This is a genomic window from Novosphingobium terrae (assembly GCF_017163935.1).
Classification (GTDB): Bacteria; Pseudomonadota; Alphaproteobacteria; order Sphingomonadales; family Sphingomonadaceae; genus Novosphingobium; species Novosphingobium terrae.
Window position 1 is genome coordinate 1,614,183 of record NZ_JABVZR010000002.1, and the last position, 461,373, is coordinate 2,075,555.

Below are 461,373 nucleotides of genomic sequence, written 5' to 3' on the forward strand. Positions count from 1 at the left end.
GGAATATTCTGCATCGCTGGATCACATCGATAGTTGGGACAAGTCCAATGCCGCCAACCAGAAGGATTGGATGGAAAGGAAAAGCCTCCTCTCTTCGCTGAAGGTTGGAGTCGATCAGGTTGTGGCGATGGGTATCGCCGATCCTGGCTGTATCGGCATCACGGGCCTGAGCGATGGTGCCACGACCGTGCGCTTTGCTCTGATCAACCTACCGGGCTTTGCGGCGGCCTCGCTCAGCTCATGCTGCGTCGAACCGCGCACCTCCATGACCAGCGGCGGGATCGCCTGGGCGGATTGGCAGCACAATGTTCTGGGTTATCCCAGAGCCACGGAGGAGCGACCCGATTTCTGGCGACCGGTGTCGCTGGCGCTCAACGCGGCGCATATCGACACGCCCTTGCTGATGCAGCTTTCCGACAAGGAGTTTCAGCTTTCGCTTGAGGCTTTTACGGCGCTGCGCGAGCACGGGAAACCGGTGGAGATGTATGTGTTCCCGCATGAGTATCACGAGAAGGTGGGGCCAACCCACCGCCTCAATGCCTACATTCGCAACATCGACTGGTTCAACTTCTGGTTGAAGGGTGTGGAAGATCCCACCCCAGCGAAGGCAGATCAGTACCGCCGGTGGGAAAAGATGCGGTCAGGTCTGCCAAGGCTCCCCAAATGGGGCGAGATCATTCCCACGAGCGAGCCCACGCCTCTGCGTCCACCAGCTCCATGATCCGGGCGAATTGAAGGTCACGGGCAGGCATTGGATCGTCCAGTGCCGCGCGAACAGAATCGGCATCCAGAACGCCCATTGCTGTAAGTAGACCATCGAGCAGCATCGCCCTGATAGCGGGGCGGTGCTGCTCGAACAGGTCATTGACGTAGGAGTTGGGCGTTCCTTTCGTACGCCGCTGGATCAGGGCGGGCGGCAGGTCGCCTTTGAACCCGAGCCGCGCGGCAGCGCGGTTGAGCCCCGGAGCGAACCAGGCCCAGATCGGAATTGTAAGGACCGCCTCTACCGCCGGCTGGCACATGAAAGGGGAAAACCAAGGCGCGTCGCCGCATGCTCGGGTGGCCTGTTCCGCTGTCGCCTGTACCGGGACGAGCAGGGCGACATGGGCGGCCTTTCCAGCCCCTATGTGCTTTGGCGGCTCCCGCCAGGGATGCGGAGCGGCGTCTTTCAATGCAGATCGGCTGCGGGCAGAAAGAAATTGGTCGCGCTGATCAAACCGCAAGCGATTGTCGCGTGTCACGGCGCGATGAATGGTCTGCATGACCACGCTGCCAAGGCCCGTATCGGCCTGTTCCGCCAGTGCTGCGCTGGTTTGCCAGAAGCGGAACCCGGGGCCGCGCCGCTTCAGGATTTCGACCAATGCGGCAAGGGTTGGGTATCCGAAAAAGAGATTGTCTCCACCGCCACCATCCAGAACGACCCCCGCGTCGTGGTCGATGGCACAACGTGCCGCATGGTCTCGAGTGGATTGGGTGAAGGCCCTTGTGTGGGGCCGTGCGCATCGCGCTGCGCGTGAGGCGAGCAGATCGACCTCACCGGCATTGCGCAGAGCTTCGGTCAGCTTGGCGCCCGTTGCCTGCGCCGCGATGCGCGCATAGTCACGCTCGTCTCCCGTTGCTGCCTTCGTCACGAGATTAAGCGCGTGGAATGGGTGACCGGCGATGTGGAGGCAGGCCGCAAGGATTGAGGAGTCGAGGCCGCCGGAGAGCAGCAGGAGGGCTTTGGGAAGAGCGTCCATCTGAGCACCGATGCATTGGGTAAAGACCCGGCGCAGGCGAGCCCCCGCGATCTCGTGGTTTCTGATTGTGCTGTCGTCCCTGCAAAAATTCCAGGGAGACCATAAGAGGTCGATTTCGGGGCGATCGCTACCCGAAGAGATGCGTGAGCCGCCGGTGAGGGAGCGGACATCAGCAAGGCAGGTCTGCTCCAGAGCTATTTCTGGTGCCGCAATATGCCGGGTGAGGGCTGCTGGGGCGATGTGCAGCCGCATGAGCCCCGTCTGGACGATCAACTCGGGCTCAGAAGCCAAGATGAGCTTCTGCTTGGCTACGCACCAGTAGCATCCAAGCTGGCCCAACGGAGCGCGAACAACATCGATCGTTGCTTTCCCATCGAGCACCGGCCTGCGTAAAAACGCCACATAGTTGCCCCAGAACTTCTCTGTCAGAGCCCGGCCGCCGGTGGCGACGATCGCTTCCCATTCGTGGCTCGCAATCTCGTTTGCGGCAACCTTCTCGTCCCTTCTGAAGAGTTCGCCGAGAATGACACCGTACTGGCTGATCTGAATGGGGGTGCCGCGTTTGACGAGCAGACGGAACCACGCCTCATCGATGATACAGTCGAACTCCGGCGGTCGGGTGACCACCTGAAACGGCATGATCGCTGAGAGCGCGATCTGCGCAAGGAATGCGCCCGCCATCAGACGGCCAGTATCGGTGTGAAGGTGCGAACCATATCCAGGTCATCCCCGATGAGTTGGTTACCGTGCTGAACCCAGCAATGAGCCTGAAATGGCCCGAGCTGGACGCCCAGGATCAGTTTGCAATCGACGCCGCGGTTCTGGAGGTAGCGCGCGAGACCCAGCGAAATGGGTAGGCACTGATCATGACGGGTCATGTAGCGGCTGATTGTGCGAAGCAGCTCGGTCGCTTCACCGAGAACCGCCAGGGACGGTGAGGTGTGCTGCGTGCGACTCACACGTCCTATCCGAAAACTCTCCAGGCTCTTGTAGAGGCCATGGCGCCTGAGCTGGCGGCGGGCTTGCATGACCCGCAAGGCAAATTGCAGCTGCGCCCAGCCTGATGGTCCTTTCCGACCGGCTGAGTGGGCGGCCGTTACAGGTGGTGCCGCGCTACACGGTTGCGGAAGCCGCCCGGGCTTCGCAGGTTGAAGGAAGCCTTGACCGACCAGAGCCGTGATCTGCTCGAGGTCGCTCTGGTCCAGACCGGCTCCCTCAAGCAGCCGGCTGAATGCGAGATCCTCCGTGTTGCCCAGGGTCAGATAGCGATCAGCGATCTGATCCAGGAAAATGGCCCGACTACCGGTGAAGCAAAACGTGACTCCTGGATTGAGTGCGTAACCTTGCATGGGAAGTGCCTTCGGATCGGATGAGAGGTGGTGTGCGTCCCGGAAGACCGCGCCCGGCACAGCCGAGCGCGATCCGTGGTTCAATCCCGAACCATTCCCGCGGGGAACATGCCGTCCTGGTCGTCGATGACCTTCCCGCTGACGCCCTTGGTGGCTTCGCTGGCCACGGCCAGTTCGATCACTGCATTGCGGTTCATAACCTTTACTCCTTTAGCCGCTGGATTGCGGCGGGGTGATTTTATGAAGGAGCAGCCCCTATCCCAAACATATACGACTCATATTTCGCACTTATATGAGATCTGATGTGGCCAAATTCGATAGAGAGATCTATCGCGGCGCAAGTGTATAATTTGATTTATGAAATCATGATGGATGAGTATGGAATAGATTGATGGACAATCGTGAATTTATCAGTATTCCATCTCATTTGTTTCGGGTTGGCAATGGATTAGAGCGAACACTGGCGGTTTAGGATCACCACATTGCTCTGTTTGGCTCCGCATAAGCGGGAAGGAGCCGCCGGTCCAAATAGGGGATGGAATGTGCCGCCAGGACTAGTGTCGGCGACATGCGAAAGGTCGCACCCGGCCAAGCCGGGTGCGACCTCCAGGTCAGTCTTGGGCGAGGCCCAGGGGGATGTTGCCATCCTGGTCGTCGGTGTTCGAACCGCTCACTCCCTTGGTGGCTTCGCTGGCAACGGCCAGTTCGATGACTGCATTGCGTTCCATGACATTTACTCCTTCCTGTCGCGGAATTGCGACAGAGTGATGGTATGAAGGAGCAGCCCGTATCCCAAACATATACGACTCATATTTCAGACTTATATCGCGTCGCTTCGGTAGAGATTGTGAATGATGTTTCCAGCATCGCTCTGTCGCCGCTTTGTATAGCGGGTCACCCATTTTTTTATATTGGTGACGTCACCTGCATGAAGGTGAGCCCTGATTTCAAGAATTTCGTCTTCAGTATTTGAAATGATTTGAGATTCAATCTGTCTCACCGCGTAAAGGCGTTCGTTGATACGCCCCAGCGCCCTTGGGTGCTCGATATTGACCGAGCGATGAGCAATGTGGAGGAACAGCTGCGATATCCGCTCCGCAATTGGAGTTTCGCCTGTAGCTGATGGCGCGAGAGTGCGCTCCGGTTGATGAGAAGGACGCCAGTTGCGCAGAGCTGCCCCCAATATGTCAGCGTTCCAGCCATAGAGATCAATGAGCGAAGGCTGGTCGATCATGGGAATCGTGAACCCGCCTGTCGCGCCGGCGATGACAATATCCTCTCCTGCCAGGATATGCATCGCGTCGCGGATGGGCGTAGGGCTCGAGCCAAGCTCATCAGCCAGCACCGCCGGGTCGAGCCTCCAGCCCGGGGGATGACCCCGCTGTCGAAGGCAAATCCGGAGTGCATCGTACATGCGCGTCGAGATCGGCCCCGCGTTCACGGCTGAGCCTTTGCGAAATCGGAGACCGCCGCTGTCTGGTCGGGCCGCAGTGCGTCCATCGCCCCCAGCGGAAGCAACGGTCGGTCCCGCAACAGTTGCGAAGGGCACCTGCCTTCGACGTTGCCCAGGTTGGGGCGATGTTGCTGATAGCCGACCAATGCGGCCAGATCAGGAGAAAAGGTTCGAGCTATTTCAGGGGGATAGATCAGCCACTGGTTTTCATAGGGTTTGAGCCAACCCAGGCAGTAACTGATGATCATGCCTCGCCGGACATCCTGCGAGCGGTTCGCTCCCGCACCATGTAAGGTAGACCCCAGAAAGACCAGCGCCGCGCCAGGCTTCATTTCGGCAACGATAGGCTCTTCGTCGGGCGTCTGATCGAGGCCGAAGGGAGCGTGGCTCTCGGGCCAGATCAGTGTCGCGCCATTCTCAGACGTATAATCGGTAAATGGCCACATGACGTTGATGAGATATTCCATCTGTCCCGCAGCGCCTCGCCACATATCCTGATCGCGGTGCGGGAATTGCTGCGGTGCGCCCGGATAAATCGCGAGACCCTGTGTCAGGTTCAACTGGAGCGTGTCGCAGAAGGGCCCAAGGATGCTCGCGCAGAGCTGGAGGATTGTAGGATGCATTACGAAATCCGCGGTGTGAGACGATCGTGCGAGCAAGCCCCCGTAACGCTGGGTCAGCGGACCATAGAAATCGCCCTGGCATAGCGGTGTGTCGGCGAAGGCCGTCGCCAGATCGCTGATCAGGCCGTCTACTTTCTCTTGTGGCATCAGGTCGGGCAGGATGAGGAAGCCGTTTTCCCGTAGATCCTGAACCAGAGGGCTATGAGGCGGTTGTGCGGGGAGAGCATCATGCTGCATGGCGCACCCCCTCACTCCGGTCATGGCGCTGGTAAATTCCGGTCACTTTCAGCAATGACGGCGTCTCTTCTGTGATGTCGATCCGTAAGCCGGTCAGGGTCTGGTCCTGTTTCAATGCCAGACCTTCCAGGGCGCGACAGTTCCAGCCAAAAGCCTCGATCTGCCTGAACCATCCTATTTCCGCCACGCCGGTGTAGGTTCTGATACCGAAGGCAAGAGCATAGTCGGCCATCGCGCTGACGAGCTCGTTGCGAGCAGTGAGCCGATCCGAAGCCCTCAGGTTCCGATCGAGGCAAAAGCGTGTGATCTCCCACGTGTCAGGCCCCTTGGGCGGTCGCGCCCCGCAAAGGTCGGGAAAGAGAGTATCGAGGAGGTGTGGCCGTCCAGTTGGTAGCAGTCTCGTGGAGGCCCGGTGGTTCCCGTCGGCGTCGCTCAGGACCAGATAGATAGCGCCGGGTTCATCGAAGCGATCGACTTCATAGGAATCCTCGAGGACCGGCAAATCCCATTTGAGGAGGTCGATAAACACGCGCTTTCGGGCCTCAAACATCGATCGTAGAATGGGATCTGACCGCCAGTTCGAGGTATAGTGAAGGACATGAAACATGGCTTGCTCTCCTTTGTCTGAGGAGAGCAAGCGTCCATTCCCGCAGAAAAATCGTCTATTCCCCTAAAAGGGAATGTCAGCCGGCGGCCAAATCCCCCAGACTGAGCGTCCCATCGAGCAATGTCCGGGTGATCAGCAATGTTCGCTTATGCACACCATATCGCGCCAGGGCGTCTTTGGCATGCTTTTTGACAGTGACCTCCTGGCATTTTTCGATCTGGCTGATTTCCCAGTCGGATTTGCCCAGCATGGACCATGTAAGACAGCGGATCTGTGCGGCAGTCAGGATGGGCATTGCCAGAGGGGCCGGGCGCATCTTCCAGAGCCGTCGTGCGGCGTCGAAGGCGTGCAGGGCGATCTGAGGGGCGATCGCAAGCATTTCGTATGGGATCGGCCGCCCGACCGCCATAGCGAAGGAAACAGAGCCATTGGATTCACCGGGGACGTGCACTGGTACGGTATAACCATCACCGATGCCACAATCCTCGGCATTGGCGAACACTGCCCAATCCTCGCGGCGCATCTGGATCATATTGGAGATCTCGGTCCACAGGAACGGTTGAGCCTGCGTATGGCTTGCCCGATGGACCGGGTCGGTTCTTCCCATTCGCCGGCCGTCGAACTGCAGCGCCCACAGCGCGGGGTAATCATGCACACGAATAACGGTGCCGACACCCTCGAAAATGTCGGCGTGCTGGGTCAGGGCCACGTAATCGAAACCCATGACCGTCTTGACCTCGATAAGAGCGCGTCGAAAGGCTGCAACGGAATCGACCACGGCCATCTCCGCTTTGAAATCTTCCAGAATCTTGAATCGGATCATTTTGTTTTCGATCGACATGCAGCGAGCGCCTCAGGCCGCTTGAGCCGAGCGATCGTCCTTCCCCTTGAGCTGGGGCCAAGCCAGGGTCTCACTCCGACAGTGGCCAAGTGGTACAGGTAGGTCCACCCATTTCAAGAGGATGGACGGAATTTTATATTTCGAAATTATGACATCAGCAAGCTATTATGACCAAGTCACTTTCCGGAGCAAGTTAGCCAGCCTCTTGCCAAAGGAGGCGGGTTGGAGACAATAGGATCATGCGAACCGATCTTGATCATCTACCCGCCCGGCAGCAGGACGAACTGGCCTATGTTACGGATCTGCTCCTGACCGGCTTCGCCAAGGCAACAACATCAAAGACACAAGCATGGTGCCGCAATGGCAAAGTTCAGAAGATCGTCCTCTTTGGAAGCTACGCGCGAAGCGACTGGGTGGATGAACCTCAGAATGGCTATCAATCGGATTTCGACCTGCTGGTGATCGTTAGTCACCCGGCGCTCACAGATCCGGCGGGCTACTGGTATGATGCCGAGGAGGAGATCCTGCGCGACCCCCGTGTCGGCCGGCTGGTCAACATCATCGTCCACACGCTGGCCGAGGTGAACCAGAGCATCGAAAAGGGCGAGTATTTCTGGACGGACATCGCGCGCGACGGGATTCTGCTGCATGATCGGCCTGGCCATCCCTTGGCCGTGCCCAGACCGCGGACCGCCAAGGACGCATTCTCGATGGCGAGCGGCTATTTTACGAACTGGCTCGGCATGGTCGATAATGCGATGTGGTTAGCAAAAACCTCGGCCGCCCGAGGAGACATTTCGGCTCGCAGGGACGCAGCCTTTTTGCTCCATCAGGCGACTGAACGAGCCTATTCCTGCTATCTGCTGGTGACAGCTTTCTACGTGCCAAGATCGCACAACATCAAATTCCTCCGATCATTGGCAGAGGGGCGTGAGCCACGCTTGATCGATGTATGGCCGCGAGTTCAGCGGGCTGATCGTCGCCTCTTCGAACTGCTCAAGCGCGCATATGTCGAAGCGCGCTATTCCGATGAATATCAGATCGATCTCTCCGAGCTTGCGGTTCTGGAGAATTGGGTACGAAATTTGAGAGACCGGGTCGAAGCGCTGTGCCTCGAGCAGATCGATCGCCTTGCAATCAATGCCGGCAGTGCGGATGCTGGCCAATAACGGGACTGTCTTCAGGACTCTCCAGGCGATGAGGTAAGGCCGGGACAGGCGTTCTCCAACAAATGGGGGCTCCATGCGGTTGCACCGATTGGTCGAGACGTTCGATGAGAGTGTGCGCCGCTGCCATACGCTCGGCGACATTGCCCATCTGCTGGAGACGGCCGGTTGCGAGATGGGCTTTGAGCGATTTGCCATGGCGCATGGGCTCTGGTTTCAGCGTCCTGAGGCGCGGCTGATCCGGATCGATAATTATGGCGACTACGGCGAGCAGTTCATTTCGCGAAAAGATTACCTTCACGATCCTGTGATGAATGCAGGGCAGAGGGCAAGCAAGCCCTTCGGCTGGTCCCAGCTGGGAGGACTCACCCGACTTGGTCGGCGCCAGATGAGTATCTTGATAGAAGCGGAGCGGCACGGCATTCGTAGCGGACTAACCCTGCCTGTCGGCGTCCCTGGTGAGCCGTGGGGTAGTTGTTCCTTTGCGACCAGCAAACAAGAACTTCCCTCCCGTTGGCATTGCCGCGCAGCGATGGCTATTGCCGCCAGCGCCTTCCATGAGGCGAGGAGGCTCTGCGGCTATCCGGCAAGGGCGCAGGAACTGCCCGTGATTAGCCGACGCAAAATCGAGATATTGCAGCGGGCGGCGCTGGGGGAAACAGATCCGGAAATCGCGATGATCCTGGGGCTCAGCCGCAGCACGATCGAAACTTACATGACCCAACTCAGGCAGGCCTTCAACGTGGGGACGCGCACCCAACTGTGTGTCTATGCCCTGCGAGCGGGTTTGATCGGGTTCGAGGATATTTTATCAGGATTCTAGGGATGCCGCGAGCATGCGGTTTCTGCTCCCATCGGACCTGTCCAATGTGGGAGACAGGCAATGGCGAACAACCGACCTTTCCTCAACACGAGGCAAGCCAGCTTTTACCTGGGTATTTCGATAACGACGCTGCAGCGTCTGCGCCGGTGCGGGCAGGGGCCAATCTTTCGGCAGCATTCCAGATTCATTCTTTACCACGTCGATGATCTCAACACATGGTCGCTGGCCAACAGCAGTGCGCCAAGTCCTGTTGGGGAGATTGGCAATGGTTAGTCGATTTCTGCAGGTAACGTCGCATTGGTCGCACGTAGCGCCGCCACGCCGGGTAGCTTGGCTGTTCGTTATTGGCGGCATTGGTCTCGGCGCCTTGGCAACCAGCGGATTTCATCCGCGCCCATTGGTTATATGGAACGCCTCGGGAAGCATGCCGTTGGGTCTGTACATCATCTCAACACCAGTTGCTGTCAGGACTGGGGACGTCGTTGTTGCACGGTTGCCAGCGGGCTGGCGCAAATTTGCCAGCCAACGGCGCTACATTCCATCAACCGTCCCGATCCTAAAGCGTGTGGCCGCAATGACCGGCGACGCGGTTTGTGCCCAAGGGGCAATAGTGACCATCAATGGCCGTGAGGTTGCCCGACGCAGGCTTGAAGACGGTCAGGGGCGGTCGCTCCCGTGGTGGAGAGGATGCATGGTCATCCCAAAAGGAGGCCTTTTCCTGCTCGCTCAAAACGCAGGATCTTTTGACGGCCGATATCTAGGTCCAAGCCGACAGCAGGACTTGATTGGGAAGGCGAGGCCGATATGGACATTTTGAAATGTGCGACCGCAGCGGCGACAATCTTAATGCTCCCGGTCGTGGCGCAGGCCCAAAGCGTTGGAGCCTGGACTCCATTGATTTCGGAAGCATCAAAACGGTTCAACCTGCCTGCGGAGTGGATCGAACGGGTGATGGCCCTTGAAAGCAGGGGGCAAACGCTTTGGCATGGCAAGCCGATTACGAGCTCGGCAGGTGCAATGGGGCTTATGCAACTGATGCCGCATACGTGGGCCTCGATCAGGCAGACCCTCAATCTTGGTCCAAACCCCTACGATCCCCACGATAACATCGTTGCTGGCGCCTATTACCTCAGGCGTATGTATGATCGCTTCGGTTATCCGGGGTTGTTCGGCGCCTACAACGCGGGGCCAGGGCGATACGCCGAACATCTTTCGGGCAGGCGCCTGCCGGAGGAAACCCAGGAATATCTGGCGATGGCTACCATGGGCGACCGGGGCGCACGGCTGAGCACGTTTCGTGCACCAGAGCCAAGCAATGCCATATTCTTTCTTAAATCGGGCCAGGCTGCGCAGATCGTCGCTGCATCTGTAGAGGCTACGGGAGGAATGTGATGGAAAATCGGGAAGTGCTCAGCGGGACATTCAACGGCTTGAGCAGGCTTGAGATGTGTGTCCTGAATGTTCTCGCAGGGGCTACAGAGGGCGCGCTGTTTGGGGTGTTCGACGACTACCGAACGTATTTGCGAAAGCTTCGGTCGATGCGGCCTCCGCTTGCTGAACGTTCATGGAGCCTTCTGCCATGGAATGCGGTTTGGAGGATTACCGCCGAAGGTCGGAAGAGCCTGAGGGAGTTTGGTCACAATCCCCATTTCGAATGGGAGCACGTGCCTGGAGTGGTCGATATCGATCCACGGGAGATAGGTTCTTAACCATAGATGACAGTGCCATCACGGCTCGCGAAGTCAGCGGCGCCGGGTCCGTGATTCAACAATGCGGTAGTTCGTGCGCTGGACAATTCCTAACTATCAGTCCGAGCCCAAAGCCCTGTTAAGCTAGCGTATCTCGAATTATTTACCACACTCCACTTTTCGCGACGGTCCATTCGAATACGGCTTGCGCGAATAAAAAATTTATAGGATTTAAATGCCAACTAGGGCACTTGGTGTTCGATTCGGCGCCGCTTCTCCCGACTAGAGCAGTCGGACGGGAGAGGATTGGCTGAGGCATGGCGTGCGGAATAGGTTCGAACGCCAAGGAAAGCACAAGTCCGAGACTAAGGTGTGGGGCGAGAAACCTGCGGTGGGAGCTATATGACACTTTGGCGCCGACTTCACGCAAGCACTTCCTGTCAACTATTTGAAAAGCTCACTGCTGATCAAATAGCAGGATTGATTGTCTTGGTAAGCATCTTGGGAGAATTAATCCCAAAGGGAGCTTATGCAACGGCGCGAATTCCAACACAGCAGAGTGCCAAGAATTTGTCACAAGGTGATCAAAAGCATAATATAAGAAAATTCGTAGAGAATATTGACAGACTCAGTATTGAAAAATGGAATTTTTATCCAGTAAATGAGCGATCAAGGACTCAGGCATTGGATTTGGCGACGAAGCTTGCGGGTGAGGGGATGAAATTACATCCTACAGACCAACCATTCCAACAAGCGAACATATTTGATTTTATCAAGGTCGATGAACCGATCGCGACGATGTGCAAAGAGGTGCACTTCGATATGGTGGCTACCCAAATTTCGATGAAGTGCAAAAATCCAGATGAGGCAGTCATTGACGCACTTCCAAAGATTCTAGGGAAGCCGATTACATCAACCGAAGGGCCTGTTGCCGATCCCCACGGCACAAAAATCCCTAAGGTGGATCAGATAATATTCTACACAACGACCTATCGTCGAAAAGGCGGGTATTATATTTTTTCGGGTCAAAAGCGCGGTAGCTTTGATGAATTGAGGGTAACTGTGATTTCTAAATAGAACCACCCAAAAAATAGGAAATTGGAGACCGGTTTGGCCGTTCAAGGCCTCACCAGTTGATGAGCAATGCAGTGGCTGCTGGTGCTCTCACCCAGCTTCAGGTCAACGTTATCGTGGTAGCGGCAGGCCAATCCGAATTAGATAAGGGTTTTCTGGTCGTTCGGCCTGACTTGAACCCAAAAGGCTTTCTATGCGTCGATAAAATCTTCCGAGTATTCGGAGGAACCTCATTGTATAAAGTCGCCAACTTGGATTTAAATTTCTCAGGTGACTATATATTTTTTATATGGCATGGTGCAACTCCCATAAAGTCTGCGAGAATTCCCCATGAAAAAAGCAGGTACTATTGGAATATTCGGAGTCGCATCGGCGCTGATGATTCCTTTAATCGGAGCGACGATGGGGGCGCAAAACGCGAGTCAAGACTCGATATTTGTCAAATCCGAGAATTTCGGAGATTTGGAAGTAATCTCCAAAATCAAAAATCGGTATGGAAAAAATTTTGATTTTCTCGATTGGAGGGGCTCGGGCGGGAGGCTCGTTGCGCTCAGCTCTAACGGAGAAAGGGTCGATATTTTCCAGAATGAGAAATTGAGCACTTATAGCGGATTCGAGATTTCTCAGTTCAGTGTTCTGCAGAATTCGGCTTATCTAGCAGAGGGCGGGGAAATTGTCGCTTTGACGAGCGAGGCGAATTCAGACCGCTCCGCGGTGATAAATCGCATCGCGATGTTTGAAGTGCGGGAACCGCACAAAAAGCGATTTGTAGCTAGCCACGCTTTGGTTGAGGACCCAAGAATCTCTGTCTATCATTTCGCGATATCAACGGGCTTGCAGCGTCTTGCTCTCTTGGAACGTCATGCGCTGACGAAAGACGAGATCACAAATCGCAAGAAACTCTGGTCTATAAGAGTGATATCTCCGACAGACGGTTCCAAGATTTCAGACATAGATCTCGATGAACTCAAATCGTATGGCTATCCTCAGTCACTAGATATCAGCCCGGACGGAAGAAATCTCGTAGTAGGAACTGATAAGGGGTGGATAACGATTTACGATGCGACGACCGGTCGGGCGCAGAAGAGAGCGCGGGCTTATCCGCAAGGTGGTAAGGCATGCGCGCAAGTAAAATTTAGCCCTGATGGAAAATTTGTTGCAGTCTCCCCGGCAGTTAATGCGATTGCTCCGAGAGAAGCGGCTGGACAATCAAATGGTGATGAGGATTCTCTTGTTGACATCTGGCGCACCGGCGATCTTGGCCACGTGAATTCGTTGTATGGTCGTCAACGGAATGGATCATCAACTCAGTCCTTGTCGTTAGCATGGGATGGATCTGGCAGTAAGATTGCAATGTCCAGTACTACATCCGTCTCTGCCTGGCAGGCTGTGACGCGACGTCCAGAGCTCATTCTCACCCGTACAGTCCCGATTTCAGCGTCGGGCATGGCGAAGTATGCGGTGTCTTCCGTTTCCTTTTCCCCGAAAGGGCATCTGGCGATAGCAGTAGGTGATGAAATTATTGTATATCAGTGAGGTGAGACCATGGCTAATCCTTCGACAACCGACTATTTGACGTTGGCAAATCAGGTTTATAGCAACAATACCGTAGGCCAACCGACATTAGCGCCTGCAGGGTATACTGTGGTGGCGAGCGGCCAAGTTGACACCTCCACTGGTTTTCAAGCAACAGCTTATGCACCGTTAGATAACCCGAATCAGATTATTATTGCATTTGCGGGTACCAGAAACGTTGGGGGAGTTGAAACCGATATTTCCCTTTCGCAAGGCGGGAATCTGCAAGCTAATAATCAAGCACTTTCCTTTGTTAACAGCATTATGGCTGCTAATTCTGACAATCCTAATGCGCAATATTACCTTGTTGGTCATTCTCTCGGCGGTGAAGAGGCTCAGTATGTGAAAGAGCAGCTTGGAGACTCGATAGCCGGAGGCATGACATTTGGCGCGCCAGGGGTTTCGGACTCTCCGGGAAATTTAGGGCTTAACGACGCTAATTGGACCAATTATGCTATTAGCAGTGACGTTATTGCTAATTTTACTCCAGCAAGTGGAGATCATTATGGTAATGTCGTGACGCTAGATGCGCCATTTGTCGCAGCTGGTCTATCGTCAGCTCAGGCGGCGGCGTCTGTCGCTCAGGACGGCAACGTCTCGTCGATCTATTCCACGCTTACTTCGGACGGAACCGGAAAGGGCATAACTGCGGCTCTCGAAAGTCATGTTCTCGATTCTTATCAACAGGCTCTCGGTGCAAACGTCTTTCCTACGGATTACAGCGCAATCCCTGCTATGGTTGATCTATCCGTTTTCGCGGGTGCAAACAATTCGGCTCCCTCTGATAATGGTAGTGAAATCACAGTTGATGGAAATGCCGTGGCGAACGCTGTGTATGGCGGTCAGCTAAATCTTGGTGGCGGACTCACAGTTTCTGTCGTTAATCAGAGCGGCCTGAATCTTCAAAATTCCGACGTCGGTTCGAATATTATCGATGAGGGGTTGAACAACACTTTCTCCACAAATGATGCTACTTTGCAGATGATGTCTAATTTGAATATTTCGATAAATGGAACCAATAACTATATCAATGTGACTCTCGGTGATAACTTGTCGTTCGCAGCAAATGTTTCCAACACAATTGGTGGTTCCGGGACGCCCAGCGATGGAAGCGGCACAGTTATAAATGCATCAAGCGGGGATCAGATTGCGGTCGCAAACCATGGCGATACGGCATACGGGTCTGATGCCACCTTCCTGGTCGCTGCAGGCGAAGGTGAGTTGACCATCAATGGCAACAATGACGCACTTGGCGACGCGCCAGGCGTTTCTATGGCCAACGGTACTTTTGCGTTCAACGGCTCCGGCGAGCTTATTGAGGATGGTGGAAATCGCGTCAGCTTCGGAGATGGCAGCAGTGGCAGTGTCAGCGGCCAGAGCAACGATTTTACGCTCGGCAGCGGTGTCAACCTCTCGGTAGATAGCAATCTCTCCGAGGACGTGAACGGCTCGAACGACGCGATCAATCTTGGAAGCGGAACGACGTTGATTGGCTTGGGGGACAACAATTCGATCAGCCTCTCGGGCGATGCGTCGAGCTCCTCCGGTATCTACCTGGAGTTCCAAGGCTACAACAATTCCGCCAGTCTGAGCGATGGTTTTGTCAACTTCACGCAAGGAAGCGGCAACGACACAGTTTATGGATCCGGGGACACCGTTCTGAATGGAACCGGCGTTAACCTCACTGTCGATGGCAGCAACAACCAGATAGGCTTCAATGGCGATCCTTCGGGTGGCGGTGGCGCGACAATCGGAATCAACGGCGGTGGCGAGAGCATCAATGCGTCATTCGGCGAGACCTTCGACTTTGGGCAAAATAGCTCCGCGACCATTAGTGGTGCCGGTTCCCCCTCCGATGGCAGCGGGGATGTCATCAACGCCTCTGCTGGAGACCAGATTGCAGTTGCCAATCATGGCGACACAGCCTTTGCATCCGATGACACGTTCCTGATTGCCGCCGGTGAAGGAGAATTGACGATCAACGGGAGTGATGTCGTCGTGGGCGACGCTCCTGGTATCGGAAATGGGACGCTCACGCTGAACGGCAGTAACTTTGATCTCGAAGATGGAAACGACACATTCACTCTGGACGGCGACACAAATGTTAACGTCGATGGCGCAGGGGATGTGCTGTATTCCGACAACAATTCCATCGTCGGCAACAGCGGCACCAATTTCAGCCTCTATGGCAACGGTGATACCGTCATTCTCTACGAAAACAGCACGATGCGCCTTGGCGATGATCAGACTGTCTATGTAGAAGGGAGCGGGATCACGATCGATGGCGGGAGTGGTGATACAATTATCGTTGATGGCAGCGATGATTATGTGTCGGCAAGCTATAGCGACATTCAATACAATGGTGATGATGACGCGGCCAGCGGCTCAGGTGACGATGTCAGCGGCGATGGATCGGGCGACACCTATGATGGTTACGGGGACGGCGGGTCGTCGGGGTACGGCTATGGCGGTTCGACAGAAAGCGGAAGTGGTTATTGGGGCTTCTCGTCCAATGGGCTGGGCGATGGAAAGTTCGTCAGTCAACTCGACCTGAATCAGGGGCGAGCTGCGGCGACCGCCAAAGCAGAGGCCTCCTGGACACAGGCTGGAAAGGCAATCTCGGTTGCCACTCAGGGTTCTGGTATCGCTCCATCACTTCTCGAGGCAGGACATTGGACGACTTCGACGGTCACCTGGAGTTTCGGCTCGACGGGAGCATCGGGGACAGGCCAGTTTAGCGGGGCGATACAGTCCATCTATCAAACGGCAATCGAGGAAGCATTCCAGGTATGGGCAGGGGCGACCGGCCTTACGCTTCAGCAGGTGAGCGATCCCAGTACTGCCGATATCCAGATTGGGTGGAATACCTTCGATACCGCTGAGTCGGGGGCACTGGGCTACACGAGCTTCAAAGCGCAGTCGGGCGCCTTGCTTGCTGGCGTAAGTATCAGCCTGGAAGATCCGTTGCAGCAGAGTCTGGTCGCCGCGGAAGATGGATCCTTTACCTACGCACAGACATCGACGACGCTCGAGCAGCTCGCTTTGCATGAAATCGGCCATGCGCTGGGTTTCGCCATAAGTTCGGATCCAACCTCCATTATGTACCCGATACTGGGTTCCCAGAATCTAACGCTCAATGCGCAAGATCAGGCCATGGCGAGCGCACTTTATGGCGGTAGTACGAGCGCGCTTCAGTCTGCCGCTTCGGCGTTGGCTCAAGCGATTGCTTCGTTCACCGCGACCGACACCGCACTGCCCAATATGCTGAGCGTTGCGACAACGAACCAGCCTGCAGTGCAGCTCGTCGGGGCCCATTGAGCTTGAGTTTTTCGGCGGTTCAGTAGCTCTCAGATAGCAAGGAGCCATTTGCTGGGGCATCGCCGGCAGATGGCCCTTGTTACTTGAGGGCCTAGCGGGTCTCGTTATGGCTGGTAACATTTACGCATCCGGTATCGAGGATGCCATTGCAGGGCGCATGGACTCGGCAGAGGAGTTTCTATCTCGATCGGTAATTGGTGCTCCGATGTTCGCCGACAGCCACAACAATCTCGGTGTCGTCCTTCAATCGAGTGGAAAGCACGAAGCGGCTCTTGCCGCTTTCCGCAAAGCGCTCACGATTAAACCGGAATATGCTCTCGCGCTGAGCAATATGGGGGCATCCCTTGCGGCACTTGAGCGGCTTGGAGAGGCTGAGCAGGCTTACCGTCATGCTCTGGCGCTTGATCCGGTGAATGCCATCGCTTTAGGCAACTTCGGTGCGATCCTTATGCGCTGCGGAAAGGCGGTAGAGGCGGAAGGCGCGCTGACGCAAGCTTTGGTTCTTCAACCTGACTTCATCCTGGCAAAGGTCTGCCTGGGTGAGATTTTGCTCTCGGGCGGGCGCGAAGCGCCGGCTCTTCCTCTATGGGCCGAGCTTGTTGAAGCTCAGCCTGATGTTCCTGCCCACAGAATGGCTTTTGCCGCCGCTCTGCGTGCGTGTGAGCGTCCGCAAGAGGCAAAGGCACAGTTGGAGATTGCCCATTCGCTCGACCCGGCCTTGCCTGACGCGATTTTCAGGCTTGGCCGGATGGAGGAAGAACTGGGGGATCTAGATCGCGCCCGGGAACTATTCAGGCGAGCGATCGAGATACGACCGGCTCATTTCGTGTATCACGCCAGCCTCGTCAATGTGGCAAAGCTATCGCAAAATGACCCTGTCTTCCAGGAAATGGAAAAAGCATGCTCTTCCGATGACCCGCTCGAGCTGCAGGAAAAAATCAATCTTTTCTTTGCATTTGGCAAAGCGCTGGACGTTGTGAAGCGTCATGAGGAGAGCTTCGACGTCATTTGCCGTGCCAACGCCCTGCGCAGATCTGCCACCATCTATGATGAGCGAAGGGCTTTGGAGGGCCTCCGTGCCATCCGTCGCGCCTATAGCGCTCCGGTTGCGCGGGGAACGGGTGTATACACTGTTCCAGGCGATCCCATTTTCATCGTTGGAATGCCACGCTCCGGCTCCACGCTCGTGGACCAGATGCTGACGAGCCATTCCGAGGTCGCAAGTGTAGGCGAGAGCAGAGCTTTACCCGAGGCAATCAGGGAATTTCGGAATGACAATCCGGATTGGCAGTTTCCCCGCAACGCGTTGGAAATGACTGAGGCTCAGTGTGGTGCAATCCACCACAATTATACCAGAATCACAGGCAAGATTGCGGTGCAACTGACCGGGAAGACATCGCCTCGAGCGATTTGTGACAAGCTTCTTTCAAATTTCCGATACCTTGGCCTGATCCTGAACGTCTTTCCAAATGCCAAGATCATCCATACCTGTCGAAATCCGATCGACTCCTGCCTTTCCACATTTGGCATCAATTTTGCTGATCAGGCTTTCACTTATGATCTTGGCGAAATCGGGAGATATTATCGCGAATATGCTCTGATGATGCAACATTGGCACAAAGTGCTGCCAGTCGATGCCATTTTAGACGTCCGTTACGAGGATGTGGTTGCAGACACGGAAGGGAGCGCCCGAAGGATACTGGACTTCTGCGGCCTGGAGTGGGACGATGCTTGCCTGCGCTTCCACGAAACAGACCGTCCTGTTCGCACAGCAAGTGTGGCACAGGTGAGGCAACCCATCTATCAGAGCTCGGCCAGGAAATGGCAACCGTCGAAAGAAAAGTTGGAACCGCTGTTGAAGGGATTGGGGCTGCAGAGCGCCAGTCCTTAAGGCCGGATGGCTTGCAGTATGACGGTGGTATGGTGTTCCGGATACACCGCTGGTTGCGGTTTGAACAACATGACAAAGGAAATTTCTGAAAGTCAGGCTTGAGCCGATATGTTGGCGAAGTAGGCTGCTGCATTCTTTTTGAGGCGAACCATCACCACCTTGGGATGATCGCCAACGCGCGCAACTTCGGCGATATCGGAAGCCTCGACCAAGTCGGAAAGGCGCACGAAACCATAGTTGCGAGCGTCAAAGTCCGCCGACTGCTTGGCCAGATGCGCGCCCACGCGAGCCAGATTGGCCCAACCATCCTCGTCGGCTGACGCCGTGATCGCCTTGGCGAGCATGAAGAGGGCTGGATGAGCGAGCGGAGCCTCCTGCTGGCTATGGCGTGTCGCCGTAGTTCTGGGTGGGACACCCTGCTCGGCCTCGGCTTGCCCATTGGAACCGCCCAGCACGTCAAAATAGACGAACTTGTCGCAAGCCGTGATGAATGGCCGCGGGGTCTTGCGCTCCCCGAACCCATAGACCGTCACGCCCTGTTCGCGGATCCGCGCTGCGAGCCGCGCAAAATCGCTGTCGCTTGAAACAATGCAGAAGCTGGCAAAGCGGCCCGTGTAGAGCAGATCCATGGCATCGATGATCATGGCCCCATCGGTCGCGTTCTTGCCGGAGGTGTAGGCGAACTGCTGGATGGGCTGGATGGAGTGCTCAAGCAGACACTGCTTCCAGCCTCCCAGGTTGGGCTTGGTCCAGTCGCCGTAGATCCGCTTGACGCTGGCGGTGCCGTAATTGGCAATCTCGGCCAGCAGCCCTTCGATGATCCTGGGGGACGCATTGTCCCCGTCAATCAGGAGCGCCAGTGGCTGGCTGCTGTCCGTACCCATTCCTGAGGCGCTCCGCTTGCTATCCGATCAGACCTTACTTCTCTCTGGCAGCTTGTTCGACGGTTGTCATGATCGGTGAGATCAACCAGGAGATGATCCTGCGCGATCCGGTGCGGATATCGGCGGTGACACCCATGCCCGAGGACAAAGGCACGGCCTTGCCGTCAGCGATGATGTCGGAACGTGCCAGACGAATTCTCGCGACATAGGTCGGCCCCAGCTTCTGGTCGGGTACGGCATCGCGGCTCAGCGAGAGAACCGTTCCCTTCACGGAACCGTAGCGGGTGAAAGGGAAGGCCTCGATCTTGACCGCAGCCTGCTGGCCCTCATGGACAAAGCCCACATCCTTGTTGAGCACATGGGCCTCAACCTCGATATCGTCATGGGCCGGGACAATGACCATCAGCGTCTTGGCCGGCTCGACCACGCCGCCGATGGTATGGATCTGAAGCTGCTGCACAGTACCGTCTGCCGGCGCCGTCAGCCTGACAAGCCCGGCACGGCGTGTCGCCTTGACCACATCCTCGCGTTTGACGATGGCATCGGTGGCGGCTTTGGTGAGGTCTGCCATGGCCTGGCGACGCGCTGCATCGCGGGTCTGAGCCATTTGCTCGGCATATTTGTGGGCCTCGGAGACCCCGCGTGCTTCCTGAGCCGCGGCTACGTCACGGTCGCCCTGATCGGAACGACGCTGACGCTGCAGTTCGAGCAGACGCATGCCCGGCGCATAGCCCTTGGCATCCAGCCTGTTCATCGCCTCGACCTCATGATCGAGGATCGGCAGCGTGGCGTCCAGCTTCGCCTTGGTGGCAGCCGCCGCTTGAGCATCTGCCATCGAGGAGGAACGGGCTGCACCATAGCCGGTGACGGTCGAGTTCACTTCGGCAAGCTGAGCAGTGATCAGCTGACGCTGCGCCGCCGCCACCGGTTCGGGCGTCCCTTGCGGGGCGACGAAATTGACGCCTTTGCCGTCGAGCGCATCGACATAGGCCCGATTGCGCGCGACCTCGAGTTCGTCGGCGAGCAAGGCCTTCGTGGCCTGGTCAAGCTCGGCGGTCGCCAGGGTCGTGTCGAGTTCGACCAGCACCTGCCCCTTGGTCACGTGATCACCATCACGCACGTGGATGGCGTTGATCACTCCGGAACCGGCCGATTGGACGATCTTGGTTGCCCCCGAGGGGAGGATCTTGCCGCTGGCCGAAGCCACAACATCGACCCGTCCCAGCACGAGCCAGGCGACGGTGATCAGGAGGAAGATCGCCAGCGCCCAGGCGGTGTAGCGCCCGGTGGGCGACACCGGGCGCTCGATGACTTCGAGCGCGGCCGGCAGGAAGGTCGCCTCATGCGAGCCCAGATGGTTGCGGCGACGTTCCTTGTCGGCCTTCAGGGCCTCGCGAATGACGCGCCAGTGGTGAGCCAGAGACATCAGAGGGCCTCCTGCATGGCGTTGAGGCCAGTCTGGCGGCGATGGAGGTCGGCATAGCGGCCTCCGGCGCGCAGCAGCTCCTCATGCGAGCCGTGCTCGACAATGCGCCCTTTCTCAAGCGCGATAATGTGGTCGCATTGCCGGACAGCTGAGAGGCGATGAGCAATGATAACCACGGTGCGTCCCTGAGTGATGGCTTTGAGGTTGTTCTGGATGATCTCCTCGCTCTCGGCATCGAGCGCACTGGTCGCCTCATCGAGAATGAGGATGCGCGGGCCGGTTACCAGAGCGCGGGCAATGGCGAGACGCTGGCGCTGACCGCCGGAGAGATTGGTGCCGCGTTCCTCGACCGGCGTGTCATACCCCGCCGGGAGGCGGACAATGAAATCGTGAGCCCCTGCAAGCTTGGCGGCATGCATCACGGCATCAAGCGGGAGGGCCGGATTGGCCAGAGCAATGTTCTCGCGGATCGATCGATTAAAAAGCAGGTTCTCCTGCAGCACCACGCCAATCTGGCGGCGCAGCCAGGCAGGATCGATCTGGGCGATATCGGTGCCATCGATGGTGACCCGGCCGCCATGCGGCACATAGAGGCGTTGCAGTAGCTTTGTCAGGGTCGATTTGCCTGAACCCGACGAGCCGACGATGCCGAGTGACGTGCCGGCCTGGATCGTCAGGTTGATGCCATCCAGGGTCCAGGGGCCATCGAGGCCGTAACGGAAGCGGACGTCTTCAAAGCCGACCGTGCCGCGGATGGCGGGGAGGGCCGTGCGGCTGCCTGCGCCGGGCTCGGTGGGCTGGTTGAGCACGTCACCCAGGCGGGCGATGGCGATGCGGACCTGCTGGAAATCCTGCCAGAGCTGAGCCATGCGGATCACCGGTCCCGAGACGCGCTGGGCAAACATGTTGAAGGCGACCAGTCCGCCGACAGTCAGCTTGTGCTCGATCACCGCCTGAGCCCCGAAATAGAGGATGGCGGCAAGGTTGAGCTTGGAGATCAGCTGGATGAGCTGGCTTCCGGTGTTGCCCAGATTGATGACCTGCTGGCTGGCCTGGGAATAGCCGGCCAACTGCCGCTCCCAGCGCTCCTGCCATTGCGGCTCGACAGCGCTGGCCTTGACGGTGTTGATCCCCGAGATGCTCTCGACCAGCAGGGCGTTGTTGGCTGCGCCGCGCTCGAATTTCTCCTCAATGCGCGCCTGCAGGGGCTTGGTCACGAAGACGGCGACGGCGATATAGGCCGGGATCGTCAGCACCGAGATGATGAAGAGCTTGACGGAGTAAATCCACATCACGGCAAGGAAAACCACGGTGAAGACCGGATCGACCAGCACGGTCAGCGAGGCATTGGTGAGGAACTCGCGGATGGTTTCAAGCTGTCGCACCCGCATGGCGATATCGCCGACGCGGCGGTTCTCGAAATAGCCAATGGGCAGGCCCATCAGATGGCGGAACAGTTTGGCGCCCAGCTCTACGTCGATCTTCTGGCTGGTTTCGGAATAGAGACGCGTGCGCAGCCATCCGAAAATCGTCTCCCAGATAGAGACAGCGACAAAGCCGATCCCCAGCACGGTCAGCGTGTCGAGCGTCTCATGCACCAGCACCTTATCGACCACATTCTGGAAGAACAGGGGAGAGGCCAGGCCAAGGAGGTTGATGGCCAGGGTGATGAGCAGCACCTCGCCGATCAGCTTGCGGTACTTGACCACCTGCGGAATGAACCAGGTGAAATCGAACTTGCCCGCTTGGCCCAGCATGCTCTCGCGCGTGGTGATGAGGACAAGTTCGCCATCCCAGATGGCCTCAAGCTCGCTCCGGCTGACCTTGCGGACCGGAAGGCCCTGCGTCCCTTCCTCGGGTGTGGTGAGCTGGATCAGCGCTTCATCGTCCTGAACGCGACCGATCAGGAACCAGCCTTGAGGCCCGTTGGCGAGTGCTGGAAGCGGTGTCCGTGCCAGCTTCTCATAGGTGCTGCGCAAGGCCTTGGCCTTCACATCCTTCTGGCCCTTGGCAAGGCGCAGCAGGTCCTGGCTGGTGACGGCGAGATGATGGCCGAGCCCATGGCGCAACTGGCTTGGATCGACAGGCATGCGGTGCATGGCAAGAAGCGCGGCAAAGGCGATCAGCCCGCTCTCATCGCTGGCATGCCCGATCGTCTGTTCAGGCGCCTCGGTGGTCTGGGTGTCGCTCATGGATGCTTCAGGCTCCGATCAGGAAGCGGGCTGCCGGTGGTGCCTGGCAAGGGAATGGCGGGTGGCGTCGTGGCCCATGGCGCCGGGTTGTCCGGGCTCGAAGCCGTGGTTCCGGTCTTGCCGGGGGCAATAGCGGGCGTACCCGCGCCAAGTGGGGGCTGAACCAGACCGGGTTGCGTCGCGTGGGCGCGGTCGATCGTGTCGACGCCGCGCACCAATTCATCCCAGGGCAGGGCCGCCCGGCGCTGGGCGTGACGGAAGTTGGAGTCCGGATTGTAAAGACCGCTTCCCGTCAAAAGGGTACGAGCTTCAAGCAGGCCGATCCGGCGCAGCAGGGTCGCTTCGGCGACATAGAGGTCGTGCTGGGCGGTGACGAGGCCGATCTCGGCATCGCGCAGCGTGCCGTGGGCGTAGAGCACGTCGAAGGTCGAGCGCAGCCCGGCGCGATACTCCTCGAAGGTGCCCTCATCATAGATCTTGGCGGCATCGACCTCCTTGCTGCCCACAGCGATGTTGCGCTGAGCAGTGGCAAGGCCATTCCAAGCGTTGAGGATCGTGCCGACCATCTGGCGGCGTGCCGTCTCAATGCCTATGCGATCTGCGGCATTGCGATCCTCTGCCTGAGCTACAAGGGAGCCGACCCGTCCGCCGTTGGTCAGAGGAATGTTCAGCACCAGACGGCCCTCATAGCTCTGGTCCTGATTGTGAAGGTAATAGGGGATAGCCTGCCCGGTCAGCGTGGCATTGCCTGTCAGGGTAACCGTGGGATGACCTTCGGCGCGTGCCGCGGCGATCTTGGCGCGGGATTCCTTCTCCGTGGAAATGGCCTGAGCCAGATCAGGGCTCAGATCCTGCGCTGTATCGAGCGCTGCATCCACGTTCTCAGGAACATGGGGGAGCGCCGGGGATGGGGCGAGGTTACCTGGATCATGGCCCACCAGCATGGCATAGGTGGCGCGATCCTGCTGCCATTGTTGAACCGTCGAGTTGTATTGGGTGACGGCGAGCTGAAGCTGGGTCTCTGCAAGGCCGATATCGGTGCGGGTGAGTTCGCCGGCCTCGCGGCGGGCCTTCACCTCATCAAGTGTGCCCTGGAGCTGTTTGAGATTGGCGGCGCGCAAGCGCAGTGACTGGGCGTCGCGCCGGATATCGGCATAGGAGGTGATGACCTGCAACAGGAGGTCGCCCTCAGCTCCACGCAGTTGCTGGCGTCCAGCACTGACCTCGGCCAAGGCCGCCTCACGGTCGGCGGTTGCCTTGCCGCCGGTGTACAGCGGCTGATTGGCCGTTCCCGTGACGGTCATCGTCTTGTTGACCACCAGCGGATCATTGGAGAAGCGCTGAGCCAGTGTCAGGCGCCCGTCGATGGTTCGGGTGTAGTCGCCTGAAACTTGAAGGCTGGAGGTAGGGCGGAGCTCGGAGAGAGCCTGGGCGTAGTCCTCATCGCTGGCCCTCAGAGCGTAACGCTGGGCCTGCAGGCTGGGTGCCGTGTGATAGGCCGCATCGAGCGCCTCAGCGAGGGTTTCATCGGCTTCAGGTTCAGGTTCGACGTCGAAGCCGGGCAGGGGAAGGTTCTCCACGGCGCGGCTTGCTGCCCGGCAGCCTTGAGAAACGTGACCGGCACATTTCGTTACGACCGGATTTTGGCGTTCTCCGGGAGCAGCAGCTGATGGATGCGAGGCTGGCGCCCCGGCATCGGCAGCGGTGACGCTGCCAGCAAGTGCCGGGCAGGCCAGGGCAACCGCAAGCGCTGCGGTGAGGGGAGCGTAGCGCAAGGAGATCACTCGACGAAGCTGTGTTCTGGGGTGCAGCCATGCTCCAGGGCAAGGTCATGCAGCTTTGCCAACCCGTCCAATCGGCGCGTGCGCGGGGCCTTGTCCGGGCGGGGCTGGATGGTAACGACCTTGGCCGTCTCCAGGGCTTCGTAAGGAATCCAGACGATACCCATGGCGGCATGGTCCACCGGTCCTCGGTCAACGGAGGTGCTGTGAGCGATCAGCTCGGGCAGATCATCCCGGCTTCTACGCGGAGATGCGCCATCAACCCGATAGGCAGCGTTAGAGACGTTCCAGCCCTTGGGGAAACGAAAGCCAATCGCTCCCATCTGATAAAAAGCATTGCCACCTTTCTCGACTAGGCGACAGGCAATGCCACCGGAAAACTCATTAGCTGAGGTTTCCAGACGCCACCGATCTTGTCGGATTTTCTGATGGGAGACCAGGTGGTGGCGGGAATGAAGCAGGCTAGCCTCGGCAGGCATAACGCCTAGCACGAAACTCGATGCCCCTGTGGTTGCGAAGAGCCCAACATACAACAGGCTGTGTGGAATTCCACGAAGAGCAATCATGATCTTATTTCAGACCTCAAAAAATGGCCGGCCGAAAGAGTGATATTTCCCCTGACCACAAATGGCAGGATTGATGCCGACCTCAGAGTTCGGGAAAGCGTGTTTCGAAATCGCAGGGTGACATGCCGAAATCTTATCAGGGCGTGCATGGCATCGCGGTTGACGCTTCAACCGCCAGCATAACTGCCGAATACCAAGAGCCATCCACCGTTTGAAAACTCTCATAAGCAGCGGCCTGCTACGACCCGGCCAAAGTAGCCCTAGCCGTGACCCTATGGAAAAGCCCCAAGATCGCATGGAAAAGCGAGATTGCTCTGTACGCCACGATTGCCCCCTTTATCGCGCTCCCGCAGCGCTAAGTCGATGCTGACCTTATCTAATTGTAAAAACCCGACAGGCGAAAGGAATATATTTTTCAGAGGGCTATTGTGGGTATATATGACTTCTTTATGTTGCCCTTAGGCATTGGGGGGCAGTGATGTCGAAGGCGCATAGGTTTGTCTGGCGAGGGAGGATTTTTCCATCCGCGCTCGACATTCTTTTGTCGGACGCCGCACAGGTCACGTCGCCAAAAACCTTGCTCATCGGCTGGGAGCTTGGCGGAGGGAACGGGCACATCGAGCGGATGATTCCGGTGGTATCGGCGTACCTCGAGCTAGGATGGCGCGTTGTTATTGCGTCGCGAGATGTGGAGCGTTGCAACCACCGGTTTGCCCATTTGCGAGCTTGCTATCGCGTAGACCGCCTTGCCATAATTGCATGTCCCAGTTTTCGGAAGAAGCCATTCCCGAGTGCGCCGCTTGTTTCATTGGCACAAATCTTTTCATATATGGGCTACTCGGATCGAAACATGGTCGAGCCCCTCGTGAGGCAATGGGAAAAAATTCTAAGACAGATCCGGCCGGATCGAGTTCTGTCAGACTATGCTCCCGCGCTTAACTTGGCTGCGAGAGGACGACTTCCTCTCCTGGTCATCGGTAACGGATGGACCTTGCCGCCAAGCCGCGACGTCGTGCCTGCTATAAATCCGCTCCATTCCATCGCCGAATTTCGGTATCATGAAGAGCAGATCGTGGATGCATGCGTGGGGGCAGTCGGAAGCGGGAGAGCTCCGAGAAGATTCTGCGACCTGCTGAGAGGCGACATCAACGCTATCTGCGTTATCCCCGAACTCGATCCCTATAGGAAGGATCGAGAGGAGCCCTATGTTTGGTCACCCGAAATGCCGACGCCTGCGCCACGCCCGATTACGGAAAGAGATCGTGGTATAGTCTACTTGCCGCCTAATCATCCTCATCGGGATGCAGTAGTTCGGGCTTGCTCCCAGAGTAATCTTCCATTCCGCGGATACTTTGGTGGATTGGGGGCTGGGCAGCATGGGAACCTGAAGATTGAATCATCTATGTTAAATTTCGTCGAAGAAATTCCGAAGTGCAAAGTAGTGATTCATCACGGAGGGCTGAGCACAGCCATGTGGTCAATGGTCAATGCGATTAATCAATGGATAATTCCAGCTGATTTGGAAAAAAAGATCACGAAACTTCTGGTCGATCAAGACATCAAAAATTCCGGGGCCCAAGTCAGCGGAAAATCTGAAAAGAACGAGTGCTGTGAAAATGTTGTATAAAATCATTCGTGGCAAGGTGGCGGAATTATCAATAAATAAAGAAGCATGGGGAAAAATGCTGTATGTCGTCGCCCGATTTCAAATCGGGGGAGTGGAATGTCAGTATATATATCTTCCGGAAGCGGCACTGAAAGACGGGAAACCATTCATTGAGAATGGTGATGTAGTTTCCGTTTGTATGCGACCGGCATTGATCAACTCAAGCCTTGTCTATTATGGTTTCAATGAAACGAAAAGCGTAAAACTCGATAATGATTGGTTGTCGCGATCGATATTGGCCATAGTTTCGGTCACCATGCTTGCTCCGATGATATTCTTCTATCTCCATCAAGCGGGGCTGACCGGAAATTATAACAACCCAATACTGAAAATCTTAATATTTGCGGTTGGGGCATTATCGACTGTCTCCGTCGCTACATTGTTTGATCGCTTAATCGCAATGTATCTCATCTTGAAAAACCGAACCTAACCATTCCAGCCAAAATAGGGTGAAGTCATGCCGGGTTTGAACATTAATATCTCTGGGGCACTGACCGACTTTGCGGGCTTGTTGACAACCATGCGGGATGCAGGCGTCGAATACGCTGAAACGGGTGCTCTTTCTTACTACACCGAAGTGGCATTGAGCACTGCAATAGGTGCGGCTGTAGCGGATTTCCTGCCTATCGCCAAAGATATCAATGCCGAGTTCCCTGGCCTAGGACTGCTTGGTGCAACCGCCTCACTTCAGAGCGACATGAATGCTTATTCCTCATCTACTGGTGGTAATAGTACAGAAAACCTCGGTCATCTTCTTCAGATTGTGGGAGATTGGGTTCAATTAATCGGTAACGTTCTTAGCATTGTAGCTCAGCCAGAATTTGGGGTCCCAACTGCACTTGGTGGCTCAATCATGCATGAGATCGGCACAATCCTGTTGAACTCGCAAAAGAAACCGCAGGCACCTACAAAACCGACACAAAGCGATCCTCTGGTTCTTGACCTTATTGGAGCCGGGATAAAGCTGACAGATCTATCTGGTTCCCCTGCCTATTTTGATTACACCGGAACTGGCGTCCGGACCGAGACTGGCTGGGTTGCGCCCGGAGAGGGGCTGCTCGTGATGAATCCCGTCGACGGGCAGACTGTAACCTCACAAAGCTTACTTGGCGCGCTTTCGGGCAATGGCTTCTCTGACCTTGCCGCTCTTGATTCTAATAGCGATGGGTTTATCAACTCGGATGATACTTCATATTCCCAGCTGAGAGTTTGGGTTAATACCTCCGGAACCGGACAATCGTCGGCCGGGGAACTATTTACTTTAGCTCAGTTGGGTATAACATCAATCGGCGTGAACTCATTTACATCAGGGCAGTTGGTGGATGGAAATACCGTCGTGGCAACTGCTACTTTCACACGAGAATTGAATGGAATTTCCTCAACCAATACAATTGCTGAGGTGAATTTTCAAACTACTACTCAGATACCGTCTGGCGCCGGTGCGGGCGTCACGGTAAGCGAAGATGCGCAAAAGCTGCCAGATCTGGTTGGTTTTGGGTTTATGCCGGATCTGCGAAACGCAATGTCGGAAGACGCGACATTGGAGCAGATGGTTTACAATCTGGTGATGAACTCGGCAAATGTGACGAGTTCGCAATTCAGTGCGGCGTTCCAGGATATTTTGTACGAATGGGCAGGCGCAGAGAGCGTAAGCTCCACCGCTTACGGGTCTTTCATCGATGGTCAGCATATGGCTGTCATATATGCATATTTCGGAATCGACCCGAATACAGATCCCCAGTATATGGGTTGGGAACCGAACTGGCATAATGGGCCGTCTGTTTGGGAACCCACGTATCAAAAAATTCTGCAATTTTACGAGTTGGCATTTACCACGCAGATTTATCAATCTTTAGTCGATAACGGTGTCGATGCATCTACGGCAATTAGCAACCCATATGCACTGTTTTCCCTCGTTGGTTATGATTCTAACTCGAATGAATTGACCAGCTCGACTGACGCTCTGGCTTCAACTATTGCGGGGATGATTGCCAACATCGGTCTGGATTCAATTGCTTCTACAGCAACGTGGCAACAGATCCTTACAATAGTGAATGCACCATTTATCTGGGGATCGGGCACGGCTCCCGACGGATACCAGAAAGATGGCAGTGGCAAATCGGTGGTCCAGACGATTATTGGGGATCTATTGACGCAAAATGCGTTCAATCTTACCCAACTGCAGACCGTAGCCAGCCTATTTTCTGAATCAAGCGGTTTTATCGTCAATGGCGAAAGTGCTGGAGCCTTGGCTGTTCAGGAAACCTATGACAGTATCATTTCTCTGGCCGCGGGCGACAATATAGTCGCAGAGAACGGCGGAAATATTTTGATTGCTGGCGCAAATGTCGCATCGGTGAACTTTGTACAACCGGCTTCCTATTTTTACGGAATGCTCGACGCTCCTGTTGGTGCTACCGCAGGGTATGATGGTGTCGTCATTGAGAGGGACAGTTCTGTCTCGATCCAAGGATATTCTCACTTAAACAGTAGTGTCGACAGCGATGGAGTTGCGCCATTCACTGATACTTTGGTTATCAATTTCAGTGATGGAACTTCCCTCGCCTTACAAAGCTTTTTTGACCCGACAGACGGGACAACAGCGGGGTATCTTGTTTTTAATGGAAACGAAATTAATATCCTTGATATTGATGACAGTCTGTTCGCGTCCGAGATGGGAACCCTCGGCTTTACGCAACCATGGGGCGGGCGTGTAACTGCTAATAGCGAAAACCAAGTTTTGTACGGGTCCGAGACTCAGACGCTTGCGGGCAAGGAGTGGCTCGCATCGGGGCTTCCCAGTTGGTATACTGAAGGATACGGCTCGGGTGCGACCTTTGTTGCAGGTCCAGACGATGTAACAATGGTCGCGGGTGCCGGAAGCAATACTTATGACGTCAATTTGGGAGACGGAAATGTTAACGTAATCGGCGAAAGTTACGAGTCGTCTTCCGGGGTCCTGGTTCTTGGCAATGGTATCGATTCATCGATGCTCTCCATCACCCGGGTGGCGTCGCTTGGTGGAACTTTCAACGGTATGGCACATACCGGTGGTAACTCCGCACTTCCGTTCGGTTCAGTGGCAGACGAGGCCAACGATAAGCTGTCCTTTAACCTTCCCGATCTACTCATTTCTATTGCAGGGACTGACCAAACAATTCGGCTGAGCAACGAAGACCAAAGCCTATATGCGTTAACCGCATCAAATGGGGTAGGTGTGGGCCAGATTCGGTTTTCCGATGGTACCGTCTGGAGTCTTGACGATATACTCTCACGGGTTGATACATCAGTGGTTTCGGCGGCAGCGACGTCTCTGTACCCAAATGTGCTCCTATCTCAAGGATCATACGGTGATGATGTGCTGCAGGCTAGGCCGGGTTCTGTCGTATTGGCAGGTGGTTACGGCAACGATACCTATGTGGTCAGTTCTGGTGATAATTCGGTTATCGTGAACGACAGCCTCGGGGGTCTCTCCGGGGGCGGCAGCGATGTTAACTTACTTGAATTCGGCGCCGGTGTTTCCAAGGGCGATATAGTTGTCAGTCAAGCGGAAAATGGTGAAGACATTGTACTCACCGATTTGGTTGATGGTTTGACCGTCACACTTGCTCATCAGTTAGATGGGCAGGCTGGCTCGATTATTTCCGAAGTTCGTTTCGCTGATGGCACCAGTTGGTCAAATGCTGACATGTATGCTGCTTCAGTGAATACAGCGGTAGCCGAGTCCCAGAAGGCTATATTTGGTTCAACGACACTTACTGATACTTATGGGTTCGTGGATCTGCCGGGGGTGTACAATGATCTGCCCTGGAATCTCTGGCCTACGCAATTCGTCTGGCTTTCTCCATTTCAGTTCTCGACGGCTGCAATTTATCAATTCGGGGCAGATGACTCTCGCGTTGATGCTCAAGTCGATGAGGCATATTACATTTACGACGGAAATTCGAACTACACTATTGATTTCACCAATAGTACGTCTGATTCGGCAAGTGTGTTCATTGGATCATATTCACGAAACCCCAATTTCGATTTTTGGGGATTTGCGGATATGAAATCATCCTATAGTGCGGATGGTAATAGCATCGTTTTGACGGCGTCCGGGTACGGTGGTTCAATTACCCTCGAGAACATCGTGCCTTTGGGTGGTATTCAGTCAGTGTTCAACGTCTATGTATTGGACCGCACCGGTAGTTGGGGATGGGATGATTTCCTTACACCTCAATATCAAACTGCCGAGAGTGGCGACACTACGATCACGGTGACACATAACTATCTCACTGTGGATACTAATGGCTTTGCTGACAGAGTGAACAGCAGCGGCGATGGTGAAACCTTCATCTACGGACGAGGATATGGCGCCGTTACCATCGACGAAGAAGATACCGCGAGTTCACCGAACAATACGCTAAAACTGGAATACCTCAGTATTTCGGACGAGGCTGGATTTCAGAATTATACAATCGATGAAGATGGTGATCTATCTATCGATTTTGGGTCTGGTGATGTGTTAACTATTCTACATGAATATAATGCTGATGGCACAGTGTCGGCGGACGGAATCCAATTGGGAGGAAATTTGGGGGCGCTTGCACTGGAGCAGCGGGAATTCAACGCGGTTTCTGGACAGTCTGGACTTGTCGGTGATGGTTTGGGTGGCGTATTTGACCCGAAGGGCTATGCAAACTCGGTCAGCGATAGCGGAAGTAATGTTGACACGATCCTTTACAATCGCGGTTATGGGACTCTGACGATCGGTGAGCTTTCCAATAACGGGAACAACACGCTTGAGTTCGGAGCAGGAATTTCGTTCCAAGACCTCAGCTTTTCTCTGGACGGGAGCGGTGGGATCATCATTTCGCTCGGTTCTGGCGACCAGGTTGACATTGTTAATGCTGTTGGGCTCGTCCAGCCGCTTAATGGCGGCTATGGTGTCGCCAATCTGCTTTTCGCTGACGGAAGCACTGCTTGGTTCAACAAATCTTGGAACTGGTCTGACAATGCTTGGTCGCTCGGAGTGACCGCACAGTCTGATGATGGCTCGTCGATAAGTTTAGATACGTCGAGCCTGCTGCAATCGACGTTGACGAGCCCTGCTGGCCCCGCAACATTTACAGCAGAGGGAGCTGTGCAGAATATTGTCGGAACCGGTGGTGCTGACCAGATCAATTATGAAAAGGGCGATGGAGCTCTCACTGTCAGTGAACTGAGCACGAATGGTCCCGCGACAAGCGTTCTCAACGTCAACGCGTATGGTCTGATTTTCAGCGACGATATCTGGGCGCAGGGGAGCGGCCCCGCGTTAGCCTTTGCCATGGATGATACCACGAGCGGAGGCGGCGACGACGCGTATGGTGGCGGTGATGATTCTTATGGTGGAGGGGATGATTCATACGGCAGTTCCAGTTCGGTGCCTGAGCTTGGGGGCATGATTGGCGTGACTGCCAATGACGCAGGCGATGTCACTCTTTATTTTGGTGATGGGGACCGTGTGACCTTGCTTGGGCAACTTTCTGATAGCAGTGGAGCGTCAGGTGTCTCCCAGATTGTTGCAACCGATGCGTGGGGCTGGATCGATACCTGGACCAACGCTGACCTACAGAATGCCTTGGCCTATGAGGCTGAGACCGGAGTGGTTCCCGACGGTCTAAGTGCTGATGGTGGGGGATCCGCGCCGATTTCGAATGTCGTGATGATGGCAGCGGCCGTTCCCACTTCATCGGCGGCGGGGACGGCAGTATCTGGCAGCGCGAGTACTCTGAGCGGGGGCGATACTTCGTCCACGCTGGATGGGAGTGCGGGGAATATGACGATTGCTGCTGGCTCTGCAGGAGATACCCTCGTAGGTGGGAATGGGGACACACTCATTGGGGGCTCAGGCTCTGATACGTTTGTGTTCCATGCTGGCTTTGGACAAGAGACCGTAACTGGTTTCATGCCTTCTGGACCCACTGCAGACGTCTTACAGTTTGACACGAATGTGTTTTCGGACTGGGCCCATTTGTTGGGAGCAACGGTGCAACAAGGGAGCGACCTACTTATTACCCTTGATGCCAGTGATTCTATTTTGGTTAAAAATATGGCGATAAGCAGCTTTTCTTCTGCAAATGCCCATTTTGTGTGATTGTTAAATAAAGGTCATTATTTTACGATCTGATTTTGGATAGTTTGTGACCCCGCTGCATTAAAATGCGGCGGGGTTTTGCGGCTTGATGTGTATGTTAGAACCGCTTGTGCGTGGGGTGTGACTCTCCTGCCGCTTGGTCCGATCTTAGTTTATTTGGTTAGCACGTTTGAGATTTGTGAATTTTTCCGAGATTGCGGTACTCCTAAACGCGTGTCGGAAAAATGGGCCCGCGCACCGTCATGACCGAGGCGTTGTATGGGCGTTGAAGTGCTGTCACGTCGTCATAGCTTCCTTGTAACCATAGATCATGATCCTCCGGGCGTACAATCGTGATCATGGCTTTGGAGTGGATGGGCTTCACCAGCTCGTTGGCATCACAGGTGACCATGGCGAAACTGTTGCCTTCCTCGGTTGCCTGCCAGAACCCGGCAACGGCGAAAACCGGTTGATCCGTCACCGAGAACCACATCTCGCCCTTGAGCGGCGGTTTGCCGTCGCCCAGATCGTGCTTGTCGGGTGTGAACTCGCAGAACTCGGTGAGGGGGATCAGGCAGCGGTTTTCCGGCTTTTCGGCCAGCTTGCGCCACTGGGGGAGACCCAGGTTACGGACATTAGTCATCGGATAGGGGGCATTTCCGCCCAGCACATCCCAACTCATGATGTCCCAGGCCCGCTCACCCTCCGCGCGTTCACGGATGACATAGGCACGGCCCTTGGGGCGCAGTTCCTGAGGGTGAAAACGGTTGTCGCGGGGCTGTTCGCAGAACAGCTTGCTCGCTGCTCCGAAAATCGCCTCGGGCTCACCCTTGAATCGAGCACGGTTGCACATGAAGCCATCCTATCAGCATCACACGGGAGGGCAAACCAGCCCCTAGTGAAAATCCCGGGTTCGCACCTTGATCGATTCGGTCGGCTGTTCTGGGATGATGCCAGATCCAAGCCGGAGGTCAGGGTCGATCAGGCAGCGCCCTCGGCCCAGAGTCTTGTCGGATCCGTCGCGCTGATCAGGCGCGCCACCATGCTTGACCGCATCGGCGCGCGCCACGAGGTAGAGCCCATCGTCATCCCTCCCGCCGACCGTGGCAAGCAAACTGGAAAGATCATCGAGCCGCTGCGCCACCACATGGATGACATCGCCCTCGCGCTGAACCTGGCCACGTACACCCATCATCCGGGCGTTCAGCACCACCTGCCGGTGCTGCTCAAAGAGACTGGGCCAAACCACGAGATTGGCCACGCCTGTCTCATCCTCCAGCGTGATGAACATAACCCCCTTGGCCGAGCCGGGCTTCTGTCGGATCAGCACGATCCCGGCCAGATTGATCCAGCGCCCGTCCATGAGGTTCATCAGATCGCCGCATGTGACCATCTTGCGCTCGGCCAGATCGGCGCGGAGGAAGGAGACGGGATGGGCGCGCAGTGAGAGGCTGGTGGTCCGGTAATCCTCCACCACCTCCTCGCCCTCGCGCATGACGACCAACTCGACCTCCGGCTCGATCGCCTCCTCGCGCAGCTTGCCCGCGCGCTCGTCGGTGGCCGCGAAAAGGGGGAGGGGGGCATCGCCCAGCCCCTTGACCGACCATAGACCCTTTCTGCGGGAAAGATCGAGCGAGCCAAACCCGCCCGCGTGACCGATCCGCTCCAGCGCGCGCCCGCTGACCAACGCCCGGCGCTGGATTTCCTCGACCGAGCTGTAGGGCTGATCGCCGCGCGCCAGCACGATGGCTGCGCCATCGGCATTCTTCAGCGTGTTGACCATGCAGAAGCCGAGACGGACCGCCAGATTGCGCCCGCCCGTCGGTTCAAGCGTGCAATCCCAGCGGCTGTAATTGACGTCGACGGGTCGGACCTCGACTCCATGCTCGCGCGCATCGCGCACGATCTGCGCGGGCTGATAAAAGCCCATGGGCTGGGCGTTAAGCAGCGAGGCGCAAAACACATCGGGGTGATGGCATTTCATCCAGGCGCTGGCGTAGGCAATGAGGGCGAAGGAGGCCGCATGGCTCTCGGGGAAGCCGTAGCTCCCGAAGCCCTCGATCTGCTTGAAGGTCTGCTCGGCAAATTCGGCACTGTAGCCGCGGGCGACCATGCCATTGATCAGCTTGTCCTGAAAATGCGAGACGCCGCCGGTCATCTTGAAGGTGGCCATGGCCCGGCGCAGCAGATCGGCCTCGCTGGGGGTGAAGCCCGCGCATTCGATGGCGACACGCATCGCCTGCTCCTGAAAAAGCGGCACGCCCAGCGTCTTTTCCAGCACGCGCTGGAGTTCCGGCTTGGGATAGGTGATGACCTCCTTGCCCTCGCGGCGCCGAAGATAGGGATGGACCATGTCGCCTTGAATGGGGCCGGGACGGACGATCGCCACCTGAACCACCAGATCGTAGAAGGTGGTGGGCTTGATGCGCGGCAGCATGGCCATCTGCGCGCGGCTCTCGATCTGGAAGGTGCCCAGCGTATCGGCCTTGCGGATCATGGCATAGGTCCGGGGGTCTTCAGCCGGGATGGTCGCGAGATCCAGCGCAATGCCCTTGCTGTCTTCCAGTAGCACGAAGGCGCGCCGCATGCAGCCCAGCATGCCAAGGCCGAGCACATCGACCTTCATCAGGCCGAGGGCATCAATGTCGTCCTTGTCCCATTCAATGACTTGGCGGTCGTCCATGGCGGCGGGCTCGATGGGCACCAGCTCGTCGAGCCGATCATGGCACAGGACAAAGCCACCGGGATGCTGCGAGGTATGGCGCGGCGTATTGATGAGATCTCTGGCGAGATCGAGGGTGAGCTGCAAGCGCCGGTCGGTGAGATCGAGGTTCAGCGCCTGCGCGTGCTTCTCCTCGACGCCATCCCGGCTCCAGCCCCAGACCTGGCCGGACAGGGCAGAGCAGATGTCCTCGGTGAGCCCCAGCGCCTTCCCGACCTCGCGCACGGCGCCCCGGGCACGGAAGCGGGTGATGACCGCCGTGAGCGCGGCATGGTCGCGCCCATAGTGCTCGAACACCCACTGGATCACCTCTTCGCGGCGCTCATGCTCGAAATCGACGTCGATATCGGGCGGCTCCCGGCGCTCGGCGCTCACGAAGCGCTCGAAGAGCAGCTCGGATTTGACCGGATCAATCGAGGTGATGCCCAGCACGAAGCACACCGCTGAATTGGCCGCGCTGCCGCGCCCCTGGCACAGGATGCCCCGGCTGCGCGCGAAGCGCACGATCGAATGCACGGTTAGGAAATAGGAGGCATAGTTGAGTTCGCGGATGAGGCGCAGCTCATGCTCCAGCTGGCTCCGCACCTTGTCGGGCGTCCCATTGGGATAGCGCTCGGGAGCCTTCTCCCAGGTGAGGCGCTCCAGCTCCTGCTGCGGTGTTAGACCGCTCTCGCCCACCTCGTCGGGATAGGTGTAGGTCAGCTCACCCAGATCGAAGCCGCAGCGCCGGGCGATCTCGACGCTGCGGTGGACCGGGGCAATGTCGCCGAGATAGCGGCGGAACAGCCGCTCCATTTCCTCGGCGGGTTTGAAGTCGCGATCGGCAAAGCGCTCCCGGCGCTTGCCCAGCGTGTCGATGGTGCAGCCTTCGCGGATGCAGGTCACCACATCCTGCAGCATGCGCCGCTCGGGACTGTGATACAGCACATCGCCGGTGGCCACGGTTGGCACGCGGGCGGCGGCGGCCTGGGCGACCAGATCGCGCAGGCGGATGGCGTCCTTGGGGCGCCGCCGCAGCGTCAGCGCCATATAGGCCCGGCTCGCGAAAAGGCGCCGCAGGCGCTGCAGGGCCTGCTCATTGGCGGCGTCCGCCCGATCGGGGAGAAGGATGGCGATCAGACCCTCATGCCAGTCTTCCAGATCCGACCAGTGCAGCTCGCAGGCGCCTTTGCCCGCCCGGCGTTTGCCGATGGTGAGCAACCGGGAGAGGCGGGCGTAAGCAGCCTTGTAGGTCGGATAGACCAGCAGCGATGTGCCGCAAACCAGATCGAGCCGGGCACCTGGTATGGTGCGGATGCCGGTCACCTTCTGCGCGTCCCAGGCGCGGACCAACCCGCCAAAGCTGTTGCGGTCGGTGATGCCGATGGCGGGCAGGCCGAGCATTGTTGCGGCCGCCGCCAGCTCCTCGGGTGACGAGGCCCCGCGCAAGAAGCTGAAATGCGTCGTGACTTGCAGCTCGACATAGCGCGCGTCGGCGAGTGGATCTTTGGCCGGCGGATCGTCGGCGCCGCTCATGCGAAGGCGCCATGGATGAACCAGCTCATCGGGCCCGTCGCGCGCTGTGTGCCGTCGCCCAGGCGGTAGATCCAGTAGCGTCCGCCGTCAGCCGTCTCGACCTGGAAATAGTCTCGCACCGACAGTGGGGTTTCGACCTCTAGACCCTCCGACTGCCACCACTCGCCATGCAGGCGCTCGGGGCCATCGGCGCGCGCCACGCGGTAGCGCTTGCCGCGCCAGACGAACATGGCGGGCGGATGGTCGGGCAGCATGGCGGTGACCTCTACCTTTTCGGGCGGAACGATCATGCGTGAGGGGCGGGGCAGGGCAGCGTCCCAGCCTTCAGGCGCGGCGCGACCGAGCGGCGGCACCAGATCGATCTCACGCTCGGGCATGCTGCTCGACCGGGCGGTGGCCTGATAGAGGTGGCGGGCGCCGAAGCGATTGGCCAGCGCATCGATGAGGGCGGGGAGGTCAGGACCGCGCCGCGCGGCGAGGGCATCGGCCTGGGCTCCGGCAAGCGGTTCGGTGAGCGGTGACACCAGCGTCATGGCTTCGACGCCCATGCCCGGTTCGATGGTGTCGATCTTCTGGCCGAGCAGCTTGGCGAGATGGGCCGGATCGCGCGACGGCTTGGCCGTGCCGACCCGGATCGCCTGCCAATGCCCGTCGACCCGCTCGACATAGAGATCGAGGTGGCGCGCGCCGAGCCCTGCGCGCAGCAGCAGGGCGGCGAGATCCGTCGTCAGATCGCCGATCACATGGGCGAAGGCCTCGGCGGTGCCGATCGGTTCAAGGAGCGAGCGCCGCGTGCGCGGCACGTCAGCCGCGAAGATCGGCTCGATCGGTTCGGGCAGATGGCCCAGCGCCTGGTCAAGCCGCTTGTGGAGCTGCAGGCCGAAGCGTTTGGCCAACGGCGCGCGGGCGGCGGCCATAAGCTGCTCGACCCGTTCGAAGCCCATGCGGCGCAGCTCGTCGGCTACGCCCGGCCCGAGGCGCAGGGCATGGACGGGGAGAATGGCGAGTGCGCTGCGCGCCTTGCCCGGTTCGATGATGGTCGGGCGACCGGAGGGCACCTGCCGCGCCACGGCGTGCGCGCAGCCTGCGGTGTCGGCGACAGCGATCTGCGCGGTGAAGCCCGAGGCCAGGACGCGGCGGTAGAGGTGCTTGATCAGCGGCGCTTCACCTCCGAAGCGCTCGGCGCAGCCGGTGATGTCGATCCAGATGCCGTCGGGCGGATCGGGCGCGGCGACGGGCGAATAGTGGCGCGTTGCCCAAAGCGCGAGCCGCTTCAGCCCTTCGAAATCCTCTTCGGGATCGCCGTCGATCACCAGAAGGTCGGGCGCGAAGCCCCGCGCTTGCGTGAGCGTCATGCCGGGGCGGATGCCCAATGCCCGCGCCGCCCTATCGACCGAGGCCACCACGCGGCGGCCATGATCGGGCAGCGCGGTGACAAGCGGGGCAGGGGCGGAGGCAGGAGCCAGCGATGCCGCGCTGTGAGCAGAGCGGTCAGGCTGCTGCCTGAGCTTCCTGACGATCCGGTCGGTCGACCAGTTCGGCAGGAAGAGCGATACGACCCGTCGCATCACAGCCCTCCACGATCCAGAGTTGCGGTTCATCACCGCGCACGCGCTCCAGCGCCAGCGCCCAGCGCGGGCGGGCAAGGCTCGGAATGCCCAGCGCTTCACTGGGATGGGCGCGCAGGCGCCAGCGCGTGACAGCGGCTGTGCCCGAGGCCGGAGCATCGAGCGGCAGAGCGCGGCGGAAGACGAAGGCGGGCACGCCGGATTTCTCGGCGGCAAGCTGCAAGCGCTTGGAGGCGGTGGTTGAGAGAGCTTTGACCTCGCCCACCACGCCGCCCAGGCCCGAATGGCGCAGGCACTCCTCCATGGCGGTGAGCACATTCACATCGCTGCCCGCTTCCACATAGATTACCCGGTCCGGAGAGAGGCCGGCAAGATCGAGGGCGGGGGCAAAGAGGTCGCGCCAGCGCAGGCACCAGAACACCGGGCCCTCGGTGCGCGCCAGAATGCCGGCCAGGAAAACGGTGGCGGCGGCATCATCGGCTAGAGCATTGCTACCCGCCAGCTCATGCAGCGCAGCGCAGGACAGCCCGCCGCCCGGCAGGCGCGCGTCGATGCTTTCCAGCCCGAAGGGCAGCACGGCCTTGGGCGCAGCGCTGCCTTCGATTGTGGCGATCTGCTCGCGCAATTGTTCAAGGACGGCGGACTGGCGCATGGGAAGATGGAGACTCAGGAAGGGGACTTTCGTTCCTTTTATGTTCCATCCATGGAGGGGGCAGAGTCAAGGGATGATGCTCGCGCATTACCCAAAGCGGGGCAGAAGGGCTAAATCCAAACGATATAACGCTTATAGCCAGAGATCCAATTGCACAGCTTTTCCACCGCCTTGTCCCATTCTTGCCCACAGCCTGGCACAGATTGGGCGGCTTTCAGACCATGCTGCTCCCCAGCGGATAACGTAGAGGGTGGCGGGGGGCGGAGAAGGTCGAAAAGCGAGGCAGCAGGCCAAGCATCTCCCATGGAATATGTAGCGTAGAGGTCTGAAGGTGCTGGATCCATTAGGTGGAAGCACGTGTTTGAGGTTATTAATGGTGCGTTAATTTTCTTGGTCCGCGAAAAAATTGTAGATTTACGACGGGCACTCAAAGTTTATGTGATTTTTATATATTTTCGTTCAGAAAAACTCCCGCTATCAAGCCCTTATCTGGCATCGGGAGCGATTTTTCAGCTGCATGAACAGGGACGCAAGGGACGGTGTGGCGCGCTTTTGCGCGCTTTTTCTCTGTTCGCTAATGAGCTGAATATCTTTTCGGCGTGAGGGGCAAGATATGAGCCGTGGCTGGCGCCTAGTAGCGTCTCCGCGAAACGGACTGCCGCCGCTCTAGCGGCGCGGGATCTTTTTGTTTGCCTTGCTCCGCAACGATGCCACGAGCTTATGGAACGTGGCTTGAGGTGGCGGAGATTGAGTGTGGCGCAGGATGATCAAGTAATCGAAGTACCTACTGTGGCAGCTTCCGCCAGCAGCGAGGAGTCTTCCGGATCAGTTGGAGCCTCATCTATCAACCCTTTGCAGCCAGAGATGCTCGCAAAGATCGAAGCTATGCGCTCAAAAATTCAATTAAGCATGGGACAGGTCGTTCTCGCGATCATGGATCTACCCAGGTATCGCCATCAGTCTCTTAATGACCTTAAGCACATCGTCGTCCAGCCGCTTTTGCAAGATCGTCTGGCAATCGCTCATAGCAGTGTTGTAATGCCAGATGGATCGACGGCGTTGGAGAAGGACCACATCGTTGGCATTGCCATTTGGGCGAGCGCCTCAGATCAAGTAGATGCAAAAATCTCCGAGCAAATAAAATCGAACGCTTTCCCGATTAGGTTGGGCCCAGACGATTGGGTAAGCGGCGAAAATATCTGGCTGCTTGATGTAATTGCGAGCGACAGCAAGGCCGCAACTTCTGTATTGTTGAATTTTCGTAAGTTGGTCGGCGAAAAGACCATAAAAATCCACCCAATGATTTCAGGCCTAATCGATCAGGACGTTCTTGTGCGTCTGCGCGAAAGCTCCGGCGCTGGCCGCCGGAAAAATCAAACGATAACTCCGAATGAAGGGAAGTGAATATGTCAAACGAAATTTGGCTCAGCAGCTTCCGCAGAAATTCGGAAATCGGCTTTAAGCAAGGGATTAGGTGGAGATACTCTGAAGGTGAATGGACTAAGGCGCGCCATGAGATCGAATTATCCGATCTAAAATTTCGTGACGAAGTGAAACGAAATGCGTCGGCATACAGCGTGCCAGACGAATGCTTCCCGAAGGAAGTCGCGGTGTGGGACGAAGAAGCGTTTTCCGAAGTCGGAGATGTATTCTATGTTGCGGGATTTTTAGCAGCAAGAGGTGCTTTCGCCAAGGTGCTCGCAGAGTGTGATCTGGGTGATACAAAGCTTTTGCCATTCGCTTTAAAAAAAGCCGATTTAATAACGCCCGCTGAAAGTGGGTGCTATTTCGTTAATTTAGGGAGTCGTAAATCCACCTTCGTTCCGGAAAAGAGCGCTCTTCGGAAGAATAAGTACGCAGACCGGTTTTTGGGTGAGCCTATTTGGGAGCTCGGCTTCGGCGCGTCGGATGGCGACATAACTTTGAAGGCTGATGCGCTTCAGGGTCCTGATATTTGGGTCGAAGAAAAGGTTTCTGGCGCTGTATTCTTCAGCGGAGAAATTGTTTCGAAGTTATCATCACTTGATGTGTATGCCGATCTCATGCTCTCAAAATGCACTGTCGAGGGAGAACGGTAATGGCAGCTTCCTCAGACAATATTCTTGTTTATCAGGTTCAGCACAAAATCCCTCTTGAAATTCAGAAAATGGCAACGCCTGACGCTGTCGAGGCGATGGAGTTTTTGGCGTCTGTAAATTTTAATTATGAGGCGGTATGAACCGCGCCGGGTTTGCCGGAGGCTGTTTGGTTTAAGTTAGGCAGCCATGGAGACGTCGTCCAGCATGGCGTAATAGAGTTCTTCGGCCTCGGCAGGTGGTATGTTGCCGATCGGTTCAAGCAGTCTTCGGTGGTTGAACCAGTCCACCCATTCGAGCGTGGCATATTCGACGGCTTCGAAGGACCGCCATGGCCCGCGCCGGTGGATTACCTCAGCCTTGTAGAGGCCGTTGATGGTCTCGGCCAAAGCATTGTCATAGCTATCCCCCACGCTGCCGACAGAGGGCTCGATGCCCGCCTCCGCCAAGCGCTCGGAATAGCGAATAGACACATATTGCGATCCGCGGTCGCTGTGGTGAATGAGGCCGCCACGATGCACCGGGCGGCGCTCATGGATGGCCTGTTCCAGCGCATCCAGCACGAAGCCGGCATGAGCGGTGCGACTGACCCGCCATCCCACAATATAACGAGCATAGACGTCGATCACGAAGGCCACGTAGACAAACCCCGCCCATGTCGCGACATATGTGAAGTCAGACACCCAGAGCATGTTGGGCGCCGGGGCATGGAACTGTCGGTTGACGTGATCGAGCGGGCATGGCGCGGCCTTGTTGCTGACCGTCGTGCGCACGGGCTTGCCCCGGATGACCCCTTGCAGGCCCAGGTCTCGCATCAGACGCGCGATGGTACAGCGGGCGACAGCAAAACCCTCGCGGTTCATCTGCCGCCAGACCTTTCGCACGCCATAAACCCCAAAGTTCTCAGCGAAGACGCGCATCACCTCAGGCTTCAGGCGCTGATCCTCCCGAGCGCGGTCCGACAGCAACTCTGGATTGCTTCGCTGTGCCACGCGGGCCCGATAGGAGGATGGGGCAATCGGCAGAACCCTGCAGATCGGCTCGACCCCATACTCATCTCGATGCGCATCGATAAAAGCGGTCATCGTTTGAACGGGCGGTCGAGCTCCGCCTGGGCAAAATACGCCGACGCCTTGCGCAGGATCTCGTTGGCCTGGCGCAATTCACGGTTCTCGCGCTCCAGCGCCTTCAGGCGATCTGCCATCTCGGTTGGCACACCGGCCCGCTTGCCGCTGTCGATCTCGGCCTTCTTGACCCATTCGAACAGGGTCTGGGGAACGCAGCCTATCTTCTCCGCGATCGACACGATGGCTGCCCAGCGAGAAGGATGGTCACTTTCGTGATCCAGCACCATGCGCACCGCACGGGCGCGGACCTCAGGCGCAAACTTGTTCGTCGTTTTGCTCATATCGGCTCCACTTTCTCAGAAGTTGGAGCCTCCGGCAAACCCGGCGCGGTTCACTACGCCGCATCGCCTTGCTCTACGCCATCGAGGGCGAGGTGCGCGGCGCGCCCGCAGAGCAGCGGCAAGCCATCCGCAGGGAGCGATCCCGCGCCATCGTGGAGGATTTGCGCCAGTATCTTGAAGCCCGCAACCGGCAAGTCAGCCCCAAGGCCAAGCTCGGCGAGGCAATCCGCTACGCACTCACGCGGTGGGATGGCCTCATCCGTTTCCTGGACGACGGCCGTATTGACCTGGACAGCAACACCGTCGAGCGCGGCATCAGGCCGCTGGCCCTCAATCGAAAGAATGCCCTGTTCGCAGGCTCTGACGAGGGTGGTGACAACTGGGCGGTGATCGCAACGCTGATCGAGAACTGCAAACTCAGCGGGATCGATCCGCATCGCTGGCTGGCTGAAACCCTGACCAAACTGGCCAACGGACATCGGGCAAATCGGGTCGATCAACTCATGCCATGGAGCACTGTGGGTAACCCTGATGCGAAAGCCGCCTAGGAGAGATCGACAGAATATGCAGGAGCCTCTATAAAGAGCTATGAGCAAAATAACTCAGCAAGCCGCTCTGTGCTACCCTACTGGGCATTCCGATGGGATAGTTACAGCAAAATTATTCAACTGGACGGGCCGCGTGCTCATGGCTCCGCGAACCCACCTTGCTGAAGCCCTCGCACGCCACGAGGCAAGCAATTCTGGTCTGTATTTGCTTTTGGGTGAAATCGAAGGAGAACACCACGCATATATTGGACAAGGCGAAGACATCGGAACCACTATAAAGTCCCATGATATGGACAATGATTGGTGGGATCGTGTTGTTTTCATTACAGAAAATTCAAACAACCTTAGTAGGTCAGAGATTAGCTATTTGACCTCTCGAATGATGGAGCAGGCAAGAGAAAATGCCCGGATACACTTGAGTAGTGGCATGATTTCATCGCCATTTTCGATTGGCGAGTCCGGAAAAGCCAATATGGAGGTTTTCCTCGAAAACCTCATTATGGTTCTACCTTCTGTTCAGGTAGACATATTTATTGAGAAAGATCTCACCTCCGTGTCATCTTCGCTTTAAGCGAGGGTGAAGATCTATGTGGGCGTTGTTCAACTCTATTTGGGGAACCAATTTCAAGACATAAGTTCGTCCCAGCGCGATGCGAGACAATCAGCTGCGATCTTCTCGTTGGCATCTGCAATGTAGGCTTGAAGCTCAACTCCATTGAGCTTGCAGGTTTCGATGACGGAATAGGTGACTACGGCGCGCTCGCCTCCGACCTTTGATCCGACGAACAGCCAGCTCCTACGGTTATGCGTAGATTTCCATAAGCGAAAGAATGCTCTGTTCGCTGGCTCCGACGGCGGCGGCGACAACTTGGCGGTGATTGCAACGCTTATCGAGAACCGCAAACTCAGTAGCATCGATCCGCATAGGACACCCTGGCAAAACTAGCTAACGGCCATCACGCAAATCGGGTCCATGAACCATGCCATGGACGTCTATGGGTTGAAAACACCGCTTACGGTGCAGCAGGATGCCCTATCAGTTAGGTCTGACCCGCTTCTGGTTGAGTACAGTTGCAAGGTCTTCAGTTTTCACCCATTCGCCAGTTTTGGCTGGCATCTCCAGATCGGTTTGATCGAGCACCTTGCTTTGCGTCTCACCGTCGACTTGCAAGAGTGTCACTGCTTTGACTGCGATCTGCGTGCCGGCCACTTTCTTTCGGAACAATCAGGCACCCTAACTCCCGGCTAGTCTGACATCCTGTTTTGGTCAGGTGAGCGGCGGCCTCGCCAGCGCTCGCAGTGGCTCGATCCTCAATAATAATCACGGTTTGCAGAATATAAAATATACCTAAAAATGGTGATCGTGTGATGTTCTTATCGTTGCAAGTCAATGGCCAGAAAGCTACCTGAACGCAACGGTTGGGCACCCAGGGGGTTTTCTTGAGGAACATGTTCTATTGGCTCGCGGCTATCGCGGGTCTTTGCGGTTGTGTGTCCGCGCCAGCTATGGCGCAGGATCGTTCGGCGACCAAGCAGGGCTTCGAGCTGCCTGCGCACAGTAACAAGCGGATTCTTGTTTTCCGCCCCGCCATTAGTGTTGGCGGGCAGTCAATGGCAGGCATGTTCGAGCCCAATGCCGATTGGACCGAAAAGGCCAAGGTGAACATCCAGCGCGCTTTGGAAATGCGGCAGGCTGAACTTGGCAACACCGTCATCGCGGCGCCGGAAGCTTATGGTGACCAAGCGCGCGACCTGCAAGAGCATATGGCCCTGTTCGCCGCCGTTTCACAAGCCGTGATCGAATATCAGTTCTTCACCGGCAATCGCCTACCCACGAAAAAGCACGACAATAAGGCTGCGGTTTTCGACTGGTCGTTGGGTCAGGGTGTCGCCAAATTGCCTGGAGCGCAGGACGCCGATTATGGCCTCTTCATCTACGACAAGGACGCCTATGGCTCGACCGGTCGCAAGGTGTTGCAAGTTTTTGCTGCGATGGGCGGTGTTTCCGTCGTCTCCGGCGAGCACAAGGGATACGCCGGACTGGTCGATCTGCATACCGGGGATCTCCTTTGGCTCAATGCCGACGTTGAAATGGGCGGAGACGTGAGGGATGCTGAAGGCGCGAAGAAGCGCGTCGGACAGTTGCTCAAGAAATTTCCGGGCAGCCAGATTGCCGATGAGCCGAAGCAGTGAGGCGGGCATGCTTTTCCGCGATGGCAGGGCTCGCAGGGATGGCAGCGCCAGTCGTCTTTGCGGCTAGCGCACCGCTGCCCCCGCCTTATGCTGGAATATATCAGCCCCAAGGCGTCGATGAAGCTGGCTGGTGGCGTGAGGATGATGAAAGCGAACGTTCTCTTGCTGCATCCCCTTTGGTCATTCGCGACGAAAAGCTGACCGCCTACGTCAAAAAGGTGCTCTGCAAGACTGTCGGGAACGACCGTTGCAACAGCGTCCGCGTCTACATCATCCGCGAGCCAACCTTCAACGCATCAATGTCGCCGAATGGCACCTTGCGGGTGTTCAGTGGCCTTTTATTGCGGGTGCGCAGCGAGGCCGAACTTGGCGGTGTCCTGGGCCACGAATTCGGGCATTTCGAGCGAAGGCACACATTGCAGCATTTCCGGTCGGCAAGATCCGGTACGGACATGCTTGCGTGGGCGACCGTGTTGGCCAGCATTGCCGTGGCAGCTAGCCCGCACAGTGCCTACGCGATCCGCGATAACTACCACGACCTCCAATTGTCTGTTTACGGCAACATCTACCGCCATGGTCGCGACCAGGAGCGCGAGGCCGACCATCTGGGCATTTCCTACCTGAACAACAGCTCGCTTCGCCCCCAGGCATTTTCCGTGGTTTGGCAGAACTTTATGGCCGAGACGGAAGCATCCGCACGTGTCCGGGGGCTTCAAAAGCCCAACTTCAAGGCCATTGCATTTACCGCATCGCATCCCCCTGATGCAGAGAGAGCAGGCTATTTGGCCGAGTTGGCCGCACCGGAAGGAGCCGGGCGGGATGAAGGGGCGGACCGTTACCGCGAGGCGCTTGCCACGTGGCTCCCCGTCTTTCTGGACGATCAGATCAAGCTCAACGATTTCGGGGGAAGCGAATTTATCATCGAATCGCTTGCGCAGAACGGCTGGACTGCCGGTCTGTGGTTCGCGCGAGGCGAACTGTATCGCACGCGAGGCAACCAGCGCGATCTGGTCAATGCCGCTGATTTCTACAGTCGGGCGACAGCGCTGGATGGAAGCATGGCCGATGCTTTTCGCGGACTTGGCCTATCGCTGATGAAGATTGGCCAGCGCACAGAAGGGCAGGCCGCCTTGAAGACCTACCTGAAACTGAAGCCGGACGCTGGCGACGCCAAGCTCATCGGCATGATGGTTCCGAAAGAGGAAGTCGTAAAGTGACTCGCAAAATCTCCAACTTCGTGGTGGGCGCCTTCGCTGTTGCATTGGCGCTTGCCAGCTCATCTGCCCATGCACACAAGCTCCGCAAGCAGGGCGAGCGGGTTGCCGTCGCCAAGGAGGCATTTTTCGTCACGCCTACGAGAGACTGGAACGAGCTTTCTATAAGTGCCGGAAAGAATGACGAGAACTGGTCTCTCGACGGGCGCCAGCTTAACGACGTGACGTTCTTCGGGGGCATACCGGCAGGAAGTCCCCTGGTCCGCGAGACCAGCAGCAAGAACGATCCTTTGCCCAAATTTGGCGCAAATACGCTGATCGTGGAGGTGCCCGAACTCCTTGAAGGCACCTATCGCACTGCGAAGAAATCGGGGTCCTTCCAGGTGCTCTCCACAGAGCCGGGCACCTTCCTCGGGCACGATGGCGTGATCTTCACCTACCAATTTTCCGACGAGGACAGCCTCACCCGTAAGGGAGAGGCGCGGGCGGCCATCATCAGCGGCAAGCTCTATATGATGACCTTCGATGCCCCCCGGTTGAACTATTTCGACAAATTGGTGGGTGAATTCCGTGCCTTGGCGGATTCTGCAGGATTGAAGTGATGGGGGGCAACTCTCTCGGGCGGTTCACCGTGGACGCCCCAATGATGTGCCTTAACAATCGAAAAATCAGGAGAGATCCATGAGAAATCTGCTAGCGGCTATCGGCTTGGTTGCTGTTGCCCTGACCACATCAACTGCTGACGCCCGCACGTCCCATCGCTATGTTCGGCATGCAACATACCATAGCTTCGGGCCGTCGACCGGGCGCCATTACCGCAATGCGGATGGCAATTCGGTGCATAGTCCTATGCAGGCTGGAAGTCGGCCCGCTGGTGCATCCGCGCATTGCCGCGATGGATCGTGGAGTTTCAGCCAGCATCATCGCGGCACCTGCTCGCACCATGGCGGGGTGGAGAGCTGGTGAAGGATCGGGGCGGCCAGGAGCGGCGCGACAGGCTGATTTGGCTTGAAGCCGTCGTTCTTGGCGCGCTCTTGTTGCTTGGCCTGGTCTCGAAGGTGCTTGGGTATTTTTCGCTGGGGTGAAGTCTCTGTGGGGCGAAGGTTCACGCCCTCTCGCACCGGGTTTGGGTGAGTGCCTTTCGCAAAAGAGATGAATGGCAGGCTGCTATCGAGGAAGTGGCGCGGAGGCGCGGAATGGCTGGTTTGTCAGCGAGAGCGCTGGGAAATAGCCTGGCGGGCAACTATGTCGCGCGACCGTGCGCCGTGGTCTCCAGAACGTCCGCTAGCGTTGAGAAAGCACACGTAGCTCACCTTCATTTATATCGACGCGGCGGCAGGCCAGACAGTTCCAATTTTCTCATTAGATCAATGGTGTTCGATAAACCCGGTTTCGGGTGATCGGGGCCCAGCCAAATTGCTAGCCCAGGATCGTTTTAGAGTGCATCGGAACGTGAATGGAGCCGCCGCTGAAGGGAGGAAACTGCTTGCGATCTGCCTTCATGCGTTCGCGCGTCGGCGATGTCAGCGCGGTTTCAAGAGCGGCTGCACTGTCGAACACGATCTTGTTTCGCTGGAAATATTCGACGCGGCGCGATGGTAAGGTATCGATCCAATCGACCTTGGTGTAGATTTCGATGTCGCGAATTTGCGGAAATGTGGCCATGATCGCCGGATGATGCTGCAGGTAAAACCGATGCCATGCATGCGCATCATCGGGTTCGCCGTGGTAATGCACCATGAAGGCACAACTAGGGCCGGCAGCTTCAGGGGGCGATGCCTCAACGGGAAACGGTCGTGTCCACATCACCTGGTGGCTAGCCTCAGCAGCCGTGAGACTGGGAAAATCTGGTCCGAACAGCCCCTGCAAAGTGCCTTCCGAAGCGATTGCGGCCTCAGCCTGCTCCAACCGCGTGAAGTAGAGTTGCAGCGCGAGCATGGGGGGCGGGCCATCGTCGTAATAGCGATCCTTGGCAACCGCGGGCGTCAGCACGTGCGCCCGCGCCACCAGCGGCACGCTCCGGATCAGGCGTTCCAGCGCGGCATGCTCGACATCACTCAGCTGGACCGCGAGATCGGTGTGGGTGAAGGTAAGAAACAGGCAGAACATTGAATAGGCCTCCCGTTGGCTCAAAGACCTTTGCCGGTGCCGGCCAGGTAACCGCCGATGTCGTCAAAAGTCGCTTCGCTCAAAGACGCATGCTGCGTCACCACGAGCGAATCCCGAACGATCTGCTGCATGCGGTGCGACTTCTGGATCGCAGACATACCGGCAATGCGATAGGCCGACTGGATGATGTCTGCGCAGCCATGAGCCGCATGCGATGCGCTCAAGCGCAAAAGGTTGCTCAGATGGTCGGGCAGCGGGTCGCCCGCTTCAAGAATGTCCCAGGCCTGCTCGATCGTCTCGTAAAAGAAGGAGCGAATGCTGCGCCACTGGGCTTCGCCCTTGGCCAACGTAAGGCGGAAATAGCCGCGATCGCCGAGGCGGGGAGCACCGGGCATAATCTTGGCCTCCTTTGACATCGTCATCACCAGATCCAGCGCGGCGCGAGCAAGGCCGATGTTCACCACGGCATGCACCTGCGCCTGATAGGCGAGCGGGGGATAACGGAACAGAGTTTCGTCGATCAAGCTCTCGGAACCGCGCAGGAACGTCCATTCCTCAGCATAGAACTTGTTCTCGACGCGGATGTCGTGGCTCCCCGTGCCCTGCATGCCGAAAACCTCCCAGTTGTCGACAATCTCAACCTCATGGGCGGGCGCGACCGCCATGCGAGGGAGCGAGGGCTTGTCAGAATCGCCAGCAGCCGAGGGCGTCGCGATGCCCGCGCCGATCCAGTCGGCCCCTTTGCAACCGCTGGCAAAACGCCAACGGCCTGTGGCAATCCACCCTCCCGGCGCCGGCTTTGCAGGCTGCACGGGATAGAGCGCTCCAGCAAAGACCTGATCGGGGCCGGTTTCATAGATCTTGCGCTGGGTCTCGATCGGCAACGCCGCAAGATAGGTGTTTGCCGAACCAAAGGCTGCGACCCAGGCCGCCGAGCCGTCGGCCGTAGCAATCGCCTCGACCATGGGCAGGAAGTCTGCAGGAGACGATGCGTCACCCCCGAAGCATTTCGGCGTGCCCGCACGGAAAATGCCGACCTCCTTCATCTGTGCGACGAGGTCACGGGGGACATGGGACAGGCGGTCGATCTCCTCGCGGCGCGCAGCGATGGTTTCGACCAGCGCGGCAAGTTTGTCGGCGCGGCGGGGCGGGTGGATGACCTGTTGGCTGTTCACGGGCTAGATCCTGTTCATATGAGGCGAGGGCGGCATTCGCCGCGTTCCGTCGCCGGAAAAGGGAAAGCGGTCAGGCCGCCGGTTGGGGTTGGTTGGTCATTGTGGCCCTCGATCCAAGGATGAGGACTGCAACTGCAGCGATCAGGGGGACTGGTGCCAGGGACAGGAAGACGTCATTGGCCGGAAGGCCGCCGGCGCGCAGTTGCCCCGCAATCAGCGGGCCAACAATCGACCCCACCCGGCCCACGCCAACCGCTGCGCTGGTTCCCAGCACGCGAGCATGGACGGGATAGATGCGAGGGATGAGCGCATAGATCGCGCATTGCGGTCCAACAATCAGCAGGCCTGCCAGCGCCGAAAACAGCAGCACCGCATCGGGCGTATGGCTGAACGCCAGGAGCACAATCGTGAGGGAAAAGAGCGTGTAGGCGGCAACCAGCGGCCAGCGGAAACCAAGGCGATCCACCACCAGAGACAGCAGGATCGCACCCAAGATGCTGGCGAGGTTAAAGGCGAAGGCAGCTGACGAACCGACCTGGGCCGACAGGCCCATGGCCACGACCAGCGAAGGCAGCCAGTTGAGCATCAGATAGGTTGCAAGCAGCGTCGTCGCAAAGATCAGCCAGACCAGAAGAGTGCTGAGCAGACGGTTGTCGCCGAACAGATCCGAGGTGGCACTTGCCGTCGCCGCGCGCTGCGGCGGGGCGCTGTGGGGGATGCAAAGGAAGACCAGTGGAGCAAGCAGGGAGGGCACAATGCCGCCGCTGATAAACAGCATGTGCCAGTCCACGACACCGCCCATGGCGCGTGCATAGAGAGCCACGACAGCCGCACCGGCCGGCAGTCCGCAGAATGCGATCGTCACGATAAGCGAGCGGTGACGGTGTGAACCGGCAGCTGAAGCGATTGAGAGCACGATGGGCAGGGCGCTGCCAAATCCAACACCGGCAAGGCAGCGGACCGCCACGAGGCCGCCTACGCCGGGAACGAACGCGGTTCCGATTGAGCAAAGGCCGAAGAGCAGGGTGGCGCCTGCCAGCATTGTCCTGAGGCCGAAGTGCCTTGAAAGGCTACCGCTCAGGAATGCTCCGATGATGAGGCCGACCATCGCGGCGCTGGCAATGGCGCCCTGCGCGCTGGCGCCAATGCCGAGCTGTGCCATCATGCGCGGTGCGGCTACCCCGAATGCCTGGATATCGTAGCCCTCCAACCCGATGATCGAGAAACAGAGCATCAAGGTCGCGAAAGCGGATGGGGAGCGAGAGGCTGTCATCGAACGGGCGTTCCGATAAGTCTAAGGCTGATGGGGTGGCGAAACAGGCGGTTGGCGAGCCCCGGACTGCGATAGGCAGCATGTGTGCCGGGGCCTCGCGGAAGCCGCCTCATTTTGTATACAGTGCACTATCGTGAGATTTTGAGACCTCGTCAAGGGCGATGAAAGGTCAGTTTGACGTATTTTTTGCCCAGAAAATGTGGAGATCGCCACTTCCCATCTGAACGGCCCCGATCTAAATTGTACTCCAGATACAAGATGAATCACGTTCCGCGCGAAAGAAAGGGATGTCATGCGACCCGCCATCAGGAGAAGTGCGACACTGCGAGAGCAGGTTGTCGAGGCGGTCATGTCGGAATTGCGCCAGGGAACCTACAAGCCGGGGACGCGGATCACCGAACAAAGCCTGGCCGAAATGCTTCAGGTTTCCCGCACACCGATCCGCGAGGCGCTAAATCAATTGCTTGAGCAGGGCATTTTGCATGGGCGTCCGCGCGGCGGCTACGTCGTGCCGTCGCCTTCGGCCGAGCAAATCCGGCACATCATCGCGGTGCGCATGCTTCTTGAGCCGGCCGCGGTCGGAATGGCCGCCAAAGAGTATGGCGCCGAACAAATCGCACGCATGGATGATGCCATCGAGATGGAAGCGGCGGCGACGGACAGCCCGAACCCTGCCGAGTTTGCGGCGGGAAATGAGCAATTCCGGCGGGCTGTCTTCGACGGGATCGCCAATCAGGCACTGTGGGGGATCATTGCGCAATTCTCGAGCCATCTCGATTTGATCCGTTCGACGACGCTGAAAGATATCGCGCTTCGTCAGGAGATTATCGGTCGTCAGAAGGCTGTTCGTGATGCGATTCACGCGCGAGAAGGTGATCTGGCCGAGGCCCTCTGGCGTTCCTATTTGAGGAGGAGCGAAGAGACGCTGGTCCAGGCACTCGAGGAAATCGCGGAATCGCTGACGTCGGATCAAGACGCTTGAACTGACGGGAATGCGGCGGGGCAAGAACGGCTTCTTGCCCCGCTCGGGACTCACTGTTGATCGCCGCCCTTCTGTGCCAACCATTGATCGACGGGCACGCGGTTGAGTTCGAAACGGTCGCGGGTTGTCGAGTACCAGCTTGCGCCGTGCAGGCGTGCCACCAGATCCATTGCGTCAGCATCGATATGCATATGCTCGTCGATGACTCCATCGGCGAAGTGCATGTGAAGGATCTCGCCAGTTACGATAATCCGGTTGTAGGGCAGATACTGAATGTTGAAGGTACGACATTCCATGCTTGCCGGTGCTTCGGCGATGCCGGGTGTGGCAATCTGCTTGGAGGCGCGCGGGGTGAAACCGGCTTGTTCAAACTCGCTGACGCCCGTGTCGAAGTCGAGCGAACTCACCAGCATTTTCTCAGCGATCGAACGGCTGACCATGTTGACGACGAATTCGCCGCGATCCTGGATGTTGCGGGCAGTGTCCTTGAAGGGGTGGACATCGTCGCGGCTGTTGCCCTCGATGCCGATCACCAGCAGCGGCGGCGCATTGCTGAAGGCATTGAAAAAGCTGAAGGGAGCAGCATTGAGTGTCCCATCGGGGCCCATCGTCGAAACAAGGGCGATAGGGCGCGGTATGATGGTGTTGACCAGCAGTTTGTAGACGCGGTCAGGTGTCAAATCGGAAGTGGCGATGTCCATGGCATGTGCCCCTCCGCCAGGTAGCGGAGGGTATCTCCTTTGTTGGGTGTTTAAGATCAGGCTTCGCGCAGCATTGCGCGCGGCGCGGCGTCGAGCAGGCGGATGGCGCGGGCCATCGTGAGGACCTGCTCATGATAGAGTGCGGGGCACAGCTTACTAATATGCCCATCCGGCGCTTCGGCCAGAAAATAGGAGGGTGTGGAAATGTAGCCGATGCTGGGCACCTTGGCTAAAGTCCAGGGATGAAGGCCCGGGCAGAAGGAGAAGGGGCTGTTGCTGGTCACAACGGTGCGCGCCAAGGTGGATTCGCCCAGCGCCTGCTCCATGATCTTGGCCAGATAATTCGGCTTGTCTTCAGGCGCAAAGGTGAAGGCCCAGCTCACATCGGGTTTGTCGGTGGGCGTGAAGGTGTTGGCCTCCGGATGGCCCAGCCATTCGCGGCAGCCCATATGCTCCATCGAGATCGAGGCAACGGCCTTGGCCATGATGTCCGGGCGCTGCGTTGCCCACCAGATATCCGGTGTGTGGTTGAGCGCCAGATGGCCTTCACTCAGAACGCAGGTGATGGTGCGCTTGCGCTGCTCTTTTGGGATTCCGGCGAAATATTTCATCAGGTTAACGACCGCGATCGAGCCGTTTTCCTGAATAGCGTTCATCCCATCGGTGTGGGTCCAGACCAGAATGGTCTCATCGCTCATGCCTGGAAGCGTGGCCACGGTGGTGGCCGTGTGGACGGCAGGCGTCACATGAGCCTCAATGGTCAAGGTGACCGGCTCACCGCTTGCTTCGAGAGCCCGCAGTGCGCGGGCTCCCGACATGGCGACCCACAAGGAGGGTAGCGCTGCTGTGCCATTGCGGCGGATCTGGCCCTGGCCGTCATCATCGACGATGTTCGCCCAAGCGTAGATGACACCCTCTGCGCCAGCCTTGCGCAGATCCTCCTCTAACGTGGCCGGCAGGCGGCTTTCAGTGTTGTTCCAGGCGGTTGCCATCGGCTGAACTGCGGGCATTCCACCAGCATGAGAACGGTCAACCACGGCTGCAACTTGGCCTTCGAACATGCGGCCGAAGGGGAGGGGCTCGATCTCAACCTCGATAAGGGCGATTTTGCCTTTGACATCGGCGGGGATGTCGATGTGGGGAAAGCTTGAGGGATCAAGCGCAGCCCCGAAAACTGTGCCTTTGGCGGTTCCGCAATATTTGAGGGGGGCTGTCACGCCGTCAGGGCCCGTTGATGACGATTCCCGGTTGGTGGCGGCGACCCTGATGGCCTTGCCCGACGCGCTGACGATGCTCCACTTGCGAGGTTCCCAAACGTCCAGACTATGGCGTTCGAGCTGCTCCACGATCAGGCCGGCATCGCGCAGGCGCTGGTTGATAAAGGCGCAGTAACGCAAGTGATTGGCTGTGCCGGGGTAGCGCAGGCCGTAGCTCACCATGGTTTTCACATCAGACCACAGGCGTTCTTGCGAAGCAAACCTGCTCTGGTCGATGATGGGCGATGCGGCCTGCGCGGAGGGGATGCCTTGACTGGCTGCGATAGCCCCAACACCGGCCATGAAGTTACGGCGGCTCGTATTTAGCGCGGTCAATTCCTTCATGTTCATGGGCTTACCTTTTGTTTCCTGGCTGTGGCCCTGCCTGTCGCGCCTGGCTTTTCAGGTGGTGAAACGTTCTTCTGGACACTTTGGAAGCTCATGCTTCCGCGCATAATGTGTACTGTATCCATGATAAGATCGTTGTCCAGTGGGAAAAACTTCAGGTCTTGAGCCGCAGCAATTCGACACAAATTGCTGCGGTCCGGCGGGTTTTTTTGCGTGTCGAAGCAGCGGGCGCTTGGCGGACCGCTGGCTAACTCGGTCGAAGCCAGCGCCAAGGAGTTATGGTATCCGGAATTCATAAAAATAACTATAAAGCATATACATAGATCTATTACCAGGTTCTCTCTGTCCGTGGCGATATGTGGTCAGTCGGGCCAGAATGGCGGGTATGAGCGATGCGATTCCAAGCTTCGACCTGCCCTGCGGGGCTGCTGGATGGGGCAAAAGACGTAGGCCGGCATCAATTGGGTTTGACATAACGGATCGATTCGGGAATTAATGTATACAGGATACATAATGGCGGATCGCCAAGCGAGGATGGTTCAGGTCAGAGCGTCTTGTAGCAAGGGTGCGAATGTGGACTCCGTGGCGGGTTCCTTCTTCGGGACGACAGATGCAATGCTGATGAATTCTTGCCAGGCTCAGGAGCCCGTGAATGCGCGGCTTCTACGGAGCGTGGAGGCAGGGCACCGGCGGACAGGGGAGTGCGATAAGTCGGTACTTCTGTCGTACTGCTTTTCGATCCCGCCTTCGACCATTGCGCTTGGGACATATCGCTCGGCTTAACGGGCGTGGTGCACCGGCGCTTCATAGATAACGCAGGTAGGACGGGCTGGCAGAGCCGCAATGGCCGCCAGCCATCGGGTTTTAAAACAAGCAAGGTACGGGGAAAATTCATGAAGACGAACGTGTTACTGTTCTGCAATACGATTCTCTGGTCCGCGGGCCTGCTTGTCACACCCGCCCTCGCGCAAGGTACGGATCAGGCCGCGCCGGTTTCGGCGGCGCCGGGCGAAATTGTCGTGACAGCGCAGAAGCGGCCAGAGCTTCTGTCTAAAGCGCCACTGTCGATCTCGGCTGCGACGGGCGGCGAATTGCGCTCCGCAGGCGTGACCGATCCGACCTCCATTGCTCGCCTGATGCCGACCATCAAGATCGACCAGGCGGCGGGTCTTCAGATCACCATTCGCGGTGTGTCGAGCGCTGACGGCTCGGAGAAGGGCGACCCATCGGCGGCCTTCATGCTCAATGGCGTTTATCTGGCACGCCAGCAGTCGCTCTCGGGCGCCTTCTTCGATATCGACCGTATCGAGGTGCTGCGCGGTCCTCAGGGCACACTGTATGGCCGCAATGCGACGGCTGGCGTGGTCAATGTGCTGACCAAACAGCCGACCGAAAAGTTCGAGGGTTCGCTCAACGCTGAGGCTGGTAATTACGGCACCTATCGTGTCGATGGCATGATCAATATGCCCGTCAGCGACCGTCTTTCAGTGCGTGCCGCAGCCGCCTACAACAAGCATGACAGCTATCTGCTGCATGGCAACACCACCAACCAGCCGCTGGGCCAGGACGAGGACGAATATGCCGCCCGACTGAGTGCCAAGCTGAAGCTGGGCGCCAATGATCAGGGTCATCTGCTGCTGGTCGGTGAATATTCGCATCAGGGCGGTGTGGGGCCACAGGCGGTCACCATGGGCAATTTCTTTGCCAATGCCACCTCCACCACCCCGCTGTACATGAGCAATGCTTCCTCGGACAGTCAGCGCACGGTGAACTATCCGATCACCAGCAAGCCCTATCAGGACAACAAGATCTACGGCATCACGGGTGAAGCGGCCTGGGATTTCGGTCCGGTCAACTTGACCTATCTGGGCTCGTTCCGCGGGTTCGACCGCAATGCGCTGAACACTTATGTCAACTACAACTCGGCGCGCTATGCCGACCAGATCACCACCGGCATCACCTATTCCAATTCGCAGGAAGTACGCCTGGCAACGTCCGGAACCGGGCCGCTAACGGCTGTTGTTGGCCTCTATTACTTCCGCGAGAAGTCGGACAACGTCAACACGGTCCTGCATAATTATGCTGGCTTCCCGCTTTATGCTTTCCTGCAAAAGGACGTGGTGGGCGAATCCAAGGCCGCCTTTGGTCAGGCCACCTATGCCATCACTGACAGCTTCAAGCTGACCGCTGGCATTCGCTATTCGCGCGACGACAAGTCGCGCCTCGGGGCCACGGTCTACAGCACGACCTCCCAGGCGCTCGATCCGTCAAGCTACACGGTTTCGGCGATCAACAATGCCTCGCGCGTCGACTCCAAGGTCACCTGGAAGGCCGGCGCCGAGTATGACTTTAGCCATAATGTCCTGGCCTATGCCAATGTCGCTACCGGCTACAAGGCAGGCGGCTTCAACGATGGTTGCGGAGCGGGTTCGCCGGGTTGCACCTCGCCGGTCACCGACCTGTATTACCGGCCCGAGCAGCTGACCGCCTATGAGACGGGCGTGAAGGGCAAATTCCTGCACAACACTATCTCGGCCAGCATTGCCGGCTTCTATTATGACTACAAGGACATGCAGCTCAGCTCGCCCGGCACGCTGGGGCTGACCACGCTCAACGCGGGCAAGGCGCATATCAAGGGCATCGAGAGTCAGGCGGCAATCACACCCACACGCAACGACCGTGTCGATCTTTCGATCAACTACCTCGACGCGCGCTATGTCACCTACAGCCCGACCGCCACGATCAATTTTGCGGGCAAGCAACTGGACAACTCGCCGTCCTGGACCGCGATGATGGGTTATACCCACACCTTCCCGCTGGCCAATGGTGGTGCCATCGAGGCACATGGCGACTCCACGCTGAGCGATTCCTATGAAACCACCAACTTCAGCAACGGTGTGCAGTATCGCTATCCCAGCTATACCAAGAGCAACGCCAGCCTGACCTATCGCACGTCACGCGGCTGGACGTTGACCGGTTTTGTCAAGAATCTGGAAAACACCATCACCATCTCAGGCTATGGCAATGGCCGTATCTATGCGTCCGAACCGCGCACCTATGGCGTGCGGGCCGGCATCAAGTTTTGACGTTGGCGGTTTCGGCTGCCGGCTCTCGCGCTGGCCGCTGAAACCGGGATGTTCGCCTGCCAGATTGGTTGGCCGGCCGTGAACAATCCTAGGAGTGGCAACGCCGCGCATGAGAGAGCATTGTGACATGAACGGTGACATGATGGCAGGCACGATCCTGATCGCCCGCGATGCCGTGGGTGACGGCCCGGTAACGGTCGCCGTCAAGGACTGCATCGACATTCTGGGCCAGCCTACGCGCGGGGGCAGCGGCTGCCTTGATGATGCCGCGCCCGCCCCTGCCCATGCCGATGTCGTGGCCAACATGCTGGCGCGGGGCGCCACCATCGTTGGCAAGGCGAACATGCATGAGCTGGCCTACGGCATCACCGGGGTCAATGGCCGCTATGGCACCCCTGCCAACGCCCGCTTTCCTGGGCGCATACCTGGCGGGTCATCGAGTGGGTCTGCAGCAGCTGTCGCAGCTGGCTTCGCAGCCATCGCGATCGGCAGTGACACAGGCGGTTCGATCCGCGTGCCAGCCACCTGCTGCGGCGTCTTCGGCTTCAAACCGACCTTTGGTCGGGTCAGCCGCGCAGGCTGTCTGCCCGCGTCGTCTTCGCTCGATTGCGTGGGGCCGTTTGCGGACAACCTCGCGGACATCGAGCTTGCGATGACGATGATCGATCCGGGTTTCGTCCCGGCTGCTGATCGTGAAAACGCCCGGCTTGGCCTGGTTGCCGCCGAGGCTGCCGAGCCAATCGCCCAAGCTGTTTTTTCCACCCTGACCGCCAGCCCAGCCACCATGATACCGATCGTACTCCCTGGCTTTCTCGCAGCTTTCAAGGCTGGCATGGAGATTATGGCGGCAGAGTGTTCAGCCGCTTTTGGCGGTATGGTGGATGACGAACGCATGGGGACAGACGTTCGTGCTCGCCTGCGTGCTGCTGCAGTGATCGATGATCGGCAAGTGCTGATGGCGGAACAAGTTCGTGATGCCTTCACGGCCGCAGTGGATGCGGCGCTCGAGCAGGTCGATGCCCTTGCATTGCCAACACTTCCGGCCATTCCACCCATGCTGGAAGAGATCGATGCAGATCCGGCGGTGGTGCTCTCGCTTACCAATCTGGTACGCCCATTCAATCTTTCGGGCCACCCCGCACTGTCGATCCCCCTAAAGACGCGCGACGGAGCACCTGCCGGGTTGCAGCTTGTTGGACGTAAGGGCAGGGATGCCGAACTCTGTGCGATCGCGCGCTTTGTGCTGGGGCAGAAGGCGGTATGAGCGTGGCCGAGACTATGGACGCTCGCCTGGCCAGATTGGAGATGGTCGAGGCTGCTCGGCGCGTCACGATGCGGTATTTCCAGCTATGCGATACGCTGGGTCCAGAGACGCCGTTCGACGAATTGGCTGGGCTCTTTGCCCGCGACGCGATCTGGGAAGGGCGCGGGCGTTATCGCGAAGCCTTCGGTCGCCATGAAGGACGCAAGGCCATTGCTGGGATGCTGGCCAGCTATGCGCAGCCGCCCCATTTCCGTCTCAACGCTCATTATCTCTCCTCCGAAGATTTCGATGTTGGAGACGGTGGGGTCACTGGCCGCTGGATGATGCTTCAGGTGTCGACCTATCGCGACGGTCGATCAGATCTTCGCAGCGCTGCGCTGACCCTTGAATTCGTTCAGGAGGATGGAGCGCTGCGCATCCTTCGCTTTATTACGCAAAACATCTTTTCCCGCGATGTGGGGCCTTGGAACGATGAGGCTCCCATTTCGGTCCCTCAGCCCACCAAAGAGGAAAGCGCATGAGCACCACGGATTTCGGCGCGCTGGTGAAGGACGATCGCGTTCACACCGCGCTCTATAAGGATGGCGCCATTTTCGACGAGGAAATGGAGCGCATCTTCAAGAACACCTGGGTCTGGGTGGGGCATGAGAGCGAAGTGCCCTCGGCCAACACCTTCAAGAAAAGCTTCGTGGGCAATCAGCCGGTGATCGTCACGCGTGACAAGGCCGGGGTGATCCGCACGCTGCTCAACCGCTGCCGCCACCGTGCGGCCTCGGTCTGCGAGAAGAAGAAGGGCAAGCAGTCGGTCTTTGTCTGCCCCTACCACGGCTGGAGCTATGACATCGACGGCGGCCTGCGCAAGGTGCCTTATGCCGATGGCTATCCCGAAGGCCTCGACCGCGAGGAATTCGGCCTGATCCGCCTGCGCACCGAGACCTATCAGGGCATGATCTTCGCCACCTTCAAGCAGGACATCGAGCCACTCGTCGAGTTCCTTGGCCCGGCGCGCAAATGGATGGACCTGTTCATGAAGCAGGGCGCGGGCTTTGGCGTGAAGGTGCTGGGCGAACACCGCTTCCGCTTCCCCGGCAACTGGAAGATCCAGCTGGAGAACACGACAGACGCCTATCACTTCCCCATCGTCCACAAGACCTTCCTCGACAGTCTGGATGCCGAGACCGAGAACATCTTCGACGTTATCGGCTCGGGCGGCTGGGTGGAAGATCTGGGCCATGGCCACAGCGTGATGGTGATGATCCCCGATCTCATCGATCTCGACGACAATCTCGACGCCCCGATCCCCGACCGCTTCGCCGAGCTGGCCGAGGAACTGCGCGAGGAAGGCCATGACGAAGCCGCCGTGCGCAGGATCGTGCGCGCGGTGGGCGGCACGGGGTTCAACCTCAACCTGTTCCCCAATGTCGCCTGCTCGATGGCCTTCTTCCGCGTGCTGCGCCCGGTCGGCGTCGCCGAGACCGAGATCCAGCATGTCGCCATCGGCATGGGCGATGCGAAGGAAACTCCGTCGCCAGCGGGCAACCGCGCACGTCTGCGCCTGCATGAGCATTTCCAGGGCCCGATGGGCTTCGGCACGCCTGACGATGCCGAAGGCTGGGAGCGTGTGCAGCGCGGCGCCCGTGCGGGCGACGATCTGTGGATCATGCTCAACCGTGGCAGCGCGGCGCCCGAGGGCCGTCCGCAGCCAGGGCATAACGCTGGCGACGCTTCCTCCGAAGTGGGGATGCGCGCGGCCTATCAGCAGTGGAAAAGGATGATGACGGCATGAGCACCGCAACTCTGACACGGCACGCGATCTCGCTTGATGACGCCACGCGCTTTATCTGGGCCGAAGCCGACATTCTTGATCGTCTGGATTATCGCGCCTGGCTGCCCCTGTGGACCAAGGACGGCCGCTACACCATTCCGATCGAGCATGATGCCGTTGACTACGACAATCAGCTCAACGTCGCCCATGACGATGAAGAGATGCGCCAGGCCCGTGTGAAGCGCTTGCTCTCGGGTTTCTCGATGAGCGCAGCACCGCCCGCGCGGACCGTGCGCACAATTTCGCGCTTTGTGGTAACCGCTGCTGCCGACGATCTGATCGAACTTCGGTCGGCTATGGTGCTGGTGGAATACAAGTACGAGCGCACGCGTGTGCTGGCCGGTGACGTCGAATTCCGTCTCAAGCGCGACGAAGGGGTGATCAAGCTGGATCGCAAGGTCGTTCGCCTGGCCAATTGCGACGACTATCTCCACGGCATTGGTTACCTGCTGTGAGCGATATCGGGGAGGGGGAAGCCACGGTGGTATCTCAACAGGATTTCCGGCGTGCCATGGCGGCGCTGCCGGCGGCGGTGAATGTCATCACCACGGATGGTGGCGCGGGGCGCCACGGGATGACGGCCACAGCGGTCTGCTCGGTCACCGATGAGCCCGCCTCGCTGCTGGTCTGCATCAACAAGAATGCGCGGATGCATGATCTGCTGCGCGACAATGGCCGCTTCTGCGTCAATGTGCTTGCGGCGGGGCAGGATGGCGTGTCGGGCGCCTTCTCGACCCGAGATCTCTCCATCGATGAGCGTCTGGCGCAGGCCGGGGCGGTGATCGCGCTGGACGATGGCCAACCCGCTCTGGCCGGGGCGCAGGTGGCGCTGGGCTGCCGTATCGCTCAGGTGATAGCGGTGGGCACGCATTCGATCTTTATTGGTGAGGTGGAGCAGGTGCTGATCGGACAGGGCGTGGGGGCGCTGGCCTATTACGAGCGGGCCTATCACCATCTGGGTGGCGCCGCGCCGCTGAGCGGGGCACGGGCATGAGTGAGGCAGCACGCGCCTTCGTGGCGGCACGTCGGGCAGCGCAGGGGCTTGAGCGCTGGCCGGGCGATCTGCCGCAGGAACTGGATGACGCCTACGCGCTTCAGTCTGAAGTGCAGGCCGCATGGGGCAAGCCGACAGGAGGCGTGAAGGTGGGACGTGTGCTGGGCGCATGGGCCGAGCGCTTCGGTGTCGACCGTTTCGCCGGGCCCATCTGCGCTGCAACCATCCGGCAGGCGGTCGCCGGCGAGGTGGCGCCTTTCCCGGTGATCGCGGGCGGCACGGCGCTACTGGAATGCGAGGTGATCGCCATGCTGGGTCGCGATGCTCCCGATGACACTGGCATCTCGTCGGAGGCTGCGCGCGGTCTGGTTGCGAGCCTGCATATCGGCATCGAGATCGCTGGCAGCCCGATGGCGGACATCAATGCGCTGGGGCCGCTGGCCTCGGTGGCCTGCTTCGGCAACAACAATGGCGTCATCATCGGACCGCCCATCGCCTATTGGCAGATGCTCGATCTTGCCTCGCTGCATTGCGTGGCGCGGATCGATGGCGAAGAGGCCGGGCGGGGCGACACCGCGCGCCTGCCCGGCGGCATCTGGACCGCACTGACCTTTGCCTGCGCGCAGCAGGCGCGGCTCGGCAGGCCTTTGAAAGCAGGCGACATCGTCTGCACCGGCGCGCTGACGGGCATGCATCCCCTTGCCGTGGGCCAGCGCGCCCAGGCCGATTTCGGGCCGCTGGGGCAGGTGGACTGCCTCGCCGTGGCGCAGGATTAAGGACAGGATATGGTGAGTGTGACGATCATCGACCGCGCCGGTCGGGAAGAGACCGTGGAGGCGGCCCCCGGGCTTTCGGTGATGGAGACCATCCGCCAGGCCGGTTTCGACGAACTGGAAGCCATGTGCGGGGGCAGTTGCTCCTGCGCCACCTGCCATGTCTATGCGCAGGGCGAGGGGCTGGTGCCATTGAGCGCCGATGAGGACGACCTGCTCGACAGCAGTGACCACCGTCGTGCCGACAGCCGCCTCTCCTGCCAGATCAGGTTGAGCGCGGCGCTCGAGGGCTTGCGTGTCACCATCGCGCCGGAGGATTGAGCATGGTCGCCGGAGGGGGGGATCCCGTCGATGTGCTGATCGTGGGTGGCGGCCATGCCGGGGCGCAATGCGCCATTGCCTTGCGGCAGAACGGTTACGCCGGATCGGTGGCGATCGTCGGGCGCGAGCATGAGCCGCCCTATGAGCGCCCGCCGCTCTCCAAAGAGTATTTCGCGCGCGAGAAGAGTTTCGAGCGCCTGTATATCCGCCCGCCCCAGTTCTGGGAGGAGAAGGACATCGCCCTGTTGCTGGGCTGCGAAGTGGTGAAGGTCGACCCCGCCGCGAAACAGGTGGTGTTGTCGGATGGCACGATGATGACCTATGGCACGCTGGTCTGGGCCGCTGGTGGCGATCCGCGCCGCCTGCCCTGCGCGGGGAGCGATCTGGCGGGCGTGCATGCGGTGCGCACCCGCGCCGATTGCGATCAGTTGATGGGCGAGACCGATGGCGGGGTGAAGCGCGTCACCGTGATCGGTGGCGGCTATATCGGGCTTGAGGCCGCCGCCGTGCTGACCAAGATGGGCGTTGCGGTGACGCTGCTGGAGGCCGCGTCGCGCGTGCTGGCACGGGTGGCGGGGCCGGACCTCTCGGCCTTTTACGAGGCCGAGCATCGGGCCCATGGTGTCGATCTGCGCACGGGGGTGGCGGTTGAGCGGCTGATCGGCATCCCCGGCGGGCGCGTCACCGGCGTGGCGCTGCAGGATGGCACGGTGGTCGCAGCCGATGCGGTGATCGTGGGCATTGGCATCGTGCCGGCCGTGGCGCCCTTGATTGCGGCGGGGGCCGCCGGGGCCAATGGGATCGATGTGGATGCCTTCTGTCGCACCTCGTTGCCCGATGTCTACGCCGTCGGCGATTGCGCCAGCTTCGCCTGCGACTTTGCCGATGGCGCCGTGATGCGCGTGGAATCGGTGCAGAACGCCAACGATCAGGCCACCTGCGTCGCCAAGGCGCTCTGCGGTGAGGCGCGGCCCTATCGCGCCCTTCCGTGGTTCTGGTCGAACCAGTATGATTTGAAGCTGCAGACTGCAGGGATTTCGGTCGGTTACGATCAAACCGTCTTGCGTGGCGATCCGGCGGCACGTTCCTTCTCCGTGATCTACCTGAAAACAGGCCGGGTCATCGCGCTCGACTGCGTCAACGCCGTGAAGGACTATGTGCAGGGTCGCAAGCTGGTAGAGGCGCAGGCCTGTCCTGATCCTGGGTGTCTGGCCAATGACCGTTTGCCACTTAAGGGATTAGCCTGATCGCGGGCTAAACAAGCCTTTAACCGGTGCCCGCCGACTACCCGATGACCGCCAACCGCATCGGCGCGGATCTGAGCGACTTCATCACCCGGAATATTCGGGGGCCGGTGTTCATCTCGGGCAATTCCTCGGGCGGTTTGCTGGCGGTCTGGCTGGCGGCCAACCGGCCTGCGCTGATCCGCGCCGCGCTGTTCGAAGACCCGCCGCTGTTTGCCTCCGAATATCCGCGGATCCGCCAGACCATCGCCAACCGGGCGTTCAAGACCAGCGACACCGCCGCCACGCGCGATCACCCGCAGGACTTCCTGCTCTATTGGGTGCATGAGAATGCACAGTTCTTCCGCAATCGCGCGGGGCCTGTCGCGCCCTTCCTGCTGACGCAAGCGATAAAAGCAGCACGCCGCCGCAACCCAGGCCAGCAGCTTCAGCATTTTTGCCCTAAAAGCTGTCTGACCGCCCTCGATAACAAATCTGCCAAAGATTGCCGTTTGCGACGGCCCTGCAAGCGGCCGTTCGCGATGGACCAAAGCCCGATGAACCGACGATGACTTTTTACGGGGCCAATCGGACTCGCAAACGGCGGCTCTTGGCGGATATGGATCGCCCGGCCGAAGATTGTAACTCGGCCGACCGGGCGATAGTCACACCCTGGATGGAACAATCCTCATGACAGTGATGGCGAGCGTGTTTAGAGGAACAACCGCGCCTTGAACATCGCCGAACGCGGTTCGCCAATCACGATGGCGGGCTGGGTGGTGCCGCTGTTGGAGACGTAATAGGTCTCGTCGAAGATGTTCTTCACATTGACCTGGAACTCCACGGCCTTGCCGCCAAGGCGAGTGGAATAGGCCATGAAGCCGTCGAAAACCTGCGAGGCGGGCAGCCAGTATTCCTTGCCCGTGCCATCGCCCGCGCCCCACTTGCTGGCGATGCGCGCGCCGCCGCCGATGCGCAGCTTGCCGCGCCCGACCTGACCGAAATCGCGCGTCACGAACAGCGAGCCCTGATGCTTGGACACGCCGTCGAGGGGATTGCCTTGCAGCAGCGGGTCTTCCAGCACCTTGGTGTCGGTCAGCGCATAGCTGGCCGTGACGTTCCAGCTGCGCCCGATGCGGCCCGAAACGTCGAGCTCGACCCCGCGTGAACGCACCTTGCCCGCCGCGCGGGTGGTGGTGGTGCCATCGGCGGCGGTGTCGCTCACCTGCACATTGCGCTTGATGATGTTGTAGAGCGCCGCCGTGGCGGTCACCCGCCCGGTGACATATTTCGCGCCGCCCTCCCAGGATTTGCCTTCTTCAGGCGGCAAGGTGCCGATTGGCGTGGCGATCGAGGTGTTGGGGCGGAAGCTCTGCGTGTAGCTGCCATAGACCGAGAACTGCGGCGTGAAGAGATGCACCAGCCCTACGCGCGGCACCGCCTTGCCGGTGTTGACCTTGGTGCCGACCACAAAGGGGCGGCCCTTGCCGGTCAGCTCGTCGACATGGTCGTAACGCACGCCGGCCAACAGGATCCAGCTGTCGGTCAGATGGATGCTGTCCTGAAGGAACAGGCCCCATTCATGCAGCTTGTCGGTCTGGTCGCTGTCCTTGGCGCTGACGGTCGAGGGCAGCTTCATCACCCCATAGACCGGGCTGTAGAGGTTGAAATTGGTGTTGGTGGCATCGCGCATCAGATCGCCCAGCACGCGCTCATTGTGCATGTAATCGGCGCCGACCAAAATTTCGTGCTTCATGCCCAGCAGCTCTGCGTGGCCCACGGCATTGGCCTGCACCACATGGGCGGTCTGGCGGGCGTTGCGCGTGGCGTCGCCCCGGCGCGTGACCACGCCGGTGGTGGGGGCGACCGAGATGGTCCGCGCCTGGAAGTCGTTGTAATAATTATGGCTGAAGCCATAATTGAGCGCCAGCTTCCAGTCCGGGCTGATCCGGTGCTCGACACGCAGCCCAACATTGTCCGAGGTGCCGGCCGTGATGTTGTAGGGTTCGTCCAGACGGCGTTCGCGCGGGATGGCATAGACCTTGCCAGTGGCGGTGTTGAGCTGCGTGCCCCGATCGAAGGGGCTGGAATAGGTCATATGCTCATAGCTGGCGACGACGCTGGTTTTATCGCCATACCAGGCCAGCGAGGGGGCAATGGTCCATTGCTTGTTGACGCCGAAATTGCGCCAGTAATCATACTGCTGCCAGTCGCCGATCAGGCGGTATGCCAGGCCCTTGTGACCGATCGCGCCCGAGACGTCGCCCTGCACGCCGCCGCCGCCGAAAGTGGTGCCCCAGGCCGAAAAGGCGCGCAGCGGATCGAGCGTGGGCTTCTTGGTGACGATGTTGACGATCCCGCCCGGATCCTGAACGCCATAGAGCATCGAGGAGGGGCCCTTGAGCACCTCGACCCGCTCGGCGGTGGGGGTGAAATTATGCGCGCGCACCGATTGCACGCCATCGCGCAGGATCGAATTGTCGCGGTTGGTGCCGAAGCCGCGCTTCATGATGGCATCCTGCGTGCCGCCCAGCGTGTTGCCCTGCTTGACGCCGCTGACGGTGGCCAGCGCCTCGTCGAGACTGAGCGGCTGGCGATCCTGAAGCAGCGCCTGGGTGACGACCGAAACGGCCTGCGGCACTTCGACCAGTGGGGCTTCAGTGCGCGTTCCAGCGGAGGCCTGCGCGGCCTGATAACCGTCAATGCGGTTGCTGGCCGTGACGATGATATCGGGGCGCTCGACGGTGCTTTCGCTTTGCGGATCGCTTTCAGCGGCGGGGGCGGGGGCCGTGTCCAGAGTATTGGAATGCGCCAATCCCGACTGCGCGAGGCTGCAGGAGGCGAGGGCGCAGGCGACCGCCCAGCGCGAGGCGCGCTGATGGATGAAAATCATGGTAATCCCCTAGATGTCTGAGAACCGCGCATTAGAGATATTGAGAATGAGTTGCAGCATTAAAAAGGCATAAAAATTGCATTTAATGCTAGACGTTCGCATTATCATTTATAGGAGGGCGGCAAGAGGCGTGCTCCTCCGGGCCTGCCCTTTCCTCGCAGGAGATCTCATGAAGTCAAAATCTTACGTCTTACGACGCGATTCCGCATGGCGGGGGCTTCTCCTCGCGCTGATGCTCGCCCCCGCCGTCGCCATGGCTGACGCGCCGACCGACGCATTGCCGTCCTACAAGCCCAAGCAAGTGACCGTCGCGCCTGATGCCACCTATCGTCTGCCCGATGGCTCGGTGGCGGAAGGAGGCGCCGAGCATGTGCATTACATCCTCGAGAGGCTCAACGCCCGCTTCACCGCGACCCATCCCGCCGTCCGGTTCACAGACCTCTCGAAGGGCACCACCAGCGCTCTGCCGCTGCTCACCCACGGTCGCATCCTGTTCGGTTCGATGGGGCGGGGCATCGCGCCACTGGAGGTGAAATCCTACGCCAAGATCGTCGGCGCGCCGCCGCTCGAAATCCGCATCGCCCACACCAGCGACGACACATCGCAGCATCTGGCCACCTCGCTGGCGGTCTATGTCAACCGCGCCAACCCGCTCACCACCATCACGCGCGAGCAGCTTTCGCGCATCATGACGGTCGGCAATGCGCAGGGCGACCTGTCCACCTGGGGACAGCTGGGCCTACCCAAGGCCTGGGCCGCCCGGGCCATCCATCCCTATGGTACACCCGAGTTCACGGGATTCGGCACCTACATGCAGCGGGAGCAGCTGGGTGGCCGCCCGCTCGCCGCGACCTATGAGCAATACGGCGACACCGACGACATCCTCGAGCGCCTCGCCGCCGATCCGGCGGGCATCGCCGTTGCCGCGCTGGGGCGCGAGACGCCCGAGCTGCGCCAGCTGGCCATCGCCGACACACCGGGCGGTCCGGCCAGCCTGGGGAGCCGGGAGGACGTGCGGGCGGGCCGCTACCCGCTCGGACGCTATCTTCTGCTCTATGTGCGCAGGGTGCCGGGCAAGCCGGTCGATCCACTGGTGAAGGAGTATCTGCGGCTGGTGCTGTCAGCCGAAGGGCAGGCCGTGATCGCCGGACAGGAGAAGGGGTACATCCCGCTCACCCCCGCCGAGGCGCGCGCCGAACTGGCCAAGCTCGACTGAAACGCCCGCGCCACTGCTACTCCCGAAAGGATTTTCCATGCGACTTCGATCCGCCAAGGCCGCTTGCCTGCTCATGGCGCTGGCTCCTCTGTCCGGCACCGCCTATGCCGCCCCCCAACCCGCCGCCCCGGCCCACGCGGTCCGAACTGCCGGGGACCGTCCGGCCTATCTCCAGCCCGATGGCACCATCGCCATCATCGGCAACGACGGGATGGACGCGTTGATGGCGGGTCTGGGCAAATTGGTGGCCCGCAACCAGCCCACGACGCGCTTCACCTATGTGCTCAAGGGATCGTCGACCGGCCTGCCTGCGCTGGCAGCCGATGCCACGCTGCTCGCCCCGCTGGCGCGGGAGGCCTGGCGCGGCGAGCTGGCCGGTTTCCGCCAAACCCATGGCTATGAGGCGCTGCCCATCCGCATCGGCTATTCGGGCTGGGGGCCGCGTACCGAAGGCAAGACTCCGGCGGCGGTCTATGTGGCGCGGAGCAACGCGCTGCCTGCCATCACGTTGACCGATCTGGCGCGGGTCTTTTCGGCGGGCAGTCCGCAGGGGGATATCAACACGTGGTCGCAACTGGGCGTGAAGGGCGAGGCCGGGGCACGGCGCATCCATCTCTATGGTTTGCGCGACGATGGTGGCTTTGCCACGGCCTTCCGCGACCGCCATTTCGGCAAGCGTCCCTATGCCGTTCGTTACGAGCCGCTCGCCAGTTACGAAGCGGTGCTCCATGCCGTGGCCAGCGACCCCTATGGCATAGGGATCGTCGGATGGACCACCGAAGAGAAGGCGGAGGGCGCACGCATCGTCCCAGTGAAAGGCAAGGGCGAGCCTGCGCTTCCCGATCGGCAGACAGTCAGCAATGGGGCCTATCCGCTGACCTCGGGCGTCTATCTCTATGTCGATCGCGCGCCGGACCGGAAATTGGCACCCACCGTGCGGGCATGGTTGGAGGCGGCGCTCTCCGACGAGGGGCAGGCCCTGATTGCCGCGCAGTCGAGCGGACCGGAGGGATACCTGCCGCTCTCCCCCGCCGATCTCGCTGCGGAGCGCGCGAAATTGGCTGCACTCTAAGCTGGGCCTGGAAGGCCTGTCTTCCCCGCGGACGCCGCGCCGGGGGGAAGGCCACCTCATCAGCGCCTTCCTCGCCATGATAACCTTGCGATACCCACCGTTGCTGACGTCAGAGATAGCCGGTCAAGCCAGGCGGCAAGCCCGAGAAAGTCGAAGGGCTTGACCAGATAGAGGTCGGCCCGGACCTGAAGCTCCACGACGCGAGCCTCGATACCAGCCACCGCCGTCAGCAACATGACTAGCCTCTGGCATCCCTCTCTCCTTTGCGCGCGCCTCACCACGGAGGGCCGGTCGAGGCCGGGCACCATGCGGTCGAGCAGGACGATATCGAGCCTTGTGCTGACCAGTCGTGCGTGCGCTTCCTGCCCCTCGATGAGCCGCAGGGGCTCGCGAGCGCCTTCGAGACGACGTTCATTCACTCGCGATGGTCCAATATTCCTGAATATTCGGGGAATGGACACATTCGTGACTTTAGGACTGATCCCCCCTGCTTGGAGTGCCCATGATCATCGGTCATTGCTGGCAATGGCAATTCTAGATGGCCAACAACGGATCCCATTGGCCTCTCACGCCCCCAAATGGACCATGGAGGCCGCACAGTCCGTCAGTTTCCAGCCTTCGCCACGTGAGACGTTGAATTTATAGCTGCTTCGCTAGCGGCCTCAGTCATAGGCCGGCTGGCAAAACCAATCGAGCGCGAAGGCCCGACATCGCTGGTGAGACATGCAGCGTGAGTTCGCCTCCGTTCAATTCAGCCAGTTCCTGGGTGATGGGAAGGCCGAATCCATGTCCGTCGCCACGCTCGTCAAGTCTACGGCCTGGCACGAAAGCCTCCCGCATCGCCTCTTCGGACAGTCCCGATCCGTCGTCGTCGATCAGCAGCACAACGGTGGCATCGTGCCTGACTGCGGTGATCGCGACGGCTGACGAGGCATGGCGCCACGCGTTGTCGAGCAGATTTCCCGCCATCTCGTCGAAGTCCTGGGCATCCACGGCCACGGCCAGGTTGACCGCGATCTCCACCGTGACGCCGATCGCGCGCTCTGCATGGATGCGCTTCAGGGCCGAGACGAGATCGGCTATGGCCGGTGCAATCGCGGTGCGGGTGCGCTGAGCGCCGCCCGGCGCCGCTGCGCGCGCCCTGCCCAGATGGTGTCGGATGCGCCGGTCAACCTGCGACAGCATCTCTCCCAGGCTGCCGTCCCGATCATATCCGCTGTCCGCCAGTCTGACACTCAAGGCGGCCAAAGGTGTTTTCAGGCCATGGGCCAGATTGGAGACGTGGCGGCGCGCATGCTCGAGCCCCGCCTCATTCTGATCGATCAGGGCATTGAGTTCGATGGCGAGCGGGACCAGTTCGTCCGGCTGGTCGAGAGGGACATGCCGGGCGCGCCCCGTCCTGACGTCTGCCAGGGCGCGGCGCAAGGAACGCAATGGCTGCAACCCGAACCGGAGTTGCATGAAGGTGGCGAAGGCCAGCCCTCCCGCCAACAGGGCCAGCGATCCCATCAATGGAACGACGGCCTGATGCAAGAGCGCCATGGCCTCATGCCGTGGCCCGCTCGCGGTCACCGTGACGAGGCCCTGCGCGACAGCGAACGACATCTGCCGCACTTGCGTGTCCTTGTCCAAGACCGTGCGTGCATCGCCCCGGACATCTTCCGCCGCATCTTCGCCATAGGGCATGTGCCTATGGTGGTCGCGGTGTGCCTGACGCTTCTCCAGCCTCACCAGGTCAATCGCGGCACCGTGACTCCAGCTATCGCCCCCCGAGCCGTCCACCCGCCAGCCCCAACCGGAACCCGCGTTGTCGAACAGCGGGAGATTGACCACCCGCGCGGTGTCGAGCGTGCCATCGGGCCGTACAGCCCTGACCAGCACGCTGATCTGGGTATCGAGCTGTGTATCAAGATTGTGGACCACGAACCGTTCGAGGACATGCCCGATCGTGAAAGCGGCGAATGCCAGAGCCGCCAATGTTGTCAGCATAGCAATGCTGAGCAGACGCCCGAACAAGGATCGGGGTAGAAGCCTCATGTCGTGCCGTCAGTGAGCCGATAGCCGCGCCCGCGCATCGTTTCGATCAGTTCCACCCCGATCTTGCGGCGCAGGCGGCCGATGATGACCTCGATCGAATTGGAGTCGGGGTCCGCGTCGCCTTCGTAAACCCGCTCGATCAGTTCGCTCCGCTCAATCACGACCTCCTTGCGCAGCATCAGCACCGAGAGCACGCGCCATTCCAGCGCCGTCAGCTTGAGCGGCAGGCCATCCAGTTCGAACACGCCGATCTGCGCGTCATACGTCAGCGGCCCGCAGATGATCCTGGTGCCCGCATGGCCGCTCCCACGCCGAATGAGCGCGCGCAGCCGCATGACGACTTCTTCGACGCGGAACGGCTTGGTCAGATAATCATCGGCCCCGGCCTTGAAACCCGCGACTTTTTCTGACCAGGCGTCACGCGCGGTCAGGATCAGGACCGGCAGGGCGCGCCCCTCCGTGCGCCAGTCACGCAACACCGACACGCCGTCACGGATGGGCAAGCCAAGGTCGAGGACGGCCGCATCGTAGCATTCGGTGGTGCCCAGATGGCCGCCGTCCTCCCCATTGTCGGCGATGTCGACAACGAAATTCTCGGCACGCAGCGCGCGCGCGATGCTTTGCGCCAGAGTGGCATCGTCCTCGACCAGTAATATGCGCAAGCCCGTTTCCTTTCCGCGCAAACCTAGCTGCCAAGTTTAAACCATAACTGAACGGGCCCGTTCAGGGGCGCGAGGGCCTCCCCTGTTAGACAAGCTTATCACTCAAGAGGAGCCGTCCATGACTGACCACGATATTCCCGAGAACACAACCCACCCCGCAGCAGGCCGCCGATTGGGGCGAGGCTCCATGCTGGCGCTGGCGAGTGCCGGCTTGCTGGCACTGGGCGGCGGGGTTGGGGCCGCTATCATGGCACATAGCCGACCCGCGGTGACAATGGCGCCCGCGACGCCCGTTGCCATCAGCTCACTGGCAAATGGGGTATCCGACGGGATCGTCACGATCCGCGGCAAGATCGCCGAAGTCTATGGGGACAAGTTCATCGTGGCCGATGCATCGGGCCATACGCTGGTCGATGTGGGGCGCAAGGGCGCCGCCAGCCGGCTGGTGGCGCTGGGGCAACCCATCACCGTGCAGGGGCGTTTCAGCCATGGTTTTCTTCAGGCCGCTTTCCTGGTGGGGGCTGATAACAAGGTGGAGGCGGTGGAGCCCTGGCACGGCCACGGGCGTGGCCACCATCACGGTCGATATGAAGATGATGGCCCAAATGATCATGAAGACAAAGGTCTGGAAAGAGGCGATAATGGTGTGGGTGATGGCTCGCCGAAAATCGGGGCCAGCGATGTGCCTGTCAGTAAGGCACAGACCGACAAGTGAGCGTAGTCCATTTTAGCCGGAGGCTTCTGCTCAGAGCAGGGTTGGCAAGGGCATCGGTTGGGGAGCACTGCATATGAAGCGCAAGCACATGCCGGTCATCGACTGGCGATACTGGGGTGGCATCACCCTTGTCAGCATATTCGGCACCAATATGGGCGACCTTTACGCACACACGCTCCATCTGGGGGTCTATCTTGGCGTTGCCATTCTGACGGTGCTTGCATCGATCGTCTTCTGGCAGGAGCGGAAAAGCGATCGAAGCACTGAGCTGTTCTACTGGCTGGTGATCATCATCGTACGCACCGGCGCCACCAATATCGCGGATTACCTCGCCTTTCGAGTGCACATCCCGCAACTCTTGCTGTCCTGCGGCCTTGCCTTGCTCATCGCCCTGGCCGCTGTCATCTCGGCCCGGCGCGGCGCCAGACACGCCATCGGCCTGCCTCGCGGCACACTGCCGCCGACCGATGCTGCCTATTGGGTCGCGATGCTGGGAGCGGGCGTGTTTGGCACGGTTGTCGGTGACGTCGCGTCGCATTTTCTGGGTGAGGGCTATGCTTCGCTCGCCTTGGGAGCACTGCTTGCGCTCGCACTGGCAGCGGGACGTGGCACCGCGTCGCGATGGTTTGTAGCGTATTGGGCCATGGTGATGATCGCGCGCACGACCGGCACGGCGATGGGGGACTGGCTGGCGGAGAACAAAGTGGTGGACATTGGCCTGCCCGTGTCGACGCTGATGACGGGAACGGCCTTCGTGGCGATGCTCATGCTATGGCGCGGCACGAAGCCACAGCATGATCCGGCAAGGGGATGATGCTGCAGAGGTTTGCCGTCTTCTCAGCTAACGTGCCGCGATGGGATTGAATGCATTCCAGCAGATATCCCAGCGTTCCGGAGGAGCTTGTGGCGAGACGATCCGCCTCGCCACAAGTCGGCGCCTCAATCCTTAACCTTCAGCGTCACCGCGATCTTTCTTTGATGACGCTCGATCGCGATCAGCAGAAAGAAAAACATCAGAACGAGGAAGCCGCCGATAATCTGGATTGCCAGAATGACGTTGGCATGCCCTGCGATATTGCCGGCGAGAATCTTTTCCCGCTCGGTCTTCGCATTGGTTGCGCTCTCGTCGCGACGTTCGTTGAGGGTCTGGATGTAGTTCTTCTGATATTGCCCGAACAGAGCTGCAGGGTCCAGCACGCCTTTGGGCAGCTCCATTATAACCTGCGTTTCGGTGTAAGGCACGGTGCGCGTTCCATAGGAAATGCATTCGTTGATGAATGACCCCCAATAGGAGCAATACCTTTCCTCGCGCGTCTTGTTGACCTGTGTCTCGACCCGCTTGCGCTGGGCGGACTTATAGGTTTTGAGGCGCTCCTGGGTAAGGGGAAGTTTGGCCGCTTCATCCATTGCATCGTACAGTGCTTCCAGTTGAGACTTGATCGTCGCGAAGTCCGGTGTGCTGACGGCATCATCGGTAGGTGTCTTATGATCCACCAACGCCGTGAGCCCTTCGCTCAGAAAGCGAGAGTCAAAATCCTGCTCGGTCAGCGGAGTGTCGCCCGCCTGACGATAGGTCTCGAAATTCTTGCGGTAGAGGGCAAAATAGCGTTGCGCAAAGGATTTTACATACGCCTTCTCGGCGTTTTGCGGGTCGGCATCGGATTTGACCTCTGAGCGCGCTGCCTCGGGTGCTGCATCGATCTTCGTGACGTCATCGGACGAGACTTTCGCCTCCGCTTCCTTCACGGCTCCGGCATCACGCGATATTTTATAGGCGCCCGACAAGCCAAGCCACACTGCGCCAACCAACAAGATCGTGGCAATGACCAGGGTGACGGCTCGCAGCATCACCAGATATATTCTTTCCACCTTGTTCAAAAACAAGCTGAAGCGACCGCCGTCCTGGCGATCTTCGTTCTCAATCATGGATTACCCCCTGCCAATAAGTAATCCATATTGAAGCGATTAGGAAGGCGTTTCAAGCCATTATGAAAATGGATTCTGCAGATGCGGCGATGATCCGCAATGGCGATCGCCACAGGCAGCCTGTCCTACTTCCGTATGGCACTTGGCCCATAGATCTGCGCCGGGGTCTTGCGGCCACCATTGTTCCGATAAGCGGCATAGGTCGAAGCCATCCTGTGCTCGCACAGAACGACCCTCTCGGCGTAATCATGCATTTTACCGGCATCGACGTAGCCCGAGATTCGGCCCGCGGCACGTTCATCGGACATGAGCTGCTGAAACCTCCGCATCTCGACGTAATCGGCCGAGATCTCGCTTTCATACTGCGCCAATGCCGCCACCCTGGCTGCAGCCGCGTCATGGCTCTCGACAACACGACGGTGTGCCTCAGCTTCAGCAACCGCACATGGATGCACCGAAATGTCGTTCTGGATGCGCACTTCATCCGCGCATGCCTTCGACAGGAACGTCGGCGATCCTTCCTCGGTCAGTGTGTAATGGAACCACGGCAGGGGTGGGCTATCCATCAGCGGGGGATCTTCCGCCGGCTGTGCCATTGCAAGCGCCGGCGCCATCAATGCCGCGATCGCAACGCTTGAACCCCACTTCATACCGTTCCCCTTCGCGGCGATCATGTGTCAGATTTACGGAGAAAGTCCACAGAACTTCCCCCCTTCGCATCGAACCGCACCACATTTGCCGGAAGGGGTCAGTTTTGACGTGCTGGAGGAATGGAGGGCGGCTTGCGGCGAACTTGTCCGGGGCTTCGTGCGGCAGCTGCGTTAGCGCTACGGTTGATTTGCGGTGCTGCAATCAGGCTGCCTGGAAAAGATACCTGAAATTCAGACGGCGCACATGCATGTCAGGCCTGACTCGCATTGCAGGCAGCAGTGGTTGCAAGGGCTTTGCGTCGTGTGGGCCGCCCATCGGTCCGGGCTCTTCCGGCTTGTGCCCCACCTGCGTTGCCGGCTGCTCCAGATCTGTTGGCGGCGTCAGTCGATATGGGTGTTGAGATAGATGATATCAAACTGCCATTGGTCCTGTGCGGGATGGTCCATGACATGGGTAGCCTTGGAGCGCACGGCTCATGGACGAAAGGCAGCAAAGCGCCATGTCGGCGTTCACGGCAAGCTTGCTTGCCCGACGGCAAGGCCCCTATCGGTTCCTCGTCGGAAAGACCGGCCCCCGCATCGACATGACAGCGGCATCATATGGCTGCTGAAGCGCCGTCACGTCGTCATAGCCTCCTCGCAACCACAGATCATGATGCTCGAGGCGCAGGATCGTGATCATTGCTTTGCCATGGACGGGTTGGACAAGCTCGTTGGGATCGCAGGTGACTATGGCAAAACTGTTGCCCTCCTCCGTCGCCTGCCAGAACCCTGTCACGGCAAAGATGGGATGATCGATCACCGAAAACCACATCTCCCCCTTGAGCGGCTGCTTGCCGTCGGCAAGGTCACCCGTGATCACGTCCAGACCTCGACCACGAACGACATGGGGTGGCAACTGCAGCTCCGGGCCGAATATGGCGAGATCGCTGGCTGACGGTTCGGCGGCCCTGCCTGTCTGAGCATTTCCGCAAAGGAACTTCTAACGGTACGGCCTGAGTGGGACAGATCCTGCCGCCCTTCCCAAGTGGCAGCTTTCCCTAAACTGATCGCGGGAGATGGCCAAACGGGACCTCCAATCACCCCCTCAACAGCTGCCTTACATTCATCTCTTCCAAAGTGCCCTCCGGCAAATCCTGTGCGGTTCAATCGCCGAAAGACTCACGGAAGACTGAACCTCGCCCCCTGTAGACGGCAGGTGAAAATGGCCCCGCCAGCCTTCTAATTTCTCGCCTATTCTGAGCAATGAGGCTACAACGCGTCTCCACCATCAGGACACCCCATGACGAAGCTCAGCCTCCAGGCCAAACAGGATTTCCTTGAGAAGGAGGCAAGCACACGGGACCCTATCAAAGGGATCGCGGAATTTGTCTGGAATGCTCTCGATGCTGATGCGACACAGGTCAGTGTCGTCCTGGAGACCAATGGCCTGGGCGGAACTGTTGCGATCCGGATTTCGGATAATGGTCATGGTATCAGCGAGGAACGCGCCGTCCATGATTTCCAGCATCTGGGAGACTCGCATAAACGGCGGGCCGTGCGCACCCGCACCCACGAGCGCGCCGTCCATGGTAAAGAAGGGCGTGGTCGCCTTAAATTCTACTCGATCGCCCGCCGCGCACAATGGAGGACCGTGGCCGAAGCCAATGGGCAGCGACAGGCGCTGACCCTGACGATTCAGGCCAACGACCTGGAAAATGCCGACCTCTCCGAGATTGTGGAAACCGATGTCCCAACCGGCACCACGGTCGATCTGTCCCCGCTCAAGGAGACGTTCGACAAGTTGTCGAGTCAGGATTCATTTCGCCAGTTCAGCACGATTTTTGCGCCCTATATCCTGCAATATCCGGACGTCGAGATTTCCTACAACGGCTTCACGGTCGACCCGCGCATCACAATCAACAAGATGCACGACATCCCGCAAGGGAAGATCGTATGCCCCGGCCGCACCATTGAGGATCTTCGCCTGAAGGTGATTGAATGGAGCACACCGACGGATAGCCGGCAGATCTTTTTCGGAGGGGACAACGGCATCGTTCTGGGCTCACAGGCTGCCTATGTACAGGCGCCCAGTTTCGTGTTTTCTGCTTATGCCTATAGCGCCTATTTTCGCGAACTGGCTGACGCCAATCTGCTTGATCTTGAAGGTATCAACGACCCGGACTTTCTCTACGTCCTTGAGCATATTCGCGGCAATCTGAAGGATTACTTCCGCGAACGTCAGGCCGATATGGCAAAAGGCCTGATCCAGGAACTGAAGGAACAAGGCGCTTACCCTTACGAAGGCGAGCCGGACAATGAGGTGGAAAAGCGAGAAAGGCAGGTCTTCGATCTGGCGACCCATGCGGTATCATCCTATTCGCGCGAGTTCTCCAGGGCAGACAGCAGCGTCAAGCGGATGACGCTTGCCTTCCTCAAGGAGGCAGTCAAACATAACCCAGACGCGCTCTCGACGATTCTGCGCGCTGTTGTAAATCTCCCCAAGAGCCAGCAAAACGATTTCTCCGAGCTCTTGCAGCGTACGGAACTGGGCAACATCATCTCGTCCTCCAGCCTCGTCGCCGATCGCGTCATGACCCTCCAGACCCTGAACTCGATGGTCTTCGAGCCCAAGTACCGCCAGTCCGCGAAGGAGCGTGGGCAGCTCGACGCGCTGGTGCGCGACAACACCTGGCTTTTTGGAGAACAGTTCCATTTCACCTTGCCCGAGGCTGGCCTCAGCCGGGTGATGGAACGGGTTGCCGAGGAGCGGACCGGCAAGAAGGGCCCTAAAAAGGACATCAGGAAACCGGACGGGAAAAGGGGGCGCGTCGACCAATTCCTTGGACGTGTCGTGCCCGGACCGGATCAGACCCGGCGGGAATACCTGCTTGTGGAACTAAAGCGCCCGTCCCTCAAGATCGGGCGCAAGGAACTCGACCAGGTCGAGGATTATATGAACTCACTGCGCAAGCTGCCCGACTTCTCCCATACCAACACGACCTGGCATTTCTACCTCGTCACCAGCGAATATGACGACAGTGTCGATGCACGGATCAATCAGTCAGGTCGTGCCCGCGGCATCGCCCAGACGGGAGAGAACTATACGCTCTGGGTCAAGACATGGGCGGAAATCCTTCGTGAGAGTGAGGCACGCCACCAATCCATTCAGGACAAGCTCAAGGTCGAGGTGTCTGACATCGACATCGAGAAGCGTATCAGCGCGCTTGCCCAGACCGTCATGAAATCCTGATTGTCGACAGGCTCATCACGAAATTTCCCATACCATGCCCAGTAGTGATTGGAGCTAACTCGTTGGCTCGGTGCTGTGTGCCGGCCCCCTGAACGAAAGGCGTCTACACTGCCCATCGGCGCGACAGGGGTCATGCCAGTCACCACAACCGTCCGGTCATCCAACGACAGTCCGCGCAGATATTATCCCCTGACCCGACGTCAAAAGCAGTTGGTTCTGGGTGGAAATGAATTCGAAAAGGCGTTGCCGGTCGTAGATCTGACCCGTTAATCTTCAGCTTGGCAAGCAACGGTATTGAGGTGCAATTATTCCATGCACCGCAGTGTGCTGGTTTGTTTGTGAATCTGTTATGCTCTCTTATATGTTCCATCAAAGCGAACGTTGTTTCCATAAACGCCAAAGTGGAAGTTTTGATTCACCGAGATATGTCCCGGTTCCAGAAAACGGATTGTTGTGATGCGAGTTTCGTCGTCGCGGGCATTTCCATGACGAAGTTCGAGAACGCCCGGGTCATGCATAACCGCCAGTTCTCCGACGATGCCCAAATTGGGACCTTGGGGTCGCTCTGCTCCCCAAAGAGCAGTTCCGCTTACATAATAGAGGGCTAAACCTTCGTAGGTGTCGGGCAGCGGTGTGAGCAGAAGTTCGGCGCTGTCCGGACTGGACCCCAAACGGACATACTTTCCAGCATAAGGGTCGACTGAAGGGGTCGTCAGTTCGCCAAAGTGAACGGGTTGTGAGAACGCAGACCCTAGCGAAGTCACCAGCTCCTCCTTGAAAGCCTTCACCTCGGTAATGGTCATCCCCTTTTTCTGGGATGGCCGGCTGTCATATTCATCATGATGGTTCAGACACAAAAATGCGAGATTGGTTTCGGCATTGTTCGAGTTGTCATGGTCGAGGTGAGCGATCTGGCCGCTCTTCAGACCCGTGTCACGATTAAGGCCGAAGCAAATACAGCAACGTCGCCTAGAGCTGAGAAGAATGCTTGTCTCGACTTGCTTTGAGATGGGCTTGCGGGTCATGGCCGCTTCATATCCGTCCTGAGACATCAGGGCAATTGCTATGGGGGCACACCTGCAGACCGCTGCTAACTGAATTTGAATGTGTCCACGCCGCCTAGCTGCCAAGTGCCTGATCCAGGATCACGCAGGCATGGCGAAGATCCATGATCGCGGCATCGTAGATGCTGTCGAGCGTGGTGCCCCATCCCGACTTTGTCGCCTTTGGATCGAGGTTCAGGCGTTCGAGAGTGTCGGGGATCGTGTTGGGCGTCTTGCGATGGGTTGCCACCTGAGGAAGGTCGGAGAGCGCGAAAAGCCATCTGACTGGTTGGTTGGACCGGGCGCCGTCTTCGTTGAAGCGGTCGAGGATGTCGGTGCGCGCCCCGGCCAGGTGCTGGCCGGTGATGTTGGCGAGGTCCGCGAGGCACAGCAGCCGATCGAGCAGCTTCAGGCGTCTGAATTTGTTCGTGTCGCTCTGCTTGCCGATGGCGTTGACCAGCCGCCGCAGGGCTCTTTCCCCGAGCGCCTCGATGGCGACCTTGTCGAGTTCGAGGCAGCGCTGCAGTAAGTCCGCCTGCGTCATGTCGGTCGGGATATGGCGGGTGATGGCCTCCACGAAGGGGGCGTTCCACCAGCCGCTCCACTGTCGCTGGGCCGGGTCCATCCCGATGAAATCCACGGCCTCAAGATCATCGATGTCCAGCGCCCGTGCAAGGCGGACGAGCTGCTGGCCAAGGGCCGTCAGCGCGTCGGTCAGATCCTTCGCCCGTGTCGCGACATTGGGCTGGGCGCGCATCGTGGCCAGATCCTGGGGAGCGGGCGGTTCGACCGCGAAGCTGTGCCAGTGTCTGATGGTGCGCTCAGGCGCGCCCTCATAGAGCTTACGCGCTTCGAGCTGAAGCAGATCGCGCCCGATCCGTGTGACATAGTCGACGCTCCTTTGCGCACCGCAGGCGACGCCGGCTCGCTCGGGGCTGATCTCGAAATCGGGCCTCCCCTCATAGGCCGCCAGCACCGCGTCGCGGACATAGACCATGTCGTCGCCGACGCTCAGCTGCCTTGCGTGCTGGTTCGTGAGGGGGAGCGGCAGGCCGGGCCATGCGAGGCCGTCGGTGTTGAGCGTATCGCCGGTGATGGGCAGGGGGCCGGGGCGGGCAAGGATGTGGGCGCCGCGCACTTCGACGTCATAGCCATCTCGCCGCCCCCGGCGCAGGCTCATGCTCCTGTCCTTGAACACAAGGTCGAGATGGGTCTCGTCGCCCAGTGCGGCCTCGATTACATGATCGACGGGGCCGGAGTGCAGTTCCATATAGACCTGCACCATGCCGCGCAGCGTCAGGTAATCCTGCAGGTGGTCGCGCGAGACCTGCACCCGTGCGGGCGTGAGATGCGGCGTTTTGTAGAGGGGGGGCGCTGGTCTCGACATCGTCGCCCAATGTATGGAGCTTGCCGTCGAGCCGCTGCAGGTCGGCCGGTGAGACAAGAGCCGTCCAGGAACAGCGCAGGCCGTCATAGGGCGCCTCGAAACTGTGCATCTCGGCAACCGTGACCATGGGCTGGCTCCAGGGATCTTCCTCCGCGATATGCTTCAGGAGGTCGGGCCACCATGTGTCATCCATCAGGGATACCTCGCATAAAGGTCTGAAGTTGCCTGCCGACGTGTGCCGCGCGAAGGCGGGACAAGTCAATCTGCAAGCTGTGCAGCGTTTGAGGGTGTACTGGCAGCCGTTACCTTCCGCACAGGTCGTTCAAGCAGCAGCAGGCAAAGGGCAGACTTAATTTAGGCCTCGAACCTCTCAGCTCCTTATCCCGCGCTCGCGACACCATTCATGTCTTTCGGCATAGTCGATCCACTCAACATGTCTGAGCCAAAAATCGAGGCCAAGATCACTGGGGCAATCGCATTCGTAACGGACGGCATGATACCCATCGATCTCGCGGTCGGGCGACATTCCCAAGATGAGATAGCGTGCTGCACGCATGACCCAGTCTTCTTGCGGTCCCGACCTGATACGCCAGAATGCGGGTTCGGCCCGCAGCAAGCCTTCGTCGTCTATGATCGCCCGGCAATCATAGCGCAATGCCGTTCCGCCACGATGATAGGGCTGATCGCCGGCAACCAGACGGTACCATACATCCCATGTGCGGTTGGCCGCTTCCGGATCGACAGGCCCGCCAATCCTGGTTTTGGCATAGTCCGGAACGACGACATTGTGAATCTGCCTGGTGAAGGGATCCACCAGAACGCCCTGGATCAGGAGGTCCTGGTCCGGGCCACCTTGCGGCGGTTTGCCATGTTCCTGGTTACGGCGCTTGGAAAACAGGGATGTCAGGGAGAGTCTCATGACATGAGAATTGTCAACATCGTCAGGCATGTCAACATATGGCGGTATTTTATTGGGTCTGGCTTCAATGTTGATATGAATAAGAGGGCTTGTTATTCGTAGTCGGTATAAGCATCGGTTGGTTGGCTGCGCATGAGATATAGCTTGGGTATGCTCTTTTGAGATAGATGCGGATCCATGGATGCTATGCTGTCCGCTGTTTGAAGGATAAATCCACTTATCGGCGTGCGTAGGATAGATCGCGGTGAGGGGCGCTGTCGCATTGCAAATCAACCACCCTGCGTCTTATGCAGCATCTGCGTGCTGCGTTGCCCCTCCTTTCTTGGCATGCATTGCGAAGAGGGTGTCCGGACAATGGATCGCTCCGTGGTCCGGTCATCTTTCCATTGCGATCCGCGGGATGATGCCTGGAAGATCTGGCATCCGGCTTCTTATCAGGTCGGGCCGAGCCATCACGGTTCGCACGACCTGTGCCTGAGACCTTCATCTTCACACCGGACATGTTGGAGCCCTCGCGGCAAAGCCGCGATCGCGCTCTGGGGCGCCGCGAAGAACGGCGCCCCCGGGCCACGCGAAAGCGTGTCCCGGCCCTGCGGGTGGCGATCGCTGGGCCGAAGGGGGTGAAGGGTGATGTGGGCGCCGCGCCCTGCGGGCACGGCGGCGTCTTTGAAGGGGCGCCCCCGGAACGGGGGTGGGCGGCGCGCCCTTTTAGGCGGGCCCAGCCAGGCCGCAAGCCGGCCGCAAGCGACCGGCTCCTCCACTGACGTTCCGGCCCAGGGGTGCGGCCCGGCTTGATGGGCCCGCCTGAGGGCGCTTGTGCCGCCCACCCCCGCTCCGGGGGAGCCCATGGGGGTTTTGGGTGGCGTTTGGAGCATAGCCATGGTTGCACATCGCCAATCTCGCGCATGTGGCAAGGGCAGGGTGTCTGCCGAGAGGTCTGCGCATCATTCACAGGCCGGGGCGTGTCGTGAGGCTTCGGGGGAGCAGTCTTCCCGCGCCAATCTCTATGACGAAGTGACGGGCCGCATCATCGCGCAGCTTGAGGCCGGGTGCTTTCCTTGGGTTCAACCTTGGGGCAAGCCCGATGCTTCGGGCGCGGTGGTGGCCCCCGGCATGCCGCGCAATGCGGTGACCGGGCGGGGCTATTCGGGCGTGAATGTCCTGATCCTGTGGGGCGCGGTCATCGAGTATGGCTATCCCTCACAAAGCTGGCTCACCTTTCGGCAGGCACAGGAAGCGGGCGGCACCGTCAAGAAGGGCGAGCATGGCGTGACCGTGGTCTATGCCGACCGCTTCACCCCGGAAGCCGAGCGCGAAAGGGCGCAGGCCAGCGGCGAGGACGCCAAAACCATTCCCTTCTTGAAGCGTTTCACCGTCTTCAATGTCTCGCAATGTGAGGGTCTGCGCGAGGGGCTGGCCAGCGATCCGGCCCCCTTGCCGATGGCCCGCATCGCGCCTGTGGGCGATGAGGTTATCGCCGCATCGGGGGTGGAATTCCACATTGGCGGCCCAAAAGCGTTCTATGCGCCCGGTGCCGATTATGTGCAGGTGCCCCCGCCGCTTGCCTTCTTCGAGCCCATCAATTGGTATCGCACCGCGCTGCATGAACTGACCCATGCGACGGGCCACACGTCCCGGTTGGGTCGCAACATCCGGAACGCCTTCGGCAGCAAGGACTATGCCCGTGAGGAACTGGTGGTGCGCCGTGTCGGCGCGAATAAAGGAGTGAAGACATGTCTTCTGGATAGCTGGGAAAATCCATGCGTCCCCGACTTACCGGTGCCGGTGATGAGCCGGCTGAAATCCCGAAAGGGAAACGGGACCATAGCATGTCGGGAAAAGGCCCAAACTGCCGAAACCATCGTAGGTCGGGCGGGTCATCGCAAGGTGCGTACGGCGAAAGCTACACTGCCTGAACTCCAGTCCTCAGGGTTTTATCCTCGACGGCGGCGTAGCGATGGTTGCAACGCCGCACCGTGCAGAAACCGGTTTGCGCATGAGAACCGGTCAATGAAGGGAGTGTGGCAACCAAGCGCTCCCGGCCCAGTCGGCACGGCCTGCCCGCCATCGGTGGGATCAAAGGGACGAACGGAGCGCCTAACCGCATCGCATCTCCTTGTTCGCGTAAACACGGGATCGCCTAAATGGGAGCGTCAGCGACCCACATGGCGACAGAGCCGCCATAGTAGCCAAATGCCGGGGGTAATGCCCCGGACAGCCATCCTCGGATGGACGACAACGGATGAAAGTTGCCGGGCAACCGGTGCGGGACTCCTCACTGGTCGGGTGAAGGGCGGCAGTGCTTGCGAGACTGGTCAGCCAACAGGGTGGGCGTGCTGATGCTACCCGATACCTTGCAACGGCGACTGGAATCGATCCCAACCCTGTCGAGACAGGGCAAGCGGATCAATGGCTTGTCGCGTATGATGGCAGACCCGCTCCTGTGGGAGCAGGCCTATGCCGAGATCGCCTCCAACCGAGGCGCGCTCACGCCCGGCGTCACCGGCGAAACGCTCGACGGGTTCTCCCTAGAGCGGGTCGAACGGATCATCGGGCAAATCACAAACGGCAGCTACCGCTTCGCCCCCGTGCGTAGGGTCTTAATCCCCAAGGCCAATGGGAAAACACGCCCACTGGGCATCCCAACGGCTAGCGACAAGCTGGTTCAGGCGGCGGTGAAGCTGCTGCTGGAACGCATATACGAGCCGGTGTTCTCACCGCACTCGCATGGCTTCCGGCGAGGCCGATCCTGCCACACCGCCCTTGAGCATATCAAGGACACCTGGACTGGCGTGAAATGGCTGGTGGACGTCGATGTCGTCGGTTTCTTCGACAATATCGACCACAGCATCCTGATCGACCTGCTTAACAGGAAGATCGACGACAAGCGGTTCATCAGCCTGATCGAAGGGATGCTCAAGGCCGGTTACATGGAGGACTGGTCCTTCAACGCCACTTACAGCGGCACGCCGCAAGGTGGCGTCGTCTCTCCGATCCTCGCCAACATCTATCTGCACGAACTGGATCAGTTCCTGGCAGGGATGAAAGCGCGGTTCGACCGGGGCAAACGAAGGGCCGATAATCCGCGATACCGTAACCTTACCATCGGCATGTACAAACGTCGCCTCCGGGTCGAGAAGCTGCTGAGCGAAGGCCGTGAGGCCGAGGCGCAGGCGGTCCTTGCCAAGATCCGGGAGATGGAGACGGAACGCTCCACCATGCCGTCGAAGAACGGGCTCGACCCGAACTTCAAACGGCTGTTGTTCTGCCGTTATGCCGATGACTTCATCATTGGTGTGATCGGCTCGAAGGCGGATGCCCGAGATGTGATGGCGCAGGTGACGGATTATCTCCGTCATTGCCTTCACCTCGAAGCGTCGCCGGAAAAGAGCAGGTTGAGCAAAGCGTCGAAGGGGACCACGTTCCTCGGCTACACGGTTATCACCGTGACCGGGAGCAGGGTTCGGCGGACGAAGCTAGGAAGGCGGGTCGTGCGTTCGCGCGATCCGGCTGATCGCATTCACCTCCGCGTTCCGCACGACCGGCTCGTGCGGTTCAATCAACGCAAGGGCTATGGTGACCTCGGGCGTCTGAAAGCGATGCACCGCCGGTATCTGGTCGACAGCTCGATGCTGGAGATCGTGCTGGCATACAACGCCGAGATGCGCGGGCTCGCCAACTATTACCGGTTGGCCTACGTTGCGAAGTTCAGCCTTCGCAAGCTGTGGTTCCTCTGGGAAACCAGCCTGCTGAAAACGCTGGCGTTCAAGCTGCGGCTATCGGTCAATCAGGTCGCCCACCGTCTCAAGACACGGGATGGACTCGCCGTCCGCTTCAAAGTGGACGGGAAGGAACGGTCGGTTGCTGTCTTCAATCTAAAGCATATCGACCGGCTGCCGAACCTCGGGCCGAAAGTTGATCGCTGGGCAACCCCTCACTTCACGAAGGGGCGCTCGGACGTGATGGATCGGCTTCGGGCAAAGCAGTGTGAATATTGTGGCTCGACCGAACATCCGTGTGAGGTTCACCATGCCCACCGCTTGGCGGACATGAAGAATACCCCGCTTTGGAAACAGGTCGCGGCGGCACGGCGGCGCAAACGCATCGTCCTCTGCCTGCCTTGCCACAAGGCGCTCCACGCCGGGCAACTCAAGCCGCTCGACAGCGGCGACATGCAAGCACGGAGAGCCGGATGATGGGAAACTATCACGTCCGGTTCGGTGGGCGGGAGAGGCGTGTCCTCATCGAGGCACGACCCTCCCGACCCAATGCCGAGATGGGGTCTGCCTTCCTGTGCGCAGCGCTGGGCATCGAGCCGACCGTGCGCCATGCCGATTATCTCGGCTCATGGCTTGAGGTGCTGCGCGAGGACAACCGCGCGATCTTCCGCGCGGCCAGCGCGGCGAGCAAAGCCGCCGACTGGCTGCTCACCCGCCATGAAGAGGCCAAGGCCGATGGGCTGGCGAAAGCCGGTGGCCATCTGGCGCGCGAGGAAAGGAGGGCTGCGGCATGATCCTCCTTCCTGAAAGCATCCGCGTGGCCCTGCTCGTCAACCACGCCCGCCACATAGCCGCCCAGCGTGTCGATTTACCGAACCCTGATCTCGCGCCGGTCCTCAAACTCTTCAACCCCTGCGGCAGCGCGACATGGATCGCCACTGAGCTGGACGAGGATGGAGACACACTTTTCGGCATGGCCGACCTTGGGTTCGGCTGCCCCGAGCTGGGCTTTTTCAGCCTGTGGGAAATCGGGCGGGTGCGCCTGCCATTTGGCCTCACCATCGAGCGGGACGAGCATTTCCTGACCCGGCATCCGCTCTCGGTCTGGGCGCAGAAGGCGCGCGAACTCGGCTCGATTTCCCAAGCGGAAATGGCGCTGCTCACCATCGATCCCGAACCCTTGCCGCGTCTCCACTGACGCGGCGATCCCCTCTTTTCGCGGACTGCCGGTGGCATCCGCGAGAGGCGCGGGCGGCGCTTCCCGCTCAAACTGAAAACCGGCCCGCCGTTCCTGGAGGGTCATGCGGGCCGGTACTCGCTTGGAGTAAGTACCATGAAACTCGACTTTATCGATCTTGGCAAGCTCTCCGTCAGCAAGGCCAACATGCGCTATTCGAAGAAAGCGCCCGATGTCACCGATATCCTGCCGACCGTGCGCCAGCGCGGGGTGATCGTCCCCATTCTGGTGCGCCTCAACGGGACACCCGACACCTTCGAGATCATCGCCGGGGCGCGGCGCTTTCATGCCGCCACGCTGGTCGCGGCAGAACGCGGCGAGGTCGGGCAGGAGGTGGAACCCATGCCCTGCGCCATCCTTGAAGCGGGCGACGATGCCGACGCCATCGAGGCCTCGCTGATCGAGAACAGCGCGCGACTCGATCCCGACGAGGTGACCCGCTGGGAATGCTTCACCCGGCTGGTCAAGGAAGGGCGCAGTCCCGAACAGATCGGCCTGACCTTCGGCCTGCCCGATCTGGGCGTGAGGCGCATTCTTGCGCTGGGCAATCTGATGCCACGCATCCGCGACCTCTACCGCAAGGGCGAAATCAACGTTTCCACCGTGCGCCATCTCACCATGGCCAGCAAGAGCCAGCAGCGCGCATGGCTGGCGCTGCTCGATGATGACAGCGCCTATGTGCCCACCGGCCATCAGCTGAAGGGATGGCTGTTTGGCGGGGCATCGATCCCTGTCAAACATGCCCTCTTCGATACCGAGGGCATGACGAAAATCGTGACCGACCTGTTCGAGCAGGAGTCCTTTTTCTCGGACAGCGAGGCCTTCTGGGCCTTGCAGACCAAGGCCGTCGAGGAGCGCCGCGCCGCTTATCTCGACGAGGGCTGGAGCGATGTGGTTAGTCTGTCGCGCGGCGAGCAATTCTGCGATTGGGAGTTCGTGAAAGCCCCCAAGCGCAAGGGCGGGCGTGTCTATATCGAGATGCGACACAGCGGCGAGACGACCTTCCATGAAGGCTATGTCACCGCCAAGGAGGGGCGTCGCCTCGCCAAGGGCGAAGCCGCCGAGCCTGCGCAAAAGGCGGTGCGTCCCGAGATCACCGGCATGATGCAGACCTATATCGACCTGCATCGCCATGCCGCGCTGCGCGCCGCGCTGCTCGGTCATCCGGGGCTCAGCCTGCGGCTGATGGTCGCCCATGCCATCGCCGGTTCGCCGCTCTGGACCGTCAGGGTCGAACCGCAGACTACGCGCAATCACGCCATTCGCGGCAGTGTCGAATGCAGTTGGGGCGAGATCAAGTTCGACACGGTGCGGCGCGATGTGTTGGCGCTGATGGGGCTGAACGGCGAAGCGGCCACGCTTGCCGGAATTGGCTATGGCAGCGAAAGCCGCCTTGCGGCCGCTTTCTCGCGGCTGCTCGAACTCGATGATGCGCAGGTGATGCAGGTGCTCACCGTGGTCATGGGGGAAACGCTGGCCTCGGGTACAGGCATGGTCGAGCTGCTTGGCCAGCATATCGCGCTTGATATGGCGGTGGATTGGGAAGCCGACGACGCCTTCTTCGAGTTGCTGCGCGACCGCGAGGCGCTGCTCGCCATGGTCGAGGAGGTGGCCGGTCCGACCATCGCCAAGGCCAATGCGGACGAAAAGACCAAGGTGCTCAAGACCATCATCCGCGATCATCTCGCCGGGGCCGATGGCCGCGAGAAGCGCGAGGGCTGGGTGCCGCGCTGGATGAACTTCCCGCCTGCTGCCTATACCGAAAGGGGCGGGGTCGGCACCGTCGAGCGGGCCAGGCAGGCGGCGCAGGCGCTCGCGGGGGGCGATGATGACCCCGAAACCGAGGAAGAGGACGCTGGCACTGTGAACCCGTTGCCCAACGGACAGTCCGAGGCCGGGCAGCATGACGAGGATGGCGAAGAGGACACGCCGCTCGCTGCCTGACCGGGTCGGGGATGGCGCCGCACGGCCCATCCCCACCCTGCTTTCGCGCATTTTGAACGATCCGGGCCGCGCGCCACCAATGGTCCCGCGCGGCTCCTTCCCCCAGTCTTGAGGAGAACGATCATGGTTGAGCGTGTTTCAGCCTTCATCACCATCGGCGGCAGGCTGTCGCCAGACCACCTTCCCGAATTTCTCGACCTTATCGCGCAGGAAGACCTCTCGCTCGAATGGGATGGCGAGCCTTTCGAAATCTCGCAGCTTGTTGCAGGCAAGTCCCTCTGTCTCATGAATCATGAAGTCGCACTGGGCCAATTTTCCCGGCTTGAGGATTTCTGCTTCGCGCGGGGGCTGCCGTTTCGGCGCTGGTGCGACGGCTCTCGCAGCTGGATGCCGCAACGCGCGCTTTTCAATGGCGAGGGCGATATCTCCTACATCGCCACCGATGGCGCGGACCGCGTCCTGTTGGACCGGGAAACAATGAACAGCCTCGGCAGCTTCGATGGCATCGTGGTATGGTATGACGCAGCCGACTTCGTGATCCCGGCGTTTGAAATCATCGAATTGATTGGCGCAGACAAATCAATCCCCGGTCCGGAGAGGGAATTGCCTGCCATGTCTGTCGCCTGCTGTCTGGTCAAAGTTAGAGCATCAGTTGCCGATGACGCCCTTGAAATCGAGGATCGTTCGGTGCCGGGGCTTTATGCCATCGCTCTGGATCAGGCGGATATTGACCGCCGAGCAGACGATGACGAACCGATTATCGAAGCGGCGAAGGACATTTTTCACGATTGCATCGCCATCGGCAACCTCGACGATTTCGAGATCGACGTGGAGGTGGTGTCTTGTCTGGCATCAGTGCCGGAAGGCGCCCAGTGGCTGGCGAGGGATATGTCTCTGATGCGCGGCATAAGCCAATGATCCGGCCTGTCTTGCCTTTATGAAGGTCATGATTGAGCCTTTGAACACAGTCGCGCCGCCACTTCCCGAACGGAACTGGCGGCGCTTCTTCTTGGACATTATTTGACGGAACGGATCGGAAGGTCTAGGTATCGTTTCCCTCAGTAGATGAGGGAAGATTGATGGCTGATACTAATAACGATGACGTCGCAGGCCTGATCGAACTGGCCGGTGACATCACCATCGCCTGGCTCCAGAATCCCAATGTCAAACCCGAGGCGCAGGACGTGCATGCTTTCCTCAAGGACATGCATGCCGCCGTGACGGCCTTGAGCAACGGTCCAGAGCCGGAACCCGAAGCCGTCACCTATCAACCCAAGGTGCCTGCGCGTGGTTCGGTCAAACCCGATCACATCGTCAGCCTGATCGACGGCAAAAAATACAAGACGCTGAAGCGCCATCTGTCGCTGCATGGCCTGACGCCCGATCAATACCGCGAGCGTTATGGTCTCAAGCACGATTATCCCATGGTGTCTGCGGACTACGCTACACAGCGTCGCGAGATTGCGCAGAAGCTGGGTCTTGGCCGCAAATCCCCTGCCAAGACCGACGCCGTCCCGGCAACCGAAGTTTCGTCCAAGCCGAAGCGCGCTGCCGCCAAGTCAAAGGTCGAGGTGCCGGGTGCATCGGTCGCGGTGCCCGCTCCCGGGAAGAAAGTGGCTGCGCCTGCCAAGGCCAAGGCGCCTGCTGTCAAGGTCAAGACCGCCACTGCCCCCAAGGCTGATGCCGCTGCGGTGACGGAGGCTGCCGCTGCGCCTGCAAAGGGCAAGGCTGCTGCCAAGACCGTTTCCAAGCCGAAGGCAACCACTGCCAAAAAGGCTGAGGGCAAGGTTGCCAAAGCGCCGACCAGTAAGCCCGGCAAGGCCACCACGGTCAAAGCACCCGCGCCGGAAGCTGCGCCCGAGGCGACCGTCGAGAGCTGAGAAGCGTCTCCGCCCATAATCTGAAAAATCGGCGCCGCCCGGCCCCCCTGGGGACCGGGCGGCGTTTTTATGCCGCGTGCCTTCTGTCCTGTCGCACGATCACGCGTCCATGCTCTTCGCACAGACTGCATGATCCGCTTTCACGGTCGAAACCCCGCTCCACCGCCAGTTCGCCCAGCGCAGCATGCAGCGCGTCATCAATGGGAAGGTCCAGACGGCGGCCGATGCATGGTTCACAAATCGGGGCAGGGGACAGCCGTTCGACCAGCCGCCGGATCGACTCCAACATCACCTTCATCCCTTCTTCTCCTTCCTCAAATCAGGCCTCTCCCGTCTGGCAAAGATTCATGGAAACGGCGTGCTTTGCCAAGTGTGAGCCCCAGCGATCTCCACGGCTTTATAAGGCAGGCCATCGCCATCCGCGTGGGGGCAAAAGTGGTATGAGCATGTCAGCGCTTGAGCGAGGGGCGTGACACGCCACTCGCGGTTGGCCGCTTTCCTGTTGATAGCGATCTTGATCCACCCCGGTTCCTCTGACTAGGCAATCTCATGGGTAGCGATGGTCGGGAGCAATGGTTGAAGGGTTGGGGCACGGCCATCGACCGGCATGCGCAGGCGGTCGGCCTCGATGGGCTGATCCCGAGCGAGCGGCTGATCCATGCACTCTGGCTGATGTCCTGCAGCATGCGCTCAACCGGCGATCTGGTCGCGGCGCGCGAACGCGATCCCCGCTTCCTTGCCGATGGTCTGGCGGCGGCGCGCGCCCTTGACCTGCCCGAGGCTGTGGCGGCCTTTTCGCAGAGCGCGGGTTGGTTCGAGGCTCATTTCTTCGAAATATTCGCTGCTCTGTGCCACGAGTTGCGCAGCCTCTGACGCGCCGTTTCACGCGCGACCTGCCGGGTGGAAGCCGGCTGAACCGATCCTCCATGTTGGAACCGGCGTGCCGCTGTGAACACCGGGTCTGCCTGTTCATCTCCCATCCGCCATCGGGTTCGGTGCAACCTGCGCGGCGCGGTCGTCACCACGGCCTTGCTCTCACCGGCCATCGGGCAGGGCTCCGGCATGGGACGGCCACGGTCACGCGAAACCATCGCCGAAGACTTATTTCCCCGCCCTTTCAGGGCTCCTCGCGCGGCAAATAAGCCCCCGGCTCCGGTCCTCCGCTGCGCTGCGGCCTGACGGTTCGCGCGTCCGTTGCAGCCGTCCCCTTGCTCGCCCATCGCCCGGAAGCGGTTCGGGCGAACAAGCCAAGGAGAAGACCAATGCCCGCAATCGGTTATGTGCAGCGCCTCAAGGATGGCAGCTTCAAGGGAAGCATCCGTACCCTGTCGGTCAGCGCCGATATCACCATCGTCCCCAATCGTCGGAAGACCGGGGACCAGCCCGATTACCTCGTGCAGGCCGGGGGTGTCGAACTGGGCGCCGGTTGGATACGCACTGGCGAAGTGTCCGAGCGCGAATATGTCCGGCTCTCGATGTCTGCCCCGGAACTGGGACGCCGGACGCTCTATGCGAACCTCGGCAAAGCCGCCGGTCAGGAGGATGACGACGTCTTCGCCATCATCTGGAATCCCGGCGAATAAACCGGACGCCCCCCACGCGGCAGAAGCGCACGGGGGGCGCATCACTCGGTCAATCAGCCGTTGAGCTTGTCCTTCACCGCCTTGGCAGGGGTGAAGGCAAGCTTCTTGGCTGCGGCGATCTGGATCGTCGCGCCGGTGCTGGGATTGCGACCCTCACGCGCGGCGCTTTCCTTCACCTTGAACTTGCCGAAGCCGTTGAGCGAGATTTCCTCGCCCTTTGCTGCGGCCTCGGTGATCGCGGCAAAGACCGCATCGACCAGCTCACGGGCGGCGGTCTTGGTCAGGCCATGCGAGGCGGCAAGGCCCTCGGCCAGGTCGCTGTTGTTCATGTCTCAAACTCTCCATTAGGCTAGAAAAGCCCGCTATTCCTAGCTCTGGCGGTGTGCGGCGTCCATGCGGGCACACCCGTGGCGTGCCTCCTGTCGCCGGTTTTTCCACCACGAATGCTGGCGATGGCGGGGTGGTGAGAGGCTGTCTGCCCGGATCTTGCGATGATCCGGCGGCGCGGGGTCTGTGTCAAGACCGACGGGGCCCCACCCTTTTTCGGGGGCGGTCAGGCGTTATTTTCCTGCCCATACGACAGTGGCGCCCCCAAAAAACCGTGACCCCCATCGCCGCTGGCGCGGCCGCTTCGCGGGTCTTGACACAGACCCCGCGCCGCCGGGCCCGCCTCCCATCGTGCAACGAGCAGGAGACACACCATGGCTATTGAGCAGCACATCGAGGAACTGCGCGCGGAGCTTTCGGCATGCGGATCGCGCGTTGAACGCAGGAAAATCGAGCGCGAGTTGAAGGATGCAACCGCTCGGCTTGCGGTCCAGCTCAGGCCGGATTGAGCGCGAATTCAGCGCGAGAAAGCGGCCGTCGGGATCGTCCCGGAGGCCTTTTTTCATGGCAGCGACGGGGGCGCTGGGGAGGGCGGTCAGGGGCAGGGTGGAGGGCGAGGGGGCTTGAGGGGAGGGGGCCGGGGAAGGCAAGATAGAGGCAAGATCTCGTCGATCTTGCTATGGTGCTGTCTGCACATCCTTTTTTGAGGAAAAATCGCGAGATAGGCGCCTTCGCCGCGAGACAGGTAGCGGAAAAAGCCCAGAAGACAGGAGGTTTTGGCGCGATTGCGCGAGACCCCTTGAGGCTTTCGCGCCCTGTGGCATGCTTGGGGCCATGAGCGTCATTCCAGGTCCGGAAGGATAGCTCGTGGACGACGATTTCAAACCGCATCTCAGCCCGCCGCGCAGTCGGCCAGCCCCCAAACGATATCTCAGCCAGATCATCAAAGCGGCGCAGCGTTCAGCGCGCAAGCTCGGGCCACGCAGCCGTCGCTTCGACGGGAGCCGGATCGGGCGCGGCGCAGCGCGTGCCCGCGTGCTGGCTTCGGGGGACCGTCATGCCGCCTTCCGGTCGCGCCGCGTGATCGTCAAGACAAGGCTGACCCTGCTGGGCAACAAGGGGCTCGCCGCCGCGCGGGCGCATCTGCGTTACATCGAGCGCGATGGCGTCTCCCGTAGCGGCGAGCCCGGGCAGCTCTATGGCGCCGAGGTCGATCAGGCAGATCGCGACGCCTTCCTCGATCGCTGCGACGAGGACCGTCACCAGTTCCGCTTCATCGTCTCCCCGGAGGACGGCGACCAGTACGACGATCTCAAGTCCTTCACCCGCCGCCTCATGACACGAATGGAAGAGGATCTGGACACGAAGCTCGATTGGGTGGCGGTGGATCACTACAACACCGGCCATCCCCACACCCATATCGTGCTGCGCGGCAAGGATGATATGGGGCAGAATCTGGTGATTGCCCGCGAGTATATCTCGCATGGTTTGCGCGAACATGCGATGCGCATCGCGACCCTCGATCTCGGGCCGCGGACCGACCTCGAAATCGAGCAGCGTCTCATGCGCGATATGGAGGCTGAACGGCTGACAGCCATCGATCGCCAGTTGCTGCGCGACATGGATGGGGAAAGGACAGTCTCCTCCCATGCCGGGCGCGCGATGGACCAGACCTTGCGGACCGGACGGTTGCGCAAGCTGGAGAGCATGGGGCTGGCCGAGCCGGTGACTGGGGATCGCTGGCGCGTTGTTGACGATCTCGAGGGCACGCTTCGCCGAATGGGGGAACGCGGGGATATCATCCGCACGATGCAGCGCGATCTGGCGACGCGGAAGCTGGCGCGCTCTCCTGCCGATCAGGCCATCTACGATCCGGGAGCCGCCAATGCCCGACCCATCGTCGGGCGGGTCGTGATGCGGGGCCTCGCCGATGAGCTTGAGGATCGCCATTACCTCATCGTTGATGCGATCGATGGGCGCACCCATTATGCGCCGATCGGGCGAGGAGAGGCGACCGGTCCGTTGCCCACCGGCGCGATCGTGCGCATCGCTCCGCGCTCGGCAGGCATGCGGGACGTCGACCGCACCATCATGGATGTCGCGGCAGCCCATGGTGGGCGCTACAGCCTCGATATCCACCTGCGGCACGACCCGCAGGTCAGCGAGGCTTTCGCGCAGACTCATGTCCGGCGGCTGGAAGCCATGCGTCGCATAACACGCGGCATCGACCGCGAGGATGATGGGAGCTGGGTGATCGCGCCCGATCATCTCGACAAGGTTACGGCGTTCGAAGCCCGGCAACAGCGCGACCGGCCTGTCGATGTCGAGACCCTGTCCCCCCTGCCATTGGGCAAGTTGGCCGATCTGGATGCAGCGACGGTGCTGGATCGGGAACTGACCGCGTCTGCACCCATGCCTCTGCGCGATGCCGGATTTGGCAAGGACCTGCGCACGGCGCTCATCGCGCGGCGGCAATGGCTCATCGAGCAGGATCTGGCGCGAGAACATGCAGGGCAGACCACCTACCGGCAGGATATGCTGGAGGTCTTACGGCGCCGCGAATTGCTGCGTGTGGCGAGCGGTCTGTCCAAGGTTCTGGAGCGTCCCTTTGTCGAGATGAAGCCGGGCGAACGGATCGAAGGGCGATTGCTGCGCAGCATCGAACTGGCGAGCGGCAAGCACGCCCTCGTCGAGCGGTCGCGTGATTTCACGCTGGTGCCTTGGCGCGAGGTTCTTGAACGCCGTATCGGCCAGACGGTGTCCGGCATCATGCGGGAGGGGCCCATAAGCTGGAATTTTGGTCCTGAACGAGGCGGTCCAAATATCTCATGACAAGACGTGGCCGATCGCAACAAAGCCTGGCGAATCGGGACTTCGTGGCGAACGCTCGAAGGCGATCGTGTGTGGCATATTCCGGCATCGGGTCGTGAGAGACAGCAAAAAGTAGGTTCGGGACCACGAAGAGACCCTAACGCTCATCCGGCGGGTCATGCGACTCTTGGGAGGCAGGAAATAAGCCTCCCTCTCGGAGACCTCCCATGACCCCGACAAAGCTGTTGCTCGGCCAGATTCTGGTCGTGTTTTCGATCGTGCTCGCCGGTATCTGGTTCGCCACACAGTGGGCGGCCTGGCATCTGGCCTATCAGCCGGAACTGGGCAGCCCCTGGTTCAGCATCGGCGCGATCCACCTCTATCGGCCATGGGCGATCTTCGTCTGGTGGTATCACTTCGACGCCTACGCCCCCCACATCTTCACCCAGTCCGGGGTGATCGCGGGGGCCAGCGGCTTCATGGGCTGCGGCGCGGCGATCTTCGGATCGCTGTGGCGGGCGCGGCAGTCGAAGAACGTCACCACCTACGGTTCGGCGCGCTGGGCAGAGCCGTGTGAGGTCGAGCGGGCAGGGCTCCACAGGGACGCAGGCATCTTCCTTGGCGCGCTGGGCGGCCGCTATCTGCGTCACGACGGGCCCGAGCATATCATGGCCTTTGCGCCAACCCGTTCGGGCAAGGGCGTCGGCCTCGTGGTGCCGACCCTGCTTTCCTGGACTGGCTCTACGGTCATTCACGACATCAAGGGCGAGAACTGGGAGCTCACCGCCGGTTGGCGCGCGCTCTTCAGCCACACGCTGCTTTTCAACCCGACCGATGTCCGCTCCGCCCATTACAATCCCCTGCTGGAGGTCCGCCGCGGCGAGAATGAGGTTCGCGATGTCCAGAACATCGCCGACATCCTCGTCGATCCCGAGGGCGCGCTCGAACGCCGTAGCCATTGGGAAAAGACCAGCCACTCCCTGCTGGTGGGCGCGATCCTCCATGTGCTCTATGCCGAAGAGGACAAGACGCTGGCGCGCGTCGCGACCTTCCTGTCCGACCCGCAGCGCCCCTTCACCGCCACGCTCAAGGCGATGATGAGCACCAATCACCTCGGCACGCCCAGGAAGCCAAGGGTTCATCCGGTTGTGGCCTCCGCTGCGCGTGAAGTCCTCAACAAGAGCGAGAACGAGCGGTCGGGCGTGCTCTCCACCGCCATGTCCTTCCTCGGGCTTTACCGCGACCCCACCGTGGCCGAGGTCACCTCGCGCTGCGACTGGCGCATCGCGGATCTGGTCGAAGCTGAGCGCCCCTGCTCGCTCTACCTCGTCATCCCGCCTTCGGACATCAGCCGCACCAAGCCGCTGGTGCGCCTCATCCTCAACCAGATCGGTCGGCGCCTCACCGAAAAGCTCGAAGGGCAGGGGAGCAAGTCGGGTCGGCACCAGCTGCTTATGATGCTCGACGAGTTTCCCGCGCTCGGTCGCCTGGATTTCTTCGAGACCAGTCTCGCCTTCATGGCCGGCTACGGCGTGCGTGCGGTGTTGATCGCCCAGAGCCTCAACCAGATCGACAAGGCTTACGGCGAATTCAATTCGATCCTCGACAACTGCCATGTCCGCGTCGCCTTCGCCACCAATGACGAGCGCACCGCCCGGCGCATCTCCGACGCGCTGGGGCAGGCCACCGAGCAGCGCGCGATGCGCAACTATGCCGGGCACCGCCTCGCCCCCTGGCTGGCCCATGTCATGGTCAGCCGTCAGGAGACAGCCCGGCCGCTGCTGACCCAGGGCGAGGTGATGCAGCTGCCCGCCACCGATGAGCTGGTCATGATCGCCGGGCTTGAACCGATCCGCGCCAAGAAGCTGCGCTATTACGCCGATCAGAACTTCCTGACCCGGCTGCTGCCGGTGCCCGATCTCAGTGTGAAGGCCAAGGGGCTTCGCCGCTATCCCGACGCGCCGCCCGCCCGCACCAATCCGTGGGGATCCATCGCCCGCCGTCCCGATGCCCGGCTGGCCGCGAGCCTCGCGGCAACGAAGGAAGAGCGCGACGGCGGTCTTGAGCAGCAGCGCCACCCGGCGATCGAAGAGCCCGAGCGCAAGCCCGAGCCGCCCCGCCAGCTCGATCTGCTCGGTCTCGATCGCGACGACGCCGATCCGGTTAGCGACAAGCGCGCCATGGATCAGGCCGGCCAGCAGACCGCCGTCACCCGCGCCCGGGCGATGAACGAGGGCGAAGGCCACACCCCTGGCGCGGGCCGTGATGCCCTGCCCAGCTTCTGACGGAGACCCGGCGATGACCACCCAGAGCAAATCCAGGCCTGTGCGCTACCAGCTGTTCCTTCCCCAGGATTTGAGCCAGCGTCTTGAGACGCTGGCCGCCCGGCCGGGCGCCTCGAAATCCGGCATTCTCACCGATGCACTCACCGCCTGGCTCAACCGGCAAGGTGCCAGCGATCTGGAACAGCGCTTCGCCCACCGGCTCGACCGCATGTCCCTGGCGCTGGGGAGGGTTGAACGCGACGGCCATGTGCTTCTTGAAAGCCTTGCTCTTTTCATCCGCTACGAGCTGATGGTGCAGGCCCCGCTGGCCGATACCGACGACGCGGCGCGTGCTGTCGGTCGCGATCGCTTCAATGCCTTTGTCGCCCGTGTTGGCGAAGCCATGGCGGCAGGGCAGCGCAGCTTTCCCGTGCCCCAGGCGCTGGAGCGCCGGTCGTGAGTGCTGCGCCCCTGGCTCTGTCGGCCGAGCGCAGCCGATCCATGCTGCGCACCGCGATGGGCCCCGTCATCGGCGCGGCTCTGGCCGATCCTGCGGTTGTCGAGATCATGGTCAATCCCGATGGCCGCCTGTGGGTCGATCGGCTGGGTGAGGGACGCAGCGACACCGGTTCGCTTTACGAGCCTGCCCAGATCGAGCGGATCATCCGGCTGGTTGCCAGCCACGCCCGCGCGGAAACCCATGCCGGCGCGCCGATCATTTCGGCCGAGCTGCCGCCGCATGGCGAGGGGGCAGGCGAACGCTTCGAGGGCGTGCTACCGCCCGTCAGTCTCGCGCCCTGCTTCTCGATCCGCAAGCCTGCCGCCCGGATCTACCTCCTCCACGACTATGTGCGCGACGGGCTGATGGGAGCCGAAATCGCGCTCCACCTGGCGAAGGCGGTGGCCGAGCGCCGCAACATCCTGATCGTTGGCGGCACCAGCTCGGGCAAGACGACGCTGGCCAATGCGCTGCTCGCCGAGATGGCGCATCTGGGCGACCGGGTGATCCTGATCGAGGACACCCGTGAGCTGCAATGCGCCGCGCCCGATGTCGTCGCGCTGCGCACCCGCCCCGCGCTCGCCGTCGGCACGAGCGGCGTCACCATGGCCGATCTGCTGCGCTCCACCCTGCGCCTGCGGCCTGACCGCATCGTTGTGGGCGAGGTGCGCGGCGCCGAAGCGCTCGACATGCTCAAGGCCTGGAACACCGGCCATCCCGGCGGGATCGCCACGGTCCACGCCAACAACGCGATCGCCGGCCTCTACCGGCTCGAAAGCCTGGTGCAGGAGAGCGTGATCACTGTGCCCCGGCGCCTGATCGCCGAGGCCATCGATCTGATCGTCTTTATCGCCGGGCGCGGTCGCGCGCGCCGCGTGGAGGCGATCGCCGAAGTCCGGGGGCTCGATCCCCAGGGCAACTACGAGGTCGCGGACCTCACCCCAGCATCCCCCACACCATCTTCAGGAGACTTGTGATGACGATCCCTTCGCATGCCCCGCGTATCTCTGCGCAGCGTCAGATCCTGCTGCCCGGCATGGCTCTGGCCCTGTCGTTGGCCTTTGCCGCCAATGCCTTCGCCTCCGGCACCGGCATGCCGTGGGAAACGCCGCTCAACAACATTCTGGAGTCAGTCCAGGGCCCGGTCGCCAAGATCATCGCGGTGATCATCATCATCACCACCGGCCTGACCCTGGCCTTCGGTGAAACCTCGGGCGGCTTCCGGCGGCTGATCCAGATCGTCTTCGGGCTCTCGATCGCCTTTGCCGCCTCCAGCTTCTTCCTCACCTTCTTCAGCTTCGGTGGTGGAGCCCTGGTCGCATGAGCGGGCTCGGCAGCCCGGCGCAGGGCTCCATCGAGGGCTTCGAGGTGCCGCTGCACCGGTCGCTGACCGAGCCGATCCTGCTGGGCGGCGCGCCGCGCGCGATTGCCATCGTCAATGGCACGCTGGCCGCCGCCCTCGGTCTTGGCCTCCAGCAATGGATCGCCGGCCTCGCGGCCTGGGCGCTGGGCCACACGCTGGCCGTCTTCGCAGCCCGCCGTGACCCCGATTTCGCGACGGTGCTGGTGCGGCACCTGCGCCAGAAAGGATATCTGACATGCTGAACCTGCGGGAATATCGCAACCGGGCCGACCGGCTTGCCGATCATCTGCCATGGGCCGCTCTGGTGGCGCCGGGCGTCGTGCTCAACAAGGATGGCAGCTTCCTGCGGGTGCTGCGCTTTCGCGGACCGGATCTCGACTCCGCCACGCAGGCCGAGCTGGTCGCGGTCTGCGCCCGGGCCAACAACGTCCTGCGGCGTTTCGGGTCGGGCTGGGCGCTTCATATCGAGGCGCAGCGCCGGGAAGCGGCGGCATACCCCGCGAGCAGTTTTCCCGATCCGGCCAGCTGGCTGGTCGATCAGGAGCGGCGGGCCGATTTCGAGGCGGCGGGCACGCACTTCGAGAGCCTGTATTTCCTGAGCCTCACGTTCCTGCCGCCGCCCGATCAGGCCGATGCCGCCGGGCGCGCGCTGGTCGAGCGCAGCAAGGATGTGACGGGGCGCGACTGGCGGCAGGCGCTCGATCGCTTCATTGGGGAGACGGATCGGGCGCTGGATCTGTTCGCAGGCTTCATGCCCGAGATTGCCCCGCTCGACGACGGCGAGACGCTGACCTTCCTGCATGCTGCCATCTCGGCGCGCCCGCATGAGGTCGCCGTGCCCGAGACGCCCATGTATCTCGACGGACTGCTGGCCGACACGCCGCTCACCGGCGGGCTCGAACCGCGCCTGGGCGACCTGCATCTGCGCACGCTCTCCATCCTGGGCTTTCCGGGACTGTCCCGGCCCGGCTTCCTTGATGCTCTCAACCGTCAGGACTTCGCCTATCGCTGGGTGACCCGCTTTATCTCGCTCGACAAGACCGATGCCACCCGCGAACTGACCCGGCTGCGGCGGCAGTGGTTCAACAAGCGCAAGTCGATCACCGCTCTGCTGCGCGAGGTGATGTACAATCAGCCCGTCCAGCTCATGGACAGCGATGCCGACAACAAGATGGTCGACGCCGATCTGGCGCTGCAGGCGCTGGGCGGGGATCACGTCGCCTTCGGCTACCTCACCACCACCATCACGGTGGCGGATGCGGACAAGACCCGCGTCGAGGACAAGCTGCGCGCCGTCGAGCGGATCGTCAACGGTCTGGGCTTCACCGCGATCCGCGAAGGCATCAATGCCGTGGAGGCCTGGCTTTCCAGCCTGCCGGGACAGGTCTACGCCAATGTGCGTCAGCCGCTGGTCCATACACTCAACCTGGCCCATTTGATGCCGTTGTCCTCGGTCTGGGCCGGTCCGGCGCGCAACACCCATCTGCATGGACCTCCGCTGCTCCACGCCCGCACCAGCGGATCGACGCCCTTCCGCCTTTCGACGCATGTCGGCGATGTCGGCCACATGATGATCGCCGGGCCGACCGGGGCAGGGAAGTCAGTGCTGCTGGCGATGCTGGTGCTCCAGTTCCGTCGCTACATAGGCAGCCAGATCTACATCTTCGACAAAGGCCTGTCGGCGCGGGCGGCCGTGCTGGCGATGGGCGGCATCCACCACGCCCTCGGTCTGGGCGGAGCCGGCGAGGGGGCAAGCATCGCCTTCCAGCCGCTGCGCCATATCGACCGGCTCGACGAACGGGCCTGGGCCGGCGAGTGGATCGGTGCCCTGATGGCGCAGGAAACCATCCAGCTCACCCCTGACGTCAAGGACATGATCTGGTCGGCGCTGACGAGTCTGGCCAGCGCGCCGGAGGCCGAGCGCACGCTCACCGGTCTGTCGCTGCTGCTGCAATCCTCCAGGCTCCGCTCAGCCCTGGCGCCCTACACGCTGGAGGGGCCCTTCGGGGCAATGCTCGATGCCGCAAGCGATGACTTTCATGCGGCAGATGTCCAGTGCTTCGAGACCGAGGCGCTGATGGGGCAGGCCGGGGCGGTCGCCCCGGTGCTAACCTATCTCTTCCATCGCCTCGGCGAACGCTTCAACGGACGGCCCACGCTGCTGGTGCTCGACGAGGCATGGGTCTTTCTCGATCATCCGCTCTTTGCCGCCCGCATCCGCGAATGGCTCAAGGTGCTGCGCAAGAAGAATGTCTCGGTGGTCTTTGCCACCCAGAGTCTGGCCGACATCGCCGACAGCGCCATTGCCCCCGCCATCATTGAAAGCTGCCCCCAGCGCATTCTGCTGCCCAATGATCGCGCTGTCGAACCGCAGAGCCGCGGCAGCTACGAAAGCTTTGGCCTCAGCGATCGACAGATCGAAGTGATCGCGCGGGCTACCCCCAAGCGGCACTATTATCTCCAATCCTCGCGCGGCAACCGCCTTTTCGAGCTGGGGCTGGGGCCGATCGCGCTGGCGCTGGCCGCAGCATCTGACCCCGACAGCCAGCGGTTGATCGATGAGCTGCTGGCGCAGGGGGCGGCATCATCCTTCCTCGCCCGCTTCCTTGTCGAGCGCGACCTCAACTGGGCCGTGCCGCTCATCGCCGAGTTTTCCGACCTTCCCACGCCTTGAACCCGCCACCTGTCAGGAGAAAAAGCCATGTCACGTCGATGGAAATCCATGCTCGCCGCGATGATCCCGCTGGCGCTGACCGCCACCCTCCCGGCCACGCCCGCACAGGCGCAGTTCGCGGGAACGGTCTTCGACCCGAGCAACTACAGCCAGAACATTCTGACTGCCGCGCGCACCCTCACGCAGATCAACAACCAGATCACCATGCTGCAAAATCAGGCGCAGGGGCTCATCAACCAGGCGAAAAACCTCGCCACCATCAATTTCCCCGAACTCACCGCGATCAGCCAGACGATCAATCAGGTGAACCAGCTGATGAGCCAGGCTCAGGCGATCCAGTTCAAGGTCGCCAACATCGACAGCCAGTTCAAATCTATGTTTCCCACGAGTTTCAATCAGGCGCTGACCGCCAACCAGCATGTCGCCGATGCGCGCTCCCGCCTGTCTGCCTCAATGACCGCCTTCCAGCACACGATGACGGTGCAGGCGCAGGTTGCCGAGAACATTGCGACCGACACCGCGACCCTTTCGACGCTGAGTGATCGCAGCCAGAGCGCGCAGGGTGCCCTTCAGGCCCAGCAGGCGACGAACCAGCTGCTCGCCCTTGTCGCCAAGCAGCAGATGCAACTCCAGACCATGATGGCGGCGCAATACCGCGCCGATGCCATCGACCGTGCCAACCGCACCCAGTCGCAGTCCGACGCGCAGGGCGCGGTCACCCAGTTTCTCGGCTCCGGCAGCGCCTACACACCCTGAGTAGCGGCTGCCTGAGGGCGGCGCCTCCCGGACGCAGGATGCCGGTTGAAGAGGTCGCCACCACTGTCGCGGGGCCTGCTGCCCGACGCTCGAGGCGGGCCCCGCGACCCTTTTGCCTGAACGCTACCTACGGCCCTGCAAGGACAAGCTCCCATGGCAGATCTTAATATCATCGATCAGTTCATGAGCGATTTCACCCGCTACATCGACAGCGGCTTTGGCCTGCTAGGCGGCGATGTTCATTTTCTGACTGTCACCTTGATCGCCATCGACATTACGCTGGCCGGGCTGTTCTGGGCGATGGGCGGCGAGGACAATGTCATCGGCAAGCTGATCCGCAAGGTGCTGTACGTCGGCACCTTCGCCTTCATCATCAACAGCTATTCCAGCCTGTCCGACATCATCTTCCGCTCTTTCGAGCAGGCCGGACTGACGGCGGGCGGCTCGACGATGAGCGCTGCCGATCTTCTCAAGCCGGGTAAGCTGGCGGGCACGGGCTTCTCTGCTGCCTGGCCGCTCCTGCAGCAGGTCAGCAAGCTCATGGGCTTCACCAGCTTCTTCGACAATTACCTCACCATCGCGGTGCTGGTGATCGCCTGGGTGATCGTCATCCTCGCCTTCTTTATCCTGGCGGTGCAGCTCTTCGTCACGATCCTCGAATTCAAGCTGACCAGCCTCGCCGGCTTCATCCTCGTCCCCTTCGCGCTCTGGAACCGCACCAATTTCCTGGCCGAACGCGTGCTGGGCAATGTGGTGACCTCTGGCATCAAGGTGATGGTGCTGGCGATCATCGTGGGCATCGGCTCCACCTATTTCAGCCAGTTCACCTCCAGCCTGCAGGGGCAGGACCCCGATATCGGTCAGGCGATGAGCCTGGTGCTCGCCAGCCTCGCGCTCTTGGGCCTTGGCATCTTTGGCTCTGGCATCGCGACGGGCCTGGTTGCCGGTGCTCCCCAGCTGGGCGCTGGATCGGTGATGGCCATCGGCATGCTGGTCGGCGGCGGCATGGCCGCCGGTGGCGCTGGCGCCCTGGGCGCGGCGCGTGCCGTCGGCGGCGCCGGGCTCAATGCCGTGCGTGCCGGAGCCTCCATGGGCAAGGCGGCTGCCGGGGCGTATCGCACCGGCCAGCAAGACGCCGGAGCCTCAACCGTCAGTGCCGGTTTGGCCGGTGTCTACAATGCCGCCCGTGCTGCCGCCGGCACGGCCACGAAGCAGGCCGCCGGTGAGGAAAAGCCTGCTGACTCTGAAGCCCCTGCGGGCGGTGCCCCGGGCGGTGGTCCGTCGGCTCCTGCGGGTAAGGGGCCCGAAACTCAGCAAGATCAGGCCTCGGATGAGGCCGCTCCGCCCTGGGCCAAGGCGCTGGAGTCTGCCCAGGCCGCACGCAATCGCCGCCAGAACGCGATCCATGCCCTGCAATCGGGGGATCACGGTGGTTCCGGCGCCAACCCCGACATCGAAGAGAAGGAGTGATCTCATGGTCTTCAAGCGCCCTGTTCAACGATACGGCCAGATGCCGGTGGCCGAAACGCCATGGCAACGCGCCGGACAGCTCTGGGATGAAAGGATCGGCTCTGCACGCGTCCAGGCCCATAACTGGCGGCGCATGGCCTTTGGCATGCTGGCCCTTTCGTGCGGCCTCTCCTGCGGGCTGGTCTGGCAGTCGCTTCAGAGCCGTGTGGTCCCCTATGTGGTCGCCGTCGATCATCTGGGCGAAGCCCGCGCCGTGACGCCCGCCGACCGGGCATATCAGCCGACCGATAGTCAGGTGGCGTGGTTCCTCGGCCATTTCATCACGGCGGTGCGGGCAAGGACGCTCGACCCGGTGCTGATGCGCGAGAGCTGGCTGCAGGCCTATGATTTCGTGTCGCCGCGCGGCGCGATCTTCCTGGGCGATTATGCGCGCAGTGCCGATCCTTTCGCCAATGTCGGTGAAAAGACCGTCTCGGTTACGGTGACCAGCGTGGTGCGCGCCAGCGCCAGTTCGTTCCAGGTCAAGTGGATCGAGAATGCCTATGATCGCGGCGCGCCTGCGGGCTTTTCCCATTGGACCGCGATGTTGACGGTCACGATGAAGGCCCCGGCCAGCGCCGAGATCCTCCGGCGCAATCCGCTCGGGCTCTACATCGACGCGATCGACTGGAGCCGCGAACTGGAGGTCCCCGGCGAGAAGCAGCCGGCCGACGCCACTGCGGCGCGAGCAAGCCAGCCCGGCTCCGAAACGAACATCCCCGCCTTCACGCAGCCTCAGATGGAGAACCACTCATGAAGTCCTGTCTTATCATTGCACTGGCCCTTCTGGCGGGCATCCCGCTCGCCCAGGCCGATACGCCCCCACCACCTCCTGCGCCAGGCACGTCCGCGCCAACGCCTGCCGCGAGCAATCCCAAAATTGTGGCGCAGCCCGTCGTGCAGCCAGTGCCCCAGAAGGCCAAGGCGGTCGCCCGCACGTCGTGGGCGAAGCGCAAGCGCCAGATCTGGCCGCCGGAGGCCAATGTGAAAGCTGCAAATCGCAGCGCGATGCGCGAACCCCAGCCATTCGGCTTCATCAATGCGGTTCAGGTCTACCCCTGGGCCGAGGGCGCTCTCTATCGGCTGATGGCGGCCCCTGGCGCTGTGACCGATGTCACACTGCAGGCCGGAGAGACGATCGTTTCGGTGGCGGCGGGCGATACGGTGCGCTGGACGGTCGGCGACACCAGCAGCGGGGCGGGGGATGCGAAGCGAGCTCACATCCTTATCAAGCCATTTGCCGCCGGATTGTCGACCAACCTGATCATCGCGACCGATCGTCGTACCTATCACCTCGAAATGCTGAGCACGCAGGGCACCGCCATGGCGGCGATCTCCTGGCTCTATCCGCAAGGTGAGCTGATCGCGATTGCCCGCAAGGTGCCGGAAGGGCAGGGCGCGCCTACGGACCGCGCGGGAGAGGGGCATGCCAGACCCGAGGCTGCAGCACTCGGACTCCCGGTCGAACGCCTGAACTTTGCCTATGCGATCGAGGGGGACGCACCATCCTGGCGCCCGCTGCGTGCCTTTGATGACGGGCGGCAGACCTACATTGAATTTCCGGCGAGTATCGCCGTGGGGGAGGCGCCGCCGCTCTTCGTGATTGGAAGCGCTGGTGAAGCCCAACTCGTCAACTATCGGATGTCGGGCCACTTCTATGTCGTCGATCGCCTGTTCGAGGCCGGAGAGCTCAGGCTTGGCGGCAAAAAGCAGGTGATCGTGAGGATCAGCCGAAAAGGCGGCGTCGCTGCCTCGGGCGCGGAAAGGAAGGCGTCATGAGCGAGGCAAAAAGCGCCTCCCCGGCTCCCGCTGACAAGATCGACCCGGAAACGCTGGTCCTGCGGGCCCAACCGCACAGGGTGGTCCGCTTCAAGAAGCAGGCGATCATTGCGCTGGCCTGCGTTGGCACGATTGGCATCGGCGCCATTGGCTATCAGGCGCTGAAATCGCCTGCCAGCCAACTGGCCGGAAAGGATGACGGGCAAGTTCAGGCAACCAAGGCACCCGCCGACGCTCTGTCCGGCGCGCCCAAGACCTACGGTGACGTGCCCCAATTGGGACCGCCATTGCCCGGTGATCTGGGCAAGCCCATTCTTGATCACCAGCAGGGTCTGGGCGGCACGCCCGCTTTTGCCTCCCCGACATCCGCCGATCAGGCAGCCCTTACCGCCCGCCAGAACCTTGAAGCCCAGCGCAAGTCAGCGCGCGAATCCGGCGTGATGGTGCAGATTGCCGGTGTTCAGCGGTCATCTGTGCCCGCGCAGCCGGCAGCCACCGATATGGGAGCGTCACTTCAAGAGGTTGCCGCAGCTCCTGTTGGACCTGCCAAGATGGCGCTGGATCCGGATCACGACCCGGGCGGCCAGCAACGCAAGGCTGACTTCGTCGCAAGCAAGGATACGTCCGGCGACATCAATCCTCATATGCTCTCGCCGCCAGTGTCCCCCTATACGCTGAGCGCGGGGACGGTGCTGGCTGCCAGCCTGATCACGGGCCTCAACTCCGATCTGCCGGGCCTCGTGACCGCCCAGATTACCGAGAATGCCTATGACAGTGCCTCCGGGCACTATCTCCTCATTCCTCAGGGATCGCGGCTCATCGGCAGTTATGACAGCGTGGTGGCTTACGGGCAGAAGCGGGCGCTGGTGATCTGGCAGCGGATCATCTTGCCAGACGGATCGTCGGTTCGCATCGACAATGTGCCGGCCAGCGATACAGCGGGTTATGCGGGGTTGGCTGACAAGGTCGACGTGCATACTTGGCAATTGCTCAAGGGTGTTGCCCTGTCGACCATGCTGGGCGTCAGCGCGCAGCTCAGCTTCGGCAGCAATGAAAGCGACCTGCTGCGCGCGCTGCGCGAGTCCACGCAGCAAAGTGTGTCACGGGCTGGAGACCAGATCGTCAGCCACGCCCTCAATGTACAACCGACGATCACCGTACGGCCCGGATGGCCTTTGCGGGTGGTCGTTCACAAGGACATCGTCCTGCCCCAGCCCTGGGGTTCTGGAAGGAGGCCATGATGGCAGAGCTCAAGCTGGGCAAACTGCCCGAGCGGGTCCCGGTCAAATTGACGATCAGCGTTACGCCTGATCTGCACCGCGTGCTAACCGATTACGCAGCAATTTACAATCAGTCCTACGGTCGGGAAGAACCGCTCGTCGAATTGGTGCCACATATGCTGGCTGTCTTTCTGGCAAGTGATCGAGCTTTTGCCAAAGCCCGAGGGACGCTGGGGAAGGAGGGCAGTGATGGCGCCGGAACCAACTGACTCGCGCCCTGGTATAGGTGGGAGCAACCGCGAACCACCCGACCGATTTCTGAAAATCGCGGAGGTTTGCCAGCGTGCCGGCCTCGGTCGGACAATGATCTACGGGTTGATCAAGACGTACCGTTTCCCCGCGCCTTACAAGATCGGCCCCAAGATAGCCCGGTGGAGCGAAAAGGAGCTGCTCGCATGGATCACAGATGTAAAGGATGGAAAGCTTGCGGCTCAGGAAGGGGCATTTGAGTAAACATTCATATGTAACACCTGTGGTGCCTCAGTTGCTAACCGCGATCCGCCGCGGAAGCGTTCCATCCACCATCCAGCGCCAAAAAATTCAGATTTGGCGCTGGATGATTCGCTCTCGCGATGCAGTAAGTTTGTTCTCTGCAGCCGCCTGCGCCGCGATCACATCCATGAAGCTGGTGCGGCCAAACCGGAACAGGCGGCCGGCCTGTCGGCTCGCCTGTTCGGCTTCATTGCGGGCATGGACCAGGCTGCGTTCCTCGCTCATCTCGTGCGAGTAGGTCGAAAGGGCAGTTTCGGTTTGCTTGAGCGCCTCGACCACGGTTCCGTCGAACTGCGCCAGAGCCATGTCCGCAACTGCTCAACTCTCACTTGGAAGCGTAGCCATCACGGCTTTCCGTGACCAGCACACGCCTCCGGCAACTTGTTGCGTGGAACTGGCGATGCGGGAGGATGAGAGGGCACAGTGCTATCGAGAGGCCCGTCACGTGGATAGTTGGTGCTTGTCTTGCAGTTGCCCACTAAGCGGCACCAGCGGCACCACGGCTTTCGCGGCCAGATCATCGAGGCCATCAGCGATCCATCGGCTGTACGTACGTTCGATCATGGCCACGCTGGTATCGTGCAGCGCCGCGACCAACCGAATAGGCAGACCATTGCGGATGCCGCGCACAATGCTCGAGTGCCGTAGCGAGTATGCTGCGACAGACGCGTCTAAGCCAGCCTCTTTGCGGATTGCAGCCCAGAATGTCGTCAAGTCGTGAGCTAAGCCCCAGCATCCCCTGCGCACCACAGTCCAGCGCACGGCGCCCTTGGCCTGCTTGTAATGAGGCCTTTCTAATAATGGAGCGTCGTTCGGACGGCCTGAGATGACGGGCAGCACTGCGTCCAGCACATCCTGACCAATCGGAACAGGGGTGAAGGCGTTCTTGCTCCCTGCCCCCTTCCTACTGGTGGGAACCATGATCCGCCTGCGGTCGATCTGGACGTCCCGCACACGAATACGCGCCACCTGCGAGAATCGCGCTCCGGTTGCTGCCAGCACGATAATCATCCGAACGAGGTCGCCGTCCCAACCTTTTTCAGCATCAGCTTTCTGTGCCGCCGCGATGACACTACCGATAGTGGTATCCGACAGGATTTGGTTCTCGCGTGCTGTCTCCTCGGCTTCGGCATGATCGCCGATCGCACATGGCAGTTCGAGTCCATGCCTGATGACAATCGGCAGGTTCTCAGGAAGCTTGCATCGGTGCGTTTTTGCGGCGGTGTTCAGAGCTGCGCGCAGATCATTGACTAATCGCCGACGGGATGATGCAGCCATGTCACCCGGCAGACCGCTGACCCAACCTTTAAGTTTTGGTTCGTCCAGATCGTGCAGGGCCACGTCCGCCAGCGGCGCAGCCGCGATTGCTTTGCGCTTCCGTTTGGCCTCAGTTCCGAGCAGGAACACTCCAAGGCGGTAGCTCGCAGACGATCGCACAGAGCGGCCGGCCCGGGCACTGTAGCGAGCGTCGATCGCGGCAAGATAGTCAACGACTGCGGTTCGCACGGTCTGCGCCGGGCCGTCAGCAGTGGCTTTCGCGTCTCGCCGACGCTGGACCACCTTTTCCCGTGCAGCACGAACCGCGGCAGCGAAATCTAGGGTTCCTTCCGCGATATGATCATCGGCAGTGCCCAGAGCTTCTTGGCAATAGCCAGCGCCATTCCGCCAGCGTACCAGCCATCCACCGCCGCGCTTGCCCTTTCGATAGCCAAGATGAACTTCCGGGTCTATGCCACGCCAATGAACACCGGCCTCCAATTTAGCGCGGGCATTCCGGGTCGTGATCGGCGCCTCGCTTAGGGTCTTTGCCATGGTGGCTCCAAACTTGTCGAATAACCGTCAAATATAAGGTAACGTATCCCAGTGAACCAAGCTGAACGCAACACCTTTAAAATCACGATTTTTCGCGAACTTTCATGAACGTCGGCGAACGAGGGAAGATCCTGGTCGATGCCGATGCCTGCCCGGTGAAGGAAGAAATCTACAAGGTCGCGCTGCGGCACGCCATCGCGGTGACCATCGTCAGCAACCAGCGCCTGCGGGTGCCGGAGCATCCGCTGATCCGGCGAGAGGTTGTCAGCGATGGCTTCGACGCGGCGGATGACTGGATTGCACAGGCCTGCACGCCCGGCAGCGTGGTCATTACAGCCGATATTCTGCTGGCGGATCGTTGCCTCAAGGCGGTCGCTTGCGTGCTGGCCCCCAATGGCAAGCCCTTCACGCAAAGCTCGATCGGCGCTGCGGTCGCGACCCGCGCAATCATGGCTGATCTGCGCGCGGGGGCCCTGGGCGATCCGATCGGCGGCCCGGCTCCCTTCGCGAAAGCGGATCGCTCGCGCTTTCTCTCCGCCCTCGATGAGGTGCTGGTCCGGCTCGGGAGGACGATCGGCCGCGCCTGACCTGCCCTCGCCGGGCGAGCCCCCTCCGGGGTTTCCAAATATCAATGCCGGTTGTCCCGGCAAACTGAAAGTCAAAGATGATGAGTGGGCATGTTTTGGTGGACAGGGCCCGCGTGCCTGATGGCGTGGAGCTGCAATTGCTGCGCAGCGGGGACGATTTCATCATCGCCATTGGCGACAATGAGCTGATGAGCACGGATATTTACGCCTCGGAACAGTCGCTGGCGCATTTGACCTGCCAACGGCTGGGCGCGCGCGCGGCGCCGCAACTCCTCATCGGCGGCTATGGCATGGGCTATACGCTGCGCGCCGCGCTGGATTCGCTTGGCGCGGATGCGCAGGTGATCGTGGCGGAAATCATGCCTGAAATCATTGCATGGGCGCGCGGGCCGATGCGGCAGATCACCGGCGACTGCCTGGATGACCCCCGGGTTCATCTGGTGGTCGATGATGTGGCGATGCTGATCCATGCTGCTGTCGATGCCTATGACGCCATTTTGCTGGACGTCGACAACGGGCCGGAAGGGCTGACGCGCCGCTGGAATGACGGGCTTTATTCCATGCAGGGCCTGCATGCGGCGCGAAAGGCGCTCAGGCCGGGGGGCATTCTGGCCATCTGGTCAGCCGATGCCGATGAGGCTTTCACCCGCCAATTGTGCGCTGCCGGTTTTCAGGTGAGCGAAGAAGAGGTGGATGCCTTGCGTCAGGCGGACGGCACCTGTCACCATATCTGGTTCGCAACCAATCCATGACAGGTCGGTCTCCGGCCTCGAAATGAATTGACAGAGGCCGCTGCCATGCCTCCGATGCAGGCGGGAACAGGCAGGAGGGTGCTTATGGATTACAGGCTGGAGCAGGATGATCTTGGCACCCATATCCACTGGGCTCTGAATGGTGTCACGGCGCGCATGATCGACTGGTTCTGGTCGAATATGGAAAAGGGCTTCATCCTCTGGCACCCCGAACAGCATGAGCCGATGAGCTGGCCGATCCCGCCGCGCCATGGCAATCTTCTGGGCGCTGTCCACAATGCCCCCCAGACCTGGGACGATGGCCGGCGTCAGGACCTGTTCATTCGGTTTGAGCCCTTGCGTGATGTGCCGGACGCCATTCGGGATGTCATCGATCACACCCATGTCATCGTGGTTGCGGGCCTTGGTCTGGATGAGGCCTCTCTCCACACGCAGGACCCCATGGGCTATCGCGTTCACCAATGGCAGCCATCGGATCGCGGGGTGGTCGGCAAGTCGACCGCGGTGGGGCGCCGCAAAGCGGAAACCCATGAGGACGGCAAGATCTGGGCCGCGCATGCCGCCACGGAAATCGGCAATTGGGCGCATTTCCTGCCGGACATCCACCGTCTGTATGAGGTGGTGACGGACACGCGCCGCAACCCCTTTACCGATCTGACCGTGGAGGGCACAGGACGCGCGGCACGCTATCGCCATATGCCCGGATAATGGTTACGTGGCCCGCCCGGGCCGGGGGCAGGGATCGCGGCGCTTGTCGGCGGACAATAATCGATGGCGAAGTGCGGCGTAGCACTTTACGCTCCGCCGTATGACCGAAAGCCTGGCCGCCCCCGCTGTTCCTGCAGACCGTTCGCCGCTGATCGCGAGCATCTCCTGTTTCACCTTTTGGGGGTTGCTGCCGATCCTCTTCATCTGGGCAGACCGGCTGGGGGCCGGCGCGATGGAGATCGTGGCCTGGCGGATCATCTGGGCGCTGCCCTGGGCCATCGCGCTTGTGCTTGTGGCGGGTCAGGGCGGGCATCTGCGCCGCTTGCCGCGGCATACGCTGGCGGCGCTGCTGCTGTCGGCCGCGCTGATCGCGGTCAATTGGTCGATCTATGTCTGGGCTGTCTGCTCGGGCCACACGATTTCGGCCAGCCTTGGCTATTACCTCAATCCCTTGCTCAACATGGCGGCGGGGGCGGTGCTGTTCAAGGAACGGATCGACCGCCCGGGGCGCATCGCCATCGCGCTGGCTGCCGTGGGCGTGGCCTTGCAGGGATGGGCGCTTGGCGAATTCCCATGGGTGTCGCTGGGCTTGGCCTTCACCTTTTGCGGCTATGGCATCGTGCGCAAATCCGCCGTGGTGGAGGCGCAGACGGGCCTGCTGGTCGAATGCATGATCCTGGTGATCCCGGCTGCCATCTATGCCTTCCTGCTGCATCGCGCCGGGCATGGCGTGTTCGGAACGACGCCGATGGTCTCGCTGGTGCTGGCTCTGGGCGGGCCGTCCACGGTGATCCCGCTGGCCCTGTTTGCCTTCGCCGCGCGGCGCATGCCCCTGACCGCCATCGGCTTCCTGCAGTTCATCGCGCCCACACTGCAATTTATGGTCGGGGTCGAGACCGGCGAGACGATGTCGCCGCTGCGCGCCTTTTCCTTCCTCTTCATCTGGGCGGGGGTGCTGGTGTTCGTTGTCGGGGCCTGGCAAAAATTCCGGGTCCAGCGGCGGGCGTGATGACACCGCGCTGACGTGGGCACTTTTCGCATGCCCGGCCCGATCTGATGTGTTCCGGGCAGGGCATGCGAGCGCCTTGAGCAGGCTCTAGAATTTGACGGAAAATCTGGCGCCATAGGTTCTGGGCGGGGTGGTGCCCACGACCGTCGTGGAGAGCAGAGGCGCGGGCGACATGAACACCGGAATCCGGTTGTTTTCCATGTTGCGCATATAGATGGCGAAGGTCCACCGGCTGTTGGCGGGGCCGAATGCGATCTGGGCGTTGCTTTGCCACGCGCCGCCCACCAGACCGCCGCCCTGCGAGATGTAGTAGAAGTTGATGTAATGGCTGCTCTTGTATTGGGTGTCGACGCCCAGCACCAGATTGTAGTCGCCCAGCGGGATCGTCTGCTGCGCGGCCAGATTGACTGTCCAGCGCGGCGCATTGTTGGCCGGATAGTTCGAGCAGTTGATCACATAGACCGCGCCTGACAGCGTGTAGGGGCAGCCCACAAGCGGCGGCGAGGAGGCGCCCGTGGTGTAGACGAAGGAGCGGTTCTGCGCGTGCAGATATTGCACATCCGCGCTCAGCAGCGTGTGGGGGGCCACCAGAGCCTTGATGTCGCCTTCCACGCCATAGATCCGCGAGGCGCCGATGTTATCGGTGAAGTTCGAGGTGCGCCCCGTTGAATCAAGCCCGACATGGTTGACCTGCTGGTTGACGTAATCCCACCAGAACCCTTCGAGATTGAGCTGCAGCCGGTTGTCCAGCAGCCGGTTCTTCACGCCGATGGTGTAGGCTGTGATGTATTCCGGCTGATAGGTTTCATGCCCCACCGAGGCCGAGAAACCGCCCGAGCGATAGCCCGTCTCCACGCTGGCATAGGCCAGAGAACGCGGCGCGAGGTCATATTCCACCGCCGCGCGCCAGGTGACGCGCTGGTTGGTCAGCTGGCTGTTGAAGGTGGCATCGCTGCGTGAGACGATGGCACCCGTGCCGGCAATGGGCAGCACGCCCGCCGCCGGAAAGGGGAAGGGCAGCTGCGCCGGGCTGTCGAGCACCGGCAGCAAGGGCGCATTGGGGCAGGTCGGCACGCCGCCCACCGTCGCCGCGCAGACGATCGTGCCGGAAATGCTGGTGCTGTTAAAACTCTTCTGGTCATGCGTGTAGCGCAGGCCGCCCACCAGCCGCAGCCGATCCGAGACATGGGCCGTCAGCCGCGCGAAAGGCGCCCAGCTTTGGGTGGTGATGCCCTGATCCGCCCAGGATTCCTGCGCCATGATGTCGATCACCTGATGGTAGTTTTCGCGCTCGTGATAGTAATAGGCGCCCAGAACATAATCGAACATGCCAAGGCGGTTGCCATTCAGGCGCAGCTCGCCGCTGTATTGTTCATCCGTCTCGCGCTGTTTGGCGAAGAATGCGGCGGCGTCCGACAGATAATCCAGATGGGAATAACGCCAGGCCGGGATGAAGGTGACCGTTCCGATGCCGGTGGTCCATGTGATCTCGGCATTGGTGCCGTAGAAATCATTGTTCTGGTAGGGCATCGGGGTCAGGGCATTCAACAGCCGCCCCGACACGCCCACATAGACCCCCTGACGAAACGCCTGAGAGGCCGGGGAATAGAGCCCTTCGCTCAGCGGAATGTTCGCTGGGGCAAAGGCATAGGCGCCCGTCGCGGGGTTCAGCGTGAACTTGCCCGTGTAGGAGACGCTGTAGCCATAGCCGCCATTATGCGCGTAATCGGCCCCGATCCGCACGGTGAGAGCATCGGTCAACCGGCCCATCATCTGAAAGCGCAGGCCCTCGGTGCGGTCGTCGCTGGTGCCATCGCTCAGATAGCCGTCGCGCCGTGTCAGCGTGCCTGACAGGCGCGCCGCGCCATGCTCACCCATGGCCAGATTGACGGCGCCTTCAATGTTGAGCGCATTGTAATTGCCGTAGCTGATCGTGCCATAGCCTGAATTCTCTCCCGGCCTGGGGCGTTCCGGGATGACATTGAGCGCGCCGCCCGTCGCATTGCGGCCATAGAGCGTGCCCTGCGGCCCTTTCAGCACCTCGACCCGCGCCAGATCGAAAAAGGACCCCGTGGTCGAGGTCGGGCGGCCGACATACACGCCGTCATAGTTGAAGGCGATCGCCGGATCGCTGGTGGGCACCACGGTGAAATTGCCCACGCCGCGCATGAAGATCAGATTGCCCGTGCTGCTGGGCTCCACCGTCAGGGCGGGCACCTGCGCATTGAGCAAGGTGGCGTTGCTCGCCCCGGCGGCCACCAGATCCGCGCCCGAAATCACGTTCACCGGAACCGCCGCGCGCTGCAGGCTTTCCTCGCGACGCTGGGCCGTCACGATGATGTCCTTCAGCCCGACCCCTGCGACGGCATCCTGATCCGCGGCATGGGACACGCCCGGCAGCACGCATGACAGTCCCACTGTGCACAACAACAGCTTACGCATCCCCGCCTCCATTTTATATCTGATTGCGGGGGAGGGTAAGTCAGAAGGGTGATAGGCGAGCGATGAATCTTTACCCCTTTGATACCCGCAACGGTTCGTTGGCCGGTGTTCAGCCCTCCGCCACATCCTGGTTGAAGGCATAATTGGCGCCGACCCTGCGCAACAGATCGCACAGATATTCGGCAATGGGGGTCAGCGGCATGTCGCGGCGGGTGACGATGCACATCGGCGGCGCCTTGAGCGGTTCGATCAGGTCCATCGTCTGGATCTCGCGTGAGAGGCCCGGCACGTCGAGCCACTGGCGCGGCAGCACGGTCAGCAGATCGGATTTGGCCAGAGCGATCAGCGCCACCAGCGCCGATCGCGCATGCAGCACGATCTTGGGTTCGGGCAGGCCCATCTCCTCGAAGGCATTGTCGAAATCGCCCTCGGTGCTGCGGGTGGAGAGCGTGGGGCGTATCCATTCCGCCCCGGTCAGATCGGCGAGGCTCTTCGCGCCTGACAGGGGATGGCCGCGCCGCGCCACCACCAGACGGCGGTTGTCGAACAGGGGCTCTACCATCAGCGAGGGGGCGATCCCGCCCATATTCACCGGCCCGACATAGATATCGACCCGCCCCTCGACGATCTGCTTCTCGATCGGGGGGAACAGGCTTTCCGACACTTTGAGCACCACATCGGGAAAGCGTTTGTAGAAGCGCTGGACGATGGCGGGCATGAACACCATCACCGATGCGGTGGAGAGGCCCAGCGTCACCTCGCCGGTGGCATTGCCTTTCAGCGTGCTCATCTCTTCCTGCAAACGGCGCAATTCGGCCTGCACCATCTTGGCGCGGCGGATGAAGGCCTCGCCGCCCTCGGTCAGGCGGATGCCCTTGACGTGCCGCTCGAAAAAGACAACCTCCAGCTCCTTCTCAAGATCGCGGATCGAGCGGGTGATCACCGGCTGGGCAATGCCCAGATGCCGCCCTGCCGCGCGCAGGCTGCCCATTTCCGCAACCGCCAGCACGTCGCGAATTTGCGTGAGCTTCATTCAGGGTTCTCCCGATCCTCTTTATTATACCGGCGATTATATCCCCGTGTGCGGCGCGCGCAATGATCCTGTCAGAGTATCAATGATCAGCATTTGCTGCCTCAACAGGGCGGCGGCGGCGACCTAGTCATGGCTGCAGGGCGTCCATGCAAGAACGCGCCAACCGCGAAACGGACAGAACGATGGCACAGCAATCATCCCCCACTCTGGCAGATGTTCACACCCCGCCGCTGCACAATCACTGGTATGTGGCCGGCTATGCCGATGAGTTCGACGAAGGCCTGCATGAGCGCATGTTTCTCGATCGCTCGATCGTCATCTACCGCAAGCAGGATGGCGATCTGGTGGGCTTGCAGAACCGCTGCGCTCATCGCTCCTTCCCGCTGGCGCATGGCTGGCGCGAGGGCGACACGCTTCGCTGCCGCTATCACGGCGCCCGCTATGATGCGGAGGGCCGGCTGGTCGAGATTCCCAGCATGGCCGCCTGCCCGCGCGTCTCCGTGCGGCGCTATCCCATGCGGATTGCGGGGCCTCTGGCGTGGATCTGGATGGGCCCGCCCGATGCGCCCGGGCCGCTGCCCGAAACGCCCTGGCTGGGCGAGGGATGGACCTATGCCACGGGGCAGTATCCGCTGCAGGGCAACTGGCTGCTGATGGCCGAAAACCTGATGGATCTGACGCATATCCCCTTTCTGCATGCCAGCACCTTCGCCTTTCCCAAAGGGTTTGCGCAGGCGCCCATCAAGCTGGAGGTGGCCGGTGAAAGGCTGAGCTTTTACCGTGACAATCCGCCTGCCTATCACCGCTCCGGCATGATGCGCCCGGCCCTGTCCGATGCGCTGGAGGCGGCGGGCTTCACTGCGCGCAGCACGGTCGAATTCGTCTCGCCCGCGCTGACCTTCGGCCGGGGCGAGTTCTTTCCCACGCAGGGCGCCATGCCTCAGCCCGATTACATGTGGCGCGTCGCCCATTTCATGACGCCCGAAACGCAGGGCCGCACGCATTACTGGTATTTCCATGCGCGCAACTACGATCTGGCCGATGCGGCGCTGACCGAGCAGATCCGTGCGCTGGTCGTGGCCGGTTTCGATGAGGACAAATTCGCCATCGAACAGATCCAGCGCATGCATGATGAGGACCGCCACGCCTATAGCGAGGTGCAGTTCCGCTCCGACGCTCCGGCGGTGGCCATGCGCCGCATCGTGGCCGCCATGGCCGCGCGTGAGGCGCAGGCTTGATGCGAACAAAAGGGGCGGGCAAGGGTATATACCCTTGCCCGCCCCTTTTGTTCGCTCTGAAAGATCAGCCCGCTTCGCTCTTGCTTTCGAAGGCAAACAGATCCGCGTCCGATCCGGCCAGCCGCATCGCGCGGAAGGGGGCATAGCGCGGGTCGGCGAAGAAGCTGTCGAGCGCCGCGCGTGAGGGAAAGCGCAGGATGGCGACACGGTCCGGCACCGGCCCCGGCTTCTCCCCCTCCACCCGCGTTATGTGGCGCGATGCGGCCACCCACACCGCGCCATACTCTGCCAGCAGGTCCGGCACCGTATCGAAATAGGGGGCCAGCCATGCGTCATCTTTGATGTCCATGGCGATGACCAGAAAGGCCTCCATCGGAGCGGTTGGGGGCGCGGCTACCTCGGGCATCAGGCCGTCTCCCGCTCCATGGCATCGATCCGGCGCGACACGCGCACCGCCGCCTCGTCGCAGGCCAGCATGGCGGGCTTGAGCGCATGGCGGGCGATCACCGCGCGCAGGCCCTCGATCGCCTCGACCATCGGCTTGTCCTCGATCAGCAGGGCCTGGCGCTGCCAGGCGCGGAAATCATCGTCCACCCTGAGGTCGTCAATGGCGAAATTGCGTGAGGCGCCGTAGAAATAGTGGCAGCTTTCATCGGTCTCGGGCGTGACGATATGCGTGCCCATGGAGTTCATGCTCTCCTCCTTGGGCGTGCCCGAAATGGCGAAGGCGATGAAATTGAGCATCGCGCTGACGGGATACCAGCGGATGTCATTCCACAGATCCACCGTCTGATTGCCCACATCGAGGAATTTCGACACGAAGACCGTGGGCGATCCGCCGGGCAGCTTCATCAAATTCTGGATGCAGCGGTCCTCGGCCACCACCTCGCGCTCGACCCGGTCGAAAGCGTCGGACTGGGCGTTGGCGCGGTGGACATATTGCGCGTGGCCCAGATCCATCAGATTGTCGACCAGCAGGCGATAGTTGCAGTCCACCCGCATATGGCCGCCAATGGTGCGCCGCCCGGCGGCGATGCGGCAGCTGTAATCGGGGATCAGCGCGGGGTCGGCATCGGCGGCCTCGCCCATCCAGATCCACACCAGATCGTCGCGCTCCACCGTGGGAAAGGCGCGGACATTCAGCGAGGCCGGTCGCGCGCCATTGCCATGCGGGTTGAGCGTGCAGCGCCCCGCGCCATCGAACTCCAGCCCGTGATAGGGGCATTGCAGATGGCCGCCCACCAGCATGCCCATGCTGAGCGGGGCGAAACGGTGCGGGCACAGATCGAGCAGCGCCGCCACCGTGCCCTCGGGCGTGCGATAGAGGACGATGGGCTCGCCCAGCAGCTTGCGGCCCAGCGGCTTGTCGGTCACTTCCGCGGGCAGGGCCGCCACATACCAGGCGTTGCGGGCAAAGGGCATGGTGGATTTCCTTCTGAAGGGCGGCTTATCGGGCCTGTGTCACGGCATAATCGATGTGGCTGATGGCGCCGTCGAACATCTGGGCGATCTCGCGCACGCGGGCGCGCATGGCGGCCCGGCCCGGCGAGGCGAGCATCGTGTCGATCCCCGCCTCATCGTCGAAGGTGACGAGGATCTGGCAATGGATGGCGGGCGGGCTGTCCTCCAGGCGGCGCGGCCACAGCGCCTGCACGCCGCGCACCCCGGGCAAGGTCCGGAGGCCAGCGAGAATCTCGCCATCGATGGCCTCGGCAAAGGCCTGTTCAAACCCCGGTCTGGGTTGGCCCAGCCAGAAAGCGGAACGTATCCACATCGTGTTTCTCCCTTGTGTCGCCTGGGCTCAGGCCACATTAGCACTGTGTTGATGGGCCGGCGACGGCGCCCGTCCGGTGACATGGGTCAGCAGGCCGGTTTCGGGCCAGGCCGCGCCGCGCCAGGCGACATGCTGGTCAGGACGGATCAGCGCCCGGCGCGCCTGATAGAGGCCGTCCAGCGCCGGATCGTCGAGCCGCACCACGCGCAGGGGGACGGCCTGCGCCGCCGCTTCCGCCTCGGCGCGGGCCAGATCCTCGTCGTCATCCTCGCCGTCGCCTCCGCCCCCGCCCCCGCCTAATGCCAGCAGCGTAAAGCCCGGCCCGAACAGGTCATAGAGCGAGCGCCCGTCCGCCAGCCAGCGATGCGGGGCAAGGCAGCCCGGCATGGCGCTGGGCACATAGTCATGCGAGCGGGTCCAGTGCGCATCGCTGCCATCGGGCACGATCACCGGAGAATGCTCGTAACAAATGCCCAGCACCACGCCCAGAGCATAGAATTCCCCATGCTTGGCGGTGCGGATGTAGTCGGCCAGTTCCGTGCGGGCGGCCTCGCCTTCGGGTGTCATATCCTCAAGGCCGGGCTTGGACAGGCGGTTGGGCGAAAGCGCATGATTGGCCTCTGCCTCATCCAGCACGAAGTCATGGGCGGGGCGGCGTTCGGCCTCATAGCTGTCGAGCAGGGCGGGGCCGCCCCAGCCTTGCAGCACCGCCGCGATCTTCCAGCCCAGATCGACGGAATCGGCGATGCCCATGTTCATGCCAAAGCCGCCATAGGGCGGGTGCAGGTGGCATGCGTCGCCTGTCAGGAACACGCGGCCCTGCCGATAGCGGTCGGCCAGCAGGCGACTGGCGATCCACTCGTCGCTGCTCAGGATTTCATAATCCATGTCGATCCCGGTCGAGCGGCGGATCAGGTCGCGGACCTCGTCCTGCGAATAGGTCACATCCTTGCCGACCAGCGTGGGCATGAAGAACCAGCGGTCATCATCGTCCATCGGGCCGATCAGGCTGGGCACCTCGCTGTTCAATTGCCAGAACATGATGCCCGGCCCATGCCCATGCGCTTGCGCGAGGCCGGGCGCGCGAAAGATCGTGTTGTAGTTGCGCGACAACCCATGGGTGCCCTGCATTGTTGCGCCCATATGCTCGCGCACCGAACTGCGCGCGCCATCGGCGCCGATCAGATAGTCGGCGGTGATGGCGCGTTCCTCACCCCTTGCCACATCGCGGATGCGCAGGCGCACGCCATCGGCATCCTGCTCGAACCCCAGATACTCCTGCCCGAAGGCCAGCGTCACATCGGGCAGCGTGGCGGCATGGGCGCGCATCACCGCTTCGAGCTTATATTGCGGAATCCATTGGCCATGCTCGGAATAGCGCTCATCGCGCGCGGGCGAGCAGCTGAGCGCATGATCGAAGCGCGCGATGCCCGGCCCGCCCAGCCGCGTGACGAAATGCACATGCGAGGGGTAATCCACGCCAAAAGGCGCGGCCTTGGCCAGCTCATCGGCGATGCCCCAGCGGCGCAGATGTTCGCGCGTGCGGACATGGGTGGTCTTGGCGCGGGGGGCATGGCCGGCGCGCGCATTGCGTTCCAGCACCAGGCAGGGGATCTGTCGGCTGCCCAGCTCGATCGCGGCGCCCAGACCGGCAGGGCCCGCCCCCACGATGACGACCAGGGGCCGCCCGATGTCCTCTCCCTCACGCATGATGGTTGTTCTCCTGTTTGTCTGTCGCGACCGGCGGGCAGGGGGCGCATGAGGCCATCCGCCCCGGGCGCGGCGGGGCGGCGTGTCAGAGCGGACCGATGCGGTAGTAAGGTCAGGCGTGCTGGCGTTCAGCCTCGTGGAGGAAGGCCGTGAACACCTCATTGAAGGCGTCTGGCGCATGCTCTTGCGGGAAGTGGTGCGGGCTATCGATGCGCACATAACGGCCACCGGTGATTTCGGCGGCCTTTTCGCTGCTGGCATCGATGCCCGGGTTCCATCCGCCCGATACGGTGAGCAACGGGATGCCGTTGGCCTTCACCGCCTCGACCAGCTCGCGCACCCGTTCGGGCGTGGGCAGCTTGATGGCGGAGAGGCCACGGCCCACGGCCTCCTGCTCTGCGACGCCGCGCCTGCCGCGGATGCCTTCGGGAATGCCCGCAACTTTCGAGAAGCGCACCGCCAGATCGGCCAGCGAGGTGGCGCCCTGCATCGCCTCGCCCATCTCGCGCAGGAATGTCTGCGTGCGCGGATCATCGAGCGTGAGATGCTGCATGGCCGCCTCGATCAGCGTCAGCGAGCGCACCGCCTGGGGCCGCGCCGCTGCTGCCGCCAGCGCCACCAGACCGCCGTAGCTGTGGCCGACCAGATGGCCGCCATCGCCCAGCAGATCGGCGGCCCACAGGCCGTCCAGCTCGAAATCGTCGGGCCGCCCGGCCGAGGGGCTCTGGCCATGGCCGGGGCGGTCGGGCACCAGCACCTGCCAGCCTTGGTCGCCCAGCACCTGCTGAGCCGAGAAATGCGCGTCGCCGCCCACGGAGGAGCCCTGCGCGCTGCCATGCACCATGACGATACGGCTGCCCTGCTGGCCCCAGCGGGTGATGTGAAGATCGGGGTTGGTCATCGCAAACTCCTCCTGCAAACTGTGGGGATCAGCCCTTGAACGGGGCCGCCATGAAGGGTGTCATCCGCTTGGCGACGCGATCGCGCCAGACGCCATAGGGCTCGAAACCGGGGGATTTTTCACACATGGCGCGGGTCTGTTCGTAGATGCCCTCGTCGCTCAGCGAGAAATCGAGCGGGATGAGGAAGGGCTGGTCCATGTACCAGTCTGAATCGACGAAGAATTCCAGATTGTTGCCTTCCGGATCATGGGCATAGATGCTCCATGCGATGCCGTGGTTGCCGGGGAAGATGTGGTTGGCCCCATCCTCCTGCAGGCGCTGATGGATGTCGCGCAGATCCGCGATGCTGCCCATCTTGAAGGAAATCTGGTTGATGCTGGGGCCGAACTGGGTGGCATGCACATTGTCTGGCAGGGCGGGCGGGCGGCCCGTGGCCAGCACGATCTGGTGATGGTCCAGCGGATCGCGCGAGAGGAACACCAGCTTCATGCCCATGTCCAGCTCGCCGCGATCGGTGACTGTAAAGCCCAGCACATCGGTGTAGAACCGCTCCATACGGTCGATGTCGATGACGCTGAGCCCCATATGGCTGAACATCAGATTGGGCGCGGAGCGGGCGGCGGGGGGATGGGCGGGGCTCATCATTCTCTCCGTGAAGATCTGCCAGAGGGCGTCTTCTTGCCTGCGAATGTGGAGGAGAGAGCCTCTCTTCAAAAGATGGCAAAGCAGGCTTCATGATACTCCAGCAGGTTCATGAGGCCGGTGGTGTGACCTGCCCATCAGCCGCCCCCCGGAAGGGAGACGGCTGACAAGGGGCGCGCGTTCACGCCACCAGAGCGCAGTCGAGCGAGGCAAGGCCGCGCAATGTGTTGTGCGGGCGGCGGACCGGGTTCGACGCCTCGATCCGCCGGACCTTGCGCGCCATCGTCTCAAGGATGACCGAGATTTCAAGCTTGGCCAGATGCATGCCGGCGCAGACATGCGTGCCCATGCCAAAGCCGAGGTGGTCGCTCGGGCGGCGATGGATGTCGAAGCGCTGAGGATCGGGGAATTTGTCGGGGTCGCGGTTGGCGCAGGCATAGAGCATCAGCACCCGCGCTCCCGCCGGAATGCGGACATCGCCGACCTCGACATCGGCGGTGACATGCCGGGAAAAGGCGCGGATCGGCGATTCAATCCGCACCACCTCATTGATCGCATGGGGGATCAGCGCCGGGTCCTCGCGCAGCAGGTCCCATTGGTCGGGATGGGCTGCGAAGAGTTCCAGCGCCGCGCTGGTGGCGTTGATCGTGGTGTCGAGCGCGGGGGTGAGATAGTCGATCAGCATCATCCTTGCCGTGTGCTCGCTGATCGTTCCGGCATCCGCCGCGATGAAGAGCGCCTCGCCCCATCCGCCCGGGATCAGCGAGGCGCGGTCAAGCCGTTCGAGGACATAGCCGATCACATGCTGGGCGATCTCCAGACCTTCCAGCGTGCGCGCATTCTCGATGGGGCCGAAGGCGTTGAAGATCGCGGCGGCCCATTCGAGCATGTTCCGGCGTCCCTCCTCGTTGAGCCCGACCAGCTCCGTCACGATGGCCAGCGGGAGGTAATGCGCCAGTTCGGCCACGCCATCGAAGCTGTCGCGGGTGAGCAGGGTATCGATCTTGTGTTCGACCAGCGCCTCCAGACGGGGCCTCAGCTCGGCCAGCGCCTTGGGCATCAGGGGCCGGGCGAACAGGCGGCGCATGGCCAGATGCTGGGGATCGTCGCTGCACAGCATGATCCCTTGCGAGGCGCTGTTCATCGGCTCATTCACCATGCAGCCGCTGGCCGAGGAGAAGATCTCGGGCGACAGCAGCGCGCTGCGCACACTGTCATAACGGGTTAGCGCCCAGACCTCGTTCCGTGCCAGCCATACCGCCGGGCCGAGCGAACGCAGGCGGTCATAGTGCGGGTAGGGATCGAGGATGACCGCATCGCTCCAGAAATCGATCTCGCAGGTGGGAATGGCCTTGGTCAGCTGCATCGCGTCTCTCCGTTTCAGTGCTTTATGTCTGGGTGACATTCTGTCATTATGAGGGCATGGATCATGTCGAGACTGCCACCCGCCCCGTTGGCGAGGCCACCAAGGAAGATCACCGCGTCCGCGTCGCGCGGGAAAGGCGCGAACGCATGCGCGCCCATCTGCTTCAGTCGGTGATGGCGGTCTGCGGCGGCAGGAAGCTGACGGGGGCGACCGTGATCGAGGATGTGGTGCGCCACGCCGGCGTCTCGCGCGGGACCTTCTACAAATATTTCGACACGCTGGATGAGGCGGTCACGCAACTGGCCTTCGAACTGGCCGAGCAGATGACCGACGACATCCACAACGTCTATGATGTTTTGACCGACCCGGTGATGCGGACGGCAACGGGCTTCCAGACCTTCCTCTCGCGCGCCTGGATCGATCCGGACTGGGGCAGCTTCATCACCCATCTCGGGCTGCTGAGCGGTGAGGACGGGCTGATCGCCAGCAAGGTCAAGGGTGACATCAGGATGGGCGTCGAGACGGGCGACTATTCGGTGGTGGCGGTCGATTTCGCCGCGGATCTGCTGATGGGGGCCAAGCATGAGGCGATCCGCCGCATCATCTCGGGCGAGCGGGACACGGCCTATATCACCGGCGTTGCCGCGATGGTGCTGCGCAGCTTCGGCGTCTCGCCGAGCAAGGCCGAGAAGACGTCCGAGAACGCCTTCAAGCGCCTGCGCATTGAGGCGCCCGGCATGATGGCATGGTGGCGCCCGATCGGCTGAGAGGGATGCGGGCGCCACAACCATCTCAATATTTGAAGTGGACCGAGATCATCACGGTGCGCAGCGGGTTGGGCCCCGCCAGATAAGCCCCGTAATAGGCGCTGAACCGGGGATCGACCGAAGGGCTGGCAAAATCCTGCGAGATCGCATTGGTGACATTTTTGGCGACCACATCGATGCCCCATCTTTTGTCGCTGGTCTCGATGCCCGCCTGCAGGTCAAGCGTCGTCAGCGGTTTGGATGGGAACAGCTCCTGATCCTGATTGAACATGCTGCTGCGGTGGCGGACATTGCCGCCAAGATGGCCTCTGAAGCGGGTGCTTAGCCGCGTTTCATAGGTGAGCCCCGCGTTGAAGATGATCTTGGGCGCCTGCGAGCGGCGGTAGCGACCATAGACCGGATTGCCGCTGGCATCCACGGTGGGGGCATTGGTGGCCGGATCGATCGGCTGGATGATGCCGGTTGCATCGGCATAGGTCAGCCCGCCATCAAAGCGCAGGTCCCGCGTCATCTGGAAGGCGCTTTCCACCTCCACGCCGCGGCTGCGGGCCGGGCCGTTGAAGGTGATGAAGCCCAGCGTGCCGCCGGTGAAGATCGTATCCTGAAAATCCGTGATGTCGGTCCAGAAGCCCGCGATGTTGAAACGCAGCCGCCGGTCGAACAGGGTGGTTTTCAGGCCGACCTCATAGCTTTTGACCTTCTCGTCGCGGATGCCGGAACCGGCGGCGACCAGAGCGGCAGGCACCTTGCCATTGACCAGCGCCGTGGGCGGCACGGCGATCGTGTTGCTCTCGACAAAACCGCCAGATTTGCTGCCGTGCCCGAAGGAGGCATAGGCCATCACGTTGCGCGTCACATCATATTGCAAGCTGACATTGCCATCGACGAAACCTGAATCATGCGACAGCGGGGTTGGGTCGAAGGGCGGGTTGGCGATGGTGTTCCAGACGGTGAAGGGCGCCAGCGCGGTACGGCCATAGAGCACATCCTTCGTCTCGCGCGTGTAGCGCAGGCCGCCGGCCAGGCGAAGGCTGCCGGTGATGTGATAAGTACCTGATGCGAAGACCGAATAGGCCTTCTGGTCCTGAATGAAGTGGTTGACGAAAGGGCCGTTGAACAGCTGGCCGGGGCCGGGCGCGCCCACTGGCGGAAAGCCGGGCACATGCCATTCCTGATCCTCACGCGAGTCCCAATGGCTGCTCAGGTAGAAGAAGCCCGCCATATAATCGAGCTTGCCCCCGGTGGGCGACTGGATGCGCAACTCCTGCGTGAACTGGCGATAGCGTTCGGAGCGGAAGAAGTTCACGCTGTCGTCGGTGGTGAAATCGAAATCGTCGGCATTGTTCAGCGCATAGGTCACATAGGAGGATTGCGCGGTCAGCAGATGATCGCCCAGCTTCAGCTCGGCCTTGGCGGTGGCCAGATTGGAGCGCGTGCGGTGAAACGTGTCGCCATTGGCCGTCGCGCTGGTGAACTGGGCCGTGTGGCCGTCGAGCACGGTTTCGCCATAACTTGCCGGCACATTGCCGCCCACCAGCTGATAGCTGGAGCCGATCTGGCGGTTCTCGGCATATTGGTCCGAGACGGTGAGTGTCAGCGTGTCGGTCAGCCGGGCGCGCAGGGTGGCGCGCAGGCCCAGATCCTTGTGCTCTGGGCCATCATGATTGGTGGCGTCATTATGCACCCATCCGTCAAGGTCATTGTAATGCGCCGCAACACGAAGCGAGACTGTGTCGCTGAACGGCAGATCGCTGGCCGCATCCAGCTGATAGCCGCCATATTGCGCCTCATAGCCGGCGCGGCCCTCGACGGAAAATGTGTCGCCCGGCTGTTTGCTGACCACGCTGATCGCGCCAAGGCTGGCATTCTTGCCCAGCAGGGTGGACTGGGTGCCCTTGATGAACTCCATGCGGTCCATGTCGAAGAAGCCGGTGGAATAGAGCCGACTCTTGCCGAGAAAGACGCCATCGTTGAACACGGCGACGGATTGCTCAAAGGCTTGCGGACGCGCCTGCGTGCCGAGGCCGCGGAAGGTCAGCGCCAGGCCATCGTCCGGCGCGCGTGAGAAGACCACGCCGGGCACCAGCGTGACGGCCTGGAACAGATCCTTGATCCCCTGCGTGGCCAGCGCCTGACCGCTGACGGCGGTAACGCTGACGGGGATGCGCTGCACCGATTCGGACCGTTTCTGCGCCGTCACCACGATTTCCGCCACGCCGGGCTGCGCGGCGGAACCCTCCGGGGCGCTCGGCACCGATTGGGCGGATACCCGGCCCGCGCCCCCGCAGAGCAGGCCGCACAGGGCCACCGAAGCAAGATAATGCCTTCGTGTCATCGTCATCCCCTCTCTCCTCGCGGCCCGGCGATTCAGTGATCGCGCAGGTCCGCTTGCATCGCCGCTCATCCGGCGGCCTGAGGATGATGTTGACTTCATAGTGACAGATCTGTCAAGATGACATATATGGTCATGATGAAAAGATCCGACGCGCCACGTCGGTCAGGAGAGTGGAATGGCTGAAGGCCCCTATGACGTGATTCAGATCGGTTACGGCCCGGTGAGCGAGTCGCTCGCCCTGATGCTGGGCCGCAAGGGAAGGTCGGTCGCGGTGTGCGAGCGCTGGACATCGCGATACCCGCTGCCGCGCGCCGTCTGTGTCGATCACGAGCTGTACCGGGTGCTGGCGGCGAACGGGATGGGCGATGTCCTGCCCTCGGTGACGCATGCCGGGCCCCTCTACCAATGGTTCAATGCCGACTGGAAGGAACTGCTGGTCATCGATTGGCAGAAGGCCTCCATTTCGGGCGGTCCCGAGGTGAATTTCGTCCACCAGCCCACGCTTGAAGGTGCGCTCGATGCGATGGTGCAGCAGCAGAAGGGGGTGGAGCTTCACCTCGGCTGGGAGGCGGTCGCGGTCACGCAGGATGAGGCGCTGGCGCATGTGACGCTGCGCCATCTGGAAAGCGGCGAGGAGAAGGTGCTGTCCGCGCGCTATGTGGTGGGATGCGATGGCGCCAATTCGCTGGTGCGCACCGCCATCGGCGGCGCGCGTGAGGATCGCGGCTTTCAGGCGGACTGGCTGGTGATCGATGTGCTGCTGAAAGATGGCGTGACGGTCGAGGGGCTGGGGCTGCCCGGCGCGGGCCAATATTGCAATCCGGCGCGGCCCACCACCATCGTGCCCGCAGGTGTGCGTGAGGGCCGCCTGTTCCGGCGGTGGGAGTTCATGCGGCTGCCGCATGAAACGGTCGAGCAACTGGAGGATGAGGCCTATGTCTGGGAGCTGCTCAAGCCATGGGCGGGGCCGGACGAGGTCGAGCTGGTCCGTCACAAGGTCTACAATTTCCGGTCGCTGATTGCGTCGCGCTGGCGCGATGGGCGGTTGCTGATCGCGGGCGATGCCGCGCATGTCATGCCGCCTTTCATGGGGCAGGGCATGTGCGCAGGGATGCGCGACGCCTGGAATCTGGCGTGGAAGCTGGAGCTGGTGCTGTCGGGCGTGGCGGATGACCTGCTGCTCGACACCTATCAGGCCGAGCGGATGCCTCATGTCAGCCAGATCACCGATATGGCGATCTTCCTCGGCAAGATCATCTGCATCCCCGATCCGGAGGAGGCTGCCGCCCGCGACCGTGCCTTTCTGGGCGGCAATGCCCCGCCGCTGCCGCCGTTCCCCAAGCTGGATCACGGGCTGCTGTTCCGGCCCAATGGCGCGGCGCTGCAAGCGGGGGCGGGGCTGCTCTCGCCACATGGCACCCTTGCGCAGGATGGCAGGCATGCGCGCCTCGACGATCTGACGGAGGCCGGGAGCGGCTTCCTCGTGATCGCGCGGGGCTTCGATCCCGAGTCCTCCGTCGGCCCTGTGCGCGACACGCTGGCCCTCGCCGGGCTGCGATGCCTTCAGATCGGGGCGGGCCATGCCACCGATGTCGATGGCCGGATCGAGGCCTTCCTCGATGCGCAGGGCTGGAACGCGATGATCATCCGCCCCGATTTCTACGTCTACGGCGGCGCCATCGGGGCGGGCGATCTTTCCGCATTGGCCGGGGCGCTCGCGGATGATCTGCGCGCGCATGGCCTCCATGCATCCGCCACCACATCTCTTGAGCATAAGGAAAATGTATGAAACTCGCGCGTTTTGCCGTCGGTGACGGCGTCCATCTCGGTCTGGTCGATGGCGACCGGATTGCCGATCTGACCGCCGCAGGCCTGCCCTTTGCAACCATGCTCGCCCTGATCGAGGCGGGAGAGGCCGGTCTCGATGCTGTGCGCAAGGTGGCCGGGAATGCGCCTTCCACGCCGCTGGCGCAGGTGGCGCTGCTGGCCCCTATCGAAAAGCCCGGCAAATATCTCGCGATCGGCATGAACTACCAGAAGCATCTGGAAGAGGCCGACAAGCTTGGCGTGGCCCGCGCGAAGCATCAGGTATGGTTCAACAAGCAGACCACCTGCCTCTCCGGCCCTTTCGACGCCATCGAGCCCGGTGTGACCGAGAAGCTGGACTATGAAGTCGAACTCGGGGTGGTGATCGGTCGGCGCGCCAAGGGTGTGACGCCGCAAGACGCGCTGGCCCATATCTTCGGTTATTTCGTGGCCAATGATGTTTCGGCCCGCGACTGGCAGTTCCATTCGCCGACCTTCACCATGGGCAAGTCGTTCGATACGCATGGGCCGATCGGCCCCTGGATCGTTACGGCGGATGAGGTGGCCGATCCTCAGGCGCTCGATCTGCGCTGTCTGGTGAATGGCGAGGTGCGTCAGGCCAACAACACGGCGAACATGCTGCACCGGATCGATGCGCAGATCTCCTATCTCTCGACGGCCTTCACGCTGGAGCCGGGCGATCTGATCGCCACCGGCACGCCCGAGGGCGTCGGCGTGGGCATGGAGCCGCCGACCTTCCTCAAGAGCGGCGATGTGGTGCGCTGCGAGGTCGAGGGCATCGGCGTCATCGAAAATCGCGTGGCCTGAGCCCGCTGCTGGCGGCGGTGCAAGTGCCGCCGCCAGCCAACAATGGAGAGGATAAAGATATGGCAGTTCTGGGAATGCTGTCGCTTACGCTGGAGGTGCCGAACATCGATGAAGGGGTTCGCTTCTACAGCGATGCCGGGCTGATCTCTGCCGTTGAGGGCGATGTCGCCCGCCTGCGTTGCGAAGGGCAGGCGCGGGAATCGATCACCTTGCTGGGCGGTTTCGCATCGAAGCGCCTGCACCATGTCGCGCTGCGGGCGGAGGATCTGGAGGCGATCGCCGAGCGCGTTCCCCGCTTCGGTGGCCGTGTCATGGCCGCGCCCGCAGGCTTTCCCGCCAGCGGCCTGTGGGTCGAGGACCCTCATGGCATGCTGCTCCATCTGGTCGAACACCCCTGCGATCCGCCGCTTGAAGGCGGCCCCGCTTTCGAGATCAACGCGCCCGGGCGTATCCTGCGCAAGCGGCGGTCGGCAATGCTGCCGACAGGGGCCTATGGCGCCGTCCATCCGCTCCGGCTGGGCCATGTTCTCGTCTTTTCGCCGGATGTGCCTGCCAGCGTGCGCTTTGTGACCGAGGCGCTGGGCATGGGGCTGGCCGACCGGTCGCAGGATGTCATCGCCTTCTGCTGCGCGCGCAAGGAAAGCGAGCATCATGTGCTGGCCTTCGCCAAATCGCCGGGCGTGGGCTTCCACCATGCCAGCTTTCAGGTGAACGATCCTGATGAGGTTGGCCGTGGCGGTCGCGCGCTGGCCGGGAAGATGGGCAAGGGGGACTGGGGCTTTGGGCGCCACACGGTGGGCTCCAACTTCTTCCACTATATTCAGGACCCCTGGGGCAGCTGGTTCGAATATTATTCCGACATGGATTACATCGACGATTACGCGCTATGGACCCCGACCAACTATGCGCTGGAAGACAGTCTGGCGAATTGGGGGCCATCGGTGCCCGGCGATTTCGTCCATAATTACGAGATTGCGCGGTTGGACGCTTGAAAACAGAAAGCCATCGCAACGTCCATCAGCACACCATCAGAGACCTGTCACCTGCATGACGATGTGACCGGCACAGCCGGGCTGATGGACGATGCGGCGCATGCGACCCGCGCGCATAGGGGCACCGGCTGCTATGTCCCGAATCGCTCGATCAGGGCCAGAAAGGCTGTGATCGACACCGCCTCAAGCTCTGGCATGCGGTGTTCGAAGGGTTTTTCATGCCCGGCGAACATCGTCAGCCCCTCCATCGAGGCGGAGATGAACAGCGCCATGGCCGAGCGTTGCTCGACCGAGAGGTCCGGCCGCATTTCCTCGATGATATCGTTGAGCGACACGCGCGCCCGCGCATAGAGTTCCTGCACACGCTCCAGCACGAAGCTGTCATGGTTGGACAGCGCCCAGAGTTCGGGGAACAGCCGTGTCGTCTTCTTGGTGCGGATGTCTTCCAGCACCATCTGGCACAATTCGGCCAGACGTTCGGCGGGGGGCGTGCCGCGCCGATGGGTGATCTTGTCGAACTCGATCTCATAGGCGCGGATCACCGCATCCAGCAGATCGCGCACCAGATCGTCCTTGGTGGTGAAGTGATAGGTCAGATTGCCCATCTTCAGCCCGCAGGCGGCGGCCACGCGGCGCATGCTCAGCGCCTGATAGCCTTCCTCGATCAGCAGGCCGAGCGCGGCGCGCAGAATCATTTCCCTTGTCTCATGCCCCTTGCTGTAGCCGCCCTCACGCTCGGGCAGCACCAGGTCGCGGACGGCGAAGGCGATAAGATTGCCTGTCTTGTCAGTCACTTGAAAAACCTCAGCTCAGAAATATCGAAAATATGACACTCGACAAAATTATGTCCATTGACAAGTTTTTAGAAATGACCCCAAATCACACCTGTCACGACCTAACATGAGGTTGGGCGGACAGGGAGAGAATGATGCGCAGAGGGTCTTTTATGGCCGCGCTTCTGCTGGGCGCGGCATGCGTGCTTCCGGCGGCGGCCCATGCGGCGACAGCTCCGGCGCCATTGGCTGAAGAGCCGATCCCCGCCGTCACCACCTTGCCGCAAAACTGGCCGGCAAGCTGGCTGCTGGTCCATGATCTGAACTTTGCCTCGATCATCGACGGCAAGCTGGCGATTGTCGACACGCATGATACGGTGCAGCCGCTGAAAGGGCTGGTGCGGGCCTCGCAATTCGCCAGTTCGCAGATTTCGCCCGCCAACCATGAGATCTACACGGCGGAAACCTTCTACACCCGCCTGACGCGCGGCGAGCGCACCGATGCCATCACCATCTGGGATATGGCCACGCTGCAGCCCAAGGGCGAGATCGTGCTGCCCGGCGGCAAGCGCCAGCTTTCCGTCACCTATCGCAACATCTTCCAGCTGATCAACCATGACAGCTGGGCGCTGGTGGCCAATTTCACCCCGGCGCAATCGGTGACGGTGGTCGATCTGGCGGGACGCAAACTGCTGGGAGAGATCGATCTTCCCGGTTGCAGCCATATCTATCCCACGGGGGAGCGCGGCTTCACCTCCTTCTGTCAGGATGGCTCGCTGATCAGCATTCAGCTCGATGCCGCGGGTAAGGTGCAGTCGTCCAAGACGCTGACCAATGTGCAGGATATCGACCGCCAGCCCCATTTCCAGATCCCCGCGATGATCGGCAAGGTGGCGTGGTTCGTCAGCTATCACGGTCAGCTCAAGGGCTTCGATCTTTCGGGACCGGTCGCCGTGCCTCTGCCCAGACTGGCCAATGTCGGCACGGCAGAGGGTGGCGCGCCGGAATGGCGGCCCGGTGGCTGGCAGGTGATCGCCTCGGACGGCACTTCGGACGGCAAGGGCCTGCTCTATGTGCTGATGAGCCCCAACGGCAAGGAGGGCAGCCACAAGGATGGCGGCACGGAGGTCTGGGTGGTCGATCCCGTGGCGGGCAAGCGGGTGAGCCGGATCGCGCTGGGCGGGGTCTTTTCCTCCATCGCTATGACGCATGAGGCCCAGCCCCGGCTGGTGGCCGCCAGCGCCGATGGGCTGATCGATATCTTCGACCCCGCGACGGGGCAGAAGGTGCATTCGCTGGGGCGCACCACGGCGGCCAATCCCACCCTTCTCACGCCGGTGCCGTGATGCAGGCGCTGAGCTTCTTCCTGGCGCTGGTGCTGGGTGCGGCCTGCCTGCACAAATGGACCGAGCGCGACAGGCTGATCGCCGCCACCGCCACGCTGACCGGCGTGGGGCTGCGCGAGGCGCCCTTCCTGCTGCTGGTCGCAGGCCTGTGGGAAGCGCTGGCGGCGATCACGCTGCTGGTGCCGGGCCTGACGCAGATCGGCGCGGTGGCCGGGGCTGCCCTCTGGACGCTTTATGCTGCGGCTCTGTGGCGGCGGCGCGGCCAGCGGATCGACTGCGGCTGCGACTTTATGCGCCGCGACAAGCCGGTCTCGACAGGCGCGATCCTGCGGCCTGTGGTGCTGGCGGCGGTGGCCGTGATGGTCGCCCTGCTGCCCGCCGGCGCCTTCAGCCCGGACCTGATCTTCGCCGCGCTGGGCTTTGCCGCCCTGTGGTTCGCCGCGGGCGAATTTCTTTCCCTTCCTCTTGTTGCGAGGGCCCGATGATGTTGATGGTGTCGCAAATTCTGCTCTGGATCGCTGTCATCGTGCTGGCCGTGCTGGTCGCGGCACTGGTGCGGCAGGTGGGCGTGCTGCATGAGCGGATCGCTCCTGCCGGCGCGCTGACCTTGCACCAGAAGGTCTCCGTGGGTGAAAAGCCCACCGCCTTGACGCTCGATACGCTGGACGGCGGGCGGATCACCGTCGGCGGCGGCGGCGCGCGAAGCCAGCTGGTGTTCTTCGCCTCACCCGATTGCCCGGTGTGCAAGGTGTTGCTGCCGATCGTGCGCTCCGCCGCGCGGGCCGAAAGCGACTGGCTCGACATCGTGCTGGCCGGGGACGGCAGTGCGGGGGCCTATCGCCGCCTCGTTGCCGATCATGGGCTGGAGGGCGTGCCGCTGGTGCTGTCCGAAGCCTTGGGCCGGGCCTTTGGCGTCTCCAAACTGCCCTATGCCGTGCTGATCGATGAAGAGGGTCGCCTCGCCTCGCTCGGCCTCATCAACAACCGCGAGCATCTCGAAAGCCTGTTCGAGGCCAAGGAACGCGGCGTCGCCTCCATTCAGGACTTTCTCGCACGCCGTCAGGGGGGAGCGGAATAATGCCGATCTTCGACAGTTGGACCGAAAAAGCCGCGCGCAAGGTGGCGCAAGGCGTCTCGCGCCGGGGCACGCTGGCCCGGCTGGGCGCGGCGATCACCGGAGCCGCCATCATTCCCGCTCTGCCGGTGTCGCGCGCTTCTGCCGCGCCGCATGGCGCGGGGGAGGCCCGCCCGCCGATCGCCTCGGCGCTGGCCAATGATCCGGGCAACCGCGCAAGCTGCGATTACTGGCGCTATTGCGCGATCGACGGCTTCCTGTGTTCCTGTTGCGGCGGCTCGGTCAGCACCTGCCCGCCCGGGACGGAGATGTCGCCGATCACCTGGATCGGCACCTGCACCAATCCGGGCGACGGGCGCGCCTATGTCATCAGCTACAATGATTGCTGCGGCACCACCTCTTGCGGCCACTGCCTGTGCAACCGCAATGAGGGCGACCGCCCGCAGGTGCGCCCGCAATCGAACAATGATTACAACTGGTGCCTTGGCACGCAGAGCAGCGTCTACAATTGCTCGACCGCCGTGATCATCGGCACGGCAGGTGAGAAATGAGGGGCGCGCTGTTCCTGCCGCTTGCCCTGTTGGCAAGCCCGGCTCTGGCGCAATCCGCGCCGGATGGGGCGCAGATCTTTACCCGCTGCGCCGCCTGCCATACGGCGACGGGCGCGGGCGTGCCGGGTGCCTTCCCGCCGCTGCAGAGCGATTTCCGCAATCTGGCCACCAAGGCTGAAGGGCGGCGCTATCTGGCGCTGGCGGTGATCAAGGGGCTTTCGGGCGCGATCACCGTGCAGGGCAAGCCCTATCGCGGCTTTATGCCCGCCCAACCGCTCGACGATGCTGCGGTGGCGGGCGTGCTGAACCATGTCGGTGCGAAGATCGCCACCAGCGGCCCCGCCTTCAAAAGCTTTACCCCCGCCGAGGTTGCAGCGGCACGGGCCGGTGGAGCGAAGCTGAGCGTCGCCGATGTTGCCAAGCTGCATGAGGGTGCGGGCGGGCAATGATCGCGCGCACCCTCATCCTACCGCTGGCGGGCCTGCTGCTCCTTGCGGCGGGGCGGGGAGGAGCGCAAAACACGCCCGGGGCGGATGCCGCTGCCGCTCATGTCGATTACATGCTGAAATGTCAGGGTTGCCACCGGCCAGACGGCACGGGCGATATGCGCTCCACCCCGCCGCTGGCCGGGGAAGTGGCGCGGTTTCTGGCCGTGCCGGGCGGGCGGGAGTTTCTGGGTCAGGTGCCCGGGGTGGCCACCACCGATCTGGATGATGTGCGGCTGGCCCGGCTGCTGAACTGGACGCTCTATCGCTTCGATGCAGGCCATCTGCCGAAGGATTTCAAACCTTACACCGCGCAGGAGATCGGGAGACTGCGCGCCACACCGCTGCGGCTTGAGCGCGTGGCGGTACGAGACAAGCTTCTGAAACACATGAATGGGACGGCCAGGTAGCTGATCCCATCGCTGGGGGAGTGGTATCATGACCAAGGGAGTCAGTTTCGCATCCGGCCTGTCGAGGATCGCCTTTGCAGCCGCCATGGCGGTGCTGCCGGGTGTGGCGATGGCGCAGGATGCCCCGCCGGCGGCGCCGGTGCCGAAAGCGCCTGAAACGGGCGAGATCGTCGTCACGGCGGCCAAGCGCGCGGAAAATGTGCAGGCGGTGCCGATCTCCATTTCCGCGATTGGCGGCGATGCGCTGAGCAAGGCGCGCGTGACCAGCGTGGACAGTCTGGTGACCAAGGTCGCCAACCTGCAGCTGACCTCCATCGTGGGGGACAACACGCCGATCTTCTCGCTGCGCGGCGTGTCGATGTCGGACTACAGCCTCAATCAGGCCAGTCCCGTCGCGACCTATTACGATGAAGTCTACAAGGGCAATTTCGCGCTGCTGGGCGTGGCGATGTATGATCTGGAGCGGGTGGAAGTGTTGCGCGGGCCGCAGGGCACGCTTTATGGCAAGAACACCACCGGCGGCGCGGTCAACATCATCAGCAAGACTGCGAAACTGGGCGAGACCAGCGGTGATTTCAGCGTTGGCTACGGCAATTACAACCGCGTCGATCTGAACGGTGCGATCAATGTTCCGCTGGGCGACAAGCTGGCGGTGCGCGTGGCGGGCACCTTCGCCCATGCCGATGGCTGGTTCAAGAATGTCGTGCCCGGCATGCCCGATCTGGCCGAGACGCGCGAATATGCCTTCCGCGGGACGATGGTGTTCAAGCCCAGCGACGGGGTCAAATTCACCCTGCGTGCCTCGACCAGCTTTCAGAACCCCTACAATTACGGCATCTATGCTCAGCCCGAAGCGGTGAATCGACCCGGCCTCTCGCAGCGCCAGATCGCCTCCGACATTTCGCAGCGCAGGCATGCGCGCACGACCTCGGTCTCGCTGACGGCCAACATCGATGTGACGGACAAGCTGGCATTGACCAGCATCACCTCATGGGACAAGGGTTCGCTGTCTTTCTATGAGGACACCGATGGCACCGCCGCCAAGACGCTCGAAATCCCCTATGTCGATCGCGCCGAGCAGGTGGCTCAGGATCTGCGCCTGACCAGCAATTTCGGCGGACCTTTCGAATTCATCTTCGGCCTCTATTACAACCGCGAGAAGGTCTACAACCAGACCACCTTCGAAATCGGCAATGATGTTGATGTGAATGGTGATGGTGTTATAAATTATCTGGACTGCGCGGAAGGTCTGCCGGTGGCCTGCAAGGTGCGCAACCAGTTCGATCAGGTGAAGAAGAGTTACGCCGCCTACAGCGATCTGAAATACAAGCTTTCGGACAGTTTCACCCTGCGTGGCGGTCTGCGCTTCACCCATGACACAGGATCGCAGACAGGTTTTTCGTCCAATGCTTACGGCGTGGACGATGTGCTGGTGGCCAATCTGATTCCGCTGTCTGCCCTCTATTATTCGAATGACAATTGGTCGGGCAAGGTTGGCTTCGACTACAAGATTGCCCCCGATCATCTTTTCTACGCCAGCTTCAGCAAGGGTTATCGCGCGCCCAGCTTCAATGCTCAGGCATTCTTTTCGCCTGCTGAACTGAGTGTGGCACGGCCAGAAAAGGTCACATCCTATGAAATTGGCCTGAAGAACCAGTTTGCCAACCGCCGGATCACGCTGAACCTTGCCTCCTTCTATTACGATTATCGCAATCAGCAATTCATCAACGTTGATCCGAGCAGCGCCGCGCAGACGCTGCTCAACATCCCCAAGTCGCGCATCTTCGGCGGCGAGGCCGATCTGACGGTGCGCGCATCGCGCGCCCTCTCCTTCCGCGCCGGCATGGGACTGCTCTCGACGAAAATCCTTGAAGGCACGGTCAGCGGCACCGATGTCGCAGGGCACCGGCTGGCCAATGCCCCGTCTTTCACCTTCAACGCGGGCATCGATCTGACGCTGCTGGATGGCGACAAAGGCAAGCTCTCCTTCCATCCCGACATCGCTTACCAGTCCGCCCAATATTTCGAGGTGCTCAACATCCCCCGCCTGCGCCAGAAGCCCTATGCGCTGGTGGGTGGCCACATCGATTACGAGACGAAGGACGGGCGCTGGACCGCCTCGCTCTGGGCCAAGAATCTGGCCAACACCTTCTACTTCACCTCGCGGGTCGATCTGCTGGCAGGTTTTGGCTTTGATTATAACCATATCGGGAATCCGCGCACATTCGGCGGCACAATCGGGTATAAGTTCTAAACACAGGAGAGAGTCGATGTCCGACTACAGACTGCTGATCGGCGGAGAGCTTCTGGAGGGCGATGACACGCTGGAGGTCATCAACCCGGCGCTGGGCGAGGCCTTTGTCACCGTGCCGCGCGCCTCGGCGCGGCAGGCTGATGCGGCCATTGCCGCGGCCAAATCGGCTTTTCCCGGCTGGGCGGCCACCACGCTGGAGGCGCGCCGCGCCCATCTGCTGCGTCTGGCCGATGCCATCGCTCAAGATGCCGACCGTCTCGCCCGCATCCTCACGCAGGAACAGGGCAAGCCGCTGGCCGAAGCGCAGGGCGAAGTCGCGTGGACCGAGGGCTATCTGCGTCATTACGCCACGCTGGAGCTGCCAGACCGCGTCATTCAGGACGATGCCAGCGGCTACATCGCAGTGAAGCACAAGCCGCTGGGCGTGGTGGTGGGCATCATCGCCTGGAACTTCCCGCTGCTGGTCGCCTGCTGGAAGATCGGCCCGGCGGTGCTGGCGGGCAATGCCATCGTGCTGAAACCCGCGCCGACCACGCCTGTCTCCGCTCTGGCGCTGGGGGCCTTGTGCCGCGATATCTTCCCGGCAGGCGTGGTCAACATCATCACCGATGCCAATGATCTGGGGGCGCATCTCACCGCGCACCCCGATGTCGCCAAGATCGGCTTTACCGGCTCGACCGCCACCGGCAAGCGCATCGCCGCCAGCAGCGCGGACACGCTGAAACGCGTGACGCTGGAGCTGGGCGGCAATGATCCGGCCATCGTGCTGGAGGATGTCGACATCCGCGAGACGGCGCAGGCGATCTTCAACGGCGCCTTTCTGAACGCAGGGCAAGTCTGCCTCGCCATCAAGCGCGCCTATGTGCATCAGGCGATCTATGATGCCATGTGCGCCGAACTGGCACGGCTGGCCGAGGAGGCCATCGTCGATGATGGGCTGAAGCAGGGCACCCAGATCGGCCCTATCCAGAACAAGGCGCAATTCGAAAAGGTGCAAGGCTTCCTCGAAGCGGCCAAGCGCGACGGCAAGGTCATCGCGGGCGGCGCGGCGATGGAGCGCGCGGGCTATTTCATCCGCCCCACCATCGTGCGCGATGTGCGCGATGGCGACCAGATTGTCGATGAGGAACAGTTCGGCCCCGTGCTGCCGGTGATCCCCTTCTCCGATGTCGAGGAGGTGATCGCCCGCGCCAATGCCAGCGATTACGGGCTGGGCGGATCGGTGTGGTCCAGCGATGTGGAGAAAGCGGCAGACATCGCCGCGCGGATCGAAAGCGGGCAGGTCTGGGTCAACCAGCATATCGCCATCGGGCCGCATATCCCCATGGCGGGGTTCAAGAATTCCGGCCTCGGCGTCGAGCAGGCGAGCGAGGGCCTTGCCGAATACACCCAACTTCAGGTCATCAACGTAAAGCGGTGAACATGCTGTCGATCACGCAAGGACCAACCGATGTTCCGCTGCTGGAAACCACCATTGGCGAGGCCTTGTCGCTGGCGGCGGTGCGCTGGGGGGACGGGCTGGCGCTCGTCTCCCGCCATCAGGGCATTCGCTGGACTTGGGCCGAACTGAACCATCAGGCCGAGCGTGTGGCCTGCGGTCTGCTCGCGCATGGCATCGGCAAGGGCGACCGGGTGGGGATCTGGTCGCCCAATTGCGCGGAATGGACGGTGATCCAGTTCGCCACCGCCAAGATCGGCGCCATTCTGGTGAACATCAACCCGGCCTATCGCAGCGGGGAGGCGCACTATGCGCTGGGCAAGGTGGGATGCCGCGCTTTGGTCACCGCGCCCTCGTTCAAATCCAGCGATTATATCGCCATGCTGCGCGAGATCGACCGCGCCACCCTGCCCGATCTGCGCCTGCTGGTCTCACTAGGGGAGGAAGCGCACGAAGGTTTCCTGCCCTGGTCCGAATTGGGCGCCGATGTGGATGCCGAGGCCCTGGCGCAGATCGCCGTCACGCTCGACCGGCACGATGCGATCAACATCCAGTTCACCAGCGGCACCACCGGCTTTCCCAAGGGCGCGACACTCACCCACCGCAACATCCTCAACAATGGCTATTTCGCCGGGCGCAACATGCGGCTCACCCCGCAGGACCGCATCTGCATTCCGGTGCCGCTCTACCATTGCTTCGGCATGGTGCTGGGCAATCTGGCCGCGCTGACCAGCGGGGCGGCGATGATCTATCCCGGCCCGGCCTACGATCCCGCTCTGGTGCTGCAAGCCGTGACGGCGGAGCGCTGCACCGCGCTGCATGGCGTGCCGACGATGCTGATCACCATCCTCAACCACCCCGATCTGGAGCGCAGCGATGTCTCCACCCTGCGCACCGGCATCATGGCGGGCGCACTATGCCCCCGCGCGATGATGGAGCGCATCATCGAACATCTCAACATGCGCGAGGTGACCATCGGCTATGGCATGACCGAGACCAGCCCGCTCACCACCCAGACGCTGGCCGATGAGGGGATCGAGGAAAGGGTCTCCACCGTGGGGCGGGTGCATCACCATGCTCAGGCCAAGGTGATCGGCCCGGATGGGCAAACGCTGGAGGTTGGCCAGCAGGGCGAATATTGCTCACGCGGCTATGCCGTGATGCAGGGCTATTGGGGCGATCCGGCCAAGACTGCCGAGGCCATCGATGCTGAAGGCTGGATGCATTCCGGCGATCTGGCGGTGATGGATGAGCGCGGCTTTGTCCGCATCACCGGGCGCATCAAGGATATGATCATCCGCGGCGGCGAGAACATCTATCCCAAGGAAATCGAGGAATTCCTCCTTTCGCATCCCGATATCGTCGATGCTCAGGTCTTCGGCGTCAGCGATGACACATTCGGTGAGGAGGTCTGCGCCTGGGTCATCGCGCGGGATGGCGGCACTCTGCAGGACAGTGATGTCATCGCTCACTGCAAGGGCCGGATCGCGCATTACAAGGTGCCACGCTATGTCCGCATTGTGGAGGTTTTCCCCATGACGGTGACCGGCAAGGCCCAGAAGTTCGAGATGCGCAAGATCATGGAATGTGCGCTGCGTGGGGGCGATTGACCGTGGCTGATCTGCCTTTGCATTACGATCCGCAAGGCCTGTCTGCCCTGCTCGACACGATGTTCCATCCGGAAGCGCGGAGGCGCTATGGATCGGTGGTCTGGGTGGAGCCCGGCCATGTGCGCCTCAGCCTGACGCCGCCGGAGGATTGCCTGAGGCCGGGCGCGATCATCTCCGGCCCGACGCTGATGGGGCTGGCCGATGTCGGCGCCTTTGCGGTGATCGCGGCGCATCTCGGCCCGGTAACGATGGCGCTGACCACCACGCTGACGATCAATTTTCTGCGCGCGGCCTATGGAGATGCGCCATTAATCGCCGATGCCCATCTGCTCAAGCTGGGCCGCAGGCTGGCGACGGCAGAAGTACGGTTTTCGCAAGAAAGCGTGGGGTTGGTCGCGCAGGCCACGGTCGGCTTTGCCTTGCCGGGTGAAAAGGGGGCAAGCCCGAAAGCCGACGGATAGTGTCTTGCCGGTCCCCCCTTGCTCAGCGTGGTTGCCGCTGGGCAAGGAGTTTGGTTGCGGCGGCCAATCCGGCATATGCCGCCTCCGCCACGGCCTCGCCATCCGCGATGAGCGCGGCCAGCGTCGCGCCGGCGAAGGTATCGCCCGCGCCGGTGGTGTCCATCGTGTCCAGCATGGCGGTGGAAAGTGTGACGCTGCGCCCGCGATGGTGGATATGGACACCGCGCTCGCCATCGGTTTCGAACACCAGTTGATGCGCCGGGAACCCATCGGTGTTCGACCCGAGAAAATCGCGCTCATGGCGGTTGAGGAAGATGATCGCCGCCCTTTGCCTTAGCGTGTCGCGCAGGGCGCCGGGAAAGCTGGTGGCATCGGCCTTGACGATCCACGCCAGCTTCTGCCCGGCGCGCATCAGGGAGAGCGCTTCCTCGGCCATGCTGCTTTGCCCGGCGGAGACGACGATCCAGTCAGCGCGTTGAATGGCGGCTTTCTGCGAGGCGGACAGGCCGGTGGCAACGGCATCGCCCCGATCCAGAAAGCAGCAATAATGGCCGTCCGGGCGGTGGATCAGCACGCAGACCGGCGTGCGGCAGGCGGCGCTTTGCACAAGGGCATCGGTGGCAAAGCCACGCTGGCGCAGATGGTCGATCATGGTGGCGCCGGGCGCATCGGCGCCGATGTTGGCGATCAGCGTGGCATCATGGCCGGCGTGCAGCAGGGCCTCTCCGGCATAGACGGGCGCTCCCCCGATGCGTGGCCAGCCTTGATCGGCGATCCGGATGGCATTGGTGCCTTCGGGCTGCAGCGCGCCATCGGCCCGGGCGATAAAATCCAGTGTCGCATAGCCGATGAGGGCAATGGAGGTGCTGAGCGACATGGTGCGGCTTCCCTTTCGGCCCATGGGGCGCCTGACGTAGCGCCCGCAAAAACGTGTTGCGACAGCTACGGCCAGTCGATATGAAAAACAAGTGAAACGTTACATGATTGTCTTAATTGGGCGTTAGACGAGCATCAGCGGCGAGTCGCAGCGGCTCGCGGAAAGGGGTGTGATGATTTCTCGACTGGATAAACGATGGCTGCAGACGGCCTCTGGCGTGGCACTGGTTCTGGCGGGCGCGCAGGCCGCTCAGGCGGAGGATGCGCCCACGGACGCGCCGCGCAGCGACATCATCGTCACCGCGCAAAAGCTGGGTGCGGGCAAGGCGCGCGCCACCTTCCAGCTGGACCGCGCTGATATCGATGACCGCCCGCTGGGCGCCGATATCACGCAGAGCCTTGAAAAGGTGCCGGGCGTGAAGGTCTCCACGGGTGACGCACGCGGTGGCTCCTTCTCCTTTGAAATCTTTATGCGCGGCCTCAACAAGGAGCAGATCGGCTTTACGCTGGATGGCATCCCCACGGGCGACGCGCGTTTCAACGGCGGTTCGCCGCCGCAGCGCTTCATCGAATCCAGCAACATCGGCACGATTGTCGTTTCGCAGAGCGCGGGCGATGTCGGCGCGCCCTCACGCTTCGCGCTGGGCGGCTTTATCGATTTCCGCTCGGACGATCCGGCAAAAACCTTCACCGTGACGGGTGAGGGCGGCGTGGGCAGCTACAATTATCACCGCGAATATCTGCGCGTGGACACCGGCACGCTGCCCGGCAACATCGCCATGTATGGCAGCTTCTCGCACCAGTATAACGACAATTGGGCCGGGCCGAACGCCCGCCGCTCCTACCGTGATCATGGCGAGTTCAAGGCGGTGAAGCTGTTCGACAATGGCTCCTTCCTGAAGGCGCGCGTGTCTTACAACAGCCAGTTTGACAATGATTTCAACATCGTCACCCTGCCGCAATTCCTCGCCAATCCCAAGAGCGATGGCCTCAACGATGTGCTGACGGGCATTCCCAACAAGGATCTGTACTACGGCGGCACCTTTGGCGGTGAACGGCGCGATTTCCTCGCCTATATCAACGGCAAGGCGGTGCTGGGCGACCATGTGACGCTGACGGCCAACCCCTATTACCAGACTTTGGACGGCTATTCGCTCAGCTATCAGAACGCGCATCGCCAGCTGACGGGCAGCGATCCCTATGCGGTGACGGGCTACAACGCCACGGGCGGCGCGATCCGTCCCGCGCTGGTCACCACATCGAACCCCAATGTCTATGGCGGCCCCGCCGATATGCGCGTCACGCCGCGCAAGCGTGAGCGTTACGGCGCCACCGGCGAGCTGAAGGTCAGCGATCTGATCCCGCGCAACACGCTGCGTTTCGGTGCCTGGTACGATGGCGGCACCTCCACCGAGGAGCGCGATTACTATCAGATCATCCCCAGCACCACGACGCTGGCGTGGAAGGGTGGCACGCCCTCTTACGTCGCCTACAACCGCTGGACCTCGATCTCCACGCTGGAGCTTTACGCGCAGGATTCCTTCCAGATCATCCCCGATGTGCTGCGGCTGGATGCCGGGATCACCTGGTATCATATCCGCTACAAGGCGCGCTCGCCGCTGGAATATTCGGCGAAGCTGGACTTTGTGCAGACCTCTCCGGTGCAGCCTAAGATCGCGCTCAGCCTGAAACCGGCGGACCATTGGGAGATCTTCGGCGGCTATGCGCAGAACTTCTCAGGGATATCGGAGGACGCTTTCCTCGGCTCGACGGCGGTGATCCAGCCGGGGGATTTGAAGCCCCTGCAGTCGATCAACTATGATGGCGGCATCCGCTATACGCGCAGCCATTACGCCTTCTCGGTGCAGGGTTACCATGTGCATCTGAAGAATGGCGTGGGCATCGTGCCCAACGATCCCACCGTCACCGACCCCATCGACATCCAGCGCGGCAATGTGGCGACGCGCGCCGCCTCGATCCTTGGCCAGTCGACCAATGGCGTGGAATTCAGCGGGCTGGCGACCTACAAATGGGTCGATCTCTATGCCTCCTATTCGTATCAGCGCGCGCATTATGACAACGCCGCCGTGGGCACGCTGGACCGCAAGAATCTGGACTCGGTGGGCATCATTGCGGGCAGCGATGTGCGCGATATCCCGCGCAACAGCCTCTATGCCGAGGTGACGCTGAAACCCATCGAACCGCTGCGCCTTCAGGCCAATGTCAACCATATCAGCAGCCGGGTGGGCGGGGATATCATTGCACCCAACACCTATCAGGAAGTCGCGATCGAGCGCATTCCCGGCTACACGCTGGTTGGCCTTTCGGCGCGCTACAGTCTGGCCAAACATGGGCCGCTGAAGAACGCCTCGGTGCAGCTCAATGTCGATAATCTGCTGAACACCAGCTATCTGGGTTCGGTCAGCAGCGCGACGGCGACGGCGACGGAAACCGGCCTGCCGGGGCGCTCGCTGGGGCGGTATTTCGTGGGGGCGCCGCGTACCTTCACGGCATCGTTTCAGGCCAAATTCTGAGCAGGTTCCCGGGGGAGGCGGCGGTTTTGCCCGCCGCCGCTTCCGCCGGCGTTTACCTGCAGAGGGCTTTGGCGACGGCTTTGGGCTTTGCCATGATCTCCAAAGCGATCACCTGCGTGGGATGGTTGGCGGCAAAGTTGTTGTCGGTCACGAAAACCAGACTGGCATGGCCATTGGACAAGGCCGGCCCCAGCGCCATGCCCTCGACATTATCGACAGCCGGGATCGGCAAAGCGGAGAGATCGATGGCAAGCCTCTTGCGCATCGGTTTGAAGCCGCCATCACGCAAAGAGGTGATCCGCGCCACGTCGCTGGCCCCATCGGAGGCGGCGCAATAGACCCGGCTGCGATAGCGGAAATCCATCTTTCCAATTTCCACGCCAGAGCGTTCCAGCACCAGCAAATGGCGCGCATCGAGCGGAAGGATTTCGCTGACGCCATTGTCGGCCAGCTTGCCTGCGGGGAAGGGGCCGATGGGATCGACGGGATAGGCCAGTTGGCGCAGCAACCGCCCCGATGGCCAGCTGAGCCGGGTAAAGCGCACCATGGTCCCCTGCGCGGCGCTGGCCAGAGGCCCGTCCTGCTGGAGCGGCGCCTCCATCGAAAGCCAAAGCTGGCGGCCCTTCGCGGCAAAGCCCAGACCTTCGAAAGAGAGATTGGGGCGCGGCCCTGTCTGCCGCAGCGGATCATAGGCAAGGTTCGCGGGCAGGGGCAGCTTGCCCAGCGGAGACCCATCCAGACGCGCGCGCCTTACCGAAGGCCCGAAAGCATCCTTCGCATCGCCCTCGCTGGACCAGACCAGGCTCTTGCCGTCGGGCGCCACGCGGATGCTTTCGGCATCCGAAGCCTCGCTGCCTGTGCCGGGTGCGGGGAAGAGGGAACCATCCTCGCGATGCAGGAACACCGGGTGCAAGCCGTCGATGCGGGGCGGCTGCCCATGGTCATAGGCGATCCGCGCCCGCCACAGCCGCGCCGGGCCATGTTCGGAGCGGTCGTCGGAGATCAGGAACCAGTCGTGCGATAGGGGATCGTAATCCACGCCTGACAGGCCGCCGATTTGCAGGCCATCGATGTGCGCGTCCGGTGGGAGCACCGCCATGCCGATCAACGCGTAAGGTTGGCCGGGATCGGCAGCCTGCAGGGGTGCTGCGCCAAGTCCAAGCAGCAGCGCCCCGGCGATCCGCTTCCTCACCGTGTGGCCGCCCCGATCAGCGTGTCGCGATAGAGCGCGATCAGCGCCTGCGCATCCACCGTGCGGCAGGCTTTGTGCGAGGGCCGACCGTCCCATGCGCCCGGCGGAAAGGTCTGATGATCGGGCTTTTGCATCGTCGCGCCGATGGCCACGCTTTCCGTCGCCACGCGGATCGGGCCAGAGACCGTCTCGAACAGATCGGGCCGCACCAGACAGGCCGCCGCCGCCACATCATGGATGCAGCAGCCGTCGATCCCGTCATGCTCGCGATAGAGCGCCTCATAGTTGCGGGAGATGTCCCAGAGAAACTGCCCATCCGCGCCGCCCTGCTCGGCGATCAGCCGCGCCTCATCCTGCGAGAGAATGCAGGAGGAGGTCACATCCAGCCCGACCATCGTCACCGGCCATGGCGCGCCCAGCACCAGATCGGCGGCATGGGGATCATTGGCGATGTTGGCCTCGGCCACGGGCGAGACATTGCCGCGCCGCCCGGCAAAGCCGAAGGCCCCGCCCATCACCACCACCTGTTTCACCAGCGGCGCAATGCCCGGATCGAGCTGCAAAGCCAGCGCCAGATTGGTCAGCGGGGCGATGGCCAGCAGGCTGATCTCGCCGGGATGGGCGTGCACCAGACGCACAATGGCCTCGGCAGCGCTTTCCGCTTCGGGCGGGCTGTCGAAGCCATCGGCCAGACCGGCATCGCCCAGCCCGTCCGCGCCATGGACATGGGTGGCAAGCTGCCTGCGCTCCATCCCGATCGGCATATCGGCGCCGGGATGGATCGGGGCCTCGATCCCGAAGCGTTGCGCCAGCAGATGGGCGTTGCGGGTGGTGAGAGCCACGCCGCCATTGCCGAAGACGGTGGTGATCGCCTCGATCCGCACATCTGCGCGGTGGCGCAGGAACAGCAGGGCCATGGCATCGTCGATGCCCGGATCGGTGTCGAGGATGATGCGGTGCTGCGGGATGCTCATGGGTAGACGCTCCGGCACACGGCTTCGCATTTGGCCAGATCGAAGCTGCCTTCGCTGCGCACGCCTGATTCCATATCGATCCAGTAAGCAGCGTCGGGCGGTGCTGCGATGGCCTCCAGCGTGGCGGCCACATTGTCGGAATTGATGCCGCCGGAATAGCCGCAGAAGGGGCCGGTCAGATCCAGCGCGGGCCATTGCGTGGGCCGGTTGCCGCGCCCGAAGGAGACGTCGAACAGCCAGTCCAGCCTTGGTTCCGCAGGGAAGTCGCCCAGCGATTGCAGCATGGCACGCAGGCCTTTTCGGCGCCCGAAAGCGATGGTGTTGGCGATCTGCTGCGGGCTCGATCCGGCGAAACCATGGTTGACCTGCACGCGGGTGAAGCCTTGCAGGTCGATGGTGGCGGTCTCGGGCGCATCGGCGATCCGCCGGGCCTGATCGCCGCAGACATGCGCGGCCCAGCGCAGCCCCGGCGCGGCCAGCATCTCACGGCGTGCAGCCGCATCGGGGAACAGCGCTCTGCCCTCCTGCGCCTCATCCAGCAGCATGCCCCATTCGATGGGATAGCGCGCCGACAGCGCCATCATGCCGGGCAGAAGCGAGGGATCGTCCGCCCCGGTAAAGGCGACGAAAAGCGGAGGCGTATGCGTCATGGAGAAAGCCTATGGCAGAAGGGTGAAAAGAAGGCCGATCACGGTGGCGGTCATGCAGCTGGTGAGGAACGCGGCGGCCAGAGCGCGCGGCCCCAGCGCCACGATCTGCGCCGATTTTTCGGGCACGATGGCGGAAAGCATGCCGATCAAAATCGCCACGCTGCCCATATTGCCGAAGCTGCACAGCGCGTAGGTGACCATCAGCGTCCCCTTGGGGGTCAGCGTGCCAGCAGGCAAAGCGGCGAGCTGGCCATAGGCGACGACCTCATTCATCGTCACCTTGGCGCCCAGCAGTTGCCCGATGGTGGTCAGATCCTGCATCGGCGCGCCCATGGCCCAAGCCGCTGGCGCAAAGGCCTGCCCGAAGATCAGCCCCAGCGAGAGCGGCTGGCCATGGATGCTCACCAGCGCCAGCCCCCGGTTCACCAGCGCCACCGTGCCGACAAACACGATCAGCAGCGCCACGATGTTGGCGCCCATCTGGATCGCCTTGATCGTGCCGGTGGTCAGCGCATCGAGGCTGGAGCGATAGGGGCTGGAGAGATCGAGCGGCACCTTCTCCGCATCGCTGTCGGGCGGGATGATCGCGCGGGCCAGCGCAATCGCCATCGGCGTGCTGACCAGCGAGGCGGTCAGCAGATGCTCGAAGGCATGGGGGATGTGGGGCGCCAGCACCGAGCCCAGCAGGATCATCATCGACCCCGCGATCACCGACATGCCGTCGACCATGATGATAAACAGCTCCCCGCGTGACAGGCGGGGCAGCAGCGGGCGCACCAGCAAGGGTGCCTCGACCATGCCCAGAAAGATGCAGGCCGATGTGGAGACCCCCACCGGCCCGCTGACGCCAAACAGCCGCCCGAAGATCCAGGCAAAACCGCGCACCAGAATCTGCAGCAGCCGCCAATGCCACAGCAGCGCGGCCAGAGCGCTGACCAGCAGAATTGCGGGCAGGGCCTGAAAAGCGAAGATAAAGGTGGAGGTGGCACCCGGCGCGCGCAGATAGGGTTCCGGCCCGCCGCCCAGATAGCCGAAGACGAAACGCGCGCCATCGGTGGCCGAGGACTGCACGGCATCGACACCATGGGCCAAGCCGCCCAGCAGGCTGGTGATGACGGGAACGCGGGTGAGCAGCAGGGCAAAGCCAAGCTGATAAGCCAGAGCGGTCACAAGGCCGCGCCATGGGAAGCCCCGGCGCTGGTCCGAAAGCAGCCATGCCACGCCGGCGAAACCCACCATGCCAAGCAGGGCGCGCGCGATTTCAGACGGCATCAGCGGCTCTCCCGTGCTGGTGGTGTGCGATCGTGCTCATTCTTGAGTGAAACGTTTCATATTGTCAAGCACTGCCGTCGGTGAGCATGGCGGTGGCGATCTCTGCTGCCCATGGCATGGCTTCGGCGGCGCCTTGTCTGGTGACCTGAAGCGATGCGGCGGTGTTGGCTTGCGTCATGGCGTCGGCCATCGGCTGCCCTGCGGCAAGGGCGGCGCAGAGTGTGCCGCAGAAGCAGTCTCCGGCGCCGGTGGTGTCACGGACATGGGACGCCTTGCGGCCCGGCACCATGGCATGATGATCGGCGGTGACAGACAGCGCACCGGCAGCGCCCAGCGTGACAATGATGGTCTGATCCGGGGCGGTCAGCAGCGATCGGGCGGCGGCGCGAAGGGCTGGTTCGGAAAGCTCGGGCATGGCGCCCGCATAGAAGGCCAGTTCGGTCTCGTTCATGACAAGCACGTCGCTCAGAGCGAAAAGGTCGCGCCCCTCGGGCAGAGCGGGGGCGGTGTTCAGCACGGTTTGCGCGCCAAAGGCCCGTGCCTGCTGGAAAAATCCGGCGATGGCTTCGGCGGGAACTTCCAGCTGAGCGAGGCAGATATCGTTGGAAGCCAGCACCAACCCCTGCGGCGAAGACACCGTCTCATTGGCGCCGCCGATGACGATGATGGCGTTCTCCCCGAAAGCATCCAGCATGACGCAGGCGTTGCCTGTCGTTGCTTCGGGATGGATCGCCACACCCGCCAGATCCAGATCGGGTGCCAGCGCGGCCAGTCGGCCAAGCACGGCATCATCGGCCCCCACCGCGCCATGCAGCGCTGTTTGAGCCCCCGCGCGTGAGGCCGCCACCGCCTGATTGGCGCCCTTGCCGCCCAGGCCGACCTGCATCGACAGGCCCCGGATGGTCTCGCCGGGCTGGGGGAAATGCCCCAGCTGCAACTGGGTGTCGATGTTGATGCTGCCCAGCACGATCACGCGCCCCTTGGATGCCATTCTGCCTCTCCCTTGCCAGCCCATCCGACTCGCGCCGAATTATTTCATGAAATTTTTTGCCTTCTTCACGCCAAAATCGCTACAGTCTTTTCGCAGGCACCTGTCGCCCGCGCCGGAAAGGACTCGCATGAACCAGAAACGGGCCACGCTGAAGGATGTGGCGGCCAGGGCGGGCGTCTCGCTGGCCAGCGTCTCCTATGCGGTCAATGGCACGGGCACGCTGGGCGATGCCATGCGCGCCCATATCCTGCAGGTGGCTGAGGAGCTGGGCTATCGCCAGAACATCGCCGCCAAAAGCGTGCGGACGGGCAAAAGCAGCACGTTGGGTCTGGTCATCCCCGATCTGGCCAATCCTTTCTTCCCCAATCTGGTGCAGGCGGTGATCCAGCGCGCGCGCCAGCATGGCTACACCGTGGTCGTCATCGATGTGGAGGACGATCAGGATCTGGAACGCAAGGCGATGCAGACGCTGGAAAGCCATGGCGTGGACGGCATCATCTGGTTCCCCATCCGCGATGAAAACACCGCCGTCGAGGGCACCGGCTCCGTGCCGATGGTGGTGCTGGACCGGGTGATCCCCGGCTTCGAAACCGTCCGTGCCGATGATCTGGCGGCGGGCGAACTGGCGGCGGCGCATCTGCTGGAACTGGGCCATCGCCGCTTCGGCATCGTCTCGGGCCCTTGCAGCATCCGCAGCATGGCCGACCGGTGCAAAGGCGCGCGCGACCGTATCGCCGGCGCGGGCGAGGTGATCTTCCATGTCGAGACCGGCTATTCGCGCGATCTGGAACCTTCTGTGCAGCAGGCGTTGGAGGGCCAGAACGTCACCGCGATCATCACCGGCGGCGATATGATCGCCATCGGCGTGATGCGCCACCTGCAAGCCATCGGCAAGCGCGTGCCCGAGGATGTCTCGGTGATGGGCATGGATGATATCCCCTGGGCGCAGCTCAGCACGCCGCCGCTCACCACGGTGGAGATCCCCATCGAGGATATGGCCATCGAGGCGGTGGATGGCGTGATCCGCCGCATGGAAGCCGATGGCGAGAGAAGCCGCAGGGTGATCCTCGATCCTGGGCTGGTGGTGCGCCAGTCCACGGCGCGGGTTCCTCACTGAGTTTCAGCGCGGTTTTTCGGCACGGCTCGCCGGATCTGCCTTCAGGCATCAGGCCAGAAAGGCGGTCAGGTCTCTGTCGGTGACATGCAGGGCCTCGATTGTGCCGAATTCCTCCATCAGGAAATCGATCGTGGCGCGAACCCGTGCCGCGATCAGCGCGCGATGCGGGTAAAGCAGCACCATCTCCCGCGCCGTGGCATGGCGCTGCTCGGGCAGCAGAATGCGCAGCCGCCCCGCGCGGATCAAGGGCCAGGCGTAATGCAGGCCGACCTGCGCAATGCCCAGCCCGTCCACCGCCGCCAGCATCGCCGCCTCCGGATCGGAGATGATCAGGGCGGCAGGATCGGGCACAAGCTCCGCCACGCCGCCATCGGCGGTGCGGATGCTCCAGGCCGAGGTGCGTCCGTCCAGAAAGCGCACCGCGATCAATCGATGGTTTTGCAGATCGGGCCCATGTCGGGGAATGCCGTGCCGGGCGAGATAGTCGGGCGACGCCACCAGCACCATCTGCATGGTGTGGATCTTTCTGGCCACCAGCCCTGAATCCGGGATCACCCCGCCGCGAAAGGCCAGATCATAGCCGTCGCGCACAAGATCGACCTGATGGTCATCGAGATCGATCTGCGGCACCAGAGCGGGAAAGCGCGCCATCAGCCGGGGCAAAAGCGGCAGCAGGAAATGGCGGCCGAAGCCGTTGCTGCACGATATCCTGACCTTGCCCACCGGTTCGACGCGTTGGGTGGACACGGTTTCGACAGCGGCGTCGAGCGCATCGATGGCCTCCCGCGCCTTGAGCAGAAACATGTGTCCCTCGGCGGTGATTTGCAGGGAGCGGGTCGTCCTGTTGATCAGCCGGACACCCAGAGCCCCCTCCAGCCCGGCAATGTTCTTGCCGACCGCCGCCGCGGAGACGCCGAGATGCCGCGCCGCCGCCGCAAAAGACCCGCGGTCCGCCGCCTGAATGAAGGACAGCATCGCCCGCACGCGTTGGGTGGAGTCCATGGCTCGATTATAAACCTTGAGTTGGGAGTGGCGTAACCATTCGATCAATTATCATTGCGAAGCAAAGCTGTCACTCGGTGTGCCGACACTTCGGAAAGGAACTTTGGCATGCAATCCACGTCGCACCGTCAACACAGCCTGCTGCTTGGGGCAACGCAGGGGATCGGCTTTGCGCTGGCCCGCAGGCTGGGCCGTAAACACCACCATGTCACCGTGACAGGTCGCAGTCAGGCCAGCATCGATCAGGCCCTGCTTCGCCTGCGCAGCGCCCATCCCGAAGGGAGCTTCGACGGTTTCATTCTGGACCTGAAGGACCATCAGGCCGCGCATCACATTCTGGCAGCCACGGCAGGCCCGATCGACCATCTGGTGCTGTGCGGCAGTTCGGAGGCGGCATGGGGCCCCTTCGAGAGCCTGACGGCGGATGCGCTTGAACGGGCTCTGGGCATGAAGGTGGTCGGCTATCTCAATGCGGTTCAGGCGATGCTGCCTCATCTGGCGCCACAAGGCACGGTGACCTTTATTGGCGGCGCCGCCTCGCGCGCGGCGATGGCCGGTTCCGTCGGGATCGCGGCGACGAATGGCGCGCTGGAGGCTGTGACCCGGAGTCTGGCCCGGGAACTGGCGCCACGCCGGGTCAATCTGATTGCGCCGGGGCTGACCAGCACCGAATTTTGGGAAACCATGCCCGAAGCGGAAAGGGAGGCGCATTTCGCTTCCTTCACCGCCAGATTGCCTCTGCGCCGGGCCGGACTGCCGGAAGAAAGCGCCGATGCCATCGCCTTTGTGATCGCCAATGGCTATGTCACCGGCTCGGTGATTGATGTCGATGGCGGCTGGCATCTGGGCTGATCCCATGCCCGCGTGATGGGGCAGGTTCATGCCTGGGCGCCTCTCAGGCCGTTGAAGCCGCGATCAGCGCCTGCGCCATGGCGTGGGCCTGTTGCGGTGAAGGGCTCACCGCCATCGGGATGCCGAAAGCCCTGGCGGCCATGGCGCTTTGGGCCTCAAGGGCAAGGCGCTTCCCGGCATCGGGCTCGACAGTGATCAGCGACAGGCAGAGTGCCGCCAGCCCCTCGCGGTTCTGCTTGAGCCACAGGGCGCGCTGCTTGCGATCCTCATGCTCTTCCTCGGCCCGGCCGTCGGGGAAGAGCAGCACGAAGGGGCGCCCCTGAGCGAGCAGTGCATCCATCTCCTGCTGCCAGAGGGCAGCATAGCCGGGTGTGGCGGCCTCGCTGCGGAACAGCACGATGGGGAAATGCGCGAGATCGTGAAGGGTGAAGCTGTGATCAGGCTGCATGGGCGTTCTCCCGGATCGCGGCGCAGCGGCTGAGCAACTGCGCCACCGCGCGGCGTGAGGCGAGGATTTCATCATTGGCGGCGATGCGCATATCGGCCTCATACTCGGCGATGGCGGCGGGTAGACTGATGGCCCCTCGGGCGGCTTTGCCCAAAGCGGCGGCAAGGCGCGCGGCATCGTCCAGCGCGCTGTTGGCGCCCACGCCGCCCGCCGGGTCCATGGGATGGATCGCATCGCCCAGCAGGGTGATGCGCGAGGGCGCCCATGGCACCAGCGGCATGGCGCTGCGCACCGGCAACACATGGATCGCCCCCGGATCGGAGCGTTGGAACAGGGCGCGCAGCGCCGGGGCCCAGCCGCGCGTCAGTTCCATGATCGCGGCCTGAGCGCGGGCACTCGTCTGCCGGGAAAGATTGCCCGCCTCGCCGAAGATCGCAGCCACTGGGCCGGTGATTGACCATGACAGGCGATCTGTCTCATCGGGCGCGTGAAAACGCATGGGATCGATGCTGGCGGTCATGCCATCCACCACGACCAGCGATGGCGCGGTGAGCAGCGGGCCATCGCTGGCGCTATGGGGCTGAAAGGGGGCATGGCCATGGATGCAGACCGCGCCGGTTTCCACCGGCTCGGCGGCGGGCAGGCGCTGGCGCCTGAGCAGCGAACCGGCCCCATCCGCGGCCACGACGATATCGGCCAGACTCTGCGAACCGTCGCTGAACTGCAGGCTGACTGTGCCGTCCGGCAGCTCCTGCGCCTGATGGCAGCTTTTGCCCATATGGAGCTGATCCCCGATGCCGCTGGCCAGCACCGCCCGCAGGGTGAGGCGATGCGCGCGCAGATCGGCAACCTCTTCATCGCAGAGGGCATGGGCGGCGATGGCATGGCGCCCGCTCACCGCGCGCAACTGGGTGTCGAGCAGGCGGCAGGGCGCTGTCGGCAGGGCGCAGCGCTCTTCCAGCAGGCCATACAGCGCGGGCGGCAGGCATTGGGCCAAAGCGCGGCGGCCCATGCTATCGATGCGGATGCGATGGTTGCGGCCTGCGCCCTCAAGGCTCTCGTCGCGTTCATACAGCTCGAAGGAGATGCCCTGCCGTTTCAGCCCCTGCGCCAGACAGAGCCCGCCGGGCCCGGCGCCGATGATGGCGATATGAGGAGACGATGATGCCATGGGGGATGCTCCGCTCTGTCGCTGGGAGCCTCAGGCTAGATCAGGACGCAAAAGCCTGATAATCGCATATGGCCCAAAAATAGTGAGATATGGCCAAAATGCAGCCTGCGAAGGGAGCGCGATATGCGCGATGAGGATCTGGCCGCCGAATTTATCGAGCGTGCCGATGGCGCCCCGCTGATCGCCTTCGCCGGCAGCGACGCGCCCGAAAGCCACTACCGGATGGGCACGGTGCAATATGACTGGCACAGTCATGTGCGCGGTCAGGTCTTCTGCGTGGAGAGCGGGCTGGTGCATGTCCGCACCTCGCATGGGTCATGGCTGTTGCCGCCGCATCGCGCGGGCTGGATTCCGCCGGGTGAGCCGCATTGGGTGCATATGGTCGGCGCGCAAAGCGGCTGGAGCGTGATCGTCGCGCCCGAGCCTGCGCGGCTCCTGCCGGACCGCCCGGCGGTGTTCGGCATCAGCGAGGTGATGCGCGCTTTGGTGCGCCGCGCGGTCTGCTGGGATGAGATGGTCAGCCTGCAACCGGCGCAGGAACGGCTGATGCAGGTGCTGCTCGACGAGATGGTGCAGGCCCCGCAGGAGCCTTTACATCTGCCCATGCCCCGCGACGCGCGTCTTGCCCGCATCGCCCGCGCCCTGTTCGATGCGCCCGATGATCCGCGCGGGCTTGAAGAGTGGGCGAAATGGGGCGGGGTGTCCCCGCGCAGCCTGCGCCGTTTGATGCTGGCGGAAACCGGCATGAGTTTCGGCGCCTGGCGCCAGCAGGCCAGCCTGACCCGCGCGCTGGAGATGCTGGCGCAGGGGCAGGCCGTGGCCGTGGTGGCCGACGCGCTGGGCTATGCCGCGCCCAGCAATTTCATCGCCATGTTCCGCCGCGCCTTTGGCGAGACGCCTGCGCGCTATTTCGCCAGGGGCAAGGACAGCGCCTTGCCGAAAGGCGCGCCGCTGTAGATCGGGCGCCCCGCCGTCAACAGCTGCGGGCGCACCACATCATTGGTTGTGGCCATCAAAACATCGAGACCACGCCGCCTTGCGCCACATAGGCCCGATAGGCATCGAGTTGCCGACCCATCATCTGGACCCTGTCGCGGGACAGGATCGGTCACAGGCTTTTTGGGGCGGCATGGGCCCATCGGGTGCGCAGCATTTTTGCGGCCTCCTTGGGGCGGCGATCCCGCGTGAAGACGCCTTTCAGATTGAGCGATCCCACGCGCATGATGTTCTGCGATGTCTTGAAATCGGCGAAGGCCCAGGGATGGGTGCCGATGACGAAAGGCAGCCCCGCCAGCACGTCGAGATAGGTGGCGATGAGATCGGACTGGAAATCCTCGCTCCACATTTCGGGTGGCTGGGCATGGATGCCCGCCATGGCATCGGCGCCGAATTCGGTCACGATGATCGGTTTCGCGCCGCATTTTTCGTGCAGACTGCGGATGTCACGCTCCAGCGTCACGCCTGCATCGGCGATCCGGCCCGATCCGGCATACCAGCCATTGTAGCTGTTGGTGCAGATCACATCGCCCTGCGACACCCATTCCACCGGGCCGCCCTGAACGCTGACCAGCGCCACCGGGCGCGTGCTGTCCAAAGAACGCAGATGGGCGAACATATCGGCAAAGAAGGCCGTGCCCTTGGCCACCGCATCGGCAGGCGCGGCTTCCTGAGAATGGAACGGCTTGGTCAGCGGTTCATTGGCAATCGACCACAGGATGACGCAGGCGTGGTTCTTGTCGCGCGAGACCAGATCGGTGATATCCTCGGTCAATTGCCGGTGGCGTGCGGCGATGGCGGCGGGGGCGTCGGCAAAGGTCATGCTGACCGCCGGGGTTTCCCCGATCACCAGAAAGCCATAGCGGTCCGCCAGCATCATCGCCTCTTCCGAATAGGGGTAGTGCGAGGTGCGGAAGCTGTTCGCCCCGATCCATTTGAGCAGCTCGAAATCGCGCACCAGCGCCGCCAGATCGAGCCCGCGCCCATGCAGGGCAAAATCCTCATGCTTGCCGAAGCCGCGCAGATGGATCGGTTCGCCATTGAGCAGCAGGGCCTCGCCCTTGACCTCGACCGTGCGCAGGCCGACCGGCAGGGCATATTCGTCAAGCGGTGCGCCCGCGCCCAGACGCAGGGTGAGCGTGTAAAGAAAGGGATCGCCCGGCCCCCAGAGACGGGGCGAGGGGACATGGATCGTGGCCAGACCCGAGCCATGGCTGATGGACACAGCCACCTCGATGGGAGACGGCCCGCCGGTGAGCAGCAGTCGCGCCGGGCCAGACCAGCTGCCTGACACCGCCACGCGCACATCCACCAGCGCGGCGCTGCCCGAGCGCCGCGTGGTCACCGTCAGATCGCGCAGATGGATCGCCGGGACCGAGCAAAGCCAGACTGGCCGGTGCAGGCCTGAATAAGGGAAAAAGTCATAGGAGGTTTCGGGCAGATCCTCCTGAGTGAGGTGGAAGGCCTGTGTGTCGGGGATGGCGGGTACGCGATCGATCCGCAGCCGGTTTTCCACCATCACTACCAGACGGTTGGGGCGGTCTGCGCGCACCACATCGCTGGCATCGAAGGCAAAGGGCAGATGGCCGCCCAGATGCTCGCCCAAAAGGTCGCCGTTGAGCCACACTTTGGCGCGATAGACCGCCGATCCGAAGCGCAGGATCAGGCGGCGGTCCCGGCTCGGGGCTTCGGCGTGAAATTCTGTTTGATACCATGCCGGGCCGAAATGATTCTGGGCATCGTCGAACAGGTCGTTCCAGCTGCAGGGGACGGGAATGCGGCGCGCCTGATCGAAGCCTTCGAACCAGCGTTGCGCCTCTCCCTGATCGTCGGGATCGAGGCGGAAATCCCACAGGCCGGACAGATCGCGGGTGGTTCTTGTCGCGCTTTCATGGGGGTAGAGCGGGGTGAAGCGCGGGTTGGCCGGTGTGTCGGCGGCGTCCGGCACAGGTGCGGCGACCGCAACATCGGCCAGCGAGGCGCTGACGGCAAGGCCAGCGCCGACCTCGAACATCTGCCTGCGCGTCAGATCCAGCCCGTGGCGTGTCATGTCGGCCATCTGTCTCTACCCCTTTGTGTGTTGTCTGTTTCGCGGGCATGGTCAGGGCGGCGAATAGGCCCGATGTTGCCCGTTCCGTTTGTTGCTCTGGGCGCCAGTCCCGATTGCGCAAGGCTGCCGGGGCGGAGTGGCGATGGCAACAGGCTAGCAGCGGGTTTATTGTATGACAACTATGCTGTTGCGGGCTCCAGTGGTGCTGTGGGAGGGGAAAGAGTGACCGTTCCGGGTGGCGCATTTGTCTGCTGATTTACGCGGCGGATGGAGTCCGGCGACGGGCCTGCCGGATTGTGCCTTCCCATGGAAAAGCTGGCCAATGATGTCGCAGAAAGCAGCCTGATCGGCGAGCGGGCGGCCTTTTCTGCCGCGTACCGCTCGCCATCGTCAGGTGCAAAAGGGGCTAGGGTTGCGTCGAAGAATGAGGCGTGAGTGCGCGTTCGTATCGTTTGGCTGACGCAGATCTCGATAAAGTTATCATACAATATTCCGATCGGTTGATGAAAGGGCGATTGGCTTTCCCTCCAAACTAGTCGGCTCGTGAGGTCTGGAATGCTGCCTTATCGCGCCAAACTGCCATTGGGGCCCGCTGCTGGGCGATGTGCTCCATGCTTTTCACTTTTTAGCCATCAATGATATTCGGCCTTCTCAAGCCTAAGCGCGGGCCGAGCTGGGTTGGATCGTCCGGATGCCTCCGCGACCTACAATGCTTCCAATCTTCGACCATTCTCATTTATAGTATTGATTTTTAAGTATTATGGTAAAGTGTTCAATGCCATAAAATCCGCAAATCAAGGCTTTTCAAAGTTATCCTACAACTAGTTGTCATACACATTCTTTCCTGCTAGACGACCTGCCTGACAACGATGTCAGATTCTGAAATTGCCCGCTGAGGCAATCGGAAAAAGCCATAAGGCAGGGAGAACCGGGGATGTTTAAGGACAGAATCCATCTGTGCACGGCAAGTTGTGTCGCCGCTTTGCTGGCCGCCACACCGGGGCTGGCGCAGGCCGCCGACCAGGCCGCTGCGCCCGCGCCGACACCAGCAACCGACAGTGCAACGCCGGGGCTGGCCGATATTGTCGTGACCGCCAACCGCCGCTCGGAACGTTTGCAGGATGTGCCGATCTCGGTGACCGCCGTGACCAAGGATGTGCTGGAGCGCCAGAATGTCCGCGACATCTCCGACCTGACCAAGCTGGTGCCCGGCCTGACCATCAATTACGGCTCTCAGCCGGGCAATTTCAGCATCAACATGCGCGGCATCGGCACGCTGTCGAACGGCATTGCGGTGGAATCGGATGTCGCGGTGGTGATCGATGATGTGCCGGTCGGCTTTCAGGCCGCCGCCTTCAAGGATCTGATCGATGTCGAGCGGATCGAGGCGCTGAAAGGTCCACAAAGCACGCTGTTCGGCAAAAGCGCCATCGCCGGTGTGCTCAATGTCACCACCCAGGCGCCGACCAGCACCTGGACCGGGCGTGCCACCGGGCTGGTCACCAATGACCGCGAATGGCGGCTGGGCGGCACGATCTCCGGCCCGATCAGCGATACGCTCAAGATGCGGCTGACCGTGGCCCGCGATTCCTATGCGGGCAATGTCCGCAACATCACCAATGGCAGCTGGCTGAACGGTAGCAAGGGCCTGACGGTGACCGGCAAGCTGCAATGGGACCCGAGTGAGCGCATCACCGTCTCCTTCCAGCCGCGCTTCAACCAGACCGATGCGACCTGCTGCGTCAGCCCGATCAATTCGCTCTCACCCGGCCTGTTCTATCAGGGTATTCCGCAGCTACCGGCGTCGAGCGTGCTGGCGGGCATCCCGGTCAATGATCCGGCCAATACGAAGGTGCGCAATGATTTCCGCTCGGGCGGCGATTCCAGCACCTATGGCGCGACGCTGCGCGCCAGCTACACGCTGGGCGATGGCCAATTGCTGCCGGGCGCCAGCCTGACCTACATCGGCTCCTTCGACCGTTACCAGATGCATGACTATCAGGATATCGACGGCACCGATGCGCCGTTCCTGCTGTATTTCCCGGTCGCGGCGCCCTCGGGCATCAATGGCGGGGCGCGCATTCTGGGCCATTTCCATGCCCGCTCGGTGACGCAGGAACTGCGCCTGACCTCGCCTGCCGGGCAGCATCTGCGTTACACTTTCGGCCTGTGGTATGCGCGCAATTCGCTCGACCGCCTGCTCGATCGTGGGCCGGTGCTGCAATACATCAGATATCTGGCGACGAGCCACAATGAGAACTATTCGTTCTACACCGATCTGTCCTATGATCTGACGCGCAAGATCACGCTGAATGGCGGTTTCCGCCTTAACCGTCAGCATGTCGATTACACCTTTGACAATTACACCGCCGCAGTGCCCTTCCATCTTGGCGGCGGCAGTCTGGACGATGCGATCACCGGAAAGGTCGGCGCGCAATATCATCTGACGCGTGACAATATGCTCTATGCCACCTTCTCCACCGGCTACAAGGGGCAGGCCTATGATCTGGTCAGCACCTTCAACGCCGCCGAGGCAGCAGCGGGCCCGGTCCGTCCCGAAACGGCGAAGAACTATGAAATCGGCTTCAAGAGCAGTCTCTTCGATCACCGCCTTCTGTTCAACACCACACTGTTCTGGACCGATTACCATGGTTTCCAGACGTCTGTGCAGTCCTTCCTGCCGGATGGGACTTATCTGACCTTCCTCAATTCGATCGGAAAACTGCGCACGCGCGGTGTCGAGGTCGATCTGATGGCGCGGCCCACCAATCGCCTGAAGATCAATGCTTCGGGCGCCTTTGATGACGCCAAGATCATCGATTTTCCCTATGGCCCCTGCTATGGCGGGCAAACGGCGGCGCAGGGTTGCGTGCCCGATCCGCGCGTGAGCGTGAACCCCAGCAACATCCAGAACCTTGATGGCAAGCGCCTGAACAATGCGCCCAAATACAAGTTCAACCTTGGCAGCGAGTATGATTTCCCGCTGGGCAAGCCGGATCTGGGTGGCTTCATCACCTTCGCCTATCGCTGGCAGAGCCAGATCAACTTCTCGCTGAACCAGGACCCGGTGACGGTGGAGAAGCCCTATGGCGTTTTCGATGCCTCGATCGGCGGGACGGCCGGTGGTGGCCGCTATAAGCTGACGGTCTTCGTCAACAATCTGTTCGACAAGCATTATGCCGTGGGCCTTGGCAACACGACCTCGGGCTTCAGCGCGCCGGGAGTGGTGGCCTCGGGCACCAACTGGCAGCCGGCGCGGGATTCGTTCCGCTATGTCGGCGTGCGCCTCGATATGGGCTTCTGACCGGCGATCCGCTGCGCCCCTTCCGCGCGTGACAGTGCGGAAGGGGCGCCTGATCTTGCCCCCGCTGCAATTCTAGGCGTTTTTACCCGGCTTGAATGGGGTAAAAAACCTATATCAATTCGTTAGAACCGGCCCCGCCAAGCTTAAGAACCGCTCAGTGGGCGGCCAGACGATCGGCGCGCCCGAGAGGGCTCCTGACCGATCTGGGCCGCATACTCCAGGGAGGGCGAATGCTGACCGTGGACCGGATATCTCCTTTGCCATCCCGAGAGGGCCGCGCCCTTGTCTGCGCCCTTCTGCTGCTCGCGCTTCAGCCGGGCACCGTGGAAGCGCAGGCGGCGCTTCCTGTCATGGGCGCCCGGGCTGATCTTCGCGCCGATCCCGATTGCCACCTCACCAAGATCGTCGAGGTGCCGATGGAATTTGTGCAGAACCATTACGTGGTGAATGCCTTGCTCAATGGAAGGCCGGCCAAAGTGATGGTCGATACCGGTGCAATGAGTTCAGGCCTGCTGTTCAGCGCGATCGAGGCGCTGGGGCTCTCGCATGATGTGGACACATCGCTGGTCCTGTCTGGCGCTGGCGGCAAGATCCCGGCGCAGTTTCCAGCCATTGTCCATTCCTTCAAGGTGGGCGGCATCGACTTCCAGGATGTCTCAACCCCCGGGCTGCCCATGCTTGCCACGGATGCGGCGGCGGGGCCTGTTGGCCTGATGGGGGCGAACCTGCTGTCCAGATATGATGTGGAGTTCAATTTTCCCAACAGCACCATGGCGCTGTGGTCAGCGCAGGGATGCAAGAGCCTGCTTGTGCCGTGGCAAGGCCGGATCACGGCGTTTCGGGCTCATCGCATCCGTGGCAATGCCTTTGTGATCCCGGTTGTTCTCAATGGCCATGTTGTCCAAGCGCTGCTCGACACGGGCTCCGATGCCAGCATGTTGGCGCGCGAGGCGGCGCTGGCGGCCGGCGTGACACCCGAAGCGCTCGAAGCCGACAGGCCGGGCGCCCGATATGGCGTGAGCGGCAAGGTCATGAAAAGCCATCTCCATCACTTCGAGACCCTGCGCATCGGGCCGGAAATCTTTCGGGATGCCGGGGTCATCGTTGCTGACGATATGAAGTCGGACGATGTCGATATGCTCCTGGGCCTCGATTTCATGCGGCGCCGCCGGATCTGGGTGTCCTACACCACGGATGAGGTGTTCATACAGGCGCTCCCTGCGGCGACCACGCCCGGGAATGTGCCGCCTCCTGCCGCCGCGCCGCACATGGCAAGCGAGCCGGTTGTGCAAATCATGCGGCATGATGGTGCGGTTGCGCCAACACCCACGCCAGCCTCGGCACCGGCATCAGGGCTGCCAAACCGGCGCGCCATGCCGATCGGGAATCCGGCCAGCTGGCTGACGTCAGAGAGATATCCCAGCGCCGCCTTGCGGATGGGGGAGCAAGGCGTGGTCGGTTTCGGGCTGACCATCGATCACAACGGTCAGGTGATCGGCTGTAACATCACGCGATCGAGCGGATCGCCCTCGCTGAATGCCGGCACCTGCGCGATTATGATGATGCATGGGCAATTTTCCCCCGCCACGGATGCGGATGGCAAGCCGACCGTGGGCACATACACCAGCTCGGTCCATTGGACGATGCCTCCGGACAAGCAGGTTGCCGTCGCACCCGCGATGCGTCCGCCCGCCCCGTGAGGCAGCGTGGGCGTTCCGCAAGGACGCCCCGTTGGCGGGAAGACAGGGCGGCTTAGCGGGTCCTGGCCGTTCCGCTGCCCACCCAGCTGCGCACGGTGGACAGCAGGCTGGGATAGCTGCTGCCGTGGTAGGTCTTGCCCTTGCCGAACTGGTCGGCCAGCAGGCGATGCGCCTTGCCCAGATCATGATAGGGCAGGGACGGCAGAAGATGGTGAAGCGCATGATAGCGCAGCCCCACAGGCGCCCAGAGCATCGGCAGCAGCGCGGGCGGGGGGACATTGACGGAATCGGCGAATTGCGCGGTCAGGCTCATGGCTTCGCCGGTTTCATTCTTCCAGACATGCGCGCCCAGCGTCCTGACCTGATTGATCAGCGCAACGCCCATCACCACGGCGAAAACCAGCGCCACACTGCGCAGCGACACAAGATGCGTCAGCACCAGCGCCAGGGCGCAGAGGGCCCAGATCGTGCAGCCCGCTTCAAGCAGCAGCCAGCGGTGATAGACCTCCGGCTTGGGCTGGGTGCGGCGATAATCCGGGTTGATGGCAAGGGCAGAGAAGCGGGCCACGATGGCACGGCGCCACTGCGGATTCAAAAGCCCGACAGGCGCCAGAATCGCGAAACGAAGGAACAGACCGATGGGCGCCAGGGCGGCAAGGCCGGTGAAGCCCGCCACCTTGCCCCATCCGGCGCCGGCCAGCGGCAGATATTCCGGATCGCGCGGCGTGCCGTAGCTGGTACGCAGATGATGCTGATTGTGGACGCCCTCATACATGAAGGAGGGCGTCAGCAGCGGAATCCCCACCAGCAGGTTCCAGCCGATATGAAAGCTGCGCATCTTGCGGAACGGGATATGCGTCAGCTCATGAATGAAGCTCTCGGCCCGGTAGAGCGCGAGCACCGCCACGACAAAGCATCCCGCCGCGGCCAGATCGAAAGGCCGGTTGAGCAGCGCCAGCAGGGCGCCATAGCCGATGGTGATCGTGAGCAGCAGGTCGGTCCAGTAGATCGCGGGCTTCGGGCCTGTGAACTGGCGCGCCACCTGGGCGGCGGTGGTCAGCAGGGCCGCATCCTCCTGGTTCTGCTGGCCGGGGGCAGCAGGCGCCGGGATGGGGGCGGCTTCGACAGTCCTTTGGGCGATCGTCATGGATGGGGACATCTTATGCAACATTCCTCGCCGACACAGCGGCGGCCTTTGTAGGTGGTCGGTCTCGTGGGGACCACATACATGATCTTCCAGAGCGCCAAAGCGATTTCGACCGCGCGCCGGTCGTCACACCGGCCTTCTGCGACGAACAGCGCATCGGTGGCAGAGGCCTCGCCCCTTGGAATGCGTTAGGCGAGGCTTGCCACAGACCGTCCCGCCTGCTGCTCGCCCAGGGCTTTGGCGGATGCGGAGAGCACCGCGATCATATTGCCCATGCGGGCGCAGATCTGCGCGGCGATGCCTTCATCGAGCAGGGGCATGTCGATGACGACCTCAAGATCGTCATCGACACAGGTGGCGCTTACGGCAGACGGTACGAGGCCGCGCTGGGCGAAAGGGTCCAGCAGGCGCACCAGTGACGCCGCTTCGGCCTCCGCACGGATCTGGAAGCGCGTGATCATGCCATGATCAGGCCGGCACGCGCTGCTGGGCCGCGGCGATCACCTCGCGTGCCATGCTGTCGGCGATGGCGTGGCTGGGGCGCTTGTCACGCGCGGCCTGCTGCAGGATCTGCTCGACCCGGGCCGGGATGGTGTCGATGCGCGCCTGCACCTGCTCGACGGTTTCGCCCAGATATTCGGCGGAGACATTGATGATCCCGCCCGCATTGACCACATAATCGGGCGCATAGGCGATGCCGCGCTGGAACAGGGCGTCGCCATCCTCGGGGGTCGCCAGCTGGTTGTTGGCGCCGCCGCAGACCAGAGCGGCCTTGAGCAGAGGGATGGTCTGCGCGTTGAGCCCGGCGCCCAGCGCGCAGGGCGAAAAGACATCGGCCCCGACGCTGACGATCTCATCGACAGAGACCACCTGCGCGCCATGGGCCTCGGCCACCGCGCGGGCGCGGGCCGGATCGATATCGGCCACGATCAGGCGTGCCCCGGCCTCATGCAGCAGCGAACACAGATGCGCGCCGACATTGCCCGTGCCCTGCACCGCCACGGTCAGCTGATCGAGGTCGCGGCCCAGCGCGTGGCTGGCGGCGGCCTGCATGGATTTGAAGATGCCCAGCGCGGTCCATGGCGAAGGATCGCCACCCGCACGGCCCGCGCGGCGGGTCAGCCCGGCCACATGGCGGGTATGGCTGGCCACCACCTCCATATCCTCCACGCTGGTGCCCACATCCTCGGCGGTGACATATTGGCCGCCCAGCGCCTCGACCGCCTCGGCAAAGGCGGTGAACAGCGCCTTGCGGTCGAAGGCACCGGCAGGCCGCTGCAAGACAGCCTTGCCGCCGCCGAAGGGCAGGCCGGCCAGCGCATTCTTGTAGCTCATGCCGCGCGCCAGACGGATGGCGTCGTTCAGCGCATCCTGATCGGAGGCGTAATGCCAGAAGCGGCAACCGCCCGCCGCCGGGCCAAGCGCCGTCGAATGGAGCGCAATCACCCCCAGCGCGCCGCTGGCGGGATCATCGATCATCTGGAGATGCTCGGGCAGATGATCGGCAGGATTGTTGTGGCTGGGGGACTGCACCATGGTTCTATGCTCCTTCTGGAGGCATAGGTATCACGACGGGCTTTGATAAAAATTGCTTATATCGGGTTGTGAGCGGTGATATGGGAATGGTGTATTCCCCATTGTGGACTGTATGGATTGATTTATGCTGGATGATCTCGATGAGTATGAAAAGCGCATTCTGGCGATCCTTCAGCTGGATGCCTCCCGCTCGACCACCGATATCGCTCAGGAGATCGGCCTGTCGCAGGCGCCTTGCTGGCGCCGCATCCAGCGGCTGAAGGATGAGGGTTATATCCGCTCGCAGGTTTGTGTGCTGGATCGCCGCAAGCTGGGGCTGCGGGCGCAGATCTTCGCGCAGGTGAAGCTGAACGCACATGGGCGGGCGCATCTGGCCGAGTTTTCCGATGCCATTCAGGGCTTTTCGGAGGTGCTGGACTGCTTTGTGCTGATGGGATCGACCGATTTCATGCTGCGCATCGTCACGCGTGACATCGAAACCTATGAGCGCTTTTTCTTCGACAAGCTCTCGCAGGTGCCCGGCGTGCAGGAGGTGAACTCGATGGTGGCGCTGTCCGAAATCAAGTCGACCACGGCGCTGCCTCTGGACCTTACCGAGCCCGGATCATAGGCACATGCCCTAGCCCGGCTGGCGATGGTCGTGAAAGGCCGCACTGATCGCGCGCAGGGTCTCTCTGGTGCGCGGATCGGACAGGGATGAGTGCAGCACCAGCGACAGCACCGGCAAAACCGGCAGGCCGAAGGCCTCGCCCCGGTCGATCACATCGCTTGGCGCCAGCCTGTAGGGGAAGGGGGCGATCGCCAGCCCTGCCGAAAGAGCTGCCGCAATCGCCGCCGTGCCGCCGGTAAAGACCTCCTCCCATGGGATCGCCGCGCGGTCGAGCAGCCGGGCTGCCACATCGCGGATCGCGCAGCTGGGCGAGCTGATCGCCACTTTCAGCGCTTCCCCGGCGCTGTAATCGAAATTTGGCGAGGCGAACCAGCCGAAACGTTCCTCACCCAGAGGGACGCCTTCGCGCCGGTCATCGTCGCTGCGCAGGATGATGGCGTCCAGCGCCCCGGCCTCAAAGGCATCGAGCAGATCGCGGGCATTGCCCAGCTCGACCTCGACCGCGAGCCCCGGATCGAGCGCCTTGAGCCGGGCCAGCAAGGCCGGAATGCCCGGCCCCATCACATGGCCGCCAATCCCCAGACGAAAGCGGCGGCGCGGGGCGGTCAGGCTGGCCATGGCGCGATCATGGGCGGCGAGAAATTCGCGTGCGGGCTGCTGGAAGATCTCGCCCTGCATCGAAAGGCGCACCTGCCGCGGTGTCCGTTCGATCAACCTCTGGCCAAGGCGATCCTCCAGCCGCTTGAGCTTGACGCTGATCGCCCCCTGCGTGGTGCCCAGCGCTTCTGCCGCGCGGGTGAAGCTGCGCAGATCGGCAATCGCCAGAAAGATCCTGACGCCGTCAACCTCAAGTGCCGCCATGGAGTGATATCCGGATTTGTTGTCTCTGATATTTGATGCCATATGATTGATGGATAATCAAATCCACGCCACCTTCCGTCCCGAGGCCATGGATCGGGCGCGCATGATGCAGCGCGCTGTCTTGCAAGGCTTTTTCGTTTCACCTTCGAGACAGGACAGGGTCATGAACCAAACCCGCCATTCTGAACATCCGGCCCGAAATCTCGCAGCGCTGCTGGCCGTTTGCCTCTCCGCCACCATGCTGGGGCTGGAGATTTCCAGCATCCCGGCCATTCTGCCCGATCTGGAGCGCATCCTGCCCGCCGATTTCCGGCAGCTGCAATGGATCGTCAACGCCTATACGCTGGCCATGGCGAGCGGGCTGATGGCCAGCGGCGCCCTGGCGGACCGTTTCGGCCGCAAGCGGATCTTCATGATCGGCATCGCGCTTTTTGGCCTCGCTTCGCTGCTGTGCGGCCTCGCGCCGCATGCGCCCGAGCTGATCGCCGCCCGCTTCCTGCAGGGCGCCAGCGGCGCGGCGATGCTGACCTGCCAGATCGCGGTGCTGTCTCACCAGTTCCGCCATGGTGCCCAGCGCAGCAGGGCCTTTGCCGCATGGGGGATCACCTTTGGCGCCGGGCTGGGCTTCGGCCCGCTGGTGGGCGTGCTGATCGCCGCGCTGGCCGGCTGGCCCTGGGTGTTCCTGATCCATGTCGGCCTGGCGGTCGTGACCTTCGGTCTGGCGGGCTGGGGCATTGCGGAAAGCGCCAATCCCGGGCTCAGCAGGCTGGATCTGCCCGGCATGGTCACCCTGTCTCTGGCGGTTTTCGCACTGGTCGAGGTGATCATCGACGGGCGGGCGATCAGCGCTGACAATCCGGCCGGGCTGGCGCTGGCCATGCTGGGCGGCCTCGGCATCATCGCCTTCGTCATCATCGAGAACCGCAGTACGCGGCCCATGTTCGATTTTTCCGTGTTCCGGGTGAAGCCCTTTCTGGGGGCGCTGATCGGCTCGGCGGGCATGAATTTCAGCTTCTGGCCTTTCGTGATCTATCTGCCGATCCATCTTCAGGCGGTGTTGGGGCTTGATGCCAAAGCGGCGGGGGCCATGCTGCTGGCCTATACGCTGCCGCCGCTGGTGGTGCCTCCGCTGGCAGAGCGGCTGCTGGCCCGCCATGGCCCGGGCACGGTGATCCCGCTGGGTCTGGCGACCATCGGTACGGGGTTTGCCCTGATGCTGCTGGCGGCCTATGGCCGGGATGCCGATTGGCGGGCGCTGTTGCCGGGGTGCCTGTTGGCCGGTGTCGGGCTGGGCTTGACCAACACGCCCGTCACCAACACCTCGACCGGCGCCCTGCCGCCCGAGCAGGCGGGCATGGCATCGGCGATGGACACCAGCGCGCGGATCATCTCGCTCTCGATCAACATTGCGGTGATGGGGTTGATTCTGGTCCATGGCATTCGCGGCGCGCTGGAGCACTTGCCCCTGCACGGCATGCAGGCCACGGCGCTTGACCAGCTGGCCCGCACCCTTGCCGGTGGCGATCTGTCGGCAGCCGGGCGCATCGGATCGGCGGGGGCGCATGCGGCCTTGCTGGCAGGGTTTCAAGGTGTGATGCTGTATGCCGCGCTCTGCGGCTGGGCGATGAGTGTGATCAGCCTGCTCGTTTTCCGGCAGGCACCCAAAGCGGCGACAGCGGCCCCCGCCCCTGTCGGCATCGAGCTGATGATGGACTGAACATGCCAGGGCCGGGCGCCCGTCGCGGCAGGCGATGTTGGCCGCCGCAGCATGACGGCCCGCAAATCTGCTTAAGGGGGATAACGGATTAGAAAGCCTTTCCATTCATAAATCCGGCCTGATCTCTGCGCTGATCCGGCGGCACGGGATGCCAATCAGCGGTGATGACATGCCACAAGCCCTGCTGCCCTTTCTGGTGAACATCACCATCGCCGCCATGCTGGTGGCGAGTTTCTTCACCATTGCCCAGCTCAATCCCAGCGTGCGCAGGGCCCGGTGGATCGCGCTGTGCTATGGGCTGGGGGCGCTCAATCCGCTGGGGGAGGTGGCCATCCTCTTCGGCGGCGATCTCAAGTGGATGGGCATGATCGCGGCGGGTGGATTTCTGGCCGGGATCACGCTGTACTCGCCGGTGATGTCGCAGTTTTACGGCAAGCGCCCCTGGTGGCGGGCCGCATCGGTGATCGTCATGATCGGCCTTGTCTACAGCTGGGCAACGATCGGCATGCCGCACAAGAGCCTGTGGATCGACCTTGGTTTTCAGGTGCCTTTCGCGCTGGGCAGCGCGCTTTGCGCGATCACCACCTGGCGCCATGCCCCCCCATCGGCGATGAACCGCGTGCTGTCGGGCGTGTTCGTGCTGACCGCGCTGCATTTCCTGCTCAAGCCCTTTGCCGCGCTTTTGCTGGGGGGCTCCGTCAGCGAAACACATTATGCCCATACGCTTTATGCCGTGGTGTCGCAGTCCAGCACGGGCTTTCTGATGGTGGCCGCCGGCTTGCTGTCGCTGATCACCGTGCTGCAGACGGTGGTGCAGGCCAATTCGCTTCAGGCCCGCACCGATCTGCTCACCAGCCTGCCCAACCGCCGCGCGCTGTTCGAACGCTTTGCCGCGCTGACGGGTGACCGGCGTGAGGGCGCAGCGGTGGGCGTTGCGGTGATCGACATCGACCATTTCAAGCGGATCAACGACAGTTTTGGCCATGCGCAGGGCGATGAGGTTCTCAAGGCCGTGGCCTCATGCCTTGACCAGAACAGGCCGTCCTCTGCCATGCTGGCCCGGATCGGCGGCGAGGAATTCGTGATGTTGCTGCCGGGACTGGACGAGCAGGGCACCCTGCTGGTGTGCGAGCATCTGCGGCTGGCGGTGTCGCGCATGCCGCCGGGCCTGTCCCATGCCGTCACGGTGAGCCTTGGCCTGACGCTGGTGGAAGAAGGCGAAGATCTGGCCGACACGCTGCGCCGGGCGGATCGCGCGCTCTATGACGCCAAGCGGGCCGGGCGTGACAGATGCCGTGTCGCGGGCGAGCAGATCAGCGGGCAGGGGCAGGTTCGCCTGGCGGTTGTGGGCAAGGGTTAGGAACGGGGGCCGCAGCTTACTGGCTGGCGATGCCGATTTCGGCCAGCAGCCATTCGCAGAAGCGGCGGATCTTGCGCGTTCTGCGGCGGTGCTCCGGATAGGCGATCCAATAGGCCATGCCCAGGCTGGAGACCTGAGGAAAGAGCTGCACCAGCCGCCGGTCGGACATATCCTGCTTCCAGAAAAACGGCGTGAGCATGGCAATGCCCTGACCCGCAATCGCCGCATGGCCTTCGTTTGCCTGCGAATCCATGCGGATGCCATGAAGGGCGCGCGCCTCTATCTGCGCCAGCCCTGCCTGCTGCAGCCAGCAGGCCCATGACGGATCGTGAGGGCTGATCAGCGGCAGGCGCAGCAGGTCTTGCGGCTGAATGTCTCCCCCTTGTGCCGCCAGAAAGCCGGGGCTGCACATCGGCGTGAAATCCTGCTCGATCAGGCGGTGAGCCGCAAGGTCGGGCCAGTCCCCATGGCCCGAGCGCACCGCGACATCCACGCCGTCACCGGAGAAATCGGCCAAGCCTTCCTGCATCAGCAGGCGGACGGCGATATCCGGATAGCGCATCTGAAAGCGCCCGATCCGCCAGGCCAGCCAGGCGTTGGCAAAGGTGGGGGTGGTTGAAATCGTCAGCGTGGCTTCATCATCGCCCCGCATCTCGGCGAAGGCACTTTCGATCATGTCGAGGCCCGTGCCGATGGTCGCCGCCGCGCGACGCGCCGTATCGGTCAGGGCGACGCGCTGGCGCTCACGCCGGAACAGCATCTGGCCGAGATGATCCTCGATCAGGCGGATCTGGTGGCTGACCGCAGCCTGAGTCATTCCCAGTTCGCGCGCTGCGGCGGTGAAATTCTCATGCCGCGCCGCAGCTTCGAAGACGCGGACAGCCGCCAGAGGAGGGATCTTGCGCATCTGCAGATCATAAGCACAGCTGATGATGTCTGTCGATCAATTGGTTGGCGTGAAGCGGCATGCTGCGGTTATTCCATGTGCAACGTCACACTTGCCCGAAGGATGCCATATCATGGATCATGCCTGCGCACCCTGCCCGGAAAGAGAGGTTTCCTGGCGTTTCCCGATGGTCGGCAAGCTGTGGTCTGCCATGCTTGCGGCCTCCGCCTCTCATGTCCGCATCGCGTTTGACAAGCCTTGGGACTGCTCGACAAGGCAGGGTCGAGAGGATGGCCGCCGATAGGTCAGGCTTATGCACCCCGCTTCCGGCCAAGCCGCCGTTGCGATTGGCATGTCTCGGCAGCCCGGCCCCGCCTCCGTCGCATAAAACGACATGGGGGCGATGACCTTGGCCCCAGGCTGAACGTGACGGAGCGTTCACAGCTGGGCTATTACGACGGTGTTATTTTCGATCCGATGGGCAATCACTGGATCACGCGGCCCTTTGCCAACAAGATCGTTGTCCCGAAGCCCGATTCGCGCCTGATCCCGATCCTGCGGGCACGTTCATCAACGTGCCGACCACTATGGCATGGGACAGGCAAGACCCCACGATAGCCTGTGTGGTTTTTCGTGGCGCCAACATGATTGTCAAAGGCATCGTTCATTCCGGCGGCGCGCGTCCTTCGTAAGATCGCCGGAAGGTTGCGTGGCGGCGCCGTTGGCGGGATCACGCCTGTCGGATGTCCCCTATGGTTGCCGATGTCATTGTGACAAGCTGTTCCGCTGTCGTGCGAAAGACATGCATCGGCGATCCGGCTGCTGCCCATAAGGGCGTCAGGCTCAGCAGATCGCGGTCAACCACCGTGATCACGGGGCAGGCATGGCCGATAGGCGCAACACCGCCCACCGCGAAACCCGTCTTTTCATGGACCCAATCGGGGGCAGCAGGTTTGACAGGCTTGCCGATGAGCGCAGAAACCTTCTTCCTGTCGATGCGGTTGGTGCCCGAGGCGATCACCAGAACAACATCCTCCTCCGAGCGAAAGGCGATCGATTTGGCGATATGGGCCACCGGGCATCCGATCGCTTCGGCGGCGTCGGCTGCGCTGTGCGTTCCGGCGGGAAATTCGGCGATGGTTTCCTCATGTTGCGCCCTGCTCAGCGCTTCGCGAAAGGCATCGATCATGCTGGGGGCTCCTGTGTGCCGGTTCTGTCGGCTTGGTGCGTGCTTCTATCCTGATTCGGGAATGCGTTGAAAGGGCCGCCCTGGGACCTTGCTGTCGTGGCCAGCATCTGTGGCGGATCGCAAAAGCGGCGACATGCCGGGAAACGGGCAGGTCATCAGCCCATCATCAGCGCATCATCAGCCAATCATCGGCCCCTCATCCATGCCGAAGCATGATGAAACGGCCATGGTCGGGCCGGGCTTGCCGCCTCGCCATGATGTCACAGGGAGGCGCCGCCCGAAGTCTTCGTTCACACTCAGGGGAAAAGCTATGAACGGATGTTTTCGTACTCTCTCCCGCATGGGCATCGTTGCAGCTGCCTTGATCCTTGCCGTGCCGATGTCCTTCGCGCAGGCCGTGGATCACGATGGCGAGGCGCCCCATCGCGATGTCCATCTCTCCGGGCTGGATCTGACTCAGGCGAATGACCTCGGCATGGCCCGGAGGCGCATCGCAGGCGCTGCTCGATCCCTGTGCGCCTCGCTTGTCGATCCTGATGGCTTCCAGATCGAGCATGCGGCCTGTGTGCTGGCTGCGCGCGAACAGGGCGCCGTGCAACTCGAAGCCCTGCACCAGAAGGCGCTGGCCGCCGCCGCGACGACCACAAAAGTCCAATATGCCTATCAGGACCGGACGGAGCCCAGCCACAAGGGGAATTGAGCAGCATCTCACGGGGCTGACGCGCCGGAATGGGGCAGGGGCCCGCGCGCCGACAGGCTGGCGTGCCGGGCCCCGATCCCCTCAGATCTCCAGCGTCACCTCGATCTCGTCCCCCTCGCGGATACCGGCCTCCTTGCGCACCGCAGCCTTGAGCGGCAACAGCCATCCGCCGCTCTCACGATGCGGGAAGACCGAGGTGCGCCATGTGGTGGTGCCGATCCGCGCCTTCACCGGCAGCGAGCCGAAACCGGCGGTCAGCCCCATGGAGACGAGTTTCAACTCAGCCGCCGGGCCATCCTCCACCGTCACGAAGAACCAGCGGACAGGTTTCCCGCCCTTGGCGGAGGTCCAGACCCAGACCTTGCCGCTGAAGCTGATGGTGTCACGCTCATGCATGGTTGTGGCATTCATGGTTTGGGCCGGGCTCATGACCCGCATGATGGTGGAGGGTTTCCTCCATCGCAAGCCTTTGTCCCGGCCCTCGCCGCGTAAATCGCCCTCAGGGCTCCAAAATCAGCGCCGCCCCGCCCGAACCCGCCAGATCGATGGCAAGAGCCCCATGGACCGCGCGCACCTCCTTCACCGTTTCGCGCGGTGTGGCGCCATCGCGCCAGAGCGTCATATGAAAACCCGGCCCCAAAAGATCGAGCGGCAGGCTGATGCGGCGCGCCTCATGGTTGTTGAGCACGCCGACATACCAGCGCTTCCCCTTGCGGCGGGCAATGGCGACATAATCCCCCACCTGCCCGCCCAGAAAGCGGGTTTCGTCCCAGACACCGGGCACGCCGCGGATAAACTCCAGCCCCTGTGGGCTTTCGGCATAGGTGTCCGGGCTGTCGGACACGCAGGCAAAGGGGCTTTCATAGGCCACATAGAGAGCCAGCCCGTGCGCGCGCGTGGTCTGCACGAAGGGCCGGTCATTGCGCGGCACGAAATCGGCGGGCGGCACATTGTTGAAGCCGCCCGGCGTATAATCCATCGGCCCCAGCAGACCGCGCGTATAGGCCAGCATCACATTGTGGTCGGCGGTGACGCGGCGGCTCCATTTGTTGTATTCCGCGCCCATCACCCCTTCCTGAGTCAGGAAATTGGGATAGGTGCGCGTCAGGCCGCGCGGCACATAGGCGCCATGCAGATCGACCATCAGATGATGGCGCGCGGCCGCTTCCAGCAGGCGGTGATACCAGTCGACCATGGCCTGATCGTCGCGGTCCATGAAATCGACCTTGATCCCGGCGATCCCCATCGCGGCATATTGGGCCAGCGCGGCTTCCATATTGGCGTCCAGCGCGCGCCAGTTGAACCACAGCCACAGGCGGACATGCTTCTTCGCGCCATAGTCGATCAGGGCGGGCAGATCGATGGCGGGGTTCCAATGCATCACATCGGCGCCGGGGCGGACCTCGCCGGCGCCGCCCGCGCCCTGATACCATCCCTCGTCAATCAGGCTGTAGGGCAGGCCGTTGGCGGCGGCGAAATCGATGAAGCCCTTGGCCGTTTCGGTGTTGGTGCCGGCCTTGGTCACGCTCTTCAGGCTGGGGCCGTTCCACCAGTCCCATGCCGAGAGGCCCGGCTTGATCCAGTCGGTTTGCGCCACGCGTGAGGGCTCGGCAAGGCTGGTGACCAGCGTGGAGGGGATCAGATCGCCCGCTCTGTCGCCCAGCATGATCAGCCGCCATGGCGAGGCCAGCGGTGAACCGACCTTGCCGCGCACGGCGAAGCGCGGATCGTCGAGCGCGGGGGAGAGTTTGGCGGCAAAGCCCGGCCCGCCATCGCCGCGTCCGGTCAGGGCGAGGCCCGCGTAATCGGTGAGGCCCGCCTCGGTGATGGCCAGCGCCTTGCCCTTGCTTTCGCACAGCATCGGCAGGTCGAAAAGGTTATGGGGCCGGGCTTTGGCCGGATCGACCGGCTCATATTCGCCCTCATGGCTTTTGCCGAAGGAGCCGATGTTGAAGCCCCAGCACTGGCTGCCCGGCGCCACGCGAAACTCGCTGCGCTCTTCGCGGATGATGGGGGCCACGATCTGCGGCTGCACCGGCAGGATGGTGCGAAAGGCGACGCCATCATTATAGGCCCGCAATTCGATGGTCAGCGCGCGGCGGGCGCCGTCCTTTTCCGCGAGATGGATGCTCAGCGCGCGATAGCGGTCGGCGGCAGAGGCAGCCTTGCCGGCGATGATGGCATAGCGATCCTCGCCGGCCGACGCCTCGCTGCCGGTGACCGCCAGCCCTGTCGCCAGCGGGCCTTCCGCCAGCGTGAGGCCCAGAGGCGAGGGATCGATCACCTGCTGCCCGTCCCGCTCGGCGGACCAGACGGGCTGGCCCTGCGCATCCAGGGCGAGGCGAATGTGATTATGGCCGTCGGGCGAGGCGACATCGAGCGACTGCGCCAGAGCCGGTGTGGCGAAGGTCAGCGCGACAAGGGGCAGGGCGCCGATGGCGGGTTTGCGGATCATGCCTGTTCTCCCTGAGTGGCGGCCAGCATCCATGCGTCGTCAGACAACCGCAGCGTGGTGGTATCGTCGAGATAGAGGCATTCGCCAACGCCGGCCGCCTCGCCATCGGCGGTGGCGACACCGGCCAGCGGCACGATCCACACCGGTCCCGCGCCAAGACGCGCGCGCAGCAGATCGGCATCGCCCGTGCGCAGCACGGTCAGCAGCGGGTCTTGCACCAGCAGGCGTTCGCGCGGCCCCCCCTCGGCGCTGCGCAGGGCATGGGCCGCATCATAGGGCTGCGCGCGGGAGACCGCCGTGCCATCCTCAAGATGGAGTTCGCGCGGCCTGCCATAGTCATACAGGCGGTAGGTCACATCGACATTCTGCTGAATCTCGACCAGCGTGATGCCCGCGCCCACCGCATGGACCGTACCGGCGGGAATGAAGAAGAAATCCCCCGCCGCAACGGGATGCCACACCATCTTCTGCTCGATCGAGCCGTCGAGCGCGGCATCGCGCAGCTGCTGCGGATCGAGCGCCATGGCGGTGCCGATGCCCAGCGTGGCGCCCGGCTCCGCATCGATGATGTACCAGCATTCCGTCTTGCCACCCGTGAGGCCGCGCGCGCGGCCCTGTGCATCATCGGGATGGACCTGCACCGAAAGGCGCTCGCCGGTGAAGAGATATTTGACCAGCAGCGGCAGATGCGTCCCGTCAGGCGGGGCGAACCACAGCTCGCCGATGGGTTCGCGCCCCTCTTGCGGCGGCTCGGCCCAGCCGGGCAGATCATGGCGGCCCCATGGTTTTTCCACAAGGGTGGCGGCAAGCTTCATGATGGAACCCTTGTTTTACAGGCCCAGCGCGGCAAGCCGGGGCGTGAGCAGACCGGCCATGGCGTCATAGCCCGCTTCGGTGGGGTGGACGTTGTCATAGGACAGGCCGGGCTTCATGCCTCCGGCGCCGTCATCGAGCACCGCGTGATAGTCGATCCAGTCCAGCCCGGCCTGAGCGGCATAATCGCGCATCCAGCCGTTGAGCGCGGCGATCGGCGTGCGCGTGTCGAGACCCGGCCGCCACGGATAGTGCGACGCCGGGGGGATCGAGGCGAGCAGCACCCGCAGCCCATTGGCGCGGGCCAGCGTGGCCATGGCGGCGATGGTGTCGCGGCTCATGGCTTCGGTCATGGGGCCGGTGTTGCCCGCGATATCGTTGGTGCCGCCCATGATATGCACGGCGCGGGGCCGCAGCGCGATCACATCGGCCATCATGCGCAGCAGCATCTGCGGCGTGGTCTGCCCGCTGATGCCGCGATTGACGCGCCCGGGCGTGAAGAAGCCGGGGCGCTTGTCTTTCCACCCCTGCGTGATGCTGTCGCCCATAAAGACGATGCCGGTGGCCGCGCCGCTGGCGATCAGGGCGCGATTGTCGTCGGCATAGCGGCCCAGCCAGGCAAAATCGCTGTGCAGGCGGCGGTCTGCCTCGCTTTCGACCGGACATTCGGCAGCCCTTGCGGGCATGGCCGCGCTGAGCGGCAGGGCGGCGGCCATGCCCATCATCGCGCGGCGGTTGAGCTTCGCTGTCATATCCTGTCCATCCAGTCGCAAGGTGTTGCCGCAAGATCGGCGCCGGGCGTGGCGCCGTGCGCGTCGAAGATCACATGGCGGCGGCCCGGCGCATAGGCGGGCCATGCCGGTTTGCCTGCGGGCGCGGGCCTGCCGCTCCGGGCAAAATCCAGCCAGTAATCCTGCAGGGTGATGGCGGGGCCCAAGCTCCTGCCCTCCATCGCATAGCCGATCTCGGCGCCATGGAAGCTGCGCCCGCCATCGGGCGCCAGATCGAACTCATAGCGCCATACGGGCCATCCCGCCCCGGACAGCAGATCGGACAGCCTGCCGGCGGGGCAGCGGAACAGGATATCGGTCGAGATGCGCAGGTCGCGGTCACCCAGCCTTGGGTCTGCGGCGGGATCGGGCGCGTCGAGGCGGTAGAAGGCGCGCGCCTTGTCCGTCTTGGCGCCAAATGCATCGTCCACATCGGCATCGCGGTGAGGGCGGCCACCGGGCAGGCCGAATTCGGCGCGGTTCGATCCGATGATGACCGGGCGGGCGGGCGCCTCCTGCAATAAGGTCTGAGGATCACGCGGCAGCACGGCGCCGTCGATGGTGGTGCGCAGCCAGAGGAAATCGTCATGCTGGAGCGCCGGATCATGCAGCGCCTTGTCGGCCTCCAGCAGGGCATGGGCCGATGCGGCGCGCAAGGGGGCGATGCTGCCGCCGGTCCCCAGCAAAGCGTCCAGCTGGTCGCCAAGGCGCAGGGCCTGATCGAGCGGGCGCCACGGCAGGCCGAAAGAGGGCGTGCCGCTTTGCAGGATGGCGCGGGCGAACAGGCCTTTGGTGTCTGGCGCGGCCAGCAGCAGGCCGACATCCTGCGCCCCCGCCGATTCCCCGAATATGGTGACATTGGCCGGGTCGCCGCCAAAGCGCGCGATGTTGGCCTGCACCCAGCGCAGGGCGGCGATCTGGTCCATCAGCCCGTAATTGCCGGTATGGCCGCCCTGCTCGGCAGCCAAAGCGCGATGCGGCAGATAGCCGAGCAGGCCGAGCCGGTATTGCACCGCCACCAGCACCACGCCCCGCGCCGCCAGCGAGGCCCGCACCGTCTCACCCGCCGAGCCAGCCCGGTTGCTGCCGCCGTGAATCCACACCATCACCGGCCTCTTCCCGGCCAGAGCGGGGGTGGCGACATCCAGCGTCAGGCAATCCTCGCTGGCCCGCACATAATCGGCATGGTTCCAGCCATAGTCATTCTGCAGGCAGGAGGCGCCGGGGCGGGTGGCCTCGCGCCGGCCCAGCCATGGCACCACCGGCGCGGGCGGGCGCCAGCGCAGATCGCCCAGCGGCGGGGCGGCAAAGGGGATGGCGCGGAACAGCAGCGTTCCGCGATCGTCTGTCGTCCCCGCGATGGTGCCCCCTGTCACGGCCACGGTGGGCGGCGCGGATGGTGCGGCTTGTGCCGCCCCCGTCCACAGCATGGCCGCTGCCAGCAGGGCGACGGCCCGTTGCATCACTGGCCGGCCTCGGCATCCGTCACGTTCCAGCCGCGCAGGCTGACATGCGGGGCGGGGCCGCTGCGGGCGGGATAGCGGATGGTGACCACCTGCGTCTGCCCGCCAAGCAGCGAGAGGTAATTGTCGCTGTAATAGGCGGGCAGGATGCGCTGCCCCTGCGCGTCGAGCAGCGTCAGCTTGGCCGCCAGCGCCGGGGTGGCGGCGGGATTGGTCAGCGTGACGCGCAGCTCCTGCTCCTGCCCGATGGTGACGGGGGCGGCCACCACGGCCTTCAGGGCCACGGGCGGCAGATCATTGAGCGCGCGATAGCTGCTCTCCTCCTTGCCGCGCCAATAGAGGTTGGAGGAGAGGATGTGGCCGCTGCGGTCGGTCAGGCTCTGGCTGACCAGCAGCATCGGATGCCGGGCCAACAGGGTGCCGAGCGGCACGGCGGGCAGCATGGTGTCGCGGTTGGCCGGCGCATCCAGCCTGTCGCGGCGGGCGAAGAGTTCCTTGCCGTCCAGCCCCAGAATGCGGGTGGTGGCGGTCAGGCCGGGGGCATTGTCGCGGGTGGTGTTGATGACGACCACCTCATTGCCGGGCAGGTTGATCTGTACATGCAGCGGCTCGGCGGCCTTGGCGATGCCGTAATAGGCGGCATGGGTGTCATAATCCGAGCTGTAGATCTGCCAGGCGTTGGAGGTCCATGCCGGATGGGTCATCCACAGCAGGCGGCCCGAATTGCGGGTCCAGAGATGGCCCAGAAAGCCCTCGAACATCGCCTTGTGGCCTTCCAGATTCATCATCTGGGCCTTGCGCTCGAAATCCTCGAAGCTGGTGGCCGGACCAAAGCGGCGGTCAAGGCTCTGCATGAAGGTCCTGGTGTCGCCATTGCCGGAAAAATGCCAGTCGTGATAGGCCAGCGTGTCGCTCAGCGGCCAGCGGTCGGCGGGCGGGACATAGGCGCTGACGGCCTCACGCGTGGCCAGCGAGGGTGTGCCGGTTTCCACCGAGAAGCCGGTGGCCAGATCGGTGAAATAACCCTCGGGCTGGCGGTAATTGTAAGGGCCAGATCCTTGCAGATTCACCGTGTTCGAGCTGCCGGTGTACCAGCGCGTGCCATCCAGCCTGAAAAGCAGATCGTCCAGCCCCTCGTTCAGCGTGGGATAGGGCACGCCTTCATTGCGGCCGAACCACACCACGATCGAGGGATGGTTGCGATAGCGCTTCACCACATCCTCGGCATTGGCGAGGAACAGCGCGGGGTCTTCGGGCTCGACCTGGAAATTCTGGGTGGACTGCCAGAAGTCGTTGAGCACCATCATGCCGTACTCATCGGCCAGATCGTAGAATTCCGGCTCGGTGTTGTTGCCCATCCAGTTGCGGATGATGTTGAGATGGGCCTGCTTGTGCAGGCGGAAATAGGGCTCCAGCCGGGCACGGTCATGGCGCTTCAGGGCATCGTCCATGCCCCAGCTGCCGCCGCGCGCGGCGATCTTCACGCCATTGACGCGCAGGGTCAGATGCGGTTCCGGCAAAGTGTCCTCGGGGCCGAGGTCACGCACGGCGGGCGAGGTCTCGCCTGCTGCCGTCAGCGATTCCACCCAGCCTTTCGGGCTTTGCTTGATGGCTTCATGGCGGATGTCGATCAGCCTGGTGTCGCTCAGCCGCCCGTCGGTGGGCTGCACATTCACGCGGCGCAGATGCCCGGCCCTGTCCATCAGCGACAGATCATAGGAGACCTCGCGGATGCCGAAGCGGGTGGTCGCCGTATCGCTGCCCTGCCCGGCCACGCTGGCCTCCAGATGCAGCGTATGCAGCGCGGGCTCGCCATAGCCGTTGGGCCACCAGAGGCGCGGATTCTTCACATGCAGCGCGGCGAAATCCGCGGGGGTAAAGCGCGCCTCGCTCTCCCCCGGGGGCGCGGTGATCTGGCGGCTGACGCGCACATCGTCAAAGCTGGCGGTGACGGTGACGGTCTGGGCCTGAGCACTGTCATTGTGGAGCGGCACGGCGATGGTGATGTCGGCGCTGTCGATGCGGGGCAGGGGCAGGTTGGTGATGACCTGCGCATCGCCCAGCCGCACCGGGCCGGTCGCGTCCAGCTCCACATCCTGCCACAGGCCGGTGTCGCGGTCACGGATGCCGGGAATCCAGTCCCAGCCCTCGGTGGCCACGAAGGTCGGGCCGTCGATGGCCAGCTGGCCGCCGTTTTCGCCCACGCCCGCGCTGATCGACTGTTCATGCGGGATGCCGGGATGGGGCGGAGGGGCCACGCGGATGGCGATGGTGTTCTCGCCCGATACGGCGGCGAAGGTGAAGCGGCCGCGCGCGAAGGCACCCCTGGTGCTGCCCGCGCGGGCGCCGTTGATGAACACCGTGCTGGCATAGTTCACGCCGTTCAGCACCAGCGAGAGCTGCTTGCCCGCAGCTTCGGGCGGCAGGGTGAAGCTGGTGCGATACCAGTAATCCTGCCGGGCGAGGCTCTCCGGGATCTTGAGATTGTTCAGGCCATAATAGGGATCGGGATAGACGCCGCGATCGACCAGCGTGGTCAGCACCGTACCCGGCACCGTGGCCGGGCGCCACACGCCCGCAGGCTGGCCGGGGCGGGAGAGGGTTTCGCCGTCCTTCGCCACATCGGGCGCGGCGGCCAGCTGCCAGCCGTTGATGCGCCAGCGGCCTGTGCCAAGGGCCTCCACCGCAGGGCGGGGCGTGACGGGCTTCGCCACGGGGGCGGTGGTGCCGCCCTTGGCCTGAGGCAGGGTCGATGGGTCCTGCTGGCGCCAGTAGCCGGTGTTGGCGGTTTTCTGGAATTCCCAGCCAATGCCCACATGCCAGATCTGCACCAGATCGAAATCGGGGCGCTGAGCCGCCATGGCGGCGATCGCATCGGGCGAGGCTGCGCCGGGCGTCAGCTGCGCGGAAACCAGCGTGCCGTTGAAATGCGGCTGGCCGGCCATGGCGGGGGCGAGGTGGATCTGGCCGGTGACCGCGGGGACGGGCAGGGCGCCCCTGGCCACCACACGGCCATCGACATAGAGCTGCGCGCCATCGGGCGAGAGGGTCGCCGTCACATGGGTCCAATGCCCGGCGGCCAGCGGCGTGGCGGCGATCAGGCGGAAGGTCTGGCCCGAGAGCAGCGCGGGACGCCCATCGACCAGCGCCAGACTGCGCGTCACGCCCGCCAGATCGCCCAGCGCGATCAGCGTGGTGGTGCCATGGGCTGTTTCCTGCGGGTTGACCCATGCGGAGAAGGTCTGACCAGCGGTTGCCGTCAGCAGAGGGGAGGACGCCAGATCGCGGTCGATGCCGATGCCGCCCGCGATAAAGGCGGCGTTGTAGGGCCCCAGCCCCTCCAGCGGCGACGGGTTGGCAGGGGCCGCTGCGGCCTGCAAGGCCAGACCCAGCACCGACACTGCGACACAGCCCGTCAGGCGCCGGGCGATCTTGCGCGAAATCATCATGCTCTCCCACGTCGCCTGGCCAAAGGCTGCGACCTTGTCGTTTTCTTTCCCGATCGGGTATGCTGGCAGCATGATCGGGCTCCATTAATAAGTCAATTTAAAATAATTATTAAATCCACGCGAGCTGTGTGAAGCCTGATGGAACCATGTCGCTTTGGCAGCGGGGCGTGCTATGACCTTGCCATTCGACAGCCTTATCCTTCTCAACCTTAAACAAAATTGTTTCAATTAAAGTTTGGTCCCAGGCCTCCGCCTGTGGCAGAGACGGGTTCACCGCTGCAGGGGCGCATAAACGGGAGGCTTGATGGCCTCCGAAAGGACAATCGATGACGGCCAGACTGATCCTCCCGGTGAATGCGCGGTGACATCCACGATGAGCGACAGCCCGGTTCGGCTCTCCGGCACCAATCTTGAGCGCGCCGCCGATCACAACCAGCGCGTGACCCTGCATGCGATCCGCATCAACGGCCCGATCACCCGCGTCGATCTGGCGCGCATCACCGGGCTGACGGCGCCCTCCATCGCCAACATCACCAAACGCCTCGCCGCCGAGGGGCTGATCGATGAGGCCGGGCAAAGGCGCGGCGGGCGCGGCCAGCCGGCGACCAATCTGGTGGTCAACAAATCGGCCTGCTATGCCTTGGGCGTCAACATCGACCGTGATCATATCACGCTGGTGCTGGTCAATTTCGCGGGTGAGGTTCTGGCTCAGGCCACGCGCGACATCGATTTCCCCACGCCCGAGGATGTGCGTGACCATTATCGCGCCTCTGCCGCGCAGCTGGTGGCGCAGGCGGGGGTTGATGAGGCGCTGCTGGTCGGGGTGGGCGTGGCCATGCCCGACGATTTCGGGGTGGTCGATCTCCCGGGCCGCCCGAGCGATTATGCCCGCTGGGAAAGCGCGGATATCGCGTCCCTGCTGGCCGATCCGTTCCGCCTGCCGGTTTTCGTGGAGAATGACGCCGCCGCCGCCGCCATGGGCGAACAGCAGCTGGGGCATGGCCTGCACGCTTCCAGCTTCTTCTATCTGCTGGTGTCCTCGGGGCTGGGCGGCGGGCTGGTCATTGACGGCAATTACGTGCGCGGCGCGCATGGGCGCAGCGGCGAAATCGGCTTTCTGCCGGCCAAGGGCACGGGCGATCAGGTGCAACGCCTTGTCTCGCTTTCGGGCCTCCACCGGCTGATGGCGGAAGAGGGGCTGGCGCCTTCCGCCTTGCGTCAGGAGGAGGATGAGCGGCTGGCGCGGGTGCGCAGGCGCTGGGTGACTCAGGCCTGCGATCAGCTGGTGGAGCCGCTGGTCGCGGTGAACTGCCTGATCAATCCGGCGGCGGTGATGATCGGCGGGCGCCTGCCGGGCGGCTGGATCGAGGATCTGGCAGACGCGCTGAACACCGCTCTGGCGGAGCGGCGCCATCATGTGCCGGTGCCCGCACCGGTGATGAAGGCGCAGCTGGCCGAGGAGGCTCCGGCGGTCGGCGCGGCGGTGCTGCCCTTCAGCCATTTCCTGCTGCCAAAAGCGGCTGCGCTCTGGACACAGGCGAGCCCGGCCTGACGGATTCCAGCGCAGAAAAGCCTAGCGCAATGGGCCCCAGCGGCCCGGCCTGATCACCAAGGGCGGGCGGCAGGATGAAGGGTTCCCCGGGCAGCGGGATGTAACCGGCGACACTCTCGCGCAGCATGCGCTCGATCATGCCGCGCAGATGGGGCTGGCCATTGGCAACGCCGCCGCCGATCAGGATGCGGTGCGGGCCACAGCTCATCAGCATGCCATGGCACATCTGCGCCAGCGCATGGGCCACGCCGGTCCAGACCGGGTCCTGAGCGGTGGCCTCATGAAGTGGCTTCTGCCCCAGTCGCGCCTTGATGGCGGGACCGGCGGCCAGCCCTTCGACGCAATCGCCGTGATAGGGGCAATGGCCCGGCCATATGTCTCCGGGCAGGCGGGGCACGCGGATATGGCCCAGCTCGCAATGACCCAGCCCGCGCGTGGGCCTGCCATGGACGACCAGCCCCACGCCGACGCCGGTGCCCACCGTGACATAGGCGAAATCCTCCAGCCCCTGTGCGGCGCCCCAGCGTCCCTCGGCAAGGGCGGCGGCGTTGACGTCCGTGTCGAAACGGCAGGGGACATCATGGGGGCCGCTCAGAATGCCCAGCACATCGGCGTTGCGCCAGCCGGGTTTGGCGGTGGCGGTGATATGGCCGAAATCGGGTGTATGCGGCGTCAGGCCAACGGGGCCGAAGGAGCCGATCCCCAGGGCGGAAAAGGGGCTATCGCAAGCCCAGCGCGCCAGAATGGCGGAGAGGGCAGGCAGGGTGACATCCGGGCTGGTGGTGGGCACGGTGGTCTGGTCCAGAATGCGGCGCTGGTCATCGCAGAGCGTGGCCACGCATTTCGTGCCGCCCAGTTCGATGCCGGCTATGCGGTGTGTCATGCGAAAGATCTCCATGGGGCAATGGCGCGCGTGGATCGGGCGCATGGCCTCAGGCGGGCCGGGATGACCTTTGTTGGCATGGGTTGCCCCTCTCCTGATCAGCGTCTCTGCGCGATATTATTTAAAGAAAATTATTTTATATATTTGCCCGAGCTTCGCTGATGCGTCAAAGAGAATTTTGAGATATGCCGTAAGCCTATGATTTTGTGCTGATATGGCCGGGCGCCTTCGATGCTGAGGGGGAAATTCTGCCACCACCATCCCAACGGTGAAGCCGCCTTGGGCGCGGCATGTGGCGTCGCAGCGCTCTGGCGATAAGAATCGCGCTTCGGCGATTGATTTGGCGTGCTTCGCCTGCCCCTGCCATTGCCCGCCCCCTCAAGGAGGCTAAGGCTCGGCCACGCACGGCAAGCAAGGCCGGAAGGAAAGCCGCTCGCGGGCAAGGCGCGAGGCAGCGATGGGATGCGAGCCGATGTTCGAGGATGCAGGAGCGGCGCGGCGCATGCCCGAGCAGAGCGATCTGCTGGCGCAGGTTGCCCAGCGTTACCGCGCGGCGCTCAACGCCTATTTCCGCCGCCGCGTGCCGCTGGCCCATGAATGCGAGGATCTGACTCAGGAGGTTCTGCTGCGGCTGGCCCGGCGCGGTTGCGATGCCAGCATCCAGAACGTTCAGCCCTATGTGTTCCAGATCGCCGCCAGCGTGCTGGTCGACCATTTTCGCCGTCGCAACCGCCATGGCGCCGATCTGACCGATTCCTATGCGGAAGAGGATTTTCCCGCAGTCGAAACCTCGCCCGAGCAGGCCATGCTGGGCGATGAAAGGCTGGACCGCCTGCGCCGGGAAATCGCCGGCCTGCCCGAAAGGGCGCGGCAGGCCTTCGTGCTGTTCCGCTTCGAAGGCATGAAACAGGCCGAGATTGCCGAGCGTATGGGGATCACCGTCAGCGCCGTGGAAAAGCATATCAAACTGGGTATGATCCGCCTGGCCACCGCCTTTGCCGGAGCGGACTGAGGCCATGCCGCCAGAGGAACACCCCATGCACAGGTCCGGGCAGATCATGGAGGAGGCCGCCGACTGGCTGCTGCGCCGCCATGCCGGGCTCGATGCCGCCGGCGAGCAGGCATGGACGCAATGGCTGGCGCAGGACCCGGCCCATCGCGCGGCTTTTGAAAGCCTTGCCGGGCCGTGGCAGGCGCTCGACGGTCTGGCGGATGATCCGCAGATCGCGGCCCTGCGTGAGGAAGCCCTGACCCCGGCCCCAGAGGCACAGGCCCGTCATTCATGGCGCTGGCCGCGTGCTCTGGTGGCCGGTCTGGCGTTGCTGGCGGTGAGCGGCGGGGCATGGTGGGCGCTGCAGGATCAGCTGGAGAGCAGCACGCGTGAGGTGCTGGAAACCGGCAAGGCGCAACGTCAGGATTTCGCGTTGGCCGATGGCTCCACGGTGACGCTGGATGCGGATTCCCGCGTGGAGGTGGTGCTCTCCGCCCATCGCCGTTCGCTCGATCTGGTGCGGGGGCAGGCCTATTTCCGCGTCGCTCATGACCGGTCGCGCCCTTTCGTGGTGGCGGCAGGCCCGCGTGAGGTGGTGGCGGTGGGCACCGAATTCGATGTCCGGCGCGGGCAGCAGCAGGTGACCGTGGCCCTGACTCAAGGCCGCGTGCGGGTGGAGCCAACGGGCAGCTTCAGCGCCAGCCAGCCGATGATCGAGGGCGGCGCGGAACTAACTGTGGGACAGGCCCTGACCTTTGACCGGGCCAGCCAGCGCACGCTGATCACCCATATGGATATGGCTGCCGTGCAAGGCTGGCGACAGGGGCGCCTGCATTTCGACCATGCAACACTGGCCAGCGCTGTTGAGGATTTCAACCGTTACGCGGCAAAGCCCTTGCGCCTTGCCGATCCATCTCTGGCCGATCTCTCGGTCAGCGGGGTGTTCAGGGCGGAGGATGCTCAGGGTTTCGCCACGGCGCTCAGCCTGATTTATCCGGTGAGCGTGCAGGCCGATGAGCATGAAATCCTGCTGAAGCCCGCGCCCCGCCGATAAGCTTCGCGCCTGGGCCATCATTTTTCCGTTCACCACCTGCGGAATTCGCAGGGGGTGGCGTCTCCTCCCTCCGGAAAGACCGCCAGTCAGGGCGGCTGGGTTCCAGAGGAGGGTTTATGAAAGACAGGCTTGGCCTATGCGCCGCATTGATGGCCAGCACGGCGCTGGGGGTTCCCATGGCCCATGCCGCGCAGGAGCAGGCAGCAGCCCCTGCCGGTGACGGCATCAGCGAGATCATCGTCACCGCCGCGCGCCATGAGCAGAATTTGCAGAAAGTGTCCGCCGCCGTCTCGGTGATCGACGGCAGCGCGCTGAAAGAGAAGGCGCAATCCGATATCGCTCAGGTTCTGGCCTCCACCCCCAGCGTGCAGACCACAGGGCAGCCCGGCGGCTTCAGCGTGGATGTGCGCGGCATGGGCGGCGATCTGCCAGCGGGCACGGCGCAAGGCTCGGCGGCGGTGGTCTTCGATGGCGTCTACAACATCAACTCGCAGGGCACGACGGTCGGCTTTTTCGACGTCAACCGCGTGGAGGTGCTCGCCGGGCCGCAAAGCACGCGTTACGGCCCCAATGCCGATGGCGGTCTGGTCAATGTCTACACCAACGACCCGAAGCTCGGGAAGCTGGAGGCCTCGGGCGCCTTCACCTATGGCAATTACAACACGTTGCGCGGTGAGGCGATGCTCAACATCCCCATCAGCGAGACGCTGGCGCTGCGCGTGGCGGGCGCCGTGCTGTCCCGCGACAGCTATTTCCATCCGGCGGAGGGTGAACAGCGCGCCCAGTCGCTGCGGGTGAAGCTGCTGTACCGCCCGGTCGATGCGCTGACGGTGAAGCTGAGCTATCAGCTCGATCATATCGGTGGGGCGGGCAATGGCTCGAACGTCTTCCCGGTGGGCACCAGCAAGGTGCCGATCTATTCCGGGGATTCGATCAACAACACCGGGGATCCATGGGCCCAGTCGCCCTCCAACCCGGTCAACACCACCACGGCCAGCATCTATCAGCACACCTTTGGTGGCACAGCGAGCTATGACTTTTCGCGCGCCGTGGCGCTGGATGTGCAAGGCTCTTACACCACGATCCATGGTGGCGAAGTGGCGGGCCTCAACACCAACCCCGGGCCCTGGGGCACGGGCGACACCGCGCCTTTCTCCAGCGTGACGCTGGATGAATTCAACAAGTTCAACCAATATACGGGTGAGCTTCGTCTGCATAATGGCGCGGGCAGCAAGGTCTTGTGGAACCTTGGCTTCTACCATTGGAACTATCAGTGGACCTATGCCGCGCACAACAATGATCCCACCGCCAATTTTGGTCCTGCGCTGGCCAACAATGTCTATTCCGCCACGGCCACCAATGCGCTTTATGGCGAAGTGACCTATCCGCTGACCGACAGCCTGCGCATCATCGCCGGGCTGCGCAACAGCTGGGATGCGCGCACCAACTCCTTCAACAACAATGGCGTGGCGACGCAGCGCTTCACCACCAATCTGTCTCATGCCGATTACCGCGCGGGCGTGGAGTATGATGTCGCACCGCGCTCGATGCTGTATGGCACGGTGTCGACCGGTTATCGACCCGGTGGGCAAAGCTCCTACAATCCCACGACCGATGTGCTCAACCGTTATCAGAGCGAGGTCAACACTGCTTTCGAGATCGGGTCCAAGAACCGTTTCTTCGATAATCGCCTGCAACTCAATGCCGATATGTTCTACTACCATATCAGCAACTACCAGAACCTCGATAAATACAACGGTTTTTATTATCAGGGCGTGATCTGCACCGCGCAGGATACGCGCGCGGGCTGCACCACGCCCACCTTTGGCATGGGCGCGCATACGCTGGGCGCGGAACTGTCGCTGGCGGCCAGCCTGACCGCTGACGACAAGGTGAGCTTCAACGGCACCTGGCTGCATGCGCGCTTCAACAAGACGCAGGGTACCTGCGCCACGGTGGGGCTCACCGCGGCAGCGGCGGCCATGACCTGCCCGGACGGCTACAACAACATGCAGACCGGCGCGCTGCAGTTCTTCGATCTGGCCGGCGCCGTGCAGCCGCATTCGCCGACGATCTCCTTCACCTTCGGCTATGATCACACCTTCCATTTCAAGGACGGTGCCAGCCTGAAGCTGGGCGGTCAGGCCTTCCATACCTCCAGCTATTGGGTCAATCCGGTGCAGGATGCCGATCTCTACGGCTTCCAGCCCGGCTATTGGAACGGCGAACTCAACGCCCGTTTCCAGCCTGCGAATGAGCATCTCTCGGTCTCGGTCTATGTCCGCAATCTGGCGAATTATGCGGTGAAGACCTCGGTGCTGCCGATCACCCAGATCGGCGATCCGCGCACCGTCGGCGTCACCTTCGCGGCCAAATATTGAGGAGAGGCAGGCGGTCGCCACCTGTGGTGGCCGCCTGCGATAAAGGGCAGGACCATGCAGGCAAGACGATGGCATCGCTGGGTGGGGAGCGCGCTTGGCCTGCTGCTGCTCTATCTGGGGCTGACGGGCAGCGTGGTGCAGGGGATCGACCTGCACGCGCTGCTCACCCATGCCCCCGAAACGGACCCGGAGATGATGGCCATCCGCGAAAGCATGGATGGCCCCGGCAATTACGCGGTGATCGCCGCCAGCGATTACACCGCCGCTGCCTTGCCGCCTGCCTCCGATCCGGCGGCCATGGCGCAGCGCGTCTTCGCTGCTGCCCATGCCAGCGCGCCGGGCAACGCGATCCGCTGGGTGGATTTGCGCATGCAGGGCGGCAAGGCGGTTGGGCAGGCGGGGATGGGCGAGGACGCCCTCTGGCGTTTCGATCCGGCCAGCGGGCGGCGCCTGCCCGATCCGCCCGTGATGCGGGAGAAGGGGCCTCCGTTCTCCTGGCATCTCTATGCCAAGCGCTGGCACCGGCTGTGGAGTTTGGGCGATGGCATGCTGTGGCTTAACGCTCTGGCGGGGCTGGGGCTGGGATTTGCGGTGATCGCCGGGCTGCTGCTGTGGTGGCAGCTCTATCGCGCGCGCTGGCGCATGGGGCGGCGGGCCCCGGCATGGAAGGGCGGCGGCGCGGCGCGGGTGGCGCATCGCGCGCTGGGGCCGGTGATGGCGGTGCCTTTGCTGGTGGTGGCTGTCAGCGGCACGATCCTGTCGATCGACAGTCTGGCCCTGCAGATCTATCGGCTGCGTTATCCTGATCGACTGGCCTTTGGCGTGGTGCCTCAAGGCATGATCGCGGATCAGAGCCGCCCGCTGACAGCGGGCGAGGTGTCCACCATCGCCCGCACCACACTGACCCTCCATCAGGCGGAGAGCGGCGGCGCGCCGATCCGCGCCCTGCGTATCCGCATCTTCGCGGGCATGCCGCAAGGCGTGATCATCACCGGCGAGCCGCTGGCCCGCCAGCTGGTTTACGACACTGCCCAAGGCCGCCGCGCCGGCATGAGCGAGCCGACCTATCCCGATACGGTCTTCCCCACGGGCTGGGACTGGCATGAAAGGCTCAAGCGCATCCACCGCGGCGATGAGTTCGGCATGATCGGGCGCTGGCTGGGGCTGATGGCGGGTCTGTCGCTGATGTGGTTCGCGGGATCGGGGCTGTGGATGTATCGCGAGCTGTATCTGCGGCGCCGGAAGGGCGGGCGCCAAGCCCTGTTCTGGCGCTGATCCCCCTGCGGGCGTGATCATTTCTGCGTCGGGGCTGAGCGTAACGGGGGAATCCCGGCCCGGCCCTCTTGCAGTCCGCGCCCGACCATGGCCATCTCCCCGGCAGAAGCGTCACAGGCGCCGGTCAGGGAGAGCCCATGGAGATCAACACGCGCCGCTCCGGTGTGTGGTCCGTGCTGATATGCGGCATGGCGGCGGCAGGCGCCTGCCTGATGGGCCCTGCCGAGGCGCTTGCGCAATCTCCCCTCCCGCTCGATCTGCCTGCCCAGCCTTTGGGGCAGGCGCTGTCACGCCTCGCCGATCTGGAGCGGGTGCAGATCCTCTTCGATCCCTCGCTGACGCAAGGGCGCCGCAGCGCCCGGCTGAAGGGCGCCTATCCGGTCGAGGTGGCGCTGGGCCGGATGCTCGCCGGAACCGATCTGGAATGGCTGCGGATCAATGCCGAGACCATCCTGATCCGCCGCAAGGCGGTGCGGGCGCCGCCGCCGCCCCGCGCAAAGCCCGCGCCTTTGCCCGCTGCCGCCGCGCCAGTGCCCGATCTTCCGCCGGGCGAGATCATCGTCACCGCCGCGCGCTATCGCCAGCGGCTTGAGAAGGTTTCCGCCACGGTGCAGGTGGTGCCGGGCAGCGCGATTGCCGCTCAGGCCATGAGCAATGTGAGCGAAATTCTGGGCGCAATGCCCGGTGTCAGCACCAGCGGCCAGCCCGGCGGCTATTCGATCAACATTCGCGGGCTGGGGGCCGATATGCCCAGCGGGACGACGCAAGGCTCCGTCGCGCTGGAGTTTGACGGGGTCTATTCGATCATCGCTCTGGGTACCACCACAGGCTTCCTCGATGTCGACCGGGTCGAGGTGGTGAAGGGGCCGCAGAGCACGCGCTATGGCCCCAATGCGGAAGGGGGCGTGGTCAATGTGATCGCGCATGAGCCGCAATTGGGTGACCGCTCGGGCAGTGCCAGCCTCGCCGTGGGGCGCGCCGCCATGGCGAGGCTGGAGGTGGCGCAAAACCTGCCTCTGGGGGACAGTGTTGCTCTGCGGCTGGCCGCCAGCGCGGAACGGCGCGATTCCTGGTTTCATCCGGCGCTGGCCAATCTGCGCAACCAGTCGCTGCGCGCGCGGCTGCTGGTCCAGCCCGAGGACAGGCTCACCCTCAAGCTGACCTATCAGATCGATCATATCGGCGGCACCGGCACCGGATCGGAAGGCGGCTATCCGGTGATGATCGACAAGGTGGCCCCCTATGCCGGGGACAGCATCAACCGCAGCGGCAACCCCTGGGCGCAGGGCGACCGGGCCGAGGGCAGCTATGATCCGGCCAAGAACCGCGCCGATCTCTATCAGCAGACGATGGTCGGCAACGCCTCGCTGGGGCTGGGGGACAAGATGCGGCTGGATGTCACCGCCGCCCATCTGGCGATCTCGGGCTCGCAGACCAGCTGTGTGCGGAGCCAGTCGCCATGGGCCGTCAGCGGTGAGGGCAGTTGCTATGGCGTGCATGAATATGCCCCCTTCCGCCAGACCTCGACCGAGGTGCGCCTGCACAGCGCGGAAGGCGCGCCGCTGCAATGGACCATCGGCCATTACTTCTGGCAATTCGGCAAGACCGGTTGGTCCGATGCCGGGCAGGCGGTGGCGGGCCCTGCGGGCGGGGCGCATGTCGGCACGCGCACGCAGGCGCTGTTTGCCGAAGCCACGGTGCCTGTGCTGCCCCGCCTGCGGCTGATCGCGGGCGGGCGGCAGAGCTGGGATCACCGTGAACTGCGCCCCTCCGCCGTGGCCACCAGCTACACACGCGATTTCGCCCATACCGACTTTCGCTTCGGCGAGGAGGTCGATCTGGGGCCCAACATCCTGCATTATGCCACGGTGGCCAGCGGCTATCGCCCCGGCGGTCTGGCTTATGATGGCGCCACCGCCACGGCACGCGCCTTCGCCAGCGAGACCACCACCGCCTATGAGACCGGCCTCAAAGGCCAGCTGTTTGGCCGACGCCTGACCTTCGATCTGGCCGCCTTCTACTACCGGCAGAGCCAGTATCAGGACATCGAGAATTACAATGGTTTCGCCGTTACCCTGCCGGGAGGTAGCAGCTATCTTTGCGGCGGTTCTTCGGGGCAGCCTGCGGCCTGTGCTTTGCCCAGTTTCAACATCGCCCGCGCCTATAACATCGGGCTGGAGTGGCAGACGCGGCTGCAACTGACGCGAGCCGATACGCTGAGCATCAGCGGCGCCTTCACCCGCGCGCGTTTCGGCTCTCATCTGGGGAGCTGTGCCACCGTGGCCGCGCCCACCGCGCCGGGTTGCTGGATCGGCTATAATGACCAGATCACCGGCGCGCTGCGCTTTTTCCGACTGGATGGCACCACGCAGCCCCATTCGCCCAGCTTCACCACCACCATCGATCTGGAGCATCGCCTGATCGACAGGCCCGGCGTGCAACTGATGCTCAAGGGGCAGGCCTGGCATAGCTCCAGCTATTGGGTCGGGCCGGTGCAGGATGCCGGTCTGCTGGGGTTCCAGCCGGGCTATTGGCAGGAAGGCCTCTCCGCGCAACTGGGTTTGCCGGCGCGCGGGCTGACCCTGACGGCATGGCTGCGCAATCTGACCAATTATGCGGTGAAGATGTCCACGCTGCCCGCCGTCACCATCGGCGAGCCGCGCAATTTCGGCCTGACCGCCGCGCTGGCGTGGTGACGGGGCCGAAGCAGAAGTTTCGACCCCGCCATCAGCCTTACGCCTTCACCTGCCGGAACAGCCAGTCGCGCGCGGCCTTGATGTAGAAGAATTTGCGCGCCGAACCCATATGGTCGACGCCCTGAAAGGTCAGGAAGGTGATGTTCCCGCCCTTGCCCAGATAGCCATCGACCTGCACCGTCAGCGCCTGCTGCCGCTCCACCGGAAAGATCAGCGCGGGATCGAGCTTTTCAGCCGGGCGCGTCACCTTCGCGCCATGCTGCTGCCAGACGGGCACGCATTTTTCGTTCCAGGGGGTGGCCTTGCCGTCCTCGGTGCCGGTGATGATCAGCAGCTTCTGATCGGCCAGCGTGGCGACATCCTCGGGCCGCTGCTGCCCGGCGATGATCAGGCCTGCGGCAAAGGTTCCGGCATGCTTCGCCATCAGCCACAGCGAGGTCATCGCCCCCATCGACCAGCCGGTGCAATAGACCCGGCCGGGATCGATCTTCAGCACCTTGTTCGCGCGATCCGGCAGGTTGGGATTGCCATAGTTCCATGTGTTGGAGAGCAGCTTTTCGACCAGCCGGTAGGTGTTCTCGACGTCGGCGGTATGCTCCCAATAGTCGTTCATCGTGGTGCGTTCATAGCGCGGGGTGATGATGACGCATTCATGGCGCTCCTGCTCCTCGGGCAGGCTCCAGATGCTGGCGATGCATTGCTCGGTCAGCGTCTGGGCGCAGGTGCCGTCATAGCTGGTGCCCGAATGGGTGATGGCCAGCACCAGCGGATAGGCCTTGTTTTCGCCGCCGGGCTTGACGAAGCTTTTGGGCAGATAGATGCTGTATTCCAGCCAGGCCGAGCGCGTATCGTCCCACCACCAGTGGTTCTGCTCCCAGGCATCGACGCCGCGGATGACCACGCTGTTGCCGCGCCGCCCGACATTGCTCCACACCTTGTCGCTGGCGGCATAGGTGGCTCCGCTGGCGGTTTTCACTGCCTTGTTCTGCGAGAGGGCAACCTTGTCGCTGTCGGTGGTGGGCAGGCTGAGATCGGCCTCATGCGCGAATTCGAGGATGACATGGCGCCCGGCCACGCTTTTGCGGTCGGCGCGCAGGGCGGGCTCGGCGCTGGTGTAGATCGCCGCGATGGCGCGGGGCTGGGGCGCTTCGCTGGTGGCGTTCTTGTCGGGCGCCTGAGGCATGCCGGGGAAATAGCCCCTGGCGGCGGGCACGACCCCGGCGGCGAAGCTCTCCGGCGTCAGGCTGGCCGGATCGATGGCGACATCATAGCTGACCGCGATGCCATAGACCTTCTCGCCGCCGCCGGTCACCTCGCAAAGCGCGGAAATGCCCTGAAGGCCCGGGGCCATGGGCTTTTGCGCGCCCGGGCCATTGCCGTCAGCTCCCGGACCGCCGGGCGCGCCGGAGGCCACATTGAAGCCGCCCGGTTGCGCGCGCGCCGGTGAGGCGCCCAGCCCCATCGCCGAGGCCGTTCCGGCCAGCACGGCCCCTGCCGCCACAAAATTTCGTCTCGATACATCGCTCATGCGTCAGCTCTCCGGTCCATGCGGGTGTTTGTCAGGGGCGCTTGCGGGGGGCAAGCGTGGCCAGCCGGGCGACGATGGCCTTGGCAAAGACCTCGCCCGATCCCGGGGCGTAGGAGGAATTCATCGCCTGATAGGTGATGTCTTTGTAGCCTTGCGCATCAGGCAGATATTTCGCCGCGCCATTGACCATGGTGGCCACGATGGTGCGGGCAAAGGGCGAATGGGCCTTGATCCAGGCGCCGGTCGCGGCATTCAGCTCCACCTGCACGCCCACGATGGCGACATTGCCCAGCGTCAGGATTGTATAGGGCGCATCGGCCTTGCCATTGACCTTGAAGGCATAGCTGCGGGTCGGCCTGATCTGGGTGAGCTGGCGCGGGCGCTCCTGCGTCTGCAGGGACACCTGACCGGAGACCACCTTGACGCTGCCACCCGTCACAGCCTGCGCATGGCTGGCCGCGCGCACCGCTGCCGCGCCCAGCCGCTCGCCCTGCAGGGCCACCAGCGGATAGCCCGCCCGCCCCAGATTGACCGGCACCGGCTGGCCCGCCGCATCATAGACATTGTGGAGCGCGGTATAGGCGGGCACCTGATCGCCCGCCGCGCCGGTCATGAACAGGCTGACCCCGCCCAGATGGTCCTCCACTTGGCGCGCCGTGGCGCCTGCCAGATCGGCGCTGACCGCCTTGCCGGTGGCGCCTTCTCCGCCCGTGTGGTCCATGATCGAGGATTGCACGGCATAATTGACCAGCGTGGCGATCGGGCGATGGTCCGCCCCGTCGATCCGCAGCAGGGCGAGGGTCTTGTCCGAGGGGCCTGCCTCGCTGGCGCCCAGCCACCAGCCTTCGGCCATCTCGACATTGCGGTTGATGTTGACGGCGCTGGTGGCGGTGCCGAAGCTCAGCATCGCGGGGGCTGCGCTGCGGGCGGCCTGCTGCGCGGCGGTGGTCAGCGCCTGCATGATCTCGGCGACATAGGCCTTCGAGCGTTCGGCCTCATCACCCTTGCCCGAAAGGAACATATGCGGCGCCGAGAACGTATGGCTGGCCACGATCAGCACATTGTCGGCAGGCGTTTGCGTGGCCCTGGTGACGGCATCCTTCATCGCCGCAATGTCACCGGCGCTGAGCGAGGTCTGATCGAGCACCGCAATGGCCGCGCGGCCGCCGCCATCGGCCAGCACCAGCACGCGCACGCTCAGCGGATCGAGCACGGTGGTGAAGTCGTCGAGCGGCAGCAGGCTGGCGGGCAGGTCGATGGTGGCCTTCCCGGCCCCGGCAGTGAGCGCCGCCTGAGCCGGTGCCGCACCAAGCCCCAGCGCCGAGCAGGCAAGCATCAGAAAGCGATATCGAAAAGGCATGAGGTCAGTCTCTTTCCCGCAAGGCTGGGCATCAGGGCATGGTCTGCTGTGGAGCATGGGGCCGGTCACATGGCCATTCGAGTTGCCGCGTCACGCCATAGGATTGGCGATCGCCCGGATGGGGGCGGGGGTGTCTGCGTGGCGCATGGTCATTGTTTCATCTCCCAACGGGCTGGCCTTGTGGGCGATGACGCCATGCCCGGCAGATTCCGCAGGTCGGATGAAAAAATTATGAGGGCGCGCCGGGCGGCGGCCTATGCCGCTTCGGCTGGTCTGGCCGGAGACACACGCGCGATAGCCATGGCCAGCAGGCCGGTGCCTGTGGCCGCCGTGATCGTCAGGGCCGCGCCATGTGCCGGATCGCCGGAGAAGGCGACGCCCATGGTGCACAGCGCGCCAATGGCCATTTGGGACGCCCCATAGATCCCCGAGCCCGAGGCCGTCGCGACAGGATTGACGCTGATGGCCAGCGTCAGCGCCGGGGGGCCGGACAGACCCGCGCCGAACAGGAACAGCCCCATGCTCATCGCCAGCGCGGCCACGGTGAGCCAGCCGTTCATGACCAGGGTGAGGAAGCTCAGCGCGCTGGTGCAGACGCAGAAGCCGCCCAGCATCAACAGCTTTTGCGGCAGCATGCGATGCGCCAGCCTGCTGGCCGCGATGCTGCCGACCCAGATCCCCGCGCTGGCACAGGCCAGAAGCGGGCCGATGCGATCCGCCGTGTAGCCGAACTGCCTGACCAGAATAAAAGGCGCCGCGCCGATCAGGGCATACATCGAGGTGGTGAAGCAGCCCCCCGCCAAAGACCAGCACAGGAAGCCGGGCGTCACCAGCAGCTGGAGGTAGTTGCGCAGAACCTGACGGCCAGCAACGGACGGCTGCCTGCCATCGGGGATCATCAGCCAGGTGCCCAGCAGGTTCATGCAGCCCAGCACCGCCAGCAGGGCAAAGATCATCCGCCAGCCCCAGAAGGCGGCGATGGTGCCCCCGGCCAGCGGAGACAGCGCCGGGCCTAGGGTGATCACCAGATTCATCATCGCCTGCCGATGCGTGGCCTCACGCGGGGAGCAGCCCCGCCGGGCAATGGCTCTGGCCAGCACCAGCCCGGCCCCGCCGCCCAGCGATTGCACCAGCCTGATCGCGATCAGCGCGCCCGCGGTTTGCGCCATGCTGGCGGCCATGCTGGCCAGCACATAGAGCAGCAGGCCCGCCATCAGCACCCGCCTTTGCCCCAGCCAGTCGGCGAGCGGCCCATAGATCAGCTGACCCACCGCAAGGCCGGTGATGTAGATGCTGATCGTCAGCTGCATATCCCTGGTGCTGGCGCCAAGCGTGTGCGCGGCAAAGGGCAGGGCGGGAATGAAGATATGGGCCGTCATGATCGCCCCAAGGGCGATCATGCCCAGCAGCCAGAGCGGCGCGGGCCTTTGCGGCGCCTTGCCCATCAGGGCGCGGGCTTTGCGCAAGGCGGCGGGGCGAAAAGCGGCTGGCTTGCCGGCAGGCGGGGGCGACAGGGGGATCACAACAAGCCCCTTGGCAAAGGGGGCGGTTCATGGATGCCCTTGGCAAGCCCCAGTCACCGCCCTCTGTCAGCGTCGGGCCTTTGGTGGCCCGGCGCATGGGTGTCAGGCCGGGATGCGCCGGTCCTGCTCCTGTTCCTGCATCGTGCCCAGCAGGCGGCGCGTCTGGTTGACGGCGCCGTCGCTGGCAATGCCGACAAAGCCGCGCATGGGCGCATCGTTGATCCGCTCCTGCTGGGCCTGCAGCGTTTCCTCATCCTCGGTGATCGTGTCGAAGAACTGGTCGAACAGCACCTCGGGCACGCCGCTGTCACGCGGGGCGGTGGTGCAGATGGTCCAGAGGTAGTGGCTGGTGGTGTCGGTTTCGGGGGTGATGAAATGGTTGTTGGCCAGCATGAAGCCGTGGTCGCGCTTGCCCTCATAGGCCCCCGTGCCCGCATCGCAGCCGCCCGCATTGACCCGGCAGGTCATGCCGCGCGCCGGCTCGAAACGGACCTCCTGCCAGCGATCGACCCGGCCCTTGAAACCACCGGCGTCGATATAGGATTTGGGCGGCACGGAATTGGGCATCTGGCGCAGCAGGGTCACCCGGCGACCGTCGAATTCCACCTTGGTGTCGGCGCCGTAATGCTGCTCCGGATTGCCGCCGATGGTCTTGGCATGGATATAGGGGACGTGCGTGAGATCCATAATGTTGTCGATGATCAGCTGCCAGTCGGCCTTCACATGGAAGTTGAAGGGCTTCCACGTCCAGCGCGGATCATCATGCTCGGGGTTGTCGATGATGGTCGAGGGATCGGCCAAAGCGGGCTCGCCCATCCAGATCCAGATCAGATGGTCCTTTTCCACCACCGGATAATGCCGGACATTGGCGGCGGCGGGGATGCGCTGCTGGTTGGGGATGCGGGTGCAGGTGCCCTGACCGTTGAACTCCACGCCGTGATAGCAGCAGCGGATGATATCGCCATCGACATGGCCTGCGCTCAGCGGCATGGCGCGGTGGCTGCAGCGGTCCTCCAGCGCGGCGATCTGGCCCTGCTGGGTGCGGAACAGCACCACGGCCTCATTCAGGAACTTGCGCCCCAATGCCTTGCCGGGCGCGATTTCGGCGGCAAAAGCCGCGACATACCATGTGTTGCGAATGAACATGCCGATCTCCCGAACAGATGTGGCGTGAGGGCGCTCATGCCCTCCTTTTTCTTGGGGGCGAGACTATGATGCGCCCCGGGGGTGGGCCAATTGCAATCTTATAAAGGCATAACAAAACCGGAATGAGGATTATGTGCCATTTGAATGGCTGTGCTCAGCGCAGATAGAGCCCGCCGTTCATATCCAGCGTGGCCCCCACGAAAAACCCTCCGCGATCCGAGGCCAGCAGGGCGGTGGCCGCCGCGATTTCGCTGACCTGCATAAAGCGGCCGATCGGCACTTCCCCTTCCACGCGGGCGATCTGCTCGGGGCTGAGGCGGCCCTTGGCGGTGTCGATCGGGCCGGGGGCGATGGCATTCACGGTCACGCCGCTGCCCGCCAGATAGCGCGCGAAATATTTGGTGAGCATGATCGCCCCCGCCTTGGAGGCGGCATAATGCGGCGAGGCCACCGTGCCGCCGTTCTGCCCCGCCAGCGAGGTGATGTTGACGATGCGGCCATAGCCATGCTCGCGCATATGTTCGGAAAAGATCTGGCAGCTCAGGAAGACGCTGCGCATGTTGATCTGGACGATCTCGTCGAATTCCTCGGGGCTGATGTCCTGCGTGGGGGTGCGCTTGGCATAGCCCGCGTTGTTGACGACGATATCGACTCGGCCCCAGGCCTGCGAGACAGCATCGCGGGCGGCCAGAAAATCGGCCTTGCTGCGCACATCCAGCGTCAGGGCCATGGCGCTCGCACCGCTGGGATCGAGCGACAGCGCGACCTGCCGCGCCGCCTCGGGATCGACATCGCTGACGGCCACTTTGCCGCCACCGGCATGGATTTCACGGGCAACCGCCTCGCCCACGCCACGGCCGCCGCCGGTCACCAGCGCAGTGCGGTCCTTGAATGAGAAGCTGCCATTGGCGGGAAGGGAAAATGTCTCGGTCATCGTTGTGGCTTTCGTGGTTCGGGGGTGATCAGCGGTGGATCATGCTCTGCCATGGGGGGGGCGGTCTGCGTGCCGCCGTGATGCCAAGAAGCAGCAAAGCATGAATGGCTGCAAGTGCATCGTCCCGCTTTCTGAATGGTAAGACCTTATTCTGATTGGGGCGAAAAAGCCTCAGGCTCTAACAGGGCGGGGACAAGGTCACGGCCGGGCAGGCCAGCGCTCCGCGACAGGAAGCGCCCGCCGGACCCGCCACCAGCAGAGGAACAGCCTGACAATGCAGTCCAACGACAGTATCGATCTGACCCGGGTGGGCCCCGGCACCGTGATGGGGGCGTTCATGCGCCAATACTGGATGCCGGCCTGCCTGTCCTCGGAAGTGAAGGCCGATGGCGATCCGGTGCGCCTGATGATCCTGTGCGAAAAGCTGATCGCCTTCCGTGACAGCTCGGGCCGGGTGGGGATCATGGATCACCGCTGCCCGCATCGCTGCGCCTCGCTGTTCATCGGCCGCAACGAGCAGAACGGCATCCGCTGCGTCTATCACGGCTGGAAGTTCGATGTGGACGGCAAGTGCGTCGACATGCCCTCGGTCCCGGCGCGGATGGACTTCAAGGAGAAGGTCCACGCCAAGGCCTACAAGACGCATGAGGCCAACGGGCTGATCTGGGTCTATATGGGCGAAAATCAGGCCAGCCCGCCGCCCTTCCCCGAAATCGAGGCGACGATGCATCCCGAGGCCGAGATCTGGTGCCTGCAGCGCGACTGCAACTGGCTTCAGGCGCTGGAAGGCGACATTGACACCAGCCATGTCGGCTTCCTGCATGTCGGCTCGATCGAGGCGGACGATCTGGATGAAGACCATCCGATGCGCCCCACCGTGCTGGACCGCGCCCCCGAATATGAGGTCGCCCAGTCCGACTGGGGCGTGATGTATGGCGCGCACCGCCCCAATGACGACGGGCAGAAGTCATGGCGCGTGGCGCATTACATGTTCCCCTTCTGGACGCAGACCCCCAACAACCGCTTCGCCACCCGCGCCATCGCCCGCGCCTGGGTGCCGATGGATGACGAGCATTCGATGCTCTTCGACATCACCTGCGGCGTGGATGCGGGCAACCCTGCCTACACCTCGACGTTGAAGGATGGCACGCCGCTGTTCGATGTGATCCAGTACGCGCCCAACACCACCGACTGGTACGGCCGCTGGCGCTCGGCGGACAGCCAGGCCAACGATTGGGCGATCGACCGCGAAAGCCAGCGCAACGGCACGCAGTTCACCGGCATTCCCAACATCACCATGCAGGATCAGGCCGTGACCGAAAGCATGGGGCCGATCACCGATCACAGCTTCGAGAATCTGGCGCCGACCGACCAGATGATCGCACGTGTGCGCCGCCGCGTGCTGCTGGCCGCCCGCGCTCTGGCCAGCAAGGGCACTGTGCCGCCGGGCGTGGAAGACCCCTCCATCTTTTATCGTGCCCGTGCCGGATCTTTCCTGCACAATCCGGAGGATACGCTGCAGCAGGCCTATGAGGTGGCGCTCACCAAGGCGGTGCGCTGGCCCGAAAGGACCGAAGCGGCGGAATAAGGCAACCGGGCCGGCGCGATCCATGCGCCGGCCCCTCAAACGACAGGCATATCAGGTGACGACACGCATACGGGCAGGAACAGGCCGTCGATCCATGACGGTCGGCTGTTGCCACGAAACGCATCGCGCCAAAGGGAGAGTGTGATGCAGGCACGTATCAAGGCCATCCGCTGGGAGGCCGAAGGCATTCTGGCTTTTACGCTGGAGCCGCTGGGCGGCGGGCTGATGCCCGCTTTCGAACCCGGCGCCCATATCGATGTGCAACTGGCGCCGGGGCTGAGCCGCAGCTATTCGCTGGCCAATGATCCGGCGATCCGCGGCTCTTACGAGATCGGCGTCCATTTCTCGCCGACCAGCCGGGGCGGCTCGCGCCACATCCATGAAAAATGGCGCGCGGGCGATGTGATCGAGATTTCCGAGCCCAAGAACAACTTCCCGCTGGTGGAGGACGCCCCCCACACCGTGCTGATCGCGGGCGGGATCGGCATCACGCCGATGCTGCCGATGATCGCGCGGCTGCAGAAGCTGGGCCGCAGCTGGGAGCTGCATTACGTCTCCGCCTCGCCGGAACGCGCGGCTTATGTCGCCCATCTGGAAGCGCATGACGGGGTGATCATCGCTTTCGACGGCATCCCGGGCGGCCAGCGGCTCGATCTGAAGGCGATCTGCGATGCAGCCCCGGCGGACGCGCATCTCTATTGCTGCGGGCCCACGGGCATGCTCGACGCCTTTGTGGCGATCAATGCCGAGCGCCCCAGGCCCAACGTCCATATCGAATATTTCAGCGCCGAAACCGAGGTGGCGACCGAGGGCGGCTACACGCTCGAACTGGTGCGCACCGGCAAGACCGTGGCGGTGGAGGAGGGCGAGACGATGCTCGATGCGCTGCTCTCCGCCGGGGTCGACATCGGCTTTGCCTGCGGCGAGGGCGTCTGCGGCACCTGCGAGGTCAAGGTGCTGGAAGGCATCCCCGACCATCGCGACCATTTCCTGACCGATGAGGACAAGGCGTCCAACCGCTCGATCATGGTGTGTTGTTCGGGGTCGAAATCGTCGAAGCTGGTGCTGGATATCTGAACGAAAGCAAGCGGCAGAGGGCGGAGCGAACCGCCACGCCGGAGAGGAGAACAATGTGGCCGGTTACGCGACTGGAGTGGCCTCGCCCCGCAAGGGGGCAGCTGGAGCCTATCGGCTCGGCGTGGTGCTGCTCGTCGCCCTGACGGTGGTGCTCGACGGGCTGGACAATCAGATGCTGGGTCTGGCCGCGCCCGCTTTGCTCCATGAATGGGGGCTGGAGCGCGGCGTGCTGGGCGGCATTTTCGCGCTGGGCTTTGTCGGCATGGCGCTGGGCACGCTGGCGGCGGGGCAGATCGGCGATACGCGGGGGCGGCGCATCGCGCTGCTGCTGGGCGTGGCGGTGTTCGGTCTGGCGACGCTGGCGACGGGCTTTGCCAGCGCTGTCTGGCAACTGGCGCTGCTCAAGATGCTGGCAGGCGTGGGGCTGGGCGGGGTGCCGGGCACGGCGGCGGCGATGATCGCGGAGTTCTCCACCGCGCGCTGGCGCAGTCTGGCCGTCACCTTCGGCGTGGTCTGCGTTTCGATTGGCGGCATTCTGGGTGGCAGCGCGGCGGCGGCGATCCTGCCCGCGTTGGGCTGGCGCTGGCTGTTCTGGTGCAGCGGCGTGCTGACGCTGGTGGTGGTTCTGGCGCTGATCCGCCTGCTGCCGGAATCGCCGGGCTTTCTGGCCCGCCATCCCGCCCGCCGCGCCGAGCTGGAGCAGGTGCTGGACCGGCTTGGCGAGATGCTGCCCCGTGCCGAACGACAGGAGGTGCCGCCGCTGGGCGCTTTGCTGCGCGGCGATCTGGCGCGCAGCACGCTGGGCCTGTCGCTGGCGATGTTTTCGGGCATGTTTCTGGTCTATCTGATGTTCAACTGGGCCCCGACCATGCTGGCGGCGCAGGGTTTTGCCTTGCGGGACACCAGCCTTGGGCTGACCTTCTACAACATCGGCGGCACCACCGGCGCCTTGCTGGCGGCGCTGGCCATCATGGGGCTGGGTTCGCGCGTGACCTTGCCGGCGCTGGCCGGGCTGGCGGTGCTGGTCTGCGCCTTCCTCGCCGTTGCCCCTTTGCAGGCGGGCAATCATAACGTGTTGATGATGGTGGGGCTGGGCCTGCTGGGGCTGACCGGCAGCGCGGCGCAATCGGCGATGTTCGCGCTGGGCGCCCACGCCTTTCCACTGCCCTTGCGGGCGCGGGGCATGGGGGTGATGGGCGCGGCGGGCCGCATCGGCGCGCTGGTCAGCGCGGTGGCCGGATCGTGGCTGGTGGCCGGGCGCGGCGGCTTTTTCGCCGCGCTGGGCGGGCTGCTGATCGTCAATTTGCTGAGTTTTCTGGCCGTGCGCGGCCATATTCCCCCGCTGGGCCGGGGCAGAGCCAAGGATCTTTGAGCGTGAGCGACACATTCGATTATATCGTCATCGGCTCGGGCTCGGCAGGCAGTCTGATGGCCAACCGGCTCTCCGCCGATCCCGCCAACCGCGTCGCCTTGATCGAGGCGGGGCCGTCTGACCGCCAATGGCCCGTCAACATCAAGACCGCCATGCCGGTGGGCAACATCTTCCTGCTGCCCCATGCGCGCTACAACTGGAAGCACAGCCTTTCGGGCAATACCGAAATTGGCGGGCGCAGCATCAACTTCCCGCGCGGCAAGCTGATGGGCGGCTGCAGCGCGATCAACGGCGGCGTCTATATCCGTGGCCAGCGCGAGGATTACGAGGGTTGGGTCAAGGCGGGCAACAAGGGCTGGGGCTACAGCGATGTGCTGCCCGCCTTCACCGCCGTCGAGAATTACGAAGGCCCCGACAAGCCCTGGCATGGCAAGGGTGGCGAGCTGGATGTGCAGCAGCCGCGCAGCTTCAACCCCATCACCCATGCCATCGTGGCGGCGGCGCAGCAGGCGGGCCATGCCCGCAATCAGGATTTCGCGGGCGAGAAGCAGGCCGGTTTCGGCACCTATGACCTCAACCAGCGACGCGGAACGCGGCTTTCCAGCGCGCGGGCCTTTCTGCATCCGGTGCTGAAACGCCCTAATCTGACCGTACTGTCCGACACTTTGGCACGCCGCATCCTCTTCGATCGCGGGCGGGCCAACGGGCTGGAGATCGAGCAGGCCGGCCAACGCCGCACCCTGACTGCAAAACGCGAGGTCGTGCTGTGCGGCGGGGCGATCAACTCGCCGCAACTGCTGATGCTCTCGGGGATCGGCCCGGCGGATCATCTGCGCGCGATGGGCATCGAGGTGCTGCACGATCTGCCCGGCGTGGGCGCGCATCTGCAGGATCACCCCACGGTGCATCTCTCCATGGAGAACCCCAGCGCTGAATCCTACGCGCTTTCGGCCAGGACCTATGGGCGTATCCTGCTCAGCCCGTTCCGTTATCTGCTGAAGCGTGACGGCATGTTGGCCAGCAATGTCGCCGAATGCGGTGGCTTCCTCTGCACCGATGGCAGCGGGCGGCCCGATATCCAGATCACCTTTCTGGTGGGCCTGAAGGCCAATGCTCGCGTCATCCCCTCCGAGCATGGCTATATGGCGCTGATCCAGCTGCTGCGGCCCAAAAGCGAGGGCTCGGTACGCCTTGCCAGCAACCGGCCCGAGGACAAGCCTGTCATCGACCCCAATTTCTTCGCCGATCCCTATGACATGCGCACGCTGATCGCCGGTTTTCGCGAGGCGCGCCGCATCTTCGCGCAGCCCGCTCTGGCCGCCATGACCGGCGCCGAGATCGAGCCCGGCGTCGATGTGCAGAGCGACGCGCAGATCGACGCGGCGCTGCGCAAGATCGTCAACACCGCCTATCACCCCACCGGCACCTGCAAGATGGGGCCCGACAGCGATCCCATGGCCGTGGTCGACGGGCGTTTGCGGGTGAGGGGCGTCTCGGGCCTGCGGGTGGTCGATGCCTCGGTGATGCCCGAGATCATCAGCGGCAACACCAGCGCGCCCACCATGATGATCGCCCAGCGCGCGGCAGCCTTCATCCTTGAAGATGCCGCCCGATCCAACATCGCGGCCTGAACCGAACCTATAAGGAGAGCCCCCCATGGAGATGACCCTGACGCGCAACCGCCCTGCCATGCTGGACCGGCTGGAGCAGGATATGCTGATCGACGGCAAGCGCGTGCCCGCCCTGTCCGGCAAGCGTTTCGAAACCCGCAATCCGGCGACCGGCGCCTTGCTGGCGCAGGTGGCCCATGGCGCCGCCGAGGATGTCGACCGCGCGGTGGCGGCGGCACGCAAGGCTTTCGAGGGGCCGTGGCGCCGCATGAAGCCCGCCGAGCGCCAGCGCATCATGCTGCGCCTCGCCGATCTGGTGGAGGAGCATTACGACGAGCTGGCGATGCTGGACACGCTCGATCTGGGCGCGCCGGTCTCACGCACCATGCTGGGCAAGGCTCGCGCCGGGGCGCTGCTGCGCTATTACGCGGGTCAGGCGGTGCTGATCGCGGGCGATACGCTGCCCAATTCCGCGCCCGGCGATGTGCTGTCGCATACGCTGAAGGAGCCGATCGGCGTGGTCGCGGCGATCAATCCGTGGAACGGCCCCATCGGCATGTCGGTGTGGAAGGCGGGGCCGGTGCTGGCCAGCGGCTGCACCATGGTGATGAAGCCTGCCGAGCAGACGCCCTTGTCCGCCTTGCGCTTTGGCGAGCTGTGTCTGGAAGCGGGCGTTCCGGCGGGCGTCATCAACATCCTCACCGGCATGGGCGATGCGGGGGCGGCGCTGTCCTCGCATCCCGGGATCGACAAGATCGCCTTCACCGGCTCGACCGGGGTGGGCGAGAAGATCCTGCATGCCGCCGCATCGACCATGAAGCGGGTGACGGTGGAGCTGGGCGGCAAATCGCCCAACATCGTCTTTGCCGATGCCGATCTGGACAAGGCCGTGCCTGCCGCCGCCACCGCCGTTTTCGCCAATGCCGGGCAGATCTGCAGCGCGGGCACGCGGCTGTTCGTCCAGCGCGAGATCCATGACGAGTTCATGGCCCGTCTGGCCGAACACACGCGCACGATCCGTGTGGGCGATCCGCTCGATCCGGCCACGCAGATCGGGCCGGTGGTGTCCGGGCCGCAGATGGACAAGATCCTCGGCTTTATCGAGGGCGCCGGGCAGGAGGGCGCCCGGGCGCTGGTCGGCGGCGGCCGTCTGGCGGGCGCGGGGCTGGACGATGGCTTCTTCATCCAGCCGACCATCTTCACCGGTGTGACCGACGAGATGACCATCGCGCGGGAGGAAATCTTCGGCCCGGTGCTCAGCGCCTTCGCCTTCGATACGGAGGAAGAGGTGCTGGCCCGCGCCAATGCCACCTCCTTCGGGCTTGGCAGCGGGGTGTGGACGCGCGATCTGGCCACCGCCCATCGCATGGCGCGGGGCATTCAGGCCGGGTCGGTCTGGGTGAACTGCTATCAGATGCTCGATCCGGGCGTACCGTTTGGCGGCTACAAGCTGAGCGGCTTCGGGCGCGAGTCCGGCCCGCATCACATTGAGGAATATCTGGAAACCAAGGCGGTGTGGATCAATCTGGATTGAAGGTTCAGACCCAGCCCGTGCTGCGCAGCGCGGGCTGGGTTGATCCCGGGCGCATCGCCGTCGCCGCCTCTTCCAGACAGTCGAGGAAATGGCGCTGGGTGGCCGTGGGGCGCCAGCTGCGCCTTGTGCTGATGCCGACCAGACGGCGGCTATGCTCCAGCGGTGCGCCGACCTGCGCCAGCAGCCCGCTGCGGATCTGCAAGGCCACCTGATCGGGTGAGAGCAGGGTGAGGAAATTGCCCTCCGTCAGCAACCGCCCGATAATCATCACCGACCCGCATTCGATCGGCGTTTCGGGCAGCGCGGCGCCGTGGAACAGCTGCTCCCATTGTTCGCGCAGGGGCGAATTGGCCGGGGCCACGATCCAGGGATAGGCGGAAAGCTGCTCCAGCTTGGGCTGCGGCACCGAGGCCAGCGGGTGCTGGCTGCCCGCCGCGATCACCAGATGATCCTCGTAGAGCGGCATCTGGTACAGGTCGGCGATTTCGAAAGGGCGCAGGGCGCCGACGATCATGTCGATCTCGCCATCGCGCAGGGGCTCGACCAGCTCGCGCCAGCTGCCCTCCAGCACCTTGAAGGCGGCGCGCGGATAGTTGCTGGTCATGCGCGCCATGGCGGCGGGCACCAGATAGGGCCGGGCCAGCGGCAAGGCGCCGAAAGCGATCAGCTCGCTGCCGCTGTCGAAGCCCAGATCGGCCACCGCCGCGATGATCTCGGTGACGGCCAGCCTTGCGCCGCGCGCCAGCCTTTTGCCCGCCGGATTGAGCCAGATCGCGCGGCCCCGCCGCTCCACCAGCTGGCCGCCGATCATATGCTCCAGATCGCTGACGGCGCGATGCACGGCGGTTTGAGACATGCCACTGCTGTGCGCGGCGGCAGCAAAGCCCCCCGCCTCGGCCAGCGCCAGAAAGGCGCGCAGCTGGGTCATGGTCATCAGCCGCTCGGGGTATTGGAACACCGCCGACAGGCCTTTGGCGGCGTGGGAGAGATGTTCCAGTGCGACGCGGGTGCGCTCGATCACGATGGCGCCCATCGGCGTTGGCACCATGCCGCCCGAGCGCCGCTCGAACATCGTATAGCCGAACTGGCGTTCCAGCTTGGCGAGCCCCTGCGTCAGCGCGGGCTGGCTGAGGCTGACGCTGTCTGCCGCCGCCGTGATGCTGCCCTTCTCCGCAATGGAGAGCAGGGCGCGCAGATGCCGCAGGTTGAGGTCGAAAGGGTCCGCCGCCATGGGTCGCATAGTAGGCCCGGGCGTGGGCGGCGCAATCGAAAAATCGAATGGACTGACCTTTTTCTTAATGGTACGACCATTTCGAGTCTGGCGCCGAAGCGCAGACATCGTTCCCCACAGGAGGATGCCCGATGGATTTTGAACTTCCCGATGAAATCGCCGAATTCCGCGAGGCGACCCGCCAGATCGTGGCCAATCTGCTGACCTATGAAACGGCCTTTCATGAGACCGGCAAGGTCGATCCCATCGTGCGCAAGACGCTGATCGAGAATGGCTATTTTGCCATGGCCCTGCCTGAAGAGCATGGCGGTCTGGGGCTGGGCGCTCTGGCGCAGGCGGTGGTGCAGATCGAACTGGCGCGCCTTCCTCCCCAATTCTGGACCGAGCTGCGCCCGTTGATGGGCCCGGGCGCCCGCAACATCGTGCAGCATGGCAGCGAAGAGCAGAAGGCCCGCCTGCTGCCCGGCATGGCCAATGGCGAGATCGGCATCGCTTTTGCTCTCACCGAGCCCAATTCGGGATCGGACCCCGGCTCGATGCGCACCACTGCGGTTCGCAACGCCGACGGCTGGCTGATCAATGGCAGCAAGACCTTCATTTCCAACGGCAAGAACGCCAAATATGTGATCGTCTACGCCTATACCGACAAGAGCGCGGGTCCGCGCGGTGGCATCACCGCCTTCCTGATGCCTGCCGACACGCCGGGCTATTCGGTGACCGGCACGATCGAGCTGATGGGCACCGCCTCGCCGGGTGTCTACGAACTGTCCTTCGACAATTGCCAGCTGCCCGAAGATGCGGTGATCGGCGAGTTGGGGCGCGGTTTCCATTATGCGCTGGAAGGCCTGAACGAGGGCCGCATGAATGTGGGCGCCACGGCGGTCGGCATGGGCGAATATGCGCTGGAGCTGGCCATTGCGGAATCGAAGGTGCGCCCGGCGTTTGGCGGGGTGATCTCCGACTTTCAGGCGATCCGTCATTACATCGCCACCATGGCCACCGATATGCGCGCGGCGCGGCTGATCCTGCTCGATGCGGCCTGGCGGTACGATCAGGGCGAGAAGAAGCGTGAACTGGCCTCGATGGCCAAATTGTTCGCCACCGAGGCGGGCAGCCGCACGGTGGATACCGCGCTGCAGATCTTTGGCGGCAACGGCTATTGCAAGGGCTTTGCCATCGAGCGGCTCTATCGCGATATCCGCATCACGCGGATTTACGAGGGTTCCTCGGAGATCCAGCGCAACACCATCGCGCGCGAATTGCTGCGGTGAAAGATGGGGCCGGGGTGATGAACCTCGGCCCCTTTCGCATGGGGATCAGAGCAGATTTCCGGCGGTGCGCAGGGCGCCAAGGTCTTGTGCTGAAAGGCCCAGTTCCGCGCTCAGCACGGCATCGCCGTCGGCGCCCAGTTGCGAGACGTGGTTGCGCGCTTTGGCCTGCGACCCGCTCATGCGGAAGGGCGGGTTGGGGACGCGATAGGGGCCCGCGCCATCGTCGATCCGGGTGAAGGCCTTGCGGGCGGCGAGTTGCGGGTCGTCCAGCACCTCCTCCATGCTGCGGTAGAGGCCGCAGGGCACGCCATGTTTGGCAAGGATCGCTTCAGCCTCGGCGCTGCTGCGCTGGCAGGTCCATTCTTCCACGGATGCCAGCAGCGTGGCCCAATTGGCGTTGCGATCAGCATTGGTGCGAAAGCGCGGGTCCTGCTGCCATTCGGGGTGGCCGACCGCCTGCGTCAATTGCTCGAAATTGCGCGGGCTGGTGGGGGCGACCATGATAAAACCGTCCGTGGTGCGCAGCGGCGTGTAAAGCGGGCGTCGCGCATCGCCGGGGAATTGCGCGGCCTGCGTCTCATAGACCAGCATGCCGACCATCGCCTCCAGCATGGAAACGTCGATATACTGCCCCTGCCCGGTCTTTTCGCGCTGATAGAGCGCGGCCTGAATTGCGCCGAAGGCATGGGTGCCGCCCAGCACATCGCCGACGAAGATGCCGCTCGTGGCCGGGCGCGTGGCATCGTCCTGATAGTGCAGATTGACCATGTCGAAGCCGCTGGCGGCATGGATCACCGGGGCATAGGCGGGCTGATGCGCCTTGGGCCCGCTCTGCCCATAGCCCGAGATCGAGCAATAGATCAGCCGCGGATTGAGCGCGGACAGCGTGGCGTAATCGAGGCCGAAGCGCGCCATCACCCCGGGGCGGAAGTTCTCGATCACCACATCGAAGCGGGGCACCATGCGGTGGATGAGGTCGCGGATTTCGGGCGCCTTGAGGTTGCAGGCCAGCGAGCGCTTTCCGGCGTTGAGATGACCGAAATAGGCGCTGTGCCCCTGCCGCATGGGCGGGCGGGCGCGGACCTGATCGCCTTCCAGCGACTCGATCTTGATCACCTCCGCCCCCAGATCGGCCAGCATGCGCGAGGCGAAAGGCCCGGCCATCACGCTGGTGAAATCGAGCACCCGCACATCGGACAGCGCATCGCGAGGCTGGGTGTTGGCAGGGGCGGTCATTAAGGCTCTCCCATTATAAAAGTATAATGGTCCTACCTATTGCATGAGGGCGCAAGGCGGTCAATCGCGCATGGCGCGCGCGGGTCGATCCGGCACTGGGGAAAGGTCAGGCCGCGCCGCGTGCCTTGATGTTCTTGCGCACATGGCGGTGGATGCGTTCCAGATGCTTGCGCATTTCCAGAGCGGCGGCATCGGCATCGCGTTTGCGCAAATGGCGGATCAGGCGCAGGCGCGAATCGATCAGCGTCTCCTGCAAGGTCTCGTAATCGGGCCCCTGCACGAATTGATGGAGGATCGAGGACAGCGAATTGACGAAAATGCCATAGATGCGGTTCTTCGTGGCGCGCGCCAGCACTTCATACCACTGCGCCGCGCATTCATAGCGCGCTTCGACGGTGGTTTCCTGTTTGGTGCGCTCGGCGATGGCCTCCAACTCGGCCAGATCGGTCTCGGTGGCCCTTTCGCAGGCGAGGCGCACGATGATGTCCAGCGTGGCGAGGCGCGCTTCGGTCAGCTCTTCCAGCGAAACCTTGCCGAGATGCACATAGTCCTGCATCGCCTGCACGATGCGGTCCGGCTCGGCGGCCTGAATGAAGGAGCCGCCCTTCACGCCCTTGGTATTGCGGATGATGCCCGAAACCTCAAGGCTGCGCAGCGCCTCGCGCAGGGCGCTGCGGCTCACCTGAAATTCGATGGCCAGTTCGCGCTCGGCAGGCAGCTTGTCGCCGGTCTTGAGCGTGCCCGCCGCCAGTTGTGAGCGGATCTGTTCGCAGATCGCCTCAAAGGCGCGCTGGGTCTTGATCGGGGCGAAATTGGGCTTGGCGGCGGTGTTGGTCGGCATCGCGGATCACTTTCGAGCAGGATGGCCTTCTATAGCGCATGGGCAAAAAGGAGCAATGGCCGGACCGTAGCGGCTTGACAGCGGGTACGGTTTTCTAAATGGTACGACCATTCAATATTTCAGAAGACATGGGATGCCGACGATGAAGATTCTCGTGCCTGTCAAAAGGGTGATCGACTACAACGCCAAGCCGCGCCTGAAGCCCGATGGATCGGGGGTGGATCTGGCCAATGTGAAGATGAGCCTCAATCCCTTCGATGAAATCGCCATTGAGGAAGCCGTGCGGTTGAAGGAAAAGGGCGTGGCCAGCGAGGTGATCGCCATCTCGGCCGGTCCGGCGAAGGCGGTCGATGTGCTGCGCACCGCTCTGGCCATGGGCGCGGATCGGGCCATTCTGGTGCAGAGCGACGAGGCGGTCGAACCGCTGGCCGTCGCCAAGATCCTGAAAGCTGTCGCCGATGAGGAGCAGCCGGGCCTGATCATTCTGGGCAAGCAGGCCATCGACGATGACTGCAACCAGACCGGCCAGATGCTGGCGGGCTTGATGGGCCGCCCGCAGGGCACGTTCGCCTCGCAGGTGGTGGTGGACGGCGATGCCGTGCTGGTCACCCGCGAGATCGATGGCGGATCGGAGACGGTGAAGCTGGCGCTGCCCGCGATCGCCACCACCGATCTGCGCCTCAACGAGCCGCGCTATGCCAGCCTGCCCAACATCATGAAGGCGAAGGCCAAGCCTCTGGCCACGAAGACGCCCGAGGATCTGGGCGTGGATGTCACCCCGCGCCTCGCCACGCTGAAGGTGTCCGAACCGCCGATGCGCGGCGCCGGGATCAAGGTTGCCGATGTCGATGCGCTGGTGGCCAAACTCAAGGATATGGGGGTTGCCTGAGATGACAAGTCTGATCTGGGTAGAACATGACAATGCCGCGCTGAAGGATGCCACGCTGGCCACGGTGAGTGCCGCCGCCCAATTGGGCGAGGTGGTTGCGCTGGTCGCCGGGCAGGGTTGCGGTGCGGTGGCGGCAGCAGCGGCCAACATCGCTGGCGTTTCCCGCGTGCTGCTGGCCGAGGATGAGGCCTATGCCCATGGGCTGGCCGACAACATCGCGCCGCTGATTGCCGGGCTGATGGGTGATTTCGAGGCCTTTGTCGCGCCTGCCACCACCTCGGGCAAGAACATTGCGCCGCGCGTGGCGGCACTGCTCGATGTGATGCAGGTCTCGGAGATCCTCTCGGTCGAGGGCCCCAAGACCTTCACCCGCCCGATCTATGCGGGCAATGTGATCGCCACAGTGGAAAGCCGCGATCCCAAGCTGGTGCTGACCGTGCGCACCACCGCTTTTGCCAAGGCGGCTGCTGCGGGCGGTTCGGCCACTGTCGAGACCATCACCGGCCCCGGCGATGCTGGTCTTTCCAGCTTTGCCGGTGCGCAGATCGCCACCAGCGAGCGGCCCGAACTGACCAGCGCCAAGGTGGTGGTCTCGGGCGGTCGCGCGCTGAAGGATGCCGCCGGGTTCGAGGCGGTGATCCTGCCGCTGGCCGACAGACTGGGCGCGGGCGTGGGCGCCAGCCGCGCGGCGGTGGATGCCGGTTATGTGCCCAATGATTATCAGGTGGGTCAGACCGGCAAGATCGTCGCGCCCGAGGTTTACATTGCCGTGGGTATCTCCGGGGCGATCCAGCATCTGGCGGGCATGAAGGATTCCAAGACCATCATCGCCATCAACAAGGATGAGGATGCCCCGATCTTCCAGATCGCGGACATCGGCCTTGTCGCAGACCTGTTCGAGGCGGTGCCGGATCTGACGGCCAAATTATGACCACGCGAGAAGCCATGGAGTACGATGTCGTGATCGTGGGCGGCGGCCCGGCCGGGCTGTCCGCCGCGATCCAGCTCAAGCAGCAGGATGCCGGGATCAGCGTCTGCGTGCTGGACAAGGGCAGCGAGATCGGGGCGCATATCCTCTCGGGCGCGGTGGTCGATCCGCGCGCGCTCGATGCGTTGATCCCCGATTGGCGGGAGCGCGATTGTCCGCTGGCCGCCGTGCCGGTGGCCGACAATCAGCACTGGTTTCTGACCAAACGCCGCAAAATCGCTGTACCGCATTGGCTGACGCCCGGCTGGATGCACAACAAGGGCACTTACACCGGCTCGCTGGGCAATCTGTGTCGCTGGCTGGCGGCGCAGGCGGAAGAACTGGGGGTGGAAATCTTCCCCGGTTTCGCCGCTGCCGAAGTCCTCTATGACGACAAGGGCGCGGTGCGCGGCGTGGCGACGGGCGATATGGGCGTGGGCCGCGATGGCCAGCCCAAAGGCGATTATCAGCCGGGCATGGAACTCCATGCCCGCTACACGCTGTTCGCCGAAGGCGCGCGCGGGCATCTGACCAAACAGATGATCGCGCGATACGCTCTGGATGCCGAGAGCCAGCCGCAGGTCTACGGGCTGGGGCTGAAGGAATTGTGGGACATTGCGCCCGGCAAGCACCAGCCCGGTCTGGTGATCCACACGCAGGGCTGGCCGCTGACCGATGCCTATGGCGGGGGCTTCCTTTACCATCAGGCCGACGGGCAGGTGGCGCTCGGCTTTGTGGTCGGGCTGGGCTATCGCAATCCGCATCTCTCCCCCTTCGGCGAGTTCCAGCGCTGGAAGCAGCACCCCGAGATCCGCCGCTTTCTCGAAGGCGGCAAGCGCGTCTCCTATGGTGCGCGGGTGATCAATGAGGGCGGCTGGCAGTCGGTGCCTCGGCTGACGTTCCCCGGCGGTGTGCTGGTGGGTTGCGCGGCGGGCTTCGTCAATGTGCCGCGCATCAAGGGCAGCCATACGGCCATGAAATCGGGCATGCTGGCCGCCGAGGCTGTCGCGGCGGCGCTGTCTACGGGGCGCGGCGGCGATCGGCTTGAGGCCTATGAAACCGCGCTGCGCTCCAGTTGGGTGGCGCAGGAGTTGCGCATGGTGCGCAATGTCCAGCCGCTGCTGGCGCGTTTCGGCGCCGTGCTGGGCACGGCTCTGGCGGGGGTGGAGATGTGGATGCGCACGCTGGGCATCGGCCTGCCCTATACGCTGGGGCATCATGCGGACCGCGCCCTGCACCGCAAGGATGCTGCCCGGCCCATCCCCTATCCCGCGCCCGATGGCGTGATCAGCTTCGACAGGCTGTCCTCGGTCTTCGTCTCGAACACCAATCATGAGGAGGATCAGCCGGTGCATCTGCAACTGGCCGATCCATGGCTGCCGGTGGCGCAAAACCTGCCGCTCTATGGCGAACCGGCGCGGCTCTATTGCCCGGCAGGCGTCTATGAGGTGACAGGGCAGGAGGACGGCGATCCGCGCTTTGTCATCAACGCGCAGAACTGCCTCCATTGCAAGACCTGCGACATCAAGGACCCTGCAGCCAACATCACCTGGGTGACGCCCGAGGGCGGCGGCGGGCCCAACTATCCCAATATGTAAGCTGGCGGCGATGCTGAAAAACCCCGGTTCCCATCAAGGGAACCGGGGTTTTCTTTCATCCTGCAATCCTGCCCGGCCCCGGCAGAGGGACCGGGCATCGCGGCATCACTTGAAGGTGAAGCCGAAGGTCACGCCATAGGTGGCGGGCATGCCGGCCAGACGGGCGGCGCTGTCGGTCGAGCTGATCACATTGGTCCAATAGTATTTGTTGAAGATGTTCTTGGCCCAGACCATCACGCGCCAGCCATGGCCGGACTCATACCCCGCCCGCGCATCGACCGTGGCATAGCCGGCGATCACGAAGGGCTGGGTCACCCCGGGCGCGGCGGCGGCATAGCCGACCCCGGCCAGATAGAGCGGGTTGTTGGCCTGAATCCGGCTGGTGGTGATGTTCTCGGCATTGAAGACGGCATCGGTCTTGGTGCGCGCGGTCACCGTGGTGCCGGCGAAGATCGCGGCATCATTGCCCAATTCGTGGCGCCAGCCGATGTCGACGCTGCCCGACCATTTCGGCGTGAAGGGCAGGGGATCGCCCGCGAAGTTCTGGTTGGCATTGCCCACCGCGTCGACGCCATTGTAGGTCAGCACCCTTGAGTTGAGGTAAGTGACCCCGCCGGTGATGGTGACTTCGGGAATCTCCCGCACGGTCAAATCGGCTTCCAGGCCCCAGATGCGCGATTTGGGCACATTCACCTCGGCCTCAAGGTCGCCGAAGATCGGGTCCAGCAGCTTGCCGCGCACCTGCTTGTTGCGATAATCATAGTAGAAAGCGGCGCTGTTCAGGCTGATCTTGCGATCGGAGGATTGCAGCTTGGCGCCCAGCTCATAGGCCAGCACCGATTCCTGCGTCACAGGCAGCAGCGGCGTCATCGTGGCGGCGGCCAGGCTGGGGAAGCTGCCGCTCTTGTAACCCTTCGACACCGTGCCATAGAGCAGCGCGCGCGGCGTCATCTGGAAGTTGATGCCTGCCTTCCACGAGACATTGCTCTCGTTCAGCTTGGCGATGAAGGGCTCACCCGGCACGCCCAGCGGCCCGGGACCATAGGGTGACAGCACGGTCACGCCCTTGGGGATCGGCACGTTGATCGCATTGAGCGTGTAGCAGCCGGCGTAGTTGATCGGCGTGAAGCTCTGGCCCGAAAGGCTGCCCAGCAGGTTGAACAGCTTGTCGTCATTGCCGCCCGGGATGCTGCTGCCGCAGACATTGGCGCTGTTGTGCGAATCCGTATAGCGCACCCCGCCGATCAGCGTCAGCCGGTCGATCAGCTTGTATTCGGCATTGCCGAAAATCGCCCAGTTGGTGATGCTCTGGTGATTGTCGACCGCGCTGCCGTTGATGTAGAGATTGTTGGCATTGTCGGCGGTGTTGTCGAAGATGCGCAGCAACTGGTTTTCATCGGTGACGGTGCGTTCGAAATTGCCGCCCACGATCCACTTCAGCGGGCCATGGCCCGAATTGGCCAGCCGCAGCTCCTGGTTGAAGGTGCGGATCATGCCGTCGCTGCGCTGAAGGTCGAAGCTGACGATATCATTGCCATCGCTGCTGACACGCTGGCGCTGGTCGAAGTGATCGTAGGAGGTCATGCTGGTCAGCGTGACATCATTGGTCACATCGATGTCGCCGCGCAGTGCGATCTGCCAGAAGGTGCGGTTGCTGAAAGGGCGGAAGTCGCTGGTGGTGGCGGTACCCGGCGTGGTCGAGCCATCGGCATTCACCACGCCGGTGGCAGGATCGATCGCCTGATCGACCCAATTGGCCGCCCTTGCATTGTTGGGTGCGAAGGGCGAGGCCAGAATTTTCGAGATCAGCGCCGGGGACGCCTTGCTTTGCGGATTGAGCAGGATCAGCTGCTGCGCCTGAGGCTGCGAGGTGTCCTTATAGCCATTGACCGACAGTTCGAACCGCGCCGCTGAGGTCGGCTTCCAGTCGAGCAGCAAGCGCCCGGCGGCATAGGACACATGGCCGTTGGTGTCGCCCGGGCGCGAGATGCTGTATTGCCAGTCATCCATATGCGAGCCGGTGGCGGCAACGCGGAAGCCCAGCGTGTCGGTCAGAGGGCCGCTGATATATGCGTTGGCGTCGATCGAATTGAAGCGGCCATAGCTGATGTCGCCCCCGGCCTGTAGTGATTTGGTCGGCTTGGCGGCGATGTAGTTGATCGCGCCGCCCGTGGCATTCTCGCCGAACAGCGTGCCCTGCGGGCCTTTGAGGACCTCGACGCGCTCAAGGTCGAAGGCGGCATGGCTGGCCATCACCGGGAAGGGCAGCGGGGCCTGATCGACATAGACGCTGACGGCGGGATAGACGCCCAGCGAGCTTTCGTTGAAGCCCACGCCGCGCAGGGTGAAGATCGGCGTGTTGTTGCCGGAGGGCGCGAAGGACAGGCCCGGCACCACAGAGGCCAGATCCGAGAGCGAGACGATCTTGCGCTCTTTCAGCTCATTGCCCGAGACCGCCGTGATCGACAGGCCGACCTTGTTGATGTTTTCCTCACGCTTGTTGGCGGTGACGATGATGTCCTGAATGCCCGGTTGCGGCGCCTGCTGCGGCGCGGGGGCATCCTGCGCCATGGCGGGCTGCGCCAGCAGCGCTGCGACGGCAAGCGCGGAAAGTCCGGAAAAAAGCCTCATGGTGGGCACGTTGATCTCTCCCTATCGAATATTATTATTCCCGGGCATCCGCCGTTGCGGGGGCGCCCGTCATTCTTCTCAATGCGGCCCTCCCGGCTGTGCGGGCGGCCTGTTTCCCTTGTCTGGCATGATCCCTGTTCGATCCGGGTGGCGGCTGCGTGCCAGCCCCCGTCCGCAGCCCCATCGTTACCGAAGGCGGGCACGGTGCGAAAATTGAATTAAGGTCCGACCATTCAAAAATCGGAAGTAAAGGGGATGATCCATCCAAAGGCCCCGGCGTCAGGCAAAGGGAGGCCGGGGCCTTGGGGGGCAGCGGTCAATCGCCCAGCAGGGCGGTCACCGTTTTGGTCTCGGTGTAGGCCAGCACGCCTTCCTCGCCCACTTCGCGGCCCCAGCCCGATTCCTTGACCCCGCCGAACGGCGCGGAAGGATCGTTCATGCCATGGGTGTTGATCCAGACGGTGCCCGCCTGAAGCCGCCGGGCGGTCAGATGGGCGCGCGACAGATCGCGGGTCCAGATGTTGGCGGCCAGGCCATAGCGCGTATCATTGGCGGCCTTGATCACCTCCTCGGCATCGTCAAAGGGCGTGGCGACCAGCACCGGGCCGAAAATCTCCTCGCGGACGATAGAGGCCAGCGGATCGGGATTGGCGAAGATCGTCGGCTCGACGAAATAGCCTTCCTGCGGCCCCGTGCCGCCGCCGGTCACCACCTCGGCGCCGCTGGCGCGCCCTTGCGCGATATAGTCCAGCACGCGTTCCTGCTGCGCGCGGGACACCAGCGGCCCCAGCATTGTATCGGGATCGCGGCCATGGCCCAGCTTGAAGGTCCTGGCCGCCGCCGCGACGCCCTCCACCACGCGGTCGAAGACCGAACGTTCGACATAAAGGCGCGAGGCGGCAAGGCAGACCTGCCCCGAATTGAAGAAGATCGCCAGCGCCGCGCCGATCGCCGCCTTGTCGAGATCGGCATCGGCAAAGATCAGCGAGGGTGATTTGCCGCCCAGCTCCAGCGTCACCCGCTTCAGATCGCGCGCTGCGGTCTGGACGATCTGCTTGCCCACGCGCGTCGATCCGGTGAAGGCGATCTTGTCCACGCCGGGGTGTTCGACCAGCGCCTGCCCCGCCTCATGCCCATAGCCGGTGACGATGTTGAGCACGCCCTCGGGCAGGCCCGCTTCCAGCGCCAGTTCAGCCAGCCGCAGGGCGGTGAGCGGCGTCACCTCAGAGGGCTTGAGCACCACGGTGCAGCCCGCCGCCAGCGCCGTGGCGATTTTCCATGCGGCCATGGCTAGCGGATAGTTCCAGGGCACGATCTGGCCGACCACGCCAATCGGCTCGCGCAGCGAATAGGAGTGATACTGCCGCCCGTCGGCCGAAATCGGATTGACCTGCCCGCTGATCTTCGAACACCAGCCCGCCATATAGCGGAAGATGTCGACCGCCGCGGGCACGTCCACCGCCAATGCGTGATGCACCGCCTTGCCATTGTCATAGCTTTCCAGCAGCGCCAGTTCCGCCGCATTTTCCTCGATCTTGCGGGCGATGGTCTCGATGATCTTCGCGCGATCAAGCGGGCGCATGCGCGACCAGGCCGCGCTTTCGAACGCCTTGCGCGCGGCGCTGACGGCACGGTCGACCTCCGCCGCGCCGCCGGCGGGAACATGGGCGAAGATCGTGCCGGTGGCAGGGTCCTCGACGGCGATGGTGCGGCCATCCTGCGCGGCGACGCGATCGGCGCCGATCAGCATGGCGGTGTCGGGCAGGCGCACGGGGGGCGTCAGGGTGACGTCTGCGGGTGTCAGCGTGGTGGTGTCATGCATGGCGAGGGTTCCATTGCAAAGGCCGAGCCCGGATGGGCGGGCGCGGCATGGGCGCTGTCAGCGCTTGGTGAAGCGGATGGGCAGGGTCTTGTAGCCACCCACGAAATTGGTCTCGACCATGCGCGGGTTGCCGGCCAGTTCGATGCTGGAGAGATGGGGCAGCAGTTCCTCGAACAGCACGCGCATCTCCAGCTTGGCCAGATGCTGGCCCAGGCACATATGCGGGCCGAAACCGAAGGCAATATGCGGATTGGGCGAGCGGGTGATGTCGAAACGCGCCGGATCGACAAAGACCTCCTCATCGCGGTTGCCCGAGGGGTAGCACATCATCAGCCGGTCCATGGCGCGGATGGTCTGGCCGCGCACCTGCGTGTCTTCCACGGCATTGCGCATGAAATGCTTGACCGGGCTGGTCCAGCGGATGGCCTCATCCACCAGCCCCTTCACCAGCGAGGGATCATCCTTCAGCCGCGCGAAATTCTCGGGATAGAGCAGCATGCCATGCAACCCGCCCGCCGTGGAAGAAGAGGTCGTGTCATGCCCGGCGGTGGCGATGGCCACATAATAGCCATTGGCCTCATCGCGGGGAATGGGCGCGCCATTGACCTGCGCATTGGCGATCAGCGAGAGCATGTCGTCAGTGGGATGGGCGCGGCGCTGGGCGCTCAGATCATCGAAATAGGCGTAGAAATCACCCAGCGTGGCAGCCCACATCTTGGCGGCCACCACCGGGTCGGCGGCGATTTCGGGGCGCTGTTCTTCCGGATCGTGAACGCCGAAGAACTCCTGAGTCAGCTTCAGCATGCGCGGCTCATCCTCGGGCGGCACGCCGAACAGCGTCATGATGACGCGCAGCGGATAATGCAGCGCGAAATCCCGCACGAAATCGCATTCGCCATCGAAGCTGAGCAGCTTCTCGACACTCTGGCGCGCCAGCGCGCGGATCTGGTCTTCCAGCTTGGCAATGCGGCTTGGCATGAACCAGCTCTGGGTCAGGTTGCGATAGGCCGCATGCTCGGGCGGGTCCATATAGGTCAGCGAGGAGATCAGCCGTGTCGAGCCGCCGCTGATCTGGCGCATGAATTCATCCGAGGCCCTGTCGTTCAGCACCGGATTGTGATCGGCATTGTGGAACAGCTTGGCGTTCAGTTCGATCGCGCGGATATCGGCATGTTTGGTCACGATCCAGATCGGATCGTAGCCCTCCACCTCGGCCACGCCCAGCGGCATGTTCTCGCGCAGCCACTGAAAGGCGGGATAGATGACATCGTCGCTGGTGTAGGACTTGGGCGCGATGACGATCCGGGCGATATCCTGAGGGATCAGCGGGCGCAATCCGGCTTCGAGTGTGGTGGTCATGGGGTCCTCTCCGCGCAATGTTATTTTGCGTATATGCATTACGTAATGCTGGACAGGCGGGGTCGTCAATTCTAATTAAAGGTCGGACCAAAGCGAGGCGGAGGCCGGAAAAATCCAGATTTTCCGCCCGCTGGGGTTATGAGCCGACCGGCTTCTTGCCGGAAATTGAATAGTCCGCATGATAATCAATAGGAGGATGTCCCATGGATGTGACGGCTGCGGTGGTCAGGCAGGCAGGCGGCCCCTTCGCCATCGAGACCTTGACGCTCGACGCGATCCGCCCCGACGAGGTGCTGGTGAAGATCGTGGGCACGGGCCTGTGCCACACCGATCTGGTGGTGCGCGATCAGGTGTTGCCGACGCCTTTGCCCGCCGTGCTGGGGCATGAGGGAGCCGGTGTGGTGGAGGCGGTGGGCGCACAGGTGTCCGCTCTGGCGCCGGGCGACCATGTGGTGCTGGGCTTTGCCGCCTGCCGCGCTTGCCCGCAATGTGATGCGGGGCTGCCTTCCTATTGCGAGCATTTCGGGGCGCTCAACTTCGACGGCTGCCGGGCGGATGGCACGCAATGTCTGCATGATGCGGCAGGCGCGGTCAGCAGCCACTTCTTCGGCCAGTCCTCCTTTGCCACCCATGCGGTGGTGGCCGCGCAGAATGTGGTCAAGGTGGACAAGGATGTGCCGCTGGCCTTGCTGGGCCCGCTGGGCTGCGGGATCATGACCGGCGCGGGGGCGGTGTTTCACGCGATTGACCTTCAGGAGGGCGAAAGCCTGCTGGTGATCGGTGGCGGCCCGGTGGGCCTTAGCGCGGTGATGGCGGCCAGGGTGCGGGGGGCGTCGCGCATCCTGCTGGCCGATCCGGTGGCATCGCGCCGGGCTGCCGCGCTCGATCTGGGCGCCACCGATGTGATCGATGTGACGCAAGGCGATCTGGCCGGGCAGGTGAGGCAGCTATTGCCCGCTGGCGTGTCCGGCGTGCTGGACAGTTCGGGCGTGGTTCAGGCCATCGAGGGCGGCGTGGCCGCTCTGGCGCCGCGCGGGCGGCTGGCGATGGTGGGGGTGCCGCGCTCGCTCGATGCGTCGATCTCGCTCAACATCGTGCAGATGCTGTCGCGCGGGATCAGGGTCTGTGGCGTCACCGAGGGCGATGCCGATCCGCAAATCTTCCTGCCGCAGCTGATCGACCTCTATCGCGCGGGGCGGTTTCCCTTTGACCGGCTGATCTCCACCTATCCGCTCGACCGGATCAATGAGGCGGTGGCCGATCAGCATGCCGGCCATTGCGTGAAAGTGGTGCTGACGATGTCTGAATGAGGGTACCGATGCGCGGCGTCAGGGCTCTGCCCCGGCGCCGCGCAGAGTGTCAAAATGGCGGAAGAAGGCCTGCTGGCGCAGCAGGCCGAAGAAATCCAGCATCAGCGGCAGGGCGCGTTCCACCATGGTGGCGGCTTCCTCCACCTCGATCCGGCCCTGTGTGCGCTGCAGGAAGGTGGTGGCCTCCCAGCGCCCCACGAAATCGGCGGCCTCGATGTAAAAGCCCAGAATATCGGGCGCGTAATCGAGGTGCTGGTCGAAGCCCGCCTGTCGCATCCGCCCCCAGATCCGCACCATCTGCGCGGCGGACAGCGTGAGCATATCGCCCCCCGCGGTCTCGATGATCCGGAGGATGCCGATGCTGGCCAGAATGCGCGCATCCTCCTCGGCATGGGGATATTCGTCGAGCAGCGAAGCAATGGCCACCGGCGGCCCGTCAGCCCCGGCGCGATGCGCGACAAGCTGCTCCAGCTTGTCGAAGGCGCTGGCCCCCACGGGGCCCTGAGCGGCGCCACCGGCCATCATCGCGCTGATTTGCGGCAGGGTCAGGCGGCTCTCCTGCTGCAACTGCCGGATGGCGAGGATCGCCTGAACATGCGTTTCGCTGTAATCGGCGACATTGCGGCAGGGGCGGTCGGGCTCGGGGATGAGCTTGTGCCGCAGATAGACGCGGATCGTCTCGCGGTTGACGCCGGTCCGTGCTTCCAGATCACGCATTTTCATGGCGCGTGGTTAGACCATTGCTGAAGCGAAGGGGCAACCGGCCTGTTGCGGGTTTTGGGCGGCCCCGCCCGAGATCGGAAGGAAAAAGGGCCGAAGCGGGGGGGCATCGCTTCGGCCAGGGCGCGCATCCACGGGGGGGAGGGGGTGGAGCGTGCAGCTTGTGGGCGGGCGTCAGGCGATCGGCGCGCTGACCGGGCGGTTGGGCAGGGCGGCGGGCGCATCGGCCTTGCGGTGATGTGGAGCCTTGTGGGGCGCGGGGCGCTCCATCGCCGGATCATCCTTGCGCAAGAGGCGCAGGAATGGCGAGGCGCGACCCAGCCAGAGACTGTCAGGGACCATCATGCCTCCTGTGCGATGGTTGAGGGATCATCCGGCGATGTCCTGCAGAAAGCTGGCCATCGCCTGCTGCGCCATCAGCGAGACCGGCGCGCCGAGCAGTGGCGGCAGCCAGGTGACATGGGCGATGGCGCCCAGACAGCGCATCGCGGCGCCGTCATTGTCGATGGCGGCAAGGCGCCGGGCGAAACCTTCGGCGCTGTCGCGAAAGCCGTCGAGTTCGGCGGTCAGCACCAAGGTCGGCGGCAGCTGGCGCAACTGCTCCTGCGCCAGATCGAGCGGCCAGCCATGGACCGCAGCGCGCTGCTCCGCCTGTTCCACCGCCGCCGCATGGGCTTGGGCGAGATAGGCATCCTGCGGCGCGAAGGGCGCGGCCGGCCCCAGCACGGGCGTGGCAAGCAGCAGCGCCGCCAGAGCCGGAGGCTGCCGCCGGGCGCATATCTCATGGATCAGCCCGATGGCCGCCACGCCGTCGGCCGCCACCGCGAGGCGATCCGGATCGGCGCCGAAGGCTGGACCATGGCGGGCGACCCAACTCAGCGCGGAAGGATCGGGCGCAAGGTTCCAGAACACCAGCCGCCCGCTGCGCTCGGCCAGAGCCTGAAGCGCGTGATGGCGGGTCCAGGGCGCGCAGGCGGGCAGGCCGTGATAGGCCAGCGCGGGAAGGATCGCACGGTCATTGCCGGAGGGGCGGAACAGCACCATCTCCGGCGCGATGGGCTGGCCGGGCAGGGCTGACAGGCGAGGGGGCAGCCCCTCATTCTGCTGGTCGAGAAAGGTCTGGACCATGGGATCGGGGCGCGCCGTCTGATGGGAGGCCATCATGCTGCGGCCATGGCGACAATGGCGTGGCGGCGGCGCCAGACAGCGGGAGTGACGCCCTTCACGCGGCGGAAGATGCGGCTGAGGTGCGACTGATCGTGGAAACCGCAGGCGGCGGCGATGATCGCCAGCTTTTCATGGCCGCCGGTCATCATCTCGGCGGCCAGATCCACGCGGCGGTTCAGCACATAGGCGTGAGGCGTGGTGTTGAAGGTCTGGCGGAAGGCGCGGGTGAAATGGCCGGTGCTCAGCTTGATCAGCTCGGCCAGCTCGTCATTGGCGATGGTCTCTTCGAGATGCGCCTCGATATGGGCGATGATGCGCCTGGCCTGCCAGGGGGCGAGGCCGCCACCGGTGATCTTCGGTTCCTCGGCCCGGCGGCCCAGCAGAATGTCACGCGCCGCAGAGATACGGTCACGGGCGAGAGGCGCGTCGCCGCCAATGGCCGAGGCGGCCTGATCGAGCAGGCTGATGGCATGAACCAGCGAGGTGGGGGCGGCGGTTGCGGACATCATGGTCATGTCGTGTCTCCGTAAAAGCGGATCGGCTCGATCAGCGTTGGAGACACTTTGGCGTGTCCGGGCGAAGGGTGTGAGTGAAGCGTCGTGAAGAAGCGTGAAGGCTGGGAAAGGGGCGTTAAAGATCGACGGAATGTTTTTTTAATCAGATGGTTGTGTCACGCCTTCGCGCTATGCCAGATCACATCGGCCAGAGGATCGGCGGCGACGCGGAACATCTCGCTCTGCATGGCGCTGGTTTCGGCGGGAAGAGCGCCCGTGCCCTTCAAGGCCGCATCATAGCCCAGCGCGAAACGGCCCCAATGATCGAGATCGAAACGGTTGGTCACGCTGCGCAGCCGGGCGATCCACACCTCGGCCAGCATGCTGTCGCCCGCCGCCATGGCGATGGGAATGCAACCGATGGCAAGGCCATAACAGGTGGAAAGCGCATGATCGACCAGATCGATATCCATGGCAATCTCGCGCACCAGCGCCAGCGCTTCCGCGATCTCGCCCTGCTGCCATCTGATGCGCGCCAACAGGCTGAGCGCGGCAATCTTGCCATCGACCAGCGCGTGATTGGCATGGTTGGCCCGCTCCGGCGCGGCATCGCCGGCCAGCACGGCCAGCAGACGTTCCAGAGCCTCGCCCTGGCGGCCCGAGAAATGGAGCGAAAGCGCCTCCATATGCAGCGCGGTCTGGCGGTTGCCCAGATCATCGCTGTCACCCAGACTTTGGGTGAAGCGCCGGGCCAGCGTCAGGCTGTCGGCATAATCGCCGGCAAGAATGGCATGGGCCCAGAGGCCCCAGCGGGCGCGCAGGATCAGCCCTTCCGATCCGTTGGTTTCGGCCAGTGTCAGGGCTTGCGCGAAGGCCTCGCCCATCGCCGGGACAGGCCCGGCAACATGCCACAGCGCATGGCCGTAGCCGAGGAACAGCTCGGCGCGCAGGTCCGTGGGCACATCGGCTTGCGTGATGCCCGCCAGCGCGACTTCGGTGTGGCGCAGATAATCCTTCGCCAGCGAGAGGTGAAACCACAGCACGGCGCTCTTGATCTGGATCTCGATGGCCAGAGTCAGCTTGGTCGCGTCACTGCGCGCCCAGATCAGGGCGGCGCGCACATCCTCGATCGCGCGGCTGTAGGTTGCCAGCCATGGCCGCAGCGCATTGCCTTCCCAGCCCCGCGCGCTGTCATCGAGGTGTTTCAGCAGATATTCGGCATGAAAGCCGCGCGTGACCGTGCCTTCCGCAGCAAGGTCCAGCTGCTCGATGCCGTAGTAACGCGTCGTGTCGAGCAGGCGATAGCCGCCGACCGGATCGACCGTCTGATTGAGCAGCGATTTGGCGACCAGATCGGCCAGCGCATCGGCCAGTCGATAAGGCGGCAGTTGCAGATCGCGCGTCACGGCAGCCGCCGCTTCAAGATCGAAGGTGGATTTGAACACGGCAAGACGGCGCAGAATGGTCTGGTCCATCGGATCGAGCAGGGCATAGCTCCAGTCGAGCGCGCCTCTCAGGGTCCGGTGGCGGGGCAGGGCGGTGCGGCGCCCGCGTGAGAGCAGGGCAAAGCGGTCTTCCAGCCCGGCCAGAATGGCATCGGGTGCCATCTGGTCGCTGCGCGCGGCGGCGAATTCGATGGCCAGCGGGATGCCGTCCAGCGTCCTGCAGATGCCGATCACGGCGGGGGCGTTCTGAGCCGTCAGGGTAAAAGCCGCGTTGGCGGCCAGAGCGCGCTGGGCAAACAGGGTGATGGCGGGGAATTGCGCCAACTGGGCCAGATCGAAGGCCTCATCCTCGGCGGGAACGCGCAGGGCGGGCAGGCGATGCACCCATTCGCCCTGAGCACGCAAAGGCTCGCGGCTGGTGGCCAGCAGCATCAGGCCGGGGGCTTCCTCGAACAGAGCCTCGGCCAGCAGGGCGGCGGCATCGACCACCTGCTCGCAATTGTCGAGGATCAGCAGCGCGGGCTGCTGCGACACATGTGCCGCGATCTGCATGGGCAGATCCTTGCCCCCCGCAGGCAGGCCCAGCACCGCCGCCACCGTGCCGGGCACCAGCTGCGGATCGCTGACCGGCGCCAGATCGACGAAATGAGCGTTCAACCCGCGCCGGGCGAAAATATGCTGAGCTGCGGCGATGGCGACGGTTGTCTTGCCGATGCCGCCTGGCCCGGTGAGGGTGATAAAGCGTTGCTCGATCACCTTGTCCGCGATGGTGGCGATGGTCTCTTCACGCCCCACGATGCTGCTGAGGCGCCCCGGCACGGCATAGCGCACGGCTTCTGGCGGGGCCGCCACAGGTGCTTTGATGCCGGGTTCCCCGATCAGCGCGACCGGCAGCAGCAGGCGATAACCCCGCCCCGCCTCGTTGACGATGATGTTGTCCTGACTGCCGCCCTGAGCCAGCGCCTTGCGCGCCGCCGAGAGATGCACGCGAATGGCGCTTTCATCGATCGCCTGATTGGGCCAGACGCGCGCCAGCAAGGCATCGCGCGGGACCAGATCGCCGCGCGCCTCCGCCAGCGCGGCCAGCAGATTGAGCGCGCGGCCCCCCAGCTTGACCGGCGCCTCGCCCAGCCAGAGCCGCAGCTGCGGCAGCATCAGGCTGAAATCGCCGATGCGGTATGTCTGACTGAGCTGATCCACGGGCGTCTCGAAGGTTTCCTGTGCCCGGGCCGTAAAGGATAATCCGGGCCTCCTGCAACTATGCGTGGGGTTAGGTTGCACCGGCTTCTTCGGGAATTTGTCCCCAGATGGAATCACCCGAAACGGCGGAGGAAAGCTTCAGCCAGCGGCACCGGATTGAGCAGCGTTGCCGAGCGGTCCTCGATGGCCCGGGCCTCGTCGCTGTCGGTGATGCTGACGAAAAGGGTCACACCTTCAAGCGCTTCTGCGCGTTTGGCGCGCAGCGTGGCGAGAGCGCCGATCATCGCGTCGATCAGCTTGGCAAAGTAGCTGTCGAAATCCTCACCGGTGTCACCCGGCTCCATATCGCTCAACGCACTGTTGATCTCCTCGAAATGCGCATCGCCGAGAATTTCATACCGCCATTCCGCTGAGTTCCATCGCAGATAGGCCTCATAGGCGGTGGACAATGTCCGGGATGTCGCGGCGGCGGCATGGCTTGCCGCATAGCCTTCTTCGGTGTTGGCGGAAGGGCCGACGCTCATGCCGCCGTCATCGGTCTGCAGGGAGATGGCATAGAGTCGTTCGCCCTGCAGGCTCGACAGCAATTCATCGACCGCAGCGATAGTCGCCGTGGCCAGTTCGTGCGCTTTCGCGTTCCAGTCCATTGCTTTTCCTTTGCTCATGGCCAGCCAAAAACATCATTGCCGATTGTTTGCAACTCTGTCTTCATCGTTGCCGTGGCCTGTGCCTTGGGCAGGTTCTGCGCGGAGATGCGCGCATCCGCAGCCTCCAGCCGCGAGGCGACCGTTTCGGCATTGTCAATGCTGTGCCCGCGATTGGGTGCCCACATCAGCGCATCGGGATCATTGACCGGGTCGATGCCATATTTTGCCGCGACGGTGCGACTGCGGCCCAGCGCAGCCTGCATCTCAGGCAGATCGGCGAACTCGCCCTTGAAGATGATGTGATGGGCATGCGGGCGGGGCATGCCCTTGGGCGCCTTGGTTCCGGTCTTGGCCGCATACCAGTCGCCCCATTTGCATTCGGCCAGACCAAGGGGGTCCATCCAGTGCAACGGATCATGCACATAGGCATGGGTTCTTACGCCCCCGCTCACCCCGATCGGATCGGGCGAGAGATATTGCCCCGTTTCCGGATCGTAATAGCGGTTGAGGTTGTAATGCAGCCCGCTTTCCTCATCCTCCCACTGGCCGGGGAAGCGCAGGGCGCAGGGCGAGGGCTCCTCATCGCCGAGGCGTTCGCGCAGCAGCGCCCTTGCGGTGCGGGTGCGGCCCCAGAGCTGCGCTGCGGCACGCCAGCGGCAGGTGCCATCGGCATCGAAGAGCGCATGCGGCGCGCCCAGTTGATCCGCCACGATGGGGTGCCAGTCGGCCTCCGCCAGCATGGGGTCGCCCGCCGCATCGGCCTGCACCAGCTCCTTGGCGAGCGGACGCAGGCCATCAGGCTCGAAATGCCAGCGCTCGATGCGCAGTGATTCCGCCGCATCCTCGCGATGCCATGCCTCGGCCAGCGTCTGGCCCTGCCATAGATAGGCGACCTGTCGCGCGGCCTCGCCCAGCCGCGCCTTGCCCACCCGGCGGCCAAAGGCATCATAGGTGTAGCGCCAGCGTGCGCCATCGGGCGTTTCCAGCCCGACCAGCCGATCGAACCCGTCCCAGCGATAGCGCCAGCGGCGGGGGCGGAAGCCGTCCTCCACCAGCACGCGCTCCACCATCCGCCCGCAGGCATCATAGCGGAAACGGTTGGGGCCTGCCTCGACCACGCAATCGCGCCAATAGCGATGCTCGCCCGCCAGACCCTCGGCAAGGTTCATCAGGGCGTCGTAGCGATAGGTCTCGCGCGCTTCGGGCCGCTCCACCGAGACGGCCTGATCGCGCGGATCATAGCGATAGCGGGTTTCCGCGCCAGCCTCGCTGGTGGCGGCAAGGCGGCCCACAGCGTCCCACTCATAGCGGCGGGCCACGGCATCGGGCGCTTCACGCTGCGATGCGAAGACCGGCACGGGCCCGGCGCGCTGTTCGGCGATGCGCCCGGCGGGATCATAGCGCTGGCGCAGTTGAAACGCCGTGGCCGAGCCGAGCGCGGTCAGCTCGCGCAGGGTCTCCAGCCCGCTGACATCATGGCTGAAGCGCAGGGCATGGCCATTGCTCTCATAGCGGGTGAGCAGGCCCGCATCATCAAAGGCCAGAGATGTCTCGCCGCTGGGGCTGGCGCGGCCGATGCAGCGCCCCGCCGCATCATAGCGATAGGTGATGGCGATGCCGTTCTGCTCCTCGCGCAGCAGGCGGCCCTTGTCGTCATAATGCAGCGTCACATCGGCGAGGCATTGCGGCGCACCCTGCACCAGCTGCCAGGTGCTGGCGCCGATCAGCCGGTCACGCTCGTCATAGCGGTAGGAGATGGCATCCTCGCCCGCCACCACGCGGGTGATGCGGTCACGCTCGTCCCATTCGAACTGCTGGTCGCGCCCATCGGGCAGGCGCTTGGCGAGCACGCGGCCCAGCGGATCGCGGCGATAGAGCGTTTCGCGCCCGGCCCAGTCGCTTTGCGCGGCGAGGCGCCCGGCCGGATCATAGCGGAACTGCCAGTGCTGCCCGGCGGCATCGGTGATGGCGGCGAGCCGCCCCGCCCCGTCATAGGCGAAACGCGTGGTCGGGCCGAGCGGATCGGTCACCGCGCGCAGCGTGTCGAAGGCGCCATGGGTGAAGCGCACCGTCTGCCCATCGCTGCGGATGCGGGCCGCCAGAAGGCCTTCGCTGTCATAGGCGAAGCGGTTTTCGCCGCCATCCGGCGTCCGGGCGAGGGCCAGATTCCCGCGCGGATTTTCGGGCGAGCGGCGATAGTCCCAGCGGCTGACGCGCCCCGCAGGATCGGTCAGCGCGATCATGCGGCCCATGCGGTCCCATTGATAGCGGGTGATCCGCTCGCCGGGATCGTGGCGGGCCAGCGGGCGCCCGGCGGCATCGTTCTCCCACAGCGTTGCGCCTTCGCCGGAGGTTTGGGCGCTCAGCAGCGCCCCGCGCGCATCATAGGTGGCCGTGCCCGAGCGACCGTCAGGCGCCTGCCACCGGATCAACCTGCCGCAAGCATCATGGGTGAAGGCCGTGGCGCCTTCCCCATCCTCGATCCTTGTGAGGGCGCCCCAGCGGTCGTAAGTCCAGCTTGTGCGGCGCCCGGCCCAGTCGGTCTGCATGATGCAGCGCCCGTCGCGATCATGGGCGTAGCGGGTTTCGCGCCCGGCGGGATCGATGCGGCGCTGCAGTTTTTCGAGGCTGTCCCATGCGCTGATCCAGCGTGCGCCGAGCGGATCGATCTCCTCCACGACCAGATTGTTGGCATCATAGCGGAACTCGCGCGCCGCCCCGGTGGCGTCGACATAGCGTGAGCGGCGCTGTTCGGGAAAATAATGGAAGCGGTCGTTGAACAGGCCTTCGGGACCCTGTGTGGCGATGACGCGCCCCGCGGAATCATAGGCGATTTCGACAGATGTTGGCCCGCTGTCACGCCAGGCGTTCAGCCAGCCTTCCGGCGTGTAGCGATAATGGAATTCACCGGTGAAGGTGCCCTGCACCTCAAGCAGATGGCCTGCGGCATCATAGGCATAGCGCACCAGCGGCTCGGCCTCGCCCGCCATGCGCAAGGTCCTCAGCCAGCCCTGAGGCGTGGTTTCGATCTGGAACAGCGTGCCATCGGGGTGACGGATTTCGCGCAGATGGCCCCGGGGATCGCGATGGAAGGTGATGCGGTTGCCGCTGCGATCCTCGATCGCCGCAAGCTCCAGCACCGCCTGATCGCTCAACGGGGCAAAGACCAGGCACTGGCGGCTGCGGCTGTCATAGAGGCGCAGGCGGTCACGCGTGCCGGTCAGATGGTAATAGGGCGCCTTGAGGTGGCGCGCATCGATCTGCAGCGCATCGCCCAGCGCAAAGCGCAGCCGCTGGCCCCCGGCATCCTCCAGCAGGGCGGTGGCGCCCGGCTCATCCAGCAGCAGCCGTTGCGACCAGTTGCAGATCCAGCGCGGGCCCAGCGCGCCGTCCACCCGCATCCGCCCCGGATAGGTCCGCTCCAGCGTCAGGGGCAGCAGGCCGGGATGGGTGAAATCGACCCGGCTGTCGGCATAATCGCCGGTGACGATATCGACCGGCTCGCCAAACAGCTTGCGCAGCAGCCCGTCGAGCAGGCCCCCCTCGCGCACCGAGGAATAGGTGCCCGCCACTTCGGCCACCGACAGCACCAGTTGCTCGGCAATCGAGAGATCGGCATCGGGCGTGCCGTAGGAGCCGGTGGTGTCATCGCCCAGCACCGTCGCGCAGCCCTCCTGCACCACCGCGTCGCAGGACAGCTTGTGGCCGATGCGGGCCATGGGCAGGCCGTTGATCAGGATGGTCTGGCTGCCCTCGATGATCTGTGAGGGCGGGCCGGAATGTTTGGAGCATGTCGCCGTATCGGTGACGCGCGCGGCGGGCTGGCCCTCGAACAGCACATTGGGCGATCCGCTGGTGATCGGCCCTTCCATCGTCGCGGTCTTGGCCCCGGCCCCGGCGATGGCCGCGCCCATAAAGCCCGCGCCAAAGCCGACCGCCGCCCCCACCAGCGGCGAGGCCATGCCCGCCGTGCCGATGATCAGCGCGGCGCCCACGGCAATGGCCGCGCCCACCGCCAGACCGGCCAGAATGCCCGCAAAGACATTACTATGCGCGATCTGATGCTTGAGATGGGCGGCATTCTTGCCGGGCCCGGCCAGCCGCTTGGCGCCGAACTGCTGGGCAACCCGGAAGGCGGCCTCATCGGCATGGACCTTCTCGGCCACCCAGGCGCCCGCCATCGCCCCGGCCAGCGGCGCCGCCACCCGCGACCCGAAGCATTTGAGCGCCGCCATCCCCGCATTGGCCGCACTGACCGCCCCGGCGGCCAGAAGCCCGCCGGAAACCACATGGCCGGTGGTGGCAATCGCCGAAACCGTGCCCGCATTGCTGGAAGCCGCCGTCTTTTCGCGCAAGGCGCGCAGCTTTTCGGCGGCTTCGGGGTGCTCCGTCACGCGCCGAAGGTGAAGGAGGTGATCGCCGCGATCAGCAAGCCGCGCGTCTCTTCATCGGGGCCGCCGGGGATGGAGCCGGTGAAGTTCAGCACCGTCTGTCCCTCTCCCGCCACGATGGCCATCACCTGATGGATGAGCTTGCCGTCGCTTTTCCAGCCGATTTCGAGGAATTGCGCCTCATGGCCATCGATGGTGCCCGGGCTGTCGGCGATCAGCTCGAAACCGGCGAGCTGGGCCGCGAAAGTCTGCTTCTGCTGGATCACATAGTCCTGAAAACCCATGCCCAGCGCCAGCGTGTCACGCGCGATCACCAGATTGCAGCCCTGCACCCGGGATTCCCTGGGCAACAGCACATTGATGCTCTGATCCTGCCACGGCGCGGCAAGAGCCAGCGATCCTTCAGCAACTCGATAGCGCATATGTCTCTCAATCGCGATAGAGGCCGCCGCTTGCTAGCGTGAAACGCGCGGGACCGCCAGCCTTGCCGCCGCCGCTGTGGAGCGTTTCGCAGCAAGATCAGGGAGATCGCGTGGGGTGCCGCCGGTCAGTCCTGCCGGGAGGCCAGCAGGCGCGCGCCGGGGCCTTGCGCGGACAGTGTATCGCCCGGGTTGCGCAACGGGCAATCCTGCAGCGAGAGGCAGCCGCAGCCGATGCAGCTGTCCAGCTGGTTGCGCAGCTGGATCAGGCTGGTGATGCGCTCATCCAGCATGGCGCGCCATTCGCGGTTGAGGGCGTCCCATTGCGCCGAGGTGATGGGCGTGGATTCATAGCGGTCCATATGCTCCTTGATCAGCGCCAGCGGCAGGCCCGCGCGCTGGGCGACGCGGATGATCGCCACGCGGCGCAGCACGCGGCGTTCATAGCGGCGCTGGTTGCCCTGTGTGCGCCAGCCTTCGATCAGGCCCTTTTTCTCGTAGAAATGGATCGTGGAGACCGGCACGCCGCTGCGTTGCGCCAGCTCGCCGACGGTCAGGGAAGAGTGCGCGTCCATCACGGTAATCCTGATCTTATATAAAGGTTTGATAGGCGGCTTATGTGCGGCCTTCAATCGGAAAATCTGCAGGAAACAATCGGAAATTCCGATCTTGACCTCAACCAAGGTTAAGGTTGTAAGCAGCGTGTCGGCTCGCTCCCGGCGGGCCCTTCCGCCCGGCGCGGAGGCATTCAGAGGAGCCGACATGATCCTGTTCTACCAGCCGCTGAACCCGCAGATCTGGCTGCCCGCACCGGCGCCGCAGCGCGATGACGCGTCTGCCGACAAGACGGGCGCCACGCGATGACGGCCATGGGGGAGAGGATGGAGGTCCGCCGCCAGGCTCCTGTCCGCGTGATGGTGATCACCGGTGTGGCGCTGGTGGTGGTGCTGGGCGGCCTGTTCGGCTGGCGCGCATTGCGCAACAAGGGCGATCAGGGCTGGGCGCCTCAGGCGGTGCAGGTTGCTGCCGTGGAGGTGCTGCCCCGCGACGTCCCCGCCGCCATCGAGGCCGTGGGCGCCTTGAGCGCCGTGCGCGAGGTGGTGCTGTCGCCCGAAGTGGCGGGGCGCATTGCCGGCATCCATTTTGCCGCCGGGGACCGGGTGGGCGCGGGCGCGCTGCTGGTTCAGCTCTATGACGGGCCTGAGCAGGCCGACCGTCAGGCCGCTGCCGCCAAGGCCGCTTTCGCTCAGGCGCAATTTGCGCGCTCGCAGGGGCTGGCATCAAGCGGCGCGGAATCGCGCGAACTGCTGGAACAGCGCCGCGCCGACCGCGATTCCGCCACAGCCGCTGTGCGCCAGATCGAGGCACGGCTGGTGCAGAAGCAGGTGCGCGCGCCCTTTGCCGGGCAGATCGGCATCCGCCGGATCAACCTCGGCCAATATCTCAACCCCGGCGATGCGGTGGCGACGCTGACCGCGCTGGACCAGCTCTATGTCGATTTCGCCGTGCCTCAACAGGAGCTGGCGAGGCTGAAGCCCGGCACGCAGGTGGCCGTCATCAGCGACGCCTTCCCGGGCCGCAGCTTCACCGCCCGCGTCAATGCCGTGGAACCGGCTATCGGCAAGGACACGCGCAATGTGACGGTGCAGGCGCAGCTGGCCAATCCGGGGCAGGTGCTGCGCCCGGGCATGTATGTCACTGCCGCTCTGGCCCTGCCGCCGCGCGAAGGGGCGCTGCTGGTGCCCGCCACGGCGATCCAGACCTCGGCGCAGGGCGACAGTGTGATCGCCATTCGCGGACCCCACGCCAAGACCGAAGGCAGCGCGGAGATCGTGCCCGTACAGACCGGCGCTCATGTGGGTGAGGCGGTGATCATCACCAGCGGGCTGCGCGCGGGCGATGTGATCGTGGCCGATGGCCTGCTGAGGGTGCAGCCGGGCGCTCAGGTCAAGGTCGTCAAAACCGTGCCGCAGGGAGGGCGCTGAGATGGCCTTCACCGACCTGTTCATCCGCCGCCCGATCCTTTCCATCGTGGTCAGCCTGCTGATCCTGCTGGTGGGGCTCAGCGCGGTCTTCGCGCTGCAGATCCGGCAATATCCGCGCATGGAAAGCGCGACCATCACCATCGACACGTCGCTGCCCGGCGCCACGCAGGATGTGATGCAGGGCTTTGTCACCACGCCGATCTCGCAATCCATCGCCACGGCGGCGGGGATCGAATATCTCACCTCCACCTCCACGCAGGGCAAGAGCCATATCGCCGCCAAGCTGGTGCTGAACGCCAATGCCGACCGGGCGATGGCCGACATCCTCGCCAAGGTGCAGCAGGTGAAATACCGGCTGCCGAGTGGCGTCACCGATCCGGCTATCGCCAAGATCACCGATGGCGCCTCGGCGGTGCAATATCTGGCCTTTTCCAGTGACAGCCTGTCGTCCTCGCAGGTGGCGGACTTTGTAAACCGTGTGGCGCGGCCGCTGATCACCTCGGTGCCGGGCGTGGCCTCGGCCGAGATCAGCGGGGGCGCGCCTCTGGCGATGCGCATCTGGGTCGATCCGGTGAAGCTGGCCGGGCGCGGCATGAGCGCCAGCGACATCGGCAATGCCCTGCGCGCCAACAATGTGCAGGCCGCGCCGGGGCAGCTGAAAGGCGGTAACACTGCGATCAACATCACGGCGGGCACCGATCTGCGCGATGTCGACTCCTTCCGCCAGATGGTGGTGAAGAGCGGCGGCGATGGCAGCATCGTGCGCCTTGGCGATGTCGCCACGGTGGAGCTGGGGGCGCAGAATTACGATGCGCAGGCGCTGTCCTCGGGCAAGAAGGCGGTCAGCGTGGCCATCGCGCCCACGCCGGACGGCAATCCGCTGGATATTGTGGCAGGCGTGAAGGCGCTGATCCCGCAGATGCAGCGCGTGGCGCCGCCGGGGCTGAAAGTTGTCAGCCAGTTCGACACCGCCCATTTCGTCGAAGCCTCCATCGATGAGGTCGAGCATACGTTGATCGAGGCGGTGGCCATCGTCATCGTGGTGATCTTCCTGTTTCTGGGCACCTTCCGCGCGGTGATCATTCCGGTGGTGACGATCCCGCTCTCGCTGCTGGGCACGGCGGCGCTGATGCTGGCTTTCGGCTTCTCGCTCAACCTGCTGACCTTGCTGGCGATGGTGCTGGCGATCGGTCTGGTGGTGGATGACGCCATTGTGGTGGTGGAGAACATCCATCGCCATATCGAGGAAGGCGCAGGCCCTATCGAAGCCGCGCTGAAGGGCGCGCGCGAGATCGTCGGCCCGGTGATCGCCATGACCATCACTTTGGCCGCCGTCTATGCCCCTATCGGGCTGATGGGCGGGCTGACGGGCGCGCTGTTCCGCGAATTTGCCTTTACGCTGGCCGGATCGGTGGTGGTCTCGGGCGTGATCGCGCTCACCTTGTCGCCGATGATGAGCAGCCGCTTGCTGCACGCCAAAATGGGCGAGGGGCGGCTGGAGCAGGCTTTGGAAAAGGCCATGCATGGTCTGACGACGCGCTATGACCGCGTGCTGGGCCGCACCTTGTCGGCGCGAGGCGCAGTGCTGCTGGCGGGCGCGGCGATCATGGGCGCCAGCGTGGTGTTCTTCACGGGGGCGGCGCGTGAACTCGCGCCTCAGGAGGATATGGGCTATGTCTTCGTCCAGACCAAGGCGCCGCAATATGCCAATGTGGACTATACCTCGCGCTACAGCGGGCAGGTCGATGCGCTGCTCCGCACCGTGAAGGAATACGAGAGCAGCTGGTTCGATATGGGCGGCACGCTGGGCGCCAACATCGGCTTCGGTGGCATCATCATGGATGACTGGTCCAAGCGCCACCGCAATGCCGACCAGATCCAGGCCGAGATCGCCGGGAAAAGTGCGGCCGTCACCGGTGTCTATGCCACGGCCTTTCAGGACAGCCCTTTGCCTGCGGGCAGCGGCGGTCTGCCGGTGCAGATGGTGATCCGTTCCGCTGATGATTTCCCTGAAATCTACCGCACGCTCGAAGCGATCAAGGGCGCGGCATGGGGCAGCAAGCTCTTCGCTTTCGTGGACACCGATCTGGCCTTTGACAGTCAGGAGGCCCATGTCTCCATCGACCGCGCCAAGGCGGGCGAGCTGGGCGTCTCCATGGAGGAGATCGCCGACACGCTGGCGCTGATGGTGGGCGAGAATTACGTCAACCGCTTCAACTGGCATGACCGGTCCTATGACGTGATCACGCAGGTGCCGCAGGACAAGCGCCTGACGCCCGACAATCTCGGCGCCTTCTATGTGAAGACCCGCAGCGGCAGTCTGGTGCCTCTCTCCACCGTGGCGAAGATCGAAATCAATCCGCAGCCCAACAAGCTGCCGCAGTTCAACCAGATGAACTCGGCCACCATCTCGGCGGTGCTGGCGCCCGGCGTGACGATGGGGCAGGCAGTGGATTTTCTGAAAGAGCAGCCGCTGCCGCCCGGCATGAGCGTCGACTGGCTGTCGAACAGCCGCCAGTATGTGCATGAGGGCAACCAGCTGACCGTCTCCTTCGCCTTCGCGCTGGTGGTGATCTTCCTGGTGCTGGCCGCGCAGTTCGAGAGTTTCCGCGATCCGCTGGTCATTCTGGTGACGGTGCCGCTGGCGATCTCGGGCGCGCTGGTGCCGCTCTATCTGGGGTTCACCACGCTCAACATCTACACGCAGATCGGGCTGGTGACACTGATCGGGCTGATCTCCAAACATGGCATTCTGATGGTCTCTTTCGCCAATGAGATGCAGCACAGCCACGGCCTGACCCGCGCCGAGGCGATCCGCCATGCCGCCGCCGTGCGCATGCGCCCGATCCTGATGACGACGGCGGCGATGGTGGCCGGGCTGGTGCCTCTGCTCTTCGCGGGAGGTGCGGGCGCGGCCAGTCGCTTTGCCATCGGCATTGTGGTGGTGATGGGGATGCTGGTCGGCACGCTGTTCACGCTCTTCGTGCTGCCCACGATCTACACGCTGCTGGCGGGCGACCACCGGCGCAAGGAAGCCGCCCAACCCACCATGGACGCGCAGGAAGGGGAGATGGCCCATGCGTAAGAGCATTCTCCCGGCGATGATCGCCACGTTCCTCACCACCGCCTGCACGGTTGGGCCGGACTATCACAAGCCGGTCGCGGCGCTTCCCAAGGGCGGCCAGTTCGTGACCACGGGGCAGGGCATCGATCCCGCCGCGCCCCTGCCGGACGATTGGTGGCGCCTGTACCGCGATCCGGCGCTCGATGCGCTGATCGCTCAGGCCTTTGCCGCCAACACCGATCTGCGGGTGGCGGCGGCCAATCTGGCCAAGGCGCGTGCCGTGCTGTCGGAAGCGCGGGCCGGGCGGCTGCCTTCCACCGATCTTTCGGCAGGCGGCGGTTATGGCAACACCGTCAGCTTTGGCGGTGGGCAGGGTGGTTCGGCGCAGATCGGGGAGGGGCAGGGCTTCGGCAATGCCTCGGCCTCGCTCTCATGGGAGGTGGACCTCTTTGGCCGGATCCATCGCAGCATCGAGGCTGCCCGCGCCGACACTCAAGCGCAGGAGGCCGCGCGCGACGGCGTGCGCGTGCTGGTCGCCGCTGAGGTGACACGCTCCTATCTGGCGGCCTGCGCGCAGGGCCATGCGCTGGCGGTGGCGCGGGATTCGGCGCAGGTGGCGCAGCAAAACCTCGATCTGGTCACAGCGCAGGAAAAGGCCGGTTCGGTCGCAACTTTCGATGTGGAGCGCGCTGCTGCTGCTGCCGCAACCGCCCGCGCCGCTCTGCCCGCTTTCGAGGCGCAGCGGCAGGTGGCGCTGTTCGAACTGGCCGCGCTTCTGGGCCAGACGCCCGATGCTATCCCCAAGGCAGCGCAGGGGTGCGCTATCCCCCCCACCCCCGCCTCTGTGCTGCCGGTCGGTGACGGCGCCGCTCTCTTGCGGCGCCGTCCCGACCTCCGCGAGGCCGAGCGGCGTCTGGCGGCGGATACGGCGCGGATCGGGGTCGCCACGGCGGATCTGTACCCGAAAATCAGCCTTGGTGCTTTCGGTGGTTTCCTGCGCAGCCAGACGGTGCAGGGCAGCAATTCCTTTTCCTATTCGCTGGGTCCGGCTGTCTCATGGTCCTTCCCCAACATTGCGACGGCTCGCGCCCGGGTGAAGCAGGCGAGGGCGCAGGGCGATGCCTCACTGGCCAGTTTCGACGGCCGCGTGCTGACAGCGCTGAAGGAGGTGGAGCAGGCCCTGACCCGCGTGCAAACCGGGCAACGCCGTCTCGACGAACTGGCTGAGGCGCAGGCCCGCGCCGAAAAGGCATGGCAATTGGGAGACCGGCGTTACCGCGCCGGTTCGATCTCGCTGCTGGATATGCTGGTGGTGCAGGGGGCGATGCTGGATGCCCGCGCTGCTCATGCCGCCGCCCTGACCCAGCTCTCCTCGGACCGGGTGGATCTGTTCAAGGCGCTTGGCGGCGGATGGCAGGCTGAGCAAAGGGAGACCGGTTGAAGGATCAAGCCTCCTTCCTCTTGCCCCTTGGGCCGGCAAGGCCGAAAGGGGCAAGATGATCGATCTCAATGAATTCGCCTTTTTTGCCGCCGTGGTCCAGCATGGCGGCTTTACGGCGGCGGCGCGGGCGACGGGCGTCGATAAGGGGCGCCTCAGCCGCCATGTTGCCGCGCTGGAGGACAGGCTGGGCGTGCGGTTGCTGCAGCGCTCCACACGCAGCGTCACGCTCACCCAGCCGGGGATGAGCTTCTATGAAGGCTGTCTGCTGGTGCTGGATGGCGCTCAGGTGGCCAGCGACAGTGTGCTGGAGTTCAAGAAGGAGCCCACCGGCATGATCCGCGTGGGATGCCCGGTGATTCTGGCGCAGAACTATCTGGCGCCGTTGCTGCCGCGCTATATGGCGGCCCATCCCAAGGTGGAGGTGACGGTCGAGGCCACGGATCGTGTGCTGCATCCGCTGGAGGAGCGGTTCGACGTGATCTTCGCGGCGGCGCATCCGGCGGACAGCAGCAGTTTGGTGGCGCGGGAGTTGGGGCGTATTCGCCGCATTCTGGTGGCCCAGCCCAGTGTGCTGGCAGCATGGGGAGCGCCCAGTGGCCCGGCCGATCTGGCCGATCTGCCGATCATTGCCCGCCCCACCGATCTGCAGAACGATTTTGCCCGCTGGAGTCTGGAGAAAGAAGGCGTCAGCGAGGATGATCGCGCGCATCGCATCCAGTTCAGGCCGCGTCTGGTCAGCGGCGATCTGCATATTCAGCGGGAGGCGGCAAGGCAGGGGGTGGGCATGGCGCTGCTGCCCGAATCGCTGGTGGCGGATGATCTGTCGCAGGGCCGTCTGGCGCGGGTTCTGCCGAACTGGTTCACGCCCGAATACAGCGTGTTCCTGATCTATCCGACGCCGCGCGGCATTTTGCCTTCGGTGCGCAGCTTTATCGATTTCGTGCTGGCAAATTTCGCGGTCGGGGGCTGAAAGTCAGCCTCCGACCGCGAGGTTCCGCGCTCCATACGGGGGGATAGGGACGGAGCGCGGGAGGGACGCGTTAGAAGCGGTAAGCGACGCCCAGCAGGACCTGATGGCGGTCGAACTTGCCATTGCCTTCGCTAAGGTCGGTGTAGCGGTATTCGACTCGGGCCGAGACCTTGTCGGTCAGCTTGCGCTCCACGCCGCCGCCCAGCAGCCAGCCGTTGCGGTCGGTCGAGGTGTGGATCGCGCCCACATCCGAACCGTAGAGGCCATTGCTGTAGCCGCCGCGGACATAGACCAGCGTCTTGGGCTGCACCAGGTAACCGGCGCGCAGCGAGAGGTCGACCGAGCGCTTGGGGTTGATCTCGGCAAAGCCGTTGCCGAAGCGCGAGTCGATCGGGAAGTTCAGTTCAGCCTGAGCGCCGACCACGATCCGGGGGGCAACTTCCTTGTCATAACCGGTGAAGACGCCGACCGTGCCGGTGTCGCTGCTCTGGGTCAGCGGGGTCATGGTGATGGCGTTGTTGGGGTTGCGAACGCTGTTTTCTTCCCAGCCGCCCTGGATACCGACGAAGGGGCCGGTCCAGCCGTGATCGGTGCTCTGCGCGTGAGCGGTGGGGGCGACAGCCAGGGTCAGAGCTGCAGCGGCGCTATAGATGGCAGTTTTCATTCTATTCCTCCTGACGCCCGCTGTCTTTTCTTCTCGCCGAGGTTCAACGCTTTTTAACGGGGGGTCAAAAAAACCTTGAAACCATCGTGCTTTGGCAGCGGGTGTGAGGGCCAGATGGACCTGCGGAAGGCGAATGATAAGCCGGTATACCCAATATGCATTGTTGTTGAAATGCAGCTAATCGACCCCTTGAATTTGACAATTCGATGACCACGCGGGCGATCCAGTGGATCAAGTCTGCGCTGGGTGGGGTCGGGAGCTGGTTGCCAACGCTTGTGGGAAACAGGCGCTGCCGTACATACGGTAATCGCGCATGCCTGCTGTGGTTACACACTTTTGCGTTGGTGCATGGTCTTAGGCGGCGAGATTCTGTCTCTCCTATGGCGGCATGAATGAGACCTGCGATCAGGACTCATGGGATGAGCCGGGAGAAGACGATTACAGCGATGCAGATGGCCGACCTGAGGGTGTGAGCGCAGCAGTCTTAGCGTGTACGGATGCGCCGAAGAGATGTGGTATCGGAATCTTCCGGTTCTTCTCTGAAGGGGCGCATCGATCATCAACTGATCGGGCCTGCCGCTTTTTGCCTATGGGGCAGCAAAGATTATGTTGAACACATCGAGTCGAATCCATCAGATGATGCGATTGAGGATCGTCTTGTGGTCAATTGCCGAACAGAGGAAAGTGTGGAGCAATCCAATTGCTCATGACGAAACCTTGTTCGGTCGCGATTGAAACAACGGATCGCTGTCAGCACCAACAATTTAAAGTGCCTCGATCTAGCAAGAAACATCGCACGGATTCCCTCCGCCGATTAGGCAATGATCCGCGACAGTGAGTTGCCGGACCAGCGCTTGCATCAAACGGCGCGCTTGCCGCAACATTCCATAGCAGCAGCAAGGGTTTTCCGGGCGCGCACCAGCGCAGCCGGGAGGCTGATATGGGAAGCGGACTCGTGGTTGAAACCGGATACAGGTCTGAACAGTCGAAGCATCTGGCAGCTTGGGGCTTATCGATGCTCCGGGGCGATGACCAGTGAACCAATCCCTTGTTTTCGTCGGCACGCAGGGCGTTGGACCTGACGGCGGCATCCATGTTCTGCGTCTCGATGAGGCAGCCGGACAGCTCGATCAACCTTGCCTCGCGGCGGTTGTCGACCGGCCGACGTGGGTGATGGCGGACCCGAACCGCAGCGTCCTCTATGCGGTCAGCGAGATGGGCAATGCCGGGGACCGTATCGGCGATGTGCTGAGCTTCGCCATTGATCTCGCACAAGGCACACTGGCCCCCTTGAGCAGCATGCCATCGGGCGGTAGCGGCCCCACCCATCTCACGCTCGATGCTGAAGCGCGAAGTGTGTTCGTGGCGAATTTCGGTGGCGGGCAAGTGGCGGTTCTGCCTGTCTCGCCCGATGGCGCTCTGCAGCCTGTGTGTTCCTCGCGGGTTGGCACAGGCAGCGGGCCGCATCGCCGCCAGAAGGGGCCCCATGCGCATGGAGTAACCCTCGATCCGTCCGGGCGCTTTCTGCTCGCGCCCGATATGGGGGCGGATCGCATCTTCATCTATCCCTATGATCCGCAAAGCCAGTTGCTGGGCGATGATCCTTCGCTGCATGTGGCCGTGCCGGCAGGAGCCGGGCCGCGCTTGCTGCTGTTCGGCAAGGATGGCCGCTTCGCCTATCTGCTGACCGAACTGTCCGCCCATATCCTCACCTTCGGTTGGGCGGCCGAAACCGGGACGCTGACGCCTCTTGGCACTCTGTCGCTCGACCCGCCGCAGCATGAGGGCGAACCCAATGCCGCCGGTTTCACCATATCGCGCGATGGCCGCTTCCTTTACGCCACCAACCGCAGGACTCACACGATCCATGCCTTCGCCATCGACAGCGATGACGGCAGGCTGACACCGATCCAGACCATCGCCGCTGGTGGCGACAAGCCCTGGGCGCTGGAGATCAGCCCGACCGGGCGCTGGATGCTGGCGGCCAATCAGGCTTCGGATGAGGTGCGGCTCTTCAAACGCGATGCCGCCAGCGGGCAGCTCGCCGCCATGCCTGATGCGCTGTCGATCGCCGCCCCCACCAGCTTCGCTTTCGTGCCTGCGCGCGCCTGACGGCCCGGCGGCATCCTTGTCCCTCGCTTCGGAGAGTTACCTTGAGCACCGATACACCATCCCCCATAGCGCCCGCCAAAAAGGGCGTGATGCTGATGAACCGCATCGGGCCCTCCTCCTCGGCGCTTTACATCGCCAATGCCGATGGCAGCGATGAGCGCCTGCTGCTGCCCGAGGGGAACCTCGATTATCACGCCAGCTTCTCGCCCGATGGGCAATGGATCACCTTCACCAGCGAGCGCAATGGCGACGGGCAGGCCGATGTCTTCCGCTGCCGTCCCGATGGCAGCGATGTGCAGCCTGTGGTGGAAACCCCGTCGGTGGAGGACGCGCTGGTGCTCTCGCCCGATGGCAGCAAGGGCGCTTTCGTCTCCACGGCGGATGGCTATCGTGCCAACATCTGGGTGGTCGATCTGGCCACCGGTGAGCGCCGCAAGCTGACCGGCGGCCATGCAGACACCATCGATCCGGACAGCCCCGATTGCTCCTTCCGCCCGGCATGGTCGCCCGATGGCGCCTGGATCGCCTTCTCCTCGGATCGCAACACCGGCTGGACCGGCCATAGCGATGGCCATGGCTGGGAGCATACGCAGGAACTCTCGATCTATGTGATCCGCGCCGATGGCACGGATGTGCGCAAGCTGGTGTCGAAGCCGGGCTATTGCCTCGGGTCGCCCAAATGGTCGCCCGATGGTCGCCGCATCGTCTTCTACGAGCTGGAGCGCGAGCATACATGGGGCGCCCGCCGCCCGGAATGGATCGGGCGGATCGCCTCGCAGATCGTCTCGGTCGATGCCGCAACGGGTGAGGACCGCATCGAACACACCAGCGGCCCCGATCTGAAGCTGGCGCCGCAGTTCATGCCGGGCGGCAAGGATGTGGCCTATTTCATCAAGGCAGGCGGGGCAGGGCCCGGCATCCGCGCCACCGATGCGGCATGGGTGCAGAAGGAGGCGCATACCGGCCTGCATTACACCTCGGGCGCGCCTTCGGTGTTGCGGCAGTTGCGCTCACCCTGCTGGTCGCCTGACGGGACGAAGGTGGTCTATGAGAAGGTCGGTTTTGGCTTCCGCGCCCAGAACACGCCGCTCTACAGCTGGGATGAGGACTGGGATTATCGCTCCACCGACACTTTCCCGGTGCTCTCGCGCCAGGGGCGGCTGATGATCACCCAGAAGCAGCTGGGCAATTCTTCTGTCGTGACGATGAAACCCGATGGCAGCGATCAGGTCGTGGCCTTCGATGCGGCCAGGGCCGGGCTCGACCCGCTGCTCAACAAGAAGGGCATCGCCGGGGCGTTCCAGCCGACATGGTCGCCCGATGGGCAATGGGCGGCCTTTGGATGCGGCAACTGGTTTCAGGAGCGCAAAGGCCATGACAAGGCCGTGCTGATGCGCGCCAGGGCCGATGGCTCATACCATGAGGCGCTGACCGATGGCACGGTGCATTCGGGCTTCCCCAGCTATTCGGCGGATGGGCGTTTCATCGTCTATCGCGTCTGGGGCGAGGGGCATTTCGGCCTGCGCATCCATGATCTGGAGGACAACAGCACGCGCATCCTGACGCAGGAGAAGGACAATCTGCCCTTCTGGTCGCCCGATGGCGACTTGATCACCTTCACCCGCCAGTTCGGCCCGGCCAATTACCACGTCTGCACGATCCGGCCCGATGGCAGCGACTATCGTATCCTCACCGAGACTGGCGCCAATGACGGCCATTCGGTGTGGACCCATGACAATAAGATCCTCTATTCCAGCGGCATGTATGGGTTCCGCGACGAGGCGGCGATCTATGACTTCACCTTCCAGCCCTATGGCCAGATCTTCGTGATGGATGCCGACGGGAGCAACAAGCGCCTGCTGACGGACAGCCTGTGGGAGGATTCCATGCCACTCTACATTCCTGCCGAATTCCTCTGAAGGTCGGGGCGGGGCGGCGGCTGGTTTTTCCGGTCGTCGCCCTTTTGTAGAGCCAAAGAAAGCCCCGCAGTCATTGGACTGCGGGGTTTTTGTCGGGGTCGATCTGGCGTGGTCAGGCCGATAGGGCCTGTGGCTCGCCCTGTTCTGCGGCGATCATCCGGTCGATCATGCGGATCGCCATGATCGGTGCGCGGTCGATGGCGATGGCGGTGCGCTGACGCAGGCCGGTTTCCTCTTGCTCGCGCTGGATGGCGGCGACCATCTCATTGTCCTCAGTGAAGGTCTTTTCCAGATTGCTGCGCAGCATGGTTTCCAGCATCGGATTGCCAAGGCCGAAGCTGCGCAGATGCAGCCAGAAGAAATGGGTCGAGCGCTCGGTTTCGGGGGTGAGGAATTTGTAGCTGAAGGTGCGGATGCCGCCCCGCATCAGATTGTCCTCGTTGCGCTCCATCCCCGCCGGGATCACCGCAATATCCACGAAGGAGGTGGCAGGCAGTTCGAAGTTGAAGGCGATGCGGCGATCGACGCGGCCCTCGCCGAAATCATGGCTCTTCTGGTCGAGCGGGGTGGGCGGCACATTGTCGATCCAGCGAAAGGCGGAAAGGCCGCGTTCGTTTTGCGCCACCTGCACCGGCACGTCTTTTGCCGCCTTGTTGCCGATGGTTTCCTTGTGCAGGAAGGTGGTGTGGGCCGGGTCCATCAGATTTTCGATCTCGATGCGGTAATTGCCGGCGTGATGCTGATAGCCCCCATCGAGCAGCGCCCAGCCTTCCTCGCCATAGCCCATCACTTGCGGGAAACGGCTGTGATCAGGCTCACCCTGACCGGTCCAGACCCAGACAAGCCCGTATTTTTCGATGGCGGGATAGGCCCGGGTGCGCGCGGTGGGCGGGATCACATCCTGACCCGGAATGGCGATGCACTGGCCCTTGGCATCGAAGACCATGCCGTGATAGCCGCAGCGCAGGCCCCCATCGGCGCATTCGCCCATGGACAGCGGGGCGAGGCGGTGCGGGCAGCGGTCCTCCAGCGCGCCCACCGTGCCGTCCGGCATGCGGAAGATCACGATGCGCTCATTGAGGATGCGGCGGGCGAAGGGCTTCTCGCCGATCTCGGCTGACCAGGCGGCGGCATACCAGTGATTGCGTACAAAGCCCTGCGTAAAATCGGCTTTCATGGACATAATGCATCATCCTCTCGCGGCGGGGCGGTTTGCGACAGGGTTTAGGCCCGGCCTGGGATGGGCGGAATGCTGCAATTCCGCGATGGTTTGTTGCGATTTATGCTGCAAGTGAAAGCGCGGCAGATTGTGGCGGGATTGGCGATAGTGTGGTGCCTATTTCCCATATCGCACGGCGCCGGGCGCTGGCTTACCACCATCCTTGCAAAGGGAATCACACTGGCGGGCCTGCACAATCCCGATCCGGATAAGTGATCCGAAAGGGAGATCTGATGGCGACTTCTCGTGCCGATCTGCGCGGCCATTGCGGCGTGCTTGCTCTGTCCATGGCTTTTGGATGCCTTGTCATTCCCGGGGCGGCGATGGCCCAAACGACGCCTTCTTCCGCTGCGCCGCCCGCGACCAGTGGCGCGCCCATCACGCAAGGGCTGGCGGACATCATCGTTACTGCGCAAAAGCGTTCGGAAACCGCGCAGAATGTGCCGGTTGCCATCACCTCGCTCAGCATGGGGCGGCTTTCCACCGCCGGTATCACCGATACGACCGAACTGGCGCAGCTGACGCCTTCGCTCAGTTTCAACACCAATCTGGGCGGTTTTGGCCAGCCACGCATTCGCGGCATCGGCACCACCGCCACCGGCCCGGGCATCGAGAACCCTGTCGCGACCTATGTCGACGGGGTCTATATCGGCTCCTCCACCGGCGCGATCTTTGCGCTGGCCGATGTGCAGCAGGTCGATGTCCTGAAGGGCCCGCAGGGCACGCTGTTCGGACGCAATGCCACGGGCGGCGTGATCCAGGTCACCACGCTCAAACCCACCGAGGAGCTGCATGCCAATGCGCAGCTGACCTATGGCAATTACAACACATATGGCGGTTCGGCATATCTGAGCGGCGGCCTGACCAAGGGGGTGACCGCCAGCCTGGCGGGCGTCTTCAATGAGCAGGACAAGGGCTACGGCAAGAACCTCTACACCGGCCATGATGTGCAGAAAGGCTGGGATTACGGGCTGCGCGGCAAATTGCGCTGGGCCTCCGAGGATGAGAGCACCGTGGTCACGCTGGCGGGCGACTATGCCCAGTCCAGCCGCAGCGATCCGGCGATCCGCACCTATCAGGGCCTGACCATCGCGGGCACGCCCACGCCGGGCGGTCGCTATGACATCAACCTCGACGTCGATCCCATCGTTAAGACGAAACAGGGCGGCGGCATGGTGAACATCACGCATGATTTCGCCGCTGTGCAGCTGGTCAGCATCAGCGCCTATCGCGCCGCGCAGCTCTTCACCCGCATCGATGCCGATCAGACCCCGGCCAATCTGCTGACCTTCAGCGAGATCCAGAAGGACAAGCAGTTCACGCAGGAATTGCAGCTGCTTTCCACCAACAAAGGCCCGTTCAAATGGGTGTTGGGCGGCTTCTACATGTGGTCGCAGGGCAAATATGACCCCATCGATACGCAGGGCATGCTGGCCTGCGGTTATGCCTGCGCCAATGAAGACATCTCGCAGCTGGTGCGCCAGACGCTGAACTCTTTTGCGGGCTTCGCGCAGGGCACCTATACGCTGGGCGAGCGGACCAATCTAACCGCAGGCATCCGCTACACCTCCGACAAGCGCGACATGGCCGAAAGCCAGACCATCACCACCACGCCCTTCTTTGGCGCGGCCACCGTGGTGCCGGTGACGGCCCCGGCCGTCAGCAAGACCTTTCCCAAGCTGACCTGGCGCCTGTCTATCGATCATCGTTTCTCGCGCGAAGTCATGGTCTATGCCTCCTACAATCGCGGTTTCAAGAGCGGATCGTTCCAGCCCGACAGCTTCCCGCCCCAGATCCTGCAACCCGAAACCGTCGATGCTTTCGAGGCGGGGGTGAAGACCGATCTGTTCGATCGCCGGGTGCGCCTGAACCTTTCAGGCTTCTACTATGATTACAGCAACCTTCAGGCGAACCAGATCATTCAGGGGCAATTGTATGTCTACAATGCGCCGGGTTCGATTAACTATGGTCTGGACGCCGATCTGCAGATCAAGGTGAACGATCATCTGACGCTGAACGGCGGGGCCAGCTGGCTGCATGCCCGCTACAAGGACGGCTTCCTCACGCCCTTCTGGTCGGTGCCGATCCCCAATGCCTACAGCAATGCCAACGCCTTCTTCCATGCGGTGGGCGGCAATTCGGTGATCCAGTGCGTGGCGGGCACCAATTACGCCGGGACGGTCTTCGCGCCCTGCGATGCCTCGGGCCGCCATGTGCAGAATGCGCCCGATGTGACGCTGAACGGCGGTTTCGACTATGTCGTCCCGGTGGCGGGCGGCAAGCTGGATCTGTCGAGCAATGTCTATTTCAACGGCGGTTCCTATGCCGATCCGCAGAACCGGCTACATCAGGCGCGCTATGCGCTGCTCGATGCCTCGCTGACGTGGAAGCCAGCCAATGAAGCCTTCTTCATCCGCGGCTGGGGCAAGAACCTGACCAACACCTATTACACCCAGCAGCAGAACGCTTTGGATGTCGGCGACAATGAGGTCGCCGCGCCGCCCCGGACTTATGGCCTGACCATCGGCTTCAAATATTGATTCTCCCGGATCGAGCCGAATTCTGGGGCCAGCGCCATCCGTCTTCCTCACTTGGCGGATGGCGTCTTTTTCTCACGACAGGATGAATGATGGCTTTCCCCTCGCCCTTTACGCTGCCGGCCGCCATTCCCTTCTATCCGCAATATGGGCTGTTCAGCCTCAGCGGCGGCTTTGTGAGGCAATGGGAATATAATGGCTGGAAGGCCGAGAGTTTGTCCTGGAAGCAGGGCTGCTATATCCATGCGGGCCTTTCGGGCATGGGGCAGATCACCTGGCGCGGCCCCGATGCCGAGGCTTTTCTGGCCCAGACCTTCATCAACGGCTTTGCCAAATTCCGTGAGGGCACCGCCAAGCATGGCATTGCCTGCACGGAACAGGGCCTGATTGCCGGCCATGGCGTGCTTCAGAAACTGGGTGCGGAAGAGTTCAAGCTCTATGTCGCGGGCCCGTGGTTTCCCTATGCTTTCAGTCGATTCTCGGGCGATGTCGAGCAGGTGGTGAGCGATGATTTTCTCTTCCAGATCGCCGGGCCCACCGCTCTGGCCACGCTGGAGGCGGCGACGGGCGAAAGCCTGCGCGATGTAGGTTTCCTGCGCTATCGCCAGACCAGCGTGAAGGGCCATAAGGTGCAGATCATGCGTGTGGGCATGGCGGGCACGCTGGCTTTCGAACTGCACGGGCCGATGGCACAGGCCCCCGAGATCTATGACGCCATCGTGCAGGCAGGAGAGCCCCATGGGCTGGAGCGGCTGGGCTGGCAAACCTTTCAGGTCAACCATGTCGAGGGCGGTTTCCCGCAGCAGTTCTGGACCTTTTCCTCGGCGATGCATCAGGACGAGGGCTGGCGCGCCTTTATGGCCAAACTGCCCTATCGCTTCCCCGATCCGACCATGGCGGGCAGCATCGATCCCGCCGATGTTCGCGCCCGCTGCCGCACCCCCATCGAGGTGGGCTGGGAAAAATCGATCCGCCTCGATCATGATTTCACCGGCCGCGCGGCGCTGGAAGCGGAACTGGCCAACCCGCGACGCACCGTCGTCACGCTGGAATGGGACGAGCGCGATGTGATCGATATCTACGCCTCGCTCTTCCGCGAGGAGCCGGAGTATAAATATCTCGAAATCCCCGTCTCTCCCGCCAATCGCGGCCTGTGCGGTCATGCCGATCATGTGCTGGCGGGGGACGTGTCGGTGGGCGTCTCCTCGGGCACGGTCTACAGCTATCATTTCCGCAAGGTGCTCAGCCATGCGACCATCGATCTTGCGCAGGCACAGATCGGAACTGCGGTGACGGTGCTGTGGGGCGACCATGGCGGGCGTATCAAGGCGGTGCGGGCGCGCGTCGCCCGCTTCCCCTATCTGCAGGAGGGCCGCAATCAGGCGGTCGACCTGTCCGCCGGAGTTACCGCATGATCCTTGCCCGCCGCCATCTGCTGCGCCTTGCTGGCGTTGCCGCCGTGACCCTGCCCATGCGCGGCTGGGCGCAGGGCAAGCCTGCCGCCAAGGGCGCGCGCATCACGCTGCTGGGCACGGCGGGCGGCCCGCCGCCGCATTTCGACCGCAGCCAGCCCGCCAGCCTGATCGAGGTCGATGGTCGCCGTTTCCTGATCGATGCGGGCGAGAATGTCGGCCAGCAGTTGATGCGCGCGGGCACGCCGCCCTCGCAGGTCGACCTCACCTTGCTGACTCATCTGCATTGGGACCATACGCTGGGGCTCGACTATCTGCTGGCCAGCGGCTGGATGATGGGGCGGAGCAAGCCCATGCCGATCTGGGGGCCGCCGGGCACGCGCAAGCTGGTCGATGCCACGCTGGCGGCGGTGGACATCGGCGAGGACATTTTCCGCTCGCAGGCGCCGGGGCGCCCGCCGCTCGCCAGCCTCTATCCGGTGCGTGAGGTGGATGTCTCCACGCCGCAGGTGCTGATGGATGATAAGGACGTGCGGATCAGCGCCGTGGCCAACACCCATTTTGCCCAGATCCACGCCGCGCCGCATGACTATGGCGCCGACAAATCCTATGCCTATCGCTTCGATACGCCCTATGGCAGCGCGGTCTTCACCGGAGACACCGGCCCTTCCGCGCCCCTGACGCAGTTCTGCCATGGCGCCGATGTGCTGGTGTCCGAAATCGTCGATCTGCCCAGCATCCGCGCCGGGCTGGTGGCGGTGGGGACGCAAGGCGCCGCACTGGATACGCTGATGGCGCATATGGAGTTCCAGCATCTCACCCCGGAAAAGCTGGGCGCGATGGCGCAGGAGGCGGGGGTGAAGACTTTGGTCCTCACCCATTTCGTGGCCGGTCGAAACTTCGATCCGCAGGCGCTGGTGGCCGCGCTGGGCCGCGTCTTCAAGGGGCGGATCGTGGCGGGCAAGGATCTGGATGTGATCCCGTTGGGCTAAGGCGCCTGCGCCGCGCTGGCTGCTGCCACCGTGTTGCGCAGCAGGCAGGTGATGGTCATCGGCCCCACGCCGCCAGGCACCGGGGTCAGCACGGCGGCGTGATCGCATTCATGCGCCGCCACATCGCCGGTGATGCCCTTCGAGCCGTCCGGATGCACAATCCGGTTGATCCCCACATCCACCACCACCGCGCCGGGCTTCACCCAATCGCCGCGCACCAGATGGGGGCTGCCGGCCGCCACGACCAGAATATCGGCGCTGCGGGCGATCTCGGGCAGGCCGCGCGTGTGGATATGGGTGACGGTGACTGTGCATTCGCGCTCCAGCAGCAGCAGGGCAGCGGGCTTGCCGACGATGTTCGACTTGCCGATCACCACGGCCTTCAGCCCGGTGAAATCCGCGATCACCTCCTCCAGCAGCAGCATGCAGCCCAGCGGTGTGCAGGGCACCAGCCCGCCGCCGCTGCCGGTGGACAGCCGCCCGACATTGACCGGATGAAACCCGTCGACATCCTTGTGCGGGGCAATGGCGCCCAGCACGCGGTCGCCTGAAATTTGCGGCGGCAGAGGCAATTGCACCAGAATGCCATGGACGGCTGGATCGGCGTTGAGCCTGTCGATCAGAGCCAGCAGCACTTCCTCGCTGGCGGAAGCCTCCAGCCGATGTTCGATCGAGCGGATGCCCACCGCCTGCGCGGCCTTGTGCTTGCGGCGGACATAGATGTGGCTGGCCGGATCGTCACCCACCAGCACCACCGCCAGCGTGGGGGTAGGGCCTCCTGCCGCTGCGATGGCGGCGATGTGGGCGCGCAGATCATCGTCCAGCCGGCGGGTGAGTGCGTCGCCTCTCAGGATGCGGGCCATGGGTCAGTTCCCGAAGACGATGGTCTTGCCGCCATTGAGAAACACCCGCCGGTTGAGGTGCCAGCCCACCGCGCGGCCCAGCACGCGGCTCTCGATCTCGCGGCCCTTGCGGACCAGATCCTCGGGCGTGTCCTCATGGCTGACGGCTTCGGCGGCCTGATGGATGATCGGGCCTTCGTCGAGGTCGGCGGTGACGTAATGGGCGGTGGCGCCGATCATCTTCACGCCGCGCGCATGGGCCTGATGATAGGGTTTGGCGCCCTTGAAGCTTGGCAGAAAGCTGTGATGGATGTTGATGCAGCGGCCCGAGAGAAAGCCCGCCAGATCGTCGGACAGGATCTGCATATAGCGCGCAAGGATCACCAATTCGGCGCCGGTCTCATCCACCAACGCCTTGATTTGCGCCTCCTGCTGGGGCTTGGTGTCTTTGGTGATCGGCAGATGATGGAAAGGAATATCGCCGATGGTGCTGACTGTCATGGCGCTGGCCGGATGGTTGGAGGCGATGGCGACGATCTCCATCGGCAGCTCGCCCATGCGGGTCTTGTAGAGCAGATAGCCAAGGCAATGGTCGAAGCCCGAGACGAGGATTAGGGTCTTGATCTTCTCTCCGGTGGGCACCAGCTGCCAGTCCATGGCGAAATCGGCGGCCAGTTGGGCCATCGTGCTGCGCAGGCCTTGTGGATCGTCCGCCATCTCGAACATCAGGCGCAGGAAGAAGCGGCCGGTCTCGCGGTCGTCGAACTGGCGCGATTCCAGAATGTTGCCGCCATGGGTGAAAATCGCGCCCGCCACGCCATGCACGATGCCGGGCCGGTCGGGACAGCTGACGACCAGGGTAAAGGACTGGGCCAAAGGGTCTCTCCAGATGGTATGATTTTTTTGGAAGGGGATCAGGCGGTGATGGCGGCGGCGCTGGTGGCCCTGGCCATCCAGTCGCCGAATTTGTAGAAGCCGCCGAAGGGGAAGACATGCAGCCGGACGGTTCCGGCTTCCATGGTGTTAAGGCCCTCGATCAACTCGCTGAGGAACTGGTCCGGCCCGGCATTGCCGATCAGCCGCCCGAGCGACAGGCGGTATTTCGCCAATGCGCTGGCCGAGGCGCTGACCCCGCAGCGCCGCGCAAAGCCCAGCAGCGTGCGCACCCCCGCTGGTCCCGGAATGCCGATCCGCACCGGCACATCGACCCCGCGGCGGCGCACCTCCTGAAGCCAGCCCAGCACGCGCGTGGCATCGAAGGAGAATTGCGTGACGATTTGCGTTTCAAGGCCCCGTGCCCGCAGGGCGACGATCTTGGCCAGCATCGCCTCCCAGAGGATGGGCTCGGCAACATCGGGATGATCGTCGGGATGGCCGGCGATGCCGACATGGGTGAAGCCATGGCGTTCCAGCAGCCCGGTCTCGATCACCGCAAGGCTGTGTTCGAAGGGGCCGGAGGGCTGTGCCAGATCGCCCGCGATCAGGAACAGCGAGGTGACCTGCGCCTCGGCCCGCAAGGCGCCCAGCAGCCGGTCAAGCTGATCGGCGCTGGCGATGCGGCGGGCCGAGAGATGCGGCACAGGTTCCAGCCCTTGCGCACGGATGGCGCGGCAGGCGGCGATGCGCGCTTCATCGGCTTCGTCCGGCAGCCAGGGCACGAAAACCTGCGCCGGGCGCGGCAAGCCAAGCGGCAGGGTGTTGACGGTGGCGGCGTCCTTGGCCGTTGTTTCGAGGCTGTAATCCTCGAAGAGCGAGATAAGATCATGCATGATGGGGGTCGCTTTGTGAACAGGATGCAGCCTGCCTGCCACCGACCGGCACCGCTGAGTAGCAACCGATCCCGCAACAATGTTGTCACAGTGGGCGCGGGGCCGCACGCGGGCTGGCCGCGCGGGCGCGCAAGTCCCTGATGATCGGGCAAGGCCGCCCTTTGTCGCCAAAGTCGCGACAATGTTGCGCGAAAAGAGGGCATATATCGGCAGGGGGGCGGCTTGCTACGTCTCGGGCAGGCCGCGGCACATGCGGCTGAGCACGATTTGCGGAAAGGAATGCCCGATGAAGCCCAAGAGCCTGCAACAGGCCATGGAGGATGCCGGTTCGCCGATGGCGCTGGTCTGGAAACCCAATGCCAGGGCCTGGGAAGTGCCGGTGATCCAGCCCGAATATGTCGGCTGGCGCGAGGAGCAGCTGGCCTGGCGCGATGGCGTGGCGCTGAGCGATCTGTCGCATCATATGTGGGACCTGTGGATCGAGGGGCCCGATGCGCTGCGGCTGCTGAAAGATTACAGCGCCAACAATTACGAGAATTTCGTCGTGGGGCAGGCCAAGCAGTTCGTGCCCGTCACGGCGCGCGGCAATCTGATCACCGACGGCATTTTGATGCGCGATGCCGAGGAGCGCTTCAACCTGTCGGGCGTGCCCGCCTCGCAATCATGGATTCGCTATCAGGGTGAGACCGGCAATTACGATGTTGCGATGACGGTCGATCCCGATTCCGGGCTGCGCAAGGAAGGCTCTCCGATCGTCTTCCGCTATCAGATTCAGGGTCCGCTGGCGATGAAGCTGGCAGAAAAACTGTTCGATGGCCCGCTGCCTGCCACCAAATTCTTCTATTCTACCCCGGTGGAGCTGAATGGTGCCAAATTCCGTGCCTTTCGTCATGGCATGGCGGGCATGCCCGGTTATGAATTCATCGGCGACTGGAAGGATGCCGTGGCGGTCAAGGATGCCATTCTGAAAGCGGGTGAGGAGTTCGGCCTCGTCCATGTCGGCGGCAAGGCCTATTACACCAATGGCATCGAGAGCGGCTGGATTCCCACGCCGACGCCGGGCATCTTCACCGATGATCTGAAGCCTTATCGCGAATGGCTCAGCGTCTTTTCCTATGAGGGCCAGAAGCCGCTGCACGGCAGCTTCTATTCGGACAACATCGAGGATTACTATGTCTCGCCCTTCGAATTGGGCTATGGCAAGTCGATCAGCTTCAATCACGACTATCTTGGGCGCGAGGCTCTGGAAAAGGCCAAGGTGGATTATCCCCGCCGCAAGGTGACCTTCGTCTTCGATGAGGCCGATGTGGTCCGAGTCTTCGGCCAGCCGGACTATATGAACACCTATGGCCGCTATCGCATCGAAAAGGACGGCAGACTCGTGGGCATGGTCTTCCAGACCGGTCTGATCGGGCCGCTGAACAAGATCCTGTCGCTGGGGCTGGTGGACAAGGAATACGCCGCACCCGGCACGCAGCTCGATTTCGTCTGGGGTGAGCATCCCGGCCCCGGCCATGATGCCAACGGCGATTTCGTTTTCCAGCGGCTGAAGGTCACCGTCGCGCCATCGCCCTACAATGAGCATGCCCGCCACGACTATCGCAAGGACTGAGACCACCCTTCAGTCCTGCCGCCTGTCAGGGCGCCGCATCCTGTATGCGGCGCCCTGATTTTCAGCTGCGCAGCGAAGGGGCCGTATCCCCCACATTGTGCAGCTTGAACCAGTCCCCCAGAAAGGAGATGAAGGAGCGGATGCGCCGCGGCACATCCCCGCCGGGCGGAAAGGCGATGTAGAGCGGGCGTGCCGCAATCGGAAAATTGGGCAGCACCTGCACCAGATCGCCCTTGGCCAGCGTATCCTGCATGATGCCCTTGGGCAGCAGGGCAATGCCCAACCCCGCCACACAGGTCTCCCGCAGGGCAAAGACGCTGTTGGAGGAAAATTTCGAGGGCATCCGCAACTGCGCCCGCTCGCCATTTTCAAAGACCCATTGATGGTCGGTCGTCTTGGCAAGGCAGGAGTGATGCGCCAGATCCGCCACCGTCTCGGGCATGCCCTGCGCGGCGATATAGGCGGGCGAGGCGACCAGCAAATGGTTGATCTTGCCGATCTTCTTGGCCATGATCGAACTGTCGCGCATCACATTGGGCTGGATACAGACATCATAGCCCATGGTCAGGAACTCATGCGGATTGGCCGAGGGTTCCTCGAAATGCAGCTTCACATTGACGCCGGGATGGCGTGACAGAAACTCCCCGATCGCCAGCGACACGCCGAAACTGCCGATCCAGATCGGGCAGAGCACGGCAATATCGCCTTCCAGCTCATTCTTGATCGCGGAAATCTGCTCCTCGCCGCTGCGGATGTCACCCAGCACACGCTGGCACAACTCGCTGTAGCGCAGTCCCGCATCGGTGGGGCTGACCAGCCGCGTGGTGCGGTTGAGCAGCTTGATCCCCAGATGCGCCTCCAGATCGGCGACATGGCGCGACACCAGCGTGCGGGAAATCGACAATTCCTCCGCCGCCGTGGTGAAGTTCCCCGATTTCACGACCCTGAGAAAGGTCGCCATGGTGGTCAGTCGATCCATGTCTGTCTCCCGCTTCGGCCGCTCTGCTGATCGGGGCCGTAAGCCTTATCCTGCAATCCCTAGGCCCATCGGTGGCGCCTTGGTGATTGATTGTCAGACGGTGACCAATCGAAACGCCGCGCGCAAGCGCTGATTGTTGCGGAAACCGCGACAGTGCGGTGCCATCCCCCGCGCTTTACCCCGCGCGGCCCCTCTCCCAGACTGGCGGCACAAAAGATCAGACGGAGTTCGCTCCGGGGAGAACCAGACGACCATGACCGACCCCGCCACCGCGCCCTGGGGGCGTATCGCGCTGATCTATCTGATCGGCGTCTTCGGCATGCTGGTGGTGAGCAGCGCCGTGCCCGCGCTGGGCGGCATCGCGGCGGAGTTCCATCCACCATCGCCCGCCACCATCGGCTGGGTGATGTCGATGCCGGCGCTGGCGGCGGCGGTGTCTTCGCTCTGCGTGGGCTGGCTGGTCGACCGCTTCGGGGATCGTCCGATGATGCTGGTGGGCGGCGCTTTGGTGATCGTCGCCGATCTGGGCGTGGTGACGGCCCATACCATCGATCTTCTGCTGGCCTGGCGCGTGCTGGGCGGGCTGGGCTATGTCTGCATGGTGGTGGGCGCGGTGACGATGATCACGCGGCTGACCGAGGGACGGCAGCGCACGGCGGCTCTGGCCCTGTGGTCCACGGTGATCCCGGCCAGCTTTGTGCTGGCATCCTTCTATGGGGTGGTGGTCGGCCATCATCTTGGCTGGCGGATGGTCTTTGTCGGCCATGCGGTCGGGGCGGGCTTGCTGGTGGCGCTGGGGCAGGCCCTGTTGCCTTCGCCCGGCGAGCGCAAACCCAGCCGTCTGCAAGGGCTGGGTGCGGTGATCCGCACGCCCTGGCCCTTCGTGCTGGGCCTGTCTTTTGCGGCGGCGGCCTTCCTCCAGACAGGTTTTGTCGCCACCCTGCCGCGCCTGCTGGCCGAAAGCATCGGCGTGGGCGAGGCGCAGGTACTCTCCTTCAACATTCTGGCCATGCTGTGCAATGTGGCGGGGGCTTTCATGTTCGGCACGCTCTACAACCGCGGCGTCGCGCCGGTACGGATGGGGCTGCTGGCGGTGACGGCCTGCGCTGTGGCGGGCTCGCTGCTGGTGCTGGCGCCCACCTCGCTGCTGATGGCCATGGTGATGAATTGCATCCTGATGGCGGGGCTGGGCATTCTGGTCGGGATGTGGAGCCTCTTGCCGCTGGTCGCCCCGTCTCCGGCCTGCATGGGCGCCACCAGCGGCCTGATCACGCAAGTGACCTTGCTGGGCGTGCTGTTCGGCCCGCCAGCGGCATTTGCGGCGCATGCCGCTCTCCCTCAGGGCAGTATGATCTTTCTGGCCTTCGGGGTGGCGCTCAGCCTTGTGGCCTGGCCGATCTGGACCAGAAAGGCAGCCTCGGCTGCACGGCCTGCGGGGCTGGCACACTGAAGCGCTGCGGGGTGTAAACGGGCTGCGCAACCACCGGTTGGTTGTCACGACCGCAAAGGCAAAGTTTGGTGCGATGAGCGGCGATCGCAGTCTTCGCCCATCGCGCAAGCCGCGCCCCATGGCGCGGCGCCGGTGAACATCGGTGAGCTCCATTTGAGTCACGCTGCGGGCGCGATGCTGGCCGGAGCCGCCGCATCAGCGAGCGGCCTCGTCACCGCATGGCCCGGGCTTCGCTGAAAGGCCCGTTCGGGCGCCCCCGCATCCTTATACCCGTTCGGGTAAGGCCCCCGACCCGCCCTGGGATTGAAGGTTGACCGCCGGGCGAGGACAGTAGCTGCCGCCATCACCGTGGCCGTCACCGTCCAAAGGAGAAGCGATGCTCAAAGCCGTTCTGGCGGCCCCCACGCTTTGCCCTGTGGCAACCGTGCCAGCCCCCGTGCCAGCCTGAGTTCCCCCCGTTCCCGCATTCCGGTCGCGCGCCATAAGTCACAGGCGAGATTCTCCCCGGATTGCCCATCTGCCGTGCCCTGAAGCCCGAGGAGATTGCTATGCTACGCATGCTCGCGACCAGCCTGGTCGCCCTGGTGTCCGCCGCTTCGGCCGACGCCGGGGTTCCGCCATTTCCAGCAGCGTGCAAAGTTCAGGAGGTGGCGACCAACGCCACCTCGCTGCATGTTCGTGTCTGCGGCAGCGGGCCTGCGGTCGTGCTGCTGCATGGCTATGGTGAAACCGGCGATATGTGGGCGCCGCTGGCCGCCAACCTTGCGCGTGATCACACGGTCATCGTGCCGGATCTGCGCGGCATGGGGCTCTCGGCGCGGCCGGCGGGCGGGTATGACAAGAAAACGCAGGGCTATGATATCGCTGGCGTGCTTGACGCGCTGAAGGTCGGTCAGGTCGATCTCGTCACCCATGATATCGGCAATATGGTCGGTTTCGCCTTTGCCGCCGAGCATCGCGACCGGGTGAAGGCCTTCGTGCTGATGGATGCGCCGCTGCCCGGCGTCGGCCCCTGGGATGAGATCCTGAAAAGCCCGCTGCTCTGGCACTTCCGCTTTGGCGGCCCCGATATGGAGCGGCTGGTCGCCGGTCGCGAGCGCATCTATCTCGACCGCTTCTGGAACGATTTTTCCGCCGATCCCAGGAAGTTCGATGAAGAGTCCCGCGAGCATTACGCCGCGCTCTATGCAAGGCCGGGCGCGATGCATGCCGGTTTCGAGCAGTTCAAGGCCTTCGATCAGGACGTCAAGGACGATCAGGCCTTTCTGGCGTCGGGCAAGCTGGCGATGCCGGTTCTGGCCATTGGCGGCGATCACTCCTTCGGCCCGATGATGGCGGTGGTGATGCGCGCTGCGGCCACCCATGTGCAGGAGGCTGTCGTGCGCGACTCCGGCCACTGGCTGATGGAGGAGCAGCCCGCGCAAACCGTCTCGGTGATCCGCACCTTCCTGGACGCGCAAAAGTGAGCCGGGTTCTGCTGCCCGCGCTCCTGCTGGCTGCCACGGCGGCGAGTGGAGTCCAAGCCGCGCCCCGTGGCGAGATCCGCCTGACACAGGCCGAAATCGCGGCGCAGCATCGCGCGTCCGGCGGGCCGGGCACCTCGGGCGTCGCGGGCATCCAGACCATCGTGCTGGCCGGCGATCCGACGGCTGCGGGGCCTTACACCATCGAATTGCGCGTTCCCGCCAACACCAAAATCGCGGCTCACACGCACCGTGACAACCGCACCGCCGTGGTCGTCTCCGGCATCTGGCATTTCGGTTATGGCGCGGTCGCCACCGCCTCGGCGACGAAGGCGCTGGGGCCGGGCAGCTTCTACAGCGAGCCGGGCGGCGATGCTCATTTCGCGATGACAGGGGCCACCCCGGTCACGGTCATCATCAGCGGCTTCGGCCCCACCGACACCCACTTCATCGAAGCAGGGCATGAAGCGAAGAAGGAGAAACAGCCATGACCTCACCCGCCATCGCCCGTGATCCTGTCAAGGATCACATGCTGACGCCGGACAATGCGGCGCTGATCATCATCGATTTCCAGCCGGTGCAGGTCGGCTCGATCGTGACGATGAACAAGCGGCTGCTGGTGAAGAATGTCACCGCGCTGGCCCGCACCGCCAAACTCTATGGGCTTCCAGTTGTTCTCTCGACGGTCAATGTCGCGACCGGGCGCAACATGCCGACGATCCATCAGATCACCGATGTGCTGCCCGATGCGTCCCCCATTGATCGCACATCGATCAACGCATGGGAGGACGAGGATTTCGTGGCCGCGGTGAAAGCCACCGGCCGGTCCAAACTGATCATGGTGGCGCTGTGGACCGAGGTGTGCCTGGTCTTCCCGGCGCTCGACGCCTTGCGCGAAGGCTATGAGGTCTTTGCTGTCGTCGATGCCGTGGCTGGCACGTCCGACGTGGCGCATCGGGTCGGAATTCATCGCCTGGTTCAGGCGGGTGCCGTTCCCGTCAGCTGGATACAGGTCGCCTGCGAACTCCAGCGTGACTGGGCGCGCGATGCGACCACTGCCGGCTTTGCGGACATCGTCTTCGCCGAAGTCGGCCACTGACCGTGACAAGCAGCCTTCTTTCAATCCCGATCTCGATGGAAAGTCCCATGACCGAAGAAAAACGCAATGTTCTCGTCATCGGCGGAAGCCGTGGTATCGGCGCCGCCATCGTCCAGCGCTTCGCCGATGCGGGCGATCTCGTGACCTTCACCTATGCCGGTTCCGCCGATGCCGCAGCGGCGCTTCAGGACAGGACGGGGGCGGTTGCGGTCCGCTCGGATGCGGCGGATCGCGAGGCTGTGATCACAGCGGTCAAGTCGCAGGGCAAGCTCGATGTCCTCGTGGTCAATGCCGGGGCGCTCGTGCTGGGTAATCCGCTTGAACTCGATGCCGACGCGGTCGACCGGATGATCGATCTCAATGTCCGCGCGCCCTATCATGCGGCGGTGGAAGCTGCCCGCAAGATGAGGGATGGCGGGCGCATCATCATCATCGGTTCGGTCAATGGTGACCGGATGCCCTTTGAAGGCGGCGCGGCCTATGCGCTGACCAAATCGGCGATGCAGGGCATGGCGCGCGGTCTGGCGCGGGATTTCGGGGCGCGGGGCATCACCGTCAATGTCGTCCAGCCCGGGCCGACCGACACCGATATGAACCCCGCCGATGGCCCGATGAGCGCGGTCATGCACAGCTTCATGGCCATCAAGCGCCATGTGCGCCCCACGGAAGTGGCGGGCATGGTGGCCTGGCTCGCGGGGCCGGATGCGGGCGCGGTGACGGGCGCGCTGCACACCATCGATGGCGGGTTTGGCGCCTGAAGCCTTGAACCGGGGCCGATGCGATGCCCCTTTTTCGCAATCCGATCAAAGGACAATGCGCATGAACATCAATCTCAGCGGCAAGACCGCGCTTGTCACCGGTTCGACTGAGGGCATTGGTTTCGCCATCGCGCAGGGGCTGGCGCAAGCCGGGGCCACGGTGATCATCAATGGCCGCACGCAAGCGAAAGTCGAGGCGGCGGTGGCGCGCATCGGTGGCAGCGCGCGCGGCGTGGCAGCCGATCTGGGCACCGCCGCCGGGCATGGCCAACTGGTCAAGGCAGAGCCGCAGGCGGATATTGTCGTGAGCAATCTGGGCATTTTCCAGCCCGTCGATTTCTTCGACACCGATGACGCGATCTGGGACCGCCATTGGCAGATCAATGTGATGGCCGGTGTGCGGCTCGCCCGGGCCTATCTGCCCGGGATGCAGGCCAGCGGCTGGGGACGTTTCCTGCTGCTCGGCTCGGAATCCGCCTTCAACATTCCGGCGGACATGATCCACTACGGCGTCAGCAAGACCGCCGATGTCGCGCTGGCCCGAGGGCTCGCCAAGCGCATGGCGGGAACCGGTGTGACGGTGAACTCCGTTCTGCCCGGGCCGACATTGTCGGAAGGCGTGGCCGCGATGCTGGAGCATGAACGCGCCGCATCGGGCCAACCGATCGAGGAGGTCGCGGCGGCTTTCGTGCGCGCCTCCCGCTCGACCTCGATCATCCAGCGTGCGGCGAGCGTCGAGGAGGTCGCCAATATGTTCGTCTATCTCGCGTCACCACAGGCTTCGGCGACCACCGGCGCGGCGTTGCGCGTCGATGGCGGGGTGATTGATACGCTGATGTGATCCGAAAGATGGCGTTTGCCGATTGTCGGGGCGGCAGGCTTTGGTAAGAGGTTTTCAGGGGCAGAAGGGGGTGTCGGCTCCGACGGGGGAAAGCCAGTCGCATGATCCGGTCTTGCGTGACCAGAATGGGGCCATTCGCGCTTCTGGCGATGTCATCGCTCGTGAGCGCGGTGTGCTTTGCGCAATCCTCCTCCCCCGGTTTCGAGGCGTTCAAACACGTTCGCGCTGCTGCCGATGATGGCGCGCCCGATGGCCTGCTGCGCATTGCCCAGACCGCCGATGGTTACATCTGGCTCGCCGGTGACGCGCTCTATCGCTTCGACGGCGCGACCTTCGAGCGGATCGACTGGCCGCAGGGCTCAGGCAAGCGGCGCGCCTCGCCATCGACGCTGATGGTGAGCGACCGGGGCGAACTCTGGGTCGGCTTGCGTGATACGGGTGGCGTCGCCGTGTACCGTCAGGGCGCCCTGCGCGACATGCACATGCCTGATCCGCCGCGCGGGCTGGCCGCTTTGGCACAAGCGCCCGACGGAACGCTATGGGCATCCTCCATGAGCCTCGACAAGCGGCTGCAGCGCAGACACGGCAACCAGTGGGAGCGGGTGGACGAGACGCTGGCACTGCCGCGCGGCTACATCATGGATCTGATCCCCGCGCGAGACGGCAGGCTGTGGGTCGCGCTGAGCGCCGAGAATGGCGAAAGCGGCACGCTGGCTTTTCTGGACCCCACGGCGACGCATTTTCAGACGGTGCCTGTGGCGCTTTCCGGGCGGCCCAAGATCGCGCTCGATCACAGCGGTGCGCTCTGGATTTCGGATGCAACCGGCACCCGCATGTTTCTCGACGCCAGCGGCAAGCGCAAACAGCCTGCCATCAGCTTTCCGCCCGTGCCCGGTGTCACCCGGGCCGCCCTCGCGTTCGATCGCAACGGTGGCCTGTGGGGCACCACGGCGTCTGTGGGGATTTTCTACATCGCCAAACCCTATGCGCCGTCTGCCGGGCCTGCCGCGCAGGTCAGCCGGTTCGGCGCGGCCAACGGCCTGACGTCCGACACCAGCTATGCGCCCTTTGTCGACCGCGAGGGCAATGTCTGGATCACAACCGAAAGCGGCATCGACCAGTTTCGCCGGGCGGCGGCCCAGCAGGACCCCGCCATATCCGCCGATCCCGAACATGGGCTCTCGATGGCGCGGGCGAGTGACGGCAGCATCTATGTCGGGTCGCGCCGGACGGTGTTTCGTGTGCCCTCGAACGGGCCTGCGGCTCCGGTTCTGAAGCTGGCCACGGACGAAATTTCGATGTGTACGGCGCGAGCCGGGGGCGTCTGGGTTATCGAACCGCGGGGCCAGCTCATCCTGCTGCAGGGCACACGCGTGCGACGGTTTCCCGGCTATCCGGGCGGCGAAGCGAGGATCGCCTGCGCCGAAGATGCCTCTGGCCGTCTTTGGCTGGCCGTTGCCAGCGGTACGCTTCTGTGGCGGGATGCGGCAGGCTGGCATCGGGCCGGCGGGCTCCTTGCGGACCTCAAGGTCTGGGATTTGACGAGGACGCAGTCAGGCGATCTTGCGCTGGTCATTCCGCCTGACATCGCCCTTCTGCATGGCAACCGGCTTGAGAGGATCAGCCTTGGGCAGGCCGGGATCGGAACGCCCTGGGCGCTGATGGCGGGCAATGGCGCGGGCTCGCAAGACCTTTTTATCAGCGGTAGCGCCGGTCTGGCCCGGAAACGCGGAAACCAGCTGCGTCATCTCGACGAGCGGCGTTTCCCCTGGATCACCTGGGTCAGGACGCTCCAGCAGACCGTGGACGGCAAGACCTGGCTGTTCAGCCGGGCCGGCGTGTATGAAGTCGCCACGGCCGATCTGGATCGCGCTTTCGACGATCCCCACGCGCCGCTGCCTGTCACCAAATTCGACGCTCTGGACGGCTTGGCGAGCACGGTTCAGCAGGGTGGCTTCATGGGGCAGCAATCCGCCGTGGGGGCAGACGGCAGGCTCTGGTTCCTCAACCGGCAGGGCGCGGCCTTTTTCGACCCCGCGAAACTCCAGCCGAACAGCATGCCGCCCCCGGTGACGATCCGCTCCCTTGAAAGCAATGGGGGGACATGGCGCGATCCGGTGCATGTCGTGCTTCCCGGGGGGACGCGCACCGTCAACATCGCCTATGCCGGGCTGAGTTTCACGGTGCCTCAGCGCGTGTAGTTCCGGTATAGGCTGCAGGGCGTTGATGACGCCTGGGTCGATGCGGGTGCGCGGCGGACGGCGTCCTACACCAACCTTGGGCCGGGCCGCTACCTCTTCCGCGTCATCGCGCGCAACAGCGATGGGGTGTGGAACAGCAAGGGGGCCACGCTGGCCTTCGAGATCGAACCCACTTTCGTGCAGAGCTGGCCGTTCAAGCTGATCTGCGCGGCGGCGCTGCTGGCGCTGATGTGGCTGGCTTATTCTTTCCGCCTGCGCACCCTTGCCGACCGTATCCGCATGCGGATGGCCGAACGCGCGGAGGAGCGCGAGAGGATTGCGCGTGAACTGCATGATACATTGCTGCAGTCGGTTCAGTCGCTTACGCTTCGCTTTCAGCTCGCCGCCGACGATCTGCCGGAGGAGATGCCCGTGCGTGCCTCGCTCATCACCGCGATCGATATCGCCGACAAGGTCATCGCTGAAGGCCGTGACCGGGTTCGCGAATTGCGCACGCAGCAGGATGGCGATCTGCAGCAGATCCTATGCGACCTCATCGCCAGGATCGAGTTCGGCTCAGCCGTGACCGTGGCGATCACCTCGGATGGAGAGGCGCGGTCCCTCGACCCGGCGGCGCTTGACGAGATCATCCGGATTGCCGGGGAGGCGCTGTTCAACATTCACCGCCACGCCCATGCCACGCAGGTGGCGGTGGCCTTGCACCACGGCGCGAATTTGCAGATCCGCTTTGCGGACAATGGGCTTGGCATCGATGCCGAGGTCGCCCGGGCGGGTGGCAAGGCGGGCCATTACGGCTTGCTTGGCATGAGCGAACGCGCGCGGCGGTTGCGTGGCCGTCTTGTCATCCGCCCGCAGCCCGATCGGGGGACCGAAGTGGTGCTGACGGTGCCCGGGGCGATCGCATACAAACCGCGCACACCTCGACCATGGAGTTCATGATGCCTCCTCCCATCCGCGTCCTGATTGTCGATGACCATCCGATGGTGCGTGACGGGATCGCTGCGCTGCTCGGGCGACAGCCTGACATGGAGGCCATCGGCGAAGCCTGCAATGGCATCGAGGCCGTGGAGAAATTTCGTGAACTGTCGCCCGATCTGACGCTGATGGATGTGCAGATGCCGGGGATGGGCGGGGTCGAGGCCATTGCGGAGATACGCCGCCTCTCCCCCGATGCCCGCGTTCTGGTGCTGACCACCTATCCTGGCGATGCGAATGCGGCGCGCGCCATAAGGGCTGGCGCCGCGGGCTATCTTCTCAAGAATGCCATTCGGGGCGAGCTGACGGATGCGATCCGTTCGGTTCATGCTGGCCGCCGCGCCCTATCGGCAGACATTGCGCATGAAATTGCCACGCATGCTCTGGATATGGCGCTCACCGAACGCGACATCGAGGTGCTTCGGTTGGTTGCCGACGGCCATGCCAACAAGGAAATTGCCTGGCGGTTGAACCTGTCGACCGATACGATCAAGGCGCAGCTGAAGACGATCTTCGAAAAGCTTGGCGTTCATGATCGCACCCATGCCGTCACCGTCGCGGCGCGGCGCGGCTATATCAATCCTTTCTTGTGACAGGCTGCCGGGGGAAGGTCGTTCCAGAGCTTGAAGGGCAGCCCTATCGGACGCAGGCTGGAAGACCTTGCCCCTACCGTTTCGATAGGGGCAAGGCTTCCGTCTTTTACCAGCGCCTTAGCGCTTCTTTTCGGCACCGCCCGGATGCCAATCCACCGGGAGGGTCTGTTCGGGCAGCACGATCGTGCTGCTCTCGCCCGGTTCGGTCGCGGATTGTGCAAGGCTGATGGTGTAGCTGCCCGCCGCGATCCGCCAGCGATGGTTTGCCTCATCCCAGCGCGCCAGCAGGCGCGGATCGATGGCCACGCTGACCTCCCGGCTCTGCCCGGGTTCCAGCGTCACCTTCTGCCAGCCGCCAAGCCGCTTGGGGGCTTCCCATCCGGCAGCCGGAGCCGCCGCGACATAGATTTGCGGCACGGCGGCGCCCCGTCGCTGCCCTGTGTTGGTCACCCGGACATGCGCGATCACGCCCGCGCCTTCGCGCGCAACCTGCAATCCGGAGGCGGTGAAGCTGGTATAGGACAGGCCGTGGCCGAAGGGGAAGGCCGGTTTCAGCCCCTTGGCCTCGAACCATTTGTACCCGACCGTGGCGCCCTCGGTGTAGGTGACATCGCCGCCATGCGGGGCCTCGTGGTGAGGCAGCTGCCCAAGATCCGCCGGAAAGGTCACCGGCAAATGGCCTGAGGGGTTGGCCACGCCGAACAGCAGGTTGGCGATGGCCTCGCCCCCGGCGGTGCCCGGATACCACGCCTCAAGGATCGCGCCGACCTGATCGCGCCATGGGGTCAGGACCGGCCCGCCGCTTTCCAGAACCACCACGGTTTTGGGCTGCGCTGCGGCCACGGATTGGATCAGCGCATCCTGATCTCCATCCAGCGTGAGGTTGACGTCAAAGCCCTCGCCCGCCCATTGCGTGCCGAACACCAGCGCGACATCGCTGCTTTTGGCAAGGGCGGCGGCCTGAGCCGGGTCGGTTCCGTCAGCGAAGTGGATCGTGGCATTGGGCGCCAGCTTCCGGATCGCCTCAAGCGGGGAGGAGGGATCGTAAATGACCGGCCCCGGCCAGGAGGTCGGCGTCAGGCCGGGCACGGCATTGCCGCCGCGCGGATAGACCGCGGAGGACCCGCCCCCGGCCAGCACGCCCTTGTCCGCATGGCCGCCGATGATGGCAATGGAGCGGATGTTCGGCCCCAGCGGCAGCAGGCTGTGCCTGTTCTGCAGCAGCACCGCGCCGGCCTCGGCATCGGCGCGGGTGACTTGGGCATGGGCGGCATAGTCGATGGTGGCGGATTGGTCGCTGGTCGGCTTGTCGAGCAGGCCGTTGGCCACCATGGCGCGCACAACCCGCCGCGCCATCTGCGTCAGGCGCGCCTCGCTGACCTGACCGGCAGCGACGGCCTTCTTCAGCGGCTCTGCGAAATAGGGCGCATCGTCGAAGGGATAGCCCGATTCCTGATCGAGCCCTGCTTGCGCGGCCTGCACTGTGGAATGGGTCGCCCCCCAGTCGCTCATGACAAAGCCCGGCCATTTCCAGTCATGGCGCAGCACCTGAGTGAGCAGGAAAGGGTTCTCGCAGGCGCGGACGCCATCGACCTTGTTGTAAGAGCACATCACCGAGCCGGGCGCCCCATGCTCGATGCCAAACTGGAAGGCCAGCAGGTCTGACATGCGTGCCGCGCTATGATCGATCAGCACATTGCTGGTGCCGTTGCGCTCGGTCTCCTGATCGTTGAGCGCGTAATGCTTGATCGTGGCGATCACGCCGTTCGACTGGATACCGGCGATCTGCTCGCCGACCATGACGCCTGCCAGCAGCGGGTCCTCGCCGCCATATTCGAAGCCCCGCCCATTGCGCGGCTCACGCAGGAGATCGACTCCGCCCGCGAGCATCACATTGAAGCCCGAGCGTTTGGCCTCGTCTCCGATCATCGCGCCGCCCTTGCGGGCCATGTCCGGGTCCCAGCTGGCGGCCGTGGCGATCCCGGCGGGCAGCGAGCTGCGCAGGCGCTTCTCCTTTGCGGCGCCCTGCGTCGCCACCCCCACGCCCGCATCGGTCTGCCACTGCGGCGGGATGCCCAGCCTTGGAATGCCCGGCACGAAGCCTGCTGATCCATCCAGCGCCAGCGGCGGGCGCGCATAATGGTTGCGGCTGGCATCATCGGTGCCGAACAGGCCGAAGACCAGCGTGAGCTTTTCGTCCCGCGTCATCTTCGCGATCAGCGCATCCGTCCGCGCGTCCACGGGGGATTGCGGAGTGGCCGTTTGTGCGGACAGGCTTGAGGAAAGGCCACTCGCCAGAAGCATGGCCGCGGCAGGCAGGATCGACTTCACCATTTTTTCTCCGATTGGCTTCAGGCTTTTGTCGTCGCATCGTTTTATGCGAAAAACCGGTTCCCACTTTTTCGCACGATGCTTAGGGCCCGGCAGGATTGACGTGGACGGGGTGCGGCGCTCAGGCCGCGTCGAGGATGCTGCGTTGGTAGAGGCGCGAGGGTTCTCCGCCCAAAGCGAAATAGGGCTTGAACACCGCCTTGCCGGTGGCATCGTTCAGCAGCCATTCGGTGGCGCCGGGGGCGGCTTGCCGCAGCTGCAGCAGATCGCGCTGATGATGGAGGGCAAAGCGGTCGCCCGTCGCGAAGAGGGCGAGCGGGCCCTGAACCAGTGCGACGCGGTCCGCATGATGGGCATCGACGGCTTCCAGACGCAGAGGGAGATCGAAGCGCAGGTCAACCTTGTCGCCGCTCTGCCATGTGCGCGTGATGGTCAGAAAGCGGCCAGCGGTGGCCTCGGTGACATCCCGTCCATTCACGGCCACTTGCGTCCCGGGCCCGGCCCAGGCCGGAATGCGCAGCCGCAGCGCCATCGCCACCGGGCGCGGCGCCTCGATATGCAGCGCCATGCTGGGCTCCAATGGGTAATTGCCTTGCTGGGTCAGCGTCAGCAGCGGTTCGCCATGCCTGCGCCAGACCGCCCGGGAGGGGGTGTAGAGATTGACGAAAAGCCCCTTGTCGTCACGCAGATAGGCGCTGATGCCATAGTCCGCCGTGAGTTGCCCGATCGATCCCGCGCAACAGGGGCAACTCGATTCATAGTAAGATTTGGCGCCGATATCGTTATAATCGGCGTAATATTGGCCGATGCCATCGGATCGCAGGGGAAGCAGGCCAAGCGCGGCATTGTAGAACAGCTTCTCCATGCCATCGCCATAGCGGCTGTCCTGCGTGACGCGCATCAGAGCGCGCGCCACCTTGAAATGGCCGTAAGTGCCGCAGGGTGCTTCAAAGGTGCGATGCGTGCTGCTCAGGCTGGCGCCGAGGCCGCCCGAACCGGCTTCTATGAAGCTTTCGTCAGGGCCCCAGCCGCCGGTGGCAAAGCTCTGCGCGATGACGAAAGCCATGCCGTTGCGCGCTGCGGCCAACAGGGCAGGATCATGCTCATGGAGGTAGCCGCGCATGGCCGAGGCCAACGCATTGACATGGCTGTAGGCGTGACGGCCCGCCAGCACATTGCGCCCGGCGGCCAGCGGATCGAGGTAGCTTTCCCGCAGCAGATAGGCTGGCGCCATGGTGCGGAAGCGATCCCCGGCGCCCGCCTTGGCGGCAAGATAGAGATTTTCGGCCAGCGTGTAGGTTTCGTCCCAGCCGAAGGCGACATTGGGCCTGGCGTTCACCTGGGTTTCGGCGCGGTCCAGCGCCTTGCCCGGCAGATAGGGCAGCACGGCCTGCGTGGTGGGGTCGATCAACTGCAGGGCCTGCCGATTGCCGGTGAAGCGGAAGGCATCGATCAGGCCGATCATCAGCTTGTCGTAAGTATAGGCCGGAATGGGATAATTGGCATAGAATTTGGGTGAGATGGTGGGCGCATAGGCGGCAACCAGCCGCTCCACCTTCTGGCGCGCGCGCTGATCGCCGGTCACCGCATGGCCGCGCGCCAGCGCCGACAGATACTGGCCGAAGCTGTGGCCGGGGATATAGCCGGTCAAATTGCCCGGCGGGTTGAAGGAGGGATCGGGATCATACCAGCCGCCCAGTGCGGGGCCGGGGGTCGGGAGTCCGACGGCAGCGCGGAAGGGGCGCAGCAGCGCATCGTCACTCATGTTGATCACGGCGTCGAGGGTTTGGTCCGCCTGCTGACGCGCCCTGCCATCGAGCAGGGTGACATCGCCATAGTCCGGCTCATCGAGCATTGTGGCGCCTTGCGCGGGCATTGAGGCGCCCCCGGGATTTGTCAGAGTAGAACTGGCCATCGCCGCCGCCCCGGCAAGCACGCCACGCCTGTCGATGTCCACGCTGCATCCTCCCATTTCCGGAGCGGCTGGGGCTGATCCCGTCGCTCACTGAGCTTTTCTTCTTATATCATTGAAAATTGAAACGAAAAATCTTCGAATCAATTTGAGGAGAGGGTTTCCCTTTCCCTGTGTCCGCAATCTACGGGCCGAATTCAAAAATTCAATTTTGTTTTTAATTAAAGCCTCCCATCCACCGCGAAGGTCGGGTGAAAAATTGTCCGACAAGAAGGGGCGCCGCAGGACATCATCAGGAGGCTGAAAATCTCAAGGCGGCAGCGGATGATGGTGCTGGGCTGGCGTTCCAGCCGATCTATCGTGGAACCTGCGCGCCAAATGCAGCATATCTCAACTGCTGATAGGCCTCGATGAGCTGGTCGAGATCGAAGCTGCGGTTTCTTCCACTCGGATTGGGCAGGACCCACGCCTTCGCCCCCGCAATCATCGCTGCCTGCGCGCCCCACGCCACCGATCGCTGGCCGGAAAGCCCGGCGAAAGCAGGCTTGCCCAGAAAAGCAACGAAGGCCGGAGCATGCCGCGCCACCTTGCGCTGAAACTCACCCGCTGCGGCGCGATATTCCTCCGGATCGAGCTGATCCTCCCGCGCCGTGACCCGCTCGACCACAGTCGTCAGGCCGCAGCCGTGATGCAGGATCGTATGGCTGTCCTGAGGGGCGATCTGATGCGGGGTGAAGCCGGAGAGATGCATCACCCGCCAGAACCGATTGCCCCGCCCCGCGAAATGATGCCCGGTTGCCGCCGCCAGCAAACCCGGATTGATCCCGCAGAACAGCACCTTCAGCTTCGGCCCGATCACATCGGGCAGGCTCATGGACAGATCATCGCGACGGCCATCAGCAAGAAGGCATTCTCCACCCACCGAGGGCTTGTCCGCGCAAGCCCTCGACCAGACGCATCCATGTTACCCCGGGATCAGGGCGGACTTTGCGCTCTCCGCCGTGGCGGCGGCAACCTCGGCCCGGTCGCCCAGCACCACGCCCACGCGCTGATGCAGCCCATGCGGCACCAGATCGAGGATGCGGGTTTCACCATCTGTGGCCGCGCCCCCGGCCTGTTCGATCAGGAAGGCCATGGGGTTGGCCTCATACATCAGGCGCAGGCGCGCCTTGCCCGGCTTGCGCGCATCCGCCGGATAGAGAAACACGCCGCCGCGCTTCAGGATACGGTGGACATCGGCCACCATCGATCCGGTCCAGCGCATGTTGTAATCCTCGCCCAGCGGACCCTCGGACCCGGCCACGCGCTGCTCGACATACTGCGCCACATGGTCCGACCACTGGCGGCGGTTGGAGGCGTTGATGGCGAATTCGCGCTTGCCCTGCGGCATCTGCATCGGCCCGTCGGTCATGCGCCAGGCGCCCACTTCGCGGTCCAGCGTGAACTCATAGACGCCCGTGCCCAGCGTCAGCACCAGCAGCGCCTGCGGGCCATAGATGGCATAGCCCGCCGCCACCTGCGTGGTGCCCGGCTGCAGGAAGTCCTCCTCGGTCACCTGCCGCCCGGCGACCTCATGCGGCGCCTTGAGCACCGAGAAGATCGTGCCCACCGACAGGTCGACATCGATGTTGCTCGACCCGTCGATGGGATCGAACATCAGCAGATATTCGCCCTTGGGATAGCGGTTGGGGATGAGGTGGATCGTCTCCATCTCTTCGGAAGCCATCGCCGCCAGATGGCCGCCCCACTCATTGGCGTCGAGCAGCAGCTCGTTGGCGATGACGTCCAGCTTCTTCTGGACCTCGCCCTGAACGTTTTCCTGGCCCAGGCTGCCCAGAACCTCGCCCAGCGCGCCCTTGGAAATGGCATGGCTGATCGTCTTGCAGGCGCGCGCCACGGTTTCGATCAGCAGGCGCAGCTCACCGGGGAGCACATTCTGCTCGCGTTGCTGCTCGATCAGGAAGCGGGTCAGGGTTGGATGGCGAGGCGCTGGGGAAAGGGTCATGCGGAAGCCTTTTTTCGGGGAGAGGGGCGGTGTGGCTTACGGTTATAGGGGGCTAATGTTTCACAATGCCAGCTTGGCGGCAACCGCTTCACCATGGGCCAAAGCCGCAGCAGCGCGAATTTGCTCGGGCCAGGGCCTTGTGCCGGTGTACAGCACGAATTGCTCCACCGCCTGAAGCACGATCACCTCCGCGCCGGAGATGATGGTCTTGCCCGCGGCCTGCGCGGCCTTGAGGAAAGGCGTGTCGGCGGGCTGGGCCACCACGTCGAAGGCGGTCTGGCAGGCCTCGATCCAGTCCTGCGGAAAGGCCAGATCGGCGCTGTTGGCGCCTTCCATGCCCAGCGGGGTGACGTTGATCAGCAAGGGGGCGGGGTTGGCGGGCAGATCGGCGCTCCATGCATAGCCATAGGCCTGCGCCAGCGCCTTGCCGCGCGCCTCATTGCGGGCCACGATGGTGCCCTGCGCAAAGCCCAGCCCGTGCAGCGCGGCGGCCACCGCCTTGGCCATGCCGCCGCTGCCGCGCAGCACGAAGGGCGTGACCGGATCGATGGCGCGGCGCTCCAGCAGGTCGCGCACGGCGATGTAATCGGTGTTGTAGCCGGTCAGCACGCCGCCATCGTTGACGATGGTGTTCACGCTCTCGATCACGGCGGCGGAGGGCTCCAGCGCATCGATCAGCGGGATCACATCCTCCTTGAAGGGCATGGAGATCGCGCAGCCGCGAATGGAGAGCGCGCGAATGCCGCCGATCGCCGCGGGCAGATCCTTGGTGGAGAAGGATTTGTAGACGAAATCCAGCCCCAGCGCCTCATAGAGCGCATTGTGCAGCCGCGATCCGGCATTGCCGGGCCGGGCCGAGAGCGACATGCAGAGCTGGGTGTCGCGACCGATGGGCGGTTTCATGGCTGTGTTTCCTTGAGAGGCTGTGAAGGGCGATGCTGTTGAACTTTAAGCGTTGAGCCGCCGGAGATCAGGCGCCCGGCCAGCACCACCTTGCGGGCGGGAAGGTCGGGATGCTCCAGCCGGTCGAGCAGCATGGTCATGGCCGTGCGCCCGATTTCCGCCACAGGCTGCTCGATCACCGACAGGCCGTCGCCCACGAATTCCATCCAGTCTTCGTGATCGAAGCCGGTCAGGGCCAGATCGCGCGGCACCTCCAGCCCGGCCAGACGCACGGCGCGCAACACCGCCATCAGCATCACGCCATTGCTGGCGACCAGCGCCTGCGGGCGCTCCTGCCGGGCCAGCAGGGCGCCGACGCTGCGGGCCGTCTCGTCGGAGCCGTGAGGCACGGTGATCGCCTCGGCCTGCAGCCCCAGGCGCTGGGCGGCCTGCTCGAAACCGGCGCGGCGTTCGGCGCCGGTGCTGCTGGCGGCGCCGAACAGACCGGCGATGCGGGTAAAGCCGCGTTCATGCAGATGCGCGACCAGCCGGGCGGCCATGGCTTCATTGTCCAGCACCACGCTGTCATGCGCCATGCCCCTTGCGGTGCGGTCGATCAGGACCATCGGAAAATCGGGGGCGGCGCGCGTTGCATGGTCCAGCCCGGCGCGGGTGGGCGCCAGAATGACGCCCGCCACGCGCTCTTCCTGCATCAGCTCCAGATACATCGCTTCCTTGGCCGGATCTTCGTCCGTGTTGCAGAAGATGACGCGCTGGCCATGCGAATAGGCGATGTCCTCCACCACCCGCGACACGGCGGTGAAGAAGGGGTTGCGGATATCGGCCACGATCAACCCGATGGTGTTGGTATGGCGTGAACGCAGGCGGCGCGCGGCCAGATTGGGGCGATAGCCCACGGCCTTGACGGCAGCCTGCACCCGCTCATGCAGATCGGCGGCCACCGTGCGGCCCGAGAGCACGCGCGAGACCGTTGCGGGCGAGACCTGCGCGAGTCGCGCCACGTCCTTGATGCCGACCTTGGTGTTGTCGCCTTTCACGCTGACAGCCATGGGAAACGTTTTCTCCTCATCCCGCATATTCTCTGTGCTCTTGGCCGTGAGATTGCCCGATAATCATCCTCTTCCGCAAGAGGCCTTGACAAATTTTTGAGAAAACGTTTTCTAAAGGGCAGGCGACGACACAAATCGCCCCGGAGAGGTTCGAGATATGCTGGACGTTACCCCCACTGCCGTTGACCTGCATCCCGTGCGGAGCGACCCGGATATGCTGGACATGGTGCGCATCGATGCAAGCGCCACCGGCAAGGAAGACGCCATCCGGCAGGCCGGGCAGATGCTGGCAGCGGCGGGCTGTGTGGCGCCCGGATACGAAACCAGCATGATCGCACGCGAATCCGTGGCGAACACCTATCTCGGCTCGGGCGTGGCGATCCCGCACGGGCTGGGTGAGGACAAGGGGCTGGTGCGCCGCGATGGCGTGGTGGTGCTGCAATTCGTCGAGGGCATCGAATGGAATCCCGGCCAGATCGCCCATCTGGTGGTCGGCATCGCCGCCAATTCAGACAGCCATATCACCATCCTGCGCCGCCTGACCCGGCTGATTCAGGATGAGACGCGGCTCAAGCAACTGTCCACCACCACCGATGCGGCCCTGATCGCTCAGGCGCTTCAGGACGATGCGGCGCCCGTGGCACAGCAGCAGGCGCAGGATCTGGCTGAAACGATCGGCTGGGTGGTCGATTATCCCACCGGCCTGCATGCCCGCCCGGCCTCGGCCTGGGCCGAGGCGGCCAAGGCCAGCGAGGCGGCCCTGCGCGTGCGTCATGGCGGCGAGATGGCCGATCCGCGCAATCTGATCGCCCTGCTGCAACTGGGGCTGAAGGCCGGGGATGAGGTGGTTCTCTCGGCCTCCGGCAAGGATGCCGCCGCCGCGCTTCAGGCCTTCCATCGCGCCGTCATCCGCCTGACCCCGCGCGAAAAGGCCGATGCCGCGCGCGCCGCCGAAAAAGCCGACAAACCGGTGCATGGCTGGACCCCGCCGGGGATGCCGCAGATGATCGGCGGCGTTTCGGCCAGCCCCGGCCTGGCGATCGGCACGGTGCATGTGTTGGCCTCCGCCGATTTGCAGGTGGCCGATGTGCCGGTGGATCTGGCCGGCGGCGGGGCTCAGCTCAACGATGCGCTGCTGCGCACCCGCGCGCAGATGGTTGCGCTGATCGATGACACCACGCGCCGTCTGGGCGCGGGCGAGGCAGCGATCTTCAAGGCGCAGGCCACGCTGCTTGACGACACCGACCTCATCACCCTGACCTGCCAGATGATGGTGGAAGGCCATGGTGTCGCCTGGTCATGGCATCAGGCGGTGGAGCGCATGGCGCAGCAACTGTCCGCGCTGGGCAATCCCGTGCTGGCGGCGCGCGCCGCCGACCTTCAGGATGTAGGCCGCCGCGTGCTGGCGCAGATCGATCCCGGCCTTGGCATCGGCACGCTGGCCGATCTGCCGGATGCGCCCTGCATTCTGGTGGCCGACGATCTTTCGCCCTCCGACACCGCCGTGCTGGACACCGCCAAGGTGGTGGGCATCGCCACCGCGCTGGGCGGGCCGACCTCGCACAGCGCCATTCTGGCGCGCACGCTGGGCATTCCTTCCGTGGTGGCGGGCGGGGCGCAATTGCTCAGCCTGGCGGCGGGCGGTACGGCGATTGTCGATGGCGATGCGGGGCGGGTGTGGCTCAACCCTTCGGATGAGGATCTGGCCTCGGCCCGCGCGTGGATCGAGCGCAAGGAAGCCCAGCGGCTGGAGCAGGAGGCCGAACGCAGCCGCCCCGCCGAAACCCGCGACGGCATCTCCATCGCCATCGGCGCCAACATCAACCGCCCCGATCAGGCGCCTTTCGCTCTGGCGCAGGGCGGTGAGGGTGTTGGCCTGATGCGCACCGAATTCCTCTTCCTCGAAGCGGGCGACACGCCTTCCGAGGAGGAACAATTCGCCATCTATCGCGGCATGATCGAGGCTCTGGGAGACCGCCTGCTGATCGTGCGCGCGCTGGACATCGGCGGTGACAAGCAGGTGCCGCATCTCGACCTGCCCAGGGAGGAGAACCCCTTCCTTGGCGTGCGCGGGGCGCGTCTGCTGCTGCGTCGGCCCGATCTGCTCGATCCGCAATTGCGCGCGCTGTACCGCGCGGCGGCGCTGGGCGGCGATCTCTCGATCATGTTCCCGATGATCACCTCCGTGCCCGAACTGATCACCCTGCGCGAACGCTGCGAGGCGATCCGCGCCGAGCTGGACGCCCCCCATGTGCCCATCGGCATCATGATCGAGGTGCCTGCTGCCGCCGTGGTCTCGCATGCGCTGGCCGCGCATGCCGATTTCTTCTCGATCGGCACCAATGACCTCACGCAATATGCGCTGGCCATCGACCGCCAGAACCCCGAACTCGCCAGCGAGGCTGACAGCCTGCATCCCGCCGTGCTGCGCCTGATCGCCATGACGGTGGAGGGCGCCAAGGCCCACAACCGCTGGGTCGGCGTGTGCGGCGGCATCGCGGGCGATCCCTTTGGCGCCGCGCTGCTGGCGGGCCTTGGCGTCACCGAACTGTCGATGACGCCGCGAGACATTCCCGCCGTCAAGGCGCGCATCCGTGCCAGCACGATGGGCGATCTTCAGGCGCTGGCCGCCCGGGCGCTGGCCGCGCACACCGCCGCCGATGTGCGTGCCTTGAACAGCGGAGACCTGTGATGACATCCCCCAAGCGCGTGGCCACGGTCACCTTCAACCCGGCCATCGACCAGACCGTCACCGTCGGCCATCTGACGCGCGGCGAGGTTCATCGCGCCCAGTCGGTGCGGCAGGACCCGGGCGGCAAGGGCGTGAATGTGGCCAGCTGTCTGGCCGACTGGGGCGTGCCGGTCACCGTCTTCGGCCTGCTCGGCGCCGACAATGCCGCGCCCTTCGAGGCGCTCTGCGCCGCCAAGCCGATCACAGACCGTTTCGAGCGCCTGCCCGGCGCCACCCGCGTCAACATCAAGATCGTCGACGATGGCGAGACGACCGATATCAATATGGATGGCCTGTCGGTCGATGAGGCGGCCAGCGAGCGCGTTCTGGCCGCCGTGGAGGCTTTTGCCGCGCCCGATGCCCTGATCGTGCTTTCTGGCAGTCTGCCCCCGGGATGCGATGCGGGCATCTATGCCACCATGGTCGCGCGGCTGCGCGCGGCTGGGGCCAGGGTGCTGCTCGACACCAGCGGCGTGCCGCTCAGCCTCGCGCTGAAGGCCGCTGTGCTGCCCGATATCGTCAAGCCCAACCGGCGCGAACTGGCGGCCTGGGCAGGAGAGCCGCTCGACAGCCTCGCGGATGTGGTGCGTTGCGGCCAACGCCTGCGCGCGGGCGGTGTCGCTCTGGTGGTGGTCTCGATGGGCGAGGAGGGCGCGCTGTTCCTCTCCGATGAGGGCGTGCTGCTGGCGCGCCTCTCCGCCGGGGATCTGGCCAGCACCGTGGGTGCGGGCGATGCGATGGTGGCCGGCCTTGCCGCTGCCGCCATCGAGGGCGCAGGGCTGGAGCGGATTGCCCGCCTCGCTACCGCTTTTGCCGTGGCCAAGCTGGGGCGGCCCGGCCCGCATCTGCCCGATCTGGGCACCGTCCATGCGCTGAGCGAGGACGTGACGATCACCACCATCACCGCGACCGAAGCCATCGGCGCGGACGGGACAGGAGAGGCCCGATGACCAAAATCTTTGCCATTGTCGAGGCGGGCGAAACCGGCGTGTCCGGCGTGCTGGCCGGGGAGGCGCTGCGCCGCGCGGCAAGCCGCCGCAACCAGAGCGCCGAGATCGAATTGCGCACCGCGCAGGGCGTGATCAATCCGGTGGAGCCGCAGGATGGCGCGCCGCTGCTGTTCGTGGCTCCGGACGGTCTGGCCGATCCGCAGGTCGAGGCGCGGGCGCATCATCGCCTGAGCGTCGAGGCCGTGCTGGCCGATCCCGATGCCGCGCTGGAGGCGGCGCTGGCGGGGTCCGTGCCCGTGCAGCAGGGTTTGGCACGCCCGCGTATCGTGGCCGTCACCTCTTGCCCCACCGGCATTGCCCATACGTTCATGGCCGCCGAGGGGCTGACCGCAGGGGCGCGCCAGCTCGGCTATGATCTGCATGTCGAGACTCAGGGCTCGGTGGGGGCGGGCAATCCGCTCTCCGCGCAGGATATTGCCGAGGCCGATGTGGTGTTGATCGCCGCCGACCGCGAGGTGGACCGCAGCCGCTTTGCCGGCAAGCGCGTCTTCGTTTCCAACACGAAGCCCGCGATCACCGGCGGCGCTGCGCTGATCGAAAAGGCGCTGGCCGAGGCGGTGGTGGAAGCCGGCGCGGTGGCCAGCAGCGGCGGGGCCGAAGTCTCCGCCAAGCGCGCGGGCCCCTACAAGCATCTGATGACCGGCGTCTCCTTCATGCTACCCTTTGTGGTGGCGGGCGGCTTGCTGATCGCGCTGGCCTTTGCGCTGGGCGGCATTCACGCCAATGAGGACAGCGCGGCGGGCACGCTGGCGCATGCTCTCTTCACCATTGGCGCCAAGGGCGGCTTTGCGCTGATCGTGCCCGCGCTGGCGGGCTATATCGCCTTTTCCATCGCCGACCGGCCCGGCATCGCGCCAGGCATGATCGGCGGCATGCTGGCGGCCAATCTGGGCGCAGGCTTTCTGGGCGGCATTGTGGCCGGTTTTATCGCGGGTTACGGCGTCGATGCGCTCAACCGGCTGATCGTGCTGCCCAAAAATCTGGCGGGCCTGAAGCCCGTACTGATCCTGCCTCTGCTGGGCACGCTGCTGACGGGTCTGTTGATGGTCTATGCGGTCGGCGCGCCGGTGGCGGCGGCGCTGGCCTTCATGACCGAATGGCTGCGCTCCATGCAGGGATCGAGCGCCGTGCTGCTGGGCGTCATTCTGGGCTTGATGATGGCCTTTGACGTGGGCGGCCCGGTGAACAAGGCGGCCTATGCCTTCTCGGTCGCGCTGATCTCCAGCCAGGTCTACACGCCGATGGCTGCCGTGATGGCCGCAGGCATGACGCCGCCGCTGGGCATCGCTCTGGCCACGCGCCTCTTTGCCAACCGCTTCACCACCGAGGAGCGCGAGGCGGGCAGTGCCGCTGCTGTGCTGGGGCTGGCCTTCGTGTCGGAGGGGGCGATCCCCTTTGCCGCGCGCGATCCCTTCCGGGTGATCCCCTCGCTGATGGCGGGCTCGGCTCTGGCGGGGGCGATCTCCATGGCCTTCGGTGTCGAGCTGCGCGTGCCGCATGGCGGCATCTTCGTGCTGCCCATTCCCGGCGCGGTGACGCATCTGGGCGGTTTTGCCCTGGCTCTGGTGGCGGGCATGGGGCTGAGCGCCGTGCTGGTCGGGCTGCTCAAGCGCCCGGTGAGCGGCGCTTTGGCCGCCGCCTGAACCGCAGCCTTCCATAAAACGGTATAAGCAGGGAAAGTCTTTCACATGAGTGGGTTGAAAAGGCTCGCGGCGCTGGTTGCCGTGGGGGTGGCTGGATGTGCGCCTGCCGCATGGGCGCAGGAGGGGGCACAGGATGCTGCCGCGGCGGTGGCACCCAGCCCGTCGCCGCTGGATACATTGGCCGCCAAGGGGATTGCGCTCTCGCTCAGCTATACGGGTGAGGCGGCCTCCAATCTGACGGGCGGGTTGAGCCAGAAAACGGCCTATGCCGGGCAGGTCTATGCCGGTGTCGATCTGGACATGGGCAAGATCGCCGGGGTGAATGGCGGCACGGTGCATTTTGCCGTCACCAACCGTCATGGCCCCAGCCTGTCGAACATCGCGCTGGGCAACAACACCTCGGTGCAGGAAATCTGGGGCACGCAGAACAACCATCTGGCGATCCTGACCTATGAGCAGAAGCTGCTGGGCGGCGCGCTGGACATCGAGGCGGGCAAGAGCCAGGCCAACATCCATTTCCTCAATTCCTCGATCTACTGCAATTTCCAGTCCAATTCGACCTGCGGCAACCCCACGATGGTCTTCAAGGACAGCAACTTCACCTATTTCCCCGCCTCAAGCTGGATGGCGCAGGCGAAGTTGACGGTGGCGCGCAACTGGTTTGCCCATGTCGGCATCTATGAGGTCAATCCCAACCGCAAGGACCCGCAGGACAACGGTTTCAGCCTCAGCTTCAAGGGCAACACCGGTTTCATCGTGCCTTTCGAGCTGGGCTATGGATCGACCTATGCCACCGCCCGCCTGCCGCGGCATGTGATCCTGGGCGGCTGGATCGACGAGGGGCAATATGCCGATCCGCTGCGTGACACATCGGGCGGGATCGCCGCCATCACCGGCGGGGCGCCGCTGATGCGCAAGGGGCGCAGCGGGCTCTATCTGCATGTCGATCAGGTGCTGACCCGGCCCGATCCCAAATCGAACCGGGGGCTCGCGGTGTTCGGCGTGGCGATGGCCAATGTCTCGGGGCAGGTGGAGGAAAGCTGGTATCTGGATGCCGGCATCGTGCAGACCGGCACCTTCAAGGGCCGCGATCAGGACACCATCGGCTTTATGATCAACAACCAGCACTTCAGCGATCTGGCGATGCAGCGCATGAATGCCCTGCGCGTGGCGGTGGGCGGGCGCCCCAATGTGGCCCGCGACGAGGTGATGATGGAGCTGGCCTATGGCGCACAGCTGGGCCGGGCGGTGCGTATCTCGCCCAATCTGCAATATATTCTGCATCCCGATCAGACCGGCGCTCCGCTGCGGGCGACGGCCATTCCCAATGCCTTCATCGTGGGGTTCAAGTTCACCGTCGATGCGACGAAGCTGTTGCCGCACTAAAGGAGGGGTTGGCCTTCGGTTCGCCGCAAAGTCACGCATTTCCGGTCTTTTAGCGCGCAAAGGGGCTGGCCCTGCGGCTCTGTCAGGCGCTAGGGGTGAAGGGTGAGAAATCGTTTTCTCAGTTCCGGCGGCGCGGCTGCCGGAACCGCCTTTCGTTCGGAGACATGATGTTGCGCTCACCCTCTCTGCTTCTTGCGGGCCTTGCCCTGTTGGCCCCCGCCGGCCTGATGGCGGCCCCTGCTTCCCCGCTCATTCCCACCCTGTCGCTCCATGTCATCAACAATGGCGCGACGACCACCGCCTCGGGCCGGGTCTTTATCCCGGTGCAGCGCACCACGCCCGGCGAGGGTATGGAGGTGGCCGAGGTGGTCGGCGGCCAGCCCTGGCCTTTCCCCGATGCGGCGTGGAACAGCTGGAAACCGGGACAGAAGGGTGACGCTGCCTTTGTGGGCGTCAATTCGATCCGCATCGGGCCCGATGGCGATCTGTGGGTGGTGGACAAGGGCGCCGATGGCAATGGCGGCGCGGATAGCTCGCTTCAGCCCAAGATCCTGCGGATCGACGTAACGAGCGGACAGATCAAGCGCATCTATCCGTTGCGCAGCGTCACCACCGGCAAGAGCTTCGTCAATGATCTGCGCTTCAAGGGCAATGTGGCCTTTCTGACCGATGCGGGCCAGCCCGGGCTGATCGTGCTGCATCTCGATACGGGCGCGGCGCGGCGGGTGCTGGATGGCGATCCCTCCACCACGGCGCAGCGTCCGTGGCTGTCGGCAGGCAAGCCCCTCGTGACGCCGGAGGGCAAGCAGGTGGTGGTCCATGCCGATCAGCTTGAACTCTCGCCCGATGCGGCATGGCTCTATTACCAGCCTGCCAGCGGCCCGATGTCGAAGATCGAAACGCGCTATCTGGAGGATGAGACGCTGAGCCCGGCGCAGCTGGCCGCCCATGTCATCCCCTTTGCCGGGACGCAGCCCACCGGCGGCACCGCCATCGCCAGCAACGGCACGATCTTTGCCAGCGATATCAACCACCAGCGTCTGGTGAAGATCGCCCCCAACGGCAAGATCACCACCATCCTGCAGGATGCGCGGCTGATCCAGATGGATGCCATGTGGATTGACGATCAGGGCTATCTCTGGATTCCCGCCACGCAGATCAACCGCACGGCGGGGCTCAATCACGGGGTGGATGCGGTGCAATGGCCGGTCATCACCTATCGCATGCAGACGGGACTGAAGCCCGTTCATCGCTGAAGGCATGAAGAAGCCCGCCTGCCCGATGAGAGGCAGACGGGCTTCCCCGGTCCACGCTCGCTGTATCAGGCGTGTTTCATATCACGCAGGATTTCCTCCGAGGCGCGCAGCGCCAGCGCCGCCATCGTCAGGGTTGAATTCACCGTGCCGGCCGCCGCCATGGCGCCGCCGGTGGCCAGGAACAGATTGCGATGGTCATGCGTGCGGCACCAGCCGTCGACCACCGAATCCCTTGGGTCCTTGCCCATGATCGTGCCGCCGGTGATGTGATTGTTGGGCGTGAAATTCTGCGACATGGAGATTTCCGTGCCGCCCAGCGCCTTGGCGATATTCATCAGATGCTGGCGCGATTTCACCGCCGATGTGCGCACATACTCACCCACATCGTAATAGACATGCGGGTGCGGAATGCCCAATTTGTCCTTATATTGCGTGCTGAGCGTCAGGCGGTTGTCCGGATGGGCCAGCGTTTCATGGTTGACGTAAATGTCGACACCATGGGCGCTGCGCTTGCGGATTTCCTCATCCAGCTTGTGACCCACCAGTCCCATGGAGAGCGCCTTCATCCCCGCGCGCGAATTCTGCGCGGTGTTGTTCATGCCGATCTGGATGGCGGAGTATTCGCTGCGCCATGGCCCGTCGCGATGGTTGGTGATCGAGCTCATCTGCACCGATCCGCCGCCCACCCACATGGGCTCGGCCGCCTGAAAGCTCATGCCGATGCCGGGGTGGTCCATCATGTTGCGCCCCACCTGATCGGAGCTGTTGGCGATGCCGCGTGGATTGCGGTCATTGGCGGCCAGCAGCAGCAGCTTGGGCGTTTCGATACCGTTGGCGGCGATCACGAAGGTCTTGCCCGTCACGCGGAAGGACTGCTTGTCGGGATCGTAGTACTTGATGGCGGTGATGTTGTTCTGCGCATCGGTCTCCATGGCATAGGCCACGGCATTGGGGATGATCCTGGCCCCCAGAGCCTCGGCCTTCTGCGCGTGATAGACGGCGTGATACATCGCCCCGATCGGGCAGATCGGCATGCAGTTGTTGTTGCCGCAGCATTGCGGGCGATTGTCATAGGGGCGGCTGTTGCGGCCCTGAGGCACGGGTGTGTTCTCAAAGCCCAGCGGCTTCACCAGCTCGGTAAAGCGGCGGTCGGCGGGGCCATAGGGCATGGAATCCATCGGCCATGGCTGCTTGCGCGGCGCGGAGGGCACGATGTCCATCCCGTTGGGGCCGCAGACGCCGATTTCCTGCTCGGCCTTGAAGTAATAGGGCTCGATCTCGTCATAGGTGAAGGCATAGTCGCGCCCCACGCCATAGGTCGATTTCAGCTGGAAATCATTGACCAGATAACGCCACGAAGACGCCGCCCAGTGCCATGTCGTGCCGCCCACGCCCTTGATGATGCCCTGCATATAGGCGGTGCGATCCGGCCCATCGACATGCAGATAGCCATTGTCCGGGAAGTAATTGGTGTGCGGTGCCCAGGGGACCAGCGGATAGGGCGTGGCATAGTCATATTCGGATTTGTTGTGCGGCGGCATGTTGCGCCAGTTTTCGACCACCTCGTCACGGTCGATGCGGGGGCCTGCCTCCAGCATGATGACCGACAGGCCCGCCTTGGCCATCTCATGCGCCACGAAAGATCCGCAGATCCCCGTGCCAACGATCACGACATCGGCGGAAAGATCTTCTGCCATGGGATACTCCTTTTGCCGCCTGCGCGGCCCTGATTGCTTGAAAAAGGGTCAGGCCGCGCGGGCGCGCAGCTTGCGGCGGGCCAGCACCATCAGGCCCAGCGCCACCAGCAGGGCAAAGCCCAGCACGAAAGGATTGCCCGCCAGCGCGATGGGAGCGGCAGGGCCGCCTGCGCGCACCGTGGCGACATCGCCGGGGCTGACATGGGCCGCCGCATTGCCGAATTGCGCAAGCACATGATTGGCCAGAGCGGCGATCTGTTCGTCACTCAGCCGCTGGACCAGCGAATCCGCGCCGAAGCCGGGCATCTTGACCGTATGGCCGCCGACCTCGCGCTCCACGCCGAACAGGATGGCCGCGATCAGATCGGTGGGGTTGGGCTGGCCGGTGGTGGTGTTGTGGAACAGCGCGGGATAGCTCTTGTCCGCCGAGCCCGAACCATCGGCCTGATGGCAGCTGGCGCAGGCCGCGACATAGAGATGGGCGCCTTCTGTCTCGGTCAGCTCATGGCCCATCGGGCGCGAGCCGCGCACGGTTTCGACATCCGTGCCCGGGCTGCCATGGATGAAATTCGCCGCGGTCTGGCCCGGGGTGGCCACGGCAGGCAGGCTGCGCAGATAGGCGATGATCGCGGTGATGTCGTCATCGCTCATATGCTGGAAGCTGTTCTGGACAGCTTCGGCCATGGGGCCTGCGGCGCGGGCTTTGTCTGTATGCCCATCGCTGGCAATGCCAGTCTTGAGATAGGCAGCCAGTTCGGCATCGCTCCAGCCGCCGATGCCGCTCACCTTGTCGCTGGTGATGTTGGGGGCATACCAGGCACCCACGGCGCCGCCGGTCATGCCGCCCGATTTGGTGGCCATCAGCAGATTGCGCGGGGCGTGGCACATATCGCAATGCGCCGGGCCTTCCACCAGATAGCGGCCCCGGTTGACCTGCGCGCTCTGCGCGGGGTCGGGCGTGAAGGGCTTGCTGTCGAGGAAGAGCGCGTTCCATCCGGCCATGGACAGGCGGATGTTGAAGGGGAAGCCCAGTTTCGTGGCGCGGGCGGGGGTGTCGACCGGTTTCACCGCCTGCATGAAATAGGCGTAGAGATCGTCGATGTCGCCGCTGCTCAGCCTGGCGTAGGAGGTGTAGGGCATCGCGGGATAGAGATGCGCGCCATCCTTGCCGATGCCCTGCTGCACCGCGCGGGCGAAATCGTCGCGGCTCAGGGCGCCGATGCCTGCAGTCTTCGATGGGGTGATGTTGCTGGAATAGATGATGCCCAGCGGCGACTGGATGGGATAGCCGCCGGCAAAGGCAGCCCCGCCCGGATTGGTGTGGCAGGCCGCGCAATCGCTGATGACCGCCAGATAACGCCCGCGCGCAACCGGGGTGTCGTCGGCTCGCGCGGCAGGGACCGGGGCATGCGCTGGAGCCGGAATCGGCGCGGGTGCAGCGGCAGGCGCGGCATGGGCTACGGAGGGCAGCGCGGCAGCGGTCAGCATGAGGGAGAGCATGGCCTTCACGCGCAGGAAACGCGCGCGTTCATGCCATGCGGCGGGGCTTGACTGGGGGTGGGTCAAGGTCTGGTTCCGATGATAGGTGGGGGGCAGCGAAGGATCAGAAGGCAGGCATCGCCGAGACCGGCGGAGGCGCCTTGACCCAATAATTCGGGCCATCATGCGCAAAGGTGGGGATCACCACCTGATCGCGCGCGGGCTGGTACATCAGCGCGGCTTCATAGGCATAGACGGTGGCCTGGCTGCCTTCCGCCACCACGCCGCTGTACCATGCGCGGATCACGGCCATCAGCGCGCCATGCAGCGCCGGTTGCTGGCGGGCGATCTCTTCCAGCGCCTCGACCGAAGGCCGGGGCAGGCGCCCGGCCAGATCGACCAGTGCATTGAGCTTGGCGGGGAACTGATGGTCTTGACCGGTCAGCGCCTGATAATAGCGCTCGCCCAGCACGGGGCTGAGCGCGGTATGGCCGGTCGCGAGATGGGAGAAGCGCATAAAGCGATCGCGCACATCGGGTGCCAGCGGCGGACTTTCGGCATTGTTCCGGGCCCTGAGCATGGTGCCGGAGGTCAGCCCTGTCAGCAGGGCGGCAGTGGCGATGGCACCGGCGGACACCGCCGAGCGCAGCATGATCTGTCGGCGGGTGAGGGCGCTGCTGGCCCAGCGCTCGGCTTCGGGAAGCGGGCCGCTTGTGTCGGCCTCGGGGGTGATGGACATTCCGGCGTCTCCTTGGCCGGTCGCCTTTCGGGGGGAGCTGAGCAGGCGGCCGGCAGCATGGCTATCTGAGATATCGTTTTCTGGATTCGCCCATTGCACACCTTGGATGATCGGAAAAGTGGCAAATTTATCGCCTTAAATCTGTGAAAATGGCCTGAGAAACCGATTTCTGAAAGTGAAGCGGGACTTAGGTCCAATGGTCTGAGGGGCTTTTGCCCTCGGGCGGCGCACCCTCGTGGAAAGGCTTGTGCCAGCATCGGGGTGCTGCAGACCTCCATGCGATCGCTTGCATCGCGGGCAAGCCCGGCTTAGGCCGCGAAGGGCAAAGGGGCCGGTTTCGATGGCAGTAAGAATCAAGGATGTAGCGCGCGTCGCCGGTGTTTCGACGGCGACGGCGTCACGCGTGCTGGCCGGGCGCCTCGTCAATCCCGAGATGGTGGCTGCGGTCAATGCCGCTGTCGAGCAGACCGGTTACCGCCCCAATCTCATCGCGCGCCGCTTGCGGTCGAAAGACAATGGCACGATCGGCCTGATCGTGGCCGATATCTGCAATCCCTTCTTCACCGCCGTGAGCAAAAAGGTGGAGGAGATTGCCTTTGCCCATGATCTGCGGGTGATCCTCTGCAACACCGACGAGGATCACGAGAAAGAGAAAATGCATCTGCGCATGATGCAGGATGAGCGGGTGGCCGGGGTGATCATCGCCCCGTCACTGGAAGGTGTCGAGTGGGTGGCGCAGGCCAGCTTCGATGTTCCGCTGGTGCTGTTCGACCGGGCGGCCAGCCTGCGCCGTCACGATGCGGTGGTGCTCGACAATCACAGCGGCTGCGCGATGCTGGTCGATCATCTGTTCCGTCAGGGCAAGCGGCGGATCACCGCACTGCTGGGCGGCAGCACCACCGGCATCGAACGTCTGGCCGGATACAGTGATGCGATGGTCTCGCTGGGGCTCACGCCGGATGCCCATGTGCTACCCCATGGCCAGAACCACCCGCGTGAGATGCTCGCGACCCTGCTGAGCCGGGATGAGGCGCCCGAAGCGATCATTGGCTCGGACGGGGTGATCCTGCTCGAACTGGCGCGTGCCAGCGTGGCGATGGGCCTGCGCATTCCTGAGGATCTGGTGCTGGCCGGCTTTGACAACAATCCCTGGACGGAGGTTTTTGGCGGCGGCGTCACGGTGGTGGAGCAGCCGGTGAACGAGATCGGACAGGTCGCGATGGAGATGCTTCTGGCGCGCCGGAAGGACGCGGACGCCCCGGTGCGCAAAACTGTTTTGAGCGGGCGGCTGGTCACACGCTAGACCCGTTCTTGATGGGCGGCAGAAAAGGCCGCTTGACGCCACGATGCCGGATGCCCGACCCGGCGGGCACAGGCAGGTGCCTATCAGAGCCTGATCATCTCCCGGGATGGGCAAGCTGATCAACCACCACATCGATAAAGGCGCGAAGCCGCTGCAGCCGCTTGAGGTCGCGATGATAGCCCATCCAGATATCGCGCGGCGGGGGCGCTTCGCCCAGATCGAGCCTGCGCAGCCCGCCGACACCATCCCCCACCGGCCGAGGCAGGACGGCGACCCCAATGCCCGCGGCACACATCTGCGCCTGAACCCCGCGACTGTTCGAGCGCAGTGTGGCCTCAGCCTTGGGCAGCCGGGCCTTCAGCCAGTCGACATCGGGGAAATGGCCGGTCGATGTGTCCATCACGATCAGGGTGCAGCCTGCGCCGTCTCCCACCACCGGATCGGGGCGATCCTGCGCGATATAGGCGCCATAGGGCATCTGCAGCAGGCGCCTCTGCACAATATCCGGCCCCTCGAAAGGCACGATGCGAAAGGCCAGATCGGCTTCGCGGCGGGCCAGATTGAACAGCCGCCCGCCGGTCAGAATGTCGATCGTGACCTTGGGGTGGCTTTGCCCATAGGCGGAAAGGATCGGCGGCAGGACATGGGCGCCAAACCAGTCGGCGCAGGACAGGGTCAGGGCGCCGGTCAACTGCTGTTCCTGCCCCGCCAGACGGCGTGTCATGGCCAGAGCGCTGTCTTCCATCTGCTCGGCGATGCCCAATATGGCGCCGCCTTCCTCGGTCAGCACGAAGCCGTCGCTGGTTCTTTGGAAGAGGATTTGCCCCGTGGCCTCTTCAAGCGCGCGCAGGCGGCGGCCGATGGTCGGATGGCTGAGGCCAAGCGCGCGTGCTGCCGCGCCCAGCGTGCCGCTGCGCGCCACCGCAAGAAAGATCCTGACGTCGCTCCATTCCATATCGATGCCGTACACAAATGAACGATGAATGTTCGATATAGTTTGTACCTGAACAGATTTGAATGCCCTAAATGGAGCCCCGGACCGGCTCTGCCCAAGCGGAGCCTCCAGCCGAGGAGATCCATCGCATGGCACATTCACATCCTTTCTGGGCCAAGGCGCCGCCGCGCACCACGCGCCGGGGCCATCTCTGGGTGCCGGGCGAGCGCCTCACGATCGATGGGCTGACCTATCAGCGCGGCCCCCTGTTCGCCGAATGGGAGGCGCCCGAACATGTCACCCAGCCCTGGCCGATCATCCTGCTGCATGGCGGCGGCTATCAGGGGACGGAATGGCTCGATACGCCCGATGGCCGCCCCGGCTGGGCCCAGCGGCTGGTGGAGGCAGGCTATGCCGTGCTTCTGGCCGACCGCCCGGGGCAAGGCCGCTCGCCGTTCCATGGCGCAACCATGGGCGAGATGGGGCCGCCCTTTTCTTATGAAAACGGGCGCCGGATCTATTGTCCCGAAGATCCTGACGGTCTGCACACGCAATGGATGTTCGCCCCCGATGATGAGGCGGCGATGGATGAATTTATCGCCGGATATGGGCCCTTGCCCGCCGATCTGGCCTTCTCTCAGGCCATGGAGGCCGATGCCATCGCCCGGCTGCTGGACCGGGTTGGCCCGGCGATCCTGCTGACCCATTCCGCATCGGGCCCGGTTGGCTGGCTGGTGGCGGACCGGCGCCCCGGCGCGGTCAAGGCGATTGTGGCGATCGAGCCGATGGGACCGCCTTTCGCGGATATTCCCAACATCGGTTCGCTGAGCTGGGGGCTTACCGCCGCGCCGCTGGCTTTCGCGCCATCACCGGCCTCGCCCGAGGCCTTGCGCGAAGCTTCGGCGGGCGCTTACCGGCTGCCTTCTCTGGCGGGGCTGCCGATTGTCGCGGTGACCGCCGAGGCCTCGGCCTTCGCCTTGGCCAGCACGCCCATTGTCGAGCAGCTCAGCGCGGCAGGCGCCGCGGCCGAGCTGCTGCATCTGCCGGACCATGGCGTCTACGGCAATGGGCACGGCCTGATTTACGAAAAGAACTCGGATGCGGCTTTGCAGCCGGTCCTCGCCTGGCTTGAGCGCCAGTTGGAGAAGCAGCCATGATCACCATGTATGTCACTTATGCGGGCACGCCCGACACCCCTTTTGACCGGGACCACTGGATCAATGTGCATATGCCGCTCGTCCGCGCCTGCTGGGAGCCTTATGGGCTCAAAAGCGTCGGCGGCTTCTTTCCGCAGGGCGACGGGGCTGGCCTGATCGCCATCGCCCCCTGCGTCTTCCGCGACGAAGAGGCCATGTATCGCGCGCTGGCCGCGCCTGAAACGGCGCAGGTCATGGCGGATGTGGCCAACATCACGGCGGTGACCCCGAAACGCAGTCTGGGGCTGCCGCTTTGACAGGAAGGAGCAGGATCATGGATGTCGGCTGTATCGGGCTGGGCGCGATATGGGGAATGGGACCGCTAGCGGCAGTCACGCGGTGGTCGTTGAGGACGTGTTCGTGCGGGTGTGGCGCATTCCCGGGCATCAGGCGTTTTGCACTCTGGTTGCGCGGTATTCATGCCCGGGGTCCCCGCATATCGCCGTGTCGATTGATGCGCTGACGGCCAGTTTTGCAGGGCGTGAGGAGGAGGCTGCGGAGAGCAATGCTCGACGCATAGAATGGCATAAAGGACAATCTCTATTGAGAACCATTCGCATATTTGATAGCTGGTGGGCGCTATGCCCTTCCGCCATCCTACCTTCCGGTGACGCTTGCCTGATACCGATGCCCGCCTTCAGGTCTATCTCGACCACCGACGCGCCCTGATCGACTATGCCACGCCCATGGTCGGATCGCGCGCGGGTGCGGAGGATGTGGTTCAGGACGCCTGGCTGCGCTATGCCATGACCGCCACGCCGCAGGCCGGTATGCGCTCCTCGGCGGGCTATCTCTACCGCATCGTGCGCAATCTGGCGGTGGATATGGTGCGGCGGCTGGGGGCCGAAACGCGGCGGGACAAGCATTACGCCCAAAGGTTCGAGGATGTAGCCGCACCCTCGCCCGAAGAGGAGGCGGGGCATCGCGACGATTTGCTGCATATCGGCACGGCGCTGGCCGAACTGCCCGATCTGCAAAGGCAGGCTTTTGAAATGAACCGTCTGGCGGGCCTGCCCTTTCACGAGATCGGCGGCCATCTGGGCGTTTCGACCGCCACGGCGCACCGTCTGGTGCAGGGTGCGCTGGTCCATGTCATGAAGCGGTTGCAGAAACCGGGTGCCGGGCGGGGGAGGGCGCTGTGATGGAGATCGATCACCACGCCGATCTGCCCGAAACCGCGCTGATCGAGGCTGCCGATTGGGCCTTGCGCCTCCATGCGGCGCGGGGTGTGGATCAGGCCGGGCAGAAGGCCGCTTTCGAACAATGGCTGACCAGCGATCCCGATCATGCGCAGGCATGGGCGTTGGCGGGCAAGGCCTGGGCGCTTTCGGGCGAGGTTGAGCCGACCTTTGTGCTTGAAGGGGCCGCCGCATCACCTCCCCCCCGGCGTGTGAGCAGGCGCAAGCCGGGTGTACGCAGGCATCTGGCCGCCGCTGGTCTCGGCGCGGTCGCGGCATGTCTGTTGGGGCTGGTGGCCTTGCCGGATCTCTCGATCTGGCTTCGTGCCGATGCGTCCACCGGCGCGGGGGAAATCCGCCATCTGGCGCTGGCCGATGGCTCGCAGGTAACGCTGGCGCCTGACAGTGCGATCCGGCGCGAGGCCGCCGGGCGCGGTGTTTCGCTGTTGAAGGGCGAGGCTTGGTTCGATGTGAAGCATGATCCGGCGCATCCCTTCACGGTCCATGTCGGCGAGACTACGATCACCGATGTCGGCACGCAATTCGATGTCAGCCTGACGCGGCGGATGCTGGCGGTGGATCTGGCTCAGGGCGCGGTGCGGATCGGGCAGGGGCCTTCGGCGCATGCGCTGACCCCCGGCGAGGAATGGCGAGCGGACCGCCGGACCGGTGTGGCACAAGTGCTGGGTATCGCCCCTGCGGAGATGGGCGTCTGGCGGCAGGGGCGCCTTGCCGCGCATGATCTGACCATGGCCGATGTGATCGAGCGGCTGGATCGCCACTATCGCGGCGCCATCATCCTGACCGACCGCCATCTGGGCGAGCGCCGCGTGACGGGCGTCTATGATCTTGACGATCCCTCACGCGCCTTGCGCAATCTGGCCGAGCCTTATGGCGCCAAAGTGTGGCGTGTGACGCCTTGGCTGATCATTGTCTCGGCGTCCTGAAAAAATTTGAAAATAATCTGAGATGGGGTGCCGTGGGCTTCGTCATGTCCTCGAAGAACTATTGCGACGCATTCGCATAATGGTTCATGGCCTTGATCGGGGATAAGAATGACACAGCGTTTCACCAAGCCGTCCATCGCAGCCCGGCGCCCGTCGCAGATCCTGCGCGCCCTGCTGGGGGCCAGCGCTTTGGCGACCATGGGGGCGGCCACGCCGGTTCTGGCGCAGCCGGCGACACCGAGCGATGCGCGCGCCGCCGGCTTCGCCATTCCGGCGCAACCGCTGGCCAGTGCGATCACCGCCTTTGGTCTGCAATCGGGCTGGCAGGTGACGGTGGACCAGAGCCTGCTGGCCGGGCGCAGCAGCCCGGGTGTTCATGGCCAACTCGCGCCGGTCGAGGCGCTGAGCCGCTTGCTGGCGGGCACCGGCCTGACATGGCAGTTGGTCGATCGAAGCTCGGTGATCCTGCAAAAGGCGCCCAGCGTGGCGGACAACACGGTGACGCTGGGGCCCGTGCAGGTGGAAGGCTCCGGCAGTGCCGGAGAGAGCGCCGACAGCGCCAACGCCTTGCGCGAAGTGCCGACGCGCCCGGTGCGTGGCTATGTCGCGCATAACAGCCAGGTCGCGACCAAGACCGACACCGGCAGCCTGCTGGAAACGCCTCAGACCATTTCCGTCGTCACGCGCGAGCAGATCGATGCGCAGCAGGCCTTCACCCTGCGCCAGACGCTGCGCTACGCCCCCGGCGTCTATTTCGGCGACAACACCGATAGCCGCATCGAATCCTTTGCGGCGCGCGGCTTTCTGCTCGACCAGTATCAGGACGGGCTCAAGCTGCTGACTCAAGGCGCCTTTATCGAAACCAAGGTCGATCCGATCTTTCTGGAACGCATCGAGGTGCTGGAGGGGCCGTCCTCGGCGCTTTATGGGCAATCCTATCCGGCGGGCATCGTCGATATGGTCTCGAAGCACCCCACCGCCGATCCGGTGCATGAGCTGCAGGCGCGCATCGGCAATTGGGGGCATTATGAGGTGTCGGGCGATCTGGGCGGTCGTTTGAACGCCTCGGGCACGCTGCAATACCGCCTGACCGCGCTGTTTCGTGACAGCGGCACGCAGGTCACCGGCAAGCGTGAGCGTCGCATCGCCGTGGCGCCCGCCATCACCTGGCAGCCCGATGCCGATACGAAGCTGACGGTGCTGACCAATTATGTCGACGATCCCAAGGGCGGTTTCTGGAGTTCGCTGCCCTATAAGGGCACGCTGATCGCCGATCCCGGCCTGCCCACGGGTTACATCCCCACCAGCACCAACACCAGCCAGCCCAGCTTTGACAGCTACAAGCGCACCCGTTTTTCGGCAGGCACGGAGTTCGAGCATCGCTTCAACAGCCATCTGAAATTCAACCAGAACCTGCGCTACACCAAGCTGACCTCGCATTACGGCGAGCTGCAGGCCGATCTCTTCCATGCCGACAATCACACCATCGACCGCTACACCTATCTCTATGACGGCCACGCCCAGACCTTCCAGATCGACAACCGGCTTCAGGCCGATCTGAACACCGGGCCGGTGCATCATACACTGCTGGCGGGGGTGGATTACCAATATACCAACCGTCTGGATGTCTCGCGCTATGGGCTTGGGCCCAGCCTCGATCTGCTGGCGCCCGATTACAACCAGACTGTCACCCTGCCCAATTTCAACCTCAACCGGCGGCAGGTGCTGGACCAGACCGGCGTCTATCTGCAGGATCAGATGGCATGGGGCGGGTTGCATCTGACTCTGGCCGGGCGCGAGGACTGGGCCTCCACCAAGACGCAAAACTATCTCAACAGCACCGCCACGATCCAGACCGCCAAGGCCTTCACCGGCCGCGCCGGGCTGAGCTATGTGACGCAGCTGGGGCTGGCGCCCTATGTCGCCTATGCTTCCTCCTTCCAGCCGTCAGCCGGGACGGACCGGCTGGGGAATGTCTTCAAGCCGACCTATGGCAAGCAGATCGAGGGCGGCATCAAATACCAGCCGCGCGGCTTCAACGCTTTGTTCACGGCGGCCTATTTCAGCCTGACCCAGTCCAATGTGCTGACCACAGACCCCGTCAACGCCAATTTTCAAGTGCAGACCGGCGAGGTGCGCAGCGATGGCGTGGAAGTCTCGGCGGTGGCCAGCCCGGTGAAGGCGCTGAACCTGCGTGCCTCCTACACCCATCTCGATCCGCTGGTGACGCATGACAATTCCGGCCTGCAGGGCAAGCGCCCGGCAGGCGTGCCGCGTGACATTGCTTCGGCCTGGGCCGATTTCACCTTCCAGAACGGGGGGCTGCGCGGCTTCGGGCTGGGCGGCGGCGGGCGCTATCTGGGGCGGCAATTCGCCAACACCACCAACACCTATTCGATTCCCTCCACGACCATCTTCGACCTTAACGCCCATTACGATCTGGGCATGCTGACGCCCCGGCTGAAGGGCTGGTCGCTGGCGGTGGCGGCCACCAATCTGACGGACAAGATCTATGTCTCGGATTGCTCGAACCTCTATTGCCGCTGGGGGCAGCGCCGTTCGGTGGTGGGCACGATCGACTTCAAATGGTGAGGCTTGACGAGCTGACGACATTGCACCGGCATCGCTTGTCGGTGGAGAGAGGGATGCAGCGTGCTGGCCTCGCTGCACTATCGCAGGCGATTGTGCACTTATGACCCCGGTGGCGGAAGTATCGCACCCGCAGAATTTTAGCGATTGTGGCGGGATGCCGTCATAATATCCGTGGCCTCCGTTGTGTCGATGCCTGTAGAGGGATGATAGCCGCAGCCAGACAGCTTGCGCCCGGTTTCCGGTCGCAAGCTGTCATGGTGGTTCATCCTGAAAGTCGCCGTTCAGCCATCGACATAACGCGATCTATCTTCATTCATGATGAGACTTGCCGAGTGGAACGGCCAGCTCAAGCCAGAACTTCTCGCCTTCCGGTCGATTGCGGACGTCGAATTCCTTCTGATATTTGAAGAGTACGGCCAGACCCGGCCGGAAATCCCAGCGAATGCTTGGCCCCAAGGCCATCTGCTTGCCGCGAAAACCGTCCGTACCGACCTTCAGTCCGTTGACTTTGTCGTCGCTGAACTGGCGGAAGAAGTCACCCGTCAGCGCCAGCTGGAGCTGCGGTTTCTTGACCAGCGGGCGATAGCCGACCACGAAATCGACATCGAAGGTGTTGCCCGATTTGTAGCCCGTGGCGTGATTGCTGTTGAAGGCAAAGCCCGTCCAGCTGTCCGCGCCGATTTCCCAGCGCTTTGTGGGCATCCAGGTGAAGCCCGCCTCAAGATCGCCCGACCAGTAGTTGAGGCCCGCATTGACCAGACGGTTGGCCTTATAGGAACCGGTCGGTGCCCAGACATTGGTGGCCACCATCACATGCAGGTTCTTCTTGTTGGTCCAGCGCAGCATGATCGGCGCGAAATTGGTGTCGGCCAGCTGGAAGCGCTCGCCATGTTCCGCGCCGACGCTCAGGCTGGTGTTGTAGAAGTTGACGGCGCTGCCGCTGCTGATCGTCAGCCCGTTCAGCTCGATTGGCCATGTATAGATGAAGCGGGTGGCCTGTACTTTTACATTGAGGTGGAAGTCGGGAGGAAGTTTGTTGCCATTGCCATCATTCATGCGGTCGGCATCATAGATGACGTCGTAATTCTGGACTGTCCCATTGCCCGGTTCCGGCATGATCGATTGTGAGGCCGTCAGCAAGCCGATAGGATAATGCTGCGTACCGTTCTCCGTGGCGTGTGCTGTGGCGGCGGCGATGAACGCCGAGCAGCAAGCCAAAGTCGAGAGCCCGCCTTTCACAAAGTGAGACGGAAAATACGCCTTTGGATGGGTGTTGGTCATGTACTCTCTTCCCTGCCGGCGCACGTGCTTGTTCGGCGCGATGTCATCGCCCGATCACGTGCTTTCTTTGTTTTTTGAAATGACGATGTCTTATCCGTCTTATCGGAATTCTATCGGATGAAAGCTTTCTGCTTCATCACTCTCTCCCAATGATGTTCTTTGGATTTTTCTGGATTTGAAGTCAGGATATCGCCTGCTTGCATGATCAGCGTAAGGTGAAGCGATCAGCGTGGTCAAAAACTATAAAAGTATGGATGCGATACCCATGACGCATACAGGGCCCTTGGTAATCCCTTGAACTGCCGGCTGAAATTTAGTCATCAGATTGAATTTATAGAATTTATTCTAACTCTGTATATCAAGTCCATGCTGTCTGGACGCGGTGCGATGCAGAGGCGGCGACAGACCTGCACAGCGCTGCGCGGGTCTGTCGCGCTCATCGGCAAAGGTCATGACAGACCGCACATAATGCAAGCTGATTGGCAATACCTGTCAGGTATGGCGTCCAGACCTTAATGGTCTTTGCCAAGACTCCACGCCGGGGGCTAGCCCCACATCTTCAAGACCACAAAACATGCGGGAACGGATATGGCCAGACTGGCTCGGATCGACACCTTTGGCGTGGACTTGCCTGCGATACGCCCGCATAATCTCGCGATGGCCGCTCTCCAAGCCTCATCGAGCCTGACCCGCGACCATGGGAACGAGGCTCGTGCCGAGGCCGCGACCATCCGCACAGCAAGATATGGCGATAAGTGCCATCACCGTCTCAAGCCGCTTGCTGATACCTATATTAGGCAGAGCCAGACCATGCCTGCGCAGGCTCCACGCCTTCCGGCTGCATCCGCCAGCCATGACCCGTTGCGCATGCGGGACGGACTCGCGCATCTCGAACCACCCCATACCTTTCTTGCCATCGTGACAGCTTTTCCGAAAAACTGACCCTGAGAGGAGAATGCCCCGTGACTCAATCCGCATTTCTGACGCCTGCGCAGATTGCCGGCCAGTATTTCACCGGGGAATGGGTCACAGGGGGCAAGCTCGCCGATGCCGTCGCGCCCGGCAGCGGGGCGGTGCTGGGGCAGATCGCCATGGTCACGCCCGAGATCCTGCGTGCCAGCAGCGCCGCCGCGCGCAAGGCGCAGCAGGGCTGGGCCGCCGCTTCCCCCGATGCCCGCGCCGAGGTCTTTCTCAAAGCCCTTGAGATCGGCCGCACCCACAGTGAGGAGATCATCGACTGGGTGGTGCGCGAGAGCGGTTCGGTGCGGGCCAAGGCCGGTTTCGAACTCTCCGTCACGCTGAAATCGATCCAGCTGGCCGCTGCCATGCCGCATCAGGCGCAAGGCCTGATCCTGCCCAGCGAGCCGGGCCGCACCAGCCTTGCCCGCCGCCGTCCGCTCGGCGTGGTGGGGGTGATTTCGCCCTTCAACTTCCCGCTCTATCTGGCGATGCGCGCCGTGGCGCCCGCGCTGGCGGTGGGCAATGCCGTGGTGCTCAAGCCCGATCCGCGCACCGCGATCTGCGGCGGTCTGGTGATCGCGCGGCTGTTCGAACTGGCCGGGCTTCCGGCGGGGTTGCTTCATGTGCTGCCCGGCGATGGCGCCGTGGGTGAGGCGCTCTGCACCGATCCCGATGTGGCGATGATCCAGTTCACCGGCTCGACCGGCGCGGGCCGCATGGTGGGCCGCACCGCCAGCGAGCATCTCAAGAAGGTCTCGCTGGAGCTGGGCGGCAAGAATGCGCTGGTGGTGCTGGAGGATGCCGATCTCGATCTGGCGGTGAAGAATGCGGCCTGGGGCACATGGTTGCATCAGGGGCAGATCTGCATGACGGCGGGGCGTGTTTTCGTGCAGCGCTCCATCGTCGAGGAGTTCTCACGCCGTCTGGCCGAGAAGGCGAGGGTCCTCCCTGTGGGCGATCCGGCGACGCAGGATGTTGCCGTCGGCCCGATCATCAATGCCCGCCAGTTCGATCATATCGCCCGCGTGGTGTCTCAGTCGCAGAGCGATGGAGCGCAGCTGCTGGCGGGCGGACCGGGCGAGGGGCTGTTCTTCAACCCCACCGTGCTGGCCGGTGTGACGCCGCATATGGCGGCCTACAAGGAGGAAATCTTCGGCCCCGTCGCGGTGATCGTGCCCTTCGATACCGATGAGGAGGCAATCGCCATGGCCAATGACACCGAATATGGTCTCTCGGCGGCGGTGATCTCGCGCGATGTGGCGCGGGCTCTGGCGCTGGGCGACCGGCTGCATGCCGGGCTGCTGCATATCAACGACCAGACGGTGAATGACGATGTGGTCAATCCCTTTGGCGGTGTCGGCGCTTCGGGCAATGGCACCAGCATCGGCGGCCCGGCCAATTGGGAGGAGTTCACCCATTGGCAATGGGTGACGATCAAGAGCGCCCCGCCCGCCTATCCGTTCTGAACCCGCCCATATGACCTCGCAAAGAGGAGAGGATTTTCCATGACAGAGACAAGCGCGATCACCCGCCCGCTCACCGCCGCCGTGGTGCGCGACAAGGGCGCTCCCTTCCAGCTTGAGCAAGGCACCATCGGCCAGCCCGCCCCGCGCGAGGTGCTGGTGCGGGTGGTGGCCACCGGCGTCTGCCACACCGACATCATCATCCGCGACCAATATTACCCCTCTCCGCTGCCCGCCGTGCTGGGGCATGAGGGATCGGGCGTGGTCGAGGCGATCGGATCGGATGTCGTCGGCTTTGCCGTGGGCGATCATGTGGTGATGAGCTTCATGTCCTGCGGCACCTGTCGCCCATGCCAGAACGGCCATCCGGCGCATTGCGGCGATTTCTTCGCGCTCAACTTCGGCGGCGGGCGTGGCGATGGCTCGACGGCGACCTGCGACAGCCATGGCGCGCTGGTGCATGACCATTTCTTCGGCCAGTCCTCCTTCGGCACCTATGCCATCGCGCATGAGCGCAATCTGGTGAAAGTGGCCAGGGATGCGCCGCTCGAACTGCTGGGGCCGCTGGGCTGCGGCATCCAGACCGGCGCGGGGGCGGTGCTGAAAGCCATGGCGGTGCCGGCGGGCAGCAGCTTTGCCGCTTTCGGTTCGGGCGCTGTGGGGCTTTCGGCGGTGATGGCCGCGCGCGTGGCTGGGGCCACCACCATCATCGCGGTGGATGTGACGCAGAGCCGCCTCGATCTGGCGCTGGAACTGGGGGCGACCCATGTGGTCAACAGCCGCGAAGTCGATCCGGTCGAAGCCATTCGCGAGATCACCGGTGGCGGCGTGGATTACACGCTGGAGAGCAGCGGTCGCCCGGCGGTGCTGCGTCAGGCCATCGACTGCCTCGGCATCATGGGCACCTGCGGCATCGTGGGGGCGCCTCCGCTGGGCACCGAGGCGTCCATCGACGTCAATTATGTCATGGTCCCGGGCAAGCGGATCATGGGCATTGTCGAGGGGGATGCCGTGCCTCAGACATTTATCCCGCAGTTGATTGCGCTGCATGCGCAGGGGCGCTTTCCCTTCGACCGCCTCGTTACCTTCTACGACTTTGCCGACATCAACCAGGCCGTGGCCGACAGCGAAAGCGGCAAGACCATCAAGCCGATTTTGCGCATCGCGGCGGCCTGACATTCAGACCATGGAGGGGACTGGTTCCCCTCCATCACCCTCCGGATCACGACGGGATTGGTTTTACGTAACCTCAAGAGTTGCAAAATATGTCCAGCGCCAATATGTAACATCATAAGTGCCGAGAATCGGGGCGCTGGAGAAGAAGCTTATGATGCATGATGTTATTGTGATCGGCGGCAGCTTCGCCGGGCAATCTGCGGCGCTGCAACTTGCCCGCGCCCGCAAGGACGTGCTGCTGATCGATGCCGGTTCGCCGCGCAACCGTTTTGCCGATGAATCTCACGGTTTTCTCGGACAGGATGGCAAGGCGCCGCATGCCATCCTGTCCGAAGCGAGCCGTCAATTGCTGCGCTATCCAACGGTGAACATCCTGAAGGATCATGCGCAACATGCCCGCCGCCTTGACGATGCTTTTGCCGTCAGCCTGAAGGACGGCACCGAGCACCGCGCCCGGCGTCTGATCCTCGCCACGGGCGTCACCGACACATTGCCTGACATTCCCGGCATGAAAGAGCGCTGGGGAAGCACCGTGCTTCATTGTCCCTATTGCCATGGATATGAGGTGCGCGATCACGCTCTGGGGATCATCGCCAATCATCCCCTGGCGGCGCATCAGGCTGCGCTGATCCCCGATTGGGGCCCGGCCACCTATTTCACCCAAGGCCTCCATGAGCCGGAGCCGGAGCAGGCCGACCTGCTGCGCAGGCGCGGTGTCGTGATCGAGCGCAACCCGGTTGTTGCCTTGCTCGGCGATGCTCCGGCCTTGCGGGCGGTGCAACTGGCCGATGGCCGCACCATCGCTGTTGCCGCGGTGTTCACAATGCCCAGAACCCGGCCATCGAGCCCGATCGCCGAAGCGCTTGGTTGCGTGATGGAGGATGGCCCCACCGGCCCTTACGTCAAGGTCGATGCGCGGGGGCTGACCTCGATCCCCGGTGTCTATGCCGCTGGTGATGCTGCCCATCCGATGCATAATGCGACACTGGCTGCGGCCGCGGGCGTTATGGCCGGCATAGCCGCCCATCAATCGCTGGCGCTTTCGTGAGGCGTATAAATGGGATGGTATATAGTCACATTTATGTAGCAGTTGCTGACTAATAGCCCGTCATGCCTGACCTTTTCCCCCTGTCGCGCCGTAGCCTTGCCCTCGGCCTCTCGCTCAGCCCGTTCATTCTGTCCTCCGCCCGGGCACAGACGCTGGGCTTTGCCGACTACCCTTTCACGCTGGGCGTCTGCGCGGGCGATCCGGCCATCGACGGCTTCGTGATCTGGACGCGCCTCGCGCCGCGCCCGCTCGAACCGCAATATGGCATGCCGATGAAGCCGGTGGCGGTCGAGTGGGAGGTGGCCGAAGATGAGGGCTTCCGCAAACCCGTGGCCAAGGGCACCGAGATCGCCCGCCCCGAACTGGGCCACAGCGTCCATGCCGAAGTGGCGGGGCTGAAGCCGGGGCGCCCCTATTGGTATCGCTTCCATTGCGCCGGCCAGAAGAGCCTGACGGGCCGCGCCGCCACGCTGCCCGCCCTTGGCGCGACGGTGGAAAGGGTGCGCTTTGCCGCCGTGGGCTGCCAGCATTATGAGGCGGGTTGGTACACCGCCTTTCGCCATGCCGCGCAGGAAGATCTGGATTTCTTCTTCCATTACGGCGATTTCATTTACGAATATTCGCCCGGTTTCGAGCTGGACAATCGCCATCAGCCCGTCGAACCCGTGCGCCGCTATCTGGGCGCCGAGCCTTTCTCGCTCGACGCCTATCGCCTGCGCTATGCCCAGACTGCGCTCGACACCGATCTTCAGGCGGCCCGCGCCGCGCATCCCTGGTTCTGCACCTATGACGATCATGAGGTGCAGAACAATTGGGCGGGTGACTGGGATCAGAACGGCACCCCGCCCGAGCTGTTCATCACGCGCCGCCGCATGGCGCTTCAGGCCTGGTATGAGCATATGCCGGTGCGCCGCGCGTCCCTGGGGCGTGACGGGATGGTCGATTTCCACCAGCGCGCCGATTACGGCGATCTGCTGCGCCTCCATCTGCCCAACACCCGCCTGTACCGCAGCGATCAGCCTTGCGGGGACAATTACCAGCTGGCCTGTGCGGCGCAGATCTCGCCCAGCGCGCAGATGATCAATCCGGAGCAGGAAAGCTGGCTCAATGCCGGTTTCGCCCAGAGCCATCAGCGCTGGCAGGGGCTGGCGCAGCAGGTGATGATGTGCCCGCTCGACCGGCGCGAAGCCAATGACACGCGCACGGCCCCCGTCTACAACATGGACAGCTGGGCGGGCTATCAGCGCCAGCGTGAAAGGCTGTTCGCCATGTTCGGGCGCAGCCGCAATGTGGTGGTCGTCACCGGCGACGAGCATCAGAACTTCGCCAATGATCTGATGCTGGACAACCGTGTGGTGGCCTCGGAATTCGTCTCCACCTCGATCACCTCGGGCGGTGACGGCCATGATACCCGCCCCGGCAATGAGCGGTGGATGGCCGACAATCCTTTCCTCAAATGGACCAATGACCGGCGCGGCTATGTGGTGAGCGAGATCACCGCGGCCTCATGGATCGGCCATTACCGGACGGTGGATGCGGTGTCGCAGCGCGACATGCCGATCAGGACGGCGGCCAGCTGGGCGGTCGAGGCTGGCAAGCCGGGGCTTGTGCGGGCCTGACAGGCCCGCCAGCATGAGGCGGCCAAGGCCGTCTCATGCCGCGTTTGGCCTCTTTCGGGCTGGCTCAGATCTGCGCCAGCCCGCCATCGGCAAAGACTTCGCTGCCGGTCATGAAGCTGCTGTCCGGCGAAGCGAGGAAGGCCGCGACCGCCGCCACCTCGGACGGGTCGCCGACATGGCCGATGGGAGTGGTTGCTCCCAGTTCGATCATCGCATCGCGCCCCACCACCTCGGAGGCCAGTTCGGTCAGCGTCGGTCCGGGCGAGAGCACGTTGACGCGGATGCCGGTGCCGCGCAGATCCTGTGCCCAGCTGCGCACAAGGTTGCGGATCGCCGCCTTCGATGCGCTGTAGATGCTGAAGGCGGGGGTGCCCATCACGCCGGTGGTGGAGCCGGTGAGGATAATTGATCCGCCGTCGCCCATCAGCGTCAGCCCCTTCTGCACGGTGAAGATTGTGCCCTTCACATTGACGTCGAAGGTGTCGCTGTAATGTTCGGGCGTGATCTGGGGCAAAGGCACCAGCGCGCCTGTTCCGGCATTGGCGAAAAGCACGTCGAGCGATCCGCTTTCGCGCTTCACCGCATCGAAAAGCCGGTCGAGATCGGCGGGATCGCTCACCGATCCGGCGATCGCCCGGGCCCTGGGGCCCAGAGCGGAGAGCGCCTTGTCAAGCAGCGCCTGTCGGCGCCCGAAGATGTAAACGAAGGCGCCCTCCTCGATAAAGCGCTGCGCCGATGCAAAGCCGATGCCCGTGCCGCCGCCGGTGATGACGGCGGTCTTGCCTTCCAGTCTGTTCATATGTGCCTCCAATCAGGGTTGCACTCAGCTGGCGTGGCACCTACCTGATCACAAGTATGCACCTTTTGGTAAGTATTAAAAATGTCCGATCACGCATCTGATGCCGCAACCACAGAGGCCCCCACCGCTCCCGGTTTCACCTGTGGACTGGATGCGACGCTGCGCGTCATTTCCGGCAAGTGGAAGCCGCTGATCCTCTATTTCCTGCTGCGCGGCCCCACGCGCTATGGCGAGCTGAAGCGCGCCATCCGCGATGTCAGTGACAAGGTGTTGATCCAGCAGTTGAAGGAGCTGGAAGCCGATGGCGTGCTGCTGAGGACCGACTATAAGGAGGTGCCGCCGAGGGTGGATTATACGCTGACCCCGCTTGGCCACAGCCTCGCTCAGGCGCTGGAGCCGCTCTGCACATGGGGCACCGAGAACATGGCCGAAATGCAGCGCATTTTCGCCGAGCGTGACAGCTGGCCAAAGCCCCGAGCAGCGCGCTGATCGGGGCAGGGATGGCGCAACCACTGGCCTGCTCGGGCGTGGTCGAAGAAGCGGGCGGCGGTTTGGCCGCCACCCGCTGTCACGCGCTGATCAAGGCTGCGGCAGATGATCAGCCGATGCCATCCACCGCCTTGCGGCCCAGCGCCGGATCGTCGGTGAAGAAGGAATCGACGCCTGCCGCGATAAAGCGCCGCATCAGCTCCACGCAGGCCTTGTCCTGCCGGGCGGCATCGCCGCCGGGGCCCTGAAGGTCGGTCGGCAGGAAGTGGTTTTCCGGGCGGAAGGTCCAGGTCGAAACCAGCAGACCCGCCGCATGAGCGTCGCGCACCAGCGTGGTCGGCTTGCCCAGCGGGCCGGGCTTGCCGGTGATGTCGCCAAAGGGAATGATCCCCTGAAGCACGGGCGCCACCCAATCGGCATAGGTCTTCATCTCGGCAAGGCCCGCTGGCGTCTGCATCTGGTTGAAGGTCAGCGAGCCCCCGGCAGCGGTGACATCGGCGGGGCGCATGTCCATCGGCACCGTCAGCTGCAGCAGCTGGATGTTGGGATGGGCGGCGATGCGCGGGCGCAGCCATTTGAGATTGGCCACCTCGAAGCTCTGGACGATCACCGGCGCGGTCGAGAGGAAATGGCTGGCCGCCACCCGGTCGAGGAAGCGCTGCTCCATCGGCAGACCGATGCTGGCGAAATAGGTGGAATGCTTGATCTCGGGGATCAGGCCGATCTTGCGGCCGCGCGCGGCGCTTTCGGCCTCCACGAAATCAGCGATCTCCTCCAGCGTCAGCAGCTGGAACTGCCCGTCATAGCTGCGGCTTTCCGGGCGCATGGCGCCCATCCGCTCGATGGCGCGCAGCGTCTTGATCTCGGCGAGGGTGAAGTCCTCGGTAAACCAGCCGGTCACCTTCTGCCCGTCGATCACCTTGGTGGTGCGGCGGCTAGCGAATTCGGGATGGTCGGCCACATTGGTGGTCTCGGCGATGTTGTTCTCATGCCGGGCGATCAGCGCGCCATCCTTGGTGGGCACCAGATCGGGCTCGACGAAATCGGCGCCCTGCGCGATCGCCTTGGCATAGGAGCCCAGCGTATGCTCGGGCCGCAGCGCCGAGCAGCCGCGATGGCCGATCACCAGCGGCTTCTTCGTGGCGGCCATGACCGGGGCCGCGCCAAGCGCAGCCCCGGCCAGTGCGGCCCCGGCACCGGCGCGGATCAGCCCGCGCCGGGAAAGGGTCTGGTCGATCATGGTCACAGCCCCACCGAGAAGGTCAGGAACCACTGGCGCGGTGCGATCGGATAGACCGCATAGACGCCCGAAGCCTGGCTGATCGAGATGGTCGAGGCGCCATGGACGTTGAACATGTTGGTCACGTTCAGCGCGATGGAAGCCTTCTTCAGATGGGTGATGCTGTCGGGCAGATCCACCGCGAGGCGTCCGTTGGTCATGAAATAGGAGCTGACCGCGCCGTCGTCGGTGTAGGTGGCGTAGCGCTTGCCGATGTACATGCCCGTGACCTGCGCCTGCACCGGGCCGACATTGAGCGAGGCGACGGTCTTGTTCATCCACTGCGGGCTGCCGGGAACCTGCTTGCCTGCCGTGGCATAGGTGGTGGTGCCGTTCGAGTAATCCTGATCATACTTCGAGCTGTTGTAGGACAGGCCGTTGTAGATCGAGACGTGCGAGCCGAAGCCCAGCGTGGCCGAGGCATCGACGCCATCGGTGGTCACGCTGCCCACGTTGAACAGGCTGGTGGTGCCGCCGGTGATCGAGCTGCCGCCCAGACCCCCGACCGTGGTGCTGACGGCCAGCAGGCGGTTCGAGAAATCGACGTGGTAATAGTTCACCTGCGTATCGAGCGAGGTGAGGAAGCCGCCGTTGAAGTGGCGATGGCTGCGCAGGCCCACCTCATAGGTCCAGGAGGTTTCCGGCTTGCCGCTGGTCTTGAAGTAATCGAAGGCCGCCTGGCTGCCGGTGCTCCAGGGTGCGGTGCCATAATTGCGCAGGTTTTTCTGGATGTTGAAATAGACCTGCTCGGAACCGTTCAGGTCATATTTCGCGCCGATGGCGGGCAGGAACCACTTGTTGGTGTTGATGTTGCCCGAAGGCAGCGCGCCCACCATGCCCGAATAGGACCCGGCCAGCGGCTGGATCGGATACCAGCCCTTGGCATCGACGATGCTGGACTTGACGCCGCCCTGCACGGTCAGGCGGCTGTTGACCTTCCACTCATCCTCAAGATGCAGCTGGATCGCATCGGTGCGATATTCGAAGCTGTATTGCGTGAAGAGCGGGTTCTGCTGCCAGTGATAGGGATCGGTCGGCGCGGTGGCGCTCAGCGCATACCAGTTGCGCAGATTGTCGCTGCTGTTGTGCTCATACCAGCCGCCGAATTCGATATGGTGATTGCCGAAATTGGCGCGCAGGTTGGAGACGATCCCCTCACGGTCGACGCGATATTGCGTCACGCGGGTGATGTAACCGCTGCCGCCGGTCTGCTGGACCAGCTGGGCGATCGTGTCCGTGGGATAATAGACCTGCGCCACTGACAGCGACTGGCCCAGCGGCCCGGCCACCACGCCCTGACCGTCATTGTGGTGATAGTAGATCTGGTTGGACCAGCTGATGTTCTTGGTCAGATTGGCGTCATATTTGATATAGGCCAGATAGTCGGTGCGCAGCGCGGCGGAGAAGTAATTGTTGTAATTGCTGCCCTGCGATGTCGGCGTGTTGCCATTGGCATCGACATAGGCGCGGGCGGCCGCGAAGTTGGGATAGGTGAACGGGCGCGTGTAGGGCTGATAGGCCTGAGCTGCCGTGGTCGGCTTCACGTAAATGGTGGTGGCGTCTTCGTTGGGCTCGGACTTGTCGGAATAGTCGAAATAGACCGTCAGCTTGCCCGCCGCATTGTCATGGACATATTTGGCGTTGGCCTGCCAGCCGCCCTGAATGCCGTCATAGTCCCAGGCGCGGGCGCGCTGGCGCGCCGCCGCAATGTAAAGGCGCGAGGCGTGATCGGCGCCGAAATCGCCGCTGTCGATCCGCGCATAGGTGCGCGAGGTGCCATAGCTGCCGACCGTCTGAGCGGCCTGAATGCCCATGGTGTGCGAGGGATCGCTGGAGGTCAGCTCGATCGCGCCGCCCAGATTGTTGAGAGAGGGCGTGCCCAGATCGCCGGCACCGGTGTCCACGGTGATGTTGCCGATGCCTTCCGACAGCACGGCGCGCTGCGGCGAGATGCCGCTGAGCGTGCCATAGCTCAGATCGCCCAGCGGCAGGCCGTCCAGCGTGTAGCCCAGCTGGTTGATGGCAAAGCCGTGGATGTAGAGCGACATGTCCTGCTCATTGTTGCCCCACGGATCGGCGGTCTGATACATCACACCGGGCAGGGTCTGGATCGCCCCGAGAGCGGAGACGCCGGGCAGGATCTTCTGCACCTCGACCCCGGCAAGCTGCGTGGCCGAGCGGGTGGTCTTGGGCATGGAAACGATGATGTCAGCGCCGGTGCTGGTCGGCGCATCGGCAGTGGCGGGGGCGGCGTCTCCATTGGTGGACGGAGCCTCCGATGCGAGGGCTGGCGTGGCCATAGCCAAGGCCGCCAGCGACAAGGTGCCAAGAAACCGGTGCGAACCCAACATTCTTTATCCCTATGACTGCAAACGAAATTCTGAATCGTTCGCGAGGCGCACTAGGAAAGGTTTGTGACGGATTGACGTGATTTTTATGACAGTTAGATGATTTGCGCCGGGCTGAGTGACGGTGCGAGCAGGCAGGATGCAGGGCAGGCTGAGCCCGATATCAAGCGGGCGGGGTTCCTGCTGCAACACCTGTGTCGGGCGTCTGGTATTCCGATTTCCGGTTGGCTTGACGGGAGCGGACTGGCTGAGGCGGATGGCAAGAGCCGCATCGATTTTGAGCGGATCTGCCATGGCAACTGTTGCTTCCTGCAGTGCTGCGATGCGCCCGCCAAATTGCGTAACTGACGCGAGAGCATCTGAAATTGATGGCAGATTTAAGGAGGTGTTCTGTGATGGTTTCTTATAAGAAGAATTGTTGTAATATGCGCATTCGTGGCTCTGGTTAGGGTTGGAGAGCGGTATGCGGTTTTTGGGCTTGTTTTGTGCAGTTTGGGTCGCGGTTGCTTCCCCATCCTATGCGGGGCCACATGGCGACACCTCATGGGGCAAAGCTGGAGTTCCGTTAGACCAATATGTTCGGGACTCTCAGGAATGTGCCGAAACATCGCGATACGTTACGGCCTATATCCCCCGCGAGACGCTACGGCACCTCGATGCACTCAGTTCCGCTCAACTCCTCGATGCAATAGGCCAAATAGATCCGCATTGGACCGCGATGAATGATGTGAGCGGAATCACGGAACTTAAGTCTGCCGATGACATCGCGCGGCGGACCAACACATTCGGTGCCAAATACGTCGCCATGGTCAATTTTGATGTTCGGGATCAGCTTCAGGCCGTTCTGGATAAATGCTTGCTGGAACGCGGCTATGTCCAGATCAAATTGACCAAAGAGCAGTCTCATGAACTTGGCAAGTTGAAGCGGCATAGCATTGAGAGAGTCGCATTCCTGCATTCCATTGATGCCGATCCATCGGTCGTCGAGACGCAGAAATTGTATCGTTCTGATAAAAATCAGTAATACGAAATTATTTTCAAACGGATGGCGACGGAATATCATATTTGATACCGCCATCCGGAAAGATCAGTTCAGTTTCCAGCTTTGTAAATGGCACGGATTTCTGCTCCTGTGACATTTTTACCGTCAATCGTGCAATCTATCGTGCTGGTCGAATCTGCCGTCCCGCTGGCCAGTCCCTGACCTTCAGCATCTGCCGACTCGGCAATGTTGGTCGCCTGCCAATGACCAGAGTCCTGGCGCAAAACGAACTGATAGACCGCGATCTTGCCGTCCTTGCGCTTGAGTCCCTTGGGCCCTTCGATCAACCCGCAAAGATAGGCGTAGCCGTGATCCTTGATCAGATCCTTGACAATGAATTTGTCTGACGGGCCGGTCCGTGCGGCGTTCAGAATGGCGAGGCGGTCCTGATCGGCATGATCAAGGTCGCGTGCGGCAACCGTCGTCGGCACAAGGCAAGGAGAGAGTGCCAGAAGCCCCGCTGCCAGACGAACATGCCGTTCAAACATCATGATCCCTCCATTTTTGGTGATAAAGTTCTATCATGCTTAATCGTTAGTTTTTCATTGATTGATCGGAGCAATCAGGCATCCCAAAAGGCTATCATGGCTTGAGCCAATGTTTCTGAATCAAGCTGCATCTTCGATACAGCGAAAAACCACAGTACCATCTTGATCCGCACCATGTGACATCTGCGGATATTTTCCGTGGTGGGAAAGCTGGCAAGCCTGCGGCAAAGATCACCAAACACCTGTGCTGCTGCTGATGGCTGCCGCTGCGCAGGATCGCGAAGCACGCGGTCGTTCTCTCACCCATGCAAAAAGGCGCGCGATACGATCCCGGATGACCGTACCGCGCGCAATCGACCCTGGTGACTAGGCAGGGCCGGGAGGTCAGAGTGGCAGCGCCGCGATCGCCTCGCGGGCAGCTGCAATGCCTTTCGCCTTGGCCTCGGGCCCCATGGCCAGCCCTTCGGCCACGATGATCTCGGCGGTGAGGCCGATCGTGCCGAACAAACTGCGCAGATAGGTCGAGGCGTGATCGATCGCGGCACCCGGGCTGCCGGGGCTGTAAATCCCGCCTGAAGTCACCGCGATCACCACCCGTTTGCCGAAGACCAGCCCCTCCGGCCCGTTGGGGCCATAGCGGAAAGTCTTGCGGGCGATCAGGATGCGGTCGATCCATGCTTTCAGCTGCGAGGGCACGGTGTAATTGTACATCGGCGCTCCGATTACCAGAATGTCGGTCTGCAGGAATTCCTCCAGTGCGGCTTCGCTGCGGGCCTGTTGCGGGTCTTGCGTGCTGGGCGCGATAGGGGAGTCCGGATCATAGGGCAGGGTGGCTAGCCTGGCATGGGGATAGTCCTGTTCGGCGAGATCACGATGGGTGACCGCAATGTCTGCCCGCCCCTGCGTCAACCTGCCGACGATCAGGGCCGAAAGCTGGCGCGACACGGAGAGATCGCCAAGAATGCTGGAATCGAGATGAAGGAGTTTCATGGTATAAGGCTCTGTCTTGTCGCTTCAGAACTGGTAATGCAGCGCCACGCCATAGGTGCGCGGCGGCGCGTCATAGACCACCGAGGCGATATTGGCCGACGTGTTGGCGGCGGTCAGCACGCGCTCATCGAACAAATTCTTGCCGAAGAGGGTCACGCTGGTGCGCTCATCCGGCAGGGTGAATTTCAGCGAGGTGTTGAGCGTGACATAGGCGGGCTGGCGGATGAAATTGTCAGGCTCCAGATAGGAATCGCCATGATAGGCGGCGGCCACATTGGCATGGACCCTCGCGCCCGCCAGCGCCGTGTCGTAATCCACCGCCAGATTGCCGCTCACCTTTTCCGATGAGGGCAGGCGGTTGCCCGCCACATTGCCAGCGGTGATGGTGACACCGCCCGCCGGATTGGGAATGGCGATCTGGGCATTGGGATAGTCGGCATATTCGGCATGCAGCAGCCCCAGCGCGCCCGAGATCTCCAGCCCTCTGGTCACCAGCGCCTGCATCTCCAGATCCAGCCCATAGGTGTGGGCCTTGGCGGCATTGGTGACGATGGCAAGGTTGTTGACCACCTGCGAAACCTGAATGTTGGTGTAGTCGTAATAGAAGACCGAAGCGTTCAGACGGATACGCCGGTCGAACAGCTGCGTCTTCAGTCCTGCCTCATAAGCGTTGAGCTTTTCGGGCAGATAGGCGGGAGAGGCCGGGGCCAGCAGATTGTAACCGCCGCTCTTGAAGCCGGTGTTGAAGGAGGCATAGCCCAGCACAGCGGGCGCGAATTGGTGATCGAGCGCGACGCGGAAGCTCGGCTTCTCGATCGACTGGCTTGAGGCCAGCAGCGGGCCGGGCCCGGTCGGCAGCGTCAGGGAAAACAGCTGGGAGGCCAGCAGATCGCGCTTTTCCCAGGTGTAGCGTGCGCCCAGCGTCAGATGGCTGCCCGGCATGAATTCCCACGTCCCTTGTGCGAAACCGGCCAGCGATTGTGTGGTCTGTTTCCCGTCACGTCGGATGTAGCTGATCGGTAGCGGGCTGCTGTAGGGTGGGCGCATCGTCAGCAAAGACGGGGAGGAGAATTCCTTGTTGTTGAAGTAATAGGCGCCGACCACCCAGGTCAGGGCCCCCGATGTCGGCGAGGTGAGCTGCAACTCCTGCGTATAGGCGTGGTTGGGCTGATCGCCGGCCACGGTGAACAGGGATGCAGCCGTGCCGTCATTGTCGAACAGCAGCGTGGAATGCATGTTCTGATAGGAGCTGATCGAGAGCAGATCGGCAAAGCCCAGATGCTGATTGATCGTAACACTGCCCGAATAGCCCTTGTTACGCAGGAAGCCGTCGAGATCATTGCGCGTGTCATAGCCATTGGCCACGGGCAGGGCGCCGGGATAGGTCGTTGTGGTGCCCGGATAGGGCGTGTAGACGATGCCCACGAATTTCTGGTCGAAATATTGCCCGACGACGCTGATCTTCGTCTGCGTGGAAGGCGTAAAGACCAGCTTGCCGCGCAGATTGACATCGCGGGCGACGCGATGCGTGTCATGGCCGGTGGTGTAATCCTTGCCCCAGCCGATGCCCTGCACGCCATATTGCCCGGCCAGACTTGCCGTCAACCCTTCGGCCAGACCGCCTGCGATATAGGCGTCGGTGTGCAGCGTTTCGTAATTGTCGATGCTGGTGCCCAGCTCGGCATGGAAATCCTGCGTGGGGTTGCGCGTGGTGACCTGGATCACCCCCGCCGTGGAGTTGCGCCCGAACAAGGTCCCCTGCGGCCCCTTCAGCACCGCGACCTGAGTCACATCGCTCAGCCCGCTCAGGCCGCCGCGCGAATAGGGGATGTAGACCCCATCGACATAGAGCGAGGCCGGGGATTCGGTGGTGGTGGCATTGGTGCCGATGCCGCGAATATAGGGCAGGAACGACGAATTGTTGATCCGCACATTGACGCCCGCCGCGATGGTGCCGATGTCTGCGGTGTTGGCCACGCCCTTGTTGGCCAGCGTGGCGGCATCGGCGGCGATGACGGAGATCGGCACCTTTTGCAGATTTTCTGACCGCTTCTGCGCGGTCACGACAATCTCGCGCAAGCCGGTCTGGTCGGCGGGGGCATCCTGCGCCCGGGCGGGACATGCGGCAAGAATGCCGATCAGCGAGACGCCGATACGAATACGGGTGGACGACATAAACCTCTCCCTTGGTGCTTTCCGCGCATGTTTGCTGCGGTTGGTCTGGTGTGCTGGCCGGTCAGCCGGCGCGTGATCGGATCATGGTGTCTTGCCGATCAGCGCCTCGGCATTGCCCGCCATGATGGCGTTGCGCAGTTGGGGGGACAGCAGTGGTGTCTGCTCCAGCGCGGCGGCCAGGGCGTGGCAGGCCGGAACGGGCGTGTAGGGCCAGTCGCTGCCGTAATGGATGCGGCTGTGATCGGCGACGGCGAGCAATGTGCTCAGCATATGCGGCACCGGCATGCCTGCCAGATCGAAATGCATCCGGCGCAGCGCCTCATGCATGGCAGGCGGGGGGGCGTGCCGGGCACCTTGCGCCAGCATCCCGGCGATGGCATCGATCCGCCCGGCCAGAATGGGCAGCGCCGCCCCGGCATGGGGCACCAGCAGGCGGATGTTCGGATAGCGCGCGAAGGTGCCCGAGAGCACCATATTGGTGACGCTACGGGTGGTGTCGAAGATGAATTCGATCAGCGGCGCGGGATAGCCCAGCCCCAGATCCTGTCCCCCCGCAGCGCAGCCGCAGGAGGTGTCGGGCGAGGTGGGATGGATGAACAGCACCGCCTTGCGCTTGTCCAGTTCGGCATAGACCGGGGCGAGTTGCGCATCGCCCAGATAGACGCCGTGGAAATTGGTCTCGAAGATCACCCCGGCGGCGCCCAGATGGTCGAGCGCATAGGTCACCTCCTCCACGGCGCCCGCCACATCGGGCAGGGGTGTGGAGGCGAAGAAGCCGATGCGCCCGCGATGGGCGGCGGCCAGCCGGGCGCCTTCCTCATTCACCCGCCGCGCCAGAGCGCGTGCCGCGGCATCATCGCCGAAATGCACGCCGGGGGAGGACACCGAGATGATCGCCTTGTCGATGCCCAGATCATCCATCATGGCGATCATCGCGGCCTCGCTCCAGGCGGGGGTGCCGGGAATGCCATCGGCTTTCAGCAGGTCTGCCTTGGCCAGCGCCTCGCGGTAGAAATCGGGCAGGAAGTGGTGGTGCAGGTCGATGCGGCGGGCTGGTGCGGAGGGTTGGCCTCCCCCTTGGGCGGCAGCGGAATCCACCGGCATCATCGCGGTGAAGGCTGCCGTGGCCAAAAGGTGGGCGGCGCCTCTGCGGCTGATGGTGCCGGGCGTAGGGGTATGGAGGGTCATGATTTCACCTTTTGACTACAAGTCAATTTTTAGACCGTAAGACGCGCCGCATCCTGACCTGCTTCGGACTCCAGCAGGCGTTTCATCACGCGGCGCGCGCGCAAGCCGCCGGAATCGATGGGCAGGATAAAGGGATGAAGCGCCATCAGCTCGGCTCCCTCCATCGCCAGATCGACCGCTTCCAGCATGGGTCCGTCCTCGGTGTCGATGACGTGGCGCTGGGTGGTCTGGATGGTTCTGGCCCTGTCGGCGGGCATCGCCGCGCTGAGCGTGGTGGACATGAAATAATGGGTCATACCCGCATTGGCCGGGGTGCCGATGTGAAAGAACCGTCCGGGCTCGGCGGTGTCGATGGAGCCGCCGCTTTTCACCGCGCGCCCGGCAAAGGTGATGACATTGCCGGGATGCCAGCGAATGCTGATCTGCGTGTCGATCCGCTCCCCCAGCGCGGCAAAGCGCGGTGAGGGCGGCGCGTCGAAATTACGGAAGACGACATCGACGCAATTGTTGACTTCGCTGACCTCCAGCGTGTTGTTCTCGGGCGGGCCGCCGGAAAAGCTGCCCTGATGCAGGTAATCGGCGTGAGACAAATCCAGCAGATTGTCGACCAGCACATCGACGCGATATTGCGCTTCGATGTAATTGTACACGGTCACTGTCGCCGGATCGTCAATATAGGCAAGATCCGGGATCTGGGCCGGATCGGCCCTGGCGTCATGTCCTGTCCACACCCAGACCATGCCATAGCGTTCAGTCACCGGATAGGCGCGGACATGGGCGTTGGGCGGGATCTTGTCGCTGTGCGGATTGGTCACGCAATGGCCAGCATCGTCAAAGCACAGGCCATGATATTTGCAGCGGATGACATCGCCCTCCAGCGTGCCCCGGCTGAGCGGCGCGAAACGGTGCGAGCAGCGATCCTCAATGGCCGCGACGGAGCCATCCAGCTTGCGGTAGAAGGCGATCCACTGGCCGCAGATTTCTCGCCGCAGAATGTCGCGCCCCAGATTGGCGGAGAGTTCCGCCACATACCAGACGTCTTTCAGGAACATCGTCTCCATCCTTTTATCGTTATGCATGCGGCTCCGGCTGCTACCAGCGGTGGCGGTTCTGAACGGCATGGCCATCATGGAAGAAGCCGCCCGTCGGCCCCAGCGGGCCCAGCGTGGCCAGATGCACCGCCACGGCTGCGGCCTGATCGACATCGCGATAGCCGGTGTGGCCGTTCATATCCGTGGCGGTGAAGCCCGGATCGGCGGCATTGACCTTGATCCCCTCGGCCAGCAGCTCCTTGGCCAGCTTGACCGTCAGCATGTTGAGCGCGCTTTTGGAGGCGCAATAGCCCGCATGGTCAACATTCCAGTACAGGCCCGCCATATCGCCGGTTTCCGCCAGCGAGCCCAGCCCGCTGCTCATCATCACGATCCGCGCGGCAGGCGATCGGCGCAGCAGCGGCAGCAAGGCCTGAGTCACGCGCAGCGGCCCCAGCGTGTTGACCTCGAACATGGCGCGGATGGAATCGATCTGCTCCTCGCTGGCGGGGCCGGGCGTGCCGATGCTGATGCCTGCGTTGTTGACCAGCACATCGAGCGCACCGATCTCCTTTTCCAGCCGCCGGGCTGCCGCGCCCACGCTGTCATCATCGCTCACATCGATGGTGAGGGCATGGGCATCGATACCGGCATGGCGCAGATCGTCGGCGGCGGTCTGCCCCCGCGCGGCATCGCGGCAGCCGAGCCAGACCGTATGGCCCGCCGCACCCAGCTGATGCGCGATGGCAAGGCCAATGCCTTTGTTGGCGCCGGTGATCAGCGCCGTGGAACGGATTGTCATGGGGTTCTCCTTGGCCTTGATCTTCCGCCAAGCCGGTCCCTCACGCATTCCTCATCGTACCAAAGATTTGTCTGATCCTTCCAAACTGGTTACGCTGGCAGCAAACGACCCCACATGTCTTCCACAAGGCATGGTGAGAGGAGAGAGTGATGCTGGCCAGGTTGATCGCGACGGCGCAGCGCCATGCTGCTCGCCCCCATCTTTGTGTTCCGCGCCTGTCGATCCGGTCGTCGGATGCGCCGGGTGTGCCCGTGCCGATCCTGTTTCAGCCGGTTTTCTACATGCTGCTGCAGGGGGGCAAGCGGATGACGATGGCAGGCAAATCCAGTGACTGGACGCCCGGCACCTGTGCGGTGGCCTCAGTGGGGCTGCCTTTCATCACCCAGACCATCGAGGCCACGCCGGAGCGGCCCTATCTGGGGATCGAGATCAGGCTGGATGCCGGGATCGTTGCCGGGCTGTTGCTGGATATGCCCGATCAGCAGCATGAGGAGAGCGAAGGCGGGGGCGGGGCGATGACCACCGCGCAGGCCAGCGCCAGTGTGCTGGAGCCTTTCAAACGGCTGGTCGGATTGCTGGATGCACCTGAGGATGTCGCCGTGCTGGCGCCAAACTTCGAGCGGGAGCTGTATTATCGCCTGCTGCAGGGGCCGATGGGGGGCACCTTGCGCCAGATCGGACGTACCAACACCCGTTTCGCCCAGATCCGCGCGGCAGCGACATGGATCTGCCAGCATGCCGATGCGCCTTTGTCCGTGCCGCATCTGGCCGCATCGGTGGGGATGAGCGTCACCTCCTTCCATCGCCATTTCAAGATCGCGACCGGGCAAAGCCCGCTTGCCTATCAGCACCATCTGCGGCTGATCGAGGCGCGACGTCGTCTTGCATCGGGATCGGTGACGGTTACGGAAACCGCCTTTGCCAGCGGCTATGCCAGCGCCGCCCAGTTCAGCCGTGAGTACAAGCGGCTGTTTGGCATTGCGCCCTTCCGGGATCTGGGCTTGCTCAGGCAGGCCTAGCGGTGGTCCTGAGGTTGCGCTGTCTTGAACAGATTGCGTGACAGGGCAAGCAGCCAGCCTATGTCCGGATCGGCCTCGCGCCGCTTCAGCCAGTGATGGGCGATGGGGATCGGCGGCACCGGGAAGGGCGGGCTCAGCACCTGAAGATCACCGCCGGACGCAAGCGCCTCCGCCACCTAGCGCGGGGCCACGGCGATCAGGTCCGAGGTACGGATCAGTTGGGGCAGGCTGGAAAAATTGGCGGGGCGCAGGCGGATGCGCAGCGCGATGTTCAGCCGCGCGATCTCCTCGATATACAGGCTGTAGGGCCGGTTGACCGGCATGACGACCACATGCTCGCCCCGCACGAAAGCCTCCAGCGTGGCGGGATCGGACATGGTGGGATGCCCTTTCCGCACAAGGCAGGCCAGACGGTGCGAGGTCAGCTGTTCGGAGGCGATCACGGCAGGGTCCAGCTCGGGAAAATGCCCCAGCGCAAGATCGACCATGCCGCTGTTCATGGCATCGCGAATCTGCGCGGGCTCCAGATTGAGCGTCCTGAGCGTCAGATGGGGGGCCTGTTCAGCCAGAGCCTGCGCCAGCCTGGGCAGATAGATCAACTCGCCCGCTTCCGACATGCACAGGGTCAGGGTGCGCGTGCTGGTCAGAGGATCGAAGCGGGCGGCGTGAAACACCTGGCGATCCAGCAGGCCGAGCGCCTCGCTGACAGGCGCGCGCAGCGTGGCCGCAAAGGCGGTGGGCACCATGCCTTCACGCGTGCGGCGGAAAAGATCGTCCTGAAAAAAGTCGCGCAGTTTGCCCAGCCCCACGCTGACGGTGGGCTGGCTGACACCCAGATGCAGCGCCACGCCGGTGACCGAGCGCCGCTCGAACATGGCATCCAGCAGGAGCAGGAGATTGAGATCCAGTCGATGGATATTATTCATTGTAATAAAGCCTATCATGATATTTCGTATGGTCAATAAAACGGACCGTCTTCATAGTCCTCTGATGAAACGCTCGCAGGGAAAGAGGCGTTGAAAGGAGGAGGGTCGTTATGACATTCGCATCGGGGGTGCTTGTCGCGTCCGGCTCGCTGGTGATGATCCATCCTGTGGTCTGGGCTCAGAAAATCGAGACGCCGGGGGGCGGTTCGCGCTCACTCTTCAGGCGAAGGCACGCCTGCGGGGCTGCAGAGCCATTCGGGGCCGCCGCGCAGCTATGGCCTGTCGGCCAAACCCCGTTTCTGAAAGATATCAGGGGAATGAAGCATGTTGCAGCATAGGCCGCTCTCGCAGATCGGCGCTGTCGATCATGGTTGGCTGAAGGCGCGGCTGCATGTCGCCATCGGCGGGCAGGGACATCCTGCGCATCATCCCATCGGCAATCTGGTGGTGTTCAACGATGACGAGATCGCTGCCGGAGCCGGTTTTCCCACGCATCCCCATGCCGATATGGAGATCGTCACCTATGTTCGCGCGGGCGTGGTGACCCATGAAGACAGCATGGGCAACAAGGGCCAGATCAAGGCCGGGAAGGTGTTGGCGATGAGCACCGGAACCGGCATCCGTCATTCCGAGTACAATGCCCATCAGCAGCCTGCCTGTCTGTTCCAGATCTGGTTGTGGCCGCGTGAGCGGGGCGGGGTGCCGCAATGGGGCATTTGCTCTTTTCCTGATGCGGAGCGTTCCGGCGCCTTTATGCCCTTGGCCAGCGGCTATCAGGCGCCCGGCGCCATTGCGATCCGCGCGGATGCCGAGGTTTATGGTGCCTTCCTCACCGCAGGAGCTGCCACGCGCTTTGACATTCGCCCCGGGCACAGCGGCTATCTGGTCCCGGCCAGCGGCTGCGTGACTGTCAATGGCGAGCGGATTGAAACGCGTTCGGGGCTGCTTATCCGCAACGAAAATGCGGTCGAGGTCGAGGCGCTGAGCGATGCCGAGGTCATTCTGGTGGTCACTGCCGCAGTGTCTCCGCCTTTGTGACAACCCGTCCAAAGGGGAGGCATTGGCCTTAGCGTCATCGCGCCGGAAGCCCCTCCGCCGCTGCTTCGGGCTGGGGGAAATGCTTGAGGGCCTGCACCGCAACGGCCGTCAGATCTTCAGAAGAAGCGCCATCCAGGGCCTGCAACGGCAGACCTTGCAGGACGGTGAAGATAAACCGCGCCTCGATCTCGGCATCGGTCGTTTCGGGCAGCACGCCGGTCTCGACATCCCGCGCGATACGATGCTGGAGGGCATGGCGCGCCTCGTCACGCAGCTTTTGCAATCGGGCGGCCAGATCGGCATGTTCGGAGGCGGCGGTCAGCATCCCGCTGGACATCATGTAGCCCATCGGCGTGTCCGGTCTGGTCGCTGCCGCCACGCCGCGTTTCAGCAGGGTTTCGACAGCATTCCGCGCGGAGGAGGCCGCAGCAATGTCTTCCGCCGAGAGCAGGCCGGCCCCATAGCGCGCAAAGGCCTGCCGATGCAGCTCCGCCTTGCTGCCGAAGACGTCATAGAGCGTCGAGCGCGCGATCCCCATGGCCTTGATCAGATCGTCAATGCTCACGCTTTCATAGCCGTGGTGCCAGAACAGCCTGAGGGCGGCATCGAGCGCCTGCCCACGGTCAAAACGCGATGGCCAACCGCTGGGCAACAGGTTCATGACCGCATCCGCGTTGCGCAACTTGGTCGCGGGGCGTGAAACATCAGGTCAAACATCGCCCAGATCCTTGTGGGTTGGGGAGGGTCGCAAGATCATGGGTATGGAACGCGAAGGCTCCATACCCACACGCCGTCTGCGATCAGTGGTGGGCGCCGGCACCCGGAGCCGCTGCCGCGCCGAACAGGCCGAGCGGCCCTTCCGCCAGATTGATGACCACGCTTTTCTGCAGCGTGTAATCCAGCACCGTGTCGAGGCAATTGTCCCGCCCGAAACCGCTCTGCTTGTAGCCGCCCAAAGGCTGCCCGCTGCGGATGTTGTAATAGCGGTTGATCCAGACGATGCCGGTTTCCATGCCGCGCGAAATGCGGTGCGCCCGCGCCAGATTTTGCGTCCAGACACCGCCGCCAAGGCCGAAGATGTTGTCATTCACCCGCGCCAGCAGCTCGGCCTCATCCTCCCATTCGAGGATGGTGGTGACGGGGCCGAAGATTTCCTCCTGCGCGATGCGCATGTCATGGTCGACATCGGTGAAGATGGTGGGCTGGATGAACAGCCCGTCTTCAAACCCCGGCACCTTGGCCGCCTCACCGCCGATGGCGACTTTGGCGCCTTCCTTGCGGCCCAGCTCGATATAGGCCTTCACCCGGTCGAACTGGATGGAGGAGGATTGCGGGCCGATCTGCGTGGCCGGGTCCAGCGGATCGCCCTGTCGCACATTGGCCAATTGCCGGGCCAGCGTGTCAAGGAAGGCCTCGCGGATGTTTTTGTGCACGAAGGTGCGCGTGCCCGCAAAGCAGATCTCACCCTTGTTGGCCACGGTGGAGAGCACGACCGATTCCGCCGCCGCCTCCAGATCGGCATCCTCGCAGATGATGTTGGCCGATTTGCCGCCCAGTTCCATCGTTTGCGGGATGATGTTGACGCTGGCGTACTGGATGATCTTGGCCCCGGTGTCGCGCGATCCGGTGAAGCTGACCTTGCGCACCTTGGGGTTGGTGACCAGCGCCTCGCCCACATCGGCGCCATAGCCGGTGACGACATTGATGACGCCGGGCGGAATGATCCCGGCGGCGTCCTTGATGAACTCCAGCACGGCAAGGCAGACGGTTTCGGCAGGTTTCAGCACCACGGTGCAACCGGCGGCCAGAGCAGGCGCCAGCTTCAGCGCGGCCATCGTCATCTGCGAATTCCACGGGATGATCTGGGCGACAACGCCGATCGCCTCACGGTGAACGATCACGGTGGCGTCCTTCTGGTCCAGCACCTCGCCCTTCAGCTGATGCGCGGCCCCGGCGTAATAGTCGAAGATGTCGGCGGCATGGCCGGTGTGGCCCATCGCCTCGCGGATCGGCTTGCCGTTGTTGAGGACGTCCATCACGGCGTAATCGAGCTGGCGCTTGCGCATCACCTCGCCCAGCGCCAGCAGCAGGCGCTGGCGTTCCAATGCGCTGCTGGCGCTCCATGCGGGGAAAGCGGCGTGGGCGGCATCCACCGCGCGGGCCACATCGCTCGGGTCTCCGGCCTGGATCGAGCCCAGCACTTTGCGCGTGGTGGGATCGTAAAGATCGATGGTCTTGCCGCTGTGGCCATTGACCCACTCACCATTGATGAAATGGCCATAGGTGCCCATCGAGCGCAGCTTTTCGGCGGTCTTTTGCGTCTGTTCCAGTGTCAGCACGGTGTCTCTCCCAAAAGGTGTGTCAGTGTGCGTGGCGCGTCTTCGAGGGCGCGCTCTCATGCAGGAAAAGGAAGGCGATCAGTCCCACACCCAGCCCGCCGATGGCCAGCCAGAAGATGGCGGCGATGCCGAAATGATGGGCCATGGCGCCCGCGATCATCGGTGAGATGCCGCCGCCGAAAATCTCGCCCACCGCGATCACCGTTCCGGTGGCCGTGGCGCGCAGCGGCACCGGCACCGATTCCATGGCCAGCGGCCCGGCAGTCAGGCTGATCAGGCCGGACAGGAAGCCGGAGGCCACCATCAGCAGGCCGAACAGCAGACCGGGATTGGGCCCGGTGTGTGACAGCATGATCAGCAGCGTGGCCACGATCAGAATGGCGACGATGGCGCAGGGCTTGCGCCCCAGCCGGTCCGACAGGGCGGGCAGGCCGACCGAGCCGAACACCGCACCAAAGCCCACCGAAGACATGATGAAGCCCATGGTCGCCGTCGGCAGCTTGAGCAGATCGACGAAATAGCTGGGCAGGAAGGCCGTGAGCACGATGATCGTGTTGAGCCATGCCAGCATGCCCAGCGCCGCCAGGCCAACGTTGCGGTACTTCAGCAGGTCACCGAAACGGGTCGGATTGACCTCGTCGGTCGGGGCGGGGGTGGCATGAGCATGCGGTTCGCGGATCACGCGCCACAGCAGGAAAGCCACGATCAGGCCTGGCGGCGAGGCAACCAGAAAGATGAAGCGCCAGTCGATCCAGTGCATCAGCTGAGTCACCAGAATGGGCGCAATGGCCAGACCCAGCAGCGGCGAGGCCATCTGATAGAAGCCAAGGCTGAGCCCCTTGCGGTCGGGCCGGGCGGCCTCCATCGTGGCGACCAGGCTGGGCGGGGCATAGGCGCCTTCGGCGATCCCCATCAGGGCGCGGATCAGGATCAGCGACAGGGCGCCGGCTGCCAGGCCGCTCAGGCCCACCAGCAGCGAGAAGCCCATCATCGCCGCGACCATCGTGCGTTTGCGTCCGAAACGGTCGGCCAACTGCCCGGCGACAAAGGCCGACAGGCCCCAGGTGATGGCCAGCGCCCCGGTGATCGTGCCCAGATCGGTGTAATCCAGTTTCAGCCCGACCATGATGACGGGGAACATCGGCAAGATCAGATAGCGGTCAAAGCCGACCAGCGCGAAACCAAGCGACAGCAGCAGGATCGAGCGCCATTCATAGGCAGTGTCCCAGGCGCTGTCGGCCACATCCGGGGATGCGGGGCGAGGGGCCGCCGATGCCAAATCATTGTACATGAAAATCAATCCTCTACCGCATGCGTTGAGCCGCAGGCCTGTTCGTCTTGTGCTTGGGCTGGTGGTGCCGGGGTCTGTGTTTCGGGATGATGGATCGGGGCACCGAGGATGGGATGGTGCCCCGATGCGGGCTCAAGCGGCAGGCTGGGTGACGGTGACGTGGCTGGCCTGAACCAGCGCATTGGCCACGGCGGCGGCGCGGACTTCTTCTCCGCGCGCCACGCCCTCGGCGATGATGAACTGCGGATCATAGATGCCGATAAAACCGAAGGCGGTGCGCAGCAGCTTTTCGGCGTGCTCATATTGCGCGATGGGCGACCCCTCGCCGTAGACGCCGCCGCGTGACAGGGCGACGATGATGCGCTTGCCTTTCACCAGACCTTCGGGCCCCTGTTCGGTGTAGCGGAAGGTGCGGCCCACGATCAGGATGCGATCGATCCAGGCCTTGAGCTGGGTGGGGACGGTGAAATTGTAGAAGCCGGCACCGATCACCACGATGTCGGCGGCCAGGAACTGGTCGAGCACGGCGGAGCCTTCCTCGCTGCCCAGATCGGCGAGGGTGAGATGGCCGAGCGGATCGGCGGCCAGATCGCGATAGGTGACATCCAGATCGGCGATGTCGGACTGCAGGCGTTCAACGATGGCGGCGGAAACGGTGCGGCTCACCGAATTGGCGCCCATGATGCTGGAATCGAGATGCAGAAGTTTCATGATGAAGGCTCCGGTTTGGATGAGTCGAGAGCATCAGAGGCGATGGCGCGAGCATCCGGAAAGAGGGCAGTTGTGTAGGAGCTGAGTACAATCAGGCATCGATCGCCGCTTTGTCGGGGCAGGCGCAAGATCATCCGAAAGAGGCTCTCCCGGTCGGATGGTGATGCCGTGTTGCGATTCAAAACTCTTGACTTGCCTGATGCTGGCTACCTATAAATTGACCCGTAGTCAATCACGGAGTTGGCACCCGGATCGACGACGCAGCTTCGGCGATCCACGCATCCTGACAGAGCAGCCAAGACCGGCGGTTTTGGCCCTGTTCCGGCCTTCCATATTTGCCCGAGCGATGCGTGAAAAAGCCCATGCTCACCCCAATCACCATCTTGCAGTCAAGGAGAGATGACATGACGGATATTACCAAGGCAGGCAGTTTCATGCTTGGCGATCGCACGGTCACGCGCATGGGTTATGGCGCGATGCAATTGGCCGGTCCGGGCGTTTTCGGCCCGCCGCGCGACCGGGCCAAGGCGTTGCAGGTGCTGCGCGATGCGGTGGCGGCAGGCGTCAATCATATTGATACCAGCGACTATTATGGGCCTCATGTCGTCAATGAGGTGATCAAGGAGGCGCTGCATCCCTATGCCGACGATCTGGTGCTGGTCACCAAAGTGGGCTTTTTCCGCTCGGACGATGGCAATTGGTATCCGGCCCAATCCGCGCAGGATCTGACCAAGGCGGTGCATGACAATCTGCGCAATCTGGGTGTCGAAAGGCTCGATGTGGTCAATCTGCGCCTGTTGGGCGATGGGCTGAACCCCACCGATGGATCGATCGAAGAGCGTTTCTCGGCCTTGGCGGCATTGCGCGATCAGGGGCTGATCCGGCATCTGGGGCTGAGCAATGTGACGCGGGGGCAGGTGAATGAAGCGCTGCAGATCGCCCCGGTCGTCTGCGTGCAGAACCAGTATAACATGATCCAGCGGGCCGATGATGCGCTGGTGGATGTGCTGGCGGCCAAGGGCATCGCTTATGTGCCCTTCTTCCCGCTGGGCGGATTGACCCCGATTCAATCCAGGGCGCTTTCGGCACTGTCGGCAAGGCTGAATGCTACTTCGCTGCAGGTGGCGCTGGCGTGGCTGCTGGCGCGTTCGCCCAACATCCTGCTGATCCCGGGCACATCCAACCCGGTGCATCTGGCTGAAAATCTTGCTGCGGCAGAGCTGGTGCTCTCCGAAGAGGTCATGGCTGAGCTGGACGGGATTGTCGCGGTGGCGTGATGAGCCTGGCGGACTCACTCCTTCCCGGATCATCCGGGAAGGGGCGGGTTCTCAGTCCTGAGGCAGCGTTCCGGCAAAAGCGAAAGCGCTGACGGGACGGCGCGGACTGGGGAATTCGCGCTCGCGCAGCATGTCGGGCAGGCTTTGCGGATCGCCCAGTCGCCCGACGGCGATGGCGGCCTCGATGTGATAACGGCTGCTGTTGCCGATCTGCTGAGTCGCCAGAACGCGGTCGAACCCGGCCATGGCATGGGTGTGGAGGCCCAGCGTGGTCGCCTGATGCGCCAGGGCGCCCCATGCGCTGCCGGTGTCGAAGCTGGCGGTGGTGGAGGGGATGAGGTCGCTTTGCCCCGGCAGCGTGACCAGCTTGTCTGACAGCACATACATCAGTGCCGAAGCATGCCGCGCCCAGCCCTGATTCATCGGCAGCAGCGACGCAAGTAACCCTTCGAAGTCAGGCGTATCGCGCAAGGCATAGACGAAGCGCCACGGTTGGGCGTTGAAGGCGGAGGGCGCCCAGCGTGCCGCTTCGAACAGCGAAAACAGCAGGCCTTCGGAGATCGACGAGCCGTCGAAAGCGCGTGGTGACCAGCGGTCAATATGAGTTTGCGCAACAGTATGATCGGCGATGCGCGGGGGCGGGGGTGAGGTGGTCATGATGAAGACTCCGGTGATGGGAAGGCCGGGCACAAAGCCGCCCGATCGGGCGCGCGCTCTGGAATGCCACAGCTGCTTCCTATGATCTGCCCTGCAGGTGCGCAAGTATTATTGACTGGAAATCAATTTTGCGACATGGTCTGTGCATAAGCAATCGGTCGAGGCGTGGTGCATCCGCGCAGCCATGGCTCGGCCCCGCGTGTTTCGGCGCGTTCCGAATGAGGATGTCCAGCATGATCGTCGCACTGACCGGCGCTTCACCGCGCTTTGGCGGTGAGGCGGCATGCATCGGCAAGCGAGGAAGAGTCTGATGGCCAGGCCTGTTAAATTGGCGCATGTCGTGTTTCGCACCAATCAGATGGAGGTGATGACGCGGTGGTACGCCACCGTGCTGGATGCCGATGTCGTGTTTTCCAGCGATTATCTCGTGTTTCTGGCCTATGACGATGAACATCATCGCGTCGCGCTGATCCATGGCGGCGAGCCGGTGGAGCCCGCGACAGAGCCGCGCGTCGGCTTTTATCATGCGGCCTTCACCTATGCCACGCTGCTCGATCTGCTCGATACGGGCAAGCGGCTGGAGGCGGCGGGTATCCTGCCATGGCGCACGATCAACCATGGTTTCACGATTTCATTCTACTATCGCGATCCTGATGGCAATGATCTGGAACTTCAGGTCGATCGTTTCGAGAACTCGGACGATGCCACGGCCTATATGAAGACTGCCGCCTTCAAGAAGAATTCGATCGGCTGTCTGATCGATCCGGAAGAGTTGCGCCGTCAATTGCTTGCCGGCGTTCCGCTTGATGCGGTGATGCGGCGTGAGGATGAGTGAACCGAAACGGGCGAACCATCTCCGTTCGGGGCTTTGGCACTGCACCAGCCCTGCCGGAAACGCATAGACATGCTTTGTGTGAGAGGACGTTCCTCCATGACCCTTTCCGTGCCGGTTGAGCCGGTTCAAACCACCCGGAACCTGCTCGCATGAGCGCCCCTCTGTCGGCGCGCGCAGCCGGGCCTCTGGATGCGCTGCCGCTCACCCTCTATCAGATCGCCATCATTATTTTTGCCGCTTTTCTGGCCATTCTCGATGGTTTCGATGCTTTCGCCATGGCCTTTGTGGCGCCGGTGGTCGCAGTGGCATGGGGTCTGAACAAGGCGGTGCTGGGTCTGCTGCTGTCGAGCGGATTTGCGGGCATGGCGCTCGGCTCTTTCTTGATTGCGCCGCTGGCCGATGTCTATGGGCGCCGCCCGATCGTGCTGGCATGTCTGGTGCCGATGGCGCTGGGCTCGCTGATCTCGGCGGCGGCGCCGTCCTTCGCGGTCCTGCTGGGATCGCGTGTGTTGACGGGATTGGGGCTTGGCGCGCTGATTTCGCTGACGACCTCGCTCGCTGCGGAGTTTGCCAATGCGCGATATCGGGCCTTTATCGTTGCGATCGTGGCGCAGGGGTTTCCGGTGGGGAACATTGCCTGCGGCCTGATCTCGGCAGCCTTGCTGAAATCGCTGGGCTGGCGATGGGTGTTTGTGACCGGGGGCGTGGCAGGCATTCTGCTTGCGGTGGTGCTGGCGGTGTTTCTGCTCGAATCCCCGGCCTATCTGCTGGCGCGCCGGGCGCCGCGATCACGCCTCAACGCCGTGTTGGCGCGCCTGGGCCATGCGCCTTCCGACGACATTGTCACCGTCCACGATGACGGCCAGGCCTCCTACCGAGCCTTGTTCGTGCCGGGGCTGGGTGCTGTTACGGTGGGTCTGATGCTCATCAACATCCTTCTGATGATGCCCAGTTTCTATCTGCTGAGCTGGTTGCCGCAATTCGTCACCAGCAGCGGCTTCACGCCGGAGCAGGCCAGCATTCTTGCCGCCATCACAGCCTCTTCCGGTGTGGTGGGCGGTCTGGCGATCGGGGCTTTGGCCGTGTCGGTCAGGCCGGTTGTGCTGGCTGCAGCCACCATGGTGCTGGCCGGAATTTTTATTGCGGTGGTGGGCGCGGCCCCACCCGATCTGACGGCGATGACCCTTGCCGCAATGGCCTTCGGCGTCTGTCTGGCGGGGGCAACCGGCGTGCTTTACGCGCTGATGGCCGAGGCTTTCCCGCCGCTGGCGCGGACATCGGGCATGGGGCTGGTGCTGGGGGCAGGGCGCATCGCCGGTGCTGTCGGGCCTGCGCTGGCCGGAGGGCTGTTCCTTGCCGGACTGCCTCGCGCCGAGGTTTCGGCCATGTTCGCGGTGGGGCCGGTGATGGCAGGGGTGATCCTGCTGGGCCTGAAAGCGCGCGGATGACCGCCATGGATTTCCCCTTTCGCGGGGAGGTTTTCACAATCGGAAAGAGACAGGTGCTTTATGAGTGACGGCAGACTTGAGGGTGTTCTACAGGCCGAAAAGGACCGGATTGCGGCGCTGCTGAGCAAGAATGTGGGCGGGGTGAAGGCGCTGCTCGATGAAAGTCTGGTGCATGTGCATACCACCGGGCGGTTGGAGGATTATTACAGCTATCTCGCGGGCGTCAGCGGCAATCTGGAGTTTCTGGAGATCAGCCGGGGGGATCTGACAGTGCGCTTCTTCGGCGATGCGGCGGTGATGACCGGACCGCTGGACCAGCGCATCCGCATTCTGGCGAATGGCGGGGAAATGGATCTGACCTCTTTTGCCACGCAGGTCTGGGTGCAGGCAGGCACTGGCTGGAAACTGGCGAGTTTTCACGCCTGTCGACGCGATTGATCGGGGATCTGTTTCTGCGGCATCGGGTTGAACCGGATGCCGCAGAAGCAGGCCAGAGCTTTATTCGCCCAGCGGTACATAGCGGCCATAGCCGCCACGGAAGAAAATCAGCGGTGTGCCGCTGTCGCCCGCACCCAGCGCGTCGACCTGCCCCAGCACGAAGAGATGGTCGCCGGCGTCGTGAAGCGCGTAGAGCGAGCAATCGATCCAGGCCAGCGACTGGTCGAGCACCGGCAGGCCGAATTCGGATTTGGCATGGCTGACGCCCTCGAACTTGTTGTCGATGCGTGAGGCAAAGCGGCGGCACAGCTCCTGCTGATTGTCACCCAACACATTGATGCAGAAGCGGTTCGCTGTGCTGATCCGCGCCCAGCTGCCCGAATTGCGCGCCGGGAAAAAGCCCACCAGCGGCGGATCAAGCGACACAGAGGTGAAAGAGCCGACGACCATGCCGGCCGGAGAACCATCCGCGAGCAGCGTGGTGACAATGCTGACGCCTGTGGGGTGATGGCCGAGCACATGGCGAAAAAGGGTGGGGTCCAAGGGAGACATGGGATCGGTCTGCTCCAGATGTTGAGGGATAGGGGATGCGTGCTGCCGGCCATGCCTGTGGCGGGGCGGTCTCTCATCGCCGCCTGCGCAGGGCATGGCCTTGCAGCTTGAGTGCGGTCAGCTTCTATGGCAATATTGACTATAAGTCAATTATAGAGTCGACAAGGTGCCTCGATCCGGCCAGGATCCGGACGATCATGAGTTGACTATGGGTCAATTTTTGATTAGGCTTGCAGCATAAGTCAAAACGGAATGGATTCTGTGGCCTTGTGGAGAGGCAGGCAAGAGGCGGATCGGCTCCGCAGTGATGCGCCCTTTGCAGGACATGCGTTGTATCAAGCATCTCGGCTTCAGCTCTGGCGTCTTTAAGACATGCGTCTGGCGGGCCGTTCTTGAAGGAAAACATAATGAACACGGATTTGGATGCATCTCTGGCGATCAAGCGCAGCCATGATGAGGGGCATGCCACACCCTCGCGCGAGGAGCTGATCGCCCGGGCCGAAGGGCTGCGTGACCTGCTGTGGGCTGGCGCCGCGGATTCGGACCGCAACCGCCGCCTCAATGACACCACGGTGGCGGCATTGAACGAGGCCGGGATCACCCGCCTGTTCACCCCCCGGCGCTTCGGCGGCTATGAGGCGGACAATCTCACCATGCTGGAGGTTACCATGGCGCTGGCCCGCGGCGATTCCTCGGCGGCCTGGGTGACGGGCATCGGCACGGCGGCGGCCTATATGGTCGGCCTGCTGCCCGAACAGGCGCAGGCCGATGTGTGGGGCGACAATCCGGGCGCCCGCATGAGCGCCGTTCTGGCGCCGACCGCCAAGACTGTCCCGGTCGACGGCGGCTATGAGGTGACCGGGCGCTGGGGCTATATGTCGGGCTGTCTGCATGCCGATTGGGCCTGGATTTCCTTCCCTGCGCCTGACATTCGCGGTCTGGCGATCGCTGTGGTGCCGCTCAAGGATCTGACGATCGAGGACACCTGGTTCGTCACCGGCATGCGCGGCACGGGCAGCAACACGCTGGTTTCGGACAAGCTCTTCGTGCCCTCGCACCGCGTCACCCCGCTGGTGGCCACCACCGAGGGTTATCCCGCCAATGTCGAGGCGATCCGCAGCGAAAAGCAGTCGCTCTATCGTTCCAGCTTCATGGGCGTGTTCCTGCTGTCGCTGGTCGGCGTGGTGATCGGCGAGGTGCAGGCCGCGCGCGACATTGTGATCGAGAAAGCGCCTTCGCGCGGGGTGACGACCAGCAAATATTTCAAACAGTCGGAATCCGTGGCTTTTCAGCTCGATCTGGCGGATGGCTCGGCCAAGATCGAGACGGCGGCCACGCTGGCGCGGGACTTGGCGCGCGAGATCGATGATTTTGCCCGGCGTGACGATTATCCCGATGATCAGCAGCGCGGGGCGCACCGGCTGAAATGCGCTCTGGCGCTCAAGCTGGCGCATGAGGCGATGGAAATCTTCATCAGCGCGCATGGCTCTTCAGCCTTTGTCGAGAGCAATCCACTCTCGCGGCTGTGGCGCAATGTGTCGGTGGCTGCGCGCCATGCCGGTTTCAGCTATCGCATTTCCGAAGAGGTCTATGGGCGGCTTGCGCTGGATCTCGATCCACGCACGGTCAGCGATATTCTGTGATTTTTTGAGAAATTCTCAGATTTTCAAGCATGAAGGTCGGGCCTTTCGCCCGCCTTCATGCCTGGCTGATCGCGTGACTGGCGATCCTGTTTCCATGACCTGACCTACGGGGCGTTGCACAGATGGCGGCGGTGGTTGTCCGAAGCCGCGGCAATCTTGCTTGACTTCCGGTCAGCCATGCCTGACTTCTAAATTTGACTATAAGTCAAAAATACTTTGAGTCGCTCTTACCCGGAACAGATGGCCGGCACCGCACCGGCTTATCGCAAGAGCGACTGCGACGGCCCAAGACAAAACATAATCGGGAGGATGACCAATGACACTCCGGTCCTATCTTTTTGCCACCACCATCTTCGCTCTGGTGCCCACGGTCGCCGCAGCGCAGGCCCAGCCCGCCACCAGCCAGACGCCACCACAAAGCGGCGCTGCTCCGCAGAGTGGTCTGGCGGAAATCATCGTGACGGCGCAGCGCCAGTCGGAAAGCTCGCAAAAGGCGGCTGTGCCGCTCAATGTGCTCCCGGGTTCGGCGCTGCTGTCCTCAGGCATCACCCAGGTTGATCGCCTCAGCAGCCTCGCGCCTGCCCTCTCGATCGAGCCGACCAACACCGGCAATCTGGTCTTTGTGCGCGGCGTCGGCAATTTCACGCTGGCGCCCAACAGCGATCCGGCGATCGCCTTCAACTATGATGGTGTCTATGTGGGGCGCCCCACGTCCACCACCGGAGTGTTCTATGACCTTGACCGCGTTGAAATCCTGAAAGGACCGCAAGGCATCCTCTATGGCCGCAACGCCACGGGCGGGGCGATCAATGTGCTGCCCGCTCAGCCCAAATTGGGGGAACTGTCAGCCTATGCCTCGGTGGGCTATGGCAATTACAACAATGTGCAGGCCGAGGGCGCGATCAACCTGCCGGTGGGCGATGATGGCGCGGTGCGCCTCTCGCTCTCGCGGTCGAGCCATGATGGCTATCTGTCGGACGGCACCTCGGATGAGAACACCTGGGCCGGGCGTTTTCAGGTCAAGGCGAAGCTGACCCCTGATCTGACTGTGCGGGTTGCCGCGGATTTCGCGCATAATGGCGGCTTGGGCAGCGGCATCGACTATCAGGGCGTCTATGCCGGCAGCGGGGCCAATTTCACGCCCTCGGGCATTCCGGCGGGCACGGGCGTCTATGCGCCTTCGGGTCAGTCCTATCTGACGGGCATGACCTATGCGCCGCTCGGCAATCATCTGCCTGCCCTGCCTGCGCCCTATCAGGACAATATGTTCTATGGCGTCAATGCCGAAATCACCTACAACACCGGGGTGGGCACGCTGACGGTGATCCCGGCATGGCGCAATTCGCACCTCAACTATATGGCCAGCGCGGGTTCCATTCCCTATTCGAATGTTGAAACCGACAATCAATACAGTTTCGAGGCCCGCTTTGCCGGAAAACGTATCGGTCCGGTCGATTATCAGCTGGGCTTCTATTACTACAATGAGCGCATCGATGCCCGCACCGCGCTCACCAATGGCAATGTCGGCAATTACGAGCAGCCGACGTACAAGACCTCATCCTATGCCGGTTTCGGGCGCGTCACGCTGCATGTCAGCGACCGTCTGCGGCTGGTGGGCGGCATGCGCTACACGCAGGATGACAAGCGTTTTAGCACCAACCAGATCACCTCGATCATCTCCTGTCTGGTGACGGTGGCCGGGCGCCCCTCCTGCCCTGCCGCGCCCACGGTGCCGCTGTTCACCGATCCCTCGCAACTTGGCTATGCCTTCCCGGCGACCTCCCCGGGGGCTCTGCCGATCTTCGTGAATGGCGCGCCGACCGGGGCGCTCAGCATCCGTAGCGATACGATCTACAACAATCTGCCGCTCAACAGCCATAAGCCGACCTATCGCGGCGCGGTGGAATTCGATGTCGCGCCGCGCTCGATGGCCTATGCCAGCATCGAGACGGGCTATCGCTCGGGCGGTTTTTCGGTTGCCACCGGTTTTGAAACCTATCAGCCTGAAACGATCACCGCCTACACCATCGGCGTGAAGAACCGCTTCTTTGGCAACCGGCTGCAACTCAATGTCGAGGGCTTTATCTGGGATTACAAGAACCAGCAGGTCACGCATCTGGGTGTCGATCTGGCCAGCCAGCTGGCCTTCTTCACGCAGAACATCGGCTCGTCCAGGATCAAGGGTGTCGAGGTGGACGGCAAATTGCTGATCACGCCAACCACGCTGGTGGGCACCGATATCCAGTATCTGGACGCCAAACAGAAGAATTTCACCTATCTGCAAGGCGCGGGCACCCCGCCGATCACCGGTTGCGGCGTGACCACGGGCAGCGGCGTCAATCCCTATCTGATCAACTGCAGCGGTTTGCCGGCCTATAACTCGCCGAAATGGACGCTGAATTTCTCGGGCCAGCAGACGATCAAGCTCAGCGATTACAAGGTGGTGCTGAGCGCGGACACGCAATATCGCAGCAGCCGCTACATCGGCTTTGCCTATCTGGCGCAGCAATTGGTGGGTCCGACCTGGACCACCAATGCCCAGATCCAGTTCGGCCCGAGCAATGATCGCTGGTCGATCGCGGGCTATGTGCGCAACATCGAAAATCAGCGTATTCCGGTCTATTCCACGCAGGGCGGCACGGCGGGATTGCTGGTGGAGGGCACCAGCGCGCCGCGCACCTATGGCGTGCGCCTGACGGCCAAATATTGAGCGATGCGGCGCGGCTGCCCCCAGCCGCGCCAGTTCTGGAGAAGAGGACAGGATGCAAGAGCACCATCATTCCAATCCCCTGGCAGCAAGCCGCAGGGATGTCGCGCAGATGTTGGCGGGTGCCGCCTTTACGGCGCTGCTGCCGCTTCAGGCACGGGCAGCTGATGCGCCGGGCGCGGCCGGTGCCGCCACTGTGCGGCAACGGATCGACCTGCACCATCACTATCTGCCAAACTTCTATCGCGCGGCGCTGGTGGCCGCCGGTCAGGACCACGCTGACGGCATCCACGCCCTGCCCGAATGGAGCGAGGCGGGCATGATCGCCATGATGGATGATCTGGGGATCGAGCGCGCGATCCTTTCCGTGGTGTCGCCGGGGGTGAATTTTGGTGACAATGCTGCGGCGCGCCGTCTGGCCAGGCAGGTCAATGAGGAAGGTGCGCGGCTGGCGAAGGCTCATCCGGGGCGGATCGGCTTCTTTGCCTCGACACCCTTGCCCGATGTGGAAGGGGCGGTGGCCGAGGTGGCCTATGCGCTCGATCATCTGGGGGCCTCCGGGGTCATTTTCCAGACCAATTTCAACGGGATCTATCTGGGCGATGCGCGGCTGGAGCCGGTTTATGCCGAACTCGACAAACGCAAGGCGGTGCTGTTTCTGCATCCCACCTCGCCCAATGTGTCCTGCGGTTGCGGGGCCGATGGGCACAATCACGTCGGGGAAGGCTTGAGCCTGGGCTATCCTGCGCCACTGATCGAATTCATCTTTGAAACCACCCGCAGCGTCACCAATATGGTGCTTTCGGGCATGCTCACCAAATATCCCAGTGTGCAGGTGCTGGTGCCGCATGCCGGGGCAGCGCTGCCCATTCTGGCGAGCCGGATCGATGTGGTGGCATCGATGCAGGGGAAAGGGCCTCAGCCGTCCATGCGCGATGCCTTGAAACGCTTCCATTTCGATCTGGCGGGGATGCCGGTGCCCGATATGCTCTCGGCGCTGCTGCATGTCGCCGATCCCGCGAAGATCCACTATGGCAGCGATTGGCCTTACACGCCAGTGGGCGCTTGCCGTGCGCTGGCCAAGGCGCTGGATGAAACGCCGCTGCTCTCACCCGAGATGCGGGCCAATGTCATGTATCGCAATGCCGAAGCGCTGATCGGCAAGGTTTGACAGTAAGAGGCAGGGCCGTAACCGGGTGACCATATTGCCCGGCTGCGGCCCTGTTGTGCTGTGGAGCGCCGGGAGCGGTCAGAGTTGGGTGATGCGCTTGCTGCTGCGTGTCGCGCTGCGACGCGGTGGTGCGCTTGGTGCCTTGGGGGCGTCAACCTCGGCCTTGTCACGCGCGCCGATCAGCAGATGCGACCGGCTGAGCGTTTCATGGAACAGCTCGACGCAAAGGTCGATCACGCCATCAGCCGAAATGTCGGGGTTTTCGATCCAGGCGAGCAACAGCTGATCCATCAGATCCAGCCATGCCCGGCAGACCAGCTTGTCGACCGTGGTGGGCTGCGAGGAAGAGAAGAAGCTGAGCAGCAGCAGCACGCCCTGACGGCGCGAGGTTTCCGAAACGGCGATGATCTTGGCATGAGTGCTGCCGCGCATCTGATAGGTATGGGCCTCACCGCGCTGGCGGAAGACCTCCATGTGCATTTCGATGAATTTGCGCAGCCTTTGTTCAGGGGATCCCGAAGCGGTGGCCAAGACGCGGCGTTCCTGAAGTTCGGCAACGAATTGCGAGTAAACCTCGACATAAAAATCGAGTTTCGTCTTGAAATAATGAAACAGCAGCCCGTGAGCGACACCTGCAACCTGCGTGATCTCCTCCACGGAGACGCTGTCGAAGCTGTGATCGAAGAACAGCTTCGCCCCGGCTTCCAGAAGCTTGGCACGCGTGATCGCGGATTTTGAGTCGGTTGCAATTTTCTTGGGCATTCCTTGCGTGTAAGCTCTGTTGCGCTTTGCAGCCACACAAAAATTGCCCTGCTGCGTGAAAATGGCATAACCGGATATAATAGAAGCATTTTTTCTGCTGCGAAGCAGTCGCGGCACCGGCGGTTGGCCAGAGTCACAGGGCGTTCCTGTATTTTCTTTATTGACTATGGGTCAATTTTGTCATAGTCCGATCATCAGAGATGCAGGGGAGCAAGCTGATGGCGTAGCCGGGCGTCACACCTCACGTTCAGGTGGTGAAGGCCCGGAGCAGCGATCTGCTTCTTTCATATCTGCCAGGTAAAAGAGTCTTGAAAACAACAAAGACCGTGGGACGAAGTGATTTTCGGAACACCGGATCAAAATGATGATAAAACAGGAGAAGGAACTGAGAGGCGTCAGATGCTTTCAAGAAAGCTCCTGAGGCACTGTAGGTTTGGCCTTGGTTCTCGATTGCGTGTTGGCCATCCACACATATTCTCTCTTTGAACGCAGAACTGTCCTCGCATCGGCGAAGGGTGCGGAGTCTTATGCTCCGAATGCTTTGCCCGGGTGATGGGATCGCTTTTCCTCCCTCCATCCCACGTCGCATCGTTCACGCCTCTCGACGGCGATCGAGAGTTTGTGAGCGCGACGGACGGCCAAGTTTTCATGCGTATCCGCGCAATATCCCTAGTCATAAAGGTGGTGGCACATGAGTAAGACCCACGCAGTGCAAAGTTTCCGTCCGGACTTTGTTGCCGTGGCGCGTTCGCTAAGGCCTTTGCTCGCGGAGCATGCCGCGCAGGCTGAACGCGACAGGCGGGTGCCCGATGTGGTGATCGATGCCATCGATGCGGCGGGCCTCTTCCAGATGGTGAAGCCGCTGCGTTCGGGCGGCGGTGGCTGCACCCAGATCGAGATGCTCGAAGTGCTGGCGGAGCTGGCCAAGGGCTGCATGTCCACCGCCTGGGTTGTCGGCTTGCTGTGCGGCGTGACGGGGCTCGCCGGCTGCATGGCGCCTGCCATTCGCGATGCGATCTTCCTCAACGGCGATGAGCGCGTCTTCGGCGTCACCAGCCCCACTGGCGTGGCGACGCGCGTGGCCGGCGGGTACACTGTAACGGGCAGCTGGGGCTATGCCTCGGGCTGTCTGCATGCCGATTGGGCGGTTCTGGCGGTGCGCCTGGCCGATGCCGGTGACGGCCCCGAAAGCGTGGCCTTCGCCTTCCTGCCGGTCAGCGCGCCGGGGGTGACGATCAAGGACACCTGGCATGTGGCCGGTGTGGCCGGATCGGGCAGCAACACGGTCATGCTGAACGAGACCTTCATTCCCGAGCATATGGTGGTCAACCCCGCCCTGCGCAACGCCTGGCTGACCGAGGCCATGATGGAGCCGCGTGACCGCTGGGTGGATGAGGTTTCGGTGCCGCTGGGCGTGATCGGGCCGTCGATCGGTGCGGTGGAGGCGATGCTGGAGATCGTTACCACCGGGATCAACAAGAAGACCGTCACCCACTGGAAATATCCCGTGCAGAGCGACTCTCAGGTGCTGCTCGAACAGCTGGGGCTGGCGCGCATGGAGGTGGAATCGGCCTGGCTCCATCTGGGCCGCGCGGCGGCGACCAGCGATGTCATCGCCCAGCAGCGCCCGGTGACCGGCGATGAAAAGGCGCAGGGGCAGGCCGATTGCGGCTATGCCACGCAGTTGATCCGCTCGGCTGCTGATCGTTTGCTGAACATTGCCGGATCTTCGGCTTTTGCCACGGCCAATCCGCTCCAGCGCTTCTGGCGGGATCTGAGTGTCGGCACACGCCACGCCTTTATCAATGCCCATGCCTCGCTGGAGCTTTACGGTCGTATCTCAGCCGGAAAGCCGTCCAACAACATCCAGTTCGATTATCAATAAGGATCGCATCATGACCGCGACTGCACTTCATCCCAAGGACAATTACCGCAGCATCTGGATGTATCTGTACAACGTTCCGCATGAAGTGAAATTTATCGATGCCGGAGGGATCAACACCCGCTATTTCGTCGCGGGTGACAAGGATGCGCCGCCGCTGGTCATGCTTCACGGCACGGCGTCGAGCTTTGAAACTTTCTGCGCCAATATTCCTTCGCATGCCAAGCATTTCCGCATCTATGCGGTTGATCTGGTCGGCAACGGGTTCAGCGACAAACCCGATGTGCTCTACAAGGCGCCGGTGTATGTGAAGCATGTGAAAGACTTCATGGCGGCGATCGGCCTGACGCGTGCTTCGTTCATGGGGGTTTCGCTCGGCTCTTTCGTGGCGGCGAAGCTGGCGCTGGATTCCCCGGCCATGGTGGACAAGATCGTCATGGCCTCGCCCTTTGGCCGCACCTTGCCCGAGCCGACCGGCGAACCGACCAAGCTGGATGACATGCGCGCCGCGCGTCAGCGGATTGTCGAAGATCCCAGCTGGGATTCGATCAAATCCGCATTCGTGCCGCTGATCGCTGACGAGGAAAACCGCATCGACGATCTGGTCGCCATCCGTCAGGCCATGTATTCTTTGCCGGGCATGGTGAAGACCATGGCGAACATCTGGGATACCTATGAAGCTAGGGTGTTCAACGAAAATGCGCTTGACGAAGCATCGCTGCGCGCAATCCAGTCGGAAACGCTGATCATTTCGTGCAGTGACAGCGAGGATGAGTTCCTCGTCAATTCCAAACTGTACGAAGACTATATCCCTAACAGTGTTCTGGTCGACATCAAGAAGTCGTCGCACTGGCCGCATTGGGAGCAGCCGGACGAGTTCAACGCGGTCAGCCTCAAGTTCCTGACCGCAGGGATGTAAGAACCGGCATGCGGCAGGGCCTTGCTGCCCTGTCGCTCCGCCCACACGATGGGGAGTAACACGCATGGTCGAGAGAATTAAGCTGGCCTATGTGGGGGCGACGGGCGACATCGATGCCTGGCGCAAGTTCGGCGCGGAGATCCATGGCCTGCAGATCGTGCCCTATGACACGGGCAAGGGCATCAAGTTCCGCATGGATGAGAAGTTCTGGCGCATTGCCGTTGAGCCGGGCGCGCCGGGCTTCAGCTATCTGGGGCTGGAGCTGGAAACGCCGGAATCCTTCGAAGCCACCGTCGAGCGTGTGCGCGCGGAAGGCATCGAGATCGCCGAGGATGCCGCTCTGGCCCGCCAGCGCCATGTGAAGCGCGCCGTGCGTTTCACCGGACCGCATGGTGTGGTGATCGAGCTGTGCTATCAGCTGATGGACGCCACCGAGGATTTCGTCTCCCCCACCGGCGCGCGCTTCCTGACGGGTGAGCATGGCATGGGCCATTTCGCCATGCGTGTGCCCGATCTGGAGAAGAGCAAGGACTTCTTTGTGCGGGTGCTGGGCATGCGGCACACGGATTCACTCTATTGGCGCGAAACCGACACGCGCGATGATGAGCCTGATCGGCTCGGCCATTTCCTGCGTGGCAGCGGGCGGCATCATCTGCTGGCGATGTTGGGTGTGCCCGGTGCTGGCGGCATTCACCATATCTCGCTGGAGGTCGACCGTCTGGTCACCGTGGGCCGCGCGTGGGACAAGGTGGAGGCCGGGGCCGCGCCCGTGCTGATGACCATCGGCCAGCATGCCAATGATCCCTGCGTTTCCTATTACTGTGTCTCGCCCTCGGGCTTTGCCTTTGAATATGGCTGGGAAAACGCCATCGTCGATGACGAGAGCTGGACCCCCACCACATGGCTGGGCCGCGATCTGTGGGGCCATAAGGACGGCGGCGGTACGGTCGAGTCCCTCTATGCGGCGCCCAAGGACTGAGCATTTTTCTCTTTTTCAGGACGAACAACAATGAAACTTTCCAGAATTGCGCTGGACGGCAAGCCGGGCGTGGCCATTTCCTCGGATCAGGGCGTGCGCGTGCTGGCCGGGGCCGATCTCGACACGGCCGTAGCGGGTGGTGAGGCTGCGCTGCGCGAGCTTCATGCCACAGTGGAGCGTGACGGCGTGTCGGTATCGGAAGGCGATCTGCGCTTTCTTCCGCTGCTGGACCGCTCGCGCAAGATCATCTGTCTGGGGCTGAACTTCTTCGATCATGCCTCGGAAACGGGCAATGCCAAGCCCGCTTTCCCGGTGATCTTCGGCCGTTTCGCCTCCAGCCTGATTGGCCATGAGGCGGCGATGATCCGCCCCAATCTTTCCGACAAGCTGGATTTCGAGGGCGAGATGGCCGCGATCATCGGCACGGCGGGCAAGGACATTCCGGTCGATAAGGCGCTGGATCATGTGATCGGCTATTCGGTGTTCAATGACGGGTCGCTGCGCGATTACCAGATGATGACGCCGCAATGGATGCCGGGCAAGAATTTCGATGCCACCGGCGCTTTCGGCCCATGGCTGGTCAGCGCGGATGAGCTGCCTGCGGGCGGTGCCGGTCTGATGCTGGAAACGCGCCTCAACGGCGAGGTTGTCCAGCGTGCCTCCACCAGCGACATGATCTTCGATGTGGCCAACACCATTGCGCTGCTCTCCACCTTCCTGACCCTGGAGCCGGGCGATGTGCTGGTGATGGGCACACCCTCCGGCGTGGGCGCCGCGCGCAAGCCGCCTCTGTTCATGAAGCCGGGCGATGTCGTTGAGGTGGAAATCGAGCGCATCGGCCTGCTGCGTAACCCGATCGTGGCGGAATAGAGACGAACCGATCGCGAAAAAGCATCTGAGGCCGATTTTCGGATTATAGTGGGCCGCATGGCCGGCGATACGATCCGGCACACACACAAGAGAGGGTTAGAGATGGGTGATACCGCCAAGCGCCGTCCGGGGATCGATTATCCCCGCATCGCCACCGAGGAAGCCTTCCTGACGCCTGAATTGCGCGAACTGTACTGGCATTTCTGCAAGAATCTGGCGGAAACCCCCGACACGGCGATTGCCATGCGCCCGCAAAGCGCACCGGGCAGCCCGCTTGCGGCCAGATTGCTCGATTTCGATGAGCAGCGCCTGCAGGATATGGATGCCAATGGTGTAGCCGTGCAGATCCTGTCGCTGACCTGCCCGGGCGTGCAGATCTTCCAGCCTGACGTGGCGAGCGAACTCACACGGCTTGCCAATGATCAGCTCGCCGATGTGATCGCCCGCCATCCCACGCGTTTTCGCGGGCTGGCCGCCGTCGCGCCGCAAGCCGCCAAGGATGCCCCCGCCGAAATGGAGCGGGCCATCAACAAGCTCGGCCTCAACGGTTTCATCATCAATTCGCATACCAATGACGAATATCTGGATGACCGGAAATATTGGCCGGTGCTCGAAGCGGCGCAGGCGCTTGACCGGCCCATCTACATCCACCCGCGCGGTGCCTCCAAGCAGCTGGCGGGGGCCTATGATTTCGGCAATCTGCTCGGGCCGCTCTGGGGTTTCAATGCCGAGGTCAGCACGCATGTTGTGCGCATGATCTATGCCGGAGTGTTCGATCAGTTTCCGGACCTCAAGATCGTCATCGGCCATATGGGGGAGACCATCCCCTTCTACCTGTGGCGCTGCGACTTCGGTTGGGAGCTGGGGCACAAGCTGCCGGAGGGCAAGTTCAGCAAGGCCTTCCGCCGCAATGTGGCGATCACCACCAGCGGCGCGGCGGATTTCGGCACCGATCACGCCCCGGCAGAACCTGCGCTGCGCTGTTCGATCGAAACGATGGGCGCCGACAACATCATGTGGGCGGTCGATTACCCTTATCAGGCGACGGCGCCGGCTGTGACCTTCCTCGACAAGGCGAACATCTCCGAGGAGGATCGCGAGAAAATCTACTGGCGCAATGCCGCGCGCATCTTCCGCCTGAACCTCGACAATGTGCCGGGCACCACGGATCACCAGACGACCACCGCCTGAGCTTTGCCATCTGACAGGCCGGATCGGCATGGCCGTCGCAAGCCCAGGACTGCGGCAGCCATATCCCGGCTACCCCCTTTTTCCGGAGGTCTTATGACCAGCGCATCCCCCCGTGACATCGTTGCCGCCGTTGTGCGCCAGGCGGGCGGCCCCTTTCTGCTGGAACCGGCTTTGCTGCGCGGGCCCAAGCCCGATGAGGTGGTCGTTCAACTGGTGGCGACGGGTCTGTGCCATGCCGATATTCTGGCGCGTGATCAGCATTATCCTGCGCCCTCGGTGCCGCTGGTGCTGGGGCACGAAGGGGCGGGCATCGTGGTGGAGAAGGGCAGCGCCGTCGATCATCTGCAGGTCGGCGATCATGTGGTGCTCAGCTTTGCCTATTGCGGTGCCTGCGGCGCCTGCGAGAGCGGCGGGCGCGGCTATTGCGACCATTTCACCGAGCTGAACTTCGGCGGTTCAGACGAACATGGCCATACGGCGATCACCGATCCTGCCGGAAACCCGTTGCATGATCACTTCTTCGGGCAGTCCTCCTTCGCCACTTATGCGGTGGTCAATCAGCGCTATGCGGTCAGCGTGTCCAAAAGCGTGCCGCTGAACATTCTGGGGCCTTTGGGCTGCGGGGTGCAGACGGGGGCCGGATCGGTGCTGCGCTCGCTGGATATGGCGCCGGGCAGCAGCTTTGCGGTGTTCGGCGCGGGGGCGGTGGGCCTCAGCGCCCTGCTCGCTTCGCAATTGCGCGACCCCAGAGCAACCATTGTGGTCGATATCGTGCCCGAACGGCTGGAATTGGCCAGGGAATTGGGCGCGACCCATGTGATCGATGGCCGCTCGGCCAATCTGCTGGAGGCTTTGCGCGATCTGTCGGGCGGCGGGGTGGATGTCGCGCTGGACACCACGGGCAATTCGCAGGTGATCGAACAGGGCATGCAGGCTTTGGGCAAGCGCGGTTCGATCGGGCTGGTGGCGGGCGTGCCGGGCGGCAGGGCCAGTTTCGAAATCCTTCCGTTTTTCCTGCGCGGCTGCACCATCCGGGGCATCATCGAGGGCGACAGCATCGCCGAAAGCTTTATCCCTGAACTGCTGGAGCATTATGAAGCGGGGCGTTTCCCCTTCGACAAGCTGCTGAGCTTCTATCCCTTCGAGGGCATCAACCAGGCCGTCGAGGATGCGCTGAGCGGCAAGGCGATCAAGCCGGTGCTGACCATCGGCTGATCTTTCCAACCTCTCCCATTCACCCTCTCCCCCTATGGCTGCGCGCACCGATCTCCCCCGGTGACGCGCAGCTTTTTTATGCGCGTTTGGCGCTGGGGAAGGGGCGCGAAAAAAAAACGCGGTGCGGACCCAACCCATGATCCACACCGCGCTTAAGTCTGGCCTGTGTTCAGGCCCCCATGTTCTGTTCTACGGTGTGTTCTGTTGTTATGCCGCGCGCTCCAGCTTCTTGCCGGCCAGGAAGGCGGCGTAATGCTTGCGCGCGAAATCCTCGATGGTGCTGGGCTCGCGCTTCAGCAGCCAGCGCAGCACATTGACGCTGCCGACATGATCATGCTCGCTGTAGAATTTGCAGATCTGGCGCACGATCCGGGCTTCCTCGGGGATGGAATTCAGATCGACATCACCGAACCACATTTTCGCCCAATTGTCCGGGGTGATCTCCTCGACAGCCACCGGCTTGCCCGTCACTTTGGCGACGGCATCGGCCACATCCTGCGCGGTGAGCCAGCCGGCGCTGCACAGCTCATAGGTGGCGCCGAAATGATCGCCGCCGTTGATCAGCACATCGACCGAGACATCGGTCACATCGTCAAGATCGACCATCGACATCCGCCGGTCGAGCGACCAGGCCTGCTTATGCACACCATCGCGGAAGGCGGGCAGCAGCTCGAAGGCGGTCATGTAATTGGCCGGTTGCAGGATGGTGTAGTTCAGGCCCGAGGCGACCAGCCGCTCCTCCACATCGCGCTTGAACTGATGCTGGAACAGGCCGGTGGAAATGGCATGCAGCACCGAGCTGAAGACGAAATGGCCGACGCCCGCCGCCACGGCGGCATCGACCATGGCGATGCCCAGCTCACGCTCCTGCCGATGGCCGGTGGGGTTGAGGTAATAGACGCCCTGAATACCGTCGAGCGCCCGGGCCATCATGGAGGGTTCGAACAATTCGCCGATCAGCACCTCCTGCACGCCCAAGGCGCGCAGGCTTGCCGCCGATTCCTCGGAACGCACCACGCAGCGCAATGCTGCGCCGGCGGCCAGCAGTTTGGGGACGAGCAGTTTGCCTTGATTGCCATTGGCAGCGGTGACGAGCAACATGGATGACCTCTCCTCTTATGTCGCGGGAAGGGCGGGGCCCATGACGCAGGGCTGCAAAACGTCCCATTCCCGAAGCGATGGCGCCTTGATCGTTGAAGACCGGCGCAGCCTATCAAAAATTGACTTTGAGTCAATATTTGATGCGACGTCTCGGTCCAGGTGCCCACAGGCATCATATGCAGCGGGCTTTTCCGCCCATCGAGCGGGCGGTGGCCGTCGATGACAGCCGCAGCAGCGCCTTGCCCTATCCTGTGGCGTGATGGTCAGGGTGTCGGGTCGCGGAGGAGGAGGGAACAGCTTTCGCGAAAGGGCGGTTGTGCGCGGGGATGGCCTCTTTGTTCGCTGATCCGCTCAGGCCTCTATGCCAAGGAGGGCGTTGGCCTTTCGCTCCAGCAGGTCGGCCCGCAGCCGGTGCCGGTCAGCCTCGGGAGAAACGCCATCACCGGCTTTTTCCCGCGCTTCGCTGGCCAGCAAGCGGTAATAGGCTGCGTCGATCTGGTCGAACATCGACATTCCTTTCCTGGCCGTCACCTGAGCGCCTCGCCTTAAACTCTCCGGCATCGGAATGTTTCCCGGTGACAGCAGACAGGGCCCCACATCACCGCGATGTGATCGGGCTGCATCAGGCCTTGTCAGCAGATCGGCGCCATGACCGATGTCAAATTTACGAGCCTTGCCATCGGGCGCGATGGAACCTTGACCACGCGACCCTGTTCGCTGACCATGGTCCAAGTGAGACGCTTGCCTGTGGGATGCCGCTCCAAATGCTGATTTTTCAAAGTCTATTTATGCCCGCGACGCCGCCGCTGGCTGTCGATGCCGCAGCTCATATCGTTCAACTGGCGTTGACGCCGATCTTCCTGCTCACCGGCATTGCCTCTTTGCTGAACGTGTTTTCCACGCGCCTTGGCCGGATTTCCGATCAGGTCGACAAGCTGGACGCTGAAGAAAAGCGCAGCCCGCGCCGGCTGGCGCGTCTACGGCTGCGCTCCCGCACGCTGGATTTCGCGGTTCTGCTGGCCGCCATCGCGGGCGCTCTGACCTGCGCTGCGGCGATGACGCTGTTTGTCGGCGAGATCAAATCGGCCGGTGCGGGGCGCCTGCTGTTCACCCTTTTCGGTGGAGCGCTGGCCTGCTCGATCGCGGCTTTGGCGGCCTTCAGCATCGAAATGATCCTGGCCGGACGCGGGACGCGGGAACGCGCCGAGGAGGATGAGGAAACCCCTCCGCAATAGCGGCAAACGCCGGGTGACCATTCTCAAACGCGTCTCTTGTCCAGTCAGATTCGCCTGCTCCGCAGCTGATTGAGCAGCCGCCGGGATGAGGCATCAGGCATGCGCCAGCCCCGCCGCGATATCATCCGATTGGCCCGTCGTCGCCCCGGGGCCGAAGGTCGGGCCGCCCTCGGGCTCGCCGAGCGGATCGAAGCTGTCGGCCCGGGCACGGCGCCATTCGTCGCCCAGTTCGTCATGCATCTCGCCGCGCAGCAGCGCGCCGTGTTCGACGCGGGGATAGAAGGCATCGCCGCGCAGCAGGGCGCCGCTCTGATGGCGGATATGCAGGTGCCAGGGTTTCAGATCATGCGGATGGGTGAGGCCCACCGAACCCAGCATCTCGCCCAGCGCGCGCACCGTGTTGCGGTGGAAATTGGCAACGCGCGGCGCCTTGTCCTCCACCACAAGCGCGCGCTGGCGGAGCGCGTCCTGCGTGGCGACGCCGGTGGGGCAATGGTTGGTGTGGCAGCTGCGTGACTGGATGCAGCCCACCGCGAACATGAAGCTGCGCGCGCAAAGCGCATAATCCGCGCCGATGGCGAACACCCGGCAGAAGTCGAAGGCCGTCACCAGCTTGCCGCTGCAGCCCAGACGGATGCGGTTGCGCAGCCCCGCGCCGACCAGCGCATTGTGCACGAAGCACAGGCCCTCATTGAGTGGCAGGCCGATATGGTTGCTGAATTCGGCGGGCGCGGCACCCGTGCCGCCTTCGCCACCATCGATGACGATGAAATCGGGGGTGATGCCGGTTTCCAGCATCGCCTTGATGATCGCCAGAAATTCATAACGATGGCCCACAGCCATCTTGAAGCCGATGGGCTTGCCATCCGACAGCTCACGCAGATGGGCGATAAAGCGGATGAATTCCAGCGGCGTGCCAAAGGCGCTGTGCGCGGCGGGCGAGACGCAGTCGCGATCCATCGGAATGCCGCGCGTTTCGGCGATTTCGGCAGTGATCTTGGCCTGAGGCAGCACGCCGCCATGGCCCGGCTTGGCGCCCTGGCTCAGCTTTAGCTCGATCATCCGCACCTGCGGGTCGAGTGCCTGACGGCGGAACGCCTCGGGGTCGAAGCGGCCATCGGCGGTGCGGCAGCCGAAATAGCCGGTGGCGATCTGCCAGATCACATCGCCGCCATGCTTGCGGTGATGCTTGCTGATCGATCCCTCGCCGGTGTTATGGGCAAAGCCGCCCATCTTCGCGCCCAGATTGAGCGCCATGATGGCATTGGCGCTCAGCGCGCCGAAGCTGGTCCCAGAAATGTTGAGCACCGAGGCATCATAGGGCTGGCGACAGTCCGGCCCGCCGATGGTTACGCGGAAATCGTGACTTTCCAGATCCTTGGGCTTCATCGAATGCGAGATCCAGCCATAGCCCACGGCATTGACATCCTTCACCGTGCCGAAGGGCTGGGCATCATGCACATTCTTGGCGCGGCGATAGACCAGCGCGCGATGCTCGCGGCTGAAAGGCACCGGATCGCGCTCATCCTCGATCATATATTGGCGCAGTTCGGGGCGGATCGATTCCAGAATGAAGCGCATATGGCCGATGACGGGATAGTTGCGCAGGATGGCATGGGTGGGCTGCATCAGATCGTGGATGCCCACCAGCAGCAGCGGCACCAGCACTGCCAGCGGCAGCGCCCACCATGGGTTGAGGAGGAAAGCCAGCCCCAGACAGGCGACGGTCAGCACGCCAATGAGCTGAAGCACGAAGTAGCGTGTGATCATGCCGGTCACCTTTCAGGCAGGTTGCTGCGGGGTAGAATGCAAGGCGGGCACTCTAGGACAGGCCTGTGACGTTTGAACGACGCCCGGCAAGGCCGCGCCGGAAGGCCTCACGCCGTTCACCGGCAGGTTGCCGGGCCCTCCGAACGCTGTTGCGATTTATTCGCAAAATGGGCTAGGGCAGGCCAGTCATGCCCACCAATGCGATCGCCCTGACGCGCCTCTTGCTGAGTGAACGCCTGTCGCTGTTGCGGCTGGCGCTGCGCATCGTGGGGACGAAACCGGCGGCCGAGGATGTCACCCAATCCCTGTGGCTGCGGCTTCAGCATATTGAGGATGACCCGCCGATCGCCAACAAGCGGGCCTATCTTTACCGGCTCGCTGCCAATCTCGCCACGGATCATCTGCGGGCCAGTCGGCGCCATGATGCGCTGTTCGATGCCGCTGCAGAGCCTGTCGATGTCTCCTCGCAGGCGCCATCGGCGGAGCGCAGCCTGCTCGACCGTGAGCGTCTGGCCCGCTTCGAGGCGGCGCTGGAGGAGTTGCCGCTGCGCTGTCGGCAGGTCTTTGTGCTGCGCCGCATCGACGGCCTGCCGCCCGCCGAGGTTGCGGAGCGGCTGGGCATTACGGTCAATGCCGTGGCCAAGCATGTCCGCATCGCGCTGCGCCATTGCCACGCCAGGATGAAAGACGACGCCGAGGCATGATCCGTTTTTTTGCCCTTCGTCAGTCCCGATTCCCCGGGCTCACGCGTCATGGAGTCAGAAGGCCTGTCGTGTCGGCGGTCCGCCGCGTGCCGAGGGGAGAGCGCATTCGTGCCCGATAAGGTGCCGATCCCGCAGGACATCGCCGATGAGGCCGCCCACTGGTTCGCCGAGCGTGACAGCGGCCTGCTGACGGATGAGGCTGCTCTGGCTGATTGGCTTGCCGCCGATCCACGCCATGCCCAGGCCTTCGCCGAGATGGAGGGGCTATGGGGCGATCTTGGCGGTATCACAGTGCCTGCAACGCTGCGCGCCTCGCTGCCGGTGCAGCGCACGCCATCGCACGCCAATGACAATCCCCGCCGATGGCGTCTGGCCGCCGTGGCTGCCAGCATCGCGCTTGTCGCTTTCGGGGCCGCGCAGGACTGGCCGATGCGGCTGCGCGCCGATGCCGTCACCGCCATCGGTGAGCGGCGCAGCATGGCCTTGCCCGATGGCTCGCAGGTGGTTCTCAACACGCATAGCGCGGTGGCCTTCGCCTATCGCGCTGACCGGCGCGTGGTGCGGTTGCTGCGCGGCGAGGCGGCGTTCACCGTGGCGCCCGATGCGCGGCGCCCCTTTACCGTCGAGGCCAATGGCGGCAGCACCACGGCGCTGGGCACCCGCTTCGTGATCCGCGAGGATGGCGCGCAAACGCGGGTGTCGGTCACGCAGCACAGGGTGAAAGTGGCCTATGCCGCCAGCGGATCGGCGCCGGTGATGCTGTCGGAGGGGCGCAGCCTTACCTATGGGCCCGGTCGGCGATGGGGCGTGCAGCAGGCGATCAACAGCGGTGACGCTGACGCCTGGACTCAGGGCCAGATCGTTTTCGAGAACCAGCCCCTGGCCGAGGTGGTGGCCGAATTGGGGCGCTATCGCCCCGGCTATATCCGTGTCATCGGCGGCGATCTGGGTCAGCGGCGGGTCAGCGGCGTGTTCAGCATCGATGATCCTGTGGGGGCGGTGGCCCGGTTGCAGCACTCTCTGGGGCTGCGTTCCATGCAGATCACCTCGCGCTTTATCCTGATTTTTGCCTGACGCTGAATTTTTTCGCGATCGGGAGTCCTCCTTGGAAAAGCTCGCACGTCATAGATGTGAAAGGCGTTCGCATTAGCAATAGCGGCGAGCGGCCTTCTGCTTTCAGATGAATGAGGGAAGACGCTGTGACATTGAGCCCCCCACGCCGAACCATGGCCCCGGCACGCGCTGCCGCTTTGGCGCTGCTGGCCACGAGTGCGCTGTCCGTGATCACATTCAACCCCGCGCCTGCCTATGCGCAGGGCGCGGTCACTTACGATATTGCGGCGGGCTCCCTGTCGGGCGTGCTCAACCAGTTCGCGCGCCAGAGCCATGTCGAGCTGATCTATGATGCGCCGCTGACGCAGGGCATCGCCAGCAATGGCCTCAAGGGCAGTTATGGCGCGGTGGAGGGGCTGTCGCGCATCCTCTCCGGCACCGGCCTGACCTATCGCCAGACGGGCGCCAACACCTTCACGCTGGAGCGGGCGCCCGCCGCTGACGCCCGCACCGTGCAGCTGGGGCCGGTGCAGGTCGAGGGTGCGGCGCAGGGCGCTGCAGACAGCGCCATGGCCCGGCCCGATGCGGTGCCCGGCATCAAGGGTTATGTTGCCACGCGCGGCGCGGGGGCGACCAAGACCGATACGCCGCTGATCGAGGTGCCGGCCTCGATCTCCGTGGTGACTCATGACCAGATCGTCGATCAGGATGCGCAGAGCGTCTCGCAGGCGCTACGCTACACGCCCGGCATCGTGGCCGAACAGCGTGGCATCAATGAGGATTCGCTGGAATATCTCTACACGCGCGGCTTTCAGGCGCGCAGCTTCCTCGACGGGCTGGCCATTCCCTTTTCCGGCTTCAACGTGGCGACGCGCGACGCCTATCTGATCGACCGGGTGGAAAGCGTGCGCGGCCCGGTCTCGGTGGTCTATGGCCAGACGCCGCCGGGCGGTCTGGTCAACATCGTCTCCAAACAGCCCACCACCCAGCCGCTGCATGAGGTCTTTTTCGAAACCGGCAGCTATGGCCGGGCGCGGGGCGGCTTCGATCTGGGCGGGGCGCTCAATGGTTCGGGCACGCTGTCCTATCGCCTGACCGCTGTGGGCATGACCACCGGCACCCAGACCGCCTACGTCCGCCAGAAGCGCATCGCCGTGGCCCCCGCCATCACCTGGAAGCCGGACGACCGCACCAGCCTGACCGTGATCGGCAATTACCAGAAGGACCCGGAGGCGGGCGCCTTCAACTATGTGCCCGCCGTGGGCACGGTGCTGCCCGGCAAGGTGGCGATCCCGCGCTCGCTCAACACCGGCGATCCGGGCTATGACCGCTATCGCAAGGAAGAGGAAAGCATCGCCTATCGCTTCGAGCACAGCTTTTCCGATGCGCTGCGCTTTCGCCAGAATTTCCGCTATCTGCACAACAGCCAGACGATCCATCATGTCGGCGACGGTTCGAGCTATGATACCACCGGCACGGCTCTGACCCGCATCGCCTACAACAATTTCGGCACGGTGGATGCCGTCACGCTGGACAATCAGCTGAGCGCGGATTTTGCCACGGGGCCGCTGCGGCATAAAATGGTGGTCGGGGCGGATTTCCAGAACACGCAGTTCGACCATCACCTCTATTACAGCCGGCTCGACGGGCTCAATCCGGCCAATCTGGTGATCGCCGCACCGGTCTATTTCCAGCCCGTGCCCGAGCCCAACTTCCTGCTGGGCAGCTCCACGCGTGAACGCACGCAGCAGGCCGGGATCTATGCGCAGGATCAGGTCTCGCTGGGGCAGCTGACCGTGGTGGGCGGGCTGCGTCAGGACTGGGCGGGCACGCATAGCCTGTCCTACAAGGATGGCAGCGTGACCGATCAGAACAGCCATGCGCTGACCGGGCGGATCGGCGCGGTCTACAGGATCACCCCCTGGCTGGCGCCCTATGTCAGCTTCTCCACCTCTTTCCAGCCGCAGGCGGGCAACACCGATACCGGGGCGCCGCTCAAGCCCACAAAGGGCAAGCAGGTGGAGGCGGGGATCAAGATCCAGCCCGGCGGCGGCAAGAGCTTCGTGACGCTGGCGGCCTATGATCTGCGCCAGACCAATGTCACCGTGTCCAATTCGCTCTACACCGGATCGGTGACCCAGACCGGCGAGGTGCGTTCACGCGGGGTCGAGGCCGAGGCGCATGCCTGGCTGACCGCGCGGCTGCAGCTGATCGGCAGCTACACCCATGATGAGGTGAAGAACACCAGCGCCACCGCCAACATTCTGGGCAAGGCTCCGGCGGGCATCCCGCAGGATATGGCGGCGCTCTGGCTATCCTGGGATCTGCCGGAGGGCACGCTGCCGGGGCTGAAGCTGAGCGCGGGCGGGCGTTATGTCGGCGGCAGCTATGGCAATCCCACCAACACCTTCCGCGTGCCGTCCTATACGCTGGCCGATCTGGGGGTGCAGTATGAGCTTGGCCGCGCGGTGCCGCGGCTGAGCGGCGTGCTGCTGGGCGTGAATGTCAGCAATCTGTTCGACCGGACCTATGTCACCTGCACCGATCTGACCTATTGCACCTTCGGGCAGGGGCGGCAGGTGCTGGCCAGTCTGAAATACCGATGGTGAGGGGCTGGTCGCTGGTCCATCGCTGGAGCAGCCTGATCTGCACGCTCTTTCTGCTGATGCTCTGCCTCACCGGCCTGCCGCTGATCTTCAGCGCGGAGATCGACCGGGCCTTCGATCGCACCGCCTATGATCCGCCGCAGGCGGGCAGGGCGGCGCCCTCGCTGGACCGGCTGATCGCCATGGGCCGACGGCTCCATCCGGGGCAGGAGGTCATCTCGCTTTATGCCGATGACGATGCGCCGGTGATCACCCTGCGCATGGCGCCCTCGCTCAAGGCCTGGCACGAGCGCCCGGCGCTGGAGCATCTGTTGCAGTTCGATGCCCATTCGGGCCGCCTGCTGCGCGAAGGCAGCCGCAGCGAACTGGCACGCCGCAGCCCGACAGCCGTCCTGCTGGCCTTGCATCGCAGCCTGTTCGCCGGGCTGCCGGGCGAGCTGTTCCTCGGCGTGATGGGGCTGCTTTTTGTGGTGGCGGTGGTGTCGGGTGTGGTGCTGTATGGGCCCTTCACCCGCAAGCTGCCCTTCGGCACGCTGCGCAGGCATCGCGGCGCGCGCCGGCGCTGGCTGGATCGGCACAATCTGCTGGGGATCGTGACGACATGCTGGGCTCTGGCGGTCGGCGGAACGGGCATCATGAATGAGTTGGCCGTGCCGCTCTTCGCCGCCTGGCAGCAGAGCGAGATGCAGGCCGTCCTCAAGCCCTATGCCGGTATGCCGGTGCCCGGGCAGGACCATCTGGTGTCGGCGCAGGGCGCGGTGGACACGGCCATGGCGGCCTTGCCGGACACGCATATGCTCAGCATCGCCTTTCCCGATGCGCGTGACGGCAGCCCATGGCATGACATCGTCTGGCTCAAAGGCAGCACGGCGCTGACCAGCCGCCTGTTCCATCCGGTGCTGGTGGATGCGCGAACCGGCAGGCTGACCGGCATCGTGCCCATGCCCTGGTCCCTGCGCGCGCTGGAGGTCTCCCGCCCGCTGCATTTCGGGGATTATGGCGGGCTGCCGCTCAAGATCCTGTGGGCGCTGCTCGACGGGGTGACGATCATCGTGCTGGGCAGCGGGCTCTTTCTGTGGATCATCAAGGGTTTCAGGGTGCATCGCCCGGGGGCATCGGCGGAAGCTGCATCAAGGCCGATCAGCCCCGAAGCACGCAGCTAGGCGCGGTGCGGCGCAAACAGGATCACCGCGGCGCCGATCAGGCACAGGGCCGCGCCGCCCAGATCCCACAGGTCAGGCCGAACGCCTTCTGCAAACCAGAGCCACAACAGCGCGGAACCAATGTAGATGCCGCCATAAGCCGCATAGGCCCGGCCCGCGTCCGCAGCATCGACCAGGGTCAGGGCATAGGCGAAAAGGCCAAGCGAGGCGCATCCCGGGATCAGCCACCAGGGTGACTTATCCATCCGCAGCCATGCCCAGAACGAAAAGCAGCCGGCGATCTCTGCCAGAGCTGCGACGATATAGATGAGAATCGATCGCATAAAGATGCTCTAGGCACTTGCCAGCGTCTTGTCAGCACAGGACAGCACTGTCCTGCACTCACCACCGATCAGAGCCGCACAGATCACCCCATGAAAGGGCGGGAAAGGGCGTGATACAGCTTCTCGCGGCAGACACTCGCGCTGACGGCATCGGCGATCAGCGCCGTGGCGAAAAGCGGCAGGATCATGGTGCGATCCGCCGTCATCTCCATCATGATGATCACCGAGGTCATCGGCGCGCGCACCACGCCGGTGAAATAGCCGACCATGCCCAGCAGCACGATGGCGCCCGCCGAGCTGCCCGGAAAGCCCATAGAAATCAGCTGGCCAAGCCCGGCGCCCACCGACAGCGATGGCGCGAAAATGCCGCCGGGCGCGCCGCTCAGGGCGGTGGCGAGGGTGGCGATGAATTTGGTCGGGCCGAAGATGACGGGGGCCGATTGGCCCATCAGCAGATGGCGGGTCGTCTCATAGCCGGTGCCCCAGCTCAGGCCCCGGCTCAGCCAGCCGGTGGTGGCGACGATCAGGCCACACACCGTCGCCAGCAGGATCGGGCGCGCGCGGATCTGCGTCAGCACCGTGTTGCGGGACTGGCCCATGGCGATCAGGCAGCGGGAAAAGCCGCCGCCTGTCAGCCCGCCCAGAATGCCCGCGATCGGCGCGACCATCAGCATGGTGCTCAGCGGCATGGCGCCGCTCATGGCGCCGAAATAGACATAGTCGCCCGTCAGCCCCAGGCTGACGAGGCCGGAGATCATCACGGCGGCCATCACCAGCACCGCCACCTTCTGCTCGAAGGCGGAGGCCAGTTCCTCGATGGCAAAGGCCACACCGGCCAGCGGTGTGTTGAAGGCCGCCGCCACACCCGCCGCGCCGCCCGCGATGATGATCCCGGCAGAGACCGGCACGCGCAGCCAGCGATGCACCGCCACCATCAGCGCGGCGCTGATCTGCACCGTAGGGCCCTCGCGGCCCACCGAACCGCCGCTCAGCAGCATGGCCAGCGTGCAGGCGAATTTGGCCAGAGCGGTGCGCGGCGACACCAGATCGCCCTTGATCTGGCTGTCCGGATCATGGCTTGCGGCCATCACCTGCGGAATGCCCGAGCCGCGCGCGGCAGGCCACCAGCGGCGGGTCATCCAGACCACCCCGGCAAACATTGCCGGGGTGAGCAGAAAAGGCGCCAGAGGGGCTGCCTGAACCAGCTTGAGGAACAGATTTTGCGCCACCTCGCCGAGCCGGGCAAAGGCAATGGCGGCCAGACCGAGCAGCACCGCGCCGGCCAATGCGGCCATGCGCCTTTGCGCGACAGTGATATGGCGACGTTTCAGCGGCGAGGGCAGATGGCGGGGCATCGGCTGCGCTTAGGCCCTGATCGGCCCGACTTCCACCCTTTCACGCCGATATAGTGCAAATTACCCATGAGCGGCGCGCGCGCGGCGCCAGACCCTGGCCAGCAGCCTGTCCACCGAGACCGGCCCGGCTCCTGTCAGGCAGAGGGTCACAATGCCCGCGATGTAGAGCAGATCGGTTTCGTAACCGGGCTGGCCGAAATGAGCGCCTGCCGCGTCAAAGGACATCAGCTTGATCGAGCTGAAACCGTTGGGCCAATGCACCGTGATCGTGGCGACGATCAGCACGATGATCATGGGAATGGATGCCAGCGGCACCAGCGCGCCCAGCAGCATGCACAGTCCGCCCAGCAATTCGACGGCGATGGTGGCATAACCCAGCAGATGCGGGAAGGGCAGGCCCATCGCATGCAGGATGGCGGGGAAGGCATCGGGTCCGCGCGCCAGCTTGGCAAAGCCGTGCTGCATGAAACCGAAGCCGATGATCAGGCGCAGCGGCAGCGCGGCCCAGCCGGGCGGCAAGGGCAGGGGGGATGTGGCAAGCTGGCGTATATGGATCATCGTGGCGACCTCCTTTGTCTGAAGGCCTACGTGTCAGAACCGCTTGCGGTTACAGCGGATCGTTGGAAATCTGCGCGATGATGGCATCGGCAAGCCATTGCGCGAGCCAGGCTCCGGCGATTTGCGGGCCTGCGGCCTCGCCCTCGCGCGCCACCAGCATGGCGCAGAGGGCGCCGAAGTCGCAGCCCTTTTGCAGCGCCTCCAGCGCGCGGGCCTCGGTGCTTTCGAGGGTGCGGAAGGCAGGGGTGAAGCCTTCGCGCCAGATGAGGATGGCACCTTCTTGCGGCAGTGTCTGCACGGCAGGCGGGGTTTCGCCTTGCGTGATGGCGGACCAGATGGCCCCGGCATTGCTGCTGGCGGGCAGCAAGGTAAGGGCGGGGATGAAGCGCAGTCTGGCGCGGTCCCAATCGATCGCGGCAAGGCTGGCGGGATCGAGCGGCGGGCTATCGGGCGCGATAAAGGCCTGAGCCAGCGCGCATTCCAGCGCGGCCAGATCGCCGACCTCGGGATCGTGGGGGTAGAGGCTGCGCAGGGTGGCGGGAAAGCCCAGCCCATAGGCGTCCAGCGTCCAGCTGAAGGGCGGTGAGCGGTCGATATGCTGCGCGGCGGCGGCCTCGAACGCCGCATGGCCCAGCCATGCGTGAAGCGTGGGGTAGCTTTCGCTCAGGCAGGCCATCAATTGCGCGCGATAGTTGTTGAGATAGACGCTGAGGCCCGCCTCCGGGCGCGGCACCTTCAGCTCGGGCGTGTCTTCGCGGGTCAGCCAGTCGCGCAGGCCGGTTTGCAGGGTGAGCAGGCTCATGCGGGTATACTCGCGGATTGGGTGGCGATCTGGCGGGCCATATCCAGCTCCTCCAGCAGATCGGCCAGCGGGGGAATATCGTCGTCGCGCTCGATCATGGTGGCGACGGGGCCGGTGCGCTCTAAGGCCTGCGCGTAAAGTGCCCAGACCGGGGGCGGCACGGGCTTGTCATGGGTGTCGATCAGCAGATCGCGGCCCTGGCTGTGCCCGGCCAGATGGATCTGTTTCACCCGCTCTGCCGGAAGGCCTGCCAGATAGGCCAGCGGATCGAAGCCATGGTTGGCGGCGCTGACCACGATGTTGTTCACATCCAGCAGCAGATCGCAGCCGGTGCGGGTGCAGATCTGGTCGAGGAAGGCCCATTCGCTCATTTCGCCATCCAGCGTCAGATAGCTGGAGGGGTTCTCGATCAGCATGCTGCGGCCCAGCGCGTCCTGAGCGCGATGGATGTTGGCGCAGACCACCTCCAGCGCTTCGAGCGTGTAGGGCAGGGGCAGCAGATCATGCGAATTGAAACCACCGATCCGCGACCAGCTGAGGTGATCGGAGACAAACAAAGGCTCCACCGCATCGACCAGAGCGCGCAGGCGGCGCAAATAATCCGCATCGAGGCCATCGGCGGACCCCAGCGACATGGAAACCCCATGCAGCGCCACCGGATGGCGTTCGCGCACGCGGCGCAGCACATCGAGCGGGCGCCCGCCGGGAACCATGAAATTCTCGGAAATCACCTCGACGAAATCGACCGCCACCGGCGCCTCGCCATCGAGAAAATCGCCATAATGCGGCTTGCGCAGGCCGAGGCCGAACTGGTGAGAGGCAGCCATGCCCATCCTCCTCAAAAAAAGAGGTCCGGCCACCCCCCGGCGACCGGACCGATCTATCACTTCGGCGCGGTCAGGCTGCCACCGTCGGCCTTGCACTGCTTGGCGGTTTCGCTCTTGAAGCCCTGACCCTTGCAATCGTTCATGCCCTTGCAGTCATGGCCTGCCGACTTGCAGTCCGACTGGCCCTTGCAGGCGTTCACACCAAAGCATTCGACCTTCATGGCGCTGCTGCTTTTGGCCAGCGCCGGGGTGGAGGTGGCGGCGCCCGAAAGGGCCAGAAGCGCAGCGGCGGCGGCAAAGCTGACGGCGGATTTGGAAGCGGTCATGATGATCTCCTGAAGAAGGTTTGCCCTGTTGGCCTCCCTCCTACGTGGCGACACGCGCTTTGGTTACACCGCTTACCAACGCATCAGTTTCGGGCCCAGCAGAGCGCCGATCCCTGCCGCCAGAAGAATGCCGAGGCTGTACCAGGTCAGCACGAAAATCGCCGAAACCTCGGGGCAATGCAGGCAATAGATGGTCGCTGCCCATGCTCCTGCCGCCAGACCCGCCACCGCGCCCGCCTCACGCAGCCGCGTGGGGGCCATGCGGCGGAAGGACCACAGCAGGCCGATAAAGATCGGCATGGCCAGCGTGAGCACCAGCCACGGGCAGACCTTCCAGCTGGCCCCCAGCCACATGGCCAGCCAGTCGCGCGAGGGGGTATAGGCCAGCTCGCCAATGCCGATCCCGGCCAGCAGCAGCACCGGCACGCTGAGCCACCACAGCCCGCGCAGGCTCTGCGGGTTGGGCCGGGCGAGGCGCAGCACCGCCATCACCGAACCGATCCCCAAAGAGGCGGTGTAGGTCCATTTCATCCAGAAGGAGAAGCCATGCATGGCGGCATGCAGATCGGGCCTGATGCCCAGCACGCCGGCCACCAGCAGCGCCGTCACCAGCGCGCCCGCCACCATGCCCAGCGCAAGGCGGCGGCCCAGCGCGCCGCGCGGAACCTTCGGCACATCGCGGCTGAGCGAGCGGATCAGATCATCGGTGTTCATAAGCGCTCTCCCCGCAAGCGGGCGGCCAGCGCCTTGAGACCGCGGTGGACAGATACTTTCACGTCGGATTCTCCAAGACCGGCCTTTTCGGCCGCTTCAGCGATGCTCAGCCCCTCGACCTGCGTTTCGCGGATGGCGCGCGCCTGTTTGGGCGACAGGGTGGAGAGCAAGGCCTCGACATCCATGCGGGCGGACAATGCCTCCTCGAAGCCCTCGGTCATCAGGATGGTTTCCACATCCTCGATGGGCACCGAAAGCCTGCGGCGGCGCACATGATCGATCAGCCGGTAACGCGCAATGGCATAGAGCCAGGCGGTGAAGGGCCGGTCGCGGTCATAGGTGGCGCGCTTGCCATGGACCGAGATCAGCGTTTCCTGCACCAGATCCTCGATGTCGCTCTCCGCATCGCGCATCCGGCGGCGGTAGAAGGCGGTGAGCAGCGGGACCAGAGCGCGCAGCAGCACTTCATGCGCAGAGGCATCGCCCCCGAGCCCCGCGATCATCCATGCCTTCAACTGTGCTTCGCTTGCCTGCATGCGGCCTCCCGCAGGGTGTTACGGTGCGCAGGGGCGGAAGGTTACAGCGGATTTTGACGGCGTGCGAAAATTTTTCCTGACGATCTGCGTGTAACCGGCGCGGCCCGGCCTGCGTAAGTCAGGGCATGATCCGCCGTTCCATCCGGACGGATCGGCACGTCAGATTGGCGTTGGGCGCTGCCATGAAGGGGCGCCTTGCGCACCCCCATCCGAACAGGAGAAAACCGATGAACCGTACCCATGCCGCTTTCGCCGCCACTGTCGCCCTCACTCTTGCCGCCGGGGCCGCCCATGCTGCCGATGGCGCCAAAAGCCCCATGGAAAAGTGCTATGGCGTGGCGCTGGCCGGGCACAATGACTGCAAGGCCGGGGCAGGCACCACCTGCGCGGGCACCTCGAAGGTCAATTATCAGGGCGACGCCTGGAAGCTGGTGAAGGCCGGGACCTGCACCGCGATCAAGACGCCCAAGGGCATGGGCTCGCTAACCCCCAAGGCTTGAACCCTTGACGCCGCCGGAGGGACCATCCGGCGGCGTTTCCCCTGATCGAAAGGCCGCCTTATGATATCGCCGCTTTCCCTCTATCGCCGGGCCTGCGCCGGGGCGACCCGCCTGATCCCGCAAGACTTGCTGCTGCTTGTCGCCCGGCTGGGCGTGGCCGCAGTCTTTTTCCTCTCGGGCCGCACCAAGGTGGAGGGGCTGCTGACCATCACCGATGCCACCTATGAGCTGTTCCGCACCGATTACGCTCTGCCCTTCGCCAATCCGGTGGTGGCCGCGCATCTGGCCACCTATTCCGAACATCTCTTCCCCATCCTGCTGGTGCTGGGCCTCTTCACCCGCCCCGCCGCGCTGGCGCTGCTGGGCATGACCAGCGTGATCGAGATCTTCGTCTACCCCGATGCCTGGCCCACCCATCTCAGCTGGGCAGGGCTGCTGTTGCCACTGATCGCGCGCGGCGGCGGAGCCTGGTCGCTGGACCGCCTGTTCAGGCTTGAGGGCTGACCGCTCCCATACTGTCCAGAACGCCCGTTTGACGCGCCTTGCGCCCATAGACCAGCTCGAACAGCGGGCTGGCCATCATGGTGGTGACAATCGCCATCAGCACCAGCATGGAAAACAGCGTCGGCCCGATGATGCCCTTTTGCAGGCCGATGTTGATGATGATCAGCTCCATCAACCCGCGCGAGTTCATCAGCGCGCCGATCCCCAGTGCGGTGGGCTTGTCCTCGCCGCAAAGCCGCGCCGCAATGTAGCAGGCGCCGAATTTGGCGGCGATGGAAGCCGCCAGAATCCCCAGCGCGATCAGCAGCAGCGAGGGTGAGTTCACCATATCGAGCCGCGTGTTGAGCCCCGAATAGGTGAAGAACATCGGCAGCAGCAGCACGACCGCCACCGGCTCGACCTTGGCCTTCAGCTCCTGCGCGAACAGGCCGCGCGGCATGAAGACGCCCAGAATGAAACCGCCGAAAATGCCGTGAATGCCGATGGAGTCCATGATGAAGGCGGAGAGGCAGAAGGCCATCAGCGTGATGGCCAGCACGCCCATGCTCATGCTGCCTTCCGCCTCCACGGCGCGGCCCAGCGGAGCCAGAATGCGCCGCCCGAAGATCAGCAGAAAGCCGGAATAGAGCACCGCCCCGCCGATCGCCAGAATGGCTACGCCCGGCCCGCCGCCGAAGGTGGCCAGCACGATCGCCAGCACGCACCATGAGGCCGCATCGTCAAACGCGCCCGCCGAGAGCGAGAGCGTGCCCAGTGGACTGTCGGCCAGCCCGCGCTCATTGATGATGCGCGCCAGCATGGGAAAGGCGGTCAGCGCGATGCAGGCGCCCATGAACAGCGTGGCATTGGCGGTGCTGACGGTGGGGGCGAACAGCCCCGGCACGTCCAGCAGAAAGGGCGTGAAGGCAGCGGCGATCAGAAAGGGCGCGATCACGCCCGAGGCCGAAACCGCCGCCGCGCTGCGGGCCTTGGATTCGAAATGGTCGAGCCGCAGCGTCAGCCCCACAAGGAACATATAGAGCGCCACCCCCAGCTGCGAGCCGGCGTAAAGCACGTTCTTGGTTTCCTTGGGGAAGATCGCCAGCTGCAGATCGGGCCAGATCAGCCCCAGCAGCGAGGGGCCCAGCAGCACCCCCGCGATCATCTCGCCCACCACCTGCGGCTGGCCGAGGAAGCGCTCGCCGATCCAGCCCACCACGCGGCAGGCCAGAATGATGATCGCCAGCTGAAGGAAGAAATGGATCGAATAGTCGCCCGGCGCATAGCTGCTGGCCGTGGCCGCCACCGCCGGGCCATGCGGCAGCAGCAGATGCGCCAAGGTCGTCCTGAAGCTTTCCAACGCCGCGCTCACACAGATCTCCCGAAGCAGAGGGTCCTCTCGGCGAGGCCCGATTTTACATTATCGGGGCAGCTTAACCGATTGTGAGCGCTTGGTGAACATCGGTTGGGCGATGAACGGGGGATCTTTGGCGCACCACATTACAAATTCCCAACCTTCGGGCCTTTCCCTTTACGCTTCACCCCTCAATCGCTAGGCGCCCTCTGATAATGCAATCGACTCGCATTATCCTGTAGAATCCAGCCAAGCGAGAACCTTTCGTGTCGATCAAATCCGTCCTCTTCGCCTCCACGGCCCTGCTGGCCAGTGCCGTGTCCGCCCTTGCCGACACGCCGCCCGCGCCGGAGGACACGATCGTGGTGACGGGCCGCGCCTCGCAGGTGCAGATCGGCGCCGATGACCGCTATCAGCCCACGCCTGACGCCTCGACCTTGCGCTCCACGGCGCGCTCGCTCGATGTGCCGCAGGTGGTCAACATCGTCTCCGCGCAGGTGATCCGCGACCAGCGCCCCCGCTATCTCGACGATGTGCTGACCAATGTCAGCGGCATTACCCAGGGTAACACGCTGGCCTCCACGCAGGACACGATCATGAAGCGCGGCTTTGGCGGCAATCGTGACGGCTCGATCATGCACAATGGCATGCCGCTGGTGCAGGGGCGCGGCTTCAACGCGGCAGCCGAAAGTGTCGAGGTGCTGAAAGGCCCCTCCTCGCTGCTCTATGGCATCATGGACCCCGGCGGCGTCATCAACGTGGTCAGCAAGAAGCCGCTGACCAAATCCGCCACCATGCTTTCGGTGACGGGTGACACCTATGCCCATGGCCGCAATGGCGCCGAGGAAATGCTGGACACGACCGGCGCCATCAAGGGCAATCTGGCCTATCGTCTGGTGGTCGATCAGGATGACGAGGCCTATTGGCGCAATTTCGGCGCCCGGCACGAGACGCTGGTGGCGCCCTCGCTCGCCTGGTACGGCCAGAAGACGCAGGTGGTGCTGTGGTATGAATTCCGCCGCTACAACGCGCCCTTCGACCGCGGCACCTCGATCGACAGCAAGACCGGCAAGCCGCTGGCCATCGACCAGCGCGAGCGTTTGGACGAACCTTCCAACAAGATGATCGGCCAGACCCATCTGGGCCAGATTTCCATCGATCATCAGTTGGGCAACGGCTGGGCCGCGCATTTCAGCGGGAGCTACAACGCCGAATTCTACGATGCGGGCCAGTTCCGCGTGGCAGGCGTCAACACCACCACCGGCGTGGTGACGCGCAGCAATGATGGCACCAATGGCGCGCTCAGCACCGATCTCTATGGCACGGCCTATGTCGATGGTTCGGTGATGGTCGCGGGCCTCAAGAACGACATCCAGATCGGCGTGGAAGACGAACACCGCCGCATCTATCGCAAGGATCTGCTGCGCCAGACGCCCAGTGCCGGTTTCAACTATCTGAACCCGGTCTATGGCCTGAACCCGATCTCGACCACGGTTTCGGCCAGCGACAGCGACCAGACCGACAATCTGCACGACTATTCCTTCTTCGGGCAGGACACGCTGCATCTGGGTGACAAATGGATCGTGGTGGCCGGTGGCCGCTTCCTCCATTACCGGCAGGTGGCAGGCAAGGGCCGCCCCTTCGTGGCCAACACCAACATCGAGGGCGACAAATTCCTGCCCCGCGCCGGTCTGGTCTATAAGGCCACCGATTTCATGTCGGCCTATGTCAGCTACAGCCAGTCGCTGAAACCGGCTTCGACCATCGCGCCGCTGTCCTCCGGCCTGGTGCTGGATTCCAGCTTCCAGCCCGAACGCGGTCGCCAGTTCGAGGGCGGGCTGAAGGTGGAGATCCCGCATCGCATCACCGGCACGCTGGCGATCTATGACATCGACAAGCGCAATGTGATCGTCTCGCAATACAATGCCGCCACGGGCCTCACCGATTACCGCACGGCCGGGCGCGCCCGTTCGCGCGGCGTGGAGCTGGATCTGGCCGGGCAGATCACCGATCACCTCAGCACCATCGCCAGCTATGCCTATACCGATGCCAAGACCACCGAAGACCCGCTCTATGCCGGGAACCTTCTGGCCAATGTGGCGAAGAACACGGCGTCTCTCTCGGCGGTCTATGACCTTGGCCGGATTGCGGGCGGGCGGCGCCTGCGCATCGGTGGCGGCCCGCGCTATGTCGGGCGCCGTGCGGGGGATTCGGCCAACAGCTTCTTCCTGCCCAGCTATGTCGTGGCCGATGCCTTCCTCACCTATGACGTGCCGATCATGGGCAAGAACACCAGCCTGCAGTTCAATGTGAAGAACCTGTTCAACCGCACCTATTACCAGTCGGCGGTGAACCAGTATTTCATCTCGATGGGCGATGCGCGCAGGATTTCGCTCACAGCCTCGGTCGCCCTGTAAGTGCCTGCCATGAACCGGAGTGCCCCCATGGACCGTCGTGCCTTTTCCTTCGGCCTTGCCGCTTGCGGCTTGCTGGCCACCTCGCCCGCTTTCGCTGCAGCGACAGCGGCGCGGCGCATCCTGCTGGTGGTGCAACAGGCCGGCCCCAATCTGCCGGTCGACCAGAAGGTACGCGATCATCTTCAGGCCGCCGGTTACGCGGTCGAGATGGTCGACCAGCGCGCCGCCCCCGGCGCCGCCAAGGGCTTCGATCTGGTGATCCTGTCATCCACCGTGTCGGCCAAGGATGTCGATCCGGGCTGGCGCCAGTCGCCCGTGCCGCTGCTGACCTGGGAAAACGACTGCCTCGACGATCTGGCCATGACCGGCAAGCGCCATGACGTCGATTTTGGCGAGGCCGAGAAGGAACGCTATCTCTGGATCGTCAACGCGCCCCATCCCATGGCGGGCGGGCTACCGGCGGGTCTGGCCAATGTCTATGTGAAACAGGCGCCGATGAGCTGGGGCAAGCCCGGCCTTGGCGCCACCACAATCGCCACGCTCTATGGTCAGCCCGAAAAGGCCGCGATCTTCGGCTATGAACAAGGCGCGACGATGGATTATGAGGCGCTGGCCCCCGCTCGCCGGGTGATGATGTTCCTCAACAATGACACCTTCACCAACCTCTCACCGGCAGGGTTGCGCCTGTTCGATGCGGCGGTGGGCTGGGCTTTGGCGGGGCGCTGAGCCGCCGCTGACAGGATGATGCGCCGGGCTGCCAGGGTTTCTGGTCAGCCCGGCGCATGCGATCAGGTTGCTGTGGCCGCGTTCAGCGGATGGCCCAGCAGGTATATGATGCTGTCCACCAGCGCGATGCGCTGTTCCCGGGCCAGATCGCGCGGTTCCACGGCGGTGTGATGCAGGATCATGCCCACCAGCGTGTCGAACACAAAGCTCATATGCGTCTCGCTCAGGCCGGGCACCAGGCCGCGAAAGGCGATGAAATAATACTCGCGCTCATTGCGTTTGTGGGCCTGGGTCATCGCCTGCAATTCGGGCGAGCGGGCGATCGCCTCGGTCAGGCTGACGATGCCGCGCCCCCGCTTGCCCGACATATAGGCGATAAAGGCATCGACATGCGCCAGCAGCATGGCGCGCGGCGGGGTGCCTTCGGGCAGTTCGGGCTCCACCTCGCGCGAGGTTTCGTAGAGCATGGCCGCGATCAGCTCATTTTTCGAGGCAAAGCGCCGATAAAGCGTGGAACGGCTGCATCCGGCGATCTCGGCGACCGCCTCGAAGGTCAGCCCCTCATACCCCTTGTCGGCCAGCACCTCCCAGGCGGCATCGCGAATGGCGATATCCTTGCGGGGATCGCGCGGGCGGCCCCGCCCTCTCTCACCGTCGTGATCCTGCGGTATCGGGTCTGGCACGAGATCTGGCACTGCGCGCGGGGTCCTGTTCATGAAGGCGGCGGAGGAGGGGTTCTAATCCGCTCCTCCGCCGTGATCCAGCCTCGATCAGCGTTTGGCGAAACGCTGGCGGAAGTCGCTCAGTTCAAGGGTGAAATCATCCTGCCCATGGAAATCCGCATCGGACAGCCTGGGCTTTTCCTGCGCCTTGTACCATTTGGCATAGTCGGCGGTCTGCGTGCTCTGCTGCTTGTAATAGGTGGAGTAGGTCTGGACATGGACCTGCGGCGCCTTGCCGCCCATGTCGAAGGTGAGGAAGCGCAGCCAGCCATCGCCGATGCCCATGCCCGGCTGCAGCTTGGCCCCGGCATCGATGGCCGTCTGGCGGCGGTCCTGATAATCGGCCAGAATCTGATAGACCGGATGGCCGAAACGGTTGGCATCGACGCGATGCGCCTGACCATGCTCATGCCCGCACAGCACCATGAAGATCTGATCATGCTGGCTGATCAGCTTGTCCCACACCATCTGGGGCGTGTTGTCGTCATCATCGACGGCATGGTTGTCGATCATCGGATTGGGCAGGCGGTCGCCATTGTTGTCCATATAGTCATGGGTGGAGACGATGGTGGGCAGGCCGGGATGCTCCCTGATCACCTGCGCCGCCCATTCCAGCGAGGCGTTGGGCGCATCGAACTGCAGGCCGATGTGCAGGAAGCGATAGCCGCCCGCCTCGAAGATCTGCGCGCTGTCGGCGCCGCCGTCATGGCTGGCGATGTACCAGGGCTGGCCCTTGAAGAAAGGCGTCTCGGCCCCGAACACGCTGCGGAAATTGTTCAGCCCGCCCGAATGCAGCAGGCCAACGCTGGACATGTCGGTGAATTTTTCGGCCGGGGGATGGTTGGCGTCGGTCCACATGGCGTCATAATCATGGTTGCCGGGCACGACCGAGAAGGGCGTCTTGCCCGCGATCATCTCGAAGCCCTGGCGCGCGGTGGGCATCTCGATGGCGCGGACATTGGGGTTGGAGGCGAATTCGGCATCCATGAAATGGTTGGGCACCCGCTTGAAGCCGCGCGCGGCATGGGCCGGATCGATGTCGAGGCTCTGGTGCTGCCAGGTATCGCCCAGCGAGTCGACGAAGGCCACGTCACCGCCTGCGCTTTTCAGGCGCGTGGCGATGTAGTGCATCTGCTCAAGGAACATCGCGCGGGCATCGAAGGCGAAGCCGGCCTCCTTCTGATGGGTGTAGTCGATGTAATTCTGCGTGTCGGGAATGACCGCGATGGTGAAGCTGTTGCTGGCGGCAGGGGCGGCCAGCGCCATGGTCGAGGTGCAGGCCAGCGCGGTGGCCGCCAGAAGGGTGCGGAACAAGGTCATGGATAAACTCCGGGTGGGGGATCAGAGGGAGAAGCGCAGCGTGGCGCCATAGGTCGCCGGATCGCCGAAGAAGGCGACATAGGTGCCGGGCAGCAGCGAGCCGTAGTTGAAGTAATTGGTGGCGTAGTGAACGTTGGTGACGTTGCGGCCCCAGAAGGACAGATCCCAGCGCTGGTCCGCCGGATGCAGGCCGACGCGCAGGTTGAGCAATCCGTAATTGCCCGCCTGAGTCAGCACGGAATCGTCAAGCGAGGCGAAATAGCGCGATCGCCAGGCATATTCGCCGCTGACATAGCCGATCAGGCCGCGCGTGACCTTGTGCTCATAGGTGCCGTTGATGCCGGTGGTCCAGCGCGGCGCCCCGGCAATGGGCTTGCCCGAGAGGTCGCAGGTCGACTGGCTGGCGCTTTCAAGCGGGCAGGGGCCATTGGTGTAGCTGCGGTATTTCGCGTCATTATAGGCCAGGAAGCCATGCAGCGAGAGACCGGCGAGGGGTCTGGCGGTGACTTCGGCCTCGGCGCCCTGAGTCCGCGCGCTGCCCGCATTGGTGAGCAGCTGCACCACCTGATTGTTCACCGACATCAGCACATTGGCCTGATAATTATGGATATCGGTGCGGAAGACATCGAGGTTGACCGCCAGCCGGTGGCCGAACCAGTCACCCTTCAGGCCGATCTCGTAATTGGTGGCCGTTTCGGGGTTCACCGCCAGAGCGCTGGCGCCCAGCCCCGTGGGCGGCAGCGTTGTGTTGAGCCCGCCCGCCTTCTGCCCGCGCGATATCAGCCCATAGGCCATCAGGCCGGGGCGGACCTTGTAATCGGTGCTCAGCAGGAAGGAGGGGGCGGTGTCGGAAATGGCGGCATGGATCGGCGCGGCGGCCTGGCTGGTCAGCGCGGCCACGGCCAGCCCTGTCGTGGTGGAAACGGGCGCGGGGCGGAACACGTCCTCGGCCTTGGTCTCATAGGTGACGCGCAGGCCGCCCGTGATGTTCCAGCGCGGTGTGACATGCCAGTTGGCCTGTCCGAAACCGGCATAGCTGTTGGTCAGCGGGTTGGCGAAAGTATCCCACTGGCTGTTGTTGTAGGCCAGAACACCGGCCACAGCGGTCGAATATTTGGCATAGGTGGGCAGCAAGGCATCGGAGATGCCCGTCAACCATGCCGCCGCTTCGGGGCCATAGGTGGTGTATTGGTCGGTGTGGACCTGTTGGTGGAAGTAATAGAGCCCCACCACCGTATCGATGTTGGCCAGACGCGGCAGGGTCAGGCGCAGTTCCTGAGTCCATTGCCGGTCCTTGATGTGATAGCCGCCATACATCACATCGGCGCTGCTGCCTTCGGTGTCGGAGGCTGAATTGTACTGCCAGTAGCGGAAGGCCGTCAGCGAGGTCAGGGTGAAGCCATTGCCGAAGGACCAGTTCACCTCCGCAGAGCCTGCCGCCTGACGGGTGCCGGTGCTGAAGGGGCCGCCTGCGGCGCTGCTCTGCCCGGTAGGGTCGACCGTCAGCGTGGCGCCTGTCGCGGCCAGCTTGGCCTGAATTGCGCTGGGCGTCAGGCCGAGCGTGGGGATCACCGTGACCGCGCCCGAGCTTTGCTGCTCGCTGGCATATTCGCCGATCATGCGCACGCTCAGATCGGGACCGGGCTTGTAGAGCAGTTGCAGGCGCCCGCCCGCGCGGCCCAGTGTGCTTTCCTTGTGGCCGGTGGTGGTGTCGGTCAGCGTGCCGTCGCGCGTGGTGCGATAGGCGGTGGCACGGAAGGACAGATCATTCGTGATCGGCCCGGTGATCGAGCCCTGATACTGCTGGTAATTGTAATTGCCGTAGGTGAGGCGGCCCTGCGCGCCCCAGGTGCCGCTGGGCAGTTCGGTGGTGATGTTGACCGCACCTGCCGTGGTGTTCTTGCCGAACAGCGTGCCCTGCGGCCCACGCAGAACCTCGACCTGCTTGATGTCGATCAGATCCGAAGCGGCCATGCCGGGGCGGCCCAGATAGACGCCGTCCATAAAGACGCCGGCGCTGTTTTCCAGCCCGTCGCTGCCCGGATTGTTGCCGATGCCGCGGATCGAGATGCTGGTCTGGTGCCCGTTGGTGACCACCACATTGGTGCTGGGCACCAGCTGGTTGAGGTCTTCGAGGCGGATGTGATCATTGGCGCGCAGCTGGTCGCCACCGATCGCGGTGATCGCCACGGGCACGTCGGTCAGCTTTTCCTTCACCTTGCGCGCGGTGACCAGAATATCGTCGCCCTGGCTGGCGGAGGCGTCGCCGGGCGCGCTGTCGGCGGTTGGCGCAGGCGCGGTTTCAGCCTGAGCGGTGCCGATGCCGGCCAGCCAGAGCAAGCTGGCAAGGGAGCCGGTTGAAAGGCGCAGGCGTGGTCGTAATCGGGGCGGCATCGCGATCTCCTGATCGATTGAATATCGATACAGAAGCGTCTCGTAATTTCATTCGATGACGATTCGATGGCATTTGCGCCCGCTAAAAATGCTGCGCAGCACATAGAGGAGCAGCGGGAGAGCATGGCATGCTTCCCGCTGATGGCGCTGATATGAGGTGCAGGCTTGCGCGCCTTCGGCATACCGCTGGGGAAAGGCGCTAAGGGAGCTGGAGCGGCGGCTTTGACTTGCTCTTGTTGGCCGCTTGGCCTTGGCGGGCCTTTTGGCGACCGGCCTTGATGGCGCTTGATCCAGAATTTGCGCAAAAAAAGGCCGGAGCGTCGGCAGTATGACGCTCCGGCCTTATCTCTTCCTCGCTTAGAAGACCTGACGCAGGATCACATAGAGAATGCCCGCAATCGCCATGGCGGCGGGCAGCGTCGTCACCCATGCCAGCGCGATCGAACGAACGGTGGACCATTGCAGGCCCGAGCCATTTGCTGCCATCGAACCGGCAATGCCGCTCGACAGGATATGCGTGGTGGACACCGGCAGGCCATAGGCCTCGGCAGCCAGAATGGTGCCTGCGGCGACCAGTTCGGCAGAGGCACCCTGCGCATAGGTCAGATGGGTCTTGCCGATTTTCTCGCCCACCGTCACCACGATGCGCTTCCAGCCCACCATCGTGCCAAGGCCCAGCGCGACGGCGACGCAGACCTTCACCCAGGTCGGGATAAAGCGCGTGCCCTTTTCCAGATGGCCCGAATAGGCCTTCAGCTTGGGGGCTTCCTCGGCGGTGAAGCTGGCACTCCCTTTCTGCAGCAGGCGGATGGCATCACCCGTCAGATACATGTCGTTGCGCAGGTTGGGCGTGGCGGCGGCGGGCACATGGGCGATGGCGCCCGAGGTCTTGAGGCTGTGCACGATATCGTCAGACAGCACGGCAAGGCCGGCATAGACCTCGGGCTTGTCGAGCTGCTTGTCGCGCAGGGCGGCGCCCACGGTCTCGCGGGCGATGGTGATGGTGGGCAGGCCCTTGGCGCCTGCATGGGTGATGAAGACGGTGCGCGCATCATTGGCCGACTGGATGAAGGCGGGCGTCGCCGAATCCGGCATGGTGCGGTTGAGTGCATAGGCGGTGGGGGCCGCGCCGATCAGGATCAGCATGATCAGGCCCATGCCCTTCTGACCATCATTGCCGCCATGGGCGAAGGAGACGCCGGTGCAGGTCAGCACCAGCAGGGCGCGGATCCACAGCGGCGGCGGAGCATCGGCGGCGGGCTCCTCATAGAGCTTCTTGGAGCGCACCAGTGCCTTCATCACGAAAAGCAGCGCGGCGGAAAAGACAAAGCCCATCAGCGGGCTGAACAGCAGGGCCTTGAAGACATTGAGCGCCTGCCCCCAATCCACGCCCGAGGTGGCCTGCCCGGCGGGCGCCATCAGCTGGTTGGCCAGACCCACGCCCATGATCGAGCCGATCAGCGCATGGCTGGAGGAGTTGGGGATGCCCATGGCCCAGGTGCCCAGATTCCAGATGATCGCGGCCAGCAGCAGCGCGAAGATCATCGCATACCCCGCGCCCGAGCCCACCTGCAGGATCAGCTCCACCGGCAGCAGGGTGACGATGCCGTAAGCCACCGCGCCCGAAGACACGATCACGCCCAGAAAGTTGAACAGGCCCGACCACACCACCGCCACCAGCGGCGGCAGCGAATTGGTGTAGATCACCGTGGCGACCGCATTGGCCGTGTCATGGAAGCCGTTGACGAATTCGAAGCCCAGCGCGATCAGCAAGGCAAGGCCCAGCAGGGCGAAGACGCCCAGTTCCAGCGTTTCATGCACGCTGTTGATGTCGTCGAGCAGGCCCTTGATGCCATAGCCGATCCCCATCGCCAGCAGGGCGAAGAAGATGATCGTGCCGAGCGGGCTGGCTTTCTTGTCGAGCTTGGGGCCCTTCTGGCCGGAAGGCTCGCCGGGATCGGCAGCGTTTGGATCTGCATAGACGGTTGCCATGGGAAACTCCGCAAGGGGGCGCATCCCGGAACGGATGCCTCCGGGATTGGATGACAGGCGAATGCAGGACTGGAGGCGGTGTGGCGGCTCCAGCCCTGCAGAGCGGTGGTTCATGCGGCCTTATTCGGCCAGATCGGGCACCATCGGCTCTTCGTCGAGCGTGGCGCCCGGCATGGAGGCCAGCTTGTAATCATGCACCACGCGGCCATAGGGCAGCGTCAGATCGGCGATGATATGGGTGGCGCCGATGATGCGGCGCACCGGCAGATCGGCCACCGGCGCATTGACATGGGGCACCAGATGCAGTCGGGCCGGGCCGCTCCACGCGCCCTTCACCGTGATGTCGGTGAGGTTGAGCGCGACCAGCTGGCAGATCTCCGGATTGCCGTCGACGCCGGGCACGACTTTCAGATTGAGCTGCGTGCGCGAAAGCGAGGCAAAGGCCAGATCCATGCTGTCACGCGCGCAATCATGCTTGTAGCCCATGGTGCCCATGGCCACCTGTTGCCCGGCATATTCCAGCGTGCCGGTCAGCGTGTCCTTCACCACCTCCATTTTGGGGTGGGCGTATTTCTTGGGGAAGCCCCAGATTTCGCGCCCGGCGGCGATGGGAGCTTCATCGTCCAGATACATCTGGGCGACGAAGCTGATGTCCTCGCCATCGAAGCGCCCGGGGATCACCACGCCGCTTTCGGTATAGGCGCCGAACCCTGAGGAATCGGGCATCTTGATCCATTCATAGACCACGATGTTGCCCGGATTGGGCTCGATCGGCTCGGGCAACTGGGCACGCAGCGCGTCGGGATCGGTTTCATAGGCGATGGTGAAATATTCACGGTCGACAAAGCGATAGGGCCCGGCGGGAAAGCTGGGCGAGGCAATCGGGGTCGAGCGCAGATTGAGGATATCGGCAGCTTTCATCATTGCACCTATTCGGCTGTCCAGCCCCCGTCGATGGGCAGGATGGTTCCAGTGATCGACTTCGCGCCCTCGCTGCTGAGGAACAGCGCGAGATCGGCGACCTCTTCGACGGTGACGAATTGCTTGGTGGGCTGGGCATGGAGCAGCACGTCATTGATGACCTGCTCACGCGTCAGATGGCGCGCTTCCATGGTTTCGGGGATCTGCTTTTCCACCAGCGGCGTCCAGACATAGCCGGGGCAGATGGCGATGCAGGTGATGCCAAACGTGGCGGTTTCCAGCGCCACCGTCTTGGTCAGGCCGGCAATGCCATGCTTTGCGGTGACATAGGCGGATTTGAAGGGTGAGGCGACCAGCGCATGGGCCGAAGCCGTGTTGATGATCCGGCCCCATTTGCGCGCCTTCATCCCCGGCAGGGCGGCGCGGATGGCGTGGAAGGCCGAACTCATGTTGATGGCGATGATCTGGTCCCACTTCTCGACCGGGAAGTCTTCCACCGGCGAGACGAACTGGATGCCCGCATTGTTGACCAGAATGTCCACGCTGCCGAAGGTGCTTTCAGCGTCAGCGATCATCTTGGCGATCTGGTCGCCCTTGGACATGTCGGCAGGGGAATAGACCGCCTCGACGCCGAATTGCGTTTCGATGTCAGCGCGTTCCTTTTCGATGGCGTCAGCATCGCCGAAGCCGTTGATGACGATATGCGCTCCCGCGCCGGCATAGGCCTTCGCAATGGCCAGCCCGATCCCGCTGGTGGAGCCTGTAACAACAGCAACCTTACCTTGAAGAGACATGTCTTTTCCGATCCGTGAGGTGACTCGAAGAAATTCTGTCCAAGTACCGGTTAGTTGCGCAGAATGACTCTGCGATGACATTTATGTGATGAACTTGAGCGCAGGGCGTCACGCATGCGTCATCTTGGCGATCTATCGAAAGGCAACTTGGCTTGTCCTTTCGGCGGAAGGGGCTGAAGCGGTGTAAATTCTTTTAAAGGGGCTGACGATGCATAAGCCGACAAGCACGCTGCACGCCGAGGCGCGCGGCTGGAAGCCCGAGCGTTGTGACCGCGTCGCGCTGGTGCTGCAGGGCGGCGGTGCGCTGGGCGCCTATCAGGCTGGCGTGTTCGAGGCGCTGCATGAGGTCGGTGTGGAGCCGGACTGGATTTCGGGCGTCTCCATTGGCGCGATCAACTCGGCCCTGATCGCGGGCAATCCGCCCGAGCGCCGGGTGGAAGCGCTGCGCAAGTTCTGGGACCGCATCACCGAACGCAAGGTCTGGCATTACACGCCCGATGGCGATGTGTTCCGCCAGATGCGCAACATGGCCAGCTCATGGGCCACGATCATGCTGGGGCAGCCCGGCTTTTTCGAAATGCGCCCGCAAAGCCCTTGGTTCAGCATGCCCGGCGCCGAAAGCGCCACCAGCTATTACGACACCTCACCCTTGCGCGAGACGCTGGTTGAGCTGGTCGATTTCGATCTGCTCAATGATCCCAGGCGGCGCTTTTCGGTGGGCGCGGTCAATATGCTCACCGGCAATTTCGTCTATTTCGACAGCAAGACCACCCGCATCGAGCCCGAGCATGTGATGGCCAGCGGCGCCCTGCCGCCGGGCTTCCCCGCCGTGCGCATCGGCACCGATTACTATTGGGATGGCGGTCTGGTCTCCAACACGCCGCTTCAGCATCTGCTGGCGCAGGATGACGGGCAGAACTCGCTGGTGTTTCAGGTCGATCTGTTCAGCGCGCGGGGCAGCCTGCCGCGCACCATTCAGGATGTGGCGGCGCGCCAGAAGGACATCCTCTATTCCTCGCGCACCCGCAACACCACCGACATGTATCAGCGGCTGATGCGCTGGAAAAAGCGCGCCTATGAAGCCCTGCAGCGCATCCCCGAGGACCAGCTCACCGCCGAGGACCGCGCGATGATCGCCAAGCTGGCCGACCAGCCCGAGGCGACCATCCTCCAGCTGATCTATCAGCAGAAATCCTATGAGGGCGACCAGAAGGACTATGAGTTCTCCGGCACCTCGATGAAGGAACACTGGATGAGCGGCTATGAGGACACGCGCCGCACCCTGCTGCGCAAGGACTGGCTGCAGATGCCGCCGCCGGGCGTGGGCCTTGTGACTCATGACGTGCATCGCGACTATGACAACATCTGACGCCGTGCTGGAGGCGCCCGAGGCGCCGCCTCAACCCGCCCTTGTCTGCGGCTACAGCGTGGACAGCATGGGCCAGATGGCGGTCATCGCCGACCATGCCATCGACGATGCGCTGGCCGCCGAGGACACGCTGGTCTGGCTGCATTTCGACCAGTCGGATGCTGCCGCACGCGCCTGGATTCAGGCCTGCCCGCGCCTGCCCGAAGGCGCCAAGGACATTCTGCTGGGTTCGGACGCGCATATGCGGATCGAGACGGCGGGCGAGGGGCTGGTCGGCGTGGTGGGCGATCTGCATCATGAATTCGCCGAGCGTTCCGATCACCTCGATGTGCTGCGCCTCTATCTCGACAACCGCTGCCTGATCAGCGCCCGCCGCTCGCCCGAGACGGCGGTGGACAAGCTGCGTCGCTCGCTGGGCGAGGGGCTGCGGGTGGAACGTCCGCTCACGCTGGTGACGCAATTCCTGCATCACGTCACCGACACGCTGGGCGATCTGATGCTCGATCTCTCCGACCGGTTGCAGGCGTTGGAGGACCGCATGCTTGATGGCGGGGCGGACCGCGCCAGCGAGGAGCTGGGCCGCGTGCGCCGCATTGCCGCGCGGTTGCGGCGGCATATGGTGCCCCAGCAGCATGCGTTGCTCGGGCTGATTTCGCGCCTGCCTGAATGGGTGCAGGGGCCAGACGCCAAGCGCCTGCAAAACGCCATCGAGCGGCTGGGGGCGTTGGGCCATGACCTCGATCTGGTGCAGGAGCGCTGCCGCCTGCTTCAGGATCAGGCCTCGGCCAAGCTGATGGAATCGACCAACCGCAACCTTTACCTGCTCTCCATCGTCACGGCGCTGGCGCTGCCGCCCACCTTGCTCAGCGGCATTTTCGGGATGAATCTGGGCGGTTTGCCGGGGCAGCAGAACCCCTTCGGCTTCTGGTACGGCATCGGCTTTATGGTGATCACGGTGATGGCCACGGTGCTGGTGCTGCGCAAGCTGCGCATCCTTTAGAACGCCGCCGGAGATGGGGAGCGTTTTTTCGCGCAGACGCGCTTGGGGGATGGGGGCAGCGGCCTCGGCTTTGCTGCTGGGCGGCTGCACGGTGGGTCCGAATTTCCATAGGCCCGCGCCGCCCGTTGCCGAGGGCTATGGGCCAGCGGATCTGCCGCAACAGCTTGCCGCGGGGGGCCAGTCCTTCGAGATCGGTGGCATGGTGGACAGGCAATGGTGGCACCTGTTCGGCTCGCCCCAACTCGATGCGCTGGAGCAGGAGGCGCTCACCCGCAATGCCGATCTGGCCGTGGCCAAGGCCGCGCTGGATCAGGCACGCGAGGTCTGGCTGTCCGGGCGGGCCTCGCGCTATCCCACGGTGCAGGTGGCGGCGGGGGCCTCGCGCTCCAAGGATTCCTACACCTTGGCCTCGCCGCTCAGTTCGAATGATCAGAGCTATTCGCTCTATGCCGGGCAGTTCAACATTTCTTACGTGCTGGATGTGTTCGGCGGGCGGCGGCGCCAGATCGAGGCGCTGGGCGCTCAGGCCGAGGCGCAGCGTTACCAGCTTCAGGCGACATATCTGGCGCTGACCTCCAATGTGGCGGGCGCGGTGTTGCAGATCGCCAGCCTGAATTCCCAACTGAGCGCGGCTCAGGCCAATGTCACCACGCTGCGCCACGCGCTGGAAACCACCCGCCAGATGCAAAAGCTGGGCGAGCTTTCCACCAATGAGGTGGCGGCGGCAGAGAATGCTCTGGAAAGCGCGGAACAGAGCCTCCCGCCGCTGCGCAAGCAATTGGCCCAGATGAAGGATCTGCTGGCGGTCTATGTCGGGCGGGAAAGCGCCGACCAGCCTGCGCTGGACCTTTCGCTCGCCGATCTGCGCCTGCCGCCGCGCCTGCCGGTGACTGTGCCCGGGCAACTGGTCGGCCATCGGCCTGATGTGATGATGGCGCAGGCCAATCTGCATGTCGCCTCGGCGCAGGTCGGGGTGGCGACGGCGGCGCGGCTGCCCAGCTTCAACCTCACCGCATCGCTTGGGGGGATCAGCACGGTGGTCGGCACGCTGTTCTCCAGTGACAATGCCTTCTGGTCGGTGGGCGGGGCGGTGGGCGAGACCGTCTTCGATGCAGGGGGGCTGCGCCATCAGCAAAAGGCGGCGCAGGCGGCGTTGAGACAGGCACAGGCGCAATATCGCGGCGTGGTGCTGCTGGCGCTGCAGAACACGGCGGATGTGCTTCAGGCCATCGTTCAGGATGCCGATGCGCTGGACCATGCCAGCAAAGCCGCTCAGGCTGCCGAGCGATCCTCGCGTCTGGCGCAGACAAGTCTGGCCCATGGCGAGGTCGGCGCCTTGCCCGCGCTGGCCGCGCAATCGGCCGCCAGCCAGGCACAACTGGCGCTCATCCAGGCCGACAGCGCGCGCTATGTCGATACGATTGCCCTGTTTCAGGCGCTGGGGGGCGGCTGGGACGGACACACCGGGGAGGGATCAAACCCATGAAACGCAGGATCGCCCTCGCTCTGGCGATGGGCCTTGCCGCCACGCAGCCGCTGCCCGCCGCGACCATCCGCCTGCGGCCAGAGGTGCAGCAGCATCTGGGCCTTGCCACCCAGCGCCTTGCGGCCACCCGCCGTGCCGGGGAGATCGACGCTTTCGCCAAGGTGCTTGATCCCGGTCCGCTGGCCCAGCTCGTCTCCGATCTGCGCACGGCGGAGGCCGCCAGCATGGCCTCCCATGCCGAAGCCCTGCGCGCCAATGCGCTGCATGCGGCAGGCGGCGGCGTTTCGACCAAGGACAGCCAGACCGCCACCGCTCTGGCGCGCGCCGATACGCTGAAACTGGCCTTTTTGCGCCAGCGGCTCGGGCTGGAATGGGGCCCCGGCATTGCCCATATGAGCGATGCCCAGCGCGATAGGCTGGTGATGGCGCTGGCCCATGGCGCGGCGGCGCTGGTCCATGTCGACACGCATAACAATGACGGGCAGGCGGGCGCGCGCAGCGTCAAGATCGATATCGGCGCAGCTTCCGTGCGCGGGGTTGTGATCGGCCCGGCGCGTGTGGCGGAACCGCGCCTGCAATCCTCCGGCCTGATCGTGGAGGTCACCGGCCCTTCGGCGATCCTGCTTTCGGTGGGGCTGACGCAAAGTGCGCATATCGAAAGTGCCAGCCTGCAAAACGGGGTGATCCTGCCGCGCGATGCGCTGATCCGCTTTCGCGGCGCGGCCTGGGCCTATGTGCGCAGCAGCGGCGGTTTCGAGCGGCGGCTGGTGCCCAATCCGGTGCCCGAGGAGAAAGGCTTTTTCGTCGCCAGCGGCTTTGCGCCCGGCGATGAGGTGGTGGTGCGCGGCGTCGCCGGGCTCTTCGCCGCCGAGCAAAGCGCGAACGGAAATCTGCAAGGATCGGGCGGAGGCGCACGCCAGCCATGATGGAGCGCATCATCCGCTGGTCTCTGGCGCGGCCGGTGCTGGTCAGCTGGGCCTGTCTGTGGTTCGTGGCTCTGGGCTTGTTCTATGTGCGCGATATCCATCTGGATCTGACGCCCAACATCGCCCCGGCCCTCACCACGATCCAGACCGAGGCGCCGGGGCTGACGGCCAGTCAGGTGGAGGAACTGATCACGCGCCCCATCGAAAGCGCGCTCATCGGCACGGCGGGGGTGGGGCAGGTGCGCTCGCAGTCGCTGCAGGGCCTTTCGATGATCACCATCCGTTTTGCCGAGGGCGCCGATCCCAACCGCGTGCGCCAGACGCTGAGCGAAAGGCTGGCCGCGCTCGATCGCAGCATGCCCGCCAATGCTGCCGATCCGCATATGATGCCGCTGACGGCGCAGGATGCGCAGGTCATCCAGATCGGCTTTACCGGCGTGAAGGGCGATGCCATGGCGCTGCGCGATCTGGTGGAATGGACGGTGCGCCCGCGTCTGCAGACGGTGGCCGGTGTGGCGCAGGTCTCGGTGCTGGGCGGGCGGACGCGGCGCATCGATGTGCGGGCGCGCCCGGCTGACCTTTCCGACAGCGATCTGGGCTTTCTGGACATTCTCAACGCCGTGCGCCGCTCGACCAGCGTGGCGGGCGCGGGCTTCATCGATACGCCCAGCCAGCGCGTCTCCATCGCGCCCCATGGTCAGGCGCTGACGGCTGACGATATCGCCGCCGGGCAGATTCAGGTGCCGGGCAGCGCGCCGGTGCGCATCGGCGATGTCTCCGATGTGGTGGAGGCGCCCGCACCCGCTTTCGGCGATGCCATGATCGGCGGGCAGCCGGGCGTGATCCTGACCGTCAACCGGCAATATGGCGCCAATCTGGTTGAGACCACCCATGCCGTGGAAGAGGCTCTGGCCGAGCTGAAACCGGCGCTGGAGGCGCAGGGCGCGCGCTTTCAGACGCTGGACCGGCCCGCCGGTTTCGCGGTGCTGGCGCTGCATGATCTGGGGCGCGATCTGGCCATCGGCACGGTGCTGATCGTGGTGGTGCTGGCGCTGTTCCTGCGTGAGCCGCGCGCGGTTCTGGCCGCGCTGGGCAGCATTCCGCTGCCGTTGATCGCGGCGGTCATGGTGCTGAAAGCCTGTGGCGGCAGTCTGAACGCCATGAGCCTTGGCGGGCTGATCCTGAGCCTCGGGCTGGTCTTCGACGATGTGATCATCGGGGTCGACAATGTGTCGGAGCGGCTGCGCGATGCCGGGCATCACGAGGTGGAGGGCAGGGACCGCGATATCATTCTGGCCGCCACGCTGGAGGTGCGCGATCCCGTCACCTATGCGATTTTCGCGATCATCGTGGCGCTGGCCCCGGTGCTGGCGCTGCACGGGCTGCAAGGCGCGCTGCTGACGCCGATGGCCATTGTGGTGATCGCGGCCTCGCTGGCCTCCTTCGTGGTGGCCACGGTGGTGACGCCCGCGCTCTGCATGCTGTTTCATACGCATCAGGCGCCCTTGCCCGATCCTGCGGCGCTCACGCGCTTCAAGAATGCTCATGGGCGGATGCTGGGTCGGGTCTGCGCGCGGCCCGTGGCGCTGCTGGGCGTGGCGGGCGTGCTGGTCGTGCTGACCTTTGCCGCTCTGGCCTTTGACCGGTCCGAACTGCTGCCCTCTTTGCATGACGATCATCTGGTGGCCGAAATCAAGGGCCCGCCCGCCACCGCTCTGGCCACGATGAATGAGATCGGGCTGCGGGAGAGCGCCGATTTTCAGCATATCGCCGGGGTCCGCACGGTCAGCGAGACCATCGGGCGCGATGCGACCGGCACCACCGGCTGGGGGCCTGAACATGCGGTCTTCGATCTTGATCTCGCCTCCGATCTGGGCACCCCCGCGCAGGAGGCGATCGCCCGCAAGGTGCGCGATCTGTTGCGGCTCAATCCGGGTTTTGCGGCCAGCGTTTCCTCGCGCTTCGATGCGGTGGAGGCTGGCAGCGCCGCCGCCGCGCCGCTGGAGATCAGCCTGTACGGTCAGGATCTGGATGCGCTGGACCGGGCGGCGGGACAGATCGCCGGTGCCTTGAAACCCATGCCCGGCGCTGGCGATGTGCAGGTGGAAAACACGCTGCAGGCCCCCGCGATCCGGGTCGATCTGAACTTCCCCCGGTTGGCCCTTTACGGGCTTTCGGCCTCGGATGTGATGGAGACGGTGCAGGCGGCCTTTGCCGGGCAGCGCGTCTCGCAGATTTTCGACCATGGGCGGGTGATCGATGTCGCGGTCAGCGCTCAGGACCGGTTGCGGCGCGACCCGGAGGGCATCGGTGAGCTGCTGCTGCGTTCCACCTCGGGCATTTCCGTGCCGCTCAAGAGCGTGGCCAATGTCTATCTCACCGACGACCGCACGGTGATCGCGCATGATGGCGGGCTGAGGCGGCAAGTGATCGCGCTTCACCCGCGCGATCCGATCGCGTTTGAGGCTCAGGCGCGGCAGACCATCGCGGCCCATGTGGCACTGCCGAAAGGCGCTTTCCTGGAGTTTGGCGGCACTGCGCGAGCCGTGCGCGAGGCAAGGCGCGATCTGCTGATCAGCTATGCGCTGGCGGCCTTTGCCGTCATCGGCCTGCTGTCGGTGGCCTTCGACGGGCGCACGGCGGCGATCATCCTTGCGGCCAGCGCGCTCTCCTTCGCCGGGGCGGCGGCCTCGGTTGCGCTGTTTCTGGGCGGAGTGCTGTCCGTGGGGGCGATCATCGGCTTTGTCAGCCTGTTCGGCCTCTCGATGCGCGGCGCCATTCTGCTGTGCGACCGGCTGGAACATCTGGTGCTGGACGAGCAGGCCGAATTTACCCCTTCCACCGTGATCCGCGCCACCCGTCTGCGCCTGACGCCGATCCTGATGACGGCGCTGCTGGCCGCTTTGGCGCTGATGCCGCTGGGTTTCGACGCCGGCCGCCCGGGTTGCGAGATTCTGGGGCCGATGGCTCTGGTGGTGCTGGGCGGGCTGGTTACGGGCACGCTGGCCAATCTGCTGGTGCTGCCCGTGATGATCCAGAGCTTCTGGCGACCGTCCTTCGCGCGCCGCGCCCGCCCGGCAGGGGCCGGGCGCTCAAGGACGCGGAAGGAAGGCCCTTGTCACCGGCGGCGCCTGCGCCCGATTGATGGAATGGATAAGTCAGCTCCCGGACTATCAAATTCTCCCGGGCCCGCAGGTGGCTATAAGTCCGCAGGACAAGCGCCGGGGCCTGTGACCTGACGGCGCGCCTCGGGAGAGTTCATGCTACGCTGGCACCGGCTGATCGCCACCATCCTCCTGCCCTTGCTCATCTATGTCATCGCCACCGGCCTTGGCATCGAAGCCTGGGACGTGCAGGCGCTGGTCCGCCATGCCCCGCCCAGCGATATGAACCTGCAATTGCAGCGCCAGCATATCAACGGCACGCCCAATTATGTGGTGGTCTCGGTGCCCGACTATGTCGCACCTGCCTTGCCTGCCGACACCGATTATGCCGGGCAGATCGAGCGGGCGGCGGCGCTGGGGCGTGCCGCTCTGCCGGGCGAACCGCTGAAGCTGGTGGAACTGCGCGGCATGAACGGCAGGCTGGCCGGCCATGTGGCGATGGGTGACCACCAACTGATCTTCGACTTGGCGAGCGGGGCACGCCTGCCGTCCTCGGCCCTGCCGCCGCCCCAACCGGTTGGCGAGACCGGCGCCGAGCGCGCCACCTTCAAATATTTCCACGCGTTCCGTTTCCTGCCCTTCCAGTTTGCGGCGATCAGCGGGCTTGCCGGCATGGCTCTGGCAGGGTTGGTGCTGACCGGGCTGCTGCAATATGTTCGCCTTTACGCGGCCCGTCGGCGGATGAAGCGCAATCAGCCTTTCTGGAGCGTGGGGCGCCAGTGGCGGGATCTGCACCGCTGGGTGGCCATTGTTGCCGCCCTGCCGCTGGCATGGCTGGCGGTGACGGGCTTTGCCCTGTCGGTCGACAATGTGGCGATTGCGGTGAGGATGATGGCCAGTTCTCCTCCCGCGCCCGCAGCGAATGCGCCCGGGCACATGCCGCCGCCACCTCCGGCTTTCTTCGGCGATTTCAGCAAGCCGATGCGTGATGCGGAGCTGCCGGCCATGACCGATGCCACGCTTGCCGCCTTCCATGCGCAATATCCCGGCATGGGCATCCGTGTGCTGCGGCTGCGTTACTTTGCCGGCTATGCTCAGGGCGTGATCATCGCCGCCGATGAGGCCACCAGCCAGCTGGTGTTCAACACAAGGACCGGCGCGCGTATGTCGATGACTGAGCCCGGCTATCCCGATGTCGGCTTCCCGACCGGTTGGGAGGGGCATCAATATCTCAAGAAGCTCCACCGGGGCGATGCCTTCGGCCTGACCGGGCGCTGGCTGGATCTGGCCGGAGGTTTGGGCGGGCTGTTCCTGACGATCTCCGGCGCGGTGATGGTGATCGAACGATCGCGTCAGCGCCGCAAAACCCGCCGGTGATCATGCGGGCGGCAGCCAGTTGGGCGACAATCGGCGCCTGACCCGGAAGGTCAGCCCACCACGCGCCGCAAGGCGGCAAAAGCGGCCCGGCCGAACACATCCGGCCCGGTGTCATCGCTGGCCAGCCATGCGTCTGTCGCCAGCTTGAGGATGCCGATCGCGGTGGCGGCTGTCACGCGGCAGGCGATGTCGGGTTCGGGCAGGCCCTTGCGGTCGGCCAGTGCCTTGGCCAGCACGCGTTCCACCTTCTCATACTTCGCCTGATCCCCGGCGCTGAGCGCGGGTGTGGTGTGGATGAGCCGCGCAAAATCGCGCGCCTGCGCCCATTGATAGCGCGCCGCCATGTCGAACAGGGCGTTTTCCACCATATCCAGCAGGGGTTCATCGGCAGGCCGTCGCCCGATGGCCTCTTCGATCAGCGCGGGGAAATCGGCCTTGGTCGAGAAGACGATCTCTTCCTTGGAGGCGAAATAATGGAACAGGCTGCGGCGTGAGACGTCTGCTGCCTGGGCGATCTCGTCCAGCGTCGTGGCTTCGAAGCCGCGTTCCAGGAACAGGCGCATGGCTTCGGTCTGGATGCGGGCATGGGTTTCGGCGCGCTTGCGCCCGCGCAGGCCGGTGGGGATCGAGGTTTTGTTTTCTTGCACTGCTTGTAAATATACACTGAGTGCATAATATTGCAATCAGTGCCCCTTGGCGATGGATCAAGGCAAAGGATAGCAAATATGGCGAGCTGGACCATCCATGATATCCCCGACCAGTCCGGCAGGCTGGCGATGGTGACCGGCGCGACTGGCGGACTGGGGCTGGAAACAGCGCTGGCGCTGGCCGGTGCGGGCGCCGAGGTGATCCTTGCCGCGCGCAATCCGGACAAGGGTCGCGCCGCTGAAACGCTGATCCGTCAGCGCCATCCCGGCGCTCGGGTCCGTTTCGAGATTCTCGATCTGGCCAGCCTTGCCTCGGTCGAGGCTTTCGCCGGGCAGCATGTGGCGACTGGGCGCCCCATCGACATTCTGGTCAACAATGCCGGTGTGATGGCGCCGCCGCGTCGCCGTGTTACGCCCGACGGGTTCGAGCTGCAGCTGGGCACCAATTATCTTGCGCATTTCGCGCTGACAGGGCGCCTGTTGCCTTTGCTCAGTGCCGGGCAGGCGCGGGTGGTGCAGCTTTCCAGCATTGCGCATCGCCGGGCGAAAATCCGGCTCGACGATCTCAACGCCGAGCGCGGCTATCAGGCTTTTCCGGTCTACGGACAGTCCAAGCTGGCCATGCTGATGTTCGCGCTGGAGCTGGACCGGCGCAGCAAGGCGCAGGGCTGGGGCCTGACCAGCGTGGCGGCACACCCCGGCATCGCCAGCACCGATCTGATCGCCAATGGAACCGGGGAGGGCGGGCGCCTGCTGACGGCGGTCAGCAATCTGGCGGTCAAGCTGGTCGGGCATTCGGCGGCGCAGGGCGCGTTGCCACAGCTGATGGCGGCCACCATACCGGGTGTCAAAGGCGGCGCCTATTTTGGCCCGCAAGGCTGGCAGGAGTTCAAGGGGCTGCCCGGGCGGGGCAAGATCAGGCCGCAGGCGCTGGATACCGCTGTCGCCGCGCAACTGTGGAGCGCATCGCAAGCCATGACGGGCGTGACGTTCGGCTAGAGGCCGGGCGCAGGAGGATGAGTTTCGCGTGATGATGACCATGATTTTTGCCCTGCCCTGGCTTTATGTCGTGATGCGCAGCCTGATGCCGCTGCCCTGGCCGCTGGGCCTCAGGATTGCGGTGGCGCTGGTTCTGCTGATCGCCTCGCGGTTTCATGATCTGAGCCGTCTTTCATCCGGTTCCCGCTTCAATCCCGAGTTTCCGCGGGTTGTGGTGATGCTGTTCAACTGGCTCTTCGGCGGGCTTGTCCTGCTGATGGTGTTCCAGATCGCGCTCGATCTGGCGGCGCTGATCGCCATGCTGGCCGGGATCGGTGGCGGGTCGCTCTGGATCACGGCGCGCTATGCGATCGGGATGGCGGCTTTCGGGTTGGCAGCAGTTGGCGTCTGGCAAGCCGCGCGTGTGCCGCGCCTGCGGGAGGTGACGGTGGCCATCCCCGACCTGCCCGACGCCTTTGAGGGTTACCGGCTGGTGCAGCTCACCGATCTGCACATCAGCCGCCTGTTTCCCGCCAGCTGGACCCGCGCCGTGGTCGCGGCCACCAACCGTCTGGGTGCCGAGCTGATCGTGGTGACGGGCGATGTGATCGACGGGAGCGTTGCCAGCAGGCATGCCGGAGTCGCGCCGCTGCGCGATCTCTCCGCGCGCGATGGCGTGTGGCTGAGCCCGGGGAACCACGAATATCTTTCCGGCTATGACGCGTGGATGGCGCATTTCGCCTCGCTCGGCATGGGCCTTCTGGCCAACGCCCATACGGTGATCGTGCGCGGAGAGCGGCAGCTGGTGCTGGCCGGGCTCACCGATCGATCGGCACGCATGGCAGACCGGCCGCTGCCGGATCTGGGCAAGGCGCTGGCCGGGGCGCCAGCAGATGCGCCGGTCATTCTGCTCGATCACGAGCCGGGGCGGGCGCGGCAGGCGGCGGCCAGCGGTGTTGCGCTCCAGCTGTCAGGTCATACGCATGGCGGCATGATTCTGGGGCTCGACCGGCTGGTTGCGCGGGCCAATGGCGGCTTCGTGTCGGGTGCTTATGCCGTGGATGGCATGACCCTCTACGTCAACAATGGAACAGGCATCTGGCCGGGCTTTGCCCTGAGGCTGGGCAAAAGCTCGGAACTCACGCGCATCACCTTGCGGCGGGGGTGAGGGCATGCGCCAGCATCGGCGCGCCTTGCAGGAGCAATCGGCCTGCTGCGTGCCTTCGGGATCGAGGCGATCAGCGCTCAGTCTTCGCCCTTGCCAGCCAAATGGGATCGCGATAAACGCCGCTCCAACCTCCTATTGGGGGGATCAGGGGATGGCGCTCCCCTTTAACTGACCGCCTTTTGGCTGATGACTCCTGCCGAGCGCCCCGTTGGCGTCGGCAGGGACCCTGCCCGCTCGGCGTCACCCGGAATGGTGAGGATCGAGGGGCCGGCCAAGCTGGTGAGCCAATTTGATGACGTATGACGGATCACCGCTGAGATCCGATGGACCAGATTATGAGTATCCATAAAACCGTCCAGCTTTTCTACAATCCGCAGGCCGGAAGCTACAGCGACGCGACCATCACCCGCCTGCTGCAGGCCTTTCGCGAGGCTGGCGCCCGTGTCCATCTCACGCCGAGCGTGGATACGCCCCCGGTCATCGATCCGGCTGCGACCCATATCTGCATCGCCGGGGGCGACGGCACGGTGCGGCATGTCGCGGAAGCTGTGGTGCGCGCCAACCGGCAGATTCCGGTCGCCATCTATCCGGCCGGGACGGCCAATCTGCTGGCGCGGGAAGGCAAGCTTGGCCGGCGCCCGGCGCGCCTTGCGCAGGCGCTGGTCGATGGCCCGACACGCCGGCACAGTCCGGTCCAGGCGGGTGACAATCTGTTTTTCGCCTGCGCCAGCGTGGGGCCGGACAGTCTGGCGGTTGCCGCTGTGGCATCGTCCCTGCTCAAGCAGCAGATCGGGCGGTTTGCCTATGTCGCCGCCATCGCGCGCCTTCTGCGCAAGTGGCCAAGGCACCGCATCACCCTTCGCGCCAATGGTCGCTCATGGGATTGTGAGGCGGTCTATATTGCGAAGGGGCGGTACTATGCCGGTCCCTGGAGCTTTGCGCCTCAGGCCAAGGGCGATGATGGCAAGCTGCATGTCGTTGCGCTCCGGCGGGCGAGTCGGCGCGAATTCCTCCGCTTTTATTGGCGCATGCTGGGCGGCGCGGATGTGGTGCGCGACAAGAACGTGATTGCTTTCTCCTGCACGCAGCTGTCGCTGCAATCGGACGATCCGTTGCCCGTGCAGGCCGATGGGGATGTGGTGGCGTCTTGCCCCATCGATGTCTCGATCCATGAGACTCCGGTCCATATCTGCTGAAGGGGCTTTGGCGAGCCTGATGTTCGCTTGCCCTCGGCACTGACCGGTTCCGCCCCCTCCCGTTTCCGACGGAATCGTGATGCAGGCCTTTCCCTGCCTTTCTCTCAATGCCCTGTCGCCGCGCGGCGTGAGGGCAGGTGTCAGAGGCTCAATAAAACCTATCGATAGATAGGCATTGACGTTCACGCGCTTTGCGGCTAGTGCGAGCCCAACAGACTACCGACTGATAGGTAGCTATGGCAATTGAAGCAGGCTCCCATTCGCCTGCCTTTCCACCAAACAGGAGCATGACATGGACCGCCGTCTGTTGATGCTGGCTCTGGGCATGTTTGCCCTGGGGACCGACAGTTTTGTCATCGCCGGCGTGCTGCCGGAAATCTCGCGCAATTTCCACGTCAGCATTGGCGCTGCAGGACAGCTGACGACCGTTTACGCGATCGCCTATGCGCTCTTGTCGCCGGTCGCTGCGGCGGCATTCGCGCATGTCGAGCGCAAGCGGCTGATGCTGTCCGGCCTTGCTGTCTTCATCATCGCCAACCTCGCCACCGCCTGGGCGCCGAGCTTTGCTTTTGCGCTGGTGGCGCGGGCTCTGGCAGGATTGGGAGCGGCCATCTATGCCCCCATCGCCACAGGCGCCGGAGCCAGCATTGTCGCCCCTGAAAAGCGTGGTTTCGCCCTGTCCATGGTCATCGCGGGGCTGACAGCCTCGACAGCGCTGGGCGCGCCGATCGGCACGGTGATCGGCGGGCTGGGTGACTGGCGCTATACGATGATCTTCGTCTCGGCGATCAGCGTGGTCAGCGCGCTGGGCATCACGGCCTTTCTCAAAAATGTGCCTCTGCCGCCCGCGATCACCCTGCAGCAGCGACTGGCGCCTTTCGCAGACCGTCGCATCGGACTCACCTTGCTGACGACCCTGCTGGTGCAATGCGGCAATTTTGCCGTCTACACCTATTTCGCGGTGATTTTCGACCGGGCGACGGGCGGCAATCCGCTGGTGCTGGGCGCGCTTCTGGTGCTGTGGGGCACGTCTGGCACGGTGATGAACCTTGCCGGGGGGCGTGTGATCGACAGGATCGGGACCCGGCGCATCCTCAACACCATGCTGGTGATGCTGATCCTGACCATGACGAGTCTGTCCTGGGCCGGGGCCTCGCTGCCGACTGCCATTCTGGTTATTGCGCTTTATGGCGCCAACAGCTGGGGGCAATTGGCCGCGCAACAGCACCGGCTGGTTTCAACAATGCCGGGCGCGGCCTCGATTGTCCTCGGGCTCAACACGTCGGCGACCTATATCGGTGTTGCCTCGGCGGGGGTGATCGGTGCGGCCAGCCTGAACCTTGTCGGGGCGCATAACATCGGTTGGGTCAGCTTCGCGCTCTATGGCGGCGCCTTGGTGGCGGCGGAGATGGCGCACCGCGCCATTGCCAACCACCGGCATGCGGCTCCTGTGCCCGAGATGGTCGCTGCCAAGGCTTGATCAGGCTTATCTCTGAAACCGGGGCCGGGCGAAAGTCCGGCCTTTTTTACGGCCAGAATGCTGACGAGTCGCCTGCATGAATGGCCTGATAGAAGAGTGATCAGGGGCATTTGCGCCATGCTGCCACACCGATCGCTTTCTGCCCTTACCGACTGAAAAGAAGCCGTAATCCTGCGCCTTGATGCACAGCCTTTCTCTGCATTTTGGCGATGAACCTATCTACTGATAGATTGCTGTTGACATGAAGGTATGTTTGCGGCACATCGCCATTGCCCTATCAAGTGATAGGTAGATTTCAAAAGCATCCACACCGCTCGAAGAGCTTTGGTTCCGGTTACCGCATTCCCATCAGGCAACCCGAAGCCGCCTCTTCCCGCAACCAGCCGAACCCAACCTGCCGCCCTCGATCCGCGAGGCGCGGGACGAATTCTTGCGCCTCGCGATGCCGGTCATCGCTCTTTCGAAAGAGGGGAATCATGAACCAGCTTACAGAACTCGACGCCGCCGAAGCCCCGGTCATCGCGCAGCCAACGCGATCCCGGGCCAGGGTCTGGCTGGCAACCGGCGCGGCCATCGCCGTGCTTGTCGCTGCCGGTCAATTCGGCTCCAGCCTCTTCGCCACGGCGACCCCGCCGCCACCGCCGCCGCCCAGCGTGTCGGTCAGCGCACCGTTGCAGCGCGCCATCGATCAGCGCCTCAACTTCCTCGGCCAGTTCGCGGCGACCAGCCAGGTCGAAATCCGCGCTCAGGTCGGCGGCACGCTCAAGGCGGTGAACTTCAAGGATGGCTCGGTGGTGCAGCGCGGCGCCCTGCTGTTCCAGATCGATCCGGTGCCCTATCAGATCAAGGTCGATCAGGCCCGCGCCGAGCTGGAGGCCGCCAATGCCCGCCTTTCGCTCGCCACCCGCGAACTGACCCGCGCCGAGGAGCTGAAGGCGACGGATGCCGGATCGGCGCAGAATGTCGATCAGAAGCGTGCCGAAAAAGCCTCCGCCGCAGCGGCGGTCAATGGCGCGCGTGCGACACTGCATGACGCCATGTTCGATCTCGACAAGACCCGCGTCTATGCGCCTTTCACCGGGCGGATCGGCACGCATCTGGTCTCGGCGGGCAATCTGGTGGCCGGCAGCCGCGCTGCCACCAGCCCCACCACCTTGCTCACCACCTTGGTCTCGATCGATCCGGTCTGGCTGAACTTCGACATGAGCGAGGCCGATTACGCCGCCTTCCAGCGGGACCGCCCCAAGGGCGCACTGGCCAACAAGGTCGAGGTGGCGCTGGGCGGCGATGGCGCCTTCACCCGGCAGGGCACGCTCGACTTTCTGGACAACAGCATCGACCGGGCCAGCGGCACGATCCATGCCCGCGCCACGCTGAGCAATGCCGATACCACGCTGACCCCCGGCGCCTTCGGGCGCGTGCGTTTGGCTGTCTCGGGCGCGCGCCCGGCGCTGCTGGTGCCCGATGCGGCGGTGCTGACCGATCAGGGCGACCATGCCGTTTATGTCGTCGGCAAGGACAATGTGGTCGCTCAGAAGAAGGTCACCATCGGCGATCTGCGCGGCGGCCTGCGTGTCATCACCTCGGGACTTACGGCGCAGGACAGGGTCGTCGTTGACGGCATTCCTGCGGTCAAGCCCGGCGCTCCGATCACCCCTCAGGCCGGCGTGATCCGGTTCGACGCAGAGCAGGATTGAGGCCCATGAAACTCGCCCACTTCTTCATCGATCACCCGCGCTTTGCCGCGGTGCTCTCGATCTTCATCACCATTGCCGGGCTTGTCACCATGCTGGTGCTGCCCATCGCGCAGTACCCCAGCATCGTGCCCCCCACGATCGACATCACCACCAGCTTCCCCGGCGCCAATGCCGACACCATCGCCCGCACCGTGGCCACCCCGCTGGAGCAGGCGGTGAACGGCGTCGAGAACATGGACTACATCACCAGCCAGTCGACCAGCGATGGCGCGCTGACCACCACGGTCTATTTCAAGATCGGCAGCGATCCCAACATCGACCTGATCCTCACGCGCAACCGCGTGCTGGATGCCGTATCGCGCCTGCCCCCTGAAGTTCAGGCGCAGGGCGTGAAGGTCAACAAGACCATCAAGGCGCTGGTGCTGGGCGTGCATGTCTATTCGCCCGACGGCTCGCGCAGCCCGGAATATCTCTACAACTATATGCTGAAAGTCCGCGACCAGATCTCGCGCCTGCCCGGCGTGTCGCAGTTCCAGCTGTTCGGCTCGCGTGAATATGCCATGCGCGTCTGGGTCGATCCCGATAAGGCGGCGGCCTACAACATCAGCGCCAATGAAATTCTGGCCGCTCTGCGCGCACAGAATGCGCAGGTTTCCACCGGGCGTCTGAATGCGCCGCTGGACGGAGCCAAATCGCACGGCGCCTATGAGGTCAATGTCGAGACTTTGGGCCGCCTGACCACGCCCGAAGAGTTCAACAATGTCATCGTCAAATCCGATGCCCAAGGCCACATCACCCGCATCCGCGACATCGGCCATGCCGAGCTTGGCGCCTCCGATTACGGCACCAAGGCCTATGCCAACAAGTTCGTCTCGACCCCGTGGTTCGTGGTCGCCACGCCCGACGCCAATGTCGTGGGGCTGGAGCATGCGATCTGGGACAAGATGGCGCAGCTGCGCAAAAGCTTCCCCTCGGGCGTCGATTATCTGGACATCTATGACCCCACCACCTTCGTCTCGCAGTCCATCGATGAGGTGGTGACCACCATCGGCATCGCCATTCTGCTGGTGGTCGGCGTGGTCTATCTCTTCCTGCAGAGCTGGCGCGCCACGATCATTCCGGTGGTGGCGATCCCCATCTCGCTGCTGGGCACCTTTACCGTGCTGGGGCTTACGGGCGGCTCGATCAACAATCTCTCGCTGTTCGGCGTGGTGCTGGCGGTGGGGATCGTGGTCGACGACGCCATCGTGGTGGTCGAGAATGTCGAGCGCAACATGGCGCTGGGCATGACGGCTCGCGAAGCCACCCGCCGCACGATGAATGAGGTTTCCACCGCGCTGATCGCCATCGCGCTGACGCTGTGCGCGGTCTTTGTGCCCACCTCTTTCATCCCGGGCATTTCGGGCCTGTTCTTCAAGCAATTCGCCATCACGATCTCGGCGTCCACGATCATCTCTGCCTTCGTCTCGCTGACCTTGAGCCCGGCACTCTGTGCGGTGCTGCTGAAGCCCCATACCGCCAGCCATGCCGAGCCGAGCGGGGTGCGCAAGCATCTCAACCGCTTCTTCGGCCGCTTCAACAATGGCTTCACCGCTCTGTCGGAGCGCTATGCCAGTTTCACCGGCACAGCGGTGCGCAAGACCGGCGTGATGGTGGTAGCCTATCTGTTGCTGATCGGCGCGACGGCCTTCCAGATGTCACGCATGCCCAGCGGTTTTATCCCTGAATCCGATATTGGCTATCTGGCCACGGTGATCCAGCTGCCCCCCGGCGCCAGCCTTGAGCGGACCGACAAGGTTGTGCGTGAAGTCAACGAAATCGCACTGGGCCTGAAGACTGCCAAGGGCGAAAATCTGATCGGCGGCACCTCGCCCGTCACCGGTCTGGACGTGGTGACCAACACCAGCGCGCCCAATGTCGGCACGGTGTTCACTGGCCTGCCCTCGCTCTATGGCAAGCATATCTCCGGAACCGACGCCCACACGGTGGTCGCCGCGATGAACAAGGCGACGGCCAGCATCAAGGACGCGCGGGTCATCACGCTGATGCCGCCTGCGGTACAGGGGCTGGGCGCGCCGGGCGGCTTCACGCTGGAGCTGGAAGACCGCGGCGGTCTGGGGCCCGAAGCCCTTGCCAAGGCCACCAATGATCTGGTCGCGGCGGCCAACAAGAACAAGGCCTTTGCTGGAGCCTTCACCCTCTTCAACGCGGGCGCGCCCTCGATGAAGGCGGACATCGACCGCGAAAAGGCCGAGAAGCTGGGCCTGACCCCCACCGATATCTTCTCCACCATCGGGCTCTATCTCGGCTCGCAATATGTCAATGATTTCAACTTCTATGGCCGCACCTATCCGGTCTATGTGCAGGCGGATCACCAGTTCCGCTCGACCACGGCCAACATCGGCGATCTGAAGGTGCGCAATGCTGCGGGGGCCATGGTGCCGCTCAGCTCTGTCACTACCTTCAAGAGCGAAACCAAGCCCTATCGCGTTCCCCGTTACAACCTCTACCCGTCTTCCGAGATCATCGGCACGGCAGCCCCGGGCGTGGCCTCGGGCACGGCGATCAGGGAGATGGAGAAGCTGGCCGACCAGACATTGCCTGCGGGAATTGGTTACGAATGGACCGATCTGGCCCATCAGCAGCAGGCCCAGACCATCTCGCCGATGCTGATCTTCGCCGCTTCCGCGCTGTTCGTCTTCCTCGTGCTGGCGGCGCAGTATGAAAGCTGGAAGATCCCGCTGGCCATCCTGATGATCATCCCGATGTGTCTGCTGGCCTCCTCCACCGGCCTGCATCTGCGGACCATGCCGATCGATATCCTTGCCCAGATCGGTTTCGTGGTGTTGCTGGGGCTGGCGGCGAAGAATGCGATCCTGATCGTGGAATTCGCCCGCCACCATCAGGACCATGAAGGCGCCACGCCCGAGCAAGCCTCGGTGCTGGCCGCCAAGGAGCGCCTACGCCCGATCCTGATGACGTCGCTGGCCTTTATCGCGGGCGTCTTCCCGCTGGCCATTGCCTCTGGTGCGGGGTCGGAGATGCGGCAGGCGATGGGCACGGCGGTGTTCTCCGGCATGATCGGTGTGACCGTCTTCGGCCTGCTGTTCACGCCCGCCTTCTACACCATCATGCGCAAGCTGAACGTCAAACTCCCCAAGCTTTCCAATCCCTTCCATGCTTCTGACAGGAGGTCTGCATGACCATGAAACGTCTGCTGGGGATGAGCGTACTGCTCATCCCTCTCGCCCTCGAAGCCTGCGCTGTCGGGCCCAACTATGTGAAGCCCGAGACCGCGCTGGCCCCCTTCCACAATCAGGCGCCGGTGGTGCAAGCTGCCGCTGCCCCGGCGCCTCTCGACAGCTGGTGGACAGGGTTCAACGATCCCATGCTGGTCACGGTGGTGCAGCGCGCGCTGGATCAGAACCTCGATCTGGCCGCCGCTCTGGGCCGGGTGCAGCAGGCGCGCGCGGTCGCCAAGGGGGCAGGCGCGCAACTGCTGCCCACGGTGGATGTCTCGGGCGGGGCGACGGCCAACCGCGCCAGCCTGCGCAGCCCTTATTCCTCGGCCGTTGGCGGCCAATCGGGCCTCTCGCGCAATTACGAGGACTATTCGGTTGGCCCCAGCGCCAGTTGGGAAATCGATCTGTTCGGTGGCCTGCGTCGCGGCGCCAAGGCCGCCAGCGAGGAGGAATCCGCTGCCGAGGCTGATCGCGTCGGCACGCGCATCACCGTGGTGGCCGATGCGGCGGATGCCTATCTGCAGATCCGGGGTTATCAGGCGCGTCTGGCCGTAGCGCTCGATCAGGTGAGCAATGACGAGCATCTGCTCAAGCTGGTGCAGGACCGCTATGCGGCGGGCTCCGGCACCGGGCAGGAGATCGCCGAGGCGCAGGCACTGCTGCGTCAGGCGCGGGCCAGCGTGCCCCTGCTGCGCATCGGGCTGGAAAAGCAGCTCAACCGGCTCGATGTGCTGATGGGCGCTCAGCCGGGGACCTATGCGCAGGAGCTGGGTGTGGTCGCCGCCATCCCGGCGATCCCTGCCATTCCGGATCAGGCCGCGCCCACCGACATGCTGCGCCGCCGCCCCGATATCATCGCGGCGGAACGGCGGCTCGCGGCCTCCAGCGACCGCATCGGCGTGGCGATCTCGGACTATTATCCCAAGGTCTCGCTGTCGGGCGCATTGGGGTTTGACAGCATCAGCGCGGCCAGCCTGTTCACCAAAAGCGCCTTCACCGCAACTGGCGGCGGGCTGATCCGCTGGCGCCTGTTCGATTTCGGCAAGGTGGATGCGCAGGTCAAGCAGGCGCGCGGCGCCAATGCCGAGGCGCTGGCGCTCTATCGCCAGACGGTGCTGCGCGCCGCCGAGGATGTCGAGGACAGTCTGGTCACGCTCTCCCAGACGCAGGACCGCGTGGCCGAAGTGCAGGAACAGGTCGCGGCGCTGACCAGAGCGCGCAATCTGGCCCAGCAGTCGTGGAAGGCCGGGTCCACCCCGCTCACCGATGTGATCAACGCCGACCAGCAGCTGCTGATCGCCCGTGACCAGCTCGATGGTGAAAGGGCCGGAAGCGCGCGGGCGGCGGTGGCCGTGTTCCGCGCGCTTGGCGGCGGCTGGCAGCCGACCGGGCTGAAGGTCGCCGTGAAGGGCTGATCGTGCCGTGGCGTCCGGGCCGTCCGGGCGCCACGGCTTCGCATAAGGAGAAGCGCTTTGCGAGACACCGCCAAACGCTTGATGGATCTGGCCGAAGCCCGCATGCGCGAGGCCGGCTATCATGGTTTCAGCTTCCGTGACATCGGCGCCGAAGCCGGGATCACCAGCGCCAGCGTCCATCATCATTTCCCCACCAAGGCGGGCATGGCCGCTGCGATCATGCAGCGGCACAAGGCCCGCTTTGCCGCCTGTGTCGCCCCCAGACCGGGAGAGTGCGCGCAGGATGTGATCACGGCCTATCGCTCGGCCTTTCGCGATGCCCTGCATGGCCGTGGCGGCATGTGTCTGGGGGGCATGCTGGGGGCTGAATCGGGCGGACTGCCTCCCTTGCTCCATGATGAGGTGGAGCAGTTCTTCCATGATTGCATCGAGGATCTGGCCTGCCGGATCGGTGGGGCCGATGCCCGCAACCGTGCCTTTGCGATCATGGCGCTGCTGGAAGGCGGCCTGATCCTGGCGCAGGTCTATAAGGACGCTGCGGCCTTCGATCATGCGACGGCAGCATTGCTGGCGCCCGAAGGCTGAGCAGCGGTCAGGCCATCGCCGTAGATGTGACCGAAGCGACAAGGTGCATGTCTGTCTCGTTGCTCCTGTCACCCGCCAGCATGATCTGGCGGCGGGTGACAGGAGCAACGGGCTTTTTCGTGCCGAAAAGGGGCGCCGGGGCAATGGTGGTAGGTCAGGCCCGCATCGCACAGCAGGCCCTGCGGATCATCGCACATGAAGACGCGGAGAAGGGCCTGTGCCGTTCAGACAGCACAAAGCGGATGAGGTGGATGGCTCCCGCTCACGACATTTGAATGTCATGATGAGGTTGCCGTCAGGCAAACCCACGCAAGGAGCCATCCGCCATGGAAATTAGCACGATCGGCCTCGATCTGGCCAAAAATGTCTTCCAGGTTCACGGTGTCGACAAAGAGGGCACCGTCATTGTGCGCAAGGCGTTGCGCCGAGCGCAAATGTTGCCCTTCTTTGCAAGGCTATCGCCCTGCCTTGTCGGCATCGAGGCTTGCGGGACATCGCATCATTGGGCGCGGGAACTGCAAAACCTTGGTCACGAGGTGCGACTGATGCCGCCATGCTACGTGAAGCCCTATGTAAAACGCGGCAAGAACGATGCTGCTGATGCCGAGGCCATCTGCGAGGCGGTGACACGTCCGACGATGCGGTTCGTGGCGATCAAGTCTCGTGAGCAGCAGGCGGCCCTGTCACTTCACCGGGTGCGCTCTCTTTTGACTGGTCAACGTACACAGTTGGTCAACATGATGCGCTGCCAGTTAGCAGAGTTTGGTATCGCCATTCCGATCGGACTTGGGCGGGCGCTGCATCTGGCGCAACAGATCGAAGATGGCGAGGCCGCGATTGATCTGCCACCACAAGCGGCGCAGGTGATCGGCATGCTGTGCGAGCTGGTGCTCAAGCTTCATGCCCGGCTTCATGAACTTGATTTGCGCCTGGAAGCTCTCCGGCGAAGCGATGACATGGCGCGTCGGTTGGCGACGATCCCGGGCATTGGTTCGATTGGCGCAACCGCGCTGGCAGCATCGGTTACCGACCCGCACCAGTTCAGGTCTGGCCGCCAGTTTGCCGCATGGCTTGGCCTGACACCGCGTCAGCAGTCGAGTGGCGGCAAGGAGCGCCTTGGCCGGATCACCAAGATGGGCGATAAATATCTACGGCAGCTGTTGGTCATCGGGGCGACCTCCCTGCTACGCCGCGCCAAGGAGGGCCCTGCAACGGTTCACCCGTTTCTCGTTGGGATACTGGCTAGAAAATCTGCCCGCGTGGCCAGCGTCGCCATGGCCAACAAGATAGCGCGGATCGCGTGGGCGGTCATGACACGCGGTCAGGTCTATCAATCACACCATGTGCCCGGATTGGCCGCATGAGTACGCAATCCGGCTGAGGTGATCGGCCGAACGGAGTTGTGAGCGCAAAGAGAAATGATGGCGACACCGGTCAGACCGGGAACAGGGACAACCCGTGGAAAGTCTTAGGCGCAACAGCCTGTGAAGGCGATAGGAACTCTGTTTTTCGGACCCCATCAGGGCCAGCAGTCCGAAACGACTGCATCAACAGGCCGGACAGACGACTGCACCCGACCGATCGTCAGAATTTCAAAAAGTGCTTGCAACGCGGGAGCCATCCACAGAGGACTTTCCGATGACTGGAAAGTCCGCCTGCGATGGGGTTGGGGAAGGGGATCAGATGGTCTTGAGCTGGTTCAGGGCCTCAAAACCCAGGCCGCTGATCAGCTGGTCCTGAAAGGGAGCGACAGCGGCATTCACCCCATCGGCGCCAAAGCCAAGACCCTTGACCACACGGGCCGGGCGCTGACCGGCGGGGGTGTCGATCAGCGTGACGATCTCTCTGGCGATATCACGCGGGTCAGGGGCGTCCGCGCTGGAGAACACGCCCTGCAGGAAGGCGCCGATGCCGTCGGGCAGATGGGCGACATCGCCATAGGCCGCAGCCCGCGCCCCATCGGAGGGCTGCTGGATCGAGGTGTAAAGCGCGGTGGGATAGGGGCCGGGCTGGATCAGCACGACATCGATGCCCAGCTGCGAGAGTTCATAGCGATAGGTGTCGGTCAGCGCTTCGACCGCATGTTTGGTGGCGCCATAGAGGCCGAAAAAGGGAATGGTGACCCGGCCCAGGATCGAGCCGATGTTGATGACCAGACCCGATTTTTGCGCATGCATCGCCGGAAGCGCGGCGCGCAACACGCGCTGCACGCCAAACACATTCACATCGAACATGGCGCGCAGCTGCTCGGGAGTGAAGGTTTCGGAAATGCCCCCGGCGGCCAGCCCCGCGTTGTTGACCAGCACGTCAAGCGTGCCGCCGGTAAGGCCGAGCAGCTCCGCAAAGGCGGCATCGGTGCTGGCATTGTCGGTCACGTCAAGCTCCAGCGTGTGGATGCCCTTGGCGCGCAAGGCTTCGGCGGCGGCGCGATGGCGGCCGTTCATCTCGCGCATGGTGGCGAAAACGCGATGGCCGGCAGTAGCCAGCGTGGTGGCGATATCGGCGCCGAAGCCATTCGAGGTTCCGGTGATCAGGACGGTTTTGGACATGGCATTGTTCCTTTCGATGAGAGCAGGGCGCACGCCTTCCTCGCCGCGAAACTGCGGGGGATGAGGAAAGCGGCGATGTGGGGGAAGGGGGTGGCAGGCTGGATCAGCCTGCGGGTCGTGGTCGTGTCGCGTGGAAAAGGCGGCTGACTGACTTCTCCTTTGCTGAAAGAAGGGGGGAGCGGCTGGTCAGGACAAGGATGCGCGCCAGGACAGCGCCAGGGCGCGGGCTTCGCCGATCTGCGAGCGGGTGAAGCCCAGAGCGCTCAGCCGCGCTTGCTCCCTGCCGATCATGTCGTCCCGCTGGTGAGCCACCGCCACCGCAAAGCGGCGAAGCGCTTCGAGCCGGGGATCGGCCAGCGGATTGGTGCGATCGGGCCCCAGCAGCAAGTCCTTCAGCTTTTGCCGAAAGCCCTGATCATGAAGGCTTGAGAGCGGATCGAGGCGCCCCAGCATCACCGCCTTGCGCTCAAGAGAGCTAAGCGGCTGTTGCAGATAGAGGGGCGGGATGGATGCAGCCGCTTCATGAAGGGCGAAATCGACATAGGCCATGGGAAGGCTCCTTGCTGCACGCTGGAGTTATGCCTGCGATGGTATGGCCTGAGCCCGTTGCTCCAGCGCCTTCATCGTCTCGGCATAGGGTGTCGCGCCATAGCTGATCCGGGCGACGCCCAGCCTTGCCAGGTGGTTTGCGGAAGGGGCGCCCTCCATCATCATCACATTGACGGGCAGGGGAGAGCCCGCGCAGATGCGCGCGATCAGGGCTTCGTCGATCAGGCCGGGAATGAAAAAGCCGGAAGCGCCCGCTTCGGCATAGGCGCGGGCACGGTCCAGCGCGGGATCGATGGAGAGCGCCGGATCACCCGCCTGTCCCAGAAACAGATCGGTGCGTGCGTTAATGAAGAGCGCAATGCCCTGCTGTTCCGCGGCCCGGCGCAGGGCGCCGATCCGCTGAGCCTGTCGATCGACGCTGTAAAGGCCTTCGCCCTGCACCACGCGGTCCTCGAAATTGATGCCGATCGCGCCCCGTTCCAGCAGCTGGCCTATGTTGCGGGCGAGATCCTCCTCGCCTTCGGCATAACCGCCCTCGAAATCGACGCTGACCGGCAGATCGACTGCGGCCGTGATGCGGCCCGCGACATCCAGCAGGCGATCAAGCGGCAGATCCTCTCCATCGCGGAAGCCCTGAGCTGCGGCGACGGCCCAGCTGCTGGTGGCGATGGCCCGGGCGCCTGCTGCTGCAACGGCGCGGGCGCTTCCCGCATCCCAGACATTGTACAGGCTGATCGGCTGGCCGGGCCGGTGAAGGCCGGCGAAAGCTGCGGCTTGTTCGCTCTGTGTCATCGTGTCTCTCCGGGAAGGTTGGCGTGCGGTCTTTCATCAGACTATCGATCGATAGGTTGATTGCGGTCTATGGCGATTCGTGGCATCTGTCAACGCCTATCTACTGATAGGTTCAAGTGAAGCTTCGGTCGGGAATGCCCATGAAAGCGCGTGTCCTTTGCGATATTGACCTATCAGTAGATCGGGTGTAGAAAGGCGCCATGAGCACAGCACCCAAAACCGATACGCGTGAAGCCATCATGTCCGCCGCCAGGCTGACGGTGCAGAGCGATGGCTACAACGCCTTGAGCTTTCGCGATCTGGCCACGGCGGTCGGCATCAAGAGCGCCAGCGTCCACCACCATTTCCCGACCAAGGGCGATCTGGCCGAAGCGCTGGTCTGCCGTTTCTCGCAAGATTTCGTGGCGCGGATGGAGCCTCTCGCCGAAAAGACCTTCGAAGAGGCCATCGACGGCTATGTTTCCCTCTTCCGTGGCGCTTTTGACGGGGCCAATCGCATGTGTCTTGGCGGCATGATGTCCGCAGAGGTCAGCGCTTTGCCTGAAGCGGCGCGCAAGCGGCTGGAGGATTTCGCGCAGGCGCATAAAACCTTCCTGCGCAATGTGTTGACCAAGAAGCATCCGCGCTTGTCGGGCGATCGGCTGGATGCGCGTGCCATGGCGATTTACACCGCAATGGAAGGGGCCCAGCTGATCACGCGCGGCCTTGGCGGCGACGTCAAGATCTTCGACGATGTTGTCGAGGTCTATCGATCGACCGGGCTGCTTGATTGAGGCCTGAAGCGCTCGCACCCGTCTGGCCGGGCGCTTCAGTCGAAGCCGGGCCTGTCGTTCAATCGGCGGCCTCTTCGATCGCATCAACGCGATCAGGATAGAAAGCGAGATGGCCCGCGATCAGGGCCACCGCGTCATGCGGCGCCTCATAGCTCCAGACGGCATTGATGCCGCCTTCGCCACCGGCGGGGAGGCTGAAATAGGCGGCGTCGCCCTTGTAGGGGCAGTGGCTGGTGTGATCGCTGCGCTCCAGCGCCGCCATATCGACATCCTTGCGGGGGATGTACTGAACGGGCGGGTACTTCGCCTCGCGCAGGATCAGGGCATCGGTGGAGCTGGCGATCACCTTGCCGCCAAGAGTGACGGTGACGCGTTTGGGATTGGGCTCGATGGTGATCGGATGATCGGGCCCCGGGATGCGGATGGGCTTATCGGACATGGCACACCTCCTTCTCCGCTATATAGGATGGCGGCTCGGAGTTTCGAGCCGCCATCGAGGCGCAGCGTGTCGCCGCTGACCCGGCTACCGCATCGGGGGCGAGAAAGGCGATGGGTCAGTATTTCGCCCGGAAGGTGATGCCATAGCGCGCAGGCTGATTGTAGGTGACGGTGCGCCCGAGATAGGCGGTTACCCCCGCACCCGAAGGCGCTGCCAACAAGGCCTGCGAGATGATGTTCTTCTGGTTGGTGGCATTGTTGGCGTAGAGCGAAATATCGTATGTCCCCTCCTTCAACCGCACCCCGGCGCGCAGGTTGAGGTTAAACTGGCCCGGCACCTGCGTATAGATCGACTGGGTGACGCCTGTGCCATAGCGGCTGGTGTAGGAATATTCGGCATAGCTGTAGAAATCGGCATTTTTGCCGATCCTGTGTTCCCAGGATGGCGTGACCGACAGCGCCCATTTGGGCGCATAGGGCGCGGCCTGCCCCTTGGCATCGATGGTGGAGATGCCGTTGTAGCTCAATTCAGCTGGCGCCGGGAGCGAGGGGGCATAGGTGTAGATGGCGTCATTGTAATTGCCGTCGAAGGTCAGGCGCAGGCCCGATCCCAGATTGGCGGCGGCGCTCCATTCGAAGCCGCGCGCGCGGATGTTGCCGGCATTGGTGGCGCCGCGCTGGATCGTGCCATTGGGCAAAGTGTAGGAGATGGAGGTCTGGAAGCCGTCCAGCGTCTCCTGATAGAGCGCCAGCGCCAGCGACAGGTGGCGATCGAACAGCGAGGCCTTGATCCCCGCCTCGATGTTGGTCGTGGTGGTGGGCTTGATGGGCGGCGCTGTAGGGTTGAGCGCATTGTTGTTCAAATCCAGCCCGCCCGCCTGAAAGCCTGTCGCATAGGTGACATAGGAGGTGATATCGGGCGTGATCTTGTAGCTCAGGCTGACCGTGCCGGAGACATTGCTGCTCGATGTCGAGGCGTTGAGCGGATAGCCTGCGGTGGCCGCCGTGGTCGGATAGCCCGGCACGCTATAGGCAATGCCCGGGTTGCGCTGAATGGCATCGATGGCGGTGTAAAAGGCATTCAACTGCGCATTGGTGATCCCGGCGGGCAGCGAGGTGGGCAGCTGGCTGGTATCGACCAGACTGCGGCCATCCTTCTGGTCATAGGTATAGCGCACACCGCCGGTCAGATCGAAGGCGTGGTTGATATGCCATGTTCCCTGCCCGTAAACGGCGGCGTTCTTATTGGTCACCAGCGTGTTTTCGATGATCTGCGCCCCCGTCAATTGAGACGCGAAAGACAGGGGGATGGGGGTAAATGCCGTGCCGGCGATGGTGTTATAGGCATTGTACCAGGGAATGACATCAGCCCCGAACTGATGGACGATATAATGGTCCCTCAGTTTGGAATAATACAGAAACGTGCCCAACTGCCATTCGATGGTGCTTTTGCCCTTGGAGGCGAGGCGGAATTCCTGACTGAACTGGTCATTGTGGACGATGGCTTCGTTCTGGTAGATGTCGACGGGCGTGTTGTCGCTGTCCTGCGGCGGGTTGAAGGTCCAGAGGCGCCAGGCGCTGATCGAGGTGAGGTTCGCCCAGCCGAAATTGTAATCGGCGGTCACCGAGACACCGGCGTTCCTCGTGAGCATATGGTTGTAGTTGTTGGTGATGTTGGCATTGGGATTGACTGTCGGCACCCAGTTCTGAACGCCGCCATAATTGGCCAGCTGGCTCAGGGCTTTAAGGGCATTGGTCACTTTGGTCTGCTGGGCGGCGGTGGTGTTGATGCCCCAATTGCCCGGACCATAGAGTTCAACGATGCCGCCGCCGGAGCTGTAGCCTGCCGAACTGTCGCTTTCGATGTTGAGATCGCCGGAGATGTTGACGGTCAGCTTGTCCGCCTGGATCAGGAATTGCTGGCGGATGCCCCAGCGGAAGGTGCCCGCGGTTTTGGCATCGTCCGTCGCGGTGGGGGCGTAAATGCCTTTCTGGGCGGCGGCGCTCTGGAAGCTTGGGCGATAAGGCGTTGAAACCCAGCCGTCGCTGCGCGTCAGATAGGCCGAGGTGCGATAGGCGATGTTGTCGGTGATCGGCCCGGTCAGGATCGCTTTGCCCTGCGCGAAATTGTAGCGGCCATAGGAGGCCTCGAAGCTTTTGCTGGGGGTGAAGCTCGGCTTGTTGAAGGTGATGTTGAGCGCGCCCGCCGCCGCATTGCGCCCGAACAGCGTGCCCTGCGGGCCGCGCAGCACCTCCAGACTTTGCACATCGACCAGATCCTGCAGCACCTGACCCGGACGGGCCTGATAGACGCCATCGAAATAGACGCCGATGGCATTGTCCAGCCCGTCGGCCGCGGTGGGCGCATAGCCGACACCGCGAATGGTCACCGAGAAATTGCGCGGATTGCCGCCGGTGGAATTGAGGCCCGGCGCCTGAGTGGTCAGGTTCTGCAGATCGATCGTGCCCTTGCGCTCCAGCGTTTCGCCGCCGATGGCCTGCACGGAAATCGGCACATCGCGGATGTTTTCGGACCGGCGGCGGGCGGTGACGATCACGATGTTCTGGGAATCGGCATCGGCAGCTGCCGCATGATCCGTCGCGGTGGTATCCGCAGCGGGCGCATTCTCCGCCCGGGCAAAGGAAGGCACGGCCAACACGGACGCGCTCAGGAGGAGCGCGCGCACAACACTGTCACGATTCATTCGATAGGCCCCATGTCTTGCCCGCCGCCTGCTGATGATCACAACTTTACGCGGGCTTCATATATCCTATCTGATAACTAGGCATTTGGCCGATGTTCTGAAAATCAAGGAATCTTGGGTGGGAGCAAGTTTTTCTGCACCCCCTCCTTCCGGCCCCTGACGGGCATGCCCGCCAGACATCTCCCGCCGACGATCGAGCCCGACAGGCGCAGCCACGGGCCGGCGGCTGCGCCCCGAGATGTCAGCCCTGCTCTGAGGCCAGAGCCAGCGAGGGAGCCGCATTGTTCTGGCGCAGCAAGGGCAGGAGTTGCTCCCCCTGTCGCTCGATTTCTTCCAGATAGGGCGTGTCGGACAGGACGAAATGGGTGATGCCGAGTGCCTGATACTTCAGCAGCGAGCGCGCCACATCCTGCGCCGATCCCACCAGCCAGGTGGTGGCCGCGCCGCCGCCCCCGAATTTGCCCGGCGTGGTGTAGAGATTGTCGTCCAGCACCTCGCCGCGTTCCTGCAGGCCCAGCAGCCGCTGCTGCCCCACGGCGGCAAAGCGGCGATGATCGCGATCCACCCCGGCCTGTTGCGCCATCTGCGCCACTCTGGCCTCGGCATCGGCCCAGGCCTGCTCGGTGGTGTCACGCACCAGCGTGGTGATGCGCAGGCCGAATTGCAGGGGCGGCAGATCGCGATCCAGCGTGGCGCTCAGCGCCTTGAGGCGGGCGATGCGCTCGGCAATATCGGCCAGCGGCTCGCCCCAGAACAGCTGGACATCGGCTTCGGTGGCGGACACCTTCTCCGCCGCCGCAGAGGCTCCTCCGAAATAGAGGCGCGGATGGCGGCGTTCGCCCCCCTGTTCGATGCGCCCTTCGATGCGGGGCAGCACGGTCGAGCTCGCAACCTGAAAATGCGCGCCCTGATAGGTCACATTCTCTTCGGTCCACAGGCGGCGGACCAGACGCATGAACTCCTTGGTGCGGGCATAGCGATGGGTCTGATCGCCCTCGCTGTCGCCATAGGCGGCCAGATCGTCCTGACCCGAGACGATGTTCACGCGCACCCGCCCGCCGCTCAGATGATCGAGCGTCGCCGCCGAAGAGGCGAAATTCGCCGGGCGCCAATAGCCCGGGCGGATGGCGATCAGCGGCTGAAAGCTGGTGGTGCGCGCCGCCAGAGCGGTCGCCACGGTGAAGGTGTCGGGCCGTCCCCAACCGGCGCCCAGCAGAGCGCCCTGCCAGCCATGGCGCTCCAGCGCCAGCGCCTGTGCGGTCAGCGTGTCCAGGCTGTTATGGCCTTCGCGCGCGGTGTCGCCGCGATGGCCTGCTTTCACCTGATTGGGAATATACCAGAGATAGTCGGATGCCGTGCTCATGGGACCTCGGGGACAGAAGAGGGACAAAGCGGAAGGCGCTCACTGATATTTTTATCATACTCCTATGGGCGAACTAGTAATTATTCGGGCGGGCATAGTTTTTGTCTCTCGCACCCGGCGCGGGGCTGAGGCTTGATGGTGGCCATCACCCAGCAGGAGTTTCGCGTGACAGTCCCTATCGCCCGGTGCGAGGCGCCCTGATGGCTGCGTCGGCCCTCCGCCTCTCGTCCTCACGCCTCCCTGCGGGATCGCTCCCTTTGGCGATCGTGGTGACGATCTCGATTGCGCTGCTCTTCGCTTTCGCCCCCGCGCGGCGCGCGGCATCCCATGCCGGCGATCTGCCGCTGAGCGCGCCTCTGCCTGAAACGGTGCCGCCCGGCGTGGTGCTGCGGGTTGGCGATCCGGTCAACGCATGGATCTTCCAGCACAATGGCTGGGACAAGGCCTTGCCCTTCACCATCCAATGGGCCGAGATCACCGGCGGCCCGGATGTGACCGAAGCCTTCCACGCCGGAGCGCTGGATGTGGGCATGGGCGCCAATGTGCCGCCGATCCACGCCGATTGGAGCGGCATTCCGGTGCGCATCATCGGCTTCCGGCAATTCCCCGGCGACGGCGCAAGACGCGCCTGGACCTTCGGCCTTTCCCCGCAGAGCAACATCCGCAGCATCGCCGATCTGAAAGGCAAGCGTATCGCCTTCAGCCCCAGTCAGGTGCAGGGGCAGGTCGTGCTGGAGACCCTGAAGGCCGCCCATATCGCCCAGAAGGATGTTACGCTGGTGGAGCTGCCCTCCAGCATCGGCGGCGATGTCTACACCAATGCGCTGGCGAGCGGCGAGGTCGATGCCGCGCCTCTGGCGGCTGGGCTGGTTTCCGAGCGCTACATCAGCAAATTCGCGGATCGTGGCGCGCGTCTGCTGCCCCATCCCCCCTTCCGGGACGATAGCGTCGTGGCCTATGCCCCCGAAAGCGTGCTGGCCGATCGCGGCAAGGCGGCGGCCCTGCGCATCTATGCTCGTTACTGGGGACTGGCGGCAGCCTGGGTCAACAGCCATCCCGAGGAGTTTGCCCGGGGCTATTATGTGGGCAAGCGCGGCCTGTCGCTGCAGGATGCGCGCATTCAGGTGCATGCCACCTATCCCGTGCAGATCCCCCGGAACTGGGACGGCGCCATCGCCCTCCAGCAACGCGCCATCGATCTGCTGGCTCCCGGCACCGGTCGCCCCGGTTTCCCCGCCGCCACGCTGTTCGACAAACGCTTCGAAACCATCGCCGCCGATGCGGCCGGGAACCCCCATCCATGAAACCCATGATCCATCCGCCCGTGATCGCCCAGCGCCTCTTCAGCGGCTCACCACGCCGTCATGACCGCGATGCGCAGACCCGTTGGGGTGCCTTGCTGGGCCCGGCGCTGCTGCTGCTCTATTGGGCGGTGCTGTCGGTCACCGGCTTTCTCGATCCGCGCGTGCTGCCCGCGCCATGGACAGCGGTGACCACCGCCATCGACCTGATCCGCGAGGGGCGCCTGCAGGAGCATCTGCTGATCTCCACCGGCCGCGCGCTGGCCGGGCTGGCTCTCGGCACGGTGGCGGGGGTGGTGCTGGCGCTGGTCTCTGGCCTCAGCGTGCTGGGCGGTTATGTGATCGACGGGCTGGTGCAGCTCAAACGCGGCATTCCCATTCTGGCGCTGATCCCTTTCATGATCCTGTGGTTCGGGATCGGCGAGGGGATGAAAGTGTCGGTGATCGCCATCGCCGCTTTCTTCCCGATCTATATCCAGACGCATACGGCGCTGCGGGCCATCGATATTCGCTATGTCGAACTTTCCGAGACGCTGGCTCTCTCGCGCTGGACCTTTCTGCGCCGCATCGTGCTGCCCGGCGCTTTGCCGGGTTTTCTCACCGGCCTGCGCTTTGCCGCCACGGCCTCATGGTTGGCGCTGGTCGTGGTCGAGCAGCTCAACGCCACCAGCGGCATCGGCTATATGGTGACACTGGCGCGCAATTATGCCCAGACCGATGTGATGCTGGTGGGGCTGGTGGTCTATGCCTTGCTGGGCTTCGGTTCGGATGCGCTGATCCGTCAGATCGAGCGCCGCGCCTTGCGCTGGCGCCGGAGTCTGGGCCGATGAGCGCGCCCTTCATCACCCCGCTGGTCGAGGTGCGCGATCTGGTGCGCTCCTACACGCTCAAGGGCGTGCTCAACGGCGTGGACATCGACATCGCGCCGGGCGAATTCGTGGCTCTGCTGGGGCGCAGCGGCTCAGGAAAATCGACGATCCTGCGCGCTCTTGCCGGGCTGGATCATGAGGCGGAAGGCTCGGGAGAGATCCGCGTGCCGGTCCGCACCAGCGTGGTTTTTCAGGATGCGCGGCTGCTGCCCTGGCTCAGCGTGCTGGACAATGTGGTGCTGGGGCTGGCCAGGGCGGATCATCCGCACGCGCTGGAGACGCTGGCCGAAGTGGGGCTGGCGGGGCGTGAAAAGGCCTGGCCGCATGAGCTTTCGGGCGGGGAGCAGCAGCGGGTCGCGCTGGCCCGGGCGCTGGTGCGTTCGCCCGAACTGTTGCTGGCCGATGAGCCTTTCGGCGCGCTCGATGCGCTGACGCGCAGCCGGATGCACAGCCTGCTGCGCCGTCTGTTCGAGGTGCATGACCCGGCGGTGCTGTTGATCACCCATGATGTGGATGAGGCGATCCTGCTGGCGGACCGCATCGTGATGCTGGACGCGGGAAAGCTGGTGCTGGATCTCCGGGTCGATCTGCCGACCGACCCTGCGGAGCGCCTGCGTGAAGGCGCGGGCCTGCGCGATCAGTTGCTGAGCCGCCTGAGTGGCCCTGCCGCAGAGCATACTCTCGAAGCATAGATCAGCGCCGAAAGGAGACGCCGTGACTCACGCCCCGCTTGCCCACATCCCGGGTCAGGCCCGATTGGCCGCCCGCTATCGGCAGGAACAGCCCGCACCGGCGGCATGGAACGAGACGCTGGATACGCTGCTCTCGCATCGCTCGGTGCGCGCCTTTCGCCCCGATCCGCTGGCCGACGGCGTGCTGGAACTGATCGTGGCGGCGGCGCAATCGGCCTCGACCTCCTCCAACCTTCAGCCCTGGAGCGTGATCGCGGTCAGCGATCCGGAGCGCAAGGCCCGGCTCGCGGCCTTCGCCGGGAACCAGCAGCATATTGTGGAGGCTCCCCTTTTTCTGGTGTGGCTGATCGACCTCCATCGGCTGGAGGGCATCGGTCAGGCCGAGGGGCAGCCGGCGCAGGCACTGACCTATCTGGAAAGCTTTCTGCTGGGCGCGGTGGATACCTCGCTGGCGGCGCAGAATGCGGTTGTCGCGCTGGAATCGCTGGGGCTGGGCGCGGTCTATATCGGCGGCATCCGCAACCGGCCTGAGGATGTGGCGCAGGAGCTCGGACTGCCACCGCAGAGCTTTGCTCTCTTCGGCCTCGCCATCGGCCATCCCGATGCCGGGCGACCCTCCAGCGTCAAGCCGCGCCTGCCGCAGGAGGCGGTGCTGTTTCGCGAAACCTATGGCGGCACGGGGCAGGCCGTTGCAGCCTATAACCGTCATCTGCGTGCTTTCCAGCGCGAGCAGGGCCTGCCCGAAGGTGACTGGAGCGCCATCGTGGCGCACCGGCTGCGCGGTGCCGAGGCTTTGCAGGGTCGCGATACCTTGCGTGATGCGCTTCACCGGCTGGGTTTCGCGCTTGCGTGAAGGTTGATCTGGTTTTGACCATCTTATCCGGGCCCGAAAGCGGAAGCCATGCGGGCGGGTGATGACATGAAGCGTGCTTGACAAGCTGCGCGCTCTGTCCGATATTTCTGTCATGACAGAAATTGCAAACGAGTCGGATAAGCTGCCCGCTGCTGTGGAAGCCTTTGTGCTGCACTGGGGCGATCTGGGTGGGCAATGGGGCGTCAACCGCTCGGTGGCGCAGATTCAGGCGCTGTTGCTGCTCTCCGAACGCCCGCTGACGGCTGAGGATATTTCCGAGAAGCTGGGCATGGCGCGTTCCAACGTGTCGAACAGTTTGAAGGAACTGCTCAATTGGAAGCTGGTGATGCGCGTGCCCGTGCTGGGCGACCGCCGCGATCACTATGTCGCCGAAGCCGACATGTGGCAGATGGCCAGCAAGGTGGCCCAAGGCCGCAAGCAGCGCGAGATCGACCCGATGGTCACCGCGCTGCATGCTGCGATGGAGCATGTCGATGACCCGAAGATCAGCGCCACCGTGCGTGAACGGCTGCACAACATGCATGAGTTCGTCACCACGGTGGATGGCTGGTACAATCAGATGCTGCATGTGCCCCCCGCGCAGATCATGCGGCTGATCAAGCTGGGCTCCAAGGTGATCCATCTGCTCAAATTCGTCGGCCGCAAGGATGCGTCGCAGGGCGGAGGGGGCTGACCTTCATTTGTCCCGTGATTTCTCTTTCTACAGAAATATCTAATCATTCAGGAGGACGGCAAGATGAGCATGACCCTGCGCTCCATCACCACCCCCATGCCGACAGGCCCCCGCCATGCTGCACCTCTGGCAGACCTGCGTTTCCGCCAATTGCTGGGGGCACGGGCCTGGGATTGCCTGCCTGACACGGTACAGCAACGCTTCGGCAAGAGGCTCGGCCCCGGGCAATCGGCCAGCTATGCCGGGCAGGTGCTGGACTGCCGCATGAGCATCGCCGGATGGTTGCTGGCTCAGGCCTGCCGCCTGATCGGCGCGCCGCTGCCGCTGGAGCGCGGCGGCGATCTGGCCGCGGTGGTCAGCGTGACCGAGGATGGTGCCAGCGGCGGGCAGGTCTGGACCCGGCTCTATGCCCGCAGGCAGGGCTTTCCGCAGGTGATCCATTCGGCCAAGCGCTTTGCCGGGCCGACCGGGCTTGAGGAATATCTCGGTCTTGGCTTCGGCATCGCCCTGACCGTCAGTGCCGAAGATCAGGGCATACGCTTTGCCAGCGACCATTATTTCCTGCGTCTGGGGCGGCTGAGGCTGAAGTTGCCCCGCCTGCTGGCCCCGGGTCATCTCACCATCGACCATCTCGACCGGGGCGCTGGTGCCTTTACCTTCACACTGGCGCTGCGCCACCGCCTGCTGGGCGAGCTGATGCGCCAGACCAGCCTGTTCCACGATCAGACTCAAGCGGGAGACCTCGCATGACTGCAACGCTCTGGTTCTTCGTCTTCGTCCAGATGGCCATGGGCGGATCGGACACGCTCTATCACCATGAGGGCACCGAAAGGCTGGCCTGGCGCCCCTCGCAAAAGACCGAATTGCGGCTGCATGGTGTCCGCAATCTGGCCTATGCGCTGCTCTTCGCCGCGCTGGGCTGGAGCGAGCCGCGCGGGTTTTTCGCCATGGCGCTGATCGCGCTGATGGCGGGCGAGCTGGTCATCACCCTGTGGGATTTCGTCGAGGAGGACCGCAGCCGCCATCTGCCTGCTACCGAGCGTGTGCTGCATACGCTGCTGACGCTCAATTACGGCGTGATCCTGGCGCTGCTGGTGCCATGGCTGTGGCATCTGGGCGCGGCACCCACCGCTCTGGTGCCGGTGTGTTATGGCTGGATCAGCGTGTTTTGTGCTTTGGCTGCTGTGGGCGTGATCGTCTCGGGCCTACGCGATCTGGCGGCGGCGCGCCGTTGCGACAGGCTGGTGCGGCCCGATCCGGCGTGGCTTTGCGCGGATCTGGCGGGGCGCCAGTCGGTGCTGGTGACGGGCGGCACGGGCTTTATCGGCGCGCGGCTGGTGGCGGCTCTGGCCAGCGCCGGGCATGAGGTCACCGTGCTGAGCCGCAACCGTGCCAAGGCCTTGCGTCTGGCTGAGGGCTTCCCCCTCCGCATCGTCACCGATCTGGAGGAGATCGCCGACACGGCACGCATCGATGCCATCGTCAATCTGGCCGGCGAGCCCATTTCGGACAGCCCATGGACCCGCGCCAAGCGCCAGCGCATCCTGCGCTCGCGCCTGACGGTCACGCGTGATGTGCTGCGGCTGATCGCAAGGCTGGAACGCAAGCCGGTGCTGGTCAACGGCTCGGCGATGGGCTGGTATGGGCTGCGCGGCGATGAGGTGCTGACCGAAGCCAGCGATGCCAGACCCTGCTTCTCGCATGAGATCTGCGCGCGCTGGGAAAAGGCGGCGTTGAAGGCCGAAGCGCTGGGCGTTCGCACCGTGCTGCTGCGCACCGGTCTGGTGCTGGACCGCGAGGGCGGGATGCTGGCGCGGCTGCTCATGCCGTTCGAATTCGGGCTGGGCGGGCGCTTCGGCACGGGCCGCCACTGGATGAGCTGGATTCATCGCGACGATATGGTGCGCCTGATCATCCATGCGATCGCCACGCCGGAGCTTCGCGGCCCGCTCAACGCCACCGCCCCCGAGCCCGTCACCAACCGCCGGTTCACGCAGGCTCTGGCCGCAGCCTTGCACCGCCCGGCGCTGATCCCCATACCGGCCTGGCCGCTGCGGCTGGTGCTGGGGGATTTTGCCGAGGAGCTGCTGCTTTCCGGCCAGCGTGTGGTGCCGCAAGCGGCGCTGACAAGCGGCTTCCGATTCCGTTACGCGACGATTGATGCGGCAATGCAGGAGATTGTCGGCACACAGGAAGCAGGATGACGGTGCGCAGGCTGAGGATATGGCATAAATCCTTCAGGCGGTGCCGATCAGACCTGACCATCCGTCGCGATACACGCATCACGAGGTCCTTTCGAACGGCCCGGGCGCTGGCTGACAACAGAACAGGCGTCACCTTCAGTGGCAAGGATGATCGGTGAAGCTGCACCGGGCAACGGCAAGTTATAACCCTCGTGACCGATGAGTTCATGTGCGGCTTGCTGTTACGCAATCTGCTCAGCGGCCTGCGGAGAGGTCATCCAGAACACACAAGCCGTTCACCGGTGGTGGCGCCAGCGCTGCTTGACAATGCAGCGGTCTAACCGACAGCGCCTTGACCATGTCGCGATGCTCATGATTTCGCGCTTATGCAAAGGCCATTCAACCGTTTATGCGCGTCAGGCTGATGGCCAAAGTGCCTGCGGATATTAAGGTTTCCTCAACCTTCAGGGACCGCGGACAAGTGCGGTTCCTTAACCATTTCCCTCGCCAAAATCTTGGTTAAAACCGACACGGAGCGCGATATTTATTTTCAAAATACCAAGCGCTCTCCATAGGTTGCTTCAAATCAGGGGGTTGACAGGCCAAGGCTTACTTACATTATTGTCAGCAGTCGTCTGCAAAGGCGATCAGAAGCAACGGTCGCTTGGGGGCACATCAGGCGACCAACAACAGGGACCTGATCATGAGAGAACCCAAACAAGGGGCGCGTTGCGTCCAGATGAGCCTGTTGCTCGGCGTGGCATTCTGCAGCCTGATGCCTGCGGGCATGGCCATGGCGCAGACGGCCAAAACTCCCTCCGATGCGCCAGCACCCGCCGATGATGACAAGGCCGAGGCCAACACCATCGTCGTGACCGGATCGCGCATCGCCACCGCCGTCATCACAGCCCAGCCGATCACGCGCGTGACGGGTGAGGACATTGGCAAGCGTGGCTTTACCAATCTGGGCATGGCGCTGCTCGATCAGCCCGCCTTTGGTGTGCCGGGGAATGGCCCGGTGGGTGGGCAAGGCTCCTTCAGCGCGGGGCAGACCTTTGCCAATCTCTATGACCTTGGCTCGCAACGCACGCTGACGCTGGTCAATGGCAACCGTTTTGTCAGCCCGGCCAGTGGCTCGATTTTCGGGCCCGTCGCGGGTTCGCCGGTCGATCTCTCGCAGATTGCGCCCGGTCTGGTGGATCGTATCGAGGTCGTCTCAGTGGGCGGCGCGCCGATCTATGGTTCGGATGCCATTGCGGGCACCGTCAATGTCATCCTGAAGAAGAACTATCAGGGTCTGGCGATCAATGCTTCGCAGGGCATTTCCGGCCATGGTGATGCGCAGGATTCCAACGTATCCCTGCTGGCAGGCAAGAATTTTGCCGATGGACGCGGCAATATTACCGTCAGCGTCTATTATGACCGTCAGGTCGGCCTGACCAATGCTGACCGCTCCAGCCTGATCGGCGGAACATCGCCCTTCTCCGGTACGGCCACCGCAGGCAAGAGCTATACGCATCAGCTCTATTATGGCGGCAAGAACTACAACACCTTCACCAACACCGGCATCCCGGCCTTTGCCGATGATGTTCCGATCTATGCCGGGCAGGCCTATGCCGGGATCACCAATGCTGCGGGTCAGGTGCTGTATTTCAACAACAGCGGGCAGTTGACGCCCTTCACCAACGGACAGTTGACGGGCAGCGGGCTCTATCAGGCGGGCGGCAGTGGCTTTGCCATCGCCAATTACGACAACTTCCTGGCCGATACGCAGCGCATCCAGGGCACACTGCTGGGCCATTATGACTTCACCGACCACATCCATTTCAGCGGTGAGTTCTGGCTGGGCCGCAACTTCGGCACCAATCTGGCCGCTCAGCCCTATTACAACACCGCGCTTTTCGCAGCCGCGGGGGAGACCAACGGCAATCTGGCGCTCAGCACGGCCAACCCCTATCTGAGCGCGGCTGACCGCCAGACGATCATCAGCAATCTGGCCGCCAATGGCATGCCGACAGATACGTTCTATCTGGCACGCGCCAACACCGATCTGGCCACGGGTTCCTTCCGCACGCGCACAGATCTGGTGCGCGTGGTGGGCGGGCTGAATGGCGATTTCGGCGTGGGTGAGCGCAAGTTCGACTGGGATGTGACCGTCAATTATGGCCGCTCGACCTCCACGACGACCTCGCGTGAGCTGGTGACCCAGAATTTCTACAATGCGCTCAATGCTGTGACCAACAGCAGCGGCCAGATTGCCTGCGCTCCGGGCTATGCCAATGCCAGCTATCCCACACTCAGCAGCACCTGCGCGCCGCTTGACATCTTTGGTTATGGCAATGCCAGCCAGCAGGCGATCAATTACGTCACGGCCATCGCCCAGACGCATCAGGTCAACACCCAGCTGGATGTACAGGCCGATGTGAAGGGGGACCTGATCAAGCTGCCCGGCGGCTATGCCAAGGGCGTGGTGGGCTATGAGTATCGCCGCGAAAGCTCGGCCTTCGATCCGGGCGCATTCTATGCGGGCGAATTGCAGGCCGATGGCAGCCGGGTGCAATATGGCAATACGATCCCGATTACGCCTGTGGGCGGCAAGTTCCACACCAATGAAGTCTTCGGCGAGTTGAATGCGCCGATTATTTCTCCGGACAATGATATTCCCTTTATTTCGAGTCTGGATATCAATGCGGCGGTGCGTTACGTCAATCATAGCCTGACGGGGGGCTTTACCTCCTATACGGCGGGCGGCACCTATGCTCCGGTCAAGGGTTTGACCATTCGCGGTAATTTCACGCGTTCCTTCCGTTCGCCGGCGATTACCGAACTCTTCGCGCCAACCGGCTCGGTGTTCGATACCGCCAATGATCCTTGCGACGCGCGCTACATCAATGCGGGCAACAATCCTGCTGCGCGCAAGGCCAATTGCGCCGCTGCCGGGATCACTCAGCCTTTCACCTCGAATGTGGTGGATTACACGGCGAAGGGCACATCGGGCGGCAATCCGAATTTGCAGAATGAAACCGCCAACAGCTGGACGCTGGGCGCCGTGCTGCAGCCGCATGTGTTGCGTGGGCTGGAGCTTAGCGTTGACTATATCAACATCGATATCGGCAATGAAATCGCGACGCTCAGCCTGACCGATCTGATGTCGGCCTGCTATGATTCCTCGTCGTCCAGCCCCTTCTGCAAGACGTTCACACGTGACAGCACCGGGCAGGTCACCTCTTTTGAGGAAGGCAATTACAACATCGGTCAGGAAGCTTTCCGGGCCTTGCAGGGCAATCTGAAATACAATCTGCCGCTGGAACGCCTTGGTCTGCCCACGTCGGCGGGTGTGCTGGATCTGAACGTCAATTATCTGCACACCTTCCGGCATTACTATCGCGTTGGTTCGGGTGACTTGCAGCAGGTGGTCGGTGCCTCGCGCAATCCTGCGAACACTTTCACGGCAACTGCGAACTATACGCGCAAGTCGTTCAACTGGATGGTTCAGGGCATCTATTACGGGTCCTCGAAGGTCGATCCCAATGTCGATCCTTCGGCCTATCAGTATCCCACCGTTCATTCCTATGTGACGTTCAACACGTCGCTCGGGGTGGATGTTTCGAAGAATGTCAATTTCCGTTTCATCGTCAACAATGTGTTCAATCGTGGGCTGCCGTTCCCCTATTCCATCTTTTCCGAGTCGAGCTATGAAGCGCGGTATTACGATGCCATCATGGGTCGCTACTTCCGCGTGAACGCCAGCGTGAAATTCTAAAAACGCAAGGGTTATACCTCACTTGTTGTTTCCGCGTCATATCTCCGCAGCTTCCAGAAGCTGCGGAGATTGATCATCTGCGGCCGATCCAGCAGATCTGACCTTCCGGGTCAGAAGGTCTGGGCGGTGGGGCGGATGACGATCTGGTTGATGTCCACATCCTCCGGCTGCTCCACCGCAAAGGCGATGGCGTGGGCGACCGAACTGGCCGGAATGGCCTGCTTGTAGAACTCAAGCACCGTCTGCGCCGCCGTGCCGGAGGTGCCCAGCTTCAGGTCGCTTTCCACCGCGCCCGGCTCGATCGAGGTGACACGGATCTTGTCGCCCACCTCCTGACGCAACCCTTCGGAAATCGCGCTGACGGCGAATTTGGTGCCCGAATAGACCGTACCGCCCGGCGCGAAGACCTTGATGCCCGCCACCGAACTCAGATTGATGATATGGCCCGCATTCTGCGCCAGAAAGCGCGGCAGCACCGCCGCAATGCCATAGAGTGTGCCCTTGAGGTTGACGTCGATCATCGCGTCCCACTCATCGGTGTTGACCTCGGCCATGGGGCGGATTGGCATCAGCCCGGCATTGTTGATCAGCACATCGATCCGCCCGAAATCGGCGACGACCCCGGCCACCACCGCCTCGACCTGCGCCTTGTCGGTCACGTCCAGCGCGTAGCTGCGCACTGTGCCGCCTTGCCGGGCGATTTGCGCGGCGACCTCGTCCAGCCGGTCCTTGCGGCGCGCCGCGATGGCCACTTTCGCGCCGCGCGCGGCCAGCAGTCGCGCGGTTTCGGCGCCAAGGCCGCCGTTGCCTCCGGTGATGAGGATGACCTTGTTTTCAATGCCCTGTGTCATGATGTGTGTCCTTTCGAGCGAGCTTAAGCGGTGTAGACGGGGTAATCGGTCAGCCCTTCCGCGCCGCCGCCGTACAGCGTCTCGGCGCGCAGCGGGTTGAGCGGCCAGCCATGGGCGATGCGCGCGGGCAGATCGGGATTGGCGATAAAGCTGCGGCCGAAAGCCACCAGATCGGCCAGCCCGGTGGAAAGCAGCGCATCGGCCCGCTCGGCGGTGTAGCGCCCGGCATAGAGGATGCGCCCGCTGAAGCTGGCGCGCACGGCGCGGCGGAAGGAGAGGGGCAGGTCCGGCGCCTGATCCCAATCGGCCTCGGCGATAGAGAGATAGGCGACGCCTGCCTGCTCCAGCACTTTGATCGCCTCGATATAGGTGTGATGCGGATCGTCCTCGACCAGCCCGATATAGACGCGGTCCTGATCGGTGCTTTCGAACAGCGGTGTGAAGCGCACCCCTAAACGATCCGGCCCGACGGCTTGCGCGACAGCCTCGACGACCTCACGCAGGAAGCGCAGGCGCTTGTCGAGCGAGCCGCCATAGGCATCGCTGCGCGTGTTGGCATGGGCCGAGATAAACTGGTTGACCAGATAGCCGTTGGCCGCGTGGATCTCGACGCCGTCGAAACCGGCTTCGATGGCATTGCGCGCGGCCTGCGCATAAAGCTCCACCAGTTCGGCGATTTCGGCGATGGTCAGCGCGCGGGGCGCCGTGGGGGCGACCAGTTCGCCGGTGCCGGGGCCGGTCTCGACAAAGGCCTTCACCTTCTGCGCCTGAAGCGCGGAGGGGGCCACCGGGGCCTGCTGTCCGGGCTGCAGCAGCGCATGGGACACGCGCCCCACATGCCACAGTTGCGCGAAGATCACGCCGCTCTGCGCATGGACGGCATCGGTCACCTTGCGCCAGCCTGCGATCTGCTCGGCGCTGTAGAGGCCGGGCGTCCAGGCATAGCCCTGACCGCGCGGCTCGATCTGGGCGCCCTCGCTGATCATGAAGCCGGCGCTGGCGCGCTGGGCGTAATATTGGGCCATCAAGTCGGTCGGCACATCGCCGGTGGCGGCGCGCTGGCGGGTCAGCGGGGGCAGGACCATGCGGTTGGGCAAGGTGTGTCGGCCAAGGCGGGTGGGGGAAAAGAGCAGGCTGTCCTTCATGGGATGCAGATCCTTTGCGAAAGGCGCGCGTTATGCAGGCGCGACAAGGCACGCTCCGGCCATGGTTTGGGCGGAGTTGCGGTGCGAGCGGGTGGGGGATTAATCGCGACGGGGGCGATGGAGGCTGGGCCACCAGCCGCCAAAACCTTCCAGTGCCATGCGGAGCGCCGTGATTTCGTCCGGATAGAAGGGCTGTCCGGCGATCAGTATGCCGAGCCAGCGCTGCAGGAGAGCCATCATCCTTCTCCTTGGGGATGGGCGTCGGCGCGCATGCCGGGGCCGCTGATCCCGATGGTGTGAGGCCATCGGGATCGGGCCGGGCGCTCAGGCCTTGATGGTCAGCGCATCGACCAGTGCGCGGGCCGCGGCAAAGGAGGAGCCGGGGTTCTGGCCGGTGATGAGCAGCCCGTCCTGAAGCACATAGGAGCCCCAGTCCGGCCCGCGCGAGAAGATGCCGCCCTTGGCCTTCAGCTCATCCTCGACGAGAAAGGGGACCACCTCGGTCAGGCCCACGGCCTCTTCCTCGCTGTTGGTGAAGCCGGTGACGCGCTTGCCCTCGACCAGCGGGCGGCCTTCGGGGGTCTTCACATGGCGCAGCACGCCCGGAGCATGGCAGACCAGCGCGGTGGGCTTGCCCGCGGCCAGAAAGGCTTCGATCAACGCGATGGAGGTGGTGTCCTCGGCCAGATCCCACAGCGGGCCATGGCCGCCGGGATAGAAGACCGCATCGAAATCGCCCTGATCGACATCGGCAAGGCGCAGCGTGCTGGCCAATTGCGCGGTGGCGGCGGGATCGGCCTCGAAACGGCGGGTGTCGTCGGTCTGGAAGGCGGGTTCGTTGCTCTTGGGATCAAGCGGGGGCTGGCCGCCCTTGGGCGAGGCCAGCGTGATCTGCGCCCCGGCATCCTGGAAGGCGTAATAGGGGGCGGCCAGTTCCTCGATCCAGAAGCCGGTCTTGCGGCCCGTGTTGCCGAGCGTGTCATGCGAGGTGAGAACCATCAGGATTTTCATGTCAGAACTCCTTGCTGTCTGTGCTGTGGGGGGTGGCGTTGGAATATATTAGACTAGTCGTCTTGTAATTCGGGTCGATCGGCGCTGTCGCTTTCGCCATGCGATCGCGGCAGCGCTGCCGACAGCGACTCAGATAGCCCTATATAGACCGGTCGTCTAGTAAAATTTCTCATGGTCGGATTTTGCCCGATATCCGGAGGAAGCGTCCTTCAAGGTCCATGAATTTCTGGATTATGGCGATGGATCTCCTCACGCTTCCCTTTTTGAGCCGACTGGTCTATGAGGGCGCGCAAGAAAGGTTGCGATCATGTCGGTGATGGAAAAGGATACACGCAGCGTCATTCTGGCGACAGGGCAGACGATCATGAGCCGCAAGGGCTTTTCCGGCGTCGGCCTGACCGAAATCCTGGCCGAGGCGGGGGTGCCCAAGGGCTCCTTCTACCATTATTTCAAATCCAAGGATGCCTTTGGCGAGGCGCTGCTGGATGCCTATTTCGACGACTATCTCGCCGGGATCGATGCCATTCTGGCCAAGCCCGGCCTGACCGGCGCGGAACGGCTGATGCTCTATTTCGCCAATTGGTGCGAAAATCAGGGCGCTTTTGACTGTCAGGGCCGCTGTCTGGCGGTCAAGCTGGGGGCGGAGGTGTCCGACCTGTCGGAGCCGATGCGGCTTGCGCTCAAAGCGGGCACCAACGGCATCATCGGGCGGATGCAGATCATGATCGAGGCCGGCGCGGCGGATGGCTCGCTGCGGGTACAGAGCAATGCTGCGGATCTGGCGGCGACGCTCTATTACCAGTGGCTGGGTGCCAGCGTGATGGTCAAGATTGTCCGCACGCATGATCCTTTCGAAAAGGCCATGGCGGCCACGCGTCTGGCGCTGGGCATGGCGACCCGCTAACCCCCTCCCTGCCTGCGGGGCAGCGGTTACGCCAGCCGCAGCACGGCTGCCCCGAGCGCGATGATGCCCACGCCGATGAGCTTGGCCCTGCTGACATGCTCGCGCAGCAGCAGCGCCGCGATGGCGACACCGAACAGGATCGAGGTCTCGCGCAGGGCCGCCACCACGGCCACGGGCGCCACCGTCATCGCCCAGAGCGCCAGACCATAGGACCCGGCTGTGCCGACTCCGCCGACCAATCCCAGCGCCCAGTTCTGGCGGGCGTAATACAAAAGGTTGCGCCGCTGCATGGTCAGAGCCCAGCCTGCCAGAACCATCCCTGTCAGCAGGAAGATCCACAAGGTGTAAGCGGGTGGCGCGCCTGAACGCCGCACGCCGATCGCGTCGATCAGCGTATAGCCGGCGATGACGATCGCATTGCCCAGCGCCATAACGATGCCCGCTCTGCTCGCATGGCGGGCGGCCCGCGCCATGCTGAGGATGCCCATGCAGATGATCGCCACGCCCAGCCATGCGGCGCGCGACAAAGGCTCGCCCATCAGCGTGAGGCTGGCCAGCGCGACCAGCAGCGGCGCCGTTCCGCGCATCAGCGGATAGGCAAGGCTCATATCGGCAATGCGGTAGGTGCGCGCCACCAGCACGAAATAGCCGATCTGCAGGATGGTCGATGCGGCGATGAACGGCCAGCTCGCCCGCGCGGGGGGCGGCAGAAACGGCAAGGCCGCCGCCGCGATCAGGGCCGCCGATGCCGTCACGAGAATGGTCGTCAGCAGCGTGTCGCCGCCCCGCTTCACGATGGCATTCCAGGAGGCGTGAAGGATCGCACCCAGCAGCACGATGGCAAAGACGGTCAGGCTCATGCAGCGCCTCCTAGAAGCTTGAGGCGCGGTTGTCTCCTTACCATCCTGTGGCAGGGCGGGCCTCGCGCATCAGTCAGTCAGCAGCTTTTGCACCTTGCCGGAGAGGGTTTCCACATCGAAGGGCTTGGTGAGGACCTGCGTGTCCTGAAGCGGCGCTGAAAGCGGATCGGCTCGCCGGTGCCCAGCACCCGGTCGTAATCGTCATACCAGCTTTCGGCTTCGTCGGGGAAATTGTCGCGGATGGTCTGGCCGCTCAGATCGGGAATGCCGAACATCGTCAGCATCGCCCGGTTCATCGCGACATAGCGGTAATTGCGCAGGCCATCGCCGCGCAGGGGTAGCTTCTCGATAAAGCAGACCCCTTCATCGAGCCTGTCGAACAGGGCCCGATAGCGGTTGCGGACGGATGCGTTCTCTCCCATGCCCGAGTGATAGCCGAAACGGCGGGGCGGAGAAGCGAATTCAGGTGCCGGATGCGATCAGAAGATTGGGCCCCGGCGTAAAGGTGAGGGGCCAGCGACTGCCGGCGCTGACCCCTCTTTTGACAGCGGGGAGTCTCGGACCGCCATCAAAATGCTGTGCAGCCTGCCGGATTACCAGCAGCGGTCCCAGCGACAGCGGTCGTCATGGCGCATGTCCCAATAGCGGCGCTCCTGCTCGTGGCGCCAGTGCCAGTCGCGGCGGGCCTGCCAATAGCCACCATCGCGGTAGCCATCGCGATATCCGTCCCGGTGCCAGCCGTCGCCGTAACGGGCTTCCCAGCCATGGCGCGGGCCCCATTCCTGGGCGCTTGCACTCGAAGCCATGCCCAGCGTTCCGAAAAGAGTTGCAGCCATCACAGCTGCCGTGATGATCTTGCGCATGTCCCTTACTCCATCGAAGTTCTGTGATCAGCTCTAGGAGGAGTCGATTGAACGGGGCGTGGCTCTGTTGATTTTATATGTTCATCTTGGGGGAGGAGATATTGGCGCGCAGCGCGTTTTACCCCCGCGTTTTTGGCGGATCAGGCCGGTTTTGTCCTTGGGGCGGATGCTGAAACGTCAGGGCGAGCTTCCGTTCGATGGAACAGATGGAGCAGCAAGGCCAGCGTGGCGAGGCTGCCGCCCAGCATTCCCACACCATGCCATCCCGCCGCCTGCCAGACGGTCATCGCCAGTGCCGATCCCAGCGCTCCGCCCAGAAACATGCCGCCCATAAACAGCGTGTTGAGCCGGGCGCGGGCCTCGGGCCGCAGCGCATAGACGCTATGCTGGTGCGAGATCAGCGCGCCCTGCACCGCCAGATCCAGCACGATGCAGCCGATCGCCAGCCCCGCCAGCCCATGCGACAGGCCAGCGATGGCCCAGCCCAGAATGGTCAGGATCGTGCCGGCCGTGATGGCGGCGCCCGGCCCGCGCCGGTCGGCCAGATGGCCTGCCAGAGGTGCCGCGAAAACACCCGCCGCGCCCACGATGCCGAACATGCCCGCCACCGAAGAGCCATGGCCCAATTGCTGCACATAAAGCGCCAGAATGCTCCAGAAAGCGCTGAAGGCGGCAAAAAGCAGGGCCTGTGTCAGGGTGGAGCGGCGCAGCACCGGCAGATCGCGCCACAGATGCCACAGCGAACCGAGCAATGCAGGATAGGACGGCCCTTTCTCCGGGCGGGAATGAGGCAGGGCTGCCTGCAGCACGCCGCCCGCCACGATCGCCAGCGGCACGCCCAGCCAGAACATGCTGCGCCATCCGGCCTGCTGCGCCACAAAGCCCGCCAGCGTGCGGCTGAGCAGAATGCCCAGCAGCAGCCCGGCCATCACCTTGCCGATCACCGCGCCGCGCCGGGCGGGCGGGGCCATATGCGCGGCCAGCGGTACGATCTGCTGCGCCACCGTGGCCAGTGCCCCGACCGCCAGCGAACCCAGCAGCAGCGCCGATCCCGAGGGCGCCAGCGCCGCCCCCGCCAGCGCCACGGCCAGCGTGAGGAACTGCGCCACGATCAGCCGCCGCCGCTCGACAAGATCGCCCAGCGGCACCAGCAGGAACAGGCCCAGCGCATAGCCCAGCTGTGTGATGGTGGGCACGAAGCGGGCGGCGGTGCCGGGCAGATCGCCTTCGATCAGGCCCAGCATCGGCTGGTTGTAGTAGATGTTGGCCACCGCCAGACCGGTGGTGGCCGCCATGATGATGGTCAGGCCCGAGCGCAGGGGCTGCGTTGCGGGGGCGTTCATGCTGTCACCGTGCGTTCGGCCAGTTGCGCCAGCGTGGGATAATCGGTGTAGCCACGCGCATCGCCGCCGAAGAAGCTGGCCGGATCGCCTTCATTCAGCGGGGCGTCGAGGCGCAGCCTTTCGGGCAGGTCGGGATTGGCCAGAAAGGGGCGGCCAAAGGCGATCAGATCGCCGCGACCATCGGCCAGCGCCTGCTCGGCATTCCAGTGCGTGTAACCGCCCGCCAGAATGATCGGGCCGGAAAAGGCGGCGCGGATGTCACGCATCAGGGCCTGCGCGCGCGGATCGGTTTCGGTGGCGATTTCGCGGCCTTTCACCGTGGGTTCGACCAGATGGAGATAAGCCAGATCGCGCTTGTCCAGTTCGGCGATCACATGGTGGAACAGCGCTTCGGGATCGGCCTCATCCATGCCGAAGGACTTGCCCATAGGGGAAAGGCGCAAGCCCACACGCTGGCTGCCGATGGCGGCGCTGACGGCGTCGACCACCTCCAGCAGCAGGCGGGCGCGGTTTTCAGGGGCGCCGCCGTAGCGATCGGTGCGCCAGTTGCTGGCGCTGTTGAGGAACTGGTCGAGCAGATAGCCATTGGCGGCGTGGATTTCCACCGCATCCAGCCCGGCGGCGATGGCATTGCGCGCGGCCTGCACATAATCGGCCACGATCAGCTGAATGCCGGCGATGGTCAGCGCCTGCGGCTCGGGAATGTCGGCATAGACGCCCTGGCCGTTCTCGCCCGGGATAAAGGCTTTGGCGGGCACCGGCATGGCAGTGGGGGCCACGGGGCGGGCGCCGCCCGGCTGGAAAACCGTGTGCGAGACGCGGCCTACATGCCAGAGCTGCATGGCGATGCGTCCGCCTTCCTGATGCACGGCATCGGCCACCTTGGCCCAGCCTTCGATCTGGGCCTGCGTGTGGATGCCGGGGGTCCAGGCATAGCCCTGTCCCTGCTGGGAAATCTGGGTGGCCTCGGTGATGATCAGCGCGGCGGAGGCGCGCTGCCGATAATATTCGATGGCCAGCGGAGAGGGCACATTCCCCGCAGCGGCGCGCGAGCGGGTGAGCGGTGCCATGACGATCCGGCTGGGCAGATCGAGTGCGCCGATGCGGGTGGGGGCGAAAAGCAGATCAGACATGAGGGGCACTCCGTTGGGACGGGGCCTTGCGGGGCGGCGTCCGGGTTGATGTGCATCATCTGCCCCGCTTTGGATTGTATGATAATCGGCTTATTATCGTGATAATCTTTGCAGATTGCGCAAAGATCAAAGCGCGCGGTCCCAATAGGGTGGCGTGCCGAAACGCGCCGCCAGAAAATCGACAAAGGCGCGCACTTTCGCCGAACCCTTGCGGTCGGGCAGGTAGAGGGCGTGGATGCCGCCCTCCGCTGTCGGGGTCAGGCCGGGGCGCCCGATCTCGGCCTGCCAAGCTGTCAGGACCGGGCGCAGTGTGCCCTGCGCGATGTCCTCGCCCACCAGCCATGTGGGCAGCGTCACCAGCCCGAAACCGGCAAGGGCGGCTTCCTTCAGCGCCTCGGCCTGGTTGGCGCGGAGGGGGCCTTTGACGCGGATCTGTTCGACGCGCTCGCCCTGCGTGAAGCGCCAGCGCCTTTCGCCATCGGCAAAGGCGAAGGTCAGGCAGGCATGATTGGCCAGATCCTGAGGCGTGGCGGGCGTGCCATGCTGCGCCAGATAGGCGGGGCTGGCGCAGGTGATCCGGCGATGCGGTGCCAGCCGCCGAGCGATCAGGCTGGAGGAATCGAGCACGCCCAGCCGCACCGCGACATCGATCCGCTGCTCGACCAGATTGACCACCGCATCGCTCATCAGCAGATCCAGTTCGATGGCGGGATATTCGGCCATGAAACGCGGCAGGAAGGGCGTGACATGCAAGCGGGCAAAGGAGGCGGGCAGGCTGACGCGCAGCAGGCCGCGGGGAGGTCCGTCACGCTCGCGGATGCTGCGGTTGGCTTCGGCAAGATCGGCCAGCAGGCGGGTGGCCTGCGGATAATAGGCCTCGCCCGCCGTGGTCAGCGAGACGCGTCTTGTGGAGCGGTTGAGCAGCGTGACGCCCAGCGCCGCCTCCAGCGCATCGACATGGCGCGTGAAGGAGGAGGCCGCTTGCCCGGCCCGGCGCGCGGCGGGCGCAAAACCGCCTTCCTCCACCACGGCCACAAAGGCCCCGAGCGCTGCGAACATATCCATGCTCACCCTCATAGCGCGCGTGGGGGTGAAGCCAAGCTTTGGTGCCGGGGCTCTAGGTGCCGTGCCGGAAGGTGGCGGTGGTGCCGCCGTCGATCACAGAGGCGCTGCCGGTGGTCAGGGCTCCATCCGGGCCTATCAGAAGGGCTACCAGATGGGCCACTGCATCGGGCGTGCCTGTGCGTTTGGCCACGTTGAACGACCCAGCTAGGCCGCTTGCCTCAGCTGGATCGGCCATTTCTTCAGAACTGTCGCTGGTTGGCCCGATTTTAGCCCGGCGCTGACATCTCCAGCAGCGGTCCGTGCGCCGATGGCTGCGGCATATCTTCGCTGCCGGGCTGCGTGGCGCGGCGTCTGAATTCGGCAGCCATCGCCTGATGCATCTGACGCGCTGCCGAGTCGTTGGTCGAGGCGGCAAGTCTATCGTGCATCTGCGCCCTTTCGAAGCAATCCGACCGATTGTCCGAATGTGTCATGGGATAAACTCCTAACCCATGCTTCCCGAATATTGTCAAACTCTTCCAAAGGTGGACGACAGCCAAAGACCGGGGAGCTGGCCCTTTTGCGCCCGAAAGAATACCACGGCTGTCGCGGGATTGAAATGGGATTCGACCAGCACGGATACAGGCATCACGCCTGAAGCTGTGGTTGCCGGATGTGGGTCTTGAGCAACTTGCGGTCGGCGGCGTTGAGTTCGCTGAGGCGCACCTCGTAGCCCCACAGATTGGCGAGGTTTTGCAAGACCATCTTCGTGTCATTCTCATCGAGCAGCATGCCGTCAGCGACGAGGTGTTCCAGCACCAGCGCACGGTCGCCAGCAAGGTCGACATCGACGATCTGGATGTCCGGCTCCTGCCGCCCGACGTCATATTCGCGTGCCAGCGCGCGGCGAATCCGGCGATAGCCGCGTTCGTCGTGGATCGCAGCGACGCTCAGCTTGGACTCGGACTGCTTGTCGGTGACCCGGAACAACCGCCAGTGACGGATCATGCGGGGGCTGAGGAACTGGGCGATGAAGCTCTCGTCGCGGTAATTCGCCCAGACATCCTTGAGAACGCCGATGCCGTCGCCCTTGCCGGCGAAATCGGGGAACCACTCACGGTCCTCGTCGGTCGGGGTTTCACTGATCCGCACGATGTCTTCCATGATCCCGAAGCCAAGCGCGTAGGGATTGAAGCCATTGAAGTGCGGGGAGTCGTAGCTGGGCTGATAAACGACGTTGGTGTGTGACTGGAGAAATTCGAGGAACGAACCGTCGGTGATGAAGCCGCGTTCGTGAAGTTTGGTCATGATCTGATAGTGGCACCAGGTGGCGCAGCCTTCGTTCATCACCTTGGTCTGGCGCTGGGGGTAGAAGTACTGGGCGATCAGCCGGACGATCCGCAGGATTTCGCGCTGCCATGGCTCAAGCCGCGGCCCGGTCTTTTCAAGGAAATAGAGGATGTTCTCCTGCGGCAGGTTGAGCGCTTTACGGCGTTCGTCGGCCTTCACCTCGGGCGCCTTGGGCCCGGTTGGCAGGGTGCGCCAGAGATCGTCGTAAATCTGGTCGCGATAGGCCTGACGCTGAACCTCGCGCGCCGCCTCGGCCTTGAGGTCGCGCGCGCGCACCCGGGGATGGCGATGGACGCCCTGATGCATCAGGGCATGGGCGCCATCCAGCAGCCGCTCGACCGCCTGCTGGCCATAACGCTCTTCGCAGCTTGCAATGAAGCTCTTGGCGAATTCCAGATAGTCGAGGATACCCTCGGCATCGGTCCATTGCCGGAAGGCATAATTGTTCCTGAAGAAGTGGTTATGCCCGAATGCGGCATGCGCGATCACCAGCGTCTGCAGCGTCGCGCTGTTTTCCTGCATGATGTAGCTGATGCAGGGGGCCGAATTGATCACCAGCTCATAGGCGAGGCCGCGCAGCCCCTTGCGATAGAGCATTTCGTTGGCGGCGAACTGCTTGCCGAACGACCAGTGCTTGTAAAACAGCGGCATACCGGTCGACGAATAGGCATCGAGCATCTGCTCGGCGCTGATGATCTCGATCTGGTTGGGATAGACCTCAAGTTTCAGATCGCCGAGTGCGATCGACTCGACCGCATCGTAGATGCGCTGGATCAGCGCGAAGTCCCAATCGCTTCCCTTGAACAGGGGCAAGGAGACGCGCTCCAGCATCAGGCGTCCAGCGGGTCCAGTGCGCCGCGCTTCCGGAAAAGCTCACGCAGCACCGGGTAAATCTCGCGCCGGTGGTTGACCTTGCGCATCGCGAAGTGCCGATGGGCAGCTGTCAGCCCTTCGTAGGCGGCCCAAAGGTCGCTTTCGGTTCTGGTCATCGGCTGCTCCTCAGGGCCGACCTCGATATAGGCGAAGTATTGGGTGATCGGGAGAATCTCGTCCTTGAGCAGGCTGACCGTCTTCAGATTGTCGTGCCTCATGTTGTCGCCGTCCGACGCCTGCGCGACGTAGATGTTCCAGTCTTCGGGGCGGTAGCGCTCGGCCACCACCGCCAGCAATTCCTCCAATGCGCTTGAGACCAGCGTCCCGCCCGACACGGTGCTGTGGAAGAAGGTCTGCTCATCCACTTCGGCGGCGCGGTCGGTGTGGTGGATGAAGACGACATCGACGTGCTGGTAGCACCGTGTCAGGAACAGGTGGAGCAGCGCGAAGAACCGCTTGGCGAGATCCTTCATATGCTCGGTCATCGATCCCGAGACATCCATCAGGCAGAACATCACGGCCTGGCTGATCGGCTTTGGCACGGTCTCGAAGCGGCGATAGCGCAAGTCGACCGGATCGATGTAGGAGATCAGCGCGCGACGGCGCAGGAGCCGCTCCCGCTCCTTTCGCAGCTCTTCCAGCCGCTTTGTATCGCTGTTCCCGAGCAGGTCGCGGGCTTCAAGCTGTGCGATCTCCTCCTCGATCCGCGCCAGCTCGCCGGAACTGGGCCGACGCAGGGCGAGGCGCCGCGACATCGCTTTCTGCATCGTGCGTTGCACCGAAAGGTTCGCGGGCGAGCCGACCGTGGTATAACCCGCGCGGCGCAAGGTGCTCGAATCCTCGCCGGTCAGCTTGCGCTTGGCGAGATCCGGCAGTTCCAGATCGTCAAGGAACAGTTCGAGGAATTCCTCGCGCGACAGGACGAAGTTGAACTGGTCCTCGCCATCACCGCTGCCCGCCTGCGATCCGCTGCCGGAGCCGCCGCTGGGGCGGGCTATCCGGTCGCCTTCAAGATAATCTCTGTTGCCCGGAAAGATCCTTTCGCGGTCCCCGCCGTGGGATGCACGGCGCAGGGTAGGCTCGCTGATGCCGCCGCGCGGGATGCTGATCTGGCCTTCCCTGTCGAGGTCCTTGATGCTGCGATCCTTGAGACTGTCGCGCACGGCCTGCTGCACCGCCGCCTTGGCCCTGCGCAGGAAGCGCTGGCGATTGACCAGGCTCTTGCCCGCGGGATTCAGACGTCGGTCGATGATATACATATAGGCCTATCGCGCCTCCATCACCCTGCCTGCTTGACCCTGACGTACCATTCGACAAGCCGGTGGACCTGCCGTTCCGTATAACCGCGCGAGACCATCCGCTCGACGAACTCGGTGTGTTTCTTTGCGCTGTCGCCGTCTTTCTTGGAGCCGAAGCTGATCACCGGAAGCAGGTCCTCGACCTGGCTGAACATGCGTTTCTCGATGACTTCACGGATCTTTTCATAGGAGGTCCAGGAGGGGTTGCGGCCCTCATTGGAGGCCCGTGTCCGCAGGGCGAACTTGACCACCTCGTTGCGGAAGTCCTTGGGATTGGCGATTCCGGCGGGCTTTTCCGTTTTCGACAGCTCCCGGTCGATCACCTCGCGGTTGAGCAACTGCCCGGTGTCGGGGTCCTTGAAGTCAAGATCCTCGATCCACGCATCGGCATAGGCGACATAACGGTCGAACAGATTCTGGCCATAGTCGAGGTAGCTTTCGAGATAGGCCTTCTGGACCTCATTGCCGATGAAGTCGGCATAGCGTGGCGCCAACTCGCCCTTCACGAGTTCGAGGTAGCGCGCCTCATTGTCGGACGGGAACTGCTCCTGCCGGATCATCCGTTCAAGCACATACATCAGGTGGACCGGATCGGCGGCGATCTCGTTGGTGTCGTGGTTGAAGGTGGCCGAGAGCGCCTTGAAGGCGAAGCGGGTCGAGATGCCGGACATGCCCTCGTCCACGCCTGCCGCATCCTTGTATTCCTGCAGGCTCTTCGCCCGCGGGTCGATCTCGCGCAGCATTTCGCCGTCATAGACCCGCATCTTGGAATAGAGGTTGGAGTTTTCATGCTCGCGCATGCGGGTGAGAACGCAGAACCGCGCAAGCATGTCGAGCGTTCCCGGGGCACAGGCCGCCGAGGACAGCTCGGATTCGCGCAGAAGCTTTTCATAAACCAGCCGCTCTTCCGTGACGCGCAGGCAATAGGGCACCTTGATCACGAAGATGCGGTCGATGAAGGCTTCGTTGTTCTTGTTGTTCTTGAAGTTCTGCCATTCGCTTTCGTTGGAATGGGCCATGATCACGCCGGAAAACGGGATCGCCCCGATGTTTTCCGTGCCGATGTAATTGCCTTCCTGCGTTGCGGTAAGCAGCGGGTGGAGCATCTTGATCGGCGCCTTGAACATCTCGACGAATTCGAGAATGCCCTGGTTCGCGCGGTTGAGGCCGCCCGAATAGCTATAGGCATCGGGATCGTTCTGCGAGAGCATCTCCAGCTTGCGGATATCGACCTTGCCGACCAGCGAGGAGATGTCCTGGTTGTTTTCGTCGCCCGGCTCGGTCTTGGAGATCGCGATCTGGCGCATGCGCGACGGCATCAGCCGGACCACCTTGAATTTCGAGATGTCGCCGCCGAACTCGTCGAGCCGTTTGCGGCACCACGGGCTGACCAGCCCGGTCAGGCGCCGCCGGGGAATGCCGTATTTGTCCTCGATCGTCGCGCCATGGAGTTCGGCGTCGAACAGGGCGAGCGGGCTTTCGAAGATCGGGCTGATCTCGTCATTGGCCTTGAGGGCGTAGATGGGATATTGCTCCATCAGCGCCTTGAGCCGCTCGGCCAGCGAGGATTTGCCGCCGCCCACCGGGCCGAGCAGGTAGAGAATCTGCTTGCGCTCCTCAAGCCCCTGCGAGGCGTGGCGCAGGAAGGCGACGATCTGCTCGATCGTCTGTTCCATGCCATAGAAGCTGGTGAAGCTGGGGTAGAGGCGGATGGTCCGGTTCATGAAGATCCGGCCGAGCCGCTGATCCTGCGCCGTATCCACGATCTGCGGTTCGCCAATGGCGGCCAGCAGCCGTTCCGGCGCGGTGGCGTACATCAGCGGGTCTTTGCGGCACCCGATGAGGTAATCTTCCAGCGATATTTCCAACTGGCGTCGCTCGTCGAATTTCCGCATGAAATCGGAAAACAGATCGCTGTCAGCCAATGATCGACTCCCACCAAAAGTGTCCGTCAACGAATAACAATGTATGCCTTTTCGGAGGCGTTGACCAGTGGATCGTGGCATTCCGATCAGATATTTGCGTCATGAAGTTGTTGCAGCGCAAAATTGGATGATGTGAGCGCTCAGCACCGGCTCAGCCCGTCGAGTTCGAGTGTTTTGCGCCATGCTGCGTCCGTCGCAGACTGGTGTTGGCTTATCGGTGCGATCGCAGCCAATCGCTGTCGTTACCCCCATCCCGCTATGGGGCCAGAGGATTTCTTGCCGCCGGAGTCGTGCTCACAGGAAGGCGGTCCGGTGGCCTATGTGCGGCTCAGCCTGCCTGGCCCTTTTGAACCATCCCCCAAATGAACCCAGACCTCATTGGAGACAGCCGCCATCTGTCGAGGAAAACGTGGAAAGCATGGCATGGGACCGCAGCAATGCAATGAAATCCTCGTGCAACTGCGTTGGCATCCAGCCCGCGCGGCTGGTGATGCCCAGCGCCGGTGCCGGAGACAGTGCGGCGAAAGGCACACTGACCAGCGCTTGACCATGATGGGACAGTTCGTAGGAGGTCATCAGGGTGAGGCGGTCACTGCCGCACAGAAGATGGCGGATCACATTTGTGGCCGAGGTGGCAATCGGCGTGGCGGGTTTGTCATGTCCGGCAAACAGCATGTCGAAGCAGGCGCGCCGATTGGACCCTTCATCCCCCACGACCCAGTCGAAATGTGCAAGGGTCTCAAGCCCGACAGCCTGCAATCGGGTCAGGGGATGATGGCGGCGCGCGGCGATTTTATAGGGCGTCTCGATCAGCATCTGATGGGAGAAATCATCGGCGCTTGTTTCCTGAATGAGGCCGATGACCAGGTCGACATCGCCCTCCCGCAGGCGGCGCATCATTTCGCTCGCGCCGCAGCTGGTGATCTGCAAATCGACCGAAGGATGTCTGGCGAGAAAACCTTCCAGGACTGACGCGATGAGCATGTTGCCGCCAAAGGGCAGGGCGCCGATCACGATTTTGCCGTCCGCCTTGCCGTCGGGATCGCCGATCTCGCTGAGTCCCCAGTCGATTTCCTGCAAAGCCAGCCTGATCCGGCGCCCGAAGCGAACCCCGGCCTGCGTCACCATGAGGCCATCGGCGGTGCGGAAGTAGATTTGCGTCTGGAGGTTGCTTTCCAGATCTCGCGCAGCGCGTTTCAGGGCAGCCTCCGAAATGCCCAGCGCGGAGGCCGCTGCCTTGAACGATCCCTGATCGATGACCGAGATCAGGCTGCGGATCTGGGATCGCGACAGACGATTGACGACGGCCTGCGCTGCTTCAGCCTCTTCCCGGACATCCAGCTCGCGCACGGCCTCCTCGAACATGCTGAACATGCGGGTAACCCGCCGGTGCATGATCTGTCCCTCGGCGGTGAGATAGCTGCCGCTGGCCCGGCGGTCGAGCAGGCGGCTGCCCAACTGCTGTTCCAGCTTGCACAGGGCCTGGGTGACGGCGGGCTGGGAGAGATTGCATTCCTCCGATCCGCGCCGCAAATTGCGCAGCCGCCCCACGCTTTCGAACAGCTTGAGTTGACGGAAGCTGATGGCGGTCCCTCGGGGTTCGTTTCTGATCTCCATGACTAACGTCTCCCAACATATGTGTGTTCGGTATGCCCCGCGGGCATCTGGCTCTGATCGAAACCCTGCCGGCCTAGTGCCTGCCGTGCCTGTGCGCAGGCGTGGCAACATGCCCGCTCAACTCTCCCCCGGCATTGCGACTGAAGGCCAGATTGGACAGGATGGCGAGCATGGACACAGCGGTGACAGTCCAGATCGCGGATGCAAAATCATCGAAGCCGGGCTGAACATGACCGCGAAGCCGCATGGCCAGCCCCAGCACAGCGGCGCCCGCGCAAATCCCCAGAGACAGGGACAGTTGCTGAAAGGTGGCGTAGAAGCTGGTGGCCCGGCTCATCTGGTCGGGCGGAATATCGGCATAGGCGATGGCGTTGTAAGCGGTGAATTGCAGCGAAATCAGAAAGCCGCAGACCATCAGCAGCGCGAAGATCGCGGACATCGGCCAGCCCGGCCCGATCAGCCCGGCGATGGCATAGCACAGCGGCGCTGCGATCCCGATTGCCGTGAGCGTGTTGCGGAAGCCGAAGCGCCGCAAGGCACGGCGGGCCACGCCCTTCATGGCGAAGGCCCCCAGCGCGGTGGAAAGCGTGATCCCGCCGCTGGCCGCCGCCGTAAGGCCGAAAGTCAGTTGCAGCAGCATCGGCATCAGAAAAGGCATGGCGCCTTGCGTGATGCGGATCAGCGTGCCCCCGATGACCGAGAGGCGAAAGGTCGGGATACGCAGCAGCGTGATGTCAAGCAGCGGAGCGGGGGCGCGGCGAGCATGGCGCGCATAGAGCAGTGTGGCCAGCAGGCCAAAGCCGATCAGCGCTATCGCCTGAGTGGCATGGCCGGCCCGCTCGGCAAGCTGAAGGCCGAAGATCAGCGGAGCCAGCGCCAAAGAGCACAGGATAAACCCGATGCGATCGAAGGGGGTGACGGTTTCGGGTCCGGTTTCAGCGATATAGCGCCCGATGAGCACGATCCCCAACAGGCCCATGGGCACATTGATCCAGAAAATCCAGCGCCAGTCGAGCCAGGTGACAATGGCCCCACCCACCGGCGGCCCCAGGATGGGCCCGATCATCGCGGGCATGGTGAGCCAGGCCATCGCCGCCACCATCTCGTCCTTGCGGACCGAGCGCAGCAGCACCAGCCGCCCCACCGGCACCATCAGCGCGCCACCGATGCCTTGCAGAAAGCGCGCGGCCACCAGCGCGGGCAGCCCCGGCGCGAAACCGCAGGCCACCGATCCCAGCACGAAGACGGCAATGGCGGCCTGAAAGGTCCGGCGCGCGCCGAAGCGGTCGGCCACGGGGCCGGAGACGGGGATAAACACCGCCAACGCCAGCAGATAGCCGGTCAGGGCCAGGCTGATCTCCGAGGGTGAGACGGCGAATTCGCGCGCCATGGTCGGCAGGGCGGTGGCCAGCACCGTGGCATCAAGATTCTGCATGAAGAGCGCGCAGGCGACGATCAGCGCCACGCGTTGATAGGAAGGATGCGCGCTCTTCATCGGCGGGTTCCTGAGCAGGGGCGGGCGGTGAGGAAGCGCGCCTTGGCATGGCATTCGGCCCATTCGGCGGCGGGATCTGAATCGCGCACGATCCCCGATCCAACGCCAAAGCTGATCGGGCCGCCTTGCGCCGCAGAAACCAGCGTGCGGATCATCACATTGAAGCAGGCGCTGCCGTCTGGCGCGATATAGCCCATGGAGCCGGTGTAGGCGCCCCGATGGCGCTGTTCCTGCACGGCAATGATCTCCATGGCGCGGATCTTGGGGGCCCCGGTGACGGAGCCGCAGGGAAACAGACGCTTGATCGCATCCACCGCGTCATATCCGGCCTGCAGGCGGGCGCTGATCGAACTCGTCATCTGATGGAGGGTGGGATAGGTCTCGATGGCGAAAAGTGCGTCCACCTTTACGCTGCCGGGCCGGGCAACGCGTGATAGATCGTTGCGCAGCAGGTCCACGATCATCAGATTTTCCGCGCGCTCCTTGGGATCGGCGCGCAGGCGCTCCCTGATTTGTGCATCCTCTTGCGCATCGGCTCCGCGCGGCGCGGTGCCCTTCATGGGGCGGGTGTTAAGGGTCTGGTCGTGCAGCATGAAGAAGAGTTCGGGCGAAAAGCATTGCAGCATGGTCTCCCCCGTCGAGAGCATCCCGCCCCAGCCCGCCTGCTGGAGACCGCGCAGGGCCAGATAGCGTTCCAGAGGCGGGCCGTAGTCCTCAAGCGTGGCCTCATGGGTGAGATTGACCTGATAGCAGTCGCCCGCCTCGATCAGCGCCAGAATGTCCCGGACCTTTTGCCGATAGGCCGCTTCGCTGAGGGCCGGGATCAGCTTTCGGGCCGCCGCACCGGGCGGATGGCCAGGGGAAGGCCAGCGTACCGCGCTTGGCGCGTCGAACAGGCCGAACCACAGCATGGGCTGGGCAGAGACGCCACGATGCAGTCCGGTGAGCCGGGGCTCCAGCGCGAAACCTGCCTCATAGGCCAGATAGCCTGCGGCATGATAACCGCGCTTCACACCATCGCGGATGCGTTCCAGCGCCGGGTGCACCTCCTCAAGGGCATGGGCTTCCACGATCTCATGCGGCCGGTGAAACAGCAGGCCGCCCGCCTCACCACGCGCATCATCCAGAATCACATGGGCTGTGTCGTGCGCGGGGAGCGGGCAGGGCTCTTCAAGCGGTCCGCGCCAGACGTCATGCCAGCCCGCCGCCGCATTGTTCCTCGCCGGGGAAAGAAGGTTGGTCTGACCGGAGTTCAAGCGCGCCTCAGGCCTTGCCCAGCACGACCCGCGTCCCGGCCATGCAGCCGGGCACCGCGCGCGGCTTGTCGATCCGCACTTCGGCCTCGGTCACCATCGGGGCGTCGAGGCATGCACGGGCCAGCCTTTGCGCGAAGGTCTCGATCAGGCTGATGCGTTGTCCTGCCAATTCAAGCGCATGGGCGCGGATCTGGTTGTAATCGAAGGTTTCGGCCAGATCATCGGCGGTGGGCGGCGCGATCGTCAACGTCACATGGATGTTCAGCGGTTGCAGCACGCCATGCTCGGCGGCGAAGGCGCCGATGTCGGCCATGACCTCAAGATCGCCCAGCAGCACCTGACAGAGGGTGATTTCACCATGGCTGACATGCGGCTGACGGAACAGCGATGGCGCCAGACTGTTCATGCGGCGGCACTCCTTGTGTGTCTGATGGCGGCCTTGATGGTGTTGGCCAGCAGGCAGGCGATGGTCATCGGCCCCACGCCGCCCGGCACCGGGGTAACGGCGCCAGCATGCGGCATCTCGTCCATGGCGCAGTCACCGACGATCCTTGCCTTGCCCCCGGGCTGTTCGATGCGGTTGATCCCCACATCGATCACCACCGCTCCGGGCTTTACCCAGTCGCCCCGCACCAGCAGGGGGGCTCCGGCGGCCGCCACGATGATGTCGGCACGGCGCGCGATATCGGGCAGGCCTTGCGTGGCGATATGCGTGACCGTGACGGTGCACTCGCGCTCCAGCAACAGCATGGCGACGGGTTTGCCCACGATGTTCGATTTGCCGATCACCACCGCATGTTTGCCGCGCAGGTCATCCACCACCGTGTCGATCAGCATCATGCAGCCCAGCGGTGTGCAGGGCACCAGCCCTTCGCCCCCGGTTGAGAGACGCCCGACATTGACAGGGTGAAAGCCATCGACATCCTTGCCCGGCGCGATGGCGCCCAGCACCGGCACCGGCGCGATATGGGCGGGCAAGGGCAGCTGGACGAGAATGCCGTCGACGGCTGGATCGCCGTTCAGCCGCGTGATCAGCGCCAGCAAATCGGCCTGAGACAGGCTGGCGGGCAGGCGATGCTCCAGCGAGGTGATGCCGCTTTTGCGGCATTGCGCGATCTTGCGGCGGACATAGATCTCGCTGGCCGGATTGTCGCCCACCAGCACCACCGCCAGCGCGGGGGCGCGGCCCCTTTCCGCGTGAAAGCGGGCGGCATCCTGCGCCACCTGCATGCCCAGTTCCGCGGCGATCTGTGTGCCCGAGATGATCCGCGCCATCGCTCAATGCCTGAAGACGACGGTGCGGCTGCCGTTGAGCAGCACGCGATCCTCCAGATGCAGGCGCACCGCTTCAGAGAGGACGCGCCGCTCGATGTCGCGGCCCTTGCGCACCAGCTCATCGGGCACATCGGCATGGCTGACACGCTCGACGTCCTGATGGATGATCGGGCCTTCGTCGAGATCGGCGGTGACATAATGCGCTGTCGCGCCGATCATCTTCACGCCGCGTGCATGGGCCTGATGATAGGGTTTCGCGCCCTTGAAGCCGGGCAGAAAGCTGTGATGGATGTTGATGCAGCGGCCCGAGAGAAAGCCCGCCAGATCGTCGGACAGGATCTGCATGTAGCGCGCCAGCACGATCAGTTCGGCGCCGGTTTCCTCCACCAGCGCCTTGATGCGCGCTTCCTGTTGGGCCTTGGTGTCGCGGGTGATGGGGAAGTGGTGATAGGGGATGCCGCTCTGCAAGGAGATGGTCACCGCGTCGCGCGGATGATTGCCCACAATGCCCACCACATCCATCGGCAGCTCGCCGATGCGGCGGCGATAGAGCAGATCGCCCAGGCAATGGTCGAATTTGCTGACCAGCAGCAGCACCTTGGGGAGCGTGGCATGGCGCCGCAGCTTCCAGTCCATGGCGAAAGAGGCGGCCAGCGGCTGGAAATCGGCGCGAAAGCGCTCCAGCGCCGCGGTGTCGGGCAGATCGGCATCGACGCGCATGAAGAAGCGGCCGCTTTCCCGGTCGTTGAACTGCGCTGCGTCCATAATGTTGCCGCCCTGCGCGGCAAGGGCTCCGGCGACGGCGGCCACAAGGCCGGGGCGGTCGTCGCATTGCAGGGTCAGCGTGCAGATATCGGTCACGGCAGGGTCTTTCTTGGTCTTGTGGTCAGGGGCGGGCCTGATAGTCGGCAATCCAGGCGACGGTCTTTTCCAGCCCGCCGAAGGGGTAGAAATGCAGCTGGACCTCGCCATGCTGCGGCCCCAGCTGGCGGGTGAGCGCCTCCAGCATGCGGTCAGGTCCGGCGGTGCCGATCAGCTTGGTGATCGAGATGCCATATTTCGCCAGCACCGAGGCTGAGGCACCCACGCCGCAGCGCGCGGCAAAGCGCATCAGTGTCTTGATCCCCGCCGGGCCGGGCACGCCGATGCGCACCGGCGCGTCGATCCCGCGCGCGCGCAGGATTTCGATCCAGCGCAGGAAGGGATCGGCATCGAAGCCGAATTGCGTAACGATGACCGGCTTCATGCCGCGCGCCGTGATCGCCGCGCATTTTTCCTGAAGCACCTGCAGGCATTGCGCGTCGCTCATATGCGGATGGCCTTCGGGATGGCCGGCCAGACCCACGGTACGCACGCCGGCCTGCTCGAAGGCGCCGGTGGCGATCAGCGCGGATGTGTCCGGGAAGGGACCTGCCGGTTCGGGCGGATCACCGGCGACGATAAAGCAGCGCCTCACGCCGGCCTCATCGACCAGCCGCTTGAGAAAACCGGCGAAATCCTCGTCGGAGGTCAGGCGCCTTGCGGAGAAATGTGGCATGGGCACGAAGCCCAGCAGGCGAACCGCGCGCGTGGCGGCGATGCGGGCCTGCGCATCCTCGCCGGGCAGGAAGGTGATGGCCACGATGGTGCGCGGCGGGATCAGCGGCGCGGCGGCCTGCAGCGCCGCGACATCCCTGGCGGTGATCTCGATCGAATAGCCCTGGGTGATGTCATGCGCGGCGGTGTCGCGGGGGGGCTGGATCAGGGGCGGGCTCATCATGGGATCACCTCATGGACAGGTGGCATCGTGCCGGGGCCGGAGGAGGCGCAGGCTCCGCCGTTCCTCACCCGCGCGAGGAGCGCGGGTGAGGCGGGTTTCAGGCGATCTGGCCTGCTTATTTGCGGTAGGTGTTGCGGGCGTGCGCACCATAGGGGGCGGGCGCCACCAGCGCCTTCACTTCGGTCTGGTCATGCGGTTCGACCTGCGGCTTCTTCGAAACCGGGTTTTCGCCCCACAGCACGGTCACTTCAGTATCGGTCGCGGTGAATTCCTGATCGACCACCGCCAACGAGACGATCTTGCGCTCATTGGCAATATAGCCGCAGTCCAGCGAGATGCCCGCAGGCTTGCCACCCACCAGCACGGCATCCATCTGATAGAGGCCATAGCGCGCCTTGGGCATGTTGAAGTGCTTGTACTTCGGCCCTTCCATCCAGGCCGAGGAGACGACGCGTGCCATATCCTGCGCATCCCACACCAGCGTCACCTTCTTGCGGCGTTTTTCCATCTTCTGCAGCGCTTCGGCGCCGACGAAATCATGGTCGAACTTGACGATACGGTCATAGCCCAGGTCGAAGGGGGTGACGTAATAGTCCTCGATGTTGGCCGAGGCGAAGCTGCCCGCGAGGCTGCCTGCCGACTTGGCGGGAAGCCATTCGCGATAGGCTTTCATGCTGTCATGGCTGAAGATCGCGGGCAGGGGGCCGGGGACCCAGCCCGATTCCAGATTGGCGGTGGAATAGGCGATCGAGCCGACGCGCAGCAGGCCGAATTCCTCGCCCGCTTTCAGAATGGCGTCGCGCACGGCATCGCCCTCTGACCAGGGCCCGAACATCTCGAAGCCGACCGCGCCCGCCATGCCGTGGCGCAGCGCACGCACGCGGTGCCCGGCGATGGTGAAATCGCACATGCCGAAGAACTTGATCTCGGGCAGCGGCTTGCCGGTGACCTTCTCCATCAGCGCGCCGGCCAGCGGGCCCTGCACCTCATAGCGATAGTCCAGCGGCGGGCGGCCACCGCGATCCATCGACTGCGGATCACGCTCGGTGGTGACGTTCCAGTTGCCGGTTTCGACGTGATATTGCACCCAGTCGAGCGCGGTGGGGCGGCCAACGAGGTTGAACAGCTCGTCTTCAAGGTAAAACAGCACGCAATCGCCCAGATAATAGCCTTCGGGCGTGCAGCAGACGAACTGCTTGGCCATGCCGGGCCTGAAGCCTTCAAAACTGTTCACCGCCAGATAGCGCAGCAGCTTGAAAGCATCGGGCCCCTTCACATAATGATCCACCATATGGTGCGACTGGTCCATGAAGCCCACGCCGGTGCGCCAGCTGTTGACCTCGCTCTGCCAGTTGGTGAACTGGCCCGAAACGGTGCCATGCGAAAAGGCGCGGCGCTGGCTGTCGCGCAGCAGGGTGACAGCGCTTCCGGCGCGCTGGATCGCCGCGTCCAGGCTCTCGCCGAGGGGTGCATTCATGGGAAGGGTCCTTTCTGTGAGCCGATTTCTACGAGCCAGGTGAGCATGCCCCTTTCGCCTTGCCCGGCGCGAAGCCAGGGGCGGGTGAAAAGAGGAGGATGGCCGGCAGGCTGTGCCGAATGGGTTCGTCCATCGGTGCCGTCTCACAGCGATGTATCAAGCCGTGCGGCTCAGATAAGACGCATTTTGCGCAATCTAATCTTGCGCCAGATGCGCGAATGAAGTGCGTTCCTTATTTGCCCTGCGCCGAATCGACGCTTAGTCTGATGGCATCGGATCGGCGCGAACGCCGGGCTGCATCGACAGATGCGGCATTGTAAGGAGAGGCGGGTTGGACCGCATGAAGGCCATGGAATCCTTCGTGGAATCTGTAAAACGTGGCGGGCTCGGTTCCGCTGCGAAGGCCCTTGGCGTGTCGCGCACCATCGTCAGCCGCAACATTCAGGCGCTTGAAAACGACCTTGGCGTGCGCTTGATGAACCGCACCACCCGCTCGCTGGCGCTGACGGAAACCGGCCAGCGCTACTTCCATTTCTGTGACGACATTCTCACCCGTGTGGCCGAGATGGACCAGCAGGTTGCTGTGCAAACCTCTGAGGCGCGCGGGGAGCTTTCGGTGCTGGCCCCCAAATGGATGCAGGAAACCGCGACGCATCTTCTGGTCGATTTTCTCAAGTCTTTTCCAGAGATTCGCCCCACGCTGATCCTGGGTGGCATGGCGCAGACGGCTTACGGCTTTCTGGAGCAGGGCTGCGATATCGCGCTGCACACCCGCCAGATTCCGGACAGCCGGATCATCGCCAAGCGGCTCCTGGACATTCCTTATCGCCTCTGTGCTTCACCAACCTATCTGGAAAATTCTGCTGCATTGGAAGCACCCGCCGATCTGCAGCATCACCAGTTGCTGGTGCAATATAACTACCACACCTGGCAGTTCACCCGCGATGGCCGCGAGGAGCGTTTCCAACCGGTGCCCGTCTTCTCGGCCAACACCTTCTTTGCCCTGCGCGATGCGGCGCTGCGTGATCTGGGGCTGGCACTGATGCCTGAGCCTTTGGTGCGTGACGATCTGGCGCAGGGGCGGCTGGTGGAGGCGATGGCCGGCTGGGTGCCTGTCGGGCAGACGCTTTACGTGGCGGTTGCGCCCGGCGGTTCCATTCCCACACGTGTCCGGCTCCTGCTTGATTTTGTGCAGGGCTGGTTTGCGCAGCATGGGATTTGATATGTCAGTCGCCGTCATCCACGATGCCATCCATGATGAAGGCGGCGCGAGGCGAAAAGCCCGGCGATGCGGTGCAGCCCAGCAGGGTCCAGTCGCCCAGGCTGCGGCAGGATTGCCAGAGATAGGCAGGGATCGCCATCTGCGGGCGCTGGCCCGCGGCAAGGTCCGGCCCCAGCGTGTTGGTCAGTTGCATCCGGCTGCCATTGGTGACGGTGAATTCGGCCGGGGCACCCATAAAGTGGCTCCAGACCTCGACGGCATCGCTCTTGTGAGCGGCCACCGGTTCGTCCCGGGTCAGCAGGTAATAGATCGCGGAGAGTTTTGCGCGCCCCATCGTTTCGCTGTCACTGTAATGAAGGCAGTACCAGCCGGACAAGGGATGTCGTTCCATCGCGAAAGTTTCAATGATGTCTCGATATGAGAGAGAGGATGTTTCATTCATGGCGATGAAATCTCGCTGATTGATGCGATGGCAAGCCCAACGATAGGTTTGGGAAGCCTGTTTATCAACCGCTGTTCCCGGATGATTTGACCGGGCTGCCCCTGCGAAGGGGCATGTCGAGCCGAAGCGCCCTGCGTGGCCCGGCGTGCGGGCCTGTGCCTGCCGTCGGCGGAGCCGGGGCCGGAAAGAAAGTGTGCGATGATGTTGAAGCAAATCATGCCGCTGGGCGGCATCATGCTGTTGGGGCTGGCGGGAGCCGGAGCGCAGATGGCGCAATCCTCCCCCATGGCGGAAGAGCAGGTGCCCCATGGCAGCGCTGACGGGACCGGCTCGCTCGCGGCGACCATCGCGGCGATGCCCAGGAACCTGCCGCGCGCCGCTGCACCTGCTCTGGAAGCGTCGATCCGTGCGGCGCAAGCGGCGCAGGTCGCCTGCATGCACCGTGGCGCCAAGGTCAGCGTGCTGGTCGCCGATGTGCAGGGCAGGCCGGTGGTGCTGCTCTCGGGGGATGGTGCGGGCTTTCGCTCGCAGTTGATTGCGCAGACCAAGGCGAACATCGTCGCGCGCTGGCGCCAGCCCTCGATCGCCGTTGCCGACCGTGCCGGTCATGATCCTGCCCTGGCGGCGCAGGCCGCCGCCGATCCGCAGATCGGCATGCTGCGCGGCGGCGGCCTGCCGGTGATGCGGAAGGGCACGATGATCGGCATCGTCGCGGTCTCCGGCGCCAGTCTGGAAGGCGGCGATCTGACGCTGGACGAGCAATGCGCCCGCGTCGCCGTCAGCAGTCTGGAAGCAGGATGAGCATGCGGTACGCAGCCGTAGGCGAAGATGACAGGACAGGATATCTGCAGTGGTAAAGGCTTATGAACATTCCGCGCGGCAACCGGCGATGATGAGCGAACCGGTCAAGGCAAGCGCTGCTTCGGCGGCACGCTGGCCTCTGCTGTTGCTGCTGACCCTGGGTGTGCTCATTGCCTATGTCGATCGCACCAGCATTTCCTCGGCGCTGGCGGAAAAGCCTTTTGTGCAGCATTTTGGTCTGAGCAACATGGACCGCGGCTGGGTCAATGCGGCTTTCTTCTGGTCCTATGGGCTGGTGCAAATGCCGATGGGCTGGATCGTCGATCGCTATGGCGTGAAGACTCCTTACACCCTTTGCTTCACCCTGTGGTGTCTGGCCACGGCGCTGACCGGCGCAATCTCCTCGCTGGGGGCGCTGATCGTGATGCGGGTGATCGTCGGCGCGGCAGAGGCGGCGGTGATCCCTGCCAGCTATCGCTGGATTCGCGATAATTTCTCCGAAAGCCAGAGCGGCAGCGCGGTGGGAATCTTCACCGCAGGCAACAAGCTGGGCCCGGCCATTGGTGCGCCGATGGCCGCTTGGCTGATCGTCAGCCATGGCTGGCGGCTGATGTTCTTCGTAACCGGGGCGGCGGGGCTGCTCTGGCTGGTGCCCTGGGTGCTGGCGGTGAAGAACGACCTGCCCGCGCCAGAGGAACGTGCGGAGATTCGCCGCAAGGCTTCGGCGGTGACGCTGGGCGGGATTCTGGCCAGTCCGATGGTGTGGGGCACGCTGATCGTGGCCTTCTGCTACGGCTATTTCACCTTTTATTGCATGACCTGGATGCCAGCCTATCTGGTTGAGGCACGCGGCCTCTCGCTGGCGACATCGGGGCTCTACACCTTCTTCAGCTTTGCCGGCATCGCGGTGGTTGCCGTGGTGGCAGGCTGGGCGGCGGACCGCTTGATCGATCGCGGTGGCGATCCGGTGCTGGTGCGCAAGGGTTTCGTGATCGCCGGATTTCTGGGGGCCTGCACGGTGCTGCTGGGCGCCTATGCGCAATCGCTTCAGGCGGCGCTGTTCTGGAACGTCTTCTCGTTGTCCTTCCTGGGGCTGGCCACGGCCAACAATCTGGCGCTTTGCCGCCTGACGCTGATCCCGCGCCCCGCCGTGGGTTTGGTGACGGGTGTGCAGCAGGTGGCCACCAGCCTGTCGGGCGGTGTGGCGGCCAGCCTTTCAGGTTGGCTGCTGCATGTGGGGGGCAGCTATGTCCTGCCGATGTTGGCCATCGTCGTATTCTGCCTGATTGGCGCTTTGACGACGCTCTTTGCTCTTCAGCCGCGCTGGGCGCCGGTCATTGAAGATCATCTCTGATCAAAATCTTGTGAAGTTTATATAAAATTCCCTATTTGTGTCCCTTTATCGAAAATACCTTTATTCAATTTATAGGCTTGAGAGCAAAATCGAAGTCTCGAACGCTTTAGTTATCATTCGTCTCGTCATGTTGAGGTGTATGCTTCTAGTGTGCTGCATGAATGTCGGCTGGGCCGCGCGGCAGCCAGAACGATAAGAACAGGCGCCGTTGGTGGGGCATCCCCCGGGCGTCCGAACAACAGGGGATTGGAGAATGAAGACCATATCGATGGCCTTGCTGGCCAGCGTGAGCGCTTTGGCCTGCGTGTCGCCCGTGCAGGCGCAGACGGCCGAGGGTGCGGCAGGCGTTGCTTCGGATGTGCCGCATCCTTCCGATCAGGAGATCATCGTCACCGGATCGCGCACCATCAAGAATGGCAATGCCAGCCCGATGCCGGTGACGGTGGTTTCCACCGACGATCTGCTCAAAGTGCAGCCCGGTGCCACGCTGGCCGATGCGCTCAACACCATTCCGGCCTTCTCCGGCTCGCGCGGGTCAAGCAGCAATCCCACCACCATCGGCAGCGCGGCGGGCGGCAATGGCTCGGCCAACCAGCTCAATCTGCGCAATCTGGGCACCACCCGCACGCTGGTGCTGATGGATGGCAAGCGCGTGGCGCCCACGCTGTTCAACGGCGCGGTGGATGTGGATGTGATCCCGCAGGCGCTGGTCGAGCGGGTCGATATCGTCACGGGCGGTGTCTCGGCGGTCTATGGTTCGGATGCGATTTCCGGCGTGGTGAACTATGTCATCAACCACAAGCTGCAGGGCTTCCGCGCCGAAGCCAGCGAGGGCATCACGCAATATGGTGACGATCCCAAGACCGATGCTTCGCTGGCATGGGGTGGCAAGCTGGGCGATCGCGGCCATCTCGAACTGAGCTATGAATACCGCTATGAAGGCGGGATCGACAATCGCACCAGCCGCCCCTGGCTCAATCAGGTTGGCGTGACGGGCGCTGGCACCGCCGCCAACCCCTATGTGCTGCAAAGCAATCTGCGTCAGGCGGGCTTTCCTTTCGGCGGCTTGACCACCATCGGCGGCAACAAGATGGTGTTCAACGCTGCGGGCGTGCCGGTGCCTTTCACCAATGGCACGGCAACAGGCACCTCGGCGATCCAGATCGGCGGTGACGGTGGCTATTGGGATTCCAGCCTGATCTCCAGATTGCGGGCGCATCAGGCCTTCGGTCGCTTCGATTACGATGTGGCGGATGATGTCCATGCCTATGTGCAGGCCTCGGGCAACTTCAAGACCAACACCAATTATGCCGAGACGGCGCAGCTCACCAATGTGAACATCAGCCGCACCAATGCTTTCCTCTCGCCCGCCGTGCAGGCGATGTTCCCGACGACATCGCAAACCTTCGCGCTCAGCGAGTTGATGAGCGATGTGCCGCGCGCGCAGGCTACGGCGGATTCGCAGCAGTTCATCTTCACCGGCGGCTTTTCGGGCAAGGTCCATGGCATCAGCTGGAACATCGACTACACCCATGGCCTGTCCAAGCTGAACACCAATCTGGCCAATGATGTGAACCGCCAGAAGCTGGGCTATGCGCTGGACGCCGTGAACAGCAACGGCAAGATCGTCTGCAATGTGACGGTGACCAACCCCGGCCTGGCCGACAGCTGCGTGCCGATCAATGTCTTCGGGCCCGGCAATGTCTCGCCTGCCGCCGCCGCCTACATCACCGACACGGTGAACTACAAGGCCACCACCATTCAGGACGACATCACCGGCGGCTTCAGCGGATCGCCCTTCTCCACCTGGGCGGGCGAGGTCAATGCGGCGCTTTCGGCGGAATGGCGCAAGGTCTCCTTCCATTCCAGCAGCAGTTCCACTCCGGCCAATCTGGTCGATTGCACCGGCATCCGTTTCAACAATTGCACCACGGGCGGCGCGCTCAATGATTTCCAGTTCGGCCAGTCGCTGCTGCCGGTCAGCCAGACAGTCTGGGAAGTGGCGGGCGAATTCGATGCACCGCTGCTGAAAGACAGCGCCATCGCCAAATCGCTGAGCATCAACGGCGCGGCCCGCACCACCAGCTACAACACCAGCGGCCATTACTGGACGTGGAAGATCGGCTTCGACTGGGCCGTGACGGACAAGCTGCGCTTCCGTGGCACGAAGTCGCGCGATATCCGGGCGCCCACGCTTTACGATCTTTTCGCGCCGACCTCCTCGGTGCCGGTGCGGCCCACCGATCTGCTCACCAACACCAGCCCGACGGTGCCCTCGATCAACCCCTCCAACCCCAATCTGAAGGCGGAGATCGGCAATTCCTTCACGGCCGGCGTGGTGTTCAAGCCCACACGGCGCCTGAGCTTCGCGATCGATGGCTATGACATCAAGATCTCCAACGCCATCACCCAGATCGACGGTTCCACCACCGCCTTCCAGAACGCCTGTTACACCAGTGGCGGTTCCTCGCCCTATTGCGCGCTTCAGGTCCGGCCCAATGGATACACCAGCACCGCCACCAGCAATGCGGTGCAGGCCTGGATCGTGCAGAACGTCAACATCTCGGAGATCGAGACCTGGGGCGTGGACTTCGAGGCCAATTATGCGGCCACCCTGTTCACCCGTCCCGCCTCGCTGCGCGCACTGGTCGCATGGCAGCCGCATATCTATTATCGCCAGCCCAATGTAACGACCATCGATCAGGGCGGTGTCGCTTTCGGGCCGACCGGGCTTGGTGCCTCGCCTTCGGTGCGCGTCTCGGTGATGGCGCGGTTCCAGCCGATCAACCATGTCACGGTCGATATCATGGAGCGCTGGCGCAACGCCATGAAGCTGAGCGGCGATCCCACGCAGGTCTTCGTGAACAACCATATGGCGGCTTTCGGCACCACTGCGCTCAATGTGGCCTGGGATGCCGATGCCAGCTTCGGGCACATGCAATATTTCGTCAATGTGCAGAACCTCTTCAACGCCACGCCGCCGATCGGCGCCTATTCGGGCAATGGCACGCGTGCGGGTCTGCGCGACGGTTTTGCCCTGGGGGACGACCCGCGCGGGCGCTCTTTCGCGGCGGGGGTGAAGATGAAGTTTTGATCCTGAGCCGGGTGCGACCATCCGGCTTGAACATGCTTTGAGCCCAAGGCAAAGAGGCCTGCCGGATCATGGGGTCCGGCAGGCTTGCCTGCGCATGCTGCGTGGCCGGTCCGTCTGAAAACGGGCTTTGGCGCTGTGCCGAAACCCGCATCTTCGACACGTTGCGCCAGCTTATTCAACTTGGTGCAAGTCCGATAAATAAGACCACGAAACACCTCCAGGCGGCTCTCCCCGCGTTGACATTGATGTCGGTAAACCGCATCAAATCCATGAATAAAAGAGCAAATCTATTGCTCTTCCGGGTCGAGGGCGCCGTATGGAACCGGCGCGTCATCGACGTCTTTCCAGGACAAGTCCGGTAAAGACGCCGTGCGAAAGGGAAAGGTTTTTCGTGACATATCGTGCCCCCCACCGTGGCTTTTGCCGCGCCGCCGAAGGCTGCCTGACGCAGGTCACCTCGGGCTCACAGGCCGGTCGTGCCGCGGTTCGTCTTGCCATGACATCAGCGTTGTTGCTGGGCCTGCACGGACAGGCGCGGGCACAGACTGACCCCTCCCAGCCCCCCAGCCAGCTTCCCGCACCCAATCCGCCGACCACCACCGGCGGCGATGTCTCCAGCCGCCAGGCCACGGCCCCTCAGGCCGAAGCGACAGAGGGGGACAAGTTCAAGGAACTGAACAAGCTGGTCCTCAAGGGCTGGGTCACGGCGGTGCCGACTTTCGACGATACGGTCGATCAGGATGTTGGGGGATGGCGCAGCGCGCTGGCCAAGGCTGGCTTTGGCCTCACCTTCTACAGCATCAATTTGCTGGGTTACGATATGGCTCAGGCAGGGCGGGGCCTGTCCGGGCCGCAGCTCTACAACGGGCAGAAGCTGACCTATCAGGCGGGCAATCACACCGCCGTGCTGACCTATGATCTGGGGCGCATCAGCCATGCGCTGGAAGGCGGGCAGCTTCAGGCGATCATCACCGGCACCACCAATGGCTATCAGGCGCGTGACGGCATTCGCGGTGTGCGGGTGAAGGGGCTGTCATGGTATCAGCCGATCCTGCATGGCAAGGCCGAACTGGAACTGGGCATCATCGCCAACCAGACCGACTATATGGGCACGTCGGTGGGGGGCAGCCTGTCGGGCGGGGCGTTGGGGCCTCAGGCCGGCATTCCGGTCGAGGCGGGGATGAGCTATGGGCAATATGGCGCGCCGACCTTCAGCGCGCGGATCAACTGGACCAGGCATCTCTACACCCGCACCGGTCTGCAGCGCAGCATCAGCCCGCAGGGATCGACCACCGAGCAGGACAGCAATCCCGATGGCTTCGCCTTCACCACGCCCGGGGCAAAACCGCTGGTGATTCAGGAACTGGGCTATCGCGTGACCCCCGCGCCGGGCATCAAATCCTTCTGGCTGCGTGCCGGGGGACTGTACAACACCTCCGACTACACTGCCTTTGTCGATAAGACCAAGCATCACAACTACTTCGCTTATGGTGCGATCGACCAGCAACTGACCCAGCCCGATGCCGATCATCCGGCGCGAGGGCTTTATGTCGGGGCGACTTACAATGCGGCACCGGCCAAGGTGGATCTGATCAACCGCTATTACGAGTTGCGCACCTATATGCGCGGGCCTTTCGCCGGGCGCCCGGGGGACATGGTTTCGCTGGTGGCGGCGATCAGCGGCTATGGGCGGGACGGGCGCGAGGCCAACACGCTGGGCGGTTTCACGCCCTCTACCACAACGCAGGCCTATACCGGCAGCTACAGCTTCCGCATCACCCATGGGCTTTACATTCAGCCGGGCATCAGCGTGGTTGTGCATCCCGTCTACAATCGCAACATTGGAACGGCGGTTAATGGACTGCTTAATCTGGTGACTTTTCTCTGATTGTCAGAACAAGGTTTCTGTCGGGTTTGTACGACGGCAGGGGGGATAATTTATTTCGAAGTAATTCGTGTTCTCGTAGAATTATGTTCTAGCTTTTGAAGTCTATTTTTCCCAAAAATTCAACTATGAATTGATCGATCCCGGTGTTGTTAAATTTCGGCTTTTAACGGCTGCTTCAACGCCAGAGCCGCACTGTTCGAAAAGCGAGCAAGGGTGCTTTTGGGGGCAACGGCACCCTAAATCTCAAAAGGATGGGGCGCCCGACGATAGCCGGGCGCCCCTTGTTCTTCAGAAGGCCAGTCGGAACCCGGCGTTGCCCTTCCAGCCGTAGCTCTTGCCGATATCCTGCGCCGCCGTCTCGCCCGAGGCCTGAGCGAAGATCGAGAAGCCCCGGCCCAGCACCACATTGGCGCCCACACCGGCCTCACCCCACAGGTGATAGGTCTCGCGCCCGATCGCTGCGCCCGAAACATCGGTGACTGTGCCGTTCAGCCACTCATAGCTCAGGCTGGCCACGGCGTAGAGGTGGCTGCTCCCGTCCTGCCGATCGAGCGAGATGCCCCAGCGGCTCTTCAGGCTGTCGCCCAGACGCGAGGTCACCGAAGCGCCGTTCGGATCGGTAAAGCCGTCGAAGCCGATGGTGGAATAGACCATCTGCACCTGCGGCGTCACCGACAGATGCCCGCCCACCGGCCAGCGCTTCCCGATTTCGAGGCTGTAGGCCTCACCGCGCCCCTTGTTGCCATCGACCAGCGAGCCCAGCACCGAGGAAGTCAGACGGCTGTCATACCAGTTCACCTGCGCGCGCCCGTCGATGTAGAAGCCCTGCGGCCCGAACCAGCTCAGCGTGCCGCCAAGGCTGTAGGCCGAGGTCTTGATGCTGCCATTGCCGTAGATCGAGCCGACATTGCTGGTCGCCTCGCCGTAACCGGCGACCACGCCCAGCACCAGCGCCGAACCGTCGGCACGCTGGCTCAGCACCTGATCGGCGCCGACCTCGACCTTCCAGATGTCGACGCCGACATGGGCGAGGCTGCTCGACTGCGCCGCATTGGCGCGCAGGCCCTGGCCTTCGAAGCGCTGCCACAGGCCGGACTGGCGGTCGCCACCTTGCATCCACTGGCGGTCACCGATGCGCTGCTGCATCGTGCCCAGATCATTGAGCGCCAGCAGCGTCTGGCTGTAGGCCTCATAGACCGGCACGCCCGGCTGATAGAGCGGGGCCGCCGGCGCGCTGCCCGACGTATCGCCCGCATTGCTGGCCGAGCCGCCGTCCAGCAGGCTGGAACGCAGATACCAGTCACCATCGGCGGTGTTGACGCCATTTTTGTAGAGGCGATAGCCATAGGCCCCCGCCACCACGGCCTGCTGCCCATCGAAGAGATAGTTGCCCGCCAGCGTGAAGGTGCCGTTGGAGGCGCCCGTCACATCGACAACCTTGATGCCATTGACCGTGGCCGCGCCGCCCCCGCCGATGTTGGTCACCTTGATGACGGTGTTCCCGGCGGTGGAGCCGTTCACCACCAGCAGGTCGCTGCGCGAGGCGTCGCCACCCAGCGCGGTCTTGATTGCCAGCGTGCCATTGGCGCCGGTGTAAGTGCCATTGACCGTCAAGGTGCCGAAGCTGCCATTGAGCCCCGGCGACACCGAGCCCGCATTGGTCACAGTGCCGACCTGACCCGTGCCGACCAGCGACGCACCCGAGCTGACAGCAACCGAACCGCCCAAGGTTCCGGTGACCCCCAGCGTACCGGCCGCCACCGTCGCCGTGCCCGAATAGCTGCTGCCATCGCCAGCGATCAGCAGTGTGCCCAGACCATTCTTGGTCAGCGCGCCAGAGCCGGTCAGCCCGCCCGTCAACGTCAGCGTGGAGGCATTTGCGGTGGTGATACCGCTGGTGTCGGCCACATCGAAGCTGCGAGCGCTCACCAGATCGGCGGTGGTGGACAGCGTGCCGCCATTCAGCGTCACGCCGCCGGTGGCCGCACCCAGATTGGCGTCCGAAGCGATCTGCAGCGTGCCGCCATTGATGCTGGTGCCATCGGTGTACTGGTTGGCGGCGGTGAGGATCAGCGTGCCCGCATCGCTCTTCACCAGCTGGGTGGACCCGGCCAGCACGGCATCGATGGTGGCGGTGTAAGCCGCCCCTGCCGAAGTGCCATCACCCACGCGGATGATCGACTGCGGACCCGTCAGCGTCAGCGTGGCGCCGTTGATCCGGTAGCCGCTGGTGGCGAACTGCAGGCCCGAGGCGCTCACCGCACCAAGGCTGTTGTCGACCGTCACCGTGCCAGCCGTGCCTGCGAAAATGGCGAAGCTGTCGGTGGCGTTGGGGGCATTCACATTGCCGCTGGGGGTGGTCCAATTGTCATTGCCGGCGCTGGACTGCCACAGGCCGTTGCCGCCATTGATGAGATCATTGTTCTTGCCGTTGCCAGCGCCGTCCCAATAGCTGAGCAACAGGCCATTGGTGTTCACCAGATTGACCTGACCTGCCACGGAGGTCTGCACCGTCACCGCGCTGCCGCCGGGCATGGAGCCAAGGGTCAGCCCATTGTCGGTCAGTGTGCCGCCATAGTTGAACAGGCGGTAGATGCCCGGATCGAAGGTACCGCCCGAGGTCACCGAGACATTGAGCGTGCCATCCAGCACCAGCTTGCCGCCAACATTGACCAGATCGTTGAGCGCGCCGCCCGCAACGCCAGCCTGCCCGAGCTGATAGTTCAGCACGCTGCCGCTCGACAGCGAGAGGTTGCCGTTGATGGTCAGCGTGCCCGCCGTAGTGCCGGTGCCCGGCGAAAGCGTGGCACCATCGGCCAGCGTCACATCGCCGCCGATGGTGCCGGTGCCGCCCAGCGTCGCGCCATTGGCCACGCTGGTCAGGCCCGTGGCCGCCGACTGATTGCCGTTCACCAGCAGCGTGCCCGCGCCGACGGTGGTGGCGCCAGTGTAGCTGTTGGCGCCGTTGAGGATCAGCGTGCCACTGCCGTTCTGGAACAGCCCGCCGCTGCCGGAGACCAGCCCGTTCAGCGTCAGCGTGGTGCCCGCATCGGGCGCCACGGCGCCATCGTCGATCAGGCTGACGGTGCGCGCCGTGGCCAGATCCGCCGAGGTGCTCAGCGTGCCGCCGTTGAAACTGAGCCCGCCTGCTGCCGCGCCCAGATTGCCGTCATTGGCAATGCGCAGCGTACCGCCGTCGATCTCCGTGCCGCCGGTGTAGGTGTTGGCGCCGGTCAGCACCAGCGTGCCCACATCGCTCTTCACCAGCTGGGCATTGCCCTGAATCACCGCGTCGATGGTGGTGGTGAAGCCCGCACCCACAGAGGTGCCATCGCCCACGCGGATCATGGACTGTGGCCCCGTCAGCGTCAGTGCATCTCCGGTCAGCACATAGCCGTCAGAGGCGAATTGCAGGCCCGAGGCCGTCACCGCGCCAAGGCTGTTGTCGATGGTGACGGTGCCCGGCGTCCCGGCGAAGATCGCCAGAGAGCCATCGCTGTAGCCAGCGTTCACCGCGCCGGTGGCATTGGCCCAGTTGTTGTTGCCCGCGCTCGCCTGCCAGATGCCGTTGCCGCCATCGACCTGATTGTTGAACTTGGGGCCCGCTGCGCCGTCCCAGAAGCTGAGCGTCTGCCCGCCAGTGTTGATCAGATTGACCTGATTGGCCACCGATGTCTGCACCGACACATCGCTGCCCGCAGGCATGGTGCCCAGCGCCAGGCCATTGTCGGTCAGCGCACCATTGTAGCTGATCACGCGATAGAGGCCGGGGCCGAATGTGCCGCCGGTGGGCACGGTCACATTGATCGTGCCATCCAGCGTGAGATTGCCCTTCACGATGGTCAGATCGTTGTAGGAACCGCCGACCACATTGGCCTGCCCGATCTCGTAATTGAGCAGCGAGCCGCCCGAGAGCGAGAGATTGCCGTTGATCGTCAGCGTGCCGGGGCTGTTGCCCGGCGCAATCGCGCCGCCATCGGCCACGGTGACATCGCCGCCGACAATGCCGCTGCCGCCCAGCGTGGCGCCGCTGGCCACGGAGGTCAGGCCCGTCGCCGCCGACTGATCGCCGTTGATGCGTAGCACGCCGCCCGAAATGGTGGTGGCGCCGGTGTAGCTGTTGTTACCGGTCAGGATGGTGGTGCCGGCAAGCTGGTTGAGCGCCCCCGCACCGCTGACCAGCGCGGCAAAGGTGTAGCCGGTGTCGGTATGGTTGAAGTTCATCGCGCTGTTGGCGTTGGTCACCACGCTGGAGGTGTTGAGCGTGCCCGCACCCACCGCTGCCGAGCCCGAGGCCGCGCCGATGTTGAGCGTGCCCGTGGCGGTGGACGCACCGCCCAGCACCAGCGTGCCACCCACCGTGGCCGCGCCGCCATTCTGAAGCGTCAGCACGCCGCTGCCACTGCCGCTGCCCACGGTGAGGTCACCGGTGGAGGTCAGGCTGGAGCCGCTGCCGGACACGAGGATGGTCGCCGGGACGGTGGCGGCAGTGCCCGCCGTGATGCCGGTGAAGGTGGCCGTGCCGCCATTCGTCAGCGAGAGGGTGCCGTCATTCATGGTGAGGGCACCCTGGCTGGTCCAGTCGCTGGAGCCGGTGGTGCCTGTGCCGTCGATGGTGATGCTGGGCAGGGTGGTGTTGCCTGCCGTGGTGCCCATGGTGGTGGCGCCGCCGGTGGTCACCTTGCCGCCATTGCCGATGGTGATGAAATTGTTGCTCGCCGCCGAGGCGCCCAGCACCACCGCGCCACCGACGTTCAGCTGCGATCCTGCGCCCGAGACATTGAGCGAAGCCAGCGTCGTGCCCAAGGCGGTCTGCAGGGTGAAAGCGCCCGTGGTGTTCAGCACGCCACCATTGACGACGCTGACCGTCGAAGGCCCGCTGGTGGTGGAACGCGCCAGCACCGAGGCGGTGTTGTAGGTCGCGCCGGCATCGACGATGATGTTGCCGTTGGTCAGCGAGGTCGCCCCCGTGCTGACCGTGTTGCCCAGATAGCGGTAGGTGCCGTTGCCACCAGAGATGGTCGTGCCGCCGCTGTAGCTGCTGTTGCCGGTGAAGGTGAGCGTCCCATAGACCAGGCTGTTGATACTGCCGGTGCCGGTGATCGAGCCGGTGTAGGTCCAGTCGTTCGTCGTGTTGAAGGCGATCGATCCATTGTCGACGATGTTGCCGGTAAGCGTCGCGGCGCTGCCGCTGCCCAGCTGCATCGTGCCCTGATTGATCGTCACGCCGCCATTGAAGATGTTGTCTCCGGTCAGGGTCAGCTTGCCAGCGCCGCCCTTTGTCAGTGCGCCACCGACCAGACCGTTGCCGATGGTCACGCTCACGGCCGAGTTGGTGACATTGATGCCGCCGCCATTGGTCCCCCAATTGACGGTGCGGGTGGGGGCATACGATGCGCTACCGGTCCATTGCAGCGTGCCGCCATTGACGGTGATGGCGCCTGCCGCATCGCCCAGATTGCCGTTGTTGTTGACCGACAGGATACCCCTGTCGATCTCGGTGCCTCCGGTGTAGGTGTTGCTGCCGGTCAGCACCAGCGTGCCCAGATCCGTCTTCACCAGCTGCGTGGAGCCCTGGATCGGCGCAGAGATGGTGGCGGTGTAGCCCGCGCCTGCCGCAGTGCCGTCACCCACGCGGATGGTCGACTGCGGCCCCGTAAGCGTGAGCGCACCACCGCTCAGCGTGTAGCCGGCCGTGGCAAATTGCAGGCCTGAGGCGGTCACCGCGCCAAGGCTGTTGTCGATGGTGACTGTGCCCGGCGTGCCGCTGAAGATCGCCATTGCGCCGTTCGTATAGGCCGCATTCACCGCGCCGGTGGAATTGGCCCAGTTGCTGTTGCCCGCGCTGGCCTGCCAGGTGCCGCTGCCGCCGTCGATCTGATTGTTGAACTGGGCGCCTGTGCCATCCCAGAAGTTGAGCGTCTGGCCACCGGTGTTGATCAGGTTCACCTGTCCTGCCACGGAGGTCTGCACGGTCACCGAACTGCCACTGGGCAGCGTGCCAAGCGACAGGCCGTTGTCGGTCAGCGTGCCGCCATAACTGATCACGCGATAGAGGCCGGGGCCGAAGGTGCCGCCAGCCGGTACGGTGACATTGATCGTGCCGTCGAGCGTGAGGTTGCCCTTCACCACGGTGAGGTCATTGAGCGAGCCGCCCACCGTGTTGGCCTGACCCAGCTCGTAATTGAGCAGCGAGCCGCTGGAGAGCGCCAGATTGCCGTTGATGGTCAGCGTGCCGGGGCTGTTGCCCGGCGCAAGGATGCCGCCATCGGCCACCGAGACGCTGCCACCGATGATGCCGCTGCCGCCCAGCGTGGCGCCGCTCGCCACGGTGGTCAGGCCCGTGGCCGCCGACTGATCACCATTGATGCGCAGCACGCCGCCCGAGATGGTGGTGGCGCCGGTGTAGCTGTTGTTACCCGTCAGGATCGTGGTGCCCGACAGCTGGTTGAGCGCGCCCGCGCCGCTGATCAGCGAGGCGAAGGTGTAGCCGGTGTCGGTGTGGTTGAAATTGATCGTGCTGTTGGCGTTGGTCACCACGCTGGAGGCATTGAGCGTGCCCGAGCCCACCGCCGTCGAGCCCGAGGCCGCGCCGATGTTGAGCGTGTTGTACCCGCTCGACATATCCAGCGTGCCGCTGCCGGCCGTGACCGTGCCGCTATCGCCGATGGTCAGCGAGACGGCGCCATTGGCGTTCGTCGAAGCGCTGGCGAGCGCCAGCGCACCGGTGGTCACCAGCTTCGAGCCTGCTCCTGTGACCAAGACGGTGGCCGGGTTCGTGGCCCCAACCTGCGTGTTGCCCAGAGCGGCGGAGGTGGCCGTGACCACGCCACCGTTGGAGATGGTCAAGGCGCCGCGCCGATAGGTCAGGCCGTTGTTGATCGCCCATTGCGAGCCTGTGCCCGAAACAGTGACATTGGCCACGCCTTGCGCCGGGAACAGAGCGCCACCCAAGATAACGGTGCCGTTTGTGGTCAGGCTGCCGCCATTGAGGACATTGACGGTCGTCGTGCCGGCCAAGCCGGCAGAGAGAGTGCCGCCGAGCGTGAGTGTCGAACCAGCATCGCTCACGCTGATCGTGGCAGTTGAATTAGAGGTCGCTTGGGTGGTTATGTTACCAAGAAGGGACGCCGTACCACCGTTCCGGACAGTCAGGCTTGTGCCATTTGTCATAGAGGTCGAGACGGCATTACCGGAGTTGAACAGCGCATTGGAGCCATCGACGATCAACGCTCCGCCGCCATTGAAAGACAGGCCCGAGGAGTTGGTGATCTGCCCTCCCGAGAGCAGCAGCGTGCCGCCGGCGACAGACGTGGTGCCGGTATAGCTGTTGATGCCGGTGAGTGTGAGCGTACCGGCGGCGCTCTTGTAGAGGTTGCCGCTGCCGGAGATCACGCCGGAATAGGTCCAGTCGCTTGAGCGGTTGACGGACAGCTGGCCGTTGTCGGTCACATCGCCCACGATGCTGCCGGTTGTGCCGCCGGTGCCGATCTGGAGGAAGCCAGAGGTGATTGTCGTGCCGCCGGTGTAGCTGTTGTCAGCGGCCAGGATGACGGTGCCATCCGCCGTGGTCAGCTTGCCGGCGCCGGTCAGGGCATTGTTGATCTGGAAGCTGCCATTGGTGACATCGATCGTGCCGCCATTGTCGCCCAGCGTGAAGGTACGGGCCAGGCTGGCGTTATAGATGCTGCTGTATTTCAGCGTCCCGCCATTGAGCGTCAGCCCGCTGGAATTGTCGCCCAAGCCGGACTCATAGATCACCACAAGGGTACCGCCGGTGATGAACGTGCCGCCGGTGTAGTTGTTGTTGGAGTTGGTGATGGTGGTCGTGCCGCTTCCCGACTGCACCAGCGAGCCGCTACCCGTCAGGATACCGACCGAGGAGGTGCCATTGCCTCCGAATTCCAGCGTTCCGCTATTGTAAACGGTGCCGAAGTTGTAATCACCGCTGCCGGTCTTGAGCGTGCCCTGATTGATCGTCCAAAGGCGTCCCGACGTATCGCCGCCGTTCAGAGTCCAGGTGCTGGTGCCGCTCTTCTGGAAGAAGTTGAAGTTCTTATACTGGCTGCCAATCAGCGTGGTGTCGAAGCTGGCATCGGTGGCGCCGCCCAGCACCAGATTTTTGACCGCATTGGTCGCCGTGCTGGCGACGACATTGCCGGTGATGCTCGATCCGGCCTGCAAGGTCAGAGTGGCCCCGGTGGCCGAAGACAGATCAATCGCGGTGGAGCCTGGATCCGCGCTGATCGTGCCGCTGTTGGTGATGGTGATGTTGGTGGCGCTGCCGGTGATCGCCGCGGCGCCATTGCCGCCCTTGATCGTACCGCTGTTGGTGATGATGGTCGTGCCGCTGGTGCTGACCGCCACGCCGCCCGTGGAGCCCGCGCCACCCTGGATCGTGCCGTTGTTGATGAGGGTGCCGCCGTTCACTGTGAGGGCGACACCGACGCCTCCAGTGGTGGCATTGCCCGCGCTGCCGCCGGTGATCGTGCCATTGTTGGTCAGCGATCCGTTCGAGACAAGGGCGCCCACGCCATAGTTGGTGCCGCTCGCGCCCGCGCCGGCCGTGATCGAGGCATTGTTCACCACGGAAACGCCACCACCCACGGTGATGCCATTCATGCCTTGCGACCCGGAAGGATCAGCCGCGCCCAGAATGGTGCCGACCAGCGTGTAGTTGGCGTTGTTGAGCTGCAAGGTGCCACCGCTGGCACGGGTGCTGTCGGTATAGACCCCGGAAAGCGTGTAGATGCCGGTGTCGATGGTGATCGGCTTGGTGGCTGCGGGTGGCGCGCCGTTCGACAGGGCGATGTTGGCGGTCAGGGTGATGGTCGCGCTGGCATCGGCGTCCGCATTGGCATTGGCGATCGCTGTCTGCAGTTCGGCCTCGGTGCTGGCGGTGTAGGTGCCTGCCATGGCTTGCCCCGGCAGCATCGCCAGCGAGACAGCCATGCCCCCTGCGCCGAGCAGGAGGCGGCGCCTGCCGCGCGCAAGAAGGGCGTGGCTCGACCGGCGGCTAATTGACAGCATGGGATCCCCTGTATGTCGCAATCTATCGTGACGCGAGCGACTTGGGGAAAACACGATTAACGGAGAGTAAAAGCAGCCCCCTCGGTTTTGCGCTTCATACGTGAGGAATATTCGAGAAAAAACGTTTGCGGAGACCGGTTTGCGGCCGGGAAATGACGCTCTTGGATCGGCGATGAAGGCTTGTGTTAACCACGGGGTTTCCCTTATTGTGAGCATAAGGGGCGGCAATTGGGTTCAAGCGTTTAGACATGCGTCCATCTCCCTCATGGGTCGATGTAAAAAATTGTAATTGCTGTAAGAAGTTGTTCTTCGATAGGGCTGATGCGCAAATCGGTGGTGGACGGCATCGATCCGGGCGTAGCGGCTTGGCAAAACATCTCTCGCTTGTCTGGCCAGTGCCCAAACATAATGGGCGTCGCCAAGTGCCCCGCATGTTCGGGCAGCATGGGGCAAGCAGTACCGGTGGCCACCGAGGTCTGGCTTGCTCAAGCTGCGATACCACACACAGGGTTGACCGAACGATCCGGCCGGTCCGCCTCTGCTGGGAATGATAGCCTTGTCAAAAGAAGACGACAGGAATGCGCCATGAGCGAAAGCAGCGCGAATGGCCAACCGCCTATGATGTTGCTGCCTTCTTGCGAAGAGGCGTGGCGCGCTTGTCGATCACAACGCGGTCTCGGCCTTCGCGCTTGGCCTGATAGAGCGCGCGGTCGGCAGCGGAGATCAGGGTGGAGCCATCGCGCTCCATCGTTTCTTCCCAGGTGGCGATGCCGAAGGACATGGTGACGGTGCCCAGCGTCTGCCCGCCCCGACTGATCTTGAGTTCACCGATCGATTGCCGAATGGCATCGACCCGGGCCGCCAGTGTGGCGGCGGTGGTGCCGGGGGCGATGATGGTGAACTCTTCGCCGCCGTAGCGACAGATCACATCGCCTTCGCGGAAACGAGACCGCATTTCGGCAGCCACGGTCTGAAGGACGGTATCACCGGCGTCATGGCCGAATTCATCGTTGAAGCGCTTGAAATGGTCGACATCGGCCATGACCACGCTGAGCGGCTGCCCCGAGCGGGACGAACGCGCGATTTCCAGCGCCAGCGTTTCCTCCATATAGCGGCGGTTGAACAGGCTGGTGAGCGGATCGCGAATGGTCTGTTCGCGCAGCCCCCGCTGCAGGCGATGGTTGACCAGCGCCGAGGCAATGTTCTCGCTCAGCACGGTCAGGCGGAAGCGGCTTTCGGCCTCTACCACGCCTTTGAGATAGAGCACGCCGATGACCTCACCGCCAGCCAGCAGCGGCTCGCAATGGTAATGGTCGGCTCCGGGGCCGGCGTGGGCGCAGACGATGTCCGATTTGGGCTCGATCACGAAATGGCTCTGGCCGCGCCGCAGGGCCCAGCACTGATCCGGTGCGAAACCGGACTCTTCCACGGTGATGCCGCCCCAGGCCGCGATGGGGATCAGCAGATTGCGTGAGTTGTTGTGAGCGAAGAGCGCGCCGGGCATGTCGGCCAGCACGCGTGGCACGAAGACATGGATGATCGCGGCCAGCTCCTCATCGGTGCGTGCCGCCTGCATACGATGCGCCATGCCGCCCAGCAGCTCGATCACCTCGCCGCGTTCGCGCAGGATTTCAGCATTGTGGCTGAGTTCCAGATGAGCGTGACGCAGCCGTTCCTGGCTGTCGACCTGATCGGCCACGGCGGATGCCAGTTCCCCGACCATGGTGTTGTATCCTTTGGCCAGTTGCTCGAACTCCAGCGATTCCATGGACATGTCGATGCGGGCGTCCCGGTCGCCCGAGCCCAGCTGCTCCATCACCGTCATCATGGCGCCCACCGGCTTGCGGATGCGGCGGACGAGCGAGGCCGCGATCAGGCCGATCAGCACCAGCGTGACGGGCGTGACCAGCGCCACGATCCAGGCGATGGTATGGAGCCGGTTTCTTGCCGCCTGCATGCGGGCATCGGACAGGTCTCGCTCATCCTCCAGGAAATCCCTGATCCGCGCCTTGATCAGTTGCATCTGAAAGCGACCTTGCCCGGTGGCGGCGAGCGCGCGCGCTCCGGCAACATTGTTGGCGCGGGCCATGGTCATGCCCTGCGACAGATTGGCGACCCTTTGTTCGACAAGGATGCGGATTTCTTTTGCCCGCGCATTTTGCCTTCGGTTGTCAGGCGTGAGGTTGGCAAGCTGTGTGGCGCCTTGCCGTGCAGCGGTGATTTCTTCATCGAGAATTGCGACAAAGGCTGGATCATGCGTCAACACGAAGCCGCGTTGCGCGGATTCAGCGCCATCGAGGCGAGCGATCGTTTGATTGGCCGCTTTGAGCACTTCGGAGGAATGGGCGACCCAGTCCAGGCTGGCGTTCATCTGCATCGACTGGCTGAGCAGGACGCCGGCGAGCAGTGTCAGCAACCCGCCAAGGATGCTGCACAGCACGACGATCCGACGGGTCAGCGATCCGGGCACGGAACACTCCTGAACGCAGTGGTTGCCTGCTATGCGCCGATCATCTTAACGCTTCTCGCGAGGGCATATGGGGATTCCCGATGGTACGCGTCCTGACCGCTTTTGAACTGCGCCGGGTTTGTCGGAGGCTGTCTGGTTCAAGTTAGCCAGCCATGGAGCGTCGTCCGGCATGGCGTAATGGAGTTGTTCGGCCTCGGCAGGTGGTATGTCGCCGATGGGCTCAAGCAGGCGGCGGTGGTTGAACCAGTCCACCCATTCCAGCGTGGCAAATTCGACGGCTTCGAAGAGTCTCCATGGGCCGCTCCGGTTGATCCCCTCGGCCTTGTAGAGGCCGGTGATGGTGCCCGGCGCCTTGGCTCAGGCAACCAGTGCCTCCACCAAGGCGCTTTCCGCCACATTGACCCGCGCAGTATGGACACCGAAACCGGCCTCGCTCAGCACTTTGGCTGCGGCCTCGGCGTTTTCACGGTGCAGGTCTGCGATCAACAACTCCTTCCCTGCGCTCACACTGTGGGCGCTGGTCCGATCAGCACGGCAACATCAGCCATGGGCATCGGCTTCCTCGAAGACCTTGCGGACGATGGTCAGCGCCGAGGCGGCGGTCGGCCAGCCGGCATAGAAGGCCAGATGGGTGATCATCTCGATGATCTCGTCGCGCGTCACACCATTGGCCAGCGCCTTTTCCAGATGAAAGGGCATTTCATTGAGACGATAGTGCGAGATCAGGCTGGCCACGGTGATCATGCTGCGATCACGCGGGGACAGGCCCGGGCGTTGCCAGACATCGTCGAACAGCACCCTGTTGCTGATGTCGGTCAGGTGAGGGGCAAGGTCGCCCCAGGGGGCTCGCATCGGGGGATTGGTATCAGCCATGATCGACAGCTCCTTCTTGCGGAAGCTTCTAGGCGGAGGCGCGGATCGACATTAGAGCGTATAATCTGCAAGCGGCTGTGAGCTGGATTCAACAATGGCACGGAACAATCTGAACGATCTTCTCGCCTTCCGCGCCGTGGCGGTGGAGCGCAGCTTTACCCGCGCGGCGGCGCAGATGGGCGTCTCCACCTCGGCGCTCAGCCATGCGATCCGGGGGCTGGAGGAGAGGCTGGGCATCCGCCTGCTCAACCGCACCACGCGCAAGGTGGTGCCCACCGAGGCGGGCGAGCGCCTGCTGAACACCGTGGGCGCCCTGTTCGATGGGGTGGAGGCCGAACTCGCCAGCCTGAGCGATCTGCGCGACAAGCCCTCCGGCATGATCCGCATCACCACCAGCGCTCATGCGGCGCGCACCATTCTGGAACCGGCGCTGATCCCGCTGCTGGGGCAATACCCCGATCTGAAGGTGGAACTGAGCGCGGACGCCGGTTTCGTGGACATCGTCGCCGAAAGGTTCGATGCCGGGGTGAGGCTGGGCGAAACCGTGGCGCAGGATATGATCGCCGTGCCCATCGGCCCGGATATGCGGATGGCCGCTGCGGCCTCGCCCGCCTATCTCGCCCGGCATGCCGTGCCTCTGGTGCCGCATGATCTGGCGCGTCACAATTGCATCAACCTGCGCTTTCCCACCTATGGCGGCCTCTATGCCTGGGAGTTCGAGAAGGACGGGCGCGCGCTCAATGTGCGGGTCGATGGGCAGATGATCGTCAATGACACGGTGCTGGCGCTTCAGGCCGCGATGGACGGGCTGGGCATCGCCTATATCACCGAGGATCAGGTGCTGCCGCTGATTGCGCAGGGCCGGCTGGTGCGCGTGCTGGAGGATTGGTGCCCACCCTTTCCGGGCTATCACCTCTATTACCCCAGCCGGCGGCAGCATTCCTCGGGCTTTGCGGTGCTGATCGAGGCGCTGCGCTACCGCGCCTGAGGTCCGTCAGGCCTCTCGCCAGCGCTTGATGGCCTCGCTGACCTTGAGGCCCAGATCGGGGCTGCGGTTGCGACTTTTGTAGGGGATTGGCTGGCCTCCAGAATGGGCACGCCATTGTGGATGTCCTGCGCCAGCCAGCCGATATAGGCGCGGCTTTGTTCCGTGAATTGCCGCTGTTCTTCGGCATTGAGTTCGATCAGCCATGAATAGCCGAACGCCCCGTGATCGCAGGCCGCATCGAGGAACAGCCTGCCTTCCTCTTCCAGCAGGAACCAGCTTTGGGGCTCATGATCCATGACGTGCACAGGCTGCTCCTCGGGCAGGGATCGCAAGAGACCCCTCGTTCGCTGATGCATTGGGACGGGACAGGCGTCGTTTCAATCACCTTGTTGCACAGTTCAATCGGGCGCGGCAGCGCTTCTGGTGAAAGAGTCCGCGAGGCATAGGCTGACGATAAACTTGCGGCATGGAAGAGGGGTGGATGAAAAAGGCAGGCTTGTTGCTGGCTGCGGCGCTTTTGACGGGCGCGGCGGACCAGACCCCCGATCATGTCGTGGCCACGAAGAGCGGTCTGGTGCAGGGCGCGCCCAGCCTGCGCGATCCGGCGATCACCGTGTTCAAGGGCATTCCCTATGCCGCGCCGCCGGTGGGCGATCTGCGTTTCCGGCCGCCCGCGCCGGTCGCCGCGTGGCAAGGCGTGCGCAAGGCCGAGCATTTCGGCGCGATCTGCCCCCAGCCGCGCGAGCCCTTCGGCCCGCCACCCCCGGCCATGAGCGAGGATTGCCTGACGCTTAACGTCTGGAGCGGGGCGAAGCAGGCCGGTGAAAAACGCCCGGTGCTGGTGTGGATCTATGGCGGCGGTTTTCTCAACGGTTCGGGCTCCAACCCCAGCTTCGATGGCGAAGGGCTGGCGAAGAAGGGCGTGGTCGTCGTCACCTTCAACTATCGCGGCGGGGCGCTTGGCTTTCTGGCGACGCCCGAACTCAGCCGGGAATCGGGCCATGGCTCGGGCAATTACGGGCTGCTGGACGATATTGCCGCGCTGCGCTGGGTGCAGGCCAACATCGGTGCTTTCGGGGGCGATCCGGCGCGCGTGACCATCGCCGGGCAATCGGCGGGGGCCGGGTCGGTGGGCTTTATGGCACTCTCGCCGCTGGCCAGAGGGCTGTTTCAGCGCGCCATTCAGGAGAGCCATGCCCGCACCCCGCGCGATCCCGATCTGCGCTTCCTCTCCGTCTCGCACCGCCTGCTGCCCAAGGCCGAGGCGGACGGGCAGGACTATGCCGCGCAGCATGGCGCGCACAGCCTGACGGAATTGCGCGCCATGCCGTGGGAAAAGCTGATCGAGGGCAGCGCCCGGGTCGATCAGGATGTGCAGACCGGCTCCACCGCGCGTCCGCCCTATTTCCGCCCGGTGATCGACGGCTATGTCCTGCCGCGCAACTACAGTGCCACCATGGCCGCGCGGGCGCAGAACAATGTGCTGGTGGTGGCGGGCAACAACGCCGATGAAACCGGCGCCGTGCCGGAAACCGCCTTTGCCGCGCTGCGCGGCGCGAAGAGCCGCCCTCCGGCGGGCAATCCGCAGGTCAATCTGACGCTGGCCGACTTTCAGGCCTATGCCAGCAGCAAATTCGGCCCGATGGCCGCCGAGTTCCTGAAACTCTATCCGGCCACCACCGATGACGAAGCGGCGCGCGCCAGCAATGATGCCGCCCATGATGCCAACCGCATCTCGACATGGTTGTGGGCCAGCGAATGGACGAAAGGCACCGACAAGGGCGTCTACACCTATTTCTGGACACACGCGCCCCCCGGGCCCGATGCCGCCCTGCGCGGCGCCTATCACGGGGCGGAGATCAACTATGCGCTGGGCACGCTCTATGCCGTGGACCGCCCCTGGACCGCTCAGGACCGCGCCATTGCCGATCGCATGTCCTCCTATTGGGCCAACATCATCACCCATGGCGATCCCAACGGACCGGGCCTGCCGCTCTGGCCGCGCTATGACGGCAAGCGTCAGGCGGTGATGAGCCTTGGGGATCAATGGCGGATGATCCCGATCGCCACGCCGCAGTGCGTGGCTTTCTGGACGCGCTTCTATGCCACGCAGGATGCGTGGTGAAAGGTGAGATGATGAGAATGCCCCGCATGAAATCCTTGTTGCCTCTGGCGCTTGGCTTGGCCTCGGCTTGGGCCGCGCCGGTATCGGCGGCTGACAATCCCTATTGGGAGGAGATGACCGGCGCCGATTTCGCGCGCGCGCTCAAACAGGCGCAGGGCACCTGCGTGCTGCCGATGGGCAGCGTGGAAAAATTCGGTCCGGCAGGCCCCATGGGCACCAACCTCCTCATGGCGCGCGCCATTGCGGGCGAGGCGGCGAAGAAGGATTTCGTGGTGATCTTCCCCGCCTATTATGTGGCGGAAACCACCGATGTCTCCAACCATCTGGGCACCATCAACTACAGCCCCAAGCTGCAACTGGCGATGCTTGAGGAAACCGTGGCCGAGATGGGGCGCAATGGCTGCACAAAGGTCATCCTCTCGAACGGCCATTCCAGCAATATGGGGCTGATCCAGTGGTTTATCCAATCCACCTTGCATGAGCCGCATCCCTACAGCGTCTATGCCACCTATCCCGCGCCGCCGCGCATGTCGCCGCCCACGCCGGAAAGCGCGAAGCTGCCCGCCGCGATGCAGCCCTCCCAACCCGACGCCGACGGCCATGGCGGTGAGGAGCGCGTGGCGCTGATGATGGCGATCCGCCCCGATCTGGTCCATCCCGAGCGCGGTCATGACGATCCGGTGGTGCCCGAGGGTGCGATCCATCTGCCGCTGCCGCCCGGCGTGCTGGCCGCGCCCAGCCGCTTTATCGAGGCACCGACCTCCTACCTCGGCGATGCCAGCGGCGCCACGGCGGCGCGCGGCAAGGCGCTGCTGGCCTATGCCACGGATCGTCTGGTCACGGTGATCCGCGCCGTGAAGGCTGACAGCACCATCCCTCAGGCGGAACAGGCCTTTGCCGCGCAGCGGCCCCATCCGCGCTGAAGCCGGGCGCCGCTGATGAAGATCCTGCTGGCCGAGGATGACGGACCGCTCGCCACAAGGCTGGTGCGCGTGCTGCATGGCGAGAATTTTGCCGTCGATGTGGCGGCCACCGGGCCCGATGCCCATCATCTCGGCGTCACGGCCTCCTATGATTGCTGCGTGCTGGACATCGGCCTGCCCCAGATGGACGGGCTGGAGGTGCTGGCCGCATGGCGCGGCGCCGGGCGCGAAATGCCGGTGCTGATGCTGACGGTGCGCGATGCGTGGCTTGACAAGGCGGCGGCCTATCGCGCGGGGGCCGACGATTATCTCACCAAGCCCTTCCTGCCTCAGGAGCTGGTCGCGCGGTTGCGGGCTCTGGCCCGCCGTGCCCATGGCCAGCGTTCGACACCGGTCTGTTGCGGTGATCTCACCTACAGCCCCACCACCGGCGATTTCCGTCTGGCCGGGGAGCCCCTGCGGCTGACGGCCTATGAAAGCCGCATTCTGGCCCGGTTGATGCAGCATCCCGAAAGCATCGTCGGGCGCGAGGCGCTGTTTGAAAGCGTCTATGAATTCAACGCCGAAGTGCCGGTCAATTCGCTGGAGGTGCTGATCGGGCGGTTGCGGCGCAAGATCGGCGCCAGCAAGATCGAGACCCTGCGCGGGCAGGGCTACCGCCTCACGGCGGGTATCGGCGCATGATCCGTCCGCTCTCGCTGCATCTGCGGCTGGGGCTGATGTCGGTGCTGATGGTCTGCGCCACGCTGTGGGTGACGACCTGGCTGCTGGCCAATCTGGTGACCACGGTGCTCAGCGACAATATGGACATTCCGCTGGATGCGCAGATCCGCACCCTGCGCCATGCCATCGGGCCGGACGGTCGTCTCGACACCGCCAGCCTGTCCTGGGATCTGCAGCATCCCGCAACGGGCTGGGGTTGGGAGGTGGTGACGCCGCAGGGGCGCTGGGAGCGCAGCCTGCCGCGTCCGGTGCTGGAATATCCCGTGCCGCTGATCCATCCGGTCGACGGCATCTACAGCGGTCGCGATGCGGCCACGAAGGGGCTGGTGCTACACGCCCGGCGGATGGATTTGTCAGGCAGCATGGCGGGAGGGCGTGTGCTGGTGGTCTCGCCCGAGGCGCTGATCCAGCAGCCGCTGGACCGGGTGGCGCAGGAGATCCACAAATTTGCCGGTCTCGGGCTGGCGGTGCTGCTGCTGGCCTGCTGGGTGCAGATCGGCGTGGGGCTGCGGCCCTTGCGGCAATTGGGCGGGGCCATCGCCCGCATCCGCAGCGGCGAGGCGCAATCGCTGCCCGCGCGCCAGCCCGCCGAACTGGCGCCGCTGGCTCAGGAAATCAACGCGCTGATCGCCCGCAATGAGCGGGGGCTGGAAACCGCGCGGCGCAATGCCGCCAATCTGGCGCATGCGGTCAAGACGCCGCTCTCCACGCTGATGCTGCAGCTGGAGCAGGAGCAGGCCAGCGCCGAGGCCCGGGCGCTGGTCGCCCATGTTTCGGAGCGGGTGGCGCATCATCTGCGCCGGGCGCGCAGCGCGGCGGTGGGGCTGGGCGGGCGGCCCCGCGCCGATGTGCATGAGGCGGTGGAGGCGCTGCGCCCGGTGCTCGCCTCGCTGGGGCGGGGCGGCGGGGCCGACCGGCTGCTCCATATCGAGAACCGCGTGATGCCCCCATGCCCGGTCGCGGTGGATGCCGAGGATCTGAGCGAGATGCTGGGCAATCTGCTGGAGAATGCCTGCCGCTATGCCCGCTCCCATATCAGTGTGGAGGCCGGGGAGGATGGCCGCTGGCTGGTGCTTGATGTCAGCGATGACGGGCCGGGCATTCCGCCCGCCGGGCTGGAAACCGTGCTGCAACCGGGGGTGCGGCTGGATGAGGTGAGCGAAGGCTATGGCCTCGGTCTGGCGATCACCCGCGAACTGGCTGAAATGTATGAGGGCACGCTGACCCTCGGCCCGGCCTCGGCACGGGGCGGGCTGAAGGCCAGTCTGAAACTGCCCCGCTGACCGCTGCGCCGGACTTATCGCCGCAACCCTGAAACCGAGCGCCCCCGTTTAGGCTGCATTTCGTTTGGCCTTGCTAGGCCGCCTCCATCGACGGCGTGCGAGAGGCAGCCGTCGCCGCAGCGCGGCCATGGCCGCCCGACAAGAAGAACAAGAGGGAGGGGACCAATCATGAAACGCATGTCATGCCTAGCGCTGGGGCTCGGCCCGGTGATCGCGGCGGCGCTGGTGCCGGCTCTGGCCGTGGCCCAGCAGGCCGCGCCGGGCGATGCCGCCACGGCCAGCGCTGGCGATATCGTGGTGACGGCGCTGCGCCGTTCGGATTCGCTGCTCAAGACGCCGGCGGCGATCACCGCGCTGAAGGGCGATGATCTCAAGACGCAGGGCGTCAACAATCTGGCCGATGTGCAGAATGTGGCGCCGGGGCTCGCCGTGGCGGGCGGGCGCGACGGCTTGCAGATCGCCATTCGCGGCGTGACCACCACCGACACCTCCTCCAAGGGCGAGCAGGACATCGCCTTCTCGGTGGATGGCATGAACATCGGGCGCGGCAAGGCGCGCAGCGGCGCCTTCTTCGACATCGACCGCGTGGAGGTGCTGCGCGGCCCGCAGGGCACGCTCTATGGCCGCAGCTCGACCGGCGGCGCGGTCAATGTCATCACCAACAAGCCGACCTTCGATGGCATCCATGGCTATGCCAAGGTGGAATACGGCAATTACGATGCCAAGCGGATCGAGGCGGCGCTCAATGTGCCGCTGTCCGATACGCTGGCGGTGCGTGTGTCCGGCGCGGCCAATGATCGCGACGGCTATTCCAAACCGATCCCCTACACCACCACCTACAATGGCAAGAGCTACAGCTTCGATCCAAGCGAGGCGCGTGCTCGCAACGATCAGAAGGATGCCACGGGCCGTTTTTCGCTGCTCTACAAGCCCAGCGAGAACGGCAGCCTGCGTTTGACCGCCACCATCGGCCATCAGGGCGGCGCGGGCAGCGCTCCGGCTCTGGAGACCCAGCTGGCCGCCAACCACAGCAGCGGCTCTGCCGGTCTTGGCATTCTCACCAATCCGGTGCCGGCCTTCCTCGACAACAATTTCCAGCTTTATGATGCGGCGCTCAACTGGAAATTCGGCGCGGTGCAGCTCGATGTGCTGGGGTCGTATCAGCATATGGCTTTCCGCCAGCAGGCGCCCAGCGTGCAGGATGTGGGCGCCAATGGTGCCATGTCGATCAATCCGGTGTTCGGCGCCAACTCCTTCGGGCCCGCGTTCCAGTTCTATTACCAGCAGGATCGGGTGAAGACCACGCAGGGTGAGGTGCGCCTGTCCAACGCGGAAACCGGCCGCATCGATTATGTTGCGGGCATCAATTACTACAAGGAAATCGCCGGAGAAAACGGCCAGAGCTGGAATGCGCTGATTGATCAGCCGCTCAACACCGGCAGCTATGTGTTTGAATCCGGGCCAGTCAACATCACCACGCACAAGGCCTATGGCATCTTCGGCCAGGCGACCTTCCATGCCACCGACAGCCTCAGCTTTGTTGGCGGCCTGCGCTACACCCATGATGAGATCGACCGCATCGGCACCTTCACCCTGCCGTTCGATTTCAGCACCACGCCGCCCGGTACCATCGCCGACACCAATGGCAATCCGGTCTGCCATTATCCCGATGTCTGCAAAGGTCCCGCCGCCAATGGCAGCGCGCGCGACAATAAGGTGACATGGCGCGTGGGCATCAACTGGCAGGCCAGCCCGGCCCATCTGTTCTATGGCTCGATCGCCACCGGCTTCAAGGCGGGCGGCTTCAACGATTACGATCCCTCGACCGGCGGCGTGGCAGGCTATCAGCCCGAACAGCTGACCGCCTATGAGCTGGGCTACAAGGGCCGCCCGCTGGCGGGGCTCACCCTGTCCAGCTCCCTGTTCTTCTATGATTTTTCGAAGATGCAGGTGAACAGCGGCGCCGATTTCCCCAATGGCACCTATGCGCTTTATACCTCCACCACGCCGACCGAAATCTATGGCTGGGAGAATGAGTTCGCCTATAAATTGGCGCGGGAAACCACCCTGTCGGGCTCCTTCTCGCTGATGGGGTCGAAGTTCAGGAACTATCAGGCGGGCATGTA

At 63.4% G+C, this 461,373-nt stretch carries 386 protein-coding genes, 6 pseudogenes, 1 riboswitch and 1 other annotated feature (2 of these 394 running past the window's edge); of the genes and pseudogenes, 206 read left to right on the plus strand and 186 right to left on the minus strand.

Annotated elements, in window-relative coordinates:
- On the plus strand, positions 1-721 hold the end of the coding sequence (locus HGK27_RS25115; RefSeq protein ID WP_206243565.1) for an Atxe2 family lasso peptide isopeptidase. Its footprint begins 1,427 nt before the window's first position; 721 of the gene's 2,148 nt are visible here — the last part of the coding sequence; its start codon lies beyond the left edge, outside the window; its stop codon occupies positions 719-721.
- Here the strand turns inward: HGK27_RS25115 and HGK27_RS25120 are convergent.
- The 8 genes from HGK27_RS25120 to HGK27_RS25145 all read right to left on the minus strand — a co-directional run bounded on the left by HGK27_RS25120 (position 675) and on the right by HGK27_RS25145 (position 6,849).
- Entirely contained in the window at positions 675-2,420 is a 1,746-nt protein-coding gene (locus HGK27_RS25120) for an asparagine synthase-related protein (protein WP_206243566.1), read from the minus strand. The genes HGK27_RS25115 and HGK27_RS25120 overlap by 47 nt on opposite strands.
- Positions 2,420-3,088 carry a lasso peptide biosynthesis B2 protein gene (locus HGK27_RS25125; RefSeq protein ID WP_206243567.1) on the minus strand — a complete coding sequence of 223 codons (669 nt, stop codon included), beginning with the start codon at positions 3,086-3,088 and terminating at the stop codon, positions 2,420-2,422. Before HGK27_RS25125 ends, HGK27_RS25120 begins: the two co-directional genes overlap by 1 nt.
- Before the next feature lie 80 nt (positions 3,089-3,168).
- Entirely contained in the window at positions 3,169-3,285 is a 117-nt protein-coding gene (locus HGK27_RS31525; protein WP_456094184.1) for a hypothetical protein, read from the minus strand.
- A gap of 414 nt (positions 3,286-3,699) precedes the next feature.
- Positions 3,700-3,816, minus strand: coding sequence for a hypothetical protein (locus tag HGK27_RS31530; protein WP_456094185.1), 117 nt, complete (start codon positions 3,814-3,816; stop codon positions 3,700-3,702).
- Positions 3,817-3,908: 92 nt separating this feature from the next.
- Positions 3,909-4,433, minus strand: a complete 525-nt coding sequence (locus HGK27_RS25130) for a GntR family transcriptional regulator (RefSeq protein ID WP_322099053.1) — start codon at positions 4,431-4,433, stop codon at positions 3,909-3,911.
- A 92-nt stretch (positions 4,434-4,525) separates the two neighbouring features.
- Positions 4,526-5,401, minus strand: coding sequence for a phytanoyl-CoA dioxygenase family protein (locus HGK27_RS25135; RefSeq protein ID WP_206243569.1), 876 nt, complete (start codon positions 5,399-5,401; stop codon positions 4,526-4,528).
- Complete coding sequence (locus tag HGK27_RS25140) at positions 5,391-6,008, minus strand: acyl-homoserine-lactone synthase (protein WP_206243570.1); 618 nt, start codon at positions 6,006-6,008, stop codon at positions 5,391-5,393. The genes HGK27_RS25135 and HGK27_RS25140 overlap by 11 nt, the downstream gene beginning before the upstream one ends.
- Positions 6,009-6,084: 76 nt before the next feature.
- A complete protein-coding gene (locus HGK27_RS25145; RefSeq protein WP_206243571.1) occupies positions 6,085-6,849 on the minus strand; it encodes a helix-turn-helix transcriptional regulator in 765 nt (254 codons plus the stop codon).
- Positions 6,850-7,088: 239 nt separating this feature from the next.
- Here HGK27_RS25145 and HGK27_RS25150 point away from each other — a divergent pair, with 239 nt between their 5' ends.
- The 8 genes from HGK27_RS25150 to HGK27_RS25185 all read left to right on the plus strand — a co-directional run bounded on the left by HGK27_RS25150 (position 7,089) and on the right by HGK27_RS25185 (position 18,384).
- Positions 7,089-8,018, plus strand: a complete 930-nt coding sequence (locus HGK27_RS25150; protein ID WP_206243572.1) for a nucleotidyltransferase domain-containing protein — start codon at positions 7,089-7,091, stop codon at positions 8,016-8,018.
- A gap of 73 nt (positions 8,019-8,091) precedes the next feature.
- Positions 8,092-8,838: a helix-turn-helix transcriptional regulator gene (locus tag HGK27_RS25155; RefSeq protein WP_206243573.1), complete on the plus strand. Its 747-nt coding sequence runs from the start codon at positions 8,092-8,094 to the stop codon at positions 8,836-8,838.
- A gap of 265 nt (positions 8,839-9,103) precedes the next feature.
- On the plus strand, positions 9,104-9,655 hold the full coding sequence (locus HGK27_RS31480; RefSeq protein WP_206243574.1) for a S26 family signal peptidase: 552 nt from the start codon (positions 9,104-9,106) through the stop codon (positions 9,653-9,655).
- A complete protein-coding gene (locus HGK27_RS25165) occupies positions 9,643-10,230 on the plus strand; it encodes a lytic transglycosylase domain-containing protein (RefSeq protein WP_206243575.1) in 588 nt (195 codons plus the stop codon). Before HGK27_RS31480 ends, HGK27_RS25165 begins: the two co-directional genes overlap by 13 nt.
- 698 nt (positions 10,231-10,928) lie before the next feature.
- A complete protein-coding gene (locus tag HGK27_RS25170; RefSeq protein ID WP_206243576.1) occupies positions 10,929-11,603 on the plus strand; it encodes a hypothetical protein in 675 nt (224 codons plus the stop codon).
- A gap of 327 nt (positions 11,604-11,930) precedes the next feature.
- Positions 11,931-13,136 carry a WD40 repeat domain-containing protein gene (locus tag HGK27_RS25175; RefSeq protein ID WP_206243577.1) on the plus strand — a complete coding sequence of 402 codons (1,206 nt, stop codon included), beginning with the start codon at positions 11,931-11,933 and terminating at the stop codon, positions 13,134-13,136.
- Between the two features lie 9 nt (positions 13,137-13,145).
- A complete protein-coding gene (locus HGK27_RS25180; RefSeq protein ID WP_206243578.1) occupies positions 13,146-16,493 on the plus strand; it encodes a matrixin family metalloprotease in 3,348 nt (1,115 codons plus the stop codon).
- 106 nt (positions 16,494-16,599) lie between these two features.
- Entirely contained in the window at positions 16,600-18,384 is a 1,785-nt protein-coding gene (locus HGK27_RS25185) for a tetratricopeptide repeat-containing sulfotransferase family protein (RefSeq protein WP_206243579.1), read from the plus strand.
- 92 nt (positions 18,385-18,476) lie between these two features.
- Here HGK27_RS25185 and HGK27_RS25190 read toward each other — a convergent pair whose 3' ends face one another.
- The 5 genes from HGK27_RS25190 to HGK27_RS25210 form a co-directional block, all read right to left on the minus strand.
- Positions 18,477-19,268, minus strand: a complete 792-nt coding sequence (locus HGK27_RS25190; RefSeq protein WP_206243580.1) for an NYN domain-containing protein — start codon at positions 19,266-19,268, stop codon at positions 18,477-18,479.
- 34 nt (positions 19,269-19,302) lie between these two features.
- A complete protein-coding gene (locus tag HGK27_RS25195; RefSeq protein WP_206243581.1) occupies positions 19,303-20,694 on the minus strand; it encodes an HlyD family type I secretion periplasmic adaptor subunit in 1,392 nt (463 codons plus the stop codon).
- Positions 20,694-22,886: a type I secretion system permease/ATPase gene (locus HGK27_RS25200; RefSeq protein ID WP_206243582.1), complete on the minus strand. Its 2,193-nt coding sequence runs from the start codon at positions 22,884-22,886 to the stop codon at positions 20,694-20,696. Before HGK27_RS25200 ends, HGK27_RS25195 begins: the two co-directional genes overlap by 1 nt.
- Positions 22,883-24,466 (minus strand): TolC family protein, encoded by a 1,584-nt coding sequence (locus HGK27_RS25205; protein WP_206243583.1) that lies wholly within the window; start codon positions 24,464-24,466, stop codon positions 22,883-22,885. The genes HGK27_RS25200 and HGK27_RS25205 overlap by 4 nt, the downstream gene beginning before the upstream one ends.
- A 200-nt stretch (positions 24,467-24,666) precedes the next feature.
- Positions 24,667-25,233, minus strand: a complete 567-nt coding sequence (locus tag HGK27_RS25210) for a hypothetical protein (RefSeq protein WP_206243584.1) — start codon at positions 25,231-25,233, stop codon at positions 24,667-24,669.
- Between the two features lie 478 nt (positions 25,234-25,711).
- Between HGK27_RS25210 and HGK27_RS25215 the strand changes: the two genes are divergently transcribed.
- The 3 genes from HGK27_RS25215 to HGK27_RS25225 are packed head-to-tail and all read left to right on the plus strand — an operon-like array spanning position 25,712 to position 33,020.
- Entirely contained in the window at positions 25,712-26,860 is a 1,149-nt protein-coding gene (locus HGK27_RS25215) for a hypothetical protein (protein ID WP_206243585.1), read from the plus strand.
- Positions 26,844-27,329 (plus strand): hypothetical protein, encoded by a 486-nt coding sequence (locus HGK27_RS25220; RefSeq protein WP_206243586.1) that lies wholly within the window; start codon positions 26,844-26,846, stop codon positions 27,327-27,329. The genes HGK27_RS25215 and HGK27_RS25220 overlap by 17 nt, the downstream gene beginning before the upstream one ends.
- Before the next feature lie 27 nt (positions 27,330-27,356).
- A complete protein-coding gene (locus tag HGK27_RS25225; protein ID WP_206243587.1) occupies positions 27,357-33,020 on the plus strand; it encodes a beta strand repeat-containing protein in 5,664 nt (1,887 codons plus the stop codon).
- A 205-nt stretch (positions 33,021-33,225) separates the two neighbouring features.
- Here the strand turns inward: HGK27_RS25225 and HGK27_RS25230 are convergent, their stop codons facing one another.
- Genes HGK27_RS25230 through HGK27_RS25245 form a run of 4 tightly spaced genes read right to left on the minus strand, consistent with a single transcriptional unit; the run spans position 33,226 to position 39,456 of the window.
- Positions 33,226-33,852, minus strand: coding sequence for an SOS response-associated peptidase family protein (locus tag HGK27_RS25230; protein WP_206243588.1), 627 nt, complete (start codon positions 33,850-33,852; stop codon positions 33,226-33,228).
- Positions 33,853-33,894: 42 nt separating this feature from the next.
- Positions 33,895-37,236, minus strand: a complete 3,342-nt coding sequence (locus HGK27_RS25235; RefSeq protein ID WP_206243589.1) for an error-prone DNA polymerase — start codon at positions 37,234-37,236, stop codon at positions 33,895-33,897.
- Positions 37,233-38,804, minus strand: coding sequence for a DUF6504 family protein (locus tag HGK27_RS25240; protein WP_206243590.1), 1,572 nt, complete (start codon positions 38,802-38,804; stop codon positions 37,233-37,235). The genes HGK27_RS25235 and HGK27_RS25240 overlap by 4 nt, the downstream gene beginning before the upstream one ends.
- Positions 38,728-39,456, minus strand: a complete 729-nt coding sequence (locus tag HGK27_RS25245; RefSeq protein WP_206243591.1) for an ImuA family protein — start codon at positions 39,454-39,456, stop codon at positions 38,728-38,730. The genes HGK27_RS25240 and HGK27_RS25245 overlap by 77 nt, the downstream gene beginning before the upstream one ends.
- 357 nt (positions 39,457-39,813) lie before the next feature.
- Here HGK27_RS25245 and HGK27_RS25250 point away from each other — a divergent pair, with 357 nt between their 5' ends.
- From HGK27_RS25250 to HGK27_RS25265, 4 genes are all read left to right on the plus strand, one after another.
- On the plus strand, positions 39,814-40,059 hold the full coding sequence (locus HGK27_RS25250; RefSeq protein WP_206243592.1) for a hypothetical protein: 246 nt from the start codon (positions 39,814-39,816) through the stop codon (positions 40,057-40,059).
- 150 nt (positions 40,060-40,209) lie between these two features.
- Positions 40,210-40,860, plus strand: coding sequence for a toxin-activating lysine-acyltransferase (locus tag HGK27_RS25255; RefSeq protein WP_206243593.1), 651 nt, complete (start codon positions 40,210-40,212; stop codon positions 40,858-40,860).
- Between the two features lie 2 nt (positions 40,861-40,862).
- Positions 40,863-41,534: a hypothetical protein gene (locus HGK27_RS25260; protein ID WP_206243594.1), complete on the plus strand. Its 672-nt coding sequence runs from the start codon at positions 40,863-40,865 to the stop codon at positions 41,532-41,534.
- The gene (locus tag HGK27_RS25265; RefSeq protein WP_206243595.1) at positions 41,534-41,674 is read left to right on the plus strand and encodes a hypothetical protein; all 141 of its coding nucleotides are present in this window, start codon (positions 41,534-41,536) and stop codon (positions 41,672-41,674) included. The genes HGK27_RS25260 and HGK27_RS25265 overlap by 1 nt, the downstream gene beginning before the upstream one ends.
- A gap of 36 nt (positions 41,675-41,710) precedes the next feature.
- Here the strand turns inward: HGK27_RS25265 and HGK27_RS25270 are convergent.
- Positions 41,711-42,939, minus strand: a protein-coding gene (locus tag HGK27_RS25270) for an IS3 family transposase (protein ID WP_206237953.1) whose coding sequence is annotated in 2 segments (ribosomal slippage) — positions 41,711-42,651 and positions 42,651-42,939 — 1,230 coding nt in all. Because the reading frame shifts where the segments join, the coding sequence is not laid out codon by codon here.
- Positions 42,542-42,658, minus strand: a sequence feature (AL1L pseudoknot). (Overlaps the previous gene by 117 nt.)
- 53 nt (positions 42,940-42,992) lie before the next feature.
- Between HGK27_RS25270 and HGK27_RS25275 the strand changes: the two are divergent.
- Positions 42,993-43,487, plus strand: a pseudogene (locus tag HGK27_RS25275) (IS66 family transposase); the annotation flags it as partial.
- A 40-nt stretch (positions 43,488-43,527) separates the two neighbouring features.
- Positions 43,528-44,058: a GIY-YIG nuclease family protein gene (locus tag HGK27_RS25280; RefSeq protein ID WP_206243596.1), complete on the plus strand. Its 531-nt coding sequence runs from the start codon at positions 43,528-43,530 to the stop codon at positions 44,056-44,058.
- A 53-nt stretch (positions 44,059-44,111) separates the two neighbouring features.
- On the opposite strand, the pseudogene HGK27_RS25285 reads toward HGK27_RS25280, so the two are convergent.
- Positions 44,112-44,288: pseudogene (locus HGK27_RS25285) on the minus strand (transposase domain-containing protein); the annotation flags it as partial.
- Positions 44,289-44,523: 235 nt separating this feature from the next.
- Positions 44,524-44,697: a hypothetical protein gene (locus HGK27_RS25290; protein ID WP_206243597.1), complete on the minus strand. Its 174-nt coding sequence runs from the start codon at positions 44,695-44,697 to the stop codon at positions 44,524-44,526.
- A gap of 239 nt (positions 44,698-44,936) precedes the next feature.
- Between HGK27_RS25290 and HGK27_RS25295 the strand changes: the two genes are divergently transcribed.
- The 4 genes from HGK27_RS25295 to HGK27_RS25310 all read left to right on the plus strand — a co-directional run bounded on the left by HGK27_RS25295 (position 44,937) and on the right by HGK27_RS25310 (position 47,860).
- Entirely contained in the window at positions 44,937-45,680 is a 744-nt protein-coding gene (locus tag HGK27_RS25295; RefSeq protein ID WP_206243598.1) for a hypothetical protein, read from the plus strand.
- A gap of 38 nt (positions 45,681-45,718) precedes the next feature.
- Entirely contained in the window at positions 45,719-46,897 is a 1,179-nt protein-coding gene (locus HGK27_RS25300) for a M48 family metallopeptidase (protein ID WP_206243599.1), read from the plus strand.
- Positions 46,894-47,496, plus strand: coding sequence for a hypothetical protein (locus HGK27_RS25305; protein WP_206243600.1), 603 nt, complete (start codon positions 46,894-46,896; stop codon positions 47,494-47,496). Before HGK27_RS25300 ends, HGK27_RS25305 begins: the two co-directional genes overlap by 4 nt.
- Positions 47,497-47,575: 79 nt before the next feature.
- Positions 47,576-47,860, plus strand: coding sequence for a DUF3761 domain-containing protein (locus HGK27_RS25310; protein ID WP_206243601.1), 285 nt, complete (start codon positions 47,576-47,578; stop codon positions 47,858-47,860).
- Between the two features lie 453 nt (positions 47,861-48,313).
- Here HGK27_RS25310 and HGK27_RS25315 read toward each other — a convergent pair whose 3' ends face one another.
- The 3 genes from HGK27_RS25315 to HGK27_RS25325 all read right to left on the minus strand — a co-directional run bounded on the left by HGK27_RS25315 (position 48,314) and on the right by HGK27_RS25325 (position 51,451).
- Positions 48,314-49,003 (minus strand): EthD family reductase, encoded by a 690-nt coding sequence (locus tag HGK27_RS25315; RefSeq protein ID WP_206243602.1) that lies wholly within the window; start codon positions 49,001-49,003, stop codon positions 48,314-48,316.
- Positions 49,004-49,023: 20 nt separating this feature from the next.
- Positions 49,024-50,178: an acyl-CoA dehydrogenase family protein gene (locus HGK27_RS25320; protein ID WP_206243603.1), complete on the minus strand. Its 1,155-nt coding sequence runs from the start codon at positions 50,176-50,178 to the stop codon at positions 49,024-49,026.
- A 70-nt stretch (positions 50,179-50,248) separates the two neighbouring features.
- Positions 50,249-51,451 carry an MFS transporter gene (locus HGK27_RS25325; RefSeq protein WP_206243604.1) on the minus strand — a complete coding sequence of 401 codons (1,203 nt, stop codon included), beginning with the start codon at positions 51,449-51,451 and terminating at the stop codon, positions 50,249-50,251.
- 292 nt (positions 51,452-51,743) lie between these two features.
- Here HGK27_RS25325 and HGK27_RS25330 point away from each other — a divergent pair, with 292 nt between their 5' ends.
- Positions 51,744-52,433 (plus strand): GntR family transcriptional regulator, encoded by a 690-nt coding sequence (locus HGK27_RS25330; protein WP_206243605.1) that lies wholly within the window; start codon positions 51,744-51,746, stop codon positions 52,431-52,433.
- A 50-nt stretch (positions 52,434-52,483) separates the two neighbouring features.
- Here the strand turns inward: HGK27_RS25330 and HGK27_RS25335 are convergent, their stop codons facing one another.
- The gene (locus tag HGK27_RS25335; protein WP_206243606.1) at positions 52,484-53,134 is read right to left on the minus strand and encodes a flavin reductase family protein; all 651 of its coding nucleotides are present in this window, start codon (positions 53,132-53,134) and stop codon (positions 52,484-52,486) included.
- Between the two features lie 56 nt (positions 53,135-53,190).
- Positions 53,191-54,741 (minus strand): hypothetical protein, encoded by a 1,551-nt coding sequence (locus HGK27_RS25340; RefSeq protein ID WP_206243607.1) that lies wholly within the window; start codon positions 54,739-54,741, stop codon positions 53,191-53,193.
- An 890-nt stretch (positions 54,742-55,631) separates the two neighbouring features.
- Here HGK27_RS25340 and HGK27_RS25345 point away from each other — a divergent pair.
- The 10 genes from HGK27_RS25345 to HGK27_RS25390 all read left to right on the plus strand — a co-directional run bounded on the left by HGK27_RS25345 (position 55,632) and on the right by HGK27_RS25390 (position 64,796).
- Entirely contained in the window at positions 55,632-57,824 is a 2,193-nt protein-coding gene (locus HGK27_RS25345) for a TonB-dependent receptor (RefSeq protein WP_206243608.1), read from the plus strand.
- A 127-nt stretch (positions 57,825-57,951) separates the two neighbouring features.
- The gene (locus tag HGK27_RS25350; protein ID WP_241127464.1) at positions 57,952-59,088 is read left to right on the plus strand and encodes an amidase; all 1,137 of its coding nucleotides are present in this window, start codon (positions 57,952-57,954) and stop codon (positions 59,086-59,088) included.
- Complete coding sequence (locus tag HGK27_RS25355) at positions 59,085-59,609, plus strand: nuclear transport factor 2 family protein (protein ID WP_206243609.1); 525 nt, start codon at positions 59,085-59,087, stop codon at positions 59,607-59,609. Before HGK27_RS25350 ends, HGK27_RS25355 begins: the two co-directional genes overlap by 4 nt.
- On the plus strand, positions 59,606-60,874 hold the full coding sequence (locus HGK27_RS25360; protein WP_206243610.1) for an aromatic ring-hydroxylating oxygenase subunit alpha: 1,269 nt from the start codon (positions 59,606-59,608) through the stop codon (positions 60,872-60,874). Before HGK27_RS25355 ends, HGK27_RS25360 begins: the two co-directional genes overlap by 4 nt.
- Positions 60,871-61,368: an aromatic-ring-hydroxylating dioxygenase subunit beta gene (locus HGK27_RS25365; RefSeq protein ID WP_206243611.1), complete on the plus strand. Its 498-nt coding sequence runs from the start codon at positions 60,871-60,873 to the stop codon at positions 61,366-61,368. Before HGK27_RS25360 ends, HGK27_RS25365 begins: the two co-directional genes overlap by 4 nt.
- Before the next feature lie 26 nt (positions 61,369-61,394).
- Positions 61,395-61,907 (plus strand): flavin reductase, encoded by a 513-nt coding sequence (locus HGK27_RS25370; RefSeq protein WP_241127465.1) that lies wholly within the window; start codon positions 61,395-61,397, stop codon positions 61,905-61,907.
- Entirely contained in the window at positions 61,904-62,683 is a 780-nt protein-coding gene (locus HGK27_RS25375; protein WP_206243612.1) for a 2-keto-4-pentenoate hydratase, read from the plus strand. Before HGK27_RS25370 ends, HGK27_RS25375 begins: the two co-directional genes overlap by 4 nt.
- Before the next feature lie 9 nt (positions 62,684-62,692).
- Complete coding sequence (locus tag HGK27_RS25380) at positions 62,693-63,001, plus strand: 2Fe-2S iron-sulfur cluster-binding protein (RefSeq protein ID WP_206243613.1); 309 nt, start codon at positions 62,693-62,695, stop codon at positions 62,999-63,001.
- Positions 63,002-63,003: 2 nt separating this feature from the next.
- Positions 63,004-64,248, plus strand: a complete 1,245-nt coding sequence (locus HGK27_RS25385) for an NAD(P)/FAD-dependent oxidoreductase (RefSeq protein ID WP_206243614.1) — start codon at positions 63,004-63,006, stop codon at positions 64,246-64,248.
- Positions 64,249-64,274: 26 nt separating this feature from the next.
- Complete coding sequence (locus HGK27_RS25390; protein ID WP_206243615.1) at positions 64,275-64,796, plus strand: alpha/beta fold hydrolase; 522 nt, start codon at positions 64,275-64,277, stop codon at positions 64,794-64,796.
- Positions 64,797-64,936: 140 nt separating this feature from the next.
- On the opposite strand, the gene HGK27_RS25395 is transcribed toward HGK27_RS25390, so the two are convergent.
- A complete protein-coding gene (locus tag HGK27_RS25395) occupies positions 64,937-67,117 on the minus strand; it encodes a TonB-dependent siderophore receptor (protein ID WP_206243616.1) in 2,181 nt (726 codons plus the stop codon).
- A gap of 169 nt (positions 67,118-67,286) precedes the next feature.
- Here HGK27_RS25395 and HGK27_RS25400 point away from each other — a divergent pair, with 169 nt between their 5' ends.
- Both HGK27_RS25400 and HGK27_RS25405 read left to right on the plus strand, forming a co-directional pair.
- Positions 67,287-68,333 (plus strand): PstS family phosphate ABC transporter substrate-binding protein, encoded by a 1,047-nt coding sequence (locus tag HGK27_RS25400; protein WP_206243617.1) that lies wholly within the window; start codon positions 67,287-67,289, stop codon positions 68,331-68,333.
- A 37-nt stretch (positions 68,334-68,370) separates the two neighbouring features.
- A complete protein-coding gene (locus tag HGK27_RS25405; protein WP_206243618.1) occupies positions 68,371-69,405 on the plus strand; it encodes a PstS family phosphate ABC transporter substrate-binding protein in 1,035 nt (344 codons plus the stop codon).
- A gap of 59 nt (positions 69,406-69,464) precedes the next feature.
- Here the strand turns inward: HGK27_RS25405 and HGK27_RS25410 are convergent, their stop codons facing one another.
- The 3 genes from HGK27_RS25410 to HGK27_RS25420 form a co-directional block, all read right to left on the minus strand.
- The gene (locus HGK27_RS25410; protein WP_206243619.1) at positions 69,465-69,824 is read right to left on the minus strand and encodes a response regulator; all 360 of its coding nucleotides are present in this window, start codon (positions 69,822-69,824) and stop codon (positions 69,465-69,467) included.
- A 247-nt stretch (positions 69,825-70,071) separates the two neighbouring features.
- Positions 70,072-71,394, minus strand: a complete 1,323-nt coding sequence (locus HGK27_RS25415) for a sensor histidine kinase (RefSeq protein ID WP_241127467.1) — start codon at positions 71,392-71,394, stop codon at positions 70,072-70,074.
- A 44-nt stretch (positions 71,395-71,438) separates the two neighbouring features.
- Complete coding sequence (locus HGK27_RS25420) at positions 71,439-72,104, minus strand: response regulator (protein WP_206243621.1); 666 nt, start codon at positions 72,102-72,104, stop codon at positions 71,439-71,441.
- A gap of 187 nt (positions 72,105-72,291) precedes the next feature.
- Between HGK27_RS25420 and HGK27_RS25425 the strand changes: the two genes are divergently transcribed.
- Positions 72,292-72,819 (plus strand): hypothetical protein, encoded by a 528-nt coding sequence (locus HGK27_RS25425; RefSeq protein ID WP_206243622.1) that lies wholly within the window; start codon positions 72,292-72,294, stop codon positions 72,817-72,819.
- A gap of 73 nt (positions 72,820-72,892) precedes the next feature.
- Positions 72,893-73,633: a COG4705 family protein gene (locus HGK27_RS25430; protein ID WP_206243623.1), complete on the plus strand. Its 741-nt coding sequence runs from the start codon at positions 72,893-72,895 to the stop codon at positions 73,631-73,633.
- 125 nt (positions 73,634-73,758) lie between these two features.
- Here HGK27_RS25430 and HGK27_RS25435 read toward each other — a convergent pair whose 3' ends face one another.
- The 3 genes from HGK27_RS25435 to HGK27_RS31195 form a co-directional block, all read right to left on the minus strand.
- The gene (locus HGK27_RS25435; RefSeq protein ID WP_206243624.1) at positions 73,759-74,745 is read right to left on the minus strand and encodes a hypothetical protein; all 987 of its coding nucleotides are present in this window, start codon (positions 74,743-74,745) and stop codon (positions 73,759-73,761) included.
- Positions 74,746-74,870: 125 nt separating this feature from the next.
- Positions 74,871-75,419 (minus strand): hypothetical protein, encoded by a 549-nt coding sequence (locus HGK27_RS25440; protein WP_206243625.1) that lies wholly within the window; start codon positions 75,417-75,419, stop codon positions 74,871-74,873.
- A gap of 520 nt (positions 75,420-75,939) precedes the next feature.
- Positions 75,940-76,209 (minus strand): SOS response-associated peptidase family protein, encoded by a 270-nt coding sequence (locus HGK27_RS31195; RefSeq protein WP_407674711.1) that lies wholly within the window; start codon positions 76,207-76,209, stop codon positions 75,940-75,942.
- Positions 76,210-76,677: 468 nt separating this feature from the next.
- Here HGK27_RS31195 and HGK27_RS25450 point away from each other — a divergent pair, with 468 nt between their 5' ends.
- Positions 76,678-78,627 (plus strand): ATP-binding protein, encoded by a 1,950-nt coding sequence (locus HGK27_RS25450; protein WP_206243627.1) that lies wholly within the window; start codon positions 76,678-76,680, stop codon positions 78,625-78,627.
- Positions 78,628-78,974: 347 nt separating this feature from the next.
- On the opposite strand, the gene HGK27_RS25455 is transcribed toward HGK27_RS25450, so the two are convergent.
- The 3 genes from HGK27_RS25455 to HGK27_RS25465 form a co-directional block, all read right to left on the minus strand.
- A complete protein-coding gene (locus HGK27_RS25455) occupies positions 78,975-79,652 on the minus strand; it encodes a hypothetical protein (protein ID WP_206243628.1) in 678 nt (225 codons plus the stop codon).
- A 94-nt stretch (positions 79,653-79,746) separates the two neighbouring features.
- A complete protein-coding gene (locus HGK27_RS25460; protein WP_206243629.1) occupies positions 79,747-81,057 on the minus strand; it encodes a hypothetical protein in 1,311 nt (436 codons plus the stop codon).
- Between the two features lie 370 nt (positions 81,058-81,427).
- Positions 81,428-82,006 carry a hypothetical protein gene (locus HGK27_RS25465; protein ID WP_206243630.1) on the minus strand — a complete coding sequence of 193 codons (579 nt, stop codon included), beginning with the start codon at positions 82,004-82,006 and terminating at the stop codon, positions 81,428-81,430.
- A gap of 849 nt (positions 82,007-82,855) precedes the next feature.
- On the opposite strand from HGK27_RS25465, the pseudogene HGK27_RS31200 reads away from it, so the two are divergent.
- The 7 genes and pseudogenes from HGK27_RS31200 to HGK27_RS25500 all read left to right on the plus strand — a co-directional run.
- A pseudogene (locus tag HGK27_RS31200) lies at positions 82,856-83,674 on the plus strand (ArdC family protein); the annotation flags it as partial.
- Positions 83,675-84,315: 641 nt separating this feature from the next.
- Entirely contained in the window at positions 84,316-86,172 is a 1,857-nt protein-coding gene (locus HGK27_RS25475; protein ID WP_206242959.1) for a reverse transcriptase domain-containing protein, read from the plus strand.
- 74 nt (positions 86,173-86,246) lie between these two features.
- Positions 86,247-86,489: pseudogene (locus tag HGK27_RS25480) on the plus strand (zincin-like metallopeptidase domain-containing protein); the annotation flags it as partial.
- Positions 86,486-86,893: a DUF2958 domain-containing protein gene (locus HGK27_RS25485; RefSeq protein ID WP_206243632.1), complete on the plus strand. Its 408-nt coding sequence runs from the start codon at positions 86,486-86,488 to the stop codon at positions 86,891-86,893. The pseudogene HGK27_RS25480 and the gene HGK27_RS25485, both read left to right, overlap by 4 nt.
- A gap of 135 nt (positions 86,894-87,028) precedes the next feature.
- Complete coding sequence (locus HGK27_RS25490) at positions 87,029-88,876, plus strand: ParB/RepB/Spo0J family partition protein (RefSeq protein WP_206243633.1); 1,848 nt, start codon at positions 87,029-87,031, stop codon at positions 88,874-88,876.
- 123 nt (positions 88,877-88,999) lie between these two features.
- Positions 89,000-89,794: a hypothetical protein gene (locus tag HGK27_RS25495; RefSeq protein ID WP_206243634.1), complete on the plus strand. Its 795-nt coding sequence runs from the start codon at positions 89,000-89,002 to the stop codon at positions 89,792-89,794.
- A 161-nt stretch (positions 89,795-89,955) separates the two neighbouring features.
- Positions 89,956-90,756 (plus strand): MucR family transcriptional regulator, encoded by an 801-nt coding sequence (locus tag HGK27_RS25500; protein WP_206243635.1) that lies wholly within the window; start codon positions 89,956-89,958, stop codon positions 90,754-90,756.
- A gap of 67 nt (positions 90,757-90,823) precedes the next feature.
- On the opposite strand, the gene HGK27_RS25505 is transcribed toward HGK27_RS25500, so the two are convergent.
- Positions 90,824-91,054, minus strand: a complete 231-nt coding sequence (locus tag HGK27_RS25505; protein WP_206243636.1) for a hypothetical protein — start codon at positions 91,052-91,054, stop codon at positions 90,824-90,826.
- Positions 91,055-91,305: 251 nt separating this feature from the next.
- On the opposite strand from HGK27_RS25505, the gene HGK27_RS25510 reads away from it, so the two are divergent.
- Positions 91,306-91,629, plus strand: coding sequence for a hypothetical protein (locus HGK27_RS25510; protein WP_206243637.1), 324 nt, complete (start codon positions 91,306-91,308; stop codon positions 91,627-91,629).
- Positions 91,630-92,018: 389 nt separating this feature from the next.
- Positions 92,019-92,339, plus strand: coding sequence for a DUF736 domain-containing protein (locus tag HGK27_RS25515; RefSeq protein WP_206243638.1), 321 nt, complete (start codon positions 92,019-92,021; stop codon positions 92,337-92,339).
- Between the two features lie 53 nt (positions 92,340-92,392).
- Here the strand turns inward: HGK27_RS25515 and HGK27_RS25520 are convergent, their stop codons facing one another.
- Positions 92,393-92,668: an HU family DNA-binding protein gene (locus HGK27_RS25520; RefSeq protein ID WP_206243639.1), complete on the minus strand. Its 276-nt coding sequence runs from the start codon at positions 92,666-92,668 to the stop codon at positions 92,393-92,395.
- Positions 92,669-93,040: 372 nt separating this feature from the next.
- Here HGK27_RS25520 and HGK27_RS31325 point away from each other — a divergent pair, with 372 nt between their 5' ends.
- From HGK27_RS31325 to HGK27_RS31205, 15 genes are all read left to right on the plus strand, one after another.
- Positions 93,041-93,175: a hypothetical protein gene (locus HGK27_RS31325; protein WP_274617183.1), complete on the plus strand. Its 135-nt coding sequence runs from the start codon at positions 93,041-93,043 to the stop codon at positions 93,173-93,175.
- 358 nt (positions 93,176-93,533) lie between these two features.
- Positions 93,534-95,498, plus strand: coding sequence for a relaxase/mobilization nuclease RlxS (gene rlxS, locus HGK27_RS25525; RefSeq protein WP_206243640.1), 1,965 nt, complete (start codon positions 93,534-93,536; stop codon positions 95,496-95,498).
- A gap of 206 nt (positions 95,499-95,704) precedes the next feature.
- Positions 95,705-97,762 carry a conjugal transfer protein TraG gene (locus tag HGK27_RS25530; RefSeq protein ID WP_206243641.1) on the plus strand — a complete coding sequence of 686 codons (2,058 nt, stop codon included), beginning with the start codon at positions 95,705-95,707 and terminating at the stop codon, positions 97,760-97,762.
- A 13-nt stretch (positions 97,763-97,775) separates the two neighbouring features.
- On the plus strand, positions 97,776-98,201 hold the full coding sequence (locus HGK27_RS25535; protein ID WP_206243642.1) for a CopG family transcriptional regulator: 426 nt from the start codon (positions 97,776-97,778) through the stop codon (positions 98,199-98,201).
- Positions 98,202-98,242: 41 nt separating this feature from the next.
- The gene (trbB, locus tag HGK27_RS25540) at positions 98,243-99,217 is read left to right on the plus strand and encodes a P-type conjugative transfer ATPase TrbB (protein WP_206245548.1); all 975 of its coding nucleotides are present in this window, start codon (positions 98,243-98,245) and stop codon (positions 99,215-99,217) included.
- Positions 99,217-99,564 carry a TrbC/VirB2 family protein gene (locus tag HGK27_RS25545; protein WP_206243643.1) on the plus strand — a complete coding sequence of 116 codons (348 nt, stop codon included), beginning with the start codon at positions 99,217-99,219 and terminating at the stop codon, positions 99,562-99,564. Before trbB ends, HGK27_RS25545 begins: the two co-directional genes overlap by 1 nt.
- Positions 99,561-99,845, plus strand: coding sequence for a VirB3 family type IV secretion system protein (locus HGK27_RS25550; RefSeq protein ID WP_206243644.1), 285 nt, complete (start codon positions 99,561-99,563; stop codon positions 99,843-99,845). The genes HGK27_RS25545 and HGK27_RS25550 overlap by 4 nt, the downstream gene beginning before the upstream one ends.
- The gene (gene trbE / locus HGK27_RS25555) at positions 99,839-102,277 is read left to right on the plus strand and encodes a conjugal transfer protein TrbE (protein ID WP_206243645.1); all 2,439 of its coding nucleotides are present in this window, start codon (positions 99,839-99,841) and stop codon (positions 102,275-102,277) included. The genes HGK27_RS25550 and trbE overlap by 7 nt, the downstream gene beginning before the upstream one ends.
- A gap of 27 nt (positions 102,278-102,304) precedes the next feature.
- Positions 102,305-103,033: a P-type conjugative transfer protein TrbJ gene (trbJ, locus tag HGK27_RS25560; protein ID WP_206243646.1), complete on the plus strand. Its 729-nt coding sequence runs from the start codon at positions 102,305-102,307 to the stop codon at positions 103,031-103,033.
- Positions 103,034-103,186: 153 nt separating this feature from the next.
- Positions 103,187-104,503 (plus strand): P-type conjugative transfer protein TrbL, encoded by a 1,317-nt coding sequence (trbL, locus tag HGK27_RS25565; protein WP_206243647.1) that lies wholly within the window; start codon positions 103,187-103,189, stop codon positions 104,501-104,503.
- 4 nt (positions 104,504-104,507) lie between these two features.
- Complete coding sequence (trbF, locus tag HGK27_RS25570; RefSeq protein ID WP_206243648.1) at positions 104,508-105,299, plus strand: conjugal transfer protein TrbF; 792 nt, start codon at positions 104,508-104,510, stop codon at positions 105,297-105,299.
- Positions 105,296-106,321: a P-type conjugative transfer protein TrbG gene (trbG, locus tag HGK27_RS25575; RefSeq protein WP_206243649.1), complete on the plus strand. Its 1,026-nt coding sequence runs from the start codon at positions 105,296-105,298 to the stop codon at positions 106,319-106,321. The genes trbF and trbG overlap by 4 nt, the downstream gene beginning before the upstream one ends.
- Complete coding sequence (locus tag HGK27_RS25580) at positions 106,318-107,562, plus strand: TrbI/VirB10 family protein (RefSeq protein WP_206243650.1); 1,245 nt, start codon at positions 106,318-106,320, stop codon at positions 107,560-107,562. The genes trbG and HGK27_RS25580 overlap by 4 nt, the downstream gene beginning before the upstream one ends.
- Complete coding sequence (locus HGK27_RS25585; protein ID WP_407674664.1) at positions 107,559-107,810, plus strand: DUF2274 domain-containing protein; 252 nt, start codon at positions 107,559-107,561, stop codon at positions 107,808-107,810. Before HGK27_RS25580 ends, HGK27_RS25585 begins: the two co-directional genes overlap by 4 nt.
- A gap of 94 nt (positions 107,811-107,904) precedes the next feature.
- Entirely contained in the window at positions 107,905-108,054 is a 150-nt protein-coding gene (locus HGK27_RS31205; RefSeq protein WP_241127862.1) for a helix-turn-helix transcriptional regulator, read from the plus strand.
- Between the two features lie 87 nt (positions 108,055-108,141).
- On the opposite strand, the gene HGK27_RS25595 is transcribed toward HGK27_RS31205, so the two are convergent.
- Entirely contained in the window at positions 108,142-108,399 is a 258-nt protein-coding gene (locus tag HGK27_RS25595; RefSeq protein WP_206243652.1) for a hypothetical protein, read from the minus strand.
- A gap of 135 nt (positions 108,400-108,534) precedes the next feature.
- Entirely contained in the window at positions 108,535-109,905 is a 1,371-nt protein-coding gene (locus tag HGK27_RS25600; RefSeq protein WP_206243653.1) for a tyrosine-type recombinase/integrase, read from the minus strand.
- A gap of 104 nt (positions 109,906-110,009) precedes the next feature.
- Here HGK27_RS25600 and HGK27_RS25605 point away from each other — a divergent pair, with 104 nt between their 5' ends.
- From HGK27_RS25605 to rarD, 4 genes are all read left to right on the plus strand, one after another.
- Entirely contained in the window at positions 110,010-110,492 is a 483-nt protein-coding gene (locus HGK27_RS25605) for a YaiI/YqxD family protein (protein WP_206243654.1), read from the plus strand.
- A 98-nt stretch (positions 110,493-110,590) separates the two neighbouring features.
- A complete protein-coding gene (locus HGK27_RS25610) occupies positions 110,591-111,244 on the plus strand; it encodes a spermidine synthase (RefSeq protein ID WP_322099054.1) in 654 nt (217 codons plus the stop codon).
- 84 nt (positions 111,245-111,328) lie between these two features.
- Complete coding sequence (locus tag HGK27_RS25615) at positions 111,329-111,952, plus strand: hypothetical protein (protein ID WP_206243656.1); 624 nt, start codon at positions 111,329-111,331, stop codon at positions 111,950-111,952.
- Between the two features lie 100 nt (positions 111,953-112,052).
- Positions 112,053-112,961: an EamA family transporter RarD gene (gene rarD / locus HGK27_RS25620; protein WP_206243657.1), complete on the plus strand. Its 909-nt coding sequence runs from the start codon at positions 112,053-112,055 to the stop codon at positions 112,959-112,961.
- Between the two features lie 87 nt (positions 112,962-113,048).
- Here the strand turns inward: rarD and HGK27_RS25625 are convergent, their stop codons facing one another.
- Both HGK27_RS25625 and HGK27_RS25630 read right to left on the minus strand, forming a co-directional pair.
- Positions 113,049-115,403 (minus strand): TonB-dependent receptor, encoded by a 2,355-nt coding sequence (locus HGK27_RS25625; protein ID WP_206243658.1) that lies wholly within the window; start codon positions 115,401-115,403, stop codon positions 113,049-113,051.
- Between the two features lie 109 nt (positions 115,404-115,512).
- On the minus strand, positions 115,513-116,436 hold the full coding sequence (locus tag HGK27_RS25630) for a LysR substrate-binding domain-containing protein (RefSeq protein ID WP_206243659.1): 924 nt from the start codon (positions 116,434-116,436) through the stop codon (positions 115,513-115,515).
- A gap of 182 nt (positions 116,437-116,618) precedes the next feature.
- Here HGK27_RS25630 and HGK27_RS25635 point away from each other — a divergent pair, with 182 nt between their 5' ends.
- Positions 116,619-117,674, plus strand: a complete 1,056-nt coding sequence (locus HGK27_RS25635; protein ID WP_206243660.1) for an aromatic ring-hydroxylating dioxygenase subunit alpha — start codon at positions 116,619-116,621, stop codon at positions 117,672-117,674.
- A gap of 64 nt (positions 117,675-117,738) precedes the next feature.
- Here the strand turns inward: HGK27_RS25635 and HGK27_RS25640 are convergent, their stop codons facing one another.
- From HGK27_RS25640 to HGK27_RS25670, 7 genes are all read right to left on the minus strand, one after another.
- The gene (locus tag HGK27_RS25640) at positions 117,739-118,080 is read right to left on the minus strand and encodes a DUF1330 domain-containing protein (protein ID WP_206243661.1); all 342 of its coding nucleotides are present in this window, start codon (positions 118,078-118,080) and stop codon (positions 117,739-117,741) included.
- The gene (locus tag HGK27_RS25645) at positions 118,080-119,096 is read right to left on the minus strand and encodes an aromatic ring-hydroxylating dioxygenase subunit alpha (RefSeq protein WP_206243662.1); all 1,017 of its coding nucleotides are present in this window, start codon (positions 119,094-119,096) and stop codon (positions 118,080-118,082) included. The genes HGK27_RS25640 and HGK27_RS25645 overlap by 1 nt, the downstream gene beginning before the upstream one ends.
- 25 nt (positions 119,097-119,121) lie before the next feature.
- Positions 119,122-119,448 (minus strand): hypothetical protein, encoded by a 327-nt coding sequence (locus HGK27_RS25650; protein WP_206243663.1) that lies wholly within the window; start codon positions 119,446-119,448, stop codon positions 119,122-119,124.
- Positions 119,449-119,475: 27 nt separating this feature from the next.
- Positions 119,476-121,158: an FAD-dependent monooxygenase gene (locus HGK27_RS25655; RefSeq protein WP_206243664.1), complete on the minus strand. Its 1,683-nt coding sequence runs from the start codon at positions 121,156-121,158 to the stop codon at positions 119,476-119,478.
- Between the two features lie 112 nt (positions 121,159-121,270).
- Positions 121,271-122,059 carry an alpha/beta fold hydrolase gene (locus tag HGK27_RS25660; RefSeq protein WP_206243665.1) on the minus strand — a complete coding sequence of 263 codons (789 nt, stop codon included), beginning with the start codon at positions 122,057-122,059 and terminating at the stop codon, positions 121,271-121,273.
- Between the two features lie 28 nt (positions 122,060-122,087).
- Positions 122,088-122,705 carry a VOC family protein gene (locus tag HGK27_RS25665; protein WP_241127468.1) on the minus strand — a complete coding sequence of 206 codons (618 nt, stop codon included), beginning with the start codon at positions 122,703-122,705 and terminating at the stop codon, positions 122,088-122,090.
- A gap of 178 nt (positions 122,706-122,883) precedes the next feature.
- Positions 122,884-124,068, minus strand: coding sequence for a cytochrome P450 (locus HGK27_RS25670; RefSeq protein WP_206243666.1), 1,185 nt, complete (start codon positions 124,066-124,068; stop codon positions 122,884-122,886).
- A gap of 56 nt (positions 124,069-124,124) precedes the next feature.
- Here HGK27_RS25670 and HGK27_RS25675 point away from each other — a divergent pair, with 56 nt between their 5' ends.
- Positions 124,125-124,835, plus strand: coding sequence for a TetR/AcrR family transcriptional regulator (locus tag HGK27_RS25675; RefSeq protein ID WP_206243667.1), 711 nt, complete (start codon positions 124,125-124,127; stop codon positions 124,833-124,835).
- Positions 124,836-124,860: 25 nt separating this feature from the next.
- Here the strand turns inward: HGK27_RS25675 and HGK27_RS25680 are convergent, their stop codons facing one another.
- A complete protein-coding gene (locus HGK27_RS25680; RefSeq protein WP_206243668.1) occupies positions 124,861-127,176 on the minus strand; it encodes a TonB-dependent receptor in 2,316 nt (771 codons plus the stop codon).
- A 169-nt stretch (positions 127,177-127,345) separates the two neighbouring features.
- On the opposite strand from HGK27_RS25680, the gene mhpA reads away from it, so the two are divergent.
- Genes mhpA through HGK27_RS25695 form a run of 3 tightly spaced genes read left to right on the plus strand, consistent with a single transcriptional unit; the run spans position 127,346 to position 130,796 of the window.
- Entirely contained in the window at positions 127,346-128,959 is a 1,614-nt protein-coding gene (gene mhpA / locus HGK27_RS25685; RefSeq protein ID WP_206243669.1) for a bifunctional 3-(3-hydroxy-phenyl)propionate/3-hydroxycinnamic acid hydroxylase MhpA, read from the plus strand.
- Positions 128,956-129,804, plus strand: coding sequence for a fumarylacetoacetate hydrolase family protein (locus HGK27_RS25690; RefSeq protein ID WP_206243670.1), 849 nt, complete (start codon positions 128,956-128,958; stop codon positions 129,802-129,804). The genes mhpA and HGK27_RS25690 overlap by 4 nt, the downstream gene beginning before the upstream one ends.
- Before the next feature lie 59 nt (positions 129,805-129,863).
- On the plus strand, positions 129,864-130,796 hold the full coding sequence (locus tag HGK27_RS25695; protein ID WP_206243671.1) for a VOC family protein: 933 nt from the start codon (positions 129,864-129,866) through the stop codon (positions 130,794-130,796).
- Between the two features lie 131 nt (positions 130,797-130,927).
- Here the strand turns inward: HGK27_RS25695 and HGK27_RS25700 are convergent, their stop codons facing one another.
- A complete protein-coding gene (locus tag HGK27_RS25700; protein ID WP_241127469.1) occupies positions 130,928-131,590 on the minus strand; it encodes a TetR/AcrR family transcriptional regulator in 663 nt (220 codons plus the stop codon).
- 152 nt (positions 131,591-131,742) lie between these two features.
- Between HGK27_RS25700 and HGK27_RS25705 the strand changes: the two genes are divergently transcribed.
- The 10 genes from HGK27_RS25705 to HGK27_RS25750 are packed head-to-tail and all read left to right on the plus strand — an operon-like array spanning position 131,743 to position 141,199.
- On the plus strand, positions 131,743-132,915 hold the full coding sequence (locus tag HGK27_RS25705) for an amine dehydrogenase large subunit (protein WP_241127470.1): 1,173 nt from the start codon (positions 131,743-131,745) through the stop codon (positions 132,913-132,915).
- Positions 132,915-133,400, plus strand: coding sequence for a MauE/DoxX family redox-associated membrane protein (locus HGK27_RS25710; protein WP_241127864.1), 486 nt, complete (start codon positions 132,915-132,917; stop codon positions 133,398-133,400). The genes HGK27_RS25705 and HGK27_RS25710 overlap by 1 nt, the downstream gene beginning before the upstream one ends.
- Entirely contained in the window at positions 133,400-133,993 is a 594-nt protein-coding gene (locus HGK27_RS25715) for a thioredoxin domain-containing protein (protein ID WP_206245552.1), read from the plus strand. The genes HGK27_RS25710 and HGK27_RS25715 overlap by 1 nt, the downstream gene beginning before the upstream one ends.
- Positions 133,993-134,541: a methylamine dehydrogenase light chain gene (locus tag HGK27_RS25720; protein ID WP_206243674.1), complete on the plus strand. Its 549-nt coding sequence runs from the start codon at positions 133,993-133,995 to the stop codon at positions 134,539-134,541. The genes HGK27_RS25715 and HGK27_RS25720 overlap by 1 nt, the downstream gene beginning before the upstream one ends.
- Complete coding sequence (locus HGK27_RS25725; protein ID WP_206243675.1) at positions 134,538-134,990, plus strand: c-type cytochrome; 453 nt, start codon at positions 134,538-134,540, stop codon at positions 134,988-134,990. The genes HGK27_RS25720 and HGK27_RS25725 overlap by 4 nt, the downstream gene beginning before the upstream one ends.
- Entirely contained in the window at positions 134,987-135,436 is a 450-nt protein-coding gene (locus tag HGK27_RS25730; RefSeq protein ID WP_206243676.1) for a cytochrome c family protein, read from the plus strand. The genes HGK27_RS25725 and HGK27_RS25730 overlap by 4 nt, the downstream gene beginning before the upstream one ends.
- 28 nt (positions 135,437-135,464) lie before the next feature.
- A complete protein-coding gene (locus HGK27_RS25735) occupies positions 135,465-137,690 on the plus strand; it encodes a TonB-dependent receptor (protein WP_241127471.1) in 2,226 nt (741 codons plus the stop codon).
- Between the two features lie 16 nt (positions 137,691-137,706).
- Positions 137,707-139,110 (plus strand): aldehyde dehydrogenase family protein, encoded by a 1,404-nt coding sequence (locus HGK27_RS25740; protein WP_206243677.1) that lies wholly within the window; start codon positions 137,707-137,709, stop codon positions 139,108-139,110.
- A 2-nt stretch (positions 139,111-139,112) separates the two neighbouring features.
- Complete coding sequence (locus tag HGK27_RS25745; RefSeq protein ID WP_206243678.1) at positions 139,113-140,738, plus strand: AMP-binding protein; 1,626 nt, start codon at positions 139,113-139,115, stop codon at positions 140,736-140,738.
- Positions 140,739-140,740: 2 nt separating this feature from the next.
- Positions 140,741-141,199 (plus strand): PaaI family thioesterase, encoded by a 459-nt coding sequence (locus HGK27_RS25750; RefSeq protein WP_241127472.1) that lies wholly within the window; start codon positions 140,741-140,743, stop codon positions 141,197-141,199.
- 22 nt (positions 141,200-141,221) lie between these two features.
- Here the strand turns inward: HGK27_RS25750 and HGK27_RS25755 are convergent, their stop codons facing one another.
- Positions 141,222-142,076, minus strand: a complete 855-nt coding sequence (locus HGK27_RS25755; protein ID WP_206243680.1) for a carbohydrate kinase family protein — start codon at positions 142,074-142,076, stop codon at positions 141,222-141,224.
- A 172-nt stretch (positions 142,077-142,248) separates the two neighbouring features.
- On the opposite strand from HGK27_RS25755, the gene HGK27_RS25760 reads away from it, so the two are divergent.
- Positions 142,249-144,609 (plus strand): TonB-dependent receptor, encoded by a 2,361-nt coding sequence (locus HGK27_RS25760; RefSeq protein WP_206243681.1) that lies wholly within the window; start codon positions 142,249-142,251, stop codon positions 144,607-144,609.
- 52 nt (positions 144,610-144,661) lie between these two features.
- On the opposite strand, the gene HGK27_RS25765 is transcribed toward HGK27_RS25760, so the two are convergent.
- The 5 genes from HGK27_RS25765 to HGK27_RS25785 form a co-directional block, all read right to left on the minus strand.
- Positions 144,662-145,801, minus strand: a complete 1,140-nt coding sequence (locus HGK27_RS25765; RefSeq protein WP_206243682.1) for an esterase-like activity of phytase family protein — start codon at positions 145,799-145,801, stop codon at positions 144,662-144,664.
- Positions 145,798-146,775, minus strand: coding sequence for a nucleoside hydrolase (locus HGK27_RS25770; RefSeq protein WP_241127473.1), 978 nt, complete (start codon positions 146,773-146,775; stop codon positions 145,798-145,800). The genes HGK27_RS25765 and HGK27_RS25770 overlap by 4 nt, the downstream gene beginning before the upstream one ends.
- Positions 146,772-147,425 carry a beta/alpha barrel domain-containing protein gene (locus HGK27_RS25775; RefSeq protein WP_206243683.1) on the minus strand — a complete coding sequence of 218 codons (654 nt, stop codon included), beginning with the start codon at positions 147,423-147,425 and terminating at the stop codon, positions 146,772-146,774. Before HGK27_RS25775 ends, HGK27_RS25770 begins: the two co-directional genes overlap by 4 nt.
- Positions 147,426-147,434: 9 nt before the next feature.
- Positions 147,435-148,697: a NupC/NupG family nucleoside CNT transporter gene (locus tag HGK27_RS25780; protein ID WP_206243684.1), complete on the minus strand. Its 1,263-nt coding sequence runs from the start codon at positions 148,695-148,697 to the stop codon at positions 147,435-147,437.
- Between the two features lie 64 nt (positions 148,698-148,761).
- A complete protein-coding gene (locus HGK27_RS25785; RefSeq protein ID WP_206243685.1) occupies positions 148,762-149,688 on the minus strand; it encodes a ribokinase in 927 nt (308 codons plus the stop codon).
- A 127-nt stretch (positions 149,689-149,815) separates the two neighbouring features.
- Between HGK27_RS25785 and HGK27_RS25790 the strand changes: the two genes are divergently transcribed.
- Positions 149,816-150,805: a LacI family DNA-binding transcriptional regulator gene (locus HGK27_RS25790; RefSeq protein ID WP_206243686.1), complete on the plus strand. Its 990-nt coding sequence runs from the start codon at positions 149,816-149,818 to the stop codon at positions 150,803-150,805.
- Positions 150,806-150,853: 48 nt separating this feature from the next.
- On the opposite strand, the gene HGK27_RS25795 is transcribed toward HGK27_RS25790, so the two are convergent.
- Positions 150,854-151,807: a LysR family transcriptional regulator gene (locus HGK27_RS25795; protein ID WP_206243687.1), complete on the minus strand. Its 954-nt coding sequence runs from the start codon at positions 151,805-151,807 to the stop codon at positions 150,854-150,856.
- 108 nt (positions 151,808-151,915) lie between these two features.
- Here HGK27_RS25795 and HGK27_RS25800 point away from each other — a divergent pair, with 108 nt between their 5' ends.
- Positions 151,916-152,659 carry an SDR family NAD(P)-dependent oxidoreductase gene (locus tag HGK27_RS25800; RefSeq protein ID WP_206243688.1) on the plus strand — a complete coding sequence of 248 codons (744 nt, stop codon included), beginning with the start codon at positions 151,916-151,918 and terminating at the stop codon, positions 152,657-152,659.
- Positions 152,660-152,702: 43 nt separating this feature from the next.
- On the opposite strand, the gene HGK27_RS25805 is transcribed toward HGK27_RS25800, so the two are convergent.
- Together HGK27_RS25805 and HGK27_RS25810 are read right to left on the minus strand one after the other, a co-directional pair.
- Entirely contained in the window at positions 152,703-153,107 is a 405-nt protein-coding gene (locus HGK27_RS25805; RefSeq protein WP_206243689.1) for a hypothetical protein, read from the minus strand.
- On the minus strand, positions 153,097-154,278 hold the full coding sequence (locus HGK27_RS25810; protein ID WP_206243690.1) for an FAD-dependent oxidoreductase: 1,182 nt from the start codon (positions 154,276-154,278) through the stop codon (positions 153,097-153,099). The genes HGK27_RS25805 and HGK27_RS25810 overlap by 11 nt, the downstream gene beginning before the upstream one ends.
- Before the next feature lie 123 nt (positions 154,279-154,401).
- Between HGK27_RS25810 and HGK27_RS25815 the strand changes: the two genes are divergently transcribed.
- Complete coding sequence (locus HGK27_RS25815; RefSeq protein ID WP_206243691.1) at positions 154,402-155,235, plus strand: AraC family transcriptional regulator; 834 nt, start codon at positions 154,402-154,404, stop codon at positions 155,233-155,235.
- A gap of 151 nt (positions 155,236-155,386) precedes the next feature.
- Here the strand turns inward: HGK27_RS25815 and uidA are convergent, their stop codons facing one another.
- Positions 155,387-157,333, minus strand: coding sequence for a beta-glucuronidase (gene uidA, locus HGK27_RS25820; protein ID WP_206243692.1), 1,947 nt, complete (start codon positions 157,331-157,333; stop codon positions 155,387-155,389).
- 297 nt (positions 157,334-157,630) lie between these two features.
- On the opposite strand from uidA, the gene HGK27_RS31330 reads away from it, so the two are divergent.
- The 3 genes from HGK27_RS31330 (at position 157,631) to HGK27_RS25830 (ending at position 162,328) form a co-directional block, all read left to right on the plus strand.
- Positions 157,631-157,759: a hypothetical protein gene (locus HGK27_RS31330; RefSeq protein WP_274617184.1), complete on the plus strand. Its 129-nt coding sequence runs from the start codon at positions 157,631-157,633 to the stop codon at positions 157,757-157,759.
- A gap of 499 nt (positions 157,760-158,258) precedes the next feature.
- Positions 158,259-160,628, plus strand: coding sequence for a TonB-dependent receptor (locus HGK27_RS25825; RefSeq protein ID WP_206243693.1), 2,370 nt, complete (start codon positions 158,259-158,261; stop codon positions 160,626-160,628).
- 230 nt (positions 160,629-160,858) lie between these two features.
- Positions 160,859-162,328, plus strand: coding sequence for a TonB family protein (locus HGK27_RS25830; RefSeq protein WP_206243694.1), 1,470 nt, complete (start codon positions 160,859-160,861; stop codon positions 162,326-162,328).
- A gap of 52 nt (positions 162,329-162,380) precedes the next feature.
- On the opposite strand, the gene HGK27_RS25835 is transcribed toward HGK27_RS25830, so the two are convergent.
- From HGK27_RS25835 to HGK27_RS25845, 3 genes are all read right to left on the minus strand, one after another.
- On the minus strand, positions 162,381-163,475 hold the full coding sequence (locus HGK27_RS25835) for a fatty acid desaturase family protein (protein WP_206243695.1): 1,095 nt from the start codon (positions 163,473-163,475) through the stop codon (positions 162,381-162,383).
- Positions 163,476-163,663: 188 nt separating this feature from the next.
- Positions 163,664-163,936 (minus strand): hypothetical protein, encoded by a 273-nt coding sequence (locus HGK27_RS25840; protein ID WP_206243696.1) that lies wholly within the window; start codon positions 163,934-163,936, stop codon positions 163,664-163,666.
- A gap of 7 nt (positions 163,937-163,943) precedes the next feature.
- Entirely contained in the window at positions 163,944-165,011 is a 1,068-nt protein-coding gene (locus tag HGK27_RS25845; protein WP_206243697.1) for a Leu/Phe/Val dehydrogenase, read from the minus strand.
- 124 nt (positions 165,012-165,135) lie between these two features.
- Here HGK27_RS25845 and HGK27_RS25850 point away from each other — a divergent pair, with 124 nt between their 5' ends.
- Positions 165,136-165,621: an Lrp/AsnC family transcriptional regulator gene (locus tag HGK27_RS25850; protein WP_206243698.1), complete on the plus strand. Its 486-nt coding sequence runs from the start codon at positions 165,136-165,138 to the stop codon at positions 165,619-165,621.
- Between the two features lie 9 nt (positions 165,622-165,630).
- Here the strand turns inward: HGK27_RS25850 and HGK27_RS25855 are convergent, their stop codons facing one another.
- Positions 165,631-166,482 carry a LysR family transcriptional regulator gene (locus HGK27_RS25855; RefSeq protein ID WP_206243699.1) on the minus strand — a complete coding sequence of 284 codons (852 nt, stop codon included), beginning with the start codon at positions 166,480-166,482 and terminating at the stop codon, positions 165,631-165,633.
- 163 nt (positions 166,483-166,645) lie between these two features.
- Here HGK27_RS25855 and HGK27_RS25860 point away from each other — a divergent pair, with 163 nt between their 5' ends.
- Positions 166,646-168,199: an MFS transporter gene (locus HGK27_RS25860; protein ID WP_241127475.1), complete on the plus strand. Its 1,554-nt coding sequence runs from the start codon at positions 166,646-166,648 to the stop codon at positions 168,197-168,199.
- Positions 168,200-168,368: 169 nt separating this feature from the next.
- Positions 168,369-169,559, plus strand: a complete 1,191-nt coding sequence (locus HGK27_RS25865; RefSeq protein ID WP_206243700.1) for a GGDEF domain-containing protein — start codon at positions 168,369-168,371, stop codon at positions 169,557-169,559.
- A 16-nt stretch (positions 169,560-169,575) separates the two neighbouring features.
- On the opposite strand, the gene HGK27_RS25870 is transcribed toward HGK27_RS25865, so the two are convergent.
- Entirely contained in the window at positions 169,576-170,466 is an 891-nt protein-coding gene (locus HGK27_RS25870) for a LysR substrate-binding domain-containing protein (RefSeq protein ID WP_206243701.1), read from the minus strand.
- 709 nt (positions 170,467-171,175) lie between these two features.
- Positions 171,176-171,634 carry a YbaK/EbsC family protein gene (locus tag HGK27_RS25875; RefSeq protein ID WP_206243702.1) on the minus strand — a complete coding sequence of 153 codons (459 nt, stop codon included), beginning with the start codon at positions 171,632-171,634 and terminating at the stop codon, positions 171,176-171,178.
- Between the two features lie 310 nt (positions 171,635-171,944).
- Here HGK27_RS25875 and HGK27_RS25880 point away from each other — a divergent pair, with 310 nt between their 5' ends.
- Entirely contained in the window at positions 171,945-172,334 is a 390-nt protein-coding gene (locus HGK27_RS25880) for a UrcA family protein (protein ID WP_206243703.1), read from the plus strand.
- Positions 172,335-172,415: 81 nt separating this feature from the next.
- Here the strand turns inward: HGK27_RS25880 and HGK27_RS25885 are convergent, their stop codons facing one another.
- The 6 genes from HGK27_RS25885 to HGK27_RS25910 form a co-directional block, all read right to left on the minus strand.
- A complete protein-coding gene (locus HGK27_RS25885) occupies positions 172,416-172,763 on the minus strand; it encodes a DUF1905 domain-containing protein (RefSeq protein ID WP_241127477.1) in 348 nt (115 codons plus the stop codon).
- A 70-nt stretch (positions 172,764-172,833) separates the two neighbouring features.
- Positions 172,834-174,789, minus strand: coding sequence for a glycoside hydrolase family 97 protein (locus HGK27_RS25890; protein ID WP_206243704.1), 1,956 nt, complete (start codon positions 174,787-174,789; stop codon positions 172,834-172,836).
- Positions 174,786-175,604, minus strand: a complete 819-nt coding sequence (locus HGK27_RS25895; protein WP_241127479.1) for a class I mannose-6-phosphate isomerase — start codon at positions 175,602-175,604, stop codon at positions 174,786-174,788. The genes HGK27_RS25890 and HGK27_RS25895 overlap by 4 nt, the downstream gene beginning before the upstream one ends.
- A 15-nt stretch (positions 175,605-175,619) precedes the next feature.
- Complete coding sequence (locus tag HGK27_RS25900; RefSeq protein WP_241127480.1) at positions 175,620-176,354, minus strand: GDSL-type esterase/lipase family protein; 735 nt, start codon at positions 176,352-176,354, stop codon at positions 175,620-175,622.
- Positions 176,351-177,835, minus strand: a complete 1,485-nt coding sequence (locus HGK27_RS25905; protein WP_206243705.1) for a carboxylesterase/lipase family protein — start codon at positions 177,833-177,835, stop codon at positions 176,351-176,353. The genes HGK27_RS25900 and HGK27_RS25905 overlap by 4 nt, the downstream gene beginning before the upstream one ends.
- Positions 177,835-181,284 (minus strand): glycosyl hydrolase 2 galactose-binding domain-containing protein, encoded by a 3,450-nt coding sequence (locus HGK27_RS25910; RefSeq protein ID WP_206245559.1) that lies wholly within the window; start codon positions 181,282-181,284, stop codon positions 177,835-177,837. Before HGK27_RS25910 ends, HGK27_RS25905 begins: the two co-directional genes overlap by 1 nt.
- A gap of 373 nt (positions 181,285-181,657) precedes the next feature.
- On the opposite strand from HGK27_RS25910, the gene HGK27_RS25915 reads away from it, so the two are divergent.
- Positions 181,658-182,836, plus strand: a complete 1,179-nt coding sequence (locus HGK27_RS25915) for an ROK family transcriptional regulator (RefSeq protein ID WP_206243706.1) — start codon at positions 181,658-181,660, stop codon at positions 182,834-182,836.
- Here the strand turns inward: HGK27_RS25915 and HGK27_RS25920 are convergent.
- Positions 182,778-183,719, minus strand: a complete 942-nt coding sequence (locus tag HGK27_RS25920; protein ID WP_206243707.1) for an ROK family protein — start codon at positions 183,717-183,719, stop codon at positions 182,778-182,780. The genes HGK27_RS25915 and HGK27_RS25920 overlap by 59 nt on opposite strands.
- Before the next feature lie 472 nt (positions 183,720-184,191).
- On the opposite strand from HGK27_RS25920, the gene HGK27_RS25925 reads away from it, so the two are divergent.
- The 5 genes from HGK27_RS25925 to HGK27_RS25945 all read left to right on the plus strand — a co-directional run bounded on the left by HGK27_RS25925 (position 184,192) and on the right by HGK27_RS25945 (position 192,116).
- Positions 184,192-184,731 (plus strand): RNA polymerase sigma factor, encoded by a 540-nt coding sequence (locus tag HGK27_RS25925; RefSeq protein WP_241127484.1) that lies wholly within the window; start codon positions 184,192-184,194, stop codon positions 184,729-184,731.
- A 25-nt stretch (positions 184,732-184,756) separates the two neighbouring features.
- Positions 184,757-185,764: a FecR family protein gene (locus HGK27_RS25930; RefSeq protein ID WP_206243708.1), complete on the plus strand. Its 1,008-nt coding sequence runs from the start codon at positions 184,757-184,759 to the stop codon at positions 185,762-185,764.
- Positions 185,765-185,880: 116 nt separating this feature from the next.
- Positions 185,881-188,145: a TonB-dependent receptor gene (locus HGK27_RS25935; protein WP_206243709.1), complete on the plus strand. Its 2,265-nt coding sequence runs from the start codon at positions 185,881-185,883 to the stop codon at positions 188,143-188,145.
- A 54-nt stretch (positions 188,146-188,199) separates the two neighbouring features.
- Complete coding sequence (locus HGK27_RS25940) at positions 188,200-189,420, plus strand: PepSY-associated TM helix domain-containing protein (protein ID WP_206243710.1); 1,221 nt, start codon at positions 188,200-188,202, stop codon at positions 189,418-189,420.
- Positions 189,421-189,557: 137 nt separating this feature from the next.
- Positions 189,558-192,116, plus strand: coding sequence for a TonB-dependent receptor domain-containing protein (locus HGK27_RS25945; RefSeq protein WP_206243711.1), 2,559 nt, complete (start codon positions 189,558-189,560; stop codon positions 192,114-192,116).
- 37 nt (positions 192,117-192,153) lie between these two features.
- Here HGK27_RS25945 and HGK27_RS25950 read toward each other — a convergent pair whose 3' ends face one another.
- The 5 genes from HGK27_RS25950 to HGK27_RS25970 form a co-directional block, all read right to left on the minus strand.
- Positions 192,154-193,644, minus strand: coding sequence for an alpha/beta hydrolase-fold protein (locus tag HGK27_RS25950; protein WP_206243712.1), 1,491 nt, complete (start codon positions 193,642-193,644; stop codon positions 192,154-192,156).
- A gap of 31 nt (positions 193,645-193,675) precedes the next feature.
- Complete coding sequence (locus HGK27_RS25955; RefSeq protein WP_206243713.1) at positions 193,676-195,004, minus strand: hypothetical protein; 1,329 nt, start codon at positions 195,002-195,004, stop codon at positions 193,676-193,678.
- A gap of 254 nt (positions 195,005-195,258) precedes the next feature.
- On the minus strand, positions 195,259-196,527 hold the full coding sequence (locus HGK27_RS25960; protein WP_206243714.1) for an MFS transporter: 1,269 nt from the start codon (positions 196,525-196,527) through the stop codon (positions 195,259-195,261).
- Positions 196,528-196,629: 102 nt separating this feature from the next.
- A complete protein-coding gene (locus tag HGK27_RS25965; protein WP_206243715.1) occupies positions 196,630-197,673 on the minus strand; it encodes an aromatic ring-hydroxylating dioxygenase subunit alpha in 1,044 nt (347 codons plus the stop codon).
- A gap of 154 nt (positions 197,674-197,827) precedes the next feature.
- Positions 197,828-198,607 (minus strand): SDR family NAD(P)-dependent oxidoreductase, encoded by a 780-nt coding sequence (locus HGK27_RS25970; protein ID WP_206243716.1) that lies wholly within the window; start codon positions 198,605-198,607, stop codon positions 197,828-197,830.
- A gap of 274 nt (positions 198,608-198,881) precedes the next feature.
- Between HGK27_RS25970 and HGK27_RS25975 the strand changes: the two genes are divergently transcribed.
- From HGK27_RS25975 to HGK27_RS25995, 5 genes are all read left to right on the plus strand, one after another.
- Positions 198,882-200,195 (plus strand): Rieske 2Fe-2S domain-containing protein, encoded by a 1,314-nt coding sequence (locus tag HGK27_RS25975; protein ID WP_241127486.1) that lies wholly within the window; start codon positions 198,882-198,884, stop codon positions 200,193-200,195.
- A gap of 144 nt (positions 200,196-200,339) precedes the next feature.
- Positions 200,340-201,272, plus strand: a complete 933-nt coding sequence (locus tag HGK27_RS25980; protein WP_206243717.1) for a PDR/VanB family oxidoreductase — start codon at positions 200,340-200,342, stop codon at positions 201,270-201,272.
- A 55-nt stretch (positions 201,273-201,327) separates the two neighbouring features.
- On the plus strand, positions 201,328-202,644 hold the full coding sequence (locus tag HGK27_RS25985; protein ID WP_241127487.1) for an MFS transporter: 1,317 nt from the start codon (positions 201,328-201,330) through the stop codon (positions 202,642-202,644).
- A 2-nt stretch (positions 202,645-202,646) separates the two neighbouring features.
- Positions 202,647-204,275 (plus strand): GMC family oxidoreductase, encoded by a 1,629-nt coding sequence (locus tag HGK27_RS25990; protein ID WP_206243719.1) that lies wholly within the window; start codon positions 202,647-202,649, stop codon positions 204,273-204,275.
- A 25-nt stretch (positions 204,276-204,300) separates the two neighbouring features.
- Positions 204,301-205,788 (plus strand): aldehyde dehydrogenase family protein, encoded by a 1,488-nt coding sequence (locus HGK27_RS25995; protein WP_206243720.1) that lies wholly within the window; start codon positions 204,301-204,303, stop codon positions 205,786-205,788.
- A gap of 4 nt (positions 205,789-205,792) precedes the next feature.
- Here the strand turns inward: HGK27_RS25995 and HGK27_RS26000 are convergent, their stop codons facing one another.
- Positions 205,793-207,019, minus strand: coding sequence for a LysR family transcriptional regulator (locus HGK27_RS26000; RefSeq protein WP_206243721.1), 1,227 nt, complete (start codon positions 207,017-207,019; stop codon positions 205,793-205,795).
- Between the two features lie 131 nt (positions 207,020-207,150).
- On the opposite strand from HGK27_RS26000, the gene HGK27_RS26005 reads away from it, so the two are divergent.
- Positions 207,151-208,290, plus strand: coding sequence for an acyl-CoA dehydrogenase family protein (locus tag HGK27_RS26005; RefSeq protein ID WP_206243722.1), 1,140 nt, complete (start codon positions 207,151-207,153; stop codon positions 208,288-208,290).
- A 45-nt stretch (positions 208,291-208,335) separates the two neighbouring features.
- On the opposite strand, the gene HGK27_RS26010 is transcribed toward HGK27_RS26005, so the two are convergent.
- Complete coding sequence (locus HGK27_RS26010) at positions 208,336-209,526, minus strand: CaiB/BaiF CoA transferase family protein (protein ID WP_206243723.1); 1,191 nt, start codon at positions 209,524-209,526, stop codon at positions 208,336-208,338.
- 106 nt (positions 209,527-209,632) lie between these two features.
- Entirely contained in the window at positions 209,633-210,367 is a 735-nt protein-coding gene (locus tag HGK27_RS26015; RefSeq protein ID WP_206243724.1) for a FadR/GntR family transcriptional regulator, read from the minus strand.
- A 142-nt stretch (positions 210,368-210,509) separates the two neighbouring features.
- Here HGK27_RS26015 and HGK27_RS26020 point away from each other — a divergent pair, with 142 nt between their 5' ends.
- The 3 genes from HGK27_RS26020 to HGK27_RS26030 are packed head-to-tail and all read left to right on the plus strand — an operon-like array spanning position 210,510 to position 213,821.
- Entirely contained in the window at positions 210,510-211,256 is a 747-nt protein-coding gene (locus HGK27_RS26020) for an electron transfer flavoprotein subunit beta/FixA family protein (RefSeq protein WP_206243725.1), read from the plus strand.
- A 1-nt stretch (position 211,257) separates the two neighbouring features.
- Positions 211,258-212,187 (plus strand): electron transfer flavoprotein subunit alpha/FixB family protein, encoded by a 930-nt coding sequence (locus HGK27_RS26025; RefSeq protein WP_206243726.1) that lies wholly within the window; start codon positions 211,258-211,260, stop codon positions 212,185-212,187.
- Complete coding sequence (locus HGK27_RS26030; protein WP_206243727.1) at positions 212,184-213,821, plus strand: electron transfer flavoprotein-ubiquinone oxidoreductase; 1,638 nt, start codon at positions 212,184-212,186, stop codon at positions 213,819-213,821. Before HGK27_RS26025 ends, HGK27_RS26030 begins: the two co-directional genes overlap by 4 nt.
- Positions 213,822-213,926: 105 nt before the next feature.
- Here the strand turns inward: HGK27_RS26030 and HGK27_RS26035 are convergent, their stop codons facing one another.
- From HGK27_RS26035 to HGK27_RS26045, 3 genes are all read right to left on the minus strand, one after another.
- Positions 213,927-216,452, minus strand: coding sequence for a TonB-dependent receptor (locus tag HGK27_RS26035; protein ID WP_241127866.1), 2,526 nt, complete (start codon positions 216,450-216,452; stop codon positions 213,927-213,929).
- A 316-nt stretch (positions 216,453-216,768) separates the two neighbouring features.
- The gene (locus tag HGK27_RS26040; protein WP_206245562.1) at positions 216,769-218,202 is read right to left on the minus strand and encodes an aldehyde dehydrogenase family protein; all 1,434 of its coding nucleotides are present in this window, start codon (positions 218,200-218,202) and stop codon (positions 216,769-216,771) included.
- 129 nt (positions 218,203-218,331) lie between these two features.
- Positions 218,332-219,633, minus strand: coding sequence for a cytochrome P450 (locus tag HGK27_RS26045; RefSeq protein WP_206243729.1), 1,302 nt, complete (start codon positions 219,631-219,633; stop codon positions 218,332-218,334).
- A gap of 203 nt (positions 219,634-219,836) precedes the next feature.
- Between HGK27_RS26045 and HGK27_RS26050 the strand changes: the two genes are divergently transcribed.
- Positions 219,837-220,943: an NAD(P)-dependent alcohol dehydrogenase gene (locus HGK27_RS26050; protein ID WP_206243730.1), complete on the plus strand. Its 1,107-nt coding sequence runs from the start codon at positions 219,837-219,839 to the stop codon at positions 220,941-220,943.
- An 18-nt stretch (positions 220,944-220,961) separates the two neighbouring features.
- On the opposite strand, the gene HGK27_RS26055 is transcribed toward HGK27_RS26050, so the two are convergent.
- From HGK27_RS26055 to soxR, 9 genes are all read right to left on the minus strand, one after another.
- Positions 220,962-221,666 (minus strand): MerR family transcriptional regulator, encoded by a 705-nt coding sequence (locus tag HGK27_RS26055; RefSeq protein WP_241127491.1) that lies wholly within the window; start codon positions 221,664-221,666, stop codon positions 220,962-220,964.
- 171 nt (positions 221,667-221,837) lie between these two features.
- A complete protein-coding gene (locus HGK27_RS26060; protein WP_206243731.1) occupies positions 221,838-222,008 on the minus strand; it encodes a hypothetical protein in 171 nt (56 codons plus the stop codon).
- Between the two features lie 24 nt (positions 222,009-222,032).
- Positions 222,033-222,827 (minus strand): alpha/beta hydrolase fold domain-containing protein, encoded by a 795-nt coding sequence (locus HGK27_RS26065; RefSeq protein ID WP_206243732.1) that lies wholly within the window; start codon positions 222,825-222,827, stop codon positions 222,033-222,035.
- Entirely contained in the window at positions 222,824-223,345 is a 522-nt protein-coding gene (locus HGK27_RS26070) for a helix-turn-helix domain-containing protein (RefSeq protein ID WP_206243733.1), read from the minus strand. The genes HGK27_RS26065 and HGK27_RS26070 overlap by 4 nt, the downstream gene beginning before the upstream one ends.
- Positions 223,346-223,500: 155 nt before the next feature.
- Positions 223,501-225,969: an ATP-binding protein gene (locus tag HGK27_RS26075; protein ID WP_206243734.1), complete on the minus strand. Its 2,469-nt coding sequence runs from the start codon at positions 225,967-225,969 to the stop codon at positions 223,501-223,503.
- A 113-nt stretch (positions 225,970-226,082) separates the two neighbouring features.
- The gene (locus HGK27_RS26080) at positions 226,083-226,616 is read right to left on the minus strand and encodes a DUF4303 domain-containing protein (RefSeq protein ID WP_206243735.1); all 534 of its coding nucleotides are present in this window, start codon (positions 226,614-226,616) and stop codon (positions 226,083-226,085) included.
- Positions 226,617-226,630: 14 nt separating this feature from the next.
- Positions 226,631-231,010, minus strand: a complete 4,380-nt coding sequence (locus HGK27_RS26085; RefSeq protein WP_206243736.1) for an RHS repeat-associated core domain-containing protein — start codon at positions 231,008-231,010, stop codon at positions 226,631-226,633.
- A complete protein-coding gene (locus tag HGK27_RS26090; protein ID WP_206243737.1) occupies positions 231,007-231,429 on the minus strand; it encodes a DcrB-related protein in 423 nt (140 codons plus the stop codon). Before HGK27_RS26090 ends, HGK27_RS26085 begins: the two co-directional genes overlap by 4 nt.
- A 125-nt stretch (positions 231,430-231,554) precedes the next feature.
- On the minus strand, positions 231,555-232,001 hold the full coding sequence (gene soxR, locus HGK27_RS26095) for a redox-sensitive transcriptional activator SoxR (RefSeq protein ID WP_206243738.1): 447 nt from the start codon (positions 231,999-232,001) through the stop codon (positions 231,555-231,557).
- 306 nt (positions 232,002-232,307) lie between these two features.
- Here soxR and HGK27_RS26100 point away from each other — a divergent pair, with 306 nt between their 5' ends.
- From HGK27_RS26100 to HGK27_RS26115, 4 genes are read left to right on the plus strand one after another with little or no spacing between them, the layout of a single operon-like run.
- Positions 232,308-233,411 (plus strand): efflux RND transporter periplasmic adaptor subunit, encoded by a 1,104-nt coding sequence (locus HGK27_RS26100; protein ID WP_241127494.1) that lies wholly within the window; start codon positions 232,308-232,310, stop codon positions 233,409-233,411.
- 1 nt (position 233,412) lies between these two features.
- Positions 233,413-236,496: an efflux RND transporter permease subunit gene (locus tag HGK27_RS26105; protein WP_206243739.1), complete on the plus strand. Its 3,084-nt coding sequence runs from the start codon at positions 233,413-233,415 to the stop codon at positions 236,494-236,496.
- Positions 236,489-237,916, plus strand: coding sequence for an efflux transporter outer membrane subunit (locus HGK27_RS26110; RefSeq protein ID WP_206243740.1), 1,428 nt, complete (start codon positions 236,489-236,491; stop codon positions 237,914-237,916). Before HGK27_RS26105 ends, HGK27_RS26110 begins: the two co-directional genes overlap by 8 nt.
- A gap of 55 nt (positions 237,917-237,971) precedes the next feature.
- Positions 237,972-238,886, plus strand: a complete 915-nt coding sequence (locus HGK27_RS26115) for a LysR substrate-binding domain-containing protein (protein WP_206243741.1) — start codon at positions 237,972-237,974, stop codon at positions 238,884-238,886.
- Between the two features lie 70 nt (positions 238,887-238,956).
- Here the strand turns inward: HGK27_RS26115 and HGK27_RS26120 are convergent, their stop codons facing one another.
- Positions 238,957-239,550 (minus strand): outer membrane protein, encoded by a 594-nt coding sequence (locus HGK27_RS26120; protein ID WP_206243742.1) that lies wholly within the window; start codon positions 239,548-239,550, stop codon positions 238,957-238,959.
- A gap of 1,035 nt (positions 239,551-240,585) precedes the next feature.
- On the opposite strand from HGK27_RS26120, the gene HGK27_RS26125 reads away from it, so the two are divergent.
- Both HGK27_RS26125 and HGK27_RS26130 read left to right on the plus strand, forming a co-directional pair.
- A complete protein-coding gene (locus HGK27_RS26125) occupies positions 240,586-241,662 on the plus strand; it encodes a lactonase family protein (protein WP_206243743.1) in 1,077 nt (358 codons plus the stop codon).
- A gap of 41 nt (positions 241,663-241,703) precedes the next feature.
- The gene (locus HGK27_RS26130) at positions 241,704-243,581 is read left to right on the plus strand and encodes a hypothetical protein (protein ID WP_241127496.1); all 1,878 of its coding nucleotides are present in this window, start codon (positions 241,704-241,706) and stop codon (positions 243,579-243,581) included.
- Positions 243,582-243,693: 112 nt separating this feature from the next.
- On the opposite strand, the gene HGK27_RS26135 is transcribed toward HGK27_RS26130, so the two are convergent.
- A complete protein-coding gene (locus HGK27_RS26135; protein WP_206243744.1) occupies positions 243,694-244,764 on the minus strand; it encodes an aromatic ring-hydroxylating dioxygenase subunit alpha in 1,071 nt (356 codons plus the stop codon).
- Between the two features lie 66 nt (positions 244,765-244,830).
- On the opposite strand from HGK27_RS26135, the gene HGK27_RS26140 reads away from it, so the two are divergent.
- The 4 genes from HGK27_RS26140 (at position 244,831) to HGK27_RS26155 (ending at position 249,741) form a co-directional block, all read left to right on the plus strand.
- Positions 244,831-245,016: a hypothetical protein gene (locus HGK27_RS26140; RefSeq protein ID WP_206243745.1), complete on the plus strand. Its 186-nt coding sequence runs from the start codon at positions 244,831-244,833 to the stop codon at positions 245,014-245,016.
- 17 nt (positions 245,017-245,033) lie between these two features.
- The gene (locus HGK27_RS26145; RefSeq protein WP_206243746.1) at positions 245,034-247,340 is read left to right on the plus strand and encodes a TonB-dependent receptor; all 2,307 of its coding nucleotides are present in this window, start codon (positions 245,034-245,036) and stop codon (positions 247,338-247,340) included.
- 86 nt (positions 247,341-247,426) lie between these two features.
- Entirely contained in the window at positions 247,427-248,752 is a 1,326-nt protein-coding gene (locus HGK27_RS26150) for an aminomethyltransferase family protein (protein ID WP_206243747.1), read from the plus strand.
- Complete coding sequence (locus HGK27_RS26155; protein ID WP_206243748.1) at positions 248,749-249,741, plus strand: MBL fold metallo-hydrolase; 993 nt, start codon at positions 248,749-248,751, stop codon at positions 249,739-249,741. The genes HGK27_RS26150 and HGK27_RS26155 overlap by 4 nt, the downstream gene beginning before the upstream one ends.
- Here HGK27_RS26155 and HGK27_RS26160 read toward each other — a convergent pair.
- Genes HGK27_RS26160 through HGK27_RS26170 form a run of 3 tightly spaced genes read right to left on the minus strand, consistent with a single transcriptional unit; the run spans position 249,738 to position 252,352 of the window.
- Complete coding sequence (locus HGK27_RS26160) at positions 249,738-250,604, minus strand: bifunctional 5,10-methylenetetrahydrofolate dehydrogenase/5,10-methenyltetrahydrofolate cyclohydrolase (RefSeq protein ID WP_206243749.1); 867 nt, start codon at positions 250,602-250,604, stop codon at positions 249,738-249,740. The genes HGK27_RS26155 and HGK27_RS26160 overlap by 4 nt on opposite strands.
- Positions 250,605-250,607: 3 nt before the next feature.
- Positions 250,608-251,459, minus strand: coding sequence for a formyltetrahydrofolate deformylase (gene purU / locus HGK27_RS26165; protein WP_206243750.1), 852 nt, complete (start codon positions 251,457-251,459; stop codon positions 250,608-250,610).
- Between the two features lie 38 nt (positions 251,460-251,497).
- On the minus strand, positions 251,498-252,352 hold the full coding sequence (locus HGK27_RS26170) for a methylenetetrahydrofolate reductase (RefSeq protein WP_206243751.1): 855 nt from the start codon (positions 252,350-252,352) through the stop codon (positions 251,498-251,500).
- Between the two features lie 286 nt (positions 252,353-252,638).
- On the opposite strand from HGK27_RS26170, the gene HGK27_RS26175 reads away from it, so the two are divergent.
- Positions 252,639-253,964 carry an aminomethyltransferase family protein gene (locus HGK27_RS26175; protein WP_206243752.1) on the plus strand — a complete coding sequence of 442 codons (1,326 nt, stop codon included), beginning with the start codon at positions 252,639-252,641 and terminating at the stop codon, positions 253,962-253,964.
- A gap of 61 nt (positions 253,965-254,025) precedes the next feature.
- On the opposite strand, the gene HGK27_RS26180 is transcribed toward HGK27_RS26175, so the two are convergent.
- Positions 254,026-254,943, minus strand: coding sequence for a LysR family transcriptional regulator (locus HGK27_RS26180; protein WP_206243753.1), 918 nt, complete (start codon positions 254,941-254,943; stop codon positions 254,026-254,028).
- 253 nt (positions 254,944-255,196) lie between these two features.
- Here HGK27_RS26180 and HGK27_RS26185 point away from each other — a divergent pair, with 253 nt between their 5' ends.
- The 10 genes and pseudogenes from HGK27_RS26185 (at position 255,197) to HGK27_RS26225 (ending at position 264,323) form a co-directional block, all read left to right on the plus strand.
- Positions 255,197-256,393 carry an MFS transporter gene (locus tag HGK27_RS26185; protein WP_206243754.1) on the plus strand — a complete coding sequence of 399 codons (1,197 nt, stop codon included), beginning with the start codon at positions 255,197-255,199 and terminating at the stop codon, positions 256,391-256,393.
- A gap of 548 nt (positions 256,394-256,941) precedes the next feature.
- Positions 256,942-257,859 (plus strand): alpha/beta fold hydrolase, encoded by a 918-nt coding sequence (locus tag HGK27_RS26190; protein ID WP_206243755.1) that lies wholly within the window; start codon positions 256,942-256,944, stop codon positions 257,857-257,859.
- Complete coding sequence (locus HGK27_RS26195; RefSeq protein ID WP_206243756.1) at positions 257,856-258,347, plus strand: cupin domain-containing protein; 492 nt, start codon at positions 257,856-257,858, stop codon at positions 258,345-258,347. The genes HGK27_RS26190 and HGK27_RS26195 overlap by 4 nt, the downstream gene beginning before the upstream one ends.
- Positions 258,344-258,955: a hydrolase gene (locus tag HGK27_RS26200; RefSeq protein WP_206243757.1), complete on the plus strand. Its 612-nt coding sequence runs from the start codon at positions 258,344-258,346 to the stop codon at positions 258,953-258,955. The genes HGK27_RS26195 and HGK27_RS26200 overlap by 4 nt, the downstream gene beginning before the upstream one ends.
- 47 nt (positions 258,956-259,002) lie before the next feature.
- On the plus strand, positions 259,003-259,713 hold the full coding sequence (bdcA, locus tag HGK27_RS26205; RefSeq protein ID WP_206243758.1) for an SDR family oxidoreductase: 711 nt from the start codon (positions 259,003-259,005) through the stop codon (positions 259,711-259,713).
- A 61-nt stretch (positions 259,714-259,774) separates the two neighbouring features.
- Positions 259,775-260,554, plus strand: a complete 780-nt coding sequence (locus HGK27_RS26210; protein WP_206243759.1) for an SDR family NAD(P)-dependent oxidoreductase — start codon at positions 259,775-259,777, stop codon at positions 260,552-260,554.
- Positions 260,555-260,703: 149 nt separating this feature from the next.
- Positions 260,704-262,755 (plus strand): ligand-binding sensor domain-containing protein, encoded by a 2,052-nt coding sequence (locus HGK27_RS26215; protein ID WP_206243760.1) that lies wholly within the window; start codon positions 260,704-260,706, stop codon positions 262,753-262,755.
- Between the two features lie 12 nt (positions 262,756-262,767).
- Positions 262,768-262,860, plus strand: a pseudogene (locus tag HGK27_RS31485) (triple tyrosine motif-containing protein); the annotation flags it as partial.
- A 21-nt stretch (positions 262,861-262,881) separates the two neighbouring features.
- The gene (locus HGK27_RS26220) at positions 262,882-263,694 is read left to right on the plus strand and encodes a sensor histidine kinase (RefSeq protein ID WP_206243761.1); all 813 of its coding nucleotides are present in this window, start codon (positions 262,882-262,884) and stop codon (positions 263,692-263,694) included.
- Positions 263,682-264,323, plus strand: a complete 642-nt coding sequence (locus tag HGK27_RS26225; protein ID WP_206243762.1) for a response regulator transcription factor — start codon at positions 263,682-263,684, stop codon at positions 264,321-264,323. The genes HGK27_RS26220 and HGK27_RS26225 overlap by 13 nt, the downstream gene beginning before the upstream one ends.
- 117 nt (positions 264,324-264,440) lie before the next feature.
- Here the strand turns inward: HGK27_RS26225 and HGK27_RS26230 are convergent, their stop codons facing one another.
- From HGK27_RS26230 to HGK27_RS26255, 6 genes are all read right to left on the minus strand, one after another.
- A complete protein-coding gene (locus HGK27_RS26230) occupies positions 264,441-266,657 on the minus strand; it encodes a beta-glucosidase (protein WP_206243763.1) in 2,217 nt (738 codons plus the stop codon).
- Positions 266,658-266,775: 118 nt separating this feature from the next.
- Positions 266,776-268,611: a beta-L-arabinofuranosidase domain-containing protein gene (locus tag HGK27_RS26235; protein ID WP_206243764.1), complete on the minus strand. Its 1,836-nt coding sequence runs from the start codon at positions 268,609-268,611 to the stop codon at positions 266,776-266,778.
- Positions 268,612-268,921: 310 nt separating this feature from the next.
- Positions 268,922-269,446, minus strand: coding sequence for a G/U mismatch-specific DNA glycosylase (gene mug / locus HGK27_RS26240; RefSeq protein ID WP_206245566.1), 525 nt, complete (start codon positions 269,444-269,446; stop codon positions 268,922-268,924).
- Positions 269,447-269,530: 84 nt separating this feature from the next.
- Positions 269,531-270,571: a class 1 fructose-bisphosphatase gene (locus tag HGK27_RS26245; RefSeq protein ID WP_206243765.1), complete on the minus strand. Its 1,041-nt coding sequence runs from the start codon at positions 270,569-270,571 to the stop codon at positions 269,531-269,533.
- A gap of 60 nt (positions 270,572-270,631) precedes the next feature.
- On the minus strand, positions 270,632-271,474 hold the full coding sequence (locus tag HGK27_RS26250) for a shikimate 5-dehydrogenase (RefSeq protein WP_206243766.1): 843 nt from the start codon (positions 271,472-271,474) through the stop codon (positions 270,632-270,634).
- Positions 271,471-272,523 carry a LacI family DNA-binding transcriptional regulator gene (locus HGK27_RS26255; protein ID WP_206243767.1) on the minus strand — a complete coding sequence of 351 codons (1,053 nt, stop codon included), beginning with the start codon at positions 272,521-272,523 and terminating at the stop codon, positions 271,471-271,473. The genes HGK27_RS26250 and HGK27_RS26255 overlap by 4 nt, the downstream gene beginning before the upstream one ends.
- 214 nt (positions 272,524-272,737) lie before the next feature.
- On the opposite strand from HGK27_RS26255, the gene ptsP reads away from it, so the two are divergent.
- The 5 genes from ptsP (at position 272,738) to HGK27_RS26280 (ending at position 280,549) form a co-directional block, all read left to right on the plus strand.
- Positions 272,738-275,215 (plus strand): phosphoenolpyruvate--protein phosphotransferase, encoded by a 2,478-nt coding sequence (ptsP, locus tag HGK27_RS26260; protein WP_241127867.1) that lies wholly within the window; start codon positions 272,738-272,740, stop codon positions 275,213-275,215.
- Positions 275,215-276,204, plus strand: a complete 990-nt coding sequence (pfkB, locus tag HGK27_RS26265; RefSeq protein WP_206243769.1) for a 1-phosphofructokinase — start codon at positions 275,215-275,217, stop codon at positions 276,202-276,204. Before ptsP ends, pfkB begins: the two co-directional genes overlap by 1 nt.
- On the plus strand, positions 276,201-277,907 hold the full coding sequence (locus tag HGK27_RS26270) for a PTS fructose transporter subunit IIC (RefSeq protein WP_206243770.1): 1,707 nt from the start codon (positions 276,201-276,203) through the stop codon (positions 277,905-277,907). The genes pfkB and HGK27_RS26270 overlap by 4 nt, the downstream gene beginning before the upstream one ends.
- Before the next feature lie 45 nt (positions 277,908-277,952).
- Positions 277,953-279,293, plus strand: a complete 1,341-nt coding sequence (locus tag HGK27_RS26275; protein ID WP_206243771.1) for a carbohydrate porin — start codon at positions 277,953-277,955, stop codon at positions 279,291-279,293.
- A gap of 164 nt (positions 279,294-279,457) precedes the next feature.
- A complete protein-coding gene (locus HGK27_RS26280; RefSeq protein WP_206243772.1) occupies positions 279,458-280,549 on the plus strand; it encodes an L-dopachrome tautomerase-related protein in 1,092 nt (363 codons plus the stop codon).
- Between the two features lie 65 nt (positions 280,550-280,614).
- Here the strand turns inward: HGK27_RS26280 and HGK27_RS26285 are convergent, their stop codons facing one another.
- The 3 genes from HGK27_RS26285 to HGK27_RS26295 are packed head-to-tail and all read right to left on the minus strand — an operon-like array spanning position 280,615 to position 284,464.
- The gene (locus HGK27_RS26285; protein ID WP_206243773.1) at positions 280,615-282,246 is read right to left on the minus strand and encodes a GMC family oxidoreductase; all 1,632 of its coding nucleotides are present in this window, start codon (positions 282,244-282,246) and stop codon (positions 280,615-280,617) included.
- A 48-nt stretch (positions 282,247-282,294) separates the two neighbouring features.
- Positions 282,295-283,812, minus strand: a complete 1,518-nt coding sequence (locus HGK27_RS26290; RefSeq protein ID WP_241127498.1) for a cytochrome c — start codon at positions 283,810-283,812, stop codon at positions 282,295-282,297.
- A 37-nt stretch (positions 283,813-283,849) separates the two neighbouring features.
- Complete coding sequence (locus tag HGK27_RS26295) at positions 283,850-284,464, minus strand: sugar dehydrogenase complex small subunit (RefSeq protein ID WP_206243774.1); 615 nt, start codon at positions 284,462-284,464, stop codon at positions 283,850-283,852.
- Positions 284,465-284,804: 340 nt separating this feature from the next.
- Here HGK27_RS26295 and HGK27_RS26300 point away from each other — a divergent pair, with 340 nt between their 5' ends.
- Positions 284,805-285,767 (plus strand): LacI family DNA-binding transcriptional regulator, encoded by a 963-nt coding sequence (locus HGK27_RS26300; RefSeq protein ID WP_206243775.1) that lies wholly within the window; start codon positions 284,805-284,807, stop codon positions 285,765-285,767.
- A gap of 94 nt (positions 285,768-285,861) precedes the next feature.
- Here HGK27_RS26300 and HGK27_RS26305 read toward each other — a convergent pair whose 3' ends face one another.
- Complete coding sequence (locus tag HGK27_RS26305) at positions 285,862-286,722, minus strand: LysR family transcriptional regulator (RefSeq protein WP_206243776.1); 861 nt, start codon at positions 286,720-286,722, stop codon at positions 285,862-285,864.
- 128 nt (positions 286,723-286,850) lie between these two features.
- On the opposite strand from HGK27_RS26305, the gene HGK27_RS26310 reads away from it, so the two are divergent.
- The 5 genes from HGK27_RS26310 (at position 286,851) to HGK27_RS26330 (ending at position 292,614) form a co-directional block, all read left to right on the plus strand.
- Positions 286,851-287,858 carry an alpha/beta hydrolase gene (locus HGK27_RS26310; RefSeq protein ID WP_206243777.1) on the plus strand — a complete coding sequence of 336 codons (1,008 nt, stop codon included), beginning with the start codon at positions 286,851-286,853 and terminating at the stop codon, positions 287,856-287,858.
- Positions 287,855-288,154, plus strand: a complete 300-nt coding sequence (locus tag HGK27_RS26315; RefSeq protein WP_206243778.1) for an EthD family reductase — start codon at positions 287,855-287,857, stop codon at positions 288,152-288,154. The genes HGK27_RS26310 and HGK27_RS26315 overlap by 4 nt, the downstream gene beginning before the upstream one ends.
- A gap of 357 nt (positions 288,155-288,511) precedes the next feature.
- Positions 288,512-289,039 carry a sigma-70 family RNA polymerase sigma factor gene (locus HGK27_RS26320; RefSeq protein ID WP_206243779.1) on the plus strand — a complete coding sequence of 176 codons (528 nt, stop codon included), beginning with the start codon at positions 288,512-288,514 and terminating at the stop codon, positions 289,037-289,039.
- On the plus strand, positions 289,039-290,022 hold the full coding sequence (locus HGK27_RS26325) for a FecR family protein (RefSeq protein WP_241127868.1): 984 nt from the start codon (positions 289,039-289,041) through the stop codon (positions 290,020-290,022). The genes HGK27_RS26320 and HGK27_RS26325 overlap by 1 nt, the downstream gene beginning before the upstream one ends.
- A 108-nt stretch (positions 290,023-290,130) precedes the next feature.
- A complete protein-coding gene (locus tag HGK27_RS26330; protein WP_206243781.1) occupies positions 290,131-292,614 on the plus strand; it encodes a TonB-dependent siderophore receptor in 2,484 nt (827 codons plus the stop codon).
- Between the two features lie 309 nt (positions 292,615-292,923).
- On the opposite strand, the gene HGK27_RS26335 is transcribed toward HGK27_RS26330, so the two are convergent.
- Positions 292,924-293,895: a SphA family protein gene (locus HGK27_RS26335; RefSeq protein ID WP_206243782.1), complete on the minus strand. Its 972-nt coding sequence runs from the start codon at positions 293,893-293,895 to the stop codon at positions 292,924-292,926.
- Positions 293,896-294,483: 588 nt separating this feature from the next.
- On the opposite strand from HGK27_RS26335, the gene HGK27_RS26340 reads away from it, so the two are divergent.
- The 5 genes from HGK27_RS26340 to HGK27_RS26360 all read left to right on the plus strand — a co-directional run bounded on the left by HGK27_RS26340 (position 294,484) and on the right by HGK27_RS26360 (position 300,161).
- Complete coding sequence (locus tag HGK27_RS26340) at positions 294,484-294,837, plus strand: hypothetical protein (protein ID WP_206243783.1); 354 nt, start codon at positions 294,484-294,486, stop codon at positions 294,835-294,837.
- Positions 294,838-294,857: 20 nt separating this feature from the next.
- Positions 294,858-296,321 carry a benzaldehyde dehydrogenase gene (locus HGK27_RS26345; protein ID WP_206243784.1) on the plus strand — a complete coding sequence of 488 codons (1,464 nt, stop codon included), beginning with the start codon at positions 294,858-294,860 and terminating at the stop codon, positions 296,319-296,321.
- Between the two features lie 39 nt (positions 296,322-296,360).
- A complete protein-coding gene (locus HGK27_RS26350) occupies positions 296,361-297,494 on the plus strand; it encodes an NAD(P)-dependent alcohol dehydrogenase (protein ID WP_206243785.1) in 1,134 nt (377 codons plus the stop codon).
- 154 nt (positions 297,495-297,648) lie between these two features.
- A complete protein-coding gene (locus HGK27_RS26355; RefSeq protein ID WP_206245568.1) occupies positions 297,649-298,542 on the plus strand; it encodes an NAD(P)/FAD-dependent oxidoreductase in 894 nt (297 codons plus the stop codon).
- A 62-nt stretch (positions 298,543-298,604) separates the two neighbouring features.
- Positions 298,605-300,161, plus strand: a complete 1,557-nt coding sequence (locus tag HGK27_RS26360) for an alkaline phosphatase D family protein (protein WP_206243786.1) — start codon at positions 298,605-298,607, stop codon at positions 300,159-300,161.
- A gap of 64 nt (positions 300,162-300,225) precedes the next feature.
- Here the strand turns inward: HGK27_RS26360 and HGK27_RS26365 are convergent, their stop codons facing one another.
- A complete protein-coding gene (locus HGK27_RS26365) occupies positions 300,226-300,960 on the minus strand; it encodes an SDR family NAD(P)-dependent oxidoreductase (RefSeq protein ID WP_206243787.1) in 735 nt (244 codons plus the stop codon).
- A gap of 81 nt (positions 300,961-301,041) precedes the next feature.
- On the opposite strand from HGK27_RS26365, the gene HGK27_RS26370 reads away from it, so the two are divergent.
- Positions 301,042-301,449: a winged helix-turn-helix transcriptional regulator gene (locus tag HGK27_RS26370; protein WP_206243788.1), complete on the plus strand. Its 408-nt coding sequence runs from the start codon at positions 301,042-301,044 to the stop codon at positions 301,447-301,449.
- A gap of 109 nt (positions 301,450-301,558) precedes the next feature.
- On the opposite strand, the gene HGK27_RS26375 is transcribed toward HGK27_RS26370, so the two are convergent.
- The 11 genes from HGK27_RS26375 to HGK27_RS26425 form a co-directional block, all read right to left on the minus strand.
- Positions 301,559-302,689 carry a glycerophosphodiester phosphodiesterase gene (locus tag HGK27_RS26375; protein ID WP_206243789.1) on the minus strand — a complete coding sequence of 377 codons (1,131 nt, stop codon included), beginning with the start codon at positions 302,687-302,689 and terminating at the stop codon, positions 301,559-301,561.
- Positions 302,690-302,691: 2 nt separating this feature from the next.
- Positions 302,692-305,079, minus strand: a complete 2,388-nt coding sequence (locus tag HGK27_RS26380; protein ID WP_206243790.1) for a TonB-dependent receptor — start codon at positions 305,077-305,079, stop codon at positions 302,692-302,694.
- Between the two features lie 9 nt (positions 305,080-305,088).
- Positions 305,089-305,370 (minus strand): hypothetical protein, encoded by a 282-nt coding sequence (locus tag HGK27_RS26385; protein ID WP_206243791.1) that lies wholly within the window; start codon positions 305,368-305,370, stop codon positions 305,089-305,091.
- Positions 305,371-305,719: 349 nt separating this feature from the next.
- The gene (locus HGK27_RS26390; RefSeq protein WP_206243792.1) at positions 305,720-306,139 is read right to left on the minus strand and encodes a hypothetical protein; all 420 of its coding nucleotides are present in this window, start codon (positions 306,137-306,139) and stop codon (positions 305,720-305,722) included.
- Between the two features lie 29 nt (positions 306,140-306,168).
- The gene (locus HGK27_RS26395; RefSeq protein WP_206243793.1) at positions 306,169-306,609 is read right to left on the minus strand and encodes a hypothetical protein; all 441 of its coding nucleotides are present in this window, start codon (positions 306,607-306,609) and stop codon (positions 306,169-306,171) included.
- Between the two features lie 71 nt (positions 306,610-306,680).
- On the minus strand, positions 306,681-306,893 hold the full coding sequence (locus HGK27_RS26400; RefSeq protein ID WP_206243794.1) for a hypothetical protein: 213 nt from the start codon (positions 306,891-306,893) through the stop codon (positions 306,681-306,683).
- Between the two features lie 97 nt (positions 306,894-306,990).
- The gene (locus tag HGK27_RS26405; RefSeq protein ID WP_206243795.1) at positions 306,991-307,596 is read right to left on the minus strand and encodes an FMN-dependent NADH-azoreductase; all 606 of its coding nucleotides are present in this window, start codon (positions 307,594-307,596) and stop codon (positions 306,991-306,993) included.
- Between the two features lie 24 nt (positions 307,597-307,620).
- Positions 307,621-309,771, minus strand: a complete 2,151-nt coding sequence (locus HGK27_RS26410) for a TonB-dependent receptor (protein ID WP_206243796.1) — start codon at positions 309,769-309,771, stop codon at positions 307,621-307,623.
- 81 nt (positions 309,772-309,852) lie between these two features.
- On the minus strand, positions 309,853-310,959 hold the full coding sequence (locus HGK27_RS26415; protein WP_241127500.1) for an amidohydrolase family protein: 1,107 nt from the start codon (positions 310,957-310,959) through the stop codon (positions 309,853-309,855).
- 29 nt (positions 310,960-310,988) lie between these two features.
- A complete protein-coding gene (locus tag HGK27_RS26420; RefSeq protein ID WP_206243797.1) occupies positions 310,989-312,011 on the minus strand; it encodes an aromatic ring-hydroxylating dioxygenase subunit alpha in 1,023 nt (340 codons plus the stop codon).
- Positions 312,012-312,051: 40 nt separating this feature from the next.
- Positions 312,052-312,792 (minus strand): SDR family oxidoreductase, encoded by a 741-nt coding sequence (locus tag HGK27_RS26425; RefSeq protein WP_206243798.1) that lies wholly within the window; start codon positions 312,790-312,792, stop codon positions 312,052-312,054.
- Positions 312,793-312,941: 149 nt separating this feature from the next.
- Here HGK27_RS26425 and HGK27_RS26430 point away from each other — a divergent pair, with 149 nt between their 5' ends.
- Positions 312,942-313,811 (plus strand): AraC family transcriptional regulator, encoded by an 870-nt coding sequence (locus HGK27_RS26430; protein ID WP_206243799.1) that lies wholly within the window; start codon positions 312,942-312,944, stop codon positions 313,809-313,811.
- Here the strand turns inward: HGK27_RS26430 and HGK27_RS26435 are convergent.
- On the minus strand, positions 313,808-313,987 hold the full coding sequence (locus HGK27_RS26435; RefSeq protein WP_206243800.1) for a hypothetical protein: 180 nt from the start codon (positions 313,985-313,987) through the stop codon (positions 313,808-313,810). The two genes, HGK27_RS26430 and HGK27_RS26435, sit on opposite strands and share 4 nt — an antisense overlap.
- Positions 313,988-314,737 carry a LysR family transcriptional regulator gene (locus HGK27_RS26440; RefSeq protein WP_206243801.1) on the minus strand — a complete coding sequence of 250 codons (750 nt, stop codon included), beginning with the start codon at positions 314,735-314,737 and terminating at the stop codon, positions 313,988-313,990. It lies immediately after the preceding gene.
- Between the two features lie 324 nt (positions 314,738-315,061).
- On the opposite strand from HGK27_RS26440, the gene HGK27_RS26445 reads away from it, so the two are divergent.
- Positions 315,062-315,775: a pirin family protein gene (locus HGK27_RS26445; RefSeq protein WP_206243802.1), complete on the plus strand. Its 714-nt coding sequence runs from the start codon at positions 315,062-315,064 to the stop codon at positions 315,773-315,775.
- Positions 315,776-315,809: 34 nt separating this feature from the next.
- On the opposite strand, the gene HGK27_RS26450 is transcribed toward HGK27_RS26445, so the two are convergent.
- From HGK27_RS26450 to HGK27_RS26465, 4 genes are all read right to left on the minus strand, one after another.
- Entirely contained in the window at positions 315,810-316,436 is a 627-nt protein-coding gene (locus HGK27_RS26450) for a TetR/AcrR family transcriptional regulator (protein WP_206243803.1), read from the minus strand.
- Between the two features lie 139 nt (positions 316,437-316,575).
- Positions 316,576-318,114 (minus strand): aldehyde dehydrogenase family protein, encoded by a 1,539-nt coding sequence (locus HGK27_RS26455; RefSeq protein WP_241127503.1) that lies wholly within the window; start codon positions 318,112-318,114, stop codon positions 316,576-316,578.
- A 22-nt stretch (positions 318,115-318,136) separates the two neighbouring features.
- On the minus strand, positions 318,137-319,405 hold the full coding sequence (locus HGK27_RS26460; protein WP_206243804.1) for an MFS transporter: 1,269 nt from the start codon (positions 319,403-319,405) through the stop codon (positions 318,137-318,139).
- 132 nt (positions 319,406-319,537) lie between these two features.
- Positions 319,538-320,116 carry an FMN-dependent NADH-azoreductase gene (locus HGK27_RS26465; RefSeq protein ID WP_206243805.1) on the minus strand — a complete coding sequence of 193 codons (579 nt, stop codon included), beginning with the start codon at positions 320,114-320,116 and terminating at the stop codon, positions 319,538-319,540.
- 404 nt (positions 320,117-320,520) lie between these two features.
- On the opposite strand from HGK27_RS26465, the gene HGK27_RS26470 reads away from it, so the two are divergent.
- Positions 320,521-321,393 (plus strand): oxidoreductase, encoded by an 873-nt coding sequence (locus HGK27_RS26470; protein WP_206243806.1) that lies wholly within the window; start codon positions 320,521-320,523, stop codon positions 321,391-321,393.
- A gap of 51 nt (positions 321,394-321,444) precedes the next feature.
- Here the strand turns inward: HGK27_RS26470 and HGK27_RS26475 are convergent, their stop codons facing one another.
- Complete coding sequence (locus HGK27_RS26475; protein ID WP_206243807.1) at positions 321,445-322,050, minus strand: nitroreductase family protein; 606 nt, start codon at positions 322,048-322,050, stop codon at positions 321,445-321,447.
- 310 nt (positions 322,051-322,360) lie between these two features.
- Between HGK27_RS26475 and HGK27_RS26480 the strand changes: the two genes are divergently transcribed.
- From HGK27_RS26480 to HGK27_RS26490, 3 genes are all read left to right on the plus strand, one after another.
- Positions 322,361-322,885 carry a VOC family protein gene (locus HGK27_RS26480; protein ID WP_206243808.1) on the plus strand — a complete coding sequence of 175 codons (525 nt, stop codon included), beginning with the start codon at positions 322,361-322,363 and terminating at the stop codon, positions 322,883-322,885.
- 149 nt (positions 322,886-323,034) lie between these two features.
- On the plus strand, positions 323,035-324,333 hold the full coding sequence (locus HGK27_RS26485; RefSeq protein ID WP_206243809.1) for an MFS transporter: 1,299 nt from the start codon (positions 323,035-323,037) through the stop codon (positions 324,331-324,333).
- Positions 324,334-324,393: 60 nt separating this feature from the next.
- Complete coding sequence (locus HGK27_RS26490; RefSeq protein ID WP_206243810.1) at positions 324,394-324,771, plus strand: nuclear transport factor 2 family protein; 378 nt, start codon at positions 324,394-324,396, stop codon at positions 324,769-324,771.
- 60 nt (positions 324,772-324,831) lie between these two features.
- Here HGK27_RS26490 and HGK27_RS26495 read toward each other — a convergent pair whose 3' ends face one another.
- The gene (locus tag HGK27_RS26495; protein ID WP_206243811.1) at positions 324,832-325,323 is read right to left on the minus strand and encodes a flavin reductase family protein; all 492 of its coding nucleotides are present in this window, start codon (positions 325,321-325,323) and stop codon (positions 324,832-324,834) included.
- Between the two features lie 407 nt (positions 325,324-325,730).
- On the opposite strand from HGK27_RS26495, the gene HGK27_RS26500 reads away from it, so the two are divergent.
- The 3 genes from HGK27_RS26500 (at position 325,731) to HGK27_RS26510 (ending at position 330,844) form a co-directional block, all read left to right on the plus strand.
- Positions 325,731-326,966, plus strand: coding sequence for an acyl-CoA dehydrogenase family protein (locus HGK27_RS26500; protein WP_206243812.1), 1,236 nt, complete (start codon positions 325,731-325,733; stop codon positions 326,964-326,966).
- Positions 326,967-327,282: 316 nt separating this feature from the next.
- Positions 327,283-329,676 carry a TonB-dependent receptor gene (locus HGK27_RS26505; RefSeq protein WP_206243813.1) on the plus strand — a complete coding sequence of 798 codons (2,394 nt, stop codon included), beginning with the start codon at positions 327,283-327,285 and terminating at the stop codon, positions 329,674-329,676.
- Between the two features lie 109 nt (positions 329,677-329,785).
- Positions 329,786-330,844 carry an amidohydrolase family protein gene (locus HGK27_RS26510; protein WP_241127505.1) on the plus strand — a complete coding sequence of 353 codons (1,059 nt, stop codon included), beginning with the start codon at positions 329,786-329,788 and terminating at the stop codon, positions 330,842-330,844.
- Between the two features lie 78 nt (positions 330,845-330,922).
- Here HGK27_RS26510 and HGK27_RS26515 read toward each other — a convergent pair whose 3' ends face one another.
- Positions 330,923-331,606, minus strand: a complete 684-nt coding sequence (locus HGK27_RS26515) for a TetR/AcrR family transcriptional regulator (protein WP_206243814.1) — start codon at positions 331,604-331,606, stop codon at positions 330,923-330,925.
- Between the two features lie 691 nt (positions 331,607-332,297).
- Here HGK27_RS26515 and HGK27_RS26520 point away from each other — a divergent pair.
- From HGK27_RS26520 to HGK27_RS26545, 6 genes are all read left to right on the plus strand, one after another.
- Complete coding sequence (locus HGK27_RS26520; protein WP_206243815.1) at positions 332,298-333,491, plus strand: acyl-CoA dehydrogenase family protein; 1,194 nt, start codon at positions 332,298-332,300, stop codon at positions 333,489-333,491.
- A complete protein-coding gene (locus tag HGK27_RS26525) occupies positions 333,418-334,407 on the plus strand; it encodes an alpha/beta fold hydrolase (RefSeq protein ID WP_206243816.1) in 990 nt (329 codons plus the stop codon). Before HGK27_RS26520 ends, HGK27_RS26525 begins: the two co-directional genes overlap by 74 nt.
- A 64-nt stretch (positions 334,408-334,471) precedes the next feature.
- Positions 334,472-335,386, plus strand: a complete 915-nt coding sequence (locus tag HGK27_RS26530; RefSeq protein WP_206243817.1) for a VOC family protein — start codon at positions 334,472-334,474, stop codon at positions 335,384-335,386.
- A gap of 30 nt (positions 335,387-335,416) precedes the next feature.
- Positions 335,417-336,256 (plus strand): fumarylacetoacetate hydrolase family protein, encoded by an 840-nt coding sequence (locus tag HGK27_RS26535; protein ID WP_206243818.1) that lies wholly within the window; start codon positions 335,417-335,419, stop codon positions 336,254-336,256.
- A 102-nt stretch (positions 336,257-336,358) separates the two neighbouring features.
- Positions 336,359-337,447 carry an amidohydrolase family protein gene (locus HGK27_RS26540; RefSeq protein ID WP_206243819.1) on the plus strand — a complete coding sequence of 363 codons (1,089 nt, stop codon included), beginning with the start codon at positions 336,359-336,361 and terminating at the stop codon, positions 337,445-337,447.
- Positions 337,448-337,540: 93 nt separating this feature from the next.
- A complete protein-coding gene (locus HGK27_RS26545) occupies positions 337,541-338,662 on the plus strand; it encodes an NAD(P)-dependent alcohol dehydrogenase (RefSeq protein ID WP_206243820.1) in 1,122 nt (373 codons plus the stop codon).
- Between the two features lie 207 nt (positions 338,663-338,869).
- Here HGK27_RS26545 and HGK27_RS26550 read toward each other — a convergent pair whose 3' ends face one another.
- The gene (locus HGK27_RS26550; protein ID WP_206243821.1) at positions 338,870-339,763 is read right to left on the minus strand and encodes an NmrA family NAD(P)-binding protein; all 894 of its coding nucleotides are present in this window, start codon (positions 339,761-339,763) and stop codon (positions 338,870-338,872) included.
- 351 nt (positions 339,764-340,114) lie between these two features.
- Complete coding sequence (locus HGK27_RS26555; protein WP_206243822.1) at positions 340,115-340,270, minus strand: hypothetical protein; 156 nt, start codon at positions 340,268-340,270, stop codon at positions 340,115-340,117.
- A 281-nt stretch (positions 340,271-340,551) separates the two neighbouring features.
- Here HGK27_RS26555 and HGK27_RS26560 point away from each other — a divergent pair, with 281 nt between their 5' ends.
- The gene (locus HGK27_RS26560) at positions 340,552-340,998 is read left to right on the plus strand and encodes a DUF2721 domain-containing protein (RefSeq protein WP_206243823.1); all 447 of its coding nucleotides are present in this window, start codon (positions 340,552-340,554) and stop codon (positions 340,996-340,998) included.
- A gap of 93 nt (positions 340,999-341,091) precedes the next feature.
- Here the strand turns inward: HGK27_RS26560 and HGK27_RS26565 are convergent, their stop codons facing one another.
- Entirely contained in the window at positions 341,092-342,768 is a 1,677-nt protein-coding gene (locus HGK27_RS26565) for an FMN-binding glutamate synthase family protein (RefSeq protein ID WP_206243824.1), read from the minus strand.
- Between the two features lie 188 nt (positions 342,769-342,956).
- Between HGK27_RS26565 and HGK27_RS26570 the strand changes: the two genes are divergently transcribed.
- The 4 genes from HGK27_RS26570 to HGK27_RS26585 all read left to right on the plus strand — a co-directional run bounded on the left by HGK27_RS26570 (position 342,957) and on the right by HGK27_RS26585 (position 348,294).
- Positions 342,957-343,472, plus strand: coding sequence for an RNA polymerase sigma factor (locus HGK27_RS26570; protein ID WP_206243825.1), 516 nt, complete (start codon positions 342,957-342,959; stop codon positions 343,470-343,472).
- A gap of 108 nt (positions 343,473-343,580) precedes the next feature.
- Complete coding sequence (locus HGK27_RS26575) at positions 343,581-344,546, plus strand: FecR family protein (RefSeq protein ID WP_206243826.1); 966 nt, start codon at positions 343,581-343,583, stop codon at positions 344,544-344,546.
- A 125-nt stretch (positions 344,547-344,671) separates the two neighbouring features.
- Complete coding sequence (locus HGK27_RS26580; protein ID WP_206243827.1) at positions 344,672-347,134, plus strand: TonB-dependent siderophore receptor; 2,463 nt, start codon at positions 344,672-344,674, stop codon at positions 347,132-347,134.
- The gene (locus HGK27_RS26585) at positions 347,128-348,294 is read left to right on the plus strand and encodes a PepSY-associated TM helix domain-containing protein (RefSeq protein WP_206243828.1); all 1,167 of its coding nucleotides are present in this window, start codon (positions 347,128-347,130) and stop codon (positions 348,292-348,294) included. Before HGK27_RS26580 ends, HGK27_RS26585 begins: the two co-directional genes overlap by 7 nt.
- Here the strand turns inward: HGK27_RS26585 and HGK27_RS26590 are convergent.
- The 8 genes from HGK27_RS26590 to HGK27_RS26625 all read right to left on the minus strand — a co-directional run bounded on the left by HGK27_RS26590 (position 348,291) and on the right by HGK27_RS26625 (position 353,735).
- Positions 348,291-348,617, minus strand: a complete 327-nt coding sequence (locus HGK27_RS26590) for a YnfA family protein (RefSeq protein ID WP_206243829.1) — start codon at positions 348,615-348,617, stop codon at positions 348,291-348,293. The genes HGK27_RS26585 and HGK27_RS26590 overlap by 4 nt on opposite strands.
- 83 nt (positions 348,618-348,700) lie before the next feature.
- Complete coding sequence (locus tag HGK27_RS26595) at positions 348,701-349,972, minus strand: chloride channel protein (protein ID WP_206243830.1); 1,272 nt, start codon at positions 349,970-349,972, stop codon at positions 348,701-348,703.
- A 60-nt stretch (positions 349,973-350,032) separates the two neighbouring features.
- Positions 350,033-350,530: a DoxX family protein gene (locus tag HGK27_RS26600; RefSeq protein WP_206243831.1), complete on the minus strand. Its 498-nt coding sequence runs from the start codon at positions 350,528-350,530 to the stop codon at positions 350,033-350,035.
- A gap of 49 nt (positions 350,531-350,579) precedes the next feature.
- On the minus strand, positions 350,580-351,332 hold the full coding sequence (locus tag HGK27_RS26605) for an HvfC/BufC family peptide modification chaperone (RefSeq protein WP_206243832.1): 753 nt from the start codon (positions 351,330-351,332) through the stop codon (positions 350,580-350,582).
- Complete coding sequence (gene bufB, locus HGK27_RS26610; RefSeq protein ID WP_407674667.1) at positions 351,329-352,165, minus strand: MNIO family bufferin maturase; 837 nt, start codon at positions 352,163-352,165, stop codon at positions 351,329-351,331. Before bufB ends, HGK27_RS26605 begins: the two co-directional genes overlap by 4 nt.
- 50 nt (positions 352,166-352,215) lie before the next feature.
- Positions 352,216-352,485, minus strand: a complete 270-nt coding sequence (gene bufA2, locus HGK27_RS26615; RefSeq protein ID WP_206243834.1) for a BufA2 family periplasmic bufferin-type metallophore — start codon at positions 352,483-352,485, stop codon at positions 352,216-352,218.
- Between the two features lie 72 nt (positions 352,486-352,557).
- Positions 352,558-353,199 (minus strand): DUF1109 domain-containing protein, encoded by a 642-nt coding sequence (locus HGK27_RS26620; RefSeq protein ID WP_206243835.1) that lies wholly within the window; start codon positions 353,197-353,199, stop codon positions 352,558-352,560.
- On the minus strand, positions 353,196-353,735 hold the full coding sequence (locus HGK27_RS26625) for a sigma-70 family RNA polymerase sigma factor (RefSeq protein WP_206243836.1): 540 nt from the start codon (positions 353,733-353,735) through the stop codon (positions 353,196-353,198). The genes HGK27_RS26620 and HGK27_RS26625 overlap by 4 nt, the downstream gene beginning before the upstream one ends.
- A gap of 227 nt (positions 353,736-353,962) precedes the next feature.
- On the opposite strand from HGK27_RS26625, the gene HGK27_RS26630 reads away from it, so the two are divergent.
- On the plus strand, positions 353,963-354,235 hold the full coding sequence (locus tag HGK27_RS26630) for a BufA1 family periplasmic bufferin-type metallophore (RefSeq protein ID WP_206243837.1): 273 nt from the start codon (positions 353,963-353,965) through the stop codon (positions 354,233-354,235).
- A 60-nt stretch (positions 354,236-354,295) separates the two neighbouring features.
- Positions 354,296-354,739, plus strand: a complete 444-nt coding sequence (locus HGK27_RS26635; protein ID WP_206243838.1) for a DoxX family protein — start codon at positions 354,296-354,298, stop codon at positions 354,737-354,739.
- Here HGK27_RS26635 and HGK27_RS26640 read toward each other — a convergent pair.
- A complete protein-coding gene (locus HGK27_RS26640; protein WP_241127507.1) occupies positions 354,723-356,090 on the minus strand; it encodes a cation:proton antiporter in 1,368 nt (455 codons plus the stop codon). The two genes, HGK27_RS26635 and HGK27_RS26640, sit on opposite strands and share 17 nt — an antisense overlap.
- A 248-nt stretch (positions 356,091-356,338) precedes the next feature.
- Here HGK27_RS26640 and HGK27_RS26645 point away from each other — a divergent pair, with 248 nt between their 5' ends.
- Positions 356,339-358,489, plus strand: a complete 2,151-nt coding sequence (locus tag HGK27_RS26645; RefSeq protein WP_206243839.1) for a TonB-dependent siderophore receptor — start codon at positions 356,339-356,341, stop codon at positions 358,487-358,489.
- 27 nt (positions 358,490-358,516) lie between these two features.
- The gene (locus HGK27_RS26650) at positions 358,517-359,215 is read left to right on the plus strand and encodes a hypothetical protein (protein WP_241127510.1); all 699 of its coding nucleotides are present in this window, start codon (positions 358,517-358,519) and stop codon (positions 359,213-359,215) included.
- Between the two features lie 62 nt (positions 359,216-359,277).
- On the opposite strand, the gene HGK27_RS26655 is transcribed toward HGK27_RS26650, so the two are convergent.
- The 6 genes from HGK27_RS26655 to HGK27_RS26680 form a co-directional block, all read right to left on the minus strand.
- Positions 359,278-359,910, minus strand: coding sequence for a TetR/AcrR family transcriptional regulator (locus HGK27_RS26655; RefSeq protein WP_241127512.1), 633 nt, complete (start codon positions 359,908-359,910; stop codon positions 359,278-359,280).
- A gap of 75 nt (positions 359,911-359,985) precedes the next feature.
- On the minus strand, positions 359,986-361,257 hold the full coding sequence (locus HGK27_RS26660; RefSeq protein ID WP_206243841.1) for a metallophosphoesterase: 1,272 nt from the start codon (positions 361,255-361,257) through the stop codon (positions 359,986-359,988).
- A gap of 21 nt (positions 361,258-361,278) precedes the next feature.
- Positions 361,279-363,651: a TonB-dependent receptor gene (locus tag HGK27_RS26665; RefSeq protein WP_206243842.1), complete on the minus strand. Its 2,373-nt coding sequence runs from the start codon at positions 363,649-363,651 to the stop codon at positions 361,279-361,281.
- A 357-nt stretch (positions 363,652-364,008) separates the two neighbouring features.
- Positions 364,009-365,643 (minus strand): inorganic phosphate transporter, encoded by a 1,635-nt coding sequence (locus tag HGK27_RS26670; protein ID WP_206243843.1) that lies wholly within the window; start codon positions 365,641-365,643, stop codon positions 364,009-364,011.
- Positions 365,644-365,763: 120 nt separating this feature from the next.
- Positions 365,764-366,564 (minus strand): acetoacetate decarboxylase, encoded by an 801-nt coding sequence (locus tag HGK27_RS26675; protein ID WP_206245573.1) that lies wholly within the window; start codon positions 366,562-366,564, stop codon positions 365,764-365,766.
- Positions 366,565-366,572: 8 nt separating this feature from the next.
- Positions 366,573-367,358: a 3-hydroxybutyrate dehydrogenase gene (locus HGK27_RS26680; RefSeq protein WP_206243844.1), complete on the minus strand. Its 786-nt coding sequence runs from the start codon at positions 367,356-367,358 to the stop codon at positions 366,573-366,575.
- A gap of 208 nt (positions 367,359-367,566) precedes the next feature.
- On the opposite strand from HGK27_RS26680, the gene HGK27_RS26685 reads away from it, so the two are divergent.
- Genes HGK27_RS26685 through HGK27_RS26710 form a run of 6 tightly spaced genes read left to right on the plus strand, consistent with a single transcriptional unit; the run spans position 367,567 to position 376,620 of the window.
- Positions 367,567-368,727, plus strand: a complete 1,161-nt coding sequence (locus tag HGK27_RS26685) for a patatin-like phospholipase family protein (RefSeq protein ID WP_206243845.1) — start codon at positions 367,567-367,569, stop codon at positions 368,725-368,727.
- The gene (locus tag HGK27_RS26690) at positions 368,714-369,727 is read left to right on the plus strand and encodes a transporter (protein ID WP_206243846.1); all 1,014 of its coding nucleotides are present in this window, start codon (positions 368,714-368,716) and stop codon (positions 369,725-369,727) included. The genes HGK27_RS26685 and HGK27_RS26690 overlap by 14 nt, the downstream gene beginning before the upstream one ends.
- A 49-nt stretch (positions 369,728-369,776) precedes the next feature.
- Complete coding sequence (locus tag HGK27_RS26695; RefSeq protein WP_206243847.1) at positions 369,777-371,213, plus strand: efflux transporter outer membrane subunit; 1,437 nt, start codon at positions 369,777-369,779, stop codon at positions 371,211-371,213.
- Complete coding sequence (locus tag HGK27_RS26700) at positions 371,210-372,139, plus strand: efflux RND transporter periplasmic adaptor subunit (protein ID WP_206243848.1); 930 nt, start codon at positions 371,210-371,212, stop codon at positions 372,137-372,139. The genes HGK27_RS26695 and HGK27_RS26700 overlap by 4 nt, the downstream gene beginning before the upstream one ends.
- Positions 372,136-375,378 carry an efflux RND transporter permease subunit gene (locus HGK27_RS26705; protein ID WP_206243849.1) on the plus strand — a complete coding sequence of 1,081 codons (3,243 nt, stop codon included), beginning with the start codon at positions 372,136-372,138 and terminating at the stop codon, positions 375,376-375,378. The genes HGK27_RS26700 and HGK27_RS26705 overlap by 4 nt, the downstream gene beginning before the upstream one ends.
- Positions 375,379-375,399: 21 nt before the next feature.
- Positions 375,400-376,620, plus strand: a complete 1,221-nt coding sequence (locus HGK27_RS26710; RefSeq protein WP_206243850.1) for a PepSY-associated TM helix domain-containing protein — start codon at positions 375,400-375,402, stop codon at positions 376,618-376,620.
- Positions 376,621-376,670: 50 nt separating this feature from the next.
- On the opposite strand, the gene HGK27_RS26715 is transcribed toward HGK27_RS26710, so the two are convergent.
- Positions 376,671-377,267, minus strand: a complete 597-nt coding sequence (locus tag HGK27_RS26715) for a TetR/AcrR family transcriptional regulator (RefSeq protein ID WP_241127515.1) — start codon at positions 377,265-377,267, stop codon at positions 376,671-376,673.
- 78 nt (positions 377,268-377,345) lie between these two features.
- Here HGK27_RS26715 and HGK27_RS26720 point away from each other — a divergent pair, with 78 nt between their 5' ends.
- From HGK27_RS26720 to HGK27_RS26760, 9 genes are all read left to right on the plus strand, one after another.
- Positions 377,346-378,266: an SDR family oxidoreductase gene (locus tag HGK27_RS26720; protein WP_206243851.1), complete on the plus strand. Its 921-nt coding sequence runs from the start codon at positions 377,346-377,348 to the stop codon at positions 378,264-378,266.
- Positions 378,267-378,297: 31 nt separating this feature from the next.
- Positions 378,298-379,413 (plus strand): metallophosphoesterase, encoded by a 1,116-nt coding sequence (locus HGK27_RS26725; protein ID WP_206243852.1) that lies wholly within the window; start codon positions 378,298-378,300, stop codon positions 379,411-379,413.
- A gap of 138 nt (positions 379,414-379,551) precedes the next feature.
- A riboswitch (Fluoride riboswitch) is annotated at positions 379,552-379,616 on the plus strand.
- 132 nt (positions 379,617-379,748) lie between these two features.
- Entirely contained in the window at positions 379,749-380,609 is an 861-nt protein-coding gene (locus HGK27_RS26730) for a diacylglycerol/lipid kinase family protein (RefSeq protein ID WP_206243853.1), read from the plus strand.
- A gap of 292 nt (positions 380,610-380,901) precedes the next feature.
- Positions 380,902-382,089 carry an MFS transporter gene (locus HGK27_RS26735; protein ID WP_206243854.1) on the plus strand — a complete coding sequence of 396 codons (1,188 nt, stop codon included), beginning with the start codon at positions 380,902-380,904 and terminating at the stop codon, positions 382,087-382,089.
- A 476-nt stretch (positions 382,090-382,565) separates the two neighbouring features.
- The gene (locus HGK27_RS26740) at positions 382,566-383,786 is read left to right on the plus strand and encodes an efflux RND transporter periplasmic adaptor subunit (protein WP_206243855.1); all 1,221 of its coding nucleotides are present in this window, start codon (positions 382,566-382,568) and stop codon (positions 383,784-383,786) included.
- Between the two features lie 5 nt (positions 383,787-383,791).
- A complete protein-coding gene (locus HGK27_RS26745) occupies positions 383,792-386,989 on the plus strand; it encodes an efflux RND transporter permease subunit (RefSeq protein ID WP_206243856.1) in 3,198 nt (1,065 codons plus the stop codon).
- Positions 386,990-386,991: 2 nt separating this feature from the next.
- Complete coding sequence (locus HGK27_RS26750) at positions 386,992-388,443, plus strand: efflux transporter outer membrane subunit (protein ID WP_206245575.1); 1,452 nt, start codon at positions 386,992-386,994, stop codon at positions 388,441-388,443.
- A gap of 57 nt (positions 388,444-388,500) precedes the next feature.
- Positions 388,501-389,028: a TetR/AcrR family transcriptional regulator gene (locus tag HGK27_RS26755; RefSeq protein WP_206243857.1), complete on the plus strand. Its 528-nt coding sequence runs from the start codon at positions 388,501-388,503 to the stop codon at positions 389,026-389,028.
- A 326-nt stretch (positions 389,029-389,354) separates the two neighbouring features.
- Positions 389,355-390,392 (plus strand): IS110 family RNA-guided transposase, encoded by a 1,038-nt coding sequence (locus tag HGK27_RS26760; protein ID WP_206239818.1) that lies wholly within the window; start codon positions 389,355-389,357, stop codon positions 390,390-390,392.
- A 315-nt stretch (positions 390,393-390,707) separates the two neighbouring features.
- Here the strand turns inward: HGK27_RS26760 and HGK27_RS26765 are convergent, their stop codons facing one another.
- From HGK27_RS26765 to HGK27_RS26775, 3 genes are all read right to left on the minus strand, one after another.
- Entirely contained in the window at positions 390,708-391,577 is an 870-nt protein-coding gene (locus HGK27_RS26765) for an SDR family oxidoreductase (RefSeq protein WP_206243858.1), read from the minus strand.
- A 186-nt stretch (positions 391,578-391,763) separates the two neighbouring features.
- On the minus strand, positions 391,764-392,126 hold the full coding sequence (locus HGK27_RS26770) for a hypothetical protein (protein WP_206243859.1): 363 nt from the start codon (positions 392,124-392,126) through the stop codon (positions 391,764-391,766).
- 27 nt (positions 392,127-392,153) lie between these two features.
- A complete protein-coding gene (locus HGK27_RS26775) occupies positions 392,154-392,918 on the minus strand; it encodes an isocitrate lyase/PEP mutase family protein (protein WP_206243860.1) in 765 nt (254 codons plus the stop codon).
- A 200-nt stretch (positions 392,919-393,118) separates the two neighbouring features.
- On the opposite strand from HGK27_RS26775, the gene HGK27_RS26780 reads away from it, so the two are divergent.
- Positions 393,119-393,691 (plus strand): TetR/AcrR family transcriptional regulator, encoded by a 573-nt coding sequence (locus tag HGK27_RS26780; protein ID WP_206243861.1) that lies wholly within the window; start codon positions 393,119-393,121, stop codon positions 393,689-393,691.
- A gap of 58 nt (positions 393,692-393,749) precedes the next feature.
- Here HGK27_RS26780 and HGK27_RS26785 read toward each other — a convergent pair whose 3' ends face one another.
- The 3 genes from HGK27_RS26785 to HGK27_RS26795 form a co-directional block, all read right to left on the minus strand.
- Positions 393,750-394,130 carry a DUF427 domain-containing protein gene (locus HGK27_RS26785; RefSeq protein WP_206243862.1) on the minus strand — a complete coding sequence of 127 codons (381 nt, stop codon included), beginning with the start codon at positions 394,128-394,130 and terminating at the stop codon, positions 393,750-393,752.
- A gap of 115 nt (positions 394,131-394,245) precedes the next feature.
- Positions 394,246-396,789 carry a TonB-dependent receptor gene (locus HGK27_RS26790; RefSeq protein WP_206243863.1) on the minus strand — a complete coding sequence of 848 codons (2,544 nt, stop codon included), beginning with the start codon at positions 396,787-396,789 and terminating at the stop codon, positions 394,246-394,248.
- A 286-nt stretch (positions 396,790-397,075) separates the two neighbouring features.
- Positions 397,076-398,197 carry an LLM class flavin-dependent oxidoreductase gene (locus HGK27_RS26795; RefSeq protein ID WP_206243864.1) on the minus strand — a complete coding sequence of 374 codons (1,122 nt, stop codon included), beginning with the start codon at positions 398,195-398,197 and terminating at the stop codon, positions 397,076-397,078.
- A gap of 200 nt (positions 398,198-398,397) precedes the next feature.
- On the opposite strand from HGK27_RS26795, the gene HGK27_RS26800 reads away from it, so the two are divergent.
- The 8 genes from HGK27_RS26800 to HGK27_RS26835 all read left to right on the plus strand — a co-directional run bounded on the left by HGK27_RS26800 (position 398,398) and on the right by HGK27_RS26835 (position 408,552).
- Positions 398,398-399,501 carry an ABC transporter substrate-binding protein gene (locus HGK27_RS26800; RefSeq protein WP_206243865.1) on the plus strand — a complete coding sequence of 368 codons (1,104 nt, stop codon included), beginning with the start codon at positions 398,398-398,400 and terminating at the stop codon, positions 399,499-399,501.
- On the plus strand, positions 399,498-400,328 hold the full coding sequence (locus tag HGK27_RS26805) for an ABC transporter permease (RefSeq protein WP_206243866.1): 831 nt from the start codon (positions 399,498-399,500) through the stop codon (positions 400,326-400,328). The genes HGK27_RS26800 and HGK27_RS26805 overlap by 4 nt, the downstream gene beginning before the upstream one ends.
- On the plus strand, positions 400,304-401,059 hold the full coding sequence (locus HGK27_RS26810; protein ID WP_407674712.1) for an ABC transporter ATP-binding protein: 756 nt from the start codon (positions 400,304-400,306) through the stop codon (positions 401,057-401,059). The genes HGK27_RS26805 and HGK27_RS26810 overlap by 25 nt, the downstream gene beginning before the upstream one ends.
- Before the next feature lie 22 nt (positions 401,060-401,081).
- Positions 401,082-401,912 (plus strand): NADPH-dependent oxidoreductase, encoded by an 831-nt coding sequence (locus tag HGK27_RS26815; protein ID WP_206243868.1) that lies wholly within the window; start codon positions 401,082-401,084, stop codon positions 401,910-401,912.
- Between the two features lie 112 nt (positions 401,913-402,024).
- Positions 402,025-402,606, plus strand: a complete 582-nt coding sequence (locus HGK27_RS26820) for a GbsR/MarR family transcriptional regulator (protein ID WP_206243869.1) — start codon at positions 402,025-402,027, stop codon at positions 402,604-402,606.
- Between the two features lie 63 nt (positions 402,607-402,669).
- Complete coding sequence (locus HGK27_RS26825; RefSeq protein WP_322099057.1) at positions 402,670-403,356, plus strand: DUF4166 domain-containing protein; 687 nt, start codon at positions 402,670-402,672, stop codon at positions 403,354-403,356.
- Positions 403,353-404,810, plus strand: a complete 1,458-nt coding sequence (locus HGK27_RS26830; RefSeq protein ID WP_206243870.1) for a TIGR01777 family oxidoreductase — start codon at positions 403,353-403,355, stop codon at positions 404,808-404,810. Before HGK27_RS26825 ends, HGK27_RS26830 begins: the two co-directional genes overlap by 4 nt.
- A 682-nt stretch (positions 404,811-405,492) precedes the next feature.
- The gene (locus HGK27_RS26835; RefSeq protein WP_241127517.1) at positions 405,493-408,552 is read left to right on the plus strand and encodes a TonB-dependent receptor domain-containing protein; all 3,060 of its coding nucleotides are present in this window, start codon (positions 405,493-405,495) and stop codon (positions 408,550-408,552) included.
- Between the two features lie 110 nt (positions 408,553-408,662).
- Here the strand turns inward: HGK27_RS26835 and HGK27_RS26840 are convergent, their stop codons facing one another.
- The 4 genes from HGK27_RS26840 to HGK27_RS26855 form a co-directional block, all read right to left on the minus strand.
- Entirely contained in the window at positions 408,663-409,403 is a 741-nt protein-coding gene (locus HGK27_RS26840; protein WP_206243871.1) for an SDR family oxidoreductase, read from the minus strand.
- Positions 409,404-409,426: 23 nt separating this feature from the next.
- The gene (locus tag HGK27_RS26845; RefSeq protein ID WP_206243872.1) at positions 409,427-410,548 is read right to left on the minus strand and encodes an alkene reductase; all 1,122 of its coding nucleotides are present in this window, start codon (positions 410,546-410,548) and stop codon (positions 409,427-409,429) included.
- A gap of 99 nt (positions 410,549-410,647) precedes the next feature.
- A complete protein-coding gene (locus HGK27_RS26850; RefSeq protein ID WP_206243873.1) occupies positions 410,648-410,788 on the minus strand; it encodes a hypothetical protein in 141 nt (46 codons plus the stop codon).
- An 84-nt stretch (positions 410,789-410,872) separates the two neighbouring features.
- A complete protein-coding gene (locus HGK27_RS26855; protein WP_206243874.1) occupies positions 410,873-411,559 on the minus strand; it encodes a type 1 glutamine amidotransferase domain-containing protein in 687 nt (228 codons plus the stop codon).
- Between the two features lie 307 nt (positions 411,560-411,866).
- Between HGK27_RS26855 and HGK27_RS26860 the strand changes: the two genes are divergently transcribed.
- Complete coding sequence (locus HGK27_RS26860) at positions 411,867-412,463, plus strand: TetR/AcrR family transcriptional regulator (protein ID WP_206243875.1); 597 nt, start codon at positions 411,867-411,869, stop codon at positions 412,461-412,463.
- Between the two features lie 26 nt (positions 412,464-412,489).
- Here the strand turns inward: HGK27_RS26860 and HGK27_RS26865 are convergent, their stop codons facing one another.
- The 19 genes from HGK27_RS26865 to HGK27_RS26955 form a co-directional block, all read right to left on the minus strand.
- Complete coding sequence (locus tag HGK27_RS26865) at positions 412,490-413,323, minus strand: EamA family transporter (protein WP_206243876.1); 834 nt, start codon at positions 413,321-413,323, stop codon at positions 412,490-412,492.
- A gap of 77 nt (positions 413,324-413,400) precedes the next feature.
- Entirely contained in the window at positions 413,401-413,745 is a 345-nt protein-coding gene (locus HGK27_RS26870) for a PAS domain-containing protein (RefSeq protein ID WP_206243877.1), read from the minus strand.
- 171 nt (positions 413,746-413,916) lie between these two features.
- On the minus strand, positions 413,917-414,186 hold the full coding sequence (locus HGK27_RS26875; RefSeq protein ID WP_206243878.1) for a hypothetical protein: 270 nt from the start codon (positions 414,184-414,186) through the stop codon (positions 413,917-413,919).
- Between the two features lie 140 nt (positions 414,187-414,326).
- Positions 414,327-415,529 carry an MFS transporter gene (locus HGK27_RS26880; protein ID WP_241127518.1) on the minus strand — a complete coding sequence of 401 codons (1,203 nt, stop codon included), beginning with the start codon at positions 415,527-415,529 and terminating at the stop codon, positions 414,327-414,329.
- A complete protein-coding gene (locus tag HGK27_RS26885; protein WP_206243879.1) occupies positions 415,526-416,662 on the minus strand; it encodes an alkene reductase in 1,137 nt (378 codons plus the stop codon). Before HGK27_RS26885 ends, HGK27_RS26880 begins: the two co-directional genes overlap by 4 nt.
- Positions 416,663-416,788: 126 nt before the next feature.
- Positions 416,789-417,727, minus strand: coding sequence for a LysR family transcriptional regulator (locus HGK27_RS26890; protein WP_206243880.1), 939 nt, complete (start codon positions 417,725-417,727; stop codon positions 416,789-416,791).
- Positions 417,728-417,779: 52 nt separating this feature from the next.
- A complete protein-coding gene (locus HGK27_RS26895; protein ID WP_206243881.1) occupies positions 417,780-417,917 on the minus strand; it encodes a hypothetical protein in 138 nt (45 codons plus the stop codon).
- Positions 417,918-417,993: 76 nt separating this feature from the next.
- On the minus strand, positions 417,994-418,200 hold the full coding sequence (locus tag HGK27_RS26900; RefSeq protein ID WP_206245638.1) for a hypothetical protein: 207 nt from the start codon (positions 418,198-418,200) through the stop codon (positions 417,994-417,996).
- A 154-nt stretch (positions 418,201-418,354) separates the two neighbouring features.
- The gene (locus HGK27_RS26905) at positions 418,355-419,887 is read right to left on the minus strand and encodes a SpoVR family protein (protein WP_206243882.1); all 1,533 of its coding nucleotides are present in this window, start codon (positions 419,885-419,887) and stop codon (positions 418,355-418,357) included.
- The gene (locus HGK27_RS26910) at positions 419,887-421,188 is read right to left on the minus strand and encodes a YeaH/YhbH family protein (RefSeq protein ID WP_206243883.1); all 1,302 of its coding nucleotides are present in this window, start codon (positions 421,186-421,188) and stop codon (positions 419,887-419,889) included. The genes HGK27_RS26905 and HGK27_RS26910 overlap by 1 nt, the downstream gene beginning before the upstream one ends.
- A 20-nt stretch (positions 421,189-421,208) precedes the next feature.
- A complete protein-coding gene (locus HGK27_RS26915) occupies positions 421,209-423,122 on the minus strand; it encodes a PrkA family serine protein kinase (RefSeq protein WP_241127870.1) in 1,914 nt (637 codons plus the stop codon).
- Between the two features lie 405 nt (positions 423,123-423,527).
- The gene (locus HGK27_RS26920; RefSeq protein ID WP_206243885.1) at positions 423,528-424,880 is read right to left on the minus strand and encodes a LysR family transcriptional regulator; all 1,353 of its coding nucleotides are present in this window, start codon (positions 424,878-424,880) and stop codon (positions 423,528-423,530) included.
- Positions 424,843-426,264: an MFS transporter gene (locus HGK27_RS26925; RefSeq protein WP_241127521.1), complete on the minus strand. Its 1,422-nt coding sequence runs from the start codon at positions 426,262-426,264 to the stop codon at positions 424,843-424,845. Before HGK27_RS26925 ends, HGK27_RS26920 begins: the two co-directional genes overlap by 38 nt.
- Positions 426,261-427,520, minus strand: a complete 1,260-nt coding sequence (gene pabB / locus HGK27_RS26930; RefSeq protein ID WP_241127524.1) for an aminodeoxychorismate synthase component I — start codon at positions 427,518-427,520, stop codon at positions 426,261-426,263. Before pabB ends, HGK27_RS26925 begins: the two co-directional genes overlap by 4 nt.
- Before the next feature lie 7 nt (positions 427,521-427,527).
- A complete protein-coding gene (locus HGK27_RS26935; RefSeq protein WP_206243887.1) occupies positions 427,528-427,926 on the minus strand; it encodes a dihydroneopterin aldolase in 399 nt (132 codons plus the stop codon).
- Positions 427,923-428,795, minus strand: coding sequence for a bifunctional 5,10-methylenetetrahydrofolate dehydrogenase/5,10-methenyltetrahydrofolate cyclohydrolase (locus HGK27_RS26940; protein ID WP_206243888.1), 873 nt, complete (start codon positions 428,793-428,795; stop codon positions 427,923-427,925). The genes HGK27_RS26935 and HGK27_RS26940 overlap by 4 nt, the downstream gene beginning before the upstream one ends.
- A 3-nt stretch (positions 428,796-428,798) precedes the next feature.
- The gene (gene purU / locus HGK27_RS26945; protein ID WP_241127525.1) at positions 428,799-429,656 is read right to left on the minus strand and encodes a formyltetrahydrofolate deformylase; all 858 of its coding nucleotides are present in this window, start codon (positions 429,654-429,656) and stop codon (positions 428,799-428,801) included.
- Positions 429,657-429,681: 25 nt separating this feature from the next.
- On the minus strand, positions 429,682-430,551 hold the full coding sequence (locus HGK27_RS26950) for a methylenetetrahydrofolate reductase (RefSeq protein ID WP_206245580.1): 870 nt from the start codon (positions 430,549-430,551) through the stop codon (positions 429,682-429,684).
- A 118-nt stretch (positions 430,552-430,669) separates the two neighbouring features.
- Positions 430,670-432,031, minus strand: a complete 1,362-nt coding sequence (locus HGK27_RS26955) for an aminomethyl transferase family protein (protein WP_206243890.1) — start codon at positions 432,029-432,031, stop codon at positions 430,670-430,672.
- Between the two features lie 340 nt (positions 432,032-432,371).
- Between HGK27_RS26955 and HGK27_RS26960 the strand changes: the two genes are divergently transcribed.
- Positions 432,372-433,253: a LysR family transcriptional regulator gene (locus HGK27_RS26960; RefSeq protein WP_241127872.1), complete on the plus strand. Its 882-nt coding sequence runs from the start codon at positions 432,372-432,374 to the stop codon at positions 433,251-433,253.
- A gap of 4 nt (positions 433,254-433,257) precedes the next feature.
- Here the strand turns inward: HGK27_RS26960 and HGK27_RS26965 are convergent, their stop codons facing one another.
- A complete protein-coding gene (locus HGK27_RS26965; protein ID WP_206243892.1) occupies positions 433,258-433,644 on the minus strand; it encodes a cupin domain-containing protein in 387 nt (128 codons plus the stop codon).
- 249 nt (positions 433,645-433,893) lie between these two features.
- Here HGK27_RS26965 and HGK27_RS26970 point away from each other — a divergent pair, with 249 nt between their 5' ends.
- From HGK27_RS26970 to HGK27_RS26985, 4 genes are all read left to right on the plus strand, one after another.
- The gene (locus HGK27_RS26970) at positions 433,894-434,496 is read left to right on the plus strand and encodes a heme-binding protein (protein WP_206243893.1); all 603 of its coding nucleotides are present in this window, start codon (positions 433,894-433,896) and stop codon (positions 434,494-434,496) included.
- A 91-nt stretch (positions 434,497-434,587) separates the two neighbouring features.
- On the plus strand, positions 434,588-435,850 hold the full coding sequence (locus HGK27_RS26975) for an MFS transporter (RefSeq protein WP_206245581.1): 1,263 nt from the start codon (positions 434,588-434,590) through the stop codon (positions 435,848-435,850).
- Between the two features lie 253 nt (positions 435,851-436,103).
- Positions 436,104-438,944 (plus strand): TonB-dependent receptor plug domain-containing protein, encoded by a 2,841-nt coding sequence (locus HGK27_RS26980; protein ID WP_206243894.1) that lies wholly within the window; start codon positions 436,104-436,106, stop codon positions 438,942-438,944.
- Positions 438,945-439,335: 391 nt separating this feature from the next.
- Entirely contained in the window at positions 439,336-440,832 is a 1,497-nt protein-coding gene (locus HGK27_RS26985; RefSeq protein ID WP_206243895.1) for a carbohydrate porin, read from the plus strand.
- Positions 440,833-441,120: 288 nt separating this feature from the next.
- On the opposite strand, the gene HGK27_RS26990 is transcribed toward HGK27_RS26985, so the two are convergent.
- From HGK27_RS26990 to HGK27_RS27005, 5 genes and pseudogenes are all read right to left on the minus strand, one after another.
- Positions 441,121-449,862, minus strand: a complete 8,742-nt coding sequence (locus tag HGK27_RS26990; RefSeq protein WP_206243896.1) for an autotransporter outer membrane beta-barrel domain-containing protein — start codon at positions 449,860-449,862, stop codon at positions 441,121-441,123.
- 616 nt (positions 449,863-450,478) lie between these two features.
- Positions 450,479-452,332, minus strand: a complete 1,854-nt coding sequence (locus HGK27_RS26995; protein ID WP_241127527.1) for a sensor domain-containing diguanylate cyclase — start codon at positions 452,330-452,332, stop codon at positions 450,479-450,481.
- Positions 452,333-452,377: 45 nt separating this feature from the next.
- Positions 452,378-452,674 (minus strand): annotated as a pseudogene (locus HGK27_RS31210) (hypothetical protein); the annotation flags it as partial.
- Positions 452,675-452,689: 15 nt separating this feature from the next.
- A complete protein-coding gene (locus tag HGK27_RS31335; RefSeq protein ID WP_274617186.1) occupies positions 452,690-452,818 on the minus strand; it encodes a hypothetical protein in 129 nt (42 codons plus the stop codon).
- Positions 452,819-452,872: 54 nt separating this feature from the next.
- Positions 452,873-453,205 carry a carboxymuconolactone decarboxylase family protein gene (locus HGK27_RS27005; RefSeq protein ID WP_206243897.1) on the minus strand — a complete coding sequence of 111 codons (333 nt, stop codon included), beginning with the start codon at positions 453,203-453,205 and terminating at the stop codon, positions 452,873-452,875.
- Positions 453,206-453,299: 94 nt separating this feature from the next.
- Here HGK27_RS27005 and HGK27_RS27010 point away from each other — a divergent pair, with 94 nt between their 5' ends.
- The gene (locus tag HGK27_RS27010) at positions 453,300-454,193 is read left to right on the plus strand and encodes a LysR family transcriptional regulator (RefSeq protein ID WP_206243898.1); all 894 of its coding nucleotides are present in this window, start codon (positions 453,300-453,302) and stop codon (positions 454,191-454,193) included.
- Here HGK27_RS27010 and HGK27_RS27015 read toward each other — a convergent pair.
- Entirely contained in the window at positions 454,181-454,489 is a 309-nt protein-coding gene (locus HGK27_RS27015) for a hypothetical protein (RefSeq protein WP_206243899.1), read from the minus strand. The two genes, HGK27_RS27010 and HGK27_RS27015, sit on opposite strands and share 13 nt — an antisense overlap.
- Before the next feature lie 185 nt (positions 454,490-454,674).
- On the opposite strand from HGK27_RS27015, the gene HGK27_RS27020 reads away from it, so the two are divergent.
- The 5 genes from HGK27_RS27020 to HGK27_RS27040 all read left to right on the plus strand — a co-directional run.
- The gene (locus tag HGK27_RS27020) at positions 454,675-456,318 is read left to right on the plus strand and encodes a carboxylesterase/lipase family protein (RefSeq protein WP_241127529.1); all 1,644 of its coding nucleotides are present in this window, start codon (positions 454,675-454,677) and stop codon (positions 456,316-456,318) included.
- Positions 456,319-456,344: 26 nt separating this feature from the next.
- Positions 456,345-457,241 carry a creatininase family protein gene (locus HGK27_RS27025; RefSeq protein WP_206243901.1) on the plus strand — a complete coding sequence of 299 codons (897 nt, stop codon included), beginning with the start codon at positions 456,345-456,347 and terminating at the stop codon, positions 457,239-457,241.
- 15 nt (positions 457,242-457,256) lie between these two features.
- Positions 457,257-457,925 carry a response regulator gene (locus tag HGK27_RS27030; protein WP_206243902.1) on the plus strand — a complete coding sequence of 223 codons (669 nt, stop codon included), beginning with the start codon at positions 457,257-457,259 and terminating at the stop codon, positions 457,923-457,925.
- Positions 457,922-459,247 carry a sensor histidine kinase gene (locus tag HGK27_RS27035; protein ID WP_206243903.1) on the plus strand — a complete coding sequence of 442 codons (1,326 nt, stop codon included), beginning with the start codon at positions 457,922-457,924 and terminating at the stop codon, positions 459,245-459,247. Before HGK27_RS27030 ends, HGK27_RS27035 begins: the two co-directional genes overlap by 4 nt.
- A gap of 168 nt (positions 459,248-459,415) precedes the next feature.
- A protein-coding gene (locus HGK27_RS27040; protein ID WP_206243904.1) for a TonB-dependent receptor crosses the window boundary here: on the plus strand, positions 459,416-461,373 show its 5' portion. Its footprint extends 436 nt past the window's final position; 1,958 of the gene's 2,394 nt are visible here — the first part of the coding sequence; its start codon is at positions 459,416-459,418; its stop codon lies beyond the right edge, outside the window.

Excerpts from the sequence above, each read along its gene's own strand:
- HGK27_RS25120 (WP_206243566.1), bottom strand. The coding sequence starts at position 2,420 with ATGGCGGGCGCATTCCTTGCGCAGATCGCGCTCTCAGCGATCATGCCG.
- HGK27_RS25125 (WP_206243567.1), bottom strand. The coding sequence starts at position 3,088 with ATGCAAGGTTACGCACTCAATCCAGGAGTCACGTTTTGCTTCACCGGT.
- HGK27_RS31525 (WP_456094184.1), bottom strand. The coding sequence starts at position 3,285 with ATGAACCGCAATGCAGTGATCGAACTGGCCGTGGCCAGCGAAGCCACC.
- HGK27_RS31530 (WP_456094185.1), bottom strand. The coding sequence starts at position 3,816 with ATGGAACGCAATGCAGTCATCGAACTGGCCGTTGCCAGCGAAGCCACC.
- HGK27_RS25135 (WP_206243569.1), bottom strand. The coding sequence starts at position 5,401 with ATGCAGCATGATGCTCTCCCCGCACAACCGCCTCATAGCCCTCTGGTT.
- HGK27_RS25140 (WP_206243570.1), bottom strand. The coding sequence starts at position 6,008 with ATGTTTCATGTCCTTCACTATACCTCGAACTGGCGGTCAGATCCCATT.
- HGK27_RS25145 (WP_206243571.1), bottom strand. The coding sequence starts at position 6,849 with ATGTCGATCGAAAACAAAATGATCCGATTCAAGATTCTGGAAGATTTC.
- HGK27_RS25150 (WP_206243572.1), top strand. The coding sequence starts at position 7,089 with ATGCGAACCGATCTTGATCATCTACCCGCCCGGCAGCAGGACGAACTG.
- HGK27_RS25155 (WP_206243573.1), top strand. The coding sequence starts at position 8,092 with ATGCGGTTGCACCGATTGGTCGAGACGTTCGATGAGAGTGTGCGCCGC.
- HGK27_RS31480 (WP_206243574.1), top strand. The coding sequence starts at position 9,104 with ATGGTTAGTCGATTTCTGCAGGTAACGTCGCATTGGTCGCACGTAGCG.
- HGK27_RS25165 (WP_206243575.1), top strand. The coding sequence starts at position 9,643 with ATGGACATTTTGAAATGTGCGACCGCAGCGGCGACAATCTTAATGCTC.
- HGK27_RS25170 (WP_206243576.1), top strand. The coding sequence starts at position 10,929 with ATGACACTTTGGCGCCGACTTCACGCAAGCACTTCCTGTCAACTATTT.
- HGK27_RS25175 (WP_206243577.1), top strand. The coding sequence starts at position 11,931 with ATGAAAAAAGCAGGTACTATTGGAATATTCGGAGTCGCATCGGCGCTG.
- HGK27_RS25180 (WP_206243578.1), top strand. The coding sequence starts at position 13,146 with ATGGCTAATCCTTCGACAACCGACTATTTGACGTTGGCAAATCAGGTT.
- HGK27_RS25185 (WP_206243579.1), top strand. The coding sequence starts at position 16,600 with ATGGCTGGTAACATTTACGCATCCGGTATCGAGGATGCCATTGCAGGG.
- HGK27_RS25190 (WP_206243580.1), bottom strand. The coding sequence starts at position 19,268 with ATGGGTACGGACAGCAGCCAGCCACTGGCGCTCCTGATTGACGGGGAC.
- HGK27_RS25195 (WP_206243581.1), bottom strand. The coding sequence starts at position 20,694 with ATGTCTCTGGCTCACCACTGGCGCGTCATTCGCGAGGCCCTGAAGGCC.
- HGK27_RS25200 (WP_206243582.1), bottom strand. The coding sequence starts at position 22,886 with ATGAGCGACACCCAGACCACCGAGGCGCCTGAACAGACGATCGGGCAT.
- HGK27_RS25210 (WP_206243584.1), bottom strand. The coding sequence starts at position 25,233 with ATGATTGCTCTTCGTGGAATTCCACACAGCCTGTTGTATGTTGGGCTC.
- HGK27_RS25215 (WP_206243585.1), top strand. The coding sequence starts at position 25,712 with ATGTCGAAGGCGCATAGGTTTGTCTGGCGAGGGAGGATTTTTCCATCC.
- HGK27_RS25225 (WP_206243587.1), top strand. The coding sequence starts at position 27,357 with ATGCCGGGTTTGAACATTAATATCTCTGGGGCACTGACCGACTTTGCG.
- HGK27_RS25230 (WP_206243588.1), bottom strand. The coding sequence starts at position 33,852 with ATGTGCAACCGTGCTCGATTCAAGGGTGAGCCCGAGGCGATTTTCGGA.
- HGK27_RS25235 (WP_206243589.1), bottom strand. The coding sequence starts at position 37,236 with ATGAGCGGCGCCGACGATCCGCCGGCCAAAGATCCACTCGCCGACGCG.
- HGK27_RS25240 (WP_206243590.1), bottom strand. The coding sequence starts at position 38,804 with ATGCGACGGGTCGTATCGCTCTTCCTGCCGAACTGGTCGACCGACCGG.
- HGK27_RS25245 (WP_206243591.1), bottom strand. The coding sequence starts at position 39,456 with ATGCGCCAGTCCGCCGTCCTTGAACAATTGCGCGAGCAGATCGCCACA.
- HGK27_RS25260 (WP_206243594.1), top strand. The coding sequence starts at position 40,863 with ATGTCAAACGAAATTTGGCTCAGCAGCTTCCGCAGAAATTCGGAAATC.
- HGK27_RS25265 (WP_206243595.1), top strand. The coding sequence starts at position 41,534 with ATGGCAGCTTCCTCAGACAATATTCTTGTTTATCAGGTTCAGCACAAA.
- HGK27_RS25280 (WP_206243596.1), top strand. The coding sequence starts at position 43,528 with ATGAGCAAAATAACTCAGCAAGCCGCTCTGTGCTACCCTACTGGGCAT.
- HGK27_RS25295 (WP_206243598.1), top strand. The coding sequence starts at position 44,937 with ATGTTCTATTGGCTCGCGGCTATCGCGGGTCTTTGCGGTTGTGTGTCC.
- HGK27_RS25300 (WP_206243599.1), top strand. The coding sequence starts at position 45,719 with ATGGCAGCGCCAGTCGTCTTTGCGGCTAGCGCACCGCTGCCCCCGCCT.
- HGK27_RS25310 (WP_206243601.1), top strand. The coding sequence starts at position 47,576 with ATGAGAAATCTGCTAGCGGCTATCGGCTTGGTTGCTGTTGCCCTGACC.
- HGK27_RS25315 (WP_206243602.1), bottom strand. The coding sequence starts at position 49,003 with ATGTTCTGCCTGTTTCTTACCTTCACCCACACCGATCTCGCGGTCCAG.
- HGK27_RS25325 (WP_206243604.1), bottom strand. The coding sequence starts at position 51,451 with ATGACAGCCTCTCGCTCCCCATCCGCTTTCGCGACCTTGATGCTCTGT.
- HGK27_RS25330 (WP_206243605.1), top strand. The coding sequence starts at position 51,744 with ATGCGACCCGCCATCAGGAGAAGTGCGACACTGCGAGAGCAGGTTGTC.
- HGK27_RS25335 (WP_206243606.1), bottom strand. The coding sequence starts at position 53,134 with ATGGACATCGCCACTTCCGATTTGACACCTGACCGCGTCTACAAACTG.
- HGK27_RS25340 (WP_206243607.1), bottom strand. The coding sequence starts at position 54,741 with ATGAACATGAAGGAATTGACCGCGCTAAATACGAGCCGCCGTAACTTC.
- HGK27_RS25345 (WP_206243608.1), top strand. The coding sequence starts at position 55,632 with ATGAAGACGAACGTGTTACTGTTCTGCAATACGATTCTCTGGTCCGCG.
- HGK27_RS25350 (WP_241127464.1), top strand. The coding sequence starts at position 57,952 with ATGAACGGTGACATGATGGCAGGCACGATCCTGATCGCCCGCGATGCC.
- HGK27_RS25355 (WP_206243609.1), top strand. The coding sequence starts at position 59,085 with ATGAGCGTGGCCGAGACTATGGACGCTCGCCTGGCCAGATTGGAGATG.
- HGK27_RS25360 (WP_206243610.1), top strand. The coding sequence starts at position 59,606 with ATGAGCACCACGGATTTCGGCGCGCTGGTGAAGGACGATCGCGTTCAC.
- HGK27_RS25365 (WP_206243611.1), top strand. The coding sequence starts at position 60,871 with ATGAGCACCGCAACTCTGACACGGCACGCGATCTCGCTTGATGACGCC.
- HGK27_RS25375 (WP_206243612.1), top strand. The coding sequence starts at position 61,904 with ATGAGTGAGGCAGCACGCGCCTTCGTGGCGGCACGTCGGGCAGCGCAG.
- HGK27_RS25380 (WP_206243613.1), top strand. The coding sequence starts at position 62,693 with ATGGTGAGTGTGACGATCATCGACCGCGCCGGTCGGGAAGAGACCGTG.
- HGK27_RS25385 (WP_206243614.1), top strand. The coding sequence starts at position 63,004 with ATGGTCGCCGGAGGGGGGGATCCCGTCGATGTGCTGATCGTGGGTGGC.
- HGK27_RS25395 (WP_206243616.1), bottom strand. The coding sequence starts at position 67,117 with ATGATTTTCATCCATCAGCGCGCCTCGCGCTGGGCGGTCGCCTGCGCC.
- HGK27_RS25400 (WP_206243617.1), top strand. The coding sequence starts at position 67,287 with ATGAAGTCAAAATCTTACGTCTTACGACGCGATTCCGCATGGCGGGGG.
- HGK27_RS25405 (WP_206243618.1), top strand. The coding sequence starts at position 68,371 with ATGCGACTTCGATCCGCCAAGGCCGCTTGCCTGCTCATGGCGCTGGCT.
- HGK27_RS25415 (WP_241127467.1), bottom strand. The coding sequence starts at position 71,394 with ATGCTGACAACATTGGCGGCTCTGGCATTCGCCGCTTTCACGATCGGG.
- HGK27_RS25425 (WP_206243622.1), top strand. The coding sequence starts at position 72,292 with ATGCTGGCGCTGGCGAGTGCCGGCTTGCTGGCACTGGGCGGCGGGGTT.
- HGK27_RS25430 (WP_206243623.1), top strand. The coding sequence starts at position 72,893 with ATGAAGCGCAAGCACATGCCGGTCATCGACTGGCGATACTGGGGTGGC.
- HGK27_RS25435 (WP_206243624.1), bottom strand. The coding sequence starts at position 74,745 with ATGATTGAGAACGAAGATCGCCAGGACGGCGGTCGCTTCAGCTTGTTT.
- HGK27_RS25440 (WP_206243625.1), bottom strand. The coding sequence starts at position 75,419 with ATGATCGCCGCGAAGGGGAACGGTATGAAGTGGGGTTCAAGCGTTGCG.
- HGK27_RS31195 (WP_407674711.1), bottom strand. The coding sequence starts at position 76,209 with ATGTGGTTTTCGGTGATCGATCATCCCATCTTTGCCGTGACAGGGTTC.
- HGK27_RS25450 (WP_206243627.1), top strand. The coding sequence starts at position 76,678 with ATGACGAAGCTCAGCCTCCAGGCCAAACAGGATTTCCTTGAGAAGGAG.
- HGK27_RS25455 (WP_206243628.1), bottom strand. The coding sequence starts at position 79,652 with ATGACCCGCAAGCCCATCTCAAAGCAAGTCGAGACAAGCATTCTTCTC.
- HGK27_RS25460 (WP_206243629.1), bottom strand. The coding sequence starts at position 81,057 with ATGTCGAGACCAGCGCCCCCCCTCTACAAAACGCCGCATCTCACGCCC.
- HGK27_RS25465 (WP_206243630.1), bottom strand. The coding sequence starts at position 82,006 with ATGCCTGACGATGTTGACAATTCTCATGTCATGAGACTCTCCCTGACA.
- HGK27_RS25475 (WP_206242959.1), top strand. The coding sequence starts at position 84,316 with ATGCTACCCGATACCTTGCAACGGCGACTGGAATCGATCCCAACCCTG.
- HGK27_RS25485 (WP_206243632.1), top strand. The coding sequence starts at position 86,486 with ATGATCCTCCTTCCTGAAAGCATCCGCGTGGCCCTGCTCGTCAACCAC.
- HGK27_RS25490 (WP_206243633.1), top strand. The coding sequence starts at position 87,029 with ATGAAACTCGACTTTATCGATCTTGGCAAGCTCTCCGTCAGCAAGGCC.
- HGK27_RS25495 (WP_206243634.1), top strand. The coding sequence starts at position 89,000 with ATGGTTGAGCGTGTTTCAGCCTTCATCACCATCGGCGGCAGGCTGTCG.
- HGK27_RS25500 (WP_206243635.1), top strand. The coding sequence starts at position 89,956 with ATGGCTGATACTAATAACGATGACGTCGCAGGCCTGATCGAACTGGCC.
- HGK27_RS25505 (WP_206243636.1), bottom strand. The coding sequence starts at position 91,054 with ATGAAGGTGATGTTGGAGTCGATCCGGCGGCTGGTCGAACGGCTGTCC.
- HGK27_RS25510 (WP_206243637.1), top strand. The coding sequence starts at position 91,306 with ATGGGTAGCGATGGTCGGGAGCAATGGTTGAAGGGTTGGGGCACGGCC.
- HGK27_RS25515 (WP_206243638.1), top strand. The coding sequence starts at position 92,019 with ATGCCCGCAATCGGTTATGTGCAGCGCCTCAAGGATGGCAGCTTCAAG.
- HGK27_RS25520 (WP_206243639.1), bottom strand. The coding sequence starts at position 92,668 with ATGAACAACAGCGACCTGGCCGAGGGCCTTGCCGCCTCGCATGGCCTG.
- HGK27_RS31325 (WP_274617183.1), top strand. The coding sequence starts at position 93,041 with ATGGCTATTGAGCAGCACATCGAGGAACTGCGCGCGGAGCTTTCGGCA.
- HGK27_RS25530 (WP_206243641.1), top strand. The coding sequence starts at position 95,705 with ATGACCCCGACAAAGCTGTTGCTCGGCCAGATTCTGGTCGTGTTTTCG.
- HGK27_RS25535 (WP_206243642.1), top strand. The coding sequence starts at position 97,776 with ATGACCACCCAGAGCAAATCCAGGCCTGTGCGCTACCAGCTGTTCCTT.
- trbB (WP_206245548.1), top strand. The coding sequence starts at position 98,243 with ATGCTGCGCACCGCGATGGGCCCCGTCATCGGCGCGGCTCTGGCCGAT.
- HGK27_RS25545 (WP_206243643.1), top strand. The coding sequence starts at position 99,217 with ATGACGATCCCTTCGCATGCCCCGCGTATCTCTGCGCAGCGTCAGATC.
- HGK27_RS25550 (WP_206243644.1), top strand. The coding sequence starts at position 99,561 with ATGAGCGGGCTCGGCAGCCCGGCGCAGGGCTCCATCGAGGGCTTCGAG.
- trbE (WP_206243645.1), top strand. The coding sequence starts at position 99,839 with ATGCTGAACCTGCGGGAATATCGCAACCGGGCCGACCGGCTTGCCGAT.
- trbJ (WP_206243646.1), top strand. The coding sequence starts at position 102,305 with ATGTCACGTCGATGGAAATCCATGCTCGCCGCGATGATCCCGCTGGCG.
- trbL (WP_206243647.1), top strand. The coding sequence starts at position 103,187 with ATGGCAGATCTTAATATCATCGATCAGTTCATGAGCGATTTCACCCGC.
- trbF (WP_206243648.1), top strand. The coding sequence starts at position 104,508 with ATGGTCTTCAAGCGCCCTGTTCAACGATACGGCCAGATGCCGGTGGCC.
- trbG (WP_206243649.1), top strand. The coding sequence starts at position 105,296 with ATGAAGTCCTGTCTTATCATTGCACTGGCCCTTCTGGCGGGCATCCCG.
- HGK27_RS25580 (WP_206243650.1), top strand. The coding sequence starts at position 106,318 with ATGAGCGAGGCAAAAAGCGCCTCCCCGGCTCCCGCTGACAAGATCGAC.
- HGK27_RS25585 (WP_407674664.1), top strand. The coding sequence starts at position 107,559 with ATGATGGCAGAGCTCAAGCTGGGCAAACTGCCCGAGCGGGTCCCGGTC.
- HGK27_RS31205 (WP_241127862.1), top strand. The coding sequence starts at position 107,905 with ATGATCTACGGGTTGATCAAGACGTACCGTTTCCCCGCGCCTTACAAG.
- HGK27_RS25595 (WP_206243652.1), bottom strand. The coding sequence starts at position 108,399 with ATGGCTCTGGCGCAGTTCGACGGAACCGTGGTCGAGGCGCTCAAGCAA.
- HGK27_RS25600 (WP_206243653.1), bottom strand. The coding sequence starts at position 109,905 with ATGGCAAAGACCCTAAGCGAGGCGCCGATCACGACCCGGAATGCCCGC.
- HGK27_RS25605 (WP_206243654.1), top strand. The coding sequence starts at position 110,010 with ATGAACGTCGGCGAACGAGGGAAGATCCTGGTCGATGCCGATGCCTGC.
- HGK27_RS25615 (WP_206243656.1), top strand. The coding sequence starts at position 111,329 with ATGGATTACAGGCTGGAGCAGGATGATCTTGGCACCCATATCCACTGG.
- rarD (WP_206243657.1), top strand. The coding sequence starts at position 112,053 with ATGACCGAAAGCCTGGCCGCCCCCGCTGTTCCTGCAGACCGTTCGCCG.
- HGK27_RS25625 (WP_206243658.1), bottom strand. The coding sequence starts at position 115,403 with ATGCGTAAGCTGTTGTTGTGCACAGTGGGACTGTCATGCGTGCTGCCG.
- HGK27_RS25630 (WP_206243659.1), bottom strand. The coding sequence starts at position 116,436 with ATGAAGCTCACGCAAATTCGCGACGTGCTGGCGGTTGCGGAAATGGGC.
- HGK27_RS25635 (WP_206243660.1), top strand. The coding sequence starts at position 116,619 with ATGGCACAGCAATCATCCCCCACTCTGGCAGATGTTCACACCCCGCCG.
- HGK27_RS25640 (WP_206243661.1), bottom strand. The coding sequence starts at position 118,080 with ATGCCCGAGGTAGCCGCGCCCCCAACCGCTCCGATGGAGGCCTTTCTG.
- HGK27_RS25645 (WP_206243662.1), bottom strand. The coding sequence starts at position 119,096 with ATGCCCTTTGCCCGCAACGCCTGGTATGTGGCGGCCCTGCCCGCGGAA.
- HGK27_RS25650 (WP_206243663.1), bottom strand. The coding sequence starts at position 119,448 with ATGTGGATACGTTCCGCTTTCTGGCTGGGCCAACCCAGACCGGGGTTT.
- HGK27_RS25655 (WP_206243664.1), bottom strand. The coding sequence starts at position 121,158 with ATGCGTGAGGGAGAGGACATCGGGCGGCCCCTGGTCGTCATCGTGGGG.
- HGK27_RS25660 (WP_206243665.1), bottom strand. The coding sequence starts at position 122,059 with ATGACCAACCCCGATCTTCACATCACCCGCTGGGGCCAGCAGGGCAGC.
- HGK27_RS25665 (WP_241127468.1), bottom strand. The coding sequence starts at position 122,705 with ATGATGAGCCCCGCCCATCCCCCCGCCGCCCGCTCCGCGCCCAATCTG.
- HGK27_RS25670 (WP_206243666.1), bottom strand. The coding sequence starts at position 124,068 with ATGCAGCTGACCAAGGCCATTCCCACCTGCGAGATCGATTTCTGGAGC.
- HGK27_RS25675 (WP_206243667.1), top strand. The coding sequence starts at position 124,125 with ATGGATCATGTCGAGACTGCCACCCGCCCCGTTGGCGAGGCCACCAAG.
- HGK27_RS25680 (WP_206243668.1), bottom strand. The coding sequence starts at position 127,176 with ATGACGATGACACGAAGGCATTATCTTGCTTCGGTGGCCCTGTGCGGC.
- mhpA (WP_206243669.1), top strand. The coding sequence starts at position 127,346 with ATGGCTGAAGGCCCCTATGACGTGATTCAGATCGGTTACGGCCCGGTG.
- HGK27_RS25690 (WP_206243670.1), top strand. The coding sequence starts at position 128,956 with ATGAAACTCGCGCGTTTTGCCGTCGGTGACGGCGTCCATCTCGGTCTG.
- HGK27_RS25695 (WP_206243671.1), top strand. The coding sequence starts at position 129,864 with ATGGCAGTTCTGGGAATGCTGTCGCTTACGCTGGAGGTGCCGAACATC.
- HGK27_RS25705 (WP_241127470.1), top strand. The coding sequence starts at position 131,743 with ATGGCCGCGCTTCTGCTGGGCGCGGCATGCGTGCTTCCGGCGGCGGCC.
- HGK27_RS25710 (WP_241127864.1), top strand. The coding sequence starts at position 132,915 with ATGCAGGCGCTGAGCTTCTTCCTGGCGCTGGTGCTGGGTGCGGCCTGC.
- HGK27_RS25715 (WP_206245552.1), top strand. The coding sequence starts at position 133,400 with ATGTTGATGGTGTCGCAAATTCTGCTCTGGATCGCTGTCATCGTGCTG.
- HGK27_RS25720 (WP_206243674.1), top strand. The coding sequence starts at position 133,993 with ATGCCGATCTTCGACAGTTGGACCGAAAAAGCCGCGCGCAAGGTGGCG.
- HGK27_RS25725 (WP_206243675.1), top strand. The coding sequence starts at position 134,538 with ATGAGGGGCGCGCTGTTCCTGCCGCTTGCCCTGTTGGCAAGCCCGGCT.
- HGK27_RS25730 (WP_206243676.1), top strand. The coding sequence starts at position 134,987 with ATGATCGCGCGCACCCTCATCCTACCGCTGGCGGGCCTGCTGCTCCTT.
- HGK27_RS25735 (WP_241127471.1), top strand. The coding sequence starts at position 135,465 with ATGACCAAGGGAGTCAGTTTCGCATCCGGCCTGTCGAGGATCGCCTTT.
- HGK27_RS25740 (WP_206243677.1), top strand. The coding sequence starts at position 137,707 with ATGTCCGACTACAGACTGCTGATCGGCGGAGAGCTTCTGGAGGGCGAT.
- HGK27_RS25745 (WP_206243678.1), top strand. The coding sequence starts at position 139,113 with ATGCTGTCGATCACGCAAGGACCAACCGATGTTCCGCTGCTGGAAACC.
- HGK27_RS25755 (WP_206243680.1), bottom strand. The coding sequence starts at position 142,076 with ATGTCGCTCAGCACCTCCATTGCCCTCATCGGCTATGCGACACTGGAT.
- HGK27_RS25760 (WP_206243681.1), top strand. The coding sequence starts at position 142,249 with ATGATTTCTCGACTGGATAAACGATGGCTGCAGACGGCCTCTGGCGTG.
- HGK27_RS25770 (WP_241127473.1), bottom strand. The coding sequence starts at position 146,775 with ATGAGCATCCCGCAGCACCGCATCATCCTCGACACCGATCCGGGCATC.
- HGK27_RS25775 (WP_206243683.1), bottom strand. The coding sequence starts at position 147,425 with ATGACGCATACGCCTCCGCTTTTCGTCGCCTTTACCGGGGCGGACGAT.
- HGK27_RS25780 (WP_206243684.1), bottom strand. The coding sequence starts at position 148,697 with ATGCCGTCTGAAATCGCGCGCGCCCTGCTTGGCATGGTGGGTTTCGCC.
- HGK27_RS25785 (WP_206243685.1), bottom strand. The coding sequence starts at position 149,688 with ATGGCATCCAAGGGGCGCGTGATCGTGCTGGGCAGCATCAACATCGAC.
- HGK27_RS25790 (WP_206243686.1), top strand. The coding sequence starts at position 149,816 with ATGAACCAGAAACGGGCCACGCTGAAGGATGTGGCGGCCAGGGCGGGC.
- HGK27_RS25795 (WP_206243687.1), bottom strand. The coding sequence starts at position 151,807 with ATGGACTCCACCCAACGCGTGCGGGCGATGCTGTCCTTCATTCAGGCG.
- HGK27_RS25800 (WP_206243688.1), top strand. The coding sequence starts at position 151,916 with ATGCAATCCACGTCGCACCGTCAACACAGCCTGCTGCTTGGGGCAACG.
- HGK27_RS25805 (WP_206243689.1), bottom strand. The coding sequence starts at position 153,107 with ATGCAGCCTGATCACAGCTTCACCCTTCACGATCTCGCGCATTTCCCC.
- HGK27_RS25810 (WP_206243690.1), bottom strand. The coding sequence starts at position 154,278 with ATGGCATCATCGTCTCCTCATATCGCCATCATCGGCGCCGGGCCCGGC.
- HGK27_RS25815 (WP_206243691.1), top strand. The coding sequence starts at position 154,402 with ATGCGCGATGAGGATCTGGCCGCCGAATTTATCGAGCGTGCCGATGGC.
- uidA (WP_206243692.1), bottom strand. The coding sequence starts at position 157,333 with ATGGCCGACATGACACGCCACGGGCTGGATCTGACGCGCAGGCAGATG.
- HGK27_RS31330 (WP_274617184.1), top strand. The coding sequence starts at position 157,631 with ATGGAAAAGCTGGCCAATGATGTCGCAGAAAGCAGCCTGATCGGCGAG.
- HGK27_RS25825 (WP_206243693.1), top strand. The coding sequence starts at position 158,259 with ATGTTTAAGGACAGAATCCATCTGTGCACGGCAAGTTGTGTCGCCGCT.
- HGK27_RS25830 (WP_206243694.1), top strand. The coding sequence starts at position 160,859 with ATGCTGACCGTGGACCGGATATCTCCTTTGCCATCCCGAGAGGGCCGC.
- HGK27_RS25835 (WP_206243695.1), bottom strand. The coding sequence starts at position 163,475 with ATGACGATCGCCCAAAGGACTGTCGAAGCCGCCCCCATCCCGGCGCCT.
- HGK27_RS25840 (WP_206243696.1), bottom strand. The coding sequence starts at position 163,936 with ATGATCACGCGCTTCCAGATCCGTGCGGAGGCCGAAGCGGCGTCACTG.
- HGK27_RS25845 (WP_206243697.1), bottom strand. The coding sequence starts at position 165,011 with ATGGTGCAGTCCCCCAGCCACAACAATCCTGCCGATCATCTGCCCGAG.
- HGK27_RS25850 (WP_206243698.1), top strand. The coding sequence starts at position 165,136 with ATGCTGGATGATCTCGATGAGTATGAAAAGCGCATTCTGGCGATCCTT.
- HGK27_RS25855 (WP_206243699.1), bottom strand. The coding sequence starts at position 166,482 with ATGGCGGCACTTGAGGTTGACGGCGTCAGGATCTTTCTGGCGATTGCC.
- HGK27_RS25860 (WP_241127475.1), top strand. The coding sequence starts at position 166,646 with ATGAACCAAACCCGCCATTCTGAACATCCGGCCCGAAATCTCGCAGCG.
- HGK27_RS25865 (WP_206243700.1), top strand. The coding sequence starts at position 168,369 with ATGCCACAAGCCCTGCTGCCCTTTCTGGTGAACATCACCATCGCCGCC.
- HGK27_RS25870 (WP_206243701.1), bottom strand. The coding sequence starts at position 170,466 with ATGCGCAAGATCCCTCCTCTGGCGGCTGTCCGCGTCTTCGAAGCTGCG.
- HGK27_RS25875 (WP_206243702.1), bottom strand. The coding sequence starts at position 171,634 with ATGATCGATGCCTTTCGCGAAGCGCTGAGCAGGGCGCAACATGAGGAA.
- HGK27_RS25880 (WP_206243703.1), top strand. The coding sequence starts at position 171,945 with ATGAACGGATGTTTTCGTACTCTCTCCCGCATGGGCATCGTTGCAGCT.
- HGK27_RS25885 (WP_241127477.1), bottom strand. The coding sequence starts at position 172,763 with ATGAGCCCGGCCCAAACCATGAATGCCACAACCATGCATGAGCGTGAC.
- HGK27_RS25890 (WP_206243704.1), bottom strand. The coding sequence starts at position 174,789 with ATGATCCGCAAACCCGCCATCGGCGCCCTGCCCCTTGTCGCGCTGACC.
- HGK27_RS25895 (WP_241127479.1), bottom strand. The coding sequence starts at position 175,604 with ATGAAGCTTGCCGCCACCCTTGTGGAAAAACCATGGGGCCGCCATGAT.
- HGK27_RS25900 (WP_241127480.1), bottom strand. The coding sequence starts at position 176,354 with ATGACAGCGAAGCTCAACCGCCGCGCGATGATGGGCATGGCCGCCGCC.
- HGK27_RS25905 (WP_206243705.1), bottom strand. The coding sequence starts at position 177,835 with ATGCAACGGGCCGTCGCCCTGCTGGCAGCGGCCATGCTGTGGACGGGG.
- HGK27_RS25910 (WP_206245559.1), bottom strand. The coding sequence starts at position 181,284 with ATGATGATTTCGCGCAAGATCGCCCGGCGCCTGACGGGCTGTGTCGCA.
- HGK27_RS25915 (WP_206243706.1), top strand. The coding sequence starts at position 181,658 with ATGAGCGACAGCCCGGTTCGGCTCTCCGGCACCAATCTTGAGCGCGCC.
- HGK27_RS25920 (WP_206243707.1), bottom strand. The coding sequence starts at position 183,719 with ATGACACACCGCATAGCCGGCATCGAACTGGGCGGCACGAAATGCGTG.
- HGK27_RS25925 (WP_241127484.1), top strand. The coding sequence starts at position 184,192 with ATGTTCGAGGATGCAGGAGCGGCGCGGCGCATGCCCGAGCAGAGCGAT.
- HGK27_RS25930 (WP_206243708.1), top strand. The coding sequence starts at position 184,757 with ATGCACAGGTCCGGGCAGATCATGGAGGAGGCCGCCGACTGGCTGCTG.
- HGK27_RS25935 (WP_206243709.1), top strand. The coding sequence starts at position 185,881 with ATGAAAGACAGGCTTGGCCTATGCGCCGCATTGATGGCCAGCACGGCG.
- HGK27_RS25940 (WP_206243710.1), top strand. The coding sequence starts at position 188,200 with ATGCAGGCAAGACGATGGCATCGCTGGGTGGGGAGCGCGCTTGGCCTG.
- HGK27_RS25945 (WP_206243711.1), top strand. The coding sequence starts at position 189,558 with ATGGAGATCAACACGCGCCGCTCCGGTGTGTGGTCCGTGCTGATATGC.
- HGK27_RS25950 (WP_206243712.1), bottom strand. The coding sequence starts at position 193,644 with ATGAGCGATGTATCGAGACGAAATTTTGTGGCGGCAGGGGCCGTGCTG.
- HGK27_RS25955 (WP_206243713.1), bottom strand. The coding sequence starts at position 195,004 with ATGCCTTTTCGATATCGCTTTCTGATGCTTGCCTGCTCGGCGCTGGGG.
- HGK27_RS25965 (WP_206243715.1), bottom strand. The coding sequence starts at position 197,673 with ATGTTCATTCGCAACACATGGTATGTCGCGGCTTTTGCCGCCGAAATC.
- HGK27_RS25970 (WP_206243716.1), bottom strand. The coding sequence starts at position 198,607 with ATGACCGAGACATTTTCCCTTCCCGCCAATGGCAGCTTCTCATTCAAG.
- HGK27_RS25975 (WP_241127486.1), top strand. The coding sequence starts at position 198,882 with ATGCAGTCCAACGACAGTATCGATCTGACCCGGGTGGGCCCCGGCACC.
- HGK27_RS25980 (WP_206243717.1), top strand. The coding sequence starts at position 200,340 with ATGCAGGCACGTATCAAGGCCATCCGCTGGGAGGCCGAAGGCATTCTG.
- HGK27_RS25995 (WP_206243720.1), top strand. The coding sequence starts at position 204,301 with ATGGAGATGACCCTGACGCGCAACCGCCCTGCCATGCTGGACCGGCTG.
- HGK27_RS26000 (WP_206243721.1), bottom strand. The coding sequence starts at position 207,019 with ATGGCGGCGGACCCTTTCGACCTCAACCTGCGGCATCTGCGCGCCCTG.
- HGK27_RS26005 (WP_206243722.1), top strand. The coding sequence starts at position 207,151 with ATGGATTTTGAACTTCCCGATGAAATCGCCGAATTCCGCGAGGCGACC.
- HGK27_RS26010 (WP_206243723.1), bottom strand. The coding sequence starts at position 209,526 with ATGACCGCCCCTGCCAACACCCAGCCTCGCGATGCGCTGTCCGATGTG.
- HGK27_RS26015 (WP_206243724.1), bottom strand. The coding sequence starts at position 210,367 with ATGCCGACCAACACCGCCGCCAAGCCCAATTTCGCCCCGATCAAGACC.
- HGK27_RS26020 (WP_206243725.1), top strand. The coding sequence starts at position 210,510 with ATGAAGATTCTCGTGCCTGTCAAAAGGGTGATCGACTACAACGCCAAG.
- HGK27_RS26025 (WP_206243726.1), top strand. The coding sequence starts at position 211,258 with ATGACAAGTCTGATCTGGGTAGAACATGACAATGCCGCGCTGAAGGAT.
- HGK27_RS26030 (WP_206243727.1), top strand. The coding sequence starts at position 212,184 with ATGACCACGCGAGAAGCCATGGAGTACGATGTCGTGATCGTGGGCGGC.
- HGK27_RS26035 (WP_241127866.1), bottom strand. The coding sequence starts at position 216,452 with ATGAGGCTTTTTTCCGGACTTTCCGCGCTTGCCGTCGCAGCGCTGCTG.
- HGK27_RS26040 (WP_206245562.1), bottom strand. The coding sequence starts at position 218,202 with ATGCTGATCGGCGCCGATCGCGTCGCCGCGCAGGATGGCCGCACCATC.
- HGK27_RS26045 (WP_206243729.1), bottom strand. The coding sequence starts at position 219,633 with ATGACCACCACACTCGAAGCCGGATTGCGCCCGCTGATCCCTCAGGAT.
- HGK27_RS26050 (WP_206243730.1), top strand. The coding sequence starts at position 219,837 with ATGGATGTGACGGCTGCGGTGGTCAGGCAGGCAGGCGGCCCCTTCGCC.
- HGK27_RS26055 (WP_241127491.1), bottom strand. The coding sequence starts at position 221,666 with ATGAAAATGCGTGATCTGGAAGCACGGACCGGCGTCAACCGCGAGACG.
- HGK27_RS26060 (WP_206243731.1), bottom strand. The coding sequence starts at position 222,008 with ATGATGGTCCCTGACAGTCTCTGGCTGGGTCGCGCCTCGCCATTCCTG.
- HGK27_RS26065 (WP_206243732.1), bottom strand. The coding sequence starts at position 222,827 with ATGATGGCCTCCCATCAGACGGCGCGCCCCGATCCCATGGTCCAGACC.
- HGK27_RS26070 (WP_206243733.1), bottom strand. The coding sequence starts at position 223,345 with ATGACCATGATGTCCGCAACCGCCGCCCCCACCTCGCTGGTTCATGCC.
- HGK27_RS26080 (WP_206243735.1), bottom strand. The coding sequence starts at position 226,616 with ATGGACTGGAACGCGAAAGCGCACGAACTGGCCACGGCGACTATCGCT.
- HGK27_RS26090 (WP_206243737.1), bottom strand. The coding sequence starts at position 231,429 with ATGCGCTATCGAGTTGCTGAAGGATCGCTGGCTCTTGCCGCGCCGTGG.
- soxR (WP_206243738.1), bottom strand. The coding sequence starts at position 232,001 with ATGGACGCGCACTCTTCCCTGACCGTCGGCGAGCTGGCGCAACGCAGC.
- HGK27_RS26100 (WP_241127494.1), top strand. The coding sequence starts at position 232,308 with ATGGAGGTCCGCCGCCAGGCTCCTGTCCGCGTGATGGTGATCACCGGT.
- HGK27_RS26105 (WP_206243739.1), top strand. The coding sequence starts at position 233,413 with ATGGCCTTCACCGACCTGTTCATCCGCCGCCCGATCCTTTCCATCGTG.
- HGK27_RS26110 (WP_206243740.1), top strand. The coding sequence starts at position 236,489 with ATGCGTAAGAGCATTCTCCCGGCGATGATCGCCACGTTCCTCACCACC.
- HGK27_RS26115 (WP_206243741.1), top strand. The coding sequence starts at position 237,972 with ATGATCGATCTCAATGAATTCGCCTTTTTTGCCGCCGTGGTCCAGCAT.
- HGK27_RS26120 (WP_206243742.1), bottom strand. The coding sequence starts at position 239,550 with ATGAAAACTGCCATCTATAGCGCCGCTGCAGCTCTGACCCTGGCTGTC.
- HGK27_RS26135 (WP_206243744.1), bottom strand. The coding sequence starts at position 244,764 with ATGTCCATGAAAGCCGATTTTACGCAGGGCTTTGTACGCAATCACTGG.
- HGK27_RS26140 (WP_206243745.1), top strand. The coding sequence starts at position 244,831 with ATGCTGCAATTCCGCGATGGTTTGTTGCGATTTATGCTGCAAGTGAAA.
- HGK27_RS26145 (WP_206243746.1), top strand. The coding sequence starts at position 245,034 with ATGGCGACTTCTCGTGCCGATCTGCGCGGCCATTGCGGCGTGCTTGCT.
- HGK27_RS26150 (WP_206243747.1), top strand. The coding sequence starts at position 247,427 with ATGATGGCTTTCCCCTCGCCCTTTACGCTGCCGGCCGCCATTCCCTTC.
- HGK27_RS26155 (WP_206243748.1), top strand. The coding sequence starts at position 248,749 with ATGATCCTTGCCCGCCGCCATCTGCTGCGCCTTGCTGGCGTTGCCGCC.
- HGK27_RS26160 (WP_206243749.1), bottom strand. The coding sequence starts at position 250,604 with ATGGCCCGCATCCTGAGAGGCGACGCACTCACCCGCCGGCTGGACGAT.
- HGK27_RS26170 (WP_206243751.1), bottom strand. The coding sequence starts at position 252,352 with ATGCATGATCTTATCTCGCTCTTCGAGGATTACAGCCTCGAAACAACG.
- HGK27_RS26175 (WP_206243752.1), top strand. The coding sequence starts at position 252,639 with ATGAAGCCCAAGAGCCTGCAACAGGCCATGGAGGATGCCGGTTCGCCG.
- HGK27_RS26180 (WP_206243753.1), bottom strand. The coding sequence starts at position 254,943 with ATGGATCGACTGACCACCATGGCGACCTTTCTCAGGGTCGTGAAATCG.
- HGK27_RS26185 (WP_206243754.1), top strand. The coding sequence starts at position 255,197 with ATGACCGACCCCGCCACCGCGCCCTGGGGGCGTATCGCGCTGATCTAT.
- HGK27_RS26190 (WP_206243755.1), top strand. The coding sequence starts at position 256,942 with ATGCTACGCATGCTCGCGACCAGCCTGGTCGCCCTGGTGTCCGCCGCT.
- HGK27_RS26200 (WP_206243757.1), top strand. The coding sequence starts at position 258,344 with ATGACCTCACCCGCCATCGCCCGTGATCCTGTCAAGGATCACATGCTG.
- bdcA (WP_206243758.1), top strand. The coding sequence starts at position 259,003 with ATGACCGAAGAAAAACGCAATGTTCTCGTCATCGGCGGAAGCCGTGGT.
- HGK27_RS26210 (WP_206243759.1), top strand. The coding sequence starts at position 259,775 with ATGAACATCAATCTCAGCGGCAAGACCGCGCTTGTCACCGGTTCGACT.
- HGK27_RS26215 (WP_206243760.1), top strand. The coding sequence starts at position 260,704 with ATGTCATCGCTCGTGAGCGCGGTGTGCTTTGCGCAATCCTCCTCCCCC.
- HGK27_RS26225 (WP_206243762.1), top strand. The coding sequence starts at position 263,682 with ATGGAGTTCATGATGCCTCCTCCCATCCGCGTCCTGATTGTCGATGAC.
- HGK27_RS26230 (WP_206243763.1), bottom strand. The coding sequence starts at position 266,657 with ATGGTGAAGTCGATCCTGCCTGCCGCGGCCATGCTTCTGGCGAGTGGC.
- HGK27_RS26245 (WP_206243765.1), bottom strand. The coding sequence starts at position 270,571 with ATGACCCTTTCCCCAGCGCCTCGCCATCCAACCCTGACCCGCTTCCTG.
- HGK27_RS26250 (WP_206243766.1), bottom strand. The coding sequence starts at position 271,474 with ATGAAACCGCCCATCGGTCGCGACACCCAGCTCTGCATGTCGCTCTCG.
- HGK27_RS26255 (WP_206243767.1), bottom strand. The coding sequence starts at position 272,523 with ATGGCTGTCAGCGTGAAAGGCGACAACACCAAGGTCGGCATCAAGGAC.
- ptsP (WP_241127867.1), top strand. The coding sequence starts at position 272,738 with ATGCTGGACATGGTGCGCATCGATGCAAGCGCCACCGGCAAGGAAGAC.
- pfkB (WP_206243769.1), top strand. The coding sequence starts at position 275,215 with ATGACATCCCCCAAGCGCGTGGCCACGGTCACCTTCAACCCGGCCATC.
- HGK27_RS26270 (WP_206243770.1), top strand. The coding sequence starts at position 276,201 with ATGACCAAAATCTTTGCCATTGTCGAGGCGGGCGAAACCGGCGTGTCC.
- HGK27_RS26275 (WP_206243771.1), top strand. The coding sequence starts at position 277,953 with ATGAGTGGGTTGAAAAGGCTCGCGGCGCTGGTTGCCGTGGGGGTGGCT.
- HGK27_RS26280 (WP_206243772.1), top strand. The coding sequence starts at position 279,458 with ATGATGTTGCGCTCACCCTCTCTGCTTCTTGCGGGCCTTGCCCTGTTG.
- HGK27_RS26285 (WP_206243773.1), bottom strand. The coding sequence starts at position 282,246 with ATGGCAGAAGATCTTTCCGCCGATGTCGTGATCGTTGGCACGGGGATC.
- HGK27_RS26295 (WP_206243774.1), bottom strand. The coding sequence starts at position 284,464 with ATGTCCATCACCCCCGAGGCCGACACAAGCGGCCCGCTTCCCGAAGCC.
- HGK27_RS26300 (WP_206243775.1), top strand. The coding sequence starts at position 284,805 with ATGGCAGTAAGAATCAAGGATGTAGCGCGCGTCGCCGGTGTTTCGACG.
- HGK27_RS26305 (WP_206243776.1), bottom strand. The coding sequence starts at position 286,722 with ATGGAATGGAGCGACGTCAGGATCTTTCTTGCGGTGGCGCGCAGCGGC.
- HGK27_RS26310 (WP_206243777.1), top strand. The coding sequence starts at position 286,851 with ATGGCACATTCACATCCTTTCTGGGCCAAGGCGCCGCCGCGCACCACG.
- HGK27_RS26315 (WP_206243778.1), top strand. The coding sequence starts at position 287,855 with ATGATCACCATGTATGTCACTTATGCGGGCACGCCCGACACCCCTTTT.
- HGK27_RS26325 (WP_241127868.1), top strand. The coding sequence starts at position 289,039 with ATGGAGATCGATCACCACGCCGATCTGCCCGAAACCGCGCTGATCGAG.
- HGK27_RS26330 (WP_206243781.1), top strand. The coding sequence starts at position 290,131 with ATGACACAGCGTTTCACCAAGCCGTCCATCGCAGCCCGGCGCCCGTCG.
- HGK27_RS26335 (WP_206243782.1), bottom strand. The coding sequence starts at position 293,895 with ATGACCAACACCCATCCAAAGGCGTATTTTCCGTCTCACTTTGTGAAA.
- HGK27_RS26340 (WP_206243783.1), top strand. The coding sequence starts at position 294,484 with ATGGCCAGACTGGCTCGGATCGACACCTTTGGCGTGGACTTGCCTGCG.
- HGK27_RS26350 (WP_206243785.1), top strand. The coding sequence starts at position 296,361 with ATGACAGAGACAAGCGCGATCACCCGCCCGCTCACCGCCGCCGTGGTG.
- HGK27_RS26355 (WP_206245568.1), top strand. The coding sequence starts at position 297,649 with ATGCATGATGTTATTGTGATCGGCGGCAGCTTCGCCGGGCAATCTGCG.
- HGK27_RS26360 (WP_206243786.1), top strand. The coding sequence starts at position 298,605 with ATGCCTGACCTTTTCCCCCTGTCGCGCCGTAGCCTTGCCCTCGGCCTC.
- HGK27_RS26365 (WP_206243787.1), bottom strand. The coding sequence starts at position 300,960 with ATGAACAGACTGGAAGGCAAGACCGCCGTCATCACCGGCGGCGGCACG.
- HGK27_RS26370 (WP_206243788.1), top strand. The coding sequence starts at position 301,042 with ATGTCCGATCACGCATCTGATGCCGCAACCACAGAGGCCCCCACCGCT.
- HGK27_RS26375 (WP_206243789.1), bottom strand. The coding sequence starts at position 302,689 with ATGATCGACCAGACCCTTTCCCGGCGCGGGCTGATCCGCGCCGGTGCC.
- HGK27_RS26380 (WP_206243790.1), bottom strand. The coding sequence starts at position 305,079 with ATGTTGGGTTCGCACCGGTTTCTTGGCACCTTGTCGCTGGCGGCCTTG.
- HGK27_RS26385 (WP_206243791.1), bottom strand. The coding sequence starts at position 305,370 with ATGGCAGATCCGCTCAAAATCGATGCGGCTCTTGCCATCCGCCTCAGC.
- HGK27_RS26390 (WP_206243792.1), bottom strand. The coding sequence starts at position 306,139 with ATGATATTCCGTCGCCATCCGTTTGAAAATAATTTCGTATTACTGATT.
- HGK27_RS26395 (WP_206243793.1), bottom strand. The coding sequence starts at position 306,609 with ATGATGTTTGAACGGCATGTTCGTCTGGCAGCGGGGCTTCTGGCACTC.
- HGK27_RS26405 (WP_206243795.1), bottom strand. The coding sequence starts at position 307,596 with ATGAAACTCCTTCATCTCGATTCCAGCATTCTTGGCGATCTCTCCGTG.
- HGK27_RS26410 (WP_206243796.1), bottom strand. The coding sequence starts at position 309,771 with ATGTCGTCCACCCGTATTCGTATCGGCGTCTCGCTGATCGGCATTCTT.
- HGK27_RS26415 (WP_241127500.1), bottom strand. The coding sequence starts at position 310,959 with ATGACCCTCCATACCCCTACGCCCGGCACCATCAGCCGCAGAGGCGCC.
- HGK27_RS26420 (WP_206243797.1), bottom strand. The coding sequence starts at position 312,011 with ATGTTCCTGAAAGACGTCTGGTATGTGGCGGAACTCTCCGCCAATCTG.
- HGK27_RS26425 (WP_206243798.1), bottom strand. The coding sequence starts at position 312,792 with ATGACAATCCGTTCCACGGCGCTGATCACCGGCGCCAACAAAGGCATT.
- HGK27_RS26430 (WP_206243799.1), top strand. The coding sequence starts at position 312,942 with ATGCTGGCCAGGTTGATCGCGACGGCGCAGCGCCATGCTGCTCGCCCC.
- HGK27_RS26440 (WP_206243801.1), bottom strand. The coding sequence starts at position 314,737 with ATGAATAATATCCATCGACTGGATCTCAATCTCCTGCTCCTGCTGGAT.
- HGK27_RS26445 (WP_206243802.1), top strand. The coding sequence starts at position 315,062 with ATGTTGCAGCATAGGCCGCTCTCGCAGATCGGCGCTGTCGATCATGGT.
- HGK27_RS26450 (WP_206243803.1), bottom strand. The coding sequence starts at position 316,436 with ATGAACCTGTTGCCCAGCGGTTGGCCATCGCGTTTTGACCGTGGGCAG.
- HGK27_RS26460 (WP_206243804.1), bottom strand. The coding sequence starts at position 319,405 with ATGTACAATGATTTGGCATCGGCGGCCCCTCGCCCCGCATCCCCGGAT.
- HGK27_RS26465 (WP_206243805.1), bottom strand. The coding sequence starts at position 320,116 with ATGAAACTTCTGCATCTCGATTCCAGCATCATGGGCGCCAATTCGGTG.
- HGK27_RS26470 (WP_206243806.1), top strand. The coding sequence starts at position 320,521 with ATGACGGATATTACCAAGGCAGGCAGTTTCATGCTTGGCGATCGCACG.
- HGK27_RS26475 (WP_206243807.1), bottom strand. The coding sequence starts at position 322,050 with ATGACCACCTCACCCCCGCCCCCGCGCATCGCCGATCATACTGTTGCG.
- HGK27_RS26480 (WP_206243808.1), top strand. The coding sequence starts at position 322,361 with ATGGCCAGGCCTGTTAAATTGGCGCATGTCGTGTTTCGCACCAATCAG.
- HGK27_RS26485 (WP_206243809.1), top strand. The coding sequence starts at position 323,035 with ATGAGCGCCCCTCTGTCGGCGCGCGCAGCCGGGCCTCTGGATGCGCTG.
- HGK27_RS26490 (WP_206243810.1), top strand. The coding sequence starts at position 324,394 with ATGAGTGACGGCAGACTTGAGGGTGTTCTACAGGCCGAAAAGGACCGG.
- HGK27_RS26495 (WP_206243811.1), bottom strand. The coding sequence starts at position 325,323 with ATGTCTCCCTTGGACCCCACCCTTTTTCGCCATGTGCTCGGCCATCAC.
- HGK27_RS26500 (WP_206243812.1), top strand. The coding sequence starts at position 325,731 with ATGAACACGGATTTGGATGCATCTCTGGCGATCAAGCGCAGCCATGAT.
- HGK27_RS26505 (WP_206243813.1), top strand. The coding sequence starts at position 327,283 with ATGACACTCCGGTCCTATCTTTTTGCCACCACCATCTTCGCTCTGGTG.
- HGK27_RS26510 (WP_241127505.1), top strand. The coding sequence starts at position 329,786 with ATGTTGGCGGGTGCCGCCTTTACGGCGCTGCTGCCGCTTCAGGCACGG.
- HGK27_RS26515 (WP_206243814.1), bottom strand. The coding sequence starts at position 331,606 with ATGCCCAAGAAAATTGCAACCGACTCAAAATCCGCGATCACGCGTGCC.
- HGK27_RS26520 (WP_206243815.1), top strand. The coding sequence starts at position 332,298 with ATGAGTAAGACCCACGCAGTGCAAAGTTTCCGTCCGGACTTTGTTGCC.
- HGK27_RS26525 (WP_206243816.1), top strand. The coding sequence starts at position 333,418 with ATGCCTCGCTGGAGCTTTACGGTCGTATCTCAGCCGGAAAGCCGTCCA.
- HGK27_RS26530 (WP_206243817.1), top strand. The coding sequence starts at position 334,472 with ATGGTCGAGAGAATTAAGCTGGCCTATGTGGGGGCGACGGGCGACATC.
- HGK27_RS26535 (WP_206243818.1), top strand. The coding sequence starts at position 335,417 with ATGAAACTTTCCAGAATTGCGCTGGACGGCAAGCCGGGCGTGGCCATT.
- HGK27_RS26540 (WP_206243819.1), top strand. The coding sequence starts at position 336,359 with ATGGGTGATACCGCCAAGCGCCGTCCGGGGATCGATTATCCCCGCATC.
- HGK27_RS26545 (WP_206243820.1), top strand. The coding sequence starts at position 337,541 with ATGACCAGCGCATCCCCCCGTGACATCGTTGCCGCCGTTGTGCGCCAG.
- HGK27_RS26550 (WP_206243821.1), bottom strand. The coding sequence starts at position 339,763 with ATGTTGCTCGTCACCGCTGCCAATGGCAATCAAGGCAAACTGCTCGTC.
- HGK27_RS26555 (WP_206243822.1), bottom strand. The coding sequence starts at position 340,270 with ATGTTCGACCAGATCGACGCAGCCTATTACCGCTTGCTGGCCAGCGAA.
- HGK27_RS26560 (WP_206243823.1), top strand. The coding sequence starts at position 340,552 with ATGCCCGCGACGCCGCCGCTGGCTGTCGATGCCGCAGCTCATATCGTT.
- HGK27_RS26565 (WP_206243824.1), bottom strand. The coding sequence starts at position 342,768 with ATGATCACACGCTACTTCGTGCTTCAGCTCATTGGCGTGCTGACCGTC.
- HGK27_RS26570 (WP_206243825.1), top strand. The coding sequence starts at position 342,957 with ATGCCCACCAATGCGATCGCCCTGACGCGCCTCTTGCTGAGTGAACGC.
- HGK27_RS26585 (WP_206243828.1), top strand. The coding sequence starts at position 347,128 with ATGGTGAGGGGCTGGTCGCTGGTCCATCGCTGGAGCAGCCTGATCTGC.
- HGK27_RS26590 (WP_206243829.1), bottom strand. The coding sequence starts at position 348,617 with ATGCGATCGATTCTCATCTATATCGTCGCAGCTCTGGCAGAGATCGCC.
- HGK27_RS26595 (WP_206243830.1), bottom strand. The coding sequence starts at position 349,972 with ATGCCCCGCCATCTGCCCTCGCCGCTGAAACGTCGCCATATCACTGTC.
- HGK27_RS26600 (WP_206243831.1), bottom strand. The coding sequence starts at position 350,530 with ATGATCCATATACGCCAGCTTGCCACATCCCCCCTGCCCTTGCCGCCC.
- HGK27_RS26605 (WP_206243832.1), bottom strand. The coding sequence starts at position 351,332 with ATGAGCCTGCTCACCCTGCAAACCGGCCTGCGCGACTGGCTGACCCGC.
- bufB (WP_407674667.1), bottom strand. The coding sequence starts at position 352,165 with ATGGGCATGGCTGCCTCTCACCAGTTCGGCCTCGGCCTGCGCAAGCCG.
- bufA2 (WP_206243834.1), bottom strand. The coding sequence starts at position 352,485 with ATGACCGCTTCCAAATCCGCCGTCAGCTTTGCCGCCGCCGCTGCGCTT.
- HGK27_RS26620 (WP_206243835.1), bottom strand. The coding sequence starts at position 353,199 with ATGAACACCGATGATCTGATCCGCTCGCTCAGCCGCGATGTGCCGAAG.
- HGK27_RS26625 (WP_206243836.1), bottom strand. The coding sequence starts at position 353,735 with ATGCAGGCAAGCGAAGCACAGTTGAAGGCATGGATGATCGCGGGGCTC.
- HGK27_RS26630 (WP_206243837.1), top strand. The coding sequence starts at position 353,963 with ATGAACCGTACCCATGCCGCTTTCGCCGCCACTGTCGCCCTCACTCTT.
- HGK27_RS26635 (WP_206243838.1), top strand. The coding sequence starts at position 354,296 with ATGATATCGCCGCTTTCCCTCTATCGCCGGGCCTGCGCCGGGGCGACC.
- HGK27_RS26650 (WP_241127510.1), top strand. The coding sequence starts at position 358,517 with ATGGACCGTCGTGCCTTTTCCTTCGGCCTTGCCGCTTGCGGCTTGCTG.
- HGK27_RS26660 (WP_206243841.1), bottom strand. The coding sequence starts at position 361,257 with ATGACCTTGTTCCGCACCCTTCTGGCGGCCACCGCGCTGGCCTGCACC.
- HGK27_RS26665 (WP_206243842.1), bottom strand. The coding sequence starts at position 363,651 with ATGCCGCCCCGATTACGACCACGCCTGCGCCTTTCAACCGGCTCCCTT.
- HGK27_RS26670 (WP_206243843.1), bottom strand. The coding sequence starts at position 365,643 with ATGGCAACCGTCTATGCAGATCCAAACGCTGCCGATCCCGGCGAGCCT.
- HGK27_RS26675 (WP_206245573.1), bottom strand. The coding sequence starts at position 366,564 with ATGAAAGCTGCCGATATCCTCAATCTGCGCTCGACCCCGATTGCCTCG.
- HGK27_RS26680 (WP_206243844.1), bottom strand. The coding sequence starts at position 367,358 with ATGTCTCTTCAAGGTAAGGTTGCTGTTGTTACAGGCTCCACCAGCGGG.
- HGK27_RS26685 (WP_206243845.1), top strand. The coding sequence starts at position 367,567 with ATGCATAAGCCGACAAGCACGCTGCACGCCGAGGCGCGCGGCTGGAAG.
- HGK27_RS26690 (WP_206243846.1), top strand. The coding sequence starts at position 368,714 with ATGACAACATCTGACGCCGTGCTGGAGGCGCCCGAGGCGCCGCCTCAA.
- HGK27_RS26695 (WP_206243847.1), top strand. The coding sequence starts at position 369,777 with ATGGGGGCAGCGGCCTCGGCTTTGCTGCTGGGCGGCTGCACGGTGGGT.
- HGK27_RS26700 (WP_206243848.1), top strand. The coding sequence starts at position 371,210 with ATGAAACGCAGGATCGCCCTCGCTCTGGCGATGGGCCTTGCCGCCACG.
- HGK27_RS26705 (WP_206243849.1), top strand. The coding sequence starts at position 372,136 with ATGATGGAGCGCATCATCCGCTGGTCTCTGGCGCGGCCGGTGCTGGTC.
- HGK27_RS26710 (WP_206243850.1), top strand. The coding sequence starts at position 375,400 with ATGCTACGCTGGCACCGGCTGATCGCCACCATCCTCCTGCCCTTGCTC.
- HGK27_RS26720 (WP_206243851.1), top strand. The coding sequence starts at position 377,346 with ATGGCGAGCTGGACCATCCATGATATCCCCGACCAGTCCGGCAGGCTG.
- HGK27_RS26725 (WP_206243852.1), top strand. The coding sequence starts at position 378,298 with ATGATGACCATGATTTTTGCCCTGCCCTGGCTTTATGTCGTGATGCGC.
- HGK27_RS26730 (WP_206243853.1), top strand. The coding sequence starts at position 379,749 with ATGAGTATCCATAAAACCGTCCAGCTTTTCTACAATCCGCAGGCCGGA.
- HGK27_RS26735 (WP_206243854.1), top strand. The coding sequence starts at position 380,902 with ATGGACCGCCGTCTGTTGATGCTGGCTCTGGGCATGTTTGCCCTGGGG.
- HGK27_RS26740 (WP_206243855.1), top strand. The coding sequence starts at position 382,566 with ATGAACCAGCTTACAGAACTCGACGCCGCCGAAGCCCCGGTCATCGCG.
- HGK27_RS26745 (WP_206243856.1), top strand. The coding sequence starts at position 383,792 with ATGAAACTCGCCCACTTCTTCATCGATCACCCGCGCTTTGCCGCGGTG.
- HGK27_RS26750 (WP_206245575.1), top strand. The coding sequence starts at position 386,992 with ATGAAACGTCTGCTGGGGATGAGCGTACTGCTCATCCCTCTCGCCCTC.
- HGK27_RS26760 (WP_206239818.1), top strand. The coding sequence starts at position 389,355 with ATGGAAATTAGCACGATCGGCCTCGATCTGGCCAAAAATGTCTTCCAG.
- HGK27_RS26765 (WP_206243858.1), bottom strand. The coding sequence starts at position 391,577 with ATGTCCAAAACCGTCCTGATCACCGGAACCTCGAATGGCTTCGGCGCC.
- HGK27_RS26770 (WP_206243859.1), bottom strand. The coding sequence starts at position 392,126 with ATGGCCTATGTCGATTTCGCCCTTCATGAAGCGGCTGCATCCATCCCG.
- HGK27_RS26775 (WP_206243860.1), bottom strand. The coding sequence starts at position 392,918 with ATGACACAGAGCGAACAAGCCGCAGCTTTCGCCGGCCTTCACCGGCCC.
- HGK27_RS26780 (WP_206243861.1), top strand. The coding sequence starts at position 393,119 with ATGAGCACAGCACCCAAAACCGATACGCGTGAAGCCATCATGTCCGCC.
- HGK27_RS26785 (WP_206243862.1), bottom strand. The coding sequence starts at position 394,130 with ATGTCCGATAAGCCCATCCGCATCCCGGGGCCCGATCATCCGATCACC.
- HGK27_RS26795 (WP_206243864.1), bottom strand. The coding sequence starts at position 398,197 with ATGAGCACGGCATCCGACTATCTCTGGTATATTCCCAATCAGGTGAAA.
- HGK27_RS26800 (WP_206243865.1), top strand. The coding sequence starts at position 398,398 with ATGGCTGCGTCGGCCCTCCGCCTCTCGTCCTCACGCCTCCCTGCGGGA.
- HGK27_RS26805 (WP_206243866.1), top strand. The coding sequence starts at position 399,498 with ATGAAACCCATGATCCATCCGCCCGTGATCGCCCAGCGCCTCTTCAGC.
- HGK27_RS26820 (WP_206243869.1), top strand. The coding sequence starts at position 402,025 with ATGACAGAAATTGCAAACGAGTCGGATAAGCTGCCCGCTGCTGTGGAA.
- HGK27_RS26825 (WP_322099057.1), top strand. The coding sequence starts at position 402,670 with ATGAGCATGACCCTGCGCTCCATCACCACCCCCATGCCGACAGGCCCC.
- HGK27_RS26830 (WP_206243870.1), top strand. The coding sequence starts at position 403,353 with ATGACTGCAACGCTCTGGTTCTTCGTCTTCGTCCAGATGGCCATGGGC.
- HGK27_RS26835 (WP_241127517.1), top strand. The coding sequence starts at position 405,493 with ATGAGAGAACCCAAACAAGGGGCGCGTTGCGTCCAGATGAGCCTGTTG.
- HGK27_RS26840 (WP_206243871.1), bottom strand. The coding sequence starts at position 409,403 with ATGACACAGGGCATTGAAAACAAGGTCATCCTCATCACCGGAGGCAAC.
- HGK27_RS26845 (WP_206243872.1), bottom strand. The coding sequence starts at position 410,548 with ATGAAGGACAGCCTGCTCTTTTCCCCCACCCGCCTTGGCCGACACACC.
- HGK27_RS26850 (WP_206243873.1), bottom strand. The coding sequence starts at position 410,788 with ATGATGGCTCTCCTGCAGCGCTGGCTCGGCATACTGATCGCCGGACAG.
- HGK27_RS26855 (WP_206243874.1), bottom strand. The coding sequence starts at position 411,559 with ATGAAAATCCTGATGGTTCTCACCTCGCATGACACGCTCGGCAACACG.
- HGK27_RS26860 (WP_206243875.1), top strand. The coding sequence starts at position 411,867 with ATGTCGGTGATGGAAAAGGATACACGCAGCGTCATTCTGGCGACAGGG.
- HGK27_RS26865 (WP_206243876.1), bottom strand. The coding sequence starts at position 413,323 with ATGAGCCTGACCGTCTTTGCCATCGTGCTGCTGGGTGCGATCCTTCAC.
- HGK27_RS26870 (WP_206243877.1), bottom strand. The coding sequence starts at position 413,745 with ATGGGAGAGAACGCATCCGTCCGCAACCGCTATCGGGCCCTGTTCGAC.
- HGK27_RS26875 (WP_206243878.1), bottom strand. The coding sequence starts at position 414,186 with ATGCGCAAGATCATCACGGCAGCTGTGATGGCTGCAACTCTTTTCGGA.
- HGK27_RS26880 (WP_241127518.1), bottom strand. The coding sequence starts at position 415,529 with ATGAACGCCCCCGCAACGCAGCCCCTGCGCTCGGGCCTGACCATCATC.
- HGK27_RS26885 (WP_206243879.1), bottom strand. The coding sequence starts at position 416,662 with ATGTCTGATCTGCTTTTCGCCCCCACCCGCATCGGCGCACTCGATCTG.
- HGK27_RS26890 (WP_206243880.1), bottom strand. The coding sequence starts at position 417,727 with ATGGATATGTTCGCAGCGCTCGGGGCCTTTGTGGCCGTGGTGGAGGAA.
- HGK27_RS26900 (WP_206245638.1), bottom strand. The coding sequence starts at position 418,200 with ATGACACATTCGGACAATCGGTCGGATTGCTTCGAAAGGGCGCAGATG.
- HGK27_RS26905 (WP_206243882.1), bottom strand. The coding sequence starts at position 419,887 with ATGCTGGAGCGCGTCTCCTTGCCCCTGTTCAAGGGAAGCGATTGGGAC.
- HGK27_RS26910 (WP_206243883.1), bottom strand. The coding sequence starts at position 421,188 with ATGTATATCATCGACCGACGTCTGAATCCCGCGGGCAAGAGCCTGGTC.
- HGK27_RS26915 (WP_241127870.1), bottom strand. The coding sequence starts at position 423,122 with ATGCGGAAATTCGACGAGCGACGCCAGTTGGAAATATCGCTGGAAGAT.
- HGK27_RS26920 (WP_206243885.1), bottom strand. The coding sequence starts at position 424,880 with ATGTTGCCACGCCTGCGCACAGGCACGGCAGGCACTAGGCCGGCAGGG.
- HGK27_RS26925 (WP_241127521.1), bottom strand. The coding sequence starts at position 426,264 with ATGAAGAGCGCGCATCCTTCCTATCAACGCGTGGCGCTGATCGTCGCC.
- HGK27_RS26935 (WP_206243887.1), bottom strand. The coding sequence starts at position 427,926 with ATGAACAGTCTGGCGCCATCGCTGTTCCGTCAGCCGCATGTCAGCCAT.
- HGK27_RS26940 (WP_206243888.1), bottom strand. The coding sequence starts at position 428,795 with ATGGCGCGGATCATCTCGGGCACACAGATCGCCGCGGAACTGGGCATG.
- HGK27_RS26950 (WP_206245580.1), bottom strand. The coding sequence starts at position 430,551 with ATGAGCCCGCCCCTGATCCAGCCCCCCCGCGACACCGCCGCGCATGAC.
- HGK27_RS26955 (WP_206243890.1), bottom strand. The coding sequence starts at position 432,031 with ATGAATGCACCCCTCGGCGAGAGCCTGGACGCGGCGATCCAGCGCGCC.
- HGK27_RS26960 (WP_241127872.1), top strand. The coding sequence starts at position 432,372 with ATGAAGGCCATGGAATCCTTCGTGGAATCTGTAAAACGTGGCGGGCTC.
- HGK27_RS26965 (WP_206243892.1), bottom strand. The coding sequence starts at position 433,644 with ATGGAACGACATCCCTTGTCCGGCTGGTACTGCCTTCATTACAGTGAC.
- HGK27_RS26970 (WP_206243893.1), top strand. The coding sequence starts at position 433,894 with ATGATGTTGAAGCAAATCATGCCGCTGGGCGGCATCATGCTGTTGGGG.
- HGK27_RS26975 (WP_206245581.1), top strand. The coding sequence starts at position 434,588 with ATGAGCGAACCGGTCAAGGCAAGCGCTGCTTCGGCGGCACGCTGGCCT.
- HGK27_RS26980 (WP_206243894.1), top strand. The coding sequence starts at position 436,104 with ATGAAGACCATATCGATGGCCTTGCTGGCCAGCGTGAGCGCTTTGGCC.
- HGK27_RS26990 (WP_206243896.1), bottom strand. The coding sequence starts at position 449,862 with ATGCTGTCAATTAGCCGCCGGTCGAGCCACGCCCTTCTTGCGCGCGGC.
- HGK27_RS27005 (WP_206243897.1), bottom strand. The coding sequence starts at position 453,205 with ATGGCTGATACCAATCCCCCGATGCGAGCCCCCTGGGGCGACCTTGCC.
- HGK27_RS27010 (WP_206243898.1), top strand. The coding sequence starts at position 453,300 with ATGGCACGGAACAATCTGAACGATCTTCTCGCCTTCCGCGCCGTGGCG.
- HGK27_RS27015 (WP_206243899.1), bottom strand. The coding sequence starts at position 454,489 with ATGGATCATGAGCCCCAAAGCTGGTTCCTGCTGGAAGAGGAAGGCAGG.
- HGK27_RS27020 (WP_241127529.1), top strand. The coding sequence starts at position 454,675 with ATGAAAAAGGCAGGCTTGTTGCTGGCTGCGGCGCTTTTGACGGGCGCG.
- HGK27_RS27025 (WP_206243901.1), top strand. The coding sequence starts at position 456,345 with ATGAAATCCTTGTTGCCTCTGGCGCTTGGCTTGGCCTCGGCTTGGGCC.
- HGK27_RS27030 (WP_206243902.1), top strand. The coding sequence starts at position 457,257 with ATGAAGATCCTGCTGGCCGAGGATGACGGACCGCTCGCCACAAGGCTG.
- HGK27_RS27035 (WP_206243903.1), top strand. The coding sequence starts at position 457,922 with ATGATCCGTCCGCTCTCGCTGCATCTGCGGCTGGGGCTGATGTCGGTG.